At 67.1% G+C, this 390,971-nt stretch carries 227 protein-coding genes and 3 pseudogenes (1 of these 230 cut by a window edge); 96 read left to right on the top strand and 134 right to left on the bottom strand.

Features of this window, described 5'->3' with window-relative positions; all coding sequences use genetic code 11:
• Positions 1–331: 331 nt before the first annotated feature.
• Positions 332–1,258 (bottom strand): LysR family transcriptional regulator, encoded by a 927-nt coding sequence (locus AC3A4T_RS09645; protein ID WP_487675188.1) that lies wholly within the window; start codon positions 1,256–1,258, stop codon positions 332–334.
• 91 nt (positions 1,259–1,349) lie between these two features.
• Here AC3A4T_RS09645 and AC3A4T_RS09640 point away from each other — a divergent pair, with 91 nt between their 5' ends.
• The 5 genes and pseudogenes from AC3A4T_RS09640 (at position 1,350) to AC3A4T_RS09620 (ending at position 6,098) form a co-directional block, all read left to right on the top strand.
• A complete protein-coding gene (locus AC3A4T_RS09640) occupies positions 1,350–2,627 on the top strand; it encodes an acyl-CoA dehydrogenase family protein (protein ID WP_487675187.1) in 1,278 nt (425 codons plus the stop codon).
• A pseudogene (locus AC3A4T_RS09635) lies at positions 2,624–3,376 on the top strand (SDR family oxidoreductase); the annotation flags it as partial. The gene AC3A4T_RS09640 and the pseudogene AC3A4T_RS09635, both read left to right, overlap by 4 nt.
• 85 nt (positions 3,377–3,461) lie before the next feature.
• The gene (locus tag AC3A4T_RS09630; RefSeq protein ID WP_487675186.1) at positions 3,462–4,541 is read left to right on the top strand and encodes a phosphotransferase family protein; all 1,080 of its coding nucleotides are present in this window, start codon (positions 3,462–3,464) and stop codon (positions 4,539–4,541) included.
• Between the two features lies 1 nt (position 4,542).
• On the top strand, positions 4,543–5,307 hold the full coding sequence (locus tag AC3A4T_RS09625; protein WP_487675185.1) for a histidine phosphatase family protein: 765 nt from the start codon (positions 4,543–4,545) through the stop codon (positions 5,305–5,307).
• A gap of 35 nt (positions 5,308–5,342) precedes the next feature.
• The gene (locus AC3A4T_RS09620; protein WP_487675184.1) at positions 5,343–6,098 is read left to right on the top strand and encodes an SDR family oxidoreductase; all 756 of its coding nucleotides are present in this window, start codon (positions 5,343–5,345) and stop codon (positions 6,096–6,098) included.
• Between the two features lie 391 nt (positions 6,099–6,489).
• On the opposite strand, the gene cueR is transcribed toward AC3A4T_RS09620, so the two are convergent.
• Together cueR and AC3A4T_RS09610 are read right to left on the bottom strand one after the other, a co-directional pair.
• A complete protein-coding gene (cueR, locus tag AC3A4T_RS09615) occupies positions 6,490–7,008 on the bottom strand; it encodes a Cu(I)-responsive transcriptional regulator (RefSeq protein WP_487675183.1) in 519 nt (172 codons plus the stop codon).
• A gap of 56 nt (positions 7,009–7,064) precedes the next feature.
• A complete protein-coding gene (locus AC3A4T_RS09610) occupies positions 7,065–9,542 on the bottom strand; it encodes a heavy metal translocating P-type ATPase (protein WP_487675182.1) in 2,478 nt (825 codons plus the stop codon).
• Between the two features lie 449 nt (positions 9,543–9,991).
• Between AC3A4T_RS09610 and AC3A4T_RS09605 the strand changes: the two genes are divergently transcribed.
• The 5 genes from AC3A4T_RS09605 (at position 9,992) to ligD (ending at position 19,664) form a co-directional block, all read left to right on the top strand.
• Positions 9,992–14,443, top strand: a complete 4,452-nt coding sequence (locus tag AC3A4T_RS09605) for a DEAD/DEAH box helicase (RefSeq protein ID WP_487675181.1) — start codon at positions 9,992–9,994, stop codon at positions 14,441–14,443.
• A 753-nt stretch (positions 14,444–15,196) separates the two neighbouring features.
• Entirely contained in the window at positions 15,197–15,484 is a 288-nt protein-coding gene (locus AC3A4T_RS09600) for a hypothetical protein (protein ID WP_487675180.1), read from the top strand.
• Complete coding sequence (locus AC3A4T_RS09595) at positions 15,481–15,993, top strand: low affinity iron permease family protein (protein ID WP_487675179.1); 513 nt, start codon at positions 15,481–15,483, stop codon at positions 15,991–15,993. The genes AC3A4T_RS09600 and AC3A4T_RS09595 overlap by 4 nt, the downstream gene beginning before the upstream one ends.
• 2 nt (positions 15,994–15,995) lie before the next feature.
• Positions 15,996–16,907 carry a non-homologous end joining protein Ku gene (gene ku / locus AC3A4T_RS09590; protein WP_487675178.1) on the top strand — a complete coding sequence of 304 codons (912 nt, stop codon included), beginning with the start codon at positions 15,996–15,998 and terminating at the stop codon, positions 16,905–16,907.
• A 36-nt stretch (positions 16,908–16,943) separates the two neighbouring features.
• Entirely contained in the window at positions 16,944–19,664 is a 2,721-nt protein-coding gene (ligD, locus tag AC3A4T_RS09585) for a DNA ligase D (protein ID WP_487675177.1), read from the top strand.
• A gap of 168 nt (positions 19,665–19,832) precedes the next feature.
• Here the strand turns inward: ligD and AC3A4T_RS09580 are convergent, their stop codons facing one another.
• A complete protein-coding gene (locus AC3A4T_RS09580) occupies positions 19,833–20,360 on the bottom strand; it encodes an MgtC/SapB family protein (protein WP_487675176.1) in 528 nt (175 codons plus the stop codon).
• A 222-nt stretch (positions 20,361–20,582) separates the two neighbouring features.
• On the opposite strand from AC3A4T_RS09580, the gene AC3A4T_RS09575 reads away from it, so the two are divergent.
• The 5 genes from AC3A4T_RS09575 (at position 20,583) to AC3A4T_RS09555 (ending at position 22,717) form a co-directional block, all read left to right on the top strand.
• On the top strand, positions 20,583–20,765 hold the full coding sequence (locus tag AC3A4T_RS09575) for a hypothetical protein (RefSeq protein WP_487675175.1): 183 nt from the start codon (positions 20,583–20,585) through the stop codon (positions 20,763–20,765).
• Positions 20,766–20,886: 121 nt separating this feature from the next.
• Complete coding sequence (locus AC3A4T_RS09570) at positions 20,887–21,258, top strand: BON domain-containing protein (protein ID WP_487675174.1); 372 nt, start codon at positions 20,887–20,889, stop codon at positions 21,256–21,258.
• 233 nt (positions 21,259–21,491) lie between these two features.
• Entirely contained in the window at positions 21,492–21,812 is a 321-nt protein-coding gene (locus AC3A4T_RS09565; protein WP_487675173.1) for a DUF3247 family protein, read from the top strand.
• 52 nt (positions 21,813–21,864) lie between these two features.
• Positions 21,865–22,488, top strand: coding sequence for a GIY-YIG nuclease family protein (locus AC3A4T_RS09560; protein ID WP_487675172.1), 624 nt, complete (start codon positions 21,865–21,867; stop codon positions 22,486–22,488).
• Between the two features lie 37 nt (positions 22,489–22,525).
• The gene (locus tag AC3A4T_RS09555; RefSeq protein WP_487675171.1) at positions 22,526–22,717 is read left to right on the top strand and encodes a hypothetical protein; all 192 of its coding nucleotides are present in this window, start codon (positions 22,526–22,528) and stop codon (positions 22,715–22,717) included.
• Between the two features lie 52 nt (positions 22,718–22,769).
• Here AC3A4T_RS09555 and AC3A4T_RS09550 read toward each other — a convergent pair whose 3' ends face one another.
• Together AC3A4T_RS09550 and AC3A4T_RS09545 are read right to left on the bottom strand one after the other, a co-directional pair.
• Complete coding sequence (locus AC3A4T_RS09550) at positions 22,770–23,348, bottom strand: alpha-ketoglutarate-dependent dioxygenase AlkB family protein (RefSeq protein ID WP_487675170.1); 579 nt, start codon at positions 23,346–23,348, stop codon at positions 22,770–22,772.
• A gap of 95 nt (positions 23,349–23,443) precedes the next feature.
• Positions 23,444–24,724 carry an MFS transporter gene (locus AC3A4T_RS09545; RefSeq protein WP_487675169.1) on the bottom strand — a complete coding sequence of 427 codons (1,281 nt, stop codon included), beginning with the start codon at positions 24,722–24,724 and terminating at the stop codon, positions 23,444–23,446.
• Positions 24,725–24,884: 160 nt separating this feature from the next.
• Here AC3A4T_RS09545 and AC3A4T_RS09540 point away from each other — a divergent pair, with 160 nt between their 5' ends.
• On the top strand, positions 24,885–25,718 hold the full coding sequence (locus AC3A4T_RS09540; RefSeq protein ID WP_487675168.1) for an AraC family transcriptional regulator: 834 nt from the start codon (positions 24,885–24,887) through the stop codon (positions 25,716–25,718).
• Between the two features lie 499 nt (positions 25,719–26,217).
• On the opposite strand, the gene AC3A4T_RS09535 is transcribed toward AC3A4T_RS09540, so the two are convergent.
• The 6 genes from AC3A4T_RS09535 to AC3A4T_RS09510 form a co-directional block, all read right to left on the bottom strand.
• On the bottom strand, positions 26,218–28,530 hold the full coding sequence (locus AC3A4T_RS09535; protein ID WP_487675167.1) for an alpha-amylase family glycosyl hydrolase: 2,313 nt from the start codon (positions 28,528–28,530) through the stop codon (positions 26,218–26,220).
• 191 nt (positions 28,531–28,721) lie between these two features.
• Entirely contained in the window at positions 28,722–29,387 is a 666-nt protein-coding gene (locus tag AC3A4T_RS09530; RefSeq protein WP_487675166.1) for a class I SAM-dependent methyltransferase, read from the bottom strand.
• Positions 29,384–32,131, bottom strand: a complete 2,748-nt coding sequence (locus tag AC3A4T_RS09525) for a glycosyltransferase (RefSeq protein WP_487675165.1) — start codon at positions 32,129–32,131, stop codon at positions 29,384–29,386. The genes AC3A4T_RS09530 and AC3A4T_RS09525 overlap by 4 nt, the downstream gene beginning before the upstream one ends.
• Before the next feature lie 2 nt (positions 32,132–32,133).
• Positions 32,134–35,352 (bottom strand): phage tail protein, encoded by a 3,219-nt coding sequence (locus AC3A4T_RS09520; RefSeq protein ID WP_487675164.1) that lies wholly within the window; start codon positions 35,350–35,352, stop codon positions 32,134–32,136.
• A 3-nt stretch (positions 35,353–35,355) separates the two neighbouring features.
• Positions 35,356–37,518 carry an ATP-binding protein gene (locus tag AC3A4T_RS09515; RefSeq protein WP_487675163.1) on the bottom strand — a complete coding sequence of 721 codons (2,163 nt, stop codon included), beginning with the start codon at positions 37,516–37,518 and terminating at the stop codon, positions 35,356–35,358.
• Positions 37,515–39,236 carry a hypothetical protein gene (locus AC3A4T_RS09510; protein ID WP_487675162.1) on the bottom strand — a complete coding sequence of 574 codons (1,722 nt, stop codon included), beginning with the start codon at positions 39,234–39,236 and terminating at the stop codon, positions 37,515–37,517. The genes AC3A4T_RS09515 and AC3A4T_RS09510 overlap by 4 nt, the downstream gene beginning before the upstream one ends.
• A 9-nt stretch (positions 39,237–39,245) precedes the next feature.
• Between AC3A4T_RS09510 and AC3A4T_RS09505 the strand changes: the two genes are divergently transcribed.
• Positions 39,246–39,797, top strand: coding sequence for a hypothetical protein (locus tag AC3A4T_RS09505; protein WP_487675161.1), 552 nt, complete (start codon positions 39,246–39,248; stop codon positions 39,795–39,797).
• Here AC3A4T_RS09505 and AC3A4T_RS09500 read toward each other — a convergent pair.
• From AC3A4T_RS09500 to AC3A4T_RS09370, 27 genes and pseudogenes are all read right to left on the bottom strand, one after another.
• A complete protein-coding gene (locus tag AC3A4T_RS09500) occupies positions 39,694–42,306 on the bottom strand; it encodes a vWA domain-containing protein (protein ID WP_487675160.1) in 2,613 nt (870 codons plus the stop codon). The genes AC3A4T_RS09505 and AC3A4T_RS09500 overlap by 104 nt on opposite strands.
• A 76-nt stretch (positions 42,307–42,382) precedes the next feature.
• Positions 42,383–43,150, bottom strand: a complete 768-nt coding sequence (locus AC3A4T_RS09495) for a hypothetical protein (protein ID WP_487675159.1) — start codon at positions 43,148–43,150, stop codon at positions 42,383–42,385.
• A gap of 21 nt (positions 43,151–43,171) precedes the next feature.
• A complete protein-coding gene (locus tag AC3A4T_RS09490) occupies positions 43,172–44,530 on the bottom strand; it encodes a hypothetical protein (RefSeq protein WP_487675158.1) in 1,359 nt (452 codons plus the stop codon).
• 7 nt (positions 44,531–44,537) lie between these two features.
• On the bottom strand, positions 44,538–45,974 hold the full coding sequence (locus AC3A4T_RS09485; RefSeq protein ID WP_487675157.1) for a hypothetical protein: 1,437 nt from the start codon (positions 45,972–45,974) through the stop codon (positions 44,538–44,540).
• Between the two features lie 47 nt (positions 45,975–46,021).
• Positions 46,022–49,039: a phage tail protein gene (locus AC3A4T_RS09480; protein WP_487675156.1), complete on the bottom strand. Its 3,018-nt coding sequence runs from the start codon at positions 49,037–49,039 to the stop codon at positions 46,022–46,024.
• Positions 49,039–51,363, bottom strand: a complete 2,325-nt coding sequence (locus tag AC3A4T_RS09475; RefSeq protein ID WP_487675155.1) for a baseplate J/gp47 family protein — start codon at positions 51,361–51,363, stop codon at positions 49,039–49,041. The genes AC3A4T_RS09480 and AC3A4T_RS09475 overlap by 1 nt, the downstream gene beginning before the upstream one ends.
• A 10-nt stretch (positions 51,364–51,373) precedes the next feature.
• Positions 51,374–51,766, bottom strand: coding sequence for a GPW/gp25 family protein (locus tag AC3A4T_RS09470; RefSeq protein WP_056114557.1), 393 nt, complete (start codon positions 51,764–51,766; stop codon positions 51,374–51,376).
• A complete protein-coding gene (locus AC3A4T_RS09465; protein ID WP_487675154.1) occupies positions 51,763–53,838 on the bottom strand; it encodes a hypothetical protein in 2,076 nt (691 codons plus the stop codon). Before AC3A4T_RS09465 ends, AC3A4T_RS09470 begins: the two co-directional genes overlap by 4 nt.
• Before the next feature lie 61 nt (positions 53,839–53,899).
• Positions 53,900–54,622, bottom strand: a complete 723-nt coding sequence (locus AC3A4T_RS09460; protein WP_487675153.1) for a phage baseplate assembly protein V — start codon at positions 54,620–54,622, stop codon at positions 53,900–53,902.
• 3 nt (positions 54,623–54,625) lie between these two features.
• Positions 54,626–55,696 carry a phage late control D family protein gene (locus AC3A4T_RS09455; protein WP_487675152.1) on the bottom strand — a complete coding sequence of 357 codons (1,071 nt, stop codon included), beginning with the start codon at positions 55,694–55,696 and terminating at the stop codon, positions 54,626–54,628.
• A gap of 21 nt (positions 55,697–55,717) precedes the next feature.
• The gene (locus AC3A4T_RS09450; RefSeq protein ID WP_487675151.1) at positions 55,718–55,900 is read right to left on the bottom strand and encodes a hypothetical protein; all 183 of its coding nucleotides are present in this window, start codon (positions 55,898–55,900) and stop codon (positions 55,718–55,720) included.
• Between the two features lie 34 nt (positions 55,901–55,934).
• Positions 55,935–56,789, bottom strand: a complete 855-nt coding sequence (locus tag AC3A4T_RS09445) for a CIS tube protein (protein ID WP_487675150.1) — start codon at positions 56,787–56,789, stop codon at positions 55,935–55,937.
• A gap of 16 nt (positions 56,790–56,805) precedes the next feature.
• On the bottom strand, positions 56,806–57,270 hold the full coding sequence (locus tag AC3A4T_RS09440; RefSeq protein ID WP_487675149.1) for a phage tail protein: 465 nt from the start codon (positions 57,268–57,270) through the stop codon (positions 56,806–56,808).
• Between the two features lies 1 nt (position 57,271).
• Positions 57,272–60,220 (bottom strand): hypothetical protein, encoded by a 2,949-nt coding sequence (locus AC3A4T_RS09435; protein WP_487675148.1) that lies wholly within the window; start codon positions 60,218–60,220, stop codon positions 57,272–57,274.
• Positions 60,221–60,224: 4 nt separating this feature from the next.
• The gene (locus AC3A4T_RS09430) at positions 60,225–60,677 is read right to left on the bottom strand and encodes a phage tail protein (RefSeq protein ID WP_036107371.1); all 453 of its coding nucleotides are present in this window, start codon (positions 60,675–60,677) and stop codon (positions 60,225–60,227) included.
• Positions 60,678–60,692: 15 nt separating this feature from the next.
• Positions 60,693–62,603: a phage tail sheath subtilisin-like domain-containing protein gene (locus AC3A4T_RS09425; RefSeq protein WP_487675147.1), complete on the bottom strand. Its 1,911-nt coding sequence runs from the start codon at positions 62,601–62,603 to the stop codon at positions 60,693–60,695.
• Between the two features lie 69 nt (positions 62,604–62,672).
• The gene (locus AC3A4T_RS09420) at positions 62,673–63,596 is read right to left on the bottom strand and encodes a hypothetical protein (protein ID WP_487675146.1); all 924 of its coding nucleotides are present in this window, start codon (positions 63,594–63,596) and stop codon (positions 62,673–62,675) included.
• The gene (locus AC3A4T_RS09415) at positions 63,593–64,177 is read right to left on the bottom strand and encodes a Pvc16 family protein (protein ID WP_487675145.1); all 585 of its coding nucleotides are present in this window, start codon (positions 64,175–64,177) and stop codon (positions 63,593–63,595) included. The genes AC3A4T_RS09420 and AC3A4T_RS09415 overlap by 4 nt, the downstream gene beginning before the upstream one ends.
• On the bottom strand, positions 64,178–64,339 hold the full coding sequence (locus AC3A4T_RS09410) for a hypothetical protein (RefSeq protein WP_487675144.1): 162 nt from the start codon (positions 64,337–64,339) through the stop codon (positions 64,178–64,180).
• An 813-nt stretch (positions 64,340–65,152) separates the two neighbouring features.
• A complete protein-coding gene (locus AC3A4T_RS09405; protein ID WP_487675143.1) occupies positions 65,153–66,610 on the bottom strand; it encodes a sigma-54 interaction domain-containing protein in 1,458 nt (485 codons plus the stop codon).
• A 251-nt stretch (positions 66,611–66,861) separates the two neighbouring features.
• Entirely contained in the window at positions 66,862–67,605 is a 744-nt protein-coding gene (locus tag AC3A4T_RS09400; protein WP_487675142.1) for a hypothetical protein, read from the bottom strand.
• 381 nt (positions 67,606–67,986) lie between these two features.
• Positions 67,987–68,499 (bottom strand): XVIPCD domain-containing protein, encoded by a 513-nt coding sequence (locus AC3A4T_RS09395; protein ID WP_487675196.1) that lies wholly within the window; start codon positions 68,497–68,499, stop codon positions 67,987–67,989.
• Positions 68,494–68,715: pseudogene (locus tag AC3A4T_RS09390) on the bottom strand (peptidoglycan-binding domain-containing protein); the annotation flags it as partial. The pseudogene AC3A4T_RS09390 and the gene AC3A4T_RS09395, both read right to left, overlap by 6 nt.
• Before the next feature lie 691 nt (positions 68,716–69,406).
• The gene (locus tag AC3A4T_RS09385; RefSeq protein WP_487675141.1) at positions 69,407–69,976 is read right to left on the bottom strand and encodes a hypothetical protein; all 570 of its coding nucleotides are present in this window, start codon (positions 69,974–69,976) and stop codon (positions 69,407–69,409) included.
• A gap of 76 nt (positions 69,977–70,052) precedes the next feature.
• Positions 70,053–70,544 (bottom strand): DUF4189 domain-containing protein, encoded by a 492-nt coding sequence (locus AC3A4T_RS09380; RefSeq protein ID WP_487675140.1) that lies wholly within the window; start codon positions 70,542–70,544, stop codon positions 70,053–70,055.
• A gap of 8 nt (positions 70,545–70,552) precedes the next feature.
• Positions 70,553–71,668, bottom strand: coding sequence for a TrbL/VirB6 family protein (locus AC3A4T_RS09375; RefSeq protein ID WP_487675139.1), 1,116 nt, complete (start codon positions 71,666–71,668; stop codon positions 70,553–70,555).
• A 39-nt stretch (positions 71,669–71,707) separates the two neighbouring features.
• Positions 71,708–72,499 (bottom strand): hypothetical protein, encoded by a 792-nt coding sequence (locus tag AC3A4T_RS09370; protein WP_487675138.1) that lies wholly within the window; start codon positions 72,497–72,499, stop codon positions 71,708–71,710.
• Between the two features lie 439 nt (positions 72,500–72,938).
• Between AC3A4T_RS09370 and AC3A4T_RS09365 the strand changes: the two genes are divergently transcribed.
• From AC3A4T_RS09365 to AC3A4T_RS09355, 3 genes are all read left to right on the top strand, one after another.
• On the top strand, positions 72,939–73,331 hold the full coding sequence (locus AC3A4T_RS09365) for a response regulator (protein WP_487675137.1): 393 nt from the start codon (positions 72,939–72,941) through the stop codon (positions 73,329–73,331).
• A gap of 6 nt (positions 73,332–73,337) precedes the next feature.
• A complete protein-coding gene (locus tag AC3A4T_RS09360) occupies positions 73,338–73,550 on the top strand; it encodes a LuxR C-terminal-related transcriptional regulator (protein WP_487675136.1) in 213 nt (70 codons plus the stop codon).
• Positions 73,551–73,942: 392 nt separating this feature from the next.
• Positions 73,943–74,557 carry a response regulator gene (locus AC3A4T_RS09355; RefSeq protein ID WP_487675135.1) on the top strand — a complete coding sequence of 205 codons (615 nt, stop codon included), beginning with the start codon at positions 73,943–73,945 and terminating at the stop codon, positions 74,555–74,557.
• Positions 74,558–74,653: 96 nt separating this feature from the next.
• Here AC3A4T_RS09355 and AC3A4T_RS09350 read toward each other — a convergent pair whose 3' ends face one another.
• From AC3A4T_RS09350 to cyoA, 7 genes are all read right to left on the bottom strand, one after another.
• On the bottom strand, positions 74,654–75,241 hold the full coding sequence (locus tag AC3A4T_RS09350) for a response regulator transcription factor (protein ID WP_487675134.1): 588 nt from the start codon (positions 75,239–75,241) through the stop codon (positions 74,654–74,656).
• Entirely contained in the window at positions 75,234–76,526 is a 1,293-nt protein-coding gene (locus AC3A4T_RS09345; protein ID WP_487675133.1) for an ATP-binding protein, read from the bottom strand. The genes AC3A4T_RS09350 and AC3A4T_RS09345 overlap by 8 nt, the downstream gene beginning before the upstream one ends.
• Before the next feature lie 141 nt (positions 76,527–76,667).
• Complete coding sequence (locus AC3A4T_RS09340) at positions 76,668–77,435, bottom strand: SURF1 family protein (RefSeq protein WP_487675132.1); 768 nt, start codon at positions 77,433–77,435, stop codon at positions 76,668–76,670.
• Positions 77,436–77,720: 285 nt separating this feature from the next.
• On the bottom strand, positions 77,721–78,140 hold the full coding sequence (cyoD, locus tag AC3A4T_RS09335) for a cytochrome o ubiquinol oxidase subunit IV (RefSeq protein ID WP_487675131.1): 420 nt from the start codon (positions 78,138–78,140) through the stop codon (positions 77,721–77,723).
• Complete coding sequence (gene cyoC / locus AC3A4T_RS09330; RefSeq protein ID WP_036107338.1) at positions 78,137–78,772, bottom strand: cytochrome o ubiquinol oxidase subunit III; 636 nt, start codon at positions 78,770–78,772, stop codon at positions 78,137–78,139. The genes cyoD and cyoC overlap by 4 nt, the downstream gene beginning before the upstream one ends.
• Positions 78,765–80,771: a cytochrome o ubiquinol oxidase subunit I gene (gene cyoB / locus AC3A4T_RS09325; protein ID WP_487675130.1), complete on the bottom strand. Its 2,007-nt coding sequence runs from the start codon at positions 80,769–80,771 to the stop codon at positions 78,765–78,767. The genes cyoC and cyoB overlap by 8 nt, the downstream gene beginning before the upstream one ends.
• A 100-nt stretch (positions 80,772–80,871) precedes the next feature.
• Complete coding sequence (gene cyoA, locus AC3A4T_RS09320) at positions 80,872–82,017, bottom strand: ubiquinol oxidase subunit II (RefSeq protein ID WP_487675129.1); 1,146 nt, start codon at positions 82,015–82,017, stop codon at positions 80,872–80,874.
• Positions 82,018–82,594: 577 nt separating this feature from the next.
• Between cyoA and AC3A4T_RS09315 the strand changes: the two genes are divergently transcribed.
• Positions 82,595–83,920, top strand: coding sequence for an MFS transporter (locus AC3A4T_RS09315; RefSeq protein ID WP_487675128.1), 1,326 nt, complete (start codon positions 82,595–82,597; stop codon positions 83,918–83,920).
• A 434-nt stretch (positions 83,921–84,354) separates the two neighbouring features.
• Here AC3A4T_RS09315 and AC3A4T_RS09310 read toward each other — a convergent pair whose 3' ends face one another.
• A complete protein-coding gene (locus tag AC3A4T_RS09310) occupies positions 84,355–84,573 on the bottom strand; it encodes an MbtH family protein (protein ID WP_056114490.1) in 219 nt (72 codons plus the stop codon).
• A gap of 81 nt (positions 84,574–84,654) precedes the next feature.
• The gene (locus AC3A4T_RS09305) at positions 84,655–85,917 is read right to left on the bottom strand and encodes a pyridoxal phosphate-dependent decarboxylase family protein (RefSeq protein WP_487675127.1); all 1,263 of its coding nucleotides are present in this window, start codon (positions 85,915–85,917) and stop codon (positions 84,655–84,657) included.
• 1,207 nt (positions 85,918–87,124) lie between these two features.
• Here AC3A4T_RS09305 and AC3A4T_RS09300 point away from each other — a divergent pair.
• On the top strand, positions 87,125–87,505 hold the full coding sequence (locus tag AC3A4T_RS09300; protein ID WP_487675126.1) for a hypothetical protein: 381 nt from the start codon (positions 87,125–87,127) through the stop codon (positions 87,503–87,505).
• A gap of 30 nt (positions 87,506–87,535) precedes the next feature.
• Here the strand turns inward: AC3A4T_RS09300 and AC3A4T_RS09295 are convergent, their stop codons facing one another.
• On the bottom strand, positions 87,536–87,841 hold the full coding sequence (locus AC3A4T_RS09295; protein WP_487675125.1) for a hypothetical protein: 306 nt from the start codon (positions 87,839–87,841) through the stop codon (positions 87,536–87,538).
• A 218-nt stretch (positions 87,842–88,059) separates the two neighbouring features.
• Between AC3A4T_RS09295 and AC3A4T_RS09290 the strand changes: the two genes are divergently transcribed.
• A complete protein-coding gene (locus AC3A4T_RS09290; RefSeq protein ID WP_487675124.1) occupies positions 88,060–89,229 on the top strand; it encodes a M23 family metallopeptidase in 1,170 nt (389 codons plus the stop codon).
• Positions 89,230–89,448: 219 nt separating this feature from the next.
• Here AC3A4T_RS09290 and AC3A4T_RS09285 read toward each other — a convergent pair whose 3' ends face one another.
• From AC3A4T_RS09285 to AC3A4T_RS09210, 16 genes are all read right to left on the bottom strand, one after another.
• Complete coding sequence (locus AC3A4T_RS09285; RefSeq protein WP_487675123.1) at positions 89,449–90,477, bottom strand: transporter; 1,029 nt, start codon at positions 90,475–90,477, stop codon at positions 89,449–89,451.
• Between the two features lie 109 nt (positions 90,478–90,586).
• The gene (locus tag AC3A4T_RS09280) at positions 90,587–91,789 is read right to left on the bottom strand and encodes a benzoate/H(+) symporter BenE family transporter (protein WP_487675122.1); all 1,203 of its coding nucleotides are present in this window, start codon (positions 91,787–91,789) and stop codon (positions 90,587–90,589) included.
• Between the two features lie 152 nt (positions 91,790–91,941).
• A complete protein-coding gene (locus tag AC3A4T_RS09275) occupies positions 91,942–92,688 on the bottom strand; it encodes a YdcF family protein (RefSeq protein ID WP_487675121.1) in 747 nt (248 codons plus the stop codon).
• Between the two features lie 24 nt (positions 92,689–92,712).
• Positions 92,713–93,966 (bottom strand): glycosyltransferase family 4 protein, encoded by a 1,254-nt coding sequence (locus AC3A4T_RS09270; RefSeq protein ID WP_487675120.1) that lies wholly within the window; start codon positions 93,964–93,966, stop codon positions 92,713–92,715.
• Between the two features lie 6 nt (positions 93,967–93,972).
• Positions 93,973–95,622, bottom strand: coding sequence for a heparinase II/III family protein (locus AC3A4T_RS09265; protein WP_487675119.1), 1,650 nt, complete (start codon positions 95,620–95,622; stop codon positions 93,973–93,975).
• Between the two features lie 7 nt (positions 95,623–95,629).
• Positions 95,630–97,783, bottom strand: coding sequence for a bi-domain-containing oxidoreductase (locus AC3A4T_RS09260; protein WP_487675118.1), 2,154 nt, complete (start codon positions 97,781–97,783; stop codon positions 95,630–95,632).
• A gap of 56 nt (positions 97,784–97,839) precedes the next feature.
• Positions 97,840–98,604, bottom strand: coding sequence for a hypothetical protein (locus AC3A4T_RS09255; RefSeq protein ID WP_487675117.1), 765 nt, complete (start codon positions 98,602–98,604; stop codon positions 97,840–97,842).
• On the bottom strand, positions 98,601–99,698 hold the full coding sequence (locus AC3A4T_RS09250) for a glycosyltransferase family protein (protein ID WP_487675116.1): 1,098 nt from the start codon (positions 99,696–99,698) through the stop codon (positions 98,601–98,603). Before AC3A4T_RS09250 ends, AC3A4T_RS09255 begins: the two co-directional genes overlap by 4 nt.
• A 61-nt stretch (positions 99,699–99,759) precedes the next feature.
• Positions 99,760–100,974, bottom strand: a complete 1,215-nt coding sequence (locus tag AC3A4T_RS09245; protein WP_487675115.1) for an O-antigen ligase family protein — start codon at positions 100,972–100,974, stop codon at positions 99,760–99,762.
• A gap of 7 nt (positions 100,975–100,981) precedes the next feature.
• Complete coding sequence (locus tag AC3A4T_RS09240) at positions 100,982–101,500, bottom strand: acyltransferase (RefSeq protein WP_056114434.1); 519 nt, start codon at positions 101,498–101,500, stop codon at positions 100,982–100,984.
• A 10-nt stretch (positions 101,501–101,510) separates the two neighbouring features.
• Positions 101,511–102,803, bottom strand: coding sequence for an oligosaccharide flippase family protein (locus tag AC3A4T_RS09235; RefSeq protein ID WP_487675114.1), 1,293 nt, complete (start codon positions 102,801–102,803; stop codon positions 101,511–101,513).
• Between the two features lie 31 nt (positions 102,804–102,834).
• Positions 102,835–104,091, bottom strand: a complete 1,257-nt coding sequence (gene wecC, locus AC3A4T_RS09230) for a UDP-N-acetyl-D-mannosamine dehydrogenase (RefSeq protein ID WP_487675113.1) — start codon at positions 104,089–104,091, stop codon at positions 102,835–102,837.
• A gap of 85 nt (positions 104,092–104,176) precedes the next feature.
• On the bottom strand, positions 104,177–106,546 hold the full coding sequence (gene wecB / locus AC3A4T_RS09225) for a non-hydrolyzing UDP-N-acetylglucosamine 2-epimerase (protein ID WP_487675112.1): 2,370 nt from the start codon (positions 106,544–106,546) through the stop codon (positions 104,177–104,179).
• 402 nt (positions 106,547–106,948) lie between these two features.
• Entirely contained in the window at positions 106,949–107,203 is a 255-nt protein-coding gene (locus AC3A4T_RS09220; RefSeq protein WP_487675111.1) for a hypothetical protein, read from the bottom strand.
• Positions 107,196–109,424 (bottom strand): polysaccharide biosynthesis tyrosine autokinase, encoded by a 2,229-nt coding sequence (locus tag AC3A4T_RS09215; protein WP_487675110.1) that lies wholly within the window; start codon positions 109,422–109,424, stop codon positions 107,196–107,198. Before AC3A4T_RS09215 ends, AC3A4T_RS09220 begins: the two co-directional genes overlap by 8 nt.
• 51 nt (positions 109,425–109,475) lie before the next feature.
• A complete protein-coding gene (locus AC3A4T_RS09210) occupies positions 109,476–109,910 on the bottom strand; it encodes a low molecular weight protein-tyrosine-phosphatase (protein WP_487675109.1) in 435 nt (144 codons plus the stop codon).
• A gap of 662 nt (positions 109,911–110,572) precedes the next feature.
• Between AC3A4T_RS09210 and AC3A4T_RS09205 the strand changes: the two genes are divergently transcribed.
• From AC3A4T_RS09205 to AC3A4T_RS09155, 11 genes are all read left to right on the top strand, one after another.
• A complete protein-coding gene (locus AC3A4T_RS09205) occupies positions 110,573–111,676 on the top strand; it encodes a polysaccharide biosynthesis/export family protein (RefSeq protein ID WP_487675108.1) in 1,104 nt (367 codons plus the stop codon).
• A gap of 300 nt (positions 111,677–111,976) precedes the next feature.
• Entirely contained in the window at positions 111,977–113,752 is a 1,776-nt protein-coding gene (locus AC3A4T_RS09200) for a CocE/NonD family hydrolase (protein ID WP_487675107.1), read from the top strand.
• Between the two features lie 640 nt (positions 113,753–114,392).
• Entirely contained in the window at positions 114,393–116,012 is a 1,620-nt protein-coding gene (locus AC3A4T_RS09195) for a methyl-accepting chemotaxis protein (protein ID WP_487675106.1), read from the top strand.
• Between the two features lie 40 nt (positions 116,013–116,052).
• Entirely contained in the window at positions 116,053–116,553 is a 501-nt protein-coding gene (locus AC3A4T_RS09190; protein ID WP_487675105.1) for a chemotaxis protein CheW, read from the top strand.
• Positions 116,550–117,866: a CheR family methyltransferase gene (locus AC3A4T_RS09185; protein WP_487675104.1), complete on the top strand. Its 1,317-nt coding sequence runs from the start codon at positions 116,550–116,552 to the stop codon at positions 117,864–117,866. Before AC3A4T_RS09190 ends, AC3A4T_RS09185 begins: the two co-directional genes overlap by 4 nt.
• A 10-nt stretch (positions 117,867–117,876) precedes the next feature.
• On the top strand, positions 117,877–118,494 hold the full coding sequence (locus tag AC3A4T_RS09180; protein ID WP_487675103.1) for a chemotaxis protein CheW: 618 nt from the start codon (positions 117,877–117,879) through the stop codon (positions 118,492–118,494).
• Positions 118,491–120,806, top strand: coding sequence for a hybrid sensor histidine kinase/response regulator (locus tag AC3A4T_RS09175; RefSeq protein WP_487675102.1), 2,316 nt, complete (start codon positions 118,491–118,493; stop codon positions 120,804–120,806). Before AC3A4T_RS09180 ends, AC3A4T_RS09175 begins: the two co-directional genes overlap by 4 nt.
• Complete coding sequence (gene cheB, locus AC3A4T_RS09170) at positions 120,803–121,822, top strand: chemotaxis-specific protein-glutamate methyltransferase CheB (protein ID WP_487675101.1); 1,020 nt, start codon at positions 120,803–120,805, stop codon at positions 121,820–121,822. The genes AC3A4T_RS09175 and cheB overlap by 4 nt, the downstream gene beginning before the upstream one ends.
• Positions 121,819–122,832: a GGDEF domain-containing response regulator gene (locus AC3A4T_RS09165; RefSeq protein WP_487675100.1), complete on the top strand. Its 1,014-nt coding sequence runs from the start codon at positions 121,819–121,821 to the stop codon at positions 122,830–122,832. The genes cheB and AC3A4T_RS09165 overlap by 4 nt, the downstream gene beginning before the upstream one ends.
• A gap of 200 nt (positions 122,833–123,032) precedes the next feature.
• Positions 123,033–124,532 (top strand): XVIPCD domain-containing protein, encoded by a 1,500-nt coding sequence (locus AC3A4T_RS09160; protein WP_487675099.1) that lies wholly within the window; start codon positions 123,033–123,035, stop codon positions 124,530–124,532.
• Between the two features lie 236 nt (positions 124,533–124,768).
• Complete coding sequence (locus AC3A4T_RS09155) at positions 124,769–124,909, top strand: hypothetical protein (protein WP_487675098.1); 141 nt, start codon at positions 124,769–124,771, stop codon at positions 124,907–124,909.
• Positions 124,910–125,226: 317 nt separating this feature from the next.
• Here the strand turns inward: AC3A4T_RS09155 and mqo are convergent, their stop codons facing one another.
• The 4 genes from mqo to AC3A4T_RS09135 form a co-directional block, all read right to left on the bottom strand.
• Positions 125,227–126,915: a malate dehydrogenase (quinone) gene (mqo, locus tag AC3A4T_RS09150; protein ID WP_487675097.1), complete on the bottom strand. Its 1,689-nt coding sequence runs from the start codon at positions 126,913–126,915 to the stop codon at positions 125,227–125,229.
• A gap of 356 nt (positions 126,916–127,271) precedes the next feature.
• Positions 127,272–127,547: a hypothetical protein gene (locus tag AC3A4T_RS09145; RefSeq protein ID WP_487675096.1), complete on the bottom strand. Its 276-nt coding sequence runs from the start codon at positions 127,545–127,547 to the stop codon at positions 127,272–127,274.
• A gap of 111 nt (positions 127,548–127,658) precedes the next feature.
• Entirely contained in the window at positions 127,659–128,654 is a 996-nt protein-coding gene (locus tag AC3A4T_RS09140) for a trypsin-like serine peptidase (protein ID WP_487675095.1), read from the bottom strand.
• Positions 128,655–129,140: 486 nt separating this feature from the next.
• Entirely contained in the window at positions 129,141–129,407 is a 267-nt protein-coding gene (locus AC3A4T_RS09135; RefSeq protein WP_487675094.1) for a hypothetical protein, read from the bottom strand.
• A gap of 40 nt (positions 129,408–129,447) precedes the next feature.
• On the opposite strand from AC3A4T_RS09135, the gene AC3A4T_RS09130 reads away from it, so the two are divergent.
• On the top strand, positions 129,448–129,660 hold the full coding sequence (locus AC3A4T_RS09130; protein WP_487675093.1) for a DUF6289 family protein: 213 nt from the start codon (positions 129,448–129,450) through the stop codon (positions 129,658–129,660).
• Positions 129,661–129,823: 163 nt separating this feature from the next.
• On the opposite strand, the gene AC3A4T_RS09125 is transcribed toward AC3A4T_RS09130, so the two are convergent.
• The 3 genes from AC3A4T_RS09125 to AC3A4T_RS09115 form a co-directional block, all read right to left on the bottom strand.
• Positions 129,824–130,216 carry a GFA family protein gene (locus AC3A4T_RS09125; protein WP_487675092.1) on the bottom strand — a complete coding sequence of 131 codons (393 nt, stop codon included), beginning with the start codon at positions 130,214–130,216 and terminating at the stop codon, positions 129,824–129,826.
• A 155-nt stretch (positions 130,217–130,371) separates the two neighbouring features.
• On the bottom strand, positions 130,372–133,452 hold the full coding sequence (locus AC3A4T_RS09120) for an efflux RND transporter permease subunit (RefSeq protein WP_487675091.1): 3,081 nt from the start codon (positions 133,450–133,452) through the stop codon (positions 130,372–130,374).
• Complete coding sequence (locus tag AC3A4T_RS09115) at positions 133,449–134,570, bottom strand: efflux RND transporter periplasmic adaptor subunit (RefSeq protein WP_487675090.1); 1,122 nt, start codon at positions 134,568–134,570, stop codon at positions 133,449–133,451. The genes AC3A4T_RS09120 and AC3A4T_RS09115 overlap by 4 nt, the downstream gene beginning before the upstream one ends.
• Before the next feature lie 379 nt (positions 134,571–134,949).
• Here AC3A4T_RS09115 and AC3A4T_RS09110 point away from each other — a divergent pair, with 379 nt between their 5' ends.
• The 3 genes from AC3A4T_RS09110 (at position 134,950) to AC3A4T_RS09100 (ending at position 139,239) form a co-directional block, all read left to right on the top strand.
• Positions 134,950–136,239 (top strand): JmjC domain-containing protein, encoded by a 1,290-nt coding sequence (locus AC3A4T_RS09110; RefSeq protein WP_487675089.1) that lies wholly within the window; start codon positions 134,950–134,952, stop codon positions 136,237–136,239.
• A 67-nt stretch (positions 136,240–136,306) separates the two neighbouring features.
• Positions 136,307–137,098, top strand: a complete 792-nt coding sequence (locus AC3A4T_RS09105) for a class I SAM-dependent methyltransferase (RefSeq protein ID WP_487675088.1) — start codon at positions 136,307–136,309, stop codon at positions 137,096–137,098.
• Positions 137,098–139,239: a hypothetical protein gene (locus tag AC3A4T_RS09100; protein WP_487675087.1), complete on the top strand. Its 2,142-nt coding sequence runs from the start codon at positions 137,098–137,100 to the stop codon at positions 139,237–139,239. The genes AC3A4T_RS09105 and AC3A4T_RS09100 overlap by 1 nt, the downstream gene beginning before the upstream one ends.
• Before the next feature lie 15 nt (positions 139,240–139,254).
• Here the strand turns inward: AC3A4T_RS09100 and AC3A4T_RS09095 are convergent, their stop codons facing one another.
• Together AC3A4T_RS09095 and AC3A4T_RS09090 are read right to left on the bottom strand one after the other, a co-directional pair.
• Positions 139,255–140,484 carry a glycosyltransferase family 4 protein gene (locus tag AC3A4T_RS09095; RefSeq protein ID WP_487675086.1) on the bottom strand — a complete coding sequence of 410 codons (1,230 nt, stop codon included), beginning with the start codon at positions 140,482–140,484 and terminating at the stop codon, positions 139,255–139,257.
• Positions 140,481–143,777 carry a non-ribosomal peptide synthetase gene (locus tag AC3A4T_RS09090; protein WP_487675085.1) on the bottom strand — a complete coding sequence of 1,099 codons (3,297 nt, stop codon included), beginning with the start codon at positions 143,775–143,777 and terminating at the stop codon, positions 140,481–140,483. The genes AC3A4T_RS09095 and AC3A4T_RS09090 overlap by 4 nt, the downstream gene beginning before the upstream one ends.
• A gap of 317 nt (positions 143,778–144,094) precedes the next feature.
• Here AC3A4T_RS09090 and AC3A4T_RS09085 point away from each other — a divergent pair, with 317 nt between their 5' ends.
• The 10 genes and pseudogenes from AC3A4T_RS09085 (at position 144,095) to AC3A4T_RS09040 (ending at position 206,128) form a co-directional block, all read left to right on the top strand.
• Entirely contained in the window at positions 144,095–144,970 is an 876-nt protein-coding gene (locus AC3A4T_RS09085) for a lysophospholipid acyltransferase family protein (RefSeq protein WP_487675084.1), read from the top strand.
• A gap of 87 nt (positions 144,971–145,057) precedes the next feature.
• The gene (locus AC3A4T_RS09080; RefSeq protein WP_487675195.1) at positions 145,058–165,538 is read left to right on the top strand and encodes a non-ribosomal peptide synthase/polyketide synthase; all 20,481 of its coding nucleotides are present in this window, start codon (positions 145,058–145,060) and stop codon (positions 165,536–165,538) included.
• 56 nt (positions 165,539–165,594) lie between these two features.
• Positions 165,595–168,099, top strand: coding sequence for a M28 family peptidase (locus AC3A4T_RS09075; protein WP_487675083.1), 2,505 nt, complete (start codon positions 165,595–165,597; stop codon positions 168,097–168,099).
• The gene (locus tag AC3A4T_RS09070; protein ID WP_487675082.1) at positions 168,096–169,709 is read left to right on the top strand and encodes a cyclic peptide export ABC transporter; all 1,614 of its coding nucleotides are present in this window, start codon (positions 168,096–168,098) and stop codon (positions 169,707–169,709) included. Before AC3A4T_RS09075 ends, AC3A4T_RS09070 begins: the two co-directional genes overlap by 4 nt.
• A 36-nt stretch (positions 169,710–169,745) precedes the next feature.
• The gene (locus AC3A4T_RS09065) at positions 169,746–180,689 is read left to right on the top strand and encodes an amino acid adenylation domain-containing protein (RefSeq protein WP_487675081.1); all 10,944 of its coding nucleotides are present in this window, start codon (positions 169,746–169,748) and stop codon (positions 180,687–180,689) included.
• Positions 180,690–180,750: 61 nt separating this feature from the next.
• Positions 180,751–181,500 carry a thiol:disulfide interchange protein DsbA/DsbL gene (locus tag AC3A4T_RS09060; RefSeq protein WP_487675080.1) on the top strand — a complete coding sequence of 250 codons (750 nt, stop codon included), beginning with the start codon at positions 180,751–180,753 and terminating at the stop codon, positions 181,498–181,500.
• 35 nt (positions 181,501–181,535) lie between these two features.
• A complete protein-coding gene (gene cysK, locus AC3A4T_RS09055; protein WP_487675079.1) occupies positions 181,536–182,459 on the top strand; it encodes a cysteine synthase A in 924 nt (307 codons plus the stop codon).
• A 74-nt stretch (positions 182,460–182,533) separates the two neighbouring features.
• Positions 182,534–190,093 carry an amino acid adenylation domain-containing protein gene (locus AC3A4T_RS09050; RefSeq protein ID WP_487675078.1) on the top strand — a complete coding sequence of 2,520 codons (7,560 nt, stop codon included), beginning with the start codon at positions 182,534–182,536 and terminating at the stop codon, positions 190,091–190,093.
• A 64-nt stretch (positions 190,094–190,157) separates the two neighbouring features.
• Positions 190,158–204,752: pseudogene (locus tag AC3A4T_RS09045) on the top strand (amino acid adenylation domain-containing protein); the annotation flags it as partial.
• 74 nt (positions 204,753–204,826) lie between these two features.
• The gene (locus AC3A4T_RS09040) at positions 204,827–206,128 is read left to right on the top strand and encodes a thioesterase domain-containing protein (protein ID WP_487675077.1); all 1,302 of its coding nucleotides are present in this window, start codon (positions 204,827–204,829) and stop codon (positions 206,126–206,128) included.
• 121 nt (positions 206,129–206,249) lie between these two features.
• Here AC3A4T_RS09040 and AC3A4T_RS09035 read toward each other — a convergent pair whose 3' ends face one another.
• The 5 genes from AC3A4T_RS09035 to AC3A4T_RS09015 all read right to left on the bottom strand — a co-directional run bounded on the left by AC3A4T_RS09035 (position 206,250) and on the right by AC3A4T_RS09015 (position 213,696).
• Positions 206,250–207,212, bottom strand: a complete 963-nt coding sequence (locus AC3A4T_RS09035) for a JmjC domain-containing protein (protein ID WP_487675076.1) — start codon at positions 207,210–207,212, stop codon at positions 206,250–206,252.
• A gap of 160 nt (positions 207,213–207,372) precedes the next feature.
• Positions 207,373–210,072 (bottom strand): TonB-dependent receptor, encoded by a 2,700-nt coding sequence (locus AC3A4T_RS09030; protein ID WP_487675075.1) that lies wholly within the window; start codon positions 210,070–210,072, stop codon positions 207,373–207,375.
• Positions 210,073–210,139: 67 nt separating this feature from the next.
• Complete coding sequence (locus AC3A4T_RS09025) at positions 210,140–211,387, bottom strand: MFS transporter (protein WP_487675074.1); 1,248 nt, start codon at positions 211,385–211,387, stop codon at positions 210,140–210,142.
• Between the two features lie 15 nt (positions 211,388–211,402).
• Positions 211,403–212,377: a carbohydrate kinase family protein gene (locus tag AC3A4T_RS09020; protein ID WP_487675073.1), complete on the bottom strand. Its 975-nt coding sequence runs from the start codon at positions 212,375–212,377 to the stop codon at positions 211,403–211,405.
• A gap of 62 nt (positions 212,378–212,439) precedes the next feature.
• Positions 212,440–213,696 (bottom strand): ROK family transcriptional regulator, encoded by a 1,257-nt coding sequence (locus AC3A4T_RS09015; RefSeq protein ID WP_487675072.1) that lies wholly within the window; start codon positions 213,694–213,696, stop codon positions 212,440–212,442.
• 124 nt (positions 213,697–213,820) lie between these two features.
• On the opposite strand from AC3A4T_RS09015, the gene AC3A4T_RS09010 reads away from it, so the two are divergent.
• The 6 genes from AC3A4T_RS09010 (at position 213,821) to AC3A4T_RS08985 (ending at position 271,097) form a co-directional block, all read left to right on the top strand.
• Complete coding sequence (locus tag AC3A4T_RS09010; RefSeq protein WP_487675071.1) at positions 213,821–215,704, top strand: glycoside hydrolase family 9 protein; 1,884 nt, start codon at positions 213,821–213,823, stop codon at positions 215,702–215,704.
• Positions 215,705–217,627: 1,923 nt separating this feature from the next.
• Positions 217,628–219,307: an ABC transporter ATP-binding protein gene (locus AC3A4T_RS09005; protein ID WP_487675070.1), complete on the top strand. Its 1,680-nt coding sequence runs from the start codon at positions 217,628–217,630 to the stop codon at positions 219,305–219,307.
• A 216-nt stretch (positions 219,308–219,523) separates the two neighbouring features.
• On the top strand, positions 219,524–220,462 hold the full coding sequence (locus tag AC3A4T_RS09000) for a TauD/TfdA family dioxygenase (RefSeq protein ID WP_487675069.1): 939 nt from the start codon (positions 219,524–219,526) through the stop codon (positions 220,460–220,462).
• 149 nt (positions 220,463–220,611) lie between these two features.
• Entirely contained in the window at positions 220,612–248,454 is a 27,843-nt protein-coding gene (locus tag AC3A4T_RS08995) for a non-ribosomal peptide synthase/polyketide synthase (RefSeq protein ID WP_487675068.1), read from the top strand.
• Positions 248,435–270,712, top strand: a complete 22,278-nt coding sequence (locus AC3A4T_RS08990) for a non-ribosomal peptide synthetase (RefSeq protein WP_487675067.1) — start codon at positions 248,435–248,437, stop codon at positions 270,710–270,712. The genes AC3A4T_RS08995 and AC3A4T_RS08990 overlap by 20 nt, the downstream gene beginning before the upstream one ends.
• A 166-nt stretch (positions 270,713–270,878) precedes the next feature.
• Positions 270,879–271,097 carry an MbtH family protein gene (locus AC3A4T_RS08985; RefSeq protein WP_487675066.1) on the top strand — a complete coding sequence of 73 codons (219 nt, stop codon included), beginning with the start codon at positions 270,879–270,881 and terminating at the stop codon, positions 271,095–271,097.
• Between the two features lie 100 nt (positions 271,098–271,197).
• Here the strand turns inward: AC3A4T_RS08985 and AC3A4T_RS08980 are convergent, their stop codons facing one another.
• Together AC3A4T_RS08980 and AC3A4T_RS08975 are read right to left on the bottom strand one after the other, a co-directional pair.
• The gene (locus AC3A4T_RS08980) at positions 271,198–272,538 is read right to left on the bottom strand and encodes an alpha/beta hydrolase (RefSeq protein ID WP_487675065.1); all 1,341 of its coding nucleotides are present in this window, start codon (positions 272,536–272,538) and stop codon (positions 271,198–271,200) included.
• Between the two features lie 522 nt (positions 272,539–273,060).
• Positions 273,061–277,296, bottom strand: coding sequence for a Tle-like phospholipase domain-containing protein (locus AC3A4T_RS08975; protein WP_487675064.1), 4,236 nt, complete (start codon positions 277,294–277,296; stop codon positions 273,061–273,063).
• Positions 277,297–277,968: 672 nt separating this feature from the next.
• Between AC3A4T_RS08975 and AC3A4T_RS08970 the strand changes: the two genes are divergently transcribed.
• Together AC3A4T_RS08970 and AC3A4T_RS08965 are read left to right on the top strand one after the other, a co-directional pair.
• Entirely contained in the window at positions 277,969–279,369 is a 1,401-nt protein-coding gene (locus AC3A4T_RS08970; protein ID WP_487675063.1) for a trypsin-like serine peptidase, read from the top strand.
• 384 nt (positions 279,370–279,753) lie between these two features.
• Positions 279,754–279,984 (top strand): hypothetical protein, encoded by a 231-nt coding sequence (locus AC3A4T_RS08965; RefSeq protein ID WP_487675062.1) that lies wholly within the window; start codon positions 279,754–279,756, stop codon positions 279,982–279,984.
• A 170-nt stretch (positions 279,985–280,154) separates the two neighbouring features.
• On the opposite strand, the gene AC3A4T_RS08960 is transcribed toward AC3A4T_RS08965, so the two are convergent.
• From AC3A4T_RS08960 to AC3A4T_RS08930, 7 genes are all read right to left on the bottom strand, one after another.
• On the bottom strand, positions 280,155–280,949 hold the full coding sequence (locus tag AC3A4T_RS08960) for a 2,3-dihydro-2,3-dihydroxybenzoate dehydrogenase (protein ID WP_487675061.1): 795 nt from the start codon (positions 280,947–280,949) through the stop codon (positions 280,155–280,157).
• Entirely contained in the window at positions 280,946–281,773 is an 828-nt protein-coding gene (locus tag AC3A4T_RS08955; RefSeq protein ID WP_487675060.1) for a siderophore-interacting protein, read from the bottom strand. Before AC3A4T_RS08955 ends, AC3A4T_RS08960 begins: the two co-directional genes overlap by 4 nt.
• Positions 281,770–283,131: a condensation domain-containing protein gene (locus tag AC3A4T_RS08950; RefSeq protein ID WP_487675059.1), complete on the bottom strand. Its 1,362-nt coding sequence runs from the start codon at positions 283,129–283,131 to the stop codon at positions 281,770–281,772. The genes AC3A4T_RS08955 and AC3A4T_RS08950 overlap by 4 nt, the downstream gene beginning before the upstream one ends.
• Positions 283,131–284,009 carry an isochorismatase family protein gene (locus AC3A4T_RS08945; RefSeq protein ID WP_487675058.1) on the bottom strand — a complete coding sequence of 293 codons (879 nt, stop codon included), beginning with the start codon at positions 284,007–284,009 and terminating at the stop codon, positions 283,131–283,133. Before AC3A4T_RS08945 ends, AC3A4T_RS08950 begins: the two co-directional genes overlap by 1 nt.
• Entirely contained in the window at positions 284,006–285,712 is a 1,707-nt protein-coding gene (locus AC3A4T_RS08940) for a (2,3-dihydroxybenzoyl)adenylate synthase (RefSeq protein WP_487675057.1), read from the bottom strand. The genes AC3A4T_RS08945 and AC3A4T_RS08940 overlap by 4 nt, the downstream gene beginning before the upstream one ends.
• The gene (locus AC3A4T_RS08935; protein WP_487675056.1) at positions 285,709–286,992 is read right to left on the bottom strand and encodes an isochorismate synthase; all 1,284 of its coding nucleotides are present in this window, start codon (positions 286,990–286,992) and stop codon (positions 285,709–285,711) included. Before AC3A4T_RS08935 ends, AC3A4T_RS08940 begins: the two co-directional genes overlap by 4 nt.
• Before the next feature lie 382 nt (positions 286,993–287,374).
• On the bottom strand, positions 287,375–288,727 hold the full coding sequence (locus AC3A4T_RS08930; protein ID WP_487675055.1) for a glycoside hydrolase family 16 protein: 1,353 nt from the start codon (positions 288,725–288,727) through the stop codon (positions 287,375–287,377).
• Between the two features lie 298 nt (positions 288,728–289,025).
• Here AC3A4T_RS08930 and AC3A4T_RS08925 point away from each other — a divergent pair, with 298 nt between their 5' ends.
• The 6 genes from AC3A4T_RS08925 to AC3A4T_RS08900 all read left to right on the top strand — a co-directional run bounded on the left by AC3A4T_RS08925 (position 289,026) and on the right by AC3A4T_RS08900 (position 296,305).
• Positions 289,026–290,519: an MBL fold metallo-hydrolase gene (locus AC3A4T_RS08925; RefSeq protein ID WP_487675054.1), complete on the top strand. Its 1,494-nt coding sequence runs from the start codon at positions 289,026–289,028 to the stop codon at positions 290,517–290,519.
• Positions 290,520–290,696: 177 nt separating this feature from the next.
• A complete protein-coding gene (locus AC3A4T_RS08920) occupies positions 290,697–291,188 on the top strand; it encodes a CopL family metal-binding regulatory protein (protein ID WP_487675053.1) in 492 nt (163 codons plus the stop codon).
• A 187-nt stretch (positions 291,189–291,375) separates the two neighbouring features.
• Positions 291,376–293,181 (top strand): copper resistance system multicopper oxidase, encoded by a 1,806-nt coding sequence (locus tag AC3A4T_RS08915; protein ID WP_487675052.1) that lies wholly within the window; start codon positions 291,376–291,378, stop codon positions 293,179–293,181.
• 5 nt (positions 293,182–293,186) lie between these two features.
• Positions 293,187–294,230, top strand: coding sequence for a copper resistance protein B (locus tag AC3A4T_RS08910; protein ID WP_487675051.1), 1,044 nt, complete (start codon positions 293,187–293,189; stop codon positions 294,228–294,230).
• A gap of 299 nt (positions 294,231–294,529) precedes the next feature.
• The gene (locus AC3A4T_RS08905; protein WP_215494451.1) at positions 294,530–294,958 is read left to right on the top strand and encodes a hypothetical protein; all 429 of its coding nucleotides are present in this window, start codon (positions 294,530–294,532) and stop codon (positions 294,956–294,958) included.
• A 132-nt stretch (positions 294,959–295,090) separates the two neighbouring features.
• Entirely contained in the window at positions 295,091–296,305 is a 1,215-nt protein-coding gene (locus AC3A4T_RS08900; RefSeq protein ID WP_487675050.1) for an NAD(P)/FAD-dependent oxidoreductase, read from the top strand.
• Positions 296,306–296,356: 51 nt separating this feature from the next.
• Here the strand turns inward: AC3A4T_RS08900 and AC3A4T_RS08895 are convergent, their stop codons facing one another.
• From AC3A4T_RS08895 to AC3A4T_RS08860, 8 genes are all read right to left on the bottom strand, one after another.
• The gene (locus AC3A4T_RS08895; protein ID WP_487675049.1) at positions 296,357–300,424 is read right to left on the bottom strand and encodes an ATP-binding protein; all 4,068 of its coding nucleotides are present in this window, start codon (positions 300,422–300,424) and stop codon (positions 296,357–296,359) included.
• 10 nt (positions 300,425–300,434) lie between these two features.
• Entirely contained in the window at positions 300,435–301,082 is a 648-nt protein-coding gene (locus AC3A4T_RS08890) for a response regulator (RefSeq protein WP_487675048.1), read from the bottom strand.
• A gap of 808 nt (positions 301,083–301,890) precedes the next feature.
• Entirely contained in the window at positions 301,891–302,625 is a 735-nt protein-coding gene (locus tag AC3A4T_RS08885; protein ID WP_487675047.1) for a YiaD family glycine zipper/OmpA-like lipoprotein, read from the bottom strand.
• 297 nt (positions 302,626–302,922) lie between these two features.
• Positions 302,923–304,392 carry a WS/DGAT/MGAT family O-acyltransferase gene (locus tag AC3A4T_RS08880; protein ID WP_056114135.1) on the bottom strand — a complete coding sequence of 490 codons (1,470 nt, stop codon included), beginning with the start codon at positions 304,390–304,392 and terminating at the stop codon, positions 302,923–302,925.
• Between the two features lie 145 nt (positions 304,393–304,537).
• Positions 304,538–305,968: a cryptochrome/photolyase family protein gene (locus AC3A4T_RS08875; RefSeq protein ID WP_487675046.1), complete on the bottom strand. Its 1,431-nt coding sequence runs from the start codon at positions 305,966–305,968 to the stop codon at positions 304,538–304,540.
• 177 nt (positions 305,969–306,145) lie between these two features.
• Positions 306,146–307,795 carry a S8 family serine peptidase gene (locus tag AC3A4T_RS08870; protein WP_487675045.1) on the bottom strand — a complete coding sequence of 550 codons (1,650 nt, stop codon included), beginning with the start codon at positions 307,793–307,795 and terminating at the stop codon, positions 306,146–306,148.
• Positions 307,796–308,052: 257 nt separating this feature from the next.
• Positions 308,053–309,144 (bottom strand): alanine racemase, encoded by a 1,092-nt coding sequence (gene alr / locus AC3A4T_RS08865; RefSeq protein ID WP_487675044.1) that lies wholly within the window; start codon positions 309,142–309,144, stop codon positions 308,053–308,055.
• Positions 309,145–309,331: 187 nt separating this feature from the next.
• Positions 309,332–309,670 carry a glycine zipper 2TM domain-containing protein gene (locus AC3A4T_RS08860; RefSeq protein ID WP_487675043.1) on the bottom strand — a complete coding sequence of 113 codons (339 nt, stop codon included), beginning with the start codon at positions 309,668–309,670 and terminating at the stop codon, positions 309,332–309,334.
• 596 nt (positions 309,671–310,266) lie between these two features.
• Between AC3A4T_RS08860 and AC3A4T_RS08855 the strand changes: the two genes are divergently transcribed.
• Positions 310,267–311,721 carry an NAD(P)/FAD-dependent oxidoreductase gene (locus AC3A4T_RS08855; protein WP_487675042.1) on the top strand — a complete coding sequence of 485 codons (1,455 nt, stop codon included), beginning with the start codon at positions 310,267–310,269 and terminating at the stop codon, positions 311,719–311,721.
• Between the two features lie 10 nt (positions 311,722–311,731).
• Here AC3A4T_RS08855 and AC3A4T_RS08850 read toward each other — a convergent pair whose 3' ends face one another.
• The 6 genes from AC3A4T_RS08850 to AC3A4T_RS08825 all read right to left on the bottom strand — a co-directional run bounded on the left by AC3A4T_RS08850 (position 311,732) and on the right by AC3A4T_RS08825 (position 316,944).
• Entirely contained in the window at positions 311,732–312,580 is an 849-nt protein-coding gene (locus AC3A4T_RS08850) for a class I SAM-dependent methyltransferase (protein WP_487675041.1), read from the bottom strand.
• Between the two features lie 69 nt (positions 312,581–312,649).
• On the bottom strand, positions 312,650–312,802 hold the full coding sequence (locus AC3A4T_RS08845) for a hypothetical protein (RefSeq protein ID WP_187313394.1): 153 nt from the start codon (positions 312,800–312,802) through the stop codon (positions 312,650–312,652).
• Between the two features lie 108 nt (positions 312,803–312,910).
• Positions 312,911–313,198 (bottom strand): hypothetical protein, encoded by a 288-nt coding sequence (locus tag AC3A4T_RS08840; protein WP_487675040.1) that lies wholly within the window; start codon positions 313,196–313,198, stop codon positions 312,911–312,913.
• On the bottom strand, positions 313,183–314,346 hold the full coding sequence (locus AC3A4T_RS08835; RefSeq protein ID WP_487675039.1) for an aKG-HExxH-type peptide beta-hydroxylase: 1,164 nt from the start codon (positions 314,344–314,346) through the stop codon (positions 313,183–313,185). Before AC3A4T_RS08835 ends, AC3A4T_RS08840 begins: the two co-directional genes overlap by 16 nt.
• Complete coding sequence (locus AC3A4T_RS08830; protein WP_487675038.1) at positions 314,343–315,860, bottom strand: PqqD family protein; 1,518 nt, start codon at positions 315,858–315,860, stop codon at positions 314,343–314,345. Before AC3A4T_RS08830 ends, AC3A4T_RS08835 begins: the two co-directional genes overlap by 4 nt.
• Before the next feature lie 412 nt (positions 315,861–316,272).
• Entirely contained in the window at positions 316,273–316,944 is a 672-nt protein-coding gene (locus AC3A4T_RS08825) for a hypothetical protein (protein WP_487675037.1), read from the bottom strand.
• 146 nt (positions 316,945–317,090) lie between these two features.
• Between AC3A4T_RS08825 and AC3A4T_RS08820 the strand changes: the two genes are divergently transcribed.
• Positions 317,091–318,032, top strand: coding sequence for a rhodanese-like domain-containing protein (locus tag AC3A4T_RS08820; RefSeq protein ID WP_487675036.1), 942 nt, complete (start codon positions 317,091–317,093; stop codon positions 318,030–318,032).
• A 67-nt stretch (positions 318,033–318,099) separates the two neighbouring features.
• On the opposite strand, the gene AC3A4T_RS08815 is transcribed toward AC3A4T_RS08820, so the two are convergent.
• The 7 genes from AC3A4T_RS08815 to AC3A4T_RS08785 form a co-directional block, all read right to left on the bottom strand.
• Positions 318,100–319,515, bottom strand: coding sequence for a replicative DNA helicase (locus AC3A4T_RS08815; RefSeq protein WP_056114106.1), 1,416 nt, complete (start codon positions 319,513–319,515; stop codon positions 318,100–318,102).
• 323 nt (positions 319,516–319,838) lie between these two features.
• Entirely contained in the window at positions 319,839–320,291 is a 453-nt protein-coding gene (rplI, locus tag AC3A4T_RS08810; protein WP_046656666.1) for a 50S ribosomal protein L9, read from the bottom strand.
• 164 nt (positions 320,292–320,455) lie between these two features.
• The gene (gene rpsR / locus AC3A4T_RS08805; RefSeq protein ID WP_031372470.1) at positions 320,456–320,686 is read right to left on the bottom strand and encodes a 30S ribosomal protein S18; all 231 of its coding nucleotides are present in this window, start codon (positions 320,684–320,686) and stop codon (positions 320,456–320,458) included.
• Between the two features lie 11 nt (positions 320,687–320,697).
• Positions 320,698–321,126 (bottom strand): 30S ribosomal protein S6, encoded by a 429-nt coding sequence (gene rpsF / locus AC3A4T_RS08800; RefSeq protein WP_036104015.1) that lies wholly within the window; start codon positions 321,124–321,126, stop codon positions 320,698–320,700.
• Positions 321,127–321,526: 400 nt separating this feature from the next.
• Positions 321,527–323,332, bottom strand: coding sequence for a DUF885 domain-containing protein (locus AC3A4T_RS08795; RefSeq protein ID WP_487675035.1), 1,806 nt, complete (start codon positions 323,330–323,332; stop codon positions 321,527–321,529).
• A gap of 420 nt (positions 323,333–323,752) precedes the next feature.
• A complete protein-coding gene (locus AC3A4T_RS08790; protein ID WP_036104021.1) occupies positions 323,753–324,091 on the bottom strand; it encodes a HesB/IscA family protein in 339 nt (112 codons plus the stop codon).
• A gap of 330 nt (positions 324,092–324,421) precedes the next feature.
• The gene (locus AC3A4T_RS08785; RefSeq protein ID WP_487675194.1) at positions 324,422–325,549 is read right to left on the bottom strand and encodes a DUF2891 domain-containing protein; all 1,128 of its coding nucleotides are present in this window, start codon (positions 325,547–325,549) and stop codon (positions 324,422–324,424) included.
• 197 nt (positions 325,550–325,746) lie between these two features.
• Here AC3A4T_RS08785 and asnS point away from each other — a divergent pair, with 197 nt between their 5' ends.
• The 5 genes from asnS to AC3A4T_RS08760 all read left to right on the top strand — a co-directional run bounded on the left by asnS (position 325,747) and on the right by AC3A4T_RS08760 (position 329,485).
• Entirely contained in the window at positions 325,747–327,147 is a 1,401-nt protein-coding gene (asnS, locus tag AC3A4T_RS08780; RefSeq protein ID WP_036104022.1) for an asparagine--tRNA ligase, read from the top strand.
• 238 nt (positions 327,148–327,385) lie between these two features.
• Entirely contained in the window at positions 327,386–327,691 is a 306-nt protein-coding gene (locus AC3A4T_RS08775; protein ID WP_487675034.1) for a hypothetical protein, read from the top strand.
• Positions 327,691–327,999, top strand: coding sequence for a hypothetical protein (locus AC3A4T_RS08770; protein ID WP_487675033.1), 309 nt, complete (start codon positions 327,691–327,693; stop codon positions 327,997–327,999). The genes AC3A4T_RS08775 and AC3A4T_RS08770 overlap by 1 nt, the downstream gene beginning before the upstream one ends.
• An 8-nt stretch (positions 328,000–328,007) precedes the next feature.
• Positions 328,008–328,643 (top strand): FMN-binding negative transcriptional regulator, encoded by a 636-nt coding sequence (locus AC3A4T_RS08765; protein WP_487675032.1) that lies wholly within the window; start codon positions 328,008–328,010, stop codon positions 328,641–328,643.
• Positions 328,644–328,699: 56 nt separating this feature from the next.
• Entirely contained in the window at positions 328,700–329,485 is a 786-nt protein-coding gene (locus AC3A4T_RS08760) for an SDR family oxidoreductase (protein ID WP_487675031.1), read from the top strand.
• Positions 329,486–329,545: 60 nt separating this feature from the next.
• Here AC3A4T_RS08760 and AC3A4T_RS08755 read toward each other — a convergent pair whose 3' ends face one another.
• The 9 genes from AC3A4T_RS08755 to AC3A4T_RS08715 form a co-directional block, all read right to left on the bottom strand.
• Entirely contained in the window at positions 329,546–331,435 is a 1,890-nt protein-coding gene (locus tag AC3A4T_RS08755) for a carboxypeptidase regulatory-like domain-containing protein (protein ID WP_487675030.1), read from the bottom strand.
• Positions 331,436–331,443: 8 nt separating this feature from the next.
• On the bottom strand, positions 331,444–333,633 hold the full coding sequence (locus tag AC3A4T_RS08750) for a hypothetical protein (protein ID WP_487675029.1): 2,190 nt from the start codon (positions 333,631–333,633) through the stop codon (positions 331,444–331,446).
• Positions 333,630–334,832 (bottom strand): BatA domain-containing protein, encoded by a 1,203-nt coding sequence (locus tag AC3A4T_RS08745; protein WP_487675028.1) that lies wholly within the window; start codon positions 334,830–334,832, stop codon positions 333,630–333,632. The genes AC3A4T_RS08750 and AC3A4T_RS08745 overlap by 4 nt, the downstream gene beginning before the upstream one ends.
• Positions 334,829–335,710: a DUF58 domain-containing protein gene (locus tag AC3A4T_RS08740; protein WP_487675027.1), complete on the bottom strand. Its 882-nt coding sequence runs from the start codon at positions 335,708–335,710 to the stop codon at positions 334,829–334,831. The genes AC3A4T_RS08745 and AC3A4T_RS08740 overlap by 4 nt, the downstream gene beginning before the upstream one ends.
• A gap of 19 nt (positions 335,711–335,729) precedes the next feature.
• The gene (locus AC3A4T_RS08735) at positions 335,730–336,740 is read right to left on the bottom strand and encodes an AAA family ATPase (RefSeq protein WP_487675026.1); all 1,011 of its coding nucleotides are present in this window, start codon (positions 336,738–336,740) and stop codon (positions 335,730–335,732) included.
• A 323-nt stretch (positions 336,741–337,063) separates the two neighbouring features.
• On the bottom strand, positions 337,064–337,738 hold the full coding sequence (locus AC3A4T_RS08730; protein WP_487675193.1) for a DUF4159 domain-containing protein: 675 nt from the start codon (positions 337,736–337,738) through the stop codon (positions 337,064–337,066).
• 89 nt (positions 337,739–337,827) lie between these two features.
• Positions 337,828–339,453 carry a TldD/PmbA family protein gene (locus tag AC3A4T_RS08725; protein WP_487675025.1) on the bottom strand — a complete coding sequence of 542 codons (1,626 nt, stop codon included), beginning with the start codon at positions 339,451–339,453 and terminating at the stop codon, positions 337,828–337,830.
• 110 nt (positions 339,454–339,563) lie between these two features.
• Positions 339,564–340,898, bottom strand: a complete 1,335-nt coding sequence (locus tag AC3A4T_RS08720; RefSeq protein WP_487675024.1) for a TldD/PmbA family protein — start codon at positions 340,896–340,898, stop codon at positions 339,564–339,566.
• Between the two features lie 21 nt (positions 340,899–340,919).
• Positions 340,920–342,548 carry a TldD/PmbA family protein gene (locus tag AC3A4T_RS08715; RefSeq protein WP_487675023.1) on the bottom strand — a complete coding sequence of 543 codons (1,629 nt, stop codon included), beginning with the start codon at positions 342,546–342,548 and terminating at the stop codon, positions 340,920–340,922.
• 508 nt (positions 342,549–343,056) lie between these two features.
• On the opposite strand from AC3A4T_RS08715, the gene AC3A4T_RS08710 reads away from it, so the two are divergent.
• The 11 genes from AC3A4T_RS08710 (at position 343,057) to AC3A4T_RS08660 (ending at position 353,570) form a co-directional block, all read left to right on the top strand.
• A complete protein-coding gene (locus tag AC3A4T_RS08710) occupies positions 343,057–343,707 on the top strand; it encodes a hypothetical protein (RefSeq protein ID WP_487675022.1) in 651 nt (216 codons plus the stop codon).
• A 127-nt stretch (positions 343,708–343,834) separates the two neighbouring features.
• Positions 343,835–345,262, top strand: a complete 1,428-nt coding sequence (locus AC3A4T_RS08705) for an aldehyde dehydrogenase (RefSeq protein ID WP_487675021.1) — start codon at positions 343,835–343,837, stop codon at positions 345,260–345,262.
• A gap of 7 nt (positions 345,263–345,269) precedes the next feature.
• Positions 345,270–345,998 (top strand): carbonate dehydratase, encoded by a 729-nt coding sequence (can, locus tag AC3A4T_RS08700; RefSeq protein ID WP_487675020.1) that lies wholly within the window; start codon positions 345,270–345,272, stop codon positions 345,996–345,998.
• Positions 345,995–346,447 (top strand): RidA family protein, encoded by a 453-nt coding sequence (locus AC3A4T_RS08695; RefSeq protein WP_487675019.1) that lies wholly within the window; start codon positions 345,995–345,997, stop codon positions 346,445–346,447. Before can ends, AC3A4T_RS08695 begins: the two co-directional genes overlap by 4 nt.
• A gap of 4 nt (positions 346,448–346,451) precedes the next feature.
• Positions 346,452–346,982 (top strand): 3-hydroxyanthranilate 3,4-dioxygenase, encoded by a 531-nt coding sequence (locus AC3A4T_RS08690; RefSeq protein WP_487675018.1) that lies wholly within the window; start codon positions 346,452–346,454, stop codon positions 346,980–346,982.
• 7 nt (positions 346,983–346,989) lie between these two features.
• Positions 346,990–348,000 carry an amidohydrolase family protein gene (locus AC3A4T_RS08685; RefSeq protein WP_487675017.1) on the top strand — a complete coding sequence of 337 codons (1,011 nt, stop codon included), beginning with the start codon at positions 346,990–346,992 and terminating at the stop codon, positions 347,998–348,000.
• 92 nt (positions 348,001–348,092) lie between these two features.
• On the top strand, positions 348,093–349,379 hold the full coding sequence (gene kynU, locus AC3A4T_RS08680) for a kynureninase (protein WP_487675016.1): 1,287 nt from the start codon (positions 348,093–348,095) through the stop codon (positions 349,377–349,379).
• 83 nt (positions 349,380–349,462) lie between these two features.
• Positions 349,463–349,759 carry a GIY-YIG nuclease family protein gene (locus AC3A4T_RS08675; protein WP_487675015.1) on the top strand — a complete coding sequence of 99 codons (297 nt, stop codon included), beginning with the start codon at positions 349,463–349,465 and terminating at the stop codon, positions 349,757–349,759.
• A gap of 98 nt (positions 349,760–349,857) precedes the next feature.
• The gene (locus AC3A4T_RS08670) at positions 349,858–351,228 is read left to right on the top strand and encodes an FAD-dependent oxidoreductase (protein ID WP_487675014.1); all 1,371 of its coding nucleotides are present in this window, start codon (positions 349,858–349,860) and stop codon (positions 351,226–351,228) included.
• Between the two features lie 13 nt (positions 351,229–351,241).
• On the top strand, positions 351,242–352,693 hold the full coding sequence (gene sbcB / locus AC3A4T_RS08665; RefSeq protein WP_487675013.1) for an exodeoxyribonuclease I: 1,452 nt from the start codon (positions 351,242–351,244) through the stop codon (positions 352,691–352,693).
• Between the two features lie 190 nt (positions 352,694–352,883).
• Positions 352,884–353,570 carry a DUF2461 domain-containing protein gene (locus AC3A4T_RS08660; protein WP_215494495.1) on the top strand — a complete coding sequence of 229 codons (687 nt, stop codon included), beginning with the start codon at positions 352,884–352,886 and terminating at the stop codon, positions 353,568–353,570.
• Positions 353,571–353,693: 123 nt separating this feature from the next.
• Here the strand turns inward: AC3A4T_RS08660 and AC3A4T_RS08655 are convergent, their stop codons facing one another.
• Positions 353,694–353,912 (bottom strand): hypothetical protein, encoded by a 219-nt coding sequence (locus AC3A4T_RS08655; RefSeq protein ID WP_487675012.1) that lies wholly within the window; start codon positions 353,910–353,912, stop codon positions 353,694–353,696.
• Between the two features lie 527 nt (positions 353,913–354,439).
• Here AC3A4T_RS08655 and AC3A4T_RS08650 point away from each other — a divergent pair.
• The 5 genes from AC3A4T_RS08650 to AC3A4T_RS08630 all read left to right on the top strand — a co-directional run bounded on the left by AC3A4T_RS08650 (position 354,440) and on the right by AC3A4T_RS08630 (position 359,443).
• Positions 354,440–355,597, top strand: coding sequence for an MFS transporter (locus AC3A4T_RS08650; protein ID WP_487675011.1), 1,158 nt, complete (start codon positions 354,440–354,442; stop codon positions 355,595–355,597).
• A gap of 432 nt (positions 355,598–356,029) precedes the next feature.
• A complete protein-coding gene (locus tag AC3A4T_RS08645; RefSeq protein ID WP_487675192.1) occupies positions 356,030–356,878 on the top strand; it encodes an alpha/beta hydrolase family protein in 849 nt (282 codons plus the stop codon).
• Between the two features lie 11 nt (positions 356,879–356,889).
• Positions 356,890–358,065 (top strand): DUF4785 domain-containing protein, encoded by a 1,176-nt coding sequence (locus AC3A4T_RS08640; protein ID WP_487675010.1) that lies wholly within the window; start codon positions 356,890–356,892, stop codon positions 358,063–358,065.
• A 240-nt stretch (positions 358,066–358,305) separates the two neighbouring features.
• The gene (locus AC3A4T_RS08635; protein WP_487675009.1) at positions 358,306–358,857 is read left to right on the top strand and encodes a DUF2939 domain-containing protein; all 552 of its coding nucleotides are present in this window, start codon (positions 358,306–358,308) and stop codon (positions 358,855–358,857) included.
• A 196-nt stretch (positions 358,858–359,053) separates the two neighbouring features.
• Positions 359,054–359,443, top strand: a complete 390-nt coding sequence (locus tag AC3A4T_RS08630) for a lysozyme inhibitor LprI family protein (protein WP_036104107.1) — start codon at positions 359,054–359,056, stop codon at positions 359,441–359,443.
• A gap of 460 nt (positions 359,444–359,903) precedes the next feature.
• Here AC3A4T_RS08630 and AC3A4T_RS08625 read toward each other — a convergent pair whose 3' ends face one another.
• Positions 359,904–360,824, bottom strand: a complete 921-nt coding sequence (locus AC3A4T_RS08625; RefSeq protein ID WP_487675008.1) for a 5'-nucleotidase — start codon at positions 360,822–360,824, stop codon at positions 359,904–359,906.
• 249 nt (positions 360,825–361,073) lie between these two features.
• Between AC3A4T_RS08625 and AC3A4T_RS08620 the strand changes: the two genes are divergently transcribed.
• Positions 361,074–362,450 (top strand): amino acid permease, encoded by a 1,377-nt coding sequence (locus AC3A4T_RS08620; protein ID WP_487675007.1) that lies wholly within the window; start codon positions 361,074–361,076, stop codon positions 362,448–362,450.
• Between the two features lie 159 nt (positions 362,451–362,609).
• Here the strand turns inward: AC3A4T_RS08620 and AC3A4T_RS08615 are convergent, their stop codons facing one another.
• The 5 genes from AC3A4T_RS08615 to AC3A4T_RS08595 all read right to left on the bottom strand — a co-directional run bounded on the left by AC3A4T_RS08615 (position 362,610) and on the right by AC3A4T_RS08595 (position 371,187).
• Positions 362,610–362,960 (bottom strand): hypothetical protein, encoded by a 351-nt coding sequence (locus AC3A4T_RS08615; RefSeq protein ID WP_487675006.1) that lies wholly within the window; start codon positions 362,958–362,960, stop codon positions 362,610–362,612.
• Positions 362,961–362,967: 7 nt separating this feature from the next.
• On the bottom strand, positions 362,968–363,747 hold the full coding sequence (locus tag AC3A4T_RS08610) for an NAD kinase (protein ID WP_487675005.1): 780 nt from the start codon (positions 363,745–363,747) through the stop codon (positions 362,968–362,970).
• A gap of 215 nt (positions 363,748–363,962) precedes the next feature.
• Positions 363,963–364,556: a hypothetical protein gene (locus AC3A4T_RS08605; protein WP_487675004.1), complete on the bottom strand. Its 594-nt coding sequence runs from the start codon at positions 364,554–364,556 to the stop codon at positions 363,963–363,965.
• Between the two features lie 88 nt (positions 364,557–364,644).
• A complete protein-coding gene (locus AC3A4T_RS08600; RefSeq protein ID WP_487675003.1) occupies positions 364,645–369,771 on the bottom strand; it encodes an NAD-glutamate dehydrogenase domain-containing protein in 5,127 nt (1,708 codons plus the stop codon).
• Between the two features lie 255 nt (positions 369,772–370,026).
• Positions 370,027–371,187 carry an acyl-CoA dehydrogenase family protein gene (locus AC3A4T_RS08595; RefSeq protein ID WP_487675002.1) on the bottom strand — a complete coding sequence of 387 codons (1,161 nt, stop codon included), beginning with the start codon at positions 371,185–371,187 and terminating at the stop codon, positions 370,027–370,029.
• Positions 371,188–371,622: 435 nt separating this feature from the next.
• Here AC3A4T_RS08595 and AC3A4T_RS08590 point away from each other — a divergent pair, with 435 nt between their 5' ends.
• From AC3A4T_RS08590 to AC3A4T_RS08575, 4 genes are all read left to right on the top strand, one after another.
• Entirely contained in the window at positions 371,623–372,585 is a 963-nt protein-coding gene (locus AC3A4T_RS08590) for an ArsR/SmtB family transcription factor (RefSeq protein WP_487675001.1), read from the top strand.
• Positions 372,586–372,595: 10 nt separating this feature from the next.
• On the top strand, positions 372,596–373,717 hold the full coding sequence (locus AC3A4T_RS08585; RefSeq protein WP_487675000.1) for a homocysteine S-methyltransferase family protein: 1,122 nt from the start codon (positions 372,596–372,598) through the stop codon (positions 373,715–373,717).
• Between the two features lie 120 nt (positions 373,718–373,837).
• On the top strand, positions 373,838–376,591 hold the full coding sequence (gene metH, locus AC3A4T_RS08580) for a methionine synthase (RefSeq protein WP_487674999.1): 2,754 nt from the start codon (positions 373,838–373,840) through the stop codon (positions 376,589–376,591).
• An 83-nt stretch (positions 376,592–376,674) separates the two neighbouring features.
• The gene (locus tag AC3A4T_RS08575; RefSeq protein WP_487674998.1) at positions 376,675–377,409 is read left to right on the top strand and encodes a hypothetical protein; all 735 of its coding nucleotides are present in this window, start codon (positions 376,675–376,677) and stop codon (positions 377,407–377,409) included.
• A 165-nt stretch (positions 377,410–377,574) separates the two neighbouring features.
• Here AC3A4T_RS08575 and AC3A4T_RS08570 read toward each other — a convergent pair whose 3' ends face one another.
• The 3 genes from AC3A4T_RS08570 to AC3A4T_RS08560 all read right to left on the bottom strand — a co-directional run bounded on the left by AC3A4T_RS08570 (position 377,575) and on the right by AC3A4T_RS08560 (position 380,235).
• The gene (locus tag AC3A4T_RS08570; RefSeq protein WP_487674997.1) at positions 377,575–378,405 is read right to left on the bottom strand and encodes a right-handed parallel beta-helix repeat-containing protein; all 831 of its coding nucleotides are present in this window, start codon (positions 378,403–378,405) and stop codon (positions 377,575–377,577) included.
• Between the two features lie 239 nt (positions 378,406–378,644).
• The gene (locus tag AC3A4T_RS08565; RefSeq protein WP_487674996.1) at positions 378,645–379,457 is read right to left on the bottom strand and encodes a right-handed parallel beta-helix repeat-containing protein; all 813 of its coding nucleotides are present in this window, start codon (positions 379,455–379,457) and stop codon (positions 378,645–378,647) included.
• A gap of 220 nt (positions 379,458–379,677) precedes the next feature.
• Positions 379,678–380,235, bottom strand: a complete 558-nt coding sequence (locus tag AC3A4T_RS08560) for a TetR/AcrR family transcriptional regulator (protein ID WP_487674995.1) — start codon at positions 380,233–380,235, stop codon at positions 379,678–379,680.
• A 145-nt stretch (positions 380,236–380,380) separates the two neighbouring features.
• Here AC3A4T_RS08560 and AC3A4T_RS08555 point away from each other — a divergent pair, with 145 nt between their 5' ends.
• Together AC3A4T_RS08555 and AC3A4T_RS08550 are read left to right on the top strand one after the other, a co-directional pair.
• A complete protein-coding gene (locus AC3A4T_RS08555) occupies positions 380,381–381,172 on the top strand; it encodes an SDR family NAD(P)-dependent oxidoreductase (protein ID WP_487674994.1) in 792 nt (263 codons plus the stop codon).
• A 281-nt stretch (positions 381,173–381,453) separates the two neighbouring features.
• Positions 381,454–382,383, top strand: coding sequence for an alpha/beta fold hydrolase (locus tag AC3A4T_RS08550; RefSeq protein WP_487674993.1), 930 nt, complete (start codon positions 381,454–381,456; stop codon positions 382,381–382,383).
• A gap of 407 nt (positions 382,384–382,790) precedes the next feature.
• On the opposite strand, the gene AC3A4T_RS08545 is transcribed toward AC3A4T_RS08550, so the two are convergent.
• From AC3A4T_RS08545 to AC3A4T_RS08520, 6 genes are all read right to left on the bottom strand, one after another.
• Complete coding sequence (locus AC3A4T_RS08545; protein WP_487674992.1) at positions 382,791–383,576, bottom strand: DUF2058 domain-containing protein; 786 nt, start codon at positions 383,574–383,576, stop codon at positions 382,791–382,793.
• A gap of 10 nt (positions 383,577–383,586) precedes the next feature.
• Positions 383,587–383,817, bottom strand: coding sequence for a SlyX family protein (locus AC3A4T_RS08540; RefSeq protein ID WP_487674991.1), 231 nt, complete (start codon positions 383,815–383,817; stop codon positions 383,587–383,589).
• 31 nt (positions 383,818–383,848) lie between these two features.
• Entirely contained in the window at positions 383,849–385,198 is a 1,350-nt protein-coding gene (locus AC3A4T_RS08535) for a UDP-glucose dehydrogenase family protein (protein WP_056113968.1), read from the bottom strand.
• A gap of 152 nt (positions 385,199–385,350) precedes the next feature.
• Positions 385,351–386,196, bottom strand: coding sequence for an FKBP-type peptidyl-prolyl cis-trans isomerase (locus AC3A4T_RS08530; RefSeq protein WP_487674990.1), 846 nt, complete (start codon positions 386,194–386,196; stop codon positions 385,351–385,353).
• Between the two features lie 151 nt (positions 386,197–386,347).
• The gene (locus AC3A4T_RS08525; protein ID WP_487674989.1) at positions 386,348–387,292 is read right to left on the bottom strand and encodes an FKBP-type peptidyl-prolyl cis-trans isomerase; all 945 of its coding nucleotides are present in this window, start codon (positions 387,290–387,292) and stop codon (positions 386,348–386,350) included.
• A 259-nt stretch (positions 387,293–387,551) separates the two neighbouring features.
• Positions 387,552–388,193: a glutathione peroxidase gene (locus AC3A4T_RS08520; RefSeq protein WP_487674988.1), complete on the bottom strand. Its 642-nt coding sequence runs from the start codon at positions 388,191–388,193 to the stop codon at positions 387,552–387,554.
• Between the two features lie 137 nt (positions 388,194–388,330).
• Between AC3A4T_RS08520 and AC3A4T_RS08515 the strand changes: the two genes are divergently transcribed.
• The 4 genes in view from AC3A4T_RS08515 to AC3A4T_RS08500 are tightly spaced (at most 4 nt apart) and all read left to right on the top strand, a layout consistent with a single transcriptional unit that may run on beyond the window.
• Positions 388,331–388,825, top strand: coding sequence for a hypothetical protein (locus tag AC3A4T_RS08515; protein ID WP_487674987.1), 495 nt, complete (start codon positions 388,331–388,333; stop codon positions 388,823–388,825).
• A 4-nt stretch (positions 388,826–388,829) separates the two neighbouring features.
• Complete coding sequence (locus tag AC3A4T_RS08510; protein ID WP_487674986.1) at positions 388,830–389,216, top strand: GntR family transcriptional regulator; 387 nt, start codon at positions 388,830–388,832, stop codon at positions 389,214–389,216.
• The gene (locus AC3A4T_RS08505; RefSeq protein ID WP_487674985.1) at positions 389,213–390,097 is read left to right on the top strand and encodes an ABC transporter ATP-binding protein; all 885 of its coding nucleotides are present in this window, start codon (positions 389,213–389,215) and stop codon (positions 390,095–390,097) included. The genes AC3A4T_RS08510 and AC3A4T_RS08505 overlap by 4 nt, the downstream gene beginning before the upstream one ends.
• Positions 390,094–390,971, top strand: partial view of an ABC transporter permease gene (locus AC3A4T_RS08500; RefSeq protein ID WP_487674984.1) — the 5' portion only. The gene runs 169 nt beyond the window's last position; the window shows 878 of its 1,047 coding nt (coding positions 1–878); its start codon is at positions 390,094–390,096; the stop codon falls past the right edge of the window. The genes AC3A4T_RS08505 and AC3A4T_RS08500 overlap by 4 nt, the downstream gene beginning before the upstream one ends.

Here is a 390,971-nt window from a genome sequence, read left to right as displayed (position 1 = left end):
CGAGACATCCTGTCTCGGTGGCGCACGGCGCACATCCATGTGCGCCGCCCTTCGGGTGTGCGTTTGCTAACGCGAGTGCGTGACTTCGCGGCGCTGGATGAACTGCGCGGCTTCAGGCCCAGGCAAAAGCGACATGGCCTCCCTGTAGGAGCGGCGCGAGCCGCGACCACGTGGACACAACTACGTCGCATGCCGCGTCATTGCCGTAATGGCGCGGTCGCGGCTTGCGCCGCTCTTACAGGGGGCGGCGAGGCGCTATTCCTGGGAATGCAATTTCAGGTTTTCAACGCGACCAATCGCAATCCAAACACGCAGCGAAAAAAATCACCAATCACCCAAACAACCCCCGCTCACACACCCCGACCACCACCTCCCGCAACCACCGATTGGCCGGATCGAACTCACTGTTCGCATGCCAATACAGATGCAACTGCGCCGCCGGCAACGCGAACGGCACCGCCACCCGCAATAAACGCGAACGGCCGATGATCCGCCCCGCCAACCCCGCCGGCATGGTCAACAAGGCATCCGACTGCGCGACCACCTCGCAGGCCGAATGGTAGTTCTGGCAACGCAGCGCGATCGGCCGCTGCAAACCGAGGTTGAGCAGCGCGATGTCCTCGATCACCTGACCGCTCGCGCGGGTCGACACCGCCACATGCCGCGCCTGCAGGTACTGCTTCAAGCTCAGCCGCTTCGCCAGCGCATGGCCGGCGCGCATCACCACGCAGAAGCCGTCCTGGAACAAGGGCTGATGCCGAACCGGTTCGCTGATCGGCAAGGCCACGTCGATCGCCAGGTCGACCTGGCCGGCGGCGAGTTCGCGGCCCAGTTCGCGCCGCGCCACCGCCACGCTGGCCAAGGTCGCGCCGGGCGCCTGCGCATGCAGCGCTTGCGCCAATGCGGGCAGCAGCGCGGTTTCGGTCGCGTCGGGCATGCCGATGCGGAAGCCCTGGCGGGCCTGGGCGGGGTCGAAGCGATCCCATTGCTGCAGCAACTCGCGCAGGCGGCTGAGCGCATCAGTCAACAGCGGCGCGATGCGCTGGCAGGCCGGGGTCGGGCTCATGCGCCGGCCGTCGCGCACGAACAGCGGGTCGCCGAATTGCTGGCGCAAGCGGGCCAGGGCATGGCTCACCGCCGACGGCGTGAGGTACAGCGCCTGCGCCGCGCGGCTGAGGTTCTGCTCGCGGTAGACGGCCTCGAACACCTTGAGCAGGTTGAGGTCGAGCTGGTCGGTCCGGTTATGAATCTGGTTCATGATGGGAAGTTAGCAAAGATCACTTCATTCATGCCGGCCGGGCGCCTAGGATGCAGACGGGCCGGGCCTTCGCCGGCATCGGGAATTCGTGATGGACTTCGCACCCAGCGCGCGCAGCGCCGAGTATCTGCAACGCCTGCAGGCCTTCATCGCCGAACACATCGCGCCGTTCGAAGACGCGTATCGGCGCGAGAACGCGCAGACCAATGCCGGCGCCGACTGGCGTCAGTGGCGGGTGCATCCGCGCATCGGCGAACTCAAGCGCAAGGCGCGCGAGGCCGGGCTGTGGAATCTGTTCCTGCCCGATGCGCAGCTCGGCGCCGGCCTGTCGGTGCTCGATTACGCGCCGCTGGCCGAGGCCATGGGCCACTACGAATTCGCCGCGGAAATCTTCAACTGCAACGCGCCCGACACCGGCAACATGGAAGTGCTGCATCACTTCGGCAGCGACGCGCAGAAACAACAGTGGCTGCGGCCGCTGCTGGACGGCGAGATCCGCTCGGTATTCTGCATGACCGAGCCCGACGTGGCCTCGTCGGATGCGACCAATATGCAGGCGACCGTGCGGGTGGACGGCGATCACTTGCTGCTCGACGGGCGCAAGTGGTGGTCGACCGGCATCGGCCATCCCGACGCGAAGCTCGCGATCTTCATGGGCTTGTCCGACCCGGACGCCGAACCGCACAAGCGCCACAGCATGGTGCTGGTGCCGCTGGATGCGCCGGGCGTGCGGATCGAACGCATGCTGCCGACCTTTGGCGAGTTCGACCCGCCGTACGGCCACGGCGAGGTCGTGTTCGACAACGTGCGCGTGCATCGGGATCAGTTGATTCTCGGCCTCGGTCAGGGCTTCGCGATCGCGCAAGGCCGGCTCGGTCCGGGCCGCATCCACCATTGCATGCGCGCGATCGGCGCGGCCGAGCGCGCGCTGGAACTGACCATCCGCCGCGGCGCATCGCGCCAGGCGTTCGGCCAGCCGATCCTGCGCCTGGGCGGCAATCTCGAACGCATCGCGCAGGCGCGCATGGCGATCGATCAGGCGCGTCTGCTGACCTTGTACGCGGCGTGGAAGATCGAGAAGTTCGGGGTCAAGGCGGCGATGACCGAAATCTCGGCGATCAAGGTGGTCGCGCCCAACATGCTGCAGGACATCGTCGATCAGGCGATCCAGATGCACGGCGGCGCCGGGGTGTCGAACGATCTGCCGCTGACCGGATTGTTCATGATCGCGCGCGCCTTGCGCATTGCCGACGGCCCCGACGAAGTGCATCGTGCGATGGTCGCGCGCATGGAACTGGCCAAGTACGGTTTGAGTTCCAGCCAGAACCGCCAACACCAGAAAGAACGCGCTCACAAGGAACAGGCATGACCACCGCAACCCGCGTCTTCATCACCGGCGGCGCCTCCGGGCTTGGCCGCGCACTCGCAGAAGGCTATGCCCGCGACGGCGCGCGCGTGTGCATCGGTGACGTCAACGCGGCGCGCGGCGAGGAAACCCTCGCGGCGTTGCGCGCGGCCGGTGCGACCGCGCATTACCTACATTGCGACGTGACCCGCGAGGAAGATCTGCAGGCCGCGGCCGACTGGTTGCTGGCCCAGTGGGGCGGGGTCGACCTGGTGTTCAACAATGCCGGGGTCGCCGACATGGGCCCGGTCGAGGCCATGCCGATCGCCGACTGGCAGTGGATGATCGACATCAACCTGCTCGGCGTGGTGCGTGGCTGCAAGGTGTTCGCGCCGCTGTTGCGAAAGCAGGGCAGCGGCCGCCTGGTCAACATCGCCTCGATGGCCGGGCTGATCCATCCGCCGTTCGCGGGCGCGTACAACGCGACCAAGGCCGCGGTGGTGGCGCTGTCGGAAACGCTCAAGGCCGAACTCGGATCGGCCGGCATCGAGGTCAGCGTGGTGTGCCCGGCGTTCTTCCGCACCAACCTCAGCGAAAGCCTGCGCAGCACCGATCCGCGCTATGCGCGCTGGATGCGCAAGCTGGTCGACGAGTCCAAGATCGGCGCCGACGAAATCGCGACGATGATCCGCGCCGGCGTCGCGCGCGGCGAGTTCCGCATCCTCACCCATGCCTCGGCGCGGCGGTTCTGGATGCTCAAGCGCTTGTTGCCGTACAACTGGTACGAAGCGGCGATGCGTCGCGCCGGCCAGGGCGGGGCGAAGAAGAAGCCGCGCCGGTCGGCAGCAAGGCGTGACGGTGACGGCCGAACGCAACAGCGATGGCTCGCGCGCGGTGCGCGTGGGCGAGGAACTCGACGCGGCCGCGGTCGACGCCTGGCTCAAGCCGCGCCTGCCGCATCTGCAGGGCATGCCGCAGGTCACCCAGTACGCCGGCGGTGCGTCGAACTGGACTTATCGTCTGCACTACGACAACGACGATCTGATCCTGCGCCGCCCTCCGGCCGGCAAGAAAGCCAAGTCCGCGCACGACATGGGACGCGAATTCCGTATCCAGCAGGCGCTAAAACCGGTGTTCCCGTTCGTGCCGGCGATGTACGCGCATTGCGAAGACACCGCGCTGATCGGTGCGGAGTTCTACGTGATGCAGCGGCTCGACGGGCTGATCCTGCGCAAGAACCTGCCGCCCGGACTGGAGCTGAGCCGCGACAAGGTGCGGACCTTGTGCATCCATGTGCTGGATACCTTGATCGCCTTGCATCAGGTCGATCATCGCGCCGCCGGTCTGGAACATCTTGCGCCGGGCGCCGGTTACGGCCAGCGCCAGATCGACGGCTGGAGCAAGCGCTATACCGATGCGCGCACCTGGAACGTCCCCGGCGGCGGCAAGATCATGGCCTGGCTCCGCGACAACCTGCCGCGTGACGAACGCATCTGCCTGACCCACAACGACTTCCGTTTCGACAACGTGGTGCTCGATCGCGACGATCCGGCGCGGGTGATCGGCGTGCTGGACTGGGAGCTGGCGACGCTCGGCGATCCGTTGATGGATGTCGGCAATCTGCTCGCCTATTGGGTCGAAGCCGGCGACGATTTCATTGCTCGCGATACCCGGCGTCAGCCGACTCACTTGCCGGGCATGTTCACGCGTCGCGAAGTCATGCAGTACTACAGCGAACGCACCGGCATGCAGCCGCGCAGTTGGGCGTTCTATGAGGTCTATGGCTTATTCCGCCTGTCGGCGATCGCCCAGCAGATCTACTACCGCTATCATCACCGGCAGACCCGCAACCCGGCGTTCAAGCGCTTCTGGTTGTCGGTGAATTACCTGCATTGGCGTTGTCGACGCGCGATCGCGCAAGACCGGCGAGGGCGTTGAGATGGCTGCGAGCATCCATCTGATCCGCCACGGCCAGGCCGCGTTCGGCGCGGCCGATTACGATCAACTCAGCGAGCGCGGCCGCGAACAGTCGCGCCTGCTTGGCGCCGCGCTGGCGCCGCTGGCGGGCCAGGGCGATATCGCCATCTGCGGCGGGATGCGCCGGCATCGGCAGACCGCCGAGGAATGTCTGGCGGCGATGTATTCGTCCGCCACAACGTCACAACACGCCGCGGCCGAATCGAGCCCCTCTCCCGTTGACGGGAGAGGGGTTGGGGTGAGGGGCGCCCCGCAAATCGATCCACGCTGGAACGAATTCGACCATCAACAAATCATCGCCCGCCACAAACCCGAATACAGCGACCACGAACACCTCGTCGCCGAACTCAGCCGCGCCACCGATCCACGTCGCGCCTTCCAGTCGCTGTTCGCCGCGGCGATGACGCGCTGGTCGGGCGGCGAGTTCGATCACGAATACAGCGAACCGTGGCCGGCGTTCGGCCAGCGCTGCCGCGATGCCTTGCAGGCGGCGGCCGAAGCCGCGGGATCATCGTCGAACATCTGGGTCTTCACCTCCGGCGGCCCGATCGCCGCGATCGTCCAGCACCTGCTGCAGGCGCCCGACGCGCAGGCGATGAAGCTCAGCTGGACTCTGGTCAACGCCGGCGTCACTCAAGTGCATGTCGCCCGCGGCGGCCCGCGCCTGTCCACCTTCAACGGCCACGCCCATCTGTACGGACGTACCGACCTGATCACTTATCGCTGAGGCCTCGTGCCTCGACCGGAACCGGAGTTCGCCGCATGCGCAAACGTATCCTCATCACCGGCGCCAGTTCCGGACTCGGCCGCGGCATGGCGCGCGAGTTCGCGCGCGCCGGCAGCGACCTGGCCCTGTGCGCGCGGCGTCTGGATCGCCTGGAGGCGCTCAAGGCTGAATTGAATGCCGCGCATCCGGATATCCGGGTCAGCATCCACAGCCTGGACGTGACCGATCACGAGCAAGTGTTCGCGGTGTTCCCCGCCGCGCGCGACGCGCTCGGCGGCCTGGACCGGGTGATCGTCAACGCCGGCATCGGCCAGGGCGCGCCGGTCGGCAAGGGCCAGTTCGCCTTGAACCGCGGCATCGTCGAAACCAATTTCCTGGCCGCGCTGGCGCAGTGCGAAGCGGCGGTGGAAATCTTCCGCGCGGCCGGTCAGGGGCACCTCGTGTTGATTTCCTCGATGAGCGCGATGCGCGGCATGCGCGGCGGCCTGACCGCCTACGCCGCGAGCAAGGCCGGCGTGGCCTCGCTGGCCGAAGGCATCCGCACCGACATGCTGCGCAAGCCCTCAATAAAGATCAGCACGATCTATCCCGGTTACATCCGCACCGAAATGAACGACGGCGCGCCGGCCAAGCAGACGCCTTTCATCATCGACGAGGCGACGGGTTGCCGTTTGCTGGTGCGGGCGATCGATAAGGAGAAAGCCAAGGCCTATGTGCCGTGGTGGCCATGGGCGCCGTTGGGGTGGTTGATGAAGCGGATGCCGTTGGCGTGGGTGGCGAAGCTCAATTGAGCTTGCGCAATCGTTCGCGTTGTTTCGTCTGCCCCCTGTAGGAGCGGCGCGAGCCGCGACCGCGAATTGCGGTCTGCGGTGAGGGTTTCGTCGTAGTCGTCGTGGCGCGATCGCGGCCTGCGATGGAGGTTGCGACGTAATCGTGGTGACGCTGTCGCGGCTTGCGCCGCTCCTACAGGGAGATAGCGAACATGCGCATGCGCGCCTCTTCGGTTACGACAAACCTCTCCAGAACGTCATTCCCGCGAAGGCGGGAATCCAGTGACTTCAAACGTTCTCGCACGAAAGGCCCTGGATGTTCGGCTCCGCCGAAATAAAGCAGAGCCCGCCTTCGCGGGAATGACGTTCTGAGAGTGACGCGACAACCCACGACCCTACGGCCGTTCGTCACTCAGCGACCTTTCTTCACGGTCTGCCGCCCGGGCGCGGATGCCTCATCACCGCGCTCCGCATCCCCCGATCCCCCACAACACTCATCCTGAGCAAGATCCTCAAGAATCGGGCACTCCGGCCGATCGTCGCCCTGGCACCGCCGCGCCAACTGTTCCAGCGTGTTCTGCATCGCCTGCATCTCGCGAATCTTCGCCGCCAGTTCCGCCGCGTGATCCAGCGCCAGCCGCTTGACCTCGCCGCTTTCGCGCGAGCGGTTGTCCCACAATCCCAGCAAGGTCTCGATCTGCTTGATCGAAAATCCCAGCGAGCGCGAGCGCTTGATGAAACGCAGCCGGTGCAGGTCGCTGTCGCGGTACAGACGATAACCGGCGATGCTGCGGCCAGCGGTCGGAATCAGGTCGATGCTCTCGTAATGCCGGATCATCTTCGCGCTCACCCCGCTGAGCTGGGCGGCTTCGCCGATGTTGTGCAGGCCGTCGGCCTTGGCCTGGGCGAGTTCGGGCGCGGTGCGGGTCATGGCGCGGTTCCTGGTTCCGGTAACGAAGGGTACATAAGCGTCCATGCGCGTCGTGTTCATGCCGGCCTCCAGCGCCGCAGCAGCAACGTGTTGCCGATCACGCTGACGCTGGAGAAGGCCATCGCCGCGGCGGCGACCACCGGGTTCAACCAGCCCAGGGTCGCCAGGCCGATGCCGATGACGTTGTAGCCGAACGCCCAGAACAGGTTCTGGCGGATCTTGCGGCTGGTGCGGCGCGAGATCTCGATCGCGTCGGCGACCAATCCCGGTTCGGCGCGCATCAGGGTAATGCCGGCGGCCTGCATCGCCACGTCGGTGCCGCTGCCCATGGCGATGCCGACATCGGCCGCGGCCAGCGCCGGTGCGTCGTTGACGCCGTCGCCGACCATCGCCACGGTGCGGAACTGGCCGAGTTCGGCGACCGCGGCGGCCTTCTGTTCGGGCAACACGTCGGCGCGGACCTGATCGATGCCCAGTTCGGCGGCGACCGCGCGCGCCGCGCCGATGTGATCGCCGGAAATCATCGCGGTGCTCACACCCAATGCATGCAGGCGTTCGATCGCCGCGCGGGCGTTGGCGCGCGGGGTATCGCGGAAACCGAGCAGGCCGAGCAACTGCGCGCCGTCGGCGCCGTCGCGCGCCAGCCACGACACGCTGTGACCGCTGTCGGCCAGGCGCTGCGCCGCCTCGCGCAGAGGCTGCAGATCGACACCGGCTTCTTCGAGCATGCGGGTGCTGCCGAGTAGCAAGGTGCGGCCTTCGACCTCGCCGCGCAGGCCGCGTCCGGCCAGCGCCTGCAACCGCGACACCGGCGGCAGCTTCAGCGCACGCGCGGCGTTGAGGGTGGCGCGCGCGAGCGGATGCTCGCTGCCCGATTGCAGCGCCGCGGCGAAACGCAGCAGCGCGTCGCGATCGCCGTCGAGCGCGGTCCATTCGCTCAGCACCGGCTTGCCTTCGGTCAGGGTACCGGTCTTGTCGAACGCGACGATTTCGATCCGATGGGCGATTTCCAGCGCTTCGGCGTCCTTGATCAGAATGCCCGCGCGCGCGGCCACGCCGGTGCCGGCCATGATCGCGGTCGGCGTGGCCAGGCCCAGCGCACACGGACAGGCGATCACCAGCACCGCGACCGCGTTGAGCACGGCCTGGCTCCAGTCGCCGGCATACAGGCCCCAACCGATCAGGGTCAGCAGCGCGATCGCGATCACCACCGGCACGAACACCGCGCTGACCCGGTCGACCAGATGCTGGATCGGCGCCTTCTTCGCCTGCGCGTCTTCGACCAGACGGATGATGCGGGCGAGCGCGCTCTCCGCGCCGACCGCCACGGTCTCGACCACGATCCGGCCTTCGCCGTTGATCGCGCCGCCGGTGACGCGGTCGCCGGTCTCGCGCGCGACCGGCAGGGATTCGCCGGTGAGCAGGGATTCGTCGACGTGGGTGAGGCCTTCGACGATGCGGCCGTCGGCCGGCAGGCGTTCGCCCGGACGCACCACGACCAGATCGCCGACCCGCAGTTGCGCCAGCGGCAGTTCGTGCTCGACGCCGTCGCGCAGCACCCGCGCGCTGCTCGGGCGCAGCGCCTGCAGCGCGCGGATCGCCGCGGTGGTCTGGCGCTTGGCGCGCGCTTCCAGCCATTTGCCGAACAGGATCAGGGTGATGATCACCGCCGAGGTTTCGAAGTACAGCTGCATCTGATCGCCGCGCAGCAGGTGATACAGGCTCAGGCCATAACCGGCGGTGCTGCCGAGCGCGACCAGCAGATCCATGTTGCCGCTGCGCGCGCGCAACGCGCTCCAGCCGGCGCGGTAGAAGCGCGCGCCGAGCCAGAACTGCACCGGCGTGGCCAACGCGAACTGCAGCCAGCCCGGCAGCATCCAGTGCTGGCCGAACAACAGGCCGAGCATCGGCGCGACCAAGGGCAGCGACAGCGCGGCGGCGATCAGTAGATGACGGGTTTCGCGGGTCAGCGCGGGCTTCGTATTGCTGTGGGTGGCGGCGGAAGCTGTGCTGCTGTGGGTGCGCGGCGCGTGCGAGCTGTCGCCAGCGGATGCGGTACTTGCACCGCCGCCGGATGGATTGTCGGGATCGCTGTCGGGCAGGCTCGCCTCGTAACCGGCGCGTTTCACCGCGGCGATCAGCGCGGCCGTGTCGGTGCCGCCGAGCATGCGCACCTTGGCGCGCTCGGTGGCCAGATTGACCGAGGCCTCAAGCACGCCCGGCACCGCGTTGAGCGCTTTTTCGATCCGGCCGACGCAGGAACCGCAATTCATCCCGCGCAGCGTCAGCACCAGGTCCTCGCTGGGGACGCGGTAACCGGCGGCGGCGATGGCGCGTTCGATCTGCGCGGCGGAGACGCTGGCGTCGTGAACGATCTCGGCGATTTCGGTAGCCAGATTGACGCTGACCTCGGCGACGCCGGGCAGGGCGGACACCGCCCGCTCGATGCGGCCGACGCAGGAGCTGCAGGTCATTCCGGCGACCTGCAAACGCAGGCGCTGCGGGGTGGGGGCGACGTGGTGCGGGGCGTTCATGGGGGTTCCCGGGAGACTCGATGCCGGGCAGGTTGTGGGTTCCCATGATGGTAAGGTCAAGCTTGGTGGTGGGTTGTGAGTGAAACGGCGCGTTTGGTGTTGAGCGTTAGGCGTAGCGATTGCGGTTGCTAGGCAGTGAGTGGCGCTGCGGGCCGACAGTTCGTGGTCGCGGCTTACGCCGCTCCTACGGGGAGATACGAAGCTTCAACCATCCCCCTGTAGGAGCGGCGTAAGCCGCGACCGCGCCACCACAGATACGTCGCAAGCTGGAAGCCTCGCGACCATCGCAAATCGCCCCGTTCAGCCCCCTGCAACGCGCCCACCGCAGCCGTGAACAATTCAGTCGCACGCCCTGAGACACACCGCCCGCACGCTGGCCAATGCCAGAATCGCCCCCATCTAGTTACGGTCCCAGTCACCGCTCCCCAATCGGCAGGCCGTCCCCACTCATGGCGCTAGACGATTTCCATCCCGCAGTCGCCGCCTGGTTCCACGCGGCGTTTCCGGCGCCGACCCAGGCGCAGGTGCTGGCGTGGCCGAACATCCGCGCCGGGCGCAACACCCTGGTCGCCGCGCCGACCGGTTCGGGCAAGACCCTGACCGCGTTCCTGGCCGCGATCGACGAACTCGTGCGCGAAGGGCTCGAACACGGCCTGCGCGACGAAACCGCGGTGGTTTACGTCTCGCCGCTCAAGGCGCTGTCCAACGACATCCATCTGAACCTGGAAGCGCCGCTGGCCGGCATCGCCGAACAGTTGCAGCGCATGGGCCTGAGCGATCCCGGCATCCGCACCGCGGTGCGCACCGGCGACACTCCGGCCGGCGAGCGCGTGGCGATGCGCAAGCGGCCGCCGCACATCCTGGTGACCACGCCCGAATCGCTGTACGTGCTGATGGGGTCGGAATCCGGCCGCGCCATGCTGTCGACCGTGCGCTCGGTGATCGTCGACGAAATCCACGCGGTCGCCGACGACAAGCGCGGCAGTCATCTGAGCCTGACCCTGGAACGCCTGCGCGGCCTGTGCGCGAAACCGCCGTTGCGGATCGGCCTGTCGGCGACGCAGAAACCTATCGTCGAGGTCGCGCGTTTCCTGGTCGGCAGCGACGCGGTCGACGCCGACGGCCAGCCCGATTGCGCGATCGTCGATATCGGCTACGCCAAGCAGCGCGATCTCGCCCTGGAATTGCCGGGTTCGCCGCTGTCGGCGGTGATGTCGCACGAGCAATGGGACGAGGTGTACGCGCGGCTGGCCGCATTGGTCGGCGATCACCGCACCACCCTGGTGTTCGTCAACACCCGGCGCATGGCCGAACGCGCCGCGCGCCATCTCGCCGACCGGCTCGGCAAGGACGTGGTCGCCGCGCACCACGGCAGCCTGTCGCGCGAACTGCGCCTGGACGCCGAGCAGCGGCTCAAGAGCGGGCAGTTGCGGGTGCTGGTCGCGACCGCGTCGCTGGAACTGGGCATCGATATCGGCGATGTCGATCTGGTCTGCCAGCTCGGTTCGCCGCGCGCGATCGCCGCGTTCCTGCAGCGGGTCGGACGCGCCGGCCACCACGTCGGCGGCGTGCCGAAGGGCCGCCTGTTCCCGCAGTCGCGCGACGATCTGGTCGAATGCGCGGCCTTGCTCGACAGCGTGCGTCGCGGCGAACTCGATGCGCTGCAGATTCCGCAAGCACCGCTGGACGTGCTGGCGCAGCAGATCGTCGCCGAAGTGGCCGCGCAGGAGCGCAGCGAAGACGAGTTGTACGCGCTGGTGCGCGGCGCCTGGCCGTATGCGCAGTTGCAGCGCAAGGACTTCGACGCGGTCGTGCGCATGCTCGCCGACGGCTTCACCACCCGGCGCGGGCCGCGCGCGGCTTACATCCATCGCGACGCGGTCAACGCGCGGCTGCGCGCGCGCCGCGGCAGCCGCATGACCGCGGTGATGTCGGGCGGCACCATACCCGACACCGGCGATTACTCGGTCGTGCTGGAACCGGAAAACCACACGATCGGCAACGTCAACGAAGACTTCGCGATCGAAAGCTCGGCCGGCGACGTGTTCCAGCTCGGCAACGCCAGCTACCGCGTGCTGCGGGTGGAACCGGGCCGGGTCCGGGTCGAGGACGCGCAGGGCCAGCCGCCGAATATTCCGTTCTGGCTCGGCGAAGCGCCGGGCCGCAGCGACGAATTGTCGTCCAGCGTGTCGCGCCTGCGCGGCGTAGTCGATGCCTTGCTGGGCGAGAGCGTCGGCGCGTTCGGCGCGCTCGATATCGGCGGCGCCGCGCGCAAGCTCGGCGAACAGATCGATATCGATCCGGAAAGTGCGCTGCAGGTGGTCGATTATCTGGGCCGCACCCGCCAGGTGCTCGGCATCGTGCCGACCCAGGACACGTTGGTGTTCGAGCGGTTCTTCGATGAATCCGGCGGCACCCAGCTGGTGATCCATTCGCCGTACGGCAGCCGCATCAACCGCGCCTGGGGCCTGGCGCTGCGCAAGCGCTTCTGCCGCAAGTTCAATTTCGAATTGCAGGCCGCCGCGACCGAGGACGCGATCGTGCTGTCGCTGTCGACCAGCCACAGTTTTCCGCTCGAAGACGTCGCGCGTTACCTGCATTCGGCCTCGGCCCTGGACGTGTTGATCCAGGCCTTGCTGGACGCGCCGCTGTTCGCGGTGCGCTGGCGCTGGAACGCCACCACCTCGCTGGCGTTGCCGCGTTTCGTCGGCGGCCGCAAGGTCGCGCCGCAGTTGCAGCGGATGAAGAGCGAAGATCTGCTGGCGACGGTGTTTCCCGATCAGGTCGCGTGCGCGGAAAACCTGGTCGGCGAGCGCGAAGTGCCCGACCATCCGCTGGTCGAACAGACCCTGCAGGACTGTTTGTACGAAGCGATGGACAGCGCCGGCTGGCTGCGCATGCTGCGGCGCCTGGAGGCGGGCGAGGTGCGGGTGATCGGACGCGACGTGACCGGCCCGTCGCCGATCGCGGCCGAGGCGCTCAACGCCAAGCCGTACGCCTTCCTCGACGATGCGCCGCTGGAGGAACGCCGCACCCAGGCGGTGATGGCGCGGCGTTACGCCGAAGCCGACAGCGCCGACGATCTGGGCCGACTCGACCCGGAGGCGATCGACGCGGTGCGCGCCGAGGCCTGGCCGGAAGCGCGCGACCCCGACGAAATGCACGAAGCGCTGATGGGGCTGGGCTACGTCACCGTCGACGAAGCCGCGGCCAATGCCTGGAGCGATTGGCTGAGTGCGCTGACCGCCGACGGCCGCGCCACCGCTCTGCGCCTGCACGCCGCCGACCCGGCGCCGTCGTGGTGGGTCGCGACGGAAACCCTGCCGCAGGCCCACGCGATCTTCGCCGAGGCCGTCGCCGAACCGGCGGTCGAGGTGCCGCGCGAATACGCGCAGGTGCAGTGGAGCGCCGAAGACGCATTGATCGATCTGCTGCGTTCGCGCCTGACCGGGCTCGGCCCGACCACGATCGCCGCGTTGGCGCGCGACAGCCATCGCGAGGCGAGCGAAATCGAACTGGCTCTGCTGCGGCTGGAGCAGGAAGGCTATGTGATGCGCGGCCGCTTCAGCCGCGCCAGCCTGCTCGCCGGCGACGAGGAGTGGTGCGAACGCCATCTGCTCGCGCGCATCCATCGCTACACGGTCGGACGTTTGCGCCGCGAGATCGAACCGGTCGCGCCGCGCGATTACGCGCGCTTCCTGTTCGACTGGCAGCACCTGTCCAAATCCACCCGCATGAGCGGTCCGCAGGCGCTGCGCACGGTGCTGGAACAACTCGAGGGCTACGAGGCGCCGGCCTCGGTGTGGGAAAGCGAACTGCTGCCGGCGCGCATCGGCGACTACGATTCGACCTGGTTGGACGAGCTGTGCACTGCCGGTCGGGTGACCTGGGCGCGGTTGCGTCCGAACGCCGGCGGCACCGACCCGGCCGCGCCGCAAGGCGTGCCGAGCGTGCGCCAGACCCCGATCGTGTTGCTGCCGCGCCGCGCCCTGGCCGACTGGAGCCTGAGCGCGGTGCGCAACACCGATCCGGCGCCGGTGTCCTCGCGCGCGCAACGCGTGCTCGCCGCGCTGGAATCGCGCGGCGCTTCGTTCTTCGACGAACTTGAACACTCCGCGCATCTGCTGCGCACCGAACTGGAAGAAGCGCTCGGCGAACTGGTGACCCGCGGCCGCATCACCTGCGACAGCTTCGCCGGTCTGCGCGCCTTGCTGGTGCCGCCGTCCAAGCGCGCTTCGGCGCACGGTAGCCGGCGGCGCCGGGCGATGTTGACCGATCTGCAGGACGCCGGCCGCTGGTCGCTGACCCGGCCGCTCGATGCTTCGACCGAACTGACGACCGCGACACCGGCCGCGACGCCGGCCGAAGTGGCCGCCCGCAGCACCGAGGCGACCGAGCACATCGCCTGGCGCCTGCTCGAACGTTATGGCGTGGTGTTCTGGCGGCTGATCCAGCGCGAAGCCGGATGGTTGCCGCCGTGGCGCGATCTGTTGCGGGTCTACCGACGCCTGGAAGCGCGCGGCGAAATCCGCGGCGGCCGCTTCGTCAGCGGCATGACCGGCGAGCAGTACGCGCTGCCCGATGCGGTCAACGCCTTGCGCCAGGTCCGCCAGCGCGAGCACAGCGGCGAAGTGATCTGCATTTCCGCCGCCGATCCGCTCAACCTCACCGGCAGCGTGCTGGCCGGCGCCAAGGTGCCGCGCATTCCCGGCGCGCGCATCGCGTTCCGCGACGGCGTCGCGGTGGCGAGCCTGCTGGCCGGGCAGGTCGAGGACATCGAAACCCTGCCGCCGGACGCGCAACGCGAGGTGCATCGTCTGCTGATGCGCCGGCCTGGCGGTGCCGCGGCCGCGGTGGAGTCGACGATCGACGACGTGCTGCGCAATCTCGGGCGGATCTAGGCCGAGTCAGGCGCGTCACGTCGATAGCACCTCGGGTTATCGCGGAGTCTTTCATAGCGCCACATCGCCGTGCCGGATCGTCATGCGGCATCGTCCACACGATGTGGTTTCGCGCAGCATTCGCATTCATTCGCGCATCACGTGGTTCGAACGCCGCGAATAGACGCCGATCCGACCAACGGCGCCGGCCGTATTCATCGATATCGACACGATCGATAGAGTGAATATCACTCGTGTGTCGGGTTAAGCGCGTGTGTTCGACAAATGAATCTCGGGTTAGATTCGGCTGTGTCAGTTTCGCTGTTCCGTCCGTGTGAGTGCGTCGTGTTGCGTCAACGCACCGCCGCGGAATTGCGTCACAGTTAGCGACTGAATGCTTCATCGATATCGCGTTACGACGCTCTGCGCCCGATGCAGCTTGATGAATGAAAATGAAATCGTGCGCAAACGCACTGACGCGATCTTCGCGCGCCAAGGTGGCAAGGTACGGCACACACCGATCCGCGCAGCGCACAACCGATGTCGCCGATCCGGCCTGTCGCGCATTGCTCGCGGACTTCATCCGTCCAGTCCATGCAGTCGTCATTCGATCGCCTGCGCCCCGTTCGCCAAGAGGATTCGATCATGCCCGTAGACAGCTACCGAACCAGCGATTCCGAATCACTCGCACCGCATGTCGCTACTCACACGTCCGCCGACGCGTCCTGCATGGCGGCAACTTCGGTCTCCGTGTTGGCGCACGATGTCGTCGACATGGATTCGGAACTGCTGTACTGGCGCGGCGAGTACCGCGTCCTGGTCGATCGGCCGGGATTGCGCTACAGCGATTACGAACCGGCGGTAAAACTCGGCCTGGACGCCTACATGCGTTCGCACGGCCGCGATTTCCGCGAAATGGAGGACGACCTGATCCGCTGCTACAAGCGGGTGCGCGGCGTATCCAAGCTCGATTGGGACGAAGCGCGCCCGATGGTTCAAGCGGCCTGGCATCGCCTGGAGCAACGCGATCGCCTGCGTCCGCGCGGTGGCCATCACGCATGAGCCTGCGCCACGCCTTCGAGCGCGGCGCGAAGGCCGCGGCGCGGTTCACCGGCCATCCGACCTGCTTCGGACTCGCGGTCGGCGTGGTGGTGGTATGGGTGGTGTCCGGTCCGCTGTTCGGTTTCAGCGACACCTGGCAACTGGTGATCAACACCGGCACGACCATCGTCACCTTCCTGATGGTGTTCCTGATCCAGAACTCGCAGAACCGCGACTCCGCCGCGGTGCAGATCAAGCTGGACGAACTGATCCGCGCGGTGCGCCGCGCCGACAACACCTTGCTGGACATGGAGGAACTGGACGAGGTCACGCTGGAACAGTTCCGCGCGCGTTACGAGGCGCTGGCCAAGAAGGCGCGCGACGGCGGAGCGAAGGCGGCCTGCGAGGATCCTGCGTTCGGCATGGATGACGACGACGATCGCGACGATCCGCCACGCACCGATCGGCAAGACGCCGACACCCGCGGTCGCGACGGCGACCGCCGCTCCAACACCCAAGACGAGGTTTGACCATGGCCCGCCCGATCTGGACCGGAACCCTGTCGTTCGGCCTGCTCAACATCCCGGTCAAGTTGATGACCGGCGAGCGCCGCGTCGACCTGCATTTCCGCATGCTTGACAGCCGCAACAAGGCGCCGATCCGCTACGAGCGGGTCAACGAGGAAACCGGCGAGGAAGTGCCGTGGAAGGAAATCGTCAAGGCCTTCGAATACGACAAGGGCAGTTATGTGGTGATCGAGGAGGCCGATATCGCCGCGGCCTCGCCGGACAATAAGGAAAGCGTCGACATCGACACCTTCGTCGACGCCGACACGATCGGCGCGCAGTTCTACGAAAAGCCCTACATCCTGGAACCGGGCAAGAAGGCCGAGAAAGGTTATGTGCTGCTGCGCGAAGTGCTCAAGCGCAGCGGCAAGGTCGGGATCGGCCGGGTGGTGATCCGCACCCGCGAATACCTGGCCGCGGTGATGCCGCACGGGGACGCGTTGTTGCTGATGATCCTGCGCTATGCCCAGGAACTGGTCGATCCGGCCGATTACAAACTGCCCGAGGGCGGCTTGGCGAAGTGGAAGATCTCGACGCGCGAGATCGACATGGCCGAGCAGCTGATCAAGTCGATGAGCAGCCAGTGGCAGCCCGACAGCTACAAGGACGATTTCCGCCAGCGCCTGCACAAGGTGATCGAGCAGCGGGTCAAGTCGAAGAAGGTGGTGCGCGGCAAGGACACCGACGAAGCCAAGCTGCCCGAGAACGCGGCGACCAACGTCATCGACTTCGCCGAACTGCTCAAGCGCAGCCTGAGCAAGAAGGGCGGCGGCGCTCAGGCCGCGCCGGCGCAGGCGGCCAAGAAGACCGCGAAAAAGGCGACGAAGAAGACCGCGCGCAAGGCGCCGGCCAAGAAGCGCGCGCGCAAGTCGGCCTGAGGCCATGGCTGGCGTGCGCCGGATGGACCGTTGTCGATGAGCCTGCGCGACTACGTGCGCAAACGCCGGCTGGAAGCGACTCCGGAACCCGGGGTCGAGCAGGCGGGCGCGAAGGCGGGCGCCAGATCGCGGCGCACCCGCGCGCAACCGATCTTCGTGGTGCAACTGCATCACGCCCGCGCCCGCCATTACGATTTCCGCCTGGAAGCCGACGGCGTGCTGAAGAGTTGGGCGGTGCCGAAGGGCCCGTCGCTGCGCGCCGGCGAACGCCGGCTGGCGGTCGAGGTCGAGGATCATCCGCTCGACTACGCCGGTTTCGAAGGCGACATTCCGCAGGGCCACTACGGCGCCGGCCATGTCGATATCTTCGATCACGGCACCTGGCACAGCGACGGCGACCCGCTGGAACAGATTGCCGCGGGCAAGCTGGATTTTGAATTGGACGGCGACCGCCTGCACGGCCGTTTCACTTTGGTCAGGACCCGGCCCTCGGGCCGGCAGCGGCAATGGCTGCTGATCAAGCGCAGCGATGAACATGCGCAAGACAGCGATGCCGATGCGATGGTCGAGGCGATGGGGGCGGGTCTAGATACGCCGATCAGCACTGCGCGTTCGCGTGGCGCGACGAAGACAGCCAAACGGGCCGTGAAAAAGTCGGCGGTGAAAACGGCCGCGAACGCTAGCGATAAAAATGTATCGGAGCCGACGACACGAGCGGTGAAAGCCAGGCCCGTGTCGAAGGAATCTGTCGCGAAGAGATCATCCGCGAACGCATCGACCGCAAGCACGGAGTGGCGCAAGCAGGCGCTGGCCTTGCCCGGCGCGGTGGTTGCGACGATGCCCACGCAGATCGATCTGCAACTGGCGACGCTGCGCGAGCATCCACCTGTCGGCGGCGATTGGCTGCATGAGATCAAATGGGACGGCTACCGTTTGATCGCGTACCGCCAACGCACAACCCGGCTGGAGTCGCGCAACCGCCTGGATTGGACCCGACGCTTCCCGGCCTTGACCGAGGCGGTGGATGCGCTGCCGCTGCGCAGCGCGATCGTGGACGGCGAACTGATCGCGCAGGACCGCGCCGGCCACAGCGATTTCGGCGAACTGCAGCGGCGGCTCGAAGCCGGGCAGGTCGATGCATTGCGTTATGTCGTGTTCGATCTGTTGTACCTGGACGGGATGGACCTGCGCGGCGCCGCGCAGTCGGCGCGGCGCGATCTGTTGCGCGCGGTGCTGGCGGCGGGCGAGGCCTCGCCGCTGGCCTTCAGCGAGCACGTGCAAGGCCCGGCCGATCAGGTGCTCGCGGCCAGCGCCAAGGCCGGGCTGGAGGGCATCATCAGCAAGCGCGCCGATGCGCCGTACCGCGGCGGCCGCAGCCAGGCCTGGATCAAGCTCAAGCACAAGGCCGACGAGGAATTCATCGTGGTCGGCTACACGCCGCCGAAGAACAGCCGGCAGGGCTTCGGTTCGTTGCTGCTGGCGCGTCCCGAGAACGGTGGGCTGGTGTATGTCGGCCGGGTCGGCAGCGGCTTCAACGACGACACCTTGCGCAGCCTGACCCGGCGCCTGCGTGGCCTGCACACCGAACAAGCCGCGGTCGAATTGCCCGAGCACGTGCCGTTCTCGCGGCGCAGCGTGCATTGGGTCGAACCGCAACTGATCATCGACGTGCATTCGCGCGGCCGTGGCAAGGAGGGCCTGATCCGGCAGGCCAGCTTCGCGCGCTTGCGCGAGGACAAGCGCGCCGCCGATCTCGACGCCGCATCAGCAAAGAAAGATCGGGCCGGACGGGCGCGCGCCGCCGTCGTCGATGTCCGCGCGAAGTCGGTTGCGAAATCCGCGGCGAAATCGCCGGGCAGGTCATCCACGAAAGCGTCGGCCGCCGAGGAGCAGGGCATGTCCGAACTACGCATCACCCATCCCGAGCGCATCGTGTTTCCGGGCGCGAAGATCAGCAAGGGCGAAGTCGCCGACTACTACCGCGCGGTCGAGCGCTGGCTGTTGCCGGAACTGATCGACCGGCCGGTCTCGCTGCTGCGCTGTCCCGACGGCATCGGCTCGCAGTGTTTCTTTCACAAGCACCACAGCGACGGTTTCGGCCCCGATGTGCACCCGGTTAGCCTGCGCGAATCCGCGGGCCAAGCCGATTACGTCTATGTCGACGATATCCACGGCGTGCTGGCGCTGGTGCAGATGAATACCCTGGAGTTCCATCCCTGGGGCGCGCGCCGCGACAAGCCGGACAAGCCCGATCGGCTGATCTTCGATCTCGACCCGGCCGAAGGCATCGCCTGGACCGAACTCAAGCGGGCCGCGCGCGAAGTACGCGACCGTCTGGCCGAAATCGGCCTCGAAAGCTGGGTGCGTCTGTCCGGCGGCAAGGGCGCGCATGTATGCGTGCCGATCCAGCGCGGGCCGGACTGGCCGCAGGTCAAAGCGTTCTGCGAAGCCTTCGCCGACGCGATGGTGGAGAACTCGCCGTTGCGCTATGTCGCGACCGCGTCCAAGGCGGTGCGCAAGGACCGCATCTTCATCGACTGGCTGCGCAACTCGCGCGGCGCGACCAGCGTCACCGGCTGGTCGCTGCGCGCGCGCGAGGGCGCGCCGGTGGCGATGCCGCTGCGTTGGGAGGAATTCGCGCGCAGCCGCGCTTCCACCGATTTCGATCTGGGCAAGGCCCTGAGCAGGGCGAAGCGATTGCGCAGCGATCCGTGGGAAGGGTATGCGGCGAGCCGGCAGCGATTGCCCAAGCTCTAGCGGAATGCCTTGGCCCGAAACCGTAGAGTCGACCTACTTCCGCAGTGCACGATCTCCCACCTTGCGACTATCCCGCTCTAGCTCCCTCTCCCGCTAGCGGGAGAGGGCCGGGGTGAGGGAAGCTCGAAGCCCGGTCCCGCCTGCACGAATTCGATCCGTCATAGCACTCTATTCGTCGCGTCGCGTCTGATCGCGTGCCGCATCTCCACCACTATCGTCGTCGCCCTGCACCCGGGTCATTCTCCCGAGCCCGAAGCGACGCTCGCTCCAGTTCAAAACGGTCAGCACCAGCAAAGTCAGCACCGTCGCGGCCACCGCGAGCAGGTGATAGCGCAGGCCGGTGCACGCGCCGATCACCGCGACCATCAGCAGCGAGGCCGCGGTGGTGATCCCGGCGACGTCGCGCCCGCCACGCCAGGCGAAGATTGTGCCCGCGCCGATGAACGACACGCCGCCGATCACCGCTTCGACCAGGCGCATCGGGTCCATGGTCACCATGAACGGCAGGCGGAAGCGCGGGTCCATCATCGCCAGTTGGCCCATGCCGATCAGCAGCGACGAGGCGCCGGCCACCAGCATATGCGTGCGGAATCCGGCCGGCCGGTTCTTGAGTTCGCGTTCGAATCCGATCGCGCCGCCGAGCACCATCGCATACGCGGCGCCGCCGACCACCCACAACTGATCCATGAGTTGCATGAATGCACTCCGCTCGATCGCCGTTGACGATTCATGGATAACGGCGGCGCCGTTATTCGAATGTGACCGGCATCTGCCCGCGATCAACGTCGTTCGCTGAAGGATTCATCGTGACGCGACGACGATGAACCGCACACCTCGCGCTAACACCGCACTGGCCTGCTCTTAACTTGAGCGCGCGTAGGTTCGGTGGCGTACCCACAGGCTTCAGGGAGAGCGACCATGCCGCGCGGCGACAAATCCTCGTATACCGACAAGCAGAAGCGTAAGGCCGAGCACATCGAAGCCGGCTATCGCGAGCAAGGAGTGTCCAGGCAGGAAGCCGAAGAGCGGGCCTGGCGCACCGTCAACAAACACGATCACGGCGGCAAGAAGTCGGGATCAGGACGCAAGGACCATCACTGACCGCACCGGGCGCATCGCATCGCGCCTTCGATGCAAGCAGCAGCAAGCGACATCTTTCCAAGCGACAGTTTCAATGAGCGACCTTCGAGACCAAGCGTCTCAGCCAACGAGGAATACCCCGATGAACAACACTCATACCCACTCCATCCGCATCGCCACCGCCGTGCTCGCCCTGGCCCTGTCGGGCGGCGCGTTCGCGCAGAGCGCGGGCACCCCGACCGGCAACGATCCGGCCACGGCCGCGGCGAAGAACGACTCGGCGCAGCCGGTCAGCGACACCTGGATCACCACCAAGGTCAAGACCGAATTGCTGGCGTCCAGCGAGGTATCGGGCACCGACATCAAGGTTGAGACGGTCAACGGCGTGGTCAAGCTGTCGGGTACCGCCGACAAGGCCCAGGCCGAGAAGGCCAAGTCGATCGCGCACAATATCGACGGCGTCAAGAGCGTGGATACCAGCGGGTTGATGGGCGGCAAGAGTGCGAAGAAGTAATCGGCCCCTGAAGAGAAAGTAATCAGTGCTGAGAAGTGAGGAACGAGAGTAAGGCAAAGGCGAACCAGGTAAGTCATCGGGCGTCGGCGCGTGAAATGTCCATGCGCGCCGGCGCCTGTCGACTGACGTGGTTTCGGCGCTATTCGCTTCACCGGCATGCCCGCTTCGGCGGTATGCGTTCAGCGGCAAGGGCGGGCCGGAACCTCCGGTCCGCCCGCCACGGAGAATTCGCGATGACCCAGACAGCCGACCGCGTCTACACCGATCCCGCCGATATCGAGCGATTGCGCCAGTTGATCGCGCGCTTGCCGGACGCGGGCCTGGTCGACATCGTATTGATCGATGGAAGCCGTCAGTCCGCGGTCGTGACCGTGCGTCCGAGCCTGCAGACCTTTCTCGACAGCGACGGCAACGAAGGCATCAACGCGGTCGTGCGGCTGGACGATCCCGAGATCGCCAACGGCAGCCGTTATCTGTGGATCGACGAGATTCTCGACATCCATCCCATCCAGTCCGACGAACGCGCGTTCGCCGAGCCCCCGCAGCGACCGTGACGGCGCGGCGGCAAGCTCGGCCGCTGAGACGCCGATGCGGAATCATGCCGGTATGTCGTTCCTGCACACCCGCAATCCAGACACCGGCCCCGGCTGCAGCGAGGGCGTTTGCCATGTCTACGTGTTGCCCTGCGCTTACGAGGATCTGCTGAAGCTGGGGTTCTCGCGCAATCCCTTGGCGCGGGCGCAGGCGCTGCAGGCGCGCTATTTCGAATTCTTCGACCTGGACCGCGCCTTTCTGATCGAAACCGAGACCGTGCGCGATGCGCGCGACCTGGAGCTTCGTTTTCGCCATGCCTTGCTCGAGCACAACGCGCCGGCGCCGTTGACGATTCGCCGCGAAGCCGGCGGTCACAGCGAGTGGTATCGCGGCGCTTACGCGGCCTTGGCCGGGCAGGCCGATTTGCTCGAGGCTCAGGGACACACCGTGCATCGGCCGTCGCGCGGCTGGTTCGCGCGTGAACTGGCGGCGCAGGGCGATCAGTTGTTCGAACGCGGCTCGATGCTGCTGGCGCAACTGCAAGGCGACCTGGACTGGCTGCGGCGCCCGGAACTCGGCCCACTGCGGCGCAACCTGATCGACGCGCTCGATGCGCATGTCGCGCTGGAGATCGACCTGGAACCGCGCCTGCCGCAGGCGCTGCTCGACTGGTATCGCGGCGATCGGCCGGCATAAACCGCCGCACCGAGCTCACTCATTGGAGCCTACGATCATGACCCCGCTCGACAGACCCTTGCGCCGTGAAGTGGAGATCGACGGCAAACCCTACACGCTGATCCTCGATCGCGAAGGCCTCAAGCTCAATGCGAAAGGACACAGAAAAGGGCTGGCGCTGAGCTGGACCGATCTGGTGTCCGGCGATGCGGCGCTGGCGGTGGCCTTGCAGGCTTCGACGGCCGACTGATTGCGGCGGATTGATCGCGGCGGGTTGGTTGCTCGGTGGCGTGGGGCCGCGGTCAGAACCTTCGCACCCGAAACGCCAGGCTGATGCGCGGATCCAGCACGCCCGGTGCCTTGGGAATGCCGTGGTCGTAGTGGAACTGCGAGGCGTGGCTCATCACCACCAGGCTGCCGGCTTCCAGCTGCATATGCCAGCACTCGCGCGGTTCGCGCTTGGCGCGGATGGTCATGCGCCGGGTCGCGCCCAGCGACAGCACCGCGATCGGTTGGCCGGGCGCGAGGTCATGCACTTTGTCGTTATGCGGCGCGACGCTGTCGTGGCCGTCGCGATACAGGTTCAGGCCGACGCTGTTGAACGGCGCGTGCAGCACCTGCGCGACCCGTTGCGCGGTGTCAGCCAGCAGCGGCGGCAATGCATCCTGGTCGAGACGGTAGCTGGCCATGCGTCGCGGCACCTCGACCAGTCGCTCGTACATCATGCGTTGCTGCGAGGTCCATGCGGCGTGGGTCAGCAGGATGTCGAACAGGCGTTCGCACCACCGCGGATCGAACACGCCGGGCAGATAGCGCAGGCCGCCCTCGGCGTCCTGCACCGGTTGCTGCGGTTCGCTGTCGAAGAAGGAAGCCTGATGCATGCGCCATCGTGCCCGGCGGTAATCCCGCTATCTGAGACACGAATCTGTGGGCGCGCGCGCGGCTTGCAAGGCGCGCGCTTCGACAGACGCCGCGGTCAGCCCGGATGCTTCTCCAGCTTGGGCAGGAACCACGCCATCAGGCCGATCGCCGGCAGGTAGGCGCACAGGCCGTAGACCGCTTCGATGCCGATATGGTCGGCCAGCTGGCCCAGCGCCGCCGCGCCCAGGCCGCCCATGCCGAAGGCGAAACCGAAGAACAGGCCGGCGATCATGCCGGTGCGGCCGGGGATCAGCTCCTGCGCGTACACCAGGATCGCCGCGAACGCCGACGACAGCACCAGCCCGATCACCACCGTCAGCACCGTGGTCCACAGCAGGTTGGCGTGCGGCAGCATCAGGGTGAACGGCAACACGCCGAGGATCGAAAACCAGATCACGTAGCGACGGCCGATGCGGTCGCCGATCGGCCCGCCAAGCAACGTGCCGGCGGCGACCGCGCCGAGGAACACGAACAGGTGCAACTGCGCATCGCGCGCGGTCAGATGGAATTTCTCCATCAGGTAGAAGGTGTAGTAGCTCGACAGGCTGGCCATGTAGAAATACTTGGAGAAGATCAGCACGCCGAGCACCGCCAGGGTCATGGCGATGGTCTTGCGCGGCAGCGTCGGCCGCGCGACCGCATGCGCGCGCGCCTTGCGGTGGGCCGGGATCTGTTCGCGATACCACAGGCCGATGCGGCTGAGGATCACGATCGCGGCGAGCGCGGCGAACGCGAACCAGGCGACGCTGCCCTGGCCGCGCGGCATCACGATGTAAGCCGCGAGCAAGGGCCCGAGCGCCGAACCGACGTTGCCGCCGACCTGGAACAGCGACTGCGCAAGACCGTGGCGGCCGCCGGAGGCCATGCGCGCGACCCGCGAGGATTCGGGATGGAACACCGACGAGCCCGAACCGACCAGCGCCGCGGCCAACAGCAGCATCGGGAACGTGGTTGCGCGTGACAGCAACAGCAGGCCGGTCAAAGTGAAACCCATGCCGATCGCCAGCGAGTACGGCATCGGGCGCTTGTCGGTGTAGATGCCGACCAGCGGCTGCAGCAACGAAGCGGTGACCTGGAAAGTCAGGGTGATCAGGCCGATCTGGCCGAAATCGAGCTGGAACGATTGCTTGAGCAACGGGTACAGCGCCGGCAGCAGCGACTGGATCATGTCGTTGAGCAGATGGCAGACGCTGAGCATCGCCAGGATCGGCAAAGCGATCTTGTTGGCGGTTTCGGCGGCCGGCGCGGGCGCGGCGTCGAATGGCGGAACGTGAGCGACCGTCGGCGCGTCGACTAGGTCGGCCGTTGCCGCGGCGGGGGCATCCAGGGTGGTCATGGGCGGGGCCAGGAGAGAACGGGACTGCGGTCGGCGGCTGTCGGGCGAGGGCGTCTGAATCGGCGTCGCGTTCGAGAGGTACCTGCTGCGCTGACCAGTAGACGCCGTCGCGACACTGCCCGCACTATCATTCAGGTCAACAATCTGCGAGATCGGGCCAATGCGCAACGTGCAAGCGATCCTGGCCGACCAATTGCCCGGCCGTATCGTCGCGACCTCGAACGAGTACCCCAGCCACCACCGCATCGCGCGCCACAAGCATCGGCGCTCGCAACTGCTGTACGCCGCGCACGGGATCATGGTGGTGGGCACCGAGACCGGGCGCTGGATCGTGCCGCCCGAGCGCGCGGCCTGGGTTCCGTCCGGCATGGCCCACGACGTACATGTGCTGGCGCAGATCAGCACGCGCAGCATCTACATCGAACCCGAGGTCAGCGCCGCGTTGCCGCGCGATTGCCGGGTGATCGGGGTGTCGCCGCTGATGCGGCAATTGCTGCTGGAAACGCTGGATCTGCCGTTGCAGAGCGAGTCCGGCAGCGGTTCGCGTCCGGACCTGATTTATTCGTTGATCGTGCATGAGATCGAACGCGCGCCGGTGCTGCCGCTGGACATTCCGTTTCCGGCCGATCCGCGCCTGGCCAAGCGTTGCCGCGCTTATCTGGCGCATCCGTCGCCGCACGACAGCATCGACGACTGGTGCGCGGATCTGGCGATGAGCCGGCGCACCTTCACTCGGCGTTTTCGCGCAGAAACCGGGACGAGTTTCGCCCAGTGGTGCCGGCAGGCGGCGATCTTCGCGGCCTTGCCGCGGCTGGCCGCGGGCGAGGCGATCACCGCCTTGGCGCTGGACCTGGGTTACGAGAGCGCATCGGCGTTCACCACCATGTTCAAGCGGCTGATCGGGATGCCGCCGAGCCGGTATCTGGCGGTATCGAATCCGATGCGGGACGTGGCGGTGCCGATGCGGGCGACGATGCGGGGGTTGGATGGGTGAGCTGGGTTGGCGTTTGATTAGGGTCGGTGGCGAAGCATCGCGATGCGTGTTGGCTATGCGACATCGTGTTTGCGTGGACGTTGTAGATTCGCGGTCGCGGCTTGCGCCGCTCCTACAGGTAGGGCATGTAGTTCGGCTTGCGCTTGAAGTCGCGCAGTTCATCCAGCGCCGCTTCAGGACCAGGCAAAAGCGACATGGCCTACCTGTAGGAGCGGCGCAAGCCGCGACCGCGAACCTACAGCCACGACGCCAACCACATCGCCGAATGTCCAGAGGCTTCAGCGTCATCTATCCAGAAGTCATTCCCGCGAAGGCGGGAATGAAGAACTGAGGTGTCGCGCTGAAGTTCTGGACGATTCCTGCTTCCATATTTCCGGCTCCCGGCTCCCGGCTCCCGGCTCCCGGCTCCCAACTACCAATCCCGAATCCCGAATCCCGAATCCCGAATCCCGAATCCCGAATCCCGAATCCCGAATCCCGAATCAAAACCCCACCCACCTCACTTAGCCACCAACACCAACACCGACCTCCCCTGCATCGCATACGTCGTATTCTCCCCGCCGATCAGCGTCTCGCTGCCAGGCAAGGCCACCGTGTTCGGCCCCTCGTTCCAGGTCGCCGTATCCGTCACCCGATACCACTGCTTTCCGGTTCCCGCCCACGGCAGGACGAAATTCACCGGACCCGACCAGCCGTTGTAGGCGACGTAGATCGCGCTCGCGCTGTCGCCGAACTCGCTGCCGTCGATACGCCACGCCAGCGCATGGTTATCGCTGCCGTTGAAGTACGCGCTGTCGGCCTGGGCGCCGTCGGGCTTGAACCAGCGCAACTGCTCCATGACGTTGCCGTTGTTGTCCACGCCGGAATAGAAGCCGATCGGACGCAACGCCGGATGCGCCTTGCGGAACGCGATCATGCGCTTGGTGTAGGTCTCGTGGTCGGCCTCGATGCTGCTGCGCGTCCAGTACAGCCAGTTCGCCGCCGAATCCAGGTTGTAGGTATTGTTGTTGCCGAACTGGGTGCGCAGCGCTTCGTCGCCACCGGTCATCATCGGCACGCCCGCGCTGAGCAGCACGAAGGCAAGCCCGGTGCGCGCGGCCTTGCGCTGTTCGGCGACCACGCCGCCCTGATTCCAGCTCAGGTTGTGGTCTTCGCCGCCGTCGGACGGGCCGTACGGCCAGGGCTGGTTGTTCTGCTTGCTGTCGTAGGCGTACAGATCGTTCAAGGTGAAGCCGTCGTGGGCGACCATGAAGTTGATCGAATGCCAGGGCTTGCGGCCGTCGTCGCCGTACAGATCGCTGGAACCGGAAAAGCGCGAGGCCAATGTGCCGGGCGTGACCGTTTCGACCCCGAGCTTGTTCTGCTTCTTGCGCAGCGCGTCGCGGTACAGGCCATTCCATTCCGCCCAGCCGGCCGGGAAATTGCCGACCTGATACGAATTGCCGCCGATCGCCCACGGTTCGGCGATCAGGTCGATGCCGGCGCCGCCGCCGGCCGCGCGCGGCGGCAGCTCGGCGCTGATGCGGTTGAGCGCGTTGCCGCTGTCGGTCTTGTCGAAGTTGAAGCAGCCGTGCTGGCAGCTGTTGCCCAGCACCGAGGCCAGATCGAAACGGAAGCCGTCCACGCCGAGCGTATCGCGCCAGTAGGCCAGCGAATCGACGATCAGATTCTGCGCGATCGGATGGCGGGTGTTGTAGTTGCCGCCGACGCCGGTGTTGTCCCACGGGTACTGGAAATCGCTGCTGAGCGAGTAATAAGCCGGGTTGTCCAGGCCGCGGAACGACAGCAGGTTGTACACGGTCAGACCGTCGCTGCCGCCCCAGGGGCCGCCTTCGCCGGTGTGGTTGTAGACCACGTCGATATAGACCTTGATGCCGGCGTCGTGGAACGCCTTGACCATCGCCTTCCATTCGCGGGTCGGGCCGCCGGCGCTCTTGTCGAAGGCGTAGCGGCGGTCGGGCGCGAAATAGTTCAGGGTCATGTAGCCCCAGTAGTTGTCGCCCGTGGTCGAATTCGGATCGACATCGTTCTGGTCGTTCTGGGTCTCCTGCACCGGCAAGAATTCCACCGCGGTGACGCCGAGCGCGGCCAGCGCCGCGGCCTTGCGCGCGGCGCCCTGGTAGGTGCCGCGTTCGGCCGCGGGCACGCTTGTGTCGTTGCGGGTCAGGCCGCGCACGTGCACTTCGTAGATCACCTCATCCTTGAGCGCGCGCGTGGGTTTGCTGCCGATCGAAGTGGTGTCGGCCAACAGCGCCACGCCCTTGCTCGCGCAGGCGCCGCTGTCCTTGTTGCGATGGGTCGCGCCGCTGGCGTAGATGGTGCCGTCGGTGCAGGCGGCGGTGTTCGGGTCTTGGCTGATCTCGCGCGCATACGGATCGAGCAGCAGCTTGTTCGGATTGAAGCGGTTGCCGGCGCTGTCGACATCGCTGAGGAAACCGGTGCCGCTGCCCTTGGTCCAGGCCGCGTTGTACGGCCAGTTAGGGCCCCAGGCGCGATAGCCGTAGTAGACCGTGCCGGTGATGCCGTAGCTGTTCTTGATCGTCGTCACCGCGACCGACTTCGACCACACCTGGCTGGCCGCGTCCTTGGTCAACACCAGCTTGGCGACTTCCTGCGCGCCCGACGGCGTCTTGTACAGCCACACTTCGATCCGGGTGGCGCGCGAGGAATACACGCGGAAGTTGAGATTGGCCTGGCCCGCGTCGTAGCGCGCGCCCAGTTGCTGGCTGTCGATCGCGGCCCGCGCCGCACCCGTGTGCAGGCCAAGGAGCGATGCGAGCATCCATCCGGCGGCCATGATCCATGCTTGCATCCATGTGTGCTTGGCAGTGTGCATCGCGCTGAGTTCCGCTACGCGCCCGGCATGGCGCGCGATCGACTCTACGGCGTAGCCGCAGTGCAGCACCGGCGGCTGCAATCGTATTCAATGGCCCATTGCGTGATCGATGGCCGTGTTGCGCGATGCGCTAGCGCGCGGGCCGCGCTGACTAGCCGCCGCGGCGGTCAGCGCGGCGGCCGGTCCCAACCGATCTGTTCGATCCTTCCGTCGAAGCCCTGCCGCACCGGCATGGGGAAGAATGCCGCGAGCCGCTCGATATCGCCGGCATCGTGGCGCAGCGCCGGCAACTGCGCGCGCCGCGCCGGCACGATCACCGACAGGTTGTAGCCGTAGGTCTTGAGCCGCGCGTCGCGGCAGTCGATGCCGGCGACGATCAGGTTGTACAGCAGCAATCCGGCGTTCCACAGGGTCAGGTGCCCACCGACGATGCGCGGCCGCGCCGGCGGCACGGTGATCGCGAGCAGCCCGTCGGGCTTGGCGAAATGCAGCAGCCGCTGCAGAAAGCGGCCGACGTTGGGCTGGTGCTCCAGCGCGTGCGAGCACCACACCACATCGAAGCGCTGCTCGCTGGCGTAGTCGTCGAAATCGCCGACGAAGTCCGGAGCGAAGCCGCCGTAGGCTTCGAACGAGATCGTGGTGACCTGCTTGCCGTGGGCGCGCAGGTGCTGGGCCTGACGGCCGTTGCCGCAGCCGACATCGAGCACGCTGTCGAAGCTGTAGTCTCGCAGCAGCAACGACAGGGCCTGGTCGCCCAGCCACGGCGGCGCCGGCGATTTTGTAACGACGCGCAGCAACCGTCTGGCGCGGGCGGGACGGGCCAGCGATTTCATGCGACCGCCCGCTGTTTGTCTTCGGCTTGGCCTTGCGCCAGTTCCGCCGCCAGACGCAGGTTCGTATCGAGCCACGCACGCATGCCGAACTCGGGGCATTGCGGCGGCATCTGTTGGCGGCGTTGCTGCCAGATGTCGCGTTGGGCGACGACCTCATCGATCGCCTGCGCCATCGCGGTCACGTCGTCGACCAGCTGGCCGCGTTCGCCGTCGCCGAGCCATTGCGGCGCCCAGCCCACATGCGGCGCGATCACCGGCACGCCGGCACGCAGCGCGTCGAACAGCGGCCACGGACTGCAATCGGTGCGGCCGTTGACGACGACCGCGTCCAGGCGCGCGATCCACTCCGCGCAGCGCGACAGTGGATGCCGCGACACCGGCCACAGCGCGCACTCGATGCCGGCGCGCTTGAGTTCGCGCGCGGCCGCATCGAGGCGTTCGCCGACCAGCACCACCCGCAGCGGCCGGCGTGCGAGTTTCACCGCGGCGACGAATTCGCTCAGCCCGCTGGGATCGTTATCCGATGTCGCATCGGGCGACCATTTGCCGGGCCGTCCTACCCAGCCGAGTTGCGCCGGCCCATCGCGATTGATCGACAACGGCGCGCCATCGCCCCAGCCGACCGGCTGCATGCGCCAGCGTCGCCGCGACAGATCGATGCCGGCTTCGGCGAGCACGCGCTGTTGATCGGGATGCGCGAGCATCAGGCCGCCGCAACGCGCGACATCGGCGCGCACGCCGCCGGAGCGGTACAACTCCGCGTCGCCCAGATCGTGCAGCTGCACCAGGCTGCGCATCGGATCGGGCGCGCGGCCGGCTTCGCTGGCGCGCAGGAAGATCCACGCATCGGCCTGGGCCAAGGGCCGTTCGCTCGCCGCGACTCGATACCCCGGCAGCGGCGTTGCGGCCAGCGCCTGTTTCCAATGTTCGAACAGCCAGCCTTTGTGTTCGGCGACCACGTTGACGACCGGCGGCGCGGGCGGCTGCGGTTTGGCCGCGCGGGTCACGATCGCGCGCGGCGGCGGCCGCACGATCACCGAGCCGGTGCGCGGCATCGGCCGTTCGCGCAGCGCCAGTTCCAGCAGGCCGGCGACACGTTGCGGCTCGGCGGCTTCGGCCAGGCTGATCTGATGCGCGATCAGATGCCACGCATAGGCGCGGCGACAGGCGCGCGCCTGTGGGTCGTCCACGCTGGCCTGCAACTGCGACCAATCGCGCGGCGCTTCGGTGAGGAACGGATCGTTGATAAGCGGCGGGTTCGCGCCCCGGCTCGGCCACACATTGCGCCCCAGCACGATCGCCGGCACGTCCCACAGCAAACCATCGTGGGCGACATTGCTGTTGAGGGTGAGAATGCCGCGGCAGGCGCCGCTGCGCAGCATCTCGTGGATATTGCCGCGGGTCTGCGGCCACAGCAGATCCTGCCGGCGACGCAGCTGCAAACGCAGATGCCGATTGCCGGTGCGCGCATCGGCCGGATGCTGCTTGAAGATCACCGGCCACGGCGGGTCCATGCGCGAGACGTGATCGATCAGGGCCTGCATCGTGCGCAGACGCGCCGGCGCATGACGGACTATGTTGGTGTCGGACTCGATCTGCAGCGGCACCAGCAGGAACTGCGCGGGCAGGTTGCTCGCGGCCGGGCCGCTGGCCTGCATGTACTGGTAGTAGCCGCTGAACGCGGTCGACTTGATCGCATCCAGGCGCTGCTCGAGTTCGGCATCGCGTTCGGGGTCGAGCGGCTGGCCGTCCCACGCGAACGGCGCGGCATGCGAATCGGCGTTGATGCCGCGCGGACTGATCTGGTAATCCCAGCGCGGCAACCAACCGTGCTCGCAGTACAGGGTCGGCCCGGAAGTGCTGTAGCCGCGCCCGTTCCAGACGATCGACAGCACGCGCGGGTTGCGCGCGCTGGCGCGCGGATCGCGCACCACGCTGTGGCCCAGTTCGGCGGCCGAGCGGGCGAGGGTGTCGAGCAGATCGCCGACCAGGCCGGCGGAACGTTTTTCGATCGCGACTTTCATGCTGGGACTCCGGGCCTGCGCGATGCGGGCGGGTGCGGGAAGGGCGACAGGTTCGGCCGAAACGGCAGCGCGCGTCGTCGCCGCGGGGCGTTCGTACCAGCCTGGGTCGTCGATACGGCCGCGCGGCAACGCGGTCAGCCGGCTGACCGAACTGAGGTTGATCAACTCGACGCCGCCTCGCCGCAGTGCCGTTGCCAGGCGGCCGTACTGCGCATCGATTTCCTTGAGGCGGCCGGCCAGCGAATGCCGCCCGGTGATGGCGAAGAAATGATCGTCGGTGAAGTCCACCCCGATCAGGCCGATCCGGCGCGCGCCCATCAACGCGGCCAGGCGCACCGCCACATACGGCGAGTTCTGGCTGTAATGCAGTACGCCGTCGGCCTCGGCGTCGACGCCGCCGTACTGGCCCAGGCGGAAACGCACCACCGGCGGCCGCACCGCGCCGAGTTCGAGCTGGGTGAACAGGACTCGCGCATTGGACCGCTCGACGAAGGCGTAGCGATCGCCCTTGAACTGCTGGCGCGGATTGAGCACGACCAGACAGGTCGGATCGAACAGACGGCCGACATCGTTGACGCCTATCGTCAGCAGGTCGTGCGGACGGTGCAGTTCCAGCAGCGACGGGCCGCAGCCGCAGACCACGATGTCGGCGCCGCGCAGGGTGTCGCGGTAGTCGCGCAAGGCGGGTGTCGGACGGCAAGACGGCAGGGTCGCGTCCATGGTCACAACTCGGAAATGTTCATCGACGGATCGATCGCCCAGGACCGCTTGATCCGGCGCACGTGATTGCGCAGCTGGGTTTCGGCCATGTCCGGGTGCCCGGCGTCGAGGTGCTGCTGGATCGCGCTGTTCTCGCGGCTGTTGCCGATGAAAAGGTTCTTGGTGTAGCCGAAGAAGTTGCCGTAGCGCCGGGACGCGGCGTCGACGATCGCGGCCTGGTTGAGCGGCGAGTTGACCGGGGTGCGCGCTTCGCCGATCGAGGCGCGCTGTTCCAGCAGCATCTTGCCTTCGGACCATTTCTTGCCGACCAGGAACGAAGCGTAGTGAGCGGACATGTCGAACGAGGACACGATGTGGCGGCGCGCAAGGCCCTTGCGCAGGTTGATCATCTCCTTGTCGGCATTGCGGCGCAGATCGGTTTTCTTCGTGTGCTGGGCGGCGACCTTGCGTTTGTGCTCGACCGAGAAGGTCGAACGCGGCAGCGAGAACTTCTTGATCGGCTCGTCCTTGGCGCCCCAGGTGGTCAGGGTGCCGGAGATGTGCGCGCTCATCGTGCCGAGCTTGCTGTCCAGGTCGCCCATCAGCTTGTCGGCCTCGTTGGCCGACTTGCCGGCCGCGGCGGCCTTGTTGTTGTCGTCGAACACAGCGAGCTGTTTCTGCAGGCTGGCGATGGCCTTTTCGTGGCTCTTGGTGGTGCCGATGGGCCCCTTGCGCTTGGCCGCGGTGACGCTGCGCGCGTCGGCGGCGCGGTCGAGGAAGGTCGAGGGTTTTTCCGGGGTCGAGCGCAGCACCAGGCGGGCGCCGCCGCCGCTGCCCTCGAAGGTCAGGGTGTGCTGTTCGCCGCCGCCGCTGACCGGTTTCTTCTTCTTCCACCAGTTCAGCACCTTCATCACCCCGGCCTTGATCGCGCCGAGGAACTTCTTGATATAGGCGACCGCCTTCTTGATCACCTTGTCGATCGCCTGATCGACCTTGGCCTGGACCTTGAGGATGAAGCCCTTGATCTTGGCGCTGATGCCGCCCAGGCCGATCAATGCGGCCAGGAAGCCGATCAGGATCGGCACCGCGTTGCCCAGCGCCTGTTCGACCTTGCTGATCGCGCCGCCGATCGAGCCGGTGGCGATGGCGTGGATCGAGTTGATGACCGATTCGACGAATTCCATGATCTGCGCGGCGCGTTCGATCACGAACATCACCACGTTGATGATCATCATGATCGCCTGGATGATCGCTCCCGCCGGGTTGAACATCGACACGACCTTGGCCACCGCCTTCTGCACGATGGTGGTGACGATCCAGTCCTGGATCGCGCCGATCACCATCTCCTTCAGGTTCGACAGGTCGCCCTTGATCTGTTCCCACAGCGCGGCCGGGCCGCCGCCGATCAGGGTCTGCAGGTAGCCGACCAGTTTCTCTATCACCGTCACCGCGGTCGGACCGAGCAGTTTCACCGCCTTGGCGCGCATGCGGTCGTAGGTGATGCCGAGCACGCCGAGCACCAGCTTGAGGATCGAGACCAGCGACAGGTCGCCGGGGATCTCGATGCCGGCGCTGGCGAGCGCGCCGAACAGCCACTTCATGAAGCCCTTCTTGAGGTGGTCCCAGATTCTGCCGGCGAACGCCGCGAAACCGCCCTTGACCGCGGCGATCAGGTTGGACAGGAAGCCGCCGGGGTTGTCGAGGATCAGGTCGATGGTTTCCTGGCCCTTGCGCAGGATGCCCATCAGCTTGTCCTTGAATTCCATCAAGGCCTTGGCGACTTCGGCGATCTTCTCCTTGGCCTGGGTGACCAGGCCCTTGTTCGCGTCCTGGATCGCCTTGAGCGCTTCGTCGGCCTTGTCGAAGGCTTCCTTGTACTTCTGCGCGAGGCCTTCGGCGAGCTGTTGTTTCTTGTCGTCGATACCGGACTTGAGTTCGCCGAACTTGTCGGCGTACTCGGCGGTGAGTTGCGCGCCGCGCGCGCGCACCGCCGGCGACAGCGCGGCCTGGGCGGCGGCGATCTTGCCCTGGGCCTGGGCGACGTCGTTCTTGGCCGCGGCCAGTTCGCGCTCGACCAGGTTGGCGACCTTGACCGCCAATGCGTCCATCGCCGAGGTGAACAGCTTGCGTCCGGCCGCGTAGAAGCGGTTGACCTCCGGCGGCAGGTCGAGGATCTGGTCCCTGATCCACAACAGCGAGCCGCCGGGCATCAGCAGATAACGCTCGAGCTTGTACTTGAACAGTGCGTCCTCGACGTAGCTCTTCATGCTGTTCAAGGCCGCGTCGGTGCCTTGATCGAACAGGGTATTGACCGTGGTGTCGAGCCTCTCCAGGCGTTTGTCGACCGCGGCCTTGGCGGCGTTGAAGGTGGCGACGACGAAGTTGCTGAACTTGCTCAGTTCCAGTTCTTCGCGCGCCTTCTGCTGTTCCTGCTTGGATGCGACCTTGGTCTTGCTGCCGCCCTTGGTCGCCAGCAGGCTGCTCACGCCCTTGCCGGCGACGCCCTTGGCCTGCGCGCCGGCCTTGCCGAGCGTCGCCGCTTCCTTGCCGCGGTATTGCGCCGGGCCGGCGTCGGCCTGTTTGTGCACGGCTTTTTCCGCTTTCATCACCGCCGAGAAACGCGGGTCGTTGGCGTTGCTCAGGCGGGTTTCGGTCTGCTTGGTCGACTTCTTGGCCTCGGCGACCTCGGTCTTGCTGTCCGCCAGCGAAATCTCCGCGGCCGGCTTGGGCGCGGGCATGGCCGCGGCGGCGTCGACCTGCGGCGCGGGCGTGCCGGGTTCGGGCGGAATCGGCGTGACCGGTTTGGCGGCGACGCCGGCTTCCGACGGCGCGGCGCCGGAGTTCTGCTTGAGGTCGCCGGTCGCGGCTTGTTTCTGGTTGCCGACTTCGCCCTTGAGCGAGCTCTTGATGTCGTTGCCCGAGCCGCCCTTCATGAATCTCTCGGTGTCGCCCAGGGTCTTGGGCATCACCTTTTCGATTTCCGCGCGCAGCATCGACAGGAAGCTGGCGGTCTGCGGCTTGGGCGTGTCGCTTTGTTCGAGCTTGTCGACCTGCTTGGCGCGCGCGCCGGCGGCTTTTTCGTTGGCCGGGCCCTTGGCGGCCTTGGCCGATTCGTCGGACTTGCGCGCCGGCGGCGGGTGTTGCTTGAGTTTTCGGGTGTCGGCCTCGAGCTTGGACACCACGCGCTTATAGCGTGGATCGGAACGCGGATCGGCCCGCTTGGCGATGCGCGCGACGGCCATGGGTCAGGCGCCCGGAATCGACGGTGTGATCGAGGGTGTGACCGAACGGGCGAGCGAGGATGCGAGCGGGCGCTGCTCGCGCTCGCTCACGCGCATCGGGCAGTTGCCGCCGATCTTGCGGTACTCGCGCGCCAGCGCCGCCTGCAGGTGCGCGGTGCCGAGCGGCCCGCCGCTGCGCAGGGCGAGCAGGCGCGCATGCACGACCACGTTGCGCCACTGGCCGCCGCTGAGCGCGCAGCGGCTGGCCGCGTCCTGCAGCCAGGTCTCGTCGCAGTCGCTGTCGCCCAGGTGCAGGCGCACGATTTCGTAGCGCCGCCACGCGTCGGGCGCGCGGAAGTTGATTACCACGTCCATGCGCCGGGCGAAGGCGCGGTCGATGCGATCGGCGGCGTTGCTGGTGACCACCAGGATGCCTTCGAACGATTCGATCCGCTGCAGCAGGAAATTGGTTTCCAGATTGGCGTAGCGGTCGTGCGAGGAGCCGACGTCGGTGCGGTTGGCCATCAGCGCGTCGCCTTCGTCGAGCAGCAGCACCACGTCGAGTTCCTCGGCGGCGCTGAGCGCGCGGTCGAGATTCTTCTCGGTTTCGCCGAGGTATTTGTTGACAGCCGAAGCCAGGTCGATGCGGTACACGTCCTTGCCCAGTTCGACCGCGAGCATGCGCGCGGCCAGGGTCTTGCCGGTGCCGCTGGGGCCGGCGAACAAGGCGCGCACGCCGACCCCGCCCAACGCGACCGTGGCTGACGCGCCAGCCAGCGGCTCGCGCCATTGGCAACGGGTGACGAGCGCGTCGATCTCGTCGCGGGTGAGGTCGTCGACGATCAGTTCGCTCAGTGAACCTTCGGCCGGCAATCGCGTCGCCAGCGTGTCCAGGCGCGCGGTCGGCAGGCCGCGGCAGGCGCGGCGCAGGTCCTCGCGCAGCGGTTGCTCGCGTTGCGCCAGTCGCGCGAAGGCGCTCGCGCTGGCCGCGACCTGACGCAGATGGCCGCTGGACAGGCGCCGCCATCCGGCCAGTTCGCTTAAGCTCTGCGCCGACGCCTGCGGCAGGCAGGCACGCCAATGCGCCGTCCGCTGCTCCGGGCCTGGCAGCGGTAGTTCCACATCGAGCACCGGCCGATTGCCGGCGCAGGACCAGGCGCCCTGACGGTTGGTGACCACCAGCAAGGGCGCGTCGACCAGGGGCAAGGCGGCCAGTTGCCGGGTTTCGCCGGGCACCGAATCGGCTTCGATCGCCGGCACCGCGTCGAGCATCGCAGCGAGCACGCCGAACAAACGCCAGCGGCTTTCGTCTTCGAACACGCTGGCGTCGGCCCACAGCAGATCCTTGCCGAGGGCGTGCGCGAGCACGCCGGCCAGGGTCTTGCGGCCGTTGCGCAGCGCGCCGCGGATCAGCAGGGTCGGCGCCGCCGCCTCGCTGCGCAGCGCCTGCAACAGCAGTTCGCAGTGCAGGTCGTCGGTGGGCGCGATGTAATCGTGCAAGCGCGGCAACTGCGCGCGCGGCAGATGCCGCAGCCAGCGGGTGGCGGTGAGTTCGCCGCGTAATCCGTCCCACACGGCCAACTGCACTGTGGGCGTCCAGTCCGGTCGCGGCGCGTCCTGGTTGGGCAATTGCAGCAGTCCCAGTTCGATCAACCGGTGCAGCGAACGCCGCACCGGATCGACGCTGTCGCCGCCGTCGTGGTCGCGCCACCAGGCCATCAACAGGCCGAAGCTGGGACGGCCGTCGCGGCGCAGGCCGGCGTCGAATCCGCCGTGGCGCTCCTGCGCCTGGTCGCGATGGGCGTGTTCGAACAGTGCGCCGAAGCGCGGGTCTTCCTCGATCAGGCCGACCGCGAGCAGCAGTTCCAGATCCAGCGAACACAGGCCGGCGCGTTGCAAGGCGAGCAGGGGCAGGGACGTTTGGCTGTCGTGCGCGGCTTGTTCCCAGGCGCTCAGCGCCGCGCGCCAGTGCAGCGCGAGCGCATCGACGTGACCCAAGGTGCTTACGATTTCCTCGACGTAGTCGGCCAGGAACGGATGCAGTTGTATCGCCGTGTCGACGTCCTCGGCGCAGGCTTCGGTCAAGCGCGCGATCACCACGTACGAGGCGAGCTTGAGGTGTTGGTCGGCGCGATAGGGACAATCGGCGAAGACGTCGGCGGTGGTCGCGGCGGGCAGGGCGTTCATGCGCGGTCTCCAACGCGGACGATGCGGTCGGGGCTGATCGTGTCGGAGCCGGTGCTGTCGAAGCCGGCGCCATCGAAATGGAAGCGGATGCTGCGTCCGGCCGCGGGAATCCAGCCCGGATCGCGATCCAGCCCGGCGATGCGCAGCGACAGCGGCAGGCTGGCCAGCGACAGATGCACGTCCAGGTGGGTGAGGTCGCAGCGCACCCGCGCGCGATGGCGACAGACTTGCGCCGGAAGATCGGCGTCGCCCGCGTCCAGGCCGAGTGCGAGTGCGATGCGCGCATGCAGGTACGGCAGCAGGCGATCGAGCCAGCGCTGGGCCGGTCGCCGCGAATGGGCCGGCGATGGCGAACGGAGCATGCGTTGCAGCGTGGCGCCGCGCAGAGACTCGCGCGTGGCGCACAGGTTCGCGGCTTGAACGGCGGGCGAGAGCGCGCGATCGCGCGGCTGGTCGAACACGACGAAACCTTGCGGGTGCCATATGAGCAGTCGGTCCGCGTCGGCGCGATAACCGAGGCGATCCATTTCGCCCCAGGGCCGCAGCCAAGCGTCCGGCATCGAACCGTCGCGGCCGGGCTCGAAATCGGCGCCGGGTGATTGATGTGCGCCGCGACCGGCCAACTTCGCCAATACGGCGTCCAACGGGTCGTTGCGGAACGCGGCGCCGAACCAGGCGCGTGCGATCATCGCCAGCCAGTCCCATGGCGAAAGCGCGATGCCCGGCGTGCGCGGCGAAGTGAAGTCGCCGTACAACTCGAGCGCCAGGGCGACGTTGAGTAGATACAACAACCCGCCGAACTCGGTGTCGATGGCGTGCGCGCTGTGTTCGTCGCCAAAAGGCTCGGGTGGCGACGGCGTTGGCGAGTCATTGATTTGCGTCGCTGGATCGAGGGTGGGCGAGGGGATGGTTCCGGTTTCGGCGGCGTCCATGTTTGTTGCGCGGTCGGAAGCGGTTGGTTCGATCCTTTCTTGTGTGTCGGGCTCGCTCGTGGCTGCGGGCAGTCCAGCCTGCGTGGATGTTGCCGGCAGATCCGGTTCTGTAGCGATTACACGTGGCTGGACCGTGGTTGCGGCAGATCGACGAAGCACTTCCCGATCAGACGCAGCCGCCTGATACGTTCGAGACTGCTCTGCCACGAACGCCTCGCGTGCGCCGATGATGCGGACAGGCGGTGAAGCGCCGGGTCTCGTATCGCGGATGTCGCCGATCGCAGGTTCATGGCGCGCGGGCGCGGCGGGTTCGATCCCGGCGGCGGCCTGCGAATCGATCCAGCGGTTCAAAGTGTCGACGAATTCCCGGCTGCGCAGCCAGTTCGGATCGTGCATCGCCACCCGCGCATGCGCGAGCAGACGTTGCGCCTGCGCACCCAAGCGGGCGCTGAGCAACTCCGGCGCGGCCGCAAGCAGGCGCGCAACGGCGCGCGGCGAGGCGGAGAGTGAAGTCGAAACCCGTGCGGTATGCGTTGCGGCAGTCGTTGATGCCTTCGCTATCGGCGCGGTACTCGCGATACACGGGTCGGGCATTCCCGGCGCGACATTGATATTGCGATTGTCGAGGTCGGGCGAATGCGATCGCCGCGTCGGGCACTCCACCGAGGACACCGCGTAGTCGCGTACCAGCGCGTCCAATCCACGCGCCGCATCAGGGTCCGGCAATCGCCGCAACCACGCGACCGCGTCGCCGCGAGCGCACAGCATCGCCAGCAACGACACCACGCGCTCACCATGGTCCAGCACGTGCTCGCGCAGCCATTGCCCGGGATCGCGTCCTTCCAGAACGCCGGGCCACCACCATCGCTGCGAAACCCGCCCGCGCAATGCGTCGCGGGCCAGGCAGGCGGCGAGTTCGCCGCGATCGAACCACACCGCCTCGGCGTCGACGGCCTGTTCGTCCAGCCACGGCCGGCGCGCGTTGCGGCTGTGTTCGTGCAGCGCCTGAGTCACCGTGCGCGCCAGCGTGGTACGCCCGCCGCGCGCCGCGACCAATCGGCGCACCAGCAACAGGCCGCCGGCGGGCAGGCCGCGCGGCGTCCAGTCGACCGCATCGAGCGCGCGTTCCAGCCGCAGCCGGGCGAGCAGGCGATCGCGCTCAGTGCCGCGCAGCGTGACGCTGCGCAGCCTGATGCCGCCAAACTGCTTCAGATCGCGATGCGCGTCCGGCCGCATGCCGTGCTCACTTGCGCCGCAGCAGCAGGAACAGCAGCAACAGCACGATCAGGATCACCCACCACCAGCGCTTCCACCACGGCTGGCCCGGACCCGTCGGACCATTGTTGATGATGTCGTCGCCGATGCTGTTGCCGGGTGTCAGGGTGCCGGCCGGCGGCACGAAGCCGTCGGGGCGATAGATCGGTTCGGGCAGGAAGTGCAGCGAGACCTTCGGCGGCGTGCCGGTGAACGGAATCTGCACGGTGTAGGTACCGTCCAGATTGTCCTTGGGCTTGACCGGCGCCTGGCCCTGCGCGTTGAACCAGAAGTAGTTGGCCCAGCCCGGACCCATCTTGCCGCCGAGCACGTTCTTCGGCGTGGCGATGATGACCACCGCCTTGCCGCCATCGGTCGTCACGATATTGCTGCTGTACTGGGTCTTGCTCGGATCGGGCAGCGAGCGCACATGCACGGTGCGGATCTGCTGGCGCACGAACTGGCCGCCGGATTCGGATTTGCCTTCGACCAGGAACACGAACTGGTAGTGGCCTTCGAAATCGGCCGGCACCAGCGCGCTGTAGCGGCCGTCGTCGGCCTTGCTGTCGCCGTTCGCGGCGGCGCCGTTATCGAGCAGGGTGATGGTTTCGTTGGCGTGCTTGAGCGCGTCCGGATCGGCCGCGAGCAAGGCCTTGAGCTTGAGCTGCGCCGCGCTGGCCTGGTCGCCTTGAGGCGCCGATCCGCCTTGCACGTTGGCGTCGGACAGTACGTCGCCCAGGTTGTTGCCGGGCTTGACCACGAACACCTTGACCTGCGCCGCGGGCTGGCTGTTCAAGCCGCGCAACGGCTGGTCGAGATCGTTGACCTGCGCGCTGAGCTTGATCTTGCCGCCGACCGCATACTCGGCCGCGACCGGGCCCAGCACCGAATTGACGTCGGAGTCGTCGCCCAGCAGCGACAGATTGAACGCGACCGGCTTGCCGCCGCCCAGCACCTGCAACTTCCACACGCCGGCGCTTTGCGCAACGCCCACGCGCGGGAACGCGACATTGCCGATCAGGCGCCCGCCGAGGGTCGCGGTGGAGGGAATGAAGTCGATCGGCGCCGCGCCGGCCGGCGGCGTCAGCCGCACCCGCAGCGAACCCATCGCCGCGTTCCAGTTCAGATTGAACGCCAGACTATGGGTGCCGGTGGTGACCGGGAAGCTGGTCTCGAACGACGTGGATTCGGTGGTGACGTCGCTGATGACCCGCAGCGTTTCCACCGAACTGAAGCGGACCGCGTTCTGCAGCACTTGCACGAACAGGTTGGGCAGGATCGCCGCGTCGTCTTCGGTATTGAGATAGAAACCGTTGCTGGCGATCGAAGCCTGCTGGTTGATGGTTGCGTCCACCGCCACGCCGGTGCCGACGGTCACGCCGTAAATCTGCACCGGCGGCTGATTCGGCAGCGCGACCGGGGCGCCGCCGCCGGTGGTGGTCTGCACCTGCGATCCGCTCACCTGCGCGAGCGGATCGGTGTTCTGCTGGCCGTCGCTCATCAGCAGCACGATCTTGCGATTGGGTTCCGACGGAGCCGGCGCCAGCGCTTGCGCGCCCTTGAGCAGGCCGCCGCCGATCGAGGTGGCGCCGGCTGGACCGACCGCGGCGATCGCGGTCTTCTCGGTGGCCAGGTTGAGGTCGCCGAATTCCTTGAGGCCGTCGATGCCGGAGCTGGCCTGCAGTTCCTTCAGCCACTTGATGTCGTGATCGAAATAGACCACGCCGAGCCGGTCCACCGGCCCTTGCACCGCCGGCGCGCCGCCGTTGGCCGGGCAGGCGACGGCGAAGTTCTGGCATTCGTTGTCGCGCAGCGCCTTCCACATGTCGATGAAGGTGGCGGTGGCTTCGTGCAGGCGCACCATCTTGGTCGGCGCGCCGGGCGAGGCGCTGACCGCGTCGGACATGCTGCCGGAATGATCCAGCACCATCACCGCGTCGACGCCGATCCGGCCGCCGGACAGAATCTGCGGCGTGCCGCTGATGCTCGCGACCGGCCCGTCGTTGCGCGGTATCGGCCGGAATGCGGTGCCGCAGGCGGGATTGCCGGCGCCGACGGTCTGCTTGTCCAGGCTCTGGACCGAAGCGGCGACGATCCGCGCCGCGCCGCCGACCACGCTGACCGTCCAGGTTTCTGGAGCGAGCAGGGTGGAGGTGCAGCCGCCGCCTTCGTTCAAGTTCGAACGCAGGCGCAGCACCAGCACCAGCTTGTTGTCGGCGCCGCCGGGATCCGCGCCGGCCTGCTGCGACTTGATCACGGTCAGGCGGTCGGCGCTGACCGCTCCGGCCGGCGTGTTCGGAAAGGTCTTGAAGCAAGCGTCGTCGGGCGCGAGAAAACAATCGTTGTTCGCGTTGGTCAGGACCATGCTCTCGGTCGCCAGCGCGCCGCTGCCGGCCTCCTGCAGGTTCACCGCGATGTTGGCCGAGGTGTCCAACTGCAAGGTGATCTTGAGCGCGCTGATCTGCAATTGCCCCGGCCCGTTGCGGTTGGGCACGGTGATGTCGAAGCTCGAAGCGGGCGCTGCCGCCGCCAGGCACGACCAGGCCGCCAGCGCGCACGCCAGCAACAATCGTGGCGCCAGAGTAGTGAATAGGGTGCTCATCGAATGGTCCTCGGATATTTGCGCGGGGTGCGTGCGGTGGGACGGTGCGGTGTGGATACGACGACGGGTGATGCCGTCATGCGGTGCGTTCCAGCGAGATGCCCAGGGTCGCGGCGACGTTGGCGTTGGGCACGGTCACGCTGAGCGTCGCCGGCGCGGAATCGCCGATCGCGATGCCGTGGGCGTTGGTCAGCGCCGGCATATCGACCAGCAAGGTCGAGGGCAGCGGCGCGGTCTGGATCTGCGAACCGGCCTTGACCACGAGCGGGAAACTGACCTGGGCCGGGCCCGGATTGAGCACCAGGCTGACCTGATTGCCGGCGGCCGGCGTGGCGAAATTGAGTCCGGTGATTCGCGCCTCGCGCGACGAACGCAAGATGGCGTTGCCGGAGGCGACGTCGCGCGCGTCGCTGATGCTGGGATTGGGCGCGCCCGCCACCTGCGGCAGCAGCACATAGGGTTTTTGGTCGGTGCCCTTGGAATTGACGATGCGCACCAGCACCGACTTGGTCTGGCCCGACGGCACGCTGAGGTTGGTCGGAATGGTGAAGACCAGCTGGATGTTGTTGCTGCCGGCGAGCAGCGCGGCCGGCGAGATCGGCACGCCGTCGATCGAGACGGCGTTGGTCGCCAGCGGGAAATCGAAATTGCCGAACAGGGTCAGGTTCTTGCCGATGTTCTGCTGTTGCGCCGGCGAGAAACCGGTCAGCAGCAGCCCGGTCTGGGAGCCGCCGCCGTTGCCCCCGGCCAGCAACGCATCGTGCTCGTTGAGCAGCCCGATGATCCGGTTGAGCAGATCCGAAGAGATCACGTCCCCGGGGCGTACGGTGTCCAAGATCGCCATAAATCCTCCTGATCGGTTGTGCTACGCGCTTTCGCAGCAGTTCGCGTAGTTGCTGTAGTCGAAGCGCGCCATGTCGAGCCTGGGCGACGCGAAGTCGGGCAGTTGGCCGCTGGCGAAGGCCAGCATCGGTTGTACGGATTGGTTGTCGTGCAGGGCCTTCGCGTTCTGCCAGGGGCGCCAGACCCACAGGAATTCGCGTTGCCCCAGGTCGACCGGCGCATGCTCGAGCGCGCGCTGTTGCACGGCGCCGAGTTGACGCACGTCGATGAACGGCGTGCCCTGTTGCGAACCCGGTCCCGGCCGTCGCGCGATGCCGTTGAAGAACGCCGCATCGTCGAATCCGCGCAGCGGAAGCCGTTGCAGCGGCACCATCCCGAACGGCGGCAGGTAGCGGAAATATTCGCTTGCGTTCAATGCCGCGGGCGCGCCGCTCGCGGCCAGCACGTCGCCCAGTTGCTGCTGAAACTGCGCGCACATCGCATGCGCCTCGACCAGCCGCCGTGCGCGCGCGACGAACGCGAACGAGGACAACTCGCCGGGAACCAGCGGATTGCGCTGGAACGAGAAGCCCGACAGCGCGTCGGGTTCGAGCAGCGCGCGCCGCACCGCCCAGGTGTCGACGAAGTTCAGTCCGGCCGTGGTCCAGTACACCAGCGCGATCGGTACGTCGCAGTCGCTCAGCGCGCCGCTGCGCAGTTCGTCGATCAGGCCGTAGCTCGGCGGGTCCACCCGCCACGGGTCGAATGCATTGGCGTCGCGCGCTTCCACGCCGAAGCAGCGGTAGGCCAGGCGATTGCGGAACAGCGGCGAGGACGGGTCGAGATCGGCGAAGCGCAGTGGATTGATCGCGAGCAAGCGGAACTGCACCGCATCGACGGTGGCGTCGGTGTTGCAACGCACGTTGGACGGGTCCAGGCCGTTGCTCGGCGCGCGGCCTTCGCTCGATTGCGCCGGCGCGATCGTCAGCACGTACACGCCGGCGCCGGCGACGTAGGTGCCGTCGGCGAGCGGGTTGCATTGCGCGAACACGCATTGGCAGCCGTCGCCGCCGTCGTCGGCATCGTAGCGGCGGGTCAGCGCGACGCTGGTGTCGGCGCCCAGGCGCAAGGTCTGGCCGAGGCGATTGATCGCAAGCCCGGCGCGCACCCGCAACACCGGCGCGTTGGCCTGATCGAGATCGGCATCGCGCGCGGCTTCCAGGCCGAACGCCACGCCGTCGCCGAGTGCCAGGCCCAGGCGCGCATCGGCCTGGCGATGGGCGAGTTGTTCGCGCGCCAGGTCCTTGCCGGTCAGCAGTCGGCCGTTGAAGAAATTGACCTGGCGGATGCCGCCTTCCTTCAAGGGCTGCTGCAGTTGCAGGACGTTGTCGAGAGTGCTCATGGCCGCCTCACGCTGTCGCGATCGAATGCCACTGCCCGGCGCCGTCGGCGATCAGGGTGATGGCTTTCTTCTTCTTGACCGACAATTCGGCCAGGCCGTCGATGCCGTCGCCGGACTGCGCGTCGGGTTGCAGGATCAGACTGGTTAGGTCGGCGTTCTTGACCACCACCTGGCGGCCGGCGTTGGCCGGCGTCGACGGCGGCAGGGTCAGCGCGGCCTTGCCGCCGCCGCGTCCGATCACGATCCGAGGCTGGCCTTCGAGTACGCCGTCCTGTTCGAGGAACTGCACCGGCGGCGGCAGCGGCGGCGGGTCCAGCGCGAGGCCTTCGAACGAATCTTCCGAAGACGCCTGCATCAGCGCCATCGGCCCGCCGAATGCATCGTCGCTGCCGGCGCAATCGCAGCCGCACAGCGCCCATTCCTGCAGCATCCGCTGATGGATCAGATAGGGCCGCGCGCTTTCGTCGAGCTGCAGACTGGCCGGGCTGCCGTCGACCTGCCACACCCCGCTCGGCGAGCCGCCGATCCAGCTGATCTGCATGGTCAGCGAGGCGAGGAGTACGCAATCGCTGTCGGGGTACTGCGGGCCGTGACAGCGCATCGCCATCCACAGCGGGCGCAGTTCGCTGATCCAGAAACCGAAGGCGACGCGCAGGAACTCGCATTGTTGCTCGCGCGCGATGTCCAGGCCGGGCGAACCCAGGTCGAACAGATAATCGCCCAGGCTCTGCGCGCTGGCCGGCGGCGACAGCGGCGGCGACGCGCTCTGCGCGTCGATCCACGGTTGCACCGCGCTGCGCAACGCGGTGCGCCATGCGTTCGGATCGGGCGACAGCGGCGGGCTGGTGTCGATCACGTTGATGTTGCCGCGCAGCCAATGGACGAAGTCGCGCAGCGCCTCTTCCTCGACCTGCACCGGCGGGTGTTCGCGCAGTTCCAGACGAAAATCGTCGGCCACGCGCGAGGGCTTCATCAGCTCGTCCTCGGAGCGGCAGGGTTCGCCGGGAATCGGCACCGGCCGGGTCTGGCAGTCGGCGTAACACAGACCGAGGTACAGCGAGACCGCGCCGGCGGTCACCACCGGCGGCGAGTTCGGCGGCAGGGTGGGATCGAGCATGCGCGCGACCATCGCCGCGTTGTCGGTCTTGGCCAGCCAGCGGTTGATCAATGCGCACTGGTCGGCCGGCACGCAGATCAGGCGGCCGCCCGGCGACAGCGCGGAGCCCGCGCTCACGTGCAGGCGCGGACCATCGCTGCCGTCGTCCTCCAGGTACACGCGCAGGCCGCTGAGCGTGCCGTAGCCGAGCGCGTCGCGCGCCAGCCATCGGTCGCGTCCGGCCAGATAGGCGAACTCCTGTTTGAAGTCGTCGACGCCGAGCACCATGCCGCGCTCGTAATTGACGTGCTGTGCGGGGTCCGCGGGCAGGCCCGTCAGAGTGGTCACCGGTTCGTTGCAGCAGCCCATGGTTCAACTCCTGGAATCTTTAGCGCTCAGCATTCGAGCGACAGCCGGTCGCGGCCTGACAGGCGCGCGCGACCGCCGACGAAACTGGCGCCGAGGTAGGCACGGCCCACCACGGCATCGGGGATCAGCTCGCTCGCGCGGCTGCCGGCACCCAACTGTGTATCGAGCCCAAGCCGCGCTTCGCCGACGCGGTTGAAGGCCCAGTAGAAGCGCACGTCGAACACGGTGTGCGCGGGTTTTTCCAGTTCGACGATGCGTCGCGCCACGCCCAGGCGTTGCTCCAAGGCATACGGATCAGCGATCACGCTGGCGACCGGCAGCAACACCGAAAAGCGGTGCGCGGTGCGATGCATCGCCAGCAACTGGCGTTCGAACTGCAGCCAGTCGGTCTGCGCGGCGAAACTCGCTGGCAGGCGATCGGGCAGCGGCACGTGTTCGAAATCGGCCCAGGCATTGGCGTGCGCGGCGCGCAGGCGTTCGATCCGGCGATAACGGCGGGCGAGGAAGTCCTGCCACAGCTTGCGTTCGCGCGAGCCGGCGCTGCGCGCGCAGTAGTCGCGCCAGTCGTCGGTTGCGGCCTGCTCGGTCGGCGGCGCGGCCGGTAGCAAGACATCGTCGAAGCCGGTCCAGGCGCTGGTATGGGCGCGGTTCAAGGCGTCGATCTGGACGTAGCGCGCTTGCAGGAACGATTGCCAGCGCGCGCGTTCGGCCGCGCCGACGCCGGGCACGAAGCCCAGTTCGGCGCTGGCGAAGGCGCGCCAGTCCTGCGCCGCATCGGCGTCGCTTGGCGGCGCCAGCGAGAACGGCGTGATCTGTTGCAGCGGCGTGGCCGTGCGCTGCTGCCAGGCCGCATAGCGATCGGCGAGCCCGGCATTGCCTTCGGCCGGCGTCCACAAACGTCCGCGCTGCACGGTGCGTGGACCGCTGTCTTGATCGAAGCCGACCTGCACGGGCGGCAACGCCTGCGCGACCAAGGTCTCGACCAGACGCGTCTGGTACGCCTCGACGATGCGGATGCGCCCGGCGCCTTCGTCCTGCGCGCGCGGGCCGTCGAACACGATCGGATCGAAGTCGCTTTCGAACGCCAGCGACAAGGCGATGCGCAGGCCGTGCACGGTGCCGCGCCAGCGGAAGAAATCCATCGCGTGCTGGACCAGCAGGCGATGCCGGCGTTCGTCCCAGGACGGGTCCAGGGCCAGATCGAACCAGCCGGCCAGCCACGGCAGCGCGTCCTGCGGGACGCTGCGCGCGTCGAACAGTGATTCGACATTGACGATGCGGTCCTCGATCTGGGTCAGGCTGCTTTCGCAATTGGCCAGCCAGCGTTCGAGGAAATCGCCGTTGTCGACGTCTTCGCGGTACACCGCGGGAAGAAAACGTTGCGGGTAGGAGAACCGCGGCGCCCACAGCCGCAGCGCGCGCAGGCGCGGCGCGGTGGTGCCGTTGCGGCTGCGCAAAGTCAGCCGCAGTTGCAGATAGCGGCCGCGCGCGTGTTGCAGCAGCAGTTCCCAGGTGCCGGCGCCGGCTTCGCGGCGGGTCGCGCGCGCGGCTTCGCGACGCAGCCACGGCAGTTCCGGACCATCGCTGCGCAAGCGCGGCTGTGGTTCGCGTTGCCAGCCGCCGATCACCTGCGCGTCGTCGGCCGGTTGCAATTGACCGTCGAACCAGCCGCTGAGCTCGTCGCCGGCGCGGCTTTCGATCTCGACCTCGCAATCGGGCGGCACGCTGCCATCGAACAGCAGCTTGTCCCAGACCGTGCCGAGTTCGTCGGCGTCGAACACCGGCGTCACCAGTACCGCCTGCGCGGCAAAGCGCTGGCGATGCTGCTGTACGACCGGAGTCCAGCGCGGTTGCGCGGTGCCGCAGTCGTAGTGCGCCTTGCCGGCCACCGCGACCAGGGCGCGGCCGCCGTAGCGGCGCAACGGATACAGTTCGGCCGGCGCGCGCAGGCTGAAGCGGCCGTCGTGGTCGATCACTTCGAACCCATGCACCTGGTTGCCGATCTCGCTGGCGATAAACAAACGCGCTTCGTCGCCGCCGCCGCCTTGCCCCAGGCCCTCGGCGTAGACCATGTCGTGGGCGAGCGCGGGCAGGGCGTCGAGCCATTGCGAGGCATCCACGCCCCAACCGTCGCCGTCGCGCTGCAGGCGCACGACCTGCGAGCGCTGCCCGGCGAGATCGCGATTGAGCACCATCACCCGGCCTTCGCCGTGCGACTGGATCGCGATCGGGTCGAGCAGCGCAACCGCGGTCTTGGCCAGATCGAGGCCGCCGGGAAAGCGCTGTGCCGTTTGCTCGCGCGGCGGTCCGGACAGCGGCTGGAAATCGTCGACCTGCGCCGGCGCGACTTCGATCATGCCGTGGCCGGCGTTGATTACGGCCAGGGTGCAGTCGAGTTCCCACAGCTGCCGGTGCGCGCGGTCGAGCACCCAGGCGCCGCCGCCGTGGCGTGAGCACATCGCGAACGGCTCGAACGGGATTGCGTCGGGCCATTGGGTCTGCAGCGGCGGGCCGCCGGAGATCAGGTCGAAACTCATCAAGCCGCGCAGCGTGCCGCGGGCGAAGGCGATCACCAGGTAGTCGTCCTGGGTCGTGGTCAAGGCCAGGTACCGTTCGGCGATCGGTTCGCGCGACGGCTGCGCGGCTTCGAACGCGAGCCGCAGTTCGCCGCGCTCGGCGCCGCAATCGGCCGGTTGCGCCGGCCAGAACGCGCTTTCGTTGCCGCTGCCCGAGGAGGTCACGAGCAGCGAGCGCGCATCGTCGGCGATGCGGTAGACATTGCCGTTGCGATCGGCGCTGGCGCCGCGGCGCGCGTCCAGGGTCAGGCGCAATTCGCCGGAGGTGGCGGGCAGTTCGATCAGCTGCGGCTGCAGTGAAATCTCCGAACGGGTTTCGTCCCAACCCGGCAGGTCGTCCGGCGGCAGCGGCATGGGGCTGACCAGCGCATCCCACCACAACGCCAACGGCTGCGCGTCGCTGCCGCGGCAACGCGACCAGTCGTCGTGGCCGAACAGCATCTGGAAGCGCGCGCCGTTGACGTTCATCAGCAGGTCTCCGGCACGATCGGCACCGGCAGCACCGGCCTGGTGCTGCCGCTGGAGCCACCGCCGCCGCTGCCGCTGTTGCCGCCGCCGCGCAGCGCATCGATCGGCAACGGATCGCCGACCACCACCGAGATGCCGAGAATGCGCGGCAATTGCAGGCCGGTCATTTCGATCACGTCGCTCTGACTGCGTTCGCCTTCGGCCAACAGCACATCGGCGACCGAGGTCACGCCGGACACGCGCGCGACTTCGGCCAGCAATACCCGGCTCGCGACCGCGGTGCGCAGCGGCCAGCCGCGCGCGGGGTCGGCGGTGCGCGGCGCGAACAGCGCGGCCTCGCGCGGCATCGCCCCGGCCGGGCCGATCGGCGCGAGCGCCTCGCGCAAGCGGCGCTTCACGTCGTCGACCACTTGCGCGATCGCGTAACCGGCCGCGGCCTCGATGCCGACCGAAATCCACAGGCCCTTGTAATCGGCGCCGCGCACGACCAGTTCGGTGGTGACCAGACGGCGCGGGTCCAGATGCCGGCACAGCGCGTTGAGGAACGGACGATCCGCGCGCGGCGCATCGGGCTGGCCCGGGTCGTGGCGCGGAATCGCCAGCACGGTGACCACGCCCGGCGCCGAACCCGGTTCGTTCGGAGCAAGATCGGGATGGAACGCTGGCAGCACTTCGATGCGGCCGATCTGCACGCCGGGCGCGCGGCAGGCGATCGATTCGAAATCGTCGACGCTGACCATGCGATCGCGATGTTGCAGATAACGGCGTACCTGTTTCTCGCCGCTGTCGGTGCTCTCGGCATCGGCGCCGCCCCAGGTCCGCACCGGGTTGGCGACGGCGAAGCCCGACGGCAGTTGCGGCGCGTTATCGATCGCCGCCTCGGCGACGTTGCCTTGCGCGCCGAGGCAGAATTCGTACGAGGCGAACACCCGCGCGCCCAGCGGCAGGCGGCGGCCGCGCAGGCCGTCGCCGAAACGCAGTTCGCCTGCCTCGGGATCGAGTTCGAACACATCGGTCGGGCCGGGCGTGGTGCAGACCGCATCGCGCGCGCTGCTGCGCGGATCGGCGATCGGCACTTCCGGCGCGGCCGCGGCGAGATCGTCGATCTCGCTCCAGCGTTGCGCGCTGCCGTCGCCGAGCCGGGTCAGCACGTTGACCGAGCCGCGCAACACCGGACGACGCGACAGGCGCCGCAGTTGATCGGGGCGGCCGTCGCCGTCGGCCAGCGGTTCGGCGGCGATGCGCTGGATCTGCCGGATCGGGGTGGCGTTGATGCCGGCCCAGCGCAAGCGCGCCTGCGCCGCGCCGTCGGCGGAGATGCGCAGCCAGGTGATCGCGCGCGCGGCCAGCGCCGGATCGTCCAGGCTCGGCGGCATCGCGCCGACGCCGCCTTCGAGCGGGTCGATGTCGCGCCACACCCGCAGCTGATCGGCCGCGGGCAGACTCAGCTGGACCACGCCGGGCACCGACAGCAGATCCACGTCGGTACGCGGTTCGAGTTGCCGATACGCCGGCGCGGGGCGGTCGTCGCCATCGCGCGGCACCCGGCCATCGGCGGGCACGTTCGGCAATTCGAAGCGCAGCAGATTGCGGCTTTGCGCGTTGCCGGCCGGTAACAGCTGCGCGCTGGTCGCGTCCAGCGCCGGCACCAGGCCGAGGGTCAAGGTGCGGCCGCCGAGCTGATCGCGCAGGTGCTTCCACGGATCGTCCGGATCGCCGGGCGTGTCGTTGGCGCGCGCGAGCAGCGCGATCCACAGCGAACGGTCGACGGTGTCGGCGTTGAGATCGACGCTGTCGACGACCTTGCGGTCCAGCGCCAGGGTCTTGTACAGCTGCACCTTGCCTTCGCCCGGGAACGGCAGTTGATAGGACGCGTACAGCAGGCGGTAGTAATCGAGCAGTTCCTGCGAGGGATCTTCGATCCGCCGCTTGAAATACACCCGCGCCTCGACCGGCAGCACGTCCAGGCCGAGCTGGGTGCGGAACGGTACCGCGCCGGCGCGCACTTCCAGATCCGCCGGCAGGGTTTCCACCCGCGCTTCGCCGCGCGCGTTGTCGATTGCGATCAGGCCCTGCGCGGCCGAGGCACTGGCCAGCGGGATGCGCAGCATCTGCAGGAACTTGAGCCGGTTGCGTTCGGGGGTGAGGTTGGCGCGGTACAGCAGGTTCTCGGTCAGGAACGAGAACAACTGCACCAGGGTGACGCCGGGGTCGCTCTGATTGAAGTTGGTCCACTCCGGCGTGTGCACGCTCGCGCGCGCCAGCGTGTCCTCGACCAGTTGGGCGTAGCGGCGATCGTCGATGGGCGGGGGTGCGAGCGGCATCGGGGCGGCCTCAGTTCACGGCCAGCGGAATGGCGAGGCTGATGCGCTCGCGCGACGCGGTGGCGACCAGCCGGTAGGTGATCGTCGCCAACGCGGTCTCGGCCTCGCTCGGATGCGCGATCACCTCGACGTCTTCGACTTGAATGCGCCGTTCCCAGCGCGCCAGCGCGCGCTGCATGGCCTCGCGCATGCGCGCATGGGTGCCGGCGTTGTTGGGTTCGAACAGGAACCGCGCCAGACCGGCGCCGTAGTCGGGCTGGCCGACGCGTTCGCCTGGCTCGGTCTTGAGGATGATCGCGATCGATTCGCGGATATTGGTTTCGCCCGACGACCACACGAAGCCGCCGTCCGCGCCGACCCGCGGCGGAAACGAGAACCCGCGTCCGAATACGCTGTCGTTCATGACGCCTCCTTCTTGCCTTTCAGGCCCGGCACCGGGAAGCAGATGACGAAGTACGGCAGCCAGCGGAAGATCAGATCGAACAGGGTGACGATGATGATCAGCAGGATCAGCGCACAGATCGTGATGATCGGAATCGATATCGAGCAGATCATTCCGATGTTGATGCCGCCGCTCTGACACGGCCCGCCGTCGCCGGCCGGCAGATCCTTGTGGAACGGCCACGGCAGCACCGACAGCACCAGATCGACCAGGCCCATGCCCTTGGCGCGCTGCACCTGGCCGCACAGCATGTCCGACAGCACGAACGCGGTATTGCGTTGATGCTTGCGCAAACCGGACGGACTGGTATCGGTCGGCAGCGAAATGCGGATCGGCCGCGCGGGCGCGTCGGAATCGAAGAAGCCGGCGAGGCGGAAGCGCTGGGTCGGCGCCGACAGCAGCGGCGGGTGCAGCGGCCCGCAGTCGCGGCGCGCATGCACGAAACGCAGCACGAACCAGCCGCCGTCGCCGAGATTGGCACCGAGGTTGTTGCCGAGCGCGTTCTTGACCTGCAACGCGAACGGCACCGGTGGTGCATCGGTTTCGGCCGTGGCCACCAGCGCGCGCGCGAACAAGGCGGTGAAGCGATCGACCTTGCGCGCGACATCCTGGCCCGGCACGGTGCCGGCCGATGGATCGGGATCGACTTCGGGAGTCGAACCGTTGAGTTCGTCGAGCGCGAGAAACGGCCCGGTCGCGGCGAGCGCGGTGTCGACGCCGGCCAGGCAGAAGTGGAAACGCGGCCAGTCGGGCAGGCCGCGGGTGTCCTGGCCGGGCTTGGTCCCGGTGGCGTAAGTCGCGGTGCTCGCTTCCAGGCGCGCGCCCACGCCGTCGGCGCTGATCGCCTTGAGCGCGGCGCGCATCGAGGCCATCGCCGGATACTCGCCGCCGCTGCCGAGCGCGGCGATCAGCGCCGGGCTCATCGCCGGCTTGCCGAGCCAGTCGTACAGCTTCTTGCGCGCATCCGACATCGCCGCATAGCCGTTGCCGTTATCGACGATCACTTGCCACAGGTCGGGCAGGTAGGTCTTCAGATGCTCGGCGCAATCGAGCAGCACCAGCCACGACGCGCTTTGCTGTTGCAGATTGAAGTTGAGTGCGCGGGTGACGCGATCGGCCGGCGGCTCGCTCTCGTCGCCGATCTGCGGTGTGGACTCGGGCGCGGTGGATAGTTTGTAAGCCGAGCGAATCAAGGTCTTCCACGGTTCGCTGACGTCGATCTGGAACTGCGACATGCGCGCGAGCTTGGACAACGCTGGCGCTGCCGTCGTCGTGGCCGCATCGAGTTGTTGCCGTTGCGCGGTGGCGAAGCTCTCGACCGGGCTTGGATCGACCCGCACGCCGAGGTATTCCTCGCGCCGGCCGACCGGAACCGTGCCGGCCCACAGGCTGCGCCGATGCTGGTTCTGATCGAGGAAATTCAACGAAAACGCGGGCAGGCGTTCTTCGCCGGGAACGAAGCCGGCCTCGTCGCATCGCTGCCAGCGCGCGCCCTGCGCGTCCTTGATATAGGCGAATTCGTGCAGTGCATCGGCCGCGCCGCCGGGCAGGGGCAACAGGCGCCGCAGCACCATGCCGACTTCTTCCGCGCCGCCGCGCACCAGCGCGTGTTCGGGCAGGCCGTGGATGCCGCAGACCAGACTGGCGGTAGCGAGGTAATGACGTTGATGCGCGGGCTGATACAGCTTCAGCGGCAGCGCGTCGGCGAGCTCGGGCGCAATCCGCGGCTGCGCGGCTTTCGCGGTCGTGCTGCGCCGCGCACTGCGCACCAGTTGCGGCAGCGGCGCGCGTTCGACCAGATCGGGCGGGTCGACCATTGGCTTGCGCCAGGTTTCGCCGCGCGCGAGCAGACGGTCGATCCGGGCCGGATCGTGGGCGAGGGTGCCGAGCAACTGTCCCATGAATTCGTCGCTGGCGAAGCGCAGGATCGCCGGTCGCGACTGTTCTTGCTCCAGCGAAGACGTAGCGGCGTCGTCGCCGAAACGCGACCACAGCGGCTGCGGACTTTGCCAGCGCAGCGGATGATGGTTCATCGCGGCCTCCTGCCATCGGTGCGGCGGGCGAACGGGGAATGAGTGCGGGTATCGACGGTATTCACCAGATATTCCCCGCGCCCGGCGTGTACGACGCGCTGACGATGCTGTTGCAGATGACCGTGTCGGCCTTGACCACGCCGGAGAAACTCGACATCGCCGCATCGACCGTGACCATGCCGGCGCTGACCGCGACCTGGCTGGCGTTGACGGTGACCTTGACCGCGGCGGTGATGGTGATGCCGGCGGTTTCGAGCTTGATCGAGTTGCCGTTGCTGTCGGCGATCTCGACCGCGCCCGGGCCGTCCTTGAGGGTGAAGGTCTGGCCGCCCGGGGTTTCCAGCAGCAGTTGTTCGCGGCCGTCCTGATCGTCGAGGGTGATCTGCACGCCGTTGCGCGAACGCAGCACCTTCTTGTAGTTCTTGCCGGCGCCATCCATCGAGGCCGGCGGTTTATCGCGGCCGTTCCAAAGGCCGCCGAGCACGCACGGCCGGCACGGATCGCCGTGTTCGAAACCAACCAGCACTTCGTCGTCGACATCCGGCACGAACCAACTGCCGCGGTTATTACCGCCGAGCATCGTCGCCAGTCGCGCCCACGCTTCGAAACGTTGCCCACCGGCATCGGGCGACCACGGCAACGCGACCTTGACCCGGCCCTGGTTGTCCGGGTCCTTGATGTCGGTGACCAGCGCCACGAACACGCCGTACCAGCGTCCGCCCCAGCCCATCGGCAGGCGTTCGTCCAGCAGTTGTTCGTAGGCGGGCAGGTCGACGATGCGCATCGCTCAGCCTCCCCGTCCGATCATCGGGCGGTCGCACCAGAACTCGGTGCGCATGCCCAGTTTGGGATCGAAGCGGATCTGCACCTGCGTCACGGTGTAGTCGCCTTCGAACAGCGGGCCGATGCCCTTGATGGTGAGGCGCGTGCCGACGCGCAAGGTATCGCGCGTTTCGGCCACGCCATGGCCGACGACGAAACGCCGCGCCATATGCCGGAAACTCGATTCGGCCAGCACCCGTGCTTCGCCGTCGGACAGCGGGCAGGCGTGGACCAGGGTGTCGGCGCGTTTACCGAACGCGCGTTGCAGGGTCTGCGCGCCGCTGTCCTTGCCGCCGAGTTCGGCGCGGATCGCCGCGTCGTCGGCGTCGTGTTTGGCCGCGCGCTTGTCGGTCACGCTCCAGCCGGCGCCAGTCAACTGGGTGCGTTGATTGGCGAGGTCGGCGCGCACTTCGAATTCGCGCAGCGGCCCGGCCCAGGACAATTCCACCGACGGACCGTTGCGGCGCGCGCGCTGCACCGCCTTGAGCTGGGTGCCTTCGACCCAGATCTGCGCGTCTTCGTGACGGGCGAGGTCGCGCAGGAAGGCGAGGTCGCTTTGATTGACCTGCGCCAACAGCTTGTGACTCTCGCCGCTAAGATCGACCTGCGCCTGCAAACCATGATCGCCGGCGATGCTGCGCGCCACGTCGGCCAGGCTGGCGTCGGCGAAGCCGCGGGTGCGCCGGGTCATGCGCAGGTCCTGCAATCGGTCTTCGGCGCATACGCCGATCTGCGGCGTGCCGCCGTCGGGATACGTGGCCGAGATCGCCGAGATCCGGCCTTCGAACAGTTTCGCGTCGCCGAGCTTGATCGTCAGCGGCTTGCCGAACTCCAGCAGGTCGCGGCCGAAATGCTGGAAGCCGGGCGTGTCCGCTCCGCCCCAGTTGCCGAACACCAGCTCGCAGCACGCCAACCCCGCTTCCGATTCGCTGATGTCCAACGACATCAACGAACTGGTCAGCGTGTCCTGGCGCCGGCCGTCGATTTCCACCGAGGGTCGCGAGGGTTTGATCGGCGATGTTCCGCTATCGGCCATGGAGCGTGCCTGTCCTTGTGACTAGTGCGCCCAGATCCGCAGCGCGCGTCGCTGCAACTGCCGCTGCGCGGCTTCGAGGTCGTGCGGGTCGAGCTTGGCCGGGGCTTCGTCCTGGCTCTTGCCGGCGCCGCCCGCGTCGTTCTTGTCGCCGCCGCGCGGATCGCTCAGCACTTCGAATTCGTTGATCACTACGCCCATCGCCATGTCCTCATCGAAAGTCGTGTCGCGTCGAAAGCTCTCATCCGAACGAGATCGAACCGCTGGCGCTGCCGCCGAGCGAAGCGTTCAGTCCAACCGAAGTTTCGATCGACGCGCTCGCTCCGAAACCAGCGCCAGCCCCAACCGAAGCCCCGCCCGAAATTCCGACATCCAGGCCGCCACCGATCCCGCCGCTGAAACCGCCGCCAATCGAAGCCCCGGCCGAAAGATTCAGATCGACCAACTGCCCCGCCGGCATCCGCAACGGATCCTCGATCCCGTTCGCCGACGCAATGCCCTGCCAATCGCCCTTGCCGTTCTTGCCGGCCATCGATTGCAGCGAGTCGCCTTGCTTGGCGCTCTTGAGCGGCGCCTGCCCGGGCTGATTCGGCACCTTGCCTTCGCCCTTGAACTCGGCGGCGAGGATCTTCTGCTGCGACAAGGTCATGGTGATGCTCGAGCGCAGCGGCTTGCCGTCCTGGGAGAAAAACTCCAGGGTTTCCTCCATGCCCTCGACCATGCCGTCGAACAGGAAACTGCCCCAGTGAAAACGCACGCCGGGCGGCGCGAGTTTCTTCGGGTCCTGCTCGGACGGTTGCGGGGTCATGAAGTAGACGACGTGCTGGGTCAGCCGGCGCACGTCGTCGACCGCGTCCTTTTCCATCGCGGTGACGTCGAACCACAGTTGCAGCGCGAGCTTGGTAGTGCCGGCGCCGACGAACTGGCGGCCGGCGTTGCCCGCGGCCTGGTCGCCGCCCTGCGGCTGCACGATCTGGTTGGCGAAGGTGACCTTCAGCGTTTCCGGATTGAACTGCACCTCGACCTTGCGCCCGCCGTCCTTCTCTTTGGCGAAGCTCTGATCGAGTTCGTACAGATGGGCTTTTTCCAGGGCCATGCGCGTTCTCCCGGCCTCAGCGATCGCCCGGGCGCTTGAGCGCCAGGGTTTCGTAGGCCATCTGGAATTCCTCGATGGCGATCTGGCCGTCGCGCGCGTTCATCGCCGGCGCCTTGAGCTTGACCGGCACGCAGCGCGACAACACGAAGCGCGCGCGCACGGTGTTGCCGTCGGGCGCAAGCAGCACCACCTCGGCGTTGGCGCGCAGGCGCGGATCGGCGACGCAGTCGCGGAACCAGTCCCACAGATCGAAGTTCTCGCTCATGCCGCGCTTGAGGGTGAGCTGGCCGTAGCTGACCGCGCCGTTGAGGCGGATCTGCCGGCCGTTGTCGCCGCCCTGGCGGATGGTCTTGACCTCCATGCTCATCTCCAACCCATCGCATTCGGCGAACGCGGCATTGGCCAGCGGCTTGGCGTCGCTGCCGCGGTTGATCTCGACCGAGAAATTGAAATTGGTGAACGGGTAGGGCTGCGCGCTCATGTCACAGTTCCTCCTTGACCGTGAGGCGCTCGCCGCTTTGCGCCAGGCGCACCGCGATGAAACGCATCGGCAGCGACGGCGCCACCCGCAGTTCGACCACGAACCGCCCGGACTCGACCGATTGCGGCGGATTGACGCCTTCGTCGGTCACCACCCGGAACGATTGCTCGGCGGTGGCGCCGGCGAATGCGCCGCGCTGAAACAGATCGCCGAGCAGCAGATCGAAACCGCGCTGCACCGAGCGCCACAGCACCGGGCCGTTGGGTTCGAACACGTAGCTGCTGCCGCGCCGCAGCGCCATGCGCCGCAACAGGATCAGCAGGCGGCGCACGTTGATCGGGCGCAGTTCTTCGTCCAGCGCCAGGGTGTCGGCGGACAGCGCGAAGAAGCCGCGTGGATCGTCGCGCAGCAGATTGATCTGCGCGTCCTGCAAGGCGGCGCGATCGCCGTCGGCGATGCGCGGGGTCAGCGCGACCACGTCGCGCATCGGTTCGTTGGCCGCGGCGATCCAGGCGCCGCGCTGCGAAGCGCGCGCGGCGAACACGCCGGTGGCGACGCCATCAGGCGGAACCACCCGCAGACGGCGTTGCGGATCGCGATCAGCGCCGGCTTGCGCGGCCGCGCCCGGCGAGAGTGCGCCGAGCGAGCCGGCCCCGAGCGCGCCGCTGCGTGCATCGGATTGCAGCCAGGGGAAATACAGCGCGCCGTAACTGAGCGCGCGCGCTTCGTCGAAGGCCAACGCCAGCGGATCGATCGCCGCGCCGGCGCCGCGCACCGCGCGCAGGCGCTGGCTGTAGCGCAGCGCCTGCGCGGTGCGGAAATGCCGCGGCATCGACAGCACCACGAACAGATCGCCGCAGGCCGCGCCCAGGCGCAGCGCGCCGCGATGCACGGCCAGCCATTCGGCTTCCATGCCGGCTTCGACCGTGGCCGCGGTCGGCAGCACCCATTCGTCGGCCCGCACCCGCACCGTGACCGGATTGGAGGGCAGGCTGTATTCGCCGCCGACCTGAGCGACGACGCGGTAGTGATAACGGCCTTCGCGTTCGCTGATCGCGACGTATTCGCTCAACTCGCCGTTGTAGATTTCGCGCTGGTCGCTGAAGTCGGCCAGGCCGGCCTCAAACAAGGCATAACGCGCGCCGGCTTCGCTCTGGGTCCAGCTGAGTCGAAAGCGGCCCGGCGACACCGGTGCGTCCGGGCCATCGAGTACCGGCGCCGCGATCAGGCGCGTGCTGCAATCCAGGAAGCGGCTGAAATCCGGCGCCGACAAAGAATCTTGCGAAGCCGGATCGCCCAGGCAGGCGCCGCGGTGGTCGCGCCAATGCGGCGGCGTTGTCGGCGTCGTTGCGGGCGTCGGCTCGTCCGGCGGATCGAGCCGGCGCTGCCAGCCCAGATGGATCGCATCGGGCAACGACAACAGGCTCGCTTCGTTGAACAGGCCGCCGGCGCCGATGCCGAACACCGCGTGCAGGCCGTACAGCGGCCGCGGCGAAGGACGGATCAGGCGGATGTCGTCGGCATGCGCGATCAGGGTCTGCACGCTGTCGGCGGCGAGCGCGGGATCGAGGAACAGATCGCGATCGAAGCGGGCCAGGCCGTCGCGTTCCAGCGCGGTCGCGGTTTGCGGCAGCGGACCGACCGATGCGCCGAAGTTTGCTTGCACGCCCAGCGGCAACCACGCCAACGGTCGTGGCGCATCGTCCGGCGCCAGCGGATAGCGTTGCAGTTCGGCCGGAGGTACCGAGGCCAGATCGTCGCGCTGACGGTAGTAGTCCTGGTCGCGTTGCTGTTGCCAGAAATGGCCGCTGGCCAGCGGCGTGAGCGCGAGCGAACGCAGGCGCGATTGCGCGCCGTCGGCGCTCAGCGCGCGCAGTTCCAGTTGCAGCCAGTGCGCGGACTCGACCGGACCGGTCCAGGCCGTGGCCGGATCGAGCTCGCGCCAGGCCGGGCCTTGCGCCTTGATCAACACCGCGATGGCGTCGTCGGCGATCGGGCTGATCGACAGGTCGGCGACGCGATCGAGTTCGTCCACGCGTAGCCAGACGGTCTGCGCACCCGCGGCGAAGCGTAGCCACGCGCCGACGCTGAGTTGTTCGGAGGCCAGCGGCGCCTGCAGTTTCAAAGTGGCCGGCCCCCAACCGTCCGCGAGCGGCTTGGGCGAATGCAAGGTCGCCGGTAGTTCGTCGTCGAGCCCGGCGATGCGCGCATCGCCGCTGATTTCATCCGGCGAGCCGTCGCCGATCAAGGCTTCGAACGCAGCCAGAACACGGACTTCGACGCGGTACGGCGCGGCCGGCGTGGTCCCCGCCGCGGTCTGTTCGACCCGTGCATACAGCTTGATCGCCGGGTCCTGGTCGAACTGCAGCAGGTCGCCGACGCTCAACGGCTGCCGAGTCAGAAAGGCGAAACGATGGGCGGCGGGCGAGCCGATCAGCGACCACGAGTCGAGCGCGAAACCGCGCTGCTGGGTCGCGGCGTCGACCCGCAAGCCATCCGACCACGAGCCCTCGCAACGTGCCGCGACGATCGCAGGAGCGATCGCATCGGTGCCGTTGATCGCGAGCATGCCGGGCAGGGCGTAGCGGTTTGCGGTCGCGACCGCGCTAGGCAGCGGCGCGTCCTCGCCCAATCGCACCCGCTCCATCGCCGCGCTGCGCGCGACCCGCAGCACCCAGCAGCGACGCCCGCCATTGGCGAAGAACGCGCGCACGCTCGGGCCGAGATGAGCGAACACGCGTTCGCCGCGTTCGCTGTCCCAGGCCAGCGGCGCATCGGCGCCGAACACGGCCGCGTACTGCGCCACGCTTTCCACCGCCACCGGCAGATGCAGCGGGCCGGTCGCGGCGAAGCCGACGAACACCGCCACGTCCAGGCGCGGCAACGCGTCCGCCGCGGGCGGCGGCGCCACGTCGACCTGGATGCCCGGCAGCCGGCGCGCGGTGGTCACGGTCTTACTCCATCTCCAGCCGTTCGTACGCCAGCACCAGTTCTTCCATCGCCACGTCGGTGCCCTTGGCGTTGAACGGGCCGCTGGTGTGCTTGATGATCCGCGCGCGCAACAGCTTCCAGGTCTGCACGATCTGGGTGTGGTCCTCGTTCTGCAGATGGATGGTGACCGTGCGCATGGCTTTCTGGTCGCCGTTGCGGATCTGGTCGAGCCACTGGTAGAGGTTGAGCGAACCGATCACGCCGCGTTTCATCGTCACGTCGGTGGATTTGTTCATGCCGGTGATTTTCATCACGCTGTTTTCTTTGGCGTTGCCGGTGCGGTATTCGGACACGGTGACTTCCATGCCGATGCCGCTGAGTTCCTGAAACCCGGCCTGCGGCCCGTCGGTGACCCCGTCGCCCAGGTCGACGAGGAAGTTGAATTGCACGTACGGGCGATCGCGAAGGGTGGCCATGTGCTTGCTCTCCGATCAGACTTTGCGGTCGGCCGTCCACTGGCCGATGCGGAAGATGACGAACTCGGCCGGACGCAGCGGCGCGACCCCGATCAGGCAGATCAGGCGGCCGTTGTCGAGGTCGTTCTGCGACATCGTCGAGCGGTCGCACTTGACGAAGAACGACTTCTCCGGCTTGTCGCCGAGCAAGGCGCCGTTCTGCCACTCGTTGAGCAGGAAGTCCTCGATGGTGCGGCGCACGTTGGCCCACAACTGTTCGCCGTTGGGCTCGAACACCGCCCACTGGGTGCCCTTGTCGATCGAGCGCTCCAAATAGGCGAAATAGCGGCGCAGGTTGACGTACTTCCATTCCGGATCGGAGCTGATCGTGCGCGCGCCCCACAGGCGCATGCCGCGGCCTTCGAAATAGCGGAAGCAGTTGATGCCCTCGGGATTGAGCACTTCCTGCTGGGCCTTGTTGAGGAAGCGTTCGAAGCCAAGCGCCAGGTTGACGACTTCATTGGCGGGCGCTTTGTAAACGGCGCGATTGACGTCGTTACGCGCATAGATGCCGGCGACGAACCCCGACGGCGGCATATGCACCTCACGCTGGGTCAGTGGATCGAGCACCCGCACCCACGGGTAGTACAACGCGGCGTACTTGGAATCGAGCTGCGCGCGCATCGCCCGCACTTCGCTGATCGCCATATTGTCGCCGCTGTCGAGCACCGCGATGCAGTACTTCATGCGTTCGGCATGGCGGATCAGCGCGCGTACGATCGATGGGGCCTGCAGCGCGTAGCTGTCGCTGTAGCCGTAGGTCGAACCGGGCGCGGCGACGATCGAGATGTCCTCGAGGTCTTCGAACTGGCGCAGGCCGGTCTTGCGGTCGGCGCTGTCGACGTCGCCGCCGTAGGCGTCTGCGGTCGGACGCGAGCCGTCGTTGCCGTCGCTGAGCAGGATCGCCAGGCTGCGCTCGGCGGCGGTGCTGTCGCTGATCTGCAGCGCGGCGCGCAGGCCGAGCGGCGGCGAGGTCGAGGCGTTCGGGTCGGCGTCGAAGAAGGCGTTGAGCAATTCGGTGCCGGTGCCGATCGCGGCGACGTCGTCGGCGCGGATCACGATCGGCAGGGTGCGCGCGCGGCTCTGGCTGGCCGGGTTTTCGGCGAAATAGGCGAACAGAGAATCGGGACTGCCGGCGCGCTGATGCTTCGGGTCCAGCGGCAGATCCGGAGCGACGAAGGTGTCGCCGCCGTTGAGCGGCTGTACCACCACGGTGGTGGTGATCACCCGCAGTTCGTAATCGGCCGCGCTCAGGTCGGTCAGGCGCGCCTCGGCGGTGGTGATGTCCTCGCCGCTGGAGACGAACGCCCAGCTCTCGCTGGCCGCGTCCCACAACGCCAGGTAATAGCCGTCCTCGATCGCCGGCGACGGCGCGCTGGCGCGTGGACGGATCCACACCACGTCGCGCGCCTGCAGCGAATTGGCCAGGGTCACGCCGCCGACATCCGACAGCAGGCTCTGGCCGACATTGAACACGAAGCTGACCCGCGCATCGCCGGCGCGGCCGGGGAAACGCGCGAACACCATCATCGACGAGGGACTGCCGGGCAGGCCGCCGCGGGCGCAGCCCGGACGCGTGTCGGTGGGGTCGAGCGGCGTGAACACGCGGCTGATGTAGATGCGCTTGCCGCCTTCCTCGAAGAACGCGCGCACGCCGTGCCACATGTAGTTGTCGATTTCGACGTTGGAATCGAACACCAATTTATCGCGGCCGCCGTAGGTGCGTTCGAACTCGACCAGGCTGGTGACGATTTCCGGATCGATGTTGAGCGGCCCGTAGCGGGTCGGACCGACGAAGCCGGTGGTGGTGGTGCTCACGCCCTCGATCGATTTCGCGCGGAACGACACTTCCTCGACGAAGACACCGGGAGCCAGGTACTCAGACATAGCAATTCTCCTTGCCAAGAGCGGCATGCGAAGCGGCACGCGGGCGCGGCGCGGTCGGGCGTGCAGTCATCAGGTGGACAGCAACAGCCAGGACGCGTCCGCCGCGTTCTGGCCCTCGGTCTTGGCCAGGTACGGCCGGCGGTAATCCAGTCGCCGCGGCGGCGCGGGCGAGGACAGCGAATCGATCACGCCGCGGGGCGCGGCCAATTGGCCGAGCACGTGGGCGAGATCGGGAGTCGACGGAATCGGATCGAGCGGCGGCGAGGTCGTCGACCAGTACGCGCTCAGCTCGAGCGTCCAACGGAAATCGCTGCGCGCCTGCGGCGGCGAAGCCAGCACGGCGCGCGGCGGTTCGGGGTAGGGGAACATCACCGCGACGCGGCCTTCGCGATCGGCCATGCCCAGGCCGCAGCGCACGCCGTCGATATCGACCGCGAGCAGGCTCCAGGCCGGAACGTGGCCGCTGCCGGCTTCGCGCAACTGCGCGTAGACCACCGCCAGCGGTTGCGGCGGCGGGCGCGAGGGCGAGGAGAACAGCGGGATGCGTTCGATCAGCAGCAGCGGCGGCGAGGCGGCATCGCCCGGCCAGACGATCGGCTGCGGCGGCGACATCCACGGCGCGAGCCAGGACAACACGCCGCGTGCGGGCAGGTCGGCATCGAACGCGATCGGCAGATAGCGGCCTTGCGGATCGCTGACCTCGACGCGGTAGCGGCCGCCCAGCGGCGGTGAGGCCGCGGCGGCGTCGTTCCACGCCTGCAGCGGGTCTGCGGATGCATCGAATTCGAAAGATGTCAGACCATCCACGCGATGGGCCACGTACACGCCGCTGGGATTGGGCAGCGCCGGCTTGCGCGCGTTCGGGCGGGTGAGCGGATACACCTCCACCTTCAAGCCGTCGATCAATGACGTCGCCGCGGCCACGTCCCAGAAGCGCAGGCCGAGCGCGGCGTTGCGCTGTACGACTTCGCCATCGAGCAGGACCGCGCTCATGTCGCGGTCTCCACGTGGAAGCGCCGGGTCTGCACCGCGGGACCGTCTTCGATGGTCACGTCCGAATCGATCAACACCATGCGCAGTGCATACGTCGCCGACGGTGGCAGCCGGCGCAGGCGGTCCCACAAAGTCAGATAGTCGGCCAGCGACAGCGGGTCGCAGATCAGTTCGACCGCCTCGTGCGGCGCGAAGGTATCGGTCTCGGGCATGTAGTGGTTGAGATGGCCCGCGCTGAGCACGCCGGTGTCTTCCATCAGCCGCATGGCCCAGCCGAGCATGCGCAGCTGACGCTCGGTGTCCTGCGCCCACGGCGTGATCATGTAGTGCAGGTCGATCGGCAGCGACGGGCGGAACCGTTTGCCGTCGGGCGAGCGGCGCAGGGTGAGGTTGCGCACCGCGCCATTGATCGCGGTGCGGAACAGGTAGACCGAGAAGCCGTCCTGCATCGGGTTTTCGAAATCACGGGTCTGGTACAGGCTCACGTCCAGCCCGGCGCCGAATTCCTCGCGCGGATAACGATCGCGCAGCAAGCCGGCGAGGGCGGTGCTGGTGGCGGCGATGGCGCGATAGTTGGCCACTCAGTCCTCGCGCGCCGGGTTCGAGCGATGCGCCTGCGACAGCACGTCCAACTGGGCGTCGTCGCCGAGCCGCCGATAACGACGGCGACCGTCGGCGGCGACGATCTCTTCGATCGCGCCGCAACGTTTCATCCACTCCAGTGCGTCGTGCAACTCGTTCATGGCGACCTCGTGTTCGGTTCGCAACCACCAGCGGCGGATGCCCTCGGCGGTATCGCATGCGAGCGGATTGGCGCGTAGATAACCGGCCAAGCTGCTGACACATGCTGATGCCGCGTTGTTGTCATCCATCGCGAACCTGCCTCTGTGCGAGTAATTCATTGCAAGAGCGATGCCAAGTTCGCGCGAATGGGTAAATGCTTGAAATCGTTGACGCGGGTCTTTCGCGCGAAAACAACGGCAGGATGTTTTCGTCCTGGCTGGAGTCGGCAATCGGTCACGCCGGTCGCTGGCGACGGCTGGCGCTCAAGGGTTTGCAGCCAGGATGTGTTTGTCCTGGTGTCGGGATGGTTTTGTCCTGGGGGCGAAAGCGGGTCGGATCGATGTCATCCCTTCTCCCGCGCGCGGGAGAAAGTGCGCGCAGGGCGGATGAGGGCGGCCAGGCGTGGCTTCGTGATTGTTGCGATTGCGCGTGCCCTCACCCCAACCCCTCTCCCGCAAGCGGGAGAGGGGCTTCGAGTTCTCGTAAAAATGACGCAACCTCGTCCCTTCTCCCGCGCGCGGGAGAAGGTGCCCGCAGGGCGGATGAGGGCGGGGGGCGTGGCTTCGTGATTGTTGCGATTGCGCGTGCCCTCACCCCAACCCTCTCCCGCAAGCGGGAGAGCGGCTTCGAGTTCTCGTCAAAATGACGCAACCTCGTGCCTTCTCCCGCGAGCGGGAGAAGGTGCCCGCAGGGCGGATGAGGGCGAAAAGATACCCGCAGGCCGGATGAGAGCGACTGAAACCCGCCCGAGCGACCAACCTCAGCCTGAGCCTCTACCCCGGCTCATGCTCGAACGACCTAAACCGACTCGGTTCGATCCGATGCTTGCGCATCAACTCGAAGAACGCGCGACGGTCCTTCTTCGCCGCCAGTGCGGCGTGGGTGACATTGCCGCCATGCACGGCCAGCAAACGTTCGACATAGCCGCGTTCGAAGTCGTCGACCACGCGCTGCTTGGCGCTGCGGAACGAGGCGCGTTCGGCATCGGCGATCGACGCCAATGCGGCCGGGTCAGGCTCGCCGCCATGCACGCCGTCGATCTGAATGTCCTCGCGCGTCAGCATCGAACCGCGCGCCAGCAACACCGCGCGTTCGATCACATGACGCAGCTCGCGCACATTGCCGGGCCAGTCGTGGGCCAGCAGCAGCTCCATCGCGCCGGGCGTGAACGCCGGCCCGCAGCGGCCGTGGGGACGGCCGAACTCGCGCGAGAAATGCGCGGAGAAATGCCGCGCCAGCAAGGCGATGTCCTCGCGGCGCTGGCGCAGCGGCGGCAAGGTCAGGTTGAGCACGTTGAGCCGGTAATACAGGTCCTGACGAAAACCGCCGTTCTGCGCGAGCACGCACAGGTTGCAGTTGCTGGCCGCGATCACCCTCAGGTCGGCGCGCTGCACGGTATTGGAACCGACCGGCCGGTACTCGCGCTCCTGCAGGAAGCGCAACAGCTTGGCCTGCGCCGACAGCGGCAGACAGTCGACATCGTCGAGAAACAAGGTGCCGCCCTCGGCCTCGCGCACCAGGCCGGTGCAGGCGCTGTGGGCGTTGGTGTAAGCGCCTTTGACGTGACCGAACAATTCGTTCTCGACCAGGTCGACCGGGATCGCGCCGCAATTCACCGCCACCCACGGCCGATCAGCGCGCTTGGACAAGTAATGGATGGCCTGCGCGCAGACCTCCTTGCCGGTGCCGGTCTCGCCGACGATCAACACGCTGGCGTCGCAGCCGGCCAGCACCGGCAGGCGCGCGGCGATGGCCGCGCAGGCGGGACTGGCGTGGACGAAGCCGCGGATCGCGGGCGACGACTCGGCGGCGGATGGCCCACCGGTCTCGATCTGTGGAGAAGGGGTAGCGGTATCGCACGCCGACATCGCCTCGGCGCCGGCGCGCTGCAATCGCGCGCCCCATTCGGCGCAGGTCGCGGGCAGCGAGACGAAATCGCTGACGCCGGCGCGGATCACCGCGTCGAGTTCGAATTCGTCGGCATCGCGCATGCTCACCACGATCGCCATTCGCGGGCGTTCGCGCCGGATCGCGGCGATGCATTCGAGCACCGCGTCCAGGTCATCGGAACCCGATACCAGCACGATGCCGTCGGCGCCGCGTATCGCCGTCTGCAGATAGCCATCGGGCAGCAACCGCAGATGCGCGCAGTCGGCAAGCGCGGCCTGCACCGCGCGTCGTTCGGCCGTCGCGTTCGCCAGCGGCACCACCGCCCAACACGGCACTTCCATCGCCAGCCTCCCTGTCCGTGCCAGTCCGCCCCGCGCGGCGCCGCCGAACCTCGCCGCGCAGCCGTGACGGCTGGCCGGTGAAGGGCCGGTTCGATGCGTTTCGGGGTGTTGCAGCACGATCAACGCGGTGACCGCGGCCGGGCGGTCACCGCCCGGTGTTCGGATTTGCAACATCGGCCGATCGAACCCCGGTCTTCGCCATCGAGGCGGCCGGGCGGTGAGCCGGCGTGAGCGAACCTCGCTGGTTCAAACTAGCGCTGACGTTCGCCGAACGGGGCGCGATACCAACCGATCAGACCGGCGAGCAGCAACAGCGCGCCGAACCAGCGCAGGGTGCTCGGCCAGGCGGGCGCGGCCTGCAACAGCTGAACCTCGCGCACGTACAGCGTCTCGCAGGCGCCGTTGCCCTGGTCGTCGCGGTGGGTCGAGGTGCCGCGCTGGAAATCGAAGCCCGAATGATGGCTGTAACTGGCGAGCTGCCCGCGCAGGCGCACCTGATCGCCGACCTTCAGCCCGCGGATCTGCCGGGCGACATCCTCGTTGTCGGTCAGGATATGGTTGTTGGAAATCGCGCGCACATGCGCCGGCCCGACCTTGTTCGTGTCCGTATAACTGATGTAGCAGACCCATTGGCCGTTGGAAAAACTCATGACCTCGTAGGCGCCGTCGGCGGCGTTGGCGCCCCAGACCATGCACAGGTCGGCGACATTGAGATAATCGCGACTCTGCTCGTGCTCGCGATCCCACCAGGTTTCCGAATCGTGCCAACTGACGATCAAGCCGGAAATGTCGTACTCGGCGACCGGGGTGATCTCGTAGTCGACACCGCCCGCGTGCGCCGCGAAGGCGGGCAGGGCGGTCGGGGTCTGCAACGGATCGTGCAGCACCGACGGCGACAACGCGCCCGGCGCCGGCCGTTCGCCGTCGTAATAGAAGCCGGCCGCCAGCAAGGCGACGCCAGCGAGCAGCAACAGACGGGCGATCAGGCTCAGCATAGGGTCCGTATCGCGGTCGACTGCGAGAAGCCACGACGGGCGCGGTAATGGATGGTGTTGACGATGGATTCCCCGAGGATGCGGCCGCTGCGACGTCGGTGCGATGGCATCGAGCCGCCATCGAGCACGCGCGGGCCGAACCGGCTAGCGACCCGCGTCTTTGGACAAGTGTAGCGTTTGCGCCAGTTTCCGCGTGTACCCGGCGATCTTATCCCCGATCTTGGCGATGAGCGTGCATTCACCGGGGGGCGTCAGCTGCCGTCGGAAGCGATCGCCCGGTTGCTTTGGTCCGGTTGGGCCAGTCGTGCACAACAAACGGATCGAAGGGCATATCGGTCCGTCTGTTGTCGCAGTATGCAGACGTAATCATTCCGTACCGTATTAGATGGTCATTGGCTTGACCTGATCCTGGTTAGCCTGCGATGGCGCATTGGTGTGCTTGGGAACGTCCTGACTCAACTGTTCCGTAGTCTTCTCGACCGGCTGCTGCACCGCCTGGGCCTTGTCGGCATAGACGCGTTGATGGGCCGGGTCGTTCAATGCGCCTTGTACCGCGAACAGACCGGTGCCGCTGGCGTTCGGGACGACGTGATCGATCTTGGTCAGGCCGCTGACCTTGGCCTCGTACGTCAAGGTGGCCGCGGCGCGCTCGCGTTCGGTCTGATCCTTGAAAGCATTCGGGCCCAGCTTTTCGATGCCGGCCAGCGCTTGTTGGTACAGGCCGTGATCTGGGTGGTTCGGGTCTGAAAGCAAAGGGCCGTTGGCTGCTTGCGCTGGCGCATGACCTTCCTTGACCGGTTGGGCGGGCTGGCTTGACGACGGCGGCTGTTCTGATGCTGGCTGCGTCGGAGTAGGCGCTTCTTGCGCGGGATCTTTTGGAGTAGCAGTCTTCAGTGCGGCGAGCGTGTTGGAGCCGGCGATGCCGTCGACGGTCAAGCCGTCATGATCTTGCTGGAAGGCTTTGACGGATTCTTTGGTTTTTTGACCAAAATTGCCATCTGCGCGCAGGGGCTGGCCGCTTGCGTCGGTGTAGCCGAGTTCATTCAAGCGCGTTTGCAGTTCGCGCACTTCCTGGCCATTGTCGCGTAGGCTGAGTACGCCGTCGGCCATAGGTGCTGCGGGAGTGGTGCTACCTCCGCTACCCGGATAGACCTGGCGGCGATCCGTGGATAAATTGGTGACAATGGATTCACCAGTTAGATTTTCTGAGTGGGGCGGGCGTGTATCTGTCGTGATCGTACCGTTGTCTATGTCGCGGACATAGCGTTCCATTTGCGGCAGGTACTGCGTATTTATGTCTATATGTACGTGAGGTCCGAACGCCTTAGGATTGCCGTTGTTATAGCCGCCTTGCGGCGCTAACGGCTGCCCATATTCGATCGGCATATCCGGCTTTAGCTGAGTGTTGCTCAGGTCGAGATGACGATATTTGGCGATCAGTTCTCTATTCGGATCGGTGCTGGGTCGATCGTAGATCTCAACGATCCCATTTTTTGGGTCGATCGCGCCGATGTAGCCATTCGCCACGGCCGGCACAGGTACGTTTTTGCCATCGTTGAGGATGAGGTCTTTGGATACGAAGTAGTCGTTGTCACGCGTAACATGCGCAGTGCCATTGTAATTTCCCAGCAGTTCCTCGCGCTCACCATTGACCGTTCCGTAGACACGCCCCTTTTCATTTCCTCTGCTGGGATGATGGCGTTCGATGTCTTCGTAATCGTGGATGTCGTTGATGGTGTTTTTCGCGTCGATGGACTCGGCCATGGTGTACTTTGGCATTTCACGGCTCCTTGTGAATGTTTCAGCGCAACTCTTGTGTCAGTTGCCAACAATTGTTCTTGCGCTCAAACACGTATGCGCCTTTGGCGCCATATGTTCCTGTTAGCGTGTCATCGTTTGTGTAACGACCTCTTATGAAGTCAACTTGCATGGTTTCGCCTACGCGATGAATTTTTATTTCTATTCTGTCGAACTTTTCTGCTTTTTCGTTTGAGGTGACGTAGGACCAACGATAGTTGATCAAGCCAATTTTGAACGGTTTGTTCTGTTCTTTGGTTTCTACGCCAATTTTCTTGTTTTTGTCTGCAAACTGACGGATTTCAATGTTAGGCGATGTGTGCTTGGGCCGAAGTTCCGGGCGGTAGATGTAAGCATTGAAGAAGTTATCGAAATCTTGGTCGCTGTTTCCGCACGCGTCGGCATCCATCGTTTGAGCGGCTGGCGTTTCTTGTTTTTTAGAGCTGTTCTGGGTCTGCGATGTTTGCTGCCTAGATACGACTGCGGCTGCGGCGGGTTTGTCTGCATGGCTGGGTGCTGAGCAGCCTGTGACGATGGTCAGGACAGCGACGGCTTTTACGCTTAACAGGCGCATAAGGTTCTCTTTATTAATTTAGGGCTGCGATTCCATCGGGTGCTGATTGATGAATATTGCGTTGACGTAACCCGCTTTACTCGTCGATTTTTACGGGTAGGCTGCAGCCGGAGTAGAACGTCCAGCACTTCTGGCCATTGTTGTTCGGCTTGCAATCTTCGCTTGCAATTTTTATGGCCTTTTCAGTCGTTTCAGCTCTTGCTGTAGTGGCGTGTACCCCGTTTGTAACCACAGCGGCGCACTGATTGAAGTAGGTGATTGATAGCTTGCAGTTCACGCCATTCCTGGAGCGACACTCACTGAGTGCTGCGGAGTCAGCTTTCTGTTTGCTTGGCATATCGGACACGATGCCCCAGTTGCCTTTTTCATCATTGGCAATCGCTCCCCATCGTTTGGCCCAAGCTGGTTTCTGTGGGCCGCTCGATGGAATTGGTGCGCATCCAATCGGCCCTTGGGCACCGGTTGGCGTGGTTTGATAATGTCCGCTTGGACAGGCGCCCTCTGCATACAGAAAATTAGAATGAAGTAAGGCGCTAGCGATAAAAAGATATTTGCTTGGTCTGTTCATGGGAGGGCTCAATCGTCTTTCCTTTGATTCTTACGAATTTCGTCAGGATTTATCGTCGGACCGGTACCACTCACTCTATTGTTGTTAGGGTTATAGGTAGCGCCCGGCGCGCTTGAGTCGCCGCTGGAATTTTTGTCCGATGATTGCGTCTGGCTTGAAGACGAATCAGTGTTCTTATCCTTACCTTGCTCTTTCCCAGCAAACGCCGAATACGTCATGAAATTGCCCAGCGTGCCCTGGAAGTAGCTCGCCGCCAGCGGCGGGATCGTCACGATCAGCAACGTCATGAGGATGCCGATGCCGCCCTGGAACATCGCCTGTGTCGTCAAGCCTTCCGCCGCGCTACCCAAGATGCCGTTTAGCGCTTTATTGACCCATAGCAGAACTGCAATCTTCGCCATCAACTCCATCACCCACCCGGTGACGACGCTCAACAAGGACATCGAGAACAGCGTGCCTATGGTGTAGAGCAACCATCGTCGGAACAGGTCCTTGGTTTGTTCGAAGACCAGGCACAGGATGAATAACGGCGCCAGGCCGATCGACAATGCAATGGAGAACTTGAACAACAGATGCATCGCGCCGGCTGCCATCGGCGGGCTGGCGGTGCCAATGCCGGCAAATAGCATGGCCTGCTCTTTCTTGCGTTGCAGGGCCGGGTCTTTGTCGGGCACTTGCACCGCGTCGATCGCGCTCAGTGCGACCTGCATGAAGGCGAGGTTCTTGTCGATCGCGTCGCTGCTGCTCTGCGCGCTGCCGACGAACAGCGAGTGGATCTCGCGGTCCAGGTCGACGGTGACGAAGCGGTGCAGGTTGGTGCCGCCCCAGGACATGCTGGTGGCGACGCTGATGATGACCGCGATCTTGGCCATGCTGACGACCATGGACATCATTGAATCGCGCGATTGGCCGGTGGCCATGCGGTAGCCGGCGATCATCACCCACAAGGTCACCAGGGTCAGGGCGATGGCGCCCACCCATTTCATCATTCGCGCCATCAATTTCAGGCCGAACTGGTCGATTTTGTTGTCGAAGTACCCGCTGATCAGTTTGAAAAGGGCGAAGTCGCCGACGCCCTGGATGTGCGGGTTGAACCAGTCGTGCAGAGACAGCAGTGCATCCATGAGTCGTTCCTTCGAGCAAGGGGATGGCGGTCGACAGGTTTAGAGCGAGAACGCGCTCTCGATAAGTTTGGTGCCGATCACCCGACCGATGCCGCTGCCGCTCTTCTTTCCTTCCAGTGCCCGACGGGCCAGCCGGGACTGGTCGTTCTGCAGCGCCAGGATGTAGTCGTCGTAGGCGCGCATGCGGGCCTGCCAGTAGTCCAGGTCCATCTGGGTGCGGATCACGAAGCGTTGCGCTTCGTTGGAGTTGGCTTCCAGGGCGCCGGGGTTTTCGCCGACTTCGTTCTGGCGTTGCTCGTCGATCCTGGCGAACTCTTCATTGCGCTTGATCAACGTCCTGAGCATCTTCACCGAGTCGTTGTACTTGGCGTTTTCGGCCAGTACGGCTCGTTGGCACAGGGTGCGCTGTTGATCAACGATATTGCCATCCATTTGTGGCATGAACCGGCCTTTAAGCCCCTCCAATCCACCAGCGGGGCCGGGGCAGCGGTCTTCCATGCCGTAGTCGACGGGGCGGTCCGGGAAGTCGTCGATCATCGTCGACTTGCCGAATTGCATTTGTTTCACGTTGATGAGCAGGCGCTTGTAGTGGTCGGCCGTCTCCTCCCAGCGTTTCTTTGTTTGCTCGAATTCTTTGTAGTCCTGACCTATCTGCCGCATTTGCGTCATGAACCCGCTGTAGTCGAAAACGGGCATGCCCGCGTTGGCTTGCGCTATGAACAAGAAACCACTCAGCGCGAACGCAAAGCGACTGATGCGGTGTCTGACTTCTGCACCGGAAGATGATGGTCGGATGGTGGTGATTTCGGCGTGTTGTCGCGGAGCGTTCATATGGTTCCTCCCCTGGTGATAAACCCGCGGTCCTGCGGGTCCGTGCTTGCGAGTACGGCGTCCTGCTTTGCGCAATAGAAACCAGATGAGGGGAACGAAAGCAACAGCACGACGATTTTTTTTGATAATTGGCGGTTGTTGTAGACATACGTCTACAAGTGCGTTGATTTTGTGTGTTTTTAATGTTTCTTCTTTGTGCTCGTCGTGTTTTTGTCCAAGCTGAATGCGCGATGAAATATGCAATTTTCGCTGCGATTCGAAACCAGGAGTTGCGATTGAATCGCACGGTTATGCGTCCGATCATGAGCGGGTAACGGCTCGTCGTGACGATCGGCGAGCGACGGTAAGAAGACGTGCCCCAGCGCGCCGATGTTTTTCGCTTGTTCGTTCTAGCGCGAGTCGGGGCTAATGCACGCCTTCACAAGGACGCGAGGCCGGCATGATTCATGTATTCGTGGTCGATGACCATTCGTTGGCGAGGGTGGCGCTGCGCTTGACCCTCGAACGCGAGGGCGACATCAAGGTGATCGGCGAGGCGAGCGACGCCGACAAGGCGTTGCGGATGATTCCGCTCTCGGCGCCGGACGTGGTGGTGAGCGATTTCGATCTGGGCGCGAGCGACGGGCTGACGGTGACGCGCAGGCTGCTCGATGTCGATCCGGGCATCCGCATTGTGATCGTGTCGATGCGCGAACCCGGGCCGGTTTCGCGGATGTTGCTGGCGGCCGGTGCGTTGGGTTTCGTGTCGAAGTCGTCACCGCCCGGCCGATGGCTGGACGCGATCCGCGAGGTGGCGCGCGGGCGTCGTTATCTGGATGACGCGGTACCGTAATCGACCATGCTGGCGCAGTCGCCGTTCGAACGCTTGAGCGCGCGCGAGTTGATGGTGATCCGCATGCGGCTGAAGGACGCCGATACCCGCGGTACCGCCGAGGTGCTGAAAATATCCGTATCGACCGTGCGCGCGCTGCGGGCGAGGGCGATGGACAAGCTCGGCGTGCGCACGCATACCGGGCTAGTGCGGTTGGCGTTGGAGCATAGGTTCATCTGAGTCTGGGGCCGGTGCTGCATGTGCGTCGCTTCGGGTGTATGGGCGGTAGCGACGCTGTCAATGGGCGTCGTGCGACGCCTGCCTTTGCGATGTGAAAACTCCGTCCCCAACTCGCCTGGCCGACCCCATGTTGGCCGGGTTTTCGCGCCAAAGGGCACCGGCGGATGCCGAGCCGGCAGGCGGTTGGGGAGAGGTCGAAGTTCGGGTGGCCGGGACCGTTTAACGCAGCCGCCTGGCAGCGTATTCTCGCTATAGGTTGTCGGCCTGGCCTGCTCGCGAAAATGAATGAGTCAGCTGCGGATCGGGCATTGGATAACTGGGCGCGGGGTTCCGCTTGGCCGCCGCGGTTCGAATCGGATTAATGCGCGACTTCACAAGGAAGGCTGGCCGGCATGATTCATGTGTTCATGGTCGATGATCATTCGCTCGCGCGCATGGCGCTGCGCCTGATGATCGAAGGCGATGGCGACGTCAAGGTGATCGGCGAGGCGAGCGACGTCGACATGGCGTTGCGGATGATTCCGTTCTCGGCGCCGGACGTGGTCGTCAGCGATTTCGATCTGGGCACGAGCGATGGATTGACGGTCACGCGCAAGCTGCTGGATTTCGACCCGACCTTTCGCGTGCTGGTGGTATCGATGCGCGAACGCGGGCCGGTGTCGCGGATGTTGCTGGCGGCCGGCGCGATGGGTTTCGTGTCGAAGTCGTCGCCGCCGAGCCGGGTATTGGAGGCGGTGCGCGAGGTGGCGCGGGGACGCCGTTATCTGGACGAAGCGCAGCCGGGGTCGACGAGCCTGGTGGCGCGTTCGCCGTTCGATCGCCTGAGCGCGCGCGAGTTGATGGTGATCCACATGCGCCTGCAGGGCCGCGATGTCCGCGGCATCGCCAGGTTCCTGAAAATGCCGCAGGCGGCGGTGCGCGCGCTGCGGGCCGAGGCGATGCAAAAGTTGGGCGCGCGCAGTCACATCGGGCTGACGCGGCTGGCGTCGGAGCATGGGTTTATTTGAGGCGAGTGTCGACGGCCGCAATCCAGCTCGGCGCGGCTCGGGCGTTTTTCAGGCAGCGTGACGAAGGCGAAGCGAATCGGCCGCGCGTCGACGCAATTACTTGACCCGATGCTTGCCGAGCTTGCGCGCCAGGGTGCGCCGGTGCATGCCGAGCCGGCGCGCGGTCTCGGAGATGTTGAAGTCGGTGGCGGCGAGCATCTCGTGGATGCGTTCCCATTCCAGGGTCTTGATCGAAGTCTGGCGTTCGGTCAGTTCGACCGTGGCATCGCCGGCGGCGCGGCCGAACGCGGCTTCGATGTCGTCGGTGTTGGACGGCTTGGCCAGGTAATGGCAGGCGCCGAGCTTGATCGCTTCGACCGCGGTGGCGATGCTGGCGTAACCGGTCAGCACCACGATCAGCATGTCCGGGTCGTGTTCGTGCAGGGCCTGTACGCAGGTCAGGCCCGAATCGCCGCCGGCCAGTTTCAGGTCGACCACCGCATAGCCGGGGCTATGGGTTTCCAGCAGCTTCTCCACGTCGGCCAGATGGGTCGCGTTGTGCACGATGTAGCCGCGGCGTTCGAACGAACGGGTCAGGGTGCGCGCGAACGCGGCGTCGTCCTCGACGATCAGCAGGCGGCGCGCGTCGTCGCCGTCGATGGCGTCTTCGTCGAGGGGGACATCGGTGTCGTCGTGTTCATTCATGCTCGGCCTCGCTTACGCTCAAGGACGACAGCGGCAGGCTCATGGTCACCACCGCGCCGCTGGGTTCGCGATTGCGCGCGGCGATACTGCCGCCGAGCTGGCGGACCACGTTGAGCGACAGGAACAGGCCCAGGCCGCCGCCGGGGCGGCCCTTGCTGGACTGATACGGCTTGCCGAAATGCGACAGCATCGCCGGGGCGAAACCCGGGCCGGCGTCGCTGACCCGCAGCACCAGCTTGTCCTCGTCGCGCCAGGCTTCCAGCCCGACCCAGCCGGGCGAAGCCTCCAGCGCGTTGTCGAGCACGTTGCAGATCATCTGCTTGAGGCCGGAATCGGAAATGATGACCGCATCCTCGCCGAAGCTGTTCTGGTAGTCGAATCCGCGCACCGGACGGGTGCTGCGCCATTCGCCGACCAGGTCGTCCAGAAACGCCGCGACGGTGGTTTCCTCGGGCGCCTCGCCGCGGGTTTCGCCGGCCGACAGCAGGATGCCGGTGACGATGCTCTTGCAGCGGTGCAGCTGGGTCTGCATTTCGTCGAGTTCCTGCAGCAGTTCGGGCTGCTGGGTGAACGGCGGCATGTGGCGCCAGTCGCCGAGGATCACCGACAGGGTCGCCAGCGGCGTGCCGAGTTCGTGCGCGGCGCCGGACGCCAGCAGGCCCATGCGCACGATGTGTTCTTCCTCGGCGGCGCGCTGGCGCAGGTCGGCCAGGCGCGCGTCGCGCGCGCGCAGGATCCGGCCGATGCGGGTGATGAACACCACCAGCAAGGTCGCGTTGAGCACGAAGCACAGCAGCATGCCCTGCACGTAGGGATCGGCGAGGCCGCGGGTCGGGTCGGCCGGGATCACCACCGGGCCTGCGAACGTGGTCAGGGCGATGAAGCAGGCGCTGGTCACGAACACCACCGCCCAGCTCGCCCACGAGCGCAGCAGCACCGCGGCCAGCACCACCTGCAGCAGGTACAGGAACACGAACGGATTGGCCGCGCCGCCGCTGAGGTACAACTGCGCGGTCAGGGTCAGCACGTCGACCAATAGGGCCAGAAACAGCGCGCCGTTGGTGACTTCCTCGCGATGTCGCCAGCGCAGCATGCTGACCAGGTTGAACGCGGCCAGGCAGGCCAGCACGATCGCCATCGGCATCAGCGGCAGGCGGATGCCGAAACCGAAATGCACGAACACGATGGTCGCGACCTGGCCGATCACCGCGATCCAGCGCAACTGGATCAGCTGGTGCATGTTCTTGACCCCGGTACCGTCCTGCGAGGCGGTCAACGGGGCCATGCCAGGCGCGGGGCCGATGCTGGGGCTGTCCTGCATGGTGTGAGGGCCGGTAGCGGAAGCGGGGATGGTGCGCGGAGCGACGGTAACGCTGATCGGATCGAATCGTTACGGCTTGGGTTCTGGTTCGGTTCCAGTTCGATTTCAGGCGCCGTGACTACGTCGTCGGCGCTGCTCTTCCAGATACACGCGCCAGGCCGCGAACACGACCATCAGCGCCAGCGCGAACCAGGTCAATGCGTAGGACAGGTGGCTGTTCGGAAACTTTATCACCGTCAGCCCGCCGACCGGCCAGCTCGGCTCGACCCTGGGATCGCTCGGCAGCGCCGCGCCGCGATCGGCATCGATGAAGTAGGGCGCGACCGGTTTCAGGCCGAGTTTGGCCGCGATCGCCTGCACGTCGCGCGAGTACCAGCGGTTCTGCGCCGGCGCGTTCTTGCGCAGGAACCCGCCGCCGGGCTCGCTCAGGCGCAGCAGGCCGGTGACGCGGGTGTCGGCGGGCGCTTCGCCGGCTTCGGCGGCCTTGCGTTCGTTCGGCGCGAAGCCGCGGTTGATCAGGACGATGTCGCCGGTCGTGGTCTGGAACGGTTGCAGCAGCCAGAAGCCGGGGCCGAGTTCGGTGACGGCCTGTACGCGCGTGGCCGCGACCGGCAGGTATTGGCCTTCGAGCTGGACGTGTTTGTATTCGTCGCGCTCGGCGCTGACGGTGGCCCAGTCGGCCGGGCCGGGCGCGGCGCCGGGCGGGGCGTGCACGCGTGCGTCGACGCGCTGGATCAGATCGAGTTTCCAGGCGCGGCGCTGGATCTGCCAGACGCCCAGGGCGATCAGGCCGAGGAAGGCGGCGAGGAAGAGCAACGACAAGGCCGCCAGGGCGAAGCGGCTGCGCGGGGGCTTGGCGGGGGGCGCGGTCATGTTCGGGACCTCTTCGTGAATCGCCGGTTGGGGCGTTCGGCATTGCTCGACTTCAGGGTGATACCACTTCGGTCGTCATCCTTTTCGCTTGTCATCCTCGCGAAGGCGGGGATTCAGAGACTTCAGAGTCGTGCCGCTTTTGCCGTCATTCCCGCGAACGCGGGAATGACGAGCAAAAGCAAAATGCCGCCGATTCCCGATTCCCGATTCCCGATTCCCGATTCCCGATTCCCGACTCCCGACTCCCGAATCCCGAATCCCGAATCCCGAATCCCGAATCCCGAATCAAGGCATGTTCCGCATATCGTGCGGCATCGGCATCATGTTGGCATTGAGGTGATGCATGACCCACAACGAGCCGGCCAGCATGATCACCACCAGCACCAGGGTGAAGATCAGCGCGAGCATGTTCCAGCCGCCCTCCGACTTCGTGTTCATGTGCAGGAAGTAGACCATGTGCACGACGATCTGCACGACCGCGAAGGCCAGGACCACGAACGCGGTCATGCCCGAGCTCGGGATCACCTTGGCCATCACCAGCCAGAACGGGATCGCGGTGAGGATCAGCGACAGTACGAAACCGATCGCGTAACCGCCAACGGTGCCGTGGTAATCGTCGCCGTCGTCGTGGGCGCTGTCGTGGCCGTGCGCGCCGTCGTGCGCATGATCGTTGTCGTGGTGTTGCGGGGCGACCGGGTGGCTCACGGCAGCACTCCCATCAGATAGACGAAGGTGAAGACGCCGATCCACACGACGTCGAGGAAATGCCAGAACATCGACAGGCACATCAGGCGGCGGCGGTTTTCCACGGTCAGGCCGTGTTTGCCGAGCTGCGCCATCAGCGTGACCAGCCAGACGATGCCGAAGGTGACGTGCAGGCCGTGGGTGCCGACCAGGGCGAAGAACGAGGACAGGAACGCGCTGCGCTGCGGGCCGGCGCCTTCATGGATCAAGTGCGCGAACTCGTACAGTTCCAGGCCGATGAAGGCCAGGCCGAACACGCCGGTGATCGCCAACCAGCCCTGCACCGCGGCCAGCTTGCGCCGCTTCATCGAGATCATCGCGAAGCCGTAGGTGATCGACGACAGCAGCAGCATCGAGGTGTTGATCGCGACCAGTTGCAGATCGAACAGATCCGCGCCGGACGGACCGGCCGCGTAGCTGCGGCCGAGCACGCCGTAGACCGCGAACAGGCAGGCGAACACCAGGCAGTCGCTCATCAGGTACAGCCAGAACCCGAGCAGGGTGCCGTTCTGGGGATGATGCTTGCCCTGGGCGTCGAAGAAGACCGGACGTCCGTCGGCGGTGTGGGTGGCGATGGCGTGTGCGTCAGACATGGGCGGCGGCCAGTTGCTGCGTGTACTTGTCCTCGGTGGCCGTCACTTCGGCCGCCGGGATGTGGTAGTCGCGCTTGTAGTTGAAGGTGTGCACGATCGCGGCGATCAGCATGGCGGCGAAGGCCACGCCGGCGAACAGCCACATCTGCCAGATCAGGCCAAACGCGCAGATGGTGCTGAGCACGGCGATGACCAGGCCGGCGGCGGTGTTCTTCGGCATGTGCACGTCGAGGAAACCCGACTGCGGACGCTGATAACCGCGCTGCTTCATGTCGTGCCAGGCGTCGTTGTCGTGCACCACCGGGGTGAAGGCGAAGTTGTAGTCCGGCGGCGGCGAGGAGGTCGACCATTCCAGGGTGCGGCCCTGCCACGGATCGCCGGTTTCGTCGCGCAGCTCGTGACGGCGGCGGATGCTGACGTAGAACTGGATCAGCATGCTGGCGATGCCCAGCGCGATCAACACCGCGCCGAACGCGGCGATGATGAACCAGATCTGCAGGGAAGGATCTTCGAAGTGGTTGACGCGGCGGGTCACGCCCATCAGGCCGAGCACGTACAGCGGCATGAAGGCGAAGAAGAAGCCGGTGATCCAGAACCAGAACGAGCACTTGCCCCAAAACGCGTCGAGCTTGAAGCCGAACGCCTTGGGCCACCAGAAGTTGATGCCGGCGAACAGGCCGAACAGCACGCCGCCGATGATCACGTTATGGAAGTGGGCGATCAGGAACAGGCTGTTGTGCAGGACGAAGTCGGCCGGAGGCACCGCCAGCAGCACGCCGGTCATGCCGCCGATGGTGAAGGTGACCATGAAGCCGATCGTCCACAGCATCGGCACTTCGAAGCGGATGCGGCCGCGGTACATGGTGAACAGCCAGTTGAAGATCTTCGCGCCCGTGGGGATCGAGATGATCATCGTGGTGATGCCGAAGAACGAGTTGACGCTGGCGCCCGAGCCCATGGTGAAGAAGTGGTGCAGCCACACCAGGTACGACAGGATCGTGATGACCACGGTCGCGTAGACCATCGAGGCGTAGCCGAACAGGCGCTTGCCGCTGAAGGTCGAGACGATCTCGGAGAAGATGCCGAAGCACGGCAGGATCAGGATGTAGACCTCCGGATGGCCCCAGATCCAGATCAGGTTCACGTACATCATCGGGTTGCCGCCGAGATCGTTCGTGAAGAAGTTGGTGCCGGCGTAGCGGTCCAGCGACAACAGCAGCAGCACCGCGGTCAGTACCGGGAACGCGGCGACGATCAGTACGTTGGTGCACAGCGAGGTCCAGGTGAACACCGGCATGCGCATCATGGTCATGCCGGGCGCGCGCATCTTGACGATGGTCGCGATCAGGTTGATGCCCGATAGCAAAGTACCGACGCCGGCTATCTGCAGCGCCCATATGTAGTAATCGACCCCGACCCCGGGACTGTAGGCGATGCCCGACAGCGGCGGATACGCCAGCCAGCCGGTCTTGGCGAACTCGCCGACGAACAGCGACAGCATCACCAGCCCGGCGCCGCAGGCGGTCATCCAGAAGCTGAAGTTGTTGAGGAAGGGGAAGGCGACGTCGCGCGCGCCGATCTGTAGCGGCACCAGGTAATTCATGAAACCGGTGACCAGTGGCATGGCCACGAAGAAGATCATGATCACGCCGTGGGCGGTGAAGATCTGATCGTAGTGTTCCGGCGGCAGGTAGCCGGCGTTATCGCCGAATGCCATCGCCTGCTGCAGGCGCATCATCAAGGCGTCGGCGAAGCCGCGCAGCAGCATCACCAGGCCCAGCACCATGTACATGATGCCGATCTTCTTGTGATCGATGCTGGTGAACCATTCCTTCCACAGATAACCCCACAGCTTGTAGCGGGTGATCAGCGCGAGCACGGCCAGACCGCCGAGCACGACCATGGCGAAGGTGGCGATCAGAATCGGATCGTGCAGCGGGATCGAGTTCCAGCTGAGCCGGCCGAAGATCGACTGGGTGAGGTTGGATTGGTCAGACATCTTCAACTCCGGAAGTCCGCTCACGGACTCGGCGCGCGGTCTGCGCGCCTTGCTTGAATTCGATTCGTTGCGATCGGTTCGACAGTGCGATGCGCCGCGATCACGGCGCCAGCGAGGCGACGCCCCAGTTCGGAGTCGCGGTCGGTTCGGTCACGCACATCGCCGAGGTCACCACCGGGCCGCCGCGCAGGTCGCCCTTGCGTCGCGGCGCCAGCGCATTGGTGTTGAGGCCGAGGCCGCCGCTCGCGTCGATCATCATCATCTCGTCCATGCACATCTTCGACGAGTCGACGCAGCGGTTGAGGATCGCCTTGTACAGGCCCGGCGCGACCGCGCCGTAGCGGCGCACCGGTTCTTTTTCGCTGGGCAGTTCGAGCTTGAGATAGTCGGCGCGCTGCAGGGTGTTGCCGCTGGCGCGGTTCTGCGCGACCCACTGGTCGAAGCCGGCCTGGTCCATGCCGTGAAAACGGAAGCGCATGCCGGAGAAGCCGGCGCCGCTGTAGTTCGCCGAGAAACCTTCGTAGTTGCCGGGTGAATTCATGACCGCGTGCAACTGGGTTTCCATGCCCGGCATGGCGTAGATCTGGCCGGCCAGGGCGGGGATGTAGAACGAATTCATCACGGTCGAGGCGGTGATCTTGAAATGGATCGGCCGATCGACCGGCGCGGCCAGTTCGTTGACCGTGGCGATGTTCTGTTCCGGATACAGGAACAGCCATTTCCAGTCGAGCGCGACCACTTCGACCACCAGCGGCTTGACGTCGGCCGGCACCGGACGGCCGGGGGCGACGCGATGCAGCGGGCGATACGGATCGAGGGTGTGGGTGCTGACCCAGGTGATCGCGCCGAGCACGATGATGATCAGCAGCGGCGCGGCCCAGATCAGCAGCTCGAGCTGGGTCGAATGGTCCCAGTCGGGCTTGTAGGTCGCGCTCTTGTTGGAGGCGCGATAACGCCAGGCGAAGAACAGCGTCAGCCCGATCACCGGCACGATGATCAGCAGCATCAGCACGGTCGACACAACGATCAGATCGCCTTGCTGCGCCGCGACGTCGCCGGGCGGATTCAGCACCAGGGTGTTGCAGCCGGCCAGCAGCGCCAGCGCGGCGACGGCGAGCAGCGGACGCCACGCCCTGGTCAGAAACGTCGTGTTTGCGGGCGTGTCGTTTGAGCGCGGGCCGTGGCAGGGCGCGCCAGCACGGAGCGGGCGGCGCGAAAACAGGCGGCTTGACAGAGATTTGACCATGGTCATCGGGGCAGCGCGTCGCACGAGCGAAGCCGCGGCAGGGCGGCGATGGGCGCACTGTAGAGCCGCGAGACTGTGACGACGATTGGACGTTTTGTCCTATGGCAGCGCCGGGCGGGTGGTGGGAAGCTAGCGGCGTTCCCGGGAATGGGTGGGATGGTGTTGGGTGGTGTAGTGCTGGGTGGTGTGGAGGGGTGATGAATGATCCGCCCGATGTCGCGTCGCCCACCAGGACGTCATTCCCGCGAACGCGGGAATCCAGGGTCTTTCGTGCGAGAGCGCCTGAAGTCACTGGATGTTCGGCTCCGCCGAAGTAAAGCTGAGCCCGCATTCGCGGGAACGACGATAGGTAAGGATCGCAAGGTCTGACAACTGCGTTGCTTCGGGTTATTTGCGTATTTTGCAGATGCAGCGCGCTACGCTCTTCCCGATTCCCGATTCCCGATTCCCGATTCCCGATTCCCGATTCCCGATTCCCGATTCCCGATTCCCGATTCCCGCCATAACTGAACGTATCCGCCTGCATCAGCAAACACCGCAGGCCCGATCGCTCCACGCACCGCAAGCCGACTCGACGATGCATACGCCAAATCTCGCAAACCCGGATTCCTCCCAGACCGTGTCGGTCCACGACACCGGTTCGCATGCCGAAGTGGCGCCGGGCGACATCGCGGTCGGCGTGGTGATCGGCCGCGCCTCGGAGTACTTCGACTTCTTCGTCTACGGCATCGCCTCGGTGCTGGTGTTCCCGTCGATCTTCTTCCCGTTCCTGGGCAAGCTCGAAGGCACGCTGTGGTCGTTCGCGATCTTCTCGCTGGCGTTCATCGCGCGGCCGATCGGCACGGTCGCGTTCATGTGGATCCAGCGCCGCTGGGACCGCAGCACCAAGCTCACCATCGCTTTGTTCCTGCTCGGCACCTGCACCGCCGGCATCGCGTTTCTGCCGAGTTTCGGCACGGTCGGCTCGTTATCGATCATCTTGTTGTCGCTGTTCCGGATCGGCCAGGGCATCGCGCTGGGTGGATCGTGGGACGGCCTGCCGTCGCTGCTTGCGCTCAATGCACCGAAGGAGCGCCGCGGCTGGTACGCGATGCTCGGTCAGCTCGGCGCGCCGGTCGGCTTCATCATCGCCGCCGCGTTGTTCGCCTATCTCAACACCAGCCTGCCGCGCGCCGACTTCCTCGACTGGGGCTGGCGTTATCCGTTCTTCGCCGCGTTCGCGATCAACGTGGTCGCGCTGTTCGCGCGGCTGCGCTTGGTCGTCACCCACGAGTACGCCCGCGAGCTGGGCGAGCACGAACTCGAACCCACGCCGGTGCTGGAATTGTTCCAGGCCAAGGGCCGGCACGTGGTGATCGGCGCGTTCGCCGCGCTGGCGAGCTATGCGCTGTTCCACATCGTGACGATCTTTCCGCTGTCGTGGATCCTGTTGTACTCGGACCAGTCGGTGAGCCAGTTCCTGGTCGTGCAGATCGTCGGCGCCTGTCTGGCCGCGGGCGCGGTGGTGGCCTCGGGCTGGATCGCCGACCGCTTCGGCCGTCCGCGCACCTTGGCCGCATTGGCCGCGGCGATCGCGATGTTCAGCGGTTTCGCGCCGACCCTGATGGGTTCGGGCGAGCTGGGCCAGGACGTGTTCATCCTGATCGGCTTCGTGCTGCTGGGCCTGTCCTACGGCCAGGCCGCCGGTTCGGTGACCGCGAACTTCGGTTCGAAGTATCGCTACACCGGCGCGGCGTTGACCTCGGACTTGGCCTGGTTGATCGGCGCCGCATTCGCGCCGCTGGTGGCGCTGGGGCTGTGCGCGCACTTCGGGCTGGGGTTTGTCGGCGTGTATCTGCTGTCGGGCGCGGTTTGCACGATGGCGGCGCTGGGGGTTAACCGGGCTTTGAATATTCGTAGTTGATGTGCGTGAGCGGTTGCTCCCGCATCGGCTTTAGACAAGGCGTATTGATCAAGATGCGTTGATCCGTTTGTACGGCGCTATCGCCTTTGCTAAGACGCCTAGCGTTCGGACCAAATGGCGTCGTCAATCGTCATCGTCATTCCCGCGAACGCGGGAATCCAGTGTCTTTCGTCGACGAGCGGCAGAAGTGTTGCTACGCCGCGCCGTCACCTCAGACCACGTCGCACCTGGATGGAAAAGTCACTGGATTCCCGCGTTCGCGGGAATGACGAGTAGGTGGGGGCGCTGATCGGCGCGTTGTCTTCTGCCTTGATGCGGGCGAGTACTCGATGCCGTCATCCCCGCGAAGGCGGGGGTCCAGGGCTTCACCGCGACAGGACTCTGAAGTCTCTGGATCCCGCCTGCGCGGGGACGACGAGCAAAAGCGAACGCCCTCAACCGCCATGCTGCTCCATCGCCTTGATCAGGCTCAACGGACGCATGTCCGTCCAATTCTTCTCGATGTAGTCCAGGCAAGTCTGGCGCACCGCCGGGCCGTGGACGCTGCGCCAGCCGGCCGGGATTTCGGCGAATTCGGGCCATAGCGAATGCTGGTTCTCGTCGTTGACCAGAACCAGGAACGTGCCGTTGGGGTCTTCGAAGGGATTGCTCATGTGCTGCTCCTGCGGGATGTCGTGAAAGAGAGTCGGTGCTGCCCGACGGACCGGATCGCATGATCCGCCATGGATCAGGTTTCAGTACGCGACCGTGGTCCGCGATTGCGAACGCAGCGCGCCGCGTTCGCGTTGGTGGACGGCGCGCTCCAGGTCGTTCAGATACGCGTCCATGCTCTGGTCGTGGCCTGGGGTCAGGGTCATGTGCAAGGCGGCCGGGTTGGACAGGCGGCCGACCGGCCAGCCGCGTGCCTGCATCGCGTCGCCGATCAGGTGGATGTCGTATTCGTCCGAGCCGAACGCGATCACGCTCAGGTGCGGCGCGCCGAGCAGGTGCAATCCGGGAATGCGTTCGATCCCTTCGATGTAACGATCGCGGATGTGCATCACCCGCTGGGCCAGGGCGCGATAGCCCGACTCGCCCAGGTAATGCAGCACCGCCCAGGCCGCGGCGACTGCGCCGCCCGGACGCGTGCCGCTCAGGGTGTCGGTGCGGTACACGCCCTTGGGCCAGTCGAAGTATTCGAAATGCTGGTACTCCTGGTCCTCGGCGTCGGCGTACAGCAGCACCGACGCGCCCTTGGCGGCGTAGCCGAACTTGTGCAGGTCGGCCGACAGCGAACGCACGCCGGGAACGCTCAGGTCGAAACGCGGCAGCCCGGGCAGGAAGCGCGCGACGTGCGGAGCGAGGAAACCACCGATGCAGGCATCCACGTGCAGCCACACCTCGTGCTCGCGCGCGAGTCGGGCGATGTCCTCGACCGGGTCGATGGCGCCGAACGGCAGCGACGGCGCCGAGGCGACCATCATCATGGTTTCCGAGGAAATGCACTGCGCCAGCACGTCGACGCTGGCGCGGTAGTCGCCGCCGATCGACACCCGCACCACGTCCACGCCCATCAGATCGGCGGCCTTGTCGTAGGCCGGGTGCGCGCTGGACGGCAGCAGCAGGTGCGGGCGGCGCACCCCGGGATGGCGCGCGCGGAACGCGCGATGGGCGCTGCGCACCGCGAGCATGATGCTTTCGGTGCCGCCGCTGGTCATCGTGCCGACCGCGTCGTCGCCGCCGCCGAGCAGCGACAGCGAGATCGCGATGATGTCGTCCTGCATCCGGCGCAGGCTGGGAAACGCCGCCGGTGCCATCGCATCCTCGCAGATGAACATGGCATAGGCGCGGCGGGCGACGTCGAGCACGTCCTCGCCAGCGTAGTACACGTTCAAGGGCGGGCCGTAGCGCCAGTCGGGATCGTCGCCGCGCAGGTCCGACATGGCGACCTGCAATTCGTTCCAGGGCTGGCCCCGGGCGGGCAGGGTCTTGCGACCGTGAAGATTGAGCAGAGTCATGATGCGCTGTCTCGGTTCGGGTCGAATACGGAAAGTGCGGGAGTTGCAACACGCCTCAGGATCGCAATCGGCGCGTGGGGGCGGCTTGGCTCACCGGCGATGCGGACGCGGCATCGCTGCGCGCCATGCGCCCGCTGAATCGCCGCGACGACGTCTATTGCCTCGCGACCGCGGTCGACGCTCGCGCAGGCTTCGCAGATTCGCGGCGATGAGCGCGGAGGCAGGGCGCGTGCATTCCACAGCGGCGCGAACACGCCCGTGGCGTGCGCAAACGCAAACCATCGGCCGACTGACGGGATCCACGGCGTCGAACGGGGCGTGGGATTTCGATGCGAATCCGCCGGCGCCGCGTTATCGCCCGCGGGTCATCCTGGACAGCGCTGCGGCGCGGTGCGGATACCGCTTGCGTCGATGCGTGCTTGCGGCCGCGCGACCGACGGCGCGGTCGGGAAGGCAGGCGGAGTCGGGCCAGGTGGAACCGGACGTAAGCGGGATCCCACGCGTCGCAGGTTGGAATTCTTCAATCGACTTGCTCCGTGTCACGAGAAGGGTGGTCGCGCACTGGATTCGGACGGTGCGGACGGGTGTGGCGAAGCGGTTCGCTGTTTTTTTAGTTAGTGAGCGAGCCGCTGTGGTGCGTGTTGTTGCGTTGCTGCACGTTGCCAACACAGTGTTACGTCCTGTTGTCAGGCCGGTCAACGATTCGGGTCGTTTGCTGCACGAAGTAGCGATGCGTATCGCATTGGCCGGCGTGCTGGATCACAGAATCGACGTTGTTATCGCGGCGTGAATGCGGTTGTTGGAGCGGCTGCAATGTCCCTGGTTTTAAGGGAGGTTCGCGATGTGTGATAGCAGGTGTGAAACGCGCTTGCCGTTTCTGAAAATGCGTGCAAGTCGGCGCTTGCATTTTTCATCCGCAGGCCATCTCGGTGTTACGGATCCGATGACCATTGATGTCGAGATGAAAATGTCTGCGTTCTCGTTTGCGTAGTGCGACGCCGTCCGTGACGAGAAGGGTCGCGAGCGACTTGTTTCACGATGTACATTCGGCGGCGCATGGCGATATCCATCCGATGCGGCGGGCAGGCGTGGGCAAGCCGTCAACTGTCGGGCTTCGGAGCCCGGTTTTGGCGGTCGAGGCCTGGCTTGCGTATGCTCGGCGTTCCCCGGGCCACTCGCGCGACCGCGTCGCACCATGACCATGTTGTTGATCGTGCTGATCGCATTGATCGTCGCCGTGCCGTTGATCGCGATCCCGGTTGGCGCGTTCGCGATCATGAAGCTGCAAAGGCGGGTCATCGACAAGGTCTCCAATGTTGCGCTCGAGCAACGTCTGCAACGCGAGGGAGTGGCGACGACCGCGCGGGTGCTCGATGCGGCCGATACCGGCGGACGCATCGACGCTATTTATCTTTTGGTGCGGCTGCAGTTGCAGGTCGCCGCCGCTGACGGTGTCGAGGGGTTCGTGGCCGAGATCGTGGCGGCCTTGAGTCCGGTCCGGGTGGCGCAGATCGTGCCCGGCGCGACGGTAAAGGTGCGGGTCGACCCGCTCAGTCGCGAGGTCGTGCTGGATCAGCCGCGGACCTGATCGGCGCGTTCAGTCCTCGATCGGGATCGGCTATCTGGGCATCTGGGCCTTGTCTTGAGGCGCATCCGCCCCGTCGACAGGACAGAGCGTCCTCAGCGGCAGGCCGTCCTTGAGGCTGAAGTATTCCTTGCAGCGCAAATCGCCGCGTTCGGTCCAGCGCACGCCGATGTCGCTTGCGGCGATCCGTTCGGAAGCCGAAGTGACGCCGTCGAGATTCCAGTCCATGTCCGACCAGGCATGGCCATGTCGAAGGCCGGTAGAGAGAAGAATCACGCAGCTCCCGACCAGCGCGATCGACACGATCAGCGTTGAAAGCCGCAATCTCTTCAGGCCCATGGCGTTGTACGTCCTGTACGGATGGGATGAGGGCTTCGATCTTAACAGTCCACCGATGGCGCCTCGTTCTGGCGCCAACCGGCTGAACGCACACTCAGCGTTGGCCTCGAGCACGTGATCGAGATGACAAATGGCATGGGACGGCGTTGCGCGCCTCACTGAAGCTGCCTCGCACGGTCTAGACCCTCTCTCTCATTTCATAGTCAGGATTGCCCCGCATGCTGCGTCAGCTAACGCTTGCCGTCTCGCTGTACTTGTTGACGACCGGCATGCCGGCGCACGCGACCGCGCCGGTCGACAGCTTCGACATGAGCGTGCCGCGGGCGCCGGTGCCGGTGCGAGTCGAGGGCCGGCAGCGTCTGGTCTACGAACTGCATCTGAGCAACTTCGGTCGGAGCGAATGGAGCCTGTCGGAATTGCAGGCGATCGATGCGGACACTCAGGCGAGCGTGGCGGCCTGGAGCGGCGCCGAGCTGGCCGCGCGCACCCAGGTGATCGGCCGCGCCGCCGCGCCGGCCGCGTCGGTCAAGCCCGGCGAACGCGCGGTGGTGTATCTGGAATTCGACACGACGCAGGCGTTGCCGAAGCGTCTGCGGCATCGACTCGGCTTCGCCGCTGTCGACGGAGCGGCGGCCAAGGATGCGGCGCCCGCGGCGCCCGCGGCGGCAACACAGACCGTGATCGGCGCCGAACTCGACGTCGGCGCCGCCGCGCCGTTGCAGCTGGCGCCGCCGTTGCGCGGTGGGCCGTGGGTCGCGATTCACGCACCGCAGTGGCCGCGCGGTCATCGCCGGGTGTTCTACACCTTGAACGGCCGCGCGCTTTTGCCGGGCCGGCATGCGATCGATTGGGTGCGGGTCGATGCGGACGGGCGGGTCGCCAAGGGCGATGCGGACATCGCCGCGAACAGACTGGGTTACGGCGCGGAGGTGCTGGCCGTGGCCGATGCGCGGGTCGCGGCGGTGCGCGACGGTCAGGCCGAGAGCGTCAAGGTCTCGGACAATCCGCGCCACGATTTCGATCAGGCCGCAGGCAATTACGTGGTGCTGGCCTTGGCCGACGGCCGCTATGCGACTTACGAGCATCTGCGCCCGGGCAGCATCAAGGTGCGCGAAGGCGATGCGGTGCGGGTCGGCCAGACCATCGCCGCGCTCGGTTTCACCGGCGATTCGACCGGGCCGCATCTGCATTTCCATCTCGCCGACGGGCGCGTGCCATTGGCGTCGGAAGGCGTGCCTTATGGCTTCGCCGGGTTTCGTTTGCTTGGGCATTATCCGCAGCTCGATCAGCTGGGGTCGAAGCCGTGGCAGGCGTTGGGCGGCGAGGTTGCGGCCGAGCGCGTCGATGAACTGCCTGGGTCTAATAGCGTGGTTGAGTTTCCGCGCTAAGCGCGAAGGGTGGTGTCGTCGCAACCCGGGCCCTCACCCCAACCCCTCTCAGCCTTGCACTCCCTTCGGTCGCCGCAAGCGGGAGAGGGGCTCCAGAGTTCGCCATTCTGTAAGCGGCACAATGATGGTTCCCTTCTCCCGCTTGCGGCGACCGAAGGGAGTGCAAGGCTGAGAAGGTGGCCCGTAGGGCCGGATGAGGGCGCGCGCCTCCAGCAACCCTCAATCCCGCCGCCGCCCGAACGCCGCATACGCCAGCACCGCGGTCAGCACGAACAGCCCGACCACCACGCTCCAGAACCCATGCGGGTTGTCCGACAGCGGCACGCCGCCGACGTTCATGCCGAACAGGCCGGCGATCAGGTTGATCGGCAGCGCCAGCACGGTGACCACGGTCAGCACGAACAAGGTGCGGCCGGTCTGTTCGTTGACCAGGGCGGCCAGTTCTTCCTGGATCAGCTTGACCCGCTCGACCAGCGCGGCTGAATCGCCGATGGCGGTGGAGAATTCCTCGGCCGCCTGTTGCAGGTCCTGGATGTCGTCGCGGTCGATCCAGTCCGGCGGACGATTGAGCAGGCGGAACAGGGCGGTCGGTTCCGGCGCCATCAATCGCTGCAAGCGCACCAGCGAACGCCGCAACGCGCCCAGTTGCTTGCGGTCGTCGGCGATGCGGTTGGCGAGCAGTCGGTCCTCGATGCGATCGACCTGGGCGGTGGACTTGCGCAGGATGTCGCCGAGCACGCTGGCCTGATCGCGCAGCAGGTGGGCCAGCAGTTCGACCGGCGAGCGGAAGATCTGGCCGCTGCGGACCGCCGCGCGCAGTTGATCGACCGAGCGCAGCGGCCGCAGACGCGCGCTGATCAGCAGGCGCGGGCCGATGCACAGGCTGGTGGTGCCGACCTCGGAGGCGTCGAAGCTGGAATCGAACAGCACGTCGTGGATCACCGCGATCAGCGCGCCGTCGTCGAGTTCCAGCCGGGTCGAACCGACCTCGCTGCGCAGGCTGTCGAAGAACGCATCGGGCAGGTCGAGCGCGCGGTGCAGGTAGCGCTCGGCGCCGACGTTCGACAGCGAGAAGTGCAGCCACAGGAACCCCGCAGTCGCACCCGTATCCGTGCCGTCTCCCGACGGGGCCAGGAACGCCGCCACCGCGTCGGTGCTGATCGGCTGCGCCGGCGCGCCGGGCACGAAGCGATAGCCCCAGATCAGGCCGTCTTCGTTGGAGCCGTAACTGGCGTCGGTGATGCGCATTCGAAGATTGCACCGTCAAGGCGGGATTGCAGCGCATACGCTAGCTCAAAGGGCTTGCAAGTCCCATCGCTGCGTGGGCCCGCGGCGCGGCGGACCGCCGCGGCGAGGCTCAGGCCGGGTGCTTGCGACGCGTGATCGCCAGCGCCAGCAGCCCGGCGACCATGCCCCAGAACACCGAGCCGATCTGGAACGCGCTCACGCCCGAGGCGGTGACCAGGAAGGTGATCAGCGCCGGTTCGCGCTCCTGCGGGTCGTGCACGGCGGCGGCCAGGCCATTGCCGATGGTGGTCAGCAGGGCGATGCCGGCGATCGCCAGCACCAGTTCCTTCGGAAACGCGGCGAACAGCGCGGCGACGGTGGCACCGAACAGGCCGGTCAGCAGATAGAACACGCCCGCGGCGACCGCGGCCACGTAACGCCGACGGCTGTCCTCGTGGGCGTCGCTGCCCATGCAGATCGCCGCGGTGATCGCGGCCAGGTTCAGGGCGAACGCGCCGAACGGCGCCAGCACCAGGGTGACCAGCCCGGTCCAGCCGATCAGCGGCGACACCGGCGTATCCTGATAGCCGTGCGCGCGCAGGATCGCGATGCCGGGAATGTTCTGCGAGGCCATGGTGACCACGAACAGCGGGATCGCCACGCCGATCACCGCCGCCAGCGAGAATTTCGGGGTGATCCAGATCGGTTGCGCCAGGGTCAGGCGCACATCGCCCAGATGCAGCTGGCCCTGGACCGCGGCGATGGCCACGCCGATCGCCAGGGTGATCACCACCGCGTAGCGCGGGCTCCAGCGCCGCGCCAGCAGCCAGCCGAGAAACATCGCGAACACCAGCACGAACTGCGCCTGCATCGACGTGAACACGTTCAAGCCGAAGCGCAGCAGCACCCCGGCGAGCATGCCCGAGGCCAGGCTGGTCGGCAGGCGGCTCAACGCGCGTTCGAGCCAGCCGCTGAAGCCCAGCGCGGTGGTCAGCACCGCGCTGACCACGAATGCGCCGACGATCTCCGCCAGCGGCAGTCCGGCCGCGCCGGTGATCAGCATCGCCGCGCCCGGCGTCGACCAGGCGGTGACCACCGGCACCCGATAGCGCAGCGACAGGCCAATGCACGTCGCGCCCATGCCGAGGCCCAATGCCCACATCCACGAGGCGATTTCCGCATCGCTGGCGCCCGACGCCTGCGCGGCGCTGAACACGATCGCCGCCGAACTGGTGAACCCGACCAACACCGCGACGAAGCCGGCGATGACGGCGGACAGGGACAGATCGCGCAGCAGACGCATGGTCGAAAGGCGGTGAGGGCGGAGCGCCATCATGCAGCAAACCCGCGCGGACCGGCTTGTACGTGGTTGCGCTTTGGCGGTTGCGACGCGGGTTGGGACTGTGCGCGATCGGGCAGTCGTTTCCCGATCCCGATGTGGCGGGATGTCTCGCTGTAAGTGGCTTGGGCCCCGGCGCTGTTAGATCAGATCGCCGACAGCACGAACAACGCGTATTCCTTCAAGGTTTCGCCGCTGCGCCGCGCGGCCTGCAGCGAAGGCCGCCACGCGGGAGCGGCGGCGATGCGCGGCTCGGACGGCGCCATCGGCAGCACCTGCAGCCCCTCGCGCTCAAACAGCCGCGCCGCCCGCGGCAGATGCAGCGGCGAGGTGATCAACAGCACCCGCCGCCAACCGCGCTGGCGCGCGATCGCCGCGCTGTTGCGGGCGTTGTCGCGGGTGCTGGTGCTGCGATCCTCCAGCACCATCGCCTGCCCGGGGACGCCGAGCTTGCGCAGCACGGCGGCCATGATCCGGGCCTCGGCGACCCCGCGCGTGCGCGCCGCCGGTCCGCCGCTGAGCAGGATCGAAGCAGCGCGTTGTTCGCGCCAGACCCGCGCCGCCAGCGCGACCCGGTTGCCGGCCAGGGCCGGCGCATCCGCATCGCCCTGATCGAAGCGGCTGACCGGGCCGATCGCGCCGCCGAGCACGACGATCGCATCGGCGCGCGGCGATTGCGGCTGTGAGGATTGCGGCAGAGGCAACGACGGACGCTGTCGAACCAATGAGTTGCGCAGCGCCTCAGAGGCCACCGGCAGCGACCACAACAGACCCCAGCCCAATCCGGTCGCGATCAGACCCATGCCGATGCAACGCCGCCATCGCCAGATCACCACGCCGAGCGCGATCAAGCAGACCGCCGTATGCAGCGGATCGATCAGCCAGCTCAGCATGGCGGCACGCGCGGCATGTCGCGCCTACTTGCCGACCCGCAACAGGTCCTGGGTGTCGTCGCCGATCAATCGCGCCAGCGCGTCGGTCATCAACCGTGCCTGACGGTCGCGCGAATACGTCGGCGCGGCGGCGACGCTGGCCGCGCGCAGCCGCTGCATGCGCGCCGGGTCCTCGGCCAGGGCGACGATCGTCGCGGCCATCGCTTCGGCATTCTCGGCCGGCACGCACACGCCGCAGCCGGTGCTTTCGACGATCCGGGTGGCTTCGCCGCGCGGCAGCGACATCAGCGCGGGCACCCCCATGCCCATGCCTTCGAACAGCTTGGACGGGATCACCCCGGCGAACACCGGGTTGTCGCGCAGCGGGATCAGCGAGACATCGCACAGTCCCCACAGCTTGGGCATCATCTCCTTGGGCTGGCGCGGAATCATGCGCACGTTGGCGAGCCCGCGCTGCGCCACCAACTGCTCGACCCGCGCGCGCTCGGCGCCGCTGCCGGCGAAGAAGAACGCGATGCGCGGGTCGTGCTGCAGCCGCTGCGCCGCATCGATCACGGTTTCCAGGCCATGCGCCATGCCGTGGGTGCCGAGATAACCGACCACGAAACGCCCATGCAGGTCGTAGCGTTCGCTCAGTTCCGGATCGCGCGCGCACGGCGCGTAGCGTTGCAGGTCCACGCCGTTGAGCACGACGTGGATCTTGTCGGCGTCGACGCCGCGCTCGATCAGTTCCTCGCGGAACGACTGGGTCACCGGCACGATCGCATCAGCGCTGCGGTACAGGAACATCTCCACGCGTTCGAGCACGCGGATCGCCAGGCTGCGTTTCATCGCCCCGACCGCGGTGATCGAGGCCGGCCACAGGTCGCGCAGTTCGAACACGAACGGTCGTCGCCGCAAACGCGCCAGCGCCCAGCCGCCGAGCGCGCAGAAGAACTGCGGCGAGGTCGCAACGATCACGTCGTGGCGCGGTTCGAACAGGCCAGCCACGACCGACGCGGCCATGAAGCTGATGTAGTCCAGGCTGCGCTTGACGAAGCCCTCGTTGGCGGTGATGTAGGTCTTGACCCGCACCACCCGGATGCCGTCGACGGTTTCCACGCTGCGCCAGGCATTGCGATAGCCGTCGAACAATCGGCCTTCGGGGAAGTTCGGCGCGCAGGTGATGACCGTGACCTCGTGCCCGGCGCGCACCCAGCGCACCGCGTGCTCGTAGGTGCGGGTGGCCGGCGCGTTGCCTTCGGGCGGGAAGTTGTCGGACAGAAACAGGATGCGCATGCGGGTTCAACCGTCCCAGCGGAAGGTGGCGACCGATCGGCCGGAGGGTTCGAGCGCGACTTCGATCACTTCGCAGGCCTGGCTCAGTCCGAATTCGGGGTGATAGGTGCTGACGTCGATGCGGGTCAGCGCGGACGGCGGCTCGACCTGCCAGCGCAACACGTCTTCGCTTTTGCCGCGCACGCGATCGCCGTCGACGCGCAGGTCCGGTGCGATCCGGAAACGCGCGACCGCGCGCTCGAAGCCGCCTTCGATCGCATCCTCGATACGCAGGCAACCGGCCTGCAGGCGCCAGCAGCGACGGTGCAGCGGCCGGCCCTTGAGCCGACGGTAGCCGTCGTGACTTGCGTCCAGCCACAAGCCGTCGTCGTCGACGCCATGCACGACCGCGAACGGATGCGCGCGCCGCGCCACCCGGAAACTGCTCCAGACCTCGGACGAATCGCGACCGTCGATCTGCACCGTGTTATGCGCCGCGGTGCCGCGCTGCCACAGCCGCTGCGCGCCGATGTCATAACGCGAAGTACCGGCGTTGACCAGCACGCGCCGGCCGTCGATCGACAGTTCGAAACTGAGCGTGTCGGCATGGGCGTGGCCGGGCAGGTAGTCCGGGCCGATTTCGCCGACGTCGGCGATCAGCACCGCGTTGCCGGCCTGCATCCGCACATAGCCCGAAGCGGCCAGCACTTGCAGCGGTCGTTCGGACGCCGCGGGCACCTGGATGCCGAGCGCGTGGGCGTACGCCCGCAATTGCGCCAGGGTCGGTGCGATGCCGAACGCGGCGTCGTTGAAGAAGGCGATGCGTCCATCCGGATGAGTCATCACTGCGAGCCAGGCGAACATGCTCAAGGCGCGCTCGCGCCACAGCGCGACCTCGTGCATCGGAAATGCGTTCGGAAACCGCTCGGCCAACTGGATCAGATCCAGCAGGTCTTCGAGCAGGATCGCGTGATACATCGGGCTGCGTTCGAAGTGGCCGCCATCATTGAGAATCTGTTCGCCGATCTCACGCCGCAGCCCGTGCAAACCCAACTCGCGCCATTGCTGCGCCTGTTCGCCTTCGAAGCAGGCACCGGCGAACAGCAGCGCCTTGTAGTTGGCCCACAGATGATTGCCGAGCAGATGCCGTTCCAGGCGGCCGCGCAGGTAGCGGGTCTGGGTCGCCAGGCTGTCGAGCATCGCGTGTTCGGCGCTGTCGTCGCCCAGGCCGTGACCAGCGCAGCGCCACTTGATCCAGTTGACGATGCGCAACGACAGGCAATACGGCTCCCAGCCGTTGCCCGCGGCCGGCGGATTGGCCGCGATCCATTGCCCGATCAGATCGCGATGCCAGCCCAGGCGCGACTCGGCGCCGTCGGCGTTGAGATCGTCGAAGTAGTGCAGGTTGTACAGCCACAGCTTCGGCAGCGCGGCGCTGTTCCAGCCGTCGGCGGGCAGCTCGTGCTCATCGTTCAAGAAACGGAAGCGCCGCGCGGCCAGCATCGTAGGCATGCGCGCGCAAGCGATCCAGCGCCCGCGCAAGGCCGCGGTCGCCGGTGCCTGCGACGCGTCCACGCGAGGGCGGTGCAACCGATGCCAGGCACGGCCGTAGATCTGTACCGGGCGCAGATGGCGCACGGTATGCCACATGCGCGGCAGTCGCGATAACGAGGTCATGGCGTGCTCAGACGCAGGCGTCCAGTTCGATGGTCACCCGCGCGACTTCGAGAATCTGTTCGATCGGAATCGGCGCCGGCGCCTGACCCTGTACCGCCTGCATGAAGGCCTGCGCACACGCCGCCTGGCCCTTGTCCTGGCGCCACAGGTTCATGCGGGTGAAACCGGGCCAGCCGTAGCCGCGCAGGCGGCGGAAGTTGTCCAGTTGCAGCACGCGTCCGGCGGCGAACACTTCCAGGCGTTCCTTCGGAAACGATTTGTCGCCGTTGGCGAGGTAATGCACGGTGCCGAACGAACCGTCGGCGAAGCTCAGGGTGAAACTGACCCGGTCGCTGCGGATGCCGACGCCGGCCACGTTGCCGACCGCGGTGAGCTGGTGGCCGACGATCGGCGAATCGGCGAGGAAACGCAGCAAGTCGACGAAGTGACAGGCTTCGCCGATCAGGCGGCCGCCGCCGAGTTGCGGGTCCTGGGTCCAATGATCGGCCGGGATCGCGCCGGCATTGACGGTCATGACAAAGGCCTTGGGTTCGCGCACGCCGGCCAGCAACGCGTGCATCTTGCGCACCTGCGGGGCGAAGCGCCGATTGAAGCCGACCATCAGCACCGGCGGAATGCCGTACACCGATTGCTCCGAATGCGCCTTTTCGATGGTCTGCAGTTCTTCCAGGGTCAGGCACAGCGGCTTTTCGACGAACACGTGCTTGCCGCGGCGCAGCGACTTGAACACCAGTTCGGCGTGGCTGCCGTGCTGGGTCGCGATCACCATCGAGCCCACGCTGGCATCGCGCAGCACCGCGTCGGTGTCGGTGCTGGCGTTGCGGAAGCCGAACTTCTTGCCGTAATGGACGCTGCCGACGCCGTTGTTGGTGATCAGCGTGTGCAGCTTGGCGCCGGTGCGCGCGAACGCCGGGATCAGCACCCGGCCGGCGTAATTGCCTGCGCCGACGAAGGCGATCGCGCCGCCGCCGGCCTCGCTGGGCACTTCGTTCGCGGGCGGCTTGACGTGCAGCGGCACCTTGCGTCGCATCAACTGCTCGGGAATGTCTTCGCCCAGGCCGTAGTCGAGCACGATGCCGAGCGAAGGTTCGCCGCCGCCGAGCACGGCGTAGGCGCGTTCGGCTTCGGCTATGCCGTAGCGATGGGTCACCAGCGACTGCACCTCGACCGCGCGGCTGCTCATCATGTCGAGCACGGCCTCGAAGTTGCGCTGCTCGGTCCAGCGCACGAACCCGACCGGATAATCGTTGCCGCGTTCTTCGTAGGACGGGTCGTAGCGGCCCGGGCCGTACGAGCACGAAACCTGAAACGACAGCTCCTTTTCGTAGAAATCCGCGCGCGACAATTCCAGGCCGGTCACGCCGATCAGGACGATGCGGCCGCGCTTGCGGCACATGTGCGCGGCCTGGGCGACTGGTTCGTTGCTCTTGGTCGAGGCGGTGATCAGCACCGCATCGACGCCGCGTCCGCGCGAGAACGCCGCCGCGGCCGCGAGCGGGTCTTCGTTCTTGGACAGGTCGACGGTTTCGGCGCCGTATTCGCGCGCGATCGCGAGCTTGGCCGGGTCGTAGTCGATGCCGAGCACGCGGCAACCGTGCGCGCGCAGCAACTGCACGGTGATCAGGCCGATCAGGCCCAGGCCGGTGACGACCACGGTTTCGCCCAGGGTCGGCTGGACCAGACGAATGCCCTGCAGCGCGATCGCGCCGAGCACGGTGAACGCGGCGGCTTCGTCGCCGACGTTGTCGGGAATCTTCGCGCACAGGTTGACCGGCACCGCTACCACTTCGGCATGCTTGCCGTTGGACGCGACCCGGTCGCCGATCTCGAAACCGCTGACCCCGGGGCCGACGCCGATCACCGTGCCGACGTTGCAATAGCCCAATGCGAGCGGCTGATCGAGTTTGCTGCGTACCGCATCGAGGGTGGTGGCCAGGCCGTCGGTGCGGACCTTCTCCAGCACCATGCGCACCTTGTCGGGCTGCTGGCGCGCCTTCTGCAGCATGTTGGCCTTGCCGAACTCGACCAGCATGCGCTCGGTGCCGGCCGACACCAGGGTGATGTGGCTGCGGATCAGCAGATGGCCGCGGCGCAGGGCCGGGGCGGGCACGTCGGCGACTTCGGTGCTGCCGTCGCGCAGGTTTTGCAGGACTTGTTGCATGGTGATTCCAGTGCGTGAGCGAGTATTCGGGAAGGGACAGGGCGCGTAGCGCGCGCTCAGCGCTCGGGCGCGGCGCGCGTGGCCTTGTCGAGGAAACTGCGGGTGACCGGCACCCAGTCGCGGTCGCCGCCATCGACGCGCTTGCTCCAGATCACCGCGCCATCGGCGGCGCGCTGGAGCTGATCGAGCTGAAAGCGCCAGTAGTCGGCCGGCACGAACTGCGCGCTGCGCGGGGTGGCGTCGTGGTACTGCGGCCAGATGAAGGCCAGCACGGGTTTGTTCGGATCGAGCTTGCGCGCCGCCGCGACCATGTTGTCCATGCGCCGGCGCCAGCGGTCGCGGTCGTCATCGACGGTGTACAGCGAGGGAAAGAACAGATCGACCGAAGCCGCCAATTGCTTGGCGCGTTGCGGATCGGCGTGGTCGATCGCGCCGGGGAAACCGTAGTAGCCGATCTTGCGCCCGGGCGCGGCCTCGTGCGCCCAGCGCGCCAGGGTCTGCAGCATCTGCAGATGCTTGGCCGACACCTCGGCGTCGCGGCTGAGGTTGATGTGTTCGAAATCCAGCACCAGCGGGCCGGGGTTCTTCACGTTCGCCTTGACCGCGGCCTTGAAGCGTTGCTCGTCGGGCATGATGCCGTCGCGCAGTTCCGGCAAATGCGGTTCGCCGACCAGATTGGAGCGCGCGATCGCCAGGCGCTGATCGACCAGATCGGTGTACTTGGTGTTGTTGTACAGGACGAAGCCGCGTTCGCCGGCGCGCGCGCCGAGCGGCGCGGTCACCAGCAGCATCGTCAGCAACAGCGTGCCGCGCCGGCTCATGGCGTCAGCCTCACGCACTCAGCGATCACCCGCGCCATCGCGGTGTCCCAGGCTTCGTAACGCAGTTGGCGCAGGCCGGCGCGGCGGGTTTCCAGCAAGGAACGGTCGGCGGCGATCTGCAGCAGTTGCGCGGCCAATCGTTCGCCGTCGCCGTACTCGCACATGAAACAGGCTTGATGCTGCTCGAACGGCGCCGAGGTCAGCAGGCCGGGGTTGGTGACGAAGGGAATCTGCAGCGCCGCGCAGTCGAACCATTTGTTTGGTTCGGCCAGGCGGTTGATCTCCAGGGCCGGATCGTAGAACGCCAGCACCAGGTCGGCGCTCAGCAGCAGCGCCAAGGCGTCCTCGTTGCTGACGATGCCGCGATAGTCCGGACCCATGCGCTCGGCCAAGCGTTGCGCGTCCTCGCCGAGCAGACGGCCGGCGCCGATGAATTCGACCTCGCCCTTGGTGCGTTCGATCGCCTCGCGCATCATCCGCGCGCCGCGTTCGGGCGAAATCAACCCGCTGATCAGCACCCGCAGCCGGCCGCTGCGCGGCGGCAGGCGCTCGGCGAGACTGCGTGCGCGTTCGATCACCTCGGTGTGCGGGGTGTTGCGCACGATCCGCAGATTGTCGCTGTCGTTGTCGCCGGCGCGCGAGGACCCGGGCACCACGTGCAGGCTGGCGCGACGACCGACGAAACCTTCGATCGCTTCGATCATGCGTTTCACTGGCGCGGGCCAAGCATAGCTTTTGGAAAGCTTGTCGCGGTCGAGGAACACATACCGACAACGCCGCACCGAGGCGACGAGCGCGCACGGCAACGCGGCGTCCAGGCGCGAGCAGAAGTACACCCCGGCGCGCGGCTGGGCGAACACGCGCACGGTCAGCCAGGCCACCCACAGCGCGTAGCCCAGCGCATTGACCGCGCCGCCGCCCCAGGAGCCGAAGTTCAGCAGCACCTTGACCTTGGGCAGATCGGCGGGCTGTTTGTCGCGGCTCCATATCCAGAACTCGTACGGCACGCTGGCGCTGTCGAGCACTTTCGACAGTTTGCTCAGGTACGGATTCTTCAGGTAAGGATTGCCTTGGCCCAGGATGATCGCTTGCATTTTTGGCTCGGGATTCGGGATTGGGGATTCGAGATTCGAGATTCGGGATGGGGCGGTTCGCTCAGGTCGGGGTGGGGTGGCGAAATGGAAGTGATGGCGGCGATGGCATCGGCGTCGGCTGCGGTACTCGTCGCACCACCAGCGCGGTCGACAGCGCGAAGAACAGACACAGGTACAGTTCCTTCGGGCTGGTGATGTCGCCGCTGAACATCGCGTTGGCCAGCGAATAGATCGCCAGCGCGCACAGGAAGGTCGGCACCAGTTCGCGGCCCTGGTCGCGCTTGGCGGTGAGGTAAAGGCGACGGATTGCGTAGGCGATCAGGGCGAAGAACAACGCGCTGAAGATCAGGCCCGGTTCGATCAGCGCTTCGATCAGCAGGTTGTGCGGATACGGCTGCAGCGCGCCGCTGGCCTCGAACGCGCCGAAACCGTGGCCGAACAGCGTTTCGCGCAACATGCCGAACGAGACTTCATACAAATTCATGCGCAGCACGTCGCTGCCGCTGTAGTTGCTGACGAACAGGCTGGCGAGGCGATCCTGGATGCCCTGCGGCGCCAGCACCACCGCCGCGATCGCCAGCAGCACGACCAGCAATCCCGCTGCCCAGAGCTTGCGCGACAGCAGCAGCGCGCCGCGGTTGGTCATCACCACCAGCGCGCCCAGGCCGAGCAGCAGCGACAGGATCGGGCCGCGCGAACCGGCCAGAATCAACGCCGCCACGCACGGCAGCAGCGCGAGCAGGCGCAGGCCGCGGTGGCGCGGTTCGATCAATAATCGATAGGCGAAGTACATGATCGCGGTGCCGGCCGCGCGCGCGATCCAGATCGGGTTGCCTTCGCCCTGCATCAGCCGCTGCGCGCCGGTGTCGGCGGTGCGGTTGAAGCCGAGCGCGGCCAGGCTAAGGGCGAAGCACAGCGCCACGTAGATGCGCACGAAATGCTCGGCGGCCTTGCCGCGCAGCACGAAGCAGGCGCAGTAGGCGCAGAACACCAGGATCAGATAGAACTTGAGTTCCTTCGGCGGATGCGGCTGGCGCGTGTCCAGGAAGGAAATCTGCGCGAACACGATCAGGGTGGCGATGATCGGCAACAGGAACGCGAACCGGTTCAAGCCCGAGTACGACAGCGAGAACGCGCCCAGCCCGATGGTCGCGGCGATCGCCGCGTACTGCACCACGTCGGTATCGACGCTGAAGAACACCGACGCCCAGCCCGACAGCAGGAACGCGCCGAGCGCGGCCGGCGCCAGGAACAGGCGGGGAGCGGGAATGCGCATGCGCGGCTCAGGCCTCGCGGCCCTTGCGCAGCGACTTGTCGACATAGTCGCTGACCGATCCGACGATCTGGCTGGGGTTGCCGATCACGATGCTCAGCGGCGGAATGGTGCCGCGCACCACGGTGCCGGCGCCGACGATGCAGCCCGCGCCGATGTCGGTGCCGGGCATGATGATCGAGCCGGTGCCGATGAAGGCGTGGCGGCCGATCGAAATCGGCCGGATCCGCCCTTGCGGCGTATCGAACTTGAGCCCGAGTTCCTTGGCGACGGTGTGGATCGCCCAGTCGTGGGTGAGGATGCGCACATTGCTGGAGATCGTGCAGCCGCGGCCGAGGCTGATCAGCGAATAATCGGTGCCGTCGAACCAGATCTTGGCCGACAGATAGTTCGGATCGGCCTCGACGTTGGCGCCTTCCGAACGCAGGAACCAGGCGTACAGACGCGTCACCAGGCCGGGTTTGATGAACCAGCCGACCCGTATCACGGTCAGGACCACGGCTTTCTTGATCAATCGCAGCGCTTTCATAGGAATGTTCTCATCGGCTGCCGCCGGTCGCCGAGTTCCAGCGAAACTCGTGGCGGTTGCACAGGGAATAGGTCGCCAGCTGCAGGCTCGAAGCGATCAGATAGGCGATCGCCAGCCCGGTCGCGCCGCCGTGCAGATGCAGCGAGGCCACGCTGGCGCCGATCAGCGCGAGCGCGAACACGCCGTTGCCGGCCAACAGCACGCCGGGCCGTCCGTCGGCGGTGGCCTTGCGCATCAGCACCGTGGTCGGCGCGGTGGCGATGGCCGACAACAGCAGCCATTGCAGCGGCACGATCGCGTCGATATAGGCCGGCGCGAGGCGATGGATGAAGAACGGCGCGGCCATCGCCAGCACCATCGCGATCGCGCTGGTGGCGATCACCAACAGTGCGATCGAATGGCGCAAGGCGCTACTGGCCTCGCCGCTGGCGCCGCGCGCCGCGGCCGACGCGAGCAGGGGCAGGGTGGCGTTGGCGACCACGCCCATGCCGAACAGCAGGATCGAGCGGGCCTGATTGCCGAGCGAGAAATTACCCAGTTCGGTCGCGCCGCCGACGCTGTGCGCCAGCATCGCCATCGACAGCCAGATCGCCGGCATGGTCAGAAGGCCCGACAGCGACGAGGGCAGGCCCAGCCGCCACACCACCGCCCACTCCTCGCGTCGCGGCGCCGACCACGACAAGGGACAGTCGTGCTCGCGCCGGTAACGGCGCAACACGCGTTCCTGACCGATCACGATCAGCCATTGCGCGGCGATCGAGCCGTACACCGCCCAGCCGATATCGCGCCGGCTCGCCGCGAGCAGCATGATCCCGAACACCAGCGGCGCGGTGATCAGGTTCGCCAGCGCCTGCTGCTTGACCTTGTGCAACGCCAGCGCGACCCCGTTCTGGACCGCGCCGATGAAACCTGTAAGCACCAGCAACGAAGAACTCGCATACACCGCGACCAGATCCGCCGAGCCGCCCACCCGCAACGCCAGCGGCTGCGAAAACACCAGCAGCAAACCGGCGAACAACAGCGACGCCAGCAACGCCGAACCGTAGGACACGGTCAGCGCCGCGGCGATGCGTTCGGGTTTCGTCGCCACCGCCTCGGACACGATCTTGGTCGCCATCTGGCCCAGGCTCAGCGCGCAGAACGTGGTGAACAACAGCGCGGTGGTCTGGATCAGGGTGAACTGGCCGAACGCGGTCGGGCCGAGGAAATGCGCGGCCGCGAGCACGCCGGCGAACAGCGCGCCGCGCGAGGCGAGCGCGCTGAGCGCGGACAGACTGGCGGTGCCGATCAGGCGTCGCATCATGGGCAGTGGTCCGGATCGAGCGCGCCGGCGCTCAGGTCCAGATGCCCTTGGTGTCGATGATCTTCATGTGGCCGGGCAAGCTGTGGTCCTTGAACGGTTTGTGATCGACCAGCAGCACCGCGATGTCGGCCTGGGCGCTGGCGGTCGGCAGATCGACCAGGATCAACTTCGACGAATCGAGCTTGGCCGGCAGCACCGAGATATGCGGCTCGACCGCGAGCACGCGGCCGGGATGGCGGCCGGCGAGTTCGACCGCGATGTCCAGCGCCGGGCTTTCGCGCAGATCGTCGATGTCGGGCTTGAACGCCAGGCCGAACACCGCGATGGTCAGGTCCTCGTGTTGCTTGCCGTCGGCCTTCGCCTGCGCGATCGCTTCGTCGATCTTGTTGATGACCCAACCGGGCTTGCCGTTGTTGACCTCGCGCGCGGTGCGGATCAGCCGCGCTTCCTCCGGCGCGCTGTCGACGATGAACCACGGGTCGACCGCGATGCAGTGGCCGCCGACGCCCGGGCCGGGCTGAAGAATGTTGACGCGCGGATGGCGGTTGGCCAGGCCGACCAGATCCCAGACGTTGATGCCGAGCTTGTCGCAGATGATCGACAGCTCGTTGGCGAAGGCGATGTTGACGTCGCGGAATGCGTTCTCGGTGAGCTTGCACATCTCGGCGGTGCGCGCGTTGGTGACGATGCATTCGCCGCGCACGAAGCTCTGGTACAGCTCGCAGGCGCGCTGCGAACAGCGCGCGGTCATGCCGCCGATCACCCGGTCGTTCTCGATCAGTTCGCGCATCACATGGCCGGGCAGCACACGCTCGGGGCAGTAGGCGATGTTGACGTCGGCCTGCTCGCCGGCGTCCTGCGGAAAGCTCAGGTCGGGGCGGGCGGTGGCCAGCCATGCGGCCAGTTGTTCGGTGGCGCCGACCGGCGAAGTCGATTCGAGCACCACCAGGTCGCCCTTGCGCAACACCGGCGCCAGCGATTTCGCCGCCGCTTCGATGTAGCTCAGGTCGGGTTCGTGATCGTTCTTGAACGGCGTAGGCACCGCGATCAGGAACGCGTCGGCGGCCTCGGGCCGCAGCGAGGCGCGCAGGAAGCCACCGGACACCGCGGCGCGCACCGCGGTGTCGAGCTCGGGTTCGATGATGTGGATCTCGCCGCGGTTGATGGTGTCGACGATCGAGGCGGTGACGTCGATGCCGATCACGCGCTTGCGCGCGGCGGCGAAGGCGGCGGCGGTGGGAAGGCCGATGTAGCCCAGGCCGATGACGCTGACGGTGTCGAAACTCATGGAAACTCCGGTAGGCCCCGTGGGGAGGCGCAATGGGTGTCGTATCCGCCGCGGACGCGACGGTCCGCGGCGAAGGGAAGGAAACTCAGGCGGCCAAGCGCGATTCGCCGTGCTTGAACAGAGCCAGCGCTTCGACGATGCGCTGACAGGCCTTGCCGTCGCCGTAGGGGTTGTGGGCGAAGCTCATCGCCTCGTAGGCGGCACGATCGTCGAGCAACGCGGTGATGCCGTCGGCGATCAGCTTGCGGTCGGTGCCGACCAGCTTGACCGTGCCGGCCGACACCGCTTCCGGACGCTCGGTGGTGTCGCGCATGACCAGCACCGGCTTGCCGAGCGACGGCGCTTCTTCCTGGATGCCGCCCGAGTCGGTCAGGATGATGTACGCGGCATTCATCAGGTAGACGAAGGGCAGGTAGTCCAGCGGCTCGATCAGATGGATGGTCGGAATGTCGCGCAGCAGGCGGTTGACCGGTTCGCGCACCTGCGGATTGAGATGCACGGGATAAACGATGTCGACATCGGGATGGCGCAGCGCGGTGTCGCGCAGCGCGTGGCAGATGCGTTCGAAACCGCCGCCGAAGCTTTCGCGACGATGGCCGGTGACCAGGACGATCCGCCGCTTGGGATCGAGGAACGCGAACTGCGATTCGAGTTCGTGACGCAGCGACGGCGTGTTCTCGATTCGCAGCAGTACCTCGCGCAAGGCATCGATCACGGTATTGCCGGTGATCTGGATGCGCCCGGTCGGGATGCCTTCGTCGAGCAGGTTGCGCCCGGACAGTTCGGTAGGAGCGAAATGCATCGATGCCAGCGCGCCGGTGAGCTTGCGGTTGGCTTCTTCCGGCCACGGCGAATACAGGTTGCCGGTACGCAGGCCGGCCTCGACGTGGGCGACCGGAATCTGCTGGTAGTACGCGGCCAGGGTGGTCGCCATGGTGGTCGAGGTGTCGCCGTGGACCAGCACCACATCGGGCTTGAGTTCCGACAGCACCTTCTTCATGCCGGTCAGGATCGCGGTGGTGATGTCGGTCAGGTCCTGGCCGGGCTTCATGATGTCCAGGTCGAAGTGCGGCTGGATCTCGAACAACTGCAGCACCTGGTCGAGCATCTGCCGATGCTGGCCGGTGACGCACACGCGCGCGTCGAAACGCGGGTCCTGCGCCAGCATCAGCGCCAACGGCCCCATCTTGATCGCTTCGGGACGGGTGCCGAACACGCACAGGGTCTTGATCGTGCGCGCGGCCTGCGGCATCGCTCCGGCGGGTATCGGCGCAGGCATCGGCGCGGGCGCGGCGGCGAGCTCGCCGGCCAGGCCGTTGCGGGCATACGCCAGCGGCGCCGGCACTTCGGCTTCGGGCAGTTTGCCCGGGTTCTGCGGCGAAAACGCCAGTTCGTTATCGCTGTCCGCGGCCGGCTCAAGCAAAGCGCGCTTGAGCTTTCCGCCGTACGACAGGCTGATCGCATACACGCACAGCGCCGCGGCGAACAGCAGCAGGCCGATCCCGACCGGTTGCTGGCGCAGCGCATAGCCCAGCGCGATCAGGCTGCAGGCGATACCGATCATGGTCAGCAGCGCGTTGTTCGGCGAACGGCCCTGGTCGATCAGCATGTAGTGCAGGTGCTGGCGATCGGGCTTGAACGGCGACAGGCCCTTGCGCACGCGGCGGTACATCACGGTGAGGGTTTCGAACACCGGCAGGGCCACGCACCACGCCGCCTCGGCCGCGTCGATGCGCGGCGAGCCGCGCTGGCTCAGCCAGATCAGGCTCCAGGCGAGCACGTAGCCGATCAGCATGCTGCCGGCGTCGCCCATGAACAGTTTGCGTCCGGGCACGCCGCCGAGATTGACGAACAGGTACGGCGTCAACGCGGTGAACAGCAGCAACAGCACCGGCAGCGCGCCGCTGGCGCCGGCGCTGCCGCCGCCGAACAGGAAGATCGCGCCGATGCAGACCAGGGCCAGACTGCCGGCGAGTCCGTCGATGCCGTCGAGCATGTTGAAGGCGTTGATCATGCCCACCACCGCGATCAGCGTGACCGGAATGCCGAGCCAGCCCAGACGGATCGCGCCGGTGCCGAACAGATCGCCGAGCTGATCCAGGTACAGGCCGCTGCCGGACATCATCAATGCGGCCGCGCCGGTCTGCACCAGCAGGCGGGTGCGAACGCTCAGGTCGCGGGCGTCGTCGACCGCGCCGACCAGCACGATCAGCGCGGCGCTGCCGAGCAGGCACAGCGCGAAGCGATCGTGCAGGCCCAGGTAGACCGCGCCGGCGAGCAGGCCGGCGAAGAAACACAGACCGCCGATCACCGGCACATGGCCTTTGTGCTTCTTGCGCGCGTTGGGACGGTCGATCAGCCCCAGCGCGTTGGCGGCGGGGTACATCGCATACATCGCGATGCAGGTGACCAATAAAGTCAGCGTGCACGCTATGACGAATTGTTCTTTCAACATGACCGTGAGTCCAAGGAAAGTCTTCGGTGTGACCAGCCGACGACCGCCCCCTCGGTCAATCCTGTTCTTTTGCTTTTGGTGCTTTTGTTCTTAACGCAGCTACGCGTTGCTCCTGTTGATCTGGCGGAGCGTTCGATCTTGTTGAAACCTTATGGCGATGCCGGCTTGTTATGGATGTTGTTGCCGCCGCATTCCTGCAGCCGTATGTGCACGGTGCTCAAGTCGATGCGGTGCGCGTCGCATCGGGTGAATCGGATCGGAAGAATCGGATCGGAAGAATCGGATCGGAAGAATCGGATCGGAAGAATCGGATCGGAAGAATCGGATCGATTCGTCTCGAATAGCATCGTGCCACTTCGGGTTGCGCGATACTGTGAGTTGGTAAGGAGTTTATCGCTGTTTTCACGATTGCTTGCCGAAAACGTGCGCGAAGTTCATAAGCTGTAAACAGATGTTTCGTGGTTGATGGTGTCGTGCAAATGTTTCTGTTGTTAGAGATTGATGCGCGCCGGGCATGCCGTCATCGCGATGCGTTATGAAGCGCTCATTTTGATTGCGATCGCGCGCGTGGAATCGCGCGATCCCGTGGCGGCGGTCGCGCTGCGTCCGGGCCGCGCGACGCGGCTTCGCGAACGTCTTGTCCGCGCGTTCAGCCATCGGCCTTGCCCTGGTACTGATAGCCGTAGACGTAATGGGTGTCGTGGCGCCGCTCGACCGCGTTGAAGATCGCGCCGCGCAGTTCGATGCCGTTGTGTTCGAAGCGCTGTTTGGCCAGCGCCAGTTCCTTGGCCGGATTGAGGCCGAAGCGGGCGACCATCAGGCTGGTCGCGGCGTGGCGGCCGATGATCGCCGCATCGGTCACCGCCAGGATCGGCGGCGTGTCGACGATCACCAGGTCGTACTGCTGCGCGGTGGTCTGCAGCAGCGCGGCAAGGTTGGGGCGCATCAACAGTTCCGACGGATTCGGCGGCGCCTCGCCGCGCGGGATGAAATGCAGCCCGTCGATGGCCGACGCGCGCGTGGCGGTGGCCAGATCGATCTTGCCGGCCAGCAAGTCGGCCAGGCCGTTGTCGTTGCTGTGTCCCATCACCCGGTGCAAGGTGCCGCGGCGCATGTCGCCGTCGATCAGCAACACCCGCTGGCCGCCCTGGGTGATCACCGCGGCGAGATTGGTCGAGACGAAGGTCTTGCCGGCGCCGGGGCTGGAGCCGCAGATCATCAGGATGTTGTTCTTTGCTTCCAGCCGGGCGAAATGCAGCGAGGTGCGCAGGCTGCGGATCGCTTCGATCGCCAGATCCGACGGCGCGTCCAGCGCCAGCAGCTGCGGACGGTTGCTGCCGCGCGCGTTGCCGGCGTGCAGTTTGCGGCCGTTGCTTTCGTGGTCGCGCTGGTAATCGCTCATCGGGATCGAGGCGTACACCGGCAGGCCGAGGTCCTCGATCTGCTTCACGTCCTCGATGCCGCGGTTGAGCATCTGCCGCAGGAATACCCAGGCGACGGCGAGAAAACCGGCGAGGAAGGTGCCGATCACCAACAGCTGCAGGCGCTTGGGCTTGATCGGCTGACTGACGTCGACCACCGACTTGTCGACCACGCGCGCGTTGCCGACCGTGCCGGCGCGGGCGATGTCGAGTTGCTGCGCCTGGTTCAACAGGTTGGTGTAGGTGAGCGTGCTGACCTGGACCTCGCGGGTCAGCCCGAGTAACTGTTGCTGGGTCTGCGGCAGGCCGCCGATGCGGTCGTTGATTTCCTGCTTTTTGCCTTCCAATTCGCCCAATTGCGCCATCAAGGCGCGATAGGCCGGATGCTGCGGGGTGAAGCGGCGGCTGACTTCGGCCTGTTGCAGCTTCAATTGCGAAACGTTGTTGTCCAGCGCGACGACCTGATCGAGCAGCGACTTGGCTTCCAAGGTCACATCGACGGTATGCGCCTGCGACTGATACTCGGCCAGCGCGTGCTCGGCCTTTTCCAGATCGGCGCGCACGTTCGGCAACTGCTTCTGCACGAACTGCAGGCTGCTGGCGGCTTCGGCGGAATTGCGCTCGACGTTCTGGCGGGTGTACTGGCGGGTAATCGCGTCCAGCGTCGCCACCGCGAGATCGGGATCGCCGTTCTCGTAGCTGAGCTGGATGATTCCGGAGTCCTTGGCCTTCTCGCTCGCGGTCAGGTTGTTCTGCAGCGCGGTCAGAATCGCCAGACGCGGCAACTGGGTGATCTCGAAGCGCATGCCCGGATGCGCGCTCATCTGCTGCACCCGCAGGCTGACCGCGCCGGCGCTGGCTTTCTCGCCGACCTTGCCGTTGAGCAGAAGATTGTCTTCGTCGTCATACAGTGCGTATGCGCCGGCTTCGGCGGCGACCAGCACCAGCGGCTTGGCGACCAGTTCCTCGGGCACGCTCAACTGCGACAGCGCCAGGGTTTCGCCGCCCCAGCCGTAGCTGTTCATGCCGAGCCACGGCGAGGCCAGATCGCCCGGCGCGGCGGGCTGAAAGCGGCGCGCCAACAACGAACCGATCAAGGGAAAGCGCTTGGGCTCGACCTGTACGTCCAGCTTGAGATCGTCGACGGCCTTGCCGACCACGGTGCGCGAGGTCATCAGCGCGATCTCGGTGACTGCCTGCGGCGCCGAATCGGTCAGCGCCTGCGATACCGCGGTCAGGCCGGGCAGGGTGGGCGAGTTCGACTCCACCTGCACCATCGCATTGGCCTGATACACCGGCGAGGCCAGCAGCACGTACATCAGGCTCAGCACGAAGCCGGCCGCGGTGACGATGCCGATCAGCCAGCGATGGTCGAGCAAGGTGCCGAGCAACGCGGCCAGATCGATCTCGTCGTTGCTGTCCTGGCGCGAGCCAGGTGGCGTGGATACTGCCGACATTAGGGTGAGTACCTGTCAAGTGAAGCCTGCCGCGAACCGCGATGCGACAACTTATAGATAGCCCCGCCAGCTACTCACCCCTGAGCTGATCAACTGGTAGGACTGTTCGAAAACGCTGCGCGACTGCCGGTACGGATCGGGGATGCTGGCGTTGTCCAGCCATTTCCCGAGCAGATACGTCTTGCCTCGCGCATGCGGCGAAATCCGGAGCACGGCATCGACATGCCATGGTTCCATGGTCAACACCAGATCGGCCGCGTCGATCATCGCGCGGTCGATCTGTCGAGCAACATGCGATTGCCCCGACATTCCATGTTGATTGAGCACAGCCTGCGCTGTGGCGTCGATCGGGTGGCCCTTGACGGCGGCCAGTCCCGCGGATTCGACGGTGACGTCCAGGTCGTGGAGTTGTTGGCGCAACAGCACTTCAGCGGTGGGACTTCGGCAGATATTGCCGACGCATACGATCAGAACTCGACGGAACACACGTTATGAGACCTCAATCGTTGCGGAGCTATCGTTTCAGAACTTCGATTACACAACGGCGACGATCGCGAAGATTTCTTGTCTTGCGATCGTGCGTGCATCGATGTGCGGCACATCGGATGTGACGGCCGAAAATGTAAGAGCTGTCCATGACAGGGTCAACACGCACGTGAATTTTCGCGATGAGGGCGTGACGCAAGTCACCGCGATGTTTGCGGCATGAGTGCACAGGCTTGCTGGGCGGGGCATGCGCGACATCTGATGTCGCATCGACAATGCGATGCCGCCGTTAAATAAACGTCAAATGCAGCGTAAAAACAGGCGTATTCCGAATGCAAGCTGTACCTGGGTCGCATCCGATGGCGAAAACGTGATCGCGTTCCGATCATCGCGGCGATGAGGTGAGAGCGCTCGCTATACTTTCGCGACAGGGCGACAAGATCGATTTCATCGTTGAGGTTTCATGCAAGATCCGTACCGCGACTGCCTCGCCCGCGCAGTCGATCCTCTGCATCGCTCGCCGCGCATCGCCACGCCGGCCGCGTCCATCCATCGAATCGCAACGTCGCGTCGACAGGATCGTCGATTCAGCGCGCGCGTCTGACCTTGAGTGCTCACCCAGAGTTCTCACCTCGAATTCGCGACTTAGAGACGATCCACTCATGAGAAAGCTTTCGCGCGCTCTGGCCCTCACGGCCATCGCCGGACTCGGCGGCTGCATGTGGGCGCCCGGGCAGTACATGTCGCCCAAGCAGTTCGCGCCCGGCAAGACGATCGAGGACGGGCATATCCAGCTGGTCACGATCACCCCGCAGTTCCTGGCGAGCGAGCACGCGGCCAGCGCGACCGCGGCGCTGCCCACCGAGTTGTTGAGCTATCAGCCCGAGCCGTATCGCATCGGCGCCGGCGATACCTTGTACATCACCATCTGGGATCATCCCGAACTCACTTCGCCGGCCGGCACCCAGCAGCAGCCGGCGGCGAACGGACGTCTGGTCCGGCCCGACGGCACCTTGTTCTATCCCTATGTCGGCGTGGTCGAGGCGCGCGGCAAGACCATCGAGGAATTGCGCACGATCATCACCCAGCGCATCGCGCGGGTGGTCGAAAGCCCGCAGGTCGACGTCAGCATCATCGACTACGGCAGTCAGCGGGTGACCTTGCAGGGTGCGTTCGTGAAGACCGAACGCCAGCCGATCACCGCCACGCCGTTGACCTTGTCGCAGGCGATCGGCGCGGCGACCGTCGATCCCTTGCGCGCGGACCTGTCCGGACTGGTGCTGACGCGCGCGGGGCGGCAATACCGGCTCGATCTGGATGCGCTCAATCGCGGCGACAACAACGCGCCCGACATCTATCTCAAGGCCGGCGATCATCTGTTCCTGCCGTACAACGACCGCAAGGAAGTGTATGTGGTCGGCGAGGTGATGCGCCCGCAGGCGCTCAACTTCAAGACCACCGACATGACCCTGACCCAGGCGCTGGGCCGGGTCGGCGGGCTCAACCCGCAGACCTCCAAGGGCGAGGCGGTGTATGTGATCCGCGGGGTCGAGGACATGCAGCAAAAACCGGCGACGATCTATCACCTCAACGCCAAATCGCCGGCCTCGTATGCGCTCGCGAGTCAGTTCGCGGTGCGGCCCGGCGATGTGGTGTTCGTCGGTCCGGCCGGGGTGACCCGCTGGAACCGCTTCGTCAATCAGCTGCTGCCGTTGTCGAACGTGATCAACAACGCGGCCAATACCCAGGATCTGCTGGGACGCTGAGTCGCGCCGACGTCCGGCTCGTCGATTCGAGCCGGCGCGGGTCGGTATGCGGTAAACCGCGCGGCGAGCCTGCGCGGTTCGCGGCGCGGGCGTTTTTCACAATTCCGGCACGATGCCGGGCGGCTCGGGTCTGCTAGCCTGCGCGCAAACCAAGCGTCGCCCGCGCGGGCTGCTGCATCGCCCGCAATGCGGACCAGCGACTATCGGTGTTGTTACCTCTCGTGACGGAGCGCAACCATGAAGGCAGGCGTCGCAAGCTGGATGCTCGGCGGACTCCTCGCATCCGCGAGTCTCGTGTCCATGAATGCATGCGCGCAGGACGCCAAGCCCGGAGCCAAGCCAGAAGCCAAGACTGAGCCCGGACCGTTCGATTTCCGCTGGGACGTGCGTATCCCCTTGCGCGACGGAGTCAAGCTCAGCGCGACCCGATACCTGCCGCGCGGACAGAGGCGCGCCGGCCCCTGCGTGTTCTCGCTGACCCCGTACACCGCGCAGCGCAATCACGAACGCGGCAAGTACTTCGCCAGTCACGGCTACGCCTATTACGCGGTCGACGTGCGTGGACGCGGCAACTCCGAAGGCGAGTTCACTGCGCTGCTGCAGGAGGCGCGCGACGGTCACGACGTGGTCGAATGGCTGGCGCAGCAGCCCTCGTGCAACGGCAAGGTGGCGATGAGCGGCGGCTCCTACCTGGGCTATGCGCAATGGGCCACGGTGAAGGAATTGCCGCCGCACCTGGCCACGATCGTGCCGATCGCCTCGGTCGGGCCGGGCGTCGACTTCCCGATCCTCAACAATATTCCCTACACCTACAACATGCAGTGGCTGACCTTCGTCAGCGGCCACACCTCGCAGGACCGGATCTTCGGCGACTTCGGCTTCTGGGCCTCGCAGTACCGGCGCTGGTACGAGGCGCATGCGCCGTACACGCAGCTCGACGAATACATCGGTAACCCGTCGCCGACCTTCCAGACCTGGAACGCGCATCCGTACCAGGACGCCTATTGGGACAGCCACCGTCCCACGCCGGAGCAGTACGCCAAGCTGAGCGTGCCGATCCTCAGCGTCACCGGCCATTACGACGACGATCAGCCCGGTGCGATGAGTTATTACAAAGGCCATATGCGCTACGGCAACGACCGCGCCAAGGCCATGCATTACCTGGTGATCGGACCGTGGGACCACACCGGCACCAGCAGCCCGCGGGCCGAAGTCGGCGGCTTGAAGTTCGGCGAGGCCTCGCTGGTCGACATCAACGCGCTGCATGTCGCCTGGTACGACTGGACGATGAAGCAGGGCAGCAAGCCGGATTTCCTCAAGGACAAGGTCGCGTTCTACGTGGTCGGCGAAGAGGCCTGGCGCTATGCGCCCTCGCTGCAGGCGGTCACCGCGAGCACTCAGGCCTGGTATCTGGATTCGCACAACGGCCGGGCCAACGACATATTCGAATCCGGCCAGTTGCGCGCGACTCAATCCGGCGGCGGCATCGATCGCTACGTCTACGATCCGCTCGACACCAGTCCGCTGGAGTACGAGGACCGGCCGGAGGTGCTCACGCCGACCTATGCCTATCTCACCGATCAGCGCGGGCTGATGATGTCCTCGGGCAAGCACTTGGTCTATCACACGCCCGCGCTGGAACGCGACACCGACATCGCCGGCTTCTTCAAGCTGTCGGCGTATATCGCGCTGGATCAGCCCGATACCGATTTCGCGGCGAAGATCTACGAGGTTAAGGCCGACGGCGGCAGCGTGTTCCTGGCCCAGGAACTGATGCGGGCGCGTTATCGCAAGAGCCTGCGCGAGCCTGAGTTGGTCACGCCCGGTCAGGTCGAACGCTACGACTTCGAGCGGTTCAACTTCACCGCGCGACGCCTGGCCAAGGGCAGCCGCCTGCGTCTGGTGATCGCGCCGCTCAACAGCCTGAGCATGCAGAAGAACTACAACAGCGGCGGCGTGGTCGCGGAAGAGTCCGGCAAGGACGCACGCAAGGTCACGGTCGCGCTGTACCACGACGCGCAGCATCCCAGCGCCTTGTACGTTCCGATCGCGGCGAAGTCGTCGGTGGGGAAATAAGCCGGACGCAGGCATCGAGCCAACCGGTCGCCCGAAGCCCACCCAGGTCTCCCTGGTCTGCCTGTAGGAGCGGCGTAAGCCGCGACCACGACACCGCACCCACGACGCAAGCACATCGAGCGCCCATCGCCCGCGCCGCCTGCAATGCAAGCGCGAACACCCGCGCAAACCGCTGGCCGATCCGACCGGCCGGCCCGCCCAGCCGACCCGCCGCGGCGACCGCCGACGACGTCCGTGATGCTCGGCCGCGCCGCCACGCGATCGGTCAACCGCGCGCCCGACACCACCCTGAGCCGCCGCGGTTCGCCCGCAAAATTTCACAGCGCCGCAACGGCCGCGTTCCGCTCCGCGTGCGCCGCACCCGTGCGCAGCCCGGTTTGGGGAATACACCCTTACCGACCGGACCGACATCGGCCATAGTGTCGATAAGACTCATAAACTAAGTATTTAAAGTGCCAATTACTGGCGTCAGGTATAGCTTATGCTGCAAGAATATACGTAGTGGAGCAGGTCGGCGTTGCTGGCCTGATGCGACCGGACTCCAGTCGAATCAAGTACATACCTTAATCGGCGTGGCCGCCGTTCGGCCATCGCCAGGGCCCGCGGGCAGGGCGTTCGGACGACACAACGGGAACCGGTCATGAGCCAATTCACGATCCGCCAGCGGATCATGTTCAGTTTCGCGATGATTATCGCGGTGACGGTGCTGATGGGCGGACTCGCCCTGCAGCGGCTGAATCACATCCAGATCGAAGAAACCGCCTTGCGCAGCGATTCGATTCCCGGCTTGTATTCGTCGGGCGCGATCGAGACCGAATGGCATGCCTATTACAGCGCGCTGCACGGGCTGTCGGCGCCGGCCGCGAGCGACCGGGCGGCGGCGGTGGCCGGCCTGCGCGACCGCCGCGACGCGTTCGAGGAGGCGATGGCACGTTATCGGGCGACCATCCATGCGGCCGACGACCGGCGCAGCTTCGAGCAGTTCGGCCGCCTGGCCGCCTCGGTGTTCGCCCTGCAGCCTGAGTTGATCAAGGCCGGCGACACCAGCGATCAAGCGCTGCAGCAGGCGCTGCGTTCGCGGATCGGCCCGACCTTCCGCCAGTCGGCCGAACAGATCCGTTCGATCATCCAGTACAACTACAAGCAGGCGGTGGCGTCGGGCACCCGCATCGACGACGCGGTCAAGTCGGCCCAGTTCGGCATCGCCCTGGCCTTCGCCGGCGCGCTGTTGCTGGCGGTGCTGGCCGGGTTCTTCCTGTGGCGGGCGATCACCCGGCCGCTGGACCAGCTGGCGCGCGCATCGGCGGTGATGGCCAAGGGCGATTTCAGCCAGCGCCTGGGTTTCGCCCGCAGCGACGAGTTCGGCGCGGTCGCGCAGGGCTACGACCGCATGAGCACCGATCTGTCCGAGCTGGTCGGGCAGATCCAGACCTCGGGCATCCAGGTCAATTCCTCGATCAACGAAATCACCGCGACCCTGCGCGAACAGCACGCCACCGCCGCCCAGATCGCCGCGACCACCACCGAGATCGGCGCGACCTCGCGCGAGATCGCAGCCACCTCCAAGGAGCTGGCGCGGGCGATGCGCGACGTCGCCGGCAGCGCCGAGCAGACCGCCGACCTCGCCGGCGACGGCCAGGAGGGCGTGGCGCAGATGGAAGACACCATGGGCCGGATGATCGACGCGACCGCGGCGATCAGCAGCAAGCTCGCGGTGCTGGCCGAGAAGGCCAGCAACATCAGCCAGGTCGTCACCACCATCACCAAGGTCGCCGACCAGACCAATCTGCTCTCGCTCAATGCCGCGATCGAGGCCGAGAAGGCCGGCGAATACGGCCGCGGCTTCTCGGTGGTGGCGGTGGAAATCCGCCGTCTCGCCGATCAGACCGCGGTCGCCACCCTCGACATCGAGCAGATGGTGCGCGAGATCCAGTCGGCGGTGTCGGCCGGCGTGATGGGCATGGACAAGTTTTCCGAGGAAGTCCGCCGCGGCACCGGCGACGTGCAGAAGGTCGGCGGCCAGTTGTCGAAGGTGATCGAGCACGTGCAGGCGATGGTGCCGCGTTTCGAGACCGTCAACGAAGGCGTGCAGGCGCAGACCGCCGGCGCCGAGCAGATCAACCTGGCGCTGGCTCAGCTCAGCGAGGCCGCGCAGCAGACCGTCGATGCGCTCAAGCAATCCAATCAGGCCATCGACGAACTGCATCAGGTCAGCGCCGGTCTGCGCGACGGCGTGTCGAAGTTCAAGTTGCTGGCTTGATCGCGCGGGTTGAAGCAGGTTGGTCGAAGCAGGCGCAGTGATGGTTACGCGGACTCAGGCTCGGGAGAACGATGCCGTGTTATTGCTGGTGTTCCATCTCGATCGCGACCGCTACGCCATCGACGCGGCGCAGGTCGTGTCGGTGCTGCCGCTGGTGCGGATCAAGGCGATTCCGCAGGCGCCGCCCGCGGTGGCCGGTCTGTTCGACTGCCGCGGCGAACTGGTGCCGGTGATCGATCTGTGCCAACTGGCCCTGGGGCGCGCCGCGCGAGCGTTGCTGAGCACGCGGATCATCGTGGTGGACTACCCGGGCGACGACGGCCGCATGCGCAAGCTCGGCCTGATCGCCGAGCAGGTGCTGGAGACCCTGCGCCGCGATGCGCACGAATTCGAAGCCAGCGGCGTCGACAACCCCGACGCGCCTTATCTGGGCACGGTCGCCAGCGATGCGCGCGGGCCGATTCAACTGATCGGCGTGCGCGAGCTGTTGCCCGAATCGGTGCGCGAGCTGCTGTTCCAGGCCGCGGCGGCGCAGGCATGAAACTCGACGGCTTCCAGCAATGGCTCAAGGACACGATGGGGCTGGATGCCAACACCATCGGCCCGACCCTGGTCGAGCGCGCGGTGCAGCGGCGGATCACCGCCTGCGATCGCGCCGGCCTGGTCGATTATTGGCAGCTGCTGCGCGATTCCGCGCTGGAGCAGCAGGAACTGATCGAAGCGGTGGTGGTGCCGGAGACTTGGTTCTTCCGCGACGCGCAAGCGTTCGCAACCCTGGCCCGGCATTTCGATCCGCTGTGGGCCGTCTCTCACCCGGGCGAGCGGTTGCGGCTGCTGAGCCTGCCGTGTTCGAGCGGCGAAGAACCCTACACGATGGTGATGAGCCTGTTCGAAGCGGGGTTTCCGATCGAACGGCTCGATATAGACGCGATCGACATCAGCGAACAGGCGCTGGCCAAGGCGCGGCGCGGGCTGTACGGCAACAATTCCTTCCGTGGCGGCGACCTGGGATTTCGCGATCGGCATTTTCAGGCCGTGGCCGGCGGCTGGCAGTTGCCGGCCTCGATCCGCGCGCGGGTCAACTTCATCCAGGGCAACGTGCTCGACCTGGGGTTCCTGCCGGGCGAAGCGCGTTACGACGCGATTTTCTGCCGCAATCTGCTGATCTATTTCGATGAACCCACTCAGGTGCGCACGGTCGAGATCCTGGCGCGGCTGCTGAAACCCGAAGGACTGTTGTACGTTGGTCCGTCCGAGGCGAGCCTGCTGCTGTCGCGCGGCATGACCTCGGCGCAGTTCCCGATGGCGTTCGCGTTTCGCAAGGCCGCGTCGGTGCCGAATCCGCAGGCCGGCATGGCGCCCGGTGCAAACAAATACGTCGCCGACAAGCGCGTCGCGAGCGAGCCGACGCGTCGCGCGGCCACGCCGCTTGCGTTCGCGCCTGCGTCGCCGCGGCGGGTTTCGTCGGCATCGCAGCGCAAGCCCGCGCCGCCGAGACTTACCTCGACCTCGGCCAAGCCGGCGCCCGCCGCCGCCACGCAATCCTCGCTGCTCGATACCGCGCAATCCCTCGCCGATGGCGGACGTTTCGTCGAAGCCGCGGCGGCCTGCGCAGCGCATCTGCAGGCGCAGGGGCCGTCGGTGCGTGCCTTGTACCTGTCCGGCCTGATCCACGGCGCGATGGGCCGCGATGCCCAGGCCGAGGACCATCTGCGCAAGGTCTTGTACCTGGACCCCTGCCACGAGGAGGCGTTGATGCATCTGGCCCTGTTGCTGGAAACCCGCGGCGATGCGGCCGCTGGCCGCGTGCTGCGACTGCGCGCGCAGCGTTGCCGCACGGCGGCGAGCCGATAGGACCGCATCGATGACCGATCATTCCGCCATCGACGCCTCGGCCAGCGCGGTCGCGCAACTGCTCGGCCGCGCGCCCGATTCCGACGCGCTCAGCCGCGCCACCGGCGAGGTCGCGGCCAAGGCCGATGACCTGCGCGCCTTGACCCGCTCGCTGTTCGTGTTCCGCCTGCGCGGCGAATGGCTCGGGCTGCCCGCGGCGATCGTCGACGAAGTGCTGGAGCCGCGCCCGATCCACAGCCTGCCGCATCGCCGCGAAGGCCTGGTGCGCGGCTTGGTCAACGTGCGCGGGCAGCTCACGGTGTGCGTGGCGCTCGAATCGCTGCTCCAAATCGAGGTGTTGCAAATCGATGCGCCGCGGACCGATCCGGAGCGCTCGTCCGCCGGCGCGGCCAGCGTGCTGGGCCGGCGGCTGGTGGTGCTGTCGTGGCAGGATCAACGGCTGGCGTTCGAATCCGACGAAGTGCATGGCGCGCATCGCTACGATCCGGCGCTGGTCGGCGCGGTGCCCGGCACCGTCGCCCTGGCCAGCGCGGCCTTCAGCACCGGCGTGCTGGCGCTGGAAGGCCGCAGCGTGGGTTTGCTCGACGACGGCCTGATGCTGAGCGCAATCAATCGGCGGTTGGGATGAGCACAGGCGATCTGCGCGATTTTTCGCTGCACGACCTGTTCCGCATGGAGGTGGACGGGCAGGCGCAGTTGCTGACCGACGGCCTGCTGGTGCTGGAAGCCCAGCCCGATGCCGCCGCGCAACTGGAGTCGTGCATGCGCGCGGCGCATTCGGTCAAGGGCGCGGCGCGGGTGGTCGGGCTGTCGGCGGCGGTGACCATCGCGCATGCGATGGAGGATTGCCTGGTCGCGGCGCAGGAACGTCGGCTGGTGCTCGATCATGCCGCGATCGACGCCTTGTTCAACGGCATCGACCTGCTCAGCCGCATCGCCGCCACGCCGGCCGAGGAGGCCGAGCCGTGGATGCGCGACGACGCGCCCGAAGCCAAGCGCTATTGCGACGTGTTGGCCGAGGCGTTGCGCTCGGGCGTCAGCCCCGCGCGTGTACCTGCCGCCGCGCCGCGCATCGAGTCACCGCTCGCCAATTCATCTCTCGCTCAAGCAGACAAAGCCGAAGCGCACCAAGTCCAATCGCAACACACCGAAACGCCGCGCAATGAAGTTGTCGGCGATCCGATCGGCGAAGAACGCGTCCTGCGCATCACCGCGCGCAGCCTCAATCGCCTGCTCGGATTGGCCGGCGAATCGCTGGTCGCGTCGCGCTGGCTGGACCCGTACATTCATTCGCTCGGACGGCTCAAGCGCCTGCAACGCGACAGCGCGACCGCGCTGGACCGACTGGCCGAAGTCGCGCCCGCCCTGGCGCGCGATCAACATGCCGCCGCGCTGCTGACCCAGGCGCGTTCGCAGATCGCCGAATCGCAGCGCCTGTTGGCCGATCGCATCGCCCAGCTCGATCTGTTCGAACGCCGCGCCGCCAGCGTCGCTCACCGGTTGTACGACGAAGCGCTGTCCAGCCATATGCGCCCGTTCGCCGACGGCACCCGCGGCTTCAAGCGCATGGTCCGCGATCTGGCGCGCGAACTGGGCAAGCAGGCGCAACTCGAGATCGCCGGCGACAAGACCCAGGTCGATCGCGACGTGCTCGCGCGCCTGGAAGCGCCGCTCGCGCATCTGCTGCGCAACGCGGTCGATCACGGCATCGAAGCGATCGAGTCGCGCCGCGCCGCCGGCAAGCCCGACGCGGGCACGATCCGGCTCGAAGCCCACCACGTATCGGGCCTGCTGGAAATCGTGGTCGAAGACGACGGCCGCGGCATCGACCTGGAACGCATCCGCGAGACCGTCGTCGTGCGTCGCCTTACCGATGCCGACACCGCCTCGCGCCTGAGCCCGGCCGAACTGATGGAATTCCTGTTCCTGCCGGGTTTCACCTTGCGCGAGGTGGTCACCGAGATTTCCGGACGCGGCGTCGGCCTCGACGCGGTCCAGACCATGGTCAAGGAACTGCGCGGCAGCGTGCGGCTGTCGTCGCGGCCCGGCGGCGGTTCGCGTTTCCAGTTGCAACTGCCGCTGACCACCTCGGTGTTGCGCGGCCTGGTGGTGGAGATCGGCGGCGAGCCGTATGCGTTCCCGCTGACCCAGATCAGCAGCACCGCGATGGTTCCGCGCGAACAGGTGCAGTGGCTGGAAGGGCGGCAGCATTTCCAATTGAACGCGCGCAGCATCGGTCTGGTGTCGGCGGCGCAGGTGCTCGGCGGCGCCGAAGCGCAGGCCTCGCCGGAGCAACTGCAAGTGATCGTGGTCGCCGCCAGCGGCGGCGGGCACGAATACGGACTGGCGGTCGAACGCTTCATCGGCGTCAACGAACTGGTGGTGCAGCCGTTGCCCGGCCAGCTCGGCAAGGTCAAGGACATCAGCGCCGGCGCCTTGCTCGACGACGGTACGCCGGTGCTGATCGTCGATGTCGACGATCTGGTGCGTTCGGTCGAACGCCTGGTGTCCACCGGTCGTCTGACTCAATTGCGTTACCACGACCACGCGCAGACGGTGACCCGCAAGCGCGTGCTGGTGGTCGACGATTCGCTGACCGTGCGCGAACTCGAGCGCAAGCTGATCGAGAACGGAGGCTATGCGGTCGAGGTCGCGGTCGACGGCATGGACGGCTGGAACGCGGTGCGCTCCGGGCATTTCGATCTGGTGGTTACCGATATCGACATGCCGCGCATGGACGGCATCGAACTGGTCGGCCTGATCAAGAAAGATCCGCGCCTGCGCGCGTTGCCGGTGATGATCGTGTCGTACAAGGACCGCGAGGAGGACCGCCGCCGCGGTCTCGACGCCGGCGCCGATTTCTATCTGACCAAGGGCGGGTTCCATGAAGAGGCGTTGTTGCAGGCGGTGGTCGACTTGATCGGCGAGGCCTCGGCATGAGGATCGCCATCGTCAACGATCTGGCCCTGGTGGTGGAGGCGCTGCGCCGCGCGATCGGCGTGCGCGGCGAACACAGCGTGGCCTGGACCGCGTCCAGCGGCGAGCAGGCGGTCGAGCGCTGCGCGCAGGACGTTCCCGATCTGGTGCTGATGGATCTGCTGATGCCGGGCATCGGCGGAGTCGAAGCCACGCGCCGGATCATGGCCGCGAGCCCGTGCCCGATCCTGATCGTGACCGCCAGCGTCGGCGGCAACGCGCCGCTGGTGTTCGAAGCCATGGGCCACGGCGCGATGGACGCCACCGATGTTCCCTCGCTGGGTGTCGACAACTCGGTCGGGGTGCGGCAACTGCTGGCCAAGATCGACCTGATCGGCCGCTTGATCGGCGATGCGCCGGCGCCGCCGAAGCGCGCACCGCTGGTGCGCAGCCCGGGCGCGCGGCGCCTGATCGCGATCGGCGCGTCCGCCGGCGGCCCGGCCGCGTTGGCCGATCTGCTCGGGGGATTGCCGGCGAAGTTTCCGGCCGCGATCGTGATCGTTCAGCACATCGACGAAAAATTCGCCTTGAGCATGGCCGATTGGCTTAATCGCTTCTCGCCCAATCCGGTGCGCCTGGCCATGGCCGGCGACCGGCCGCTCGCCGGCACGGTGCTGCTGGCCGGCACCAACGAACACCTGATCCTCGACCAGCGCGGCGCGCTCGCTTACACGCCCGATCCGGTCGAGCAACCCTATCGTCCGTCGGTCGACGTGTTCTTCGACAGCATCAACGCGAACTGGCCCGGCGACATCGTCGGCGTGCTGTTGACCGGCATGGGCCGCGACGGCGCCAAGGGCTTGCAGGCGTTGCGTCTGCGCGGCCACCACACCATCGCCCAGGACCAGGCCAGCAGCGCCGTCTACGGCATGCCCAAGGCCGCCGCCGACCGCGGCGCCGCGGTCGATATTCTCCCGCTGAACGCAATCGCTTCGAAGTTGGAATCCCTCTTCGGAGACACCAGGAACGCAAGCTCATGACCCTGCCTCCCAGCCTCCGTCCCGCGGGATTGCCGCACGAACGCCGCATCGTGGTGTTGCTGGTCGACGACCAGCCCTTCATCGGCGAGGCGGTGCGCCGCGCGCTGGCGAAGGAACGCGACATCGATTTCCACTACTGCAGCTCCGCCAGCGATGCGGTCGCGATGGCCGAATCGCTGCAGCCCACGGTGATCATGCAGGACCTGATCATGCCCGACGTCGACGGCATGACCCTGGTGCATCTGTACAAACTGCATCCGGGCCTGAGCAGCGTGCCGGTGGTTGTGCTGTCGAGCAAGGAGGACGCGGCGGTCAAGAGCCAGGCGTTCGCGACCGGCGCCACCGACTATCTGGTCAAGCTGCCCGATCCGATCGAACTGATCGCGCGGGTGCGGCATTACTCGCAGTCCTATCTCAATCAGGTCGAGCGCGATCTGGCCTATCAGGCGCTGCACGAAAGCCAGCAGAAACTGCTGGAAATGAACGAGACCCTGCGCCGGCTCAGCGACGTGGATGGCCTGACCGGACTCAACAACCGGCGTTACCTCGACCGTTATCTGGATCAGGAATGGCGCCGCGCCGCGCGCGAACGCCGCGATTTCTCGATCCTGATGATCGATGTCGACAACTTCAAGGCCTACAACGACGTCTACGGCCATCTGGCCGGCGACGAAGCGCTCAAGACCGTCGCCAGCGAGATCCAGCGCTGCGCGCATCGCCCGGCCGACGTGGCGGCGCGCTTCGGCGGCGAGGAGTTCTCGTTGATCCTGCCGGCGACTTCGATGGAAGGCGCCAAGCAGATAGCCGACCTGATCTGCGCCAGCGTCTATCAACTCGGCATTCCCAATCGTGGCGCGCCGCTGGAACGCGTCACCGTCAGCGTCGGCGGCGCGACCTGCTCGCTGAGTCAGGTCGAATCGCACGAGACCTTGCTCGAAGCCGCCGACCTCGCACTGTACGAAGCCAAGCGGATGGGCAAGAATCAAGCGATCCTGCGCGAGTTGGGATGATCGCGGCGATCCACCGATGCGCGATCACGCTTCAGCCGGCGGCGATGGCGTAGTCCGAGCAATCAAATCCGATATTCATCACAGTCTGCCGCGTCCGCGCGAGCCCGGCGCGCATCCACGCTCGCATCGCGCGCATCGATGGCCGCCGGTTCGCGCCGATCGCGTTTGTGCAGACATCAAAGCCAGAGGATCCCCAGCGAATGGGCACCTATCGACAAACCCTCAGCGGCGGCGGCCAGGTGCAGCTCGCGACCTGGGACGACCTGCAGCCGCCCGTGCACGGCCCCGACCTGCAGCAACGCGCCTGGAATCCCGACGCCAGCCGCACCGGCCTGGCGTTCTACGATTCGACCGTGCACTACATGCGCAACGACTGGGCGAGCGCGCACATGGACGTGGTCCCGGTCAGCGCCGGCCAGCACAATCTGCTGCTGTACCGAAATCGCGAAAGCGATACCTGGCATACCGCCGAAGCGCTGGATATCGACCACGTGCAGCCGTGGAAACAACACCTGCGCGACGTCGGCACGGTCAGCATGGCCGACGCCCAGCAGGCCTACAACGACGTCGGCAACCTGCGCGCGCTGCCCGGCGTGATCAACCGCGCCCGCACCAGCGCCGAGCGCGCGCTCGAACAGGGCCTGGACTCGGACGCATGGCGCAATTGGTCCGATCAGCATTTCCGTTACGACCCGAACGAAGCGCATCCGGCGTTCGATCCGCAGCGCGACGCCGCCCGCCGCACCGCCACCACGCTCAACCAGCCGTGGACCCTCGACGACGGCCGCTCGACCTTGAGTTTCGATACCCGCGTGCAGGGCAAATGGTTCGAACACCAGTTGTCGCAGTACTACGCGGGTTCGGTCGAAATGGTCTCCGACGAGGACGGCTCGCGCCGCAACGTGCATCTGTTCCAGTGCCCGGCGACCCGGCAACTGGTGACCCGCGATGCCTTCGACATCGACCATGTGCGGCCGTTCGAGGACGTGGCGCGCGAGCGGATCGAGCAAGCCGGCGGTGCGATCAGCAAGGCCGAAGCCTTGAACCTGTACAACGACACCAGCAACCTGCGCCTGGTCAGCCGCAGCGCGAATTGCTCGCACGAGTGGGAACTCGACGCGCAAGGCGAATACCGCGACCGCGAGGCGCCCGAGACCGACGAGGATCGCGCCTTCATCGAACACGGGCCGGTGACCGAGGAGGATCAGCACGCGCTCGACGACCTGCGCGGCATGCTCGACCGCAACGCGCATCCGCCACGGACCTTCGGCGACGACGCGCCGGTGCATACGCCGCAGGTGCATTACCGGCTCAACGATGCGCGCAATCCCGATCACGCGCTGTTCGGCCAAGCGCGCCAGCAGATGGGCGTGTTGAACGGCCAGCACGGCTGGAACCTCGGCGAGCAGCAGCTCGACAACGCCTCGGCCGCATTGACCGTCGCGGCCAAGCACAATCATCTGCCGGCGATCGACAGTGTGCTGTTCCAGCAGCCGGACAAGTTGTTCGCGGTGCGCGGGCAGGGCGAGGCGATGCAGTGGGCCGGCGTCGACGCGCAGACGGCGATCAATAAGCCGATCGCGCTGAGTTCGCGCGAGGCGCGCGAGATCGCGCCTACCGTGCAGGGGCCGCCGATCGCGCAGGCGCAAAGCATGGACGTCGACGTGCAACCGATGCAGATGGGTCGCCACGGCCACTAGGGTCTGCCGGACGGATGGATCGAACGACCCGCGACACGGCGCTATCGCCGCGTCGCGGATCGATGCGGCCTCGATGCCGACAGGTAGCGCCCGGGCAGGCCGGGCAGGGGGTGTGAGCAACGCCTGCCGCGCCGCGGGACAGGGTGTCCCGCGGCCGCCGAATCTCTACTGGGCGCCTTGCCGAGGACGAAAGCGTCCGTTTTGCCCAGACCCCGGATTGGGCGGCGATCTTGCTGGTGAAAATACTCAAGTTGAAGCCGTCGTTCTCGATCGAACCTGTCGATGGGTCGAAGAACGGCCGCCATCTGACTCACGCGCGGATCCAGGAAATCAAGCAGGAGGTGACCGGTCTGGGCTATGTGATTTCCGAAACCTGAGCGGGGTTTCTGCGCGGATCGGGCATCGATCCGCGCGTATTCGACCGCTCAGGCCTGCGCCTTGATCGGTCCATGCACAGCGCTTGCTGAGTGTGATCGTTGGCGCGAGCGCGCTCGTTCGATATCTCGTGGCCGCCAAGCGAGCGTCAGGACCCAGATCCTGTATCGCGCGCGGCTTGTGGAGCACGCACGGTCGAGTCGATAGACATTCGGAATAGGCGCGGCCCTTGGCGCTTGTTGCGCCCGCGCGGCTAACGCGCCTGGTCTGCGGTTTGAGCGAGGTTGGGCAATCGTCGGCGATCTCGATCTAATCGGGTTCACAGAGCCTGCAACTCCGCATTTTCCTTGGAGTTGGGGCGCGGCGACGCCTGTTGCGGCACCGCCGTCTGTGGAACAGTCCCGGCAGCCACCGGCACCTCCAGATACGGCAAACGCAAGGTCTGACTGGTCATCGCCCGAATCTCATTGGTCAGCTGCGCGCTGTCGTTGAGACGCCGCCCGTACGACGGGATGATCGTCTGCAGCCGCGCTTTCCAGCCGGCCGCCATTTGCTGTGGGAAGGCCTTGCCTAGCAAGTCGAGCATGATCGGCGGCGAGGTCGACGCGCCCGGCGAGGCGCCGAGCAGGGCGGCGAGGGTGTGGTCCTTGTCGGCGACGATCTCGGTGCCGAACTGCAGCACCGGGCCCTTGACCGGATCGCGCTTGATGATCTGCACGCGCTGGCCGGCGGTGACCAGTTTCCAATCTTCGCGTTTGGCGCTCGGGTAATACTTGCGCAGTTCGGCGTGGCGGTCGTCGTCGTTGAGTTGGGCCTGGCTCAGCAGGTACTTGACCAGGTCGAGGTTTTCGCCGCCGACGCTGACCATTTCGCCCAGGTTGTCGTGGGTGACCGAGGAGTACAGATCGAACCACGAGCCGTGCTTGAGAAACTTGGTGCTGAACAAGGCGAACGGCCCGAACAGCACCACTGGCTTGCCGTCGAGCTTGCGCGCATCGAGGTGCGGCACCGACATCGGCGGCGATCCGGTTTCGGCCTGGCCGTAGGCCTTGACCCCGTGCCGGCTCGCGATCGCCGGCGCCTGGAACGCCAGGAACTGGCCGCCGACCGGGAAACCGGCATAGTCGCGCGCTTCGGGAATGCCCGACAGTTGCAGCAGCTTCAGCGCCGCGCCGCCGGCGCCGATGAAGACGAAGCGCGATTTGACCGTCGACTCGGTATCCGATTTGAGATTCTTGACCGTGACATTCCAGGTCTTGTCGCCGTTCTGGCGCAGCGCGGTGACTTCGTTGCCCAGGTGCAACTGGAAGTTCGCGCTGCGCTGCAGGCTCTGAGTCAGCTGGCGGGTGATGACGCCGAAATTGACGTCGGTGCCGATCGGCATATAGGTCGCGGCGACTTTCTGCTTGGGATCGCGACCTTCCATCAGCAACGGCGCCCACTTGCCGATCTGGGCCGGGTCCTCGGAATACTCCATGCCGTAGAACAGCGGGTTCTTGACCAGCGCATCGCGGCGCTTGCGCAGGTAGGCGATGTTGTCGTCGCCCCAGACGAAGCTCATGTGCGGGGTCGGATTGATGAAGTCCGACGGCTGCTGCAGGCGGCCTTCGCGGACCTGGTGCGACCAGAACTGGCGCGAGATCTCGAATTGCTCTGCGATATCGACCGCGCGCTTGGTCTCGATGCTGCCGTCGGGCAATTGCGGGGTGTAGTTCAATTCGGCGAAACCGGAGTGACCGGTGCCGGCGTTGTTCCAGCCGTCGGAGCTTTCCTCGGCCACGCCGTCGCGGCGTTCGTACAACTGGATGGTCCAGCTCGGCTCAAGCTCCTGCAAATAGGTCGCCAAGGTTACGCTCATGATGCCGCCGCCGATCAGGACCACGTCGACCGGTTTGTCGTTGCCGGCCGCGGGCACCGAGCGCTGGTACACCGGCCAATACAGGAACAGCACCGATCCCAGAAGTCCGAGCACGATCAGGGTGAGGAGGAACTTGCGGAATTTCTTCATGATCGGATCCACTCCGAATGGGATGCCGAGGGTGGGGGAGGCGCATGAACAGGCATGTCCAGGCACTACATACACCTTTGGCCGTCACGACGGAATACGCCTGGCCCAAGTCGCTGAGTCGGAAGAGGGCCACGGGCGGCGGGGCGTTATGCCGCCGCAGCCCGCATGCGTTCGCCCACGCCGGTCTGCCGTTGCGCACGGCGATGCCGCGGCGGTTAGCTCGCCATGGAGAATGTCGTGATTGGGCAGCCTAGGCGCCGCGTTCGCTTGCCGCCGGGATCGCATCGGGCAGGGAAGTGCCCGGGACGGCAGCCGCAACGCGATCAGTTGATCTTGATATCCGCTAAGGAAACCCGCTAACGCAAACCGCCGGTTCGCGGCATCGCATTGAGTTCGTCGATCACTTTCTTCGGCGCGCGCAGGCGGATCTGCACCGGGAACGACTCCTGCACCACCACGTCCTTGACCACGCCGCTCTTTTCCAGCGCCATGACCTTGGCCAATACCGGGTCGGGAGACTCGGCGCTGCCGACGATCAGCGCGCTTTCCAGCGGCTCATGGTTCATGGTCGGCTGTTTGCTGTCGAGGCCGCAGCCCGCCAGCAGCAATACCGCGACAAACACCGGTTTCATCATTCTCGCCTCGTGCGTTGGACGATTCGATCACCGCAATGCCGATCAGAACGTGGTGCATCGTTGAACCGATGCACCACGCAGCCATTACGCCGTATCGACGCTCGTCGATCAAGGATAAGTGGCGATCCAGTTCTGAAGCGTGTTGTAGACGGTGCTGGTCAGCCGTGTGCCGCAGTTCTGACTGGACGAGCCGGTGGTATGAATACCACGCACGTTGACCCCGCCGTCGCTGGAGATACCGCTGCCGCTGTTGCCGCCGGCGGTGTCGATGGTGTAGCACAGGCGATACGAGCCGCTGGTGTTGACCGATCCCGAGTGCGTCCACATCGTGCCGAGCGGCTTGTCGCCGGGATAACCGGTGATGGTATGGGTGCCGCCGGAATAAACGCCCCAGCCGGAGTTGCCGCCGTGTGGCGCCGAGCTGAGCACGATCAACGCATAGTCATAGTTGGTGTCGGCGCTGTTATGCCAGGCCGTGGTGGTCACGGCGCGCGCCCAGGTGGTCGTGCCCCAGGGCTGGTAGCTGCCGTTCTGCGCGGTGGTGAAGTCGAGGGCGGAATAGAACGTGCCCGCGCCGTTGGAAACGCAGTGGCCCGCGGTCAGCACATGCTTGGCGGTGATCAAGGTGCCGGTGCAGCCGATGCCGATACGGCCGATATGCCAGAACGGCGCGGCCACGGTGTTCGAGATCTGCACTCGGTTGTCGGCGCCGATCACGACCTTGGGGGTGACGCGTCCATCCGCATAAAGCGTCGGAAACGTCGGCGGCGTACTGAAGCTGGTGGCGGTGCGGCCCACCGACTCCAGGTCCTTGATGGCCTTTTCGAAGATGGCGACGTCTTCGGGATTCATCTTCGACTCGTACAGATCGCCGTTGCGCGTCACCATCACCGCGCTCAACCCGGCCGCTTTCTGCTGCGGCGTCTGCAGGCGGGCATCGGTGGCGGCGCCGGTTTCCGGCAACAAGCCTTTCACCAGGTTTTCGCCGTGTATGAACTTGGCTTTTACGTTCAATTTCTGGAAGGAAGGTTCCTTGGCTGCTGCCGTATCGATGGCCGGCAGCGAGACCAGCAACACCAGACTCAACGCGACTAGATGATTCATGACCAGCTCCTTGTTGGTTGAATAGTCCTTCTCGCAAGCGGTCGCGAAGCGCATCCGGCGCTTCCGACCTGGTCAGTTCGGATCGAATCCGTGCTGGTCCAATCCGTACTGATCCCCGAGGCGGAGCATCGTGAGCGCGTTCCGCCGATGCGGTCTTCCCTGGCCGCGCAAGGCGGAGCGTTTCCCGGCGCTCCACCGTTGCTCGAGTTTCGCTTTGTGTCGTGAGGCATGCATGCCTCGCGCTATCGCGAGACTGCGGTTATGAGCGCGACACCAAGAAACATGCGCGCTCGGGTTGATGCGCGTAGCGATCTTTCCGGTCGAATAAGTAGTTTTAGCGGAAACTATTTGTCGCGCCGAAAAAATCGGGCGAAATATTTTCGATGCAAGTCGTATTACGCCACGAAATTTGCTGTCGTCGTGATGCATCTCACAAATGCTCAATCACGAAGAGGCGTGGCTATCAAAGCATCGCTTCGGTCGCATTCAGGGCTGATCGATCTTGTGACGCAAGGACGTCGCGCCATGATCGATGGCAAGCGAGAAAAGAAAAATATCGCGCTGTAGTGCGCGGGTCGGTCGCTTACGCCGGGGCATGTCGTGTCGCGCCAGCCCGCTCGGCAGATTGATCCTCTGCTTCATCTGGCAAGCGACTTCACGATGGCGCTCACAGTTCATTTTCATAGCGGTTGGCGCAATTGAAACTTCGCCTCGTCCACGATCGTCGCGCGCATCCGGCGTTGTATCTTCCATGCGCGGCGACCTGCCGCAAGCAAGCCAAGGGAGGAGTGCGATGCATCGCTTCAAGTTGATCGTATTGGGAACCCTGTTGGCCATGTCCGCGAGCACCGGCGCGGCGACCAGTTCCGCGGGTTGTTTCTGTTCCGTCGTGTACTACGACAATGCCGGCACCGTCGTCGGCATACGCCAACCCGCCGGTTGCGGCGATCCGGGCTGGGGCGTGACGACCAACAAGTCCAAGGTATATGCCGGCTGCGTGATGTAAGCGGCCACGCTCGCGAGAGCGGGAGTCGCCCAGTCGTCTGGGCGACTCCGTCGGTCGCGAAGATTCAGCAGCAGTCGACCATTGCGTTCGCGAACACGCGCGCCAGCACAATGACGTCGACATCGTGGCATCGACAACGCGATGTCATCGCCGCTTGCGCCAACTAAGGCTCGGAGCGTCCCGTGCCTTCGCGATCGTGTCCGTAGTGTTTCGCCAGCGGAAAAGCCGGCAGCCAGGACTCGCGACGGCCGATCCAGGTTTCGTAGGTCGGCGTCAGTTGATTGGGCGTGTCCAGCGATCCCAGGCTCACTTCGATTTCGTCCGCGCTGCGCGCGAACACCGACGCGCCGCAGCGCGGACAGAAATGCCGTCCCTGGTAATCGCGGGTTTCGCCTTCGATCGTCACCGCATCCTGCGGGAATATCGCGAAAGCGTTGAACACGCTGCCGCCGTGTTTGCGGCAGTCGAGACAGTGGCAAAGACCTACGCGGTACGGGTGGCCCGAGGCTTCGATGCGGACGTCGCCGCACAGGCAGCCGCCAGTCAGTCGTTGCATGCTGCATCTCCATCGAAACGCAGCTGGAATGGTTACAACGAAGGCATCGCCATTGCAATCGCCTATGCGCTCAATACGCAGCGCCGTTCATCGCACGCCCGACGCTCGCCCCTTCGGCAGTGACCGCGAAAGGGGCGGGACGGAAGCATCCGCCGTCAGCTCGACGCCGGGTGTTGCACCGGATGCGAGGAACGATGGCGGAACCGTCGCGTCAGCCATTCGCCGAGGTCGTCGACCACCGTGAACGCGGCCGGGATCACGATCAGGCTTAGCAAGGTCGACGTGATCAGCCCGCCGATCACCGCGATCGCCATCGGCGCGCGGAAGCTGGAATCGCCGGCGAAACCCAGGGCGATCGGCATCATGCCGGCGCCCATCGCCAAGGTGGTCATGATGATCGGCTGGGCGCGCTTGCGGCAGGCATCGATCAACGCGTCGTGCTGGCTCATTCCGTGTTCGTCCTCGGCCATCACCGCGTAGTCGACCAGCAGGATCGAGTTCTTGGTGGCGATGCCGATCAGCATCAACAAACCGATCAGGGCCGGCAACGACAGCATGTTCTGGGTCAGCAGCAACGCGCCGAATGCGCCGCCGGCGCACAGCGGCACCGCGGTCAGGATGGTCAGCGGCATCAGCGCATGGTTGAACAGCAACAGCAGCACCATGTAGATGCAGATCAGTCCGGCCGCCATCGCCAGCATGAAGCCGATGAACAATTCGACGAAGACTTCCGCGTCGCCGGTGTTGAGGAAACTCACGCCGGGCGGCAGGTGCTGCACGCTCGGCAGTTTCTGCACGGTCTCCATGACCTCGCCGAGCGGACGACCATTGAGTTCGGCGGTCAGGGTGACGTTGCGCTGGCGCTGATAGCGCGAGATCTGCGACGGGCCGCTGCCCATCTGGATATCCGCGACCGCGGCCAGCGGCACCGGGCCGTAACGGCCGTGCACGCGCAACTGGCCGATCAAGGCCGGATTCGACAGGGTCGCTTCGGCGAAACCGACCCGGATCGGAATCTGCCGGTCGGGCAGGTTGAGCTTGGCCAGGCGTTGCTCGTAGTCGCCCGAGGTCGCGATGCGCGCGGCTTCGGCGATATCGGCGGTCGCCACGCCCAGGTCCGCGGCCCGCGCCGGATTGGGCACGATCTGGATTTCCGGACGCAACAACGACGCCGACGAACTGACGCTGCCGAGGCCGGAAATGCCGCGCAGATCGCGTTCGAGCGCGATCGACGCTTCCTGCAGATGCTGCGGATCGTCGCCGGACAGCACCAGTTGCAGCTGATTGCCGGGTTCGGAGCTGACATAGCTCACGCGCACGCCGGCCAGATTGGCCAGGCGCGCGCGCGCGTCGCGTTCGAGCGCGCGCTGATCGCGTTCGCGATCGTCGGCCACGCCCCAATCCAGCACCAGGGTCGCCTTGCGCGCTTCGCCTATGCCGGTGGCGCTCGGGTCGCCGAGATCGAGCACGCTGCCGACCGCGGTGTACACCTGCTTGAGCTCCGGAATGTCCTTGAGCAACGCGCGCGCGCGTTCGGCGATGGCCGCGGTTTCCTGCAGGCGCGTGCCTGGCGGCAATTCCAGGCTGAGGTTGCTGCGGCCCAGGTCGGATTGCGGAATGAAGGTCGCCGGGATGAACGGCACCAGCGCCAGCGAGGCGACGAACAGACCCGTGGCGATCCACAAGGTGCGCGCGCGATGGCGCAGCGCGGCGTCGACCCAGCCCAGATACCAACGCATCAGCCGCGACTCGGGCGGTTCCTCGCCGTGTGGCTTGAGCAGATACGCGGCCATCATCGGCGTCAACAGACGCGCGACCAGCAACGAGAACAGCACCGCGGTCGCCGCGGTCCAGCCGAACTCGCGGAAGAACTTGCCGGCGATGCCGGGCATGAACGCGACCGGCACGAACACCGCGGCCAGGGTCAGCGAGGTGGCGATGACCGCGTTGCCGATTTCGCCGGCGGCGTCGCGCGCGGCTTCCAGCGGCGGCTTGCCCATGCGCAGATGGCGCACGATGTTCTCGATCTCGACGATCGCATCGTCGACCAGGATGCCGACCACCACCGACAGCGCGAGCAAGGTGATCAGGTTCAAGGTGAAGCCGAACCAGTACATCACCGCGAAGGTCGGGATGATCGACAACGGCAGCGCCAGCGCCGACACCCAGGTCGCGCGCCAGTCGCGCAGAAACGCCCACACCACCAGCAAGGCCAGCAGCGCGCCTTCCCACAGCATCGTCATCGACGAATCGTAGGAGCGATGGGTTTCGTCGATGGCGGTGGTGACCAGGCGGAAGTCGATGCCCGGGTGCTGCGCCTTGAGCTGGTCAAGCGCCGCATGCACGCCGGCTTCGACCTTGACTTCGCTGGAGCCGCGCGTACGCGACATCGAGAACGCAACCACGTCGCCGCCGTCGAGCAAGGCGACCTGGGTCGGATCGGCGGCGGCATCGCTGACCTTGGCCAGCGTCGACAGCCGCACCGAACGGCCGTCCGGCAAACTGATCGAATAGTCGCGCAACGACTGCGCGTTGCCGACCGTGCCGAGGGTGCGGATGGTCTGCTGGCTGCGGTCGAGTTCGGCCTTGCCGCCGGCGCGTTCGACCTGGATCTGCGCCAGTTGCCGCGACACGTCGCCAGCGGTGACGCCGAAGGCGAGCAGGGCGTTCGGGTCCAGATCGACCCGCACCTGACGCTCGACGCCGCCGACGCGGGTAACGCGGGCCACGCCCGGCACGCCGTACATGGCGCGCGAGACTTGCCGATCGACGAACCAGCTGGCTTCATCGGCGGTCATCTGCGGCGCGACCAGCGCATAGGTCATCAACGAGCCGCCGATATCGACCTTCGATATCACCGGTTCCTGGATGTCCTGCGGCAGATCGGTGCGGATGCGCGTGACCGCGTCGCGGGTGTCGTCCAGCGCGGTGGCCAGATCGGCTTCCAGATTGAACTCGATCGTGGTGGTGCTGACGCCTTCGCTGACCGTGGAAATCACGCGCTTGACGTTGGTGACGGTCGCTACCGAGTCTTCGACCTTGCGCGTGACCTCGGCTTCGAGCTGGCTCGGCGACGCGCCCGGTTGGGTCACCGTGACCGTGGTCATCGGGAAGGCGATATCGGGGAAACGCGCTACCGGGAGTTTGAAGAACCCCCACAGGCCGGCCACGCACAGCACGAAGAACAGCATGATCGCCGGCAGCGGGCGGCGGATCGCCCAGGCGGAAAAATTCATGGCTGCTTCGTCCCGTTGCCGGTCGCCTTGCTTGCCTGCTGACCCGCCGGCACCACCCGCACGCGGTCGCCGTCGCCGAGGAAGCCGGCGCCTTCGGCGACGACTTGCTGGCCTTCCTTCAGCCCCTCGATGATTTCGATCCTGCCTTGCGCGGTCTGGCCGGTGCGCACGCGCAGGCGCTGCACGGTCTGCTTGTCCTTCATCGTGAACACGTAGCTGTGGCCGTCGCGCTGCACGATCGCCGCGCTGGGCACCATCAACGCGCGACCGGCGCCGGTGACGATGCGGCCTTCGACGTACACGCCGGGCTTGAGCGCGCCCGGTTCGGGCAGGTCGGCGTAGACCGTGCCGGTGCGGGTCTGCGCATCGACGCCCGGGCTGACCGCGCGAATGCGACCGGTAATGGTGCTGCCGGCATACGGCAGCTCGACGGTGTTGCCGACGGTCACGCCGGACAATTGCTCTTCAGGCAATTCGGCGCGCCATTCCAGGCGGCCGTCGCGGATCAGGCGCAGCAGTTCGCTGCCCGCCGCGACCACTTGCCCGGGTTGCACCAGGCGCTTGGAGATGATGCCGTCGGCGGGCGCGCGCAGTTCGGCGAAATCGCGACGCAGTTGCGCCGCGTCGCGGGCGGCGCGGGCGGTGGCGACCTGCGCCTCGGCCTGCACCCGGGTCGCGCGCAATTCATCCAGACTGCTCGCGCTGACCAACTGCGTGGCGGCCAGTTTCGCGCCGCGCTCGTAATTGACCTGCGCCAGCGTCAACGACGCCTGCGCCTGCTTCAACGAGGCATCGGCCTGGGCCAGCTCGCTGTCGAGGGTGCGATGGTCCAGTTCCAGCAGCACCTGGCCGCGGCTGACCGCCTGGCCCACGTCGACCCGCAGCGCGGTCACCCGCTGGCCGCTGAGTTCCACGCCCAACTGCATCTCTTCGAACGCCGACACCGGGCCGGACACCAGCACGTTGCGCGCCAACGGTTGCGATTGCGCAGGCGCCAGCGACACCGCCAGGCCCGATGCGCCGCCGGCCGCGGCGGGTTCTTCCTTGGCCCCTCCGCACGCCGCCAGCCAGGAACAGACAACGATCACCGCTAACCAACGCGGAACAACTGCGCGCATGGAAGATTCCATAAGAGATAGGAAGAGATTGACGCAACCGCCGCACCGATCGGTGGCCGCGGGACCGGCGATTATCGCCTGTCCTGACCAGGCGGATCGGTCGCAGCCTAGGAGGGCGACTTTAAGAGTTGATTAAAGGACGCGGCGTGACGGCGCGGGTGGGGCGGGTATCGATTCGCATCCGATTGGCGCGCTGCTCCGCAGCGAATGTCCGGTCGGCGCGGGCATGCGGCTTCGTGGGGGCGCTGCCTCGCAAGGCCGGCAAGTCTCGGCATCGACCACTGCCGGCGCGACAGTGATCGCGCGAGCCGGCAGACGGTGGTGACTTTGCATGGATGCCGCTAGATTAGGCGCTCTCGATCAAACGGATGTTGATGCGATGCTTCTCGACGACGAACACGGGCTGGCCACGCAGATCGCGAACGCGTGGGGCGGGCCGCCGCGCTTGTTCAAGAATGCGCTGTCCGCGCCCCTGTTCACTCCGGCCGAATTCATCCAGGCCTTGTCGACCACCGCCCAGGCCATGGCCGCGGGACGCAAGGAGCCGTTCGGCCGCGCCAATCTCGCCGGCCGCGCGCCGGCGATCCACGAACTGCTCGCGTTCTTCCCCGGGCCGGACGTGCGCGGCTTCGAGCAGTACCAGGCGCAGGTCGATCAGGCTTTTCCCGGATCGGAGTTCTCGGTGATCCTGGACAAGGTCGACGTCGCCCTGCCTTCGATCCGCCGCAAGCTCACCCCGACCCTGCATGCGCTGTTCGGTCGCGTGGGTTATCCGGCCCGCGGCATCCATTCGTGCATCTACGCGGGCACCTACAGCAGCACGCCGTTCGGCATCCATATGGACGATTGCCATGTGCTGATGGCCACCGGCATCGGGACGAAGAAAATGGCGTTCTGGCCGCGCGAATATTTCGAACATCGCGCCGAGCTGGTCCAGGCGGGCTCGCCGGCGCACGCGGGCGAGGCGCTGGCGGCGCTGCTGGCCGACGCGACGATCCTGGAAGTCGGCCCGGACGATCTGCTGTATTGGCCCGCCGGCGAATGGCATGTGGCGGTCAACGACAGCGGCGACTTCTGCGCTTCGCTCAGCATTGGCATCTATCATAAGGGCGATACCAGCGAGATCCTCAAGAAGGCGGTGGTATTGCCGTCGGGGCCGGTCGCCAATTCCGATCACAAAGCGCTGGATGCGCTCGATCTCGACGGATTGTCCGCCGCGTCCGCCGCGGGCGGCGACATGCCATCGCCCGAACGACTGCGCCGCATGTGGGATGCGCTGAGCGCGGAGATCAATGCGCCGCATGCGGCCGAGCTCGCGTTCGCCGCGCATACGCTCGGCATCCGGACCTCGGCCGGCTTCGGTCCGTTGCCGCGCGACGGTATCGGCGAGCAAGTCGATGGGCAGGATTGCGACGCGCAGGCCGTGGTCAATGAAGATCGGCACGGCCTGGACTGGGCCACGGTCGGCGACAAACTGCTGGCTTGCGCGCATGGCCAGGTGCTGGTGTTCGATCAGAACGCGCAAGCGGTGGCGGCCTTGTTGGCGGAGGTGAAGCAGGGCACGCCGACGCGCGTGGCCGACTTCGCCGCGCTGGTGCCGGCGGATGCGCACTCGCCGTTGCGGGCCTTTCTCGCCAATCTGAGGCCCGGCGCCGCCATCGTGGAATGACGCGCCCGCGTTCGCCGTTATCGGGCGAGCATGGGTCGAAGCCAGGCGTTTAGCCAGAGGAGAGGGAATGCTCAACAGAATGCTGTATGCGTTGGTGCCGGGATGGCGGATGGACACCGCGGCTTATGTCGAACGGCGACGGATCGAACTGGCGCGGCAACTCGATCTCGCGCTCGCCTCGACCGTCCGCTACGGGCCGTTCCGCGGCATGCGGCTCGGTCCGGACACCGCCTGGAGCGTCGCCGACCGCGCGCCGATGCTGCTGGGCCTGTACGAGCAGGAAGTGCTGGAATCGCTGGCCGAAACCGGCGGGCGCAAGGCCTTCGTCAATCTCGGCGCGGGCGACGGCTACTACGGCGTCGGCGCGCTGGTGTCGGGACTGTGCCAGCGCTCGTATTGCTACGAAATGGGCGAGAAGGGCCGGCGCATCATCGGCGACACCGCGCGTTTGAACGGCGTGCAGGACCGGGTCGAGATCCGCGGCAAGGCCGACCCCGGCTTCTACCGCGACCTGCCCGCCGACGTGATCGACGACTGCGTGCTGTTCATCGATATCGAGGGCGCGGAATTCGAACTGCTCGATGAGGCCGCGTTCGACGCGTTCGGCAACGCGGTGATCTTCCTCGAACTACATGACTGGTTCTTCGAGGACGGCGCGCAGCGCATGCAGACGCTCAGGCGCAACGCCGCCGCGACCCATGCGATCACCGAGATGACCATGGCCGCGCGCGATCTGTCGCCGTTTGCGGAATTGCGCGAATACAGCGACAGCGACCGCTGGCTGCTGTGTTCCGAAGGCCGTGGACGCCAGATGGGCTGGATGCGGTTCGACCCGAAACGCGCCGGGACCGCGTCCTAGTGCGCGAGCCCGCTTCCGAATCGGCCGAAGTAGCGCCGGGTTCTCTGCATTCGTGCATCGCCTCGCTGATCGCGGCCGGCGATTGCGGGTTAGCCGACGTGCTGAATGTGTTGCGGCAACTCGTCGACGCGCCGGCTGCGCCGGCCGAGCGGCGGTTGCGCCTGTTCCTGCGGCACCTGCTGTTTCTGCTGGAGAGCGGCGACGAGCTGTACGCCGACTGCGTGCTGCGTTCGGACGATCGTGCCCGCCCGGTGCTGATCGCCCATCGCATCGCGCGCGAAGCGGGCGAGGGCGTGATGAAGACCCAGGTGCGGCTGGCGCCGTGGCCGCTGGCGCGGGAATCGCCGGCGCTGGCGCAGGGCGCGTTCGCGGTGCACTCACACGACGCCGACATCGTCGTTCACCGCGGTCCGGTCAGGATCGAACCCGCGCTGCAGGACATGGGCGTGCCGGTCGACGCGGCCGCGCTGCGCGACGACGAGATCGACGCGTTCTACGCCCATCGCGAAGCGCTGCGGCGCGCGGTGCGGCCGTCGGGTCGCGGTGTCGAGGCCTCGTGGTACGCCGATGCACGCGACGACCAAGATCGCGTCGCGCAGGCTTGCGCGCAGGCCTTCGAATTCGACGCGAACGACGGCCAACGGATCGATCGTGGCCGGCCGCTGCCGGCAATCGGCCGCGCCAGCCATCCGCCGCTCGGCGCGGCGTTGCATGTGCTGCCGCGCCTGCTGAGTCCGGCCGGCCACGGATCGGTGCTGCAAGCGCTGGCGATGGACCTGCCGCAGATCGCGGCCGCGGGCTTCGATGCGGTGCTGCTTGGCGTGGTCGATCGGCAAAGCACCGACCTGTACTACGTCGAAGGCGATGACGGTGCGCTGCATCCGTATCTCAACAATCACGGTTACTGGAGCAGCGGCGAGTGCGGGGTCGACCCGGCCTTGGGCGAAGCCAGCGACTACATCGCGCTGCGCCATGCCGCCGCCGCATGCGGCCTGCGCCTGATCCAGGATTCGGTGCTCGGCACGATGGGGTATCCGCCGCAGTTGCCGCGCCTTGCGCCGCCAGACTCGCGATGCACGCCGCTGGCACTGGCCCTGGCCGACCAGATGTCGCCACTGGACGAGCCGGGCTGCTTCCTGAGCGGGCTGGAAAGCTGCGATGCGATTCCCTCGCCCGACGGTCTGGCGTTGGCCGATTACATCGAGGTGGTGACGCGCACGCATCTGGGCGAGTACTACCAGTTGCCCCGGCCCAATCTGTTCGATCCGCGGGTGCGCGAGCGGGTCCTGGCGCGCGCGCAATGGCAGATCCGCGAGGCGCGGGTGTCCGCGTTGCGGGTCGACATGGCCAAGCACCTCGGTCTGGCGCCGCTGCGCGCGGCCCTGGATGCGCTGCGCGAGGCGGTGCGCGATGCCGACGCGGCGCCGTTCGTCGCGGTGCTGGAATACTGGAGCCTGCATTACCGCGAGCTGCGCTTCGCGCTGTCCGCGGTCGGGCCATCGGTCGAAGGGCTTTATCTCTACGACTTCCCGCTGGCGCACGCGCTTCAGCAGGCGTTGCTCGCGGGCGGCGATTGGTCGCGCCTGCTGCCGGCGATCGCCAAACAGCGGCTGCACTGGCAGGTGCCGCCGTGCTGCCTGGTTCCCATCGTGATCGATCACGATCCGAGTTTCCGGCCGATCTTCAACGGCACGGCGCATACGCGCGACCTCGTGGTGACCGGGCTGGCGCTGGCCCTGGCGATGAGCGCCAACGGCCCCAGCGTGTACTGCGGCTACGACGATCGCCGCGCGGCGCCGGCCGAACTGGATCGCTATTTCGATTACTCCGAGCAGCATGCGCGCAAGGCAATGCCCGGGCCGCTGACGCGCGATCCGGGCGGACCCGGCGCGGTCTTCGCGCGATTGCTGGCGGCGGTGAAGCGCCATGGTGTGCTGGCCGACTGGGACGGCGCTGCGCTGACCTTCGAAGGCGACGCGCAGCGTCTGCGCATCGTGCGTACGCTGCTCGACGGATCGCAGCGGCGCACAGCTTGTTTCTGCGTGGCCCGCGACGACAGTGCGGCGAGCGCGGGCGGGGACGGCGAACAACTGGTGTTCGCCTCGGGCGAAGGCCCGTCGGTGGCGCTGTTCGTCGGCTAGCGACGCGCAGCGCTTTCAGCAGGCCGGTGCAGGTATCGGCACCGGTATTGGCGACGGCATCGCCGTGTCCAGCGCGCGATCGTAAACCTGCTTGAGCGCGGCGGCCGATCGGGTCCAGTCCAGCTCCGCCGCTTCGCGCGCGGCGGCGGACGCGCATGCGCGCGCACGCGCCGGATCGGTCAGCAGGGCGATGGCCGCATCGGCGATCGCGTCGATATCGTCCGGATCGACGCAGAGCGCGCTCGGCACCTGTTCGGCCAGGCCGCAGTTGCGCGACAGCACGACAGGCACGCCGGCCTCGATCGCTTCCAGCGCGACCAGCCCAAACGGCTCCGACAGCGAAGGCATCACCAGCACGCGGCTGCGCGCGAGCAGATTCGTCACTTGCTCGCGATCGATGAAGCCCGGAAACGAGAACGCCTCGGACAGTCCCAGCGCGCGCACCAGCGAACGCATCAGCGGCAGCAGATTGCCGTCGCCGGCCATTTCGAAACGCGCGTCCGGCACCCGCTCGCGGATCCGCAAGGCGGCTTCGACGAAGGCTTCCGGGCCCTTTTGTTCGGTGATGCGGCCGATGAAGCACACGCATCCGTCCGCGGGCGGCGCGGCGGGTGACGGATCGGCCTGGCGCGATCGACCGGCGTTGTAGACCACGTCGATGCGGTCGGCGGACTGGCCGTAATTGCGGACCAAGCCTTGCCCGGTATAGCGGCTGACCGCCACGATGCGATCGGCCGCCTGCAGGCCGGCGCGTTCGAGTTCCGCGATCACCGGATTGGTGCGGTGCTCGCCGGCGCGATCGTGCTCGGTCGAATGGACATGCACCACCAGCGGCCGGCCGGTGGCGCGCTTGATCGCCAGCGCCGCCTCGAAGGTAAGCCAATCGTGCGCGTGGATGAGGTCGAACTCGCCGAGGTCTGGCAACGCGCGCAAGGTCGCGGCCGCGTAACGGGCCGCCTTTTCGCGGTACGCGATGTAAGCGCCCTGCGCGCGCACGCCGGCGCGCGGATCGTCGCATCCGTCCAGTTCGACGATCCGCACCGCGGCGGGATAATCGCCGCGGATTCCCGCCGCCGCGGGCAGCAGGAAATCGACGCCGATTCCGCCTAGCGCGCCGATGCCGCGCAGCAATCCCTCGCAGGCGACGCCCAGTCCGCCGGTGATGGCGGGCGGCAGTTCCCAGCCCAGCATCAGCACCTTCAGCGGCGCTCGATCCGCATGCGCCCAGGCATCCATCGCGGTCATGCGTCGACCGGGCTGAGCGACGACTCGGCCCGGCGTGCGGGTGTCGGCGTCGCGGGCGGAAACCTCAACGCGATATCGACCACGCGCGCATTGCCGTTGTCGGCGAAGGCGCGCAGCACGTCGACGAATCCGCCCACCACTGTCTGCTCGATCGTGCGCGGCGCGAACCGCGCTTTGCGGTACTCGCAATCGATGTAAAGACCGTCCTGGTACTGGACCACGGTCAGGTTGAACTCCATCGAGGCGAACCCGCCGTCCTGATGGCGCGATGCGAACGGCGCCAGCGGCTTGTCGCTCTCGGCGCTGATGTAGTTCAGGCACAAGGTGCCGAGCGCTTCCAGCGAAACGTCGGCGGCGCTGAGCACCGCCGGCAGCAGGCAGACCTTGTGTTCGCTGACCGCGGGCATCTGCGCCGCGATCTGGGCTATGGCGTCGTCGACGCCGGTGTCGCCGGCGTATTCGACCGCGTACAGCGCGTCGTTGACGAAGCTGCCGCCGGAATCCTGCCAGGCGCCGAACGGCCGGGTTTCGGTGAGTACCGAGATCAGGCTGGCATCCGATCCGGTCAGGCGCTGGATCAGCACGTTGGCGGCGGCGATGGCGAGCGCGCTGAGCGGCAACTTCGCGCGCATCGCCCTGGCCGCCAGCGCATGGAAGATTTCGGGTCCGACATAAGTGCTGAAGCGGGCCATCGGCACCGGTTCGTGGAACAGGTTGCCGACGTAGCGATGCGCGTGCGCGGCAAGATGCGGGTGCATGTCGGTCGGCAGCTTCGACAGCGCGTTGGCGATGTACTGACGATGCGACGCGAACCACGGCGTCGGATAGTCGGCGAAGCGGTCGGTATAGCGCTGCGCGCCGACGCGGCCGATCAGGCCGGTCCAGTAGTCGATATGGCGGCGGCCACTGTCGCCGGACATTTCGGTGCGTTCCCACTGCGCGTATTGCCGGTAGGTTCCGCCCGGCATCTCGATATCGCTGGCGCGGCCCTGCGAACGCGCGGCGTAGTCTTCGGCGACTTCGGCGACGAAACGGCCGAGAAAGGCCTGGTCCATGCAGACATGGTCGAAGGTGAAGATCACCGTGTCGTGCGTGGGCAGCCGCGCCAGATCGACGGTGAACAGCGGCAGGCGCGCGAAATCGAAGGTGCATGCGCGGACGCGGTCGGCGAGGGCGTCGAGCGCGGCCGCCGGGTCGGTTTCGGCGCGCAGATCCACCGGTTCGATCGGCGCCAGCGCATGGCTGGCGTGGGTGCGCTGGATCAGCCGGTCGTCGGTCACATGCAGGGTGGTGCGCAGGGCTTCATGGCGGGCGACGGCCGCATCGAACACCTGGCGCAACAGTTCCGGATCCGCTTGCTCGACGTTGACCCGCTGCTGCACGCACAGCGACGGGCGTGCCTGGGCGAGGGTGACCTGATTGAAGGCCCAGTCGCAGCATTGTTTCTGCGAGGCCGGCGAGTCGATCCATGCGGGGCCGGACGCGTCGGCCTCGCCGCGCTGAGGTTGCGCGCGCGCCGACCAGCGCGCGGTCGCGGCGAATCCGGCCAGGGTCGATTGCACGAACAAACCGTGCATGTCCGCCTCCAGGCCGATGCGATGCATGCGCTCGATCAGCTGCATCGCGTGCAGGGAGTGACCGCCGAGTTCGAAGAAATTGTCGTCGCGGCCGACCCGGTCCACCCGCAACAGTTGCGTCCACAACTGCGCGATCGCCGTTTCGATCTCGCCCTGCGCCGGCAGGAACGGCCGGCCGGCGATGTCGGCCGAGGCCGGCGGGCGCAGCGCGCCGCGGTCGATCTTGCCGTTGGCGCCGGTCGGGAACGTCGGCACGCAGACGTAGGCGTAAGGCAGCATGTAATCCGGCAGCCGTTGCGCGAGGAAGGCGCGCAGGTCGGTCGGCGTCGGCGCGGCCTGGGCCGGTATGACATAGGCCGCAAGCCTTACGTCGCCGTCCTCCGAGCGCAGCGGCACGACCGCCGCGTCGCGCACGTCGGCATGCTCGCAAAGCGCGGCGGCAATCTCGCCGAGTTCGATGCGGTGGCCGCGGATCTTGACCTGATCGTCGTTGCGGCCGAGGTAATCGAGCCTGCCGTCGGCACGGCGCCGCACCAGATCGCCGCTGCGATACAGCCGGCCTTCGCCGAACGGATTGTCGATGAAGCGTTCAGCGGTCAATTCGGGACGATGCAGATAACCGCGCGCCACGCCATCGCCGCCCAGCCACAGCTCGCCGACCACGCCGGGCGCGGCCAATGTTCCATCGGCTTCCACCACATAGGCCTGCACGCCCGGCAGCGGTTCGCCCAGATGCGGGCTGCACTCGGCGCTGACTCGCGCCAAGGTGCTGTTGACCGTGCATTCGGTCGGGCCGTAGGCGTTGTAGCAGGCCACCGGCGCGGCCGCCGCGCGCTTCCACGCCGCGGCCGGAAACGCTTCACCGCCCACGAGGATCGCGCGCAGTCGCGGCAGATCCCGCTCGAACAGGCCGCCGTGGATCAACAGGTCCAGTTGCGACGGCGTGCAATCGAATACCGATATCGCTTCGGTGTCGAGAAAGTCCAGCATGCGTCCGGCGTCGGCGCGAACGTCCGCGGGCACCACGCACACGGTGTGGCCCGAGCCCAGTTGCACCAGCGCCTGCAGCGAGGCATCGAAGGAAACGCTGGCGTTAAGCGCTACGCACAATCCTTGCGGCAACACGCTGAACACGCGCTCGCGCATGCCTTGCCACAGGTGCAGCAACTGGCGATGTTCGACCATCACACCCTTGGGGCGACCGGTGGAGCCGGAGGTGTAGATCACATAGGCCAAGTGGTCGGGACGCAACGCCACCTGCGGCGCGTGCGACTGCGCGCTGTCGAGCGTGGCTTCCACTTCCAGCACTGCAACGCTGTCCAGACCCAACCGCGCGGCCGCGCCGCCGGCGCTCACCACCGCGACCGGCGACGAATCTTCCAGCATCTGCAGCACGCGTTCGCGCGGATAACCCGGGTCCAGCGGTACGTAGGCACCGCCGGCCTTGAGGATGCCGAGCAGGCCGACCACCAGTTCGATCCCGCGTTCAGCGCACAGGCCCACGCGGGTCTCGGGCAGCACACCCAGTTCGATTAATGCATGCGCTACGCGATTCGACGCGGCGTCCAATTGCGCATAACTCAGCCGCGCCGCGCCGCTGCGCAGCGCCACCGCCTCCGGCGTGCTCGCCGCTTGCGCCCGGAACGCATCGGCGAACGATGGCGGCGACGACAGCGGCCGTGGGCCGGGAGAGGAGGCGGAAGAAAGAAGGGTCATGCCACGAATCCTTGCAGCGACGGGGTCCTGCTGCATTGCAAAAAACATCGGCCTGCAATGCGGCGCATAACCTTACGATGAGTCCATGCCTTGTTGCTATCCTGTGGAATCATCATCAAGCATATGGAGTCGTCATGCGACATGTTGTGTGCGATGAAGGCTTCAATATACTGCGGCGGCCACTGGAAGAGCAGGCCGCGCCCGAACGTCCGCCGGACGAGCGGGCCGGCGGCGGTGTCGCTCGCATTCATTGAGGTGCTTCGGGGCGTTGGGGACGCCGCGGGGATCGTCTTTCGGAAAAAAAGGGAGTTGGCAAGATGTCAGAAATGACAGTTCGGCAATGGATTGCAGCGGGCGTCGAACTGTCGATACTGCGGCTTGCGAGCATCCTGCCGCTACGCATGCTGGCCCCGATTTCAAAAGTCGCGGGCGCCGTCTACTGGTCCGTTTCAGCCGAGTCGCGCCAAATCATCCTCGACAACCTCTGCCTGTGTTTCCCCGAGCTCAGCGAGCGCGCCCGCGTCGACATGGGCCGCGCCAGCCTCGCCCAGGCGGTGCTGGGCTATCTGGAAAAGGGCCGCTGGTGGTTCGGCGATGCGTCCACCCAGCCTTGCGTCGTCGACGGGCTCGAGCATCTTCAGCAACTGACCTCGGCAGGGCGCGGCGTGCTGCTGCTGGGCTTTCATTTCAGCGACATGGAAACCGCGGTGCAGTTGCTCAACGAGCGCATTCCGCTGTGCGCGATGTATATGCGCCGCCCGAATCCGTTGGTCGACGCGGCGTCGCGCAGATCGCGGGGCAGGCGCCAGCTCACGATGATCGAACGCAGCGACGTGCGCGGCGTATTGTCCGCGCTGCGCGACGGCGCGGTGCTGTGGTTCGCGCCGGATCAGGAATACCGCGACCGCAACCAGGTGCCGGCGCCGTTCTTCGGCATGGTGCTAAACACCTTGTCGTCGGCGACGCGGCTGGTGAAACTCAGCGGCGCGGTCGTGGTCGCGTTCACCCATCACCGCGAACGCGACGGCTGTCGTATCTCGCTTTCGCCGCCGCTGGAGGGATTCGGCGAGGACCCGGCCGCGGACGCGACCCGGGTCAATCGCATCCTGGAGGAGGCGATCAGGCGCAACCCGTCGGCGTATTTCTGGATCAACAGGCGTCTTCGCGGCCACAGCGTCGCAGCGCAAGCCTAGTACGGGACGTCGCCGTCGCGGACGCGGCGGTGCAAGGGATTACCGATTTCTTTTTGCTCGTGGTCGAGAATGGAGTCAGCCGTGGTCATGCCTTCGACGTGTTCTTCATTGGCGCAGTTGCTGCGCCGTCACGCGGAGGATGCGCGGCAGCGCGAACGCATCGCGTTCCGGTTCCTGGCCGACGGCGAGGGCGCGGGCATTGCGTTGGACTACGCCGGCCTGGATCGCGAAGTCGCGCGGGTCGCGGCCGGATTGCGGCGTGTCACCGCGAGCGGCGACCGCGTGCTGTTGCTGCTGCCGCCGTCGCTGGACTACATCGTCGCGTTCCTGGCCTGTTTGCATGCCGGCCTGGTGGCGGTGCCGGCGTATCCACCGGGCAATCGCCGCACCTTGCCGCGTCTGCGCGCGATCTTCGACGATTGCCGGCCCGCGGCCTGCATGGTCCTGGACGATGAAGTCCGCGAACGCTGCATGCGCGAATTCGCGACCGCCGCCGCGGGCGTCGCCTGGATCGATCCGCGTACGCTGCCGGCCGGCGCGGACGAGGCCGGATGCGAGCCTTACCCTGCCACCGAGTCGACACCCGCGGTGCTGCAATACACCTCGGGTTCCACATCCGCGCCGAAGGGCGTGATCGTCACCCACGGCAATCTGATGGCCAATTGCGCGGCCGCGGTGGCGCGCTACGGCATGAGCCGCGATGACGTCGTGGTCTCGTGGTTGCCGCCGTTCCACGACATGGGCCTGATCGGCGCCATCGCTTACCCCTTGTTCGCCGGCGCCGGTTGCGTGCAGTTTCCGCCCGCGGCGTTCATGCGTCGGCCGCATCGCTGGTTGCGCGCGCTGTCGGACCATCGCGCCACGCTGACCGTGGCGCCGAATTTCGCCTACGCCTTGATGGCCGAGCGTGCGGACGATCCGCTGTTGCGCGCGATCCGCCTGGACAGCGTGCGCGTCGCGGTCAACGGCGCCGAGCGCATCCGGCCCGATACCTTGCGTCGCTTCGCCGATGCCTATGCCGACCGCGGATTCGCGCCGAGCGCGTTGACGCCCGCGTACGGACTGGCCGAAGCCACCTTGCTGGTCGCCGCGCGATTGCGCGCGCCCGGCGAGCCGCTGCGCACGATCGTGCTGGATCGCCGCGAACTGGCGCGTGGACGCGTGATCGTCGCCAGCGACGAGGACGGCATCGAACTCGCCAGCGTCGGCACCCCGGCGGGCGCGCGCGTGCTGATCGCCGATCCGGTCAGCGGCCTGGCCTCGCGGGATGCATGCATCGGCGAGATCCTGGTCCGCGGCGGGTCGGTCGCGGCCGGCTATTGGGATCAACCGGAGGGCACGCGCGAGAGTTTCACCGAACGCGACGGCGAAACATGGCTGCGCACCGGCGACCTGGGTTTCGTGCACGAAGGCGAACTCTACGTCGCCGGCCGCTCCAAGGAACTGCTGATCCTGGGCGGACGCAACCTGTATCCGCAGGACATCGAGCAAACCGTAGCCACGGTGGAACCGGCCTTCAGCGCGGACGGCTGCGCCGTGTTCGCGCTCGAGGACGAGGATTCCGGCGCGCTCGCGATCGTCCTGGAAATCTCCGGCGCCAGCGCGGTCGACAGCGTCGATCTGGCGGCGAGAATCCGCGCCGCCTTGGCCGAGGCGCACGACATTTACGATCTCGCCCGCGTCGTGCTGGTGCGCGCGGGTCATTTGCCGCGCACTTCCAGCGGCAAGGTCCAGCGCGGCCGCTGCCATGAACTGCTGCGCGAGGGCGCATTCTCCGCGGTGTGGGAATGGCGGGTGGAGCAAGCGGCCGACGCATCCGCCGATCTTGATTCGCTGGGCGAAGACGACGTGGCGGATCGGATCGACGGGATCGTCGCCGACGTGCTCGGCGCCGTGCCGGCGGACCGGCACCAGGATCTGTTCGCGTTCGGTCTGGATTCGATCCAGGCCAGCATGTTGATCGCGCGTCTGCGCGAAGCGTTCGGGGTGGATTGCACGCCGGCGGATCTGTTCGCATCGCCGACGCTGGCCGGGCTTGCCCGGATCGTGCGGGCGGCGCAGCGAAGCGATGGCGATGCGTTGCCGTTGGCGGATCGCGGGTTACCGCTGCCGTTGTCGTGGTCGCAGCAGCGGTTGTGGTTTCTGGACAGATTGGATGCGGCGGCCGGCGCGGCGTATCACATCGCGGCGGGCGTGCGCTTGCGCGGCGCGCTGGACGAAGCGGCGCTGACGCGGGCGCTGGATCGGATCGTCGAGCGGCACGAGTCGCTGCGCACGGTGTTCGAGCACGGCGCGGACGGCCCGGTGCAGGTGATACGGGCGGCAACCGGGCTGGTGTTGGAGCGGCAGGATCTGCAAACGGTGCCGGAGTCGCAGCGCGAGGTGGCGCTGGCGCAGGCCTGCATAACGTATGCGTCGGAGCCGTTCGACCTGTCGGCGCAACCGCCGGTACGTGCACTGCTGCTGCATGTGCAGGCCGATGAACACGTGCTGGTACTGGTGCAGCACCACATCGTGTCCGACGGCTGGTCGCAGGGTGTGCTGGTGCGCGAACTGGCCGCGGTGTACGCCGCGTATGCGCAAGGTCGGCCCGATCCGTTGCCGGTCTTGCCGCTGCAGTACGCCGACTATGCGGCGTGGCACCGGGCGCGGCTGTCGCAGACCGACAGCGACAATCAAGTAAAGGTATGGTGCGAGCAACTGCGCGGCGCGCCGGAATTGCTGGCGTTGCCGACCGATCGTCCGCGACCGTCGTTGCAGAGTTATCGCGGCGGCTGGCTGCCGCTGCGTCTCAACGCGGACTTGACCCGTCGGTTGCACTCGCTGGCACGGGCGCACGGCACGACGCTGTATACGGTGCTGCTGGCGGGCTGGAGCGCGCTGCTGTCGCGGCTGAGCGGACAGGACGAAGTGGTGGTGGGTTCACCGGTGGCGAATCGACCGCGGCTGGAACTGGAAGGCCTGATCGGATTTTTCGTCAACACGCTGGCATTGCGCACGCGGGTAGAGGGATCTGCCACGGTCGCGGATTTGCTGGCGCAGGTTCGCGCGACGACCCTGGCCGCTTACGAGCATCAGGAGGTGCCGTTCGAACGCGTGGTCGAGGCGCTGCATCCGCAGCGCAGCCTGAGTCACAGTCCGGTGTTCCAGACGCTGCTGAGCCTGGACAACACGCCGGAGCGCACGCTGGCCTTGCCTGGACTGGACGTGGAAGCTTATGCGGTTTCGCATGGCGCGACCCAGTTCGATCTGAGCCTGACGCTTCGGGAAGAAGGGCAGGAGTTGAGCGGGGCGATCGAGTATTCCAGCGATCTGTTCGATGCCGACACCGTGGCGCGTTGGTCGCAGTGGTTTGAGCGTTTGCTGGATGGCATGACGCGGTTGCCGGAGGCGACGATGTCGTCGCTGGCGTTGCTGGACGAGCACGAACGCGCGCAGCTACTGCAAGCGAGCGCCGGCCCGTCGACCGAGCAGCCGCAGCAGACGTTGGTGGATTTGTTCGAGTCGCAAGTCGCGCGTACGCCTGACGCGGTAGCGCTGCGCTGCGGCGCGGCGCAGTTGAGCTACGCGCAGTTGGAAGCCGCGTCCAACCGGGTCGCGCATGCCTTGATCGAGTTGGGCGTAGTGCCCGATATCCGCGTGGGTCTTTGCGCCGAGCGCGGAACCGAACTGGTGGTCGGCCTGCTGGGCATCCTGAAAGCCGGCGGCGCCTACGTGCCGCTGGACCCGGGCTATCCGCGCGAACGTGTGTTGCAGATGCTGGAAGACGCTTCGCCGGTCGCCGTAGTGAGCGCTGGCGGCGCGGCCGCGCGACTGGGCGTGGACGGGGTTGCGGTGCTGGAAGTGGAAGACACTGCCGACAGCGCGTTGTCGAACGCGCCGCGGGTGGCATTGCGTCCCGATCACCTGGCTTACGTGATCTACACCTCCGGCTCCACCGGTAGGCCCAAGGGCGTGGCGATCGAACATCGCAACACGGTCAACCTGCTGACGTGGGCGCATGGCGCGTTCGCCGCGGAGGACCTGGCGCGCACGGTGTGTTCGACCTCGGTCAATTTCGACTTGGCCGTATTCGAATTGCTGGTGCCGTTGGCCACGGGCGGCAGCGTGGTGCTGGTAGAGGACCTGCTGCGCGCTGGCGCGCAGCTCGAAGGCGCTACCCTCATCAACACGGTGCCTTCGGTATTGAAGGCGGTGCTGGACGCAGGCGGCCTGCCGTCCAGCGTGCGCGCGGTAAATCTGGCCGGCGAGCCGCTCAAGCGCGACTTAGTCGAGCAGGTGTTCGCGCAGACCCAGGCGGCCTGGGTGGCTAATCTTTATGGCCCGACCGAAACGACGACGTACTCGACCTGGGTCTCGATGCCGCGCTCGGCGGGCTTCGTGCCGGGCATCGGCACGCCAGTGGCGAATACGCGCGCCTACGTGGTCGACGACCACGGCGAACTGGTCGCACCGGGCGTAGTTGGCGAGTTGTGGCTCGGCGGCGCGGGCGTGGCGCGTGGCTATCTGCATCGCCCGGAGCTGACCGCCGAGCGCTTTATCGACGATCCGTTCGTGGCGGGGGGCCGCGTGTATCGCACCGGCGATCTGGTCCGGCGTCGCGGCGACGGCGGTCTGGACTATCTGGGACGCAACGACTTCCAGGTGAAGCTGCGCGGTTACCGGATCGAGCTGGGCGAGATCGAGGCTGCACTACAGGCCTGCGATGGCGTACGCGACGCGGTGGTGGTCGCGCGCGGCGAGGCGGGATCGGAACGAAGCTTGGTGGCGTACTGGCAGGGCGATGCGATCGAAGTGTCGGCATTGCGGAACCAACTGCAATCGCGACTGCCCGAGTACATGCTGCCGTCGGCCTATGTGCACGTAGACCAGTGGCCTCTGACGCCCAACGGCAAGCTGGATCGCGCGGCGTTGCCGGCGCCAGAAGGCGATGCGCATGTGCGGCAGGTCTACGAAGCACCCGAAGGCGAGGTGGAACAAGCGCTGTCGCAGGTGTGGACAGAGCTGCTGGGCGTCGAACGAGTCGGCCGCCACGATCATTTCTTCGCATTGGGCGGACATTCGTTGCTGGCGGTGCGGTTGCAAGCACGGGTGCAGGAACGCCTTGGCGTGGAGTTGCCGCTGCGCGAGGTATTCGCCGAGCCGACCTTGGCCGGTCAAGCACGACGCGTGCAGGCCGGCGTCGGCAGCGGGTTGCCGGCGATCATGCCGGCCCCGCGCGAGGATCGATTGCCGTTGTCGTGGTCGCAGCAGCGACTATGGTTTCTGGATCGGCTGGATGCGGCCGCCGGTGCGGCCTATCACGTAGCGGCGGGCTTGCGCTTGAGCGGTGCACTGGACGAGTCGGCGCTGGAGCGTGCGCTGGCACGAATCGTCGAGCGTCACGAGGCTCTGCGCACGCGTTTCGAGGACGTGGAAGGCGAGCCGGAGCAGCGGATCGAGTCGGCCTCGGGTTTCGCGTTGCGACGCGTGGATCTGTCGACGATGCCGACACAATCGCGTGAGGCTGCGCTGGAAACACAGATGCGCGAGGAGGCGCAATCGCGTTTCGATCTGTCGTGCGGTCCGCTGATCCGCGGGCGTCTGCTGCGACTGGAGACCGACGAGCACGTGCTGTTGGTGACTCAGCACCACATCGTCTCCGATGGCTGGTCGCTCGGCGTGCTGGTGGAGGAACTCAGAGCGTTGTACGCCGCATTCGCGCAAGGCCTGGACGATCCGCTGCCGCCGTTGCCGGTGCAGTACGCCGACTATGCGCTGTGGCAGCGCGGTTGGCTGAGCGGTGCGCGCTGGGAAACGCAATCGCATTACTGGCGCGAGCAGTTGCGCGGCGCACCCGAGTTATTGGCGCTGCCGACCGATCGGCCGCGTCCGCCGGTGCAGAGTTACGCGGGACGGACGCATACGGTGCGGCTGGATGCGGCGCTGACCAAACGCCTGCGCGCATTGGCGCAAACCCACGGCGCGACTTTGTATATGGTGCTGCTGGCGGGCTGGAGCGCTTTGCTGTCGCGACTGAGCGGGCAGGGCGAGGTGATGGTGGGCACCGCGGTGGCGAACCGTCGCGACAGCCGTCTGGACGGCCTGATCGGGTTCTTCGTCAACACCCTGGCGCTGCGGCTGGAATTGCCGCGCGACAGCACCACCGCGCAGTGGCTGGACAAGGTCAAGCAGGTGGCCCTGGACGGGTTCGTGCATCAGGACGTGCCGTTCGCGCAGGTGGTCGAGTCGATGGCGCCCGAGCGCAGCCTGGGCCACAACCCGCTGGTGCAGGCGATGTTCGTGCTGCAGAACGCGCCGCGCGGCGGCGATCCGTCGCTGCACCAGCTGCGGGTCGAGCGGATCGCGATTCCGCATACGACCACGCAATTCGACATCTCGTTGTCGCTGACCGAGACCGAGGACGGATTGAGCGGTGCGATCGAGTACGCCAGCGATCTGTTCGATGCCGATACCGTGGCGCGTTGGTCGCGATGGCTGGAGCGCTTGCTGGACGGCATGGCGCGGTCGCCGGACGCGGCGGTGGCGTCGCTGGCGTTGCTGGACGAAGACGAGCGTGCGCGGCTGCTGCAAGGCAGCGCCGGTCCGTCGTCCGTGCAGCCGCAGCAGACGCTGGTGGAACTGTTCCAGGCGCAGGTCACGCGCACGCCCGACGCGGTGGCGTTGCGCAACGGCGCGGCGCAGTTGAACTATGCGCAGTTGGAGCTTGCGTCCAATCGAGTCGCGCACGCCTTGATCGAGCGGGGCGTGGTACCCGACACCCGCGTGGGCCTGTGCGCCGAGCGCGGGATCGAACTGGTGATCGGCCTGCTCGGCATTCTGAAAGCCGGCGGTGCCTACGTGCCGCTGGACCCGGGCTATCCGCGCGAACGCGTGCTGCAAATGCTGGAAGACGCTGCTCCGGTCGCGGTGGTGAGCGCCGGTGGAGCCGCCGCGCGACTCGGTATCGACAGCGTTGCGGTGCTGGAAGTGGAAGCCACCGCCGACAGCGCGCAGGTGCACGCGCCGCAGGTGGCGTTGCGTCCCGACCACTTGGCCTATGTGATCTATACCTCAGGCTCGACCGGCCGGCCCAAGGGCGTAATGGTCGAACATCGCCAGTTGTTGCACCTGTGGCAAGGCATGCGCGAGCGCGTGTTCGACGAACTGCCGCAAGGACTGCTCGTGGCGCTCAACGCCAGTGTTTCCTTCGACGCCTCGCTGCAGGCGCTGGTGCAACTGGGCTCGGGCCACACCGTGTGCGTGGTACCCGCGAACGTTCGCGCCGACGCCGCGCGCATGCTGGACTTTCTCGACGCCGAAGCGATATCGGTATTCGATTGCACGCCATCGCAACTGGACCTGTTGATCCACGGCGGCCTGTTCGAACGCCCGTTGCCGCGACTGCGCGCGATCCTGGTCGGCGGCGAAGCGTTTCCGGTCGCCGCATGGAAGCGCGCGGCGGCCGCGCCGGTGGCCTGCTACAACGCCTACGGCCCGACCGAATGCACGGTCAACAGCACCTTGGCGCGAGTCAGCGCCGAGTGCGGCCCGCATCTGGGCGAACCGCTGCCGGGCGTGCAGGCCTATGTGGTGGAGGCCAATGGAACATTGGCCGCGCCGGGCGTGGTCGGCGAGCTGTGGCTGGGCGGCAACGGTGTGGCGCGCGGTTATCTGCATCGTCCCGAATTGACCGCTGAACGCTTCATCGACAATCCGTTCGGCGAAGGCCGGCTGTATCGCAGCGGCGATCTGGTGCGACGTCATGCCGATGGCAGGCTCGACTACCTCGGTCGCAACGACGATCAGGTCAAGATCCGCGGCCATCGCATCGAACTCGGCGAGATCCAGGCCTGTCTGCGCGAAGCCGACGGTGTGCGCGATGCACTGGTGACCGTGGTGCGCGATCGCGACGGCGAACCGCGCATCGCCGCCTACGTCGTCCCCGATCCCGCGGCTGCGGACGCCCACGCGGCGGACGCGCAAGTCGAGCAATGGTCCGGCATCTTCGACGAGCAGGCCGACGAGGACGGCGGCGACGGTTCCGACAACTTCGATACGGTCGGCTGGAACAGCAGCTACACCCGCGACGCGATCGCGGACGAGGCCATGCGCGAGTGGCTCGACACCACGCTCGCGCGGATCCGCGAACTGCGCCCGCGGCGCGTGCTGGAAGTCGGCTGCGGCACCGGCCTGCTGCTGCAGAACCTGGCCGCGGACTGCAGCCGTTACGTCGGCACCGACCTGTCGGCGCGGACCGTGGGCAAGCTCGCCCGCCGCATCGCCCGCGATCCGGCCATCGCCGCGGTCGCGGCGGTAGGCGCGGCGCCGGCGCACGACCTGTCGGCGGTGGCGGAGCGTTTCGATACCGCGATCCTGAACTCGGTCGCGCAGTACTTCCCCGATGCGGACTATCTGCAGCGCACGCTCGAAGCGATGCTGTCGCGGCTTGAGCCGGGCGGCCGTCTGTTCGTCGGCGACATCCGCCATTGGGGTCTTGGCGAAGCCTTTCATCTGTCGGTCGCGCTGCATCAGGCTGCGGCCGGCGCCCGTGATGCGCAGGTGCTCGAGCAGGCGCGGCGGCGGGCGATCGCCGATCGCGAATTGCTGGTCGATCCGGCCTGGTTCGTGTCCTTGCGCGACCGCTATCCCCAGATCCGCGACATCGAGATCCTGCCCAAGCTGGGCGAGCGGCATACCGAAATGGCGGCGTTCCGCTACGACGTCGTCATCCATACCCATGCGGCGAGCAGCCACGACGACGCACCCACCGACGCCGCGCCGCCGCTGGATTGGCGCGACTGGCGCGGCACCGCCGCGTTGACCGCGATGCTCGACGCGGCCGCCGCCGATCCCTCGTCGATCCTCGCCGTGTGCGGGATCGCGCATCCGTGGGTCGCGCCGTTCGCGCGCATGCTCGAACAGCGTCGGGTGATGCCCGGTTTCCTGCCGTACCGGCCGCAGGCCGTGAGCGACGACGACAGCCTCGGCGTGCTGCCCGCGCAACTGGCGGCCATGTGCGCCGAGCGCGGCCTGGGATTGCGACTGAGCTGGGCCGACAGCGGCCGCGACGGTCGCTACGATGCCGCGATCGGTGCGCACGCACAGCTGCGGGCGCTCGCGGGCGCCGCGTTTCCTTGTTCGCCGGCGCCGTCGTCGGGCTTGCACAGCTGGCCTTTGCTCGCGGCCGCATGCGCCGACCTGCCGCTGCGCCTGCGCGCCGCGCTCTCGCGCCGGCTGCCCGAGCACATGCTGCCGTCGGCGTTCGTGCCGATGGTGCGCTGGCCGCTGACGGCGGGCGGCAAACTCGATCGCGCGGCGTTGCCGCCGCCGGACGAGGACGCGCTGGCGCGTCGCGCGTTCGTCGAACCCGCCGACGGTGTCGAAGCCGCGTTGGCCGGATTGTGGCGCGACCTGCTCGGCATCGAGCGGATCGGGCGTAACGATCATTTCTTCGAGATCGGCGGCCATTCGCTGATGGCGGTGCGGCTGGTGGCGCGCATCGAGGAAGCGCTCGGCGTGCAGTTGCCGCTGCGCGAGGTATTCGAACATCCCACTCTCGCAGCCATGGCGGCGCAAGCGGGCCGTGCTCACGCAGGACGATTGCCCTCGGTGTCGCCGGTCGCGCGCGATCGCGAGCTGCCGTTGTCGTGGGCGCAGCAACGGCTGTGGTTTCTCGACCGGATGGATCCCGAAGGCGCCGCGGCCTATCGGATGCCCGGCTGGTTCAAGCTCGAGGGCGAGCTGGATATCGCTGCGTTGCGCCGCGCATTGGACGCGCTGGTCGCCCGGCACGAAACCTTGCGCACCCGTTTCGTCGCCAAGGACGGGATAGCGCATCAAGACATCCTGCCGGCCGAATCGGGATTCGCGCTGCGGCAGATCGATCTGTCGCACTTGCCCGAAGACGCGGCCTGGGAGGAGGCGCGCACGGCCTGTCTGCAAGAGGTCCGGCGCGGTTTCGATCTGGCCGCGGATACGCCCATCCGCGGTCTGTTGGCGCGCATCGGTGAGCGCAGTCACGGCTTGCTGGTGCTTCAGCATCACATCGCCTCGGACGGATGGTCGGTGGCGATCCTGACGCGGGAGTTGTCGACGCTTTACGCCGCGTTCGCCGCCGGCCGGCCCGACCCGCTGCCGCTGCTGCCGGTCCAGTACGCCGATTACGCGGTGTGGCAACGCGAGACCATGCCCGCGCACGCGCATGAGGATCATCTGGCGTTCTGGCGAGCGCACTTGCACGGCGCGCCCGAGCGGCTCGAACTGCCGACCGACCGGTCGCGCCCGGCGACGCTGAGCACGCGCGGCGGCGAAGTGATCCGCCGCCTCGATGCGCGCCTCGGCGACGCCGTGCGCGGCTTCGGCGCGGCGCGCGGCATGACCTTGTTCATGACCGCGCTGACCGCGTGGTCCGCGCTGATGGCGCGCCTGAGCGGACAGGACGATATCGTCGTCGGAACGCCGGTCGCCAATCGGGTCAGGGCCGAGTTGGAGCCGTTGATCGGCTTCTTCATCAACAGCCTGCCGCTGCGCTTGCGCCTGGATAGCGAAGAGACCTTCGAAGGTCTGGCCCGGCAGGCCCGGGTCACCGCGCTCGATGCTTACCGGCATCAGGACTTGCCGTTCGAGCAGATCGTCGAAGCGGTGCGGCCCGAGCGTGGCGAGGCCAGCCATGCGCCGCTGTTCCAGACCATGCTGCTGTGCCAGAACATGCCGCGCGCCGAACTGGCGCTGCCCGGGATCGAGGCGACGGCGCTGGCGCCGCTGGAGATCGGCGCCAAGTGCGACCTGACCGTGTACGTCAGCGACGACGATGGCCGGATCGAACTGCGTTACGAATACGCCGCCGATCTGTTCGATCCGGCCAGCATCGAACGCTGCGCCGATCATTTCGAGGCTTTGTTGCTGACAATGACGCAGGCGCCGGAAACGGCGATCGTGTCGGCGCCGCTGGCCGCGCGCGTTCGCGTTGACGAGGCCGTCGCCACGCAGCCTGAGGCAACCAGTTCCGATGTGCTGGCGCTGTCGCCGCACCAGCAGCGGCTGTGGTTCATCGAGACTTTCGAAGCGGGCAGCCTGTATCCCTCCAGCCCGACGTATCACAACCTGCCGTTGCTGCTGCGGCTGAGCGGCCGGGTCGATGCCGACCGCCTGCGCGCCGCGCTCGCGCAAGTCGTGGCGGCGCAACCGGCGCTGCGCACGCGGATCCTCGCCGAGGACGGACGAGTGGGGCAGCGTTTCGTCGAAGACGAACGGATCCCCTGGTCGCAGGTCGACACGGACGCCGACCCGATCGAAGCCGCGCTGGCCTGGGCCGCCGAGCCGATGCCGCTGGGCGAGGGCGCGTTGCTGCGCGCGCGGCTTTATCGCGACGGCGAGCAGCCGAGCCTGCTCGCGCTCAGCGTTCACCATATCGTCGCCGATCGCGCCGCGTTGGCGCAGATCGCGCACGCGATCGTGCAGGCCTACGACGGCGCGCCGATCGCGACGATCCAGACCGACGAATACCTGGCCAGACTGCATCGCGATTCACACACGCGGCTGACCTTCGAGCCCGCCGCGCTGTACTGGCGACGGCAGCTGCGTGCGCCGCTGCAGGCGGTCGAGCTTCCGCTCAATCGTCCGCGGCCGACGGTGCATACCTATACCGCCGCGCGCATCGATTTCCGCATCGACGGCGCGGCGGCGGCGGTGCGCGCGACCGCCGCGCGCGCCGGCAGCGACGAGGCCACCGTGGCCAGCGCGGCCTTCGCCGCGCTGATCCGGCGCTATGCCGGGCACGAGGACATCGTGTTCGGAACCAGCGCCGCGGCCGAGTCCGCCGCGCCTGCCGTAGCCGCGCTCGGTCCGTTCGCCAATCTGCAGGTAATCCGTCAACGCATCGACGCCGACACCCGCGTCGCCGCGTTGCTCGCCGACACCGCACGGGTGCGCGCGCAGGCCGATGCGCACGCGCGGGTTCCGTTCGACCGCCTGGTCCAGTGGCTGGCGCCCGAAAAGGACATGAGCCGCACCGCGCTGTTCGATCTGCTGTTCCAGTTCGAGCGCGCCCCGAGCGTGCGACAGGGCGCCGACTTCGCCGTGCGCATGGTCGAGACCAACCTCGGCTACGGCAAGAACGATCTGCACCTGTTGGTCAGCGACGAAGGCGACGGCTACGCCTGTCGTCTGGTCTACAACGCCGACTTTTTCGATGCGTGGATGGCGGAGCAGATCGCCGGCCATTACGCCGCGCTGTTGCGCGAGATCACCGGCGACGGTTCGCGCGAGGTCGACGCGCTGCCGTTGCTGTCCGCGGTCGAGATCGAGCGACAACGCGAACTGGCCCAGGGCGCGCGCGCCGGTTACCCGGATACGCAGACCTTGCATGGGCTGATCGGGCGCCGGGCCGGACAGGCGCCGGATCGGGTCGCGATCCTCGACGAGCGCGGCAGTCTCACCTATTCGACGCTCGAAGCGCGCGCCAACCGGTTGGCGCGGCTGTTGCGCACGCGCGGCGCCGCGCCGGGCGACCGCATCGGCCTGCTCGCAAGCCGTTCGATCGAGGCGGGCGTGGCCATTCTCGCGATCCTGAAGGCGGGATGCGCTTATGTGCCGCTCGATCCGGATGCGCCGGCCGAACGCATCGCCTTCACCCTGGATGACGCCGGCGCGCGCCTGGCGGTGATCGCGGGCGGCGCGAACGCTCAAGGGCTGCCCGCGCACTGCGTAGCGGTGAGCAGCGACGATCCGGGCCTGACGCAGCACTCGGACGCGGCGATCGGCGAGGACGTGCAGGCCGATGCCGATGCCTATGTGATCTATACCTCCGGTTCAACCGGGCAGCCCAAGGGCGTGCCGATCACCCATCGCAACGTGGTCCGCCTGCTGGTCAACGATGCCTTGCCGTTCCGTTTCGACTCGGACGATGTGTGGTCGGTATTCCACTCGTTCGCGTTCGACTTCTCGGTCTGGGAATTGTTCGGTCCGTTGCTGCATGGCGCCTGCGCGGCGATCGTGCCGGGCCCGTTGCGCACCGATCCGCTGGGCTTCGCCTACTGGCTGGCGGAGCATCGCGTCAGCGTGCTGAGCCAGACGCCGTCGGCGTTCCTCGCGTTGTCGCGCATGCTGCCCGAAGCGATCGATTTCGCCGCGTTGCGCTATGTGGTGTTCGGCGGCGAATCGCTCAACCCGAGCAAGCTGGCGCCGTTCCATCAACGGCACCCGCGGGTTGCGCTGGTGAACATGTACGGCATCACCGAAACCTGCGTGCACGTGACCTTCAAGCACCTCGGCGCGGCCGAACTCGCCAGCGCCGACAACAATGTCGGCCGGCCGATCCCGACCACCCGCGTGTATATCCTGGACCAGGACCGCCGGATGCTGCCGTACGGCGCGACCGGCGAAATCTACGTCGGTGGCCTTGGCCTCGCGCGCGGCTACCTCAATCGCCAGGCATTGACCGCCGAGCGTTTCGTCGCCGATCCGTTCGAGCCCGGACAAGTGCTGTACCGCTCCGGCGATCTCGGACGCTTTCTCGACAATGGCGATATCCAGCACCTGGGGCGCATCGACCAGCAGGTGCAATTGCGCGGATTCCGGATCGAGCCGGGCGAGATCGAAGCGGCGCTGCTGCGATTGCCCGCGGTTGCGCAGGCCGCCGTCGTCGCGCGCGCGGATCGTTCCGGCGATCTGCGCCTGATCGCCTACATCGTGCCGGCCGGGTCGGCGCATCAGGATCTGACAGGCCTGGATGTACCCGGCCTGCGCGCCGCGCTGTGCGCCAGCCTGGCCGAGTACATGGTGCCGTCCGCGTTCGTGCCGATGGCCGCGTTGCCGCTGACCCGCAACGGCAAGCTCGATACCGACCGGCTGCCGGCGCCCGATCGCGATGCGGTCGGCGCGCTCGCTTATCAGGCGCCGCAAGGCGAGGTCGAGTCGGTGATTGCCGAAGTCTGGGCGCAGTTGTTCGATCTGCCGCGGGTCGGACGCCACGACCATTTCTTCCGCCTCGGCGGCCATTCGTTGATGGTCGTGACCTTGATCGAACGGCTCGCCCAACGCGGATTGCGGCTCGACGTGCGCAGCGTGTTCTCGGCGCCGGTGCTGTGCGATCTGGCCGCGCTGGCGACCCAACCCGGGCCTGTGTTCGCGCAGGCCGGTGTGGCCCCGCTGCCGGGCCTGGACGATGCCGACGTGCGCGATACCCTACTCAGGGCGCGCGGACGCGTCGACGATCTGGAAGACGCCTATCCGCTGTCGCCGCTGCAGCAGGGCATGCTGTTCCATCATCTGCGCGACGAGGGCGCGGACGCGTATCTGATCCGCACGCTGCTCCAGTTCGAGCGCCGCGACGACATGGAGGCGTTCGCGGCGGGACTGCAGTCGATGGTCGATCGCTACGACATTCTGCGCACCTCGATGCATTGGCAGGGGCTGCGCGAGCCGCTGCAACTGGTGCATCGCGGCGCGCGTCTGCCGGTCGAGACGGTGACGCCGCCGCCGGGCATGAGCGCGACCCAGGCGCTGATGCAGGCCAGCGACCCGGCGCGGTTACGGCTGGACCTGACCCGCCCGCCGCTGCTGCGCGCCTGGACCGCGTTCGACGAAGCTTCGGGCGCGTGGCTGCTGGCGATCCTCAACCATCACATCGTCAGCGATCACGTCAGTCTCGAACTGGTGCTGGCGCAAGTCGCGGCGCAGGTGCGCGGAGATCGTGCAGATGTGATTCCGTCTGCGCCGTATCGCGAATTCATCGAGTCGGTGGCGGCGTCGTCTGAGGCCGAGCATGCGGCGTATTTCTCGGCGCTGCTCGGCACGATGGACGAGATTACCGCGCCGTTCGGGGTGGCGACGGTCGCCGATGGCGTGATCGGCGCGAGCAATGGCGTACGCCGGGTCGACCCCGCATTGGCCGCGCGTCTGCGCGACTGTGCGCGCGAGGCCGGCGTCAGCGCGGCGGCGGTGTTCCATCTGGCCTGGGCCTTGGCGCTGGGCGCCGCGAGCGGGCGCAGCGACGTGGTGTTCGGCACCGTGCTGAGCGGACGGCTGCACAACGCATCGCTGGCCGCGACCCCGGGTGTGTTCATCAATACCTTGCCGATGCGCGTGGACTTGGACGCTGCCTCGGCGGTCGACGCGTTGCGCGCCCTGCATCAGCAACTGGGCGCTTTGCTGGAGCACGAGCATGCGTCGCTCGCGCTGGCGCAGCGGTGTTCGGGACTCGGCGCGGGCGCGGCGCCGTTCGCGGCCCTGATCAATTACCGCCACAGCGCGGGATTGTTGGCGGGCATCGAGGACGCGGGCGAGGGCGGCGGCGTGGACGGCGCCTTTGGCATGCGGCTGCTGGTCAGCGACGAGCACACCCATTATCCGCTGGCGTTGTCGGTCGACGATTACGGCGCGGGATTCGCGCTGAAGGTGCATTGCGCGAAGGGCATCGAGTCGGAGGCTGCGCTAGAGCGCGTCGAACATGCGGTGAGAATTCTGGTCGGGGCGCTTGAAGACGAGGCCGCCGGCGCGGTGACGGTGACGCCTTCCGCTCTGCCCACGTTGTCTGCTAGCGAGCGCAAGCGTTTGACCGTGGACTGGAACGCGACCGATCACGCGTACGCGTGCGAGGTCATGCACGCCGGCTTCGAGCGCCAGGTGCGCGCGTGTCCGCAGGCGCTGGCGGTGTTGTGCGGGGAGGAGCGCTGGAGTTACGAGGCGCTGAACAAACGTGCGAACCGGATCGCCCACGGGCTGCTCGCCGACGGCGTGCAGGCCGGCGACCGGGTTGGCATCCTGCTCGAACGCGGTCCGTGGATGGTCGCGGCGGTGCTGGCGGTGGCTAAGGCGGGCGCGGCTTACGTGCCGCTGGATCCTGCTCATCCGGTGCAGCGGCTGCGCGAGACATTGGATGACTGCGCGCCGCGGATGGTGCTGTCGCAGCGGTCCTTGTCGCAGCACGATGGCTTGTCGGCGGCGCGAGTGCTTTGCGTCGACGATGCGGAGCCCTGGTCAAACCAGCCGGCATGGAATCCATCGTCGCAAGGCATCGGCGTGGACGCGCAAGCGTTGGCGTATGTGATCTACACATCAGGCTCGACCGGCCGACCGAAGGGCGTAATGGTCAAGCACGCAGCGGCGGCGAACCTGTTCGCGTGGGTGGAATCGACCTTCGCGATGGGACCGTCGGACCGGGTGCTGTTCACCACCTCGTTGAGTTTCGATCTGTCGGTGTACGACCTGTTCGGCGTGCTGTGGAGCGGCGGCAGCGTGCATGTGGCGCGTTCCGAAGAGGTGCGCGATCCGGCGCGGTTGATCGGACTACTGCGCAGCGGGATCACGTTCTGGGACTCGGCGCCCGCGGTGTTCGCGGGATTGGTGAGTTCGCTGACGGAAGAGGTATCGCGCGATCTGCGACTGGCGTTCTTCAGCGGCGACTGGATCGGCCTGGACCTGCCCGATGCGGTCCGGCGCGCCTTCCCGCGTTGCGAAGTGGTGGCGCTGGGCGGCGCGACCGAGGCGACGGTGTGGTCGAACTACCATCGTATCGAGCGGGTGGAGCCGCACTGGAAGAGCATTCCGTACGGCCGTCCGATCTGGAACGCGCGTTATTACGTGCTCGATGCACGCGGCGAGCCGAGTCCGATCGGCGTGCCGGGCGATCTGTATATCGCCGGCGATTGCCTGGCCGAAGGCTACTGGAACCGCGAGGAACTGACCGCCGAACGGTTCGTGCCCGATCCGTTCGTGCCGGGCGAACGCATGTACAAGACCGGCGACCGGGCGCGCTTTTGGGCGGACGGGACGATGGAGTTCCTGGGTCGCAACGATTTCCAGGTGAAGATTCGCGGTTATCGGATCGAGCTGGGCGAGATTGAGGCGGCGTTGCAGGCCTGCGAGGGCGTGCGCGATGCGGTGGTGGTGGCGCGCGGTGAAGCGGGATCGGAGCGGACCCTGGTGGCGTACTGGCAGGGCGACGCGGTCGACGCATCGGCATTGCGGAGCCAACTGCAATCGCGCCTGCCCGAGTACATGCTGCCGTCGGCCTACGTGCGCGTAGACCAATGGCCGCTGACGCCTAACGGCAAGTTGGATCGCGCGGCGTTGCCGGCGCCGGACGGCGATGCGCATGCGCGGCAGCTGTACGAAGCACCCGAAGGCGACGTTGAGCAGGCGCTGTCGCAGCTATGGACGGAACTGCTGGGCGTCGACCAGGTCGGCCGCCACGATCACTTCTTCGCCTTGGGCGGGCACTCATTGCTGGCGGTGCGTCTGCAGGCGCGGGTGCAGGAACGCATCGGCGTGGAGTTGCCGCTGCGCGAGGTATTCGCCGAACCGACCTTGGCTGGTCAGGCACGACGCGTGCAGGCCGGCGTCGGCAGCGGGCTGCCGGCGATCATGCCGGCCTCGCGCGAGGATCGATTGCCGTTGTCGTGGTCGCAGCAGCGGTTGTGGTTCCTGGATCGGCTGGATGCGGCCGCCGGCGCGGCCTATCACGTAGCCGCGGGTCTGCGCCTGCACGGCGCGCTGGACGAGTCGGCGCTGGAACGTGCGTTGGCGCGGATCGTCGAGCGTCACGAAGCCTTGCGCACGCGTTTCGAGGACGTGGAAGGCGAGCCGGAGCAGCGGATCGAGCGGGCCACGGGTTTCGCGTTGCGACGCATGGATCTGTCGGCGCTGCCGATGGACTCGCGTGAAGCCGCGCTGGAAACGCAGATGCGCGAGGAAGCGCAATCGCGTTTCGATCTGGCGCGCGGTCCGTTGATCCGCGGGCGCTTGCTCCTGCTGGATGCCGACGAGCACGTGCTGCTGGTAACCCAGCACCACATCGTCTCCGACGGCTGGTCGCTCGGCGTGCTGGTGGAGGAACTCAGAGCGCTGTACTCCGCATTCGCGCAAGGCCTGGACGATCCGCTGCCGCCGTTGCCGGTTCAGTACGCCGACTACGCGCTGTGGCAGCGTGGCTGGCTGAGCGGTGCGCGTTGGGAAACGCAGTCGCATTACTGGCGCGAGCAGTTACGCGGCGCACCCGAGTTATTGGCGTTGCCGACCGATCGGCCGCGTCCGCCGGTGCAGAGCTACGCGGGACGAATGCATGCAGTGCGGCTGGATGCGCAGCTGACCAAACGCCTGCGCGCATTGGCGCAAACCCACGGCGCGACCTTGTACATGGTGCTGCTGGCGGGCTGGAGCGCTTTGCTGTCGCGACTGAGCGGGCAGGGCGAGGTGGTGGTGGGGTCGCCGGTCGCCAACCGGCCGCGTGTCGAGCTGGAAGGACTGATCGGCTTCTTCGTCAACACCCTGGCGCTGCGCACGCGAGTGGAGAATTCGACCTCGGTGGCCGCATTGCTCGCGGATATTCGCGAGACCACCCTGGCCGCCCACGAGCATCAGGATCTGCCGTTCGATCGCGTGGTCGATGCGGTGCAGCCCTCGCGCACGCTGGGCCATGCGCCGATCTTCCAGACCCTGCTGGTACTGGACAATACGGCGGACAAGCCGGCGGCGGCGTTGCCCGGCATGCGCGTCGAGGCGCTGTCGATTCCGCATGCGACCACGCAATTCGATATCTCGCTGTCGCTGACCGAAACCCAGGACGGGTTGAACGGGGCGATCGAGTACGCGAGCGATCTGTTCGACGCCGACACCGTGGCGCGTTGGTCGCAGTGGTTTAAGCGTTTACTGGATGGCATGGCGCGGTCGCCGGATGCGGCGGTGTCGTCGTTGGCGTTGCTGGACGAGGACGAACGCGCGCAACTGTTGCAAGCAAGCGCCGGTTCGTCGATCGAACAGCCGCAACAGACACTGGTGGACCTGTTCGAGTCGCAAGTCGCGCGTACGCCCGACGCGGTGGCGCTGCGCAGCGGCGCGGCGCAGTTGAGCTACGCACAGTTGGATGCCGCATCCAACCGAGTCGCGCACGCATTGATCGAGCTGGGTGTAGTGCCCGACACCTGCGTGGGCCTGTGCACAGAACGCCGGATCGAACTGGTGGTCGGCCTGCTGGGCATCCTGAAAGCCGGCGGCGCCTACGTGCCGCTGGATCCGGGCTACCCGCGCGAACGCGTGCTGCAGATGCTGGAAGATGCTTCGCCGGTCGCAGTGGTAAGCGCCGGTGGCGCGGCCGCGCGACTGGGCGTTGACGGCGTTGCGGTGCTGGAAGTGGAAGCGACCGCCAACAGCACGCAGTCGCACGCGCCGAGGGTGGCATTGCGTCCCGACCACCTGGCCTACGTCATCTACACCTCTGGCTCCACCGGCCGTCCCAAGGGCGTGGCGATCGAACATCGCAACACCGTCAACCTGCTGACCTGGGCGTGTGGCGCGTTCGCCGCGGAGGACCTGGCGCGCACGGTGTGTTCGACCTCGGTCAATTTCGATCTGGCCGTATTCGAACTGCTGGTGCCGCTGACCACGGGCGGCAGCGTAGTGCTGGTAGAGGATCTGCTGCGCGCCGGAGCGCAACTGGAAAGCGCGACCCTGATCAACACGGTGCCTTCGGTATTGAAGGCGGTGCTGGACGCAGGCGGCCTGCCGGCCAGCGTGCGCGCGGTAAATCTGGCCGGCGAGCCGCTCAAGCGCGATTTGGTCGAGCAAGTATTCGCGCAGACGCAGGCGACCTGGGTGGCGAATCTGTACGGCCCGACCGAAACGACGACGTACTCGACCTGGGTCTCGATGCCACGTTCGGCGGGCTTCGTGCCGGGCATCGGCACGCCAGTGGCGAACACGCGCGCCTACGTGGTCGACGAACACGGCGAACTGGTCGCGCCGGGCGTGGTCGGCGAGTTGTGGCTCGGCGGCGCGGGCGTGGCGCGTGGCTATCTGCATCGCCCGGAGCTGACCGCCGAACGTTTTATCGACGATCCGTTCGTGGCGGGTGGCCGGGTGTATCGCACCGGCGATCTGGTCCGGCGTCGCAGCGACGGCGGGCTGGATTACCTGGGCCGCAACGACTTCCAGGTGAAGCTGCGCGGTTACCGGATCGAACTGGGCGAGATCGAGGCGGCCCTGCAGGCCTGCGAGGGCGTGCGTGACGCAGTGGTGGTCGCGCGCGGCGAAGCGGGTGCGGAACGAAGTTTGGTGGCGTACTGGCAGGGCGATGCGATCGAAGCTTCGGTGTTGCGGAACCAACTGCAATCGCGACTGCCCGAGCACATGCTGCCCTCGGCTTATGTGCACGTAGATCAGTGGCCGTTGACACCGAACGGCAAGCTGGATCGCGCGGCGTTGCCGGCGCCGGAAGGCGATGCGCATGTGCGGCAGGTCTACGAAGCACCCGAAGGCGAAGTGGAACAGGCGCTGTCGCAGGTGTGGACCGAACTGCTGGGCATCGAACGGGTCGGTCGCCACGATCACTTCTTCGCCCTGGGCGGTCACTCGCTGCTGGTCGTGCGGCTGCAGGCGATGATCGAACGCCGCTTGCAGCACCGCTTGACCATGGTGGAGCTGTTCACCCACACCACCGTCGCGCAACTGGCGGCGTTCATTCGCGACGGCGATCGCGAGGCCGGTCGCTTGACCGACAGCGATCGCCGCGGCGAGCAACGGCGCGAGGCCTTGCGTCGCCGCCGCGGCAGGCGTGCGTCGGCCGAGCACGAAATCGAATTGGAAGATTGAACTCAGGACCGCGCGAGCGCGTGCGCTCGTGGCGGTAATTCATTGGAGGGGAGCGGATGAACGAGAACCAGGCAGGGGCGAGCAACGACGGTGAGCCGCGGACGCGACCGGCGCAATGGTGGCGGACGCTGGCCGGACTGGCGGCGATCGCCGCCGCCGTGGCCGTGACAGGTTGGCTGTCGTCGCCGCCCGCCGTGCGCGCCGGCGACGGCGCCGGCGACGCGTTCTCGGTCGAGCGCGCGATGTCGCACGTGCGGCAGATCGCGCGTGCGCCGCATCCCACCGGCTCGGCGGCCAACGCACAGGTGCGCGATTACCTCGTCGCGCAACTGCGCGCCAGCGGCCTGCAGGTCGAAGTGCAGCGCGAACTGTCGCCGGGCCAGGGCAGCTACGCCTGGGTCGAGAACGTCGTCGGCGTGTTGCCGGCGACGGGCGCCACCGACGCCAAGGCGCGCGACGCGGTGCTGTTGATGTCGCACTACGACTCCATCCCCTGGGCGCCCGGCGCGGCCGATGCCGGCGCTGGCGTGGCGACCGTGCTGGAGGCCGCGCGCGTCGCCGCCGCCTCGGACCGCGGCGCGCGCAAGCGCGATCTGATCGTGTTGCTGAGCGATGGCGAAGAAATGGGCGCGTTCGGCGCGCGCGCCTTCTTCGATCGCCATCCGCTGGCGCCGCGGGTCGCGACGGTATTCAACTTCGAAGCGCGCGGCAGCAGCGGGCCGGTGCTGATGTTCCAGTCCGGTCCGGGCAGCGCGCCGCTGCTGCGCTCGCTGCGCGGCGCCGCGCCGGTGGCGAATTCGTACTCCGATGAAATCTACAAGCGCATGCCCAACTTCACCGACTTCAACGTGTCGCTGGAGCGCGGGCTTCCGGGTCTGAACTTCGCCTTCATCGAGGGCTATTCGGACTATCACTCGCCGACCGATACGCCCGATAACCTGGCGCCGGCGACGCTGCAGCACATGGGCGATCAGGCCATCGGCGCCATGCGCGCGGCGCTGTCGGCCAGCTCGGTCGCGCCCGCCGCGGGCGCCGAGCCGGCCTATATGAACTTCACCGGCAAGGCCTTTTTCCAGTACCCGCGCTGGCTCGATCAGGCGGCCCTGGCATTGGCCACGCTGTTGTTGATATTCGCCGCGTGGCGCGGCCGCCGCTGCGAACCCGCAGGCGCCCTGGCCACGGCGCGCGGCGCGTTGGCGGTGCTGGCGGCGATCGCGGTCGCGGCCTCGGTGGTGCTGTCGGTGTCGGCGTTCGTGCGCGAAGACTTCTGGCCCGGGGTGATGCAGCGCGCCGTCTCCGCGCATCAACTCGAATGGTTCCTCGCCTGGACCTTGCTGTCGAGCGGCGTGCTGGTGGCGATTCTCGGCGCCGCGCGCGGCGGCCTGCGTTGGTGGTGGGCGCTGGCGCTGGCGGTGCTCGCGGCGCTGCCGATGCTGCGGGCCGGTTCGGTGTTCATTCCCGGTCTGGTCGCGGCGGCGCTCGTCGCCGGACTGTTGTACAAGCCGCTGGCAGAGACGGCGCTGCTGCGCGGCGGCGAGGCGCTGTTGCTGGTGCTGGCCTGGGCGCTGACGCTGGCGCTTCCCGGCGCGGCCAATATCCTGGTATGGCCGCTGCTCGCGCTCGCAATCGTGCGTGCCATCGCAGTCGGGCGCGGACAGGCCGCGTCGGCGCGGACCTCGTTCGCGCTGGCGATACCCGTGGTGGTGGTCGGCGGCGTGATCCTCGGCGATCTGGCGATGCGATTGGATCAGGCGCTGGGCGTCAGCGCGCCGGTCATCGGTGCGGTGCCGTTGCTGCTGCTGTGCGTGCTGTGCATGCAGGCCTGGCTCGGCAACGGCGCGGCGCGCGTCGGCATGGCGCTGGCGTTGTCGGGCCTCGTTGCCGCGGTCGCGCTGGTGTTCGTGAATCCGTTCGACACGCGGCATCCGCTGCCGAGCAGCGTGTTCGTATTGAACGATCGCGTGCAGGGTGTGGACTGCCTGGCGAGCATCGACGCCACCGACGATGCCTGGAAGCGCTCGGTGCTGGGCGATACGGCGCGCGCGTTGCCGAAAAACTTTTATGCGCCCGAAGTTTGGCGCGAGACCCGTTGCCGGCCCTTGGGCGAGCGCGCTGCCACGATCAGCACACCGGCGACGACGCGTATCCGCGTGCTCGGCGTGGAGCCGCAAGGCGACCTGCGCCGGATGCGTCTGGCCGTGACCGCGGAAGTCGGCCACGACGTGCTCGACCTTTACCTGCCCAAGGGCGTCGACGTGCGCAGCGCGTCCGTTCAGAACCGTTCGATCAACGCACCGACCGCCGAAGGCTTCGAGCAATGGCCGGTGCGCATCCGCGGCTTCGCGGTGCCGGTGGGCGAGCTGGAACTGACGCTCGACATAGGGCCGGGTCCGATTCCGGATGCGCTGCTGGCGGTGACCATCGACCACGGTCTGCCGGCCGGACTCGCATTGCCGGCGCGCCCCGCGGGCTTGATGGCGCAGACGCATCCGTACTCCGATGCGCGCGTCGGCGTCGCGCGCATCGCGCTGGAAGCGGCGCAAGCCGGCCCGTCGCCATGATCGCCGAAACGATCCGGCGTCATCGGATTCCGCTGGCCACCGCCAGCGCATTGGCCGCGGGCAGCGCGCTGGCCTCGATCGTGCTGATCACCCAGATCGGCACGATCGCGGGCGGCGTGTTCACCGGCACGCCGCAGTCCATGCTGTGGCCGGCCGCGGCCAGCCTGGTCGCGATGCTCGCGCTGTCGGCGGCGGCGCAGACCTTCCAGGCCCATTTCGGCGCCGCGGTGATCTCCGACCTGCGTTCGCAATTGTGCGCGCGGTTCATGGCGCTGGACTACGCGCGTCTGATGTCCAGCCGCGAACGCATCGCCGGCGCGCTGGTGGTCGACGTGACCCGCATCGCGCAGATGCTGCTGGTGCTTCCGCAAGCGTTCTTCAACGCGCTGGTGGCGCTGTTCTGCCTGGCCTATCTGGCCTGGCTGTCGTTGCCGTTGCTGTTGGTGCTGGCGGGATTCGTGGTGGTCAGCGTCGCCTGCGCCCTGGCCATCCTGCGTCGCACCGAACGCTTCTTCGCCCGCATCCGCGAGGAGGAAGACAGCCTGTTCCGTCACTTCCGCGCCATCGCCGAGGCGAAGAAGGAGCTGAGCATGAACGCCGCGCGCGCCGCGCATTTTTCCGAGCGCGTGCTGGGACGCGCGATCCGCGACAACGAGGTGTCGTTGCGCGCGGCGAACCGCTGGCTGGGCTACACCGAAGTGTGGAACATGGCGATCGTGTACGCCGCGATCCTGTCGGTCGCCTTCATCGGCCGCGCCTATCTGGATCAGGACGCCTCGCAGGTGGCGCGCTTCGTCATCGCTTCGCTGTTCCTGATCGGACCGGTCAGCGGGCTGATCGCCGCCATTCGCCAAGTGGTCGCGGGAATGAGCAGCGTGCGTTATCTGCGCACCCTGGGCCCGGCGTTCTCGGGCCCGGCGCAAACGGCCGCGATCGATCCCTCGCGGTTCGAGGGCTGGTCGCGGCTGTCGTTCCGGCAGGTCGAATACCGCTATCCGGGCGACACCGACGAGTTCCGTTTCGGACCGATGGACCTGGAATTGCGGCGCGGCGAAATGGTGTTCGTGACCGGCGGCAACGGCAGCGGCAAGTCGACCTTGTCGCTGCTTCTCACCGGCATGCTGGCGCCGACTGGCGGCGAAGTGCGGGTGGACGGCCACGCGTTGACGGCGAACGACCTGGGCGATTTCCGTCAGCTGTTCACCGCCGTGTTCGCCGATTACTGGCTGTTCGACGATCTGCTCGACCGGCGCGGGCGCAGCCCGCCGCAGGCCGGGATCGAGGCCTTGCTGCACAGGCTGGGCCTGGATCGCAAAGTCACCGCGACCGACGGACGCCTGAGCACGCTGGATTTGTCGCAAGGCCAAAGAAAACGTCTGGCGCTGACCCAGGGCTATCTGGAAGACAGCGACATCTACCTGTTCGACGAATGGGCCGCGGATCAGGACGTGGAATTCCGCCGCTGCTTCTATCAGGAACTGCTGCCCGAACTGAAGGCCGCCGGCAAGACGCTGGTGGTGATCACTCACGACGACCGTTACTTCGACGTGGCCGACCGCGTGGTCCGGCTGGAATACGGGCAAGTGGCCGCCGACGCAAGCGCGGTCTGAGCGGACCACGAACGGCGTCATCGCAAGGAACACGCAATGAGCAAAGCAACAGGCAACTCCGATTCGTCCACGCCGCGCGAGGGCCACGAGGCCGCGATCGCGATCGTCGGCATGGCCGGACGGTTTCCCGGCGCGGGCGATCTGGAATCGTTCTGGGCGAACCTCGTCGCCGGGGTCGAATCGGTCCGCGATTTCGACGACGCGAGCCTGCGCGCGGCCGGCGTGCCGCAGTCGGACCTGACCGACCCGCGCTATGTCCGCCGCGCCGGCGCGCTGGACGGAATCGAATCGTTCGATGCCGAATTCTTCGCGATGACGGCGCCCGAAGCGCGCGCCACCGATCCGCAGCAGCGTTTGTTTCTGCAGACCGCATGGACCGCGATGGAGCATGCGGGCTACGGACCCGGATCGCGGATGGGCACGGTGGGCGTCTATGCCAGCGCTTCGACCAACGCCTATTTTCTCGAGCGCCTGGCGCAGCGACCGGAGCTGATGCAATCGATGGGGCCGATGGCGCTTTCGATCGGCAACGAGAAGGACTATCTCGCCACCCGCACCGCGTACAAGCTCGGGCTGCAGGGACCGGCGGTGACGGTGCAGACCGCGTGTTCCAGTTCGCTGGTTGCCGTGCATCTGGCCTGTCAGGCGCTGCTGGCGGGCGAATGCGACATGGCGCTGGCCGGCGGCGTGTCGGTGCGGACCCTGGAACCGCGCGGCTATCGGCATGTGGACGGCGGCATCCTCTCGTCGGACGGGCGCTGCCGGCCGTTCGATGCCGATGCGAGCGGAACTGTGTCCGGCGACGGCGTCGCGGCGGTGCTGTTGAAGCCGTTGGCGCAGGCATTGGCCGACGGCGACCGCATCCATGCCGTCATCATCGGCAGCGCGGTCAACAACGACGGCGACGACAAGACCGGATTCACCGCGCCCAGCGTCGAAGGGCAGGCGGCGGTCGTGCGCGAGGCGATGGCGGTCGCCGGGGTGCAGCCGGACACCATCGGCTATGTGGAAGCGCACGGCACCGGCACCGCGTTGGGCGATCCGATCGAATTCGCCGCGCTGAAATCGGCGTTCGGCGATGCGCCGGCCGCGTACTGCGCGGTCGGCGCGTTGAAGGCCAACATCGGCCATCTCGACGCGGCGGCCGGCATCGCCGGACTGGTCAAGGCCGCGCTCGCGGTCGGCCGCGGCGAACTGCCGCCGAATCCGCATCTGCGCCAGCTCAATCCGCATATCGATACAGCAGGTAGCCCGTTCCGTTTTCCGACCGCGCGCGAACCCTGGCCGCTACGTGACGGCGTGCGCCGCGCCGGGGTCAGCTCGTTCGGTATCGGCGGCACCAACGCGCATGTGCTGCTGGAATCGCCGCCCGCGCTCGCCGCAGTGAGCGCGCCGCGGCAGGCGCAGCCGCTGCTGTTGTCCGCGCGCACGCCCGCCGCATTGACGTCGCTGGTGAACGCGATGCGGCGCCGGCTCGCCGACGCGGGCGACGATTACGCCGCGATCGCCCACACCACGCGCGCGGGCCGCAAGGCATTGCGCTACCGCACGGCAATCGCCGCCGCCGATGCGCCGGACGCGATCGAACGCCTGGACGGCGCCGGTGTGCACGACGCCGATAACGCACCGGCGCTGGTATTCCTGTTTCCCGGCCAGGGCAGCCAGTTCGCGGCCATGGCTGCGGCGCTATACGCGGCCTATCGCGGCTTTCGCGACGACGTGGACGCGTGCGCGCGCGTGCTCGAGCCGCAACTCGGTCTCGATCTGCGACCGCTGTTGCTGGAGCCCGAACATGCAGCGCGGCTGGAGGCGACCGAGCTGACCCAGCCCGCGTTGTTCGTGGTCGGCTATGCGCTGGCGCGGCTGCTGGAATCCTTCGGCCTGCGCCCAAGCGCCATGCTCGGCCACAGCATGGGCGAATACGTCGCGGCCTGCCTGGCCGGGGTGATCGTGCGCGACGATGCGCTGCGTCTGGTCGCGCTGCGCGGCCGATTGATCGCGCAATTGCCGGCCGGCGCCATGCTCGCGGCGATGGCGGACGAAGCCAGCCTGCGCGATCTGCTGCTGCCGCAGGTGGAGATCGCCGCAGTGAACGGCGCGCGCCAATGCACCCTGGCCGGACCGATCGACTTTATTCGCGCGCAGGCCGAAGCGCTGGCGGCGGCCGGCATCGCCTGCCGCGGCCTCAGCGTGTCGCATGCATTCCATAGCGCGATGCTGGAGCCGATCCTGCAGCGCTTCGCCGATGCCGTCGCGCAGACGCCGCTGTCGGCGCCGCAACGTCCGTATGTTTCCAATGTCGATGGCGGATGGATCAGCGCCGAGCGGGCGACGTCGGTCGATTACTGGGTGACGCATATGCGTCATGCCGTGCGTTTTCACGATGGCCTGCGCACCTTGGCGTCGCTGGGCGAGACCGCGGTGGTGGAAGTGGGGCCGGGCGCGGCGCTGGGCGCGTTCGCGCAAGCCGCCGGCGTATCGTCGCGGAGTTTCCAGACCTTGTCGGCGAACGACCAGTACCCGTTGGCGGCGCTGCGCGCGACGCTCGCGGCGCTATGGGCGCGCGGGCACAAGATCGATTGGCGCCGGGCGGTGCCGGAGGCGCCGCAACGCCGCGTGCCGGTGCCCACGTATCCCTTCGCCGAAGAGCGGCATTGGGTCGAGGCGTTGCCGCCGTCGGTGATCGAAGCTCGTAGCGATAACGTCGTTGCCCAACCATCCGCGCAATCCGGCGCTATCGCGGCCGATGGTGTCGAAGCCGGCAGCGTCGCAGCCGTGGCCTCGATTCCCGGCTGGCGCCGGCTGCCGCGGCCGCCGGCCGAATGGCCGATGAGTTCGCCGCAGGACGTCCTGTGGTTCGCCGATCCGGGCGGCGGCGATCTCGCGACGCTCGCACATCTGCGCACGCAGGGCTGGCGCGTGCGCTTGGTCGAAGCGGTCCCGGACATTACGGGCGTGGAGGCGCGATCGGACGGCTTCGCGCTCGATCCGGCGCAACCCGAAGCGCTGGCCAAGTTGATCGCCAGACTCGGCACCAGCGGCGCGGTGCCGTCCCGAATCGTCTACGCCTGGCCGATGTCGGCCCGCGACAGCGACGGCGCATACGCCGAGCGGCTGTGTGTGCACGCGCCGATCGCGCTGGCGCGCGCCCTCGATGCGTACGCCGGCCCAGGCTGCAGCGTCGACGCGCTGACGGTGGCGGCGCAGTCGGTCGACGGACGCGAGCACGACGATCCCGCGCAGGTATTGGTGGCCGGCGTCTGCCGGGTCGCGCCGCTGGAGCATCCGCGCATCGTCTGGCGCTGGCTGGATGCGGAAGGCGGAACGCATGACGGCCATGCGCCGGCCGATCCGCTGTTGCTGGCGACGGCGTTGCTCGGTATCGGCGCGGTAGGCGCGAACGCCGCCGCGCAGCGGGCGCATTCCGTCGTCGCTTTGCGTGGAGCGCATGCGTGGGTGCCCGATCTGGCCGAGGCCGATATGCATGCGATCGATCCGCGCGCGATCGATCCGGCCACTGGCGTGGCGGCGCTGCGCGACCGCGGCCACTGTCTGATCCTCGGCGGCACCGGCGGCATCGGCCTGGCGTTCGCCGAGTACCTGAGCGCGCGCGTGGCGAATCCGCGGCTGACGCTGCTGGCGCGGCACGAGCGCGGCGATATCGAGTCGCGACTGGACGCGTTGCGCGAGCGCGGCGCCGAGATCCGTCTGATCCGCGCCGATCTCGCCGACGCGGACGCACTGCGCGCCGCCGTCGCCGATGCGGTGGCCTCGCACGGCGCCATCGATCTGGTCCTGCACGCGGCCGGCGCTGCGGGCGAGGGCCTGATCCGGCATACCGATCGCGCGCGTCTGGTACCGGTGCTCGAACCCAAGACCGCGGGCTTGCGCGCGCTCGACGCCGCGCTCGGCGACGCGCCGGCGCGCATCGTGCTGTGTTCGTCGATCAATGCGCTGCGACCGGTTCCCGGGCAAGTGGGCTATTGCGCGGCTGGCGCTTACCTGGACGCGTATGCGCAGAAGCGATCGCGGCGCGGGCGACGCATCGTCTCTGTCAACTGGGGGCCGTGGGCGGGCATCGGCATGGCGGCGGCGCAGGGCGCTGACCATATGCCGGATGCGCGCGCGATCGCCGACGCATTCGATGCCGTGCTCGGATTCGGCGGGCGTCAATTGCTGCTGACGCCCGGGGCACGGGCCGTCGTCGCGGAGCCCACGCCGACGTTCGCCGACGCGGTATACCCGGCTGCGGGCAGCGGCGAGTTCGAAGCGGTGACGGCGCGCATGCGGGTCATCTGGCGGGACTTGTTCGGGCGCGACGCCGACGACGATGCCGACTTCTTCGCCATCGGCGGGCATTCGCTGATGGCGTTGCAACTGATCGCGCGCGTGCAGCGCGACTTCGGGGTCGAACCCTCGCTGCAAGCCCTGCTGGCCGCGCCGACCCTGGCGGGCATGGCGCGGGCGGTATGGGGCGCGATGCGCGGCGCGCAGCCGGGCGCGTTGCCGTTGGCGGATCGCGGTTTGCCGTTGCCGCTGTCGTGGTCGCAGCAGCGGTTATGGTTTCTGGATCAGCTGGATGCGGCGGCCGGCGCGGCGTATCACATCGCGGCGGGCGTGCGTCTGCGCGGCGCGTTGGACGAAGCCGCGCTGACCCGGGCGCTCGATCGGATCGTCGAGCGGCACGAGTCGCTGCGCACGGTGTTCGAGCACGGCGAGGACGGCCCGGTGCAAGTGATACGGGCGGAGAACGGACTGACATTGGAGCGACAAGATCTGCACGCAGTGCCGGAGCCGCAGCGCGAAGCGGCGCTGTCTCAGGCCTGCAGGGCTTGGTCGTCGACACCGTTCGACCTGTCGGCGCAGCCGCCGGTGCGCGCGCTGCTGCTGCGTTTGCAGGCCGACGAACACGTGCTGGTGCTGGTGCAGCACCACATCGTGTCCGACGGCTGGTCGCAGGGCGTGCTGGTGCGCGAACTGGGCGCGCTGTACGCCGCGTATGCGCAGGATCGGCCCGACCCGCTGCCGGCCTTGCCGCTGCAATACGCCGACTATGCGGCGTGGCAACGAGCGCGCCTGTCGCAGGCCGACAGCGACGATCACGTGCAGGCGTGGTGCGAGCAACTGCGCGGCGCGCCGGAATTGCTCGCGTTGCCGACCGATCGTCCGCGACCGTCGCTGCAAAGTTATCGCGGCGGTCGTCTGCCTTTGCGTCTCGACGCGGACCTGACCCAGCGACTGCACGCGCTGGCGCGAGCGCACGGCACGACGCTTTACACCGTGCTGCTGGCGGGCTGGAGCGCGCTGTTGTCGCGACTGAGCGGGCAGGACGAGGTGGTGGTGGGTTCGCCGGTGGCGAATCGGCCGCGAGTGGAACTGGAAGGGCTGATCGGTTTCTTCGTCAACACCCTGGCGTTGCGGTTGCGGGTGGAGGACACCGCGACCGTGGCCTCGTTGCTGGAGCAAGCCAGGGCGAAGGTGCTGGAAGGTCACGAACGCCAGGACGTGCCGTTCGAACGCGTGGTCGAGGCATTGCATCCGCAGCGCAGCCTGAGCCACAGCCCGGTGTTCCAGACCCTGCTGAGCCTGGACAACACGCCGGAGCGGACGCTGGCCTTGCCCGGATTGGAGGTTGAAGCTTATGCGGTCTCGCACGGCGCGACCCAGTTCGACCTGAGCCTGACCTTGCGGGAAGAAGGGCAGGCGCTGAGCGGCGCGATCGAGTATTCCAGCGATCTGTTCGACGCCGACACCGTGGCGCGATGGTCGCGGTGGCTGGAGCGTTTGCTGGACGGCATGGCGCGGTCGCCCGAGGCCACGGTCTCGTCGCTGGCCTTGCTGGACGAGGACGAACGCGCGCGACTGCTGCAGGAAAGCGGCGGCGCTTCGACTGAGCAGCCGCGGCAGACGCTGGTGGATCTGTTCCAGGCGCAGGTAGCGCGCACGCCCGACGCGGTGGCGCTGCGCAGCGGCGAAGCGCGGTTGAGCTACGCGCAACTGGAAGCCGCATCCAACCGCGTCGCGCATGCATTGATCGAGCTGGGCGTGGTGCCCGACACCCGCGTGGGCCTGTGCGCCGAGCGCGGGATCGAACTGGTGGTCGGCTTGCTGGGCATCCTCAAGGCCGGCGGCGGCTACGTGCCGCTGGATCCGGGCTATCCGCGCGAACGCGTGCTGCAGATGCTGGAAGATGCCGCGCCGGTCGCGGTGGTGAGCGCCGGTGGCGCCGCCGCGCGACTGGGCGTGGAAGGTGTCGCGGTACTGGAAGTGGAAGCCACCGCCGAAAGTGCGAAGTCGCATGCGCCGCAGGTGGCGTTGCGTCCTGATCATCTGGCCTACGTGATCTACACCTCCGGCTCTACCGGCCAGCCCAAGGGGGTCATGGTCGAACATCGCCAGGTCGCGGCGCTGTTCGCCGCCACCGAGGCATCGTTCGGCTTCGGCCCCGACGACGTGTGGAGTGTGTTCCATTCCTTCGCCTTCGATTTCTCCGTATGGGAGCTGTGGGGCGCGTTGCTGTACGGCGGCTGCGCGATCGTGGTGCCGTGGGAATGCACGCGTTCGCCGGAGGATTTCCTGGCCTTGCTGGCGCGCGAGCGGGTCAGCATGCTCAGCCAGACGCCGAGCGCGTTCCGGCAACTGATCGCCGCCGGCGCCGGCGATACGCCGTTGCCGGCGCTGCGCGCCGTGGTGTTCGGCGGCGAGGCTCTGGATCCGCGCATGCTGCGGCCGTGGATCGAGCGCCATCCGCCGGAGCGGGTGGCGCTGGTCAACATGTACGGCATCACCGAAATCACCGTGCATGCGAGCTATCTGCGCCTGCAGCGCGATGCGATCGAGCACGGCCATGGCAGTCCCATCGGCCGGGCCTTGCCGCACCTGCGTCTGTACGTGCTCGACGCGGCCGGTGAACCGGCGCCGGCCGGCGTCCCGGGCGAACTGTATGTCGGCGGCGCTGGCGTGGCGCGTGGTTACCTGCATCGGCCCGAGTTGACCCAGCAGCGCTTTGTCGCCAATCCCTTCGTCGTCGGCGACCGTCTGTACCGCACCGGCGACCTCGCGCGGCGGCGCGCCGACGGCGGCCTGGACTACCTGGGCCGCAACGACTTCCAGGTGAAGATCCGCGGTCACCGCATCGAACTGGGCGAGATCGAGGCAGCCTTGCGTGGGCTCGATGGCGTCCGCGAGGCCGTGGTCGAAGCGCGTGAGGGCGGCGAGGGCGAACGCCGGCTGGTGGCTTATTTTGAAACCGCGGATACGGACGTCGCGGCCGAGTCGCTGCGCGCGGCGCTGATCGCGGCGTTGCCGTCGTACATGGTGCCGTCCGCGTTCGTGCGCGTGAGCCACTGGCCGCTGACGCCGAGCGGCAAGCTCGATCGCGGCGCGTTGCCGACGCCCGATGCCGAGGCTGCATTACACCGCCGCTATCGCGCGCCGACCGATCCGCTACGGCAGGCGCTGGCCGAAGTCTGGGCGCGGGCGCTGCAACTGCCGCTCGAACGCATCGGTATCGACGACAACTTCTTCGAACTCGGCGGCGATTCGATCCGCAGTATCGCGGTCGTGGCCGAGGGCAGGCGGCGCGGTTTCGGCTTCGCGGTCGTCGACCTGTTCCGGCATCCGACCGTGGATGCATTGGCGCAGGCGCTCGGATCGAACGCCGCAAGCGTCGAGGCCGAAGATGTGCCGGACTGGCTCGCGCTGGACGAGGGCGCGGTCGACGAATCGATCGACGACGAACTGCCCGACGGCGTGGAAGACGCGTGGGACGCGACCCTGCTGCAACGCGGGATGATCTTCCACGGCGAGTACGGCGGCGCCCGCGGCGTGTACCACGATGTGTTCTCGTACCGCATCGATCTGCCGCGATGGGACGAAGCGGCCATGCGCGTCGCGCTCGATGCGGTCGCGCTGCGCCACCCTTCGCTGCGCAGCGGCTTCGAACTGCGTCGCGACGGCACGGTGAGGCAGTGCGTGCATGCGGCGGCGCGGATCGCTCTGAGCTGCAGCGATCTGCGCGGCCTCGAAGCGGACGCACAGCGCGCCGCTGTGCTCGCGTTCCTGGCCGAGCAGCAGGCGCGGCCGTGGGAACTGCGCAAGGCGCCGCTGTTGGCGTTCTTCGTTCACCGCTGCGACGAAACCCGGATCCAGCTGACGATCGCGTTCCATCACGCGATCCTCGACGGTTGGAGCGTGGCGCTGATGCAAAGCGAAATATTCGCCGAATACTTTCGTGCGCTTGGCATGGACGTGCCGGCGCCGCTGCCACCGACGGTCCCGCCGAAGGCGGCCGCCTGGCTCGAACGCCAGGCGCTCGGCGCCGCGCGCCACGCCGAGTTCTGGTCGGGTTATCTCGCCGACGCCGAAGCCACGATCCTGCCGGATCTGCCGGGTGCGTGGCCGCAATCCGACGTGCGCAACCCGACCGTCGCGGTGCCTGCACCGGTGGCGGCGCGGCTGGCGGCGCTTGCGTCCGAACTGGGCGTGCCGCTGCGCTCGGTGCTGCTGGCCGCGCACCTGCACGTGATCGGTCTGTTCGCGGATACGCAGGCGCCGATGACCGGCGTGGTGTGCAATACCCGTCCGGAAACCGACGGCGGCGAGCGCACGCTCGGTCTGTTCCTCAACACCTTGCCGCTGCGGATGAGCGCGGCGCCGGGCAGTTGGAGGCAACGGATCCAGGCGGTGTTCGACGAGGAAAACCGGCTGGCCGAACATCGTCGCTATCCGTATTTCCGCATCGTGTCCGAGCACGCGCAGCGGGCGCGCCTGGACGCGGTGTTCAACTACGTGCATTTCCACGCCCACCAGGTCATCCACGACGCCGTGCGCGATCGCGCGGTGCCGATGACCGCGAACGATGTCGATACGGTCGAATCCACCGGCTTCGGCCTGACCACGACGTTCTCCGGTGCGGGCGATGGCCTCTCGCTGGCGTTCGATGCCGATCGCAGCCGTTTCGGCCGCGATCAGTTGATGCGCATGGCCGACGCCTACCTGCGCGTGCTCGCGATGGTCGCCGACGACGCCGACGCGGCGTGGCAGTCGACATCGGCCTTGTCCGCGAGCGAGCGCAAGCGTTTGACCGTGGACTGGAACGCGACCGATCACGCGTACGCGTGCGAGGTCATGCATGCCGGCTTCGAGCGCCAAGTGCGCGCATGTCCGCAGGCGCTGGCGGTGTTGTGCGGGGAGGATCGCTGGAGTTACGAGGCGCTGAACGAACGCGCGAACCGGATCGCCCACGGGCTGCTCGCCGACGGCGTGCAGGCCGGCGACCGGGTCGGCATCCTGCTCGAACGCGGTCCGTGGATGGTCGCGGCGGTGCTGGCGGTGGCGAAGGCGGGCGCGGCCTACGTGCCGCTGGATCCTGCGCATCCGGTGCAGCGACTGCGCGAGACATTGGAGGACTGCTCGCCGCGGATGGTGTTGTCGCAGCGGTCTGTGTCGCAACATGAAGGCTTATCGGCGGCGCGGGTGCTTTGCGTCGACGAAGCCGAACCGTGGTCGAACCAGCCGGTGTGGAATCCGTCGTCGCAAGGCATCGGTATCGACGCGCAAGCCTTGGCGTATGTGATCTACACCTCAGGCTCGACCGGCCGACCGAAGGGCGTAATGGTCAAGCATGCGGCGGCGGCGAACCTGTTCGCCTGGGCGGAATCGACCTTCGCGATGGGACCGTCGGACCGGGTGCTGTTCACCACCTCGTTGAGTTTCGATCTGTCGGTGTACGACCTGTTCGGCGTGCTGTGGAGCGGCGGCAGCGTGCATGTGGCGCGTTCCGAAGAGGTGCGCGATCCGGCGCGGTTGATCGGACTACTGCGCAGCGGGATCACGTTCTGGGACTCGGCGCCCGCGGTGTTCGCGGGATTGGTGAGTTCGCTGACGGAAGAGGTATCGCGCGATCTGCGACTGGCGTTCTTCAGCGGCGACTGGATCGGCCTGGACCTGCCCGATGCGGTCCGGCGCGCCTTCCCGCGTTGCGAAGTGGTGGCGCTGGGCGGCGCGACCGAGGCGACGGTGTGGTCGAACTACCACCGCATCGATCGGGTCGAGCCGAACTGGAAGAGCATTCCGTACGGCCGCCCGATCTGGAACGCGCGCTATTACGTGCTCGATGCGCGCGGCGAGCCCAGTCCGATCGGCGTGCCGGGCGATCTGTACATCGCTGGCGACTGCCTGGCCGAGGGCTATTGGAACCGCGAGGAATTGACCGCCGAACGGTTCGTGCCCGATCCGTTCGTATCCGGCGAACGCATGTACAAGACCGGCGACCGGGCGCGTTTCTGGGCGGACGGGACGATGGAGTTCCTGGGCCGCAACGATTTCCAGGTGAAGATTCGCGGTTACCGGATCGAGCTGGGCGAGATCGAGGCGGCGTTGCAGGCCTGCGAAGGCGTACGCGACGCGGTGGTGGTGGCGCGCGGTGAAGCGGGATCGGAGCGGACCTTGGTGGCGTACTGGCAGGGCGCCGCGGTCGACGCATCGGCATTGCGGAGCCAACTGCAATCGCGCGTGCCCGAGTACATGCTGCCGTCGGCCTACGTGCGCGTAGACCAATGGCCGCTGACGCCGAACGGCAAGCTGGATCGCGCGGCATTGCCGGCGCCGGAAGGCGACGCGCATGCGCGGCAAACGTACGAAGCACCCGAAGGCGACGTTGAGCAGGCGCTGTCGCAGCTATGGACGGAACTGCTGGGCGTCGACCAAGTCGGCCGCCACGATCACTTCTTCGCCTTGGGCGGGCACTCGTTGCTGCTGGTCCAGTTGTCGCTGCGGATGCGCGAAATGTTCGCGATCGAACTGACCATCGACGTGCTGATGCGCTCGCCGGTGCTCAAGGCCATGGCCGAGACGGTGGTCGATATGCAGTTCCAGACCTATATGGGCAGCGAAGCGCAGGCCTTGAGCGACAGCCTCGACGGACTGTCGCGCGACGAGTTGCTGGCGCTGCTGGACGAGGAGGACGGCGTGACATGAGCCGCGATCCGCGCCGACCAAGACACGCACGATCGGACATTCATTCATCGAGGAAGACAGCATGAAGCACGCAGTCATTGAACAAGCAGGCAACGGCGAAGCAGGCGAGGGCGGGGCCGGCGGCCGCGCGACCAGGACGGCACCATCGACCCGGCGCGCGCGCCCGCGTGGCGCGATCGCCTGGGTCATGGCCATCGCGTTGATCGCCTTCAGCAGCGTCGCGCCGGCGCGGCAAGCCGTGCCCGTGGCCGGAGTCGACTACACGATCCTGACCAAACCCGCGCAGGCCTCGCCAGGCCCTGGCATCGAAGTCGTGCAGGTGTTCAGCTATGCCTGCGGCGCCTGCGCGAAGTTCGATCCGGCGATGCAAGCCTGGCGCCACAAGCTGCCGCGCGACGTGCGCTTCCAGTATGTGCCGGCGGTGTTCGGCGGCGCTTTCGATGCCGGCGCCAAGGCCTATTACGCGGCCGCGCAACTGGGCGTCGCGGACAAGACCCACGCGGCGATCTACCGCGCCGTGCATGTCGAGCAGACCCTGACCGGCGACAGTCCCGATCAGATCAGCGACGCTTACGCGCGCCTCGGCGTGGACCGCGCGCGCTTCGCCGGCGCGTATGCCAGCAAGAAAACCGACGAACGCGTGCAATGGGCGAGGTCCTACGCGATCGCCGCCGAGGTCGACAGCACGCCGACGATCATCGTGGCCGGCAAGTACAAGCTGGCGCCGAAGCCCGGCGCGGCGCCGGAAGCCCTGCTGACCACGGTCGACTACCTGATCGGGGTCGAGCGCGCCGCGCGCGCGAAGCGTTGAACGCCGATCCGCACGGACGCAACGAGGAGACGCCCTTGCTATACGACTCAATCCTGGACACCGTGGGACGCACGCCGATCGTCAGGATCAACCGGCTCGCGCCGGCCGGCGTCGACATCTACGTCAAGGTGGAGGCGCGCAATCCCAGCGGTTCGATCAAGGACCGGATCGCGGCCTCGATCCTCGACGACGCGATCGCGCGCGGCGCGCTGCGTCCGGGCCAGGCCGTGGTCGAGGCGACCTCCGGCAACGCCGGCGTCGCCCTGGCGATGGCCTGCGCGGTGCGCGGTTATCGTTTCGTGGCCTTCATCAGTGACAACTACTCGGTCGAGCGGCGGCGCCTGATGCGCGCGTACGGCGCTGAAGTCGTGCTGACGCCCGCGGCCGAAGGCGCGATGGGCCGCAGCCGCGCGGCGCGCGAATACGCCGAGCGCAGCGGCGCGTACTTCGCCGATCAGTACGCCAATCCGGCCAATCCGGCCTGCCACCGCGACAGCACCGCGCGCGAGATCCTGCAGGCGTTCGCGCAGCGACGGTTGGACTGGTTCGTATCGGGCTGGGGCAGCGGCGGCACCTTGAGCGGAGTAGGGGCGGCGCTGAAGGCCGCGCGTACCGACGTGCAGGTGGCGGCGGCCGAACCGGCGCGCGCGCGCGTGCTCGCCGGCCACCCGTGGACCGCGCACGAGATCGCCGGCTGGGCGCCCAACTTCATGCCCGCGGTGATGACGCCCGAAGTGGTCGACCGGACCGTGGCCGTGGAGGAAGACGAAGCGCGCGAGGCCGCGCGCGAACTCGCGCGCCAGGAAGGCCTGTGCTGCGGCATTTCTTCGGGCGCGGCGTTCGTCGCGGCGCGAAGAATCGCAGCGCAGGCGCCGGCCGGCAGCGCCGTGCTGACCATCCTGCCCGATACCGGCGAACGTTATCTGTCCACCTCGTTGTTCGACAGCGTCGACGCCTGAGTCGGCGCCGCGCCGATCAAGTCCGCATCCGTCTATTCCGCATTCCTGACGTAACCGCAACCGCAAAGTCCCCGATGACCGACGACACCCTCAGCCTGGAACAACTCAAGCGCAAGATCCTGCAGCGCGCGCTGGACAAGCGCATGCGCGAGGCCGCGCCCGCGTCGACGACGATCGCGATCGCCGACCGCGATGAAGGCCTGCCGCTGTCGTTCTCGCAGCAGCGGCTGTGGTTTCTGGACCGGCTGGAACCGGCCAGCGCCACGGCCTATCTGTTGCCGGCGGCGTTGCGTCTGAGTGGCACGCTCGATCGCGCCGCGCTGCGGACGACCCTGGACCGGATCGTGGCGCGGCACGAAGTCCTGCGCTGCGCCTTCGTCGAACGCGATGGCGCGGCGCGCGCGCAGCCCGCGCCCGCCGACATCGGCATGCCGATGCGCGAGGACGATTTGAGCGGACTGCCGGCGGATCAACGTCAGGCGCGGATGCAGGCGATCGTCGCCGAGGAATGCGCCACGCCGTTCGATCTCAGCCGGCCGCCGCTGGTGCGCTGCCGCTTGCTGCGGATGGACGAGCACGAGCATGTGGTGATCCTGGTGCAGCACCACATCGTCTCCGACGGTTGGTCGCTCGGCGTGCTGGTCGGCGAGATCGCGGCCCTGTATCAGGCTTGTCGTCTCGGCGCCGCCGATCCCTTGCCGCCGCTGCCGCTGCAGTACGGCGACTACGCCGCATGGCAACGCGATATCGACGACGGCGCCGCGATGCAGGCGCGACTGGAGGCCTGGCGCGCGCGCATCGGCGATGCGCCCGGTCTGCTGGCCCTGCCATCCGACCGCCCCCGACCGCCTCAGCAGAGCTTCGCCGGGGCGACGGTGCCCGTGGCGCTGCCCGCCGCGCTGGCCGCGCGCGTGCGCGAGTTCGCCCTGGCCTGGGACGCGACCGCGTTCAACGTGCTGCTCGCCGCCTGGTCGGTGCTGCTGTCGCGGCTTAGCGGCCAGCGCGATCTCGTGGTCGGCGTTTCGGCCGCCAATCGCGGCCGCAGCGAGGTCGAAGGGTTGATCGGCTTTTTCGTCAACACCCTGGCGCTGCGCGTGGACCTGCGCGATGCGCCCGACGTGGCGACGCTGATGCAGCGCACCCGCGAGACCCTGTCGTTCGCCTACTCGGCGCAGGACGTGCCGTTCGAACGCGTGGTCGACGCGGTGCGGCCCGCGCGCAGCCTCGCGCATGCGCCGTTGTTCCAGGCCATGTTGAATTTCGACAACACCCCGGTCGCGGCGCTGGACCTGCACGAGTTGCGGGTCGAGCCCGTGCGCCTGGAGCAGGCCGCGACCCATTTCGACCTGACCCTGGCGTTGAGCGACGACGGCGAACGCATCCAGGGCCGGCTGGAATACGCCACCGACCTGTTCGACGCCGCCACCGCGCAGCGCTGGGCCGGCCACTTTCTCGCCGCGCTCGAATCGCTGACTCAGGCCGCGCCGTCGACCGCGGTCGACGCGCTGGATGCACTGGGTCCCGGCGAGCGCACGAGGCTGCTGCGCGACTTCAACCGCACCGAGACCGTGTTCGCGGAAGAACTGTTGATCCACCGCATGATCGAAGCGCAAGCGCGCATAACGCCGCAGGCGGTGGCGGTGGAATTCGAAGGCGCGCAGCTGAGCTACGCGCAACTGGATGCGCGCGCCAATCGTCTGGCGCGTTACTTGCGCGCGCGTGGATGCGGCCCCGACGTGCTGGTCGCGATCGGCATGGAACGTTCGCTGGAAATGGTGGTGGCCCAACTCGGCGTATTGAAGGCCGGCGCCGCGTTCCTGCCGCTGGATCCGTCCTATCCGCTCGATCGTCTGGCTTACATGCTGGAGGACGCATGCCCGCGCATTCTGCTGAGTCAGGCGCGGCTGGCATCGATGTGGCCGGCGCAAGCCTCGCGCGAAACTCTGGCCTTGGACACGCAATGGGGCGAGGTCGAGGCGTATCCAGCGACGCCGCTCGAGGCGACGGACGAGGCGCCGACTGAACTGACGCCCGATCACTTGGCCTACGTCATCTACACCTCAGGTTCCAGCGGCCGGCCGAAGGGCGTGATGGTGCATCACCGCGGCATCGCCAATCACATGGCGTGGCTGCGCGCGCAATACCCGATGGACACCCGCGACATCCTGATCCAGAAGACGCCCTTCAGCTTCGACGCCTCGATCTGGGATTTCTTCAGCGCGCTGATCTGCGGCGCGCGTCTGCTGGTCGCCGCGCCGGGCCGCCATTTCGACGCCGACTATCTCGTCGAGTTAATCCTGCGCGGCGGCGCGACCCGGCTCAAGCTGGTTCCGACCTTGCTGCGGGCGATGCTGGATCACCCGCGCTTCGGCCAATGCACCTGCCTGCGGCAGGTGTTTTCCGGCGGCGAAGCGCTGCCGTACGAACTCGCCCAGCGCTTCTTCCAGGTGCTGCCGGGGACCGAGCTGTTCAACCATTACGGACCGACCGAAACCTCGGTCAACGTCTGCTATGCGCGTTGCCGGCCGGACGATCCGGGCGCGCGCGCGCCGATCGGCTGGCCGATCGCCAACACGCGGTTCTACATCGTCGATGCGGCGATGCGCCCGGTGCCGGTGGGCGCGCCGGGCGAGTTGCTGATCGGCGGCGTGCAGGTCGCGCGCGGCTATCTCAACCGTCCCGACCTCACCGACGAACGTTTCGTCGCCGATCCGCTGGATCCGGCCGGCGGCCGCGTCTATCGCACAGGCGATCTATGCCGCTGGCTCGACGACGGCAGCGTGGAATACCTCGGGCGCAACGATCAGCAGGTCAAGATCCGCGGGTTCCGCATCGAACTGGGCGAGATCGAAGCGCAACTGCTCGCGGCCGCGGACGTGCGCGAGGCGGTGGTGGTGGCGCGCGCGGGCGAAGCCGGCGAGAGCGGCGGGCCGGGCGACGCGCGGCTGGTGGCCTATGTGGTCGCGCACGACGGCGCCGAGCCCGATCCGTCGGCGTTGCGCGCCGGGCTGGTCGCGAGCTTGCCCGAGTACATGGTGCCGGCGGCGATCGTGCGGCTCGCGGCGTTACCGCTGACGCCCAACGGCAAGCTCGACCGCAATGCGCTGCCGGCGCCGGACCGCGGCGCGATGGCGGTGCGCGGCTTCGTGGCGCCGCTGACGCCGACCGAACAGCGGGTGGCGGCGCTGTGGCGCGAACTGCTGGGGCTGGAACAGGTCGGACGCGACGACGGCTTTTTCGAATTGGGCGGGCATTCGATGCTCGCGATCCGGATGGTCGCCAGGCTGCGCGAGCAAGGCGCCGCGGTCGATGTGCGCGCGGTGTTCGCAGCCCCAGTGCTGCATGCGTTCTGCGCGCAGCTCGATGCCGGCACCGGCCGCGCGGCGAGCGCGATCGACGCGGGCGGGGTGCCTAAAAACGCGACCAGGCTGCAACCGGACATGGTCCCGCTCGCGGGTCTGTCGCAGGTCGAGCTGGACAGCATCGCCGCGCGGGTTCCGGACGGCGCGTCGGGCATCCAGGACGTGTATCCGCTCGCGCCGTTGCAGCAGGGCATCCTGTTCCATCATCTGGCAGAAGATGTCGGCGATCCGTATCTGTCGACGTTCGTGCTCGGCTTCTCGGACCGGCGTGGACTCGAGCGTTTCGTGGAGGCGCTGCGCACGGTCGTGGCGCGGCACGACATCCTGCGTAGTTCGATTCACTGGCAGGGCCTGACGCAACCGGTGCAGGTGGTGCATCGCGAGGTCGATCTGCTGCTGCGCGAAGCGACGGTGCCGGCGGGCGAGGACACGGTCGCCTGGCTGTCGCGCATCGCCGATCCGGCGACGGTCCGCATCGCGCTCGATCGCGCGCCGCTGATCGCGCTGCATGCCGCGCCCGAGCGCGCCGGCGACAACACCGATAATCGCGCCGATGATCGCGCAAGCGGGGAATGGCGGCTCGCGCTGGTCAATCATCACCTGATCAGCGATCACGTCACCCTCGAACTGATCCTGCGCGAGGTCGCGGCCTTGCTCGACGGCCGCGCCGCGCAATTGCCCCGTCCGGTGCCGTTCCGCCAGCACATCGCCGCGATCGCCTCGCAATCGGCGCAAGCGCAAGAAGCCTATTTCACCGACTTGCTGGGCGATGTCGACGCGCCGACCGTCGCCTTCGGCGTGGATACGCTGCGCGGCGGCCCGTCCGGGTTGCACGAGGCGCGGCAGTCGCTGTCGGCGCGACTGGCCTCGCGCATCCGCGCCGTTGCGCGTGCGCGCGGCATCGCGCCGGCCGCGCTGTTCCACGTGGCCTGGGCGCAAGTGCTGGCGCGCTGCAGCGGACGCGACGACGTGGTGTTCGGCACCGTGCTGTCCGGACGCATGGGCGGCGATCGCGTGGACGAGATGATGGGTGTGTTCATCAACACGCTGCCGTTCCGCCTGCGCATCGACCGGCGCGATGCCGGCAGCGCGGTCGACGCGGCGGTCGCGCAACTGGCGGCGCTGCTGGGACATGAGCACGCGCCGCTGGCGCTGGCCCAGCGCTGCAGTGCGGTGCCCGCGCCGCAACCGCTGTTCACCACGCTGCTCAATTACCGCCACACCGTGTCCCTGGCCGAGCCCGGCCCGGGCGGCGCCGACTGGGACCGCATCCGCGTGTTGTTCATGGAGGAGCGCACCAACTATCCGCTGTCGATGTCGGTCAACGACGAAGGCGACGGCTTCACTTTGGTCGTGCACTGTGCGCGCGAGATCGATCCGGTGCGTACTATCGGCTTGCTCGATCTCGCGCTTGACGGCCTGGCCGAAGCGCTTGGCAGCGCCTCCGCGACCGGCGTGTGCGATCTCGAGGTGCTGCCCGCATCCGAGCGCGCGCTCACGCTGGAGCAGTTCAATGCCACCACGGTCGATTATCCGCGCGGGCTCACCGTGCATGGCTTGTTCGAAGCGCAGGCCGCGCGCACGCCCGATGCGGTCGCGGTGGAATACGAAGGCGAGACCTTGAGCTACGCGCAACTCGACGCCGCCGCCAACCGCGTGGCGAACCGGCTGCGTTCGTCCGGGATCGGACCGGAGGCGCGGGTCGCGATCTGCGCGGAGCGCTCGCTGCATCTGCCGATCGGCCTGCTCGGCATCCTCAAGGCCGGCGCCGCGTACGTGCCGCTGGACCCGGCGTATCCGCACGAGCGCTTGAGCTACATGCTGGAGGACTCGGGTGCGGCGGTGCTGTTGATGCAGTCGGGCCTGGTGGAAACGCTGCCGCAACTGGCGGCCGCATGCGAGCGGGTCTGGCGACTGGACGACAGCAGCGAGTGGTCCGATTACGGCGCGCAGGCCGCGCCGGTAGCGGATTTGAGCGAGACCAACCTGGCGTATGTCATCTACACCTCCGGCTCGACCGGCCGTCCGAAAGGGGCGATGAACCAGCACGACGGCGTGGTCAATCGCCTGCTGTGGGCCCGCGATCATTTCGGCGTCAATGCAGGCGATGTCGTGTTGCAGAAGACCTCGTTCGGATTCGACGTGTCGGTGTGGGAAATCTTCCTGCCGCTGCTGAGCGGCGCCAGGCTGCTGCTGGCGCGGCCGGGCGGGCAATCCGATCCGGCCTACCTGTCGCGCACGATCGGCGAGCGCGGAGTGACCATGGCGCATTTCGTTCCGTCGATGCTCCAGGCCTTCCTCGACGCGGGCGATGCCGAGGCCTGCAAGGGACTGCGGCAGGTGCTGTGCAGCGGCGAAGCGCTGTCGGCGCGGCTGCAACAGCGCTTCCGGCAATGGCTGCCGCAAACGCGGCTGCATAACCTGTACGGACCGACCGAAGCGGCGGTGGACGTGACTTGCTGGGCCTGCGAAGAGCGCGCGCCCGAGTCGGTGCCGATCGGTCGGCCGATCGCGAATACGCGCATGTACGTGCTCGACCAGCGACACCGGCCGGTGCCGCTGGGAGCGACGGGCGAGTTGTATATCGGCGGCGTGCAGGTCGGCCGCGGCTATTGGAATCGCCCGCAGCTCACCGCCGAGCGCTTCCTGCCCGATCCGTTCGCGCGGCAAGGGCGGATGTACCGCACCGGCGACCTGGGCCGTTGGCGCGAGGACGGTGCGCTCGAGTATCTCGGGCGCAGCGATTTCCAGGTAAAGATCCGCGGCTACCGGGTCGAGCCGGGCGAAATCGAAGCCTGCCTGGCCGCGCACGCGGGCCTGGACGACGCGCGCGTGGTCGCGCGCGACTTCGGCGACGGCGATCGCAAGTTGGTGGCCTATGCGCTGCCGTCGGCGCGCAACGCCGCGCTGCCGCGCGCGATGGCTGCGCTGGCGGCGCAGACGGATGCGCAGACGCTGGAACTCGACGGCCTCGGCGAGGTGTTCCATCTCAACACCAGTGAAACGCGCTTCCTGCACGAGGAGATTTTCGGCGGCGATGCCTATCGCCGCCACGGCGTGCGCCTGGACGACGGCTGCTGCGTGTTCGACGTCGGCGCGAACATCGGCATGTTCGCGATGTACGTCGGCGCGCACTGCCGCGACGCGCGGATTTTCGCGTTCGAACCGATCCCGCAGGTGCACCGCATCCTGCGCTTGAACGCCGAACTGCGCGGGCTGGACGCGACCGTCTACGATTGCGGCCTGGCCGCGGCGCCGGGCGAGGCTGAGTTCATTTTCTATCCGCACAACAGCATCGTCTCCAGCAGCGTGCTCGATGCCGATGTCTCGCGCGGCGTGGTCGAGTCCTATCTGAGTTCGTCCTCCGTCGATGCTTCCGGCACCGGCGAAGATCTGCACGAACTGCTGGACGAGCGCATGCAGGGCGAACGGGTGCGAAGGCCGTTGCGAACCGTCTCGCAGATCATCGACGAACACGAGGTCGCTTGCATCGATCTGCTGAAGGTGGATGTGGAAGGCGCGGAGCTGGAGGTGCTGCTCGGCATCGATCCCTCGCATTGGCCACGCGTGCGTCAGGTGGCGGTGGAAGTGCACGACGTGGACGGGCGGCTGGCGCGCGTGCGCGATCTGCTCGAGAGCCACGGTTTCGCCGTCGCCAGCGAGCAGGATGCGGCGCTGGCCGGAACCGCGTTGCACAACGTCTATGCGATCCGTCCTGAGGCGGCGTCACCGGCCGACGCACCGCGCGCACTCGCGACGCAGGCGGCGCGCTGGAACGGACGCGGCGCGCTCGAGCGCGATTTGCGCGCGCACGTCGCGGTGCTGCCCGAGTACCTTCGCCCGGCGCATTACGTGTTCGTCGCGCGGATCCCGACCACCGCCAACGGCAAGCTGGATCTGAGCGCGTTGCCGGCGCCGGGACGCGGTCCCGCTCTAGCCAGCCGTCGCGAGCCGCCGGCCGACCGCGGCGAACGCGACCTCGCCGTGCTGTGGAGCGAATTGCTCGGCGTCGCCGAGGTTTGCCGCGACGACGATTTCTTCTTGCTCGGCGGCCACTCGCTGTCCGCGTTGCAGCTTGCGCTCCGGGTACGCGAGCGCCTGGGCATCGCCCTGACCGTGCGCGACGTGTTCGCGCATACGACATTGGCCGCGATGGCGGCCGCGGCGACCGAGAAAGGCCTGTCGGCCTTCGATGCCCAGGCGGTGCAGGAGGCCAGCGCGGGTCTCGACGGGCTCAGCGAAGAAGAACTGCTGGCGCTGCTGGACGAATAAGCGCCGTGGCCCGATGGGCGAAACGATGGACGTGCGGGACCGACGACGAAATGGAATCCAGGTAATGACGCAAAATCGAGACGATGCAGGCGACAACGGACAGCGGCAGGACGGCGACGATCGCATCCGCGGCGACCACGCGGGCGAGGGCGGGGCGGGCGAGCGCGTGACGGACGAGCAAGCGGCGCGCAACCGGCTGGACGCGTTGCGCCGCGCGGTCGCGCTCAAGCGTCTGCGCGCGTCTGGTGCGCAGGCGAACACCGACGCCACCGGCATTGCTCGCATTGATCGCGATGGCCCGTTGCCGTTGTCGTGGGGCCAGCGTCGGCTGTGGTTTCTGCACCGTCTCGGCGGCGCCGGCGGCGATGCCTACCGAATCGGCGCCGCGCTGAGGTTGCTCGGTCCGTTGCGTGGCGACGTGCTGCAGGGCGCGCTGAGCGATCTGACCGCGCGGCATGAGATCCTGCGCAGCCGCATTCTCGACCGCGACGGCGAGCCGGAGTTGACGATCGTCGACGCGGCCGATTTCGCCCTCGCGCAGTCCGATCTGTCCGGCGTTGGCGATCACGGCGAACGCGAATCGCGGCTGCGCGAACTGTGCGGCGAAGAAACCGGAATGCCGTTCGACCTGCAGCGCGAAGCGCCGATGCGCGCGCGCCTGATCCGCCTCGCCGACGAGGACCACGTGCTGGTGATGACCCAGCACCACATCGTCTCCGACGGCTGGTCGATCGGCATCCTGGTGCGCGAGCTCGCGGCGCTGTACGCCGCGCGCCTGGACGCCTTGCCCGATCCACTGCCGCCATTGCCGCTGCAATACGTGGATTTCGCCGCGTGGCAGCGCGAGCGTCTGCACGGCGACGGCTTCGACGCCGCCTTGTCGGCCTGGAGGCAGGCGCTGGACGGCGCGCCGATGCTGTCGACGCTGCCCGGCGACTTCGCGCGTTCCGGCGTGGCGCGCCATCGCGGCGCGCGAGTCGTCATCGGCTGGCCGCAAACCGTGAGCGCTGCGGTGCGCGCGCTTGCCGCGCGCTGCGGCGCCACCCCGTTCGCGGTCATCCTCGCTGCCTGGAACGTGCTGCTGGCGCGCATGAGCGGCCAGCGCGACCTGGTCGTCGGCATGCCGGTCGCGCATCGTCCGCGCACCGAATTGGAAGGTTTGATCGGTTTCTTCGTCGACACCTTGCCGGTGCGGGTACGGCTGGACGAGAGCATCGGCGCCGAGCGCCTGGTGCGCGCCGTGCATGACGAACTGCTGAGCTGCTTCGAACGCCAGGAGGTACCGTTCGATCGCATCGTCGACGCGGTGCGTCCGCAGCGTGCGCTCGGCCACGGCCCGCTGTTCCAGACCCTGGTGTCGTTGAACAACACGCCGTCGGCGACACTGCGGCTGGGTCGCCTGCGCATCGAGGACTTCCCGCTGGAGCAGCAGACCGCCAGCCACGACTTGGTGCTGAATCTTAGCGAAGCCGCCGATGGCATCGTCGGCAGCCTGACTTACGACGGCGATCTGTACCGCCACGAGAGCGTCGAGCGCTGGGCCGATTACCTGCAGCGATTGCTGCTCGAGATGGCGCGGGATCCCGCCGCGCCGGTCGATGCGCTGGCGCTGCTTCCGCCGTCCGAGCGTTCGTTGCTGCTGGAAACGTTCAACGCGACCGATCGCGTCTACCCACCGATGGCGACCTTGCATGCCGGTTTCGAAGCGCAGGCGCGAACGACGCCCGATGCGGTGGCGGTGGAGTTCGAAGGCTCGCGGCTGACTTACGGCGAGTTGAATGCTCAGGCCAATCGCTTGGCGCATACCTTGCTGGCGCGGGGCGTGCGGCCGGACGACCGGATCGGGCTGTGCGTCGAGCGCGGTCTGGCGATGACGGTAGGTTTGCTGGGAATTCTGAAGTCCGGCGCGGCTTACGTGCCGCTGGATCCGTCGCTGCCGGCGCAACGCGTGCAGGCGATGGTGGCCGATTGTCGGCCGCGGCTGGTGCTGGCCGATGTGGCTGGCGCGGTGCTGTTGTCCGCCGAGGTGTTGGCATCGGAAACGATGCTGCGGCTGGACGAGCCCGAGTCGTGGTCGCTCATTGAGACCGATCCGGACGCGCAGGCATTGGGTCTGAAGCCGGATCATCTGGCCTACGTGATCTACACCTCCGGTTCGACCGGCACGCCGAAGGGCGCGATGAACCAACACGACGGCGTATGCAACCGTCTGCAGTGGGCGCGCGAAGTGTTCGCTGTCGGTTCGGACGACCGCGTCTTGCAAAAGACGCCGTTCGGTTTCGACGTGTCGGTGTGGGAGTTCTTCCTTACCTGGTCGGTCGGTGCGCGCTTGGTGCTGGCGCGTCCGGGCGGCCATCAGGACCCGGCATATCTGAGTGAGCTGATCGAACGCAGCGGCACGACCGTGCTGCACTTCGTGCCGTCGATGCTGGATGCGTACCTGCGGCATGGACGCGAGGGTTCGCTGTCGGGCGTGCGCGCGGTGCTGTGCAGCGGCGAAGCCTTGAGCGGCGAATTGCGCGACCGATTCCTGTCGGCGTATCCGCACGTGGCGCTGCATAACCTCTACGGCCCAACCGAAGCCGCGGTCGACGTGACATGGTGGACCTGCACGGCCGGCGAAAGCGGCTCGGTTCCGATAGGTCGCCCGGCGCCGAACGTCCGGATGTATGTGCTGGACGGCGGTTTGCGACCGGTACCGCTCGGCGCGGTCGGCGAGTTGTATATCGGCGGCGTGCAGGTCGGGCGCGGCTATTGGAACCAGCCCGAACTGACATCGCAGCGATTCATTGAAAACCCTTTCGTCGCGGGCGACCGGCTGTACCGAACCGGCGACCTGGGTCGCTGGCGCGAAGACGGCGCGCTGGAGTATCTCGGCCGCAACGATTTCCAGGTGAAGCTGCGCGGCTTCCGCATCGAACTGGGCGAGATCGAAAGCGCGCTGCGCCAATGCGATGGCGTCCGCGAGGCGGTGTTATGCCCGCATGCCGACGGCGGCGGCGAACCACGGCTGGTGGCGTATATCGAAGGTGAGCCGCTGCAAGTCGCCGCGCTAAGGCAGGCGCTGGGCGAACGACTGCCCGAGTACATGGTGCCGGCGCTGTACGTTGCAGTGACGCAATGGCCGCTGAGCGCGAACGGCAAGCTCGACCGCAGCCGCCTGCCGGCACCGGACTCGGCGGCGTACGCACAACGCGACTACGCCGAGCCTGAAGGCGAGGCCGAACAAGCGCTGGCGCGCATCTGGTCGCAGGTGCTGAACGTCCCGCGCGTCGGGCGTCACGACAATTTCTTCGAACTCGGCGGCGATTCGATGCGGATCCTGCGGCTGGTCGAACCGCTGGCGCGCGCGGGCTGGCGATTGCAGGTCGGCGACGTGTTCTCCGCGCCGGAACTGGCGGCGCTGGCGCGACGCATGACACTGGACGGCGCCTCGGAAACGGCCGTCGCGATACCGCCGAACCTGATTCCCGCCGACGCCGAGCGCATCGAGCCGCACATGCTGCCGCTGATCGCCTTGCCGCAGGCGAGCATCGATGCGATCGCCGCGGCGGTGCCGGGCGGCGCGAGCAACATCCAGGACATCTATCCGCTCGCACCGCTGCAGGAAGGCATCCTGTTCCACCATCTGCTGCAGACCCAAGGCGACACCTATCTGTTGCGCGCGGTGATCGGGTTCGACAGCCGCGCGCGCCTGGACGGGTTCCTGCGCGAACTGCAGGCGACCATCGACAGCCACGACGTGCTGCGCACGGTGGCCTGCTGGGAAGGCGTGCCGGAGCCGGTGCAAGTGGTGTTGCGCCGGGCGACGTTGCAACTGGAACAGATCGCGACGCAGCCGGGTCAGACCCCGCGCGCGGCGCTGCAAGCGCATACCGATCCGGCGCGGCTGCGCCTGGATCTGCGCCAAGGTCCGCTGCTGCGCGCTTACGCGATAGCGGACGAGGGCGGCGAATGGCTGCTCGCGCTGGTCAACCATCACTTCATCAGCGACCACATCACCCTGGCGGAGGTGGTCGAGGAAATCGCCATGCGTCTGGCGGGGAAGGGCGCGCAATTGCCGGCCGCGGTGCCGTTCCGCGAGTTCATCGCGCGCGCGCGGCTGAGCGGCAGCGCCGATCACGAGGCGTACTTCCGGCGCGCGCTCGGCGATGTTGAAGAACCGACCGCGCCGTTCGCGATCCTGGACGTGCGCGATGCCGGCGCGGCCGCGACCGAGTCGCGTCAGCCATTGCGCGAAGAACTGGCGCTGCGCCTGCACCGGCTGGCGCGCGCGCGCGGCGTGCCGCTGTCGGCCTTGCTGCACGCGGCCTGGGCGCTGACCCTGGCCGCGTGCACCGGCCGTCGCGATGTGGTGTTCGGCTCGGTACTGTCGGGACGCATGCGCGAAGCCGGCGCGGCGCGCGCGCTCGGCGTGTTCATCAACACACTGCCGCTGCGCATCGCGCTCGACGGCGTCGATGCGAACGCACTGGTCGAGCGCACGCGCCAGGCGCTGGCCGAACTGTTGCGGCATGAGCAGGCCTCGCTGGCGTTGGCCCAGCGCTGCAGCGACGTCGAGGCGCCGTTGCCGTTGTTCACGGCCTTGCTCAACGTGCGCCATGCCGGATCGGGTTCCGAACTCGCTTCGGACCCCGATCAGCAGGCGAACGCGGGCCTGCAAGGCCTGCGCGTGCATGCCGGCCGCGAACGTTCCAACTATCCGCTGACCCTGTCGGTGGATCTGGCCGGTCAGGCGATCACCCTGGTCGCGATGTGCGCGCCGGGAATCGACGCGGCGGCCATGGCCGAGCGTTACGCCTGCGCGATCGAACGCCTGCTGGCGGCGGTCGAATGCGACGATCCGACCCCCGCGCATGCGTTGCCGGTGCTGCCGCCGCGCGAGCGCGCGCGACTGGTGGACGAGTTCAACGCGACCGCCGTGCCGTACCGGCGCGACGATCTGATCCATACCGGCTTCGAGCGTCAGGCGCGCCTGCGCCCGGACGCGGTCGCGGTGATCGCCGACGGCGGTTCCTGCTGCTACGGCGAACTCAACGCGCGCGCCAACCGGATCGCCCATCGCCTGTTGGCCATGGGCGTGCGTCCGGGTGAGCGCATCGCGATCTGCGCCGAACGCGGCGTGGCGATGGTGGCGGCGCTGCTCGGCATCCTCAAGGCCGGCGGCGCTTACGTGCCGCTGGATCCCGCATACCCGCCCGATCGCCTGGCCTACATGCTCGAAGACGCCGCGCCGGTGGCGCTGCTGGCCGATGGCCATCTGCTCGACGATCCCGGCGTGCTCGGCTTGGCCGCGCTCGATGCGGGTGACCCGCCGATGCAGGTGCTGCGCCTGGATGATGAGCGCGCGGTGGTGGGCTATCCCGATCACGACCCCGATGCGGCTTCGCTCGGCATCGTTTCCGACCAACTCGCGTATGTGATCTACACCTCCGGCTCGACCGGCCTGCCGAAGGGCGTGATGGTGCAGCATCGCCCGGCGGTCAATCTGTTCGAATGGGTGGAGCGCAGTTTCGGCGTGGGCGCGGACGACACTCTGCTGTTCACCACCTCGCTGTGCTTCGATCTGTCGGTGTACGACTTGTTCGGCATCCTGGGCTCGGGCGGGCGGGTGCGCGTGGCCACGCGCGAGGAAGTCGCCGACCCGCGCGCCCTGGTCAAGATCCTGCGCGAGGAACGGATCACTTTCTGGGATTCGGCCCCGGCGGTGTTCGCCCAGCTCGTGCCGTTCTTGCAGGACGGCGTGCAATCGCCGTGGTTGCGACTGGCGTTCTTCAGCGGCGACTGGATCGCGCTGGAGCTGCCCGACGCGGTCCGCGCCGCGTTTCCGAACTGCCGGCCGATCGGCCTGGGCGGCGCCACCGAAGCGGTGGTGTGGTCGAACTATTTCCCGATCGGGCGCGTCGATCCGGCATGGCCGAGCATTCCCTACGGCCGGCCGATCCAGAACGCGCGCTATTACGTGCTCGACGCCGATCTCAACCCGGTGCCCGAAGGCGTGGCCGGCGATCTGTACATCGGCGGCGAATGCCTCAGCGCCGGCTATTTCCGCCGCGAAGCGCTGACCGCCGAGCGCTACCTGTCCGACCCGTTCGTCGCGCACGATCCGCAGGCGCGGATGTACCGCACAGGCGATCGTGCCCGCCATCGCGGCGACGGACAGCTGGAGTTCCTCGGACGCCTGGACAGCCAGGTCAAGATCCGCGGATTCCGCATTGAGCTGGGCGAGATCGAGGCGCAGTTGCTCGATGCGGGCGACGCGCATGCGGCGCTGGTCGAGGTACGCGAGTTCGCGCCGGGCGATCGTCGATTGGCCGCCTATGTCGTTCCGGTCGATCCGGCAACGTGGTCGGCCGCGGCCACGCGCGACCGTCTCGCCGCGCGCTTGCCGGACTACATGATGCCGTCGGCCTTCGTCGTGTTGGACGCGTTGCCGTTGACCTCCAACGGCAAGGTCGATCGCGCGGCCCTGCCGATGCCGGAAGGACAGGAGGCGGTGGTCCGCCGCGCCTACGCCGCGCCGCAAGGCGCCGAGGAAACCGCATTGGCCGAGGCCTGGTCGGCGGTGTTGGGCATCGATGAAGTCGGACGTGACGACTCGTTCTTCGAACTGGGCGGGCACTCGCTGTCGGCGATCGCGCTGATCGAGCGGCTGCGTCACGGCGGCCGCATCCTCGACGTGCGCGCGGTGTTCGACACGCCGGAGCTGGCACGGATGGCGGCGCGGCTGCGTACGCTCGACGACGCGCAAGCGTCGGACGCGTTCGCGACCGATGCCAGCGGCATCGCGGTCGACGCGACGCGGATCGAGCCGCATATGCTCGATCTGGTGACGCTGGATCAGGCGCGCATCGATACGATTGTCGCGTCGGTCGATGGCGGCGCGGGCAATGTGCAGGATATGTATTCGCTGGCGCCGTTGCAGGAAGGGATCTTGTTCCACCACCTGCTCGGCGGCAGCGGCGACGCGTATCTGCTGCGCACCGTGATCGCGTTCGACAGCGACGCCCAGGCCGATGCGTTCCTGGATGCGCTGCAGGCGGTGATCGATCGCCACGACATCCTGCGCACGGCGCTGCACTGGGAGGGCGTGGAAGCGCCGTTGCAGGTCGTGCGCCGGCAGGCGGTGTTGCCGCGCATCGATCACGGCCGCATGGCCGACGCACATGCCGCCACCGCGGCTTTGCTGGCGGCGACCGATCCGGATCGCACCCGCCTGGATCTGCGCCGGGCACCGCTGCTCGCCGCCCATCGCGTGCACGCGGCCGACAGCGGCGAATGCCTGCTCGGATTGCTCGCCCACCACGCGGTCTGCGATCACGTCACTCTGGCGATGATGATGCGCGAAGTGCTGGCCTTGATGTCCGGCGACGAGCTGCCGAGGCCGCTGCCGTACCGTCGCTTCATCGCGCATACGCTGTCGGTGCCGCGGCAGGCGCACGAAGCGTATTTCCGCGCCCGCCTGGCCGACCTCGCCGAACCGACCTTGCCGTTCGGGGCGAACGATGTACGCGGCGACGGCAGCGCGTTGCGCGAGGCGACCGAGCAGTTGCCGGGCGCATTGTCCGAAGCCTTGCGCGCCCGCGCGCAGCGCATCGGCGTGCTGCCCGCGGCGCTGTTCCATCTGGCCTGGGCGCGGGTGCTCGCGGCCTGCGTGGACCGCGACGACGTGGTGTTCGGCACCGTGCTGTCCGGCCGCTTGCAGGGCGTGGCCGGGGCCGATCGCGCACTCGGCGTGTTCATCAACACCCTGCCGGTGCGGGTGCGACTGGATGCCTCGGATGTAGGCGCGGACGCCGCCGCGACCGTCGACGCGGCTTTGCGTGCGATGCAGGACGAACTCAACGCGCTGCTCGCGCACGAACAGGCGCCACTGTCGTTGGCGCAGCGCTGCAGCGCGGTCGCGCCGCCGACCCCGTTGTTCAGCAGCTTGCTCAACTATCGTCGGGGTGAAGCTGCCGACGCCCGCGCCGCCGAGGCGCTGGCGACGCAGGGCATGCGTCTGGTCGCCGGCGGCGAACGCACCAATTACCCGATCGCCATCGCGGTGGACGATACCGACGAGGGATTCTCCATCCTCGCCCAGTGCTCGCACTCCGCAGCGGCGGCGGACCCGGGCCGCCTGATCGGCTATCTGCGTACCGCGCTGGAGGCGCTGGCGAGCGATCAGGGCGCGGACGGCGTGCTTCCGCCGTGCGAGCGTTCGTTGCTGCTGGAAGAATTCAACGCGACCGATCGCGTCTACCCACCGATGGCGACCTTGCATGCCGGTTTCGAAGCGCAGGCGCGAACGACGCCCGATGCGGTGGCGGTGGAGTTCGAAGGCTCGCAGCTGACCTACGGCGAGTTGAATGCTCAGGCCAATCGTCTTGCGCATACCTTGTTGGCGCGGGGCTTGCGTCCCGACGATCGGATCGGGCTGTGCGTCGAGCGCGGTCTGGCGATGACGGTAGGTTTGCTGGGAATTCTGAAGTCCGGCGCGGCTTACGTGCCGCTGGATCCGTCGCTGCCGGCGCAGCGGGTGCAGGCGATGGTGGCCGATTGCCGGCCGCGGCTGGTGCTGGCCGATGCGGCCGGGGCAGTGTTGTTGTCCGAGTACTCGCCTGCAACGGAAACGATGCTGCGGCTGGACGAGCCCGAGTCGTGGTCGCGCATTGAGACCGATCCGGACGCGCAGGCGCTGGGTCTGAGGCCGAATCATCTGGCCTACGTGATCTACACCTCCGGTTCCACCGGTACGCCTAAGGGTGCGATGAACCAGCACGACGGGGTATGCAACCGTCTGCAATGGGCGCGCGAAGTGTTCGGCGTGGGCCCGAACGACCGTGTATTGCAAAAAACGCCGTTCGGTTTCGACGTATCGGTGTGGGAGTTCTTCCTTACGTGGTCGGTCGGTGCGCGCTTGGTGCTGGCGCGTCCGGGCGGCCATCAGGACCCGGTGTATCTGAGCGAGCTGATCGAACGCAGCGGCACGACCGTGCTGCACTTCGTGCCGTCAATGCTGGACGCGTACCTGCGGCATGGACGCGAAGACTCGCTGTCGAACGTGCGCGCGGTGCTTTGCAGCGGTGAAGCGCTGAGCGGCGAACTGCGCGACCGATTCCTCTCGGCGTATCCGCAGGTCGAACTACACAACCTCTACGGCCCGACCGAAGCCGCGGTCGACGTGACGTGGTGGACCTGCACGGTCGGCGAAAGCGGCGCGGTCCCGATCGGGCGGCCGGCGCCGAACGTGCGGATGTACGTGCTGGACGGCGGTTTGCGACCGGTGCCGCTCGGCGCGGTCGGCGAGCTGTATATCGGCGGCGTGCAGGTAGGTCGCGGGTATTGGAACCAACCCGAACTGACATCGCAGCGATTCATCGACAGCCCGTTCGTCGCGGGCGACCGGTTGTACCGCACCGGCGATCTGGCTCGCTGGCGCGAAGACGGCGCGCTGGACTACCTCGGCCGCAACGACTTCCAGGTGAAGCTGCGCGGCTTCCGCATCGAACTGGGCGAGATCGAAAGCGCGCTGCGCCAATGCGAGGGCGTCCGCGAGGCGGTGGTGTGCGCGCATACCGACGGCGGCAGCGATCCGCGACTCGTGGCTTACGTCGAAGGCGAGCCGCTGCAGGTGGCCGCGCTAAGGCAGGCGCTGGGCGAACGACTGCCCGAATACATGGTGCCGGCGCTTTACGTGGCAGTGAACGAGTGGCCGCTGAGCGCGAACGGCAAGCTCGACCGCAGCCGTCTGCCGGCGCCGGACTCGGCGGCGTATGCACAACGCGACTACGCCGCGCCGGAAGGCGAGGCCGAACAAACGCTTTCGCGCATCTGGTCGCAGGTGCTGAACGTGCCGCGCGTCGGGCGTCATGACAATTTCTTCGAACTCGGCGGCGATTCGATACGCAGCATCGCCGTGGTCGCCAAGGCGCGCGAGCACGCGATGGAATTCTCCATCGCCGATCTGTTCCGCACGCCGACGATCGCCGAACTCTCGCCTGGCGTGCGCGGGGTCGAAGTCTCGGCCGAGCGTCCGCGGCCGCGCGCATTGACGGCCGCCGACAGCGCGCGCCTGCCCGACGGCATCGAAGCGGCCTATGCGGCGACCCTGCTGCAACAGGGCATGATCTTCCACGCCCAGCTCGCCCGCGCCGAGGGCGCCTATCACGACGTTTTCAGCTACGAACTCGAACTGCCAAGCTGGAGCGAAACCAGCATGCGCGAAGCGCTGGACACGACGATGCGCCGTCATCCCGCGCTGCGCACCGGCTTCGTCCATGGCGGCTACAGCGAGCCGCTGCAACTCGTCCACGCGCGGGCGCCCGTGCCGCTGGAGGTGGTCGACCTGCTCGCCCAGGACGCTGATGCGCGCGCCGCCACCGTCGCCGCATTCGTCGCGCGCGAACGCGGCCGCGACTTCGATCTCGAACGCCCGCCGCTGTGGCGGGTGTTCGTGCACCGGCTCGACGAGCGTCGCATCCAGTACACGATGAGTTTCCATCACGCGATCCTGGATGGATGGAGCGTGGCGCTGATGCAGACCGAAGTGTTCGCCGCTTACCTGCGCTCGCTCGCGGGCGGCGATAGCGGTCAGCCGGAACCGCGGCCGCTGCAAGTGTCGCCGGCCGACGCGGTGGCGCTGGAACAGGCGGCATTGGACGATCCGCGCCAGGCGGCGTTCTGGCACACCGCGCTGGAGGGCTTCCAGCGCGGCGTGCTGCCGGCTCATGACGCCGGCGCGCAGGCGTCGGGCAGCTACCATGCCGAAGCGCTCGAGATCTGCGCGGATCACGAACGCGGCCTGCGCGATCTCGCCAATACCCTGGGCGTGCCGGTGCGGACGCTGCTGCTGAGCGCCCACCTGCGCGTGCTGGCCTCGCTGTGCGGCAATAGCGACGTCACTACCGGGCTGGTCTCCAATGTGCGGCCGGAAAGCGCCGACGGCGACCGCGCGCTGGGCCTGTTTCTCAACACGCTGCCGTTGCGCGCGCGGATGGCGCAGGGCCGCTGGCGCGACCTGGTGCTGCAGGTGCGCGAAGCCGAACTCGGCGCGATCGAACATCGCTACTACCCATACTTCCGCCTGCACCGCGAGCAGGGCGGCGAGCCCTTGTTCGAGACGATCTTCAACTACGTCAACTTCCACGCCTACGACGCTCTGGAGAACGCGGGCCTGCGGCTGTTGGGATCGCGCGTCCACGAGTGGACCGGTTATCCGCTCGACGTATCGTTCTCGCATACCGGCGGACGTTTGCTGCTGCAGGTGATCGTGGATCCCGCGCGGTTGTCGCCGACCCAGGCCGCGCGCATCGCCGGCTATCTGCGCGAGGCGATCGCCGCGCTGGTGAGCCGGCCCGATGCCGATCACGCCGCGCACCGGCTGTGCGAGTCCGATGAAGCCGAACGACTGCGTGGGTGGGAGCAAGGTCCCACGTTGCCCGACGACGACGTGCCCGCGACCGTTCACGCCGGCGTGGAAGCGCGCGTGCGTGCCTGCCCGGACAGCGATGCGATCGTCGATGGCGAACGGCGCCTGAGCTATGCCGAACTCGATGCCGGCGCCGAACGCGTCGCCCGACGCCTGCGCGCGCTCGGCGCGGGTCCGGGACGTTACGTCGCGCTGGTCATGGGCCGCGGCGCGGACCAGATCGTCGCCATGCTCGGCGTATTGAAGGCCGGCGCCGCGTACGTGCCGATCGATCCGGTGTACCCGGATGCGCGCATCGCCGACATGCTGGCCGACTGCGGCCCAGTGGTGGCGATCGCGCAGGCCACGATTGCGGAACGCTGGGGCAGGGTGGCCGGCGACGGCGATGCTCCGCTGTTGCTGATCGAAGATGCCTGCGCGCCCATCGAAGCGATGGACGTCTCGAACGAATCGGATGCCGCCGCGTCCGCATCCGACGCCGCCTACGTGATCTACACCTCCGGTTCGACCGGCCGGCCCAAGGGCGTCGTGGTCGAACATCGCAACGTGGTCCATCTGATCCGCAATCACCTGATCCAGTGCGGGCTGAGCGCCGCGGACCGGGTCATGCACTACGCCTCGTGCAGCTTCGACACTTCAGTTGAGGAGATATTCCCGGCGTTGTGGGCGGGCGCGACGATCGTCGTGCGTCCCGCGGCGCTGGTCGTGCCCGACGCGGATTTCGAGCGGTTCATGCGAGAGCAACGGATCACCGTGGCCGATCTGCCGACCGCGTTCTGGCATCGCTGGGTGCAGGCGTCGACGCGTGGCGATCTCGATCGTCCGGCGATCGGGCCGGACTTGCGTCTGGTGGTGGTCGGCGGCGAGAAAGCCGAGCCGGCGGCGTTGGCGCAATGGCGCGCCTTGCCGGCGACAGCGGCGACACGCTGGCTCAATACCTACGGCCCGACTGAAGCGACCGTGTACGCCACCGCCCATGCGCTGGCCTGCGCCGCCGCGCCGCAGGCCTGGGACGGCGGCATCGGCCGGCCGATCGCCGGTGTGCGAGTGCGCGTCGTCGATGCTTACGGCCAGCCCGCGCCGGTGGGCGCCGCCGGCGAGTTGTGGATAGGCGGCGACGGCGTGGCCCGCGGTTACCTCGACCGGCCCGCGCTGACCGACGAGAAGTTCCTGCGCGACGCCGATGGATCGCGTTGGTACCGCAGCGGCGATATCGCGCGTTGGCGCCACGACGGGCATCTGGAATTCCTCGGACGCGACGACGGCCAGACCAAGCTGCGCGGCTACCGCATCGAACTGGGCGAGATCGAGGCGGCGTTGCTGGCATGTTCCGCCGTGCGCGACGCGGCGGCGACGGTGCGCCGGGACGGCGACGGCGAGCCTCGCATCGTCGCCTACGTGGTGCCGGTCATCGGTGAAGCCATGGACACGCGCGGCCTGCGCGACGCCCTGGCCGAGCGACTGCCGGAGTACATGCTGCCCGCGGCGTTCGTCGCGCTGGAATCGATTCCGCTGCTGGCCAGCGGCAAGCTGGACAAAGCCGCGCTGCCGGCGCCGAGCGGCACCGCCGGCCTGGTGGCCTATGCCGCGCCGGCCGCGGGCGTCGAATCGGCGATAGCCGCGATCTGGTCGGAGATGCTCGGGGTCGAACGGGTCGGCCGCGACGATCACTTCTTCGAACTCGGCGGTCACTCGCTGATGATCGTCGGCATGATCGAGCGCTTGCGCGAGCAGGGCATCGCGCTGGACGTGCAGACGGTGTTTGCGGTTCCGCGTCTGGCCGAGCTGGCCGCGCGCGCGCTCGAAGCATCGACCGCCGACACGGACCTCGCATCCGCGCCATCCAATCCGCTGCAGGCCGGCGCGCAGCGCATAGTGCCCGCGCTGTTGCCGCTGGTGGACATGGACCAGGCCGACATCGACGCGCTCGTCGCCGCGGTGCCGGGCGGCGCGGACAACATCCAGGATGTGTATCCGCTGGGAACCTTGCAGACCGGCATCCTGTTCCATCATCTGATCCAGCGCGAAGGCGATCCCTACCTGTTGCGCTACGTGGTCCGCATCGACGGCCGTGCGCGCCTGGACAGCCTGCTGGCCCATCTGCAGCATGTCATCGACCGCCACGATGCGCTGCGCACGGGCGTGCATTGGGAATCGCTGCTGCAACCGGTGCAGGTCGTCCAGCGCCGCGCGCGACTGCCGGCGATCGAACTGCAACTGGACGCCGCGGAAGACGGCACCGAGCAGATGTTCCGCCTCACCGATCCAAGAGTGGCGCGCAAGGACCTGCGCGTGGCGCCGCTGCTGGAGGCGCGTTACGCGCGCGATCCGGGCGATGCCGCGGACGGTTGGCTGTTGGCCATTTTGGTGCATCACATGGTCAGCGATCACGTCAGCCAGAACCTGATCCTCGCCGAGGTCGATCTGCTGTTGCGCGACCGCGCCGATCTGTTGCAGCCGCCGGCGCCGTACCGCGACTTCATCGCCGCGCAACGCTCCACCTCGGCGGCCGAACAGCGGCGTTACTTCGAGGAACGCTTCGCCGATTTCGTCGAGCCGACGATCGTGTTCGGCGTACCCGAGGTGCGCGGCAGCGGCCACAGCGTGGTCGCGGTGCACGAGCCGGTATCGCCGGCCCTGGCCGCTGGCGTGCGCGCGAACGCGCAGCGGCTCGGGGTCGCGCCGGCGGTGCTGTTCCACATCGCGTGGGCGCGCTGTCTGTCGGTGCTGAGCGGCAGCGGCGATGTCGCTTTCGGTACGGTGCTGTCGGGCCGCCTGCAGGGCATCCGCGGTTCCGGACGGGCGATGGGGGTGTTCATCAACACCTTGCCGGTCCGGTTCCGCCTGGACGGCCTGAGCCTGCGCGCGGCGGTGGAACTGGCGTTCGGCGAATTGAGCGCGATCCTGCGTCACGAGCAGGCGCCGCTGGCGCTGGCCCAACGATGCAGCCCGACGGGTTCGCGCTCGCCGTTGTTCAATACCTTGTTCAATTATCGCCACAGTCCGATCGGCGATGCGCAACAATTGGCGCGTGCGCGCGAGACCTGGCAGGGCATCGAACTGGTCCTCGGCGAGGAGCGCACCAACTATCCGGTCGCGGTCTCGGTCGACGATCAGGGCGTCGGCCACGGCTTCGTCGTCAGCGTGCAGTGCGTGGCAGGGATCGATCCCGCCGCGGTGTGCATGATGATGCAGACCGCGATGGCGAATCTGGTCGCGGCGCTCGCGAGCGATCCCGAGCGGGCGCTGTCGTCGATCGCGATCGATGCCGGGGCGGACGGCGACGCGTCGACGACTGTCGCGAACCACGAGGTAAGCGCATGAATGCAACCACCGGCACGATGATCGTGCTGCACGAGCGCGCGGAGCCGCCGATCGCGATCGCGTCCACGGACGCCGCCGTCGCGATCCAGATACCGGGCCGCGGCGAGGCGACCACCTTGCCCGGCATGGCCAAGGCGCTCGTCGCCGATCTGCAAGAGCGCGGCGTTCACGCGGCCTGCGTGCTGGTCGGTCTGGGCGATCGCGCCGGCATCTTCGCCCAGGCGCTCGCGCTTGAGATGCTCGGGCGCGATCTGCCGCTGCATTGCGTGGCAGTGGTGCCCGATGCCGCGCTTCCGGCGCAGTCGTCACCCGCGTACGCAGATGCGGCGACCGATCGCCTGCAAGCGGCGTGCGACGCATGGACCCCGCCGGAGCCGGCGATGCTGCCGACCCTGCGCTGCGCGCACGACGAGCCCGATGTCGCCGGCTGGATCGCCGGCACGCGCGCCGCGCCGCCGCTGCCGACGCCACCGGCGGCGACCCAGTCGATTCCGCTCAAGATCGGCGGCCCCTTGCGCGCGCCGGTGTTCTGCATTCCAGGCGCGGGCGCGAGCATCGTCAGCCTGCTGGATCTGGCCCAGGCCGCGCATCCGCAGGCCAGCGTGATCGGCCTGCAGCCGCGCGGACTGGATGGCATCGAGCCGCCATGCACGTCGGTGGAAACCGCCGCGGCATCGATCCTGCCGCAGGTGCTGCAGGCGGCGCCGCAGGGTCCGATCCGGCTGGTCGGCCATTCCTTCGGCGGATGGATCGCGTTCGCGGTGGCGTTGCGGCTGCGCGAGCAGGGCAGGACCCTCGCAAGCGTCGACCTGCTCGATTCGAGACCTCCGACCTCCGACCCCGCCATGGCCGAGTGCGACGAACTGGACGTGCTGCTGCGCTGGATCGCGCTGGTGCAGTTGTCCACTGACCAGCCGCTGGGCATCGACGCGGCCAGGCTGCGGCCGTTGCCGGCGTCGGCGCGGATGCACCTGGTGCATCGGCGCATGGCCGAGGTCGGGCTGATGCCGGCGCGCTCGGATCCAGCCTCGATGCTCGGAGCGCTGCGCATGTTCGCCGCCTGCCTGCGTACCCACTATCGGCCCGCGGGCGATTACGACGGCGTGCTTCGCGTGGTCTACATGACCGACCCCGACCTCGATGCCGCCGGCAACGACGAGGAAGCCGAGCGGATGCGTTCGGGCTGGTCGCGGCATGCGCCGCGCGTGCAGTTGATCCGCGGCGGCGGTAATCACATGACCGGCATCCGCGGACAGCATGCCAATACATTGGCCGATCGTCTGGGATTGAGCGCTTGATCCAAGGCGCGCCGCGGGGCGCGCCTTCATCGAGTGCGATCGCGCATTGATGCCGTGGCGCGACAGTAACGCGCCAGCACCCTGCCGACGGGCAGGGGCGCATCGATGCCTCAAGCCGCGATCAGTACTTCATCTGCGGAGCGATGTCCTTGTACAGGCCGCCACCGTCGATGATGCTCGAAAACTGCTGCGCCATCGCCATCAACGCGCCGCCGCCGGCCAGACGCTCCAGCGATTCCAGGCGCTCCTTGAATTCGCGCGGCGCCATCGTGGCCAGATTGTCCGGACTCAGCGCCGAGGTCGGCCGGCGCCAGTCCAGGTCGTACAGCGGCGGCGCATTGTCGAGCATGAAGCGGAACAGGTCGCGCCACGACGGCAGCCGCACCTGCAGGACCAGGTGCAGGCTCTCTTCCAGATTCTGCTCGACCTTGTGCCAATAGCCGCGCGGCATGTACATCACCGAGCCGGGCAGCATTTCCACCGACCGCCATTGTTCGGGTTCGAGGATCGGCTGGGTGGGGTCCTTGAGCTGGAACGCCATTTCCCGCGATGGCGACTGCGTGGGCATGCCATTGATCGTTGGCCACTCGACGTAATCGTTGGGCGCCACATGCCACAGCTTGCGGCCACGGACCTGGACCACGAACACCTCCTGCGAATCCCAATGCCACGGGATGCCCTTGCCGCGCAGCGAGGTGAAGGCATTGACCAGGGTAGTGCCGGGAATCAGGCCGAGCGCGGCGTCCAGGGCGCGGTTCCAGCGGCGGATCTCGTCGGTCTTCAGATCGAGGATCTGGATGGTGTTGCCGGCATGGAACTGTTCGATGGCGTGCGCCGGATCGGCATTGAGCTCGATCCGGAAACGCTCTTCGCGGGTGTAGTTGATATGGATGCCGCCGTCGTTGCCGATCGCGCAGAACGACTCGATATCGCGCAGTTCCGGCTGCGCGAGCAGCGCCGCCAGCCCCGGCTTGGGTTCGTGCGAAATATGCAGCCCCGCAGGCCATGCCGTGGCCTTGAATTCCTGTTCCGACAAAGGGGCGATGAGACCCTCGAACAGGCGCGCGTATTCCGTTGTGCTCATGCTTGCCTCAAGCGGCATCGGGAAGCCTGGAGGATTGCACGGATGGCGCGCGATCGCCATTTGCGACCCGCGAAACTGACGGCCGATGGCGAGAACAGGGCCAAGTCCCTCTCCCCAGGACAAGAAGGGGAGAGAGGTTTCCTGGCTTTGACAACAACGATCAATAGTCGAAGCGAACCCGCAGACCGACCGTGCGCGGGTCGTTCCAGTAGGCGCGGATGAAGCCGCCGGCGTCGTCGGCCCAGTTCTTGGTCATCTTGTCGGTGGCGTTGAGCACATACAGCTCGGTGCGCCAGAACGACGGCGACTTCAGGCTCAGGCTGGCGTCGACCGTCGCATAGGCCTCCTGCGCGTCGGAGACATGCGCGTTGTCGAGGTTGCGCAAGGTGAAATACATCTTGTCCTGCCACTTCACGCTTAGCCACGGCACCAGTTCATAGCCATTGCCAAACTTGAAGGTGTGCGACACGTTGACGCCCGCGGTGAATTTCGGCGTCATCGGCAGATGGTGGCCGGTGATGTCGTAAATCTGGCGACCCGCCAAAGTCGGGTCGGAACCGCTGTACGGCGGCGGGCAGGGCGGGGCGCCGAACTCTTCGCGCACGCCGCAGTTCCATTCGTCGCTGAAGGTGGGGTAATCCTTGATCTTGCTGTTGATGTACGAGAAGAAACCGCCGATCCGGGTGTTCGGCGTGGCCAGATAATCGACTTCGACTTCGACGCCCGGGATGTTCACCGTGCCGACGTTGACGGTCTGCCACTTCTTGATCACATCGCAGGTCGGATCCCAGTCCGGGCAGGGTTCGTTGACGTGGACCTTGGCGGCGTAGAAATCGCCGGTCACCTGCATGTCCTTGTAGCGGCTGTAGAAGGCGGTCACCGACAGGCTCAGGCGCTTGTCCAGCAGCAGGCCCTTGTAGCCGACTTCGAAGTTGGTGACGGTTTCCGGCGCGTACGGGAAGAAGGTGTATTGCGGGCCGGCCGGGCCGTCGATGCAGACTTTGCCGCCGCATTTGTCGTCCTTGTCGCCGAAGCCGCCGGCCTTGTAACCGGTCGACAGCGAGGTGAACAGGATTTCGTCGTCGGACAGGTCCTTGGTCAGGCCCAGGCGCCATGTGACCTTGCGCCAGGATTCGGAGTGTTCGTTCTCGGCCGGCGGTCCCCACAGCTTGTAGGCGTCGATCCCGCCGAACGGCCCCATGCGTTCAGTCAGGTCGCGGCCGTTGTGCGGACGAAAGCCCGGCTCGCCCGGCGTGCCCGGGTCGTACAGGCCGTTGTAATAAGCCGTCGATTCGGTATCCCAACCGCCGTACACCTGGCCGCCGCGGTCGGTCTTTTTGTCGCGGCTGTAGCGCGCGCCGATCGTCGCGGTCCAGGTCGGCGCGAAGCGCCAGTCCGCCTGCGAGAAGATCGCCTTGGCGTCGATCTGGCGATTGGGCTGATGGTAGAACTGGCTGATCGGGTAGCCGAACGGCGCGTTCACCAGCAACTCTTGCGCATAGTCGATCGAGTTCTTCTCGTGCATCCAGAACAGGCCCGACACCAGCTTCAGCCGTTCGCCCTGATGCTTGAACTGCAGTTCGTGCACCACCGACTTGTACTTCGAGTCCAAAGTGATCGAGGTGTTGTCGCGCACCGGCCACACGCCCCAGTCGCCCTCGCGCGGTACCGGCAAGGTCGCGGTGACCTGCGACGGGATCTCGTGATAGCCACCATCGTCGTCGGCGATCTGCGAGCGCTTCTGGGTGGCGAAGGCGACGCTGTATTCGAGGCTGTTTGTGTCGCTGAGAAACCAGTTGAGGTTGGAGCGCACCGTATCGATCGACATGTCGGTCTTGCCCGGCACGTTGATCTTCACGTCCCACTTGCCGCCCTGGCAGGCGAAGCGGGTGCCGGCCGCCTGCTTGCAGTCCTTCAGCCCGACCTGGCCGGCGCCGGAGTTCTGGAATTTCTCATAGGCCAGCAGCCACTCGACGTTGTCGGTGAAGGCGAAGCGCGCGGCGATGCGCGCGGCCCATTCGTCGCGGTTGTAGTAGTACTCGTCGCGGCCGACCTTGCGGTTACGGCGCTGGTCCACGTCCGGGATGCCGTCGGCGATGAAGCCGCGCTCGGGGATGTTGACGTCGGTGAAGTCCTGCTGCTGATCGATCCAGCCGTCGCGCTCGACCTTGGTGGCGGAAAAGCGCAAAGCGAACCGATCGTTGACCGCGATGTTCTGGATCAGGTTGAGCTGGCGCAGGTTGTAGCTGCCCACGTCCAGCTCGGCGCTGCCGAAAGTGGAATCGAAGCGCGGCTTGGCCGGAATGATGTTGATGCTGCCGCCAGTGGAATTGCGGCCGAACAATGTGCCCTGCGGGCCGCGCAACACTTCGACCTGGTCGACGTCGAACATCAGCGCCAGCGCGCCCTGCGGACGCGGCGAGTACAGGCCGGCCACGTGCAGACCCACGGCCGGATCGCCGATCTCGGTGAAGTTGTTGGCGCCGATGCCGCGGATGCTGACCTGCACGCCGGAATCCGGGCCGGAGGCGATTTGCAGATTGGGCATCGTGCCGGACAGGCCGCGTACGTCGCGGATGCCTTCGCGGGTCAGCGCTTCCTGATTGACGGCGGTGACGGTGACCGGTGTCTTGAGCAGGTCCGATTCGATGCGGGTGGCGGAAACATGCACGGTTTCCAGGGTGGTTCTGGTTTCGCCAGCGTTGGCCTGCCCGGCAGTGACCTGCCCAGCCGCGACCGGTTGGTCCTGCTCGCCCGCACCGGACTGGGCCATGACCGGCGCGGTGGCGCAACCGATCAAGACCGCGGCCACCGCGACGGCGATACCGGTCGGTCGAACATCGCTGGGATGCTTCTTCATTGCTTGGCTCCTGGTTGTACGGCGACTCGGGCCGGCGGACCCGCGCGTTGGCTGATGCGTCGCCCGATCAGGGCGAGGCGGGCGTGTTCGAGGCGGATGTGCTTTTCGCGGAACGCTGTTTGGCGGAATACAGGGTCTGGTTGCGTACCAGCGGCCTGGCCCAGGCGCTTACGCTGAGGATGTAGAGCAGGGGAATGAACACCAGCGCCAGGCCCGCGCGCAGACCCCAGTAGTCGGCGAGGAAGCCGATCAGCAGTGGCACGACAGCGCCGCCGAGGATGCCGCTGCACAGGATTCCCGAGAACGCGCCGTGGTGCTGGCTGACCGAGTTCAATCCCAGCGAGAAGATCACCGAGAACATCACCGACAGGAAAAAGCCCGCGGCCGGAAAGGCCAACAGGGAAATATTCGCGGGGCCGAACAGCGCCAGGCCGAGGCAACCGATCGCCAGCGTCGAAAAAATCGCCAGCACCACCTTCGAATCCAGCAGTTTCAGCAAGCCCAGGCCAACCAGACAGCCCAGCGACATCAGGCCCCAGAAGCGGCTGACGGCGATGGCGCCTTGTTCGGTGGCCGACATGCCGTGGTAGCTGTGCAGGAACTGCGACATCCAGTTGGCGAGCGACTGCTCAGTGCCGACATAAGCGACGATGGCGAGAAAATACAGGCGCACGTCGACGCGTCGCAGCAGGCTGCGATAGGCCTCGCGACTGCCCGCGCGCTCGTCGTCCTTCAATGCCGCCGCCGGCAACGGCAGCTTGTAGTTGAGCAGCGCCAGCAGCACGAACGCGGCGCTGAAGAACCAGTAGAACGTCAGCCACGCCAGCGGCTGTCCTTCCACGCCAGGACGCTGCATGTAGAACCGGAACGCCAGCGGGCTGAGGAACGAGGCCAGGCCGAACACCAACTGCGCCATGACCGAGAAGAAGGCGAAGTGCTGCTCGCCCGCGGCCACACGCATCAGCGGGTTGATCACCACTTGCAGCAGCGCCATCCCCAGGCCGATGACGAACAAGCCGGCCACGACCGAGACGTAACCGGGCATCACCGCGATCGCGAGCGCGCCGATGAAATTCAGCGCGAACGCGGTAAACAAAGTGAAGCGGGTGCCGCGCACTTCAATCAGGATGCCGCCCGGGATCGAGATCAAACCGTAAGCAAGGAAGAACGAGAACGGCATGAAGCCGGCCATGGTCAGGCTGAGCTTGAAATCCTGGATGGCGATGGGCATCAGCGGCCCGATCAGATTGGTGATGAAAGAGATCGCGAACCAGATCAGGAGGATGTAACTGACGATCATCGGCCTGTGCTTCATGGTCGTGCCTCCGGGTCAGGATTGCGGCTGCAGGCAATGAGCGAGTTCGCCGGCGGCGATGCGCTTGCGCGGGAAGCGCGGCAGGATCGCGGTGGCGGTGCGGCAACCGGCGGCGAGCGCGTCGCGCAGGCTGGCCTGATTGAGACGCGCGGCGAGATAGCCGGTGTTGAAGCTGTCGCCCGCGCCCACGGTGTCGAAGATGTCCGCTACCGCCTGCGTCGCGTAGCGGATGCTGCGGCCGTCGACGTGACCGAGTGCGCCGGCAGCGCCGAGTTTGACGATCAGATGCGCGCCGGGCTTGAGCAGGCGGGCGACGCGTTGCACGGCGAGCTCCAGGTCCTCGCGCTCGTCGTGGCTGTTGGCGATGCTCTTCGCCTCCAACTCGTTGACCAGCAGATGGTCGCACTGGGCCAGCCAGCCTTCGACCTCCCGATGCACCTGCGGCGTCCAGCCTTCCGGCGGCCAGCCGGTATCCAGCGCGACCTGATAGCCCATGGATGAGGCCTGCGCCAGCAACTGGCTGAACTCTTCGCGCAGGCCCGGCAGCAGAAACGGCGCGGTGAACAGAGCGACGCTGCCGGGCGATGCCGGCGGCAGGTGCTTGAGCACGAACTCTCGTGTCAGATGCTGCAGATGCCCGTAACTGGTGAAGAAGGTGCGCTCGCCGTCGGCATGCAGCAGCCCGACCGATAGGGTGGTGTCGCTGGCGCAGGTCTGCAGTTCGACCCGGATGCCGGCCAGCTGCAGCAGCAACCACTGCGCCAGATCGTCGTTACCGATCGCGCCGATCAGATGCGGGCTCAGGCCGAGGTGGCGGGCGGCGAGGGCGGAGTTGGCCGCCGAACCGCCGGCGCGCAACTCGCTGCGGGGCAGCAGTTGTTCGGTGCCGATCTTGGGCCAGCCGTCCAGCGTGCCCAGGACCAGGTCCACGCTGACGTCGCCGACGATGCTGAATTGGGGTGTGCCTAGTTGAGGCTGATCGAGCTTCATGGGGGCCGACTATAGTCACCCCGATTCGGCCGCGTCAATAAAAATATCCAGTGGAAGTTTAATTAAATGCGACGCCCGCCGACGAACGGGCGGTGACCCAGCAACTCCGCCGCCTGCAGTTCGGCGAGGTCGTCCTTCTGTACGCCTTCCAGGCGCGGCGAGAGCAGTTCGTGGATCGGCAACACCGCGGCGCCTAGCAGCAGACAGTCTTCCTCGCGCTCGGAAATCATCACCCGCGGCAATTCCGGGGCAGGGCGGCCGCGCACCGAGCGGTGCCACGGCTGGGCCAGATCGACCAGGCGCTGCACCAGCTTCTGCGGCGCCGAGCCGCCGATGACGACAGTCTGCGGGTCGAGCAGGTTCTCGATCATGCAGATGGCGTCGCGCAGCCGCTGGGAGGCTTGCTGGCACCACTGCCGCAGGGCTTGATCGTTGGCGTCGTCGAGGCGTTCCAGCAGATCCGGGGTATGGATCTGTGCGTCGTCCAGGCCCAGCGCCTCGGCCAGCGAATGCAGCGACAGGTAACGCTCCAGGCAGCCCTGATTACCGCAATAACACGGCGTGCCGCCCGGGACGACCGGCACGTGGCCGATCTCGGTGGCGTTGCCGTCGGCGCCGCGGTAGTTGTTGCGGCCGACGATCAACGAGCCGCCCAGGCCCATGCTCAAGTGCAGATAAAAGAAGGTGTCCAGATGCCTGGCGACCCCGTACAAGGTCTCGCCCAGCGCGCCGGCCACGCTGTCGACGCTGTGGAACAGCGGCAGGCCGGTGGCTTCCTGCAACTGGTCAAGGATGGACAGGTCCTTCCAGCCCTCCAGCGCGGTGGGGCCGACGAAACTCAGTTCGGTGTCGCCGAGCGGGCCGGGCAGGGCCACGCCGATGCCCCACAGCCGGGCATTGGCCTGGCGGCGCAGCTTGGCCACCAGTTCCAGCAGGCCGGCCAGCAGCTGCGGGCGATCGCAGCCTTGCAACTGCACCTCGCAACGAGCATCGATCTGCCCCACCAGGTTGACCAGCGCGCCCGAGGCGCGGCCCGGTTCCAGGCTGATGCCGATCGATTGGCCGGCGTCGGGATTGATCTCGAAGGCGATCGGCGGCTGGCCGCGGGTTTTCAGATCCTTTTGCCGGCGCGAGACGATCAAGCCAATGGATTCGAGCTCATTGGTGATGTTGGCGACCGTCTGCGGGCTTAGCGAGACCTTTTCCTGGATGTCCTTGCGCGAGGCCGCGCCGTGCTGGCGGATGAAATCCAGCACGAGGCGGCGGTTGTAGGGGGCGCTGGACTGCTGGGTGGCGCCGCGGCCACTGTTCATAGGCATTGAAATCGGTTGTGCGTAGGGGAGTGGTGCCGTCGCATTATTAATACATCCGTGTGAAGTATTTATTGACGGCGGCCGGCTACATGGCTAAGTTTCGAGGCCTAGTCTATCCGGAACCGTGCCGATGACCCCTTTGCCGTATTCGCGCAAGACTGGACTTCAGATGCTGGCCGCGCTGGCGATGGCCTTGTCCGGCCTGCCGCAGCTCGCCGCCGCCGCGTCGACCGACGAGGCGACGACGAAACCGAAGACCACGGTGTCGGTGAGCCTGCCCAAACAGCCGCTGCTGGTGCAGATCAACCAGGTAGCACTGGAACGACAGGGGCCGAAGCGCGCCGTCGTCGAATACGCAGGCGAGGCCGGGCAGGGCAGTTACACCGTGCTGCGCGACGGCAAGCCGATCAAGCACGGCGATCTGCGACCGCTGCAGCCGTTCGCCGAATGGGCCCCGGGCAAGCGCTATTTCAGCGTCGACTTTTCCGATGCCGAGCAAGTCGGCAAGTACGAAGTAGAAGTGCGCATCGGCAAGCAGCGTGCGGTATCGGCCCCAGTGTTGGTGCGCGACAACGCCGTCTTCGCCACCACCGGCGCGCAACTGCTGGGCTACTTCAAGCGCAGCCGCCATACCGACGCCGCCGATCGCGACGTGCCGATCTTCAAGACTTCGCTCAGGGCGAACGTCTGGGGAGGCTGGCAGGACGCCGGCGGCGACAAGGGCAAATACCTGTCGCACCTGGGTTACGCCAACTATTTCAATCCGCAGCAGGCCTCGATGGCGGCCTGGGTGCTGGCCTACGGCGCGCACACGCGCAAGGCCTTGTTCGCCGCGCACGGCCTGCAGACGCAGGTCGAGGACGAAGCGTTCTGGGGCGCGGACTATCTGCATCGCACGCTCGATGCGGAGGGCTACTTCTACACCACGGTGTTCGACCAATGGGGCACGCCGGGCGCCGAGCGCATGGTCACCGGCTACGAAGGCGCGGCGGGAACCTATACGACGCTGTACCGCTCGGCATTCCGCGCCGGCGGCGGCATGGCCATCGCGGCGCTCGCGCGGGCCTCGATGTTGGCCAGGCAAGCCGGCCGTCATGGCGAATTCGACGGTGCCCAATACCTGGCCGATGCCGAGCGCGCCTATGCGCATCTGCGTAAATTCAACGCGCAGTACGGCGCCGACGGCAAGGAAAACATTATCGACGATTACACCGCCTTGATGGCGCTGGTGGAACTGCACAACGCCACCGGCCAGTCGCGCTACCTCGCCGATGCACGCGAGCGCGCCGCCAGTCTGATCGCACGGCAGCAGGCCGACGGCGGTTTCATCAGCGACGGCGGCCGCCGCCCGTACTACCACGCGGCTGAGGCGGGCTTGCCGGTGATCAGTCTCTCGGCTTATGTCGATATCGAACCGGAGCAGGGGCCTCGTCAGCGTGCGCTGGCCGCGATCGGCTCGGCGCTGGCGCACGAGTTGAACATCACCAACGCGGTCGCCAACCCGTATGGCTACGCCCGCCAGCGCTTCCAGCTCACGCAGGACGGCAAGGCCGCGGGAGAGGCACTCGAAGGCTTCTTCATTCCGCATCGCAACGAAACCGGCTACTGGTGGCAAGGCGAAAGCGCCCGTTTGGCCTCGCTCAGCGCGGCCATGGTCATCGGTGGCCGCAAGCTGGCGGACCACGGCACCGCCGGCTACGGCCTGTCCGCCGACCGCGCCGCTTACGCGCAAAGCCAGCTCGACTGGACCCTGGGCCGCAACCCGTACGGGATCTGCATGCTCTACGGTTTCGGCCAGAACAACCCGCCGACCGTGCTGGAAAGCGCCGGCGAAATGTTCGTGGGCGGCATCTCCAACGGCATCACCGGCGCGGTGGGCAGCGACACCGGCGCCGGCATCAGCTTCGCGCCCGGCCCGGATTCGGAGCAATGGCGCTGGGTGGAGCAATGGATTCCTCACACGACCTGGATGCTGTTCGCGGTCATGGCGATGACGGATGACGAAACACGGTGAGTGGTTTGCGGCGTTGAAGGCCGCGCTGGCGTGGCGCGGTCCAAAGGCGACTCCACGGGGGCCGTGCGTGAACGATCGTCGCCAGGCTAGCGGGCGCGTACGCGGCCAGAAAACTCGACGCGGGCATGGCTGTCCGCGGCGGACACATTCGGTCAACCGGCAGCCCGGCCGTCGATCCTGAGCTCAGCCAACTCGATCACGACCACCTTGATCGGTTGCTGATTCCTGGCGGCTTTCGCCGCCGCATTGCGCCGGAGGACTTGAGCCAAGCGCGCTTCGTTACGGAGTCTCCTTGGTTGAGGTAAGCCCAGGAAAACCTGGGGGAAACGCAATGGGTGAGACACACAGCTCCAATATCCATAACTTCGCATAATGTATATTATGTTATTTGGCAGGAGCATGCCGCTGGGGGCGGCCGCAGCTCCTGCTGCTTCGATTGGCGCTCCTGCTATTTCGGCGTGTCGAGCAATTCCGCCCGCGTTGGCTTCGAATTGTTGCGTTGCTGCCGTTCCGGGCGTTCTGCGGATATGCAGCCGCCTGATCGGCAATCGGAGCAAACTACTTGCAAGCTGCGTGCACCCGATGGCGCGCGTGCTCCGAACTCGGTTTCGTCGTGCTTCCTGGCGTTGTGCCGGCGCCATTGCTCGAAATCTGGATATGTCGATTGGTGTTCAATCCGTGACGCCCAACTCCAGCCTGGTCGAGGGCGTGCGTTGCTGGCCGCACCGCAAGCGGCTTCGATGCCTGGGCGATTTCCCGATGCTGCCGCTCTCGTTGGCGATTTCAGCGCCGTCCGCCGCCGATGCGAACAAGCAAAGCGCGGGAAAAATCCGGCGGCAATCCATTCGCCCTGTGCGTGCGATGCCGCCCTGCTCTACTGTCAGACCTATCTCGTAGAGCGGATATTATCGTCGACGCATTGTCGGCAGATCCGCATTATCGAACCGGCCGGAAAGACAGCCGAGCATGCGCCGCGGGAATGGAATTGATTCGTGGCGTTATTAAGTGCGTTTAAGTGTGCTGGGATTTCCGGTAAGAAACATCGGCGAGATATGGCGGCGCTATTTGTTGCGTTGGTTGCCGTTGAATTTCGCGCGATTCCCGCGATCGAAACTATCGAAATTTTTTGCGCCGCTTGTCTGCGGATCTTTCAGCCCCTTAATCACCGAATCAGGCCCGCAACCGTGACGCGTGACCGCAACCTCTCGTGGGCACTGGCACGGATCGCACTTGCACGGCGGCCCAACTCGTAGAAGCGATCCAGCGCAAATTTTTTCTGCGACCGGCGCGCCGCAGCACGCAGATGGCGAAGGCCTTGCAATCGAGACGCGCGAATCCGGGACTCTAAGTCAGTCGCGCTCGCTGCGACGGCGCTGGATGCTATCGCCGTGAACTGGATAGCCAGCATCGAGCCCACGATTTCATCGCTATCGTCAAGCCGCGACGCATGTCGTCCGTTGCATCTCGCGACGGCCGATGCCGCAACGACAGACCGACTGGACACTGAATGAAGTCGATCGGCATTGACAGCGAGGAACTTTCCGGAATCGTCGTTGTCGCGGTCGCGATGTCTGTCACGACTGTGACGCGCGCGATGGTTGCGATGTTATGCGCTTCTCATCCGCATGCGTCGCCTTGTGCGAAAACCGCGATTGCCACGTTTCGACCGGCCTCATCATCGCGTCTTCGTGATTCTTGTCATGCATGTTACGCATCTATTTCACTCGTGCTTCCGGAAAATGATTAAGCACGGCATTTACCGCAATACGTGCATCGCAACACACTCGATACTGCGCGGCCTTGCTACCGTTCGCCCCGTTCCGCGACCAAGGGTGGCCAGTGAGCGAAGCGCAGAAAAATCGAAACCATTTATGGCAACTCATTCGTCGCGGCCGTCCTTCGGTCGCGACGTTCGCGGTCGCCGTGCTCGCGGCCTTGGGTTCGGTCGCAGGCTCGCTGTGGTTTCCGATCCAGACCAAGCATCTGATCGATCAGTTCAACGGCGGCGGCATCGATCTGCGCCAAGTCGCGCTGGTCGCCGCGGTACTCACGGGCGGCGCCGCCGCCGGCGCGCTGTCCGCGTACATGCTCGCGCGCGTCGGCTATCAAGTCGTGGCGGCGCTGCGCGTGGCGCTGGTCGAGAAGCTGTTGCGCCTGCCGGTGGCCTCGTTCGACAGCGAAAGCAGCGGCGAGCGCGTCAGTCGCGTGGTGCGCGACTGCGAAGCGATTTCCGAGTTGATCACCAAGCAGACCATCAATCTGGTCACCGGCGTGCTGCTGCTCGGCGGATCGGTCGTGGTACTGCTGATGCTGGACGTGCCGCTGACGCTCACCCTGCTCGGCTCGGTCGTGGCCGCGTTCGTGGTCATGATCCCGATCGCGTTCCTGCTCGACGGCCTGTCGCGCCGCACTCAGGACCGCGTCGCGCGGATGAGCGGCATTCTTACCCATATTTTCCAGGAGATCCGCCTGGTCAAGGCGTTCACCGCCGAGGCGCACGAGCGCCGGCGCAGCGTCGAGGAGATCGAAGACCTCAAGCGCCTGGGCTTGAAGACCGCGCGCATCAGCGTGGTGCTGGAGCCATTGATGGGCCTGGCGATGACGCTGGCGATCATCATCATCCTGGTTTACGGCGCCGCCCGCGTGGCCGCCGGCGAGATCAGCATCGGCACGCTCACCGCCTTCATTCTCTATATCTTCAACGTCGTCAATCCGCTGGGCCAGTTGACCAACTTCACCGCCGAACTGCAGAAGGCCAAGGGCGCCTCGGTGCGCATCGCGGGGATCTTCGCCGAGGCCGAGGAAGCGTCCACGCCGCAGCCCGCGCCGCGCAAGCCCGGCGGCGTTCTCGAATTCCGCAACGTGTCCTTCGCTTACGGCGGCCGCGACCGGATCGTGCTCAACGGCATCGATCTGCGTTTCGAACCGGGCACGACCACGGCTCTCGTCGGCGCCAGCGGCAGCGGCAAGACCACGGTGTTGTCGTTGATCGAACGCTTCTACGAGCCCAGCGAGGGCGAAATTCTGTATGACGGCCGCCCCATCGGCGACTATCCGTTGCCCGAGTGGCGCGGCGGCATCGGCTATGTCGCGCAGAGCGCGCCGGTCATGCCCGGCACCGTGCGCGAGAACATCGTCTACGGCCTGTCCGGCAATTTCTCCGACGCCGACGTGCGCTCCGCGGCCGAGCGCGCCGGCGCGCTGGACTTCATCGATCACATGCCGCAAGGCCTGGACACCGTGTTGATCGAACAGGGCAACAACCTGTCCGGCGGCCAGCGCCAGCGCATCGCCATCGCACGCATGTTCCTGCGCGATCCGGACATCCTGATTCTCGACGAGGCGACTTCCAACCTCGACAGCGAGACCGAGCACCAGGTCAAGCTGGCGCTGGAAAAACTGATGCAGGACCGCACCAACATCATCGTCGCTCATCGCCTGTCCACGGTGATGCACGCCGATCGCATCTGTTTCCTCGACAACGGCCGGATCTCCGGCACGGGCAACCATGCCGAGTTGATCGCCAGCCATCCGTATTACGCGCGCCTGGTGCAGCGCCAGTTTCAGCAACCTGTCGAGGTCGAATCGCTGGAAGCCGGTTGAGTTCCGCCCGCGCTTCCCTGTTCGCCATGTTCCACTTTTTCGCCGATGGCATGACGTATCCCGAATCCCGTTCGCTGTGCTCCCCGCGACTGGAGACGGACGCCGCACAGCAATCCGAGCCGGAGCCCGCCAGCACGAGCGCAGTGTCCCGGCGTCCCTATACACCCCATTCCCTGCAGGCATATGGAAATGAAGAAAAAGCGATTGGATAGCGACGTGCCCGCTCCGCTTCTGGTCGCGCCCGCTAATACGAATCCCGATCTGTCCGCGGTCCTGGCCGAGCATGCGGTCGAGATCAAGGAAGAGCTGCTCGAACACGGCGCGCTGCTGTTCCGCGGTTTCGCGGTCGACAGCGTGGAGAAGTTCAGCGCGGTGGCGGATCAGGTCGGCAACGCCAGACTCAATTACACCTATCGCTCGACCCCGCGTACCTCATTGGGCGCCGGCGTGTTCACGGCGACGGAATTCCCGCAGACGCAAGAAATTCCCCTGCATTGCGAAAACGCTTATCAGCGCGACTGGCCGATGCTGGTGGCGTTCTGCTGCCTGCAGCCGGCGAGCGTCGGCGGCGCCACGCCGATCGCCTCGATGCGCAGCGCGACTCGGGCGATCGGCGGCGCGATGATGGACGAGTTCGAACAGCGTCGGGTGAAGTACGTGCGCCACTACCGGCCGTACGTGGACCTGCCGTGGGAAACGGTGTTCCAGACCAGCGATAAGAATGAAGTGGCGCGGTTTTGCAACAACGCCGGGATCGAGCATGAGTGGCTCGACGAGGAAACCCTGCGCACCGGGCAGATCTGCCAGGGCGTGGCCACGCATCCGGTCACCGGGGAAAAACTGTTCTTCAATCAGGCGCATTTGTTTCATGTCTCGTCGTTGGGCGCGGACACCGCGCAATCGATGATCGACATGTTCGGGGCCGATCGCCTGCCGCGGCAGTCGTTCTTCGGCGACGGCGCCGAATTGGCTCCTGAGGTTTTGCAGGCCGTGCGCCAAGGCCTGAACCAGCAGGCGTACGACGTGGCCTGGGAACAAGGCGACGTGCTGCTGCTGGACAACATGCAGTTCGCGCATGGCCGGCGCACGTTCAGCGGTCCGCGAAAAATCGCCGTCACCCTCAGCAATCCCTATTCCAGCCATCTGCCTGGCTAGCCGCTAACCGCCAGTCAGGCAGTGCGGACGCTTCCCGGCCCATGCGTGGGCCGAGCATGCGCCGTGCGGCGACCGCGCACGGCAGTTCGACGCTTGCCAGGCCTTGCCGGCGCAAACACAGCCGTGTCGCGCTTCAACCGGATGCAGTCATGAACAAAGAAACGAACCACATTTTCCGTCCGCTCTCGACGCCGCAGTTGGAAATGTGGTTCGGGCAGGAGCTGGATCCGGGCAACTGGCTGTATCACAGCTGCGGCTATCTCGAAATCGGCGGCCGCGTGGACGTCGACAAATTCGAACAGGCCTTGCGGCGCTTCGTCGCCGAAACCGACGCCTTACGCCTGCGTTTCTGCGATGGCCCCGAGGGGCCGTTGCAGTACTTCGCGCAAACGCCCGCCCTGCCCTTCGAATTCGTCGACGTTTCCTCGCGCGAGCAGCCGTTCCAGGCCGCGCTGTCGGCGATGCAGGCCGACATGCGACAGGTATTCGATCTGCACTCGGCGCGGCTGTTCAACTATGCGCTGTACAAGCTCGGCGAAGACCATTACCTGTGGTACAAGCGCTACCACCATATCGTCCTGGACGGCGCGGGCTCGACCCTGGACGTATCCCGCGTCGCGCAGATCTACACCGCGCTGTGCGCGGACGACGACATCCCGGCCAGCAACCTCGGCGCGATCGCCGCGCTGCTCGACGACGATCGCGACTACCGCGAATCCGCGCGCTACCAGCGCGACCTGGAGTTCTGGCGCGACTACGCGCGCAACCTGCCCGAAACCGCCGCGCTGAACGGTCGGCCGCTCAGTCGCGACGCGACGTTCCGCCGCCGTTCGGTGCCGATATCGCCGGCGCTGAGCGCCGCGCTGATGGCCGCGGAGACCGGCGAAAGCAAATGGCCGCAGTTGATGACCGCGGCGGTCGCGGCCTATCTGTACCGGGCCAGCGGCGGCAAGGTCGACACCTTCGATTTTCCGGTGGCGGCGCGCGCCAAGGATCTGCGTCATGTGCCGGGCACGACCGCCAACGCCTTGCCGCTGCGGCTGGGCGTGCTCGCGGGCGAGTCGCTGAGCGGATTGGCCAGGCGCAGCGGCCGCGAAATCCTGCGCGTGCTCAAGCATCAGTATTTCCGCGGCAAGGACATTCAGCATATGCGTCCGGCCGCGGCGAGCGCGTTCGGCCCGCGCATCAACATCATGCCGTTCGATTTCGAATTCCTGCTCGACGGCCAGCCGGCGACCTTGTACTCGCTGTCCAACGGACTGGTCCACGATTTCTCGGTGACGCTGCAGGGGCACCCGGGTAAAGGCCGTTGCGCGCTGAACATCGACGCCAACTGCGAGTTGTACGACGACGAGGAACTCGCCCGGCACGCCAAGCGTCTGCTGCAATTCGTCGAACGGGCGCTGGCGGAACCGTCGCGACCGCTGGCGGAAATCGAATTGCTGGATGGCGAAGAACGCCAGCAACTGCTCGGCGAATGGAACGACACCGCGCATTCGGTTCCGGACGCGAACGTAGCCGAATTGTTCGAGCAGCAGGCGGCCCGCACGCCTGGGGCGATCGCGGTCGTCTACGAGGGCGAACAGCTCAGCTACGCCGAGCTCAACACGCGCGCCAATCGTCTGGCTCTACGTTTGATTGCGCAAGGGGCCGGGCCGGAGAACATCGTCGCGATCGCGCTACCGCGTTCGGCCGAGCTGGTAGTCGCGCTGCTCGCCGTGCTAAAGGCCGGCGCCGCTTACCTGCCGCTCGATACCGATTACCCGGCCGATCGTCTGGCGTTCATGCTCGACGACGCGCGGCCGGTGCTGCTCATCACGCGCAGCGACATCGAGTTGCCGGCGACGGCGGTGCCGCGCCTTGAGCTCGACGATGCCGCGCTGCAGGCGGAACTGCGCGCGGAATCCATGGATGCGCAAGACGGGCAATGGCGCGGCAAGCTCGCGCCGCTGCACCCGGCCTATGTGATCTACACCTCCGGCTCCACCGGCAAGCCCAAGGGTGCGCCGAACACGCACGAGGCCCTGGTCAATCGCCTGGCCTGGATGCAGCACGCCTACGCCCTGCAAGATGACGACGTCGTACTGCAGAAGACGCCCTTCAGCTTCGACGTGTCGGTGTGGGAATTCTTCTGGCCTCTGCTGTACGGCGCGCGGTTGGTGATGGCGCGTCCCGGCGGTCATCGCGATCCGGCCTATCTCGCCGAAGTGATCCGCGAGCAGAGCGTCACCACCCTGCACTTTGTGCCGTCGATGCTGGAAGCGTTCCTGCACGATCCGGCCAGCGCGACCTGCACCAGCCTGCGTCGCATCGTCTGCAGCGGCGAAGCCTTGTCCGGCGCATTGCGCGAGCGTTTGCGCCAGACCCTCGACCGCCCGCTGCACAATCTGTACGGCCCGACCGAAGCGGCCATCGACGTCACCGCCTGGACCTGCCGCGACGAGACCGCCGGCAGCGCGGTGCCGATCGGCGCGCCGATCTGGAACACCCAGACCTATGTGCTCGATGCGGCGCTGCGGCCGGTGCCGCAGGGCGTGCCGGGTGAGTTGTACCTCGCCGGCACCGGTCTGGCGCGCGGTTACCATCGTCGCGCCAGCCTCACCGCCGAACGTTTCATCGCCAATCCGTTCGTCGCGGGCCAGCGCATGTACCGCACCGGCGATCTGGCGCGCTGGCGCGCCGACGGACAACTGGAATACCTCGGCCGCACCGATCATCAGGTCAAGATCCGCGGCCTGCGCATCGAACTGGGCGAGATCGAAGCCGCGCTTGCCATGGCCGGCTTCGCCCAGAACGTGGTCGTGGCGCGCGAGGACGGCAACGGTCAGGCTCAGTTGGTCGCTTATGTCGTCGCGCCCGGCATCGACGTACCGCAACTGCGCGCGCAACTCGGCCAGCGCCTGCCCGATTACATGATCCCGGCCGCGTTCGTCGCGCTGGACGCCTTGCCGCTCAACGCCAACGGCAAACTCGATCGCAAGGCGCTGCCCGCGCCGAGCTTCGCATCGACCACGCGCCGCGCGCCGAGCACGCCGCAGGAAGCCGAACTGGCTGCCTTGTTCGCGCAGGTGCTGGGCCTGGAAGAAGTCGGCGTCGACGACAATTTCTTCGAACTCGGCGGACACTCGCTGCTGGCGTTGCGCCTGATCGCCGAGATCCGCGCCCGCATGCACGCCGAAGTATCGATCCGCGACGTGTTCGAAGCGCGCACGCCGGCCGCGGTCGCGCCGCGATTGCGCGCGATGCAGGCGCCGCGCCCGACTCTGCAGGCGCTGCCACGACCCGAACGGCTCGAGCTCTCGCATGCCCAGCGCACGCTGTGGTTCATGCATCAATTCCAGGGCCCCAGCGCGACCTACCATATTCCGCTGACCGCGCGTCTCGATGGCCCCTTGCAGGTCCCTGCCCTGCGGGCCGCGTTGAACGATCTGGTCGAACGTCACGAAAGCCTGCGTACGATTTTCCCGGTCGCCGAACACGCGTATCAGCATGTGCTCGCTCAGGCCGAGCCGGAACTGACGTTGATCGATGTCGCGCAGGATCACGTGCAGGCCGCGCTCGACGCCGAGGTGATGCGCCCGTTCGACTTGACCGTCGAATTGCCGTTGCGCGCCTGCGTGCTGCGTATCGACGCCCAGCAGCATGTGCTGCTGCTGTTGCTGCATCACATCGCCGGCGATGGCGCATCGCTGCTGCCGCTGACCGGCGATCTGTCCCTCGCCTACGCCGCGCGGCTCGAGCATCGCGCGCCGGACTGGCAAGCGCTGCCGGTGCAATACGCCGACTACACGCAATGGCAACGCGCGGTGCTCGGCGAGCCGAGCGACCCGCACAGCGTGCACGCGCGCGACATGGCGTACTGGCGGCAGGCGCTGGCCGATCTGCCCGAGCAGCTGAGTCTGCCCTACGACCGCCCTCGCCCGCCGGAGATCAGCTATCGCGGCCAGCATCTGTATTGGAACCTCGACGCTGATCTGCACGGCCGTCTGCTGGCGTTGGCGAAGCGTCACGACTGCACCTTGTTCATGGTGCTGCACGCCGCGCTGGCGGCCCTTCTGACCCGCCTTGGCGCCGGCACCGATATCCCGATCGGCAGCTCGGTCGCGGGCCGCGCCGATCCTGCGCTGGACGGGCTGATCGGCCTGTTCCTCAATTCGCTGGTGCTGCGCGCCGATACCTCGGGCAATCCGCGCTTCGATACGCTACTGGCGCGCGTGCGGCAAACCGATCTGGCCGCCTACGAGCACCAGGAACTGCCGTTCGGGCAAGTGGTCGATGCGCTGAGCCCGGAGCGCTCGCTGTCGCACCATCCCTTGTATCAGGTGATGCTCGTCCTGCAGAAAGCCGCGGGCCATCGCCTGCGCTTGCCGGGATTGCGGTATCGCGAACAGCTGTTCGACATGCCCACGTCCAAGTTCGATCTGAGCTTCGAGTTGGCCGAACACGAACATGCCGACGGCAGTCCGGCCGGCCTGCGTGGCTTCGTGGAATACGCCACCGATCTGTTCGACGACGCGACGGCGCAGTCGTTCGCGCAGCGCTTCGAGCGGATGCTGCGCGCGGTCGTCGAGGACGCGAGCCAGACCATCGACGCCATCGAGCTGATGGACGCTGGCGAACGGCGGCAACTGCTACAGGACTGGAACGCCACCGCGCAACCGATCGTCGCCGCCACCTTGCCGGCGATGTTCGAGGCGCAGGTCGCGCGCACGCCCACTGCCGTGGCGGCGATCTGCGGAGCGCAGCGACTCGACTTCGAACAACTCAACCGCCGCGCGAACCAATTGGCGCACCTGTTGATCGGCGACGGCGCCGGCCCGGAATCGGTGGTGGCGATCGCCCTGCCGCCCTCGCTCGATCTGATCGTCGCGCTGCTGGCCGTGGTCAAGGCCGGCGCCGCGTATCTGCCGCTCGACCTCGGCAATCCGCCCGACCGGCTTGCGGTGGTGCTCGACGATGCGCGCCCCGTGCAGGTACTCACGCACGGCGAATTTTCCGGATTGTTCCCGTCGACAGCGCCTTTGTGCCTGCTCGACGAGGCCGCGCTGCGCGAACGCCTGGCGCTCGGCCGCGACGATAACCCCGGCGATGCCGATCGCCTGCGCCCGCTGGACCTGCTGCATCCGGCCTATGTGATCTACACCTCCGGCTCCACCGGCAAACCCAAGGGCGTGATGGTCTCGCACCATTCCGCCGCGCATTATTTCGCTTGGTCCCGCCACGCGTATTTCAACGCGGACGGCAACGGCTCGGCGACCACGCTGTCGGTCGCGTTCGACGGCAGCGTGACCGTGTTGTTCGGCCCCTTGCTGGCCGGACAGCCGCTGACCGTGACCGCGTTGGACGGCGATTTTTCAAGGCTTACCGCCGAACTGCCGGCGGGCGGCTACGAGGTGCTGAAACTCACGCCGGCGCATCTGAAGCTGCTCAACGCGGAACTCGAAAACGCGGGGCCGCAAGCGGCCGCGCCGGCGCGGGCGCTGATTCTCGGCGGCGAAGCGCTGATGCAGGCCGATCTGGTGTATTGGCAGCAGCATCATCCGCGGGTACGGCTGATCAACGAATACGGGCCCACCGAAGCCACGGTCGGTTGCTGCACCTTCGAAGCCGGTCCGCTGGAGCGAATGGATGGCGGCGTCGCCATCGGCCGGCCGATCTGGAACACCCAGTTGTACGTGCTCGACGCCAACCTGCGGCCGCAAGTCGCCGGCGCCGCCGGCGAGTTGTACATCGCCGGCGAAGGCTTGGCTCGCGGTTATCTGCATCGCCCGGCGCTGACCGCCGAGCGCTTCGTCGCCAATCCGTTCGCGGCCGGCGAACGCATGTACCGTTCCGGCGATCTGGCGCGCTGGCGCGCCGACGGACAGCTGGAATACCTCGGCCGCATCGATCAGCAGGTGAAGATCCGCGGCTATCGCATCGAACTGGGCGAAATCGAAGCGGCCTTGGCGCAACTCGGCTTCGCTAACAGCGCAGTGATCGTGCGCGAAGACCATGCCGGGCAGAAGCAACTGGTGGCCTATCTGGTCGCCGACGCTATCGACGGCGCCAGCCTGCAACGGCAACTGGCCGCGCGCCTGCCTGCCTACATGCTGCCGGCCGCGTTCGTGGCGCTGGATGAGTTGCCGCTGACCGGCAACGGCAAGCTGGACCGCAAGGCGCTGCCGGCGCCGAATTTCGATCAAGGCAGCACGCGCGGGCCGCGCAACGCGCAAGAAGCGCTGCTGTGCGAATTGTTCGCGCAGGTGCTGGATCTCGACGAGGTCGGCATCGACGCCAGCTTCTTCGAACTCGGCGGCGACAGCATCAGCGCGATCCGCCTGGTCGCCGGTGCGCGCAAGCGCGGCTTGCCGTTGGCGCCGCGTGATTTGTTCAAGCATCCGAAAATCGAAGCCTTGGCGTCCGCCGTCGCCGCGCAAGAGCTAGCCGTGCAGAACCTGCCGGTGGCGACGCCGGTCAACGACGAGGCGATCGGCGATCTGCCCTTGCTACCGATCATGCGCGCCTTCGTCGAGCAGGGCGGCCCGCTCACGGGCCTGCATCAATCGCAACGGTTGAACGTGCCGGCCGGCATGACCCAGCCGGCGATGCTCACCGCCTTGCAAGCCCTGCTCGACCGCCACGACGCGCTGCGTCTGCGCCTGATCGCGCGCGATGGCGGGCATTACGCATCGATCGCCGCTGCCGGTGCGGTCGACGCCGCATCGTGCTTGATCCGTGTGGAATTGAGCGATGCTGACGCGGGCGAAGGCGAGCGCCGTTTCGAACAGGCAGCGGCCGACGCGCTGACGCGTCTGGATCCCTATCAAGGCCGTCTGCTGCAGGCGATCTGGGGCGACCGCGGCGCGGATCGGCCCGGCCGCTTGTGCCTGGTCATCCATCACCTGGCCGTCGACGGCGTGTCCTGGCGCATTCTGCTGCCCGATCTAGAACAGGCTTGGCAGGCGGCAACGAAAGGACAAGCGCCGACGCTCGATCCGGTGGGCACCTCGCTGCGCCGTTGGGCCGAACTGTTGCAGCGCGACGCCGACGCGGCGCGCCGACACGACGAACTTGCGCTCTGGCGCGGCGTGGCGGCGACGCCCGATCCCGTGCTGGGCGCGCGGGCGCTCGATCCGGCCCGCGACACGATCGCGACGCGGCGCGAGCTGCGCCTGCGGCTTGCCGGCGACAGCGTCGCCCGTTTGCTGGGCGAAGTGCCGGCCGCGTTGCGCGCCACCGTCAACGATGTATTGCTGACCGCGTTCACCCTCGCCGTCGCCGGGTGGCGCCGGCAGCGCGATGCGCAGGCCGGGCTGGCGGTGCGCTTCGAAGTGGAAGGCCACGGCCGCGAGGACGTCTTCGACGACGTCGATCTGTCGCGCACGGTCGGCTGGTTCACCAGTCTGTATCCGGTCGCGCTCGATCCGGGCGCGATCGATATCGATCAGGCTCTAAGCCGCGACAGCGATCTGGGTCGCGCGCTAAGGCGAATCAAGGAACAGCTGCGCGCGATTCCGGACCACGGCCTGGGTTACGGTTTGCTGCGTCATCTCGCCGCCGATGCCGAACTCGGCGCCGCGCCCGCCGCGCAGTTGGCGTTCAACTACCTCGGTCGCTTCGCCGTTTCCGCGGACGGCGATCAGGAACAGTTCGGCGGCGGCGACGATCCGCGTCGCCCGCTGAGCCATGCCATCACCCTCGACAGCATCGTCTACGACCGCGGCGGTGAAGCCGAATTGGTCGCGGCCTGGTCGTATGCCGGAGAACTGTTCGAAGCCGACGAAATCCGCGTGCTCGCGCAGACCTGGTTCGACTGCCTGCAGGCGCTGATCGCGCATTCGGCGCGGCCCGACGCGGCCGGTCTCATCCCGTCGGATCTGTCGCTGCTGACCCTGGATCAAGACACCATCGCGCAACTGGAAGCCGCGCGTCCGCTGGCCGACATCCTGCCGCTGGCGCCGTTGCAGCAGGGCATGCTGTTCCATGCGCTGTACGACAAAAACGCGGCGGACGCCTATCTGGTGCAGATGCTGTTCGCGCTGGACGGCCCGCTGGATGTGAACGCGCTGGAACGCGCAGCCGGCGAAGTGTTGTCGCGGTATCCGCACCTGGATGCGGCCTTCGTCCAGCTCGACGCGCAACCGCCGCTGCAATTGCTGCCGCGCCAACCGGCGTTGTGCTGGCAACGATGCGATCTGAGCGGCGTGCCCGCGGCCGAACGCGATCAGGCGTTGCACGCATTCCTGCGCGAAGACCTCGAACGCCCGGTCGACCCGGCGCAAGCGCAACTGCTGCGTTTCAGTCTGGTGCGCATGGGCGAACGCGAGCACCGTCTGGTCTTCACCCATCACCACATCCTGCTCGACGGCTGGTCGGTGCCGGTGTTGCTGCAGGAGTTGTTCAACCTGTATCACTCGCGCGGCGAGGCTTCGTCCCTGCCCTCGGTCGCGCCCTATGGCGACTATCTGCGCTGGATCGCCGCGCAGGATCGACCGGCCGCGCTCGCCGTGTGGCGCGAGGCCTTGCAAGGCTTCGAACAGCCTTGCCTGATCGCGCCGCAGGCGACCGCGCAGCCGGTCATGCCGCGCACGCGCCGTCGCGATTTCGCGCGCGAACTGACCGCGAAGCTGGAAGCGCAGGCGCGCCGCCGTGGCCTGACCCTCAACACCTTGCTGCAAGGCGCCTGGGCCTTGTTGCTGGCGCAGGCCACCGGCCATCAGGACGTCTGCTTCGGCATCACCGTGTCCGGCCGCCCGGCGGAACTGGCCGGCATGGAACGCATGGTCGGCTTGTTCGTCAACACGCTGCCGCTGCGCCTGCGCATCGACCATGCGCAGACCCTGGGCGAACTGCTCGACGGCTTGCAGGACAGCCAGTCGCGCCTGCTCGGCGCGCATCATCTGGGTCTGACCGATCTGCTCAGCGAGTTGGGCCATCAGGCCTTGTTCGACACCTTGCTGGTGTTCGAGAACTATCAGCTCGACGCCCAGGACCGTCGTTTCCTCGATGACGAGGCCGGCTCCCTGCGCGTGCGTCTGGACGAAGGCGGCCGCGGCGGCGACATGTCGCATTACCCGCTCGGCCTGCTGCTGGTGCCGGGCGAACGCCTGCACCTGCGCATCAGCTATCGCCCCGACCTGTTCGACGAAGCGCAGATCGACCGCATCGAGCAATGTTACGAGCGAATCCTGGAAGCCTTCGCCGGCGATCTGGATCGGCGCGTGGGCCGGCTGGATCTGCTCGATGCGCAGTCGCGCGGGCAAGTGCTCGGCGAGTGGAACGACACCGCCCAACCGCTGCCGGCCACGACCATTCCCGAGTTGTTCGAACAGCAGGCTGCGCGCACCCCGCAGGCGCTCGCTGTCGTCGGCGAAGATGCCCGGCTGAGTTACACCGAACTCAATACGCGCGCCAATCGCCTGGCTCAACGTTTGATTGCGCAAGGGGCCGGGCCGGAGAACATCGTCGCGATCGCGCTACCGCGTTCGGCCGAACTGGTCGTGGCCCTGCTCGCCGTGCTCAAGGCCGGCGCCGCCTACCTGCCGCTGGATACCGATTACCCGGCCGATCGACTGGCCTTCATGCTCGACGACGCCCGGCCGGTGCTGCTCATCACGCGCAGCGACATCGAGTTGCCGGCGACGGCGGTGCCGCGCCTGGAGCTCGACGATGGCGCGCTGCAGGCGCAACTGCGCGCGGAATCCATGGATGCGCAAGACGGGCAATGGCGCGGCAAGCTCGCGCCGCTGCACCCGGCCTATGTGATCTACACCTCCGGCTCCACCGGAAAACCCAAGGGCGCGCCCAACACGCACGAGGCCCTGGTCAATCGCCTGGCTTGGATGCAGCACGCTTACGCGCTGCAAGATGACGACGTTGTCCTGCAGAAGACCCCTTTCAGCTTCGACGTGTCGGTGTGGGAATTCTTCTGGCCCCTGCTGTACGGCGCGCGGTTGGTGATGGCGCGTCCCGGCGGTCACCGCGATCCGGCCTATCTCGCCGAAATGATCCGCGAACAAAACATCACCACCCTGCACTTCGTACCGTCGATGCTGGAAGCGTTCCTGCACGATCCGGCCAGCGCGACCTGTACTAGCCTGCGCCGCATCGTCTGCAGCGGCGAAGCCTTGTCCGGCGCCTTGCGCGAACGCCTGCGTCTGACGCTCGACCGCCCGCTGCACAATCTGTACGGCCCGACCGAAGCGGCCATCGACGTCACCGCCTGGACCTGCCGCGACGAAACCGCCGGTAGCGCGGTGCCGATCGGTGCGCCGATCTGGAACACCCAGACCTATGTGCTCGATGCGGCGCTGCGGCCGGTGCCGCAGGGCGTGCCGGGCGAGCTGTACCTGGCCGGCACCGGTCTGGCGCGCGGCTACCATCGTCGCGCCGGCCTCACCGCCGAGCGTTTTATCGCCAACCCGTTCGTCGCGGGTCAGCGCATGTACCGCACCGGCGATCTGGCGCGCTGGCGCGCCGACGGTCAGCTGGAATACCTCGGTCGCACCGATCATCAGGTCAAGATCCGCGGCTTGCGCATCGAACTGGGCGAGATCGAAGCGGCGCTGGCGCTGGAAGGCTTCGCCCAGAACGTGGTCGTCGCGCGCGAGGACGGCAACGGCCAGGCGCAATTGGTCGCCTATGTCGTCGCACCCACGATCGACGTCGCGCAACTGCGCGCGCAACTCGGCCAGCGGCTGCCCGATTACATGGTCCCGGCCGCGTTCGTCGCGCTGGACGTGCTGCCGCTCAACGCCAACGGCAAGCTCGATCGCAACGCCCTGCCCGCCCCGGTCCACACCGTCGGCGCGCTGCGCCTGCCGCGCAATCCGCGCGAGCAACTGCTGTGCGAGCTGTTCGCGCAACTGCTCGGTCGCGAGCAGGTCGGCATCGACGACGATTTCTTCGAACTCGGCGGGCATTCGCTGCTGGCGGTCCGCCTGACCGGCATGCTGCGTTCGCGCCTGAAACTGGAACTGCCGATCCGCACCCTGTTCGAGGCCCCGACCGTCGCGCAACTGGCGCCGCGGCTGGACCCGAACAGCGCGCCGCGCCCGCCGCTGCGGCCGCAACCGCGGCCGCAGGACGTGCCGCTGTCGTACGCGCAGCAGCGCTTGTGGTTCTTGCACAAGCTCGAAGGCGCCAGCTCCACTTATAACGTCACCGTCGCGCTGCGCCTGCGCGGCGAACTCGACATCGCCGCGCTCGGCGCCGCGCTGGGCGATCTGGCCGCACGCCACGAAAGCCTGCGCACGATCTTTCCCGACAGCGAGCAGCCGCTGCAACGGATCCTGCCGCCGGAGCAGGCCGAAGTGCCGTTGTCGTTGCACGTCAGCGACAACGCGCGCTTGGCTGACGATCTGCTGCGCGCCGCCGATCATGCCTTCGACCTAAGCCGCGATTTGCCGTTGCGCGCGGATCTGTTCGAAGTCGATGCGGGCGAGCACGTGCTGTTGTTGCTGCTGCATCACATCGTCGCCGATGCGGTTTCGATGCGGCCCTTGGTCCAGGACCTCGCCGACGCTTATGCAGCCCGCCGCACCGGACAGGCGCCGGCGTGGGCGCCGCTGCCGTTGCATTACGCCGATTACAGCCTGTGGCAACGTCAGCTGCTCGGCGATATCCAGGATCCGCACAGCCGCGGCGCGCACCAGCTGGATTACTGGAAACGCCAGCTGGCCGAGCTGCCGGAGCAGATGAGTCTGCCCACCGACCGCCCGCGTCCGGCGAAGGTGAGTTATCGCGGCGGCAGCGTCCGCTTCCAGATACCGGCCGAGTTGCATCAGCGGTTGCTGGAGCGCGCCGGCGCGCATCAGGCCAGCTTGTTCATGCTGCTGCAGGCGGCCGTGGCGGCGCTGCTCAGCCGTCTCGGCGCGGGCGACAACATCGTGCTCGGCAGCCCCATCGTCGGCCGTGGCGAGGAAGGCCTCGACGGGCTGATCGGCGTATTTCTCAATACTCTGGTGTTGCGCACCGACACCTCGGGCAATCCGAGTTTCGAGGCCTTGCTGGCGCGCGTGCGCGATACCGACCTGAGCGCCTACGAGCATCAGGATCTGCCGTTCGAGCAATTGGTCGATGCGATCAAGCCGACGCGCTCACTGTCGCATCACCCTTTGTTCCAGGTGCTGATGGCCTTGCAGACCCAGGACGCCGAACTGCCGGCCTGGGACGGACTGGACGTGCAAGCGCAGCCGCTGCAACTGGAGAACGCCAAGTTCGATCTGAGTTTCGACTGGACCGAACACCGCCATGGCGACGGCCGCGCCGCCGGCCTGTTCGGCCGCATGGAATACGCCAGCGACCTATTCGACGCAGCGACCATCGAGTCGCTGGCCGAACGTGTGCAGCGCGTGCTCGACGCGGTCGCGGCCGATCCGCGCCTGCGCCTGGCCGAGTTGCCGATCCTGACCGACGCCGAGCGCACCCAGTTGCTCGGCGATTGGAGCCATGGCCCGGACATCGCCGCGGCCGAGTTGCTGCCGCGGCGCTTCGAGCGACAGGCCGCGGCCACGCCGCGGGCCATCGCCCTGGCGCATGCGCACGGCCAGCTCGATTACGCCACGCTCAACGCCGCCGCCAACCGGCTGGCGCACGTTCTGATCGAACGCGGCATCGGTGCCGGTGACCGCGTGGCGATCGCATTGCCGCGCTCGGCCGATCTGCTGATCGCCCTGCTCGCCGTGCTCAAGAGCGGCGCCGCCTATGTACCGGTGGACCCGGATTATCCGGCCGAGCGCATCGCCTACATGCTCGAGGATGCCAAGCCGGCGGCGTTGATCGCCAACGAGGCGACTGCCTTCACCGTCGATGGCCTCGAGCAATACGCGGATGTACTGCTGCTCGACGACGCGCGCATCCGCGCGGCGATCGAACGCGCGCCCTCGCACAACCCCGGCGACGATGCCGGCTCCTCGCCGATCCACGGCCGATCCGCGGCCTACACCATCTACACTTCCGGCTCGACCGGCCGCCCCAAGGGCGTGACCGTCGAGCAGCACGCGCTGGCCAATTTCCTGCGTTCGATGGCGCGCAGCCCGGGCATGGCCGCGGGCGAACGCCTGCTCGCGTTGACTCCGATCTCGTTCGACATCGCCGGCCTGGAGCTGTACCTGCCGCTGTGGCAAGGCGGCTGCGTGCATCTGCTCGACCGCGACACCGCCAGCGACGCGGAACGGCTGGTCGCGCAGATCGAACAGGTGTCGCCGCACCTGATTCAGGCCACGCCCGCGACCTGGCAGATGCTGCGCAACCACGGCTGGCGCGCGAACGCGTCGATGCGTCTGCTGTGCGGCGGCGAAGCATTGCCTCCGGATCTCGCCGACTATCTCAGCGCCGACGCCGGCGCGCTGTGGAACATGTACGGCCCCACCGAAACCACGGTGTGGTCGCTGCTCGACCAAGTCGAAACCGGCGCGCCGGTCAGTATCGGCCGTCCGCTCGACAACACCCGCGTTTACGTGCTCGATGCGCATCTGCAGCCGGTACCGGCGGGCGTGGCCGGCGAGTTGTACCTCGCCGGCGATGGCCTGGCGCGCGGCTATCACGAACGCGCCGCGTTGACCGCTGAACGCTTTGTCGCCAATCCGTTCGAGCCCGGTGCGCGCATGTACCGCAGCGGCGATCTGGCGCGCTTCCGTGCCGACGGCCGCCTGGATTGCCTGGGCCGGGTCGACAATCAAGTGAAACTGCGCGGCTTCCGCATCGAACTGGGCGAGATCGAAGCGGTGCTGGCGCAGGCCGGTTACCCCCGCAACGTCGTGCTGCTGCGCGAGGATGCGCCGGGCCAAAAGCAACTGGTCGCGTACGTGGCGAGCGCCGAAGCCATCGATGCGACGGCGCTGCGGCAACAGCTGAGCGCGCACCTGCCCGACTACATGCTGCCCGCCGCGTTCGTGGTTCTCGACGCGCTGCCGCTGACCCCCAACGGCAAGCTCGACCGCAAGGCGCTGCCGGCGCCCGAGTTCGCCGCCGGCGCAGGCCGCGGCCCGCGCAATCCGCGCGAAGCCTTGCTGTGCGCCCTGTTCGCCGAAGTGCTGGGGGTGGAACGCGTCGGCATCGACGACCATTTCTTCGCCCTCGGCGGCCATTCGCTGCTCGCCACCCGCCTGGTCAGCCGCATCCGCGCCGAACTGGCGGTGGAACTGCCGCTGCGCACGCTGTTCGAAGCGCCGACCGTCGACGCGCTGTCGCAGGCATTGCCCGGCGCGCACAACGCGCGTCCGCCGTTGCTCCCGCAGGCGCGTCCGCCGCGGCTGCCATTGTCGTACGCGCAGCGCCGGCTGTGGTTCATCCAGCAGTTCGAGCGCCAATCCGGCCACGACAGCGCGCGCGAAGGCGCCGGCGCGGCCTACAACATCTCGATGCCGCTGCGTCTGCGCGGACGCCTGGACCGCGCCGCGTTCGACGCCGCCGTGGCCGATGTGCTGGCCCGGCACGAAAGCCTGCGCACGACCTTCCCGGACATCGACGGCGACCCCTGCCAACAGCTGATCGCGGTCGAAGACGCAGGCAACGTGCTCGAGTTCGCGCGCGTCGATGCGCGCACGCTGGAACATGAACTGCGCGCCCGCGCCCTGCACGTATTCGACCTCGGCGCGGAACTGCCGCTGCGGGTCAGCGTGCTGAGCACGAGCGAAGACGAGCATGTGCTGCTGGTGGTGCTGCATCACATCGCCGGCGACGGCTCCTCGCTCGCGCCTCTGGCGCGCGATCTGAGCCGCGCTTATGCCGCGCGTCTGCGCGGACAGGCGCCGGAGTGGGCGCCGCTGCCGGTGCAATACCCCGATTACACCTTGTGGCAGCAGCGCATGCTCGGCAGCGAACTCGACGCCGACAGCCTGATCGCGCAGCAATTCGACTATTGGCGCGAACAGCTGGCCGGCCTGCCCGAACGCATCGAGCTGCCGATCGATCGACCGCGTCCGGCCATCGCCAGCCTGCGCGGCCGGCAGTTGCCGCTGCAGATCGACGCGGCCTTGCACGCGCGCCTGCTGCAACTCGCGCATCGCCACGAGGCGAGCCTGTTCATGGTGCTGCAAGCCGGCTTGTCGGCGCTGCTGCACCGGCTCGGCGCGGGCGAGGACATCGCGGTCGGTAGCGCCATCGCCGGACGCAACGATCAGGCGCTGGACGAACTGGTCGGCTTCTTCGTCAACACCCTGGTGCTGCGCACGGATCTGTCCGGCCGCCCGGACTTCGCCACCCTGCTCGGCCGCGTGCGCGCCACCGCGCTGGCCGCCTACACCCATCAGGACGCGCCGTTCGAGCGTCTGGTGGAGTTGCTCAATCCGGTGCGCTCGACCGCCCACCATGCGCTGTTCCAGGTCGGCCTGGTGTTGCAGAACGTCGAGCAAGCCGCGCTGGAACTGCCGGGGTTGGAGGTGTCGGACCATCCGGCCGACTTCCGCACGGCCAAGTTCGACCTGTTCTTAAACCTCAGCGAACGCCACGCCGACGGCGCGCCGGCCGGGCTGGCCGGCAAGCTCGAATACGCCACCGATCTGTTCGACGAATCCAGCGTGATCGCGTTGTGGCAACGCTTGCTGCGATTGCTCGACGCGGCCTGCGCGGATCCCGCACGCAAGATCGCCGACATCGATCTGCTCGACAGCGAAGAACGCGCCGGCCTGCGCCAGCGCGCCAGCGACGGCGTCGCCGCGCCGGACGCGGCGAGCATCGTCGAACTGTTCGAGCGTCAGGTCGCGCGCGATCCCGAGGCGCCGGCGCTGTTGTACCGCGACCAGTGCTGGAGCTACGCAGAACTCGACCGCCGCGCCAACCGGGTCGCGCATGCGCTGATCGCGCAAGGCATCGGCGCCGAGGACCGCATCGCCATCGCCCTGCCGCGTTCGCCGGAGATGGTGGTCGCCGCGCTCGGCGCGCTCAAGGCCGGCGCGGCCTATCTGCCGCTGGATCCGGACTATCCGCCGGAACGGTTGGCTTACATGCTCGCCGACGCCAAGCCGGCGCTGTTGATCAGCCGCCGCGAGATCGAAGCGCGCCTGCCCGAGCACGGCGTCGCGCCGTGGCTGCTCGACGCGGCGCAGACCGTGCAGACGCTGGCCGCGCAAGCGATCGACGCGCCGCGCGGACGGATCGTCTCGCCGCAGCAGGCGGCGTACGTGATCTACACCTCCGGCTCCACCGGCCGGCCCAAGGGCGTGGTGGTCAGCCATGCCGGCGTACCGAGCCTGCTGGCCGCGCAGACCGCCGCGTTCGACCTCGGACCCGGCGCGCGCGTGCTGCAGTTCGCTTCGCTGAGCTTCGACGCCGCGTTCTGGGAACTGTGCATGACGCTGCTGTCGGGCGCCGCGCTGGTGATGGGCGATGCCGAGCAGGTGCGTCCGGGCGAAGCGCTGACCGCGCTGATGCGCGAGCACGGCGTCACCCACGCGACCCTGCCGCCGGCCGCGCTGCCGGTGCTCGACCCCGATGCGGTGCCGCAACTGCGCGACCTGATCGTCGCCGGCGAGGCCTGCGCGCCGCCGCTGGTGGATGCGTGGTCGCGTGGACGCCGCATGACCAACGCCTACGGACCGACCGAAACCACGGTGTGCGCGACCATGAGCGCGCCGCTGGTCGGCGCGGTCGATGCGCCGATCGGCGCGCCGATCCGCGGCGCGCGCGTGTACGTGCTCGACGCCGGCCTGCAACCGGTGCCGGCCGGCGTGGCCGGCGAGTTGTACCTGGCCGGCGCCGGTCTGGCGCGCGGCTATCTCGGCCGCGCCGCGCTCACCGCCGAGCGCTTCGTCGCCGATCCGTTCGCCCCCGGCGAGCGCATGTACCGCAGCGGCGATCTTGCCCGCTGGAACCGCGAGGGACAGCTCGAATTCCTCGGCCGGGTCGATCATCAGGTCAAGATCCGCGGCTTCCGCATCGAACTGGGCGAAATCGAATCGGCGCTGCAACGCCATCCGGCGGTGGCGCAATCGATCGTGATGGCCCGCGAGGACGTGCCCGGCCACAAGCAACTGGTCGGCTACGTGGTGCTCGAACGCGAGCTCGAAGCGCGCGACGAGGACCGCGAGGCGCGCCAGATCGGCGAGTGGGAAACCATCTACGAGGACTTGTACGGCGACAAGGCGCTGGACGGCGCCTACGCCTTCGGCGAGAACTTCCACGGCTGGAACAGCAGCTACGACGGCAGCGAGATCGCGCTGGAGCAGATGCGCGAATGGCGCGCGCGCACGGTCGAACGGATCCTCGAACTCAAGCCCCAGCGGGTGCTGGAAATCGGCGTCGGCAGCGGCCTGATCCTGTCGCAGGTGGCGCCGCACGTGCGCGCCTACCACGGCACCGATCTGTCGGCGGCCACGGTCGAACGCTTGCGCGCCGAAGTCGCGCAGCAACCGGCGCTGGCCGGCAAGGTCGAACTGTATGCGCGCCCAGCCCACGACATGGACGGCCTCGACGCCGGCCTCGCCCCGGGCGAGCGCTTCGATGTGATCGTGATCAACTCGGTGTTGCAGTACTTCCCCAACGGCGAGTACCTGGCGCAGGCCATCGGCCAGGCGATGCGCTTGCTCGCGCCCGGTGGCGCGCTGTACCTGGGCGACGTGCGCAATCTGCGCCTGCAGCGCAGCTTCGCCACCGCGATCGCCCTGCATCAGAGCGACGACGACACCGACACGGCCATCTTGCTGCGCCGCGCCGAACAACTGCGACTGGCCGAGAAGGAGCTGCTGGTCGCGCCAGAATTCTTCGCCGAGCAGGCCAAGCGTGAAGATGCGATTTGCGCGGTCGATATCCAGACCAAGCGCAGCGGCTACGGCAACGAACTCAGCCGCCATCGCTACGAAGTCGTGCTGCGCAAGGGCCCGCTGCCGCTGCGTTCGGCGGCGGCGTGGCCCGCGGTCGCGTGGACGCCGGCGCTGATGGAGGACAACGCGTTCGTGCGCCTGCTGCGCGAACGCGGCGACGGCCTGCGCCTGACCGGCGTGCCGAACGATCATCTGCAGCCGGAAACCGATGCGCTGCACGCACTCGCCGACGGCGCGCCGGTGTCCGCGGTGCGCACACGCCTGCTCGATGCCGGCGATCGCGTGCATGCGCGCAGCGAAACCTTGATCGCCGCCGCGGCGGCGGCAGGTCTGCACGCGGCGAGCACCTGGGCCGGCGACGGCGCCGACGAGCAACTGGAACTGCTGTTCTGGCGCGAAGACGGCCGCACCGTCGCCGACCTGCACCGCCCGCTCGCGGTGGACGAACTGTCGGCCTGCACCAACGAGCCGTCCACGTTCGACCAGTTCGCCGATCTGCGCCGGCATATCGCCGCGCAGTTGCCGGACTACATGCAGCCGCTGCTGGTGCTGCTGCCGCGGATGCCGCTGACCCCGAACGGCAAGATCGACCGCAAGGCCTTGCCCGCGCCCGACTTCAGCGCCGGCCAGCACCGCGCCGCCGGCAACGAACGCGAGCAGACCCTGGCCGCGCTGTATGCGCAGGTGCTGGGGCTGCCGCGGGTCAGCGTCGCCGACAGCTTCTTCGACCTCGGCGGCGACAGCATTCTCTCGATCCAGTTGGTCGGCCTGGCGCGCAAGGCCGGGCTGCTGATCACCCCGCGCGAAGTGTTCCAGCATCAGAACGTGGCGGCGTTGGCGCGGATCGCGCGCGACGCCGACGCCGGCGCGCCGGCGCTGATCGACGAACCGGTCGGCGCGCTTGCGCCGCTGCCGATCCTGCGATGGTTCCTCGATCGCGAGGCGCCGCTGGACGGTTTCAACCAGCGCGTGCTGCTGCGCGTGCCCGCGGGTTTGTCGCAACAGGTGCTGCACGACGCATTGGCCGCGCTGGTACGACACCACGACGCGTTGCGCCTGCAGCTGCACCGCGACGATGGCGCGTGGACACTGCAAGTGCCCGGGCCCGAAGCCACCCACTTCGGCCTGCGTCGCGTCGACATCGCCGGACTCGACGAGGCCGCGCTGCAAGCTGCGCTCGACGCAGCGGCCGCGGCGGCCGCGCAAAGCCTCGCCACCGACACAGGCGAGCTGCTGCAAGCCGTGTGGTTCGATGCCGGCGACGACGCCAGCGGCCGTCTGCTGCTGTGCATCCACCATCTCGCCGTCGACGGTGTGTCCTGGCGCATCCTGATTCCGGACCTGCGCGATGCGGTCGAATCGCTCGCTGCGGGACGCGAACCGGCGTTCGCCGCGCGCAGTCATTCGCTGCGCGCCTGGACCGCCGAGTTGCGCGAACAATCGACTTCACCCGCGCGCCTGGCCGAGCTGCCGCATTGGCGCGCCCTGGCTGAAGGCATCGATCCGCCGCTGTCGCTGGTCGCGCTGGATCCGCTGCGAGACATCGGCGCCGCGTGCGGCCATCACAGCCTGAGCCTGCCGGCGTCGGTCGCGACGCCGCTGCTGACCGCGCTGCCGGCGCGCTTCCACGCCGGCATCAACGACGTGCTGCTAAGCGCCTTCGCCCTGGCCCTGAGCGATTGGCGCCGCCGCCATACCGGCAAGTCCTGCGAACGCGTGTTGCTCGACCTGGAAAGCCACGGCCGCGGAAGCGCGCACAGTGAGCTTGACCTGTCGCGCACGGTCGGCTGGTTCACCAGTCTGTATCCGCTGCGGCTGGACCTGGATGGCATCAATCAGGCGCAGGCGCTCGGCGGCGGGCGCGAGCTCGAACGCGCGCTCAAGCGCGTCAAGGAACAACTGCGCGCCGTGCCCGACCACGGTCTGGGCTACGGCGCGCTGCGCTGCTTCAACCCCGACGCCGCGCAGGCGTTGGCGGCGTTGCCGCAGCCGCAGGTCAGCTTCAATTACCTCGGCCGCTTCGCCGTGAGCGGACAGGCCGCAGGCGCGCAGACAACGAGCGATTCGGTCCGCGGCGACTGGATCGCCGCCGACGAAACGCCGGCGCCGGCCGGCGGCGAAGCGCTGCCGATCGCGCACGCGATCGAACTCAATGCACTGACCCAGGACCGCGACGACGGCCCCGAGTTCGTCGCCACCTGGTCGTGGCCGCGCGCGCTGTTCGCGCAGGAACAGATCGAAGACCTCGCCGAGACCTTCGCCCGCGTGCTGCGCGCCCTCGCCGCGCTCGCCGGTGACGCGCACAGCGGCGGCCTGAGCCCGTCGGACGTGGCCCTGGCCGCGCTCGAACAGGACGCGATCGAACGGCTGGAACGCGACTACCGCGATGCCGGGGGCGTCGCCGATCTGTTGCCGCTGACGCCGCTGCAACACGGCCTGCTGTTCCACACCTTGTACGAACACGAAGGTCCCGACCCATACGTGGTGCAGGTGCGTTTCGACCTGGACGGACCGCTCGATCCGGTTCGCTTGCGCGAAGCGGCGCGCACGTTGATGCAGCGCCATCCGCATCTGTCGGCCGCGTTCGTCCACCGCGGCCTGGAACGGCCGGTGCAGGTGATTCCGCGCGAAATTCCGCTGGACTGGCGCCGCGTCGATCTGTCCGCGCACCCGGTCGAATCACGCGAAGCCGAAGCCGCGCGCATCGCCGAACACGATCGCAGCCGGCGTTTCGATCTGGATCAGGCGCCGCTGCTGCGCTTCACCCTGCTCGCGCTCGGCAGCGCAGCCGACGGCCGCGTCCGTCACCGCTTGTTGATCGCCAACCACCACATCCTGCTTGACGGTTGGTCGATGCCGCTGCTGGTGCAGGAATTGTTCGCGCTGTACACCGGCGCGCCGCTGCCTGGCGCCAGCGCCTACCGCGATTACCTGCACTGGCTGAGCGCGCGCGACCCGCACCTGGGCGAACTCGCCTGGCGCGAAGCGCTGGACGGCATCGATGAACCGACCCTGCTGTTGCCCTCGCAGCCGCACGCCTCCGGCCGCCAGTGCGAACACGAACTGCAGCTGCCCGAAGGCCTGTCGCGTACTTTGGCGCAGCTGGCGCGACGCCATGGCCTGACCTTGAACATCCTGGTCCAGGGCGCGTGGGGCCTGCTGCTGGGCCGCATGCTCGGCCGCGACGACGTAGTCATCGGCACCACCGTGTCGACGCGCCCGCCGGAGCTCGACGAAGTCGAGCGCATGATCGGCTTGTTCATCAACACCGTGCCGACCCGCCTGCGCCTGGACCCCAAGCGCAGCTTCGTCGACCTGCTGCAGGAACTGCAGCGCCAGCAGACCGCGTTGATGGAGCATCAGCACCTCGACCTGGCCCAGTTGCAGCGCTACGCCGGGTTCGAGCGGCTGTTCGATACGCTGTATGTGTTCGAGAACTATCCGATCGATCACGATGGCCTGGCCAGCGCGCTCGGCGAGCTGAGCATCGCCGGTTTCGCCAGCAGCGACGCCACTCACTACCCGTTGAGCCTGCTGGTCACGCCGGGGCAGCGCCTGTCGCTGCGTTTCAACTTCGATCCGGCGCGGCTGGACGCGTTGAGCGTGCAGCGACTGGCCGAGCGCCTGTCGCGCCTGCTCGACGCGGTCGCCGCGCATCCGCAGCGCAGCCTGGAGCACTTCGATCTGCTCGACGACCGCGAGCGCCGGCGGGTGCTGTACGACTGCAACGACAGCGAGTACGAGCTGCCCGCCGCGACCGTGCCGGCCTGGTTCCAGCAACGCGTCGCCGACGCGCCTGAAGCGATCGCACTGGTCGACGCACACGGCGAACTCAGCTACGCCGAACTCAACCGCCGCGCCAACCGTGTGGCGCACGCACTGATCGCGCGCGGAGTCGGTCCGGAGGATCGCGTCGCCCTGGCGATTCCGCGTTCGTTCGACACCGTCGTCGCCGTGCTCGGCATCCTAAAGGCCGGCGCGGCCTATCTGCCGCTCGACGCCGATCATCCGCTCGAACGCCTGGAATACACTCTGGGCGACGCGCGTCCACGCCACGTACTGGCCACCCGCGCGGTCGCCGCGCGGCTGCCGCAGGACGCGCCGCTGCTGCTGATCGACGACGCGGCCGGCTTCGGCAACGACATCGCCCACGCCACCGGTCACGATCCGACCGACGCCGAACGCATGCACGCGTTGTCGCCGCAGCATCCGGCCTACGTGATCTACACCTCCGGCTCGACCGGCCGGCCCAAGGGCGTGTGCGTCACCCACGCCGGCATTCCCAGCCTCGTCCACAGTCAGGTCGAACGCTTCGGCCTCGACTCCGGCAGCCGCGTGCTGCAGTTCGCTTCGATGAGTTTCGACGCGGCGGCGATGGAAATGCTGATGTGCTTCGCCGCCGGCGCCACCCTGGTGCTGCCGCCGCCGGGCCTGCTGCTCGGCGACGCGCTCGCGCGCACTCTCGCCGAGCAGCGCATCAGCCACAGCCTGATTCCGCCGAGCGCGCTCGGCAGCCTGGATCCGGACGCGCTGGCGTGGCCGAAGACGCTGATCGTCGGCGGCGAAGCCTGTCCGCCGCACGTGGCCGCGGCGTGGTCGCGCGATGGCCGCCGTCTGGTCAACGCCTACGGCCCGACCGAGATCACCATCTGCGCGGCGATGAGCCAGGCGCTGGACGAAACCGGTCTCGCCGGCGCGGCGCCGCCGCTCGGTGTCCCGGTCGCCAACACCCGTCTGTACGTGCTCGACGCGATGCTGCGGCCAGTGCCGGCGGGCGTTGCCGGCGAGTTGTACATTGCCGGTGCCGGTCTGGCGCGCGGTTATCTCGACCGGCCGGGCCTGAGCGCCGAGCGCTTCGTCGCCGATCCCTTCCACGTCGGCCAGCGCATGTACCGCAGCGGCGATCTGGCGCGGCGGCGCGAGGACGGTCAGCTCGATTACCTCGGCCGCGTCGATCAGCAAGTGAAGCTGCGCGGCTTCCGCATCGAGCTGGGCGAAGTGCAATCCGCGCTGGCGCAATGCGGCTATCCGGGCAACGCCGCGATCGTGCGCGAAGACCGCCAGGGCCATCCGCAACTGGTCGCTTATCTGGTCTCGTCCGAACCGGTCGATGCCGATGTGTTGCGCAAGCGCCTGACCCAGCGTCTGCCCGAGTACATGGTGCCGGCCGCGTTCGTCGCGCTCGACGCGCTGCCGCTGACCGCCAACGGCAGCAAGCTCGACCGCAAGGCGCTGCCGGCGCCGGAGTTCGCCGCGCAGGCGCTGTCGCGCGGCCCGGCCAACGCCACCGAGCAGCTGCTGTGCTCGCTGTTCGCCGAAGTGCTGGGCCTGGAACGGATCGGCGCGGAAGACAATTTCTTCGCCTTCGGCGGCCATTCGCTGCTGGCCACGCGCCTGATCGGCCGCATCCGCGCGACCTTCGATGTCGAACTGCCGATCCGCGCGCTGTTCGACGCGCCCACCGTGGAAACCCTGGCGCGACGTCTGCCCTCGGGCGGAATCGCGCGCGAACCGCTGTTGCCGCAGACGCGGCCGGCGCTGCTGCCGCTGTCGTTCGCCCAGCAGCGGCTGTGGTTCCTGCACCGGTTCGAAGGGCCGAGCGCGACCTACAACATTCCGTTGGCGCTGCGCCTGGATGGCGAGCTCGACGGCGACGCGCTGGAAGCGGCCTTGAACGATGTGGTGGCGCGTCATGAAAGCCTGCGCACGTTGTTCCCGTCGGGCGACGTGCCGCAGCAGCGGGTGTTGCCGGCCGATCAGGCTGCGTTGCAGCTGCATCGTGCCCGCAGCGACGAGGCCGGGCTGCACGCGGCGCTGTCAGCCGCGGCCGCGCATCGCTTCGATCTCAGTCGCGAGCTGCCGCTGCGCGCGACGCTGATTGAACTGGGTCCGCAACGCCAGGCCCTGCTGCTGTTGATCCACCACATCGCCGGCGACGGCGCCTCGCTGCAACCGCTCGCGCGCGACCTCAGTCACGCCTACGCCGCGCGCCTGCGCGGCCGTGCGCCGGTGTTCGCGCCGTTGCCGGTGCAGTACGCCGACTACACCCTGTGGCAACGCCGCACCCTGGGCGAGGAACGCGATCCCGAGAGCGCCCTGGCGCAGCAACTGCAGTACTGGAAGCGCCAACTGTCCGACCTGCCCGAGCGCATCGCTTTGCCGAGCGATCGCCCGCGTCCGCCGCAATCGAGCTATCGCGGCGGCCACCTGCCGCTGTCGCTCGACGCCGCGCTGCACGCGAAGCTGGCGGCGTTGGCGCGGAGCCAGGGCGCGACCTTGTTCATGGTGCTGCAGGCCGCGCTGGCGGCGACCTTGGGTCGGCTCGGTGCCGGCGACGACGTCGCGTTGGGAACGCCGATCGCCGGCCGCGGCGATGAAGCCTTGCACGACTTGATCGGCCTGTTCCTCAACACGCTCGTGCTGCGCACCGACCTGTCCGGCGATCCCGGCTTCGCCGAACTGCTCGGCCGCGTGCGCGAAACCAATCTCGCCGCGTACGAGCATCAGGACGTGCCGTTCGAACGCCTGGTCGACGCGCTGCAACCGGTGCGTTCGATGGCCCATCACCCGTTGTTCCAGGTGATGCTGTCGCTGCAGAACCACGCCAGCGGCGAACTCGCCCTGCCCGGCCTGAAGACGCGTCCGGCCGGGTTCGACCTGGACATCGCCCAGTTCGATCTCAGCTTCGATTTCAGCGAAGCTCACGACGAACTCGGCGCGCCAGCCGGCCTGCACGCCAGCATCGAGTACGCCGGCGATCTGTTCGAGGCCGACACCGCGCTGCGTATCGGCCGCTGCCTGCAACGCATGCTCGAAGCGGTCGCGGCCGATCCGCGCCGGCGCATCGGCGAGGTCGAGTTGCTCGACGGCGACGAACGCCAGCAGTTGCTGCACAACTCGCAGGGACCACAGATCGCGCCCTCGGGTGTGCTGCTGCCGCAGTGGTTCGAGCGTCAGGCCGCGGCCACGCCGGATGCGATCGCGCTGGTCTGCGGCGAGCAGTCACTGAGCTTCGACGCGCTCAACCGCCGCGCCAACCGCATCGCCCATGCGTTGATCGCGCGCGGCCTCAAGGCCGACGATCGCGTCGCCCTGGCCTTGCCGCGTTCGGCCGACACGGTCTGCGCCATGCTCGGCGCGCTCAAGGCCGGCGCGGCGTATCTGCCACTGGACACCGAGCATCTGGGCGAGCGCCTGCGCGAGTTGATCGCCGAAGCCGCGCCCACGCTGCTGCTCGGCCACGCCTCGATCTGCACCACGCTCGGCTACGCTGGCCCGGCGCTGTTGCTCGATCAGGACGCGGGCCGCGCCGAACTGGCGTCGATGCCGGAGCGCAATCCGCACGACTCGCTCGCGCTCAGCGGCGCCGCGCCGCTGCATCCGCAGCAGGCCGCGTACGTGATCCACACCTCCGGCTCGACCGGCAAGCCCAAGGGCGTGGTCGTGTCGCACGCAGGTCTGGCCAATCTGTTCGAGCACCACCGCGACGGCGTGATCGCCGATGCCGCGCGCCATGCCGGCGGTGGCCGTGTTCGCTTCGGCCTCACCGCCACCTTCGCTTTCGACACTTCGCTGGAAGGCCTGCTGTTCCTGTGCGCCGGCCACGAACTGCACGTGTTCGACGACGTGCTGCGGCGCGAGGGCGAAGTGCTGCTGAGCCACCTGCGGGCCGCGCGCATCGATGCGCTCGACCTGACCCCGACCCACTTCGAACAGCTGCAACGCCTGGGCTTGCTCGACAGCGTCGGCTCCGACAGCGCCCGCGCCTATCCGAGCACGCTGATGCTCGGCGGCGAATCGGTCAGCGAAACCCAGTGGCGCACGCTGCGCGGACATGCGTCGGTGCGCGGCCACAACTACTACGGTCCCACCGAGTACACGGTCGATGCCGGCGGTCTGGCTTTGAACGACGGCGACGAACGCCCGAGCATCGGCAGGCCGCTGCGCAATACCCGTTTTCACGTGCTCGACGCGCGCCTGCGGCCGGTGCCGGCCGGTACCGTCGGCGAGTTGTACATCGCCGGCGCAGGTCTGGCGCGCGGCTATCTCGGTCGCCCGAGCCTGAGCGCGGAACGTTTCGTCGCCGATCCGTTCACGGCAGGCACGCGCATGTATCGCTCCGGCGATCTTGCGCGCTGGCGCCGCGACGGTCAGCTCGAACTGCTCGGCCGCGCCGATCATCAGGTCAAGATCCGCGGCTTCCGCATCGAACCGGGCGAGATCGAAGCCGCGCTCGCGCAGATCGGTTTCGCCGCCAATGCGGTGATCGCGCGCGAAGACCGGCCGGGCCACAAGCAACTGGTCGCCTACCTCGCCGCGCCCGCACTGGCCGCGGCCGATCTGGCCCGGATCAAGAACGAGCTGGCCGAACGCCTGCCGGACTACATGGTCCCGGCCGCGTTCGTCGCCCTGCCCGAGTTGCCGCTGACCCCCAACGGCAAGCTCGACCGCAAGGCGCTGCCGGCGCCGCAGACGACCACGACCAGCGCAGGCCCGGACGAGAACGCCAGCGAACGCGAGAAGCTTCTGGCGAAGCTGTTCGGCGAAGTGCTGGGCCTCGACGCGGTCGGCCTGGACGAGGGTTTTTTCAGCCTCGGCGGCGACAGCATCAGTTCGATCCAGTTGGTCGGTCGAGCCCGTCAGGCCGGACTGCGCCTGAGCGCGCGCGAAGTGTTCCAGCACCAAAGCGTGCGCGCGTTGGCCGTGGTGGTCAGCGAGGACGTCGTCCCCGCATCCGTGCCGACGGTGGCGCCGGTCGGCGAATTGCCGGCCACGCCGATCGTGCGTGATCTGTTCGAACACGACGCGCCGTACGCGCAGTATCAGCAATCGATGCTGCTCAAGGTGCCCGCGCTGCAGGCACGCGCGCTGGCGCAGGCGCTGCAGGCCTTGCTCGATCATCACCACGCCCTGCGTCTGCGCGTGCTCGATCGCGAACGTCTGGAAATCGCGCCGATCGGCGCGGTGCGCGCCGACGATTGCCTGCTCGCGATCGAAGCCGCCACGCCGAGCGCGGACGAAGTCGCCGCGCAGGCCCAGGCCGCGCAGCGGCGTCTGGATCCCGCGGCCGGCCGCTTGCTGCAAGCCGTGTGGTTCCATGCCGGCGACGAATCGCGTTTGTTGCTGGTGATCCATCACCTTGCCGTCGACGGCGTGTCGTGGCGACTGCTGGTGCCCGATCTGCGCGCGGCCTACGAGCAGGCGCTGGCCGAGGCCGATCGGATCGAACTGGAACCGGCGCCGACCTCGCTGCGTGAATGGGCGCTGGCCCTGCCCGAAGCCGCGCAGCGTCGCCGCGACGAACTGCCGCTGTGGCGCGACATGCTCGCCAGCGATGGCGGTGCCTGGTTGCCGCGCGCCTTCGATCCGCGCCGCGACACCATGGCGACGATGCGCACCCATGTCGCCAGCCTGGACGCGGACACCACCCGCACCCTGCTGACTCAAGCGCCGGAACGCATCAACGGCCGCATCAACGACGTGCTGCTGTGCGCCTTCCTGCTCGCCGCGCTGCAATGGCGGCGCGCGCGTGGCGATAGCGACGCGCACGCCGCCGCCTTCGATCTGGAAGGCCACGGCCGCGAAGCGGCGGCGGTGGACGGTTTGATCGAGGGTGCCGACCTGTCGCGCACCGTCGGCTGGTTCACCAGCCTGTTCCCGGTGCGCCTGGATGCGGCCGACTTCGATCTCGATCAGGCGCTGGCGGGTGGCAAGGCCTTGGAACGCTCGCTCAAGTCGGTCAAGGAACAACTGCGACGGGTGCCCGATCAGGGCATCGGCTACGGCTTGTTGCGTCATCTCGATCCGTCCACGCGCGCCGAACTGGCCGCGCTGGCGCCGCCGTCGCTGGGCTTCAACTATCTCGGCCGCTTCGCGGTCGCCGACGCCGGTCGTAACGAAGCTAGCCGCAACGAAACCGACTGGAATCCCGTCGGCGAAGACGGCGGCTTCGGCGGCGGCGGCGACGCCGAGCAGCCGCTGGCGCATCCGTTGGAACTCAACGCCCTGGTCCGCGACGAGGCCGACGGTCCGCGCCTGTACGCGAACTGGAACTGGGCCGGTGAACTGCTCGACGAAGCCGCGGTGGCGGCCTTCTCTCACGCCTGGTTCGACGCCTTGCGCCGCATCGCCGACTTCGCCCGCGAAGCCGACGGCGCCGCGCTGACGCCGTCCGACGTGCCTCTGGTCGCGCTCGACCAATCCGATATCGAACTGCTGGAGTCGCTGTATGCGCAACTCGAAAATTGAAGACATCCTGCCGCTGACGCCGCTACAACACGGCTTCCTGTTCCACGCCTTGTACGACGACAAGGTGCAGGACAGTTACGTGGTGCAGATGACCTTCGTCCTCGACGGCGTGCTCGACCCGGCCGCGTTGCGCGCCGCCGCCGACGCGCTGCTGCGCCGCCACGCCAGCCTGCGCGCGGCATTCGTGCACCACAAGACCAAGGAACCGGTGCAGGTGATCCAGCGCGACATCCAGGCGCCGTGGCGCGAACTGGATCTGTCGACGCTGCCGCCCGAACAACGCGAGGCCGCGCTCGCCCAGGCCATCGCCTACGACGCGCAGGAACGCTTCGACCTGACCCGCGCGCCGCTGCTGCGCTTCGTGCTGGTCCGCGAATCGGCCGCGCGCCATTACCTGATCTTCAACAGCCACCACATCCTGCTCGACGGCTGGTCCACGCCGATCGTGTTGCAGGAACTGTTCGCGCTGTATCGCAACGGCGCCGACACCGACGCCTTGCCGCGAGTCGTGCCGTACCGCGACTACATGCGCTGGCTCGGCGGGCGCGATCATGCGGCCGCGCGCGAGGCCTGGCGCGAGGCCTTCCTCGGGTTCGAGGAACCGACCCGGATCGCCGCCGCCAGCACCGCGCCGGCGGTGCCGGACACCTTGCGCATCGACCTGCCCGACGCACTGATCCAGCGCCTGACCCGGCAGGCGCGCACGCTCGGCGTCACCCTCAACACCGTGGTGCAGGCGGCCTGGGGCGTGCTGCTGGGCCGGCTGACCCATCGTCACGATGTCGCCTTCGGCACCACGGTGTCGGGCCGTCCGCCGGAATTGGCCGGCGTCGAGCAGATGGTCGGACTGCTCATCAACACCTTGCCGCTGCGCCTGCAGTGGCGCCCGGACGAAACCGTCGCCGCGCTGCTGCAACGCTTCCAGCGCGAGCAGTCGGCGCTGCTGGACCACCAGCACCTCGGCCTGGCCGAGATCCAGCGCATCGCCGGCCACGGCGAATTGTTCGACACCCTGGTGCTGTTCGAAAACTTTCCGGTCGGCGAAGACGGCGACGGCCCCAGCGACCTCGCCATCGGCGTGCACAGCCATCACGGCGGCGACACCTCGCACTATCCGGTCGGTCTGGCGTTGATCCCGGGACGGCCAGGCCAGCCGTATCAGCTCAAGCTCAGCTACCGCCCCGACCTGCTCGAACGCGAGCAGGTGCTGCGTATGGGCCTACGCTACCAGCGCCTGATCGACGCCTTCGCCGCCGACGCGCAGCAGCCGCTCGGCCGGATCGACCTGCTCGACGCCGATGAAACCCGACTCGTGCTGCACGACTGGAACGCGACCGCGCACGAACAGTCGAACACTCACTTGGCCGCGCTGCTGTCGGCGCAGGCCGCGCGCACGCCCGACGCCATCGCGCTGTGCTTCGAAGGCAGCTCGCTGAGCTACGCCGAACTCGAAGCGCGCAGCAACCGTCTTGCGCGCGCGCTGATCGCCCAGGGCATCGGCCCGGAATCCATCGTCGGCGTGGCGCTGCCGCGTTCGCTGGACCTGCCGATCGCGCTGTGCGCGGTGCTCAAGAGCGGCGCGGCCTATCTGCCGCTGGACACCGACTATCCGCCCGAGCGTCTGGCCGACATGCTCGCCGACGCCGCGCCGGCCTGCGTGCTCACGCGCGGCGACGTGGCCGAAGCGCTGCCGGCCACCGCGCAGCTGTGGCGGCTCGACGACGACGCGCTGTGCGAACGCCTGGGCCTGGCCGCGCTGTCGACGCACGCGGTAAACGATGACGAACGCAGCGCGACGCTGCGCCCGGAGCATCCGGCCTATGTGATCTACACCTCCGGTTCGACCGGCAAGCCCAAGGGCGCGCTGATCCCGCATCGCGGCGTGGTCAATCGGCTGGATTGGATGCAACGCGAGTACGGCCTGCAAGCCGACGACGCGGTGCTGCAGAAAACCCCGTCGAGCTTCGACGTGTCGGTGTGGGAACTGTTCTGGCCGCTGACCCGCGGCGCGCGCCTGGTGCTGGCGCGGCCCGACGGCCATCGCGAACCGCGCTACCTCGCCGAACTGATCCAACGCGAGCGCATCACCACCGTGCACTTCGTCGCCTCGATGCTGGAAGTGTTCGTGCTCGAAGCCAGCGCCGAGCAATGCGCGAGCCTGCGCCGCATCGTCTGCGGCGGCGAAGCGCTGTCGGCGGATCTGCGCCGGCGCGTGGCCCAGCGCCTGGGACGCCCGCTGCATCACTCCTATGGCCCGACCGAAACCTCCATCGGCGTGGCTGCGTGGCCGTGTCGCGAAGTGGAAGACGGTCCGATCCCGATCGGCGGCCCGATCGCCAACACCCGTTTCTACGTGCTCGACAGCGCACTGCGAGCGGTGCCGCCGGGAACGCTGGGCGAGCTGTACATCGCCGGCGACTGCCTCGCCCGCGGTTATCTCGGCCGCGCCGCGCTCAGCGCCGAGCGCTTCGTCGCCGATCCGTTCGCGCACGGCCAGCGCATGTACCGCTCCGGCGACTTGGCGCACTGGCGCGAGGACGGCGTCATCGTCCATCGCGGTCGCGCCGACCATCAGGTCAAGGTGCGCGGCCTGCGCATCGAGCTGGGCGAGATCGAGGCCGAGCTGGCCCGCGCCAGTTACACGCGTAATGCCGTGATCGTGCGCGAGGATCGACCGGGCGATCGCCAGATCGTCGGCTATGTCGCCGCCGAAGCCGGATTCGACGCCGATGCGTTGCGCGCGCATCTGGCCGCGCGCCTGCCCGACTACATGCTGCCGGCCGCGCTGGTGGCGCTGCCGGCGTTGCCGCAACTGCCCAACGGCAAGCTCGACCGCAAGGCCTTGCCGGCCCCGGATTACGCGCCCGTCAGCCTGCGCGAGCCGCGCGATGAGCGCGAGCGCATCCTGTGCGCGCTGTACGCCGAAGTGCTGGGCGTGCAGCGCGTCGGCATCGACGACAGCTTCTTCGAACTGGGCGGCCATTCGCTGCTGGCGATCCGCCTGATCGGATTGATTCGTTCGCGCCTGCAACTGGAACTGCCGATCCGCGCGCTGTTCGAACACCCCAGCGTGGCCGCGCTGGCGCCGCATCTGGACCGCAACCGCTCGCGCCGGCCGGCGTTGACGGCGGCGCAAGAGCGTCCGCAGGATCTGCCGCTGTCGTTCGCGCAATACCGGCTGTGGTTCCTGCATCAACTCGAAGGACCGAGCGCGACCTACAACATCCCGCTGGCGCTGCGCCTGCACGGCCCGCTCGACCCGGACGCGCTGCAGGCGGCGATCAACGACGTGGTGGCGCGCCACGAAAGCCTGCGCACCCTGTTTCCGGACAGCGACACGCCGCGCCAGCACATCCTGGCCGCGCCCGGAGCGCACGACCGTCTCGACGACAGCGCCGCGTTCGTGTCGCTGGAAACCGTCGACAGCGACGAGTACGCATTGGACGCCGGCCTGCGCCAGGCGGCGGCCTACGCCTTCGACCTGAGCTGCGAATTGCCGCTGCGCGCCAGTCTGTTCCGGATCGGCGCCGACGACCACGTGCTGCTGCTGTTGCTGCACCACATCGCCGGCGATGGCGCCTCGATGGCGCCGCTGTCGCGCGACCTGTCGCAGGCCTATGCCGCGCGCCTGATGGGCACGGCGCCGTCGTGGGCGCCGCTGCCGGTGCAGTACGCCGACTACAGCCTGTGGCAACGGCAACTGATGGGCCGCGAGGACGACGGCGACAGCCTGCTGCGCCAACAGATCGATTACTGGAAGCAACGGCTGGCCGATCTGCCCGACCAATTGCCACTGCCGGCGGACCGGCCGCGTCCGGGCAGCGCCAGTTATCGCGGCCGCAGCGCGCATTTCGAATTCGACACCGCGCTGCACCGCCGCCTGCTGACGCTGAGCCAGCGTCACGGCGCGACCTTGTTCATGGTGCTGCAGGCGGCGGTCGCCGCCTTGCTGACGCGCATGGGTTCGGGCACCGACATTCCGCTCGGCGCGCCGGTGGCCGGCCGTACCGATGCCGCGCTCGAGGATCTGGTCGGCCTGTTCCTCAACACCCTGGTGCTGCGCGTCGACACCTCAGGCGACCCCAGCTTCGCGGCCTTGCTGGCGCGCGTGCGCGACACCGATCTGGCCGCCTACGAACATCAGGACCTGCCGTTCGAACAGTTGGTGGAAACGTTGAATCCTGTGCGTTCGCTGTCCTATCACCCGCTGTTCCAGGTGATGGTGGTGCTGCAGAACATGAGCGCTGGGGAACTGCGCCTACCTGGCTTGCGCTGCGAAGCGCATGCGCTGGAAACGGAGGTGGTCAAGTTCGACCTCAACTTCGCGTTTTCCGAGCGCACCCTGGCCGACGGCGAACCCGACGGCCTGCAAGGCGCGATCGAATACGCCACCGATCTGTTCGACGAAGCCAGCGTGCAGACGCTGCGGCGCCGTTTCGAGCGCCTGCTCCATGCGGTCACCGAAGACGCCGAGCGGACCATCGGCGCGATCGAACTGATGGACGCGAGCGAGCGGCAGTGCTTGCTGCACGACTGGAACGCCACCGCGCAACCCGTGCTCGAAGCGACCTTGCCGGCACTGTTCGAGGCCCAGGTGGCGCGCACGCCATCGGCGCCGGCGGCGATTTACCAGGAGCCGTCGGGCGATGAGCAGCGTCTCGACTTCGACGCGCTCAATCAACGCGCCAACCGTCTGGCCAATGTGTTGATCGCCGAAGGCGCCGGCCCCGAGCGGGTGGTGGCGATCGCGCTGCCGCCGTCGCTGGACCTGCTGGTCGCGCTGCTCGCCACGCTCAAGGCCGGCGCGGCGTATCTGCCGCTGGATCTGGGCAATCCACGCGAACGCCTGGCGATGATGCTCGACGACGCCAGACCGGTGCGCGTGCTCACTCGCGAAGCCTTCGCCCATCTGCTGCCGGCGGATGCGCCGCTGTGCCTGCTCGACGATCCGGCGCTGCAACAGCGTCTGGCGCGCAGCAGCGCCGCCAATCCTGGCGACGCCGACCGGCTGCGGCCGCTGAAGCTGCTGCACCCGGCCTATGTGATCTACACCTCCGGTTCCACCGGCAAGCCCAAGGGCGTGACGGTCGCGCACCGTTCGGCCGCGCATTACTTCGCCTGGTGCCGGCACGCCTACTTCGGCGCGGGCGACGACAACGGCAACGGCAACGGTTCGGCCACCACCCTGTCGGCTGCATTCGACGGCAGCGTCACCGTGCTGTTCGCTCCGCTGTTGGTGGGCCAGCCGCTGACGCTGATCGAAACCGACAAGGATTTCGCTGGCCTGTTCGCCCGGCAACCGGCCGGCGGCTATGAACTGCTCAAGCTGACCCCGGCGCATCTGAAACTGCTCAACGCCACCCTGGAACCGGGCGCGCCGGCACCGGCGCGCACCCTGCTGCTCGGCGGCGAAGCGCTGGTGCCGGCCGACCTCGCCTACTGGCAGGATCGCTATCCGGATGTGCGCCTGATCAACGAATACGGCCCGACCGAGGCCACGGTCGGCTGCAGCACCTACGAAGTCGATGCCGACATGCGCGACGCCACCGCTGTGTCGATCGGCACGCCGATCTGGAACGCGCGGCTGTACGTGCTCGACGAACGACTGCGACCGCAGCCCAGCGGCGTGGCCGGCGAACTGTACATCGCCGGCACCGGCCTGGCGCGCGGTTATCTCAATCGCCCCGGCCTGAGCGCCGAACGCTTCGTCGCCGATCCCTTCGTCGACGGCGAGCGCATGTACCGCACCGGCGATCTCGCGCGCTGGCGCGCCGACGGACGCCTGGACTACCTCGGACGCATCGACCATCAGGTCAAGATCCGCGGCTACCGCATCGAACTGGGCGAAATCGAAGCGGCGCTGGCGCAGGCCGGCTTCGCCCACAATGCGGTGATCGCGCGCGAAGACCACGCCGGCCAGAAACAACTGGTCGCCTATATCGCGGCCATCGGCTTCGACAGCGCCGGTTTGGCTCCCGAAGATTTCGATTCCGCGGCCCTGCGAGCGCAGTTGGCCAAGCGCCTGCCCGACTACATGGTCCCGGCCGCCTTCGTCGTCCTCGACGAACTGCCGCTGACCGGCAACGGCAAACTCGACCGCAAAGCGCTGCCGGCGCCGCAACTGCGCAGCGTCGGCGAGCGCGCACCACGCAATGCCGCCGAAACCCTGCTGTGCGAACTGTTCGCCGATATCCTGCATCTGCCGCGGGTAAGCATCGACGACAACTTCTTCGCGCTCGGCGGCGACAGCATCGGCTCGACCCAGTTGGTCAGCCGCCTGCGCCGCGCCGGCTGGTCGGTCAGCGTGCGCACCGTGTTCGAACACCAGAACCCGGAAGCGCTGGCGCGGGTCATGCGGCCGCTGGCCGATACGGTCAAGACGACCGTGGAGGCGCCGACCGGCGAATTGCCGGCCACGCCGATCATGCATTGGTTCCTCGAACAGGGCGGCCCGTTGCAGCACTACCATCAGTCGGTGCTGCTGCAGGTGCCGGCCGTGCGCGAAGCGGATCTGCTCGCGGCCTTGCAGGCCGTGCTCGACCACCACGACGCCTTGCGCCTGCAACTGACGCCGGAGCAGCGTTGGACCATCCGCGCCGCCGGCGCGGTGCGCGCCAGCGATTGCCTGCTGCGCATCGATAGCGACGAATGGGCCGCACCGGCCGCTGACAAGCGCGAATTCGAAGCGCGCATGCACGAACGCGCCAACGCCTCCGCGGCCACGCTGGACCCGCGCAGCGGCCGCATGCTGCAAGCGCTGTGGTTCGATTACCAGGAGCAGCCGCTGTTGCTGCTGCAGATCCATCATCTGGCCATCGACGGCATTTCCTGGCGCATCGTGCTGCAGGACCTCAAGGACGCGGCCGATGCGATCGCCGCCGGCCGCGCCGTCGTCCTGCCCGCGGTGGCGACGCCGCTGCGCCACTGGGTCCTGCAATTGCCGCACGCCGCCGCGCAGCGCGCGCACGAACTGCCGCTGTGGCAATCGATGCTCGCAGGCCTTGATCCCTTGATCGGCACGCGTGCGCTCGATCGCGCGCGCGACACCGTGGCCACGCGCCGCAGCCTCACCCTCAGCCTGGACAGCGAGATCACCCGCTGCCTGCTCACCCGCGCGCCCGAGACCATTCATGGCCGCATCAACGACGTGCTGCTCACCGGCTTCGCCCTGGCGTTGCGCAGTTGGCGCGCGCGGCGCGGCCTGAGCGATCCGGCCGGCGTTCGCTTCGAACTGGAAGGCCACGGGCGCGAGGAGATCGTGGCCGGCGCCGAGCTGTCGCACACCCTGGGCTGGTTCACCAGCCTGTTCCCGGTGCAGCTGGATCTGGGCGCATTGGACCGCGACGGAATCGATGCGCGCGCCGCCCTGGACGATGAGCGCGCCCTCGCGGCTTGCCTCAAGCAGGTCAAGGAACAGCTGCGCCGTCTGCCCGACAATGGCGTTGGCTACGGCCTGCTGCGCTATCTGCACGAGCCCAGCCGACAAATCCTGGCCGATCAAGCGCAGCCGCAGATCGCCTTCAACTACCTGGGGCGCTTCGGCGCCGGCGATGCGGACGCGGATTGGAGCGCGACGGACTTGGTCGCGGTGCAAGCCGGCGATCATCCCGAACGGCCGCTGTCGCACACCTTGCAACTCAATGCGATCACCCTGGACGGCGCGGCCGGACCGGTGTTGAACGCGACCTGGAGCTGGGCCGGCGAGTTGCTCGATGAGCGCGACGTGCGCGAACTGGCCGAAGACTGGCACGCCGCCTTGCGCGCCATCGCCGATTACGCATCGCATGCCGAGCGCGACGGATTCACCGTGTCCGACCTGCCGCTGGTCGCGCTCGAACAGACCCAGATCGAGGCCATCGAGGCCGCGCAGCCGGCGCTGGCCGACATCCTGCCGCTGTCGCCGCTGCAGCACGGCTTCCTGTTCCATGCCTTGTACGACGAACAGGCGCACGACAATTACATGATGCAAGTGGTGCTGCGCTTCGACGGGCCGTTGCGTGGTGAGGCGTTGCGCGCGGCCGCGAACCGGCTGTTGCAACGCCATGCCAATCTGCGCGCGGCCTTCGTGCATGAGGGCCTGGACGAAGCGGTGCAGGTGATCGCGCGTACGCTGGACGCGCCCTGGCGCGAAGTGGAGCTGGACGAAGACGGCTTCGCCGAGTTGCTGCGCGAGGATCAGCAACAACGCTTCAACCTGAGTAAGGCGCCGCTGCTACGCTTCACCCTGGTGCATACCGGGTCCGAGCAGCATTACCTCGTATTCACCAGCCACCACATCCTGCTCGACGGTTGGTCCACGCCGATCCTGATCCAGGAATTGCTGACGCTGTACGCACAAGGCGAAGACACCGCGCTGCCGCGGGTCACCCCCTATCGCGACTACCTGCGCTGGCTGGCGAACCGCGACAAGCCGGCCGCGTTGGCGGCCTGGCGCGAGGCGTTGGACGGGCTGGATGAACCGAGCCGGATCGGCGCGGCGAACACCGCCGCGAGCACGCCCGAACTGCTGCGCTACCAGCTGCCGCAAGACCTCAGCACGCGTCTGGTCGAACAGGCGCGTCAGTGCGGCGTGACCCTCAACACCGTGATCCAGGCGGCGTGGGGCATCCTGCTCGCGCGCCTGCTGCGTCGCGACGACGTGGTGTTCGGCATCACCTTCGCCGACCGTCCGGCTGAACTGGCCGGCAGCGAACAGATGGTCGGCCTGCTGATCAACACCTTGCCGCTGCGCCTGCGCCTGCACGCCGGCGAATCCTTGCACGACCTGCTGCGGCGCCTGCAACAGCAACAATCGGCGCTGCTAGAACACAGCCACCTCGGCCTGAGCGAAATCCAGCGAGTGGCCGGCCTGGGCGAGTTGTTCGACACCTTGATGGTGTACGAGAGCTATCCGATCGACGAGGCCAGTCTGCAAGCCCAATCGCAACAACTCAGCGTCGCCTTCCACAGCCACCACGGCGGCGACACCTCGCACTATCCACTGGGCTTGTCGGCGGTTCCGGGCGAACGCATCCGCCTGGGCTTCAGCTACCGCACCGACGTGTATACGCCCGCGCAAGTCGAACGCCTGGCCGACAGCTACACCCGCATCCTGGAAGCGTTCGCCGATCAGCCGCAACGGCCGTTGGCGCAACTCGACGTGCTGCCCGCGCCGGAACGCCAGCGCCTGTTGCACGACTGGAACGACCGCGCCCTGCCCGTCGCCGCGCTCGATCTGGCGACAGTGCTGGAACAGCAAGCCGCGCGCAGCCCCGACGCGACCGCGCTGATCTTCGCCGAGCAACGCCTCAGCTACGCGCAATTGCATGAACGCGCGCATCGGCTCGCCAGCGTGCTGCGCGCGCGCGGCATCCGCGCCGAGGACCGGGTCGCGGTGGCGCTGCCGCGTTCGGCCGAACTGGTCGTCGCCCTGCTCGCGGTGCTCAAGGCCGGCGCGGCGTATCTGCCGCTGGACGTCGACTATCCGGCCGAACGTCTGGCCTATATGCACGACGATGCAGGCCCGGCGATCACGGTCACCCGTCGCGACGCGATGCAGGCCGTGCCGGACAACGCGCTGCTGCTCGACGATGACGCGGTGCGCGAAGCCATCGACAACGTTGCTGTCGACAGCGCCGCGGCCGACAGCGCGCTGCGTGCCGAATTGCAGCTGGATCACCCGGCCTACGTCATCTACACCTCCGGCTCCACCGGCAAGCCCAAGGGCGTGGTGGTAAGCCATCGCCAGATCGTGCATTCGAATGCGGCGCGACTGGACTACTACGGCTCCGCCAACGGCGGCGATCCCGAAACCGTGCTGCTGCTCCCGTCGGTAGCTTTCGACGCATCGCTCGGCGCGATCCTGCATGCCTTGAGCAGCGGCGGCACGCTGGTGCTGCCGGCGCCGGGACAGGAGCGCGAGCCGGCGGCGCTGGCCGAACTGGTGGCTCGACATAACGTCCAGGCCTGGCTCAGCGGGCCGGCGCTGTATCGCGCGGCGCTGGAGCAGGCGCAGGGCCGCCTGTCGACGCTGACCCGCGTGGTGTTGGGCGGCGAATCGATCGCGGCCGCGCTGTTGCAACAGCACCGCGCACAGGCCTCGGCGGATTGCGCGCTGTACAACGAATACGGCCCGACCGAGGCCAGCGTGTGGTCGAGCGTGGCGCGGCTGCGCTCGCAAGCTCGCTCCGAGGTTGATGCCGACGAACTCGCGAGCGAACTGATCTGCATCGGCGCTCCGATCGCCAACACCCGCGTATACGTGCTGAGCCCGCAACTGCAACCGCAGCCGGTGGGCATCGCCGGCGAGTTGTATATCGCCGGCGCCGGCCTCGCGCGCGGTTACCTTGGGCGCGCCGCGCTCAGCGCCGAACGTTTCGTCGCCGATCCGTTCGTTTCGGGCGAACGCATGTACCGCAGCGGCGATCTGGCGCGCTGGCGCGAAGACGGTCAGCTCGAATACCTCGGCCGCGACGACGGCCAGGTCAAACTGCGCGGCTTCCGCATCGAACTGGGCGAGATCGAAGCGGCCATCGCCAGCGTGGGTTACCCGCACAACGCGGTCGCGGTGCGCGAGGACATTCCTGGCCAACGGCAATTGATCGCCTATCTGGTGACCCGCGCCGATGCGCTCGACACCGATGCGCTGCGCAGCAACTTGACCCGCAATCTGCCTGAACACATGGTTCCGGTCGCCTTTGTCGCGCTGGACTCTTTGCCGCTGACACCCAACGGCAAGCTGGATCGCAAAGCCCTGCCCGCGCCGGAAGCCAGCCGCGATATCCGCCTGCCGCGCACTGCGTTGGAACAGTCGCTGTGCGACCTGTTCGCCGCGGTGCTGGGACTGGACCGGGTCGGCATCGACGACAGTTTCTTCGCCCTGGGTGGCGACAGCATCAGCTCGATCCAGTTGGTCGGACGCGCGCGTCAGGTCGGTTTGCGCTTCAGCGCACGCGATGTGTTCCAGCATCCCAGCGTGCAGGCGCTGGCCCGCGTCGCCGCCACCAGCGAACCGGTCGACACGTTGCCGCAGCAGGCGCCGACCGGCGTGCTGCCGGCCACGCCGATCATGCAATGGTTGCTGGAGCGCGAGGGTTCCTACCAGCACTTCTGCCAGACCATGCTGCTGCAAGTGCCGAAACTGCGGCACGAACCCTTGCTAGCCGCGTTGCAGGATCTGATCGAACACCACCATGCGCTGCGCATGCGTCTGCGCGACGGCTCGTCCGAAAGCGGTTCATTCGAAATCCGCGCGCCCGGCAGCCTGCGCGCGGCCGACTGTCTGCAGTCGGTGCCGCTGCACGGCCTGTCCGCCGAAGCGCGCGAGCGCCGCATGCACGAGGCGATGCTCGCCGCGCAGTTGCGGCTGTCGCCGGCCGACGGACGCATGCTGCAGGCAGTGTGGTTCGACGACGGCGCGGATTCGCGCCTGTTCCTCGCCTTGCATCACCTGGTGGTGGACGGTGTGTCCTGGCGCATCCTGGTGCCGGACTTGCAGGCCGCGTGGGAGGCGCGCGCCGCCGGCGTCGCGCCCGATCTCGCGCCGGTGCCGACCTCGTTCCGTCACTGGGCCCTGGCCCTGCCGGCGGCCGCCGCCGCGCGCATCGAGGAACTGCCGTTCTGGCAGGCGATGCAGCAAGGCGAAGATCCGCCGCTGAGCGCGCGTGCGCTCGATCCCGCGCGCGACACCCTGGCTAGCCAACGCCATCTGTCGCTGCGATTGGAGCCGGAGGTGACGCGCCTGTTGCTGACCCGTGCGCCCGAACGCGTCCACGGCCGCATCAACGACGTGCTGCTGTCGGCGTTCGCGCTGGCGCTGGCCGAGTGGCGCCGCCGCCACGGCCTGGGCGATGTCGAGCAAGTACGCTTCGATCTCGAGGGCCATGGCCGCGAAACCTTGAGCGGAGCTGGCACCGAAGGCATCGACATCAGCCGCACCGTCGGCTGGTTCACCAGCCAGTTCCCGCTGCGGCTGTCGCTGAGCGGCATCGACCAGACCGCGGCCGCGCACGGCGGGACCGCGCTGGACACCGCGCTCAAATCGGTCAAGGAACAATTGCGCGCCCTGCCCGACAACGGCATCGGCTACGGCTTGTTGCGTTACCACAATGCGAGCGGCCGCGCCACGCTCGGCGGCCAGCCCGCCGCGCAGATCGGCTTCAACTATCTGGGCCGTTTCGCCATCGCCGAGCACGGCCAAAGCGCTTCGGATTGGGCCCAGGCCGAGGCCGCCATTCCCGGCGCGGGCGAGGACGCGCCGCTGGTCCACGCGCTTTCGCTCAACGCTACCACCGAGGACCGCCGCGACGGTTCGGTGCTGTGCGCCAACTGGAGTTGGGCCGGCGAGTTGTTCGACGAGCCGGCCATCGGCGAACTCGCGCAACTGTGGTTCGAGCTGCTGCGGCAGATCGCGCGCAACGCCGCGCAGGACGAGCGCACGCTGTTCACGCCCTCGGACCTGCCGCTGATCGCGCTCGATCAGCAGCGCATCGAAGCCATCGAGGCGATCCAGCCGCCGCTGGCCGACATCCTGCCGCTGTCGCCGTTGCAGCACGGCCTGCTGTTCCACGCTCTCTACGACGACGGCGCGCCCGATGCCTATCTGGTGCAGCAGGTGTTCCGCTTCGAAGGCCGGCTGGATCCGGCGGCGATGCAGACCGCCGCCGACCGTCTGCTCGAACGCCACGCCAACCTGCGCGCGGCCTTCATCCACGACGGACGATCCAGCACGGTCCAGGCCATCGCCCGAGTGGTCAAGGCGCCGTGGCGCTTCGTGGAAACCGACGACGCCGGCTTGCAGACGCTGTTGCTGCTGGACAAGCAGCAGCGCTTCGAACCGTCGCAGGCGCCGCAGCTGCGCTTCACCCTGGTGCGTACCGCATCGGACCTGCACTACCTGGTGTTCACCAGCCACCACATCCTGCTCGACGGTTGGTCGATGCCGATCGTCCTGCGCGAATTGCTCGCGCTGTACCACGCGCGCGGCAGCGACGCCGCGTTGCCGCCGGCACCTGCGTATCGCGACTACCTGGCCTGGATTGGCGCGCAGGATCGCGAAACCGCGCGCGCGGCCTGGCGCGAGGAACTGGCCGACCTGGACGAACCCACGCTGCTGGCGCCGCAGGCATCGGACGAACCGTTCATGCCGCGCACCCATCAACACCTGTTCTCGCGCGAACTCACCCAGGCCCTCAACACCCAGGCGCGCCGTCATGGCCTGACCCTCAACACCCTGCTGCAAGCGGCCTGGGGCTTGTTGTTGGCGCAGTACACCGGGCGCCAGGACGTCGTGTTCGGCATCACCGTGTCCGGCCGTCCGCCTGAAGTGGCCGGCGTGGAGCGCATGGTCGGCCTGCTGATCAACACTCTGCCGCTGCGCCTGCGCATCCGGCCCGAGCAAACGCTCGGCGCCTGGCTGGACGACCTGCAGGCGCGCCAGGCGCGGCTGCTCAACGAGCAGTTCCTGGACCTGCCGCAGATCCTGCGCGACAGCGGCCACGCCACGTTGTTCGACACCTTGATGGTGTACGAGAACTATCCGCTCGATCCGAACGATCGACGCGCGCTGGAAGCCGACAGCGAACTGCGCATCGGCATGGCCGAGGGCCACGGCGGCGATCTGTCGCACTACCCGCTCAGCCTGTCGCTGCTGCCGGGCGAACGCCTGCGCCTGGATTTCAGCTATCGGCCCGACGTGTTCTCGCTGGCCGACCTCGAAGCGCAGATCCGCCGCTACGCCCGTCTGCTCGAAATCCTGACCGGCGATCTCAGCCTGCCGATCGGTCGCCTGGATCTGCTCGAAGACGGCGAACGCACCCGCCTGCTGCAAGCCAGCGGCGCTGAACTGCACGAACTGCCGTCCGGCGGCCTGCACGATCTGTTCGCGCAAACCGCGGTTCGCACGCCGAACGCCACCGCGTTGGTCTGCAACGGACAGCAGTTGGATTTCGCCGAACTCGACGCCCGTGCCAACCGCCTGGCCCATGTGCTGATCGCCCGCGGCGTCGGCGCGGAAGACCGGGTCGCGCTGGCGCTGCTGCGCACGCCGGACATGATCGTGGCGCTGATGGCCGTGCTCAAGGCCGGCGCCGCTTATCTGCCGCTGGATATCGAGCAGCCCGCCGAGCGTCTGCATGAAATCCTCGACGATGCCCTGCCCGCCGTGGTGATCGGCAGCAGCGCCGGCACGCGCGCGCTGACGCAGGACGATCGCGGCCGCGAACTGCCCTTGCTGATGCTCGACAGCGCCGACACCCGCGAACTGCTCGCTGCGGCTCCCGATCACGCGCCCAGCGACGCCGATCGCCGCCGGCCGTGGTCGTCGCTGCATCCTGCTTATGTCATCTACACCTCCGGCTCCACCGGCAAGCCCAAAGGCGTGGTGATTTCCCACGATTCGCTGGCCAATCTCTACCATCATCACAAGCAGATCCTGATCGATCGCGAGGCCGCCTTCGCCGGCGGCGTGCGCCTGCGTTTCGCCCTGACCGCGTCGATGGTGTTCGACACCTCGATCGAGGCCTTGCTGTGGATGACCGCGGGTCACGAGCTGCACCTGATCGACGAGCAGGTGCGCAAGGACAGCCAATGGCTGGTCGACTACGTGGTCGAGCACGGCATCCACGCGATGGACGTGACCCCCTCGTTGTTCGAAGTGCTGCTGCAGGACGGATTGCTCGAACGCGACGACAGCCAGCTGTGCTGCGTGATGCTCGGCGGCGAAGCGGTCAGCGAGGCGCAGTGGCGCGTGCTCGGCGAATCGCCGCGCGTGCGCGGCTACAACCTGTACGGCCCGACCGAGTGCACCGTCGACGCCTGCTTCGCCAGCATCGACCCCGGCAGCCGTCCCGCCATCGGCGCGCCGGTGTGGAACAGCCGCGCCTATGTGCTCGATGCGCGTCTGCAACCGTTGCCGGTCGGCGTCGCCGGCGAGTTGTACCTCGCCGGCGCATTCCTGGCCCGCGGTTATCTGGATCGTCCGGCGCTGAACGCGGAACGTTTCGTCGCCGATCCCTTCGCCCATGGCGAACGCATGTACCGCAGCGGCGATCTGGCGCGCTGGCGCAGCGATGGTCAATTGGAGTACCTGGGACGCAGCGACAATCAGGTCAAGATCCGCGGCCATCGCATCGAACTGGGCGAGATCGAGGCCCGCATCGCGCAGTCGGGTTACAGCCAGAACGCGGTACTGGTGCGCGACGATCAGCCGGGCCGCAAGCAACTGGTCGCCTATATCGCGACGGCCGATGCCGCCGCTGTCGACCTGGATGCGCTGCGCCGGCAACTGGCCGCGCAACTGCCCGACTACATGGTGCCGGCCGCGTTCGTGCGCCTGCCGCGGTTGCCGTTGAACATCAGCGGCAAGCTCGATCGCAAGGCCTTGCCGGCGCCGGACTTCGCCTCGGCGAGCGTGCGCGCGCCCCGCGATGCGAAGGAGCAGTTGTTCTGCACCCTGGTCGCCGAAGTGCTCGGCCTGGAGCGGGTCGGTATCGACGACAACTTCTTCGCCCTGGGCGGCGACAGCATCAGTTCGATCCAGTTGGTCAGCCGCGCGCGCAAGCAAGGCCTGGTCATCACCGCGCGCGACGTGTTCCGTCAGCAGACGGTCGAGGTTCTCGCCGCGTCGGCCGCGCCGCTGCCGCGCACCGCCGCCGCGCCGCTGGAAGCGCCGACCGGAACCCTGCCGGCCACGCCGATCATGCACTGGCTGCTGGATCAGCCCAAGCTCGCCGAGTCCTTCAATCAGTCGATGACGCTGCCGCTGGGTCTGGCCAATGCGCACGGCGACGTGCTGACGCAGGCGCTGCAGGATCTGCTCGATCACCATCATGCGCTGCGCTTGCGCGTGGATGCCGGCCGCCAGCTGCGCATCGTTCCGCAAGGCGAGGTGCGCGCGCAGGATTGCCTGCGTCGGGTGTCGCTGGTCGGTCTCGACGCCGCGGCGCGTAAACGCGTCATCGAGGACGCGCAGCGAAGCGCTCGCCAGAACCTCGCACCCGCTGAAGGCCGCATGCTGCAGGCTATTTGCTTCGTCGACGACCACGACGCGCAGTTGCTGCTGACGATCCATCACCTGGCGGTGGACGGCGTGTCCTGGCGCATCCTGCTGCCGGACTTCCAGACCGCATTGGACGCGCGCAAACGCGGCCTGGCGCCGCGCCTGGAAACCGCTGCGACCTCGCTGCGCCACTGGGCCATGCAACTGCCGGCGATCGCGGCCACCCGCCGCGGCGAACTGCCGCTGTGGCAGTCGATGTTCGCCGGCGACGATCCGGCCTTGAGCGAACGCGCGCTCGATCCGCGCCGCGACCTCGGCGCGACCCAGCGCACCTTGACCTTGCGCCTGGACACCCGGATCACCCAGCAGCTGCTGACCGTGGCGCCGACCCAGATCCACGGCCGCATCAACGACGTGCTGCTGACCGCGTTCGCGCTGGCGCTGATCGACTGGCGCCAGCAGCGGCTCGGCATCAACAACGCGTCGCTGCGTTTCGATCTGGAAGGCCACGGCCGCGAAGCCATCATCGAAGGCGCCGACCTGTCCCACACCGTGGGCTGGTTCACCAGCGAATTCCCGCTGCAGCTCGATCTGGCCGGGCTGAATCTGGACGATGCGCTGCGCGGTGGCGCCGCGCTCGAACAGGCGCTCAAGCGAGTCAAGGAGCAGCTGCGCCGGCTGCCCGACAACGGCACCGGCTACAGCCTGCTGCGCTATCTCGACGAACACGGCCGCGATGCCCTCGCCGGGCAACCGTCGCGTCAGGTCGGCTTCAATTACCTGGGCCGCTTGCAGGCGGTCAACGAAACCGACGACGACCGTCAGCTCGACGAACCACAATCCGAAGCGCCGCACGGCGACGATGCGACCTGGCCGCTGTGGCATGTGCTCGGCCTGGACGCGGTGACGATCGACCACGCCTCCGGCCCGATGCTGCACGCCACATGGAACTGGGCCGGCGAACTGTTCGACGAGACGGCGATCCGCGCATTGGCGCAACGCTGGTTCGAACTGCTGGGCTGCATCGCCGAACGCGCCACCCATGCCACGCCGGGGTTCACCCCGTCGGACCTGCCGCTGGTCAAGCTCGATCAGGCGCAGATCGAAGCGATCGAAGCCAGCCAACCGCCGCTGGCCGAGATCCTGCCGCTGTCGCCGCTGCAGCACGGCCTGCTGTTCCACGCCATCTACGACGAGGACAGCGTCGACGCCTATCTGGTCCAGGAGGTGTTCCGTTTCGACGGCGCGCTGGACGCGCAGATGCTGCAGACCGCGGCCGACCGCTTGCTGGAGCGGCACGCGAATCTCAGCGCCTCGTTCGTGCATCAGGGCCTGCCGGAAGCGGTGCAGGTGATTCCGCTCAAGCCGAAGGCGCCGTGGCGCTTCGTCGACAGCGACGTGGCCGATGTGCCCGCGCTGCTGCGCGAAGATCAACAGCGCTTCGACCCGTCGCAGGGACCGCTGCTGCGTTTCCTGCTGGTGCGCACCGCGCCCGAATGCCATTACCTGGCGTTCACCAGCCATCACATGCTGCTCGACGGCTGGTCCTCGCCGATGGTGATGAAGGAACTGCTGAGCCTTTATTACGCGCGCGGCGATCGCTCGGCTCTGCCCTACGTCACGCCGTATCGCGAGTACCTGGCCTGGGTCGCCGCGCAGGACCGCCAGGCCGCGCGCGACACCTGGCGACGCGAACTGGCCGATCTCGACGGCCCCACCCTGCTGGCGCCGCAGGCATCGCCCGAACCGGTGATGCCGCATACCCATCCGCACGATTTCTCGCGCGAACTCACCCAGGCGGTGACCGCGCAGGCGCGTCGCCACGGTCTGACCATCAACACCCTGCTGCAGGCCGCATGGGGCCTGTTGCTGGCGCAGAGCACCGGACGCCAGGACATCGTGTTCGGCATCACCGTCTCCGGCCGTCCGCCGGAACTGGCCGGCGTGGAGCGCATGGCCGGCCTGCTTATCAACACATTGCCGTTGCGGCTGCCGATCGACCCGGCGCAAACCCTGGGCGACTGGCTGGCCGCGCTGCAGGACCGGCAGGCGCAGTTGCTGGATGCGCAGCACCTGGGGCTCAGCCAGATCCTGCAGGACAGCGGCCATACCCAGTTGTTCGACACCTTGATGGTGTTCGAGAACTATCTGATGGACGCCGACGACCAGCGCCTGTCGAATGCCGACGGCAGTCTGAGCATCTGCCTGGTCGACGGCTTCGGCGGCGACAAGTCGCACTACCCGCTGACCTTGCTGTCGATGCCCGGCGAATGGGTGAAGTTGAATTTCAGCTATCGCCCGGACGTATTCGCCAAGAGCGACATCCAGCGCTTCGCGCGCCGCTACGAGCGCATTCTCGAACAGCTGGTGGGCGATCTGAGCTTGCGCGTGGGCCAGCTCGATCTGCTCGAGCAAAGCGAGCGCGTCCAGCTCGAGGCCTGGAACGGCAGCGAGCATCCGGTCGTGGTGGAAAGCCTGGCGGCCTGCTTCGAGCGTCAGGCGCGCCTCACCCCGGACGCGGCGGCCTTGGTGGCCGGCGAACTCAGCTTGAGCTATGCCGAACTCGACCGCCGCGCCGACGCATTGGCGCAACGGCTGATCGCGCGCGGCGTCGCCGCGGAGCAATGCGTGGCGCTGTTGCTGCGTCGTTCGCCCGAACTGGTCATCGCCACTTTGGCCGTGCTCAAGGCCGGTGCGTATTACCTGCCCCTGCACGAACAACATCCGGACGAACGTCTGGCGCTGCTGTTGGCCGAGACCGACACGGTGCTGTTGATCGCCGACGCCAGTATCGAAGGCCGCAATCTGCACGGTTGCAAGCTGGCGCCGTCGCAGGTGCTGCGTGTGGACAAGACCGATGACGATGCGGCGCCGATGCCGACTGTTGTTTCGTCCTTGCCCGTCGTGCACCCGCGACAGCTGGCCTACGTCATGTTCACCTCCGGCTCCACCGGCCGTCCCAAGGGCGTGGCGGTGGAACAAGGCGACATCGTGGCCTTCGCTCGCGACCGCCGTTTCGCCCGCGATCACGATGTGGTGCTGCTGCATTCGCCGCACGCCTTCGATGCGTCCACTTATGAGTTGTGGGTGCCGCTGCTCAACGGCGGTTGCGTGGTGGTCTGCACGGTCGACAGCAGCGACGGCCGGCAGATGCAGCGGCTGGTCGCCGAACACGGCGTGCGCAGCATGTGGCTGACCGCGGGCCTGTTCCATGAATTCGTCGAGTCGGCGCCGGAGCTGTTCGCCTCGCTGGTGCAAGTCTGGGCCGGCGGCGACGTGCTGTCCGCCGATGCGATCCGCCGTCTGCAGGCGCGCTATCCGGCGCTGCGCATCGTCAACGGCTACGGCCCGACCGAGACCACCACCTTCGCCCTGACCTGCGCCGTGCCGCCGCTCGCGACCGACGCGGTCAGCGTCCCGATCGGCGAGCCCTTGGACAATATGCGCGTCTACGTGCTCGACGGCGCGCTGCGACCGGTGCCGCCGGGCGTGCCCGGCGAGTTGTATATCGCCGGCGCCGGTCTGGCCCGCGGCTACCTGGGACGGGCGTCGTTTACCGCCGAGCGCTTCGTCGCCAATCCCTACGCGCCCGCGCATCACCGCGGCGAGCGCATGTACCGCAGCGGCGACCTGGTGCGCTGGCGCGAGGACGGCCAGATCGAGTTCATCGGCCGCGGCGACCAGCAGGTGAAACTGCGCGGTTTCCGCATCGAGCCGGGCGAAATCGAAAACGTGCTGCAGGCCTATCCGGCGGTGGCCCAAGCCATCGTGCAGGTGCGCGAGGACGTGCCCGGTCACAAGCAACTGGTCGGTTATGTCGTGCTCAAGCAAGGCGGCGGTCAGCGCGACACCGCGCTGGAGACGCGCCAGGTCGACGAATGGGAGTCGCTGTATCAAGACCTGTACGACGAAGACACCGTCGATGCCGAGGCGCCGGAGTTCGGCGAAGACTTCCGCGGCTGGAACAGCAGCTACACCCAGACGCCGATTCCATTGGAGGAAATGCGCGAATGGCGCGCGGCCACGGTGCGACGCATCCTCGCGTTGCGCCCGCGCCGGGTGCTGGAAATCGGCGTCGGCAGCGGCCTGATCCTGGCGCCGGTGGCGCCGCATGTGGAGACCTACCACGGCACCGATCTGTCGCGCGCCACCGTCGAGCGTCTGCAGCGCCAACTCGCGCAGCGGCCGGAACTCGCCGGCAAAGTGCAACTGCATACCCTGCCCGCGCACCGCACCCGGCAGGTGGTCGCGTCCTTGCCTGTCGAGGCGTATTACGACGCGATCATCGTCAACTCGGTGCTGCAGTACTTCCCCAGCAGCGATTACCTGCTGGAGGTGATCGAGCAGGCGATGAGCCTGCTGGCGCCGGGCGGCGCGCTGTACCTGGGCGACGTGCGCAACCTGCAACTGCTGCGCAGCTTCGTCAACGCCGTGCAACTGCATCAGGCCGAGAACGGCATCGACGCGACCACCCTGCAACGCCGCATCGATCAGACCCTGCTGACCGAGAAGGAACTGCTGCTGGCGCCGGAGTTCTTCACCCAGCTGCCGCAACGGTTGCCGCAGATCGCCGCGGTCGATATCCAGACCAAGCGCAGCGTTCACGCCAACGAGCTGACCCGCCATCGCTACGAAGTGGTGCTGCGCAAGCAGGGTCCGCAAGTGCGTTCGGCCGCCGCGCTGCCGACCCAGCCGTGGTCGCCGGCCTTGCTCGAATCCGGCGCGCTCGCCGCGCGGCTGGCCGAGCATCCCTCGGGATTGCGCGTCACCGACGTGCCGCATCCGCTGTTGCAGCCCGAACTCGACGCACTGCATCAGTTGCAGGCCGGCCGGCGCATCGCCGAAGTGCGCACTCGCCTGCTGGCGGCGCAACCACTCGGACTGCCGCCGGCCGAGGCGCTGCATGCTCAGGGCGAAGCACTGGACTGCGAGGTCGCGGTGACCTGGTCGGCGCCCGAACGCGGCGTGGAACTGCTGTTGCTGCCGAAGGACGACGGCGAAGCGATCTGGACCGACATCCATCAACCGGCCCACCCGCGCGACTTCGATGCCTGCGCCAACAGCCCGGGCAGCTTCGATCGTCTGTCCGAGCTGCGTCAGCATGCGCAACGGCATCTGCCCGACTACATGCAGCCGCTGCTGGTGCCGCTGCCGATGTTGCCGCTCACCCCGAACGGCAAGGTGGATCGCAAGGCCCTGCCCGCGCCGGAGTTCACCTCCAGCCATCGGCGCGCGGCCACGACACCGCAGCAGCAGGCCTTGTGCGAGCTGTTCGCCGAAGTGCTGGAACTCAACGAGGTCGGCATCGACGACGACTTCTTCGAGATCGGCGGCCACTCCCTGCTGGCCACGCGTCTGGTCGGCCGCATCCGCCACACTCTGGGCGTGGAAGTGTCCGCGCGCCTGCTGTTCGAATCACCCACGATCGCGGCCTTGTCCGAACGCATGGCCGAACCGTTGCAGGCGCTGTCCGCGCTCGAACCGGTGGTGACGATCCGCGCGCAAGGCAGCCTGCCGCCGCTGTTCTGCCTGCCTCCGGGCGGCGGTCTGGGCTGGTGGTATCGCGGCCTGACCCGTTATCTCGACCCGCAGCGTCCGATCTACGCCCTGCAGAGCGCCAGCCTGATCGATCCGTCCGCGCCGTTGTCGCGAAGCGTGGAAGAAGACGTCGACGCCTACCTCACGCAGATCCGCGCGATTCAACCCGAAGGGCCGTATCACCTGCTCGGTTATTCCTACGGCGGCGCGACCGCGTTGGAACTGGCCCTGCGCCTGCAACACGCGGGCCAGGAAGTCGAGCGACTGGTGATATTGGACTCGTGCATCCGCACCTCGATGCCGGGTTTCGATCCCGCTACCGTGCCGAGGGGCGACGCCCGCGCGAGCATCCTGCAAGGCTTCCTGGAGAACATCGCCGGCTGCGACATCGGCGACTACGATCCGCAGTCGCTGGACTTCGACAAGGCGATCGAACTGTTGAAATACAGCATCTTCTCCGGCTTCGACGCCGGTTTGCTGGAACGCTTCGTCGCCACCCAGAACAACGACTCGGACTTGCTCAACGACTACAAGCCCGGTGCGAAGTTCCGCGGCGACGTGGTCTTCTTCATCGCCACCCAGGACTGCCAGGGCGAGGCCTATGTGCTGGAACCGGGCACCTTCAAGCACAACATCACCGGCGCGCTTCGCACCCACGACATCGATTGCCGCCACGACCAGCTGACCCATCCGCACAACCTGGCCCGCATCGGCCGCACGCTGGCGCAGGACTATCGCCTGTGAACCGGCGCGACCGCTCGCCTCATTGCCGTGTCGCGCGACCGCCGCAAGCGCGGGTTCGGTCGCGGCGCGCCGTCCCCGCAGCTCGACACGAGCGGCGGATTTTCCCGATGGCCTTCGCTTCGGCGACGCCAACCGTTTTATCAACCACCATCAAACGGAAAACACCATGACCAATCCTTTCGAAGACAACAACGGCAGCTTCCTCGTCCTGGTCAACGACGAGAACCAGCATTCCCTGTGGCCCGAGTTCGCCGAAGTCCCGGCCGGATGGAAGCGCGTGTTCGGCCCGGAGCAGCGCCAGTCCTGCCTGGACTATGTCGAGCAACACTGGGTCGACATGCGTCCGGCCAGCCTCGCGGCGCTGGACGCTGCCCACGCATCCTGAGTTCGCAAGGCTGCGCATCCGGGGCGAACCCGTCCGCCCCGGCCTGTGCGACTGCGCCTGAAACGGCCAACGTTTGCGCGGAGCCCGGCTCTTGCGCGGTTCAATCCTGCTCCGCCGAATCGTCCGCAACCGTGCATTTCCTGCTGAAGCCCTGGACAGCGACGAATCGATACAGGAAATCGGAGAACTCGTCGCCCCAGATTTCGTTATGCCCCGAGATGATGCCCTTCTCGACCTGGACCACCATGTAGGGATTGAAACGGGCCGATTGCAGGCTAGGCGGTGAACTGGCGGACGTTGCCGGAGTTCGTGCAAGCGCCACGGCTCCGACATCCCATTGATCGGTGGCCCCTGTGCTGTAGGCCTTCCACGCGCAACCGAAGTCCCTGAATTTAACCGACGACGGCGTGGCAAGCGGCTTCAGGGTGTGGGTCCGGTACGGCGCGTAATGCCCGATCGCCTGGACGTTCTGGCGTTTCTGCTCGGAGGTGCTGTGTTCGGAGAACAAGGTCGCGAGCGCTCGGCCCGCCGGAAAGGCCCGCTTGGTCGCGGTATCGGCCTGTGAGGTGAAGATCGCCAGGATCGGCATTTGTCTGGGACTGAACGTCATCGTCGAGGCCTTGCGCTGCAGTGCGTTGAAGCGTGCCGCCTCGAACGCGGGATTCACCAGCACCACCAGGCTCGCGACGTTGCGCGGAACCTTGCCGTTGTTGATGAATGCGGTGTCGCGAATCAGCAGCTGATTGAGCGAGTTGTAGATCAGCCCACCGCCGAAGCTATGGCCGGTGATGATCAAGCGATTGCCGCTGGTCTTGCGAACCGCGTGATTGACGGCATTGAGTTTGGCCAGCTCGGCGAGAACCTCGGTAGCGCCATCGGTACCGACGCGATGCGCACGCCCTTTTCGGCCCCAGAATGTCAGCGTCTTGAACGGTTCGACTTTGTTGGACAGCCCGCGCCAGCCGAGATAGATCCCGACCACTTGGCGAGCCGCGCAAACCTTGCCCTTGCAGGCATCCGCATCCGCTTTCGCTATCTTTACCAGGAACTTCGCGAATGCCTCGACGTTGCCGTCCTTGGCCGCCGCGTTGTGCTTCCATCCGTGCGCGAAAACCACCATGAGCACCGGGCGATCGCGATCGATCGCCCGGATCTGGTTGATCAGGCTTTCCTTGCTTGCGGGGGCCCGCAGATAGCCTTGGTCGTCGAATTCGACATAGCCCATCAGTACCGGCGGTGAAGGCTCGCCGGGCGTTTCGACCACTTGATGCAGCAATTCCCCAGGACAGTCGCCGCTCTTTGTGAAGGTGCAGTAGTCGCCTGCATGAAACTGCGTTCGATAGGTCCGCCCGGACACACAACCGGCGTTGACGCACGCGATCAGCAATAGACAGGCCATGCCAAGCCGATGCAAGAAGCGCCCAATGGTCTTGTCGGCCATGTCCTGTCCCCAGTCGTCCATTCGTACTGGGGTTAACGCACGAATAGCGGCGGTGCGGACAGTTGGGTGCGAACAGTTCGACCGTTCGTGGCCGGGCCCGCCGCCGATGCGCGGGGCAGTATCGATCTTTACGTATAGGCCAGCCGGCTTGGAGCCTCCGGTCATCGGCGCGAACGCAGCGGGTCCGCACTCGCGCGACAGCGTCGACGGCCGATGCCCCAGTCTGCTTGTTGGTTTGAGGGAAGAGAGAGCAGAAGCAGAAGCGAATCCCCCCTGCCCCCCTTTTACAAAGGGGGGAAAAGCACTACGCCGTGCCTGCGAGCATCATCCCCATTTTAGAGAGTGGGCGAGCGCCCGAAGCAGCCATGCGGTCGTCGCATCACTGCCGCGCGGGGGATTCGCTTTTGTATCCAGATATCCACGCGCCGAAGCCAAAGCTGACGGTGCCTCTCCCCCTTTCGTAAAAGGGGGAACACTGCGATGAACTGCCTGCGCGATCAGCCCTGACGACGCCCGAAGTCCTTATCGGCCGCCGCCGAGCGGCCAATCGGGCCAGCCCGATGCGTTGGGATCGGGCGCCTTCGTCGTCCATTGCCCGCTTTCCGGATCGATGTACCAGCGGCCGACGTCTGCGGGAATCTCGGGCACGCCGTCGGGGAAGCGTTTGTTGAAGCTCTCCTCGACCGGGCCCATGGTGTGGCCGACCGGGAACTTCGGCGGCAGCATTTCGCGATGGCCCAGGGCGTCGGGCATGCCCGGAATATGATCTTGCAACCAGTTGAGTTCGTCGTTCTTGACCAGGTACGCGCGCACTATGCCGCCTTGCTCGGCGAAATACGGCGCGAGGTCGCGGCTGTTGGCGAAGGTGCCGCCGTCGGGCGCCTGCTGCACGCCGCCATCCTCGCGGAACAGCGGGTTGTTGCGGGCCAGATTGCGCGGGTGCACGGCCGCCGGGTTGAACACGATCGCCGGCAGATTGCCGCCGCCCACCGCCATCGCGGCCTGCGAGGCGAGACCGCCGCCGAGCGAATGCCCGGTCAGCACCAGGTTCTCGCCATAGGTGTCATAGGCGCGACGGGTCAGATCCACCGCATGCCGGTACTGCGCGGTGTCGAAGCCCAATCCCTGCGCGGCGTCGGTGTAGATGTCCTTCAACGCCGTGCGGCTGGTCGGCGCGGTGCCCTTGAACGCAAGCACGAATTGGCCTTCGCCATTGGTGTACAAACCAGCGCGCAATCCCGAGGAATGATTGAAATCCGCCGGGGTGAAACCGGCCGGCAGATCGGCATCGGCCACTTGGCGGAAGCTGCCTTCCAGCGCGGAGCCGTCGGCCTTGTACACGTGTTTGGCCACTTGCAGCAGATCGCCGTCGAGGCGATGCGGCGTGGTGCCCGCCATGTCGTCGGCGAAGCTGCGGCCGGGCGGCACCTGGTAGGCGCCGGTCGCGCCGGCCGGCGGCAACGCATCCGGCGGATCGACGCCCTTGGTCACGGGCTGGAAGGGATCGTTCTTGCCCGCATAGATCTGCAGACGGCCGCCTTCGGTCGGCATCGACAAGGTGTTGTCCGGGATCGCCCAGGTATCGTCGATGCGATTCGCGGTCGACACCAATACTTGCGTGTCTTCGGTCAGCACGTAGCGCGTGGATACCTTGGACACGATGCCGTTGGGGGTGATTTCCGCCGCGTATTTTGGATCGACGCCGACGTGCGGCTGAGCCTGGATGTCGCGTACACGACCGTACACGCCCGGCCCCGGACCGATGTCGGCGATGCCGATATCGGTGGGACGGGCGCTGTCGCTGAAGGAGAAGTAGTTGCCCTTCGGCCCGCCCGGCACCTGCCACTGATAGACCTCGGTGCCCTTCGGCAAGGTCCGCACTTCCACCGGACGGGTGAAGTCGATGCCGGCCACATGCGAAAGATCCGCGGGCTTGCCGGTCGCGCGTTCGTAGAACGAAATGGCCGTGGCCTGGCGCTGGGCGATGACTTCCGCGGTCGGCGCCGCGTCGAGCGCCAATCGCTGCGGCGCGCCGTCGAGCACGCCGCGCGGCGGCGGCAGATCGGTGATGTTGTAAACGCCGTCAGGACCTTGCGTCGCCAGTCGCGGTTCGACCGTCGGCGGCGTTACCGGACGGCCTTGCTGATCGATGTAACGCAGCGGGCTGTGGGCCACGTCGTCGACCGCGCCGGCCGCGCCGGGCAGCTTGATCTTGGGAATCTTGAGCGGGATGACCAGCGAGGCCACGTCGAAGGTGACGTTGCCGAGCGCCTCGCCGTAGCGGCCTTCGCCCCAGGCCTTGCCGATGTGATCGAACATGTGCGGCAAGCCTTCGACCATCGCCTGGCCGGTCTCCAAGCCGCGCTTGGCGCTGGGCAGGAACGCCGGCGCGTTGCCGCCGCTGACCTGATCGACGAGCACGCCGGTGCCGCTGAGGTCGTACGCGGTCCGGGCCAATGCGCCGAGGCCGACGACGAAGCCCACGGCCGCGTCCTTGAACCCGCCGCCGAAGCCCTGCAGCTGGCCCATGAAGCTGGTTTCGCCGTTGCCGCGCACGTCGCTGATCAACTCGCGCATCTGCGGAGTGAACGCCTCGTTGCCTTCGGTGGCGCGGCTGATGATGCTGTCGCGCAGCCAGTTCAGGCGCGCATCCGGATCGGTCTTGACGATCTGGCGGATCAGCGCCGCCTGGCCATCGGCATCGAGCGCGCCCATTTCCTTGACCAGCGCCTGCACGCGTTCTTCCTGGTTGTCGACCATGAAGCGGCGAACGCCCGCGTCCATCACCCGGTCGCGCGCGGCAAGCACCGCGGGGTTCTTGTCGGCCGCGGTCTCCAGCCGATCGCCCATCAGCGTGTTGTAGGTGTTGCCGTCGATCTTGACCGTTTCGCCGTTCAAGGTGGTCAGGCCGGCATCGCGCGCACCGGCCAGTTGTTCATCGCTGAGGAAGCCTTCGGTGAACGCATCGCCGTGCATGCGGTTGTACAGCGCCACGAAGCGCGCCTGCGCGGCGGGATCGGCCGCGCGCGCCTGGTATTGGGTCATGAACGCCTGCAGCTGCCCGGCGTTCTGCTCGTCGCTGGTCGCGGCCAGTTCGCCGTATTCGCCGGTGTAGTTGTCGCCGTTGGCGTTGTACTGATCGATATCCTTGATCGCCTGCAGATCGGCGGCCTTGGTGCCGGGCACGCCGGTCATGATGTCCAGGCCGCCGTTTTCGAGCTGAGTCATCTGCTCGGACGACAGATTCTCGAGGATGTCGGTCTTGAACCAGGATTGGCCCATACCGGGATCTTTTTCCTGCAGCGCCGACAGCACCATCTGCTGGGACACCGGGTCGAGATCCTGCAGCGTGTCCAGCGCATAGTTCAGCCGCTTCTCGTAATCGTCCCGCCACATGGTGCGGTCGCCCTGATCGAGAATCTCGTCGGCGACCTGATTCGCGCGCGATCCATCGATGCGCTCGCCCTTGAGCGAACCCAGTTCCTTGATCACACTGCCGTCGGCGGCGGTCTGGCGCACGCCGACCGGCTGCTGCTGGGCGTCGTACTCGGTCACCACCTTGCTGCCGTCGGCGTTGGTGGTGGTATCGCGACTGGTGACCACCGGCAGGCCGCTGACCGACTCATGCTGGGTGGTCTGCTGCAGCGCGCCCTTGGCGTCGTAGGCCTGGGTCGTGGCGAGTTTGCCGTCTTCGCCCAGCGAGTACACGGTGCGCCGGCCGTCGGCGGCGGTGTCGATGACCTGCTTGCGCCCGTCTTCGCCGACCTGCTCGCTGCGCGCGACGCCTTTCTGCTCGAATACGACGCTGCCGTCTTGCGCGACCAGCTTTTGCGACAGCTGCGCATCGGGAATGCCCTGCGCTCCGGCCGGCGCCGCATGCACCTGGTACTCCATGCGATAGCCGCCGTCGTAGGCGTGGGTCACGGTGCTGACGCCGGGCCGGCCCGCCACCGGCGTGGTGGTGACCTTGCTGACCTCGCCGGTATCGAAGGTGGTCGCGCCGTCGGCGGACACTTCGCGGATCCGCAGCGGTTGCGGCCCGGTGACGTCGGCGCCGTTCTCTCGCAGCGTCACCGACTGGACTTGATAGCCCTGTTCGTTCGGAATGACGGCGTGCTGCACCACACGCGCCGGATCGGCCGCGGTGCCGCCGTAGGCATCGGTGAGCACCGCGCTCTTGCCGTCCGGACCTTGCTGGACCGTGCGCTGCGGCAGTCCGCTGACGGTCGATACGCCATTTTCGACGACGCTGCGGCTTTCCAGCGGCACCGCGGCGGCGGGACCGGTCGCTTTCGGATCGAACACTTTCGTCGTGACCAGCGCGTTGCCGTTGGCGTCGAGCCCGTCGGTCTGGACGATACGGGTGCCGTCGGCGTAGGTGCTCTCGCGCACGGCGGCGCCGTCGGGCGTCTGCGTGGTGCGATTCTGGGTCGGCGTTTCCGGCTTGTACTGGGCCGCGACGTTGTCGGCATCCAGGCGCGCCTGTGCCTGATCGTAGGCGCGGTTGATGGCGGTGATGTCGCCGGTTCGGCCTTGTTGCGAGGCCTGATCGATCGCGCTGCGGCGGCTGTCGCTCAGGTTCGCGATGGTCTGCTCATGGGTCGCCCCCTGCAGGGTGCCGCCCTGATCGAACGTGGCCTGGGCGAGCGCGTCCTCCGGCTTTTCGATCTTGACCGGCGGCTTAAGTGGGGGGGTGACCGATTCCGGCGGCGGCGGAGGGGGCGGCGGCGGCAGTGGCTTGATTTTTTCGTCGCTCATCGGGGCTGTCTCCGTCTCGCACCTGCGGGTTTGCCGTTCGAGCGGGTTGCGTCGAGCGCCCCGCCGGTCAAGCAATCGGTTGTCGTGCCTTGCGCTCGTGCATCGAGTTTGCGCATCCAGTGCAGCGCGGCAGGCGAACGCAATGCCGCGCCTGTTTGCGCGCAGCCCCGAGAATTGCATCGCCGCTGACGCTTATTCAATACGGGGCTACCCTAGGAAGGGTTTATTCTGAACGTGCGTATTCACTTGGATTGAACGAAACACCGTTCAGTCGCCATGGCCTCAATGGCCGCAACAAGCTCACCCTGTCTCACCGAAAACCCGGGTATCCGGCTGCGAAAGCGCAGCGTGTAGGTACCTGAACAAGTTTGTTTTCACTTGCGTGATACGAGTCCGGAAGCCGCGTGCGCGCGGATATTTTTCGCGTTGTTGTGCAACGCGGCCTGGGCCTACGGTGCGCTGTGGCCGCCGAGCTCAGGTCACCGCGAAGTCGCCGCGCGTCGGCGCTTCGCGCAATCGAGTGCGTTCTTCACCGCCGTTCAACACGTCTTTCAACCGCCCGACTCCGCTCGCCGGCCTCGCCGCGCATACGGCCTGGTTTGCCGGATGCGCACGCCTGCGTCGCGGACTGGGTCGTATCCCCGCGTCTTACTCTCAAGGAAGGAAAGAGCCATGAAACGACTGTACGGTTCCCTCGCTTTGCTGTCCCTTTCGATCGGCGCCGCGATCGCCGCGCCCGCGACCTTGCCGGCCGCGTTCGAGCATCCGAACGTTGCCCCGATCGACAAGGTCGCCGTGCGCGTCATGCCGGCGGTCAACGTCGACAAGCTCAAGGCCGAAGACCGCCTGCGCGACAAGCGCGGCGACATCCCCCGCTTCGCCTTGCCGATGACGGTCGACATGACCCCGCTGAATTCCGGCGTGTGGGAAGACCTCGATGCCGACCATGCGGTCTGGCGCCAGCGCGTGCGTTCGGACAAGGCGATGTCGTTGAATTTCGGCTTCACCGAGTACTACATGCCGGCCGGCGGCCGCATGCTGATCTACCCGGCGACCCAGGAAAAAGGCGGCGACCGCGAGTTGATCCGCGAATACAGCGACCGCGACAACAACGAACTGGGCCAGTTGTGGACGGCGATCGTGCCGGGCCAGGAAGCGGTGATCGAGGTGGTGGTGCCGCGCGCCAGCGCCGGCCAGCTGAAGCTGCGCCTGACCAAGGTCAATCACGACTACGTCGGTTTCGGGCCGCTCGCGCGGCGCATGGCCGAAGCCAGTGGCGAGAAAGGCGTGTCGGGTTCGTGCAACGTCGATGTGGTCTGTCCCGATGGCAACGGCCGCCGCGACATCATCCGCTCGGTCGGCGTGTATTCGAAGAACGGGTCGCTGGCCTGCACCGGCTCGCTGGTCAACAACACCGCCAACAACAAGAGGATGTACTTTCTCACCGCGCACCACTGCGGCATGACCACGGCGGCGACCGCGAACAGCATCGTGGTGTACTGGAATTATCAGAACTCGACCTGCCGCGCGCCCAACACCCCGGCCAGCGGCGCCAACGGCAACGGCTCGCTGGCGCAGAACCAGTCGGGCTCGACCTTGCGCGCGACCTCGGCCAACTCCGACTTCACCTTGCTGGAACTGCGCGCCGCGGCCAACCCGGCCTTCAACCTGTTCTGGGCCGGCTGGGACCGCCGCAACCAGAACTTCCCGGGCGCGGTCGCGATCCATCATCCGAACGTCGCCGAGAAGCGCGTCAGCCTGTCGACCACCTCGACCTCGTTCGTGGCCTGGGGCGGCGGCGCCGGCACCACGCACTTGAACGTGCAATGGCAGCCGACCGGTGGCGTGACCGAACCGGGTTCGTCGGGCTCGCCCTTGTACAGTCCGGAAAAGCGCGTGATCGGTCAGCTGCATGGCGGCCCGTCGAGCTGCAGCGCCACCGGCACCAACCGCAGCGACCAATACGGCCGCGTGTTCACCTCGTGGACCGGCGGCGGCACCAGCGCCACCCGCTTGAGCAACTGGCTGGATCCCGGCGCGACCGGTGCGACCTTCATCAACGGCATCAACTGATCCGGACGTGATACTTCGCAAGTCCGACTGACCATCGTTCGGACAGGTGGGCCGCTCCATGCAGGAGCGGCTCGCCGTTAGCGGTGTCGCGCTGCCTGACCGGCTCGGCCATCACCGCCGTCGTTCAACGCCTGCCGAAGCTGAAGCGGCCGTCGTGTCTTCGATATCCGAACCGTCAGGTCGTCGTCAGGTTGCCGCGGCCGGGCCGTGCTCGACGTTGGCGGCGGGTTTCGCCCGCCCTGCAACCGTCAGGTTTCCGAAAGGTGCGGATGCGCCGCACTGTGGATGCTGGACTCAACCACCGGCCAGGACGACGCCGGTGCGGCTCGCACCGCAAGGCCCGCGAGCACGAGTCGTCTCATCATCCAGATCGAGGACAGCATCATGTCGACCATCAGCTACGCCGGTTACGGCGTGTGGAACAGCACCAACGACGTCACCAGCAAGGTCAGCCAGCAGTACGCCAACAAGCAGCGCGAGTTCTTCGCCAACAACGGCGACTACGGCGATCCGGCACCGGGCGAGCGCAAGTACCTGTACATCGTGTGGAACAACAACGGCAGCGCCAGCGGCGTGGTCGGCGAAGACGACAGCCGCGGCATCATCCTTCCGTAATCCGCGGCGCAACGTTTCTTGCTTGAACCGATTCAGTACAACATCGGGTTGGCCTGGGCGACCGGGCCAGCCCGGCACGCTCCGTCGTGTCGCCCGCTTCGCTCACTCAAGCCCCACCTTGCCTCACTGTTTCATTGAAGACACAATCCGCTGCTTGTTATGCAGCAGCCTCAGGCATCCAGGGTCGCGCCGCCGTCCACCCGCAAGTCGTGCAAGGTGATGTGGCGCGCGCGATCCGACAACAGGAAGCAGATCGCCTCGGCGATATCGTCCGGATCGGCGATGCGCTGCAGCGGGATGCCCAGCCGATAGCGATCGGCCACGCCCATCAGGATCTCGCGCCGTGCCTGTTCGTCGAGGGCGAAGGCGCGCTGCATCGCGGTGTCGGTCGAACCCGGCGAGACCAGATTGCAACGCACGCCATGCGGCGCGAGTTCCAGCGCCAGGCAACGCAGATACTGGCTCGCCGCGGCCTTGGACGCGGCATACGCCGCCATGCCCACGCGCGGCGTGGTGGCGGCGTTGGAACCGACCGCGACGATGCTGCCGCGACCGCGCGCCTGCATCGACCGCGCAACCGCGCGGGTAGTGGTGAATACCGCGCGGGCGTTGACCGCCATGCATGCGTCCCAATCGTCCGGATCGAGTTGCAGGCAATCGCCCACGCGCAGGATGCCGGCGACATGGGCCAGATGCTCGATCGCGCCGAGGTCGCGTTCGATCTCGGCCACGGCGCGCTCCACTGCGGCCGCATCGCATAAGTCCAGCGCCCGCGCCCACACGATCGTGCCGTCCGCGCGCAATTGCTCGACGATGCCGGCCAGCGAATCGGCATCGCGATCGATCAAGGCCAGCACGGCCCCCTCGCCCGCCAGCCGCAGCGCGGTCGCCGCGCCGATGCCCTGCGCCGCGCCGGTCACCATGACGACCCGGCCGGTGAACTCGCCGGTGCCTGCGCCGCTCATGCCTGCGCCTCGTCGAACGCGTCCATGATCCGATGGCGTTCCTCGTGATAGGCGTCCTCGTCCCAGCGGTCCTTCCAGTACGGCACCGCGTACATCATCGAGCGGTGGACGCCGCGTTCGCCGGCGAGGAAATCGCGGATCGCCACGACCTGCGCGCTCTCGCCGGCCAGGGTCACCGACACCGATTCGCGATCGGACCACGGCAAGGCCCGTACCGCATCCAGCAGCAAGCGGCTCGCGCCCGCGGGTCGGCCGTCGCGCGACAGCCAGCGCGAGCGCAGGCGCGGATGCGGCGGCAGCGGCTGGATTTCGCTCGGGTCGGGCACCTCAAGCAAAGCGTCGATATCGACGCCATCGGACAGCTTTGCGATCACCGCGCACAGCAAGGCATAGCTGCTCGGATCGCCGATCAGCACATGCCGCTGCGCGTCGGCGCGAAACAGTTCCGGCCCGCCCGGCCCGGCCAGGCCGAGCGGATCGCCGACCCGCGCTGCGCTCGCCCAGCGCGACGCCGGCCCGTCATCGCCGTGCAGCACGATGTCGACATCGAGTTCGTTCAACTGCGGATCGATGCGCGCCACGGTGTAGGTGCGAATCAGCGGCCGGGCCGCGCCTTCGGGCCAGACCGGGCCGTGCTCGCCCAGGGTCGGCAATTGCGGCGCTTCGCCTGCCAGCGCCGGAAACAGCAGCTTGATGTGCGCGCCTTCGCTGCCGCCGGGAAAACCGGCCAGATCGATCCCGCCCAGAGTGATGCGCCGCATCTGTGGAGTACGTTCGGCGATGCGCAACACACGCAGCAGGCGGGCGCGGGGACGCGTACTCATGCGGCGCGCACCGCCGCTTGCGCATCGATTTGCGCATCGATTTCTGGATCGATGCGGTCGGTCAGAATATCGATGCGGCACTCGGGTTCGGCGATGACCCGTTGCAGCAAGGCCAACAGCGCCGCGTGGTGCCCGGCCAGACAGCCCGCGTCGTAGGCCTGCGGATTGGCTTCGATATCGAAGCGCACGCCGTCGGTCATAGGCGACACGGTGATGTCGAGATCCTCGACCGAACCGACCGAAATCGGATGCGCTCGGCTGCGCAGTCCTTCGAATACGAAGCCGCGATCGAACGGCATCAGGTTGACCACCGGCCCGTATAACTGCGCATGGCTGTCGGCCAAGCCCAGATCGTTGCGCAGCCATTCGTAGTTGTAGCGCTGGTGCGGGCGCAGCTCACGCAGTTGCGCCGCGACCGCGCGTACCAGTTCATCGAAGCCGAGTTGCGGATCGATTCGCAAGCGCAGCGGCACCACATTCATCGCCATGCACGGCACGCCGAGCGCGGCCGAACCGAGCCGGTTCATCACCAGCAGACCGACGCTGAGGTCGCGTGCGCCGCTGCGCGCATGCATCCAGGCGAAGATCGCCGCCATCAGCCAGGCCGACCAATCCACGCCGAGCCGGCGCGCCGCGGCCTGCCATTGCGCGTACTGCGCGGGCGGCAACACGGCCCGTTGCGAATGCGAACTGTCACCGGGCGCGCACTTCGGGCCGAGCGTGACCGGTTCGCCCAGATCGCTCAGCGCTTGCGACCAGTACTCGCGATCCTCGTGAAAGCGCGGCGATTGCCGGTAGGCCGCTTCCTCGGCGATCACCGGCGCCAGCGACCAGTCGCGCGCGGACGCCGGTTCGTGTCCCGCGATCCGCGCCGAATACAGTTCGGCGACGCGATGGATCAGCAGCAGATAGGCAAACCCGTCCAGCGCGATGTGATGCACGCGCAGATACCACAGATGGCGATCCGCGCCGAGCCGGATCAGGGCACTGGCGAACAACGGACGCCGGGCCAGATCGGCCTGGCGCAGCAGGTCTTCGCCCATCCACTCGCGCGCGCTGCGCCACGGATCGGCGCAGTTCGAATAATCCTGGTGGCCGATCACCACCGGACGTTGCGGGTCCAGCGATTGCACGACCTCGTCGCCGCGGCGGCTGTAGCGCATATGCAAGGCATCGCAGGCGCTCAGGGTCTCGCGCACCGCGTCTTCGAGCGCGGCCAGATCGAGCGCGCCGTTCAATTCGATCGCTTCGGCGGTCCAGAACGACGGGCTGTCCGGATCGAGTTGCTGGCCGGCCCACATGCCCAGTTGCGGGCCGGTCAATGGCAAGGCCAGCGTGTCGAGTGCGTCGCGATCCATCACGCCGCCCGCCTCGATTCGATCAGGTCCCACCATTCCGACACGCTGCCGCGCTCGGCCAGTTCGACCAGGCCGATGCGCTCGCCGCGCGCCGACCAGCGTTCCAGCAAGGTCATCAGCCGGATCGAATCCAGCCCGGCCTCGAACGGATTGTCCTGCGCGTCGATCTGCTCCAGCGGCAGTTCCATGATCAGCGCCAGTTCGGTGCGCAGCGCGGTCAGGCTGCGCGGCAGGCCGACGCCGTCGGCCAGCGCCTGGATGCACGAGGCGCGATCGCTGACCACGCCGCAGCGGCGCGACACGTAGTTCAGCGCCAGCGCGTGTTCCTCGGCCGAGAAATCGGCGACCGCATCGGCGATCAGGAACGGCTGGATGTCGTGCATGAACGCATCGGCGACGGTCATCATGCAGCCGATATGGGCGTAGATGCCGCATACGATCATCTGATCGCGGCCTTGCGCGCGCATACGCTCGCGCAGGTCGCTCGACACGAACGCGCTGTAACGCCATTTGGTCAGCACGGTGTCCTGCGGTCGCGGCGCGAGTTCGGCCGCGATCGGCGCGAGTTCGGGCTTGGCGGTGATGCCCGGCCCCCACCACGGCTGCAGCAGGCCGCGCTGGACCGCGCTCTGCTGCGTCGGCTGCGCGGTGTAGACCACCGGCACGCCGGCATCGTCGCAGGCATCGCGCAAAGCGCGGATGTTGCCGATCAGCTCCGGCACCGGCGCCTGGGCGCGATCGTAGAACGCGAGGAAATACTCCTGCATGTCGTGGATCAACAGCATCGCCCGCGCCGGATCGGGACGCCAGTCGACGCGGTTGGCCGGCCATGATTCGGCGCCGGGCATGGGGTAACTGGCGATGGTTGGAATCGTCATGACTGCGTTTCGCTGAGAGGGGGAGTGGAAAAAATCGAGGCGGCGGAAATCGCAGCGGTCGGCGGCGCGAACCGCGCGCGCAGCGCCTTCTTGTCGGCCTTGCCGACCGCGGTGTACGGCAAGGCCTCGACCAGTTCGACCCGGTCGGGAATCTTGTAGGCGGCGATGCCGCGTTCGCGCAAAAAGCGTTGCAGTTCGCGCGGCGCCATCGGCGACGCATCGACCGCAATCGGACGCAGCACCACGAACGCGCAGGATTTCTCGCCGAGCCAGCGGTCCGGCATCGCCACCAGCGCTACATCGAACACCGCCGGATGCTCGAGCAGATGGCTTTCGACTTCCTCGGCCGCGATCTTCTCGCCGCCGCGGTTGATCTGGTCCTTGGCCCGGCCTTCGACGATCAGATGCCCCGATGCCAGGCGCCGCACGCGGTCGCCGGTGCGATAGAAACCGTCGGCTGTGAATGCGCGCGCATTGTGGGCGTCGGCGCGGTAATAGCCGCGGATCGTGTACGGGCCACGAGTCAGCAGATGGCCTACCTCGCCGTCGGCCAGATCGTTGTCGTCGTCGTCGACCACGCGGATCTCATCGTGCGCGCTGATCGGACGGCCCTGGGTGCTCAGCACCACGTGCTCGGGATCGTCGTCGCGGGTGTAGTTGACCAGCCCTTCGGCCATGCCGAATACCTGCTGCAGGCGGCAGCCGAACGTCCCCGGAATGCGCCGCGCGACCTCGCCGGCCAGGTGCGCGCCGCCGATCTGGATCGTCCGCAGACTGGACAGGTCGTAGCGCGCGAGCGCCCGCGACTCCAGCCACGCCAATGCCAGCGACGGCACCAGCGCGGTCCAGGTCACCCGTTCGCGCGCGATCAGGCCGAAACACGACTCCGGATCGGCCTGCCTCGCCAGCACCACGCAACCGCCGACATGGAACACGCCAAGCGCGCCGGGCGAACTCATCGGGAAATTGTGCGCGGCAGGCAAGGCGCACAGGTACACGCAGTCCGGCCCGAGGCCGCAGATCTCCGCGCTGGCGCGGACGCTGTAGAAATAATCGTCGTGGGTGCGCGGGATCAGCTTGGGCACGCCGGTGCTACCGCCGGACAATTGCAGGAACGCGACGTCCGACGCGTCCGGCAATGCTTGTTCGATCGGCTCGTCGAGCAGCGAATCGAAGGCAATGAATTCCTGCGCCTCGCCGACCACGATCACCTCGCGCAGGCACGACTGCGCTGCGCGCACCTCGCGCATGAGTTCGCGAAAATCGAAGCCGGCGTCGCGATCGGCGATCACACAGGCGCGGATCTGCGCGTGTTCGACGAAGTAGCCGACCTCGGCGCGGCGATGCGCGGGCAAGGCGAACACCGGCAATGCGCCCAGGCGGAACAAGGCATGGCAGGCGACGTAGTGTTCGGCGAGATTGGGCAGTTGCAGGAGCACTCGGTCGCGACGGCCGATGCCGATTCGGGCCAGGCCCGCGGCGAACCGGCGCACCTGTTCGTCGAAATACGCGTAGCTCCAACGCCGTTCGCCGCAGACCAAAGCGGTGCGATCAGGGTATTGCGCGGCCACCTGGGCCAGTCGCTGATACAGACCGACGCCGCTCCAGTAGCCCAGTTCGCGATAACGCGCGGCGAACTCCTCCGGCCACGGCGTGAACCCGGGCAGCGTCGTCGCCGCGGTGTCGAATGCCTGCGCGCTCATGCCCTGCCCTGCGCGGCGCCGGCCTCCGCCGCATGCGCCAGCCCCATCGCGCCGAGCATGGTGCCGAGTTTGGCCGTGGTTTCGGCCAGTTCGTCGCGCGGTTGCGAACCGGCGACGATGCCGGCGCCGGCGAACACCGTCGCGCATTCTTCTTCGACCACGGCGCAGCGGATCGTCACCGCCCATTCGCCGTCGCCTTCGTTGTCGCACCAGCCGACCAGGCCGGTGAACAGGCCGCGTTCGTAGCCTTCGAATTCGCGGATCACTTCGCGCGCTTGCTCGGTCGGATACCCGCACACCGCCGGCGTGGGATGCAGCGCCAAGGCCAGCCGCAGCGAACTTGTCGACGGATCGATCAGCACGCCGTCGACGCGGGTCGACAGATGCCACATGGTCGGCGTGGCGATCAGCGACGGCGAGGCCGGCACCTGCAGTTCGCGGCAATACGGCCGCAGCGCCGCCGCGACGGAGCCGATCACCAATGCGTGCTCGTGCAGATCCTTGGCCGACTCCAGCAAGCCGCGCGCACGCCGCTGATCTTCCTGCGGATCGGGGTGGCGCGGAATCGAACCGGCCAGCGGATTGGAAACGATGCGAGCGCCGCGCTTGGACAGCAGCAGCTCCGGGCTGGAACCGATCAAACAGGCCTGCGGCCCGCCCGCACCGGCCAGATCCATCGCGAAGGTGTAGGCGCCGGGCGCGCGCGCCAGCAATTGACCGAGCAACTGCGGCAGGTCCACGCGCGCGGCGATGCGCAGGCTGCGCGACATCACCACCTTGCTGATCCCGCCCGCGACGATGCGATCCAGCGAGCGCTCGACATTGCGCATGAACTGCGCCGGCGCCGGCACCGGTTCGACCCGCGGCATCGGCCGTTGCTCGACGCTCAACCCGCTCAACGCCGCGCCGCGGTGGCGCGCGCGACCGGCGGCGAATACCGCCTGCGACGGCACCCACATGCGCGAGGGCTCGTCGCTGGCGAACGGCACCGCGCCGATCATCGGCAAGCGGCCGGTTTCGGCCGCGACATACGCCAGCAATCGCTCGCTGGCGCCGGCGAGATCGTCGTCGATGCTATGCGTCAGCGACTGCAGCACCCCGCGTGAATGCAACTGGGTCGACGCCGATGAAAACAGCGAATCGCGCGGCTGATAGTTCGACAGCAAGGCCGCGCCGGCGGCGGACGCAACCGCCGACAAGGTCGGCGCGGGCGCCAGCGCGAGGTCTTCGATCCCATGCAGGGAGTGCGCCTCGCCGATCATCGCCAGGCTCCGCGCCACGCTTGCGCGATGATCGAAGCGGCACGATGGGAATGGGGGCTGCCGAAATGGGCACGGCTCTGCGCGCAAGCCGCGCGACGGAATGCGTTCACTTAGTCACCTGCAAGCTCTGAATGTGATCGAGCTTGCAGGCGCGAACGCCGGCTGGCAGGAGGGACGGGGCAGGCCCGTCGGGATGCGGCTTAAACTACGCCAAGCCGACCGCATCGGCAAGGTGTTGCGATGCAGCAAGCGCTTGGCTTGTGATGGCGCACACGCGAGTAATCCGTGCTCGCCGCTTGCGCAAGCCGGCCAAGCGCGAACCGCGTCACAGCGCGTGAGGTTCGCACTGCGACGCGGATCGCGGGATCGATCACCGGCTCACGCCGGGCGAACTCCGGACTCAGAAATCCTGGTAGTAGACATTGTCGATGAACACATCGACGTTGCTGCCCGGCGGATCGGACACCAGCATGAACATCTGTTTCACCGCATGCAGATCCAGATCGTGGAATGCGCTGAACGGAATGCTGACTTCATGCCATTGGCCGTCACGCACCAGCCCGTATTGCTGGCCGCCGTTGACGAAATCGATCCAGCTGTCGCCGAACGAGGTGCTGATACCGATCTTGAAGATCGATGGCGTGGTCGTGCGCATATGGAACTTCAGCTTGCCGGGCGCGAAGCGGCTCATGTTCTTGTAATCGGTGGCCACCCCCAGCCCATACCAGGCACCGGCGTTGGCGCGGAACGCCATCAACTGGCTGCCCTCGAACGGCGACGCCGCGATCGGGGTGAGGTTGTTCCACAGGTACAGGTTCGCATCGCCGTTGTAGTTAAGACGTGCATTCATGTCGCTGCGTTCGGTGAACACGCCGAACTTGCCGCTCGGCGGATTGGCGCCGGTGTACAGGCTGCTGCCCGGGTTTTGATACAGACGGATGTAGTCGATCTCCATGCGTCCGGGCAACGGCGCGGTGATGCCGCCCGCGGTCGGAATGCCGGTGTAATTGCCGCCGACCGCGAGATTGAGCAGCAGGAAATACGGCGCGTGGAATTCATGCAGCGAGGCGCCTTCGATGTTGGAAATGGCGAACTCGAAGAACTGCTGGCCGTCGATCGAAACGCGCACGAACTGCGGGTCCCAGGTCATGCGATAGGTGTGGAAGCCGCCGTTGAGATCGCTGCCGCTGTTGAAATCCTGGCCGTAGCTGGCGTGCGATCCCTGGTAGTCCCAATGCACCGCCGCGCCGACGCGGCGGTTGGTCATGTTGGCGGCGATCGCCGCGGCCGAGCCCATTTCCAGCATGTCGATCTCGCCGCGCGCCGGCCAGTTGCCGGTGGTGCCGAGCATCCAGTACGCCGGCCACAGGCCGTTGCGCAGGTCGGGCACCTTGATCCGCGCTTCCAATGTGCCGTACTTGAAGTGCATGCGGCCTTCGGTCTTCAGCCGCGCCGAGGTGAAGCCGCGGCTGCCGAAATTCTCGCGCCGCGCCTCGATCACCAGGCTGCCGTTCTCGATGCGCGCGTTTTCAGGGCGGCTGGTGTAGTACTGCAATTCGTTGTTGCCCCAGCCGCACAGGCCGATCTGGCAGCCGTCGCCGACGTCGTAGATCCATTTGTCGCCGTCGATCGAGGGGCCGTTGAAATTGTCTTCCCAGACCAGGGTCTGGGCCTGCGCGGTCTGTGGCGACAACCAGGCGCCGACGGCGATCAAGACCGCGGCGGACACTGCGTATGCGCGTGCGAAGTTCATGGTGCGCTCCTGAAGGGGGACGGACCCGCGCGTAAGCGCCGCGCCGGGTTCGCGGCCGAAGCTGTCTTTCTATGACAGCGCTGTCAACGGCTTATTTCCGGCGCTTCCTTTTATCGGGACGGGTTCACATTCCGGATGTGGGCTGGTTGGTAATCCCTGGCCAGACCCAGACGCTGCGTGTTGCACGACAGCACGCGTGGCCGGCGCAGCGCTGCGCGCGTAGGACTCGACGCGACAAATCGGCCACTTGCATTCGCGATCGCCGATAATCCCGGCCTTGTCGCTTCGCCGAACTGATATGAACTTGCTGTCGCGTTTGCTGTTGTGGATGGTGCTGGTCGCGGCGTCGCCGGCCTGGGCCGCCACCGTTACCCTGCCCTCGCGCTGGAGCCACGGCGCCAGCGACGAACCTCCGCTGCAAGTGGAGCCCGCCGCGCCGGGCTTGTGGGTGTTGCGCCAATCCAGGGCCAGCAATTTCGAAGCGCCGTTCCTGTACCTGATCGCCGGCAAGCAACGCGCCTTGTTGCTCGACACCGGCGCCGAACCGGAGGTCGACAACAGCCTGCCGCTGCGCGAAATCGTCGACGATCTGCTGACGCAATGGCAGCGCGAGCAAGGTCTTAGTTCGCTGCCGCTGACCGTCGCCCACACCCATAGTCATCGCGATCACGTCTACGGCGACAGGCAATTCGGCGATCGTCCCGACACCCGCATCGTCGGTCTGCGTCCCGAACAGGTCGCCAAGGTCTTCGGCCTGGATCGCTGGCCCGACGGCGAGGCTTCGTTCGATCTGGGCGATCGCGAACTGATCGTGTTGCCGCTGCCGGGGCACGAACCTGCGCATATCGCGATCTACGACAAGCAAACCGCCAGTTTGTTCAGCGGCGACACGCTGTATCCCGGGCTGCTGACCGTGCGCGATCTGGCCGCGTACCGGGCCAGCGCCGCGCGACTGGCTGCGTTCGCGCAGCGACATCGGATCGAGCGCGTGCTCGGCGCGCATATCGAGATGAGCACGACACCCGGCGTGCTGTATCCGCTCGGCGGACCGTATCAGCCGCACGAGCACGCGCTGGCGCTGGGTGCGAAGCAGATCGCGCAGTGGCAGGCCGCGCTGACCGACGCCGGCGATTTCGTGCATGAGCACGTCAGCGGCGATTTCGTATTGGGCCGTGTCGCCCAGCCCGGAGAATTTGCCGACCCGCCCAACACCCACGGCATGCTGGTGGTCGGCACCGACGCGGTCTATCTGTCGCATCTGCCGATGTTCCATCCCCCGCATCACTATCAGCTGATTTTCGAAGCGAACCTGCCGGCCGAGGTGTTGCGCGGCTATCGCGAGGATGCGGCCGCACATCCGGACACCTACTACACTCTCGCCCCGACTCAGCGCTGGGTGTTGCCCGATACGATCAAGCCCGACGCGCATTTCAAGGCCGACCTGTATCGCGGTCATTTCGAACGCGGCGGCGCGCCGATCGCGCGCGACATCGATGTGTCGGTGCGAAAGATCGTGCATTTCCGCCGGTTCGAAGCGGGTCGCACGCCGGAGCCCTCGCGCTGGATCGGCTTCGGCCGCGGCAGCCAGCGCTTCGCGGCGCATCGGATCGAAGCCGCGCCGGACATGGATCAGATCGTGCAGATCACCGCGCCCGCCGCCGCGGCGCGAATCGAGGATCAACCACTCATCCGTCCGGCGCGAGGTAGCGGCGAGCTACGCCGCGGCGATCGCATCGGTGGCGGCCGGGTCGAACGGGTGATCTATACCGAGTATGGCGACCTCGCCCAATGAGGCCTGCGCGATGCGGCGTCGAAGGCCTCGATCGACGAGTCCGGATCGATAACCTTCCTATAGGGGAAGGTTGATCGCGACGGCGAGGACTCACAATCCATTAACGCGCGCATCGCCGAAACGGTTGAAACTCGCGTTCACCTGCACCATCCTGTGCCGCACTCGATCCGGCGTCCCATGACCTATTTCTCGCTCCTGCTGCGCATCGTGCTGATCGTCTCGATCAGCCTGAACGGTTACGCCTCCGCGGCGATGACCGTCGGCGGCGCGCACGCAATGCATCGAGCGCATGCCGTCGCGGCTGCATCGAGCGATGCGGCATCGAGCGGGTCGTCCATGACCGCCGAATGCCACCAAGGCATGGCGGCCGGCATCGACCATGCCGCCATAAATCACGACGGCATGAACCACGCTGGCATGAACCACGCCGCGATGAATCACAGCGCCGAAGCGGCGACCGCGCAGTCCGCGGACGCTACGTTGTCGTCCCAGCCCGACGATTGCTGCGGCGACTTCCGCTGCCAATGTGATTGCACCCACGCGGTCGCGATCGTGCGGGTCGCCCTGCGTCTGGCGCCGGCCCTGCCCGGCCCCGCGCTCGCCCTGCCACCGGAAGCGGCCGCGCCCAACGGCGTGTCGAGCCTGCCGATCCGGCCTCCGATCGCCTGATCGCAACCACCGGGCCTGACCCGGTTTACGACTCCGCGCAGATTTCACGCAGCCTCGCGAGCGTTCTCGCGACCCTGCACGCGTCGGCATCGTTCGTTCGCGCACCTTGACGACCATCCATTTGGGAAGGATCGCAGGCTGCGCACATCGCGAGACATTCGCGACTCTTCCAGTTGTGGGAAGCCCAATGAACAGATTTTTCTCCGACGACGGCGGCGCATCGATCGATGCCGGCCGTCGCCGTTTCGTCACCGGTCTGGCGGTCGGCGGCCTCGCCGCGGGCAGCGGTCTTTGGCGCTCGGCCTATGCCGCGCCGGCCCTGGCCGGTGCGCCGCAGGTATTGAGCGGGACCGAATTCGATCTCTCGATCGGCTCGTCCCTGGCCAACTTCACCGGCAAGACGCGCCCGGCGATCACCGTCAACGGCAGTCTGCCAGCGCCGATCCTGCGTTGGCGCGAAGGCGACACGGTGACCTTGCGGGTCGCCAACCGTCTCGCCGAAGGCATGAGCTCGATCCATTGGCACGGCCTGATCCTGCCGGCCAACATGGACGGCGTGCCGGGCCTGAGCTTCGACGGCATCCATCCGGGCGAAAGCTATGTGTACCGCTTCCGGGTCGGGCAATCGGGCACGTACTGGTATCACAGCCATTCGATGTTCCAGGAACAGGCCGGGCTGTACGGCGCGATCGTGATCGATCCGCGCGAACCGGCGCCGTTCCATTTCGATCGCGAGCACGTGCTGCTGCTGTCGGACTGGACCGACCTCGACCCGGCAGCGTTGTTCCGGCGCCTGAAGAAGATGTCGAGTTACGACAACTACGCCAAGCGCACGGTCGGCGATTTCATGCGCGACGCGCGCGAACGCGGGCTCGCCGCGACCCTGCGCGATCGCGGCGAATGGGGCCGCATGCGCATGACCCCGACCGATCTGTCCGACGTCAACGGCAACACCTACACCTACCTGCTCAACGGCGCCGCGCCGGCCGGCAACTGGACCGGGCTGTTCCGTCCGGGCGAAAAGGTATTGCTGCGTTTCATCAACGGCTCGGCGATGACTTACTTCGACGTGCGCATCCCCGGCCTGAAGATGACCGTGGTCGCCGCCGACGGCCAATACATCCATCCGGTCACGGTCGATGAATTCCGCATCGCGGTGGCCGAGACTTTCGACGTGCTGGTCGAACCCGCCGGCCAGGACGCGTACACCATCTTCGCCCAGGACAACGGCCGCACCGGTCATGCGCGCGGCACCCTGGCGGTACGCGAAGGTCTGCAGGCCGAAGTGCCGCCTCACGATCCGCGGCCGTTGCTGACCATGGACGACATGGGCCATGGCGGCATGAGCGGCATGGACCACGGCGCGATGGGCGGCGGCGCTCACGACATGAGCAAGATGAAGGGCATGGAAGGCGGCTGCGGCGCGAACATGGGCATGGCCGGCATGGATCACGGCGCGATGCAGCACGGCGCCGCGGCCACATCCGCCAAGGGCGACGAACGCCTGATCGACATGCGCGCGATGGCGACCTCGCCCAAGCTCGACGACCCGGGCATCGGCCTGCGCAATAACGGCCGCAAGGTGCTGACTTACAGCGACTTGCGCAGCCTGTTCGACGATCCCGATGGACGCGATCCCAGTCGCGAGATCGAACTGCACCTGACCGGCCACATGGAGAAATTCGCCTGGTCGTTCGACGGCCAGAAATTCATGGGCGCCGAACCGATCCGCCTGACCTACGGCGAGCGCATGCGCATTGTCCTGGTCAACGACACCATGATGACTCACCCGATTCATCTGCACGGTCTGTGGAGCGATCTGGAGAACGAGGCCGGCGAGTTCCAGGTGCGCAAGCACACCATCGACATGCCGCCGGGAACCCGGCGCAGTTACCGCGTGCGCGCCGATGCGCTCGGCCGCTGGGCCTATCACTGCCATCTGCTGTACCACATGGAAGCCGGGATGATGCGCGAAGTGAGGGTCGAGGAATGAACACGATGCCGTCCCTTCCCTATCGCACGCTCGCCCTGAGTCTGGGGCTTGTGTTGGCCGGCGCCGCGCAGGCGCAAGGTTACGATCACTCAAAGATGGATCACGCCGCGCATCAGCCGACGCAGAAGGCGCCGGCGAAACCCGCGGCCGCGGTCGATCACTCGACGATGGATCATTCGAAGATGGATCACGCCGGCATGGATCATTCCGGCACGGGCGAAACCAAGGTCGCCGCGCCCGAGGCCAAGCCCGCGCCGATGGATCACAGCCAGATGGACCATTCGCGGATGGACCATTCGCAAATCAGCGGGACCAAGCCCGCTGCCACCGCCAGCGAACCGCGCGAACCGATCCCACAGCCCACCGACGCCGATCGCGCTGCGGCGTTCGCGCCGATCACCCTGCACATGCAGCACGCGCCGGAGTTCAATCATTACGTGTTGATCAATCGCCTTGAAGCGGTCGACGCCGAGCACGGCAACGCCCAGGCCTGGGAAGGCCAGGCCTGGTTCGGCACCGACACCGACCGGCTATGGCTGCGCAGCGAAGGCGAACGCGAGGACGGCCGCGTCGAATCGGCCAACCTGGAAGCGTTGTACGGCCGCGCGATCTCGCCGTGGTGGGACGTGGTCGTCGGCGCCAAGCACGACCTGCGCCCCGAGCAGGGACAGACCTGGGCCGCGTTCGGCGTACAGGGCATGTCGCCGTACAAGTTCGAAGTCGCGGCGACCGCTTACATCGGCGAAGCCGGGCGCACCGCCTTGAACTTCGAAGCCGAGTACGAACTGCTGTTGACCAACCGGCTGATCCTGCAGCCGCTGATCGAAGTCGACCTGTACGGCCGCGACGATCCGCAGCGCGGGATCGGCGCGGGCCTGAGCACGGTCGAAGCCGGCCTGCGCCTGCGTTACGAGATCACCCGGCGGTTCGCGCCCTACCTCGGGGTGACCTGGGAACGCGCGTTCGGCGACACGGCCGACTATCGCCGCGCCGCCGGCGAGGACAACGGCGATGCGCGGTTGGTGGCCGGCGTGCGGGTGTGGTTCTGACCCACGTGGTTTGTCGTTGAGTCGGGGCGTCGCCGAATCCGGCGACGCCCCCGAACGAACAGGCTGCCGGTAGCGATCGGCGCTTTGCGCGGACTATCGCAAAGCGTGAACGCAAGCATGTTGTCGGTTGCATGAGCGCTGCATCGACCACGTCCGGGTTCCAGCCCGGGCGTGGCCAGCGCTCGTATCCCTATGAATTTCATGGCGCTTTGGCTGAACGAAAGCGCGCGCGGGTTCAGCCCGACCGGCCGACAGGCTATGATTCGGCCAGGACGAACCGGCCTCACCGAGGAGCCACCATGTCGATCAACTCCAAGGCCCGCCGCGACGCCAAGAAGCGCAAAATCGCCAAGGCCCGCAACGCACCGTTGCCGGGCCCCAGCATCGAACCGCACGCCGAACTGCGCGACGCCCAAGGGCGTTTGCTCGGCGGCATCGTGCGCCGCGAAGGCGAATGGACCCTCGGCCTGGGCGGCCGCATCGTCGGCGGCTCGGACAGCGCCGCGCGCGTGCTGGCCCTGCTCGAACGCGCGGCCGATCTGCACCGGCGCGACGGCCTGGAGGTTCGCCTGGGCTGCTCCAGCGCGCTGCGCACTGCGGCGAATACCGAGGTCGCCGAACGCGGCATCAGCTTCGAACAGTTCCAGCTCGAACTCGAAAAAGAACTCGCGATCGATCCCTCCCCCGGTTTGCACGTGGTGCAGCCGATGAGCGAAGTGCGTCACTGAACGCTTCACCGTAGCCGCCGCGTCACGCCGATCGAATACGCCATCGGCGCGATGCAATCACCCCGCCGTTACGTCGCGCCGGGTCTGCTAGGGGCATGACCTACTCGCCCCCTCTCCCATGCGTTTGATTCCGTGGACCTGAAAAGCGGCTATCCCTTCTGGGCGATCCGCAATGGCCTGATGCACGCGTTCCCGCGCCTGGAGCGCGATCTGCGCTGCGAGATCGTGGTGATCGGCGGCGGCATCAGCGGCGCTCTGATCGCCGACGAACTGGCCGCTCACGGTCACGAAGTCGCGGTGATCGAACAGCGCGATATCGGCTGGGGCAGCACCGCCGCCAGCACCGCGTTGCTGCAATACGAAATCGACACCCATCTGATCGACCTGTGCAAGCAATACGGCGAGGCCGACGGCGCTCTGGCCTATCGCGCCTGCGCCCAGGCGATCAACGATCTGGGCGAAGTCGCCCGCGGTCTGCGCGATGTCGACTTCCGCCGCAACGCGAGCCTGTACTACGCCAGCAAGCCCGGCCACATCCCGGTGCTGCGCGAGGAAGCCGCGCTGCGCAGCCGGCATGGCCTGGCCCTGCGCTGGCTGGACGCCGATGCGCTCGAGTCCGACTACGGCCTGCAGGCGCCCGGCGGCATCCTCAGCGAATGCGCGGCCTCGGTCGATCCCTATCGCATGGCTCAGCGCCTGCTCGCGCGGCTGCGACGCAACGGCGCGCAGGTGTTCGATCGCACCCAGGTGCAGAGCATGCGCGCGACTCAACGCTCGGTCGAACTGCGCACCGAGGACGGTCTGCGCGTGCGGGCCGAGCATGCGGTGATCTGCGCCGGCTACGCGTCGCAGAAGTGGATCGATCAGCGCCTGGCGCGCAACCGCAGCAGCTACGCCTTCGTCACCGATCCGCTGCACAAGGACGAACTGCAGGCGCTCGACACCACCATGGTGTGGGAATCGGCGCGGCCGTATCTGTACATGCGCAGCACCGGCGACGGCCGGCTGGTGGTCGGCGGTTGCGACGATGCGATCGACCTGCCGGCGCGGCGCGATCGCCGGGTCGAGTCGAAGGCGCAGGAACTGGTCAAGAAAGTCGGCAAGCGTTTCGCACGCTTGCAGTTGAAACCGGCGTTCGCCTGGGCCGGCACCTTCGCCGAGACCGCCGACGGCCTGCCGTGGTTCGGTCCGCATCAGCAACACGGCCCGCGCGTGCAGTTCGCGATGGCCTACGGCGGCAACGGCATCACCTACAGCATGATCGGCGCCGGCCTGGTGCGGGCGCGGATCGAGCGCCGCAAGCATCCACTGGCGCGGCTGTTTTCGTTCGAGCGCGGCGAACGCTGACGCGGTTGGCCCGCTGTTTCGGTCAGGCGCGAAACACCGCGGCGGTCTGGTTCAAAGCGTCGCGGCCAGGCGTCCTTGCAGGCCGCGCACGCCGCGGGTGAAATCGGCCACCGCCAGATCCAGATCGGTCACCGCTTCGCTTCGCAGTTGCGCCTCCAACTGCTGGCCGATCCGGGCCAATCCGACATCGAACAAGGCGACGCTGCCGACCGCGCGATGCACCGCGGCGGCCGCGGCCAGGCCGCTGCCGCTGGCGATCGCCTGATCGATCCGGGCCAGATCCTGTGGCAATTCGCGCAGCAGCACCGGCACCACCTGCTGCAGCCCCGGCGCGACCACCAGCGCAGGCGCGGCGGCGGACGCGGTCTCGTCCGACTCGTCGGCCGACTCGGCAGGCAGCCATCGCTGCAGGGTGTCGCGCAATTGCGACAGATGCACCGGCTTGATCAGATACGCGTCCATGCCCGCGGCGATGCATTGATCGACTTGCTCGGGCAAGGCGCTGGCGGTGATGGCGATGATCGGCAGGCGCGATGCGCCGCCGCGATCGCCGTGCTCGCCAGCGCTGCTCTCGCGAGCGCTGTTTTCGCGAGCACGAATCTCGCGGGTCAGGGCGTAGCCGTCGACCAGCGGCATCTGACAGTCGGTCAGCAGCAGGTCGTAGCGTTGCTTGCACAACGCGGTCAGCGCCGCGTTGCCGTCTTCGCACAGATCGCAGCCATAGCCCAGTTGCGCGAGTTGGCGGCGGATCAGTTCGCGATTGACCGCGTTGTCCTCGACCACCAGGATGCGCGCGGCGCGCGGCGCTTCGATCGCGGCGAGCGGCAGGCGGTCGCCATGGCCCTCGCCGGACGGATCGCGACACCAGGCGCAGGCGCGCACGACGTGCAGATGCAGCAGCGGATTGGCGTCGATGAGGTAATCCGCCACGGCCGCCGAATCCGGCTGGCGCACCACCCGCACCGTGTCGGCCGCTTCGCCGTCGACGAACAGCAGCTCGACCGCGTCGCCGGGTTCGACCGCCCGATTGCCCAGCGCCGCCAGTTGCTGCCGCAGCGCATCAGCGCGGCGCGGATCGCGCACCGCGACTGCGACCCGCAGCGGCGCCGGATCGCTGACGGGCAGTTCGGCCCGGCTCAGCGGCAGCGACGCGATCACCCGCGTGCCCTCGCCTTCGCGGCTGTCGATATGGATCGTGCCGCCCATCAACTCGACCAGGCTGCGGCAGATCGACAGGCCCAGGCCGGTGCCGCCGAAACGGCGCGAGGTCGAATCGTCGGCCTGATGGAATGGCTCGAACACGCGCGCGACCTGTTCGGCGCTCATGCCGATGCCGGTGTCGCCGATCTCGATGCGCAGCCGCGCCGGCGCAGCCGCGCCGCCGTCGTTTGTCGGCGATACGGCCTCGTCCAGCCCCATCGCCAGCCACACGCCGCCGTGCTCGGTGAACTTCACCGCGTTGCCGAGCAGGTTCAGCAGCACCTGCCGCAGCCGCATGGCGTCACCGAGGTAGCAACGCGCGACCGCGGCGTCGATATGCACGTCCAGGCGCAGGCCTTTCTTGCGGCAGGCCGACGCGGTGTGCATGGCGACCGCGTCGGCGAGCACGCGCGGTTGCAGCGGCGCGTGTTCCAGGCGCAGATGGCCGGCCTCGATCTTGGACACATCGAGAATGTCGTCGAGGATGTCCTGCAACGAGCGCGCAGAATCCTGCATATGCCCGAGCAGTACGCTCTGGTCCTCGTTCAAGTCGGACTGGCCCATCAGTTCGAGCATGCCGATCATGCCGCCCATCGGCGTGCGGATCTCGTGGCTCATGGTCGCCAGGAAATTGGATTTCGCCCGGGTCGCCGCTTCGGCCTGCTCCTTGGCCGCGGCCAGCGCCTCGGCCTGGGCATGGGCGTCGGTGATGTCGACGAAGTAGCCGGCGTAACTGGCCTGGCCTTCATCGTCGTCGGGTTGCGGACGTTGCGGCAGCGCGCTGACCCGCACCCAGCGGACCGACCCGTCGTCGGTGAGCACGCGAAAATCCGCGCTGATCTCGCCGCGGATCAGCGCGGCGTCGGTGATCGCGCGGCTCAGGCCGCGTCGATCGGCGGGATGGATGCGCGAGTAGATCAGCCGCTCCTCGGCGACGAGGCGCTCGGCGTCTACCCCGAACAACAGCTCCGGGCGGCCGGTCAGATAGGGAAAACGGATATGCCCGCTGGCGCTGCGCTGGGCCTTGAACACCACGCCGGGCAGATTGCCGGCGACTTCGCGCAGCTTGCGGTCGGCCAGTTCGCGACGGCGCGATTCCTGGCGCAGACGCAGGTAGAACGCGCTGATCGCCGCGATCGCCAGCAGCGAACCGGCCAAGATCAGGATCACGTTGGACCAGGCCAGGCCGTAGTTGTACTCGGCGCTGATCCAGTGAGTGTGGATACGCTGGCGCTCGGCCTCCGACAGGCCCGACAGTTGTCGGTCGATGATCGGAATCAGCGGCGCCAGGCGCTCGTCGACGACGAAGGCGATGTCTTCCTCCATGTCCGCCGGCGCGACCTGGAACGAGCGCGGGTCGAATTGGGTGTTGATGACCTGATCGATCACCGCCAGATTGCCCACGTGCGCGTCGACCTTGCCGGCCGCGACCAGCCGCAGGCCTTCGGCGTGGGTGGTCACACCGACCACGCGCGCGTCCGGCGCGGCCTTGAGCACCGCCGCGCCGATGCGATGGAGTTGATTCACCGCCACCCGTTTGCCGGCGAGGCTTCCCATGCCGATCGCGGCCGGGTTGTCGTGCCGGGTCACGATCACCGTGGGCATGCGATCGACCGGCTGGCTGTAGACCCAATGCTCGCCCGGCAGGCCGCCGATCGGCACCAGGGCGATGTCGGCGGTTCCGGTCAGCATCGCATTGGCCACGCTCTTGTAGCCGTTGCCGAAGACCGGTTCGAACTGCACCCCGAGGTGTTCCTCGATCATGTGGATGTAGTCCGGCAGGATGCCCTCGGCCTTGCCGTCGCCGTCGATCGTGCTGAGCGGCGCGGAATTGTCGGCGATCGCGATTCGCAGCTTGGGCTGCTTGCCCAGCCATTCGCGCTGGGCGTTGGTCAGGTTCGCGGTGCTGCTTTCGTCACGCGTATCCTCGCCCAGCCATTGCGTGCTCAGGCGCGCGATGCGTTCGGGATCGCGCTTGAGTTCGGCGTCGATCATGCGCAACAGCGGCAGTTGCGCATGCGGCGCGGTGAACAGCATCGAGATCACCGGCTCGCGTATCGCCGCCGGCAGCTGATCGGTGGCCAGGACGTTCAGATGCGGGTAGCGCTGATGCTCGAGGTGCCAGCGGATGATCGGCGGCGTGTCGAAGTACAGATCGGCCTTGCCCTCCTCGACCAGCCGCAGCGCTTCGCCGACGCTGCCGACTTCGATCAAATGGGCCTTGGGAAACCAGTCCGGCGCCTGCACCTGGATCTGCGACCCCTTGAGCACCGGGATGCGCATGCGCTTGAGGGTTTCGCTGTTGATCACCCGGGTATCGGCGCTGTGACGCACTGCGTACACCCCCAGTTGTAGGTAGGGATCGGTGTAGGCGATGCAGCGGGTGCGCGCGGTGGTCAGGGTCACGCTCATGGCCAGGTCGACCCGGCCATCGCACATCGCCCTGGCGATTTCCTCGACATTGGCCAGCGGCACGTACTTCAGCCGGATGCCCTTGGCGCTGAGGATCTCGCGGATCAGCGCCACGCTCATGCCCTGCGGCTTGCCCTGGTTGTAGTCGGCGTGCGGCATCGCGCCGTAGGTCGGCACGGCCAGGCGCACCACGCTCGGCAAGGTCGGCGCGCGTGGCGCGTCGGACGGACGTTGCGCGCTGGCGAGTGTCGCCGGGTTGACGGTGGTGACTGCTGTGTCCGGCGCGGGTGGATCCGACGGCGGAGCGGCAACGCTGGCCGCGTTCTCGACGCCGGGTTGCGAGACGGAATCGGGTGCATGCTGCGCTTCAAGCGGCGACAGCCCCAGGCACAGCAGGCACACCAGCGCGCAGGCCCAGCGGCGCCGCCACGCCGATGACGGGGCCGTCGCCATCCCGGCTTGCGGCGTCGCCGCCGAGGCCGCATCGATGTCTAGCGCGCGCGGCATCCCCGCCGGCTCAGGACACCAGGCCCATCGAACGGGCGTAATCGTAGATGTCCAGGTCGTTCTTCAAGCCGAGCTTGTCCATCGCATCGGTCTTCTGGCGGCTGATGGTCTGCTTGCTGCGATGCAGCTTGGCGGCGATTTCCGAGACCGAATTGCCGGCCACGAACAGGCGCAGCACCTCGGTTTCGCGCGGCGACAGCGCCTGGTGTTCCTCGCGTTCGCCGCCGCTGCCTTCCAGCGCGCCGCGCAGCGCTTCGCCGTAGTACTCGCGGCCCTGCATCACCGAGCGCACCACGTTCGGCAACTCGGTCGCCGCGGCGGCCTTGTCGAGCAGGCCGCGCACGCCGGCATCGGCGATCGCGCGCAGCACCGGCACGTTGCTGATCATGGTCAGCACGATCACCGGCAGATTGGGATAGCGGCGGCGGATCATGCTGATCAGGGTCAGCCCGTCGCCGGCGCGGCTGCCGGGCATCGAGAAATCGGTGATCAACAGATCCAACTGGGTTTCGGCCAGCAGGTTCAGCAGTTCGTCGGCATTGGCCGCTTCGGCCACCACTTTCCAGTCTTCGTTCAGACCCGAAGCGGTTTCGAGCAGCGCGCGCACGCCGGCGCGAACCACGGGATGATCGTCGGATAGGGCGATGCGCAGACTCATGCAAGGCTCACAGTGAATTCTCTTGACGGATGACCACCCACCGGATCGCCTGGTTTTCAGTTCGAAATCCCGATTCGGGGATTCGAAACGCCGACTCTGCGGCGACAGTCGTTGATCCGGTTGGCGCTGGTGACACGGTGCCTCGGTCCGACGCTTCCTCCGCTCCACCTGCGCGCCGCGCCTTCCCGGCCTGGACGACCGTGGCGATGGCGGGCAGTGTCGTGGCGCGCTGCGACTGCGGTGGCTTGCTCTATCGCCTGCCCGCCTGGATCGAATGTTGGCGGACTTATCTCACTCATCGTGGCTTGCGCATCAATCAGGACACCATCTGCGGACATTTGCGGCACATTGCGTAGAAGCCACAGGCATAGGCGTGGGCGGCGGCGATGAATGGGCAGATAGGGCGAAGTCCTGGAGCGGCCGGGTGGTGGCGGATCAACAGGGGTAATCGTGGATTTCGTCCGAAGGCGGACATCCATGACCGAAGATCGATACGGCGGTCGCTGTGCAGGCTCGTGGCGCGGGATTTATCCAGCGCGGGCTCGTGCGATCCCGCTCGGGTCGCATGCTGAATTCGCCGAAGTCCGGCGTGGCGGCGATGACGGTTCCATCGCCAAGGCCGACTGCTTATCGAACGGGTAAGGATCCGTCTGATTGGGCGATCCGATTCCCGTCATCGCCAGGCGCGGCGAGACCACGGCGTCATGCAAACAAACGGGCCGCATGCGCGGCCCGTTTTTTCTGCTTCTACGATGTCGGCTCGCCGCGACGGAACTTGCGTCCGTCGTGGCCGAAGCTCGCGATCAAGTCACGAACGAACCGGAACCAGGGTGATCTCGACGCGGCGATTCTGCGCGCGGCCGGCATCGGTGTCGTTGCTCGCGATCGGACGGGTCTTGCCGGCGCCGGTCAGGATGAAACGGTCGCGCACCAGGCCCTTGGACATCAGGTAATTGCCGACGCTCGCCGCGCGCTGTTCGGACAGGCGCTGATTGACAGCGTCGGTACCGATGCTGTCGGTGTGGCCGGCGACTTCGACGATGGTCTGGTTGTACTCGGTCAGGGTGCTGGCGACGTTGTCGAGCACGCCGTAGAACTGCGGGTCGAGGTTGGCGCTGTTGAAGGCGAAGGTGATGTTGCTGGGCATGTTCAGGGTGATGTTGTCGCCCTGGCGGACCACGTCGACGCCGGTGCCGGCCATGCGATCGCGCAAGGCGCGTTCCTGACGGTCCTGGTAGTTGCCGATCGCGCCGCCGGCTAGGCCGCCGACGCCGGCGCCGATCAGGGCGCGCTGGCGGCGTTCGGTCGCGTCGTCGCCGCTGAGCAGACCGGCCGCGACGCCGGCGAGCGCGCCGATCAGGGCGCCCTTCTGGGTGCGGTTCATGCCGCCCTGCTGCTGCGGCGGGTTCTGGCCCTGCGGGTACTGATTATTGGGGTAAGGCTGCTGCTGGCCGCCGTAGTAGCCGCCACCGCCGGTGGCGCAGCCGGCGAGCAGCGCGGTCATGGTGGCGGCCGCAAGCGCGAGCTTGAATTGGGTCTTCATGGGGAATCCTCGTCTGTGTGGCGGAGCGCCCACAAGCTAATCACGTCGCCGTGGGGGACGAGTGACGAGGCCGCTTCCCTGTTCAGGCGACGGCAGGCGTAAACCGTTTTCAGGTGCCAGGAAGGGCGTGGGCGTTGTGCGGGCGCCAGCAACGGCGTGGATCAGCGGCGTCGTATGTCGCCACGTTCCGTACGCCCTGCCCGCACGCTGACACCGCGCGAAGACGGTTCAGTCGCCAAAGTCGACCGGCGACACAGCTTGAGCGTCGCCGGTTGCTTTCAACGCTGCTTTCAAGCCTCAGGCGATCAACGCATCCGCCGCGTCGGCATCCAGAGTCACGTCCCAATTGCCCATCAGCGCCAAGTACAGCAGCTTGTCGAACTCGGCGCCGAAGCGGCTGATGACTTCGTCCGGGTCCGGGATCAGCTTGGCGTCGGCGATCAGGCCGAAGTGGACCCGGCCGTTGTAGCTCAAGATCGAGATGCCCACGCCGATCGAACCGGTCTGCGGTACCCAGAACATCATTTCGTCCAGGCGGCTGCCGGCCATGTACAGCGGTTGCTGCGGACCGGGCACGTTGGTCGCCACCGCCGTGGCCTTGCGGCTGAACAGCTCCAGCGCCAGCCCCTGGACCTGCGCCGGGGCCATGCCGAGCGCGGCTAAAAGTCCAAATGCGACAATGGCTTGGCGAGAATTCTTGAGATTGTTCATGCACTCGGCGACGCGTTCGACCCGACGGATCGGATTGCTCTCGCCGACCGGCAGGTCCAGGAACACCAGGCCGAAGTGGTTGCCGAGCTTGCGCGCGTGTTCGAGCGGTCGCAGGTTGACCGGCACGGTCGCGCGCAGGGTCAGCCCGTCGACCTGATCGCCGCGTTCGATCATGTAGCTGCGCAGCGCGCCGGCCGCGGTCGCCATCAGCACGTCGTTGACGGTGCAATCGCAGGCGCGTCCGACCGCCTTGACCTCTTCCAGATTCAGCGGCTCGGCCCAGGCCACGCGCTTGCTGACCCCGAGCTTGCCGCGCAGCATCGACGGCGGATCGTCCGACAGCGACAGCGCATGCAACAGCTCGCGCGCGATCTCGCCGCCCTCCTTCGCCAGCATCGCGGCCAGGGTCGGGTCGCGGTACATCTCCATGCCCTTTTCGATCGCGCGGCTGCCGAGCTTCATGTAGCGATCGACCGCGCCCACGCGCCGGGCCACGTCGGCGCCGTCCTGCTTGAGCCAGGCATGGGCCAGATCGCTGCCCTTGGCCGGTTGCGCGGTGGTATCGGTCAGCGACAGCAGCACCTGCACCAGGGCGATGCCGTCGGCGTAGCTGTGATGGATGCGCGCGACCAGCGCCGAACCGCCGTTGTAGCGTTCGACCAGATGGAACTGCCACAGCGGCCGGCTGGCATCGAGCGGACTCGACGCGAGTTGGCTCACGAAACGTTCCAGCGCGCGCTTGCCGCCGCGCCCCGGCAACGCCGTGTGCTGGACATGCCAGTCCAGTTCGAAATCCTCGTCGGTCTGCCAGTACGCGCCGGCCGCGGTGTCGACCGCCTTCTGGCGAAAGCGCGAATAGGCGAGGAAACGTTGCTTGACCACGCGCTTGAGCGCATCGACCGACATCGGCTCGGCGAACATCAACACGCCGGTGATCATCATCGGATTGGTCGGACGTTCCATCCGCAGCCAGGCCGTATCGACCCGCGACATCGCTTCGCGGCGCGCGCGCTTGCGCGATGGTGCTTCCGAACCGGCGTTTTCTGCAGTGGCCATGCGCCCTCCCAAGCGAGTCCGGCGAGTGAATCACGCGCTTGTTGGCGACGTCAACGCGAACAGCCGGGATTCGGGATTGGAGATTAGGGATTCGCAAAAGCCGACGCCGCGCAACCCGCTTTTGCCAATCCCCAATCCCGAATCCCTAATCCCGCATCTTGCGATACGCCGCCAACGCCGCATCGCGCCCGGCCGCCAGATCGACCAGCGGTTGCGGCGGATAGTCGGGGGCCACGCGCTGCAAGGTGCGCGGTTCGCGCCACGGCGCGTGCCGCAGCGGCGCGGGCAATGGCGCCAGTTCCGGCACCCAACGGGCGATGTATTCGCCGTCGGGGTCGAATTTTTCGGCCTGGGTCACCGGGTTGAACACGCGGAAATACGGCGCGGCGTCGGCGCCGGTGCCGGCCACCCACTGCCAGCCCAGGGTGTTGCTGGCGAGGTCGGCGTCGACCAGGGTGTCCCAGAACCAGCGCGCGCCATGACGCCAGTGATAACGCAGGTGCTTGGTCAGATAACTGGCGACGATCATGCGCACGCGGTTGTGCATCCAGCCGGTGGCCCACAACTCGCGCAGGCCGGCGTCGACGATCGGCACGCCGGTGCGGCCTTGCTGCCAGGCTTCGAGCTTCGGCTCCGACACCTTGGCCCAGTCGAAATCGATGAAGCGCGGGTTGAAGTTCTGTTCCGGGGTGTCTGGAAAATGGTGCAGCAGGTGATGGGCGAATTCGCGCCAGCCCAGTTCGCGCACCGCCGAGTCGACATCGCCGGCATTGGCCGCGGTGCGGTGCTCGCGCAGCACCGCGGCCGCGCGCCACGGCGCGATCTCGCCGAAATGCAGGTGCGGCGACAGGCGCGAGGTGCCGACCCGGTCGGGCCGGTCGCGTTGTTCGCCATAGCCGCGCAAGGCGCCGTCGACGAAGACCTCGAGCGCGGCGTGCGCGCCGGCTTCGCCGGGTGTCCACTCATGCCAGAACCCGTCGGCCCAATCGCGCCGCGGCGACAGGCGCAGCGCCGTCAGCGGCACGCCCTCGGGCCCTTCGCGCGTACTCGGCAGCGAGGCCGGCGGGTCCCACAGCGGCTCGTCCTTCCAGTTCGCCAGCGCGCTGCGCCAGAACGGGGTGAACACCTTGAACGGACCGCCCTGCTTGGTGCGCAAGGTCCACGGTTCGAACATCAGCGCGCTGTTGAAGCTCTCGACCTCCAGGTCCATCCGCCGCAACGCCTGCTTGATCCTGGTGTCGCGCTTTTCGATGTAGGGCTCGTAGCGGCGGTTCCAGAACACCGCCTTGGCGTCGGTCGCGAGCACCAGCGATTGCAGCGTGGCCAGGCTCGGGCCGAAGAAACGGCGCAGGTGCGAGCCGCGTTCGCGCAGTTCGCGATCGAGCGCGTCGAGCGAGCGATGGCGCCAGGCATCGGAGGCGGCGCCGGGGCGCCAGTTGCCGTGCTCGTCGGGCGCGTGGATGTAGATCGGAACCGGGATATAGCCCGCGTCCAGCGCGGCGCGCAGGGCCGGGTTGTCGCGCAGGCGCAGGTCGTTGCGGAACCAGACCAAGGCGATGGCGTTGGTATCGGGCATCGCGACGACCGTGACGGAAGAGACCGGCAGTATGCCGTGTCGTCGGCGCGCGTGGTCGTGACGCGCTATCGCGGCGATGTGGGCGCTGGTCCGGGTCGTGCCGCCCTCGCCCGCCCCGCCCTCTCGTCGAACCCCTCTCCCCGCGAAGGGAGAGGGGCTGAAGCTACGACGGGTCGGTTACTGCGACTGCAACTCGGCGATCGCGGCCGGGATCCGCACCAGCCCCCAGCCGGTGTTGTTGTCGCGGCCCGCCGCGTCGATGTCGAGCGCGGTGGTTTCCAGCGCCTCGAGCACCTGCTGCGCGGTCGCGGCCGGCTTGCTGCTCCACACCACCGCGGCCGCGCCGGCCACGTGCGGGGTCGCCATCGAGGTGCCGCTCTTGTTCTCGTAGGCCACGTTGCTGACCGACGGGGTGGCGTCGACGGTAGCGGTCTGCCCGGCCAGGCTGGCGATGATGGTCTCGCCGTCGGCCTTGCTGATGCCGACGGCCGGCAGGGTGTTGGTCACCGGCTGCGGCGGGGTGGCGGTGTTGTAGAACCCGGCCAGCAAGGGGCCGTCGACGTTGTTGTAGACCACCATGGCCAGGCCGCCGCCGGTTTTGACCCGGGTGACCTTGTCGTTGAAGCTGTTGGTACCGCGCTGGCACAGCACGACCTTGTTGCGCCACGCCGACGAAGAGGCCGTGCACAAGCCGCCGTTGACCCAGCCCGCGCTGGCGGTGGTCTGCCTGGCGCCGGAGATCGGATTGGCCGCGAACTGGCTGTTGCCGACGACCAGCGGATCGTTGGCCAGCGGCGTGGTGCTGAGGGTGTCCACGCCCGGGCCGGACAGTTCGACCTCGGCATTGAACTGCGAGAAGCTGGCCTTGACGTTGTTCTGGTCGACCGCGGCCACCGAGACCACGCTCGGGTAAGAGGCCGGATAGCTCAGGGTCGCGTTGCCGTCGTTGCCGGCCGCGGCGATGCTGAGCACGCCGTTGTTGGCCAGGGTCTGGAACGCGTTGCGTTCGGTGGTGGAGCTGTTCGCGCCGCCCAGACTCATGTTGATGACCTTGGCGCCGGCGCTGGCGCAGCGCTGCGCCGCGTCGACCAGGGTCGAGCTGTAAGTCCACGAGCACTGGCCGTGGCCGCTGCCGTTGTAGCCGTTGCTGCCGAAGATCTTGATGATGTGCAGCGACACCTTGCCCGGGCTGACGCCGACCACGCCGGTGGCGTTGTTGGCCGCGGCGATGGTGCCGGCGACATGGGTGCCGTGGCCGCAGGTGTCGGTGTTCCAGCCGGTCGGGTAACCGGTCAGGGCGACGCCGGCGAAATCCTCGTGGGTGGAGTTGATGCCCGAGTCGATCACGCAGACCTTGATGCCGGCGCCGGTCGCCGCGCCCGCGTCGATCACGCCGTCACGATTGACGTCCCACGCGTCGCGCGCCTGGACCTGGTCGATGCCGTAGGGAACGCTCTGCGCCATTGGATAGCGCGGGTAGTCGATCTCGACCGATTCGACATCGGGATTGGCGCGCAAGGCCTTGATCGCGTCGGCCGACGGCAGGGTCAGCACCGCGGCATTGAGCTTGTCGAACTGGAAATTCACCGCCGCATCGCCGGCCTTCAATGCGGTCAACTTGGCGCGCAGCGCGCTCACCCGCTGCTGCAGGCTGAGCGGAACCGCGCCCGCGCTCTTGCCCAGGGCGCCGGCCGCGGCGGTGTTGTTCTGCTTGAACTTGACCCACACGCGGTTCGGATTGGGCTGTTCCTGCGCCATCGACGTCGCCGACGACACCATCGCGGCCAGACCCAGGCCCAGCGCGCATACCAACTTGCTCTGCTTCATCGATCCCCCTGCTTGCAACCATGGGCCGGACTCCGGGCGGAGCGGCCGCCGGCGCGCATCGCGCGCGCCCGACATGGGTGCAAACGGGTCGATAGCTGTGCATCCCTACCCAGAAATCGTCTTTTCAGACCAATCCGAGCACCACGATGCACAAAAGATGGACGTGATGCACAGAACACGCACGTATTGCAGGTATCGACCGCGGCTTGTCCGCTGCAGGCCGAACGCGGATGCAATAACCGCAACGTCCGGCCGGCTCAGCTCTCGACGAAACGGACCCGCCGGGTGATCGAGCAGGTCAGCTCGTAACCGATCGTGCCGCTGACCTGGGCGATCCGTTCGACCGGCAGCTCCGGCCCCCACAGCAGCACCGGGTCGCCGACCTTGGCCAGCGGAATGCCGCGCAGGTCGATGGTCATCAGGTCCATCGAGACCCGGCCGATGACCTGGGTGTCGTGCCCGGCCACGCGCACCGGCGTGCCCGAGGGCGCAGCGCGCGGGTAGCCGTCGCCGTAACCGATCGCGGCCACGCCGATCAGCATGTCTTCGGGGCATTCCCAGGTCGCCGCATAGCCGACGCGTTCGCCCTTGCGGACCGCGTTGACCGCGATCAACCGGGTCGACAGGGTCATCGCCGGGCGCAGGCCGAAGTCCTCGCCGTTGCGGCCTTCGACCGCGCTGATCCCGTACAGCAGGCCGCCCGGACGGATCCAATCGGCATGCGCGTCCGGCCAACCGAGCACCGCGGCCGAATTGGCCAGCGAGCGCGCGCCGCTCAGGCCTTCGATCGCGGCGGCGAATTCGCGCTGCTGTTCGCGGGTCTGGCGGTTGCCCGGCGAGTCGCCATCGAATTCGTCGGAGCTGGCGAAATGGTTCATCAGCACGATGCCGTCGGCGACGCTGGCCGCCGCGCTCAGCCGCGCGTGCGCTTCGTGCACGTGTTCGGGCGCGAAGCCAAGCCGGTGCATGCCGGTGTCGACCTTGAGCCAGCAGCGGATCGGATCGCCGTCGCCGGCCTGTTCGAGCATCTCGACCTGGCTGATGTGGTGGACCACGGTTTCGACCCCGAGCCGACGCAGTTGCGGCAGATCGTCGGCTTCGTCGAAGCCCGACAGCAGCACGATCGGCTGCGACAGCCCGGCCGCGCGCAGGCGGTCGGCGTCGGACAGCGCGGCCACGCCGAAGGCATCGGCGCCTTCGAGCGCGCGCGCGACACGTTCGAGCCCGTGGCCGTAGCCGTCGGCCTTGACCACCGCCATCACCCGGCTTTGGGGGGCGAGCGCGCGGGCCTGGGCGAGGTTGTGACGCAGGGCGTCGGTGTGAATGAGTGCGGAAGTCGGTCGTGCCATGGCGCACATTCTAGCGAGACGGCTTCGCGCGCCGATGAGGCGAATGTGAAGTGCGGGGATTGGGGATTCGAGATACGGGATTCGGCAAAGCCGAAGCCACTAGCCATCCGCAATCCTGTCCCATAACGAAATCGGGACCGGCTTGCGCCGATCCCGAATCTCGAATCCCGAATCTCAAATCCCGGCTTCAATCGCAACGGCGCTCGATCACGGTCTCGGTCTTGTTCTGCTGGTTTTCCTGGATCTTGCGACCGGCGAACGCACCGCCGACCGCGCCGGCCGCGGTGGCCAGCTTCTTGCCGTTGCCGCCGCCGACCTGATTGCCGAGCAGACCACCCGCGACCGCGCCGATCGCGGTGCCGGCGATCTTGTGCTGGTCCTTGACCTGCTTGGGACGCTGCACTTCGACGTCGTAGCAGCGCGGCGTCTTCGACTTGGAGGACTTGCTCTGCGCGGTAGCGGCGCCGGTCACCATGACGCAGGACATCAGCGCGGCGGCGATCACGGTTTTCAGTTGGGTGTTCATGGACTCACCGATTGGGTTATGGGCAACGGTCACCATGCGCCGCGGCTCGTCACGAGAACGTCAAACCCCGTGCCGGGCGCCGCGGGCATTGCCGAGCGATCAGGCTAGTCCGCTACAGCTGAACGGGCGCATGTGCGCGCCTGCGGTCGCTAAATCGGCGAGGTGGAGCGTGCGCGGCGTCAAGGATCGCGGGGATCGGTGGCGAATTGGCAGCGATGGGACTGTCTCGCGGCCGCATCGATGCGCGAAGGCACGGGCTGATTGCGCGGAGCCTTTGCACGACGCACTTTCGCGATCAATCGACGTTGCACAGCGACGCGGACCACGGCATCGGCGCGACGATGGACGTGGATAGTGTCTGCAACTCTGTTCGGTATTCGTCAACCTGCACTTACTGATCGGCAGCGGCGGGCCGACGCCGCTGTCGGCGTTTGCCGCTTGCCTTGCCACAGGCAAGATGAGTCCCCTCGCCCACGCACGCACCCGAGCATCGCGGCCCGAGCGCGGTCCGCATTCTGCGCAATCGGTCGCTCACATCGGCGCGAACACACCCGCATTATGGAAGGCCCGATAACGGCCAGCTCGATGGAGCGATCATGTCGACTTATGACGTCGTAGTAGCAGGCAACGGAGTGCTCGGCATGGCGACCGCGCGCGCCTTGCAATTGCGCGACCCGCGCTTGCGGGTGGCGGTGATCGGCCCGGCCGCGCGCGGTGGCGCGGCCTCGGCGGCCGCGGGCGCGATGATGGGCTGCTACGGCGAAGTCACCGCGCAGTTGCTGCGCACCGATGCGGGCCGGGCCAAGCTGGCGAAAGGCAAGCTCGCGACGCGGCATTGGCCGGACTGGCTGGAAGGCATCAACGCCGAACTGGCCGAAACCGAACGGGTGTCGATGACGCCAGGCACGGTGGTCTTCAGCAATGCCAAGTCCGGCACCATCGAAGACGAAAACTATGCCGCCATCCAGCAGGCCCTGCGCGAAAGCGGCGAGGCCTGGGAAGAACTCGATCCTAATCGCATCCCCGGCCTGAACCCGGCGGAGGATTGCCGCCCCTCGCGCGCGCTGTTCCTGCCCGGTGAAGGCTCGATTGACGCCGCCAGGCTGCTGCAGGCGATGACCACGCTGATCGAGCGCTCGGCGAACTTGAGTTTCGTCGACGCCACGGTGAAGGCGCTCGACATTCAGGGCGGTCAGATCAAAGGCGTGCGGCTTCAAGACGGCAGCGTGGTGCCGGCCCCGCAGGTGGTGCTGGCGGCCGGCGTGTGGACCCAGACGATTCTCGACGCGCACCCCGAGCTGGCGCGGCGCATCCCGCGCCTGTTCTCCGGCGGCGGAACCTCGCTGGTGCTGGAAACCGCGACGGCGACCGCGCAGCAACACGTATTGCGCACGCCCAACCGCGCCTTCGCCTGCGGGCTGCACGCGGTGCCGCGCGGCGGCCGTCAGCTCTACATCGGCGCGACCAATACCTTGTTCGCGCAACCGATGCTGCGCACCTCGCCCGCCGATATGTTCTTCCTGCTCGAATGCGCGCTGGATCAACTCGATCAGGACCTGTGCGCGGCGCAACTGGTGACCTGGCAGGCGGGCAATCGGCCGGTCGCGGTCGACACCTGCCCGCTGATCGGCCCGACCTCGGTCGACGGTCTATGGATGCTGACCGGCACCTACCGCGACGGCTTGTTCCTGTCGCCGTTGCTCGCCCAGCACATGGCCGACCGCGTCTGCGGCGGCACGGGACTGTTCGAGGAAACCTTCCGACCCGAGCGCAAGCCGATCCGCCTGTATACCCAGGAACAGGCCCGCGCCGAGGCGCTCAAGCACTACCTCGCGATGGGTTCGGAACACGGCATCCGGCTACCCCGAGTCGGCTGGCATCAGGCGTTTCCGCGTTTCTACGAGCAGATGCTCAACGGCCTGTACGAAGACCTGGGCGAGGACGAGTATGTGTTGCCGCCGGAGCTGCTGGCGATCGTCGCCAGCGATCGCGCGAGGATGGTTCCGTTCTTCCGCGACTACTACGCACAGGTTCGCCAGGCCTGGGCCTGACAACGCCTCGTCATTCCAGCAGCGACTCGGTTTGCGCATCGGCCGGCGCGAAACCCGGCCGATGGAACCATGCAGCAAAGCTGTTTTTCCATTCGCGGAAATACGCGCTGTCGAGTTCGGGCGCGATCGTCGCCGACCGCTTGTCCACCGGCGCCTTGTGCGCATAGCCCAGGGTCGCCATCGCCTGTTCGATAAGCCGATCGCCGAGCACCAGCGAGAAACCGCAGTCGGGACGTTGGTTATAACGGTAATTGCAGCTGTTGATCATGTGCGGCACCACCACCCGCAGCTCGTCGACCCCATGGTTCAAGGTGTCGATCAGGATCCGCTGCGGCGCAAGATGCGCCATCGCCTCGAGCAACAGAAACGGATGCGCGGAGTGATACAGCACGCCCGCGCAGACCACCACATCGAAGCGATGCGGGTCGATCCGCCACAGCGCGTGGTGCATATCGCCTTCGATGACCTCCACACGGCCAGCGAATTTATCGCGCAGATGGGCGACGCAGCGCGGGTTGTTTTCGAGGGCGGTGACCGAAGCGGCGCAGTCGAGAATGGATTCGGTCAGACCGCCGGTATGCGCGCCGAGTTCCAGTACCGATTTGCCGCGCAGCCATGCCGCGCAATCGTCGATCAGATGCCGGCGCCGCACCGGCGTCGCGTGGGCGTGATCGGACTGTTCCAGCACGATCGCGAACCGCGAATGCCACTGCGCGGCCGAGGCGCTGCCGTCGCGGTCGGACTCGCCGTCCAGCCAGGCGTAGTCGATCGTTTCGTCCGAGCATCGCAGCACCACGACGGCCTTGTCGCGGTCGTTCAAGGGGCGCCATATCTCGCCCACGAGCGGTGGAGCGCTCAAATCGCCAGTCCTGCAAGCAGAAGAAAACCTGCCGCACTCGTGGATGCGAGCGCGGCAGATCTTCGTTACCTAGGAACTCGCCGCCTGGGTCGGCGCAACGCTGTACGGAGGCCACCAGCGACGTTCATCGGCGGAGCCGGTGGTCACTTCCGATTCTTCCAGAGTCTTCTTGTTGCTCAGGAGGCTCTTCAGCGTCTCCAGGCAAGTTGATTCATTGTTCATGAACTATCTCCTCTGTGGTGGAAGTACTGCTTGCTTTGCTACGGTCGCGACATCCGTGTCGGCTGACTCCCCTGCTCCATGACTGTTCTGCTCAAGCCGACTCGTCCGTCACGCAGGCGCGGCTTCGATCAGCCGGCTGCCCAACAGCGATTCGAGTCCGCGCCGCGCCTGCCGGCGCGCGCCGTCTTCGTTCAACCTGTCGCCGGCGAGTTCGGCATAGCCGCGCTCCACCTGCTCGACCGTGCGGCCGTCGCACAGCTCGAATACCATCCAGGTGTTGAGGCCGAGCCAGTGGATCTTTCCCGACTGCGGCGAGAACACCATCAGGCAATCGGCCTGCGGCACCGGACGCGAGCGCAGCCCGCTCGCCTTGCGTACCGTCAATTCGTCGCGCATAGGGCCTCCGGCGCCTCGCTGAACACCGCCTCGTCGACCGGGTCGAGCGAGCTCTTGAGCCACCCCACGAAGTCGATCCCGCCCGCCGACAGCAGCGGCGACCACTGCGTCTGCAACATGTGACCCAGGTAGCGGGCGCGGTCGATGGAGCGGCCGTACTGCGCGGCGGTGTCGTTGTTGACCACCGACATCGCATGCGGCCGGATCACGTACGCCGACGGGTCGCCGAACAATTCGAAGCTGCGCTTGTCCGCGCACAGCGCCGCGGCCTTGAACAAAGACAGGTGCACGTAGACGTGATAGGCGAAGATCGCCCGCACGATCGACCAGCGCACGTTGCGCCATGGCACCTGGATAGTTTCGCCGGGCGCTTTCGCCAGCGAGACCGAACGCGCCGCATCGAACAGCTTCATATGCAGGCCTTCGTGCAGCAGGCAGCCGGCGATGTCCCACGGGTTGCCGAGTTGCTCGAGCGAAATGAATACGGTCGACGGCGTCAGGTCGCCACCGGCGGCGGACAGCACGATGCCGCCCTCGAGCTGCGCATCCAACAGCGCGATGGCGCCGACGTGACGCAGCGCCGCGGCGCCGGCATTCGGCAACAGCATCGACAACAGCGCGATCGCGTCCTGCACCTTGGATTGCGCGACAGCGTCCGGATTGAGCAAGGTGCCGCGGTTGGCCGGGCTGGCCGAGAAAATGCCGTCGAACGCGGTCTGCAACTGCGCGGCATACGGATCGGAACTGCCGGCGATCGCCCACATCCAATGGCGTTCGTCCGAACTCAGATCCCAGCGCGCCAGCATATGCGACTGGCACAGGCCCGACGGCAACGCGGCGATTGCCTTCGGCAACAGGTCTTCGAGCCGATGCGGCGATGCCAGTTGTCCGGTTTCCAGCTCGGTGAAGGCATCTTCGGTCGCCAGCCGAACCAGCGGGTCGAAGAAGATGCGCCGCACGTCGGCGTCGGGCATCGCGTCCAGGCGCTCGAGCGCCGCCGCGACCCCGGGCAAGCGTTCGGCGAACAGTTCCGCGCCGAAGCGATAGCGTGCATACACCTTGGCCAGGATCCGATTGGAATCGCCGAAGTTTGGATGCTCGGACAGAATCCGGTCGGCGGTGGCGACGACCTTCGCGGTCGTGTTCATGCCGCCCTGCCTTCACGCACCGTCGCCGCGTCGTCGATCGCTACGTCGTTGACCGGCACGATCATGCCGCTGGCGACAAGATGCCCAAGCATCGGCTCGATCTTCTGCCAGGCGCGATCCTCGGCGACGCCGGTGATCTGCGCATAGGCCTGGGCCAGATCGCGCTCATTGCGGCCGTCGCACAACTCGAACATCAGCCAAGCGGCGGTGTTGAGCTTGCGGATCTGCGGCTGTTCGATCGCCGACGCGAACAGGATGCCGTGCTCTTTCAGCGGGCGCAGATGCAGCTTGGGATTCTTCGTGTAGCGGATCGTCGGTGCCGGCGCGGTAGCGGCCTGCGCCTCGCCTGCGGCCCGCGCCTGGTCGGGCCGTTCGATACCCATGTCGACCATCGGACTGATCGCTTCGCACAGCCAATCGACCATGCGGCGCGCGGCCGGGGTCAGGTACGAAGCCCAGGTGGTCCTGAACTGCTCGCCCAGGTAAATCATGCGTTGATGGCCGCGCGAGAACGGCGTGGTCGCGGCGGTGTTGACCACCGACATCGCATGCGGACGCGTGTTGGCCAAATACGATTCCGGCGCGCCGTAGGCCGCGTAATACTGCGGCCCCAGTTGCTCGACCGCGGTGCGGAACACCTGCAGATGCACGTAGGCGTGAAATGCGAACAGGCAATTCGATACCGAGATCTCCCGGCCCCATGGCAAGGTCACCATGGCTTCCTCGACCACCGCCGCGCTGGTGCGCACCATGTCCGACAATTTCAGATGCACCGCTTCGTGCATGATGTGAACGGCCGTGTCCCAGGGATTGGCCAGTTCCTCCGGCGCGATGAAGATCATGCACGGGGTGGAATCGCCGCCGGACGCGGTGAGCATCGGCCCGCGTTCATTGCGCATGTGCGCGATCGCGACCGAGTGCAGGTGCGAGAACACGCTGTGCGCGACCTGCGGCGCCAGCGCCTGCAGCAAGGCGCAGGCGCGATCGAGTTGGCGCACCATCTCCGGCGTGGGCCGGATGATCTGCGCTTCGCAATGCCCGCCGGGCATGAACCCCAGTCGCAGCGCCTCGCGCAGCGCATCGGCCACCGGTTCGGATCCGTCGGCAAGATCCCAGACCCAGATCCGCCGACCGTCGATCTCCGGCCCGACCTGAAAATCGCGCTCCATCGCGCCCGCGGACAGGCTTCTGGATTCGTCGGCGATGGCTAGACTGCGCTGCAGGCACCAGACCAGACGTTGCGTATCCTGGGGCGCCGAAGCATCGGTTTCCAGGCGTTCGATGGCCGCTTCGAGTTCGGCCCGGACCAACAGATCGCCGAGGATCTTGTTGGCGAGCGACTGATCCAATCGCTCGATCTGCGGCAACAAGACCTGCAGTTTCGCGTCGTTCTGCGCGAGCACGGCCAGGGCGAATTTATAGCGTTCGATATTGAGCGCGATGATCTGTCGCGAATTTCCGAATTCTTCGTGAGCCTGCAGATTGGCGTCGACTTGCCCGATCAGATCTTTCATCTCAAGACCCTGTCCTTGCGCATCCAGCGTTCGAGTCGGAATGGCGAGCGCGGCGGCGGATGCCGATGGATCGCTGCGCGGCCTTCATCTACTTGCTTGGCTTATAACAAGAACGCGTCACGCGCATAGGCGACGCCGATCTCAAAGCAACAAGGTCGTGCGTCGCATCGCCGATATGCGACATCCGGCCGAGTGCGTCATGCGCGATTCAGCGAGAAAAACGCGATACAACGCGCAAAATCACACAATGATGCATGCGCCGCGCGCATGTTCGGACGAGACGAGTGCCAGTTCGTCGGCGCGATTTAACGACGATGACGGATGCGATGGCCGGCGAGCGCCGAGAAGACTCGCATGAATGCGCGCTGGCGACCGCAACGCGTCATCGCCGCGTGCCATCGACATGACCCACTCATTCCTCGAAGCAATACTCGAAATTATGTTGCTCCATGGGCAGCGCGTTGAATTTCTTCACGAAGGACTCCGGCTTGAGCAAGAATCCTTCGAAACTCGCCTGGCCACTGGAAACCGCATACGCCAGGGCGTCGTAGAAACTGTCGTCGCCGCCGAGAAACAACTGACGCCGCGCGGCCTTTTCCGCCTTCTCCACCGCGCGTTGCAACTCGCGCCGCTTGCGCACGGCGGTGCGCAGCAGTCGGTTTACGTCCTGCAGCCGATAGCATTCGCGCAGGACCGATCTGACCGTCTCGGCGTAGTCGGCGTCCTGGGCGAATTTCGGCCAGTTCAGCGTCGCGACCACCGCCCAGAAATCCTTGGGATCGGTCTTTTGCAGGCGCGACCGCAGCGTTTTCGCCCTCGGATGCGAATGCGGCGAAGCCTCCGCCAGCGGACTGCTTTTCTTGAGCAGGCCGGCCAACTCCTGTTCGGACAGGGAAAACACCAGGCGCGGGCCCAACTCGCGCACGATCAGGCGATAAACGCCTTTCTTCGATCCGGCCTGGCGCAGACCGAAGATCCGTCCCTTGATCAGAGACTCGGCGCGGCCGCGCGCGTTCTCCAGGCGGTAAACCGTCTTGGCGGTGTAGACGCGCCATTGGTAAGCGGCATTGTCGACGATCGTCATGCGCTCAGCATCCGCGGCGGCCCGGCCTTGGGCACGCGCCGAATGATCCATGTTTCCGCGGCGCGGCGCCAACCCCGGACGCGGCTAAGGACTGCCACGCGGCGCTTTGCGATAAAGTCGGCGCGAGCCGAACGAAGGACGCGCCCGTGCCTCAACCGAACCTGTCCGCCACCACGCGCCAGCGCATCGACGCATTGCGCTCCAGCCATCGCCTGGTGCTGCTCACGAGCGGGACACCGGCCACATTGAATTGCGGTCTTTCGCTCAGGTTGTGCGGCTTGCTCGACGATATGGGCCTGGACTATGCGCAGGTCGATGCCGGCGCCGATCTCGAGCGAGGCCACGGCAGCGAGCGCCGAGGCGAGTGGCTGGCGATTCCGCAGTTGTATCTCGACGGCGACTACCTCGCCAGCGGCGACCTGATCGAACAGATGGCCAACGCCGGCGAACTGCACGCCGCCTTGGGCCTGCCCGCGCCCGATCGTCGCCCTCCGCAGGTGACGCTGAGCCCGGCGGCCGCGGAGTTCCTGCGCGCGGCCATCAGCAACAGCGAGGCCGGCACCGTGGCCGAGATCGAGGTCGATGCGCGCTGGGCGAGTTGCTTGCTGCTCGTACCGCGCAGAGCGGGAACCATCCAGACCCAGGTCGATGGCGTGCCGCTGCAATTCGGCCTGACCAGTGCACGCCGCAGCGACGGTCTGTCGATCGATTGGCACGATGTCGAACGCGGCCCCAGTTGGACGATGCGCTTTCCCGGAGCGCCGGTCATCGAACCGGTGCGGCCGATATCTGCGGCCGATGCCGATGCCGCCGCGCGCGACGGCCGCCTGACCATCGTCGATATCCGCCATCCGCAAGAGCGCGCGCTGGCCCGGCTCGATCTGCCCTTTCTGTCCCTGGACGAAAGCAGCCACGTGATCCGCAATCTGGCGCCGGACGTGCCGTTGGCGGTGCTGTGCCACCACGGCGATCGCAGCGTCCATGCCGCCGAACACCTGCACCGGCTGGGTCACCGAGATGTCTGCTACATCGAAGGCGGCATCGAGGCCTGGGCCAATCGGGTCGATGCGTCGATTCCGCACTATTGAAGTCGGGCACTGCCCGCGCCGCTGAGCGCGGCGCCGGCTTATGCGCGCGGTTCGATCCAAACCGCCGCTATTCGAAACTGCCGATCGAATCGTGGGCGAGATTGTCGAAGCGGGTGTATTCGCCGAAGAACTTGAGCTTGAGCGAGCCGGTCGGGCCGGAACGCTGCTTGCCGATGATGACCTCGGCCAGACCTTTGTCGGGCGAGGTTTCCTTGTTGTAATAATCGTCGCGGTAAATGAACACGATCACGTCGGCGTCCTGCTCGATAGCGCCGGATTCGCGCAGGTCGGCCATCACCGGGCGCTTGTCGGCGCGCTGTTCCAGCGAGCGGTTGAGCTGCGACAAAGCGATCACCGGCAGGTTGAGTTCCTTGGCCAGATGCTTGAGCGAGCGCGAGATCTCGGAGATTTCGGTCGCGCGGTTTTCGTTGTTGCCCGGCACCGACATCAGCTGCAGGTAGTCGATCACGATCAGGCCCAGGTCGTGCTCGCGCTTGAGCCGGCGCGACTTGGCGCGCAGCACTTCCGGCGACAGGCCCGGGGTGTCGTCGATGAAGATCTTGGCTTCGCGCAATTGCCGGATCGCGCCGGTGACGCGGCTCCAGTCCTCGTCCTCGAGCTGGCCCGAGCGCAAGCGCTGCGCGTTAACGCGGCCGACCGAGGAAATCAGACGCAGCGCGAGCTGGCTGGCCGACATTTCCATCGAGAACACCGCGACCGCTTTCTTGGTGCGGAACGCGGCGTGCTCGGCGATGTTGAGAGCGAACGCGGTCTTGCCCATCGCCGGACGCGCGGCCAGGATCAGCAGGTCGGTGTTCTGCAGACCGGCGGTCATCTCGTCGAATTCGGTGTAGCCGGTCGGAATGCCGGTGACCGAGCCGCCGTTGGCGTAGCGCGTCTGCAGCACGTCGAAGGCTTCCGACAGCGCCTTGGTGACCGGGGTGAAGTCGGTGCGTCCGCGCGAGCCGGCTTCGGCGATCGCGAACACCTGCTGCTCGGCCTTGGCCAGGATCTCGCCGCTGTCGCGACCATCGGGTTGAAAGCCGTCGTTGACGATCTCGGTGCCGACCTCGATCAGCTTGCGCATCACCGCCTTGTCGCGAACGATCTCGGCGTAGGCGGTGATGTTGGCGGCCGACGGCGTGGTGCTGGCCAGTTCGATCAGATAGGCGCCGCCGGCGACTTCCTCGACCAGGCCCTGCGATTCGAACCATTCGCCCAGGGTCACCGCGTCGAACGGCCGGCTCTTTTCCGCCAGCTCGCGGATCGCGCGGTAGATCAACTGGTGATCGCGGCGATAGAAATCTTCCTCGACGATCTGGTCGGCGACGCGGTCGTAGGCGTCGGGCGCGAGCATCAGGCCGCCTAGCACGGCCTGCTCGGCCTCGATCGACTGCGGCGGCACGCGCAACTGGTCGATGCGCTGCTCGGCGCGTGTCTCGAAACGTTTTTCGCCGCGGAATCCGGAACTACGTGCGCTCATCGGGGATGACGATCCTCGTCGTTCGGCCGTCTGCACAGCCAATCGAGCCAATCAAGGCCCAGGGATTCGGTGGCGTGCGGCCTGTCCCCGGCCGGCGCGGGCAGCGCCGGACGGCAATCGGTACCGGACACGCATCGTAGTCGTGTTGCGCTTGCGACAGTTGCATATAGCTCTGTGCCAAAGCTGTGGATAAGAGGTGGGTAACTTCACCTCTAATGCGCCGCTCTTGTCTCATAGCCTGCGACGGCAGCTTGAGCGCGCCGCGCCACAAAAACGAAAGGCGCCTTGCGGCGCCTCTCGTAAGTACCGCGATCAGGCTGCGATCAGGCGACTTCGCCGGCGACCGTGACCTTGACCGTGACTTCGACGTCGGCGTGCAGGTGGATCAGCACGTCGTATTCGCCGGTGCGGCGGATCGGGCCTTCGCCCATGATCACTTCCGACTTGTTGACCGGGAAACCGGCCTTGGTCAGCGCCTCGGCGATGTCGCGCGGGGTCACCGAACCGTACAGCTTGCCCTCGGTCGCGGCGTTGGCGTGGACCGTGACGGCCGCGCCTTCCAGCTGCGCCTTGCGGCCTTCGGCACCGTCGAGCTGCGACTTGGCCTTGGCTTCGTACTCGGCGCGACGGGTTTCGAAATCGGCCAGGTTCGAGGCGGTGGCCGGAACGGCCTTGCCCTGCGGCACGAGGAAGTTACGGCCGTAACCCGGCTTGACGTTGACCTTGTCGCCGAGCTTGCCGAGGTTGGTGACGTTCTGCAGGAGGATCAGTTGCATGGTCTTGCTCCGTATTCGTTAGCGGGCCTTTAGGTCCGCAGCGGGATTCGCTGTCCGAAGAAGCGAGGAGTGAGTTCAGAGGAGTGAGACGTGAGTAAAAGCAAAAGCTTTCTCTCGTTTCTCACTCCTACAGGGCGGCAAAGCCGCCACTCACTCCTACGCCGTCAGGCGTTGTGATTGTCGGTGTACGGGATCAGCGCGAGGAAACGCGCGCGCTTGACCGCCGTGGCCAGCTGGCGCTGGTACTTCGACTTGGTGCCGGTGACGCGGCTCGGCACGATCTTGCCGGTCTCGGTCAGGTACTGGCGCAGGGTGTTGAGATCCTTGTAGTCGATCTCTTTGACGCCTTCGGCGGTGAACTTGCAGAACTTGCGGCGACGGAAAAATTTGGACATGGGATCGATCCTCAGGCGGCTTCGGCGTTGTCTTCGGCGCTGTCGGCGGTGCCGACTGCGTTGTCGCTGTCGTCGTCACGACGACGGCGCTCACCGCGCTCGGGCTTGTCGCCCTTCTCGTCCTTGAACTTCATGATCAGCGACTGCTCGGTGTCGGCGTCGTCGCGCTTCATGACCAGGTGACGCAGGATCGCATCGTTGAAACGGAAACCGTCGACCAGCTCGTTGAGCACGGTCTGGGTGACTTCGATGTTCAGCAGGACGTAGTGAGCCTTGACCAGGTTCTCGATCGGGTACGCCAGCTGACGGCGGCCCCAGTCTTCGAGACGGTGGATCTTGCCTTCACCGGCTTCGATCAGCGACTTGTAGCGCTCGATCATGGCCGGCACCTGCTCGCTCTGGTCCGGATGGACCAGGAACACGACTTCGTAATGACGCATGGTGTGATTCCTTGTGGATGATGGATCGCCAACGGCGAACCCGTCGGCAACCCGGTTCAGCCCCCCGACGTCCGTAGCGGATGCGGTGGAGCAAGGTCCCAGGAGGTCAGTGGCCTCTTGGGAGCCGCGTATTATGGCGGTGTTTGGCGGCCGGGAGCAAATCGCGGCCTGGCGCGGGCGCAGCCAGCCCCGCAAGCCGGACCGTTTGACGGAGCTATGATGCCGATTTGAGCGAGGATTCCGTTCCGTCGCGCAATCTTATGCGACTGATGGCTGAGTCGCGATTCATACCGGCCGGGCGACTCGACACCGACGTCTCAAGACCGACTGCGACATACCTCAGCACCAGCGACGGACCCGATCCGCCGCTCGCGCGACGCGATTCGAGGACGCCGTCCGCTCAGCGCCCGGCTTTCTTGCTCGCGATCCACTCGTCGATGTGCTTCTCCAGCACGCCCAACGGCACCGAGCCAGTCGAGAGCACTTCGTCGTTGAAGTCGCGCACGTCGAAGCCCTCGCCCAGCGCCCGCTGCGAGCGCTCGCGCAGTTCGGAGATCTTGAGCTGGCCGATCTTGTAGGCCAGCGCCTGGCCCGGGGTGCCGATATACCGATCGATTTCGTTGACGATGTCCTGCTCGGTCTTGGGCGCGTTGTCGGTGAAATAGGCGATGGCCTTGTCGCGGCTCCAGCCCTTGGCATGCATGCCGGTGTCGACCACCAGCCGCACCGCGCGCCACATGTCGTAGGCCAGCTGACCCATGCGGTCGTAGGGATCGTCGTACAGGCCCATGTCGTAGCCTAGACGCTCGGCGTACAGGCCCCAGCCTTCGCCGTAAGCCACGAAATAACCGGTGCGGCGGAACATCGGCGCATCCGGCAGTTCCAGGCCGCGGGCGAACTGGAAGTGGTGGCCGGGCACCGCTTCGTGCAGCGACAGCGGAATCATTTCCCAGGTCGGCCGCACTTCGGGCTTGTACAGATTGACGTAATAGAAGCCGGCACGGCTGCCGTCGACCGCGCCGGGCTGGTAGTAGGCGGTGGTGGTGTCGGGGGCGACGTTGTCGGGAATCGGGCGCACGCCATAGGGCTGGCGCGGGATGATCTTCGACACTTTCACCAGTTCCGGATCGATGCGCTTGGACGTGGCCTGGTAGGCCTCCAGCAGCTCGGCCGGGGTCTTGTGGAAGAACTTGGGATCGCTGCGCAGGTAGGTGAAGAATTCGCTCAGACTGCCCTTGAACCCGACTTCGGTCTTGATCTTTTCCATGTCGGCGCGGATGCGCGCGACTTCCTTCAGGCCGATCTGGTGGATCGCATCGGCGCTCAGGTCGGTGGTGGTGTAGTACGCGGCGAGGAAGTCGTAATAGGCCTTGCCGTCGGGTAGATCGCTGACCGCGATGCTGGTGACGGTGTGCGGCAGATAGTCCTTGTCGAAGAACTCGCCGAAGCGGCGATACGCGGGCACCAACGTCTCGGCGATGACCTTTTTCGCTTCGGCCTGCAGCGCCGCGCGGTCGGCCGCGCCGATGCTGTCGGGGAAGCGGTTGAACGGCTTGTAGAACGGGCTCTGGGTCGGATCGGCGACGACCTGCTTGGCGATCTGCGCCGGCACGCGTTGCATCAATACGCGCGGCGGAGTGATGCCGGCCTTGACGCCTTCGCGCATCAGCGCCTCGTTCTGTTCGATCACCGTCGGCAAGGCGCGCATGCGCGCGAGCCAGTCGCGGTAGTCCTTGGCCTGGGCGAACTGCAGCACCTCGACCATGCCGTCGGCGCTCTGCACGCCGCCGGCCTGCCCGACCGGCGACAGGTATTCGCGGAATTTCTGTCGCTCGATGCTGCGCTCCAGGTCCCAGGCGAATACGTCGTAGTTGAGCTGGTCGGCGACCGACAAGTCGCCGCGGTCGATGGCCTTGAGCTTGGCCAGCGCGTCGCGATCGGCCTGACTGCGCGCTTGAATCGCGTTCAGGCTGTAATCGGCCCAGCGGTCGTTGAAGCGTTTGTCGCCGTTGTAGCTGGCGTTTTCCGGGCTTTCGCGCAGGCCGCGTTCCCACTCGGCGTCGAACAGGGCGTGCAGCGCCAACGCGCTGGGCTTGCGCGCGACCGGGCCGGCGGTGGTGGTCGATGCGGGCGCGGCGAAGGTGGCGGGCGATGCGGCCAGCACCACGGCGGCGATCGCCGTGGCGAGCAGGACGGGACGGAGCATGCGGAATTCCCCTTGAAGTCAGCGTCCGAGTCTAGCCCGGTGGCGCAGGGGCGCCGCATGACGAAAGTTGGGCTGGGTTCGGGGCGGCCGCGTGTCCGACTGTAGGAGCTGCGTAAGCTGCGACCGCGAATTTACCCAGGCCGGCGCCGGTTTCGATCAGGCCTGTTGGATGGCGGTCGCGGCTTGCGCCGCTTCTACAGAGGGCTGACGTAACTGCGCAGAGACTGGATCAGGTCGTGAAGTGCCGCGGCTGCCGACTGTAGGAGCTGCGCGAGCTGCGACCGCGAATTGGCGCAGGCCGGCGCAAGGTTCGATCAGACGGGTTGGATGGCGGTCGCGGCTTACGCCGCTCCTACAGGGGCTGACGGCGCTGCGCGGCGGCTGGATCCGGCCGCTGCGTTTTACCCGGGCCGATGTGAATCAGGCCGCGTCGGCCTGGGTGGTGAAGCTCTCGCCGCAGCCGCATTCGGCGGTGGCGTTGGGGTTCTGGAACACGAACATCTCGCCCAGGCCCTGCTTGAGGAAATCGATGCGGGTGCCTTCGACCAGCGGCAGGCTGATCGGGTCGACGTAGATGCGCACGCCGTCCTGTTCGAACACGGTGTCGCCTTCGCGCTGTTCGCGCGCGAGGTCGGCGGTGTGCTGCCAGCCCGAGCAGCCGGTGCGGGTCACGCCGAAACGCAGGCCCAGGGCGGTCGGCGTTTCCGTCAGGAAGTGCTGGACTCGGGCAAGCGCGGCGGGGGCGAGGGTCACGGGCATGGCGGTACTCGTAGGGTTGGCATGGGCGGCGCGACGACCGGTGGCGCTGAGCGGCTGGCCGACCGATCGATTCTCGATCGGACCGCATCCGCCGCGATGGTCTCGTGCATGCCCACGCGGGGACATGCATTAATCAGGCGATGCCGGAATGGTACCAGCCCGGCATCCACGGGCTGTACCCGATATGGCGGCATGCGTCCCGGGGTTCAAGGCGTGGCCAAGTCTGCATGGCTGGCCGCGGGTGGTCGCACCGGCTTCAGCCTGCCCTGCTCCGCCTGATGGCTTGGCGTCGATCCCCCAGGAACGGTCGGATCGGCCGCATCACCCCGTTCAGTCCCCGCGACCAGCCGCCGCTGCCGGCACCTCCGGCGGCGCCAGCAGATAGGTCGCGAAGCTGCCCAGCCAATGCGCGCCGGCATAATGGGTGTCGCCGACCGCGATCAGGCCGAGCTTGCGGTGCTCGGTCGCGGCCGCACGCAAGGCCGGAATCCGGCGGTCGCCCGGGGCCAGCCCGCGGGCGATGCCTTCCAGCATCCAGGCGCGGCTGAGGTTCAACCCGTCGAGGTGGGCCAGCTTGCCGTCCGCCGGGTCCAGCACCAGCCCCGGTGTCAGCCAGTCGCTACGGGAGCGGCGCGGGATCTGCGGCAGGAAGGTCTTGAGCCAGCGCGAGAATTCCTCCGGTGCCAGCACCCGCCGCATCAGATCGGCCTCGGCCAGGCACGGCGACAGGAAGTCCTGGCCGGACGGTTCGTAGGCCAGCGGGCAGTTGCGGTCGGCCAGGTAGTAGTAGCGCGAGCGGGCGATCAGCGCGTCGCGCAGGACCTGATCGCCGCTGATCCGGGTCCAATCCAAGGCCAGACCGAACGCGAACGCGGTCTGACTGTGTTCGCCGACCCGGATCGGCTTGGTCAGCTTGGGCAGCCAGCGCAGCAGGCGGCCGGCGGCCTCGCGTTCCAGCGGCTCCAGCGCCGCGGCCCATTGCCGCGCCTGCGGGTCGTCCCAGCCGCGCAATTGCGCGCCCAGTTGCAGCAGCCAGGCCAGGCCGTACGGCCGTTCGAAGCTGTCGTCGTCGCCGCGGCGCAGGTAGGCCAGCTCGCCGGCGATGTTCTGCGCGGTCAGGTTGCGCGCCAGCGCTGCGCGCGCGGGCGCCGCGATCGCCGCCTGCGGAAAGCGCTGGACCAGACGCGCCAGCAGCCAATGGCCATGGACCGAGGAATGCCAGTCGTAGCAGCCGTAGAACGCCGGATACAGCTGGCTCGGCGCCTGCACGTCGCGCGCGTTGTCCAGGCGGTGGGCGATCTTGTTCGGGTATTCGCGACCGACGCAGCTCAGCGCCAGCCCGGCGAAATGGGCCGCGTGGGCTTCGTCGAGCACCACGTCCGGCGCCGGTGCCGGGATCGGCAGGGCCTTGGGCACGGCCTGCTGCTGCTGCGCGATGGCGGCGCCCGTCCACAACACCAATGCCGCGATCAGGCTGCGTCGCGCGGTCGCACCCCAACGGTTCGTTTGCTCCCGACCTGCCCCGCCCTTGCCCATGACGCGTCCCCGCCCGTGATCGACTGCGCAGTCTACGATCGCGCGCGCCGGCGCGCTTCGCCGGAATCATCCGTTATGATCGCCGTCCCTCACACGCAACGCGCTCAAGGCGGCACGACATGACGGTGGTAAGCGTCGAACAGGCACTCGCGGGCAAGATCCCGGCGGGCGGCGAGGTCACGGTACGCGGCTGGGTACGCACCCGGCGCGATTCCAAGGCCGGACTGAGCTTCGTCAATGTAAGCGACGGCTCCTGCTTCGCGCCGATCCAGGTGGTCGCGCCCAATTCGCTGGCCAATTACGACAGCGAGATCAAGCATCTCACCGCCGGCTGCGCGGTGGTCGCCACTGGCAAGCTGGTGGCCTCGCAGGGCCAGGGCCAGGCGTTCGAAATCCAGGCCGAAACCTTCGAGGTGGTCGGCTGGGTCGAAGACCCGGAGACCTACCCGATCCAGCCCAAGGCGCATTCGCTGGAATTCCTGCGCGAAGTCGCGCACCTGCGCCCGCGCACCAATTTATTCGGCGCGGTCACCCGCATCCGCAACTCGCTGGCCCAGGCGACGCACCGGTTCTTCCACGAGAACGGCTACTTCTGGATCAGCACCCCGATCATCACCACCTCCGACGCCGAAGGCGCCGGACAGATGTTCCGCGTGTCGACCCTGGACCTGGCCAACCTGCCGCGCGACAAGGCCGGCGCGGTGGATTTCTCGCGCGACTTCTTCGGCAAGGAAACCTTCCTGACCGTGTCGGGCCAGCTCAACGCCGAGGCCTACGCGCTGGCGATGAGCAAGGTGTACACCTTCGGCCCGACCTTCCGGGCCGAGAACAGCAACACCACCCGCCACCTGGCCGAGTTCTGGATGATCGAGCCGGAGGTCGCGTTCAACGACCTGGCCGCCAACGCGCAGCTGGCCGAGGATTTCCTCAAGTACCTGTTCCGCGCGGTGCTCGCCGAGCGCGCCGACGACTTGGCGTTCATCGCCGAGCGGGTCGAACCGACCGCGCTCACGCGTCTGGAAGCGTTCGTCAACGCGCCGTTCGAACGCATCGACTACACCGATGCGATCGCGCTGCTGCAGAAGTCCGGGCAGAAGTTCGAGTTCCCGGTCGAATGGGGCCTGGACCTGCAGACCGAGCACGAGCGCTGGCTGACCGAGCAGCACGTCGGCCGCCCGGTGGTGGTGACCAACTACCCCGAGCACTTCAAGGCCTTCTACATGCGCCTGAACGACGACGGCAAGACCGTCGCGGCGATGGACGTGCTCGCGCCGGGCATCGGCGAGATCATCGGCGGCAGCCAGCGCGAAGAGCGCCTGGACGTGCTCGACGCGCGCATGGCCCAATTCGGCCTGGACCCGACCCATTACGGCTGGTACCGCGATTTCCGCCGCTACGGCACCGTCCCGCACGCCGGCTTCGGCCTGGGCTTCGAGCGTCTGGTGGTGTACGTGTGCGGGCTGAGCAATATCCGCGACGCGATCGCTTATCCGCGTGCGCCGGGGAATGCGGAGTTTTGATTTTGAAGGCGCGTTGATCAAGTTGATCGGTCACGCGCCTTGCTTTTGACTTTCGCCAGTCATTCGCTTTTGCTCATCATTCCCGTGAAGGCGGGAATCCAGAGACTTCAGGGTCTTGTCGCGATAAAGCCCTGGATCCCCGCCTTCGCGGGGATGACGGTCTGAAACAACGCGGCGATTGCGAAGCAATGCGGCCTTCCTTGGTAGCCGCTTCGCCCCGCCCATGAGGTAAAACAGCGTGATCCTGTTCCTGGCCCTGACCTTCGTAGGCATCGCGATATCGGCCTTCTGCGCGTTCGCGATCTTCTGGCCGCTGGCGCTGGTGCATCTGCGCGATCGCCATCCGCCGCTGCGGCATGCGCTCGGCGAGGCGGCCTTCGTCAATCCGGCGGCATGGAGCTGGCTGCTGCGCCAGCGTTACCGCGCCGCCAGCGATCGCAATCTCGACGGCCTGGCCACGCCGGCGCGGGTGTCGTTGCTGATCGTTTTCGTTGCGCTGGCCTGCGCCGGCGTGTTGTGGTTCCTGTCTGCGGTGGTGGCGTGATGAGCGAATATTCCGACGAAAGCTGGTGGCTGGCGACCCTGGGCCGGACCGTGGTGTGGGCGCGGTTGCGCGTGCGCGAGGCCGGCACCGCCGAGGTGTTCGACAGCGACGGCAAGATCCTGCCCTACGACAGCGAGGACACCGCGCGCGCGGCGTTGATGGACGCCGAGTTCGTCGAACTCAGCGGCCTGGACGACGACGATGCGCAGGCTCGCGGTTTCGCCCTGGCCGAGCTGGTTCCGCCGCGGGCCGGCGACGATGCCGCGCTGGCCGCGCTGATGATCCAGAAACTGCCGCAGCCGCACTGAGCCCGGACATGTACCTGCCGCGCGCCTTCGCCGAAACCGACCTGGGCGCGCTCGATCGCCTGGCCGAGCAGTACGACTTCGGCACCCTGATCACGGTGCGCGACGAACTGCCGACGGTGAGCCATCTGCCACTGCTGTACCGCCGCGACGGCGACCAGGTCGAACTGCGCGGCCACTGGGCACGCCCGAATCCGCAAGCGCGGCACGCCGGCCCGGCCCTGGCGGTCCTGCAAGGCCCGCAGGCCTACATCTCGCCGGGTTGGTATGCGGACAAGGAAACCGCGGCGCGGGTGCCGACCTGGAACTACGCGATCGCGCATCTGCACGGCCAGTTGGAAACCTTCGAGGATGAGGCGGGACTGGCCCAGGTCGTCGACGATCTGAGCGTGCGCCACGAGACCCGCATCGGCAGCGACTGGCGCTTCGAAGTCGAGCGCGACGAACTGCGCCGGCAACTGCGCGGCATCGTCGGTTTCCGTCTCCGGGTCGAGCGCATCGAACTCAAGTTCAAGCTCAGCCAGAACCATCCCCTGACCAATCGCGAAAACGTCGCCACGCAGTTGCAGGTGCAGGACCGCGACGACAGCCGCGCGGTCGCGGCGTTGATGCGCGAACGCATGCGGCACACCGTCGCGGACGATTGACCGCGCATCATCTTCCACTCGCGGCGCATGTCGCGCTGCCGTCATCGGAGATCGACATGGACCTCAACCTCACCGGCAAACACGCCCTGGTCTGCGGCGCATCCGAAGGCATCGGCCGCGCCGCCGCGCACGAACTGGCCCTGCTCGGCTGCGACGTGACCGTGCTGGCGCGTCGCGCCGAAGCGCTGGCCGCGGTCGCCGAGAACTTGCCGCGCAGCGGCGCGCAGGCGCACGGCTGGATCGCCGCCGACGTCGCCGATGCCGCCGCGCTGAGCGCGCAGGTCGAAGCGCTCGCCGCCGGCAAGCCGGTGCATATTCTGATCAACAACACCGGCGGCCCGCCCGGAGGCCCAGCGCATTCGGCCACCGATACGGCCTATCTCGACGCTTTCTCGCGCCATCTACTCGCCAACCAGACCCTGGTGCGCGCGGTGTTGCCGGGCATGCGATCGGCGCAGTGGGGCCGCGTGGTCAACGTGATCTCGACCTCGGTCAAGGAGCCCATCGTCGGCCTCGGCGTGTCCAACACCATTCGCGGCGCGGTCGCGAGCTGGGCCAAGACCTTGTCGCGCGAGCTCGGCGGCGACGGCATCACCGTCAATAACGTGCTGCCCGGTTACACCCGGACCGCGCGCATCGAACAGATCGTCGGCGATCGCGCGCGCACCACCGGCTTATCCGAAGAAGCCGTGATGGATGCGATGCGCAAGACCGTACCGCTCAATCGCTTCGCCGACGCCTCCGAAATCGCCGCCTGCATCGCCTTCCTGTGCTCGCCGGCGGCGGGTTACGTCAACGGCGTGAGCCTGGCGGTGGACGGTGGACGGATGCAGTCGATCTGAGGATTGCCGGATCGAGCGATCGCGCGGGTGTTTTGTAGCGCCGACGCTATTGCTCAACGATCACGCCTGCTCGGCGACCGCGGCGCCATAGCGCCCAAGACGCGAGCGCTCCAGCCACCACAGCCCCGCGGCACAGACCAGCCAAGCCAGGAACCATGGCCACGCGGCACCGCGCGGCACGTCGCTCGCGAACATGCTTTTCGCTCGATCGCGCGACGAGGCATCGGCGGCGGGGGCGGTGTTGGACTGCGACGACACCAGCGCCAAGGTCGCTTCGCGTAATTCGCTCGCGCGCAATCCAGGCGCATCGTCGCGGCCACGCACGAAGAACGCGGTGGTACGTTCGCCTTGTTTCAACGCATGCCAGCCGGCCGCATCGGGCCAGAACGCGGCGCAACGCTCGGCGCCGCGCACCGGGTCGATCAGCAAGCTCAGCGATCTGTTTTGTGGATCGGATACCCGCGCGCCATCGGCCAGCCCGCACAGCACCGTGCGTTCGCCCTGTCGCGCCGTGCCTTCGATCCGCAATGTGTCGCGCGGCTTGGCTCGGGCCAAGGTCGCGAATGCCTGACTCCACAACTGCGCATGCAGATCGTCGCGTCCGGCCAAGGCCAGCACGAAGCTGTCGCCCAAGCTCCACAGGCCGATGCGGCCCTGCCCGTTCGCGCGCCAAGCGGCGAAGGCATTGCCGTCGGCATCGCGCAGGAGGATTTGCACTTTGGGCCCGGCCAGCGACAGATTGCGCCGGGTCAGGGCCGGCACCGCCGCGACGGGTTGATCGCGCGGACGCGGCGCGTGTTCGCTGCCGGGTCCGAGTCGAGCGCGTATCGCGTCCTCATCGATCGCCGGGGCCGGCAGCTGCATCGCGATCGAATCCGCGCCCACGCCCAGTTCGAATCCGAGTTCGCGCAGTTGTGCGCGCATGCGTGGCGACAAGGGCCCACCGATGCGCAGCATCACGCCCAACCCCGCGCGCATCGCCGCCATCAACGCCTCGCGCTGCGGCGCGCCCAGCGCATCCCAGGCGCGTTCGTCGAGCACGACCAGATCGAACCCGGCCAGGGTCGCGGCATTCAGCGCGACCGGCGCATCGCCGAGCTGCATGCCGGCACCGACGCTGATCTGGGTATGCAGCTTCAGCCCCGCATCCACTGCCCAACGCCGCAGGTATTTGAGCTCCGGTCCGGGCGCGCCGGCCAATACCAGCACTTTCGGCTGCGCGTCGGGCAATACCGCAACCGGCAGTTCGATTTCCTCGATCACACGTTGGCGGGCATCGCGCAGCCGCAGGGTGAATCCGGTCAGTCCGGGACCGCGTGCGACCGCGCTGAGCGCGAATCCGCCATCGCGATCGGGCGCGATCCGGTCCACGCGCTGCCGGCCCGGATCGAGCAGTTCGACCGTGCCGTCCTGCATGCCCTGCACTCGGCCATGTACCGCGAAGGTCGCGCCGACACCGACCCGCGACGGCGCCCACACACCGACCAAGCCGCGCGGCAACGCGGGCGGCTGGAATTCGATCGCCAGTCCGCGCGCGGCGTCGCGATCGCGCGCTTCCAGTCCCGCGCCGATCACCCGCAGTCGTTGCGTCCCAGGATAACGGCGCAAGGCCGTGGCGAGATCGGGTACGCGCTCGCGCTCCGCCGACAACGGCGCTTCCGGCAGTCCGATCTGCACCTCGCCCACGATCGCAGCACCGCTTTGCGCCGCGCCCGCGGTCGCGACCACCATCGTGCCGGCCTGAGTGCGCAACGGCGGCGGCAGCAGACTCAGATACAACAAGACCGCGAGAATCGGCTGCGCGGCGAGCAGCAACGCCAAGCGCCAGCCGCGCGAACGCGCAGGCCGATCGCTGCGGCGCTGGCGATGGATCAGGCTCGCCATCGCGATCAACACCGCGAGGCCCAGAATGGCTGCGATCAGGGTGGGCAGGTCGATGGGCCAGTGCATTGGCGAGTTCATCGTCCACCCTCGCCTTGCAGCGCTTCGAAATAGCGTCGGTCGATCGCATCGCCGACATCGCGCGGCGCGACCGAAGCCGGCGGCCGGGTCAGCAACGGCCACAGCAGACTGCGCAGTTGCGCGCGGCACGAGGCGCACTCGGGCTGATTGCGCAGGCTGTCGAGCGCGGCCGCGAACGCGAGCGGATCGGCGACCCGCGCATCGTGCTCGCCGAGCCAGCGTTCCAGCGCGCCGTAATCGATGGCCGCCGCATCGCCGCTACCCGGCGCGGCCTGCAGTTGCAGCCACAAGGAACCGAGCAAGGGATCGGCCGCATTCGCCGCGATCAATGCATCCTCGCGCCGCGCCAGACCTTTACGGTCGCCGCTCAGCCGCCGGCTCTCGTCGATCGGCGGCAGCTCCGGCCCGACCCGCGCCAGATAGATGCGGCTGGCCTGCTGCACCTGCTTGATGAATCCCAACGCCTTGTACGCGTACGGCAAGGCCAGCTTCGGCTCGCCCTGGCGCAGATGCAGCTCGGATTGCCACATCTCGTCGAGCGCGGCCTTGAGCAACTTGCGCGTTCCCGGATCGAGCAAGGTCGCGGCCTCGGCGTGATCGTGAGTGTGGCCGTATTCCTCCAGCACCGCGCCTTCTTCGCCGAACTTCGCCGGCGCCGCGTTGGATGCGTGGTCGTGATCGTCGTGGGACGCACCGTCCGTCGCAGCGGGTTTATCGCCGTGCTCGTCTTTGTGCTCGCCATCGGCAGCAGGCGCTTCATCGTTGGTCGGCAAACGCGGCTCGCCTTCGGCTTCTTCGCCTAGGAACTGGCCGTAGCGCAGACGCAACAGGCGCTGATCGACGCCGATCGCGTCGGAGCGCTTGAGAAACTCGTCGGCGCCGAGCTTGCGCCGCTGCGGGATCAAGGCTTCGGCGTCGATGATGATCTGCCGCTGGCTACGGAAATACGCCGGCAAGGTGGTCTTGACCATGCCCTCGATGCCGGTGGCTTCGCTGCCCAGATCGGCCGGCCAGCGCAGGATCAGGCTCGGGCTCAACGCAGTCTGCGGCTGCGGGCTGCGGTTGTCGTCGACGCTGAGCTGCACGATCAGATCGTCGCCGACCGCGAACCCCAGCGCGGCCAGATCCAACCGCTGCGCATAGCGTTTCTGCGTCGCCGCGCCGGTGCCGCGCAGGCTGATGCGCTGTTCGCGGAAGGTGATGTTCTCGCCGCTGCCCTGGGCCAGGGTGATGCGCAACTGCGCGGTGGCGGCCAGGCCGTAATCGTCGCTGGCTTCGAACACCAGCGGCCACACGCGCTGCCCTTGCGCCATCAGGGTCAGGCCGCGATCGGGTTCGAGCACGCGCAATTGCGGAGCGCGATCGGGGGTCACATCGAGTCGATACAGGCGTCGCGACTGCGCCGGCGCCGCGCCAGCCGCTTCGATCCGGTACAGCGCCGACTTGGGCAGGCTGCGTTGCGCGATCCAGTCCTCGCCCTGACGGCGCAGCGGCAGGCGCAGGCCATCGTGGAATACCAATGCGGCGCTGGCCGGTTGCGGTTGGAAACGCAGGGTCCAGCGCAGGTTCGAACCTTGTGGCACGCGCGCTTCGAGCGTCGGTTCGCTGCGTGGCGGCAAACGCGTATAGGCCGGTGGATCGACTCGCAGCGCCTGATCGGTCAGTCGCGGTTGACCCGGCAAAGCGGCGACGGCCGGCGCGGGCGACAACGCGTCCAACTTCGGCGCGGCGGGTTTGGGCCCAGGCCATAGCACGATGGTCGCGAACACCAGCGAGGCGACCAGCAGAGAGAGCAGCGACCGCTTCGTCGACCATGCCGATCGCAGTTCCACCGGTGCGCCATGGACTAGACGATCCTGCAAGCGCGAACGTTGCAGCGTCTGCAGGCCAGTGAGCCCCTGCGGCGACGCGAACAACAGATCGGCGCTGTCGTCCATATCCGCGCGCAGCGTGTTGAGGCGACGGATCAGCCACAGCGTGTCCAGGCTGCGGGCGCGTTGCGCACTTAACACCGCGATCAACGCGAGCGCGACGATCAACGCGATCACCGCGGCGGTAATGCCATGGAAACGCCACACCATCGCCGCGACGACCAAGGCCCACGGCGTGCAGCTCAGCGCAAGGTCGAGCCCGCGGCGAGTACGTACGCCATGCAACAGGTCGCGCAACTGTTCGCTCGCGTTCATGGCGCCGCTCCACGACGCGGCCGCGTCGCCAGCCAACGTTCGAACAGGAATACCAGCGCGATCAGTAACGCCAACCACAGCCGCAGATCGCGCGGCGGCAACGCGAACGCGGCCGCGCCGGTCGACGGCGCATGCTCGCGCGCCATCACCCGCGACGGCGGTTCGCGCGGCGGTTCGAACAAGTTGCGCAATTGCCGCGCGAACCCGGGTTCGAGCAATTCCGGCAGTGCCTGCGGGGTCAAGGCGCGGGTCCAGCGCATGACCTTGCCGCGGCCGTAACGCGCGCCTTCGACGAGAACCGCGCCGTCGGCATTGCGCCATAGCGGCACCGGCACGATCGCCGAGCCCTCGTCCGCGCCGCTCGGCCAGGCGCTGGCGGAATCGAGCAGAACCGTGCCGCCGCCGGCGATCCATTCGCTCACCGCGTCCGGCAGCGGGCCGGGCTTGAGCCACAGCAATTGCCTGGACGACGCGTCCAGCGGCTGCGTATCGAACGCGATCGAACCATTGACGCGACCCGCCGCTACCGCGCCGGGCTCGCGCCACGACGCGATCGCCGCGCGCAGATACGGCAGCGCTGCGGCGCGATCGGCGGCGTAGCGGATCGAGAGATCGGGCGCGGCGACGGCTTGCGCGGTGCGCGTCGGCATCGCGCCCGGCAGCACCCGCCATTCGACCTGTCGCGACAGGCGCGGCCGCTGCGCATCGGCGCCTTGCAGTTGCTCGGGCACCAGCACGATCACGGCGACCTGCGCCGGCAGCGTGGCATCGAGTTCGCGCAGCAAGCTCGATACCGGTAGTTCCGAAGACGTCGGCGGCGCGGGCACGGCCGGATCGAACTCGGGAAATCCTGGTGTCAGCCAATGCATGCGCGCATCCGCAGGTCGATCCAGCTCCGCCAAGGACTGCGCCTGCACACCCGGCACTACCGCAATCCATGGCGCGTCGCTCTGCGCGCCGTACAACGCCGGCCGCGCCAGCAACAACGCGAGCAAGGCCAGCAACAACAGACGCACCGCCAGCAACAGCCATTCGTCGAAGCGAATGCGGTGGCGCGGCTTGGGTCGCTGCCGCAGCCAGCGCAGCGCGGCGAAATCGGTCGGACGCTGTTCGCTGCGCCGGGCCAGATGGATCAGCAACGGCACGATCAACGCGGCCAGCGCGGCCAGACCAATGGGCAACAACAGGACCGGGTTCACGCCACCCCCGCGCCGAACAATCGCCGCAAAGGCAGATCCAGCGCCTCGTCGAGCACGTACTCGGCGTGACGGATGCCGCTGGCGTCCAGACGCGCGTCCAACGCCGTGCGCGCAGCGGCGAAGCGGCGCAGGAAGTCCTCGCGCAAGGCGGCGCCGTCGCCGAGCAATTCCTCGCCGGTTTCCTGATCGCGGAAGCGGTAGCCGCCGCGGAACGGGAAATCGCGTTCCTCGGCGGTCAGGATGCGGATGCTCAGCACTTCACGCCGCGCCGCGGCGAGCCGTTCGGCGACGGCGAGCGCGCCTTCGTCGAATCCGTCGCCGATCATGATCACCAAGTCGCCGGCGTCGATGCGTTCCCACAACGGTCGCAAGCTGTCGGCCGCGGGCCACGCGCCCTGCGCCGACAAGCCGTGCAATTCCAGCAGCAGGCGATCGCGCTGACGCACGCCGGCCGCGGGCGCGACCAGGCGCAGGCCGTCGCCGCGCAATGCGATCAGTCCGAACCGGTCGCCCTGGCGCAGCGCCAGTTCGGCCACGCAGGCCGCCAGCGCCTTGCCCGCGTGCAAGCGCGACCAGCCCGATCGCGCCGCATCGCCCTGGCTCATCGACGCGGTCGCATCGAGCAGCAACCACACCGCGAGCGGGCTTTCGCGTTCGGCCTCGCGGACGAAGAAACGGTCGGAGCGCGCGTACAGTTTCCAATCGACCTGACGCAGTTCGTCGCCAGGCTCGTAGGCGCGGTATTGGGCGAATTCCAACCCCGCGCCGCGGCTGCGGCTGCTGTGCAGGCCGATGCCGTGGTTGCCGACCGCGCGCCGCGACAGCAATTGCAGGCCGCGCAAGCGTGCCCGCACCTCGGCAGGAATCAGATCGTTCACCGTGCCGTCCGCGCCGCGCTCAACCGCCGGGCAACGGCACGCCGCGCAGCAAGGCGGCGATCACGTCGTCGGCGCTCTTGTTCTCGGCCTCGGCCGCGAACGACAGCAGCAGGCGATGGCGCATCACCGGCGCGGCCAGCGCGGCGATGTCTTCGCGGGTCGCGGCGAAGCGGCCGTGCAGCAACGCACGCGCCTTGGCCGCGAGCACCAGCGACTGGCCGGCGCGCGGACCTGCGCCCCACTTCACCCATTGCCGCACTTCCGCCAGCCCGCCTTCGTCAGGACGGCTCGCGCGCACCAGTCTCGTGATCCACAACAGCAGATCGTCGGCCAGATGCACTTCACGCACCCGCGCCTGCAACGCCAGCACGTCCTCGCCGCCCATCACCCGCGGCACCTGCGCGCTGTGCGCGCCGGTGGTCTGCTGCAGGATGTCGTGTTCTTCGCGTTCGCTCGGATAGCCCACACGGATATGCAGCAGGAACCGGTCGAGCTGCGCTTCGGGCAAGGGATAGGTGCCGGCCTGTTCGAGCGGGTTCTGGGTGGCGAGCACGAAGAACGGCGACGGCAAGGTGTGGGTCACGCCGGCATAGCTGACCGTGCGTTCCTGCATCGCTTCGAGCAGCGCTGCCTGGGTCTTGGGCGGGGTGCGGTTGAGCTCATCGGCGAGCAGCAGGTTGGTGAAGATCGGTCCGGGCTGGAAGCGGAAATGGCGATGGCCGGTGCCGTGGTCTTCCTCGAGCAGTTCGGTGCCGAGGATGTCGCTGGGCATCAGGTCGGGGGTGAACTGCACGCGCCGGAACTGCAGTTCCAGCGCCTGCCCGAGCGAGCGCACCAGCAAGGTCTTGCCGAGACCCGGCACGCCTTCGAGCAGGCAGTGGCCGCCGGCGAGCAAGCCGATCAGCAACTGCTCGACCACGTCGTCCTGGCCGACGATCGCCTGCGCGATCGCCTGACGCAGCGCACCGAGCCGTTCGAGCTGCGATTTGAGTTCGGCCTCGCTGTTGTTGTTTGCCGCGTTCGTAGTCATCTGCACTTCCCGAAAAGCGACGCCTCTGCAAGCGCCACCGTCAAAATTCCCCCCCTTTGAAAAAGGGAGGCTAGGGGGGATTTGCTCTTGCCTTCACAGCCAACTGCCAAGGCAAAAGCAAAAGCAAAAGCAAATCCCCCGCGTCCGCTGCGCGGTCGCCGCCCCCTTTTTCAAAGGGGGCAAAAGCAACAGCCGCGCCACTCACCACACTACGCCGGCATCGATTCCCGTCTCACCAAACGCCGCCTGCAATCCCGCGTCGCAACACAGGGCTTCGCATCCGCCTTTCCGATTCCCAATTCCCGATTCCCGACTCCCGGCCGTCAAGACCCCAACGCATACATCACGATATTGACCCCGAACTTAGTATTGTCCTCAGCCAAAAACCGCTTATTGCGCCAGTCGTAATCCCACTCGCAGCCGTAATCCTTGTTGCTGTACAGCACACCCAGGCGGCCATCGATTTCGATGCCCTGCAAATAGTCGTGAACCAGATCGTCGCCCCAGCCGTTCAATTCGAAACCGGTCGCCGGCGGGCCGTCGAACACGAAGAAGCTGCGGTAGATCGGGTGGTTCTTCGGCAGTCGCTTGAGCGCCTTGGCGCCGAAGATCTTGCCCATCTGCGCTTCGAACGACTTGGCGAACAGGCCGTCGATGTCGTGGTTGCAGTCGTCGACGAACACGAAGCCGCCGTTGCGCACGTAGCGTTCGAAGTTGCGCCGCTCGTCGGGGTTGAACTCGACCAGCTTGTGCCCGGCCAGATAGCAGAACGGCGCCGCCAGCATCTTCGGATCGGCCAAGGCCAGCACGTGCTCCTTCGGGTCGACGCGCAAGTTGGTGTAGTCGATCAACGAGGTGATCAGATTGGCCGGCATGCGCTGGTCGACGTCCCAGTCGCCGGAGTCGTACTTGAGCCGGGTAAACCAGAAATCGTAATCGGCCGCGGCCTGCACCAGCGGCGAACGCGCGAGCCAGGCGCCGGCTACGCCGCCGAGCATCAATCGCAGGAACTGCGCGCGGTTCACCGCGATGCATCCCTACGCACGACGATCGGCAACCGCGCACCCTCGCCCATCGGCTTCATCGCCTACAGCGCACGCGCGGTGTTGATGACGTTGATGCCATTGAAACGCGTCGTGCTCGATCCGTGCGACACCGCCGACACCTGACTCGGTTGGCCCTTGCCGTCGAAGAACGAGCCGCCGAGACGGAAATCGCGTTCGTCGCACACCGCCACGCAGGCGTTCCAGAACTCCGGCGTGCGAATCTGATAGGCCGCGTCCTCGACCATCCCGGTCACTTCGCCGTTCTTGATCTCGAAGAACAACTGGCCACCGAACTGGGCGTTATAGCGCTGCTGGTCGATCGAATACGAACCGCGACCGTGCACATACAGGCCGCGCTCCACGCCCTTGATCATCTGCGCCACGCTCAGCGGCGTCTTGCCCGGCTTCAGCGAAACATTGGCCATGCGCTGGAACTGCACGCTCGACCACGAGTCGGCGTAGCTGCACCCGTGCGACTGCTTGTGTCCGAGGATATGCGCCTCGTCGCGCGTGGCCTGGTAGTCGACCAGGATGCCGTCGCGGATCAGGTCCCATTCGCGGGTCTTGACGCCTTCATCGTCGTAACCGACCGCGCCCAGGCTGCCCGGGCGGGTCTTGTCGGCGACGAAATTGACCACCTCGCTGCCGTAGCGATAACCCTGATCGCGCTTGTCCAAGGTGGCGAAACTGGTGCCGGCGTAATTGGCTTCGTAACCGAGCACGCGATCGAGTTCGAGCGGATGACCAACGTTCTCGTGAATGGTCAGGAACAGATTCGACGGATCGAGCACCAGATCGTATTTTCCCGGCTTCACCGACGGCGCCTTGAGCTTGGCGCGGGCGTGGCCGGCCGCGGCGACCGCGTCGGCCATCACGTCGTAGGAACGGCCGTAGCCGATCAGGCCGCCGGGCAGCGACACCCGCCCAGCCGGATCGGCGTCTAGGTACTCGTAGCCCATGCCCATCGGCGCCGACAAGCCGTCGCGGGTGCGGAACTTGCCGGTGGCCTTGTCGACCGCGGTCGCGGTCAAGGGCAACCAGATGCGATGCACATCCTGATCGATGTAGCTGCCGTCGGTGGACGCGAAATATTTCTGTTCGTTGATCACGAACAAGGTCGAATTGACGTAATCGGCGCCGGCCTTGAGCGCGGCCGCGTTGACCGACAGCAACAGATCGACTTTTTCCTTGATCGGTACCGCCATCGCGTTCTTGCGGATCGGGGTTTTCCACGCGACCTCGCCCACGCCGGCGACCGGCGCGAGCTCGACCTTGCGGGTCTGCGCCCGCGCATTGGCGCGCGCGATCGCCACGGCCTGGCGGGTCGCGCCGGCCACCGCGTCGGGCGTCGACGACGCGGTGGCGGCGAAGCCCCACGCACCTTCGCACAGCACGCGGATGCCTACTCCGGCCGATTCGCCGTTGACGATGTTGCGCACCTGCGCCTCGCGGGTGATCACCGATTGACGCAGATAACGCCCGATGCGCACGTCGCAATAACTCGCGCCGCCTTCGCGCGCCGCGCTCAACGCGGTGTCGGCCAGTAGCCGGCGCTTGGCCTGATCGGCCGGTTCCAGCAGCGCATCGGCCGCGATCGCGCGGCCGTAGGGAAGCGCCAGGCCGGCCAGGCCCAGACCGGTGAAACTGAGGAAATCGCGTCGTTGCACAGGCGGCTCGCACTTAGTGGATCGAACACATCGGAATAAACGTCACGCAACTCACACGGCGATGGCGAGTGGCGGACCGCGACGCGGCCGCGCCACCCGCACGGCGCCGATCAAACCGCGTCCGACAACGAAGTGAAGGTGAAATCGCGCAGCTTCATCGGTGGGATCATCATCACGAAGCCCGACTCGTCGCCGGCCACGCGCACCGGACGGCCGAGCTCCTCGATGTTGTTGAGCATGATCACCGGCGATTCGTTGAAGCGGAAATTCTTCACCGGATGCTTGATCACCCCGTTCTCGATGTAGAAGGTGCCGTCGCGGGTCAGGCCGGTCAGCAGCACGGTCTGCGGATCGACCATGCGGATGTACCAAGTGCGGGTGACCAGGATGCCCTTCTGGGTGCCCTTGATGAGTTCGGCGGTGGACTTGTCGCCGCCGGCCATCAGCAGGTTGCCGGGCGAGCCGATCGCCTTCTTGCCCTGCTTCTTGGCCCAGAAGCGCGAATAATCCAGCGCGGCGACCTTGCCGTTGTCGATGATCGCCATCTTCTCGCGCGGCAGGCCCTCTCTGTCCCACGGCAGCACCGAGGCGCGCGGGTCCCAGGGGTCGGCGCTGATGTTGACGCGCGGGTCGTAGACCAGTTCGCCGAGCTTGTTGCCGCCGCCCTTCTTGGACAGGAAGCTGCGGCCTTCGTCGGCCTGGCGCGCGTCGAAGAAATTCATCATGAACGAGATCAGGCCGGCGGCCGCGGCCGGTTCCAGGATCACCGTGTACTTGCCCGGCTCCAGCGCCTTGGCTTCGGCCGATTCGGTGGCCTTGCGCATGGCGATGCGCACGTCGGCATCGGTCTTGAACTGGCCCGAGTCCTGCAGGTTGCGCCCGACCCAGCCAGAACCGCGGCCGTCTTCGGTGCGCACGGTGCAGGTGTAGTTGAAGTTGGTCGACTGCTGATAGCCGAAGTTGCCCTTGCTGTTGGCGAAGGCGACAAAGCTCTGGCCGTCCTCGAGGAAACCGGCGGCGACGAGCTTGCCGTCGCGGCACGGCGCGATCGAATCGGTCGCGACCTTGGCGCGGAACTCGGGCGTGATCGCCGCGGTGCCGGCGCTGAAGGTCGAGCTGGGCTTGTAGCTCTGCTTGTCGATCGCCGGCATGAACTCGGGGTTTTCCGGCGCCAGTCGCGCCAGGTCCTCGGCGCGGCGGACCACGCGTTCGAGCGCGGCGTCGTCGAACTCGTTGATGGTCGCGGTGCCGGTGCGGTTGCCGAAGGCCACCTGCACGGCCAGGTCGGCGTTGCTGACGATGCCGCTGGTCGACACGTTGTTGAGGGCGAACCGGATGTTGCCGTCGATCGAACCGGTCAGGGTCGCGGTGCATTCATCGGCCTTGGACAGCGCGATGACCTTGTCGAGGATGGCCTTGGACTGCGCTTCGGTAAAAATACTCATTGTCTGATTCTCCTGCGCCGGTCAGCCGAGCTTGCGGGCGGTGTTGATGACGTTGACGCCGTTGAAACGCGCCGTGCTCGAACCATGCGAAACCGCCGAGACCTGGCCGGGCTGGCCCTTGCCGTCGAAGAACGAGCCGCCCAGGCGGTAATCGCTGTCGTCGCAGATCGCGGCGCAGGAGTTCCAGAATTCCGGCGTGCGGATCTGGTAGGCCACGTCCTCGAGCATGCCGGTGATCTTGCCGTTCTTGATTTCGTAGAACAGCTGGCCGCCGAACTGGGCGTTATAGCGCTGCTGATCGATCGAGAACGAACCGGCGCCGACGATGTAGATGCCGTTCTCCACGTCCTTGACCATGTCGGCGACGCTGAGCTTGTTCTTGCCCGGCGCCAGCGAGACGTTGGCCATGCGCTGGAATTGCACCGACGACCACGAGTCGGCATAGCAGCAGCCGTCGGATTCGGTCTTGCCCAGGATGTGGGCCTGATCGCGGATGGTCTGGTAGTCGACCAGGATGCCGTCCTTGATCAGGTTCCAGCGCTTGGTCTTGACGCCTTCGTCGTCGAAGCCGACCGCGCCGAGACTGCCTTCCTGGGTCTTGTCGGCGAACACCGTGACCTGGTCGCTGCCGTACTTGAAGCCGGACTTCTGCTTGTCGAGGGTGGCGAAGCTGGTGCCGGCGTAATTGGCTTCGTAGCCGAGCACGCGGTCGAGTTCGAGCGGATGGCCGATCGATTCGTGAATGGTGAGCCAGGTGTGCGAGGGATCGAGCACGAGGTCGTACTTGCCCGGCTTGACTGTCGGCGCGGTGAGTTTCTGCTGCGCCTGCTTGGCCGCGGCGACCGCGTCGGCGCGCATGTCGTAGGACTTGTTGTAGGCGACCGCGCCGTTGGGCAGCACGATCTTGCCCGAGGCGTCGCCGTCGAGGTATTCGAAGCCCATGCCCATCGGCGCGGACAGGCCGTCGCGGGTGCGGAACTTGCCGCTGGCCTTGTCGATCGCGGTGACCGTCATCGGCGCCCAGATGCGATGCACGTCCTGGTCGATGTAGGAACCGTCGGTGGAGGCGAAGTACTTCTGTTCGTTGACCAGGAACAGCATCGAGTTGACGAAGCTGGCGCCGGCGTTGATCGCCGCGGCGTTGACCCCGAGCAGCAGGTCGGCCTTATCCTTGATCGCCACTTCCATCGCGTTCTTGCGGATCGGGGTCTTCCAGGCGACCTCGCCCACGCCCGGCGCTTTGGCCAGTTCGACCTTGGAGGTCTGGCTCTTGGCGTTGGCGCGCGCGATCGCGGCGGCCTGCTGCGCGGCCTTGGCGACCGCATCGTTGTTGAGCTGGTTGGTGGCGGCGAAACCCCAGGCGCCGTCGACCAGCACGCGGATGCCGATGCCGGTGGATTCGGTGTTCACCACGTTCTGGACCTTGTCCTCGCGGGTGATCACGAACTGGCGCAGATAGCGGCCGATGCGCGCGTCGCAGTAGCTCGCGCCGGCGGCCTTGGCCGCGTTGAGCGCGATATCGGCCAGGGTCTTCTTCCTGGCCACGTCCAACGGCACCAGCAAGGCCTCCGCGGCGATCACGTTGCCGAAGGGAATCATGAGCCCGGCGATGCCGAGCCCGGACATGCTGAGGAAATTGCGTCTATCCACGTGATGGTTCCGCCGTAGTGAGCCCCGCAAGCGCGCTTCGGCGATCGCCAGGCATGGATGAAAGTGACCCCGCCGGAATGTGCGCAGCGTCGTACTTGCACGTCAAGTGCCGAGAGGCGCGCATGAGCATGACCATGGCGTGCGCGACGCATCCATCTGCGCATGAATTACGCTTTGTTTCGCGACTCATGCATTCGAAGCATGACTTTCGACCTAGATGGCATCGCATAGGACATGATCGGCAAACTTGAGGCCCGTCCCCGCCGATGCCTCGATGCAGTTGTGTGAAAAGGCTGAAGCCCGAAGCGCTGTTGAGGGATTCCAGCCCGATGCTCTTCTTTCCGATCGTGCGCCTGAGCGGAAACCTAGGGCCGTGACTCCGGAACCCGGTGCAATATCGGCCTGGGATCGACAGACCGGCGACCGAGACCGCTGCCGTCGCATCGGACCTTAAGTGCGGCGCACAACCGGATTAAGATCACCCGACATCCCTTCGAACTGAACGCGCATGGGCGTCAATGCGGTCTTGCTGGTGCGGCGCGTCTCTGCGTCGCGGGTCACCGAGGATTGGCTCGACGCGCTCTCGGCAGGTCTGTGCCGCGATATCGGTACGGATAATTTCATGATCGAGTGGATGTCGAACGTCGCCGAGTGCCAGGCTACCGTCGAGTGGGACGCGCGCTTCCGTTCTCATCCCTTTCACAGCGCTTGGCTGCACTGCGGCTTCGACGAACCCGAGTACAAGCGTGAACTCCACGAGCTGATGGTGCAGGAAATCGGCGACCGACCGAGCGATCGCCGCAGGGCAATCGAGCCCACGCTGACACTGTACCGCGAGGATAACGATCCGCCGCCGGGATCACTTTACGAACAACTCGGTTCGGATATCGACGCCGACCCCGGCGAGTGCCTGCTTGAGGTCCCTATGTTCGGGCGTTACTACCGCGAGGGTCACGAGCGCGGCGATCCCGAGCTGTACGCCGCCGTGGCCGATTGGCTGGAAGCGCACATCCCCGGCTGCGAGATCTGGTATGGCGGCGACAGTGGCGGAGCGTATATGCAGCCGTTCGGCCAAGAGCGGCGGCGACGGCTGATCGAGTACGCACGGGCTCGCCGCGACTTGCGCCGACGGTGGTGGCCGCCCGCACGCTCGAATTGAAGGTTCAGCCATAACCACGGCAAATCCACCTTCCCGGACGCCGTTCACCTTCCGCATGCGCCCTGCATCGCCAACGTCGCCCAACCGCGCTATGGGCGCTGCCGCCGCCACGCGTTAAGCTTGGCGCATGCAGAAATTCCGGCACTGGATCGACGGTCAGGCGAGCGATGCGGTCGGCGGCCGTTGGCTCGACGTCCACGATCCGGCCAATGCGCAGGCGTATGCCCAGGTCGCCCGCGGCGACGCGGCCGATATCGAGGCTGCCGTGGCCGCCGCGCAGGCCGCGTTCCCCGCCTGGTCGGGCCTGCCCAACAGCGAACGCGCGCACTGGCTGGACACGCTGGCCAATGCGCTGGAAGCGAATCTGGAAGCCTTCGCCCAGGCCGAATCGCGCGACGGCGGCAAGCCGATCGCGCTGGCCCGCAACGCCGAAATCCCGCGCGCCGTGGCCAATCTGCGGTTCTTCGCCCAGGCCGCGACCCAGTTCGCCAGCGAATCCCACCACGGCCAGGCCGGGCTCAACTACACCCTGCGCGCGCCGCTGGGCGTGGTCGCGGCGATCTCGCCGTGGAACCTGCCGCTGTACCTGTTCACCTGGAAGATCGCGCCCGCGCTCGCGGCCGGCAACACCGTGGTCGCTAAACCGTCTGAAATCACCCCGGCCAGCGCCAGCATGCTCGGCGAACTGGCCGCGCAGATCGGTTTCCCGCGCGGTGTGCTGAATATCGTGCACGGGCTGGGGCCGGAGGTCGGCGAGCCGCTGATCGGCCATGCGGCCGTGCGCGCGGTCTCGTTCACCGGCAGCACCGCGGTCGGCCGCCGCATCGCCGCGATCGCCGCACCGCTGCTGCGCAAGGTCTCGCTGGAGCTGGGCGGCAAGAACCCGAGCCTGATCTTCGCCGACAGCGACTGGCGCGCGAACCTGGACACCCTGGTGCGCTCGGCGTTCCAGAACTCCGGGCAGATCTGCCTGTGCGGCTCGCGCATTTTGATCGAGCGTTCGATCTACGACGAGGTCCGCGATGCGCTCGTCGAACGCGTCGAGGCATTGAAGATCGGCGAACCGTCCGATGAAACCGCCGCGCTCGGCCCACTGGTGTCGCAGGCGCATTACGACAAAGTCGTCGCGGCCTTGAACCGCGCCCGCGACGAGGACGGCCGGATCCTGTGCGGTGGCGCGGCGCTGGACCGTCCCGGTTGGTACGTCGCGCCGACTCTGATCGAGGGCCTGGGTCCCGACTGCGCGAGCAATCGCGAGGAAATCTTCGGTCCGGTGGCGACTCTGCAGGCCTTCGACGACGACGAACACGCGCTGGCCCTGGCCAATGCCAGCGACTACGGCCTGTGCGCGTCGCTGTGGACCCGCGATCTCAATCGCGCCCACCGCCTCGCCGCGCGGCTCAACGTCGGCATGGTCTGGATCAACACCTGGCTGCAACGCGACCTGCGCACGCCGTTCGGCGGCACCGGCGCGTCCGGCCTCGGCCGCGAAGGCGGCGCCGAGGCGATGCGTTTCTTCACCGACGCCAAGAACGTCGGCCTTCATCTGGGATGAGTGCTGCATGAGTACCAAGGATTCAAATTCCGACAGTTCCGACCTGACCGGCGCGGTCAACACCGCCGCTTCGATCACCTTGGACGAACTGCTCGAACGCAACCGCGAGTGGTCCGAGCGGGTCAACGCCGAAGACCCGGACTTCTTCAATCGCCTGTCGCAACAACAGGCGCCCGAATACCTGTGGATCGGCTGCTCGGATTCGCGCGTGCCGGCCAACCAGATCATCGACATGGCCCCGGGCGAGGTGTTCGTCCATCGCAACATCGCCAACGTCGTGGTCCACACCGACCTCAACTGCCTGTCGGTGATCCAGTTCGCGGTCGACGTGCTCAAGGTCAAGCACATCATCGTGGTCGGCCATTACGGCTGCGGCGGCGTGCATGCGGCGTTGCACGGGTTGCGCGTGGGCCTGGCCGACAACTGGATCCGCCATGTCGGCGACGTCGCCGACAAGCACGCCGACTGCATCGCCCACGTCCACCAAAGCGAGCGCCACGATCGCCTGTGCGAACTCAACGCGATCGAGCAGGTGCAGAACGTGTGCATGACCACGATCGTGCGCGACGCCTGGAGCCGCGGACAGCCGCTCAGCGTGCATGGCTGGGTCTACAGCCTGCGCAACGGCCGGGTCCACAACACCGGCATGGACGTGGATTCGTTCGACGCCCTGCAGTCGGCCTACGCCCGCGCGATCGCCACGGTACACGCCACCCACGGCGGATCGCCGCGATGAGCGATTCGCACGGCAACGGCAGCGTCCACGCCGACGGCGCGCCCAAGCCGGTCGGCTCGTACCCGCATGCGCGCCGGGTCGGCGAGCTGTTGTTCCTGTCCGGGATCGGGCCGCGCGACGCGGCCAGCAACGCAATCGTCGGCAATGTCCACGACGCGCAGGGCCGGCTGATCGCCTACGACATCGAACTGCAATGCCGCGCGGTGTTCGCCAACGTGCGCGCGGTGCTCGAAGCCAGCGGCGCGGGCTGGGACGATCTGGTCGACGTGACCGTGTACCTGACCGACATGGCCCGCGACTTCACGGTCTACAACGCGGTGTGGGCGGAGTATTTCCCCGATATCGACCGCGCCCCGTGCCGGACCACCCTGGGTATCACTGCCCTGCCGACCCCGATCGCGATCGAACTCAAATGCATCGCGCGCCTGCGCGGCGCGGCAACGGAGTAACCGCATGCTTCCCGCACCGCTCAACCTCGCCGCCTGGATCGACGAACACCGCCACCTGCTCAAGCCGCCAGTCGGCAACAAGGTGATCTACGTCGGCGACTTCATCGTCATGGTGGTCGGCGGGCCGAACCAGCGCACCGATTACCACTGGGACGAAGGCCCGGAGTGGTTCTACCAGCTCGAAGGCGAGATGGTGCTGCGCATCCAGGAAGACGGTGCCGTGCGCGACATCCCGATCCGCGCCGGCGAAATCTTCCTGCTGCCGCCGCGGGTGCCGCATTCGCCGCAGCGCATGCCCGACTCGGTCGGGCTGGTGATCGAGCGCAAGCGCCTGGCGCACGAAGACGACGGCCTGATGTGGTTCTGCGAACAATGCAACCACAAGATCTACGAAGAATATTTCCACCTGCACAATATCGAGACCGATTTCCCGCCGGTATTCGAACGCTTCTATTCCTCGCGCGAGCATCGGACCTGCGGTAACTGCGGCCATCTGAACCCGGCGCCGGGCCGCTACGTGATGCCCGACACCTGAGACCGCGATGCTCAAGATCGACACCCACGCCCATTACCTGCCGCGCGACTGGCCCGACCTGGCGCGCAAGTACGGCGACGACCGTTTCCCGGTGATCCACCACACCGACGACGGCCGCCATCGCATCTACAAGGACGGCAAGTTCTTCCGCGAGATCTGGTCCAAGACCTGGGACCCGCAGGAACGCGTCGACGATTACGCGCGCTTCGGCGTGCAGGTGCAGGTGATCAGCACCGTGCCGGTGATGTTCAGTTACTGGGCCAAGGCCAACCAGGCGCTGGACCTGCATCAATCGCTCAACGACCACATGGCCGCGACCTGCCGCGAGCATCCGCGCCATTACGCCGGCATCGGCACGGTACCGCTGCAATCGCCGCGTCTGGCGGTGCAGGAACTCGAACGCTGCATGGACCAACTCGGTCTGCAGGGCTGCCAGATCGGCAGCCACGTCAACGACTGGAATCTCGACGCGCCCGAATTGTTCGAATTCTTCGAAGCCGCCGCCGATCTGGGCGCGGCGATCCTGGTCCATCCCTGGGACATGATGGGAACGCCGAGCATGCCGAAGTATTGGCTGCCTTGGCTGGTCGGCATGCCCGCCGAGCAATCGCGCGCGGCCTGCTGCCTGGTGTTCGGCGGCGTGCTAGAACGCCTGCCGAAGTTGAAGATCTGCCTGGCCCACGGCGGCGGCAGCTTCCCCTACACCATCGGCCGGATCGAACACGGCTTCAACATGCGCCCGGACCTGGTCGCCACCGACAACCCGCGTAATCCGCGCGATTATCTCTCGCAGCTGTATTTCGACTCGTGGGTCGCCGATCCGCGCGCGCTGCAATACCTGCTCGACACCTGCGGCGTGTCGCGGGTGATGCTCGGCACCGACTATCCGTTCCCGCTCGGCGAACAATCGCCCGGCGCCGGCATCGCCTCGCTGAATCTGGACGAGACCGATCAGACGCGGCTGTACCACGGCACCGCGCTGGAATGGCTCGGTCTGTCGAAAGCACGGTTCGATTGACGGCGCCGACGCCGGCCATCGCATCAGCGCCACCGATGCGTGGCCTCTCTCACTTCACTCGTACGCCCGCGCAGCGAACCTGCCCTGACCTCATGACCGAACCGCACTCACCCGCCCACGCCGCCGCCCTCGACGCGGCCGATCCCTTGCCGACCCTGCGCGCGGAATTCCTGATCCCGCGTCACGCGGATGAGGAGCAAGCTTACTTCGTCGGCAATTCGCTCGGCCTGCAACCGCGCGGTGCGCGCGCCCGCGTCGAGGAGGTGCTGGACAAGTGGGCGATGGAAGCGGTCGAAGGCCATTTCACCGGCCAGGCGCAATGGATGTCGTACCACGAACTGGTGCGCGAACCGCTGGCGCGGCTGGTCGGCGCGCTGCCGAGCGAAGTGATCGCGATGAACTCGCTGACCGCGAATCTGCACCTGATGATGGTCAGCTTCTACCGCCCCACCCGCGAACGTCCGGCGATCCTGATCGAGGCCGGCTCGTTTCCGTCCGACCGTTATGCGGTGGCCTCGCAGATCGCCTTCCATGGCTTCGATCCCGACACCGATCTGATCGAGATCGAGCCCGATGAGCCCGGCGGGCTGATTTCGATGGCGAGCATCGAGCGCGCGATCGCCGAACACGGGCCGCGTCTGGCGCTGGTGCTGTGGCCGGGCGTGCAATACCGCAGCGGCCAGGCCTTCGACCTCGACGCGATCGTGCGGCTGGCGCATGCGCAGGGCGCGGTGTGCGGCTTCGATCTCGCGCACGGCGTGGGCAATCTGGAGCTGGGCCTGCATGACAGCGGCGTCGATTTCGCGGTGTGGTGCCATTACAAATATCTGAACTCCGGTCCCGGCGCGGTCGCCGGCTGCTTCGTCCACGAGCGTCACGCGCGCAGCGAGTTGCCGCGTTTTGCCGGTTGGTGGGGGCACGAAGCAACGACCCGGTTCCGCATGGGCCCGCAGTTCGTGCCGACCCCGGGCGCGGAAGGCTGGCAGCTGAGCAACCCGCCGATCCTCGGCCTGGCGCCGCTGCGCGCCTCGCTGGACCTGTTCGACCGCGTCGGCATGCGCGCCCTGCGCGAAAAATCCCTGCGCCTGACCGGTTACCTGGACACGCTGATCCGCGCGCGTCTGGCCGACACCCTCGACATCGTGACTCCGACCGATCCGGCTCAGCGCGGTTGCCAGCTGTCGTTGCGGGTGATCGGCGGTCGCGGGCTGAGCGGCCGCGCCGCGGGCCGCGATCTGTTCGACTACCTGGCACGCAACGGCGTGCTGGGCGACTGGCGCGAACCGGACGTGATCCGGATTTCGCCGGCGCCGCTCTATAACACGCACGGGGACGTGTCGCGGTTTGTGGCGGCGGTTGAGGGTTGGAGGGGGGCCTAAGCTTCAGCCATAAACGCGTAACTCCAAGACCGTCATTCCCGCGAACGCGGGAATCCAGCGACTTTAGCCCTCAAGGACGAGGCATGAACAAACAACCCGCCGTTTACCTCATGGCCAGCAGCCGCAACGGCACCTTGTATATCGGCGTCACGGGTGACTTAGTGCAACGCGCATGGCAGCATCGGGAACACGTCACCCAGGGATTCGCCCAACGCTACGACGTACATCAACTGGTCTGGTTCGAATTGCACGAAACATTCGCAAGCGCCATCACTCGTGAGAAGCAGATAAAGAAATGGCGACGAGAGTGGAAAGTCGATCTGATCGAAACAAGCAATCCGTATTGGCTCGACCTGTGGCCTGGCTTGCTGGCGCCGTGACGGAAGTCGCTGGATTCCCGCGTTCGCGGGAATGACGGTCTTGGAGTTTCGCCCCTTTGCTGGAACATCATCGGTACTCGCCTGAAGGCTCACGCTCCTTGAACGCACCCACCCACCCCAAACACATCACCCTCATCGGCGCGGGCCTCGCCGGCGCCTTGCTCGCCACCCTGCTCGCGCGGCGCGGCTGGCAGGTGGACGTGTACGAGAAACGCGGCGATCCGCGCCTGCAGGGCTACCAGGGCGGGCGTTCGATCAATCTTGCCCTGGCCGAGCGCGGCCGGCATGCGCTGCGTCTGGCCGGCGCGGACGAGGCGGTGATGGCGCAGGCGGTGATGATGCGCGGGCGCATGGTGCATTTTCTCGACGGACGCACCGATCTGCAGCGCTACGGCCGCGACGACAGCGAGGTCATCTGGTCGGTGCATCGCGGCGAATTGAACCTGATCCTGCTGCAGATCGCCGAAGACGCCGGGGCCAGGCTGCATTTCCATCGTGGCCTGAGCGAGGTCGATTTCGACCGGCGCATCGCCCGCTTCGTCGACGATCGCGACGGCGCTTCGCACGAAATCGTCTTCGACAGCCTGGTCGGCGCCGACGGCGCGGGCTCGGCGCTGCGTGGGGCGATGAAGCAGGCCGCCGATCTGGGCGAGCGCACCGAGTTCCTCGGCCATTCCTACAAGGAACTGGAAATCCCGCCCTCGCCCGACGGCGGTTTCAGCATCGAACCCAATGCCCTGCATATCTGGCCGCGCGGCCGCTACATGTGCATCGCGCTGCCGAACGACGAACGCACCTTCACCGTCACCTTGTTCCTGCCCAACGAAGGCGATCCGAGTTTCCAGACCATCCGCGACGGCGCAGACGCGCGCGCATTGTTCGAACGCGACTTCGCCGATGCGCTGCCGCTGATTCCGAACCTCGAACACGATTTCGAACACAACCCGGCCGGCCTGTTGGCGACCTTGTACCTGGACCGCTGGCATCTGGACGATCGCGCGGTGCTGCTCGGCGACGCCGCGCACGCGATGGTGCCGTTCCACGGCCAGGGCATGAACTGCGCGTTCGAAGATTGCGTCGCCCTGGCCGAGCGCCTGCTCGCCGACGACGATCGCGCCGCGGCTTTCGCGGCGTTCCAAGAGCAGCGCCTGCCGAGCGCGCGCGCGATCCAGGCGATGGCGCTGGAGAACTATCTGGAAATGCGCGACCGCGTCGACAACGACGATTACCTGCTGCAGCGCGCGCTGGAGCACGAACTGGCCCAGCGCCATCCGGAACGTTTCATGCCGCGTTACGCGATGGTGACCTTCCACCGCATGCCGTACGAGGTCGCGTTCGAACGCGGCCAGCGCCAGCGCGAGTTGCTGGTCGAACTGACCGCCGGCCACGACCGCTTGGACACGCTCGACTGGGACCGCGTCGACGCGCTGGTGCACGAACGCCTGTCGCCCCTGCCCACGGACGAATGAGCGCCGACTGACCATGCCCGCCAGCTTCCTGTTCTACGATCTGGAGACCTACGGCTCCGATCCGCGCACCACCCGCATCGCCCAGTTCGCGGCGATCCGCACCGACGCCGACCTTAACCAGATCGACACCCCGATCAGCGTGTTCGTCAAACCCGCCGACGACCTGCTGCCCTCGCCGATCGCCACCGTCATCACCGGGATCGCGCCGCAGGACGCGCTGCGCGACGGTGTCAGCGAAGCCGAGATCTTCGCGCTGATCTTCGACGAAATGGCGCGGCCGGAAACCTGCAGCGCCGGCTATAACTCGCTACGTTTCGACGACGAGTTCGTGCGTTACGGGCTGTTCCGCAATTTCTACGATCCGTACGAACGCGAGTGGCGCGGCGGCAATTCGCGCTGGGACCTGCTCGACGTGCTGCGGCTGGCGCATGCGCTGCGACCCGACGGCGTCGTCTGGCCCAAGCGCGAGGACGGCGCGACCTCGTTCAAGCTCGAACACCTCGCCGAGGCCAATGGGGTGCGCGAAGGCGACGCTCACGAGGCACTGTCGGACGTGCGCGCGCTGATCGGCATCGCCCGCAAGTTCAAGACCGCCCAGCCCAAGTTGTGGGAATACGCGCTGCGTCTGCGCGACAAGCGCTTCGCCGGCTCGCTGCTCGACGTGATCGCGATGACCCCGGCCCTGCATGTGTCGCAGCGCTATCCGGCCGCGCGCATGTGCGCAGCGCCGGTGATCCCGCTGGCCCGCCATCCGCGCATCGACAACCGCGTGCTGGTGTTCGATCTGGCCCAGGACCCGGCCGCGCTGCTGCGCCTGGCGCCCGACGAAATCGCCGACCGCCTGTACACGCCGACCGCCGACCTGCCCGAAGGCGAGGAACGCATCGCGCTCAAAGAAGTGCATCTGAATCGCTGCCCGGCCTTGATCGCCTGGAATCATCTGCGACCGGCCGATTTCGAGCGCCTGCAGATCGATCCGGCCCAGGTCGAACGCCATGCTGCGCAGGTCCGCGAGGCCGGGCCGGAACTGGTCGAAAAAGTCCGGCGGGTGTATGCGAACGATCGCGCGCGCGATCCTTCCGACGTCGACGCTTCGCTGTACGACGCTTTCATCGGCGACGGCGACAAGCGCTTGTTCCGCAACGTGCGCACCACCGCGCCCGAAGCGCTGGCCCAGGCCGCGTTCGAATTCCGCGACACGCGCCTGCCCGAATTGCTGTTCCGCTACCGCGCGCGCAACTGGCCGCAGACCCTCAGCGCGGCCGAGCGCGAGCGTTGGGACGCCTACCGTCGTCATCGCCTGGTCGACGACTCGGGCCTGTCGGAATTCAACTTCGAGCGCTTCGCGATCGAGTTGCAGCAAGCCCGCGCGATGGTCGGTGAAGACGGGGCCAAACAGGCTCTGCTCGATCGGCTTGAAGACTGGGCCGGCGCGATCGAGCGCGATCTGAACGCTTCAGGGTGAACCGCGGCGGCTGCGTGTGCGCGCGCAAGGCCGCGATTCGGCTCGGCGTCTCTTGGATTTTGCGTATCCATCGCTATTTTGTGGGGATCGAACGAATCCGCCGCGGACCCGCCGCGACACAGGCCGATGACCTGGACGCCGCACGCCATCGTTCGCCCGACCTTTCGCTCCGAGCTTTCGAGACTGCCGCATGAGCCGATACTTCTCCGATGCCAGCTTCAAGTTCCTGCGTTCGCTGGCGCGCAACAACAATCGCGAATGGTTCCACGAGCACAAGGCCGCCTACGAGAGCCATGTGCGTGGCCCGTTCCTGCGTTTGTTGACCGATCTGCAGCCGGCGCTGGCCGAGATCAGCCCGCATTACCGCAGCGAGCCCAAGAACGTCGGCGGTTCGCTGTTCCGCATCCATCGCGACACCCGTTTCGCCAACGATAAGGCGCCGTACAAGAGTTGGCAGGGTGCGCGCCTGTTTCATGAGCGCAAGCGTCAGGTCGAGGCGCCGTCGTTCTACATCCACCTGCAGGGCGGCGAATGCTTCATCGCTTCGGGCGTGTGGCATCCCGAGCCCGATTCGTTGCGCAAGATCCGCCACTTCGTGCTCGACAACCCGGGAAGTTGGAAGGCGGCCGCGCACGATCCCAAGTTCCGTAAGCGCTACGACCTCGACGACAGCGAGATGCTGACCCGCGCGCCGCGCGGTTTCCCGGCCGAGTTCGAATTCGCCGAGGATTTGCGACGCAAGAACTTCGTGGCGTTGCGGTCGATCGACGACGAGACCATGACTGGGCCGCGGTTGCTCAAGACGCTGGAGAAAGATCTGGCAGGGCTGGCGCCGTTTACCGACTACTTGTGCGCGGCGTTGGATCTGGAGTTCTGAAGTCCGATTCCAGCACCGACCGCGGCGCACGACCGTCGCGCAGAACTGCATGCGGTCGATCTCGCAGGCCCGCTGCGAATCGGCGGCGGGGTCTCCGCCGCCGATCCGCGACAACGCTTGCGACTACGGGCAGTTGAGATAGGTCACGTGGACCGAATCGCCGAACTCGCCTTCGCTGTTGAAAAAGCCGTCGCAATCGCGCTGCGCCCAGCCTACTTCGGCGCCGTTGCGGTAATAGGTATGACGTTCGCCGATCTCGACCCGGATGATATTGGCCGAAGCGGTGGTGACGATCGCGATCAAGGCCAGTCCCAGGCCGAACAGCAGCTTCTTGCTTCGCATATCTCAGCTCCTTGCTGTGGATGCCGGCTGGGTTGCCGGCGGGCCGATGCTAGCAGTGCGGTGTCGGGGTGGTTGCCGGGACGCGGGATGGTGTTCGCGGGGCGCTGTTGACGATTGGGTTCCGGGGCTAAAAGCGAATCCCCCCTGCCCCCCTTTTCCAAAGGGGGGAACAGCAAAGGCCTTCGTGGCGGTAGATCGGGGCGACGTTCTGCTGGCATGAGAAAACGTCGCCCCGATCTGCCTGTGCGAGATGCATTGATCATGACGATGCACGGCCGAGCGAATCACTGAGTCATGCAATCGCACGCGAATCCCATCGCCCACTTTGTAAAAGGGGGCAAGCGCCCGGCGCGAGCACGAAGCTGAAGCGTTCCGCAGCGCGGGGGATTCGCTTTTGCTTTTGCAGTTGCTTGGCTCTACCCGCGATACCAGCAATAAACCCACGCAAACGCGCCGCAAATCGTTCCCGACAAACCCCATGCTTCCGGTATCGTGACCGCTCAACCCCACACCGCCGCGAGCCGCGCTTGCCTCCCGCAGAATTCCGCCGCTACGCGCTGTTCTACCTGGGCTACTACGGCGCACTAGGCGCCTACACCCCGTACATCGGCCGCTGGGTCAGCGCCAACGGCCACGGCGGTTATGCGGTCGGGGCGATGCTGGCGCTGTGGTACGGCGGCCGCATCCTGGCGCCGCCGACCTGGGCGCGGCAGGTCGCGCGCAGTCCCGCGCCGGGGCATTGGCTGGTCGCCGGCTGCACCCTGGCGCTGGCGGTGTTCGCCGGTTTCACCCGCTTCGACCACGGCCTGATGCTGTTCGTGGTCATGGGCGTGTTCGCGCTGTTCTTCAACGCGGTGATGCCGCAGTTCGAGGCCATGACCTTGAACGCGCTGGGCACGCGCAATCACGACTACGGCAAGATCCGCATGTGGGGCTCGGTCGGTTTCCTGCTGGTCGCGGCGAGCTACGGCTGGCTGCTCGACCGGCTCGGCAACGATGCCTTCGTCTGGCTCACCCTGCCATGGCTGGCCTTGACCGCCGCGGCCGCATGGCTGCACCGCGCCGATCCGCCCTCGCCGGCGATCGATCCGGGCGTGGCGCGCGAACGCCTGTGGCGACGCCCCGGCACGCGCCGCCTGCTATGCACCGCGCTGCTGATGCAACTGGGTTTCGGCCCGTTCTATGTGTTCTACACCCTGCAACTGCAGGCGCACGGCCACGACGGTTTCGCGGTCGGGCTGCTGTGGGCGATCGGGGTGATCTGCGAGATCGCGATGTTCTGGCAGGCGCCGCGACTGGTGCAGCGTTTCGGCGCGCACAAGCTGATGGCCGCCTGTCTGATCGCGACCGCGTTGCGCTGGACCCTGGTGGCGTTCTTCGCCGACTCCTTCGCCTGGATGGCGTTGGCCCAGACCGGACATGCGCTGAGCTTCGCGGCCTTCCACGCCGGCTGCATGCGGCGCATGGCCGAGCTGTTCCCGGCGCGGCGCGACATGGCCTCCGCGCAAGGCATGCTGTACGGCTTCAGCGGCGGCATCGGCGGTGTGCTCGGCGCCGGCATGGCGGCATTCGCCTGGCAACACGGCGGCGGTGCCGCGGCGTTCGTGGCTGGTGCGGCTTGTGCGTTGATCGCGCTGTGCGTGCATCTGGCCACGCAGCGATTTGCGCGGCCGGTGCCTGCCTGAGATAAGCATCCCGCTACAGCGAACGCTGATCCGCCTCATCGTCCAACCAGTTTCCGCATCGCTCCCTGCGGCTTCTGTACCGCGACTGCGCCAGCAATGCCATCGGACAAATCACGCCGCACACGCCTTGTCGGCGATCGCGCTGACCTGGCGTGTTGCGATGGTCCCCGGCGCCCACTTGCGCTGGCGTTTTCCGCAACTGTGCGCACCGTCGTTTCGCGATCGACCCGCGGTCACGCTTTGCTTCGATTGCATGGCGCATTGCCGCATGACAGCAACATTCGGCTACGTATGCTCGGTCGACCGCCGCGCAGGGACGCCGCGGCCAACGACCGGGGGCATGCGGGCACGACGCCGGCGCAGGACGTTCTCGGCAATCGGGGAGGATTCATGGATAAGTTTTCAATCGCGCGGCGGCCCTTGGCCGCGGCGATGTTGGCGGCCGCATCGTTGATCGCCGCGCCCTTGGCCGCGAACGCCGCCACCGGCGTCGCCTTCGTGCACGGCACCGGCAATCAGAGCAACGCGTATCAGGACTACTGGCAACCGGCGATGGTCGACAGCGTGCGCGGCGGACTGGCCAATCCGTCCAATTACGTCGTCATCAACTGCGATTTCGAGCAGTACATGTGGGACAGCCGCGCCGCCGGTTGCCTCGCCCAACAGCTGACCAGTTTCATCAGCGCCAAGGGCATCACCCAACTGATCGTGATCACCCATTCCAACGGCGGCAACGTGATGCGCTGGATCATGTCGAACCCGACCTACGACAGCCGCTATCCGAACATCATCAGCAAGATCGTGCGGGTCAACGCGATCGCGCCGTCCTCGGCCGGCACGCCGCTGGCCGATGCGGCGATGAACGGCAACGGCTTCGAACAGGCGGTGGGCTGGTTGCTGGGCTACAAGTCCGACGCGGTCAAGATGCAGCAGGTCAGCTGGATGGCGACCTACAACGCCAACAATCTGTACGGCACCTCCGGTCGTCCCGCGTTGCCGAAAACCTTCCGCAGCGTGGTCGGCACCGACGTGGATTCCTCGCCGTTCGACAGCGACAGCTACTGCGGCGGCTATCCCGAGAACGTCGGCCTGGAAACCACCCAGAACTGGTTGAACAGCTGTTCCGACGGCTTTCTGAACTGCTCCAGCCAGTCGGCCGCGGGCAGCGTGTGGTTTCAGGACAAGCAGCGCACCGCCGGCGCCGAACCGCTCAGCCACAACCAGAGCCGGCGCGCCTGCTTCAACCTCAACACCATCCTGCGCAGCGACATGACCCCATGAGGCCGACGACCATGCGAACCCTTTTGACCCTCGCTTTGCTCGCCGCGCTGTCGAATGCACATGCAGCCGATGCGCCGATGCTGCCGGCGACGACATCCGATCAAGTGCCGCAACGTCTGGCGGTGCTGGCCGCGCCGAAGAACGCGGCCGAACGCGCGCCGGTGCAGTTTTCCTGGGCGCTCGATCCCAACGCCGCGCTGACCAGCGACGCGAAACCGGCGGTGATCGAAAGCCGCGAGTACTGGCAGGAAACCGACGGCGCCGCGCTGCAACGCGGGCTCGATATCGCCACCAGCGCGCCGGGCGCGTTGATCCGGGTCAGCCCGGTCACCGGCGCGGCCAAGGTTTCGGCCGATTCGGTGCGGATCAGCCGCGCCGGTCGCACGGTCAGCGCGGCCAAGCGCACCGACGCGGCGCAGTTGCAGTCCGCCGGGCTGGCGGTCGGCGAAGGCACCGCCGCGGTGCAGTTGGCCGACGATGCCGGCGCCGGGCATTACGCGGTGCAGGTCGCGCAGGCGCGCGGCCGCTACGTGGTGCACGTGTTCGAACCGCGCAGCGAGGTGCGTCTGCTCGCGGCGTTGAGTCACGACCATGGCCTGGCCGGTAGCAGCCGCGAAGTGGTGGTCGACCTGCAACGCGGCGATACCCGGCTCAAGGCCCAGGGCGGCGCCTTGCTGGTCGCGCCGTCGGGTCGCAGCTGGCCGTTGAGCCTGAAGGACGGAGGCGATGGCAGGTTGCGCGCGTCGGTGACCTTGCCGACCGATGCCGGCGAGCAGCCGCCGGGCCTGTGGGAAGTGCAGGTATTCGCCGGCGACGGCGAGATCCAGCGCGACGCGCGTACCGCGATCGCGGTGGCGCAGCCGACCGCCAAACTGGATGGCGGCTATCGTTTCGACGCGGCCAAGCTGAGTTTCGACCTGCCCTTGCGCGCGGCTTCGCCGGGCCGTTACGAAGTGCGCGGCACCTTGTACGCCACCGGTCCCGGCCGCGTACTGCGTCCGGTCGCGATCGCGCACAGCGCCCGCTGGCTGGATGGCGGCGCGGGTCGGATCGAACTCGCGTTCGACCGTTCGCAATTGGCTAAGGGCTATGGCGCGCCGTACGAATTGCGCGATGTCGAGCTCAACGATCAGAGCCGGTTGGCGCCGGTGGAGCGCCGGCAGCGGGTGGCGCGGATCGCGCGGTGATTCAACCAAGCCCCTCTCCCGCTTTGCGGGAGAGGGGTTGGGGTGAGGGCACGCAGAATCGCACGCCACGCATCAAGCTTCTCGCGCGCCCTCATCCGCCCTTCGGGCACCTTCTCTCGCAAGCGGGAGAAGGACTCCGGCATGGCACCGGTGTAAGCAAGGGACGTTCCGTGCTCACCTCTTAAGCCCTGGTAACCCCAGCGGCGCTACTCTGGCCATCCGCAACCCGGACTGCCTTCGATGAAGAAATGGATCGCCCTGCTCGTCCTCGTCCTGGCCCTGCTGCTCGGCTATGTCGCCGCAGGCCCGTTCCTCACCGTCCATGCGATCCGCACCGCGGTCAAGGAAGGCAACACCGGCGAGCTGTCCAAGCACGTCGACTTCGCCGCGATCCGGCTCAGCCTGAAGGCTCAGGTCGAGGACTACATCGTCCGCCGCGCCGGTCCGCAGGTGCAGTCCAGCCTGTTCGGCGCGCTGGGCCTGAGCGTGGCCAGCGGTCTGGCCGGCACCGCGGTCGATGCGATCGCCACGCCGATGGGCATCGGCGCGGTGCTCGAAGGCCGCAAGGTATTCAAGCGCTTCGACGGCAGCGCCGCCCGCCGCGACGTCTACGAACCGGTGGCGCCGGCCGAGCCGCTCAAGGACCTGCAGTACCGCTATGAATCGCCATCGCGCTTCACCGCCACGGTCAACAACGCCGACGGCGATCCGGTGGTGTTCGTGCTGACCCGCAAGGGCCTGAACTGGCAGGTCACCGACGTGCGTTTGCCGATGGACAAGCTGCTGCCCTGAATCTGGCCGAGCCCGGATCTGGCGGTCGCCACGAGAGTGCCTAGAGTCCGACCATGGCATCACCCCGCTCGCGCTGGCTTGGATATTGCGACAGCGTGCATACTTCGCGCGGGCCCGCTTCGGTTCACCGCGGCGGGCTGGGACAGGCTAGTCCCGTATCGATCGCCACCTCAGTACCCCTTTGGACAGGAACGCCATGAAAACCATCTTCTGCGCCGCGGCACTCGGCCTGCTCGGCCTCGCCTCTTTCGCCGCCAACGCCCAGGGCGAGTGCGACAAGTACCGCACCAGCTACGACAAGACCTACTGCTTTGCCAAGCTGTTCCTGGAGTCGGACAAGGAGCTCAACACCGCCTACAAGGATCTGCGCGCGGTGGCCAAGGAAGCCGCGAACCAGAAGCTCAAGGCGACCCAGTTGGACTGGATCAAGTACCGCGACGCCACCTGTGAGTCCTCGGGCAGCATCAACGTGGACTGCAACTACCGGGTCAACCGCGAGCGCACCGAGTACCTGCGCGACCGCGCCCGCGAGTGCAAGGCCGGCACCTGCCGCGACGAGATGATCGGCAAGAAGTCCTGGAACTGATCGGGTCGCGAGCGCTTCGTTCGTGTTCGTATCGATCGAGGCGATGGTGATGTCGACCGACGCGATGGATTGAGCGCGTTCGGCGGTTTCGCGAATGCATAACGGCGGGTCGGAAACGGCCTGCCGTTTTTATTTGGGCCGATGGTGGTGGCCGGCGGCGCGCCTCGCGTCGATTGCGTCGGCAAGCGAGGTGTCGCGGTCGCGGCTCGCGCCGCTCCTACAGGGCGTGATCGAGGTTTCGTATCCCCCTGTAGGAGCGGCGCGAGCCGCGACCGCGCCCCATCGATTACCGCGAACGCAACCGCCGCGCCATGCAACCCGAGTACGCGCTTTTGCCCCTTTGCAAGTAGGGGGAACCGGTCTGACGGGGTTTGCCTCGAACTCGATCGTTCATCGCCCATCGTTCAACGCCGGCCGCCGATCGCAACCGCCGTCAACCGAACTCAAATACACCCACCCCTCAGCGATTCGCAACCCCATGCGGCACATGCCCCGCCGCAACGTGATCGCGCGCCGACAAAATGTTGTGCTCGGAATCATCGAAGAAGATATCGGCACCGAACGCTTCCAGGAACGGGCCCTTGGAACGCCCGCCGAGGAACAGCGCTTCGTCCAGGCGGATGCCCCACTCGCGCAGGGTGCGGATCACCCGCTCGTGCGCCGGCACCGAGCGCGCGGTCACCAGCGCGGTGCGGATCGGCGCGTCCTGGCCGACCGGGAACGCTTTCTGCAGGCGATGCAAGGCGTCCAGGAAGCCGCGGAACGGCCCGCCCGACAGCGGTTCGCCGGCATGGCTGCGCTCGTGTTCGGCGAATGCGGCCAGGCCGCCCTCGCGCGAGACCCGCTCGCCTTCGTCGTCGAAGATCACCGCGTCGCCATCGAAGGCGATGCGCAGTTGATCCGGACGCAGATGCGGCGCCAGCCGCGACGGCGGGATCGCCGGCAGCAGAGTCGCCGCGGCGACTCCGGCCGCCAGCGCGGCGCTGACGTCCTCGGCGTTGGCCGACAGGAACAGGTCGGCGCCGAACGGGCGGATGTAGGGAAACGGCGGCGCGCCGTTGCTGAACGCCGCGCGCTTGATCGACAGGCCGTGATGGGCGATCGAATTGAAGATGCGCAGGCCGCTGTCGGCCGAATTGCGCGAGATCAGGATCACCTCGACCCGCGGCGCCTCGGCCGGCGCGCCCGCGTTGAGCGCGAGCAGCTTGCGCACCAGCGGGAACGCGATGCCCGGGCGCAGCACATCGTCCTCGTGCTCGCGCTGGAAATCGGCATAGGCGTCGATGCCCTCGCGTTCGAACAGCGAATGGCTCTCTTCCATGTCGAACAGGGTTCGCGAGGAAATCGCGACGATCAGGGGGTCGGCATCACGGTCGGGCATGTGGCTATTAGAACAGGAGTGAGTGGAGAGGAGTGAGGAACGAGTAAGAGCCGTTGGCACTCGGCCTGCGTGGAACCCTCGAAACTCGGTCATGCCTGAAATCGCGTGAGCCGGTGGTGCCAGGAGCGAGTGAAGAGGAGTGAGGAACGAGTTAGAGCCCGTCGCTACTCACTACTCACTCCTCACTCCTCTCCACTCGTTTCTAGGTCCTGCTATGGTTCCGCACCGCCTCCTGGCCCGGAACCGCCCATGTCGCCCAGCCCCGCCGCTCCCGCCGCCGACGCCTCCAAGCTCGGCCATGCCCTGAAATCGCGCCAGCTGGTGATGATGGGCCTGGGCAGCGCGATCGGCGCCGGCTTGTTCCTCGGCTCGGGCCTGGGCGTGCAGACCGCCGGGCCGGCAGTACTGCTGTCGTATCTGATCGCCGGCGTGCTGGTCATCATCGTGATGCGCGCGCTCGGCGAAATGGCCGCGCTGCGGCCCACCAGCGGCGCGTTCTCGGTCTACGCCGCCGATGCGATGGGACCGACCGCCGGCGCCACCCTGGGCTGGCTGTGGTGGGCGCAGCTGGTGATCGTGATCGCGGCCGAATCGGTCGGCGCCGCCGGCCTGTTGGCGACGGTGTGGCCGTCGTTGTCGGTGGCGACCACCTCGCTGGTGTTCATGAGCGTGTTCACCGCGATCAATCTGCTCGGCGTGCGCCATTTCGGCGAATTCGAATTCTGGTTCGCGATCCTTAAAGTCGTGGCGATCCTGGCCTTCATCGCGATCGGCGCGGCGCTGCTGCTGGGGCTGCTGCCCGACGTGCCCTCGCCGGGCCTGGGCAATTTCACCGAGCACGGCGGCTTCGCGCCCAAGGGCTGGGGCGGCATCGGCGCGGCCTTGCTGCTGGTGGTGTTCGCGTTCGGCGGCACCGAGATCGTCGCGGTCGCCGCGGCCGAAACCCAGGACCCCGAACGCAGCATCACCCAGGCGATCCGCACCGTCGCCTGGCGCATCCTGGTGTTCTACATCGGCTCGCTGGCGGTGATCATCGCGGTGGTGCCGTGGACCAGCGAGGCGCTGAAATCGCCGTTCGCGGCGGTGCTGGACGCGGCGCGGATTCCGGGCGCGGGCACGGCCATCACCTTGGTCGCGGTGGTCGCCCTGCTGTCTGCGCTCAACGCCAATCTGTACGGCGCCTCGCGAATGATCTATTCGCTGGCCGAACGCGGCGAAGCGCCGCGCGGGCTCGCGCGCCTGACCGGCAACCGGGTGCCGGTGATCGCGGTGCTGGCGAGCGTGGCGTTCGGCTTCATCGCCACCGGCCTGGAATTGCTGTATCCGGACAAGGTGCTGCCGGCGCTGCTCAACGTGGTCGGTTCGACCTGTTTGCTGGTGTGGACCTTGTCGCTGGTCGCGCAGCTGATCCTGCGCCGCCGCGCCGACCGCGCCGGGGTCGTGCTGCCGTTCAAGATGTGGGCATTCCCGTACGTGACCTGGCTGGGCCTGGCCATTCTCGGCATGGTGTTCGTGCTGGCGCTGGTTACCGAGGGTTCGCGGACCCAGTTGCTGTCGACCGTGGTGCTGACCCTATGTATCGCCGGGATCAGCGAGATCGCACGGCGGATGCGGGCACGGGGTTGAGGTTGCTCTACCTTCGCGCCTGCGATCCGATCAGTTAAACGACTTCACATATGAAGCGTAATTGCTTGAATTTTATCGACTTACAAACTTAATGTAAGTTCTTAAGTCAGGCGCCAAGCATTCACTGCTCCGCCCATCGACGACTGGCGCGGTGATGCCTCAATCGGCCGCCGAGCCATCCCCGGCCAACAGGCGCTCCAACCCGGCGAGCAGCTGCTTGCGCTGCGCCGAGTCCAGTCCGTCCAGCTGCAACTTGAGCGAGCCCGGCTGGCGCCAGTAGAACCCGACGCCCAGGGTCTGCCCGCCTTGCCCGTCGTGCCAGATCAACAGGCCGCCGTCATCGAGAAACGGCCGCGCCTGATCGGCCGAGGCCAGCACCTGCACGTCGCCCTCGCCGTCAATGCCGCTGATCCGCCCGGCGGCGTCGGTCAGGCGCCAGCCCAACTCCGGCAACCCGGACAGAACCCGCTCGGCGTGGTCGGCGGCAATCAGGACTTCGTATCCGCTCATCGGCGCATCAACCGCTGGTGAACTGCTCGATCAGCATCCGCTCTTCCAGGTTGTGCTCCGGATCGAACAGCAAGGTGACCGTGCGGTCGCGCGATTCGCGGATCATGACTTCGACCACGTCGCGCACTTCGTGCGAGTCGGCGGTGGCGCTGACCGGGCGCTTGTAGGGATCGAGCACGCGAAAGCGCACTTCGGTGTCGGCCTTGAGCAAGGCGCCGCGCCAGCGCCGCGGACGGAACGCGGCGATCGGGGTCAAGGCGATCACCGCCGAACCCAGCGGCAGGATCGGCCCGTGCGCGGAGAAGTTGTAGGCGGTGCTGCCGGCCGCGGTCGCGACCAGCACGCCGTCGCAGATCAGTTCGTCGAGCCGGGTCTGGCCATTGAGGTCGATGCGCACGTGCGCGGCCTGACGGGTCTGGCGCAGCAACGAGACTTCGTTATAGGCCAGCGAACCGAAGGTCGCGCCCGATTCGGTTTGGGCGACCATTTCCAGCGGACGCAGCACCGCAGGTTCGGCCGCGGCGAGGCGTTCGAACAGATCGCCGGCGCCGTCGGCGTATTGATTCATGAGGAAACCGACCGTGCCCAGCTTCATGCCGTACACCGGTTTGCCGAGCGCGCCGTGGCGATGCAGGGTCTGCAGCATGAAGCCGTCGCCGCCGAGCGCGACCAGCACGTCGGCGTCGTTGGGTTCGTGCTGTTCGTGCTGGGCGATCAGCGCGCTCAAGGCGCGTTGCGCTTCGTCGGTGTGACTGGCGAGGAAGGCGATGCGTGGCGTCGCGGTCATCGGCGGCTCCGGGAGGATGGGATCAGCATAACCCGTGGGCCATAAAAGAACCCTTGGCAAAGCCCCCCCTTCTCCCGCCCCGCGGGAGAAGGTGCCCGAAGGGCGGATGAGGGCGCGCGAAAGTGAGCGAAGACGCACGATATGCAGCATGGCGTGCCCTCACCCAACCCTCTCCCGCAGACGGGAGAGGGCTACAAACAAAAGCAAAACGTGCTTCACGTCACCCGCTGCATCACCCGAAACGCCGCGCCGCCGCCCCAGACTTCGACCCAGGGTTCGGATTCGTCCAGGGTCCAGGCCAGCAACGCGCGTTCGCGGTTCTGCTCCCAGTCGCCGTCGGGCCACGGGAAGTGCCAGCCGCCGAGCACGGCGACGATGTCGTCGGCGTACATCGGGCAATGGGTTTGCCAGTGTTTGAGATAGGCGTCGTCGTGACCGTCGTCGAACGCATCCGGCGGCGGCAGCGAACGCGACGAATGGGCGTACAGCGGCTCGCCCTCGACCGCGGAATCGGCCCGCGGCAAGCGCGCCTGCGGGTCGTGCACGGCGAATCCCGATTCGCAGTCTTCTTCGTCGGTGTAGATGCTCAGCACGCCGCTGTCCGGGCCGAGGCCTTCGGGCAGGAACCGGCAGTCGATGCTGAGCCAGTGGCGGTGATTCGCATCGGGCGCGGTGACCACGCCGGGGCCGCCCCACCATGCGGCGAATCGCTCGCCATCGCGTTTGAGCAGCACGCTGACGCGGGCCAATGCGTCGGCTTGCGCGATCAGCGCCGACACGGTCGGCGCGGAATCGTCGGATCTGGCCATGTTCATCGTTCCTTGATGAAAGAATTCCGGGATGTAACGAGAAAACCACCGACTGCGGGAGCGCCTCGCGGCGCCCCCGCATGACGGCTTAGCCGCGCGCGGCCAACTGCGACAGACGCTGCACCGCGACCGAGGCGGTCGGATAGTCCAGAGTTTTCTGCGCCGCCAGCTCGGTCAGCATCGCCAGGGTGAAACGCAGCGACTGGTCGTCGCGTCCCAACCATGCCTGCACCTTCGCGTCGGCGTTGGCGCCCGGCATCTTCAGCACCTGGCCGACCAGGATGCGCTGCTGGGTCGACAGTTCCTCGCGCAGCACGCCGCGCGCCACCGCATGCCAGCGGCCGTCGACGGTCAGCGCGTCGATCTGCTCCTGCAGCCACGGCAGACGCAGCGCTTCGCCGAGGCGGAAGTGGACCTTGGCCACGTCGACCGGCTTGAGCTTGCGCTCGCGCGCCAGTTCGATGATGTCGCAGCTCGGCTCCAGGTACGGCAGCGCGGCCAGCTGCGCGGCCAGCGATTCGGGCACGCCCTTGGCCTTCCAGTCGGCGAACGCGGCATCGTGGTTCGGGCGTTCGCCGTCGCCGAGGATGCCGACGCCGGCGCGGATGTTCTTGAAGCCGTCGTGGTAGCGGTCGACCGCGGTGGTGATGTCGGGAATCGCGCCCGGACGCGACAGCAACCAACGGGTGAACGAACGCTGCAGCGTCCAGATCACCTGCAGGGCGTCGATCTGGGTCGACTCGGCGACCTTGCCGTCGAGCGCGTCGATCTGCGTCCACAGGTCGCGCGCATCCAGGGTTTCGCGGGTGATGGTGAAGGCCTTGGCGACCTCGCCCGGGGTGCGGCCGCTGTCTTCCTGCATGCGCAGCAGGAAGGTCGCGCCCATCCGGTTGATGGTCGAGTTGGTCACCGCGGTGGCGATGATTTCGCGCTTCAGGCGGTGGTTTTCCATCGCCTTCGCGTACTTGGCCTGCAGCGGCTGCGGGAAGTAGCGCACCAGTTCCTTCGACAGGTACGGGTCTTCCGGCACGTCCGAATCGAGCATCTGCTGGAACGCGACCAGCTTGGAGTACGACAGCAGCACCGACAGTTCCGGACGGGTCAGGCCCTGGCCGCGCGCCTTGCGCTCGGCGATTTCGGCGTCGCTCGGCAGGAACTCGATCTGACGATCGAGCAGGCCTTGCGACTCGAGCGTACGGATGAAGTGCAGCTTCGAACCCAGGCGCGACAGGCTCATCCGCTCCATCAGGCTGATCGCCTGGTTCTGGCGGTAGTTGTCGTTGAGCACGAGGTCGGCCACTTCGTCGGTCATCGACGCCAGCAGCTTGTTGCGCTCGGGCAAGGTCAGCTTCTTCGCCTGGACCTGGCCGTTGAGCAGGATCTTGATGTTGACCTCGTGATCCGAGGTGTCCACGCCGGCGGAGTTGTCGATGAAGTCGGTGTTGAGCAGCACGCCGTGCTGCGCGGCCTCGATGCGGCCGAGCTGGGTCAGACCCAGGTTGCCGCCCTCGCCCACCATCTTGCAGCGCAGGTCGCCGCCGTTGACCCGCAGCGCGTTGTTGGCGCGGTCGCCGACGTCGCTGTTGGTTTCGCTGCTGGCCTTGACGTAGGTGCCGATGCCGCCGTTCCACAGCAGATCGACCGGCGCCTTGAGGATCGCGCTCATCAGCTCGACCGGGCTCATCGCGCTGGCGTTGCCTTCGATGCCGAGCGCGGCCTTGATTTCCGGCGACAGCGGGATCGACTTGGCCGAACGCGGGTACACCCCGCCGCCCTTGCTGATCAGCGCCTTGTCGTAGTCGTCCCAGCTCGAGCGCGGCAGCTTGAACATGCGCTCGCGCTCTTTGAACGTCTTGGCCGCGTCCGGGTTCGGATCGAGGAAGATGTGGCGGTGGTCGAACGCGGCCAGCAGGCGGATGTGCTTGCTCAGCAGCATGCCGTTACCGAACACGTCGCCGGACATGTCGCCGATGCCGACCGTGGTGAAGTCCTGGGTCTGGCTGTCGCGGCCGAGCGAACGGAAGTGGCGCTTGACCGACTCCCACGCGCCCTTGGCGGTGATGCCCATGCCCTTGTGGTCGTAACCGACCGAACCGCCCGAGGCAAACGCGTCGTCGAGCCAGAATTTGTGCTCGGCGGCGATGCCGTTGGCGATGTCGGAGAAGGTCGCGGTGCCCTTGTCGGCGGCGACGACCAGGTACGGATCGTCGTTGTCATGGCGCACGACATTGGCCGGCGGCACGATCTTGCCGCCGACGATGTTGTCGGTGATATCCAGCAAGCCGTTGATGAACATCTTGTAGCAAGCGATGCCCTCGGCGAGGATCGCATCGCGGTCGCCGCCGATCGGCGGACGCTTGGCGAAGAAGCCGCCCTTCGAACCGACCGGCACGATCACCGTGTTCTTGACCATCTGCGCCTTGACCAGACCCAGCACCTCGGTGCGGAAGTCTTCGCGGCGATCGGACCAGCGCAGACCGCCGCGCGCGACCGGTCCGAAGCGCAGATGCACGCCTTCCACGCGCGGGCCGTAGACGAAGATTTCGCGGTACGGACGCGGCTTGGGCAGGTCCGGCACGTTGGCCGAATCGAACTTGTAGCTCACGTAGCCGCGCTCGGAACCGTCGGCGGTGGTCTGGTAGTAGCTGGTGCGCAAGGTGGCGTTGATCACGCCGATGAAGCTGCGCAGGATGCGGTCTTCGTCGAGGCTGGAGACGCGGTCGAGCAACGCCTTGATCGCCTCGACCGTGGCCTGCGCCTGCTGATCGCGCTTGCCGCTGCGCGCTTCGATCACCGGCTTGAGCGCGGTCATGACCGCGGCGTCGCCGCCGGACAAGGTGTCGAACTGCTGGACCAGGCGTTCCTGGCCGGCCTTGATCTCGTCCTTGCTCTCGTTGCCGGTGCACGGGTCGAAGCGCGCTTCGAACAGTTCCACCAGCAAACGCGCCAGCAGCGGATAGCGGCTGAAGGTTTCCTCGACGTAGCTTTGCGAGAACGGCACGCCGACCTGCAGCAGGTACTTGCAGTACGCGCGCAGCATCGCGACCTGACGCCAGGACAGGTTGGCGGTGAGGATCAAGCGGTTGAAGCCGTCGTTCTCGGCATTGCCGCGCCAGATCTGGGCGAAGGCTTCCTCGAAGTTTTCGTCCAGACGGTCGACGTCGATGTCGTTGTTGGCGGTCTCGACCTCGAAGTCCTGGATGTAGACCGGCTGGTTGTCGACATTGAGCCGGTACGGATGCTCGGAGATCACCCGCAGACCCATGTTCTCCATCATCGGCAGCGCGTCCGACAGCGGGATGTCGTCGAGCTGGCGGTAGAACTTGAAGCGCAGCCCGCCTTCGCCCTGGCGGGTGCGGCACAAGCTCAGGCGCAGGTCGTCGGGGCCGCTCAGGGCGGCGACATGGGCGATGTCCTGCGCGGCGACGGCGGCGGAGACTTCCTCGATGTAGCCCGCCGGCAAGGCGCGCCCGTAACGATTGGCCAGGGCCAGGCCCTGCTGCTCGCCGTTGTTGCGCACCAGCGCTTCGCGCAGGTCGTCCTGGCGATTGCGCACGATCTCGGCCAGTTCGGCCTCGATCGCGGCGTTGTCGATCTGACGGCCGCCGTTGCTGACCGCATCGCCGGCCTTCGGCCGCACGATCAGGTGCAACTGCGCCAGCGGCGATTCGCCGATGTGCACGGTGGTGTCGACGTGTTCGCCGTGCAGCTTGTCCTTCAACATCGCTTCCACGCGCAGGCGCACGTCGGTGTTGAAGCGCTCGCGCGGGATGTAGACCAGGCCGGAGTAGTAGCGGCCGTAGCGGTCCTGGCGCAGGAACAGTTTGCTGCGCACGCGCTCCTGCAGGCCGAGGATGCCCGAGGTGGTCTTGAGCAGTTCTTCTTCGCTGGACTGGAACAGCTCGTCGCGCGGCAGGGTTTCCAGCACATGGCGCAGTGCCTTGCCGCTGTGGCTGTCCGGGCCGAGGCCGGACTGCTGCATCACGTAGGCATGGCGCTGACGCACCAGCGGGATGTCCCACGGGCGACGGTTGTAGGCGCTGGAGGTGTACAGGCCGAGGAAGCGCTTTTCGCCGGTCGGACGGCCTTCGGCGTCGAAGCTGAGCACGCCGATGTAGTCCATGTAGCCGGGACGGTGCACGGTGGAACGCGCATTGGTCTTGGTCAGGATCAACGCATCGACCGAACCCGACTGCGGCATGTAGTGCGCCGCCAGCGAGGTCAGCAGGCGCGGCTTGCCGACTTCCTTGCCGCGCAGCAGGCCCAGGCCGCTGTCCTTGACAGCGCGCAGCACCTCGTTGCCGCCGAGCTTGACGACTTCGTACTCGCGATAACCCAGGAAGGTGAAGTGGTTGTCGGCGGCCCAGTGCAGGAACGCCTGCGCCTCGCGCTTTCCGTCTTCGTCAATCGGCAAGTTTTCGCCCGGCAGATCGTCGGCGACCTCGTTCATCTTGTCGCGCATCTGCGCCCAGTCGCGCACGATCGCGCGCACGTCGGCGAGCACGGTTTCCAGCGCCTGCTTGACCGCGGCGGCCGATTCCGGGGTCTGCCGGTCGATTTCCAGGTGCATCAACGATTCGGCCACGCCCTGCCCGACCGCCAGCAGCTTGCCGGCCTTGTCGCGCTGGAACGTCACCACCGGATGGCCGAGCACGTGCACGCCGATGCCCTGATCGGCCAGCGCCATGGTCACCGAGTCGACCAGGAACGGCATGTCGTCGTTGGCGATCTGCAGCACGGTGTGCGGCGATTCCCAGCCATGAGACTTCAGCGTCGGGTTGAACAGGCGCACCAGCGCCGACCCCTGCTTGCGATCGCGCGCGTAATCGAGGAAATCCACCGCCAACGCCGCCCAGCCGTCGGGCTGGTGCTGCGGCAGCTCATCCCCGCTCATGCGCTTGTAGAACGCATGCGCGAACGCTTCGGCTTCGGCATGGCGCGCCTTCGGCAGGCGCTTGCGCATCGCCGCGACGATCGGCTCGAGGCTGACCGCCTGGCTGTCGACCGGCGGCGCGGACTGGCCGGTGTCCAGCGCGGCCTTGTCGGGCGCGGCCTTCTTGACGCTGGCCGACTTGCTGACGGGCGCTTGCTTGGTCGCAGCGGGTTTGGCCGAGGTTTTCTTGACCGTGGCTTGCTTGGCCGATGCCGACTTCGTCGCAGGTTTGGCGGCGGCGCGTTTGGCGGGTTCGGGCTTGGAAGCTTTTTTAATGCTCATGGGGATGTCGAGATCCGGATGGAATGAGGCCCACGCTTTCGCGCGGGCCAAGAGAGTGGTTATTGCCTGGAGTTCAAACCGTGCGAGGCGGCAACGATGCCGGCGCCGTAATCGAGCGACGCGCCGACACGGGCCCGCGCGCAGACGCGCGGGCCGGCATGCATGGCGCGGACCGAAACGCGCAAGCCCTTGCCGCCGTCCTCAGGACAGGCGGTAGGCCTGGACGAACCGAAACGTTTCATCGTCGGTAGTTTTTCAGCGCAGACCGGTTTCGTTGCGGGCGATGACCAGACGCTGGATCTCGCTGGTGCCTTCGTAGATTTCGGTGATCTTGGCGTCGCGGAAATAACGCTCCAGCGGCATTTCCTTGGAATAGCCCATGCCGCCGTGAATCTGCACGGCCTGGTGGGCGATCCACATCGCCGCTTCCGACGCGGTCAGCTTGGCGATCGCCGCCTCGTTGCTGAAACGGCCGCCGTTCTTCTCGGTCTGGCCCTTGGTCCAGGCCGCGCGCAAGGTCAGCAGCAGGGCCGCGTCGAGCTTGCACTTCATGTCGGCGATCTTGGCCTGGGTCATCTGGAACGCGCCGATCGGCTGGCCGAAGGCCTTGCGCTCGCGCACGTAGACCAAGGTGGCCTCGTACGCCGCGCGGCCGATGCCGATGGCCTGCGAGGCGATGCCGATGCGGCCGGCGTCGAGCACGCCCATGGCGATCTTGAAGCCGTGGCCTTCCTCGCCGAGCACGTCCTCGGCGGTGGCGACGTAGTCTTCGAACTCGATCTCGCAGGTGGCCGACGCGCGGATGCCGAGCTTGGGCTCGGTCTTGCCGCGGTGGAAACCCGGCTTGGCGGTGTCGATCATGAACGCGGTGATGCCGCGCGCGCCCTTGTCCGGGTCGGTCATCGCGAACAGCACGATGTACTTGGCGACCGGGCCGGAGGTGATCCAGCTCTTCTTGCCGTTGATCACGAAGCTGCCGTCGGCCTGCTTGACCGCCTTGCAGCGCATCGCGGTGGCGTCGGAGCCCGACTGCGGCTCGGTCAGCGCGAACGCGCCGATCTCGCGGCCTTCGGCGATCGCGCGCACGTACAGCTGTTTCTGCGCCTCGGTGCCGAACTTGAGAATGCCGTTGCAGAACAGCGAATTATTCACCGACACGATGGTCGAGTGGGCGGCGTCGCCGGCGGCGATTTCGACCATCGCCAGCACGTAGGAGATCGGGTCCATGCCGGCGCCGCCGTACTCGGCCGGCACCTCGATGCCCATCAGGCCGTTCTCGCCGAGGGTGCGGATGTTCTCGAGCGGGAACTCGCCGGTCTGATCGTGGTGCTCGGCGCTGGGAGCAATCTTTTCCTGGGCGATACGGCGCGCCACGTCCTGGATCATCAACTGCTCTTCGGTAAAGCCAAAATCCACGTCGGCACCTCTCGGGTCTTGATTGCTGTGGTGATTGCCATCGCAGCCCGATCGAACGGCGCCGTCGCCTCACTGGCGTGTCGCGGCCGATCCGACCCTGGCTCATGGTCCGCGCGTCCATTCGTTGAACCGCGAACGCGAATTGTAGCCGTGCGCGCCGAATAACCCCACCCATCGGCCTGCCCCGATCTGGCGTTCGGCCCGCGCGCTTTCAGTCCGCTTTCAGACGCCGTCAGGGTCGTCCCCGACTTTGCTGCGACGCGTCACGACTTGACCTGAGGGGCGGCGGATACCACACTTATCGCTGTATCGCGATACGTTGATGGAAGAGCGGGAATCGGGAATGGAGAATCGGGAATCGGCGCCTGCCGATGTCGCCGACGCCGTTCTCGCGATTCCCCATTCCCGATTCCCCATTCCCATCCAGGGCACCTCATGGATCTAGAAGGCTGGTCATCCCGTCTAAAAGTGTTCGCCGACGCCACCCGCGTGCGTCTGCTGACCCTGCTTGAGCGCGAGGAACTGACCGTGGCCGAGCTGTCGGCGATCACCCGCCTGGCCCAGCCGCGCGTATCCACCCATCTGTCCAAGCTCAAGGAAGCCGGACTGGTGCGCGACCGCCGCGCCGGCGTGTCGGCGTATTACCGCTTCGACGAGGGCGCGCTGGATCAGGCCCAGCGTGCCTTGTGGCAGACCCTGAGCACCGGCAGTGACGATCCTTTACTGCGTCAGGACGCCGAACGGGTGACCGCGGTGCTGGCGATGCGCGCCTCCGACCAGAACTGGGCCGACTCGGTGGCCGGCGACATGGAGCGCCACTACTCGCCCGGCCGCACCTGGGAAGCACTGGCCCGTTCGGCGGTGCCGCTGCTGCAACCCGGCGACGTGCTCGACATCGCCTCCGGCGACGGCGTGCTGGCCGAGCTGCTGGCGCCGCACTCCAACCGTTATGTGTGCCTGGACGCCAGTACCAAGGTGGTCGCGGCCGCGTCCGAGCGCCTGCGCAAGCTCAAGAACGTGGAAGTGCGCGAGGGCGACATGCACGCGCTGCCGTTCGACGCCGACAGTTTCGACCTGGTCGTGCTGATGCACGCGCTGACCTATGCCGAGCAACCGGCGCAGGCGGTGGTCGAGGCCGCGCGGGTGCTGCGTCCCGGCGGCCGCCTGCTGCTGACCAGTCTGGCCAAGCACGAGCATCGCGGCGCGGTCGAAGCCTTCGGCCACGTCAACCTGGGGTTCGCCGAAAAGGACCTGCAGAAATTCGCCGCCAAGGCCGGGTTCGAGATCGTCAGCTGCGAGACGGTCACCCGCGAACGCCGGCCGCCGCATTTCGAAGTGATCGCGTTGATGGCGCGCAAGCCCGGCGGCGAGCCGGTGCGCAAGCCCGGCAAGAAGTGAGGAGATCGATATGAAACAGCTGCCTTGGATCAATCCCGAGCGCGCGCAAGCGCTGGAACGCGGGTTGGCGCAACGCATCCTGGTCATGGACGGCGCGATGGGCACGATGATCCAGCAGTTCACGCTGGAAGAAGCCGACTACCGCGGCGAACGCTTCGCCGAAGGCTTCGACCGGCTGTACGCGCCGCAGGACGAACACGGCGAGCACGTGCATGGCGAGGGCTGCGGCTGCTCGCGCGATCAGCGCGGCAACAACGATCTGCTGACCCTGACCCGGCCCGACATCATCGGCGACATCCACGCCCAGTACCTGGCCGCCGGCGCCGACCTGATCGAGACCAACACCTTCAACTCGACCACGATCTCGCTGTCCGACTACGGCCTGGAGCATCTGGCGCGCGAGCTCAACCTCGAAGGCGCGCGCCTGGCGCGCAAGGCCTGCGACGAGGCCGAGGCGCGCGACGCGGCCGCGGGCAAGGACAAGCCGCGCTACGTGATCGGCGTGCTCGGCCCGACCAGCCGCACGGCCTCGCTGAGCCCGGACGTCAACCGTCCCGGCTACCGCGCGATCACCTTCGACGAACTGCGCATCGCCTACCGCGAAGCCACCGACGGCCTGATCGACGGCGGCGCGGACGTGATCATGGTCGAAACCATCTTCGACACGCTCAACGCCAAGGCCGCGCTGTTCGCGGTCGAGGAAGCCTTCGACGCGCGCGGCGCGCGGCTGCCGGTAATGATCTCCGGCACCATCACCGACGCCTCCGGCCGGACCCTGTCGGGCCAGACCGCCGAGGCGTTCTGGTACTCGGTGCGCCACAACCAGCCGGTCGCGATCGGCCTGAACTGCGCGCTCGGCGCCAAGGACCTGCGCGTGCATATCGACGTGCTGGCGCAGATCGCCGACGCCTATATCAGCACCCACCCCAACGCCGGCCTGCCGAACGCGTTCGGCGGCTACGACGAAACCCCCGAGGACATGGCCGCGGTGCTCGGCGAATTCGCCCGCGCCGGCCTGCTCAACCTGGTCGGCGGCTGCTGCGGCACGACGCCGGCGCATATCGCCGCGATCGCCGCGGTGGTCGAGGGCGTGGCGCCACGGCAGCCGCTGCATCTTCAAGCGGTCGCTTGAAGACGAGAAACGAGTGCAGAGGAGTGAGGAGTGAGTAAAGGCGGCTCTGACTCACTCCTCACTCCTCTGCACTCGTTCCTGGCTCCGCCCCCCCTCGAATAACGCAAGAAGCCATCTGTAATGACCGCAACCCTCCCCCGCCAGACCCGGCTCAGCGGCCTCGAACCGCTGCAGATCACCCCGCAAAGCAACTTCGTCAACGTCGGCGAGCGCACCAACGTCACCGGCAGCGCGCAGTTCAAGAAGCTGATCCTCGAAGGCCGTTACGACGAAGCCATCGTCGTGGCGCGCCAGCAGGTCGAAAACGGCGCGCAGGTGCTCGACGTCAACATGGACGAGGGCATGCTCGATTCCGAGCTGGCCATGGTCACCTACCTCAACCTGATCGCGGCCGAGCCCGACATCGCGCGCATCCCGGTGATGGTCGACAGCTCCAAATGGACGGTGATCGAGGCCGGGCTCAAGTGCCTGCAGGGCAAGGGCATCGTCAATTCGATCTCGATGAAGGAAGGCGAAGCCGAATTCCTGCGCCAGGCGCGGCTGGTGCGGCGCTACGGCGCGGCCGTGGTGGTCATGGCCTTCGACGAAGTCGGCCAGGCCGACAGCATCGACCGCAAGGTCGAGATCTGCTCGCGCGCCTACAAGCTGCTGACCGAGGAGATCGGTTTTCCGCCCGAGGACATCATCTTCGACCCGAACGTGTTCGCGATCGCCACCGGCATCGAGGAACACAACAACTACGCGGTCGATTTCATCGAGGCCACGCGCGAGCTCAAGCGACGGTTCCCGTACAGCCATATCTCCGGCGGCGTATCCAACGTCTCGTTCTCGTTCCGCGGCAACGAGCTGGTGCGCCAGGCGATCCACGTGGTGTTCCTGTACCACGCGATCAAGGCCGGCATGGACATGGGCATCGTCAACGCCGGCGGTTTGCCGTTGTACGACGATCTCGATCCGGACCTGCGCGAGCGGGTCGAGGACGTGGTGCTCAATCGCCGCCCCGACGGCACCGAGCGCTTGCTGGACATCGCCGACCGCTTCAAGGGCAAGAAAGGCGAGAAGAAGGTCGAGGATCTGCGCTGGCGCGACAAGCCGGTGCGCGATCGCTTGAGCCATGCGCTGGTCTACGGCATCGATCAGTGGATCGAGGAAGACACCGAAGCGGCGCGCATCGAATCGACCCGCCCGCTGGACGTGATCGAAGGCCCGCTGATGTCGGGCATGAACGTGGTCGGCGACCTGTTCGGCGCCGGCAAGATGTTCCTGCCGCAGGTGGTGAAATCGGCGCGGGTGATGAAGAAGGCGGTCGCCTACCTGCTGCCGTACATCGAAGCCGAGAAGCTGCGCACTGGCGATGTCGGCAAGTCCAACGGCAAGATCGTCATGGCCACGGTCAAGGGCGACGTGCACGACATCGGCAAGAACATCGTCGGCGTGGTCCTGGCCTGCAACAACTTCGACGTGATCGACCTGGGCGTGATGGTGCCGGCGCAAACCATTCTGGACCGCGCCAAGGCCGAGAACGCCGACCTGATCGGCCTGTCGGGCCTGATCACACCGTCGCTGGAGGAAATGAGCCACGTCGCCCGCGAGATGCAACGCCAGGGCTTCACCATGCCGCTGCTGATCGGCGGCGCGACCACCTCGCGCGCACACACCGCGCTGAAGATCGACCCGCATTACAAGTCGCCGACGATCTGGGTCAAGGACGCCTCGCGCGCGGTCGGCGTGGCCCAGTCGCTGATCTCGATCGACCTGCGCGAGCCGTTCGTCGCCGCCAACGCCTCCGACTACGCCGAGATCCGCGAACGCCACAAGAACCGCGGCGACGGCAAGCGGCTGGTGTCGCTGGAAAAGGCGCGTGGCCAGCGTTACGACGGAGGCTGGAACGACTACGTTCCGCCCGCGCCGAAGCAGCCCGGCTTGCACGTGTTCGACGATTACCCGCTGGACGAACTGGTCGAGTACATCGACTGGACGCCATTCTTCAACACCTGGGAACTGGCCGGCCGCTATCCGGCGATCCTGAGCGACGAAATCGTCGGCAAGCAGGCGACCGAGCTGTACCGCGATGCGCGCAGGATGCTCAAGCAGTTGGTCGAGGAGAAGTGGATTCGGGCCAAGGCCGTGTTCGGCTTGTGGCCGGCGAATTCAATCGGTGACGATGTCGTGGTCTGGGAATCGGGAATCGAGAATCGGGAGTCGGCGCAGGCGGCCGAAGCCATTTCCGACTCCCGATTCTCCATTCCCCATTCCCGCACCTTGCACTTCCTGCGACAGCAAGCCGACAAACCCGCCGACCGCCCCGACTTCTGCCTGGCCGACTTCGTCGCGCCGAAGGAGTCGGGCCGGCAGGACTGGATCGGCGGTTTCGCGGTCACCGCCGGCATCGGCATCGAGCCGCATGTCGCGCGCTTCGAGGCCGATCACGACGACTACAACTCGATCATGATCAAGGCCCTGGCCGATCGTTTCGCCGAAGCGCTGGCCGAGCGCCTGCATCAGCGTGTGCGCAAGGAATTCTGGGGCTACGCCGACGACGAAACCCTCGACAACGATGCGCTGATCGACGAAGGCTACCGCGGCATCCGCCCCGCTCCGGGCTATCCGGCCTGCCCCGAACACAGCGAGAAGACCACGCTGTTCGAGATGCTCGACGCCACCCGCCACACCAGCCTGGAGTTGACCGAAAGCTTCGCCATGTACCCGGCCGCGGCGGTCTCGGGCTATTACTTCAGCCATCCGGGCAGCCAATACTTCGTGGTCGGCCGGGTCAACAAGGAACAGGTCGAGGACTACGCCAGGCGCAAGGGCGTCAGCGTGATCCAGGCCGAACGGTGGCTGGCCTCGAATCTGGATTACGATCCCGAGTGAGCGCGCCGGGGCCCTGCCCCGATGCGCCGATCGTATCGACTACGATCCGACCCCAGCCCGCAGCGCCGAACGAGTACGCAAGGATGAGCGACGAAATCCTGTTGTCCGCCGATGTCGAAGAGCAGGCCGAATCGGCCGACGCTTTCGGCAACGCCGCCTTCATCGAAAAACACGCCGGGCCGGGTCGGATCGGCCTGTGCGGCGGCCGCGACTGGATCAACAAGCTGATTCGCAAGGCGCAGTCGCCGTTGACCGTCGACGGCCATCGCAGCCTGTGGTCGCACGCCTTCATGTTCAGCGAGCGCCGCATCGACGGACGCTGGTGGGTGATCGAGTCCGATCTGGACATGCGCTACAAGCAGATCCGCCTGGGCGTGCAGGAGAACCGGGTCGAGCGTTACTACGACGCCGAAGCGTTTCCGAACATCGCGATCCTGGATTTCGGCCTGGACGAGGACCAGGTCCGCAAGGTCCAGATCGCCGGGCTCGACCTGTTGTCGGGGCTGTCGAGTTATTCGATCAGCGAGTTGGTCGGCACCTTGATGGCGATGCACAGCAGCCGCCTGCGCAAGCGCAGCAACCTGCTGGCCAAGGAAGGCGCGCTGTACTGCTCGGCGCTGGTCCAGCATTGCTATGCCGCGGCCGGCATCGAGTTCCTGCCCGGCGTGCCGGGCAAGAACATCGCCCCGCACGACATCGACGAATCGCCGTTGCCGCATCGCACCCACCGCATCATCCGCGACCTGGGCGTGTCGACGGTGCGCGAGCTGGCGCACAGCGCGCGCGCCATGTTGCCGGCGTCGCTCGGCGGCGATTGAAGACGCGTTGGCGAATCGATCGTCGCCGCGGCTTAGGCGCGCGGTGACCGACACCGACCGACGACGACGCACACGCCGGGCCGCACATCCCGACCCGTCATGAAACTCCGCCGGCGCGATGGCCGGCGGAGCGTCAACACATCAGACAACTTCCCTGCGACCGGCTTACGGAGCCGGCGGCAACGGCTGTTCGACGTTGTAACGGGTGACCGCGCATTCGGAAAAACCCGAGTGCATCGTGTTGATGAACACGTTCTCCACGCAGGTCGCCCCGCTCGCGCCGCTGAGACCGAACATCACGTTCTGCTGACGCGACATGATGGTGTTGTGGACCACGCGCGCGCGCGGCGACTGTTCCAGGCGGATCATGCGATCGACCCCGGCCGGATCCAGGAACTGGTTGTTGGTGATCTGCACGTCGGGCGAGCCCACCAGTTCCAGGCCGACCGGCCCGCTGTGGCCGGCGACGACGTTGTTGCTGATCACCGCGCGACCCAGGCCGACCACGCGCAGCGCCGGGGCCCAGCTGGACGAGGGATCGTTGGCGGTCGGGTAGCCGATCACCCGGTTGCCGACGATGCGGGTCGGTTCGGCGAACGGATCGTTGTTGTTGCCGTGGACCATGATCGCGACATCTTGCGCACGTACCACGGTGTTGTTGAGCAACTGCGCATTGGAATGCACGTTCATGTCGATGCCGATCGGGAAACCGTCGACTCGGCAATTGCGCACGATGACCTTGTCGCCGGAGTTGATCCGGATGCCGGTCGGGCCGCCGCCGTTGGAACTGGGATTGATGATGGAGCGGGTACGGCAATCGAGTTCGATGTCCGGTCCGCTGATTTCGATCGGAAGACTGCGATTGGCGCTGAGGCAATACTTGCCCGGGCCATGGATCGATATTTGCTGCGACGAAACGATGGTGTCGCAGGCGAACGCGGAGGTGCTGAGCATCAGGCCGGTCAGTGCCAGGCCGGCAATCGGGAGCAGTCGCATGAAGTTCCTTTTCCTTGAAGGGTGTGACGGATGAGCGCAGTGCGCGAGGTGATCAGTCGCCTCGCTGTGCTGCGCCGACGATTGTATCGACATTGCATCTCACTCATCGCGACGAAGCGCCGATCCCGTCTGACTCTGTCGCCTGCACCTTCACCGCAAACGACGCCGCCCCGCTGTTTTGAAGGCGGCGTCTTTGAGATGCATGCCGGCACGTTATCGATGACTATCGCCGCAAAAAATCAATCCCCGTTATTGATCTGCTCGACGTTGTAACGCTTCACCACACAGCCTTCCAGGCCCGAATGCACGGCATTGATCAGGATGTTCTCGATGCAGGTCGCCTCGCTCGCGCCGCTCAGGCCGTGGGCGTTGACCCCGCGACGCAGCATCACGGTGTTATGGGCCAGGCGCGCGCGCGGCGAGAAAATAAAATCCACGCCGACCGATCCGCCTTCGTTCAAGTCGAGCAACTGATTGCCGGTCAGCTGCGCATCCGGCGAGCGGTCCAGTCGCAGCGCGGCATGGCCCATGAAACCGGCGACCACGTTATTGGTCAGCACCGCGCGCGGCGAATGCCAGATGCCGATCGCCTGCTCGGCGCCGTTTTGCGAGCCGTAGAACAGCACCCGGTTGCCGACCACGCGCAGACCGTCGCCTTCGGGCCGGTCGCTGCCGTACGCGGTGATCGCCGGGCCCTCGGGGATGAAGGTGTTGTTGAGGATCTGCACGTTGAGAAACTGTTCGGCGAGCACGCTGAACTGCCAGCCCTCGAAGCGGCAGTTGCGCAGGGTGAGGTTGTCGCCGCGCAGCAGCACGCCGGTGCCGAACCCGGGCGTATCGGGCGCGCGCGACAGCGTGCGGCCACGGCAGTCGAGTTCGACGTTGTCGGCGTGCACTTCAATCGGCGCGCTGCGGTTGGCGGCCAGGCAGTAATTGCCGGCGGCGTCGATCGAACGCACCTGCGGCGACAACACGGTGTCGCAGGCGGCGTGGGCGGTGTGGCTGAGCAACAGGCCGGACAAGGCCAGGCCCGCGAACGTAAGAATGCGCATGAATTCCCTCTCTGAGTGGATGTCCCTATGGCGTGCGTCGCCGCCGGGCCGCATTGATCGGCCCGATCAGCAATCTGCTACGCACGCGGCCGCACTTTAGCCACAACCAATCTCATCCGCGGCGATGGCGGCGGGTTCCATGCGCGAATCAGCGGCGCGTTCGGTGACCCGCATGTCATCCAGTTTTCCGACGACGTGGCGAACGTCGAATGGTCGCTGCCTAGCCCGCGCTCGCCGACGTGCTTTCCTCGATCCACGCCCGCGTCTGCGCCAGCACTTCGTCGGACAACGCCGGGTCGTCGCTGAGCCGCGCCAGGATCACCGCGCCGACCATCGCCGACCAGGCGCCGATCGCCTGCCGCCTGCGCGTGGCTTCATCCGGCGCGGATTCCATACGGGTCATGTGCTGCAGATGCTGGCGCAATCCCTCGGTCATCGCATGACGCGCCTGCGGCGACTGGCGGATCGTGTCGGCGCCGAGCGCGGCGGTCGGGCACCCGCCGGCAAGGTCGCCGCAGTGATGCGGCGACAGATAGAAATCCACGAACGGCTGCAGTTCGTCGCCGACCTGGGCCTGGCTCAACACATGGCCCAGGGTCTGCGCGATCAGATCGTCCTTGGACTGGAAGTGGCCGTAGAACGCGCCATGGGTCAGGCCGGCGGCCTTCATCACCTCGGCCACCGTGACCGCCTCGAACCCGCGCGCACGGAACAGCCGGCCGGCCTCGTCGAGGATCCTGCGGCGGTTTTCACCTACCTGTTCGCGGCTGACTTTCATCCGGTTCTCCTGCTGATTGCGGCCGATTCAACGACCCGACGAGCGGCGTCTGATCGTCCTTGACATCTTACATGACGATCATCATGATAACTTAAACATGATGATCATCAGTAATAAACCCACCCCACATCGAACGAGGTTCACCGTGACTACCCCGCTTCCTTCCGTCCTCATTACCGGCGCTTCCAGCGGCATCGGCGCCGTTTACGCCGACCGCTTCGCCCGCCGCGGCCACGATCTGGTCCTGGTGGCGCGCGACCTGACCCGCCTGGACGCCCTCGCCGAGCGTCTGCGCGCCGATTACGGCGTCCAGGTCGAGGTGCTGCAGGCCGACCTCGCCGACCCGGTCCAGCTGACGCGGGTCGAGGCGGTGCTGCGTGACGACCCGCGCATCGGCGTGCTGGTCAACAACGCCGGTGCCACCCTGCCCGGCAACTTCCTGGCGCAGTCGCCCGAGCAGGTCGCGCAACTGATCGCGCTCAATGTCACCGCGCCGGCGCGGTTGGCGGCGGCGATCGCGCCGCGACTGGCCGCCGCCGGCCAGGGCTCGATCGTGAACCTCGCGTCCGTGGTCGGGCTCGCGCCGGAATTCGGCATGAGCGTGTACGGCGCGACCAAGGCCTTCATGCAGTACCTAAGCCAGTCGCTGCTGGTCGAACTCGGGCCCCAGGGCGTGTACGTGCAGGCGGTGTTGCCGGCGGCCACGCGCACCGAAATCTGGGAGCGTTCGGGCCGCGACGTGGAACAGATTCCCGGGCTCATGGAAGTCGACGATCTGGTCGACGCCGCCCTGTCCGGTTACGACCGGCGCGAGACGGTGACGATTCCGCCGCTGCACGAGGCGGCCTTGTGGGACACGCTGGAGCGCTCGCGGCAGGCGCTGCTTCCGCACTTCGGCCAGTCGCAGCCGGCACCGCGGTATCGCGAGGCGGCTTGAAGGTTTTGATGATGTGAGCGCGACGCGGGCCCGATGGGCTCGCGTCGTAGTGCGAGGTTCACGGTCGCGGCTTGCGCCGCTCCTACAGGGGGCCCCGAAGTCCGACTGTAGGAGCTGCGTAAGCTGCGACCGCGGGCTGACCGATCGCGGCGTCACTCACGGCCACCGGCATAACGGCACGCATTGACACGGTAGCGGCCCATCCAACTCGCGTAATGGCAAATCAGTCGCCGCGGACGGCTACCAGCTACCAGCTACCAGCTACCGCACAACTGTACGCAATGGTATGGTTCAGCCATCTCATCGCCAGCGGCCCGTTGCGGCCCCTCGCCCGCATGCACGATCTGCTGCTGTTCTCCCACGCCAACGGCTTTCCGGCGCCCGTGTACGGGGTGATGCTGGACGCGCTCGCGTCGCGGTTCCGGATCGAACGGCCGGCGCGCATCGGCCACGACCCGCGCTACCCGGTCAGCCTCGACTGGCCGCATCTGGTCGAGGAACTGGCGGCGCGGGTCGAAGCGGCCAGCGGCGATGCGCGGCGGATCTGGCTGGTCGGGCATTCGCTGGGCGGGTACCTGAGCCTGCTGGCCGCGCATCGGCTGTCGGGCTCGGCGCTGGGCTCGCGCCTGGCCGGCGTGGTCATGCTCGATTCGCCGCTGATCGCCGGTTGGCGCGCGCGCCTGGTTTCGCTGGGCCGCCGCACCGGCCTGGACAATCTGGTGATGCCCACGCGCGCGACCTTGCAGCGGCGCAAGCACTGGCCCGACACCGACGCGGTGCGCAGCCACTTCCTGGCCAAGCCGGCGTTCGCGCGTTGGGATGCGCGCGTGCTCGATGCCTACGTCGAGCACGGCACCCGCCGCGCCGACGATGGCGCGCGCGAGCTCGCGTTCGAGCGCGAGATCGAATACCAGATTTACCGTAGCTTGCCGACCACCTCGTTGAGCGGGCTGACGCCAAAGCTGCGGGTTCCGGTCGGTTTCCTCGCCGGTACGCATTCGCGCGAACTGCGTAATGCCGGCACCGCCGCGACCCGGCGTCTGGTCGGTTCGCGCTGGGCCTGGATCGAGGGCAGCCATTTGTTTCCGATGGAGCGGCCGCTGGAGACCGCACAGGCGGTCGCGGCGATGATCGATCGGATCGGGTCGGCGCAGGACGATGCGGCGGCGACGGCTGCGGTTACGTCGCGGTCGCGGGCGGTTGGCGCTTAGGTTTCGTGCTGGTTCGCGGGGTGGAGCAAATCCCCCGCGCCGTTGGTGCATCGGCTTCGTTCAAAGACGCAAGGCGCGTGCCCCCTCACAAAGTGGGCAATGGGTTGCAGCGGCTTCGTTTGTAAGCGTTGGAGTATCGAAGGCAGCGTGGCTTCCAACTTTTAGCTCTTAGCTTTCAACTCTTGCTCTCGGCTTGTCGCTTTGTCTTTTGACCTTCGGCTTCGGTTCCGAGCTTTCAAGCTTCTGAAAGTTGGCAAGATCGCGCCTATCCGGTGCCCACTTTGAAAAAGGGGGCGGCGCTAAGCGCACCCCCCTTATCGGGTCGAACCTCAGCGCGGGGGATTTGCTGTTGCTGTTGCTGTTGCTGTTGCTTTCGCAATCACAACAACAACCTCACCCTTCCCCACTCACCAGACCAGATCGTCCGGCACCTGATACTGCGGATCGGCGTAAGGATCGTCCTCCGCCGGCGCATTCGGGTCGACCTTCAACGCCACCGCCTGCGGGAAAATCTCCTCCGCCTGCGCCAGCAAGGCCGCCGTCACCAGCACGTAGCGGCCTTCCAGCTGCAGCACGCCCAGTTCGCCGGCGTTGAGCTGCTTGAGCTGTTCGGCATTGACGTAGACCCGCTTGATCTTGCCGCCATACGGGAAATGCCGGGCGATTTCGGCGTCGGCCTGGTTCAGGCCCTGGCCCTTGACCAGCTCGGTGAGCTTGGCTCGCGCTTCGCGGCGCAGCCGCGCCTCTTCCTGCTTGGCCTGCTCGGCGGCGATGCGTTCGTCTTTCTCGCGCTGGGCGCGGATCGCGTACGCCTTGGCCAGGTCGATGTCCTCGCGCGTGCGCGGCTTGCCCGGCGCGCCCGGACGCGGGCCGCGCTGATCGGGCCTGCGGCCTTCGCCGGGCTTGGACGCCGGTCGCGCCTGATCGCCGCGAGCGCCGTCGGGCCGCGCGCCCGGCGGTTTGCCGGAACGCTGCTCGCCGGGCTTGCGCGCGCCGTCGTGGCGCGGGCCCGGTTTTCCGTCGGCGCGTCGGCCGTCGGCGCGCGAGGCGCCGGGTTTGGTGTTGCCGCGCGCGGCGTCGGGCCGGTCAGGGCCGCCGCCACGGCGGTCGTCGCCCTTGCGCTCGCTGCGCTCGGGCTTGGGCGCGGGCTTGAAGCCCAGGCCCAACAGTTGATCGCGAAGTGTGTCGCTCATTGCTCGGTGTTCAATAGTGCGGCGGGGGTGGTTCGCTGCCGACATCGCCGGTCAACGGGCTGGCGGCCATCGCGGCGCGCAGGTGTTTGATCTCTTCCAGCGCGCGGAACAGCAGCAAGGTGTTGCGTGCTTCCTCGCTGCGCGCGGCGGCGAGCGCATCGCTCAGTTCGCCCAGCGCATGTTCCTGGAACGCGATGCGCGTTTCCAGGTCGACCAGACGCTGTTCAAGTTCGAAGCTCACAGGCATTGCATCCATCGGCGGCGAAGACGGCTCATGCGCCGTCGATCAGGATCGAGCGGCCGCGGCCGATGCCGTAATAGGCCAGGTCCGCCGCTTCGACTTCGTCGGGATGGTACAGGTTGCGTCCGTCGAAGATCACGCCATCGGCCAGAGCCTGGCGGACGCGGACGAAATCCGGGCTGCGGAACTGCTTCCACTCGGTCACCACCACCAGCGCGTCGGCGTCGGCGAGCGCGGCGCGGGCCGAGTCGCACAGGACCAGATCCTCGCGCTCGCCGAAGATGCGATGCGCTTCCTCGTTGGCCTCCGGATCGTAAGCGCGCACGCGCGCGCCGGCCTGCCACAGCTGGGCCAGCAAGGTACGACTGGAGGCTTCGCGCATGTCGTCGGTGTTGGGCTTGAACGCCAGCCCCCACACCGCGAAGGTCTTGCCCGCGATCGGCGCGCCGTCGTAATGACGCTGGATCAGTTCGAACAGGTGGCCCTTCTGGTTGTCGTTGACGGTTTCCACCGCGTCGAGCAGATGCGCGTCGTAGCCATGCTGCTGCGCGGTGCGCGACAGCGCCTGTACGTCCTTGGGGAAACACGAGCCGCCGTAACCGGCGCCGGGGTAGATGAAGTGCCAGCCGATGCGCGGGTCCGAGCCGATGCCCTGGCGGACCATTTCGATATCGGCGCCGACTTTCTCGGCGATGTTGGCGATCTCGTTCATGAAACTGATCTTGGTCGCCAGCATCGCGTTGGCGGCGTACTTGGTCAGTTCGGCCGAGCGCAGGTCCATGACCACGATGCGCTCGTGATTGCGGTTGAACGGCGCGTACAGGCGCTTGAGCTTTTCCACCGCGAGCGGATTGGCCGCGCCGATCACGATGCGGTCCGGCCGCATGCAGTCGGCGACCGCATCGCCTTCCTTGAGGAATTCGGGGTTGGAGGCGACATCGAAGGCGACATCGACGCCGCGCGACGCCAGTTCGCGGGCGATGGTCGCCTCGACCTTGTCGGCGGTGCCGACCGGTACGGTCGACTTGTTCACGACCACCACCGGGCGTTCGATATGCCGGCCAATGGTCGAGGCCACCGACAGCACGTACTTGAGATCGGCGCTGCCGCTTTCGTCGGGCGGCGTGCCGACCGCGATGAAGATCAGGTCGGCGTGGCCGATCGCGGCGGCCGCATCGGTGGTGAAGTGCAGACGGCCGGCGGCGTGGTTGGCCTTGACCATCGGCTCCAGGCCGGGCTCGTAGATCGGAATCACGCCGCGCGTGAGGCCCTCGACCTTGGCCGCGTCGATATCGACGCAGACCACGTCGTGGCCGACATCGGCCAGGCAGGTCCCGGTGACGAGGCCGACATAACCGGTGCCGAAGATGGTGACGCGCATGCGTTGGTTCTCGTTCTAGGTGAAGCGAACAGCGGGAATCGACGGCTGGAACAAAACAGGGAACAGGGAATGGAACGGTCCCGCGCGCGAGCGCGTGAACCGTCCACTCCCCATTCCCATCGGTCCTGTCGTTTTAGTCCCGCTTCATTGCGTCAATGCTTGTGGCCGTCGCCCATCGCGGCCGATTCCGCGCCGGCCGGACCACCAGGACCGCCGGCGTCGCCCTTGACGATGTCGAGCAGTTCCACGTCGAACACCAAGGTCGCGTTCGGACCGATCGGGCCGCCCGGGGTGCCCTGCTCGCCGTAACCGAGCTTGCTCGGGATCCACAGCTTGAACTTGCTGCCGACCGGCATCAGCGCGATGCCTTCCTGCCAGCCCGGGACCACCGCGCCGAGCGGGAACACCGCCGGTTCGTTGCGATCGTAGGAGCTGTCGAAGGTCTTGCCGTCGAGCAAGGTGCCCTTGTAGTGCACGCGCACGGTGTCGCTGACCTTCGGCTTGACGCCCTTGCCCTCGGTGAGGATCTGGTACTGCAGGCCCGACGCGGTGGTCACCACGCCCGGCTTCTTGCCGTTGGTGGCGAGGAACTTCTCACCGTCGGCCAGGTTGGTCTTGGCCAGCGCGACCATCTTTTCCATCTGCTTGGTGCGGACTTTTTCCTGCAGGCGCTGACGGATCTGCTGGGCTTCCTCGTCGGTCAACAGGGCCTTGTCGCCCTTGATGTTGGCCTGCATGGCCTTCTGCAGCACGGCCAGGTCCAGATCGTCCTTGAGCAGTTCCAGCGAACGGCCCATGTCCATGCCGATCAGGTAGCTGTCCTGTTCCTTCTCGGTCTTCATGCCGCCGAGCACCTTGACCTCGCTCTTGCCGTCGGCGGATTTTTCGCCGGGCTTGGCTTCGGCCGCCTTGTCGCCGGCCGGCTTGCCGGCCTTGTCGCAACCCGACGCGAACAGCGCCATCGAGGCGACCGCGAACGCGAGGGCGGTGTTACGCATGAAAGGCTTCATCAAACTGCACTCCTGAAAGACTGAATATCCGGAAGGTGGGAAACCGCGCCGGCTGCACACGTTGCCGGCCGGCAACTGAACGCTACGCGTCTGCGCGCGTCCGCCGCCGCTCCCGGCCGCGACCCGCGCAGCGGGGGGATTACAGGATGTCGAGCAACTCGACTTCGAAGGTCAAAGTCGCGTTCGGACCGATGCTCGGCGGCGCGCCGTTCGGGCCGTAGGCCAGTTCGGCCGGAATCCAGAACTTGAACTTGCTGCCGACCGGCATCATCGCCAGGCCTTCCTGCCAGCCCTGGATCACGCCGTTGACCGGGAATTCGGCCGGCTGGCCGCGATCGTAGGAGCTGTCGAAGGTCTTGCCGTCGAGCAAGGTGCCCTTGTAGTTCACGCTGACCTTGTCGGTCGGCTTGGGACGCTCGCCCGAGCCCTGGCGCAGGATCATGTACTGCAGGCCCGAGCCGGTCACGAACACGCCCTTGACCTTCTTGTTCTCTTCCAGGAACGCCTTGCCGTCCTTGAGGTTCTTTTCGCCGGCGGCGGCGGCCTCGGTCTTGGCCTTGGCCTGCATGCGCTCGCTGAAATTGGTCAGCAGGGTGCGCGCCTCGCCCTCGGCTAGCAGCGGCTTGCCGCCGCTCAGCGAGGTGCGCACGGCCTGCACCAGCACCGGCACTTCGATTTCGGATTTGATCTGCTGCAGGGCCGGGCCGACCATGAAGGTGCCGATCAGCAGGCCGACCTTGCCCTTGTCCACCGCCGGCGGCTGCGAACCCGGCGCGGCGCCCGCGGCCGGCTTGCCGTCGCGCGCGGCGATGCGCGCGCGCAGGGCGGTGTCGACGGTGCGCGCTTCGTCCTGGGTGATCAGCGGCTTGCCGCCGTCGAAGACGTTCTTGACCGCGCGTTCGAACGCGGCGGTGTCCAGGTCCGGACCGACCGGCTTGAGCGAGGAGGCCACGTCCAGGCCGATGGCGTAGCTGATTTTTTCACGGTCGTTGGCGAGCACGGACTTGTCCTGGGCAGAGGCGGCGCCGCTCACGAGCGCTGCAGTAGTGATCAACACGGCTGCGCCGCGCACGAAAGCCTTCATCGGGGTAGAGCTCCTTAAGTTGCAAATCTCTGAATGTTCCAGGGGCGAACCCGGAGCGATGGATCGATACGCCGCGACCGGGCGCCAGCCCGACATTGTCGCGGGCCGGCGCTATGCCGGCAATGTTCCAGTGTGACGGCGGACAAGCCGCTAAGTTCCTGGCGACGAAAGGCGCGGGCCGCGCGAAAACCCGACCGCGTGCGCAGATTCGCTCGGCTGTGTGCGCTTGCGATGACGCGCGAGCGGCAATCCGCGATGCTCAGGGCGATTTCTTCGCCGCCGCCGAGGTCGACGCCGAAGCCGCCCCACCCTTCGCGCGCGGCGCGGCGAGCGCGCGCTCGATCGCCGCGACGATGCTGGGATCGTCCGGAGTGACCTTGCTGCCGTAGCTCGCGATCAACTTGCCGTCGCGGCCGATCAGATACTTGTGGAAATTCCACTTCGGCGCCTCGCCGGCGGCCTTGGCCAAGTCCTTGTACAGCGGCGTGGCCTGATCGCCGATCACGTGCACCTTCTCGAACATCGGGAACTTGACCCCGTAAGTCAGGGTGCAGAACTCCTGGATCTGTTTTTCGTCCTCGAATTCCTGCGCGCGGAAATCGCCGGACGGGAAGCCGAGCACGGCGAAACCCTTCGCCTTGTACTTGGACTGCAGGCCTTCCAGGGCCTCGAACTGCGGGGTGAAACCGCATTTGCTGGCGGTGTTGACCACCAGCACCACGTCGCCGCCGTAGGCCTTGTTCAGATCGACCGGCACCTTGCCGGCCAGCGGACGGAAGCTGCGATCGAGCAGGCCGCCACCGGCCGCGGCGGCGCTGCCGGCGGCAAGGACCAGGCACACCAGGACGGAAAGGCCGGCGATACGGGCCGGGCGCGGAAGGGAAAGCGACGGGAAGGTCATCGGGGCGGGCTCGCAGGGGCGATTGGGGACGGCGGGCGCCAAGTATGACTTCAGTTGGGTCAAGAGCGATTGACATGCCGTGAGTTGGTGTTATAGTTGCATACAACACCGGCCCACTAACGAGCAGGACGTTCAAGATGAACCGCAAGCTCCATAACTCGATATCCGCTCTGATGGCCGCCGGCGGCGCCCTGGTGCTGGGCCTGGTGGTGATGATGCCGGTGCCGAATCCGGCGCTGGGCTCCCCGGCCGGCATGGCGGTGCTCGCCGCCGACGCCCCGGCCACCCGCCCGCTGGAACTCGACCTGGGCGTGGTCAAGGCCCAGATCGGCTTCGATCGCGCCTTCGTCGAACGCGCCAAGGCGCGCTCCAGCGACGTCGCCCAGGTCGCCCGCCGGATCGAGGCGCGCGCCCAGCAGCTCGAAAGCAGCACCACCGCGGTCGGGATCGCCGCCTTCGCCGGCGGTCTGGCCAGCGAAGTCGCCGACCTGGGCGCGGTGGCCAACTCCCTGCAAACCCCACCTGCCGCGGAGTCGGCAAGCAACGAAACCAAGCGCAAGGCCGGGACCGCCGCGCGTCACAACCGACGGAATCTCGTGATGCCTTATTTCTCCTTCTTGTCGCGGGGCTGAACCCATGACCGCAATCCAATGGAGCGACGGCGCTCCGATCTATCGCCAGCTCAAGGAACGCGTCGTCGCGATGATGCTCGACGGCGTGCTCAAGCCCGGCGATGCCCTGCCCTCGGTGAGGCAGGTCGCCGCGGAATATCAACTCAATCCCATCACTGTCTCGCGCGCCTACCAGGAGTTGGCCGACGAGGCGTTGGTCGAAAAACGCCGAGGACTGGGCATGTACGTGACCGAAGAAGCTTCCAGGAAATTGCTCATGAACGAGCGCGAACGCTTCCTGCAAGAGGAATGGCCGCTGGTCCTGGAGCGCATCGCCCGATTGGGCCTGCGCACCGAGGAACTGCTCGGCAGCGGCGTCAGCAACGGCAACGACAAGGCGGACGCACCATGACCAATGCCATCCACATCGATCCGGGCCACATCATCACCGCGCGCGGCCTGCGCAAGGTCTATCGCAACAAGCTCGCGCTCGACGACACCAGCTTCGACATCCCGGCCGGCCGCATCGTCGGCCTGATCGGCCCCAACGGCGCCGGCAAGACCACCGCGCTCAAGGCGGTGCTGGGACTGATCGCGTTCGACGGCGAACTGTCGGTGCTCGGCCGCGACCCGCGCACCCAGCGCGACGAACTGATGCGCGACGTGTGCTTCATCGCCGACGTCGCGGTGCTGCCGCGCTGGCTGCGGGTACGCGAGGCGATCGACTTCGTCGCCGGCGTGCATCCGCGCTTCGACCGCGCCAAATGCGAGCGCTTCCTGCACGGCACCCAGCTCAAGCCGGACCTGCGCGTTCGCGAAATGTCCAAGGGCATGATCGTGCAACTGCACCTGGCGCTGGTGATGGCGATCGACGCGCGCCTGCTGGTGCTCGACGAACCCACCCTCGGCCTGGACATCCTGTACCGCAAGCAGTTCTACCAGCGCCTGCTGGAAGACTACTTCGACGAGAACAAGACCATCATCATCACCACCCACCAGGTCGAGGAGATCGAACACATCCTCACCGACGTGATGTTCATCCGCGACGGCAAGATCGTGCTCGACTGCCCGATGGAACACCTCAGCGACCGTTTCGTCGAAGTGCTGGTCGACCGCGACAAGGCCGACCACGCCAAGATTCTCGGCCCGCTCGACGAACGCGCCCTGCCCTTCGGCAAGACCGTGATGCTGTTCGACGGCGTGCCGGCCGCGCAGCTCAACGGACTGGGCGAAACCCGCACGCCGGGCCTGGCCGACCTGTTCGTCGCCACCATGAAGGGGACCTACGCATGAATGCCACCCACGACGACCTCCAGGCCCCTCCCGCCGCGCGTGCGATGACCACGATCACGCCGATGCAGACCTTCAAGATGTTGCTCAAGCGCGAATACTGGGAGCATCGCGGCGGCTTCGTATGGGGCCCGCTGATTGCCGGCGCGATCGCGATCGTGCTCGCGGTCATCACCGCGATCGGCCTGTCCGCGGCGTTCCACTACTACCTCGGCAAGGGCGAAGCGCACGGCGTCAATATGGACTTCTCCAGCAAGGCCGAATCGGCCGGCCAGATCGGCGATCTCGCCCTGAGCGGCGGCCTGGCGATGGTGTTCATGGTGTTCGTGTTCGTGGTGTTCTTCTACGCCCTGGGCTCGATCTACGACGAACGCAAGGACCGCAGCATTCTGTTCTGGAAATCGCTGCCGATCTCCGACACCCAGGCGGTACTGTCCAAGCTGTTGTGGGCGCTGGTGCTGGCGCCGGCGCTGGCCGCGGCGATCGGTCTGCTGGTCGGACTGGTGTTGTGGGTCCTGGCCTGGTTGACCGCCGTGCTCAACGGCGTCGACGGCGCGTCGGCGATCTTCGTGCAGGCGCATCCGCTGCGAGTGGTCGCGCAAGTCCTGCTGTCGCTGCCGGTGTACGCACTGTGGGCGCTGCCGACCGTCGGCTGGCTGATGCTGTGCTCGGCCTGGGCGCGCAGCGTGCCGTTCATCTGGGCGGTGGTGATTCCGCTGCTGGCGTGCGTGTTCATCGGCCTGGTCAACGTGTTCCTGGCGATCGTCACCCCCGACACCGGTTTCCCGGCGCTGCGTCTGGCCTACATCATCGGTTACCGCGGCTTGTTGAGCGTGGTTCCCGGCAGCTGGATGCTGAGCCCGCAGATCGCCAACGA

The sequence above is a fragment of the Lysobacter sp. Soil_N_51 genome, assembly GCF_057655755.1.
The sequence above is the reverse complement of the archived record's forward strand: the minus strand, read 5'-3'. Positions and strand labels throughout refer to the sequence as shown.

Coding starts and splice junctions, on each gene's coding strand:
- AC3A4T_RS09645 (WP_487675188.1), bottom strand. CDS start 1,258: ATGAACCAGATTCATAACCGGACCGACCAGCTCGACCTCAACCTGCTC.
- AC3A4T_RS09640 (WP_487675187.1), top strand. CDS start 1,350: ATGGACTTCGCACCCAGCGCGCGCAGCGCCGAGTATCTGCAACGCCTG.
- AC3A4T_RS09625 (WP_487675185.1), top strand. CDS start 4,543: ATGGCTGCGAGCATCCATCTGATCCGCCACGGCCAGGCCGCGTTCGGC.
- AC3A4T_RS09620 (WP_487675184.1), top strand. CDS start 5,343: ATGCGCAAACGTATCCTCATCACCGGCGCCAGTTCCGGACTCGGCCGC.
- cueR (WP_487675183.1), bottom strand. CDS start 7,008: ATGACCCGCACCGCGCCCGAACTCGCCCAGGCCAAGGCCGACGGCCTG.
- AC3A4T_RS09610 (WP_487675182.1), bottom strand. CDS start 9,542: ATGAACGCCCCGCACCACGTCGCCCCCACCCCGCAGCGCCTGCGTTTG.
- AC3A4T_RS09605 (WP_487675181.1), top strand. CDS start 9,992: ATGGCGCTAGACGATTTCCATCCCGCAGTCGCCGCCTGGTTCCACGCG.
- AC3A4T_RS09600 (WP_487675180.1), top strand. CDS start 15,197: ATGGATTCGGAACTGCTGTACTGGCGCGGCGAGTACCGCGTCCTGGTC.
- AC3A4T_RS09595 (WP_487675179.1), top strand. CDS start 15,481: ATGAGCCTGCGCCACGCCTTCGAGCGCGGCGCGAAGGCCGCGGCGCGG.
- ku (WP_487675178.1), top strand. CDS start 15,996: ATGGCCCGCCCGATCTGGACCGGAACCCTGTCGTTCGGCCTGCTCAAC.
- ligD (WP_487675177.1), top strand. CDS start 16,944: ATGAGCCTGCGCGACTACGTGCGCAAACGCCGGCTGGAAGCGACTCCG.
- AC3A4T_RS09580 (WP_487675176.1), bottom strand. CDS start 20,360: ATGCAACTCATGGATCAGTTGTGGGTGGTCGGCGGCGCCGCGTATGCG.
- AC3A4T_RS09575 (WP_487675175.1), top strand. CDS start 20,583: ATGCCGCGCGGCGACAAATCCTCGTATACCGACAAGCAGAAGCGTAAG.
- AC3A4T_RS09570 (WP_487675174.1), top strand. CDS start 20,887: ATGAACAACACTCATACCCACTCCATCCGCATCGCCACCGCCGTGCTC.
- AC3A4T_RS09565 (WP_487675173.1), top strand. CDS start 21,492: ATGACCCAGACAGCCGACCGCGTCTACACCGATCCCGCCGATATCGAG.
- AC3A4T_RS09560 (WP_487675172.1), top strand. CDS start 21,865: ATGTCGTTCCTGCACACCCGCAATCCAGACACCGGCCCCGGCTGCAGC.
- AC3A4T_RS09555 (WP_487675171.1), top strand. CDS start 22,526: ATGACCCCGCTCGACAGACCCTTGCGCCGTGAAGTGGAGATCGACGGC.
- AC3A4T_RS09550 (WP_487675170.1), bottom strand. CDS start 23,348: ATGCATCAGGCTTCCTTCTTCGACAGCGAACCGCAGCAACCGGTGCAG.
- AC3A4T_RS09545 (WP_487675169.1), bottom strand. CDS start 24,724: ATGACCACCCTGGATGCCCCCGCCGCGGCAACGGCCGACCTAGTCGAC.
- AC3A4T_RS09540 (WP_487675168.1), top strand. CDS start 24,885: ATGCGCAACGTGCAAGCGATCCTGGCCGACCAATTGCCCGGCCGTATC.
- AC3A4T_RS09535 (WP_487675167.1), bottom strand. CDS start 28,530: ATGCAAGCATGGATCATGGCCGCCGGATGGATGCTCGCATCGCTCCTT.
- AC3A4T_RS09530 (WP_487675166.1), bottom strand. CDS start 29,387: ATGAAATCGCTGGCCCGTCCCGCCCGCGCCAGACGGTTGCTGCGCGTC.
- AC3A4T_RS09525 (WP_487675165.1), bottom strand. CDS start 32,131: ATGGACGCGACCCTGCCGTCTTGCCGTCCGACACCCGCCTTGCGCGAC.
- AC3A4T_RS09520 (WP_487675164.1), bottom strand. CDS start 35,352: ATGGCCGTCGCGCGCATCGCCAAGCGGGCCGATCCGCGTTCCGATCCA.
- AC3A4T_RS09515 (WP_487675163.1), bottom strand. CDS start 37,518: ATGAACGCCCTGCCCGCCGCGACCACCGCCGACGTCTTCGCCGATTGT.
- AC3A4T_RS09505 (WP_487675161.1), top strand. CDS start 39,246: ATGGTCCAGCACGTGCTCGCGCAGCCATTGCCCGGGATCGCGTCCTTC.
- AC3A4T_RS09500 (WP_487675160.1), bottom strand. CDS start 42,306: ATGAGCACCCTATTCACTACTCTGGCGCCACGATTGTTGCTGGCGTGC.
- AC3A4T_RS09495 (WP_487675159.1), bottom strand. CDS start 43,150: ATGGCGATCTTGGACACCGTACGCCCCGGGGACGTGATCTCTTCGGAT.
- AC3A4T_RS09490 (WP_487675158.1), bottom strand. CDS start 44,530: ATGAGCACTCTCGACAACGTCCTGCAACTGCAGCAGCCCTTGAAGGAA.
- AC3A4T_RS09480 (WP_487675156.1), bottom strand. CDS start 49,039: ATGAACGTCAACGGCGCGCGCTTCCAGATGCTGTTCGGCCACGACGAC.
- AC3A4T_RS09475 (WP_487675155.1), bottom strand. CDS start 51,363: ATGCCGCTCGCACCCCCGCCCATCGACGATCGCCGCTACGCCCAACTG.
- AC3A4T_RS09470 (WP_056114557.1), bottom strand. CDS start 51,766: ATGAACGACAGCGTATTCGGACGCGGGTTCTCGTTTCCGCCGCGGGTC.
- AC3A4T_RS09465 (WP_487675154.1), bottom strand. CDS start 53,838: ATGAACCATCATCCGCTGCGCTGGCAAAGTCCGCAGCCGCTGTGGTCG.
- AC3A4T_RS09460 (WP_487675153.1), bottom strand. CDS start 54,622: ATGCGCATCGTCGACCTGCCCGCCTACGAACAACTGCTGGACGAACGC.
- AC3A4T_RS09455 (WP_487675152.1), bottom strand. CDS start 55,696: ATGGCCGATAGCGGAACATCGCCGATCAAACCCTCGCGACCCTCGGTG.
- AC3A4T_RS09450 (WP_487675151.1), bottom strand. CDS start 55,900: ATGGCGATGGGCGTAGTGATCAACGAATTCGAAGTGCTGAGCGATCCG.
- AC3A4T_RS09445 (WP_487675150.1), bottom strand. CDS start 56,789: ATGGCCCTGGAAAAAGCCCATCTGTACGAACTCGATCAGAGCTTCGCC.
- AC3A4T_RS09440 (WP_487675149.1), bottom strand. CDS start 57,270: ATGAGCGCGCAGCCCTACCCGTTCACCAATTTCAATTTCTCGGTCGAG.
- AC3A4T_RS09430 (WP_036107371.1), bottom strand. CDS start 60,677: ATGGCCACCCTTCGCGATCGCCCGTACGTGCAATTCAACTTCCTCGTC.
- AC3A4T_RS09425 (WP_487675147.1), bottom strand. CDS start 62,603: ATGTCTGAGTACCTGGCTCCCGGTGTCTTCGTCGAGGAAGTGTCGTTC.
- AC3A4T_RS09420 (WP_487675146.1), bottom strand. CDS start 63,596: ATGAGCGCGGTCCTGCTCGATGGCGAAGTCGTACAGCGCAACGCCGCG.
- AC3A4T_RS09410 (WP_487675144.1), bottom strand. CDS start 64,339: ATGAACGAGTTGCACGACGCACTGGAGTGGATGAAACGTTGCGGCGCG.
- AC3A4T_RS09405 (WP_487675143.1), bottom strand. CDS start 66,610: ATGGAAGTGCCGTGTTGGGCGGTGGTGCCGCTGGCGAACGCGACGGCC.
- AC3A4T_RS09400 (WP_487675142.1), bottom strand. CDS start 67,605: ATGCTGAGCCTGATCGCCCGTCTGTTGCTGCTCGCTGGCGTCGCCTTG.
- AC3A4T_RS09385 (WP_487675141.1), bottom strand. CDS start 69,976: ATGCGCCTGTTAAGCGTAAAAGCCGTCGCTGTCCTGACCATCGTCACA.
- AC3A4T_RS09380 (WP_487675140.1), bottom strand. CDS start 70,544: ATGAACAGACCAAGCAAATATCTTTTTATCGCTAGCGCCTTACTTCAT.
- AC3A4T_RS09375 (WP_487675139.1), bottom strand. CDS start 71,668: ATGGATGCACTGCTGTCTCTGCACGACTGGTTCAACCCGCACATCCAG.
- AC3A4T_RS09370 (WP_487675138.1), bottom strand. CDS start 72,499: ATGAACGCTCCGCGACAACACGCCGAAATCACCACCATCCGACCATCA.
- AC3A4T_RS09365 (WP_487675137.1), top strand. CDS start 72,939: ATGATTCATGTATTCGTGGTCGATGACCATTCGTTGGCGAGGGTGGCG.
- AC3A4T_RS09360 (WP_487675136.1), top strand. CDS start 73,338: ATGCTGGCGCAGTCGCCGTTCGAACGCTTGAGCGCGCGCGAGTTGATG.
- AC3A4T_RS09355 (WP_487675135.1), top strand. CDS start 73,943: ATGATTCATGTGTTCATGGTCGATGATCATTCGCTCGCGCGCATGGCG.
- AC3A4T_RS09350 (WP_487675134.1), bottom strand. CDS start 75,241: ATGAATGAACACGACGACACCGATGTCCCCCTCGACGAAGACGCCATC.
- AC3A4T_RS09345 (WP_487675133.1), bottom strand. CDS start 76,526: ATGGCCCCGTTGACCGCCTCGCAGGACGGTACCGGGGTCAAGAACATG.
- AC3A4T_RS09340 (WP_487675132.1), bottom strand. CDS start 77,435: ATGACCGCGCCCCCCGCCAAGCCCCCGCGCAGCCGCTTCGCCCTGGCG.
- cyoC (WP_036107338.1), bottom strand. CDS start 78,772: ATGTCTGACGCACACGCCATCGCCACCCACACCGCCGACGGACGTCCG.
- cyoB (WP_487675130.1), bottom strand. CDS start 80,771: ATGTCTGACCAATCCAACCTCACCCAGTCGATCTTCGGCCGGCTCAGC.
- cyoA (WP_487675129.1), bottom strand. CDS start 82,017: ATGGTCAAATCTCTGTCAAGCCGCCTGTTTTCGCGCCGCCCGCTCCGT.
- AC3A4T_RS09315 (WP_487675128.1), top strand. CDS start 82,595: ATGCATACGCCAAATCTCGCAAACCCGGATTCCTCCCAGACCGTGTCG.
- AC3A4T_RS09310 (WP_056114490.1), bottom strand. CDS start 84,573: ATGAGCAATCCCTTCGAAGACCCCAACGGCACGTTCCTGGTTCTGGTC.
- AC3A4T_RS09305 (WP_487675127.1), bottom strand. CDS start 85,917: ATGACTCTGCTCAATCTTCACGGTCGCAAGACCCTGCCCGCCCGGGGC.
- AC3A4T_RS09295 (WP_487675125.1), bottom strand. CDS start 87,841: ATGGGCCTGAAGAGATTGCGGCTTTCAACGCTGATCGTGTCGATCGCG.
- AC3A4T_RS09290 (WP_487675124.1), top strand. CDS start 88,060: ATGCTGCGTCAGCTAACGCTTGCCGTCTCGCTGTACTTGTTGACGACC.
- AC3A4T_RS09285 (WP_487675123.1), bottom strand. CDS start 90,477: ATGCGCATCACCGACGCCAGTTACGGCTCCAACGAAGACGGCCTGATC.
- AC3A4T_RS09280 (WP_487675122.1), bottom strand. CDS start 91,789: ATGGCGCTCCGCCCTCACCGCCTTTCGACCATGCGTCTGCTGCGCGAT.
- AC3A4T_RS09275 (WP_487675121.1), bottom strand. CDS start 92,688: ATGCTGAGCTGGCTGATCGATCCGCTGCATACGGCGGTCTGCTTGATC.
- AC3A4T_RS09270 (WP_487675120.1), bottom strand. CDS start 93,966: ATGCGCATCCTGTTTCTGTCCGACAACTTCCCGCCCGAAGGCAACGCG.
- AC3A4T_RS09265 (WP_487675119.1), bottom strand. CDS start 95,622: ATGACCTCGTTATCGCGACTGCCGCGCATGTGGCATACCGTGCGCCAT.
- AC3A4T_RS09260 (WP_487675118.1), bottom strand. CDS start 97,783: ATGCAACAAGTCCTGCAAAACCTGCGCGACGGCAGCACCGAAGTCGCC.
- AC3A4T_RS09255 (WP_487675117.1), bottom strand. CDS start 98,604: ATGAGCCGGCGCGGCACGCTGTTGCTGACGATGCTGCTGGTGACCGCG.
- AC3A4T_RS09250 (WP_487675116.1), bottom strand. CDS start 99,698: ATGCAAGCGATCATCCTGGGCCAAGGCAATCCTTACCTGAAGAATCCG.
- AC3A4T_RS09245 (WP_487675115.1), bottom strand. CDS start 100,974: ATGCGCATTCCCGCTCCCCGCCTGTTCCTGGCGCCGGCCGCGCTCGGC.
- AC3A4T_RS09240 (WP_056114434.1), bottom strand. CDS start 101,500: ATGAAAGCGCTGCGATTGATCAAGAAAGCCGTGGTCCTGACCGTGATA.
- AC3A4T_RS09235 (WP_487675114.1), bottom strand. CDS start 102,803: ATGATGCGACGCCTGATCGGCACCGCCAGTCTGTCCGCGCTCAGCGCG.
- wecC (WP_487675113.1), bottom strand. CDS start 104,091: ATGAGTTTCGACACCGTCAGCGTCATCGGCCTGGGCTACATCGGCCTT.
- wecB (WP_487675112.1), bottom strand. CDS start 106,546: ATGTTGAAAGAACAATTCGTCATAGCGTGCACGCTGACTTTATTGGTC.
- AC3A4T_RS09220 (WP_487675111.1), bottom strand. CDS start 107,203: ATGGCTGAACGCGCGGACAAGACGTTCGCGAAGCCGCGTCGCGCGGCC.
- AC3A4T_RS09215 (WP_487675110.1), bottom strand. CDS start 109,424: ATGTCGGCAGTATCCACGCCACCTGGCTCGCGCCAGGACAGCAACGAC.
- AC3A4T_RS09205 (WP_487675108.1), top strand. CDS start 110,573: ATGAGAAAGCTTTCGCGCGCTCTGGCCCTCACGGCCATCGCCGGACTC.
- AC3A4T_RS09200 (WP_487675107.1), top strand. CDS start 111,977: ATGAATGCATGCGCGCAGGACGCCAAGCCCGGAGCCAAGCCAGAAGCC.
- AC3A4T_RS09195 (WP_487675106.1), top strand. CDS start 114,393: ATGAGCCAATTCACGATCCGCCAGCGGATCATGTTCAGTTTCGCGATG.
- AC3A4T_RS09190 (WP_487675105.1), top strand. CDS start 116,053: ATGGTTACGCGGACTCAGGCTCGGGAGAACGATGCCGTGTTATTGCTG.
- AC3A4T_RS09185 (WP_487675104.1), top strand. CDS start 116,550: ATGAAACTCGACGGCTTCCAGCAATGGCTCAAGGACACGATGGGGCTG.
- AC3A4T_RS09180 (WP_487675103.1), top strand. CDS start 117,877: ATGACCGATCATTCCGCCATCGACGCCTCGGCCAGCGCGGTCGCGCAA.
- AC3A4T_RS09175 (WP_487675102.1), top strand. CDS start 118,491: ATGAGCACAGGCGATCTGCGCGATTTTTCGCTGCACGACCTGTTCCGC.
- cheB (WP_487675101.1), top strand. CDS start 120,803: ATGAGGATCGCCATCGTCAACGATCTGGCCCTGGTGGTGGAGGCGCTG.
- AC3A4T_RS09165 (WP_487675100.1), top strand. CDS start 121,819: ATGACCCTGCCTCCCAGCCTCCGTCCCGCGGGATTGCCGCACGAACGC.
- AC3A4T_RS09160 (WP_487675099.1), top strand. CDS start 123,033: ATGGGCACCTATCGACAAACCCTCAGCGGCGGCGGCCAGGTGCAGCTC.
- mqo (WP_487675097.1), bottom strand. CDS start 126,915: ATGAAGAAATTCCGCAAGTTCCTCCTCACCCTGATCGTGCTCGGACTT.
- AC3A4T_RS09145 (WP_487675096.1), bottom strand. CDS start 127,547: ATGAAACCGGTGTTTGTCGCGGTATTGCTGCTGGCGGGCTGCGGCCTC.
- AC3A4T_RS09140 (WP_487675095.1), bottom strand. CDS start 128,654: ATGAATCATCTAGTCGCGTTGAGTCTGGTGTTGCTGGTCTCGCTGCCG.
- AC3A4T_RS09135 (WP_487675094.1), bottom strand. CDS start 129,407: ATGGAAGATACAACGCCGGATGCGCGCGACGATCGTGGACGAGGCGAA.
- AC3A4T_RS09130 (WP_487675093.1), top strand. CDS start 129,448: ATGCATCGCTTCAAGTTGATCGTATTGGGAACCCTGTTGGCCATGTCC.
- AC3A4T_RS09125 (WP_487675092.1), bottom strand. CDS start 130,216: ATGCAACGACTGACTGGCGGCTGCCTGTGCGGCGACGTCCGCATCGAA.
- AC3A4T_RS09120 (WP_487675091.1), bottom strand. CDS start 133,452: ATGAATTTTTCCGCCTGGGCGATCCGCCGCCCGCTGCCGGCGATCATG.
- AC3A4T_RS09115 (WP_487675090.1), bottom strand. CDS start 134,570: ATGCGCGCAGTTGTTCCGCGTTGGTTAGCGGTGATCGTTGTCTGTTCC.
- AC3A4T_RS09110 (WP_487675089.1), top strand. CDS start 134,950: ATGCTTCTCGACGACGAACACGGGCTGGCCACGCAGATCGCGAACGCG.
- AC3A4T_RS09105 (WP_487675088.1), top strand. CDS start 136,307: ATGCTCAACAGAATGCTGTATGCGTTGGTGCCGGGATGGCGGATGGAC.
- AC3A4T_RS09095 (WP_487675086.1), bottom strand. CDS start 140,484: ATGACCGCGATGGATGCCTGGGCGCATGCGGATCGAGCGCCGCTGAAG.
- AC3A4T_RS09090 (WP_487675085.1), bottom strand. CDS start 143,777: ATGACCCTTCTTTCTTCCGCCTCCTCTCCCGGCCCACGGCCGCTGTCG.
- AC3A4T_RS09085 (WP_487675084.1), top strand. CDS start 144,095: ATGTCAGAAATGACAGTTCGGCAATGGATTGCAGCGGGCGTCGAACTG.
- AC3A4T_RS09080 (WP_487675195.1), top strand. CDS start 145,058: ATGCCTTCGACGTGTTCTTCATTGGCGCAGTTGCTGCGCCGTCACGCG.
- AC3A4T_RS09075 (WP_487675083.1), top strand. CDS start 165,595: ATGAACGAGAACCAGGCAGGGGCGAGCAACGACGGTGAGCCGCGGACG.
- AC3A4T_RS09070 (WP_487675082.1), top strand. CDS start 168,096: ATGATCGCCGAAACGATCCGGCGTCATCGGATTCCGCTGGCCACCGCC.
- AC3A4T_RS09065 (WP_487675081.1), top strand. CDS start 169,746: ATGAGCAAAGCAACAGGCAACTCCGATTCGTCCACGCCGCGCGAGGGC.
- AC3A4T_RS09060 (WP_487675080.1), top strand. CDS start 180,751: ATGAAGCACGCAGTCATTGAACAAGCAGGCAACGGCGAAGCAGGCGAG.
- AC3A4T_RS09050 (WP_487675078.1), top strand. CDS start 182,534: ATGACCGACGACACCCTCAGCCTGGAACAACTCAAGCGCAAGATCCTG.
- AC3A4T_RS09040 (WP_487675077.1), top strand. CDS start 204,827: ATGAATGCAACCACCGGCACGATGATCGTGCTGCACGAGCGCGCGGAG.
- AC3A4T_RS09035 (WP_487675076.1), bottom strand. CDS start 207,212: ATGAGCACAACGGAATACGCGCGCCTGTTCGAGGGTCTCATCGCCCCT.
- AC3A4T_RS09030 (WP_487675075.1), bottom strand. CDS start 210,072: ATGAAGAAGCATCCCAGCGATGTTCGACCGACCGGTATCGCCGTCGCG.
- AC3A4T_RS09025 (WP_487675074.1), bottom strand. CDS start 211,387: ATGAAGCACAGGCCGATGATCGTCAGTTACATCCTCCTGATCTGGTTC.
- AC3A4T_RS09020 (WP_487675073.1), bottom strand. CDS start 212,377: ATGAAGCTCGATCAGCCTCAACTAGGCACACCCCAATTCAGCATCGTC.
- AC3A4T_RS09015 (WP_487675072.1), bottom strand. CDS start 213,696: ATGCCTATGAACAGTGGCCGCGGCGCCACCCAGCAGTCCAGCGCCCCC.
- AC3A4T_RS09010 (WP_487675071.1), top strand. CDS start 213,821: ATGACCCCTTTGCCGTATTCGCGCAAGACTGGACTTCAGATGCTGGCC.
- AC3A4T_RS08995 (WP_487675068.1), top strand. CDS start 220,612: ATGAACAAAGAAACGAACCACATTTTCCGTCCGCTCTCGACGCCGCAG.
- AC3A4T_RS08990 (WP_487675067.1), top strand. CDS start 248,435: ATGCGCAACTCGAAAATTGAAGACATCCTGCCGCTGACGCCGCTACAA.
- AC3A4T_RS08985 (WP_487675066.1), top strand. CDS start 270,879: ATGACCAATCCTTTCGAAGACAACAACGGCAGCTTCCTCGTCCTGGTC.
- AC3A4T_RS08980 (WP_487675065.1), bottom strand. CDS start 272,538: ATGGCCGACAAGACCATTGGGCGCTTCTTGCATCGGCTTGGCATGGCC.
- AC3A4T_RS08975 (WP_487675064.1), bottom strand. CDS start 277,296: ATGAGCGACGAAAAAATCAAGCCACTGCCGCCGCCGCCCCCTCCGCCG.
- AC3A4T_RS08970 (WP_487675063.1), top strand. CDS start 277,969: ATGAAACGACTGTACGGTTCCCTCGCTTTGCTGTCCCTTTCGATCGGC.
- AC3A4T_RS08965 (WP_487675062.1), top strand. CDS start 279,754: ATGTCGACCATCAGCTACGCCGGTTACGGCGTGTGGAACAGCACCAAC.
- AC3A4T_RS08960 (WP_487675061.1), bottom strand. CDS start 280,949: ATGAGCGGCGCAGGCACCGGCGAGTTCACCGGCCGGGTCGTCATGGTG.
- AC3A4T_RS08955 (WP_487675060.1), bottom strand. CDS start 281,773: ATGAGTACGCGTCCCCGCGCCCGCCTGCTGCGTGTGTTGCGCATCGCC.
- AC3A4T_RS08950 (WP_487675059.1), bottom strand. CDS start 283,131: ATGGATCGCGACGCACTCGACACGCTGGCCTTGCCATTGACCGGCCCG.
- AC3A4T_RS08945 (WP_487675058.1), bottom strand. CDS start 284,009: ATGACGATTCCAACCATCGCCAGTTACCCCATGCCCGGCGCCGAATCA.
- AC3A4T_RS08940 (WP_487675057.1), bottom strand. CDS start 285,712: ATGAGCGCGCAGGCATTCGACACCGCGGCGACGACGCTGCCCGGGTTC.
- AC3A4T_RS08930 (WP_487675055.1), bottom strand. CDS start 288,727: ATGAACTTCGCACGCGCATACGCAGTGTCCGCCGCGGTCTTGATCGCC.
- AC3A4T_RS08925 (WP_487675054.1), top strand. CDS start 289,026: ATGAACTTGCTGTCGCGTTTGCTGTTGTGGATGGTGCTGGTCGCGGCG.
- AC3A4T_RS08920 (WP_487675053.1), top strand. CDS start 290,697: ATGACCTATTTCTCGCTCCTGCTGCGCATCGTGCTGATCGTCTCGATC.
- AC3A4T_RS08915 (WP_487675052.1), top strand. CDS start 291,376: ATGAACAGATTTTTCTCCGACGACGGCGGCGCATCGATCGATGCCGGC.
- AC3A4T_RS08910 (WP_487675051.1), top strand. CDS start 293,187: ATGCCGTCCCTTCCCTATCGCACGCTCGCCCTGAGTCTGGGGCTTGTG.
- AC3A4T_RS08905 (WP_215494451.1), top strand. CDS start 294,530: ATGTCGATCAACTCCAAGGCCCGCCGCGACGCCAAGAAGCGCAAAATC.
- AC3A4T_RS08895 (WP_487675049.1), bottom strand. CDS start 300,424: ATGCCGCGCGCGCTAGACATCGATGCGGCCTCGGCGGCGACGCCGCAA.
- AC3A4T_RS08890 (WP_487675048.1), bottom strand. CDS start 301,082: ATGAGTCTGCGCATCGCCCTATCCGACGATCATCCCGTGGTTCGCGCC.
- AC3A4T_RS08885 (WP_487675047.1), bottom strand. CDS start 302,625: ATGAAGACCCAATTCAAGCTCGCGCTTGCGGCCGCCACCATGACCGCG.
- AC3A4T_RS08880 (WP_056114135.1), bottom strand. CDS start 304,392: ATGGCCACTGCAGAAAACGCCGGTTCGGAAGCACCATCGCGCAAGCGC.
- AC3A4T_RS08875 (WP_487675046.1), bottom strand. CDS start 305,968: ATGCCCGATACCAACGCCATCGCCTTGGTCTGGTTCCGCAACGACCTG.
- AC3A4T_RS08870 (WP_487675045.1), bottom strand. CDS start 307,795: ATGAAGCAGAGCAAGTTGGTATGCGCGCTGGGCCTGGGTCTGGCCGCG.
- alr (WP_487675044.1), bottom strand. CDS start 309,144: ATGGCACGACCGACTTCCGCACTCATTCACACCGACGCCCTGCGTCAC.
- AC3A4T_RS08860 (WP_487675043.1), bottom strand. CDS start 309,670: ATGAACACCCAACTGAAAACCGTGATCGCCGCCGCGCTGATGTCCTGC.
- AC3A4T_RS08855 (WP_487675042.1), top strand. CDS start 310,267: ATGTCGACTTATGACGTCGTAGTAGCAGGCAACGGAGTGCTCGGCATG.
- AC3A4T_RS08845 (WP_187313394.1), bottom strand. CDS start 312,802: ATGAACAATGAATCAACTTGCCTGGAGACGCTGAAGAGCCTCCTGAGC.
- AC3A4T_RS08840 (WP_487675040.1), bottom strand. CDS start 313,198: ATGCGCGACGAATTGACGGTACGCAAGGCGAGCGGGCTGCGCTCGCGT.
- AC3A4T_RS08835 (WP_487675039.1), bottom strand. CDS start 314,346: ATGAACACGACCGCGAAGGTCGTCGCCACCGCCGACCGGATTCTGTCC.
- AC3A4T_RS08830 (WP_487675038.1), bottom strand. CDS start 315,860: ATGAAAGATCTGATCGGGCAAGTCGACGCCAATCTGCAGGCTCACGAA.
- AC3A4T_RS08825 (WP_487675037.1), bottom strand. CDS start 316,944: ATGACGATCGTCGACAATGCCGCTTACCAATGGCGCGTCTACACCGCC.
- AC3A4T_RS08815 (WP_056114106.1), bottom strand. CDS start 319,515: ATGAGCGCACGTAGTTCCGGATTCCGCGGCGAAAAACGTTTCGAGACA.
- rplI (WP_046656666.1), bottom strand. CDS start 320,291: ATGCAACTGATCCTCCTGCAGAACGTCACCAACCTCGGCAAGCTCGGC.
- rpsR (WP_031372470.1), bottom strand. CDS start 320,686: ATGTCCAAATTTTTCCGTCGCCGCAAGTTCTGCAAGTTCACCGCCGAA.
- rpsF (WP_036104015.1), bottom strand. CDS start 321,126: ATGCGTCATTACGAAGTCGTGTTCCTGGTCCATCCGGACCAGAGCGAG.
- AC3A4T_RS08795 (WP_487675035.1), bottom strand. CDS start 323,332: ATGCTCCGTCCCGTCCTGCTCGCCACGGCGATCGCCGCCGTGGTGCTG.
- AC3A4T_RS08790 (WP_036104021.1), bottom strand. CDS start 324,091: ATGCCCGTGACCCTCGCCCCCGCCGCGCTTGCCCGAGTCCAGCACTTC.
- asnS (WP_036104022.1), top strand. CDS start 325,747: ATGACGGTGGTAAGCGTCGAACAGGCACTCGCGGGCAAGATCCCGGCG.
- AC3A4T_RS08770 (WP_487675033.1), top strand. CDS start 327,691: ATGAGCGAATATTCCGACGAAAGCTGGTGGCTGGCGACCCTGGGCCGG.
- AC3A4T_RS08765 (WP_487675032.1), top strand. CDS start 328,008: ATGTACCTGCCGCGCGCCTTCGCCGAAACCGACCTGGGCGCGCTCGAT.
- AC3A4T_RS08760 (WP_487675031.1), top strand. CDS start 328,700: ATGGACCTCAACCTCACCGGCAAACACGCCCTGGTCTGCGGCGCATCC.
- AC3A4T_RS08755 (WP_487675030.1), bottom strand. CDS start 331,435: ATGCACTGGCCCATCGACCTGCCCACCCTGATCGCAGCCATTCTGGGC.
- AC3A4T_RS08750 (WP_487675029.1), bottom strand. CDS start 333,633: ATGAACGCGAGCGAACAGTTGCGCGACCTGTTGCATGGCGTACGTACT.
- AC3A4T_RS08735 (WP_487675026.1), bottom strand. CDS start 336,740: ATGACTACGAACGCGGCAAACAACAACAGCGAGGCCGAACTCAAATCG.
- AC3A4T_RS08730 (WP_487675193.1), bottom strand. CDS start 337,738: ATGCTCGGCGGCGTAGCCGGCGCCTGGCTCGCGCGTTCGCCGCTGGTG.
- AC3A4T_RS08720 (WP_487675024.1), bottom strand. CDS start 340,898: ATGAGTATTTTTACCGAAGCGCAGTCCAAGGCCATCCTCGACAAGGTC.
- AC3A4T_RS08710 (WP_487675022.1), top strand. CDS start 343,057: ATGGGCGTCAATGCGGTCTTGCTGGTGCGGCGCGTCTCTGCGTCGCGG.
- AC3A4T_RS08705 (WP_487675021.1), top strand. CDS start 343,835: ATGCAGAAATTCCGGCACTGGATCGACGGTCAGGCGAGCGATGCGGTC.
- can (WP_487675020.1), top strand. CDS start 345,270: ATGAGTACCAAGGATTCAAATTCCGACAGTTCCGACCTGACCGGCGCG.
- AC3A4T_RS08695 (WP_487675019.1), top strand. CDS start 345,995: ATGAGCGATTCGCACGGCAACGGCAGCGTCCACGCCGACGGCGCGCCC.
- AC3A4T_RS08690 (WP_487675018.1), top strand. CDS start 346,452: ATGCTTCCCGCACCGCTCAACCTCGCCGCCTGGATCGACGAACACCGC.
- AC3A4T_RS08685 (WP_487675017.1), top strand. CDS start 346,990: ATGCTCAAGATCGACACCCACGCCCATTACCTGCCGCGCGACTGGCCC.
- kynU (WP_487675016.1), top strand. CDS start 348,093: ATGACCGAACCGCACTCACCCGCCCACGCCGCCGCCCTCGACGCGGCC.
- AC3A4T_RS08675 (WP_487675015.1), top strand. CDS start 349,463: ATGAACAAACAACCCGCCGTTTACCTCATGGCCAGCAGCCGCAACGGC.
- sbcB (WP_487675013.1), top strand. CDS start 351,242: ATGCCCGCCAGCTTCCTGTTCTACGATCTGGAGACCTACGGCTCCGAT.
- AC3A4T_RS08660 (WP_215494495.1), top strand. CDS start 352,884: ATGAGCCGATACTTCTCCGATGCCAGCTTCAAGTTCCTGCGTTCGCTG.
- AC3A4T_RS08655 (WP_487675012.1), bottom strand. CDS start 353,912: ATGCGAAGCAAGAAGCTGCTGTTCGGCCTGGGACTGGCCTTGATCGCG.
- AC3A4T_RS08645 (WP_487675192.1), top strand. CDS start 356,030: ATGTTGGCGGCCGCATCGTTGATCGCCGCGCCCTTGGCCGCGAACGCC.
- AC3A4T_RS08640 (WP_487675010.1), top strand. CDS start 356,890: ATGCGAACCCTTTTGACCCTCGCTTTGCTCGCCGCGCTGTCGAATGCA.
- AC3A4T_RS08635 (WP_487675009.1), top strand. CDS start 358,306: ATGAAGAAATGGATCGCCCTGCTCGTCCTCGTCCTGGCCCTGCTGCTC.
- AC3A4T_RS08630 (WP_036104107.1), top strand. CDS start 359,054: ATGAAAACCATCTTCTGCGCCGCGGCACTCGGCCTGCTCGGCCTCGCC.
- AC3A4T_RS08625 (WP_487675008.1), bottom strand. CDS start 360,824: ATGCCCGACCGTGATGCCGACCCCCTGATCGTCGCGATTTCCTCGCGA.
- AC3A4T_RS08620 (WP_487675007.1), top strand. CDS start 361,074: ATGTCGCCCAGCCCCGCCGCTCCCGCCGCCGACGCCTCCAAGCTCGGC.
- AC3A4T_RS08615 (WP_487675006.1), bottom strand. CDS start 362,960: ATGAGCGGATACGAAGTCCTGATTGCCGCCGACCACGCCGAGCGGGTT.
- AC3A4T_RS08610 (WP_487675005.1), bottom strand. CDS start 363,747: ATGACCGCGACGCCACGCATCGCCTTCCTCGCCAGTCACACCGACGAA.
- AC3A4T_RS08605 (WP_487675004.1), bottom strand. CDS start 364,556: ATGGCCAGATCCGACGATTCCGCGCCGACCGTGTCGGCGCTGATCGCG.
- AC3A4T_RS08600 (WP_487675003.1), bottom strand. CDS start 369,771: ATGAGCATTAAAAAAGCTTCCAAGCCCGAACCCGCCAAACGCGCCGCC.
- AC3A4T_RS08590 (WP_487675001.1), top strand. CDS start 371,623: ATGGATCTAGAAGGCTGGTCATCCCGTCTAAAAGTGTTCGCCGACGCC.
- AC3A4T_RS08585 (WP_487675000.1), top strand. CDS start 372,596: ATGAAACAGCTGCCTTGGATCAATCCCGAGCGCGCGCAAGCGCTGGAA.
- metH (WP_487674999.1), top strand. CDS start 373,838: ATGACCGCAACCCTCCCCCGCCAGACCCGGCTCAGCGGCCTCGAACCG.
- AC3A4T_RS08575 (WP_487674998.1), top strand. CDS start 376,675: ATGAGCGACGAAATCCTGTTGTCCGCCGATGTCGAAGAGCAGGCCGAA.
- AC3A4T_RS08570 (WP_487674997.1), bottom strand. CDS start 378,405: ATGCGACTGCTCCCGATTGCCGGCCTGGCACTGACCGGCCTGATGCTC.
- AC3A4T_RS08565 (WP_487674996.1), bottom strand. CDS start 379,457: ATGCGCATTCTTACGTTCGCGGGCCTGGCCTTGTCCGGCCTGTTGCTC.
- AC3A4T_RS08560 (WP_487674995.1), bottom strand. CDS start 380,235: ATGAAAGTCAGCCGCGAACAGGTAGGTGAAAACCGCCGCAGGATCCTC.
- AC3A4T_RS08550 (WP_487674993.1), top strand. CDS start 381,454: ATGGTATGGTTCAGCCATCTCATCGCCAGCGGCCCGTTGCGGCCCCTC.
- AC3A4T_RS08545 (WP_487674992.1), bottom strand. CDS start 383,576: ATGAGCGACACACTTCGCGATCAACTGTTGGGCCTGGGCTTCAAGCCC.
- AC3A4T_RS08535 (WP_056113968.1), bottom strand. CDS start 385,198: ATGCGCGTCACCATCTTCGGCACCGGTTATGTCGGCCTCGTCACCGGG.
- AC3A4T_RS08530 (WP_487674990.1), bottom strand. CDS start 386,196: ATGCGTAACACCGCCCTCGCGTTCGCGGTCGCCTCGATGGCGCTGTTC.
- AC3A4T_RS08525 (WP_487674989.1), bottom strand. CDS start 387,292: ATGAAGGCTTTCGTGCGCGGCGCAGCCGTGTTGATCACTACTGCAGCG.
- AC3A4T_RS08520 (WP_487674988.1), bottom strand. CDS start 388,193: ATGACCTTCCCGTCGCTTTCCCTTCCGCGCCCGGCCCGTATCGCCGGC.
- AC3A4T_RS08515 (WP_487674987.1), top strand. CDS start 388,331: ATGAACCGCAAGCTCCATAACTCGATATCCGCTCTGATGGCCGCCGGC.
- AC3A4T_RS08510 (WP_487674986.1), top strand. CDS start 388,830: ATGACCGCAATCCAATGGAGCGACGGCGCTCCGATCTATCGCCAGCTC.
- AC3A4T_RS08505 (WP_487674985.1), top strand. CDS start 389,213: ATGACCAATGCCATCCACATCGATCCGGGCCACATCATCACCGCGCGC.